The organism is Sinorhizobium sojae CCBAU 05684 (assembly GCF_002288525.1).
Taxonomy (GTDB): domain Bacteria; phylum Pseudomonadota; class Alphaproteobacteria; order Rhizobiales; family Rhizobiaceae; genus Sinorhizobium; species Sinorhizobium sojae.
Genome location: NZ_CP023067.1, coordinates 56901 through 517278, shown reverse-complemented (window position 1 = coordinate 517278; position 460378 = coordinate 56901). Strand labels below are relative to the sequence as shown.

At 62.7% G+C, this 460378-nt stretch carries 419 protein-coding genes, 7 tRNA genes, 1 pseudogene and 2 riboswitches (1 of these 429 running past the window's edge); of the genes and pseudogenes, 166 read left to right on the top strand and 261 right to left on the bottom strand.

Going from position 1 to position 460378, the window contains the following annotated elements:
* Positions 1–659, bottom strand: the 5' portion of a protein-coding gene (gene coxB, locus SJ05684_RS02465; protein ID WP_034852234.1) for a cytochrome c oxidase subunit II. 226 nt of this gene lie to the left of the window's left edge; 659 of the gene's 885 nt are visible here — the first part of the coding sequence; the start codon lies at positions 657–659; its stop codon lies beyond the left edge, outside the window.
* A gap of 399 nt (positions 660–1058) precedes the next feature.
* Between coxB and SJ05684_RS02460 the strand changes: the two genes are divergently transcribed.
* Entirely contained in the window at positions 1059–1589 is a 531-nt protein-coding gene (locus SJ05684_RS02460; protein WP_034852232.1) for an invasion associated locus B family protein, read from the top strand.
* Positions 1590–1684: 95 nt separating this feature from the next.
* On the opposite strand, the gene ribB is transcribed toward SJ05684_RS02460, so the two are convergent.
* Both ribB and aroC read right to left on the bottom strand, forming a co-directional pair.
* A complete protein-coding gene (gene ribB / locus SJ05684_RS02455) occupies positions 1685–2785 on the bottom strand; it encodes a 3,4-dihydroxy-2-butanone-4-phosphate synthase (protein ID WP_034852230.1) in 1101 nt (366 codons plus the stop codon).
* A gap of 17 nt (positions 2786–2802) precedes the next feature.
* Positions 2803–3900, bottom strand: coding sequence for a chorismate synthase (gene aroC, locus SJ05684_RS02450; protein ID WP_034852440.1), 1098 nt, complete (start codon positions 3898–3900; stop codon positions 2803–2805).
* 433 nt (positions 3901–4333) lie between these two features.
* On the opposite strand from aroC, the gene SJ05684_RS02440 reads away from it, so the two are divergent.
* A complete protein-coding gene (locus SJ05684_RS02440) occupies positions 4334–4594 on the top strand; it encodes a DUF1344 domain-containing protein (protein WP_034852439.1) in 261 nt (86 codons plus the stop codon).
* 63 nt (positions 4595–4657) lie between these two features.
* On the opposite strand, the gene SJ05684_RS02435 is transcribed toward SJ05684_RS02440, so the two are convergent.
* The 4 genes from SJ05684_RS02435 to SJ05684_RS02420 all read right to left on the bottom strand — a co-directional run bounded on the left by SJ05684_RS02435 (position 4658) and on the right by SJ05684_RS02420 (position 8107).
* A complete protein-coding gene (locus tag SJ05684_RS02435; protein WP_034852226.1) occupies positions 4658–5242 on the bottom strand; it encodes a histidine phosphatase family protein in 585 nt (194 codons plus the stop codon).
* A gap of 50 nt (positions 5243–5292) precedes the next feature.
* Positions 5293–6111, bottom strand: a complete 819-nt coding sequence (gene fabI / locus SJ05684_RS02430) for an enoyl-ACP reductase FabI (protein ID WP_034852225.1) — start codon at positions 6109–6111, stop codon at positions 5293–5295.
* Positions 6112–6310: 199 nt separating this feature from the next.
* Positions 6311–7357 carry a DnaJ C-terminal domain-containing protein gene (locus SJ05684_RS02425; protein WP_034852224.1) on the bottom strand — a complete coding sequence of 349 codons (1047 nt, stop codon included), beginning with the start codon at positions 7355–7357 and terminating at the stop codon, positions 6311–6313.
* A 294-nt stretch (positions 7358–7651) separates the two neighbouring features.
* A complete protein-coding gene (locus SJ05684_RS02420) occupies positions 7652–8107 on the bottom strand; it encodes an RT0821/Lpp0805 family surface protein (protein ID WP_034852438.1) in 456 nt (151 codons plus the stop codon).
* Positions 8108–8248: 141 nt separating this feature from the next.
* On the opposite strand from SJ05684_RS02420, the gene pdxH reads away from it, so the two are divergent.
* A complete protein-coding gene (gene pdxH, locus SJ05684_RS02415; RefSeq protein ID WP_034852222.1) occupies positions 8249–8869 on the top strand; it encodes a pyridoxamine 5'-phosphate oxidase in 621 nt (206 codons plus the stop codon).
* A gap of 115 nt (positions 8870–8984) precedes the next feature.
* Here the strand turns inward: pdxH and SJ05684_RS02410 are convergent, their stop codons facing one another.
* Complete coding sequence (locus SJ05684_RS02410; protein ID WP_095694194.1) at positions 8985–10034, bottom strand: polysaccharide deacetylase family protein; 1050 nt, start codon at positions 10032–10034, stop codon at positions 8985–8987.
* A gap of 273 nt (positions 10035–10307) precedes the next feature.
* Here SJ05684_RS02410 and SJ05684_RS02405 point away from each other — a divergent pair, with 273 nt between their 5' ends.
* On the top strand, positions 10308–11531 hold the full coding sequence (locus SJ05684_RS02405; protein ID WP_034852219.1) for a D-alanyl-D-alanine carboxypeptidase family protein: 1224 nt from the start codon (positions 10308–10310) through the stop codon (positions 11529–11531).
* Positions 11532–11560: 29 nt separating this feature from the next.
* On the opposite strand, the gene tldD is transcribed toward SJ05684_RS02405, so the two are convergent.
* Together tldD and SJ05684_RS02395 are read right to left on the bottom strand one after the other, a co-directional pair.
* Entirely contained in the window at positions 11561–12976 is a 1416-nt protein-coding gene (gene tldD / locus SJ05684_RS02400) for a metalloprotease TldD (RefSeq protein ID WP_034852437.1), read from the bottom strand.
* A 65-nt stretch (positions 12977–13041) separates the two neighbouring features.
* A complete protein-coding gene (locus SJ05684_RS02395) occupies positions 13042–14244 on the bottom strand; it encodes a winged helix-turn-helix domain-containing protein (protein ID WP_034852218.1) in 1203 nt (400 codons plus the stop codon).
* Positions 14245–14386: 142 nt separating this feature from the next.
* Between SJ05684_RS02395 and SJ05684_RS02390 the strand changes: the two genes are divergently transcribed.
* The 5 genes from SJ05684_RS02390 to SJ05684_RS02370 are packed head-to-tail and all read left to right on the top strand — an operon-like array spanning position 14387 to position 18933.
* A complete protein-coding gene (locus SJ05684_RS02390; protein WP_034852216.1) occupies positions 14387–15067 on the top strand; it encodes an energy-coupling factor ABC transporter ATP-binding protein in 681 nt (226 codons plus the stop codon).
* The gene (locus SJ05684_RS02385; protein ID WP_034852213.1) at positions 15061–15666 is read left to right on the top strand and encodes an energy-coupling factor transporter transmembrane component T family protein; all 606 of its coding nucleotides are present in this window, start codon (positions 15061–15063) and stop codon (positions 15664–15666) included. Before SJ05684_RS02390 ends, SJ05684_RS02385 begins: the two co-directional genes overlap by 7 nt.
* A gap of 31 nt (positions 15667–15697) precedes the next feature.
* Positions 15698–16261: a biotin transporter BioY gene (locus tag SJ05684_RS02380; RefSeq protein ID WP_034852212.1), complete on the top strand. Its 564-nt coding sequence runs from the start codon at positions 15698–15700 to the stop codon at positions 16259–16261.
* A gap of 4 nt (positions 16262–16265) precedes the next feature.
* Positions 16266–17759, top strand: coding sequence for a class I adenylate-forming enzyme family protein (locus SJ05684_RS02375; protein WP_034852210.1), 1494 nt, complete (start codon positions 16266–16268; stop codon positions 17757–17759).
* Positions 17743–18933 carry a thiolase family protein gene (locus SJ05684_RS02370; protein ID WP_034852209.1) on the top strand — a complete coding sequence of 397 codons (1191 nt, stop codon included), beginning with the start codon at positions 17743–17745 and terminating at the stop codon, positions 18931–18933. Before SJ05684_RS02375 ends, SJ05684_RS02370 begins: the two co-directional genes overlap by 17 nt.
* On the opposite strand, the gene SJ05684_RS02365 is transcribed toward SJ05684_RS02370, so the two are convergent.
* Positions 18921–19322: an acyl-CoA thioesterase gene (locus tag SJ05684_RS02365; protein ID WP_034852208.1), complete on the bottom strand. Its 402-nt coding sequence runs from the start codon at positions 19320–19322 to the stop codon at positions 18921–18923. The two genes, SJ05684_RS02370 and SJ05684_RS02365, sit on opposite strands and share 13 nt — an antisense overlap.
* A 14-nt stretch (positions 19323–19336) precedes the next feature.
* Between SJ05684_RS02365 and SJ05684_RS02360 the strand changes: the two genes are divergently transcribed.
* The 7 genes from SJ05684_RS02360 to SJ05684_RS02330 all read left to right on the top strand — a co-directional run bounded on the left by SJ05684_RS02360 (position 19337) and on the right by SJ05684_RS02330 (position 26934).
* Complete coding sequence (locus SJ05684_RS02360; RefSeq protein WP_034852206.1) at positions 19337–20305, top strand: zinc-dependent alcohol dehydrogenase family protein; 969 nt, start codon at positions 19337–19339, stop codon at positions 20303–20305.
* A gap of 63 nt (positions 20306–20368) precedes the next feature.
* Positions 20369–21298, top strand: a complete 930-nt coding sequence (locus tag SJ05684_RS02355; RefSeq protein WP_034852436.1) for a histone deacetylase family protein — start codon at positions 20369–20371, stop codon at positions 21296–21298.
* Positions 21299–21301: 3 nt separating this feature from the next.
* A complete protein-coding gene (locus SJ05684_RS02350) occupies positions 21302–21556 on the top strand; it encodes an exodeoxyribonuclease VII small subunit (RefSeq protein WP_034852204.1) in 255 nt (84 codons plus the stop codon).
* Positions 21557–21800: 244 nt separating this feature from the next.
* Positions 21801–22724: a pirin family protein gene (locus tag SJ05684_RS02345; protein ID WP_095694193.1), complete on the top strand. Its 924-nt coding sequence runs from the start codon at positions 21801–21803 to the stop codon at positions 22722–22724.
* Positions 22725–22883: 159 nt separating this feature from the next.
* Complete coding sequence (dxs, locus tag SJ05684_RS02340) at positions 22884–24797, top strand: 1-deoxy-D-xylulose-5-phosphate synthase (protein WP_034852201.1); 1914 nt, start codon at positions 22884–22886, stop codon at positions 24795–24797.
* 137 nt (positions 24798–24934) lie between these two features.
* A complete protein-coding gene (locus SJ05684_RS02335) occupies positions 24935–25690 on the top strand; it encodes a TlyA family RNA methyltransferase (RefSeq protein ID WP_034852199.1) in 756 nt (251 codons plus the stop codon).
* On the top strand, positions 25687–26934 hold the full coding sequence (locus tag SJ05684_RS02330; protein WP_034852198.1) for a class I SAM-dependent RNA methyltransferase: 1248 nt from the start codon (positions 25687–25689) through the stop codon (positions 26932–26934). Before SJ05684_RS02335 ends, SJ05684_RS02330 begins: the two co-directional genes overlap by 4 nt.
* A 235-nt stretch (positions 26935–27169) precedes the next feature.
* On the opposite strand, the gene SJ05684_RS02325 is transcribed toward SJ05684_RS02330, so the two are convergent.
* The gene (locus tag SJ05684_RS02325; RefSeq protein ID WP_034852196.1) at positions 27170–28063 is read right to left on the bottom strand and encodes a LysR family transcriptional regulator; all 894 of its coding nucleotides are present in this window, start codon (positions 28061–28063) and stop codon (positions 27170–27172) included.
* 138 nt (positions 28064–28201) lie between these two features.
* Here SJ05684_RS02325 and SJ05684_RS02320 point away from each other — a divergent pair, with 138 nt between their 5' ends.
* The 5 genes from SJ05684_RS02320 (at position 28202) to SJ05684_RS02300 (ending at position 32860) form a co-directional block, all read left to right on the top strand.
* Positions 28202–28819 (top strand): nitroreductase family protein, encoded by a 618-nt coding sequence (locus tag SJ05684_RS02320; protein ID WP_034852434.1) that lies wholly within the window; start codon positions 28202–28204, stop codon positions 28817–28819.
* A 119-nt stretch (positions 28820–28938) separates the two neighbouring features.
* Positions 28939–29214: an EamA family transporter gene (locus SJ05684_RS30275; RefSeq protein WP_244426597.1), complete on the top strand. Its 276-nt coding sequence runs from the start codon at positions 28939–28941 to the stop codon at positions 29212–29214.
* A gap of 11 nt (positions 29215–29225) precedes the next feature.
* Positions 29226–29888 (top strand): EamA family transporter, encoded by a 663-nt coding sequence (locus SJ05684_RS02315; protein WP_244938009.1) that lies wholly within the window; start codon positions 29226–29228, stop codon positions 29886–29888.
* A 266-nt stretch (positions 29889–30154) separates the two neighbouring features.
* Positions 30155–31723, top strand: coding sequence for a DUF1963 domain-containing protein (locus SJ05684_RS02310; protein ID WP_034852194.1), 1569 nt, complete (start codon positions 30155–30157; stop codon positions 31721–31723).
* Between the two features lie 789 nt (positions 31724–32512).
* The gene (locus SJ05684_RS02300; protein ID WP_034852191.1) at positions 32513–32860 is read left to right on the top strand and encodes a hypothetical protein; all 348 of its coding nucleotides are present in this window, start codon (positions 32513–32515) and stop codon (positions 32858–32860) included.
* Between the two features lie 330 nt (positions 32861–33190).
* Here SJ05684_RS02300 and SJ05684_RS02295 read toward each other — a convergent pair whose 3' ends face one another.
* The 3 genes from SJ05684_RS02295 to SJ05684_RS02285 all read right to left on the bottom strand — a co-directional run bounded on the left by SJ05684_RS02295 (position 33191) and on the right by SJ05684_RS02285 (position 36404).
* Complete coding sequence (locus tag SJ05684_RS02295) at positions 33191–33943, bottom strand: crotonase/enoyl-CoA hydratase family protein (protein WP_034852190.1); 753 nt, start codon at positions 33941–33943, stop codon at positions 33191–33193.
* An 11-nt stretch (positions 33944–33954) separates the two neighbouring features.
* On the bottom strand, positions 33955–35736 hold the full coding sequence (locus SJ05684_RS02290; RefSeq protein ID WP_034852189.1) for an acyl-CoA dehydrogenase family protein: 1782 nt from the start codon (positions 35734–35736) through the stop codon (positions 33955–33957).
* 287 nt (positions 35737–36023) lie between these two features.
* Positions 36024–36404, bottom strand: coding sequence for a BA14K family protein (locus SJ05684_RS02285; protein WP_034852432.1), 381 nt, complete (start codon positions 36402–36404; stop codon positions 36024–36026).
* A 349-nt stretch (positions 36405–36753) separates the two neighbouring features.
* Between SJ05684_RS02285 and SJ05684_RS02280 the strand changes: the two genes are divergently transcribed.
* Positions 36754–37827 (top strand): glycoside hydrolase family 25 protein, encoded by a 1074-nt coding sequence (locus SJ05684_RS02280; RefSeq protein WP_034852188.1) that lies wholly within the window; start codon positions 36754–36756, stop codon positions 37825–37827.
* Between the two features lie 187 nt (positions 37828–38014).
* Here the strand turns inward: SJ05684_RS02280 and SJ05684_RS02275 are convergent, their stop codons facing one another.
* Together SJ05684_RS02275 and SJ05684_RS02270 are read right to left on the bottom strand one after the other, a co-directional pair.
* A complete protein-coding gene (locus tag SJ05684_RS02275; RefSeq protein ID WP_034852187.1) occupies positions 38015–39112 on the bottom strand; it encodes an FAD-binding oxidoreductase in 1098 nt (365 codons plus the stop codon).
* Entirely contained in the window at positions 39109–40353 is a 1245-nt protein-coding gene (locus tag SJ05684_RS02270; protein ID WP_034852429.1) for an aromatic ring-hydroxylating oxygenase subunit alpha, read from the bottom strand. Before SJ05684_RS02270 ends, SJ05684_RS02275 begins: the two co-directional genes overlap by 4 nt.
* 103 nt (positions 40354–40456) lie before the next feature.
* Positions 40457–40658, bottom strand: a riboswitch (cobalamin riboswitch).
* Positions 40659–40969: 311 nt separating this feature from the next.
* On the opposite strand from SJ05684_RS02270, the gene SJ05684_RS02265 reads away from it, so the two are divergent.
* The 3 genes from SJ05684_RS02265 (at position 40970) to SJ05684_RS02255 (ending at position 44191) form a co-directional block, all read left to right on the top strand.
* Entirely contained in the window at positions 40970–41566 is a 597-nt protein-coding gene (locus SJ05684_RS02265) for a DUF6656 family protein (protein ID WP_034852186.1), read from the top strand.
* Positions 41567–41765: 199 nt separating this feature from the next.
* Positions 41766–42740 (top strand): L-threonylcarbamoyladenylate synthase, encoded by a 975-nt coding sequence (locus SJ05684_RS02260; protein ID WP_034852185.1) that lies wholly within the window; start codon positions 41766–41768, stop codon positions 42738–42740.
* A 17-nt stretch (positions 42741–42757) separates the two neighbouring features.
* Positions 42758–44191, top strand: coding sequence for an FAD-binding oxidoreductase (locus SJ05684_RS02255; protein WP_034852184.1), 1434 nt, complete (start codon positions 42758–42760; stop codon positions 44189–44191).
* A 39-nt stretch (positions 44192–44230) separates the two neighbouring features.
* Here SJ05684_RS02255 and SJ05684_RS02250 read toward each other — a convergent pair whose 3' ends face one another.
* Positions 44231–46540 (bottom strand): DUF1217 domain-containing protein, encoded by a 2310-nt coding sequence (locus SJ05684_RS02250; RefSeq protein WP_034852183.1) that lies wholly within the window; start codon positions 46538–46540, stop codon positions 44231–44233.
* A 314-nt stretch (positions 46541–46854) separates the two neighbouring features.
* Between SJ05684_RS02250 and SJ05684_RS02245 the strand changes: the two genes are divergently transcribed.
* Complete coding sequence (locus SJ05684_RS02245) at positions 46855–47421, top strand: DUF6101 family protein (RefSeq protein WP_034852427.1); 567 nt, start codon at positions 46855–46857, stop codon at positions 47419–47421.
* A gap of 306 nt (positions 47422–47727) precedes the next feature.
* On the opposite strand, the gene ubiA is transcribed toward SJ05684_RS02245, so the two are convergent.
* A complete protein-coding gene (ubiA, locus tag SJ05684_RS02240) occupies positions 47728–48687 on the bottom strand; it encodes a 4-hydroxybenzoate octaprenyltransferase (RefSeq protein ID WP_034852180.1) in 960 nt (319 codons plus the stop codon).
* A gap of 56 nt (positions 48688–48743) precedes the next feature.
* Entirely contained in the window at positions 48744–49550 is an 807-nt protein-coding gene (locus SJ05684_RS02235; protein WP_034852178.1) for a MipA/OmpV family protein, read from the bottom strand.
* 261 nt (positions 49551–49811) lie between these two features.
* Between SJ05684_RS02235 and SJ05684_RS02230 the strand changes: the two genes are divergently transcribed.
* The 4 genes from SJ05684_RS02230 to SJ05684_RS02215 all read left to right on the top strand — a co-directional run bounded on the left by SJ05684_RS02230 (position 49812) and on the right by SJ05684_RS02215 (position 55308).
* A complete protein-coding gene (locus tag SJ05684_RS02230) occupies positions 49812–50852 on the top strand; it encodes a polyamine ABC transporter substrate-binding protein (RefSeq protein WP_034852176.1) in 1041 nt (346 codons plus the stop codon).
* Positions 50849–53227 (top strand): putative bifunctional diguanylate cyclase/phosphodiesterase, encoded by a 2379-nt coding sequence (locus SJ05684_RS02225; protein ID WP_050979929.1) that lies wholly within the window; start codon positions 50849–50851, stop codon positions 53225–53227. The genes SJ05684_RS02230 and SJ05684_RS02225 overlap by 4 nt, the downstream gene beginning before the upstream one ends.
* Before the next feature lie 109 nt (positions 53228–53336).
* Complete coding sequence (purD, locus tag SJ05684_RS02220; RefSeq protein ID WP_034852174.1) at positions 53337–54608, top strand: phosphoribosylamine--glycine ligase; 1272 nt, start codon at positions 53337–53339, stop codon at positions 54606–54608.
* Positions 54609–54810: 202 nt separating this feature from the next.
* Positions 54811–55308: a plant virulence effector HPE1-like domain-containing protein gene (locus tag SJ05684_RS02215; protein WP_034852172.1), complete on the top strand. Its 498-nt coding sequence runs from the start codon at positions 54811–54813 to the stop codon at positions 55306–55308.
* 113 nt (positions 55309–55421) lie between these two features.
* Here SJ05684_RS02215 and SJ05684_RS02210 read toward each other — a convergent pair whose 3' ends face one another.
* The 4 genes from SJ05684_RS02210 to SJ05684_RS02195 all read right to left on the bottom strand — a co-directional run bounded on the left by SJ05684_RS02210 (position 55422) and on the right by SJ05684_RS02195 (position 60712).
* Positions 55422–55919 (bottom strand): 2-thiouracil desulfurase family protein, encoded by a 498-nt coding sequence (locus tag SJ05684_RS02210; protein WP_034852169.1) that lies wholly within the window; start codon positions 55917–55919, stop codon positions 55422–55424.
* Between the two features lie 20 nt (positions 55920–55939).
* A complete protein-coding gene (gene glyS, locus SJ05684_RS02205; RefSeq protein WP_034852423.1) occupies positions 55940–58105 on the bottom strand; it encodes a glycine--tRNA ligase subunit beta in 2166 nt (721 codons plus the stop codon).
* A 92-nt stretch (positions 58106–58197) separates the two neighbouring features.
* On the bottom strand, positions 58198–60132 hold the full coding sequence (locus SJ05684_RS02200; protein ID WP_034852166.1) for a DUF2207 domain-containing protein: 1935 nt from the start codon (positions 60130–60132) through the stop codon (positions 58198–58200).
* Between the two features lie 31 nt (positions 60133–60163).
* A complete protein-coding gene (locus SJ05684_RS02195) occupies positions 60164–60712 on the bottom strand; it encodes a LemA family protein (protein ID WP_034852165.1) in 549 nt (182 codons plus the stop codon).
* A 326-nt stretch (positions 60713–61038) separates the two neighbouring features.
* Between SJ05684_RS02195 and SJ05684_RS02190 the strand changes: the two genes are divergently transcribed.
* Positions 61039–61230, top strand: a complete 192-nt coding sequence (locus SJ05684_RS02190) for a hypothetical protein (protein ID WP_034852163.1) — start codon at positions 61039–61041, stop codon at positions 61228–61230.
* A gap of 39 nt (positions 61231–61269) precedes the next feature.
* Here SJ05684_RS02190 and SJ05684_RS02185 read toward each other — a convergent pair whose 3' ends face one another.
* From SJ05684_RS02185 to SJ05684_RS02165, 5 genes are all read right to left on the bottom strand, one after another.
* The gene (locus SJ05684_RS02185) at positions 61270–62232 is read right to left on the bottom strand and encodes a glycine--tRNA ligase subunit alpha (protein WP_034852420.1); all 963 of its coding nucleotides are present in this window, start codon (positions 62230–62232) and stop codon (positions 61270–61272) included.
* Positions 62233–62336: 104 nt separating this feature from the next.
* A complete protein-coding gene (locus SJ05684_RS02180) occupies positions 62337–62528 on the bottom strand; it encodes a hypothetical protein (protein WP_034852161.1) in 192 nt (63 codons plus the stop codon).
* A 101-nt stretch (positions 62529–62629) separates the two neighbouring features.
* Positions 62630–63496, bottom strand: coding sequence for a S49 family peptidase (locus tag SJ05684_RS02175; protein WP_034852159.1), 867 nt, complete (start codon positions 63494–63496; stop codon positions 62630–62632).
* 75 nt (positions 63497–63571) lie between these two features.
* Positions 63572–64351 carry a tRNA1(Val) (adenine(37)-N6)-methyltransferase gene (locus tag SJ05684_RS02170; protein ID WP_034852157.1) on the bottom strand — a complete coding sequence of 260 codons (780 nt, stop codon included), beginning with the start codon at positions 64349–64351 and terminating at the stop codon, positions 63572–63574.
* Positions 64352–64400: 49 nt separating this feature from the next.
* A complete protein-coding gene (locus SJ05684_RS02165; protein WP_034852156.1) occupies positions 64401–64622 on the bottom strand; it encodes a putative signal transducing protein in 222 nt (73 codons plus the stop codon).
* A 112-nt stretch (positions 64623–64734) separates the two neighbouring features.
* Here SJ05684_RS02165 and SJ05684_RS02160 point away from each other — a divergent pair, with 112 nt between their 5' ends.
* From SJ05684_RS02160 to moaB, 4 genes are all read left to right on the top strand, one after another.
* Positions 64735–65751, top strand: coding sequence for a polyprenyl synthetase family protein (locus SJ05684_RS02160; RefSeq protein ID WP_034852154.1), 1017 nt, complete (start codon positions 64735–64737; stop codon positions 65749–65751).
* A 153-nt stretch (positions 65752–65904) separates the two neighbouring features.
* Complete coding sequence (locus SJ05684_RS02155) at positions 65905–67737, top strand: tetratricopeptide repeat protein (protein ID WP_034852418.1); 1833 nt, start codon at positions 65905–65907, stop codon at positions 67735–67737.
* 4 nt (positions 67738–67741) lie between these two features.
* Positions 67742–68653: a 4-(cytidine 5'-diphospho)-2-C-methyl-D-erythritol kinase gene (locus SJ05684_RS02150; protein WP_034852153.1), complete on the top strand. Its 912-nt coding sequence runs from the start codon at positions 67742–67744 to the stop codon at positions 68651–68653.
* A gap of 6 nt (positions 68654–68659) precedes the next feature.
* Positions 68660–69202, top strand: a complete 543-nt coding sequence (gene moaB, locus SJ05684_RS02145) for a molybdenum cofactor biosynthesis protein B (protein ID WP_034852152.1) — start codon at positions 68660–68662, stop codon at positions 69200–69202.
* Between the two features lie 289 nt (positions 69203–69491).
* Here moaB and SJ05684_RS02140 read toward each other — a convergent pair whose 3' ends face one another.
* The gene (locus SJ05684_RS02140) at positions 69492–70025 is read right to left on the bottom strand and encodes a glycosyltransferase family protein (RefSeq protein WP_034852150.1); all 534 of its coding nucleotides are present in this window, start codon (positions 70023–70025) and stop codon (positions 69492–69494) included.
* Between the two features lie 171 nt (positions 70026–70196).
* On the opposite strand from SJ05684_RS02140, the gene SJ05684_RS02135 reads away from it, so the two are divergent.
* Positions 70197–71354, top strand: coding sequence for a PA0069 family radical SAM protein (locus tag SJ05684_RS02135; protein WP_034852149.1), 1158 nt, complete (start codon positions 70197–70199; stop codon positions 71352–71354).
* Between the two features lie 317 nt (positions 71355–71671).
* On the top strand, positions 71672–72322 hold the full coding sequence (rnhB, locus tag SJ05684_RS02130; RefSeq protein WP_034852141.1) for a ribonuclease HII: 651 nt from the start codon (positions 71672–71674) through the stop codon (positions 72320–72322).
* Between the two features lie 430 nt (positions 72323–72752).
* Here rnhB and SJ05684_RS02120 read toward each other — a convergent pair whose 3' ends face one another.
* From SJ05684_RS02120 to SJ05684_RS02065, 11 genes are all read right to left on the bottom strand, one after another.
* Entirely contained in the window at positions 72753–73238 is a 486-nt protein-coding gene (locus SJ05684_RS02120) for a F0F1 ATP synthase subunit B (protein ID WP_034852138.1), read from the bottom strand.
* A 13-nt stretch (positions 73239–73251) separates the two neighbouring features.
* Positions 73252–73866, bottom strand: a complete 615-nt coding sequence (locus SJ05684_RS02115; protein WP_034852137.1) for a F0F1 ATP synthase subunit B — start codon at positions 73864–73866, stop codon at positions 73252–73254.
* Positions 73867–74041: 175 nt separating this feature from the next.
* Complete coding sequence (locus tag SJ05684_RS02110; RefSeq protein WP_026612986.1) at positions 74042–74269, bottom strand: F0F1 ATP synthase subunit C; 228 nt, start codon at positions 74267–74269, stop codon at positions 74042–74044.
* A gap of 82 nt (positions 74270–74351) precedes the next feature.
* On the bottom strand, positions 74352–75104 hold the full coding sequence (locus tag SJ05684_RS02105; protein WP_034852132.1) for a F0F1 ATP synthase subunit A: 753 nt from the start codon (positions 75102–75104) through the stop codon (positions 74352–74354).
* 60 nt (positions 75105–75164) lie between these two features.
* The gene (locus SJ05684_RS02100) at positions 75165–75524 is read right to left on the bottom strand and encodes an AtpZ/AtpI family protein (RefSeq protein ID WP_034852416.1); all 360 of its coding nucleotides are present in this window, start codon (positions 75522–75524) and stop codon (positions 75165–75167) included.
* A gap of 330 nt (positions 75525–75854) precedes the next feature.
* Positions 75855–76994: a cell wall hydrolase gene (locus SJ05684_RS02095; RefSeq protein ID WP_085938989.1), complete on the bottom strand. Its 1140-nt coding sequence runs from the start codon at positions 76992–76994 to the stop codon at positions 75855–75857.
* Between the two features lie 246 nt (positions 76995–77240).
* Positions 77241–79142 carry a potassium transporter Kup gene (locus SJ05684_RS02090; protein ID WP_034852130.1) on the bottom strand — a complete coding sequence of 634 codons (1902 nt, stop codon included), beginning with the start codon at positions 79140–79142 and terminating at the stop codon, positions 77241–77243.
* Between the two features lie 506 nt (positions 79143–79648).
* Positions 79649–80806, bottom strand: a complete 1158-nt coding sequence (locus SJ05684_RS02085; protein WP_034852129.1) for an Mrp/NBP35 family ATP-binding protein — start codon at positions 80804–80806, stop codon at positions 79649–79651.
* 501 nt (positions 80807–81307) lie between these two features.
* The gene (locus SJ05684_RS02075) at positions 81308–82063 is read right to left on the bottom strand and encodes a LuxR family transcriptional regulator (RefSeq protein ID WP_083846069.1); all 756 of its coding nucleotides are present in this window, start codon (positions 82061–82063) and stop codon (positions 81308–81310) included.
* 225 nt (positions 82064–82288) lie between these two features.
* Positions 82289–83029: a LuxR family transcriptional regulator gene (locus tag SJ05684_RS02070; RefSeq protein WP_034852126.1), complete on the bottom strand. Its 741-nt coding sequence runs from the start codon at positions 83027–83029 to the stop codon at positions 82289–82291.
* A gap of 346 nt (positions 83030–83375) precedes the next feature.
* Entirely contained in the window at positions 83376–84188 is an 813-nt protein-coding gene (locus SJ05684_RS02065; RefSeq protein ID WP_034852124.1) for an IclR family transcriptional regulator, read from the bottom strand.
* Between the two features lie 130 nt (positions 84189–84318).
* Between SJ05684_RS02065 and SJ05684_RS02060 the strand changes: the two genes are divergently transcribed.
* The 6 genes from SJ05684_RS02060 (at position 84319) to SJ05684_RS02035 (ending at position 90445) form a co-directional block, all read left to right on the top strand.
* Positions 84319–85089: an SDR family NAD(P)-dependent oxidoreductase gene (locus tag SJ05684_RS02060; protein ID WP_034852122.1), complete on the top strand. Its 771-nt coding sequence runs from the start codon at positions 84319–84321 to the stop codon at positions 85087–85089.
* Positions 85086–86006, top strand: coding sequence for a 2-dehydro-3-deoxygalactonokinase (locus SJ05684_RS02055; RefSeq protein ID WP_034852120.1), 921 nt, complete (start codon positions 85086–85088; stop codon positions 86004–86006). The genes SJ05684_RS02060 and SJ05684_RS02055 overlap by 4 nt, the downstream gene beginning before the upstream one ends.
* A gap of 13 nt (positions 86007–86019) precedes the next feature.
* Positions 86020–86658 (top strand): 2-dehydro-3-deoxy-6-phosphogalactonate aldolase, encoded by a 639-nt coding sequence (locus tag SJ05684_RS02050; RefSeq protein WP_034852118.1) that lies wholly within the window; start codon positions 86020–86022, stop codon positions 86656–86658.
* The gene (locus tag SJ05684_RS02045; RefSeq protein ID WP_034852116.1) at positions 86655–87539 is read left to right on the top strand and encodes an SMP-30/gluconolactonase/LRE family protein; all 885 of its coding nucleotides are present in this window, start codon (positions 86655–86657) and stop codon (positions 87537–87539) included. The genes SJ05684_RS02050 and SJ05684_RS02045 overlap by 4 nt, the downstream gene beginning before the upstream one ends.
* A 127-nt stretch (positions 87540–87666) precedes the next feature.
* A complete protein-coding gene (locus SJ05684_RS02040; RefSeq protein WP_034852114.1) occupies positions 87667–89391 on the top strand; it encodes an IlvD/Edd family dehydratase in 1725 nt (574 codons plus the stop codon).
* 376 nt (positions 89392–89767) lie between these two features.
* On the top strand, positions 89768–90445 hold the full coding sequence (locus SJ05684_RS02035) for a PRC-barrel domain-containing protein (RefSeq protein ID WP_034852111.1): 678 nt from the start codon (positions 89768–89770) through the stop codon (positions 90443–90445).
* 216 nt (positions 90446–90661) lie between these two features.
* Here the strand turns inward: SJ05684_RS02035 and SJ05684_RS02030 are convergent, their stop codons facing one another.
* The gene (locus SJ05684_RS02030; RefSeq protein ID WP_034852109.1) at positions 90662–92209 is read right to left on the bottom strand and encodes a trimethylamine methyltransferase family protein; all 1548 of its coding nucleotides are present in this window, start codon (positions 92207–92209) and stop codon (positions 90662–90664) included.
* A gap of 91 nt (positions 92210–92300) precedes the next feature.
* Between SJ05684_RS02030 and SJ05684_RS02025 the strand changes: the two genes are divergently transcribed.
* Entirely contained in the window at positions 92301–93236 is a 936-nt protein-coding gene (locus SJ05684_RS02025) for a LysR substrate-binding domain-containing protein (protein WP_034852107.1), read from the top strand.
* Between the two features lie 12 nt (positions 93237–93248).
* Here SJ05684_RS02025 and SJ05684_RS02020 read toward each other — a convergent pair whose 3' ends face one another.
* Together SJ05684_RS02020 and SJ05684_RS02015 are read right to left on the bottom strand one after the other, a co-directional pair.
* Positions 93249–94577, bottom strand: coding sequence for a putative bifunctional diguanylate cyclase/phosphodiesterase (locus SJ05684_RS02020; RefSeq protein ID WP_034852415.1), 1329 nt, complete (start codon positions 94575–94577; stop codon positions 93249–93251).
* Positions 94578–94889: 312 nt separating this feature from the next.
* Positions 94890–96614, bottom strand: coding sequence for a PAS domain-containing protein (locus tag SJ05684_RS02015; RefSeq protein WP_034852105.1), 1725 nt, complete (start codon positions 96612–96614; stop codon positions 94890–94892).
* 368 nt (positions 96615–96982) lie between these two features.
* Here SJ05684_RS02015 and mutL point away from each other — a divergent pair, with 368 nt between their 5' ends.
* Positions 96983–98797, top strand: a complete 1815-nt coding sequence (gene mutL / locus SJ05684_RS02010) for a DNA mismatch repair endonuclease MutL (RefSeq protein ID WP_034852103.1) — start codon at positions 96983–96985, stop codon at positions 98795–98797.
* A 218-nt stretch (positions 98798–99015) separates the two neighbouring features.
* Positions 99016–99246 carry a DUF2093 domain-containing protein gene (locus SJ05684_RS02005; protein WP_034852101.1) on the top strand — a complete coding sequence of 77 codons (231 nt, stop codon included), beginning with the start codon at positions 99016–99018 and terminating at the stop codon, positions 99244–99246.
* Between the two features lie 18 nt (positions 99247–99264).
* Here the strand turns inward: SJ05684_RS02005 and lpxK are convergent, their stop codons facing one another.
* The 6 genes from lpxK to SJ05684_RS01975 form a co-directional block, all read right to left on the bottom strand.
* Positions 99265–100311, bottom strand: a complete 1047-nt coding sequence (gene lpxK, locus SJ05684_RS02000; RefSeq protein WP_034852098.1) for a tetraacyldisaccharide 4'-kinase — start codon at positions 100309–100311, stop codon at positions 99265–99267.
* Between the two features lie 139 nt (positions 100312–100450).
* Complete coding sequence (locus tag SJ05684_RS01995) at positions 100451–101152, bottom strand: HAD family hydrolase (protein WP_034852096.1); 702 nt, start codon at positions 101150–101152, stop codon at positions 100451–100453.
* 21 nt (positions 101153–101173) lie between these two features.
* Positions 101174–102487: a lipid IV(A) 3-deoxy-D-manno-octulosonic acid transferase gene (waaA, locus tag SJ05684_RS01990; RefSeq protein WP_034852094.1), complete on the bottom strand. Its 1314-nt coding sequence runs from the start codon at positions 102485–102487 to the stop codon at positions 101174–101176.
* Between the two features lie 36 nt (positions 102488–102523).
* Positions 102524–102760, bottom strand: coding sequence for a DUF4170 domain-containing protein (locus SJ05684_RS01985; protein ID WP_034852413.1), 237 nt, complete (start codon positions 102758–102760; stop codon positions 102524–102526).
* A gap of 58 nt (positions 102761–102818) precedes the next feature.
* Complete coding sequence (locus SJ05684_RS01980; RefSeq protein WP_095694191.1) at positions 102819–103631, bottom strand: 3'(2'),5'-bisphosphate nucleotidase CysQ; 813 nt, start codon at positions 103629–103631, stop codon at positions 102819–102821.
* 63 nt (positions 103632–103694) lie between these two features.
* Positions 103695–105041, bottom strand: a complete 1347-nt coding sequence (locus tag SJ05684_RS01975) for a TldD/PmbA family protein (protein ID WP_034852083.1) — start codon at positions 105039–105041, stop codon at positions 103695–103697.
* 151 nt (positions 105042–105192) lie between these two features.
* Here SJ05684_RS01975 and SJ05684_RS01970 point away from each other — a divergent pair, with 151 nt between their 5' ends.
* Entirely contained in the window at positions 105193–107052 is a 1860-nt protein-coding gene (locus tag SJ05684_RS01970) for a monovalent cation:proton antiporter-2 (CPA2) family protein (protein ID WP_034852079.1), read from the top strand.
* A 12-nt stretch (positions 107053–107064) separates the two neighbouring features.
* Here SJ05684_RS01970 and SJ05684_RS01965 read toward each other — a convergent pair whose 3' ends face one another.
* From SJ05684_RS01965 to SJ05684_RS01955, 3 genes are all read right to left on the bottom strand, one after another.
* On the bottom strand, positions 107065–107946 hold the full coding sequence (locus SJ05684_RS01965; protein WP_034852077.1) for a patatin-like phospholipase family protein: 882 nt from the start codon (positions 107944–107946) through the stop codon (positions 107065–107067).
* Between the two features lie 79 nt (positions 107947–108025).
* Entirely contained in the window at positions 108026–108586 is a 561-nt protein-coding gene (rsmD, locus tag SJ05684_RS01960) for a 16S rRNA (guanine(966)-N(2))-methyltransferase RsmD (protein WP_034852076.1), read from the bottom strand.
* A 3-nt stretch (positions 108587–108589) separates the two neighbouring features.
* Entirely contained in the window at positions 108590–110266 is a 1677-nt protein-coding gene (locus tag SJ05684_RS01955; RefSeq protein WP_034852074.1) for a pseudouridine synthase, read from the bottom strand.
* 72 nt (positions 110267–110338) lie between these two features.
* On the opposite strand from SJ05684_RS01955, the gene SJ05684_RS01950 reads away from it, so the two are divergent.
* A complete protein-coding gene (locus tag SJ05684_RS01950) occupies positions 110339–110788 on the top strand; it encodes a nucleoside deaminase (RefSeq protein ID WP_034852072.1) in 450 nt (149 codons plus the stop codon).
* Between the two features lie 3 nt (positions 110789–110791).
* Here the strand turns inward: SJ05684_RS01950 and SJ05684_RS01945 are convergent, their stop codons facing one another.
* From SJ05684_RS01945 to SJ05684_RS01910, 7 genes are all read right to left on the bottom strand, one after another.
* Positions 110792–111268: a GNAT family N-acetyltransferase gene (locus tag SJ05684_RS01945; protein WP_034852071.1), complete on the bottom strand. Its 477-nt coding sequence runs from the start codon at positions 111266–111268 to the stop codon at positions 110792–110794.
* A gap of 3 nt (positions 111269–111271) precedes the next feature.
* Entirely contained in the window at positions 111272–111892 is a 621-nt protein-coding gene (locus SJ05684_RS01940; protein WP_034852069.1) for a hypothetical protein, read from the bottom strand.
* Between the two features lie 133 nt (positions 111893–112025).
* Positions 112026–114935, bottom strand: coding sequence for an isoleucine--tRNA ligase (ileS, locus tag SJ05684_RS01935; protein ID WP_034852067.1), 2910 nt, complete (start codon positions 114933–114935; stop codon positions 112026–112028).
* Between the two features lie 257 nt (positions 114936–115192).
* A complete protein-coding gene (locus SJ05684_RS01925) occupies positions 115193–116176 on the bottom strand; it encodes a bifunctional riboflavin kinase/FAD synthetase (protein ID WP_034852065.1) in 984 nt (327 codons plus the stop codon).
* Between the two features lie 13 nt (positions 116177–116189).
* Positions 116190–117038, bottom strand: a complete 849-nt coding sequence (locus SJ05684_RS01920) for a TIGR01459 family HAD-type hydrolase (protein ID WP_034852062.1) — start codon at positions 117036–117038, stop codon at positions 116190–116192.
* A gap of 123 nt (positions 117039–117161) precedes the next feature.
* On the bottom strand, positions 117162–118520 hold the full coding sequence (chrA, locus tag SJ05684_RS01915) for a chromate efflux transporter (protein WP_095694189.1): 1359 nt from the start codon (positions 118518–118520) through the stop codon (positions 117162–117164).
* On the bottom strand, positions 118517–119344 hold the full coding sequence (locus SJ05684_RS01910; protein WP_034852059.1) for a chromate resistance protein ChrB domain-containing protein: 828 nt from the start codon (positions 119342–119344) through the stop codon (positions 118517–118519). Before SJ05684_RS01910 ends, chrA begins: the two co-directional genes overlap by 4 nt.
* A 264-nt stretch (positions 119345–119608) precedes the next feature.
* On the opposite strand from SJ05684_RS01910, the gene groES reads away from it, so the two are divergent.
* Together groES and groL are read left to right on the top strand one after the other, a co-directional pair.
* The gene (groES, locus tag SJ05684_RS01905; RefSeq protein ID WP_012706990.1) at positions 119609–119905 is read left to right on the top strand and encodes a co-chaperone GroES; all 297 of its coding nucleotides are present in this window, start codon (positions 119609–119611) and stop codon (positions 119903–119905) included.
* A 79-nt stretch (positions 119906–119984) separates the two neighbouring features.
* Entirely contained in the window at positions 119985–121622 is a 1638-nt protein-coding gene (gene groL / locus SJ05684_RS01900; protein WP_034852058.1) for a chaperonin GroEL, read from the top strand.
* Positions 121623–121897: 275 nt separating this feature from the next.
* Here the strand turns inward: groL and SJ05684_RS01895 are convergent, their stop codons facing one another.
* The 6 genes from SJ05684_RS01895 to SJ05684_RS01870 form a co-directional block, all read right to left on the bottom strand.
* A complete protein-coding gene (locus SJ05684_RS01895) occupies positions 121898–123112 on the bottom strand; it encodes an NAD(P)/FAD-dependent oxidoreductase (protein WP_085938997.1) in 1215 nt (404 codons plus the stop codon).
* Positions 123113–123196: 84 nt separating this feature from the next.
* On the bottom strand, positions 123197–123904 hold the full coding sequence (locus tag SJ05684_RS01890) for a glutathione binding-like protein (protein ID WP_034852055.1): 708 nt from the start codon (positions 123902–123904) through the stop codon (positions 123197–123199).
* A 105-nt stretch (positions 123905–124009) separates the two neighbouring features.
* On the bottom strand, positions 124010–124705 hold the full coding sequence (gene hisG / locus SJ05684_RS01885; RefSeq protein ID WP_034852053.1) for an ATP phosphoribosyltransferase: 696 nt from the start codon (positions 124703–124705) through the stop codon (positions 124010–124012).
* Positions 124702–125844, bottom strand: a complete 1143-nt coding sequence (locus SJ05684_RS01880; protein ID WP_034852052.1) for an ATP phosphoribosyltransferase regulatory subunit — start codon at positions 125842–125844, stop codon at positions 124702–124704. Before SJ05684_RS01880 ends, hisG begins: the two co-directional genes overlap by 4 nt.
* Positions 125844–127367 carry a histidine--tRNA ligase gene (hisS, locus tag SJ05684_RS01875; protein WP_050979928.1) on the bottom strand — a complete coding sequence of 508 codons (1524 nt, stop codon included), beginning with the start codon at positions 127365–127367 and terminating at the stop codon, positions 125844–125846. Before hisS ends, SJ05684_RS01880 begins: the two co-directional genes overlap by 1 nt.
* Positions 127368–127627: 260 nt before the next feature.
* A complete protein-coding gene (locus SJ05684_RS01870) occupies positions 127628–128284 on the bottom strand; it encodes a DNA-3-methyladenine glycosylase I (protein ID WP_034852050.1) in 657 nt (218 codons plus the stop codon).
* Between the two features lie 206 nt (positions 128285–128490).
* Here SJ05684_RS01870 and SJ05684_RS01865 point away from each other — a divergent pair, with 206 nt between their 5' ends.
* Positions 128491–129237, top strand: a complete 747-nt coding sequence (locus SJ05684_RS01865; RefSeq protein ID WP_034852049.1) for a L,D-transpeptidase — start codon at positions 128491–128493, stop codon at positions 129235–129237.
* A 181-nt stretch (positions 129238–129418) separates the two neighbouring features.
* Positions 129419–130114: a L,D-transpeptidase gene (locus SJ05684_RS01860; protein ID WP_034852047.1), complete on the top strand. Its 696-nt coding sequence runs from the start codon at positions 129419–129421 to the stop codon at positions 130112–130114.
* A 181-nt stretch (positions 130115–130295) separates the two neighbouring features.
* Here the strand turns inward: SJ05684_RS01860 and glcF are convergent, their stop codons facing one another.
* From glcF to SJ05684_RS01835, 5 genes are all read right to left on the bottom strand, one after another.
* Positions 130296–131591 carry a glycolate oxidase subunit GlcF gene (gene glcF, locus SJ05684_RS01855; RefSeq protein ID WP_034852046.1) on the bottom strand — a complete coding sequence of 432 codons (1296 nt, stop codon included), beginning with the start codon at positions 131589–131591 and terminating at the stop codon, positions 130296–130298.
* 39 nt (positions 131592–131630) lie between these two features.
* Positions 131631–132011, bottom strand: coding sequence for a DUF4870 family protein (locus tag SJ05684_RS01850; RefSeq protein ID WP_034852045.1), 381 nt, complete (start codon positions 132009–132011; stop codon positions 131631–131633).
* 40 nt (positions 132012–132051) lie between these two features.
* Entirely contained in the window at positions 132052–133263 is a 1212-nt protein-coding gene (gene glcE, locus SJ05684_RS01845; RefSeq protein WP_034852044.1) for a glycolate oxidase subunit GlcE, read from the bottom strand.
* Positions 133260–134699, bottom strand: a complete 1440-nt coding sequence (locus SJ05684_RS01840; RefSeq protein ID WP_034852043.1) for an FAD-linked oxidase C-terminal domain-containing protein — start codon at positions 134697–134699, stop codon at positions 133260–133262. The genes glcE and SJ05684_RS01840 overlap by 4 nt, the downstream gene beginning before the upstream one ends.
* Positions 134700–134918: 219 nt before the next feature.
* Entirely contained in the window at positions 134919–136193 is a 1275-nt protein-coding gene (locus SJ05684_RS01835; protein ID WP_034852042.1) for a DUF3422 family protein, read from the bottom strand.
* 207 nt (positions 136194–136400) lie between these two features.
* Here SJ05684_RS01835 and SJ05684_RS01830 point away from each other — a divergent pair, with 207 nt between their 5' ends.
* From SJ05684_RS01830 to SJ05684_RS01805, 6 genes are all read left to right on the top strand, one after another.
* Entirely contained in the window at positions 136401–137195 is a 795-nt protein-coding gene (locus SJ05684_RS01830; RefSeq protein ID WP_193354421.1) for a FadR/GntR family transcriptional regulator, read from the top strand.
* 194 nt (positions 137196–137389) lie between these two features.
* Complete coding sequence (locus SJ05684_RS01825; protein WP_034852409.1) at positions 137390–137896, top strand: NUDIX hydrolase; 507 nt, start codon at positions 137390–137392, stop codon at positions 137894–137896.
* Between the two features lie 204 nt (positions 137897–138100).
* Positions 138101–139606, top strand: a complete 1506-nt coding sequence (locus tag SJ05684_RS01820) for an inorganic phosphate transporter (RefSeq protein ID WP_034852035.1) — start codon at positions 138101–138103, stop codon at positions 139604–139606.
* Between the two features lie 44 nt (positions 139607–139650).
* The gene (locus tag SJ05684_RS01815) at positions 139651–140388 is read left to right on the top strand and encodes a 16S rRNA (uracil(1498)-N(3))-methyltransferase (protein ID WP_034852034.1); all 738 of its coding nucleotides are present in this window, start codon (positions 139651–139653) and stop codon (positions 140386–140388) included.
* Positions 140389–140717: 329 nt separating this feature from the next.
* Positions 140718–142091, top strand: a complete 1374-nt coding sequence (locus SJ05684_RS01810; protein WP_034852032.1) for a glutamate--cysteine ligase — start codon at positions 140718–140720, stop codon at positions 142089–142091.
* A gap of 92 nt (positions 142092–142183) precedes the next feature.
* The gene (locus SJ05684_RS01805) at positions 142184–143029 is read left to right on the top strand and encodes a DUF937 domain-containing protein (RefSeq protein ID WP_034852030.1); all 846 of its coding nucleotides are present in this window, start codon (positions 142184–142186) and stop codon (positions 143027–143029) included.
* Between the two features lie 460 nt (positions 143030–143489).
* On the opposite strand, the gene SJ05684_RS01800 is transcribed toward SJ05684_RS01805, so the two are convergent.
* Positions 143490–143780, bottom strand: coding sequence for a DUF1127 domain-containing protein (locus tag SJ05684_RS01800; RefSeq protein WP_034852027.1), 291 nt, complete (start codon positions 143778–143780; stop codon positions 143490–143492).
* Positions 143781–143984: 204 nt separating this feature from the next.
* On the opposite strand from SJ05684_RS01800, the gene SJ05684_RS01795 reads away from it, so the two are divergent.
* Entirely contained in the window at positions 143985–144935 is a 951-nt protein-coding gene (locus tag SJ05684_RS01795; RefSeq protein ID WP_034852407.1) for a LysR substrate-binding domain-containing protein, read from the top strand.
* 175 nt (positions 144936–145110) lie between these two features.
* Complete coding sequence (gene oxyR, locus SJ05684_RS01790) at positions 145111–146031, top strand: hydrogen peroxide-inducible genes activator OxyR (protein WP_034852026.1); 921 nt, start codon at positions 145111–145113, stop codon at positions 146029–146031.
* A 38-nt stretch (positions 146032–146069) separates the two neighbouring features.
* On the opposite strand, the gene SJ05684_RS01785 is transcribed toward oxyR, so the two are convergent.
* From SJ05684_RS01785 to SJ05684_RS01765, 5 genes are all read right to left on the bottom strand, one after another.
* A complete protein-coding gene (locus SJ05684_RS01785; protein ID WP_095694188.1) occupies positions 146070–146951 on the bottom strand; it encodes a dienelactone hydrolase family protein in 882 nt (293 codons plus the stop codon).
* A 172-nt stretch (positions 146952–147123) separates the two neighbouring features.
* Entirely contained in the window at positions 147124–148146 is a 1023-nt protein-coding gene (adhP, locus tag SJ05684_RS01780) for an alcohol dehydrogenase AdhP (protein ID WP_034851999.1), read from the bottom strand.
* A gap of 178 nt (positions 148147–148324) precedes the next feature.
* Positions 148325–148741 carry an MAPEG family protein gene (locus SJ05684_RS01775; protein ID WP_034851997.1) on the bottom strand — a complete coding sequence of 139 codons (417 nt, stop codon included), beginning with the start codon at positions 148739–148741 and terminating at the stop codon, positions 148325–148327.
* A 187-nt stretch (positions 148742–148928) separates the two neighbouring features.
* The gene (gene guaB / locus SJ05684_RS01770; protein WP_034852017.1) at positions 148929–150431 is read right to left on the bottom strand and encodes an IMP dehydrogenase; all 1503 of its coding nucleotides are present in this window, start codon (positions 150429–150431) and stop codon (positions 148929–148931) included.
* Positions 150432–150621: 190 nt separating this feature from the next.
* The gene (locus SJ05684_RS01765; RefSeq protein WP_034851994.1) at positions 150622–151605 is read right to left on the bottom strand and encodes an MBL fold metallo-hydrolase; all 984 of its coding nucleotides are present in this window, start codon (positions 151603–151605) and stop codon (positions 150622–150624) included.
* Positions 151606–151887: 282 nt separating this feature from the next.
* On the opposite strand from SJ05684_RS01765, the gene SJ05684_RS01760 reads away from it, so the two are divergent.
* Positions 151888–153297 carry an MDR family MFS transporter gene (locus SJ05684_RS01760; protein ID WP_034851986.1) on the top strand — a complete coding sequence of 470 codons (1410 nt, stop codon included), beginning with the start codon at positions 151888–151890 and terminating at the stop codon, positions 153295–153297.
* 176 nt (positions 153298–153473) lie between these two features.
* On the opposite strand, the gene SJ05684_RS01755 is transcribed toward SJ05684_RS01760, so the two are convergent.
* Genes SJ05684_RS01755 through SJ05684_RS01745 form a run of 3 tightly spaced genes read right to left on the bottom strand, consistent with a single transcriptional unit; the run spans position 153474 to position 156193 of the window.
* A complete protein-coding gene (locus tag SJ05684_RS01755; RefSeq protein ID WP_034851984.1) occupies positions 153474–153857 on the bottom strand; it encodes a VOC family protein in 384 nt (127 codons plus the stop codon).
* Between the two features lie 3 nt (positions 153858–153860).
* Positions 153861–154592 carry an RlmE family RNA methyltransferase gene (locus SJ05684_RS01750; RefSeq protein WP_034851983.1) on the bottom strand — a complete coding sequence of 244 codons (732 nt, stop codon included), beginning with the start codon at positions 154590–154592 and terminating at the stop codon, positions 153861–153863.
* Positions 154589–156193 (bottom strand): Ppx/GppA phosphatase family protein, encoded by a 1605-nt coding sequence (locus tag SJ05684_RS01745; RefSeq protein WP_034851981.1) that lies wholly within the window; start codon positions 156191–156193, stop codon positions 154589–154591. The genes SJ05684_RS01750 and SJ05684_RS01745 overlap by 4 nt, the downstream gene beginning before the upstream one ends.
* 286 nt (positions 156194–156479) lie before the next feature.
* On the opposite strand from SJ05684_RS01745, the gene SJ05684_RS01740 reads away from it, so the two are divergent.
* Positions 156480–156553: transfer RNA gene (locus tag SJ05684_RS01740), tRNA-Gln, on the top strand.
* A gap of 450 nt (positions 156554–157003) precedes the next feature.
* Positions 157004–157165 (top strand): Thivi_2564 family membrane protein, encoded by a 162-nt coding sequence (locus SJ05684_RS29935; RefSeq protein WP_085938986.1) that lies wholly within the window; start codon positions 157004–157006, stop codon positions 157163–157165.
* A 156-nt stretch (positions 157166–157321) separates the two neighbouring features.
* Here the strand turns inward: SJ05684_RS29935 and SJ05684_RS01730 are convergent, their stop codons facing one another.
* Positions 157322–157702 carry a hypothetical protein gene (locus SJ05684_RS01730; protein ID WP_244426595.1) on the bottom strand — a complete coding sequence of 127 codons (381 nt, stop codon included), beginning with the start codon at positions 157700–157702 and terminating at the stop codon, positions 157322–157324.
* 548 nt (positions 157703–158250) lie between these two features.
* On the opposite strand from SJ05684_RS01730, the gene SJ05684_RS01725 reads away from it, so the two are divergent.
* The 5 genes from SJ05684_RS01725 (at position 158251) to nhaA (ending at position 161611) form a co-directional block, all read left to right on the top strand.
* Complete coding sequence (locus tag SJ05684_RS01725) at positions 158251–158595, top strand: hypothetical protein (protein WP_034851978.1); 345 nt, start codon at positions 158251–158253, stop codon at positions 158593–158595.
* Positions 158596–158631: 36 nt separating this feature from the next.
* Positions 158632–158874 carry a hypothetical protein gene (locus SJ05684_RS01720; protein WP_034851976.1) on the top strand — a complete coding sequence of 81 codons (243 nt, stop codon included), beginning with the start codon at positions 158632–158634 and terminating at the stop codon, positions 158872–158874.
* A gap of 268 nt (positions 158875–159142) precedes the next feature.
* Positions 159143–159418, top strand: a complete 276-nt coding sequence (locus SJ05684_RS01710; protein WP_034851974.1) for a DUF1488 family protein — start codon at positions 159143–159145, stop codon at positions 159416–159418.
* Positions 159419–159430: 12 nt separating this feature from the next.
* Complete coding sequence (locus SJ05684_RS01705) at positions 159431–160243, top strand: transglutaminase-like domain-containing protein (protein ID WP_034851973.1); 813 nt, start codon at positions 159431–159433, stop codon at positions 160241–160243.
* 51 nt (positions 160244–160294) lie between these two features.
* Positions 160295–161611 (top strand): Na+/H+ antiporter NhaA, encoded by a 1317-nt coding sequence (nhaA, locus tag SJ05684_RS01700; RefSeq protein WP_034851971.1) that lies wholly within the window; start codon positions 160295–160297, stop codon positions 161609–161611.
* A 147-nt stretch (positions 161612–161758) separates the two neighbouring features.
* On the opposite strand, the gene SJ05684_RS01695 is transcribed toward nhaA, so the two are convergent.
* The 9 genes from SJ05684_RS01695 to SJ05684_RS01650 form a co-directional block, all read right to left on the bottom strand.
* Complete coding sequence (locus SJ05684_RS01695) at positions 161759–162196, bottom strand: pyridoxamine 5'-phosphate oxidase family protein (RefSeq protein WP_034851969.1); 438 nt, start codon at positions 162194–162196, stop codon at positions 161759–161761.
* 220 nt (positions 162197–162416) lie between these two features.
* A complete protein-coding gene (locus SJ05684_RS01690; protein ID WP_034851968.1) occupies positions 162417–163529 on the bottom strand; it encodes an AI-2E family transporter in 1113 nt (370 codons plus the stop codon).
* A gap of 209 nt (positions 163530–163738) precedes the next feature.
* Positions 163739–165517, bottom strand: coding sequence for an SLC13 family permease (locus SJ05684_RS01685; RefSeq protein WP_034851966.1), 1779 nt, complete (start codon positions 165515–165517; stop codon positions 163739–163741).
* A gap of 267 nt (positions 165518–165784) precedes the next feature.
* Positions 165785–165907, bottom strand: coding sequence for a hypothetical protein (locus SJ05684_RS30845; RefSeq protein ID WP_034851964.1), 123 nt, complete (start codon positions 165905–165907; stop codon positions 165785–165787).
* A gap of 54 nt (positions 165908–165961) precedes the next feature.
* On the bottom strand, positions 165962–166303 hold the full coding sequence (locus tag SJ05684_RS01675; protein ID WP_034851962.1) for a hypothetical protein: 342 nt from the start codon (positions 166301–166303) through the stop codon (positions 165962–165964).
* 791 nt (positions 166304–167094) lie between these two features.
* Positions 167095–167868 carry a hypothetical protein gene (locus SJ05684_RS01665; protein WP_157211949.1) on the bottom strand — a complete coding sequence of 258 codons (774 nt, stop codon included), beginning with the start codon at positions 167866–167868 and terminating at the stop codon, positions 167095–167097.
* Between the two features lie 214 nt (positions 167869–168082).
* Complete coding sequence (locus tag SJ05684_RS01660) at positions 168083–168370, bottom strand: hypothetical protein (RefSeq protein WP_034851958.1); 288 nt, start codon at positions 168368–168370, stop codon at positions 168083–168085.
* A gap of 302 nt (positions 168371–168672) precedes the next feature.
* Complete coding sequence (locus SJ05684_RS01655; protein ID WP_050979924.1) at positions 168673–169038, bottom strand: UCP034077 family protein; 366 nt, start codon at positions 169036–169038, stop codon at positions 168673–168675.
* An 88-nt stretch (positions 169039–169126) separates the two neighbouring features.
* On the bottom strand, positions 169127–170266 hold the full coding sequence (locus SJ05684_RS01650; RefSeq protein WP_034851954.1) for a fumarylacetoacetate hydrolase family protein: 1140 nt from the start codon (positions 170264–170266) through the stop codon (positions 169127–169129).
* A gap of 265 nt (positions 170267–170531) precedes the next feature.
* On the opposite strand from SJ05684_RS01650, the gene SJ05684_RS01645 reads away from it, so the two are divergent.
* Positions 170532–170834: a hypothetical protein gene (locus SJ05684_RS01645; RefSeq protein WP_034851953.1), complete on the top strand. Its 303-nt coding sequence runs from the start codon at positions 170532–170534 to the stop codon at positions 170832–170834.
* A gap of 115 nt (positions 170835–170949) precedes the next feature.
* Entirely contained in the window at positions 170950–171507 is a 558-nt protein-coding gene (locus SJ05684_RS01640) for an MgtC/SapB family protein (RefSeq protein ID WP_034851951.1), read from the top strand.
* A gap of 9 nt (positions 171508–171516) precedes the next feature.
* On the opposite strand, the gene SJ05684_RS29450 is transcribed toward SJ05684_RS01640, so the two are convergent.
* The 3 genes from SJ05684_RS29450 to SJ05684_RS01625 form a co-directional block, all read right to left on the bottom strand.
* Positions 171517–171801, bottom strand: coding sequence for a hypothetical protein (locus SJ05684_RS29450; protein WP_050979923.1), 285 nt, complete (start codon positions 171799–171801; stop codon positions 171517–171519).
* Between the two features lie 166 nt (positions 171802–171967).
* Positions 171968–173221 (bottom strand): NAD(P)/FAD-dependent oxidoreductase, encoded by a 1254-nt coding sequence (locus SJ05684_RS01630; protein WP_034851950.1) that lies wholly within the window; start codon positions 173219–173221, stop codon positions 171968–171970.
* Between the two features lie 358 nt (positions 173222–173579).
* A complete protein-coding gene (locus SJ05684_RS01625; RefSeq protein WP_034851948.1) occupies positions 173580–173744 on the bottom strand; it encodes a DUF1328 domain-containing protein in 165 nt (54 codons plus the stop codon).
* Positions 173745–173979: 235 nt separating this feature from the next.
* On the opposite strand from SJ05684_RS01625, the gene SJ05684_RS01620 reads away from it, so the two are divergent.
* A complete protein-coding gene (locus tag SJ05684_RS01620) occupies positions 173980–174174 on the top strand; it encodes a hypothetical protein (protein ID WP_034851945.1) in 195 nt (64 codons plus the stop codon).
* A 305-nt stretch (positions 174175–174479) separates the two neighbouring features.
* Complete coding sequence (locus SJ05684_RS01615) at positions 174480–174728, top strand: YMGG-like glycine zipper-containing protein (protein ID WP_095694187.1); 249 nt, start codon at positions 174480–174482, stop codon at positions 174726–174728.
* Between the two features lie 236 nt (positions 174729–174964).
* Here the strand turns inward: SJ05684_RS01615 and SJ05684_RS01610 are convergent, their stop codons facing one another.
* Positions 174965–175144, bottom strand: coding sequence for a NepR family anti-sigma factor (locus SJ05684_RS01610; protein WP_034851942.1), 180 nt, complete (start codon positions 175142–175144; stop codon positions 174965–174967).
* A gap of 176 nt (positions 175145–175320) precedes the next feature.
* Here SJ05684_RS01610 and SJ05684_RS01605 point away from each other — a divergent pair, with 176 nt between their 5' ends.
* On the top strand, positions 175321–176118 hold the full coding sequence (locus SJ05684_RS01605) for a response regulator (protein WP_034851941.1): 798 nt from the start codon (positions 175321–175323) through the stop codon (positions 176116–176118).
* A gap of 33 nt (positions 176119–176151) precedes the next feature.
* On the opposite strand, the gene SJ05684_RS01600 is transcribed toward SJ05684_RS01605, so the two are convergent.
* The 8 genes from SJ05684_RS01600 to rirA all read right to left on the bottom strand — a co-directional run bounded on the left by SJ05684_RS01600 (position 176152) and on the right by rirA (position 184524).
* A complete protein-coding gene (locus tag SJ05684_RS01600) occupies positions 176152–177294 on the bottom strand; it encodes an AI-2E family transporter (protein WP_172901124.1) in 1143 nt (380 codons plus the stop codon).
* A 372-nt stretch (positions 177295–177666) separates the two neighbouring features.
* A complete protein-coding gene (locus SJ05684_RS01595; protein ID WP_034851939.1) occupies positions 177667–178011 on the bottom strand; it encodes a RidA family protein in 345 nt (114 codons plus the stop codon).
* A gap of 248 nt (positions 178012–178259) precedes the next feature.
* Positions 178260–179087 (bottom strand): dipeptide ABC transporter ATP-binding protein, encoded by an 828-nt coding sequence (locus SJ05684_RS01590; RefSeq protein ID WP_034851938.1) that lies wholly within the window; start codon positions 179085–179087, stop codon positions 178260–178262.
* A complete protein-coding gene (locus tag SJ05684_RS01585; RefSeq protein WP_083846067.1) occupies positions 179084–179938 on the bottom strand; it encodes an ABC transporter ATP-binding protein in 855 nt (284 codons plus the stop codon). The genes SJ05684_RS01590 and SJ05684_RS01585 overlap by 4 nt, the downstream gene beginning before the upstream one ends.
* 1 nt (position 179939) lies before the next feature.
* The gene (locus tag SJ05684_RS01580; protein WP_034851937.1) at positions 179940–180848 is read right to left on the bottom strand and encodes an ABC transporter permease subunit; all 909 of its coding nucleotides are present in this window, start codon (positions 180846–180848) and stop codon (positions 179940–179942) included.
* Between the two features lie 9 nt (positions 180849–180857).
* Positions 180858–181862 (bottom strand): ABC transporter permease subunit, encoded by a 1005-nt coding sequence (locus SJ05684_RS01575; protein WP_034851936.1) that lies wholly within the window; start codon positions 181860–181862, stop codon positions 180858–180860.
* Positions 181863–181973: 111 nt separating this feature from the next.
* On the bottom strand, positions 181974–183569 hold the full coding sequence (locus tag SJ05684_RS01570; protein WP_034852010.1) for an ABC transporter substrate-binding protein: 1596 nt from the start codon (positions 183567–183569) through the stop codon (positions 181974–181976).
* A 490-nt stretch (positions 183570–184059) separates the two neighbouring features.
* The gene (rirA, locus tag SJ05684_RS01565) at positions 184060–184524 is read right to left on the bottom strand and encodes an iron-responsive transcriptional regulator RirA (RefSeq protein WP_034851934.1); all 465 of its coding nucleotides are present in this window, start codon (positions 184522–184524) and stop codon (positions 184060–184062) included.
* Positions 184525–184713: 189 nt separating this feature from the next.
* Between rirA and SJ05684_RS01560 the strand changes: the two genes are divergently transcribed.
* Complete coding sequence (locus SJ05684_RS01560; protein WP_034851933.1) at positions 184714–185757, top strand: Fe(3+) ABC transporter substrate-binding protein; 1044 nt, start codon at positions 184714–184716, stop codon at positions 185755–185757.
* Between the two features lie 176 nt (positions 185758–185933).
* The gene (locus SJ05684_RS01555) at positions 185934–186404 is read left to right on the top strand and encodes an acyl-CoA thioesterase (protein WP_034852008.1); all 471 of its coding nucleotides are present in this window, start codon (positions 185934–185936) and stop codon (positions 186402–186404) included.
* A 6-nt stretch (positions 186405–186410) separates the two neighbouring features.
* On the opposite strand, the gene SJ05684_RS01550 is transcribed toward SJ05684_RS01555, so the two are convergent.
* The 3 genes from SJ05684_RS01550 to SJ05684_RS01540 all read right to left on the bottom strand — a co-directional run bounded on the left by SJ05684_RS01550 (position 186411) and on the right by SJ05684_RS01540 (position 190254).
* Positions 186411–187466, bottom strand: a complete 1056-nt coding sequence (locus SJ05684_RS01550) for a M48 family metallopeptidase (protein WP_034851932.1) — start codon at positions 187464–187466, stop codon at positions 186411–186413.
* The gene (locus tag SJ05684_RS01545; RefSeq protein ID WP_034851930.1) at positions 187456–188574 is read right to left on the bottom strand and encodes a YjgN family protein; all 1119 of its coding nucleotides are present in this window, start codon (positions 188572–188574) and stop codon (positions 187456–187458) included. Before SJ05684_RS01545 ends, SJ05684_RS01550 begins: the two co-directional genes overlap by 11 nt.
* A gap of 183 nt (positions 188575–188757) precedes the next feature.
* Positions 188758–190254: a CoA-acylating methylmalonate-semialdehyde dehydrogenase gene (locus SJ05684_RS01540; RefSeq protein WP_034851928.1), complete on the bottom strand. Its 1497-nt coding sequence runs from the start codon at positions 190252–190254 to the stop codon at positions 188758–188760.
* Between the two features lie 113 nt (positions 190255–190367).
* Between SJ05684_RS01540 and SJ05684_RS01535 the strand changes: the two genes are divergently transcribed.
* The gene (locus SJ05684_RS01535; protein WP_034851926.1) at positions 190368–191249 is read left to right on the top strand and encodes a LysR family transcriptional regulator; all 882 of its coding nucleotides are present in this window, start codon (positions 190368–190370) and stop codon (positions 191247–191249) included.
* A gap of 15 nt (positions 191250–191264) precedes the next feature.
* Here the strand turns inward: SJ05684_RS01535 and SJ05684_RS01530 are convergent.
* Together SJ05684_RS01530 and SJ05684_RS01525 are read right to left on the bottom strand one after the other, a co-directional pair.
* Positions 191265–191341: transfer RNA gene (locus tag SJ05684_RS01530), tRNA-His, on the bottom strand.
* A gap of 149 nt (positions 191342–191490) precedes the next feature.
* On the bottom strand, positions 191491–191940 hold the full coding sequence (locus SJ05684_RS01525; RefSeq protein ID WP_034851924.1) for a phasin: 450 nt from the start codon (positions 191938–191940) through the stop codon (positions 191491–191493).
* A 209-nt stretch (positions 191941–192149) separates the two neighbouring features.
* On the opposite strand from SJ05684_RS01525, the gene SJ05684_RS01520 reads away from it, so the two are divergent.
* Both SJ05684_RS01520 and SJ05684_RS01515 read left to right on the top strand, forming a co-directional pair.
* Complete coding sequence (locus SJ05684_RS01520) at positions 192150–195515, top strand: ATP-binding protein (protein ID WP_034851922.1); 3366 nt, start codon at positions 192150–192152, stop codon at positions 195513–195515.
* A gap of 196 nt (positions 195516–195711) precedes the next feature.
* Positions 195712–197394, top strand: a complete 1683-nt coding sequence (locus tag SJ05684_RS01515) for an ABC transporter permease (protein ID WP_034852005.1) — start codon at positions 195712–195714, stop codon at positions 197392–197394.
* Between the two features lie 512 nt (positions 197395–197906).
* On the opposite strand, the gene SJ05684_RS01510 is transcribed toward SJ05684_RS01515, so the two are convergent.
* On the bottom strand, positions 197907–199859 hold the full coding sequence (locus SJ05684_RS01510; RefSeq protein WP_034851921.1) for an acetoacetate--CoA ligase: 1953 nt from the start codon (positions 199857–199859) through the stop codon (positions 197907–197909).
* Positions 199860–200028: 169 nt separating this feature from the next.
* On the opposite strand from SJ05684_RS01510, the gene SJ05684_RS01505 reads away from it, so the two are divergent.
* Positions 200029–201849: an AsmA family protein gene (locus SJ05684_RS01505; RefSeq protein ID WP_034852003.1), complete on the top strand. Its 1821-nt coding sequence runs from the start codon at positions 200029–200031 to the stop codon at positions 201847–201849.
* A 6-nt stretch (positions 201850–201855) separates the two neighbouring features.
* Here the strand turns inward: SJ05684_RS01505 and SJ05684_RS01500 are convergent, their stop codons facing one another.
* The 5 genes from SJ05684_RS01500 to SJ05684_RS01480 all read right to left on the bottom strand — a co-directional run bounded on the left by SJ05684_RS01500 (position 201856) and on the right by SJ05684_RS01480 (position 207743).
* Positions 201856–202677: an ABC transporter permease subunit gene (locus tag SJ05684_RS01500; protein WP_034851919.1), complete on the bottom strand. Its 822-nt coding sequence runs from the start codon at positions 202675–202677 to the stop codon at positions 201856–201858.
* A gap of 3 nt (positions 202678–202680) precedes the next feature.
* A complete protein-coding gene (locus tag SJ05684_RS01495) occupies positions 202681–203592 on the bottom strand; it encodes an ABC transporter permease subunit (protein WP_034851917.1) in 912 nt (303 codons plus the stop codon).
* Between the two features lie 4 nt (positions 203593–203596).
* Entirely contained in the window at positions 203597–204739 is a 1143-nt protein-coding gene (locus tag SJ05684_RS01490) for an ABC transporter ATP-binding protein (RefSeq protein ID WP_034851915.1), read from the bottom strand.
* A 233-nt stretch (positions 204740–204972) separates the two neighbouring features.
* The gene (locus SJ05684_RS01485; RefSeq protein ID WP_034851905.1) at positions 204973–206067 is read right to left on the bottom strand and encodes a polyamine ABC transporter substrate-binding protein; all 1095 of its coding nucleotides are present in this window, start codon (positions 206065–206067) and stop codon (positions 204973–204975) included.
* Between the two features lie 266 nt (positions 206068–206333).
* Positions 206334–207743 carry a helix-turn-helix domain-containing protein gene (locus SJ05684_RS01480; protein WP_034851903.1) on the bottom strand — a complete coding sequence of 470 codons (1410 nt, stop codon included), beginning with the start codon at positions 207741–207743 and terminating at the stop codon, positions 206334–206336.
* A gap of 218 nt (positions 207744–207961) precedes the next feature.
* On the opposite strand from SJ05684_RS01480, the gene aceA reads away from it, so the two are divergent.
* Together aceA and SJ05684_RS01470 are read left to right on the top strand one after the other, a co-directional pair.
* Positions 207962–209251, top strand: a complete 1290-nt coding sequence (gene aceA, locus SJ05684_RS01475; RefSeq protein ID WP_034851901.1) for an isocitrate lyase — start codon at positions 207962–207964, stop codon at positions 209249–209251.
* Between the two features lie 119 nt (positions 209252–209370).
* Complete coding sequence (locus tag SJ05684_RS01470; RefSeq protein ID WP_034851898.1) at positions 209371–209610, top strand: SMc00767 family acetate metabolism repressor; 240 nt, start codon at positions 209371–209373, stop codon at positions 209608–209610.
* 191 nt (positions 209611–209801) lie between these two features.
* Here the strand turns inward: SJ05684_RS01470 and SJ05684_RS01465 are convergent, their stop codons facing one another.
* A complete protein-coding gene (locus SJ05684_RS01465) occupies positions 209802–210677 on the bottom strand; it encodes a LysR family transcriptional regulator (protein WP_034852001.1) in 876 nt (291 codons plus the stop codon).
* Positions 210678–210765: 88 nt separating this feature from the next.
* Between SJ05684_RS01465 and SJ05684_RS01460 the strand changes: the two genes are divergently transcribed.
* Positions 210766–210996: a hypothetical protein gene (locus SJ05684_RS01460; protein WP_034851896.1), complete on the top strand. Its 231-nt coding sequence runs from the start codon at positions 210766–210768 to the stop codon at positions 210994–210996.
* A 197-nt stretch (positions 210997–211193) separates the two neighbouring features.
* Here SJ05684_RS01460 and SJ05684_RS01455 read toward each other — a convergent pair whose 3' ends face one another.
* The gene (locus SJ05684_RS01455; RefSeq protein WP_034851894.1) at positions 211194–213719 is read right to left on the bottom strand and encodes a methyl-accepting chemotaxis protein; all 2526 of its coding nucleotides are present in this window, start codon (positions 213717–213719) and stop codon (positions 211194–211196) included.
* Positions 213720–214041: 322 nt separating this feature from the next.
* Here SJ05684_RS01455 and SJ05684_RS29445 point away from each other — a divergent pair, with 322 nt between their 5' ends.
* Positions 214042–214362 carry a hypothetical protein gene (locus tag SJ05684_RS29445; protein WP_157747883.1) on the top strand — a complete coding sequence of 107 codons (321 nt, stop codon included), beginning with the start codon at positions 214042–214044 and terminating at the stop codon, positions 214360–214362.
* A 39-nt stretch (positions 214363–214401) separates the two neighbouring features.
* On the opposite strand, the gene SJ05684_RS01440 is transcribed toward SJ05684_RS29445, so the two are convergent.
* Positions 214402–215586, bottom strand: a complete 1185-nt coding sequence (locus SJ05684_RS01440; protein ID WP_034851890.1) for a BaiN/RdsA family NAD(P)/FAD-dependent oxidoreductase — start codon at positions 215584–215586, stop codon at positions 214402–214404.
* Positions 215587–215799: 213 nt separating this feature from the next.
* On the opposite strand from SJ05684_RS01440, the gene SJ05684_RS01435 reads away from it, so the two are divergent.
* From SJ05684_RS01435 to edd, 5 genes are all read left to right on the top strand, one after another.
* A complete protein-coding gene (locus tag SJ05684_RS01435) occupies positions 215800–217236 on the top strand; it encodes a glutamine synthetase family protein (RefSeq protein WP_034851889.1) in 1437 nt (478 codons plus the stop codon).
* 15 nt (positions 217237–217251) lie between these two features.
* The gene (locus SJ05684_RS01430) at positions 217252–218538 is read left to right on the top strand and encodes an NAD(P)/FAD-dependent oxidoreductase (protein WP_034851887.1); all 1287 of its coding nucleotides are present in this window, start codon (positions 217252–217254) and stop codon (positions 218536–218538) included.
* 141 nt (positions 218539–218679) lie between these two features.
* On the top strand, positions 218680–220155 hold the full coding sequence (gene zwf / locus SJ05684_RS01425; protein WP_034851880.1) for a glucose-6-phosphate dehydrogenase: 1476 nt from the start codon (positions 218680–218682) through the stop codon (positions 220153–220155).
* A 9-nt stretch (positions 220156–220164) separates the two neighbouring features.
* A complete protein-coding gene (gene pgl, locus SJ05684_RS01420; protein ID WP_034851878.1) occupies positions 220165–220863 on the top strand; it encodes a 6-phosphogluconolactonase in 699 nt (232 codons plus the stop codon).
* Positions 220864–221051: 188 nt separating this feature from the next.
* Positions 221052–222872, top strand: a complete 1821-nt coding sequence (gene edd / locus SJ05684_RS01415) for a phosphogluconate dehydratase (RefSeq protein ID WP_034851877.1) — start codon at positions 221052–221054, stop codon at positions 222870–222872.
* 184 nt (positions 222873–223056) lie between these two features.
* Here edd and SJ05684_RS01410 read toward each other — a convergent pair whose 3' ends face one another.
* The 6 genes from SJ05684_RS01410 to SJ05684_RS01385 all read right to left on the bottom strand — a co-directional run bounded on the left by SJ05684_RS01410 (position 223057) and on the right by SJ05684_RS01385 (position 230287).
* Positions 223057–223470: a hypothetical protein gene (locus tag SJ05684_RS01410; protein WP_034851876.1), complete on the bottom strand. Its 414-nt coding sequence runs from the start codon at positions 223468–223470 to the stop codon at positions 223057–223059.
* A gap of 265 nt (positions 223471–223735) precedes the next feature.
* A complete protein-coding gene (locus SJ05684_RS01405; protein WP_034851871.1) occupies positions 223736–224824 on the bottom strand; it encodes an ABC transporter ATP-binding protein in 1089 nt (362 codons plus the stop codon).
* Positions 224825–224843: 19 nt separating this feature from the next.
* On the bottom strand, positions 224844–226499 hold the full coding sequence (bglA, locus tag SJ05684_RS01400) for a beta-galactosidase BglA (RefSeq protein WP_034851869.1): 1656 nt from the start codon (positions 226497–226499) through the stop codon (positions 224844–224846).
* A 28-nt stretch (positions 226500–226527) separates the two neighbouring features.
* Positions 226528–227673, bottom strand: a complete 1146-nt coding sequence (locus tag SJ05684_RS01395; protein WP_034851867.1) for a carbohydrate ABC transporter permease — start codon at positions 227671–227673, stop codon at positions 226528–226530.
* A gap of 1 nt (position 227674) precedes the next feature.
* Positions 227675–228685, bottom strand: a complete 1011-nt coding sequence (locus SJ05684_RS01390) for a carbohydrate ABC transporter permease (protein WP_034851866.1) — start codon at positions 228683–228685, stop codon at positions 227675–227677.
* Between the two features lie 243 nt (positions 228686–228928).
* The gene (locus SJ05684_RS01385) at positions 228929–230287 is read right to left on the bottom strand and encodes an ABC transporter substrate-binding protein (protein ID WP_034851864.1); all 1359 of its coding nucleotides are present in this window, start codon (positions 230285–230287) and stop codon (positions 228929–228931) included.
* A 297-nt stretch (positions 230288–230584) separates the two neighbouring features.
* Here SJ05684_RS01385 and SJ05684_RS01380 point away from each other — a divergent pair, with 297 nt between their 5' ends.
* Positions 230585–231616 carry a substrate-binding domain-containing protein gene (locus SJ05684_RS01380; protein ID WP_034851863.1) on the top strand — a complete coding sequence of 344 codons (1032 nt, stop codon included), beginning with the start codon at positions 230585–230587 and terminating at the stop codon, positions 231614–231616.
* A gap of 161 nt (positions 231617–231777) precedes the next feature.
* On the opposite strand, the gene folD is transcribed toward SJ05684_RS01380, so the two are convergent.
* Positions 231778–232677, bottom strand: coding sequence for a bifunctional methylenetetrahydrofolate dehydrogenase/methenyltetrahydrofolate cyclohydrolase FolD (gene folD, locus SJ05684_RS01375; RefSeq protein ID WP_095694186.1), 900 nt, complete (start codon positions 232675–232677; stop codon positions 231778–231780).
* A gap of 374 nt (positions 232678–233051) precedes the next feature.
* Between folD and SJ05684_RS01365 the strand changes: the two genes are divergently transcribed.
* Positions 233052–234035 (top strand): glycosyltransferase family 2 protein, encoded by a 984-nt coding sequence (locus SJ05684_RS01365; protein ID WP_034851858.1) that lies wholly within the window; start codon positions 233052–233054, stop codon positions 234033–234035.
* A 23-nt stretch (positions 234036–234058) separates the two neighbouring features.
* On the opposite strand, the gene SJ05684_RS01360 is transcribed toward SJ05684_RS01365, so the two are convergent.
* The 36 genes from SJ05684_RS01360 to SJ05684_RS01180 all read right to left on the bottom strand — a co-directional run bounded on the left by SJ05684_RS01360 (position 234059) and on the right by SJ05684_RS01180 (position 265258).
* Positions 234059–234628, bottom strand: a complete 570-nt coding sequence (locus SJ05684_RS01360; RefSeq protein ID WP_034851856.1) for a hypothetical protein — start codon at positions 234626–234628, stop codon at positions 234059–234061.
* On the bottom strand, positions 234628–234996 hold the full coding sequence (locus tag SJ05684_RS01355; protein ID WP_034851855.1) for a hypothetical protein: 369 nt from the start codon (positions 234994–234996) through the stop codon (positions 234628–234630). Before SJ05684_RS01355 ends, SJ05684_RS01360 begins: the two co-directional genes overlap by 1 nt.
* Before the next feature lie 147 nt (positions 234997–235143).
* A complete protein-coding gene (locus tag SJ05684_RS01350) occupies positions 235144–235695 on the bottom strand; it encodes a rod-binding protein (RefSeq protein WP_034851854.1) in 552 nt (183 codons plus the stop codon).
* Positions 235696–235795: 100 nt separating this feature from the next.
* Complete coding sequence (locus SJ05684_RS01345; protein ID WP_034851853.1) at positions 235796–236209, bottom strand: hypothetical protein; 414 nt, start codon at positions 236207–236209, stop codon at positions 235796–235798.
* Positions 236210–236267: 58 nt separating this feature from the next.
* Positions 236268–237020, bottom strand: a complete 753-nt coding sequence (gene fliR / locus SJ05684_RS01340) for a flagellar biosynthetic protein FliR (protein WP_034851852.1) — start codon at positions 237018–237020, stop codon at positions 236268–236270.
* Complete coding sequence (gene flhA, locus SJ05684_RS01335; protein WP_034851850.1) at positions 237017–239104, bottom strand: flagellar biosynthesis protein FlhA; 2088 nt, start codon at positions 239102–239104, stop codon at positions 237017–237019. The genes fliR and flhA overlap by 4 nt, the downstream gene beginning before the upstream one ends.
* Positions 239105–239224: 120 nt before the next feature.
* Positions 239225–239491 carry a flagellar biosynthesis protein FliQ gene (gene fliQ / locus SJ05684_RS01330; RefSeq protein WP_034851848.1) on the bottom strand — a complete coding sequence of 89 codons (267 nt, stop codon included), beginning with the start codon at positions 239489–239491 and terminating at the stop codon, positions 239225–239227.
* A 161-nt stretch (positions 239492–239652) separates the two neighbouring features.
* Positions 239653–240084, bottom strand: coding sequence for a flagellar hook assembly protein FlgD (gene flgD, locus SJ05684_RS01325; protein ID WP_034851846.1), 432 nt, complete (start codon positions 240082–240084; stop codon positions 239653–239655).
* The gene (gene flbT / locus SJ05684_RS01320) at positions 240075–240524 is read right to left on the bottom strand and encodes a flagellar biosynthesis repressor FlbT (RefSeq protein WP_034851845.1); all 450 of its coding nucleotides are present in this window, start codon (positions 240522–240524) and stop codon (positions 240075–240077) included. The genes flgD and flbT overlap by 10 nt, the downstream gene beginning before the upstream one ends.
* Positions 240521–240868, bottom strand: coding sequence for a flagellar biosynthesis regulator FlaF (gene flaF, locus SJ05684_RS01315; RefSeq protein ID WP_034851842.1), 348 nt, complete (start codon positions 240866–240868; stop codon positions 240521–240523). The genes flbT and flaF overlap by 4 nt, the downstream gene beginning before the upstream one ends.
* Positions 240869–240905: 37 nt before the next feature.
* Entirely contained in the window at positions 240906–241958 is a 1053-nt protein-coding gene (locus tag SJ05684_RS01310) for a flagellar hook-associated family protein (protein WP_034851840.1), read from the bottom strand.
* Between the two features lie 2 nt (positions 241959–241960).
* A complete protein-coding gene (gene flgK / locus SJ05684_RS01305) occupies positions 241961–243379 on the bottom strand; it encodes a flagellar hook-associated protein FlgK (RefSeq protein ID WP_034851837.1) in 1419 nt (472 codons plus the stop codon).
* A 21-nt stretch (positions 243380–243400) separates the two neighbouring features.
* Positions 243401–244615, bottom strand: a complete 1215-nt coding sequence (locus SJ05684_RS01300; RefSeq protein WP_034851834.1) for a flagellar hook protein FlgE — start codon at positions 244613–244615, stop codon at positions 243401–243403.
* A gap of 86 nt (positions 244616–244701) precedes the next feature.
* Positions 244702–245373, bottom strand: coding sequence for a transcriptional activator Rem (rem, locus tag SJ05684_RS01295; RefSeq protein WP_034851832.1), 672 nt, complete (start codon positions 245371–245373; stop codon positions 244702–244704).
* Positions 245374–245643: 270 nt separating this feature from the next.
* Positions 245644–246210 carry a transglycosylase SLT domain-containing protein gene (locus SJ05684_RS01290; protein ID WP_085938981.1) on the bottom strand — a complete coding sequence of 189 codons (567 nt, stop codon included), beginning with the start codon at positions 246208–246210 and terminating at the stop codon, positions 245644–245646.
* The gene (locus SJ05684_RS01285; RefSeq protein ID WP_034851821.1) at positions 246146–247585 is read right to left on the bottom strand and encodes a flagellar hook-length control protein FliK; all 1440 of its coding nucleotides are present in this window, start codon (positions 247583–247585) and stop codon (positions 246146–246148) included. The genes SJ05684_RS01290 and SJ05684_RS01285 overlap by 65 nt, the downstream gene beginning before the upstream one ends.
* Positions 247582–248880: a chemotaxis protein MotC gene (motC, locus tag SJ05684_RS01280; RefSeq protein WP_034851819.1), complete on the bottom strand. Its 1299-nt coding sequence runs from the start codon at positions 248878–248880 to the stop codon at positions 247582–247584. Before motC ends, SJ05684_RS01285 begins: the two co-directional genes overlap by 4 nt.
* A 5-nt stretch (positions 248881–248885) precedes the next feature.
* Positions 248886–250118 (bottom strand): MotB family protein, encoded by a 1233-nt coding sequence (locus SJ05684_RS01275; RefSeq protein ID WP_034851816.1) that lies wholly within the window; start codon positions 250116–250118, stop codon positions 248886–248888.
* Positions 250115–250765 carry a hypothetical protein gene (locus SJ05684_RS01270; RefSeq protein ID WP_034851814.1) on the bottom strand — a complete coding sequence of 217 codons (651 nt, stop codon included), beginning with the start codon at positions 250763–250765 and terminating at the stop codon, positions 250115–250117. The genes SJ05684_RS01275 and SJ05684_RS01270 overlap by 4 nt, the downstream gene beginning before the upstream one ends.
* Before the next feature lie 507 nt (positions 250766–251272).
* A complete protein-coding gene (locus SJ05684_RS01260; RefSeq protein ID WP_034851790.1) occupies positions 251273–252238 on the bottom strand; it encodes a flagellin N-terminal helical domain-containing protein in 966 nt (321 codons plus the stop codon).
* 292 nt (positions 252239–252530) lie between these two features.
* On the bottom strand, positions 252531–253700 hold the full coding sequence (locus tag SJ05684_RS01255) for a flagellin N-terminal helical domain-containing protein (RefSeq protein ID WP_034851788.1): 1170 nt from the start codon (positions 253698–253700) through the stop codon (positions 252531–252533).
* A 247-nt stretch (positions 253701–253947) separates the two neighbouring features.
* Positions 253948–255117 (bottom strand): flagellin N-terminal helical domain-containing protein, encoded by a 1170-nt coding sequence (locus SJ05684_RS01250; RefSeq protein WP_034851786.1) that lies wholly within the window; start codon positions 255115–255117, stop codon positions 253948–253950.
* Positions 255118–255459: 342 nt separating this feature from the next.
* Complete coding sequence (gene fliP / locus SJ05684_RS01245) at positions 255460–256197, bottom strand: flagellar type III secretion system pore protein FliP (RefSeq protein ID WP_034851785.1); 738 nt, start codon at positions 256195–256197, stop codon at positions 255460–255462.
* Positions 256198–256204: 7 nt separating this feature from the next.
* On the bottom strand, positions 256205–256693 hold the full coding sequence (locus SJ05684_RS01240) for a flagellar basal body-associated FliL family protein (protein WP_034851807.1): 489 nt from the start codon (positions 256691–256693) through the stop codon (positions 256205–256207).
* 44 nt (positions 256694–256737) lie between these two features.
* On the bottom strand, positions 256738–257448 hold the full coding sequence (flgH, locus tag SJ05684_RS01235; protein ID WP_034851783.1) for a flagellar basal body L-ring protein FlgH: 711 nt from the start codon (positions 257446–257448) through the stop codon (positions 256738–256740).
* Entirely contained in the window at positions 257445–257984 is a 540-nt protein-coding gene (locus SJ05684_RS01230; protein WP_034851782.1) for a MotE family protein, read from the bottom strand. Before SJ05684_RS01230 ends, flgH begins: the two co-directional genes overlap by 4 nt.
* Entirely contained in the window at positions 257981–259096 is a 1116-nt protein-coding gene (locus SJ05684_RS01225) for a flagellar basal body P-ring protein FlgI (RefSeq protein WP_034851780.1), read from the bottom strand. Before SJ05684_RS01225 ends, SJ05684_RS01230 begins: the two co-directional genes overlap by 4 nt.
* Positions 259093–259599 (bottom strand): flagellar basal body P-ring formation chaperone FlgA, encoded by a 507-nt coding sequence (gene flgA / locus SJ05684_RS01220; protein WP_050979922.1) that lies wholly within the window; start codon positions 259597–259599, stop codon positions 259093–259095. Before flgA ends, SJ05684_RS01225 begins: the two co-directional genes overlap by 4 nt.
* Before the next feature lie 18 nt (positions 259600–259617).
* On the bottom strand, positions 259618–260406 hold the full coding sequence (gene flgG / locus SJ05684_RS01215; protein ID WP_034851779.1) for a flagellar basal-body rod protein FlgG: 789 nt from the start codon (positions 260404–260406) through the stop codon (positions 259618–259620).
* A gap of 11 nt (positions 260407–260417) precedes the next feature.
* Positions 260418–260753 carry a flagellar hook-basal body complex protein FliE gene (gene fliE, locus SJ05684_RS01210; protein ID WP_034851778.1) on the bottom strand — a complete coding sequence of 112 codons (336 nt, stop codon included), beginning with the start codon at positions 260751–260753 and terminating at the stop codon, positions 260418–260420.
* Positions 260753–261172, bottom strand: a complete 420-nt coding sequence (gene flgC, locus SJ05684_RS01205) for a flagellar basal body rod protein FlgC (protein ID WP_034851776.1) — start codon at positions 261170–261172, stop codon at positions 260753–260755. The genes fliE and flgC overlap by 1 nt, the downstream gene beginning before the upstream one ends.
* A 5-nt stretch (positions 261173–261177) precedes the next feature.
* Positions 261178–261558, bottom strand: a complete 381-nt coding sequence (gene flgB, locus SJ05684_RS01200) for a flagellar basal body rod protein FlgB (protein ID WP_034851774.1) — start codon at positions 261556–261558, stop codon at positions 261178–261180.
* A gap of 184 nt (positions 261559–261742) precedes the next feature.
* Positions 261743–262294 (bottom strand): hypothetical protein, encoded by a 552-nt coding sequence (locus tag SJ05684_RS01195; protein WP_034851772.1) that lies wholly within the window; start codon positions 262292–262294, stop codon positions 261743–261745.
* Position 262295: 1 nt separating this feature from the next.
* Complete coding sequence (gene fliI / locus SJ05684_RS01190) at positions 262296–263696, bottom strand: flagellar protein export ATPase FliI (protein ID WP_034851771.1); 1401 nt, start codon at positions 263694–263696, stop codon at positions 262296–262298.
* Between the two features lie 55 nt (positions 263697–263751).
* Positions 263752–264477 carry a flagellar basal-body rod protein FlgF gene (gene flgF, locus SJ05684_RS01185; protein WP_034851769.1) on the bottom strand — a complete coding sequence of 242 codons (726 nt, stop codon included), beginning with the start codon at positions 264475–264477 and terminating at the stop codon, positions 263752–263754.
* A 1-nt stretch (position 264478) separates the two neighbouring features.
* Entirely contained in the window at positions 264479–265258 is a 780-nt protein-coding gene (locus SJ05684_RS01180; protein WP_034851768.1) for a DUF1217 domain-containing protein, read from the bottom strand.
* A gap of 210 nt (positions 265259–265468) precedes the next feature.
* On the opposite strand from SJ05684_RS01180, the gene motA reads away from it, so the two are divergent.
* The 6 genes from motA (at position 265469) to SJ05684_RS01150 (ending at position 270775) form a co-directional block, all read left to right on the top strand.
* Positions 265469–266347, top strand: coding sequence for a flagellar motor stator protein MotA (gene motA, locus SJ05684_RS01175; RefSeq protein ID WP_095694185.1), 879 nt, complete (start codon positions 265469–265471; stop codon positions 266345–266347).
* A 4-nt stretch (positions 266348–266351) separates the two neighbouring features.
* Positions 266352–267299 carry a FliM/FliN family flagellar motor switch protein gene (locus SJ05684_RS01170; protein ID WP_034851765.1) on the top strand — a complete coding sequence of 316 codons (948 nt, stop codon included), beginning with the start codon at positions 266352–266354 and terminating at the stop codon, positions 267297–267299.
* Positions 267300–267355: 56 nt separating this feature from the next.
* Positions 267356–267955 (top strand): flagellar motor switch protein FliN, encoded by a 600-nt coding sequence (fliN, locus tag SJ05684_RS01165; RefSeq protein ID WP_034851803.1) that lies wholly within the window; start codon positions 267356–267358, stop codon positions 267953–267955.
* Between the two features lie 28 nt (positions 267956–267983).
* Positions 267984–269015: a flagellar motor switch protein FliG gene (gene fliG / locus SJ05684_RS01160; RefSeq protein ID WP_034851763.1), complete on the top strand. Its 1032-nt coding sequence runs from the start codon at positions 267984–267986 to the stop codon at positions 269013–269015.
* Positions 269016–269249: 234 nt separating this feature from the next.
* Positions 269250–270332 (top strand): flagellar biosynthesis protein FlhB, encoded by a 1083-nt coding sequence (gene flhB, locus SJ05684_RS01155; protein ID WP_034851801.1) that lies wholly within the window; start codon positions 269250–269252, stop codon positions 270330–270332.
* 2 nt (positions 270333–270334) lie between these two features.
* A complete protein-coding gene (locus SJ05684_RS01150; RefSeq protein WP_034851762.1) occupies positions 270335–270775 on the top strand; it encodes a BspJ family T4SS effector nucleomodulin in 441 nt (146 codons plus the stop codon).
* 190 nt (positions 270776–270965) lie between these two features.
* On the opposite strand, the gene visR is transcribed toward SJ05684_RS01150, so the two are convergent.
* The 20 genes from visR to SJ05684_RS01050 all read right to left on the bottom strand — a co-directional run bounded on the left by visR (position 270966) and on the right by SJ05684_RS01050 (position 291715).
* On the bottom strand, positions 270966–271700 hold the full coding sequence (visR, locus tag SJ05684_RS01145) for a transcriptional regulator VisR (protein ID WP_085938979.1): 735 nt from the start codon (positions 271698–271700) through the stop codon (positions 270966–270968).
* A 20-nt stretch (positions 271701–271720) separates the two neighbouring features.
* Entirely contained in the window at positions 271721–272458 is a 738-nt protein-coding gene (gene visN, locus SJ05684_RS01140; protein ID WP_034851758.1) for a transcriptional regulator VisN, read from the bottom strand.
* Between the two features lie 842 nt (positions 272459–273300).
* Complete coding sequence (gene fliF / locus SJ05684_RS01135) at positions 273301–274974, bottom strand: flagellar basal-body MS-ring/collar protein FliF (protein WP_034851756.1); 1674 nt, start codon at positions 274972–274974, stop codon at positions 273301–273303.
* Positions 274975–275255: 281 nt separating this feature from the next.
* Entirely contained in the window at positions 275256–275642 is a 387-nt protein-coding gene (cheT, locus tag SJ05684_RS01130) for a chemotaxis protein CheT (protein ID WP_034851754.1), read from the bottom strand.
* 44 nt (positions 275643–275686) lie between these two features.
* Positions 275687–276241 (bottom strand): chemoreceptor glutamine deamidase CheD, encoded by a 555-nt coding sequence (cheD, locus tag SJ05684_RS01125; RefSeq protein ID WP_034851753.1) that lies wholly within the window; start codon positions 276239–276241, stop codon positions 275687–275689.
* Positions 276238–276627: a response regulator gene (locus SJ05684_RS01120; protein ID WP_034851752.1), complete on the bottom strand. Its 390-nt coding sequence runs from the start codon at positions 276625–276627 to the stop codon at positions 276238–276240. The genes cheD and SJ05684_RS01120 overlap by 4 nt, the downstream gene beginning before the upstream one ends.
* Positions 276627–277676 (bottom strand): protein-glutamate O-methylesterase CheB, encoded by a 1050-nt coding sequence (gene cheB / locus SJ05684_RS01115; RefSeq protein ID WP_034851750.1) that lies wholly within the window; start codon positions 277674–277676, stop codon positions 276627–276629. The genes SJ05684_RS01120 and cheB overlap by 1 nt, the downstream gene beginning before the upstream one ends.
* Entirely contained in the window at positions 277673–278581 is a 909-nt protein-coding gene (gene cheR, locus SJ05684_RS01110; RefSeq protein WP_034851749.1) for a protein-glutamate O-methyltransferase CheR, read from the bottom strand. The genes cheB and cheR overlap by 4 nt, the downstream gene beginning before the upstream one ends.
* Positions 278578–279045 (bottom strand): chemotaxis protein CheW, encoded by a 468-nt coding sequence (locus tag SJ05684_RS01105; RefSeq protein WP_034851799.1) that lies wholly within the window; start codon positions 279043–279045, stop codon positions 278578–278580. Before SJ05684_RS01105 ends, cheR begins: the two co-directional genes overlap by 4 nt.
* A gap of 5 nt (positions 279046–279050) precedes the next feature.
* Positions 279051–281330 (bottom strand): chemotaxis protein CheA, encoded by a 2280-nt coding sequence (locus SJ05684_RS01100; protein WP_034851748.1) that lies wholly within the window; start codon positions 281328–281330, stop codon positions 279051–279053.
* 19 nt (positions 281331–281349) lie between these two features.
* On the bottom strand, positions 281350–281715 hold the full coding sequence (locus SJ05684_RS01095; protein ID WP_034851747.1) for a response regulator: 366 nt from the start codon (positions 281713–281715) through the stop codon (positions 281350–281352).
* A 3-nt stretch (positions 281716–281718) separates the two neighbouring features.
* On the bottom strand, positions 281719–282012 hold the full coding sequence (locus SJ05684_RS01090) for an STAS domain-containing protein (RefSeq protein WP_034851746.1): 294 nt from the start codon (positions 282010–282012) through the stop codon (positions 281719–281721).
* A 40-nt stretch (positions 282013–282052) separates the two neighbouring features.
* Positions 282053–283657, bottom strand: a complete 1605-nt coding sequence (locus SJ05684_RS01085; RefSeq protein ID WP_034851745.1) for a globin-coupled sensor protein — start codon at positions 283655–283657, stop codon at positions 282053–282055.
* A gap of 652 nt (positions 283658–284309) precedes the next feature.
* A complete protein-coding gene (locus SJ05684_RS01080; protein WP_034851744.1) occupies positions 284310–285719 on the bottom strand; it encodes an FGGY-family carbohydrate kinase in 1410 nt (469 codons plus the stop codon).
* Entirely contained in the window at positions 285716–286030 is a 315-nt protein-coding gene (rhaM, locus tag SJ05684_RS01075) for an L-rhamnose mutarotase (protein ID WP_034851743.1), read from the bottom strand. The genes SJ05684_RS01080 and rhaM overlap by 4 nt, the downstream gene beginning before the upstream one ends.
* 7 nt (positions 286031–286037) lie before the next feature.
* On the bottom strand, positions 286038–287042 hold the full coding sequence (locus tag SJ05684_RS01070) for an ABC transporter permease (protein ID WP_034851742.1): 1005 nt from the start codon (positions 287040–287042) through the stop codon (positions 286038–286040).
* Complete coding sequence (locus SJ05684_RS01065; protein ID WP_034851741.1) at positions 287042–288016, bottom strand: ABC transporter permease; 975 nt, start codon at positions 288014–288016, stop codon at positions 287042–287044. The genes SJ05684_RS01070 and SJ05684_RS01065 overlap by 1 nt, the downstream gene beginning before the upstream one ends.
* Entirely contained in the window at positions 288013–289524 is a 1512-nt protein-coding gene (locus SJ05684_RS01060) for a sugar ABC transporter ATP-binding protein (RefSeq protein WP_034851797.1), read from the bottom strand. The genes SJ05684_RS01065 and SJ05684_RS01060 overlap by 4 nt, the downstream gene beginning before the upstream one ends.
* Positions 289525–289786: 262 nt before the next feature.
* Positions 289787–290776: a rhamnose ABC transporter substrate-binding protein gene (rhaS, locus tag SJ05684_RS01055; protein ID WP_034851740.1), complete on the bottom strand. Its 990-nt coding sequence runs from the start codon at positions 290774–290776 to the stop codon at positions 289787–289789.
* A gap of 126 nt (positions 290777–290902) precedes the next feature.
* Complete coding sequence (locus SJ05684_RS01050; protein WP_034851738.1) at positions 290903–291715, bottom strand: DeoR/GlpR family DNA-binding transcription regulator; 813 nt, start codon at positions 291713–291715, stop codon at positions 290903–290905.
* 195 nt (positions 291716–291910) lie between these two features.
* Here SJ05684_RS01050 and SJ05684_RS01045 point away from each other — a divergent pair, with 195 nt between their 5' ends.
* The 5 genes from SJ05684_RS01045 to SJ05684_RS01025 all read left to right on the top strand — a co-directional run bounded on the left by SJ05684_RS01045 (position 291911) and on the right by SJ05684_RS01025 (position 296822).
* The gene (locus SJ05684_RS01045; protein ID WP_034851735.1) at positions 291911–294010 is read left to right on the top strand and encodes a bifunctional rhamnulose-1-phosphate aldolase/short-chain dehydrogenase; all 2100 of its coding nucleotides are present in this window, start codon (positions 291911–291913) and stop codon (positions 294008–294010) included.
* Positions 294011–294021: 11 nt separating this feature from the next.
* The gene (gene rhaI, locus SJ05684_RS01040; RefSeq protein ID WP_034851733.1) at positions 294022–295314 is read left to right on the top strand and encodes an L-rhamnose catabolism isomerase; all 1293 of its coding nucleotides are present in this window, start codon (positions 294022–294024) and stop codon (positions 295312–295314) included.
* Positions 295315–295657: 343 nt separating this feature from the next.
* Positions 295658–295912 carry a GlsB/YeaQ/YmgE family stress response membrane protein gene (locus SJ05684_RS01035; protein WP_034851731.1) on the top strand — a complete coding sequence of 85 codons (255 nt, stop codon included), beginning with the start codon at positions 295658–295660 and terminating at the stop codon, positions 295910–295912.
* A 175-nt stretch (positions 295913–296087) separates the two neighbouring features.
* A complete protein-coding gene (locus SJ05684_RS01030) occupies positions 296088–296276 on the top strand; it encodes a hypothetical protein (RefSeq protein WP_034851729.1) in 189 nt (62 codons plus the stop codon).
* Positions 296277–296360: 84 nt separating this feature from the next.
* Complete coding sequence (locus SJ05684_RS01025; protein WP_034851727.1) at positions 296361–296822, top strand: YbaK/EbsC family protein; 462 nt, start codon at positions 296361–296363, stop codon at positions 296820–296822.
* Positions 296823–297188: 366 nt separating this feature from the next.
* On the opposite strand, the gene SJ05684_RS01020 is transcribed toward SJ05684_RS01025, so the two are convergent.
* From SJ05684_RS01020 to SJ05684_RS30270, 10 genes are all read right to left on the bottom strand, one after another.
* Positions 297189–297264 (bottom strand) — tRNA-Phe (locus tag SJ05684_RS01020).
* A 279-nt stretch (positions 297265–297543) separates the two neighbouring features.
* A complete protein-coding gene (gene yacG, locus SJ05684_RS01015) occupies positions 297544–297756 on the bottom strand; it encodes a DNA gyrase inhibitor YacG (protein WP_034851719.1) in 213 nt (70 codons plus the stop codon).
* Between the two features lie 4 nt (positions 297757–297760).
* Positions 297761–298381: a Maf-like protein gene (locus SJ05684_RS01010; RefSeq protein ID WP_034851717.1), complete on the bottom strand. Its 621-nt coding sequence runs from the start codon at positions 298379–298381 to the stop codon at positions 297761–297763.
* A gap of 60 nt (positions 298382–298441) precedes the next feature.
* Positions 298442–298660, bottom strand: coding sequence for a translation initiation factor IF-1 (gene infA / locus SJ05684_RS01005; protein ID WP_004435948.1), 219 nt, complete (start codon positions 298658–298660; stop codon positions 298442–298444).
* Positions 298661–298806: 146 nt separating this feature from the next.
* Positions 298807–299274 carry an arsenate-mycothiol transferase ArsC gene (locus SJ05684_RS01000; RefSeq protein WP_034851715.1) on the bottom strand — a complete coding sequence of 156 codons (468 nt, stop codon included), beginning with the start codon at positions 299272–299274 and terminating at the stop codon, positions 298807–298809.
* Between the two features lie 10 nt (positions 299275–299284).
* A complete protein-coding gene (locus SJ05684_RS00995; RefSeq protein WP_034851714.1) occupies positions 299285–299761 on the bottom strand; it encodes a UPF0262 family protein in 477 nt (158 codons plus the stop codon).
* Positions 299758–301062 carry a histidinol dehydrogenase gene (gene hisD / locus SJ05684_RS00990; RefSeq protein ID WP_034851712.1) on the bottom strand — a complete coding sequence of 435 codons (1305 nt, stop codon included), beginning with the start codon at positions 301060–301062 and terminating at the stop codon, positions 299758–299760. The genes SJ05684_RS00995 and hisD overlap by 4 nt, the downstream gene beginning before the upstream one ends.
* A 34-nt stretch (positions 301063–301096) precedes the next feature.
* Positions 301097–301537 carry a DUF2948 family protein gene (locus SJ05684_RS00985; protein WP_034851795.1) on the bottom strand — a complete coding sequence of 147 codons (441 nt, stop codon included), beginning with the start codon at positions 301535–301537 and terminating at the stop codon, positions 301097–301099.
* A gap of 200 nt (positions 301538–301737) precedes the next feature.
* Positions 301738–303030 carry a UDP-N-acetylglucosamine 1-carboxyvinyltransferase gene (gene murA, locus SJ05684_RS00980; RefSeq protein ID WP_034851711.1) on the bottom strand — a complete coding sequence of 431 codons (1293 nt, stop codon included), beginning with the start codon at positions 303028–303030 and terminating at the stop codon, positions 301738–301740.
* 167 nt (positions 303031–303197) lie between these two features.
* Complete coding sequence (locus tag SJ05684_RS30270) at positions 303198–303410, bottom strand: hypothetical protein (RefSeq protein WP_034851708.1); 213 nt, start codon at positions 303408–303410, stop codon at positions 303198–303200.
* Positions 303411–303675: 265 nt separating this feature from the next.
* Between SJ05684_RS30270 and SJ05684_RS00970 the strand changes: the two genes are divergently transcribed.
* Positions 303676–303750: transfer RNA gene (locus SJ05684_RS00970), tRNA-Thr, on the top strand.
* A gap of 239 nt (positions 303751–303989) precedes the next feature.
* On the opposite strand, the gene SJ05684_RS00965 is transcribed toward SJ05684_RS00970, so the two are convergent.
* The gene (locus tag SJ05684_RS00965; protein ID WP_034851705.1) at positions 303990–304253 is read right to left on the bottom strand and encodes a hypothetical protein; all 264 of its coding nucleotides are present in this window, start codon (positions 304251–304253) and stop codon (positions 303990–303992) included.
* A 188-nt stretch (positions 304254–304441) separates the two neighbouring features.
* Between SJ05684_RS00965 and SJ05684_RS00960 the strand changes: the two genes are divergently transcribed.
* Positions 304442–305422: a CAP domain-containing protein gene (locus tag SJ05684_RS00960; protein WP_157211948.1), complete on the top strand. Its 981-nt coding sequence runs from the start codon at positions 304442–304444 to the stop codon at positions 305420–305422.
* A 22-nt stretch (positions 305423–305444) separates the two neighbouring features.
* On the opposite strand, the gene SJ05684_RS00955 is transcribed toward SJ05684_RS00960, so the two are convergent.
* Positions 305445–307685, bottom strand: a complete 2241-nt coding sequence (locus tag SJ05684_RS00955) for a PBP1A family penicillin-binding protein (protein WP_034851703.1) — start codon at positions 307683–307685, stop codon at positions 305445–305447.
* A 71-nt stretch (positions 307686–307756) separates the two neighbouring features.
* The gene (locus tag SJ05684_RS00950) at positions 307757–308044 is read right to left on the bottom strand and encodes a hypothetical protein (protein ID WP_095694184.1); all 288 of its coding nucleotides are present in this window, start codon (positions 308042–308044) and stop codon (positions 307757–307759) included.
* Between the two features lie 386 nt (positions 308045–308430).
* Here SJ05684_RS00950 and SJ05684_RS00945 point away from each other — a divergent pair, with 386 nt between their 5' ends.
* Positions 308431–308577 (top strand): hypothetical protein, encoded by a 147-nt coding sequence (locus SJ05684_RS00945; protein ID WP_085938977.1) that lies wholly within the window; start codon positions 308431–308433, stop codon positions 308575–308577.
* A gap of 156 nt (positions 308578–308733) precedes the next feature.
* Here SJ05684_RS00945 and SJ05684_RS00940 read toward each other — a convergent pair whose 3' ends face one another.
* The 4 genes from SJ05684_RS00940 to SJ05684_RS00925 all read right to left on the bottom strand — a co-directional run bounded on the left by SJ05684_RS00940 (position 308734) and on the right by SJ05684_RS00925 (position 312713).
* The gene (locus SJ05684_RS00940) at positions 308734–308937 is read right to left on the bottom strand and encodes a hypothetical protein (RefSeq protein WP_034851683.1); all 204 of its coding nucleotides are present in this window, start codon (positions 308935–308937) and stop codon (positions 308734–308736) included.
* A 384-nt stretch (positions 308938–309321) separates the two neighbouring features.
* Positions 309322–310626, bottom strand: coding sequence for a nicotinate phosphoribosyltransferase (gene pncB / locus SJ05684_RS00935; protein ID WP_034851681.1), 1305 nt, complete (start codon positions 310624–310626; stop codon positions 309322–309324).
* Between the two features lie 122 nt (positions 310627–310748).
* A complete protein-coding gene (gene pncA, locus SJ05684_RS00930) occupies positions 310749–311348 on the bottom strand; it encodes a bifunctional nicotinamidase/pyrazinamidase (RefSeq protein ID WP_034851679.1) in 600 nt (199 codons plus the stop codon).
* Positions 311349–311525: 177 nt separating this feature from the next.
* Positions 311526–312713, bottom strand: a complete 1188-nt coding sequence (locus SJ05684_RS00925) for a polysaccharide biosynthesis/export family protein (RefSeq protein ID WP_034851678.1) — start codon at positions 312711–312713, stop codon at positions 311526–311528.
* A 405-nt stretch (positions 312714–313118) separates the two neighbouring features.
* Here SJ05684_RS00925 and SJ05684_RS00920 point away from each other — a divergent pair, with 405 nt between their 5' ends.
* The 5 genes from SJ05684_RS00920 (at position 313119) to SJ05684_RS00900 (ending at position 326057) form a co-directional block, all read left to right on the top strand.
* A complete protein-coding gene (locus SJ05684_RS00920) occupies positions 313119–320630 on the top strand; it encodes a type I polyketide synthase (RefSeq protein WP_034851675.1) in 7512 nt (2503 codons plus the stop codon).
* A 74-nt stretch (positions 320631–320704) separates the two neighbouring features.
* A complete protein-coding gene (locus tag SJ05684_RS00915; protein WP_034851669.1) occupies positions 320705–322120 on the top strand; it encodes an aminotransferase class I/II-fold pyridoxal phosphate-dependent enzyme in 1416 nt (471 codons plus the stop codon).
* 112 nt (positions 322121–322232) lie between these two features.
* Entirely contained in the window at positions 322233–323036 is an 804-nt protein-coding gene (locus SJ05684_RS00910) for an SDR family oxidoreductase (RefSeq protein ID WP_034851667.1), read from the top strand.
* A 106-nt stretch (positions 323037–323142) separates the two neighbouring features.
* Positions 323143–324735, top strand: a complete 1593-nt coding sequence (locus SJ05684_RS00905; RefSeq protein WP_034851666.1) for an LTA synthase family protein — start codon at positions 323143–323145, stop codon at positions 324733–324735.
* A gap of 20 nt (positions 324736–324755) precedes the next feature.
* On the top strand, positions 324756–326057 hold the full coding sequence (locus SJ05684_RS00900; RefSeq protein WP_034851664.1) for a capsule polysaccharide biogenesis protein: 1302 nt from the start codon (positions 324756–324758) through the stop codon (positions 326055–326057).
* Positions 326058–326154: 97 nt separating this feature from the next.
* On the opposite strand, the gene SJ05684_RS00895 is transcribed toward SJ05684_RS00900, so the two are convergent.
* The 8 genes from SJ05684_RS00895 to SJ05684_RS00860 form a co-directional block, all read right to left on the bottom strand.
* On the bottom strand, positions 326155–327165 hold the full coding sequence (locus SJ05684_RS00895) for a KpsF/GutQ family sugar-phosphate isomerase (RefSeq protein WP_095694183.1): 1011 nt from the start codon (positions 327163–327165) through the stop codon (positions 326155–326157).
* A gap of 155 nt (positions 327166–327320) precedes the next feature.
* Complete coding sequence (locus SJ05684_RS00890) at positions 327321–327776, bottom strand: RrF2 family transcriptional regulator (protein WP_034859372.1); 456 nt, start codon at positions 327774–327776, stop codon at positions 327321–327323.
* Positions 327777–327998: 222 nt separating this feature from the next.
* Complete coding sequence (locus SJ05684_RS00885; RefSeq protein WP_034859370.1) at positions 327999–328208, bottom strand: hypothetical protein; 210 nt, start codon at positions 328206–328208, stop codon at positions 327999–328001.
* A gap of 523 nt (positions 328209–328731) precedes the next feature.
* Entirely contained in the window at positions 328732–331266 is a 2535-nt protein-coding gene (secD, locus tag SJ05684_RS00880; protein WP_034859369.1) for a protein translocase subunit SecD, read from the bottom strand.
* Positions 331267–331364: 98 nt separating this feature from the next.
* Positions 331365–331790 carry a hypothetical protein gene (locus SJ05684_RS00875; RefSeq protein WP_034859367.1) on the bottom strand — a complete coding sequence of 142 codons (426 nt, stop codon included), beginning with the start codon at positions 331788–331790 and terminating at the stop codon, positions 331365–331367.
* A gap of 218 nt (positions 331791–332008) precedes the next feature.
* Positions 332009–333619: a 5-guanidino-2-oxopentanoate decarboxylase gene (locus SJ05684_RS00870; RefSeq protein WP_034859365.1), complete on the bottom strand. Its 1611-nt coding sequence runs from the start codon at positions 333617–333619 to the stop codon at positions 332009–332011.
* Entirely contained in the window at positions 333616–334806 is a 1191-nt protein-coding gene (locus SJ05684_RS00865) for a pyridoxal phosphate-dependent aminotransferase (protein WP_034859363.1), read from the bottom strand. The genes SJ05684_RS00870 and SJ05684_RS00865 overlap by 4 nt, the downstream gene beginning before the upstream one ends.
* Positions 334807–334823: 17 nt before the next feature.
* Positions 334824–335438 carry a TetR family transcriptional regulator C-terminal domain-containing protein gene (locus SJ05684_RS00860; RefSeq protein WP_034859380.1) on the bottom strand — a complete coding sequence of 205 codons (615 nt, stop codon included), beginning with the start codon at positions 335436–335438 and terminating at the stop codon, positions 334824–334826.
* 271 nt (positions 335439–335709) lie between these two features.
* Between SJ05684_RS00860 and SJ05684_RS00855 the strand changes: the two genes are divergently transcribed.
* The 8 genes from SJ05684_RS00855 to SJ05684_RS00820 all read left to right on the top strand — a co-directional run bounded on the left by SJ05684_RS00855 (position 335710) and on the right by SJ05684_RS00820 (position 343433).
* On the top strand, positions 335710–336483 hold the full coding sequence (locus tag SJ05684_RS00855; protein ID WP_034859361.1) for an ABC transporter ATP-binding protein: 774 nt from the start codon (positions 335710–335712) through the stop codon (positions 336481–336483).
* Between the two features lie 36 nt (positions 336484–336519).
* Positions 336520–337299, top strand: a complete 780-nt coding sequence (locus tag SJ05684_RS00850; RefSeq protein WP_034859359.1) for a transporter substrate-binding domain-containing protein — start codon at positions 336520–336522, stop codon at positions 337297–337299.
* A gap of 57 nt (positions 337300–337356) precedes the next feature.
* Positions 337357–338076 (top strand): ABC transporter permease, encoded by a 720-nt coding sequence (locus SJ05684_RS00845; RefSeq protein ID WP_034859357.1) that lies wholly within the window; start codon positions 337357–337359, stop codon positions 338074–338076.
* Positions 338073–338897, top strand: coding sequence for an ABC transporter permease (locus SJ05684_RS00840; protein ID WP_034859355.1), 825 nt, complete (start codon positions 338073–338075; stop codon positions 338895–338897). Before SJ05684_RS00845 ends, SJ05684_RS00840 begins: the two co-directional genes overlap by 4 nt.
* Position 338898: 1 nt before the next feature.
* The gene (locus SJ05684_RS00835; RefSeq protein WP_034859353.1) at positions 338899–340068 is read left to right on the top strand and encodes a M20 aminoacylase family protein; all 1170 of its coding nucleotides are present in this window, start codon (positions 338899–338901) and stop codon (positions 340066–340068) included.
* Between the two features lie 199 nt (positions 340069–340267).
* The gene (locus SJ05684_RS00830) at positions 340268–341677 is read left to right on the top strand and encodes a cytochrome ubiquinol oxidase subunit I (protein ID WP_034859378.1); all 1410 of its coding nucleotides are present in this window, start codon (positions 340268–340270) and stop codon (positions 341675–341677) included.
* Entirely contained in the window at positions 341667–342671 is a 1005-nt protein-coding gene (gene cydB / locus SJ05684_RS00825) for a cytochrome d ubiquinol oxidase subunit II (protein ID WP_034859350.1), read from the top strand. Before SJ05684_RS00830 ends, cydB begins: the two co-directional genes overlap by 11 nt.
* 456 nt (positions 342672–343127) lie before the next feature.
* The gene (locus tag SJ05684_RS00820) at positions 343128–343433 is read left to right on the top strand and encodes a chorismate mutase family protein (protein ID WP_034859346.1); all 306 of its coding nucleotides are present in this window, start codon (positions 343128–343130) and stop codon (positions 343431–343433) included.
* Between the two features lie 32 nt (positions 343434–343465).
* Here SJ05684_RS00820 and galE read toward each other — a convergent pair whose 3' ends face one another.
* The 3 genes from galE to mscL all read right to left on the bottom strand — a co-directional run bounded on the left by galE (position 343466) and on the right by mscL (position 346465).
* Entirely contained in the window at positions 343466–344500 is a 1035-nt protein-coding gene (gene galE, locus SJ05684_RS00815; protein WP_034859345.1) for a UDP-glucose 4-epimerase GalE, read from the bottom strand.
* Positions 344501–344657: 157 nt separating this feature from the next.
* Complete coding sequence (locus tag SJ05684_RS00810; RefSeq protein ID WP_034859343.1) at positions 344658–345824, bottom strand: pyridoxal phosphate-dependent aminotransferase; 1167 nt, start codon at positions 345822–345824, stop codon at positions 344658–344660.
* 212 nt (positions 345825–346036) lie between these two features.
* A complete protein-coding gene (mscL, locus tag SJ05684_RS00805) occupies positions 346037–346465 on the bottom strand; it encodes a large conductance mechanosensitive channel protein MscL (RefSeq protein WP_034859341.1) in 429 nt (142 codons plus the stop codon).
* Positions 346466–346691: 226 nt separating this feature from the next.
* Here mscL and SJ05684_RS00800 point away from each other — a divergent pair, with 226 nt between their 5' ends.
* Positions 346692–350198 carry a hybrid sensor histidine kinase/response regulator gene (locus SJ05684_RS00800; protein ID WP_034859338.1) on the top strand — a complete coding sequence of 1169 codons (3507 nt, stop codon included), beginning with the start codon at positions 346692–346694 and terminating at the stop codon, positions 350196–350198.
* A gap of 38 nt (positions 350199–350236) precedes the next feature.
* Here the strand turns inward: SJ05684_RS00800 and SJ05684_RS00795 are convergent, their stop codons facing one another.
* The gene (locus SJ05684_RS00795; protein WP_034859336.1) at positions 350237–350881 is read right to left on the bottom strand and encodes a response regulator transcription factor; all 645 of its coding nucleotides are present in this window, start codon (positions 350879–350881) and stop codon (positions 350237–350239) included.
* Between the two features lie 120 nt (positions 350882–351001).
* The gene (locus SJ05684_RS00790; protein ID WP_034859334.1) at positions 351002–351436 is read right to left on the bottom strand and encodes a hypothetical protein; all 435 of its coding nucleotides are present in this window, start codon (positions 351434–351436) and stop codon (positions 351002–351004) included.
* 164 nt (positions 351437–351600) lie between these two features.
* Between SJ05684_RS00790 and SJ05684_RS00785 the strand changes: the two genes are divergently transcribed.
* Both SJ05684_RS00785 and SJ05684_RS00780 read left to right on the top strand, forming a co-directional pair.
* Positions 351601–351948 (top strand): DUF952 domain-containing protein, encoded by a 348-nt coding sequence (locus SJ05684_RS00785; RefSeq protein WP_034859332.1) that lies wholly within the window; start codon positions 351601–351603, stop codon positions 351946–351948.
* Positions 351945–353033 carry a quinone-dependent dihydroorotate dehydrogenase gene (locus tag SJ05684_RS00780; RefSeq protein ID WP_034859330.1) on the top strand — a complete coding sequence of 363 codons (1089 nt, stop codon included), beginning with the start codon at positions 351945–351947 and terminating at the stop codon, positions 353031–353033. The genes SJ05684_RS00785 and SJ05684_RS00780 overlap by 4 nt, the downstream gene beginning before the upstream one ends.
* Here the strand turns inward: SJ05684_RS00780 and SJ05684_RS00775 are convergent.
* From SJ05684_RS00775 to SJ05684_RS00765, 3 genes are read right to left on the bottom strand one after another with little or no spacing between them, the layout of a single operon-like run.
* The gene (locus tag SJ05684_RS00775; RefSeq protein WP_050980216.1) at positions 353009–354367 is read right to left on the bottom strand and encodes an MATE family efflux transporter; all 1359 of its coding nucleotides are present in this window, start codon (positions 354365–354367) and stop codon (positions 353009–353011) included. The genes SJ05684_RS00780 and SJ05684_RS00775 overlap by 25 nt on opposite strands.
* A gap of 56 nt (positions 354368–354423) precedes the next feature.
* On the bottom strand, positions 354424–354927 hold the full coding sequence (locus SJ05684_RS00770; RefSeq protein WP_034859328.1) for a CAP domain-containing protein: 504 nt from the start codon (positions 354925–354927) through the stop codon (positions 354424–354426).
* A 2-nt stretch (positions 354928–354929) separates the two neighbouring features.
* The gene (locus tag SJ05684_RS00765) at positions 354930–355196 is read right to left on the bottom strand and encodes a DUF6460 domain-containing protein (RefSeq protein WP_034859325.1); all 267 of its coding nucleotides are present in this window, start codon (positions 355194–355196) and stop codon (positions 354930–354932) included.
* Positions 355197–355339: 143 nt separating this feature from the next.
* Between SJ05684_RS00765 and SJ05684_RS00760 the strand changes: the two genes are divergently transcribed.
* The 4 genes from SJ05684_RS00760 (at position 355340) to pdeM (ending at position 360377) form a co-directional block, all read left to right on the top strand.
* Complete coding sequence (locus tag SJ05684_RS00760; protein ID WP_034859323.1) at positions 355340–356278, top strand: class I SAM-dependent methyltransferase; 939 nt, start codon at positions 355340–355342, stop codon at positions 356276–356278.
* Between the two features lie 104 nt (positions 356279–356382).
* Positions 356383–357018, top strand: coding sequence for a YitT family protein (locus SJ05684_RS00755; protein ID WP_034859322.1), 636 nt, complete (start codon positions 356383–356385; stop codon positions 357016–357018).
* 85 nt (positions 357019–357103) lie between these two features.
* Positions 357104–359647 (top strand): ligase-associated DNA damage response DEXH box helicase, encoded by a 2544-nt coding sequence (locus SJ05684_RS00750; protein WP_034859320.1) that lies wholly within the window; start codon positions 357104–357106, stop codon positions 359645–359647.
* Between the two features lie 7 nt (positions 359648–359654).
* Positions 359655–360377 carry a ligase-associated DNA damage response endonuclease PdeM gene (gene pdeM, locus SJ05684_RS00745; RefSeq protein WP_095694182.1) on the top strand — a complete coding sequence of 241 codons (723 nt, stop codon included), beginning with the start codon at positions 359655–359657 and terminating at the stop codon, positions 360375–360377.
* A 6-nt stretch (positions 360378–360383) separates the two neighbouring features.
* Here pdeM and SJ05684_RS00740 read toward each other — a convergent pair whose 3' ends face one another.
* From SJ05684_RS00740 to choX, 5 genes are all read right to left on the bottom strand, one after another.
* On the bottom strand, positions 360384–360620 hold the full coding sequence (locus SJ05684_RS00740) for an Lrp/AsnC ligand binding domain-containing protein (RefSeq protein ID WP_034859316.1): 237 nt from the start codon (positions 360618–360620) through the stop codon (positions 360384–360386).
* Positions 360621–360793: 173 nt separating this feature from the next.
* Positions 360794–361609 (bottom strand): TIGR02186 family protein, encoded by an 816-nt coding sequence (locus SJ05684_RS00735; protein ID WP_034859915.1) that lies wholly within the window; start codon positions 361607–361609, stop codon positions 360794–360796.
* The gene (locus tag SJ05684_RS00730; protein WP_095694181.1) at positions 361609–362535 is read right to left on the bottom strand and encodes a sulfite exporter TauE/SafE family protein; all 927 of its coding nucleotides are present in this window, start codon (positions 362533–362535) and stop codon (positions 361609–361611) included. Before SJ05684_RS00730 ends, SJ05684_RS00735 begins: the two co-directional genes overlap by 1 nt.
* 55 nt (positions 362536–362590) lie before the next feature.
* Positions 362591–364102 (bottom strand): choline-sulfatase, encoded by a 1512-nt coding sequence (betC, locus tag SJ05684_RS00725; RefSeq protein ID WP_034859830.1) that lies wholly within the window; start codon positions 364100–364102, stop codon positions 362591–362593.
* 116 nt (positions 364103–364218) lie between these two features.
* Complete coding sequence (gene choX, locus SJ05684_RS00720) at positions 364219–365163, bottom strand: choline ABC transporter substrate-binding protein (protein WP_034859828.1); 945 nt, start codon at positions 365161–365163, stop codon at positions 364219–364221.
* A 100-nt stretch (positions 365164–365263) separates the two neighbouring features.
* Here choX and SJ05684_RS00715 point away from each other — a divergent pair, with 100 nt between their 5' ends.
* Positions 365264–366190 carry a choline sulfate utilization transcriptional regulator gene (locus SJ05684_RS00715; protein ID WP_034859826.1) on the top strand — a complete coding sequence of 309 codons (927 nt, stop codon included), beginning with the start codon at positions 365264–365266 and terminating at the stop codon, positions 366188–366190.
* A gap of 81 nt (positions 366191–366271) precedes the next feature.
* On the opposite strand, the gene SJ05684_RS00710 is transcribed toward SJ05684_RS00715, so the two are convergent.
* From SJ05684_RS00710 to SJ05684_RS00700, 3 genes are all read right to left on the bottom strand, one after another.
* Entirely contained in the window at positions 366272–367087 is an 816-nt protein-coding gene (locus tag SJ05684_RS00710) for a TIGR02186 family protein (RefSeq protein ID WP_034859915.1), read from the bottom strand.
* A complete protein-coding gene (locus SJ05684_RS00705; protein ID WP_095694180.1) occupies positions 367087–368013 on the bottom strand; it encodes a sulfite exporter TauE/SafE family protein in 927 nt (308 codons plus the stop codon). Before SJ05684_RS00705 ends, SJ05684_RS00710 begins: the two co-directional genes overlap by 1 nt.
* Before the next feature lie 538 nt (positions 368014–368551).
* On the bottom strand, positions 368552–372205 hold the full coding sequence (locus tag SJ05684_RS00700) for a peptidoglycan-binding protein (RefSeq protein WP_034853958.1): 3654 nt from the start codon (positions 372203–372205) through the stop codon (positions 368552–368554).
* Between the two features lie 368 nt (positions 372206–372573).
* On the opposite strand from SJ05684_RS00700, the gene SJ05684_RS00695 reads away from it, so the two are divergent.
* From SJ05684_RS00695 to SJ05684_RS00660, 8 genes are all read left to right on the top strand, one after another.
* Positions 372574–374370 carry an acyl-CoA dehydrogenase C-terminal domain-containing protein gene (locus SJ05684_RS00695; RefSeq protein WP_034853956.1) on the top strand — a complete coding sequence of 599 codons (1797 nt, stop codon included), beginning with the start codon at positions 372574–372576 and terminating at the stop codon, positions 374368–374370.
* 108 nt (positions 374371–374478) lie between these two features.
* Positions 374479–375687 carry an acetyl-CoA C-acetyltransferase gene (locus SJ05684_RS00690; protein ID WP_034853954.1) on the top strand — a complete coding sequence of 403 codons (1209 nt, stop codon included), beginning with the start codon at positions 374479–374481 and terminating at the stop codon, positions 375685–375687.
* Between the two features lie 21 nt (positions 375688–375708).
* A complete protein-coding gene (locus SJ05684_RS00685) occupies positions 375709–377922 on the top strand; it encodes an FAD-dependent oxidoreductase (RefSeq protein WP_034853952.1) in 2214 nt (737 codons plus the stop codon).
* Between the two features lie 370 nt (positions 377923–378292).
* Positions 378293–378820, top strand: a complete 528-nt coding sequence (locus SJ05684_RS00680; RefSeq protein ID WP_034853950.1) for a winged helix-turn-helix transcriptional regulator — start codon at positions 378293–378295, stop codon at positions 378818–378820.
* A gap of 341 nt (positions 378821–379161) precedes the next feature.
* The gene (locus SJ05684_RS00675) at positions 379162–379809 is read left to right on the top strand and encodes a S24 family peptidase (RefSeq protein WP_034853983.1); all 648 of its coding nucleotides are present in this window, start codon (positions 379162–379164) and stop codon (positions 379807–379809) included.
* A gap of 13 nt (positions 379810–379822) precedes the next feature.
* The gene (locus tag SJ05684_RS00670) at positions 379823–380626 is read left to right on the top strand and encodes a thermonuclease family protein (RefSeq protein WP_050979969.1); all 804 of its coding nucleotides are present in this window, start codon (positions 379823–379825) and stop codon (positions 380624–380626) included.
* 27 nt (positions 380627–380653) lie between these two features.
* The gene (locus SJ05684_RS00665; protein WP_034853947.1) at positions 380654–381064 is read left to right on the top strand and encodes a tellurite resistance TerB family protein; all 411 of its coding nucleotides are present in this window, start codon (positions 380654–380656) and stop codon (positions 381062–381064) included.
* Between the two features lie 189 nt (positions 381065–381253).
* The gene (locus SJ05684_RS00660) at positions 381254–382066 is read left to right on the top strand and encodes a sterol desaturase family protein (RefSeq protein WP_034853978.1); all 813 of its coding nucleotides are present in this window, start codon (positions 381254–381256) and stop codon (positions 382064–382066) included.
* A 44-nt stretch (positions 382067–382110) separates the two neighbouring features.
* On the opposite strand, the gene SJ05684_RS00655 is transcribed toward SJ05684_RS00660, so the two are convergent.
* The 3 genes from SJ05684_RS00655 to SJ05684_RS00645 all read right to left on the bottom strand — a co-directional run bounded on the left by SJ05684_RS00655 (position 382111) and on the right by SJ05684_RS00645 (position 384219).
* A complete protein-coding gene (locus tag SJ05684_RS00655) occupies positions 382111–382938 on the bottom strand; it encodes a transporter substrate-binding domain-containing protein (protein WP_083846107.1) in 828 nt (275 codons plus the stop codon).
* Positions 382939–382997: 59 nt separating this feature from the next.
* Positions 382998–383072 (bottom strand) — tRNA-Gly (locus SJ05684_RS00650).
* 49 nt (positions 383073–383121) lie between these two features.
* Complete coding sequence (locus tag SJ05684_RS00645; RefSeq protein ID WP_034853945.1) at positions 383122–384219, bottom strand: 2'-deoxycytidine 5'-triphosphate deaminase; 1098 nt, start codon at positions 384217–384219, stop codon at positions 383122–383124.
* 75 nt (positions 384220–384294) lie between these two features.
* Positions 384295–384373, top strand: a riboswitch (SAM riboswitch).
* A gap of 42 nt (positions 384374–384415) precedes the next feature.
* Here SJ05684_RS00645 and SJ05684_RS00640 point away from each other — a divergent pair.
* Complete coding sequence (locus tag SJ05684_RS00640; RefSeq protein WP_034853943.1) at positions 384416–385600, top strand: O-succinylhomoserine sulfhydrylase; 1185 nt, start codon at positions 384416–384418, stop codon at positions 385598–385600.
* Positions 385601–385638: 38 nt separating this feature from the next.
* On the opposite strand, the gene SJ05684_RS00635 is transcribed toward SJ05684_RS00640, so the two are convergent.
* On the bottom strand, positions 385639–386253 hold the full coding sequence (locus SJ05684_RS00635; protein WP_034853941.1) for a CDP-alcohol phosphatidyltransferase family protein: 615 nt from the start codon (positions 386251–386253) through the stop codon (positions 385639–385641).
* 113 nt (positions 386254–386366) lie between these two features.
* On the opposite strand from SJ05684_RS00635, the gene apaG reads away from it, so the two are divergent.
* A complete protein-coding gene (gene apaG / locus SJ05684_RS00630; protein ID WP_034853938.1) occupies positions 386367–386759 on the top strand; it encodes a Co2+/Mg2+ efflux facilitator ApaG/CorD in 393 nt (130 codons plus the stop codon).
* A gap of 43 nt (positions 386760–386802) precedes the next feature.
* On the opposite strand, the gene SJ05684_RS00625 is transcribed toward apaG, so the two are convergent.
* The 3 genes from SJ05684_RS00625 to SJ05684_RS00615 form a co-directional block, all read right to left on the bottom strand.
* Entirely contained in the window at positions 386803–387795 is a 993-nt protein-coding gene (locus SJ05684_RS00625) for an Hsp33 family molecular chaperone (protein WP_034853936.1), read from the bottom strand.
* Between the two features lie 286 nt (positions 387796–388081).
* Complete coding sequence (gene argF, locus SJ05684_RS00620; protein ID WP_034853934.1) at positions 388082–388999, bottom strand: ornithine carbamoyltransferase; 918 nt, start codon at positions 388997–388999, stop codon at positions 388082–388084.
* A gap of 71 nt (positions 389000–389070) precedes the next feature.
* Positions 389071–390270: an aspartate aminotransferase family protein gene (locus SJ05684_RS00615; RefSeq protein ID WP_034853932.1), complete on the bottom strand. Its 1200-nt coding sequence runs from the start codon at positions 390268–390270 to the stop codon at positions 389071–389073.
* A 417-nt stretch (positions 390271–390687) separates the two neighbouring features.
* On the opposite strand from SJ05684_RS00615, the gene SJ05684_RS00610 reads away from it, so the two are divergent.
* Positions 390688–391206, top strand: a complete 519-nt coding sequence (locus SJ05684_RS00610) for a GcrA family cell cycle regulator (RefSeq protein WP_034853930.1) — start codon at positions 390688–390690, stop codon at positions 391204–391206.
* 89 nt (positions 391207–391295) lie between these two features.
* Here SJ05684_RS00610 and phoB read toward each other — a convergent pair whose 3' ends face one another.
* From phoB to phoR, 7 genes are all read right to left on the bottom strand, one after another.
* On the bottom strand, positions 391296–391979 hold the full coding sequence (gene phoB, locus SJ05684_RS00605; RefSeq protein ID WP_034853928.1) for a phosphate regulon transcriptional regulator PhoB: 684 nt from the start codon (positions 391977–391979) through the stop codon (positions 391296–391298).
* A 62-nt stretch (positions 391980–392041) separates the two neighbouring features.
* Complete coding sequence (gene phoU / locus SJ05684_RS00600) at positions 392042–392755, bottom strand: phosphate signaling complex protein PhoU (RefSeq protein ID WP_034853926.1); 714 nt, start codon at positions 392753–392755, stop codon at positions 392042–392044.
* A 67-nt stretch (positions 392756–392822) separates the two neighbouring features.
* On the bottom strand, positions 392823–393605 hold the full coding sequence (pstB, locus tag SJ05684_RS00595; RefSeq protein ID WP_374188704.1) for a phosphate ABC transporter ATP-binding protein PstB: 783 nt from the start codon (positions 393603–393605) through the stop codon (positions 392823–392825).
* Positions 393606–393649: 44 nt separating this feature from the next.
* Positions 393650–395005, bottom strand: coding sequence for a phosphate ABC transporter permease PstA (gene pstA / locus SJ05684_RS00590; RefSeq protein ID WP_034853925.1), 1356 nt, complete (start codon positions 395003–395005; stop codon positions 393650–393652).
* Positions 395002–396462 carry a phosphate ABC transporter permease subunit PstC gene (gene pstC, locus SJ05684_RS00585; RefSeq protein ID WP_034853923.1) on the bottom strand — a complete coding sequence of 487 codons (1461 nt, stop codon included), beginning with the start codon at positions 396460–396462 and terminating at the stop codon, positions 395002–395004. Before pstC ends, pstA begins: the two co-directional genes overlap by 4 nt.
* A gap of 70 nt (positions 396463–396532) precedes the next feature.
* The gene (locus SJ05684_RS00580) at positions 396533–397573 is read right to left on the bottom strand and encodes a substrate-binding domain-containing protein (protein WP_034853921.1); all 1041 of its coding nucleotides are present in this window, start codon (positions 397571–397573) and stop codon (positions 396533–396535) included.
* Between the two features lie 197 nt (positions 397574–397770).
* Complete coding sequence (phoR, locus tag SJ05684_RS00575) at positions 397771–399012, bottom strand: phosphate regulon sensor histidine kinase PhoR (protein WP_374188703.1); 1242 nt, start codon at positions 399010–399012, stop codon at positions 397771–397773.
* Positions 399013–399263: 251 nt separating this feature from the next.
* Between phoR and ppk2 the strand changes: the two genes are divergently transcribed.
* Positions 399264–400166, top strand: a complete 903-nt coding sequence (ppk2, locus tag SJ05684_RS00570) for a polyphosphate kinase 2 (RefSeq protein WP_034853920.1) — start codon at positions 399264–399266, stop codon at positions 400164–400166.
* Between the two features lie 139 nt (positions 400167–400305).
* Here the strand turns inward: ppk2 and SJ05684_RS00565 are convergent, their stop codons facing one another.
* Positions 400306–401460, bottom strand: a complete 1155-nt coding sequence (locus tag SJ05684_RS00565; protein WP_034853918.1) for a biotin transporter BioY — start codon at positions 401458–401460, stop codon at positions 400306–400308.
* Positions 401461–401750: 290 nt separating this feature from the next.
* Between SJ05684_RS00565 and SJ05684_RS00560 the strand changes: the two genes are divergently transcribed.
* Together SJ05684_RS00560 and SJ05684_RS00555 are read left to right on the top strand one after the other, a co-directional pair.
* Positions 401751–402761: an NAD(P)H-dependent flavin oxidoreductase gene (locus SJ05684_RS00560; protein WP_034853916.1), complete on the top strand. Its 1011-nt coding sequence runs from the start codon at positions 401751–401753 to the stop codon at positions 402759–402761.
* Positions 402762–402839: 78 nt separating this feature from the next.
* Positions 402840–402915: transfer RNA gene (locus SJ05684_RS00555), tRNA-Thr, on the top strand.
* Positions 402916–402997: 82 nt separating this feature from the next.
* Here the strand turns inward: SJ05684_RS00555 and SJ05684_RS00550 are convergent.
* The 4 genes from SJ05684_RS00550 to SJ05684_RS00535 all read right to left on the bottom strand — a co-directional run bounded on the left by SJ05684_RS00550 (position 402998) and on the right by SJ05684_RS00535 (position 406509).
* Entirely contained in the window at positions 402998–403939 is a 942-nt protein-coding gene (locus tag SJ05684_RS00550) for a phosphatidate cytidylyltransferase (RefSeq protein WP_034853914.1), read from the bottom strand.
* A 7-nt stretch (positions 403940–403946) separates the two neighbouring features.
* Positions 403947–404558, bottom strand: a complete 612-nt coding sequence (locus tag SJ05684_RS00545; RefSeq protein WP_034853913.1) for a lysophospholipid acyltransferase family protein — start codon at positions 404556–404558, stop codon at positions 403947–403949.
* A complete protein-coding gene (locus SJ05684_RS00540) occupies positions 404555–405214 on the bottom strand; it encodes a CDP-alcohol phosphatidyltransferase family protein (protein WP_034853911.1) in 660 nt (219 codons plus the stop codon). The genes SJ05684_RS00545 and SJ05684_RS00540 overlap by 4 nt, the downstream gene beginning before the upstream one ends.
* A gap of 110 nt (positions 405215–405324) precedes the next feature.
* A complete protein-coding gene (locus SJ05684_RS00535) occupies positions 405325–406509 on the bottom strand; it encodes an AI-2E family transporter (protein WP_050979970.1) in 1185 nt (394 codons plus the stop codon).
* Positions 406510–406967: 458 nt separating this feature from the next.
* Between SJ05684_RS00535 and SJ05684_RS00525 the strand changes: the two genes are divergently transcribed.
* Complete coding sequence (locus SJ05684_RS00525; protein ID WP_050979968.1) at positions 406968–408668, top strand: long-chain fatty acid--CoA ligase; 1701 nt, start codon at positions 406968–406970, stop codon at positions 408666–408668.
* Between the two features lie 138 nt (positions 408669–408806).
* Positions 408807–410432: a glucose-6-phosphate isomerase gene (pgi, locus tag SJ05684_RS00520; RefSeq protein WP_034853907.1), complete on the top strand. Its 1626-nt coding sequence runs from the start codon at positions 408807–408809 to the stop codon at positions 410430–410432.
* Between the two features lie 168 nt (positions 410433–410600).
* Here pgi and SJ05684_RS00515 read toward each other — a convergent pair whose 3' ends face one another.
* From SJ05684_RS00515 to SJ05684_RS00485, 7 genes are all read right to left on the bottom strand, one after another.
* Positions 410601–411527: a carbohydrate kinase family protein gene (locus SJ05684_RS00515; RefSeq protein WP_034853905.1), complete on the bottom strand. Its 927-nt coding sequence runs from the start codon at positions 411525–411527 to the stop codon at positions 410601–410603.
* A gap of 40 nt (positions 411528–411567) precedes the next feature.
* On the bottom strand, positions 411568–412266 hold the full coding sequence (locus tag SJ05684_RS00510) for an orotate phosphoribosyltransferase (RefSeq protein WP_034853903.1): 699 nt from the start codon (positions 412264–412266) through the stop codon (positions 411568–411570).
* Between the two features lie 48 nt (positions 412267–412314).
* Positions 412315–413352, bottom strand: a complete 1038-nt coding sequence (gene pyrC, locus SJ05684_RS00505; protein WP_034853900.1) for a dihydroorotase — start codon at positions 413350–413352, stop codon at positions 412315–412317.
* Between the two features lie 140 nt (positions 413353–413492).
* Positions 413493–414113 (bottom strand): nucleoside triphosphate hydrolase, encoded by a 621-nt coding sequence (locus SJ05684_RS00500; RefSeq protein WP_034853899.1) that lies wholly within the window; start codon positions 414111–414113, stop codon positions 413493–413495.
* Positions 414110–414892, bottom strand: coding sequence for an ATP-binding cassette domain-containing protein (locus tag SJ05684_RS00495; protein ID WP_034853897.1), 783 nt, complete (start codon positions 414890–414892; stop codon positions 414110–414112). Before SJ05684_RS00495 ends, SJ05684_RS00500 begins: the two co-directional genes overlap by 4 nt.
* On the bottom strand, positions 414892–415974 hold the full coding sequence (locus tag SJ05684_RS00490) for an ABC transporter permease (protein ID WP_034853896.1): 1083 nt from the start codon (positions 415972–415974) through the stop codon (positions 414892–414894). The genes SJ05684_RS00495 and SJ05684_RS00490 overlap by 1 nt, the downstream gene beginning before the upstream one ends.
* A gap of 409 nt (positions 415975–416383) precedes the next feature.
* The gene (locus tag SJ05684_RS00485) at positions 416384–417409 is read right to left on the bottom strand and encodes a sugar ABC transporter substrate-binding protein (protein WP_034853894.1); all 1026 of its coding nucleotides are present in this window, start codon (positions 417407–417409) and stop codon (positions 416384–416386) included.
* A gap of 361 nt (positions 417410–417770) precedes the next feature.
* Here SJ05684_RS00485 and SJ05684_RS00480 point away from each other — a divergent pair, with 361 nt between their 5' ends.
* Together SJ05684_RS00480 and SJ05684_RS00475 are read left to right on the top strand one after the other, a co-directional pair.
* Positions 417771–419000, top strand: a complete 1230-nt coding sequence (locus SJ05684_RS00480; protein WP_034853892.1) for an ROK family transcriptional regulator — start codon at positions 417771–417773, stop codon at positions 418998–419000.
* Between the two features lie 39 nt (positions 419001–419039).
* Positions 419040–419474 carry an RbsD/FucU family protein gene (locus SJ05684_RS00475; protein ID WP_034853891.1) on the top strand — a complete coding sequence of 145 codons (435 nt, stop codon included), beginning with the start codon at positions 419040–419042 and terminating at the stop codon, positions 419472–419474.
* Positions 419475–419528: 54 nt separating this feature from the next.
* Here SJ05684_RS00475 and SJ05684_RS00470 read toward each other — a convergent pair whose 3' ends face one another.
* Positions 419529–419969 (bottom strand): DoxX family protein, encoded by a 441-nt coding sequence (locus SJ05684_RS00470; protein ID WP_034853889.1) that lies wholly within the window; start codon positions 419967–419969, stop codon positions 419529–419531.
* A gap of 238 nt (positions 419970–420207) precedes the next feature.
* Here SJ05684_RS00470 and SJ05684_RS00465 point away from each other — a divergent pair, with 238 nt between their 5' ends.
* Positions 420208–420912: a Crp/Fnr family transcriptional regulator gene (locus tag SJ05684_RS00465; RefSeq protein WP_034853888.1), complete on the top strand. Its 705-nt coding sequence runs from the start codon at positions 420208–420210 to the stop codon at positions 420910–420912.
* Between the two features lie 23 nt (positions 420913–420935).
* Positions 420936–422813: a CHASE2 domain-containing protein gene (locus tag SJ05684_RS00460; protein ID WP_034853962.1), complete on the top strand. Its 1878-nt coding sequence runs from the start codon at positions 420936–420938 to the stop codon at positions 422811–422813.
* Positions 422814–422887: 74 nt separating this feature from the next.
* On the opposite strand, the gene SJ05684_RS00455 is transcribed toward SJ05684_RS00460, so the two are convergent.
* Positions 422888–423505: a FecR family protein gene (locus SJ05684_RS00455; protein WP_034853886.1), complete on the bottom strand. Its 618-nt coding sequence runs from the start codon at positions 423503–423505 to the stop codon at positions 422888–422890.
* A gap of 147 nt (positions 423506–423652) precedes the next feature.
* Between SJ05684_RS00455 and SJ05684_RS30900 the strand changes: the two are divergent.
* From SJ05684_RS30900 to SJ05684_RS00415, 6 genes and pseudogenes are all read left to right on the top strand, one after another.
* A pseudogene (locus SJ05684_RS30900) lies at positions 423653–424033 on the top strand (sel1 repeat family protein); the annotation flags it as partial.
* Positions 424034–424483: 450 nt separating this feature from the next.
* Entirely contained in the window at positions 424484–424798 is a 315-nt protein-coding gene (locus SJ05684_RS00440) for a YkgJ family cysteine cluster protein (protein WP_034853884.1), read from the top strand.
* A gap of 182 nt (positions 424799–424980) precedes the next feature.
* A complete protein-coding gene (putA, locus tag SJ05684_RS00435) occupies positions 424981–428682 on the top strand; it encodes a trifunctional transcriptional regulator/proline dehydrogenase/L-glutamate gamma-semialdehyde dehydrogenase (RefSeq protein WP_034853883.1) in 3702 nt (1233 codons plus the stop codon).
* A 139-nt stretch (positions 428683–428821) separates the two neighbouring features.
* Positions 428822–429406: an IMPACT family protein gene (locus tag SJ05684_RS00430; protein ID WP_034853882.1), complete on the top strand. Its 585-nt coding sequence runs from the start codon at positions 428822–428824 to the stop codon at positions 429404–429406.
* Between the two features lie 402 nt (positions 429407–429808).
* Positions 429809–430237 (top strand): DUF1810 domain-containing protein, encoded by a 429-nt coding sequence (locus SJ05684_RS00420; protein WP_034853878.1) that lies wholly within the window; start codon positions 429809–429811, stop codon positions 430235–430237.
* A 326-nt stretch (positions 430238–430563) separates the two neighbouring features.
* On the top strand, positions 430564–431037 hold the full coding sequence (locus SJ05684_RS00415) for an aminoacyl-tRNA deacylase (RefSeq protein ID WP_034853876.1): 474 nt from the start codon (positions 430564–430566) through the stop codon (positions 431035–431037).
* A gap of 99 nt (positions 431038–431136) precedes the next feature.
* Here SJ05684_RS00415 and SJ05684_RS00410 read toward each other — a convergent pair.
* The 4 genes from SJ05684_RS00410 to SJ05684_RS00395 all read right to left on the bottom strand — a co-directional run bounded on the left by SJ05684_RS00410 (position 431137) and on the right by SJ05684_RS00395 (position 435100).
* Positions 431137–431213 (bottom strand) — tRNA-Arg (locus tag SJ05684_RS00410).
* Positions 431214–431353: 140 nt separating this feature from the next.
* Complete coding sequence (locus SJ05684_RS00405; protein ID WP_034853875.1) at positions 431354–432835, bottom strand: sensor histidine kinase; 1482 nt, start codon at positions 432833–432835, stop codon at positions 431354–431356.
* Between the two features lie 21 nt (positions 432836–432856).
* Positions 432857–434281: a dihydrolipoyl dehydrogenase family protein gene (locus SJ05684_RS00400; protein WP_034853873.1), complete on the bottom strand. Its 1425-nt coding sequence runs from the start codon at positions 434279–434281 to the stop codon at positions 432857–432859.
* A gap of 15 nt (positions 434282–434296) precedes the next feature.
* Positions 434297–435100: a TVP38/TMEM64 family protein gene (locus tag SJ05684_RS00395; protein WP_034853871.1), complete on the bottom strand. Its 804-nt coding sequence runs from the start codon at positions 435098–435100 to the stop codon at positions 434297–434299.
* A gap of 554 nt (positions 435101–435654) precedes the next feature.
* Here SJ05684_RS00395 and rpmH point away from each other — a divergent pair.
* The 5 genes from rpmH to SJ05684_RS00370 all read left to right on the top strand — a co-directional run bounded on the left by rpmH (position 435655) and on the right by SJ05684_RS00370 (position 439451).
* On the top strand, positions 435655–435789 hold the full coding sequence (gene rpmH / locus SJ05684_RS00390) for a 50S ribosomal protein L34 (RefSeq protein WP_078070738.1): 135 nt from the start codon (positions 435655–435657) through the stop codon (positions 435787–435789).
* A 21-nt stretch (positions 435790–435810) separates the two neighbouring features.
* Positions 435811–436206 (top strand): ribonuclease P protein component, encoded by a 396-nt coding sequence (rnpA, locus tag SJ05684_RS00385; protein WP_034853862.1) that lies wholly within the window; start codon positions 435811–435813, stop codon positions 436204–436206.
* Entirely contained in the window at positions 436206–437990 is a 1785-nt protein-coding gene (yidC, locus tag SJ05684_RS00380; RefSeq protein ID WP_034853860.1) for a membrane protein insertase YidC, read from the top strand. The genes rnpA and yidC overlap by 1 nt, the downstream gene beginning before the upstream one ends.
* 159 nt (positions 437991–438149) lie before the next feature.
* Positions 438150–438803 carry a ribosome biogenesis GTP-binding protein YihA/YsxC gene (yihA, locus tag SJ05684_RS00375; protein ID WP_034853858.1) on the top strand — a complete coding sequence of 218 codons (654 nt, stop codon included), beginning with the start codon at positions 438150–438152 and terminating at the stop codon, positions 438801–438803.
* Positions 438804–438911: 108 nt separating this feature from the next.
* Complete coding sequence (locus SJ05684_RS00370; RefSeq protein WP_034853856.1) at positions 438912–439451, top strand: DUF1269 domain-containing protein; 540 nt, start codon at positions 438912–438914, stop codon at positions 439449–439451.
* 21 nt (positions 439452–439472) lie between these two features.
* On the opposite strand, the gene SJ05684_RS00365 is transcribed toward SJ05684_RS00370, so the two are convergent.
* A complete protein-coding gene (locus SJ05684_RS00365) occupies positions 439473–440177 on the bottom strand; it encodes an anti-sigma factor (RefSeq protein WP_034853854.1) in 705 nt (234 codons plus the stop codon).
* A 266-nt stretch (positions 440178–440443) separates the two neighbouring features.
* Between SJ05684_RS00365 and argB the strand changes: the two genes are divergently transcribed.
* Positions 440444–441331, top strand: coding sequence for an acetylglutamate kinase (argB, locus tag SJ05684_RS00360; RefSeq protein ID WP_034853852.1), 888 nt, complete (start codon positions 440444–440446; stop codon positions 441329–441331).
* An 82-nt stretch (positions 441332–441413) separates the two neighbouring features.
* Here the strand turns inward: argB and SJ05684_RS00355 are convergent, their stop codons facing one another.
* The 3 genes from SJ05684_RS00355 to SJ05684_RS00345 all read right to left on the bottom strand — a co-directional run bounded on the left by SJ05684_RS00355 (position 441414) and on the right by SJ05684_RS00345 (position 444349).
* Positions 441414–442190, bottom strand: a complete 777-nt coding sequence (locus SJ05684_RS00355) for an isocitrate lyase/PEP mutase family protein (RefSeq protein ID WP_034853850.1) — start codon at positions 442188–442190, stop codon at positions 441414–441416.
* A 103-nt stretch (positions 442191–442293) separates the two neighbouring features.
* A complete protein-coding gene (locus SJ05684_RS00350; protein ID WP_034853848.1) occupies positions 442294–443382 on the bottom strand; it encodes a bifunctional transcriptional activator/DNA repair enzyme AdaA in 1089 nt (362 codons plus the stop codon).
* Between the two features lie 55 nt (positions 443383–443437).
* Entirely contained in the window at positions 443438–444349 is a 912-nt protein-coding gene (locus tag SJ05684_RS00345) for an EamA family transporter (RefSeq protein ID WP_034853846.1), read from the bottom strand.
* A 102-nt stretch (positions 444350–444451) separates the two neighbouring features.
* Here SJ05684_RS00345 and SJ05684_RS00340 point away from each other — a divergent pair, with 102 nt between their 5' ends.
* Positions 444452–445165 carry a pyrimidine 5'-nucleotidase gene (locus SJ05684_RS00340; RefSeq protein WP_172901107.1) on the top strand — a complete coding sequence of 238 codons (714 nt, stop codon included), beginning with the start codon at positions 444452–444454 and terminating at the stop codon, positions 445163–445165.
* A gap of 88 nt (positions 445166–445253) precedes the next feature.
* On the opposite strand, the gene SJ05684_RS00335 is transcribed toward SJ05684_RS00340, so the two are convergent.
* Positions 445254–446153 carry an LOG family protein gene (locus tag SJ05684_RS00335; protein WP_034853842.1) on the bottom strand — a complete coding sequence of 300 codons (900 nt, stop codon included), beginning with the start codon at positions 446151–446153 and terminating at the stop codon, positions 445254–445256.
* A gap of 296 nt (positions 446154–446449) precedes the next feature.
* Between SJ05684_RS00335 and dapD the strand changes: the two genes are divergently transcribed.
* The 3 genes from dapD (at position 446450) to SJ05684_RS00320 (ending at position 449722) form a co-directional block, all read left to right on the top strand.
* On the top strand, positions 446450–447307 hold the full coding sequence (gene dapD, locus SJ05684_RS00330) for a 2,3,4,5-tetrahydropyridine-2,6-dicarboxylate N-succinyltransferase (RefSeq protein WP_034853840.1): 858 nt from the start codon (positions 446450–446452) through the stop codon (positions 447305–447307).
* Between the two features lie 2 nt (positions 447308–447309).
* A complete protein-coding gene (locus tag SJ05684_RS00325) occupies positions 447310–447693 on the top strand; it encodes a DUF805 domain-containing protein (protein WP_034853838.1) in 384 nt (127 codons plus the stop codon).
* A gap of 148 nt (positions 447694–447841) precedes the next feature.
* Complete coding sequence (locus SJ05684_RS00320; protein ID WP_034853880.1) at positions 447842–449722, top strand: DEAD/DEAH box helicase; 1881 nt, start codon at positions 447842–447844, stop codon at positions 449720–449722.
* 38 nt (positions 449723–449760) lie between these two features.
* On the opposite strand, the gene SJ05684_RS00315 is transcribed toward SJ05684_RS00320, so the two are convergent.
* Entirely contained in the window at positions 449761–450669 is a 909-nt protein-coding gene (locus SJ05684_RS00315; protein ID WP_034853837.1) for a LysR family transcriptional regulator, read from the bottom strand.
* 135 nt (positions 450670–450804) lie between these two features.
* Here SJ05684_RS00315 and SJ05684_RS00310 point away from each other — a divergent pair, with 135 nt between their 5' ends.
* The 5 genes from SJ05684_RS00310 (at position 450805) to SJ05684_RS00290 (ending at position 458062) form a co-directional block, all read left to right on the top strand.
* Complete coding sequence (locus SJ05684_RS00310) at positions 450805–451620, top strand: alpha/beta hydrolase (RefSeq protein ID WP_034853835.1); 816 nt, start codon at positions 450805–450807, stop codon at positions 451618–451620.
* 39 nt (positions 451621–451659) lie between these two features.
* A complete protein-coding gene (locus SJ05684_RS00305) occupies positions 451660–452847 on the top strand; it encodes an efflux RND transporter periplasmic adaptor subunit (RefSeq protein WP_034853833.1) in 1188 nt (395 codons plus the stop codon).
* Positions 452848–452959: 112 nt separating this feature from the next.
* A complete protein-coding gene (locus SJ05684_RS00300) occupies positions 452960–456145 on the top strand; it encodes an efflux RND transporter permease subunit (protein ID WP_034853831.1) in 3186 nt (1061 codons plus the stop codon).
* A gap of 140 nt (positions 456146–456285) precedes the next feature.
* Complete coding sequence (gene dapE, locus SJ05684_RS00295; RefSeq protein WP_034853829.1) at positions 456286–457479, top strand: succinyl-diaminopimelate desuccinylase; 1194 nt, start codon at positions 456286–456288, stop codon at positions 457477–457479.
* On the top strand, positions 457466–458062 hold the full coding sequence (locus tag SJ05684_RS00290) for a hypothetical protein (protein WP_034853827.1): 597 nt from the start codon (positions 457466–457468) through the stop codon (positions 458060–458062). Before dapE ends, SJ05684_RS00290 begins: the two co-directional genes overlap by 14 nt.
* A gap of 9 nt (positions 458063–458071) precedes the next feature.
* Here SJ05684_RS00290 and truA read toward each other — a convergent pair whose 3' ends face one another.
* From truA to def, 3 genes are all read right to left on the bottom strand, one after another.
* Positions 458072–458815 (bottom strand): tRNA pseudouridine(38-40) synthase TruA, encoded by a 744-nt coding sequence (gene truA / locus SJ05684_RS00285; protein WP_034853825.1) that lies wholly within the window; start codon positions 458813–458815, stop codon positions 458072–458074.
* 1 nt (position 458816) lies between these two features.
* Positions 458817–459752 carry a methionyl-tRNA formyltransferase gene (gene fmt, locus SJ05684_RS00280; RefSeq protein WP_034853822.1) on the bottom strand — a complete coding sequence of 312 codons (936 nt, stop codon included), beginning with the start codon at positions 459750–459752 and terminating at the stop codon, positions 458817–458819.
* Between the two features lie 83 nt (positions 459753–459835).
* Positions 459836–460360: a peptide deformylase gene (gene def, locus SJ05684_RS00275; protein ID WP_034853820.1), complete on the bottom strand. Its 525-nt coding sequence runs from the start codon at positions 460358–460360 to the stop codon at positions 459836–459838.
* Positions 460361–460378: the final 18 nt, after the last annotated feature.

Sequence of the window (460378 nt, the reverse complement as noted above, 5' to 3'; positions counted from 1 at the left end):
GTCTCGTTGAGGCGGCCGGGAACGGCATCGATCTTCACGCCGAAAGCCGGCATGGCAAAGGCATGGATCACGTCGGCCGCCGTAACCAGGAGTCGAACAGTCTTGCCGACGGGAACGACAACCTCGTTGTCGACGGCGAGAAGGCGCGGATACTCAGTCTTGTCTTCCTTGCCGAGGCCCGCACGGTCGTCCTCCTGCAGCAGAAGGCTGTCGAAGGAAAGCGGATTCTCGCCCACTTCATATTCATAGGACCAGTACCACTGGTTGCCGATCGCCTTGACGGTCAAATCCGGATTCTGCGGCGGCGTCAGCTGCGCGGTCAGGAGCTGGAACGACGGTACGGCGAGGAACAGGAGAATGATCACCGGACCGACCGTCCAGATCACCTCGATCAGCGTGTTATGGCTGGTCCTCGACGGAACCGGGTTGGCGCCCTCGCGGAATTTCACCACGACGATGATGAGCAGCAGAAGGACCAGGAGCGTGACGGGGATGATGAACCACAGTGTATATTGTTCGAACCACGTGATATCGTCCATGATGCCCGTCGCGGCTGGCTGAAAGCCGGTTTGCCAGTCGACAGGTTTGTCAGCAAAGGCGCTCGAAGCAAAAAGCAGACAGGCAAGCGCTGCCAGAACTGCATAGGCCCTATTTTTCACAATGACGTCTCCCCAATGCGCTTGATCAGGATCAAACCCGGAACGCAGAATCCCTGCGATACTGAAGCGCTTCAAACCACAGTTTGACCAGCGCCGCAACATCTGACCAATCAACCTCGTGCGGCATTTTTGCGCAAAGGGGGGGTTTTCTCACCGGCGCCGCACCAGCATGTGCATCAAGCCCTGAAGACAGGCATGGGCGTGGTTTCCTCTTCTATATACAGCGCACAACCCCGAGGCCGATGCAGCAGGCGCCCAAAACAGGCCCGAACTTGTCTTTCGGGGCAATCCGGGGCCCAATTTCGGCCATATGGCGCTGGAATGTAGTGCGCAGGGCTTTTCATTTGTCGCTCCGCGCTTCAAGAATAGCCCGATTGATTCGACGTTTTTGAGGTTTACATGGGCCTGTCCCTCTTCTCGCGGCTGCCCGTTCTGGCTGCCCTCGGAATTGCCGCCTGCGCCTTCCCGACAGCAGGCATGGCCCAGCAATCCGGCGGAACTCCGGGAACGGTGAAGTCGAACCACGGCGCATGGTCGATCGTCTGCGACAAGCCTGCCGGCGCCTCGACCGAACAATGCGCGCTGATGCAGAACGTCATCGCCGAGGACCGGCCGGAGGTCGGGCTTTCGGTCGTCGTCCTGAAGACGGCCGACCGCAAGGCGAAGATCCTTCGCGTTCTCGCACCGCTCGGAGTGCTCTTGCCCAATGGTCTCGGCCTCAATGTCGACGGCAAGGATATCGGCCGCGCCTATTTCGTCCGCTGTTTCACCGACGGCTGCTATGCGGAAGTCGTGCTGGAGGACGAACTCCTGAAAACGTTCCGGGCGGGCGCGACGGCGACATTCATCGTCTTCCAGTCCCCGGAAGAAGGGATCGGCATCCCGGTCGACCTCAAGGGCTTCGGAGAGGGATACGACGCGCTGCCCTGATCGGCCGTAGGTCGCTGGAATCGAACAGCCGCGCTCCTTCTTGGTTGCGCGGTTTTTTATAGCAGCCTCAAAGCCCGGATCGCACAGTTCCTAACTCACAGGATCTCGGTGGCGGCGATATTGATGCCGAAACCTTCCAGGCCGACATAGTGGCGCTCGCGCGAGGAAAGAAGACGGATGGAGGTGATGCCGAGGTCCTTGAGGATCTGTGCGCCAAGGCCGATTTCCAGCCATTCGCTTTCTCGCTCCTGCGCTTCCTCGTGCACTTCGCGCTCATGCTTGCCCTTGCGCGCGGTCTGCGAAACACCGACGCCGACCGAACCTTCGCGCAGATAAACGATGACACCCCTGCCCTCCGCGGCGATACGCTTCATGATTTCGTCGATCTGACGATCGCTGCCGAAAACATCGGATCCGACATTCTCGAGATGGAGGCGGACCGGAATGTCGACACCGTCGCGGATGTCGCCGAAGACGACAGCGAGATGCTGCATCGGGTCCCAGGGCAGCGAATAGGCATGCCCCTTCGCCTTGCCGTAGGGCGTTTCGATAGCGAAGCAATTGCCCTTTTCGATCAGGGTTTCCTTGCGCTGGCGGTACGCGATGAGATCGGCCACCGAAACCTGTTTCAGCCCATGGGTCTCTGCGAAGACCTCCACCTGCGGACCGCGCATCACGGTCCCGTCGTCATTGACGAGTTCGCAGATGACGCCGACCGGCGGCAGGCTAGCGAGCCGGCAAAGATCGACAGCCGCCTCGGTATGGCCGGAGCGCATGAGCACGCCGCCTTCGCGAGCCACCAGCGGGAAGATATGGCCGGGCCGCACGAAATCGCTCGGTCCGACATTCGGATTGGCGAGGTTGCGCACCGTCAGGGTCCGGTCGTCGGCGGAAATGCCGGTACTTGTTCCATGCTTGAAGTCAACGGATACGGTAAATGCGGTCGTGTGGGCGGAGTCGTTCTCGGCCACCATCGGATTGAGATTGAGCCGCTTTGCTTCGTCGCGCGGCATGGGGGCGCAGACGATGCCGGAGGTATGGCGGACGATGAAGGCCATCTTTTCCGGCGTGCAATGAACGGCCGCGACGATCAGGTCGCCTTCGTTCTCTCGGCCGCCGTCATCGGTGACGACAACGACCTCGCCGGCCTCGAAGGCGCGAATGGCGTCGGCGACACGCTTCTGGTCATAGGGCATGCTTTCTCTCCCACAAGTTACTTCAGCCGACCGGTCTGGCCCCGGTCGCGCAGATAGTGGTCGGCAATCGTGCAGGCAAGCATGGCTTCGCCGATCGGCACCGCCCGGATGCCCACGCAGGGGTCGTGGCGTCCCTTGGTGCGTACATCGACCTCATTGCCGTCGCTGTCGATCGAGCGCCGCTCGGTCAGAATGGAAGAGGTCGGCTTGATGGCGAAGCGGGCGACGACCGGCTGACCGGTAGAAATGCCGCCGAGGATGCCGCCGGCGCTGTTGGAGAGAAAGACCGGCTCGCCGCCGGGACCGATGCGCATTTCGTCGGCATTCTCCTCGCCGCTGATCTCGGCGGCGGCGAAGCCGTTGCCGATCTCCACGCCCTTAACCGCATTGATCGACATCAGGTTCGAGGCGATGTCCTGGTCGAGCTTGCCGTAGATCGGCGCACCGATGCCGGCCGGTACACCCTCGGCGATCACTTCGACCACGGCGCCGATCGAAGAGCCGGCCTTGCGGATGCCGTCGAGATAGTCTTCCCAGACCGGGACGATCGCCGGGTCCGGCGAGAAAAAAGGATTGTTGTTGACTTCCGTCCAGTCCCAGTTGGCGCGGTCGATCCTGTGCTTGCCGATCTGGACGAGGGCGCCGCGCACGACAAGTCCCGGGACGACCTTGCGGGCAATGGCGCCCGCGGCAACGCGCGCGGCGGTCTCACGCGCCGAAGAGCGGCCGCCGCCGCGATAATCGCGGATGCCGTATTTGACGTCATAAGTGTAGTCGGCGTGGCCCGGGCGATAGCGCTTGGCGATCTCGGAATAATCCTTGGAGCGCTGGTCGGTGTTCTCGATCAGCATTGAGATCGGCGTGCCGGTCGAGATCATCGTCTCACCGTCCCCGTCGAGCATGACGCCGGACAGCACCTTGACGAGATCGTCCTCGCGGCGCTGGGTGACGAAGCGCGACTGACCGGGCTTGCGCTTGTCGAGCCACGCCTGGATCTCGGCGAGCGTGAAGCGGAGCCCGGGCGGGCATCCGTCGACGACGCAGCCAAGCGCCGGACCGTGGCTTTCGCCCCAGGTGGTGACTCGAAAGAGATGACCGAAGGTATTGTGCGACATGACGGCTACCGGGATATTGAGCGAGAGCAGGACAGGAATGGCTTCCATCCCGCTCTTGAAAACCACGCGAAATCGCGCGTCCTCTCTTACTGCATGAATTCCCAAAGCGGAACCGATTTGAGGACAAAATCACAGCACCGCTGCGTCTCAGCTTCGGCGCGCCGGAGGCGCCAGCCGCCGCGGCCCGCAATTTGCAGCGGGAAAAGCCGGTGAACCGACTGCAGCCAGGCCAGTCGAGATATGGCCCGCTTGAACTTTACCCAGGCCGCGTTCATTCTCCGCTACGTGCAGTGAGCGCCGCGCGTCTCATCAGACGCGCAAAGGTCGCTGTAACTCTTTGAATCTGCGCATCGCGCAAGGCTACTTTTGCCACAATCGGGGATCAAAGGTGATGGTAGGAATGTTCGCCGAGTCATCGAAGAAGGTAGGAAAGATGCGATTTGTCATCGCCGCGCTCATGGCCACTGCAGGCTTGCTTTCGCCGCTTTCCGCCCGGGCCGAAAGCGCGGATGTCGAGGCGGTGATCACCAATGTCGACACCGAGCAATTGAGCCTCGCGCTCGACGACGGCAAGAGTTACTATGCCCCCGAGGAGTTCAACTTCGAGGGACTGGAGACCGGCGTCAAGGTTCTTGTCTTCTACACGGAAATCGACGGCAAGCGCGTCATCAACGATCTCGAGATCGTGCAGTAATCCTCTCTCACTTACAGAGACCTTGCGCGCCCCACGAGGCGCAGCCGCGCTAGGCACCCCCGTTCAAAGCCAGCGGATGGAGCCGTCGGCGACTTCCAGAATCCGGTCCTGCGGGATTGCTGCCGCGGCCGCCTCGTCGGAGTCCATTTCCCCGAGCAGCTTGAACAGCGCGCGAATGATGCCGCCGTGGCTGACGCAGACGGTGGGCTTCCTCACATCCTTCAGCCAGGCACCGACGCGCCAGGACAGGATTTCGTAGCTTTCGGCTTGCGGTCCGGGCGGGATGAAATCCCATTTGGCCACGCGGCGCGCTGCGATCCGCTCCGGCACGCGGCGTTTCAGTTCCGGCAGCGTAAACCCCTCCCAATCGCCGAAGGAGACCTCCTTTAGGCGCTCGTCGATGCGGTAGGAAAGCGGATCGAGCTCCATGGCCTGTCTGAGACGCTGCATGGTCTCGCGGGTGCGGCTGAGCGGACTGCTGACGAAATCATAAATGGCGGCCTCGCGCCCGAGGATTTCCGCAAGAGCCAAACCATTGCCGGTCGCCTGTCGGCGACCGGTTTCATTGAGGGGAATGTCCTTCTGCCCCTGGAGGCGGCTCTCGGCGTTCCAATCCGTTTGGCCGTGGCGAACCATGTAGATGAGCACAGTGTTCACTCCGGACGCAGCATTGTCGCCGCCAAACAGACGCGTGGCGATCAGTCCTTCAGCACGGAAATGTCCGGTGCGTCGACGGCCTTCATGCCGATCGTGTGGTAGCCGGAATCGACGTGATGCACCTCGCCGGTAACGCCGCTCGACAGGTCGGAGAGGAGATAGAGAGCCGAATTGCCGACCTCCTCGATCGAAACGGTGCGCTTCAGAGGCGCGTTGTATTCATTCCACTTGAGGATGTAGCGGAAGTCGCCGATGCCGGACGCGGCAAGCGTCTTGATTGGCCCGGCCGATATGGCGTTGACGCGGATGCCGCGACTGCCGAGGTCGACCGCCAGATAGCGCACGCTCGCTTCGAGCGCCGCCTTTGCAACGCCCATGACGTTGTAATGCGGCATCACCTTTTCGGCGCCGTAATAGGTCAGCGTCAGGACCGAGCCTCCATCATTCATGATGCGCTCGGCCCGGGCGGCGACCGCCGTGAAGGAATAGACGGAGATATCCATCGTGCGGGCGAAATTGTCGCGGCTCGTATCCACGTAGCGGCCCGTCAGTTCGTCCTTGTCGGAGAAGGCAATCGCATGCACGACGAAATCGATCCTGCCCCACTTCTCCTCTAGCGACGAGAATACCGCATCGACGGTGGAAAGGTCGGTAACATCGCAATGGCCAGCCATGAAGGCACCGAGTTCCTGTGCCAGCGGCTCGACGCGCTTTTTCAGCGCGTCGCCTTGCCATGTCAGCGCGATCTCAGCGCCGGCCTCCGACAATGCCTTGGCAATGCCCCACGCAATCGAGCGATTGTTTGCAACGCCCATGATGACGCCGCGCTTGCCATTCATCAGACCCGGTGCCTGAGCCATGGAATGTCCCCAATACTGTCTGCCTGCACCGGCGGGTGCCGGTAGCCATGTTCTTGAACATCAACGACACCGCACGCCAGCGCGAGGTGCGGCAAATTGTCGAGAATTGCCTATGGCATAGCCGTCACAGCGGTTCAAGCGCGCCGCGGATCAGGAACTGTTAGTCCCCGTAATATTGGGTCAGTTTGTCAGAAAACTTTCACAAATAGAGGCCGTCGCGCCGGGACCGCATAAGGTCCGTGATCCTGTCGTCGGGCTTTTCGTGGAGCACGAGGCGGAGCTCCACGACGAGATCTCCGCTTTCCCCGTCGGCGCCCCTCATCCCCTTGCCGACAATGCGGATCTCCTTGTCGGAACCAGACCAGGCCGGCACGGTGACGACAATCGGTCCGCTCGGTGTTTCGATCGGCGTCTCGCAACCCAAGACGGCATCCTGGAGGCCGAGGGGCATTGTGGTGACCAGATCGAGACCCCGGGTTCTGAACGGACCATCCTGGGCAATGCGCAAGGTAGCGACGACGTCGCCACGCGTCATCCCCGCGACGCGGTAGCCCTGCTCCTTCAGTCGAATCACCTCTCCGTCCCGAGCGCCGAGCGGGATTGCGACCTTCACCGTTTCGCCGTCGGGAAGCTCCAAAGAAACGCGGGCCCGGTTCATGACCTCCTCGACGCTTACCGGGAGGGCGACCACAAGGTCCGGCACCTTCTCGGCCGTTTTCGTAATGCGATCGCGAATGCGACGGACGATCGCAGCCACCAGTTCCGCAGGCGCGGCGGAACGCCGGGAAACGACGAGTTCCGATTTCGGGCTTTCCGGCTGCGCTCCCGTCGTCGCCTCCGGCGCCGGCCCGTCGGTGGTCGCCGCCTTCTCGGCTGGGCGCGCCGCGGCCGGTCTCGTCCGGGGACCGGCCGCGCGCGGCTCGACGCCAAATATCCGCGAGACCGCGTCCTCGGCCGTTTCGGCACTGACCGGCTCTTCGGCCGCCTCCGCTCCGCGCATCTTCTCCTTCATGGCCTCCATGCGACGCAGTTCCGCCTCGCGCCGCGCCCAGTCATAGCGGCTCCTGCGCACCGGATCGCGCAGCAATTCATAGGCCTTGCCCGCTTCGGCAAAACGCTCCGTGGCCAGAGGGTCGTCCTGGTTGTGATCCGGGTGGATGGCCTTTGCGACGGAGCGCCAGGCGGCCTTGATTTCCTCCTGCCCGGCATTGCGACGCACGCCGAGGATTGCATAGGGATCGCGCATGGCTTTTCACCATTTTCTGTAATCGGCGATCGTCCCAACTGCCCGCGCCAATGCCTGGCGACAGCGGGAGAACCGCGAGTATGGCCCTACCTGCATGCCCCTCGGATCGACCTCGATCCGGGGAGAATGCAGCAATTCAAAGTGCTACAGCGACCGTGCGGCGCTGTAATTCTTCAGGACGATGATCCGGGGAAGTTGCTAAATATCGGTTATTCGGCGGCGCCCACGACACTCTCGCCGCGCCTTTGCAGGCAGGCGCCCGCGGCTTTCAGCAAACGTGGTTAACCGGCCATTTCAGCTGCGCGGGCCGAAGCTCGTCAAATACCATTCGCCGTTCTCAAGCCGGCACGTCCTCCCGTCGAACTTCGCTATGCCTTCGAAGGAATGGCGGGTCGTGGTGAAGCGGCGGCAGAGGACGCCGGACGCCCGGTCTTCCTCAATGCTGCTGATGACGCCGGCGCTTCCAGACGTTGTGTTCGCCCAGGGAATGGCGTTGTCGCCACCCTGGCTGATGTCGGCGGAGGAAACCGCATTGCGCACGGCAAGGGCGTCGGCGAGGCCGTCCGACGTCTTGGCAACCGGAACGGTTCCTGTCGAGACAGAGCGATCGACATCCGATTTTCCGAACATGTCCAGGCCGCCGCCCATACAGCCCGAAAGGACGAACATCGTCAGGCAAACGGCCGCGCCGCGCAGCCATGCGGAGGAAAAACCCTTCTTGCCTTCGATCCACTTTGCTATGTCTTGCACGGCAATCCTGTCAGAGTCGCCAGAGCCGAACCGATGCTGGAAAGTCGGCACGCAACTCTGACATAGTTCAATGCGGCAACACCGGATCGGGATCATTCCCGAAGCGTTACCGCACCAGATATACGGGCATTGGAAGCCAATATGACCTCGAATGAGTTAACAAGCAGTGACTTCACGGATGCAAGCGAGCCCTTCTCCCTTTTCGGCACATGGCTGAAAGACGCCGAGAAAAGCGAAGTCAACGATCCCAACGCCGTCGCGCTCGCCACCGTCGACCCGCATGGCATGCCCAATGTGCGCATGGTCCTGCTCAAGGGTTTCGACGAACGCGGCTTCGTCTTTTACACGAATTTCGAAAGTCGGAAAGGGCATGAAATCCTGGCGACGCGCAAAGCCGCGATGTGCTTCCATTGGAAATCGCTGCGCAGACAGGTGCGCCTGCGCGGTCCCGTCGAGAATGTGTCGGAAGAAGAGGCGGACGAATATTTCAGGAGCCGGCCGCGCGGCAGCCGTATCGGTGCCTGGGCTTCCAAGCAATCGCGCCCGCTCGAGGGCCGCCTGGCGCTCGAAAAGGCGGTCGCGGAGTTTACCGCGCGCTACGCCATCGGCGAGATCCCGCGCCCGGAATATTGGTCCGGCTTCCGCATTCGCCCGACCTCGATCGAGTTCTGGCACGACCGGCCCTTCCGGCTGCACGACCGCATCGAGTTCAGCCGTCCGGAACCTGAAGGCGGCTGGGTGAAGTTGCGCATGTATCCCTAAGGGCCTCCGGCGCTACAGCGCCGCGCGTCTTTTCAGGCGCGCAAAGGTTGCTGTAACTCTTTGAATCTGCGCATCGAGCTTTCCGGAAATCGGGTACGATTTTCGGGCCGATGCGCTAGGCTGCGGCAAACCGAAACGGAATGCCGGATGCGAGCGCCGAGACATAACGCGCGTTTTGGAAGTAGCCGTTGAGCGATATTCGCGGCAGCGCGTGAAGGTTTGCTCCGGAGGAAAGCGTGCCTGGCTCCGTCGTCACCGCAACCGCAAAGCCGAGATCAGCGGCAAGGCGGTGCTCGCGTGCCGAAACGGTGGGGCAGAAGCCATAGGGATAGGCAAAGCTGAGCGGCCGGCGGCCGGCGATCGCCTCGACGCGCTCCGAGGAATTCAGAAGCTCCAAGCGCGCCTCGTTATCACCAAGACGAGCCAAGGCGCGATGGCTGATCGTATGCGCGCCGAGGCTTGCGAGCGGGCTTTCGAGCAAGGCGCTAAGGCGGGCCTCGTCCATCGTCAGCCGCTCCGCGATCGCAAGAGCATCAATGCCGTCTCTTGCCGCAGCCCTGTTCAAGGCGGCAACCGCGCCCGCCTCGTCCTCCTTGTGGATATGAGCGGCGATGCGGTCGAATGCAGCCTGCTTCCCGGCAAGGCTTCCAATTGCCATCGCCTCCTCGCCCTGGCCGAAATCGAAGCGGATTTCGCGGCAGGCGGAGAGCCAGTCTGCGAGCGTCTCCCACCAGAGGCTATGGGTGCGATCGACAAAGCCGGCGGTGACGAAAACGGTGAAGGGAACCGAATGCCGCTCGAACACCGGCAGCGCGTGGTCAAGATTGTTACGATAGCCGTCGTCGAGCGTGAAGCAGGCGACCGGCTGCGGGTCGGCGGCGGCCAGGCTCATGGGCAGATCCTCGAGGGGGACAAAACGGTAGCCCGCACGCCGCAACGCAAGGATCGCCTCGTCTAGAAATTCGGGCGTGATTTCGAGGTGCGCATTGGGGTCGAAGGTGCGCTTGCAGGAGGGGCGTACATGGTGGAGGGTGAAGATCGCGCCGCGCCTGCGCGCCCGCGACATCAGGCCCGCACGCGAAAGAAGATGCGCGGTCTCAAGACCGCCGGCTATGGCGGCGCGCCTGACGTGGTGGCGAACCAGCCGTGCAAGGCCGTGTCTCATCTTCCCGCTGTCCCCATGCTTGACCCCGACATCCTCGCCGAAAGACGGGACCGTCGGGATCTACCCCTTGCAAGTGGCGACGCCGAAGACGGGCGTCACCGCGCCACGGGCGGCAAGCTAAAGCCGTCGGGGTTAAGCCTTGCTGAATCCTGTGAATCGTTCGGGCGTATCGACCGGTTTTCGCCTCAATGTTGCGGCAAAGCACCATGCTGGGACATAATGAAGCAATGACACGCGAGCGGCCAAAGCAGCGGCTCATTTTGGGGGGCTTCGATGAAGAACTTTCACCTTGCCTTGGCGACGATGGCGACATTCCTCGTTGTCACCTCATCGGCATTTGCCGGCAACGCGTCTCTCGTTCTCGACGCCCGCAGCGGCCGGGTGCTTGCCGCCGAGAACGCCGACGACCTCAATCATCCGGCATCGCTTACCAAGATGATGACGCTCTATCTAACCTTCGAAGCGTTGCGGCGGGGCGACATCGGCTGGGAAACGAAAGTGCCGATGTCGAAGGAGGCCGCCCGCAAGCCACCCACCAAGTTGCGCGTCAAGGCGGGCGACTCGATCACCGTCCGGGAGGCGGTCTATAGCATAATCGTGCAATCGGCCAATGATGCGGCCGCGGCCATGGCTGAGAGGCTCGGAGGTTCTGAAGCGAACTTCGCTCGAATGATGAACGCCAGGGCCCGCCGGCTCGGCATGAACCGCACCGTCTTCGTCAACGCATCCGGCCTGCCGGCAAGCCAGCAGGTCACGACGGCACGCGATATGGCGAGGCTCGCCGTCGCGCTTATTCGGGATTTCCCGGCCGAATACCGGCTTTTCTCGATGCAGAGCTTCAATTTCCGTGGCCGCACGATTCGCGGCCACAACAATCTCATGTACCGCTACCAGGGCATGGACGGCATCAAGACCGGTTATACCAACGCCTCCGGCTTTAATCTCGTGAGCGCGGTAAAGGTCGGCAATCGGCGGGTGATCGGCGTGGTGCTCGGAGGCCGGACGGCAAAAAGCCGCGACAACAAGATGGCCGCTCTCCTTGATCAGCATCTGGGCCGGGCCGGCTCGACCACGGTGGTCGCAAACCGGACGATCGATCGGGTCGAGGTCGATACCTTGCCCGGCGTTTCGCTCTCCTATGTCGACCTCGCCCCCGCGGGCGCCGGAGACGCTGGCGCTGCCATCCAAGCGGTCGTGCCCTCGGAGCGCCCGACCGCGATCGCCGCGACCGAGTCGGCAGCGAGCGGGTACTGGCAGATACAGATCTCGACCATGTCGACCGCAGAAGGCGCGCGCAAGATCCTCGTCGAAGCACAATCGGCCGGTGGCGCGGCGCTGCTCGGCGCGTCGCCGCACACCAAGGCCGCAGGCACCGGCTCCCGCAGGCAATACCATGCACGCTTCATCGGCTTTGCGAGCCGCGAGGCGGCGGCATCCGCCTGCGACATACTGAAGAAGCGCTCCTACGACTGCAAACTGCTCCCCGACCGGGGATAGCCGCCGGGACCCGGGGCACTTCCGTCGTCTTACGCTTGTGTACCGCCCACGGTGATCTGGTCCATTCGCAGATGCGGCTGTCCGACGCCGACGGGCACCCATTGCCCCCCTTTGCCACAATTGCCGATGCCGGTGTCGAGCTTCATATCGTTGCCGACCATCGTCACCCGGCGCATCGCCTCGGGTCCGTTGCCGATCAGCATCGCGCCTTTCACCGGTGCACCGATCTTGCCATCCTCGATCAGATAGGCCTCGGTGCAGCCGAACACGAATTTGCCGGAAGTGATGTCCACCTGACCGCCGCCGAAGGATACGGCGTAGATGCCCTTCTTCACCGATGCGAGGATCTCTTCCGGCGTGTGGCCGCCGGCGAGCATGTAGGTGTTGGTCATACGCGGCATCGGCACATGGGCATAACCCTGGCGGCGGCCGTTTCCGGTCGGCTCCATGCCCATGAGGCGGGCATTCTGACGATCCTGCATATAGCCGACGAGCTTGCCATCTTCGATGAGCACGTTGTAGCCCGACGGCGTACCCTCGTCGTCGACCGAGATCGAGCCGCGCCGCGCTTCAATCGTGCCGTCGTCGACGACGGTCACGCCCTTGGCGGCCACCTGTTCGCCCATGAGGCCTGCGAAGGCGGACGTTCTCTTGCGATTGAAGTCACCCTCGAGGCCGTGGCCGACGGCCTCGTGCAGCATCACGCCCGGCCAGCCAGAGGCGAGCACGACATCCATGGTGCCCGCTGGCGCATCGATCGCCGAGAGGTTGACAAGCGCCTGGCGCAACGCCTCGTCGGCGCCCCGCTTCCAGTTATCTTCGACGATGAGGTCGCCGAAGCCGCGCCGGCCGCCTGTGCCGAAGGTGCCTGTTTCCTGGCGGTCGCCCTCACCGACCACGACCGAGATATTGATGCGGGTCATCGGCCGGACGTCGTGGACGCGATGGCCGTCGGCTCTCAGGATGTCCACCACCTGCCAGCTGGCGGAGACCGTCGCGCTCACCTGCCGGACCTTCGGCTCCTTGGCGCGCAGAAAGGCATCGATTTCCTGCAGCAGCCTCACCTTGGCGTCGAAAGTCGGTTCGCCGATCGGGTTCTCGTCGCCGTAGAGCTTCTTATTCGTGCGTTGCGGGGCTGCGGCGTAGCTCCCCGAGTAGCCGCGAGTCACCTGCCCGACCGCGTCCGACGCCCGCTTCAAGGCCGAGAGCGACAGTTCCCCGGCATGGGCGTAGCCGACGGCATCGCCGGCCACCGCCCTGAGACCGAAGCCCTGGTCGGTATTGAAGCTGCCGCCCTTCAGGCGGCCATTGTCGAAGGAGAGCACCTCCGCCTGTGAATGCTCCAGGAAGAGCTCGCCGTCATCGGCCCCGGAAAGCGTTTCGGAGAGAACCTTGCGGACCGTCGCCTCGTCCGCGTCGAAGAGGCTTATCAGGTTGGTGTCCATCGTCTGCTCCATGAAGGATTCCTGCTCCATTTAGGGAGCGCGAGGCCGCAAGCCAAGAAAAAAGCTCAGGTGGACATGCCGGCGTTCCAACCGTCGAGCAGCTTGATCTCGCCGACGCCGGCAAAGCGGGCGATGCGGTCAAGTTCTGCGGCAAGCTTCTCCATGCGGCCGGACGTGGCCCTGACGCCCGGCTCCAGCCAAAGGCGGCGCACGTCGAGGCTGCCGCGCTTGCGGTCGGCTTTCATGTCGATGCGGCCGATCAGGCGGTCGCTTTCGAGCAGCGGAAAAACATAGTAGCCATATTCGCGCTTCGGTTCGGGCACGAAAACCTCGATGCGATAGAAGAAGCCGAAGAGTCGTTCGGTGCGGTTGCGGTCGCGCAGCAAAGGGTCGAAAGGGCTCAGCACCCGGATGCGGCCGGGCGGATCGGCAATCTCGCCGAGCGTGTTGGGAAAGCCTGCGAAGGCGTAGGACGGGCGGGGCTTGCCGCCATTGGCGGTGTCGATGGCGACCTCGCAGAGCTCGTCGCGATGGGCCGCCACCCAGGTCTTGGCCTCCCCCGGCGATACGAGATCCCAGAAAGCGGCGATCTCGCCATGGGTCGCAAAACCGAGCCGCTCAAGTGCGCTGCGGCAGGCCCAGTCGACGAATTCCTCGTGGCCGACATCGCCCTCGTAATGACGCGCGGGAATGACACGTTCGGTGAGATCATAGACCTTCTGGAAGTTCTCGCGCCGGGCGATGGCGAGCCTGCCCTGCCTCCACAACACTTCGAGCGCCGTCTTCGACGGGTGCCAGTTCCACCAGCCGCCGGACTCGTGATCCTCCTCCTTGAGATCACGCGCCATGACCGCGCCGTTGCTTGCGATCCGTTCATAGGTCTCATCGCAACCGGCATCGAACCCGTCGCCGCGCCACTTGCGCCAGCGCTCGCTAAGCGTTTCGGCTTCCCATTTGAAGCGGTGCTTCCAATAGACGAAGAAACTGCTCGGAATGATCGAGGCGTCATGCGTCCAATGCTCGAAGAGCTCGCCGTCCTTTTCGAGAAGCTCCGTCAGGTGCTCCCGACGGTAAGTCTGGTTGCGGGAAAACAGGATCTGGTGATGGGCGCGCTCGACGGTCGCAATGCTGTCCACCTGCACGAAGCCGATGTCGTGGATGAGCTGAAGCAGCCCTTCCTTGCCGAGCGCGCGGTGCGGCGCGGTAGAGAGACCCTGCGTGGAAAGAAAGATGCGCCGGGCATCGCGATTGGAGAGGCGAATCGTCATGTTCCGAGGATAGGCTTATATTCCCATTTTTCAAATGCCCTTTCGCCGCGAGCATCCGGGCAGTGCCGCATTGCCCTTACCCGTCGACTTGCCTATAGAGCGAGCACGAAATGCGCGAGGATACCAGGAGAGGATACGAGGCTTGGATATCCGCCTTACCGATTGTTCTGTCCGCTTCGGCGATAGGGTCGCGCTTCACCCGCTGGCCCTCACCCTCAATGAACGGCGCATCGGCATCATCGGTCTCAACGGCTGCGGCAAGACCACTTTCGCCCGGCTGATCAACGGCCTCGTCAAGCCGACGACGGGGCGCGTCGAGGTCAATGGTCTCGATACGGTCAAGGACGACCGGGCCGTGCTCGCCGAGGCCGGCTTCATCTTCCAGAACCCGCAGCACCAGTTGATCATGCCGATCGTCTCCGACGACATCGCCTTCGGCCTGAAGAATCGCGGTCTGCCGGCCAAGGAGATCTCACTTCGAACGGAGGCGGTGCTGCAGCGCTTCGGCGTCAGCCATCTCGCCAGGCGGCGGGTGCACGAGCTGTCAGGAGGCGAGACGCAGCTGGTCGCCATGGCGAGCGTCGTCGTCACCGGGCCGAAAATCCTGATCCTCGACGAGCCGACCAACCAGCTCGACCTGCGCAATCGCCGCATGGTCGCAGAAACGATCGAGGCGCTCGACGAGGACACGATCGTCATCACCCACGATCTGGGGCTCGTCGAAGGCGTCGAGCGGCTTTTGCTCTTTCACGAGGGCAGGCTGATCGCCGATGGGAGCCCGGGCGAGACCATCCGGCACTACCACGAGGTCGCCGGATGCTGACGAGCCTCTATGTCGAGGGCCAGACCTGGTTTCACCGCGCGCCGGTGCGGGCGAAGCTGATTGCCCTCCTCGCCCTCAGCATCGCGCTCTTTACGACCAACTCATTGTTGCTGCTGCTGCCGGCATTTCTGTTCTGCGGCGGACTCTATTTCTCGCTCGGCCTGACGCTTCGCCAGGCGTTTGCGCGCGTCGGCTTCGTCTTCTTCACCATCCTGGTGCTCGCCCTCGTCAATCTCTTTCTCATTCCGGTCCCTGACGTGTTTGCCCTCGTCCTCAGGCTCATGGCGCTCGTCCTCTTTGCCGCGGCCGTCACGGCGACGACGACGATCGGCGCGTTCATGGACGCGGTGACGGCTCTGTTGAGGCCGATCGAGCGCCTGGGCCTGGTTCAAGCGGCCGATGTCAGCCTCGCGCTCGGCCTCGTGCTGCGCTTCGTTCCCGATATCTTCGCCCGCTACCAGGCTATCAGGGAGGCGCATCGCGCACGCGGAGTGCCGATCAGGTCGCTCACGATCATCGGTCCGCTCATCATCCTGACGTTGAAAGATGCGGATACGATTGCGGCCGCCATTGACGCCCGCGGTTTTCGCCGTCAATGAATTCGCGATTTCTAATAGAGGGTAGGACCACATGAACACCAGAGACCTCGTCCTCATAGCGCTTTTCGCCGCGATCGTCGTCGTGCTCGGCCTCATTCCACCGATCACTCTCGGCTTCATCCCGGTTCCGATCACAGCCCAGTCGATGGGCGTCATGCTTGCCGGCTGCATCATCGGCGCCAGGCGCGCGGCGCTCTCCTTCCTGCTCTTCATTCTCCTGGTCGCGATCGGCTTGCCGGTCCTGTCCGGTGGCCGCGGCGGCCTCGCCATCTTCGCCGGCCCCTCCGGCGGATTCATCCTTGGCTGGGCCGTCGCCGCCTATGTCACCGGCCTGATCGCCGAGCGCGCCATCCGACCCGGAATTTCGGAGGGCCGCCAGTTCATCGGTTTCTTCGTCGCTTCGGTGGTCGGCGGCATTCTCGTGCTCTATGCGATCGGCGTTCCGTGGCTTTCCTTCGTCACGGGCACGCCGTTCCTCGCCGCCGCAGGCGGTTCGCTGGCCTTTATCCCGGGCGACCTCTTGAAGGCCGCGATCGCCACGCTGGCGGCGCGTGCCGTCTACGCCGGCTATCCGTTGCTGCCGGCCCGCGCCTGAGGCAATGCCGCTTTCCGGCGCGATCGCGCTCCATGCGGCTGAGAGCCCGCACGCCCCGGCTTTCCGCATGGAGAGCCGGGTCTTCTCCTTCGAGGAGTTGGCCGCGGACGCCGGCCGCATGCTCTATGCCATCGAGCGGACTGCCGCACAGGCGACCCGGCAAAGCGTCCTGTCCGGCCGCGCGCGCCTGATCGCGCTCGAGATCGGCAACCATCCGCTCTTTGCCGCGGCCTTCATCGCCGCGACAGCCGGTGGCAATTGCGCCGCCCTTATCGATCCGCACCTGCCGGAAGCGACGCGCCGGCGGATGAAGGCGCAACTGCGCCCCGAGATCGTCATCCGCCCCGATGGCGATTTGCTGCGCGTCGAAGTGCCGTCCGCCGGGCAAAGCCACGCATTGGATGCGTTCTCCGGCTCTTTGCCGCTCCAGGTCGGCGATGGCGCGGAGCCGTTCCTCGTCGTCTTTACCTCCGGCACGACCGGCGAACCGAAAGCGATCGTCCGCGATCGCCGCTCTTGGCGCATCAGTCTCGAAGCCGGCCAGAGCTTCTTCGGGATTGGGCCGGAGACGACGACCTATGCGCCCGGACCGCTTGCGCATGGTCTGACGCTTTACGCCCTTGCGGAGTGCCTTTGGGCAGGCGCCGAATTCATTGGCGCAGCGCATTTCGAACCACGTCCGGCGCTGAACGAGATCGCCGAGCGAAACGTCAAGCGGCTCGTGCTCGTGCCGACCATGCTGCGGCGGCTCTGCGCCGAGGCGCGGGGGCGCGCCTGGAATTCGGTCGAGAAGATCACCAGCGCCGGCGCCAAGCTGACGCCCGCCGACCGGCAGGCAGCGCGCCGCACCTTCCCCGGCGCGGCGGTCACCGAATATTACGGCGCCTCGGAACTCGGCTTCATCACCTGCTCCGGTGCCGCGGACAGGCACGGTCCGACGGCAGTCGGCAGGGCATTCCCCGGCGTTCGCCTGGCGATCCTTGACGACGACGGCAACACGCTGCCCCAGGGCGAAACAGGAACGATCTTCGTCGAAAGCGAATTGATCTCGGATGGATATATCGGCGCGCGCGACGGCGCGGGCTTTCGAAGGCAAGGCGCCCTCGGAACGGTCGGCGATCTCGGCTTCCTGGATGCCGACGGCACGCTGCATTTGATCGGCCGTGCCGGCGGCATGCTCCTCTCCGGCGGCAACAACATCTACCCTTCCGAGGTAGAAGCGGTCATGATGGCGGCTGCCGGGGTCGAGGCGGTTTGCGTCTTCGGCCTCGATCACCCCGAACTCGGCAGCGAGCTTGCGGCGATCATCCAGCCGAACGGCTCCTTCGATCGGGCCGCGCTGGCGCGCCATCTTGCTGACGCGCTGCCGCGCTACAAGCATCCGCGCAAGATCTGGCTCTGCCGGCACATGCCGATGACCGCCTCCGGCAAGGTCGCCGCCAAGGAACTCCGGCAATGGATTGCGGAGGAGAACCCTGCCCTTGAACGCCTCATCTGATCCGTCCCGCACACCAGTCATCATCGCTGCCTTGCGCACGCCGATCGGCCGCGTCAATGGCAGCCTGGCCCACGTGGAGCCCGCAAGCCTTGCCGCCGTGCTGATCGAAAGCATTATCGCTGATACAGGCATGGACGGTGGCGAGATCGACGACGTGGTCCTCGGCAACGCCGCAAACAGCGCCGGCAATCTCGCCCGACTGGCCGCCCTCGAAGCCCATCTGCCGGTATCCATTCCCGGCGTCACGGTCGATCGCCAATGCGGCTCGGGTCTTGAGGCTATCGTGCTTGCCGCCCGGCAGATCCAGGCCGGTGCGGGACGGTTCTATATCGCCGGCGGCACGGAGAGCGCGAGCCGCGCCCATATCCGACTCCGGCCGCCGCTTGTGCGGGGCGAGGAACTGCGACCGGTGAAGCGCGCACGCATGGCGCCCGATTTCATCGGCGATCCGGATATGGGCGTCGCGGCCGAAAACGTCGCGACCGCCTGCGGCATCTCACGGGAGCGCCAGGATCAGTTTGCGCTGGAAAGCCACCGCCGCGCCGTGTCGGCGGAGGCTGCCGGGCGCTTCACGCGCGAGGTCGTGCCGGTCACGACCCCGTCCGGCCCGGTTGCCACGGATGAATGCCCACGCGCCAATGCGTCCGCAGAAACGCTCGCCCGGCTGAAGCCGGTTTTCGTCCGGGGCGGCACCGTCACCGCCGGCAATGCCTGCCCGATCAACGATGGCGCCGCTATGGTGCTGGTGACGAGCCTCGCCGAAGCACGCCGGCTCGAGATTTCCTTCGCGCTCGAGTTCATCGATGCCGCCACGGCCGGGGTCGACCCGAACCTTCTCGGGCTAGGACCCGTTCCGGCGATGGCAAGGCTTCGCACCCGCAATCCGGGACTCGACATTGCCGATATCGACTTCATCGAGTTCAATGAGGCATTCGCCTCGCAGGTCCTGGGCAGCCTCGACCGGCTCGCAATCATGCCAGAGCGCGTCAATCTTGACGGCGGCGCGATTGCGCTCGGCCACCCCTATGGCGCTTCCGGCGCCATCCTGGTCGTGCGACTGTTTTCGCAGATGCTTGCGACGTCTGAAAGTCAGGGATTGGCAATGATGGGCGTCGGCGGCGGCATGGGTATTGTCGCGCATTTCCGCGGCCGTCGCCTCGATCAGGAGAGATAGCCGGCGAGCCATTCACGGGTTGCCGCCGGCAATTGCACCGGCTGGTGGCGCCCGCGATCGACGGCGACCCAGACGATTTCGATCTCGGCAGCAAGCGCTTCGCCGGTCTCGACACGAACGGCAAAGCTCACCGAACTGCCTCCGACCTTGGCGACGGTCACGGTGAAGCGGGCGGGGTCGTCGAAACGCAGACCCCGATGGAAGATGCAGGCCGAACGGCGCACGAGATAGGCCGGCTCGTGCTCGACAGCCGGGCGGTGCCGCCAGAGATTGGAAAGCGCCGCTTCCGCATGCGCGTAATAGGCCGCATTGTGCATGTGCCCATGCATGTCTATATCGCGAAACGGAATGCGGATTTCCGTGACATTCTCCCGCTTGATGCCGTCCATGCGAGACCCTTCCCATGCGCTCCACCCTGGTTAGACAGTTTGGCGATCCGGAACAAGTGATAGAGCTTGTGGACGCCCCCCTCATTGAGCCGGCAGCCGGGGAAGTGGAGATCGAAATCGCGCTCGCGGCGATCAATCCTTCGGACCTCATCCCGGTCACCGGCGCCTATCGCGCCCGCACCGAACTGCCCTTCGTGCCCGGTTTCGAGGGTGTCGGCGTGGTGAGCCGCATCGGCCCGGGCGTCCGCGATCTCAATCCCGGCGATCGTGTGATCCCGATCGGCGCGAGCGGGCTGTGGCAGCAGTTTCTCGTGCGCCCGGCCGAATGGTGCTTTCGCGTGCCGGACGATATCAGCGACAGCGAAGCCGCCATGAGCTATGTCAACCCGCTGACGGCGCTTCGGCTGGTCGAGGATCTGCGCAGATATTTCGGCTCTCTGGCGGGCCGCTCGGTCGCCGTCACCGCGGCGGGCTCGGCAATCGGCGGCATGCTGATGAAGCTCGTTGAACGCGAAGGTGCGGTGCCGACGGCGATCCTTCGCAGCGACAAAAGCCGCGGCCGCTTCGACGCGGAGCAGAGGGTCATCGTCACCGATGGCAGCGGGCTTCCCCCGGCAACGATCTTCGAAGCGGTGCTCGACGCGGTCGGCGGCACGTTTGCCGGCGAACTGATCCGCCGGTCCATTCATCCCGGTGGCACTTTGATCCAGTATGGAGCGCTGAGCAACGTTCCGGTGCCGCCGGCGGCAATCGCCGCCCGGCCCGATGTCCGCTTTGCCTTCCTGTGGCTGAGAAACTGGGTACATTCCGCCGGTCGCGGCGCGATCGATGCCGCTTTTGCCCGAAGCTTCGCGGGACTGCGCGACGGGCTCTTTTCAAGCCCGGTTGCCGCTACCTATCCCTTGGGACGGCTCGCCGATGCCCTGGCGCACCAAGCCGATCCGCATCGGGACGGCAAGATCCTCATCGATCCGCGCTGTTGAAAATCGGCAGAATTGTGGTCGCTGCCATGGATTTTGACGGGCGCGCGCACTAGCTTTGCGCAGATGACCACGCAGCTCTATGAAAATCCGATTTTTCTGGAACATATCGTTCCGGAAGGACACCCCGAAAGGCCGGATCGGCTGAAGGCACTGAACCTTGCGCTGGAGCACCCGAACTTTGCCGAGCTGAAGAGGGTAGAGGCGCCGAAAGGCAGCGAGGATCTGGTTCTTCTTGCCCATACCGAGGAGCATCTGTGCTCGATCAAGAAATGGATTCCGGAAGAGGATATCTCGCAGATCGAAGCGGACACCTTTGCCTGCCCATCGAGCCTCGATGCAGCCATGACAGGCATTGGCGCCGCAGTCGCGGCCGTGGATGCCGTCTTCTCCGGCGAGGCGGACAATGCCTTTATCGCGGCTCGCCCGCCCGGCCATCACGCGGAGAAGAACAGGCCGATGGGCTTCTGCTTCTTCAACACGGTCGCGATCGCCGCGCGTCACGCGCAGCGGGCGCATGGCGTCGAGCGGGTGGCGATCGTCGATTGGGACGTGCACCACGGCAACGGCACACAGGACATCTTCTGGAACGACCCTTCGGTGCTCTTCTGCTCCACCCACCAGATGCCGCTCTATCCCGGCACCGGTGCCAAGGAGGAGACGGGCGTAAAGCACAACATAGTCAATGCTCCGCTGTCGCCCAACAGCGGCAGCGAGCATTTCCGCGACGCATTCCGCGCTCGCATTCTGACCTCACTCGACAATTTCCGCCCGGACCTCGTGCTGATCTCCGCCGGCTTCGACGCGCATTACCGCGATCCTTTGGCGCAGCTCAACCTGATGGCGGAGGATTTCGATTGGGCAACGGGACGCCTGATGGAGGTTGCCGGCAAGAGCTCCGGCAATCGCGTCGTCAGTTTGCTCGAGGGCGGCTATGATCTCGAAGGGCTCGCCGAATCAGCCGCCATGCACATACTGAGACTGATGAGAGGGTAATTGATGAACACCAACGCACAACCGGACGTCTCCACCCTCTCCTTCGAGCAGGCCGTCGAGGAACTGGAGCGCATCGTCTCGGCGCTCGAACGCGGTGATGTGGCGCTCGACAAGTCCATCGAGATATACGAGCGCGGCGAGGCCTTGAAGAAGCATTGCGAGACACTGTTGAAGGCGGCCGAGGACCGCATCGAAAAGATCCGCCTCGACCGTGCCGGCCGTCCCCAGGGCGTCGATCCGCTGGATGCGGAGCAGTAAGGGACGAGAGGGCCCGCTTGCCGAAATTGCCCTCATCCGCCTGCCCGTCCTCCGCAGCAGTTGCGGAGGGTGGACCGGCACCTTCTCCCCGCAAGCGGGGCGAAGGGCCTTGCCGCAGCGTCTCAGTCCCCTCTGCCCGCCTGCGGGGAGAGGGTGAGGGTGAGGGGCAAATCGCGCACTCGCGTTTCGACCGCGAGCAGTGGACACGGTAAGTTGAAGCTGACCACCAGACGGAGCGCGTGCCATGTCCTTCTTTCCCGGTCCCGACCCGCTTGCCGGCGACAAGCCGGCCTGTGACGCCATCGAGCATCTGATCATTCCGCGCACCAGCGATATTGGCGGGCTGGAGGTGCGTCGCGCCCTGCCGACGGCGCGGCGGCGGCTCGTCGGGCCGTTCATCTTCTTCGACAGGATGGGGCCGGCCCTTATGCGAGCGGGCGAAGCGATCGACGTGCGGCCGCATCCGCATATCGGGCTTTCGACCGTCACCTATCTGTTCGACGGCCAGATCAAGCATCGAGACAGTCTCGGTACCGAGATGGTGATTCGGCCGGGCGACGTGAACCTGATGACGGCCGGGTGCGGCATCGTCCATTCCGAGCGCTCGCCGGAAAACCAGCGCGGACACGATCGCTCGCTCTCCGGATTGCAGACCTGGCTGGCGCTGCCCGACGACAAGGAAGAGATCGATCCGATCTTCACCCATACGGAGGAGCGAATGCTGCCGCATCTCGCCGATCGGGGCGTGCGCGCAAGGGTCGTCATTGGCCAGTTCGAGGGTGCAGTCTCGCCCGTCTCAGTCTTCACCGAGACGATCTATGTCGACCTCACGATCGACGCAGGCAGAAGCGCGCCCTTTGCGGCTCAATGGGAGGAGCGTGCGCTCTATATTCTGTCGGGCGAGGCGATCATCGCCGGCGATCACTTTACCGACAACCGGCTTCTCGTCTTTCGACCGGGCGACGAGATCACCATCACGGCCGGTCCGACCGGCTGCCACGTCATGCTCTTCGGCGGCGCGGCGCTCGGTTCGCCCCGCCATATCTGGTGGAATTTCGTCTCCTCCTCCAAGGAGCGGATCGACAAGGCGAAAGAAGAATGGCGAAGTGGACGATTCGATATCGTTCCGGGGGATGAAACGGACTTCATCCCTTTGCCCGCAGGCTAATTTTCGTTAAGTTCTCGGTCAAAGACGCAGGAAAGCCCAATTTTGCATTCAACGGCGATTGCGTCTAAACAGCCGTCTTGACGGACACAACAACAAGGATCGCGCCCGAGGGCCGGTGCGCACAGGGCGATAAGCGTGACACAATTGCCGACCACTCCAATGCCTGCAACTCCTTTGCTCGACAAGGTCAATGTCCCTGACGATCTGAAGAGGATTGACGACCGGGACCTGCCGCAGCTGGCAAGCGAATTGCGCGCGGAAATGATCGACGCGGTGTCGCGCACCGGCGGCCACCTCGGCGCCGGCCTTGGCGTCGTCGAACTGACGATCGCCATCCACAAGATCTTCGATACGCCGCATGACCGGCTGATCTTCGATGTCGGGCACCAGTGCTATCCCCACAAGATTCTCACCGGGCGTCGCGACCGGATCCGCACGCTGCGCCAGGAGGGCGGGCTTTCCGGCTTCACCCGACGCGCCGAAAGCGAATACGATCCCTTCGGCGCCGCGCATTCCTCGACCTCGATTTCCGCCGGCCTCGGCATGGCTGTCGCCGCCGATCTCGACGGCAAGAACCGCAATGTCATCGCCGTCATCGGCGACGGCGCATTGTCGGCCGGCATGGCCTATGAGGCGCTCAACAATGCCGGGGCTCTCGACGCCCGCCTGATCGTCATCCTCAACGACAACGACATGTCGATCGCGCCGCCGACGGGCGCCATGAGCGCCTATCTGGCGCGGCTGGCCTCGGGCCGGACCTACATGGGCATCCGCGAGGTCGGCAAGAAGCTGACTGCCTATCTCGGCAAGACCGTCGATCGCGCTATCACCCGCGCCGTCGAGCATGCGCGCGGCTACGTCACCGGCGGCACGCTCTTCGAGGAGATGGGCTTCTACCATATCGGCCCGATCGACGGGCATTCCTTCGACCATCTGCTGCCGGTCCTGCGCAATGTCCGCGACAACGCGAGAGGCCCGGTCCTGATCCATGTCGTGACGCAGAAGGGCAAGGGCTATCCGCCGGCGGAGGCCGCTGCCGACAAATATCACGGCGTCAACAAGTTCGATGTGATCACCGGTGCCCAGGCCAAGGCGAAGCCGAACGCGCCCGCCTACACCTCGGTCTTTGCAGACGCACTTGTCCAGGAAGCGGCGCTCGACGACAAGATCGTGGCGATCACCGCGGCCATGCCGTCCGGCACCGGGCTCGACCGGTTCGCGGCCGTGCATCCCTCGCGCTGTTTCGACGTCGGCATTGCCGAGCAGCACGCCGTGACCTTCGCCGCCGGCCTGGCGGCGGAAGGATACAAGCCCTTCGCGGCGCTCTATTCCACCTTCCTGCAGCGCGCCTATGATCAGGTCGTGCATGACGTGGCGATCCAAGGCCTGCCGGTGCGCTTCCCGATCGACCGCGCCGGCTTCGTCGGCGCCGATGGTCCGACCCACGCCGGTTCCTTCGACACGACCTATCTCGCATCGCTGCCGGGCTTCGTGGTGATGGCGGCAGCCGACGAGGCGGAACTGAAGCACATGGTGCGCACCGCCGCGGCCTATGACGAAGGCCCGATTTCCTTCCGATATCCGCGCGGCGAAGGCGTCGGCGTCGAGCTGCCGGAGCGGGGCGATGTCCTCGCGATCGGCAAGGGCCGCATCCTCAAGGAGGGCACGAAGGTCGCGCTGCTTTCCTTCGGCACGCGGCTTGCCGACTGTCTGATGGCCGCCGAGGACCTCGATGCCGCCGGCCTCTCGACGACAGTCGCAGACGCTCGCTTCGCCAAGCCGCTCGACCAGGACCTGATCCGCCAGCTTGCGCGGCACCACGAAGTGCTGATTACCATCGAGGAGGGTTCGATCGGCGGTTTCGCCAGCCACGTCTTGCATTTCCTGGCCGAAGAGGGCCTGCTCGACGGCGGTCTTCGGGTGCGGCCGATGGTGATGCCGGATATCTGGATGGAACAGGCGAAACCCGAAGCAATGTATGCCCTCGCCGGACTTGATCGCGCCGGCATCGTCTCGACGGTCTTCACGGCGCTCGGGCAGAAGCACTCGGTCGGTTTCGGCGCGGCCGGTTGAGGAGTGCCCTTCCACGAGCTTAAGCTCAGTCTCCGCGCCCCCAGTCTGCAGGCCAGAGGGGTTTCGCTGCCATGGTCATCATCCGTGACTTGAATAGCGGCCCTTGCATTGCGGCGCGCGACGGGCGATGACGGCCCATGTCCAACGAAAACCACAGCATGACCCGCCTCGACCAATTGCTCCTGAACAAGGGGCTCGTCGCAAGCCGCGCCCGCGCCCGCGACGCCATCCAGCGCGGCACCGTGAAGGTCGACGGCCGCACCGTCACCAAGCCGGCCGCCTCCTTTGCCGAAGGCGTGGCGATCACCATCGATGATCCGGCGCAGGCCTATGTCTCGCGCGCGGCGCTGAAGCTCGTCGCCGCGCTCGACCATTTCGGCTTCGATCCGGTGGGTGAGATCTGTCTCGATATCGGTGCCTCGACCGGCGGCTTCACCGAGGTCCTGCTCCAGCGTGGGGCGGCCCATGTGGTTGCCGTTGACGTTGGCCATGGGCAGATGCATCCGCGCATTGCCGGCGATCCGCGCGTCACCAATATCGAAGGTCTGAACGCCCGGGCGATGAAGGCGGAGGATATCGGTGACCGTCCAGTCACTTTCATCGTTTCCGACGTCTCTTTCATCTCTCTGAAACTGGCGCTTCCGCCGGCGCTCTCCCTGGCCGCACCCGAAGCGCGGTGCATTCTGCTCGTCAAGCCGCAATTCGAGGCCGGGCGCGACGCGATCAGCAAGGCGGGGCTGCTCAAGGAACCGGAGAGCGCCCCGACGGTGGCGGCCGAGCTCGAACGCTGGCTCGTCGAGGACATGGGCTGGCGAAGCCTTGGCCTGGTGCCCTCGCCGATTGCAGGCGGCGACGGCAACAGGGAGTTTCTTCTTGCGGGGCAGAAGCCATGAGCACCGAGATCGTCACGATCAACCGCCTGGGTGCGCAGGGCGACGGCATCGCCAAGACCGAGTCGGGCGCCGTCTACGCTCCCTTCACCCTACCCGGAGAAATCGTGGCACTTGCCGTCAACAGGAACCAAGGCACGCTGATCTCGCTGAGAGAGGCTTCTCCGGAGCGCGTCCAGCCGAAATGCCGGCATTTCGGGCCGGAGGGTGTCAACGGCACCTGCGGCGGCTGCAGCCTGCAGCACGCGTCCGATGCGCTCTATCACGGCTTCAAGCGCAACCTCGTGATCGACGCCTTAAAATCCAAGGGGCTGACGCCGGAGGTCGCCCCCCTCGTCGTCGCCCGGCCGGGCGAACGCCGCCGTGCCGTCTTCACCGCCCGGCACACGGAAAAGGAACTGCTGCTCGGCTACAATCAGGCGCAAAGCCATCACATCGTCGCGATCAGCGAATGTCCCATCACAAGCTCGGGCATCGTCTCGCGGCTTGCCACCATTCGCAAGATCGCCGCGGCCATGGCGTCGGGTTCCGAACCGTTTCGTATCACCGTGCTTGAGACCGAGACCGGCCTCGATCTCGCCTTCGAGGGACTCAAGCTCAGCGACCGGCAGCGGCGCGCGACAGTCGAGGCTGTTCTTGGCGAGCGGGGCGTCGCCCGCGTCAGCCTCAATGGCGAAATCATCATCGAGCCGGTCAAGCCCAGCATCGACTTCGGCGGCGTCACGGTCTCGCCTCCGCCCGGCGCGTTCACGCAGGCGACGCGCCCGGCGGAAGAAGCCATGGCCACGCTCGTGCTCGACCATCTCGGCAAGGCGAAACGCGTCGCCGATCTCTTCGCCGGCATCGGCACCTTTGCGTTGCGGATCGCGCACACTGCGCGCGTGCACGCCGTCGAAGGCGAGGACAAGGCCTTGAAGGCGCTCGATTTCGCCGCGCGCAACACGCAGGGGCTGAAGCCGGTGACGGTGGAGAAACGCGACCTTTTCCGCCGCCCGATGATGGCGCAGGAACTGAAGGTCTTCGATGCCGTCGTCTTCGACCCGCCCCGCGCCGGGGCAGAAGCGCAGTGCCATGAGCTTGCCCGCTCCGGCGTGAAGAAAATCGCGGCGGTCTCCTGCAATCCGGTGACCCTTGCCAGGGATCTCTCGATCCTGGTGACCGCCGGCTATCGCATCACATCGGTGACGCCGATCGACCAGTTTCTCTGGTCGGCGCATGTCGAGACGGTGGCGACGCTCGAAAAATAATTACGGCGCTTCGCCGTTGTGGCTTCGGATCACTGCCCAGTGTTCACAGGGACGAACTGGAATCGTCACGGGAACGACGCGATTTGCTCCTGCCGCAGCGCCCTTCTCGCGAGTTCCGTGTTGGGTGGATAGCCGAAGCCCAGTTCGAAGGCGCGGGACAGCCGCTTTTGCGGCACATTCCGGACCTCGACCGAGCCTCGATCGCTACATGGCCAAAATCGCAGGGTCGAGCCGATCAGGCCTCCTCCTGCATCTCGTCGACGAGGAAATCTACGAAGGCACGCACCTTGGGCAGGACATACTCACGGGACGGGTAGACCACATAGATGGAGGTCTCGACGGGCGCCCAGTCGTCCAGCGCCGTCGTGAGCCTTCCTTCCTCGATGTCCTTTTCCACATAGATGCGCGGAATGAGGCTCAGCCCGAAGCCGGCAAGCAGAGCGTCGCGGACCGCAAGGCTGGTCGTGACCCTGTAGCGGCCCCCGATCGCCACCTGCACAGTGCGCCCCTCCCGTGCAAAAGACCATTCCTGAACATGGCCGGAGAGCGTGAACTGCACGCAATTGTGCGAACGCAGATCCTCTGGCTCGCGCGGCCGACCGTTACGAAAGAAATAGCCCGGCGAGGCACAGATCACATGGCGCAGCGTCATCAGCTTGCGCGCGATCAGGCTGGAGTCTTCCAGCCGGTCGCTGCCGCGAATGGCAAGATCGATCCTCTCCTTGACGAGGTCCACCCGTCGATCCTCGAGCTTCAGGTCGAGTGTCAGATCGGGATAGCGGGCAAGAAAGCCGACGATCGCATCCGACAGGCGCGTCAGCGTGAAGGCCATCGGCGCGCTGACGCGCAAGATCCCGCTCGGCATGCGCTGGAGGGGCCCGAGCGAACTGTCGGCTTCCGAAAGATCGTCGAGAATGCGGGCGATCTGTTCATAGTAACGCTCACCGGCTTCCGTCAGGCTCATTCGGCGCGTGGTGCGGTTGAGGAGGCGCACGCGCAAATGCGTCTCCAGCTCCCGGATATTCTTGCTGACGGCAGCGGGCGAAAGCGCCATCCGGCGCGCGGCTTCTGCGAAGGAACCCTGCTCCACCGTTTGGCGAAACACCCTGATGGCCTGCAATTGATCCATGATTATTGTTCACCAACAGTTGTGAGTTTCGGTACTGGATAGAGAATTATCAAAATGGTTGGAAGGAATTATCTCGACCTCGCCAGCGGCACGCCCGCCAGGACAAAGAAACTCAAGAATTGCCAAAGGACGAGACAGATGAAGAATCCGATCATCGCCGCCATCGAAAGCCGCGTCTCCACAAACATGTTCGATGCCGACAAGGCGCTTACCGATGAACAGATCAAGGAGCTTGTAAGGCTTGCGACGCGCGCACCCACTGCCTACAATCTCCAGAACTGGCGCTTCATCGCCGTCAGAACAGGCGAGGCGAAAGCGCGCCTTCAGGCCGCCGCCTACGGGCAGGCCAAGGTGACGGAAGCCGCGGTAACCTACATCGTCTGCGGACAGCTACCCTCGCACACGGTCATTGAAGGGCGCCTTCGCCCCTCCGTCGAGGCGGGCTTCATGCCGGCGGAGATGGTCGGCGCATGGACGGAGGCGGTGGAAAGCACCTATGGCGACAATCCGCAAATGCAGCGGGACGAGGCGGTTCGCACGGCAACGCTCGGCGCCGCCTTTCTGATGTTGGCGGCGGAGGCGCACGGGCTCGCCACCGGGCCGATGGTCGGCTTCGACCCGACGGCCGTCGCGCGCAAATTCGGTCTTGCCGCCGACGAGATCCCGGTGGTGCTGATTGCAGTGGGCCACGCCCGCAAAGGCAATTGGCCGCAAAAACCGAGACTGCCGGTTTCCCGTGTCCTGGAAACCATCTGAGCCGACCTGGCATCGCTTATCCACCACCACGTTCGCCACCAGCCAAAAAGGGGCCTGACCAAATCGCGCTTTCGATGCGTGGGGCAGGAGACGGTATGTGCCGATGAAGGAGAAGGGCAATGAGGAACAGTAGTGTGACGGGCGCGCATCTGGGGATGCTGCTCTGGGCCTTGATCGTCGGTGCGTCCTTTCCGGTTGTCGGCCTCCTGAGCGACGGGCTCCCGTCGCTGCTTCTGACGGCGATGCGCTTTGCAATCGCAGCATTTGCGATGCTGCCGATGGCATGGCGCGCGGGGCCGGAGGTACCGAACCTGCAGGGTGGGCTGCTTTACGCGGTCATGGGGCTCTGCCTCGCCGGCTTCTTCGGTGTCATGTTCTGGGCGCCCATCGGGTGAGCGCACTTTCCATGTCGGCCCTTTTCGTTTCCATGCCGCTACTGGCTTATGGGCTTGGCCGGGTTTTCGGTGTGGAACCGCGCGCCCATCGCCTGCTGGCCATCCTCGCACTGGGGGCGGTCGGGGCCCTGGCGCTGGCGCTCGCCCAGACCGGTGGCGATCTGGCGAAGTTGCAGTTCGGCTGGGGCGAGACCGCCTTCTTCCTGGGATGCATCGCGTCGGCGCTTTATCCGGTCCTGTCCAAATGGGGGCTAGGGCGGGGCATTCTGTCGCCCGACGCGGCCGTACGCACGTTCTGGAGCCTGGCTGCGGGCGGCGTTCTGATCGCCCTGGTCGGATTTATCGCCGAGCCGGTTGCCGCAATGTGGCGAATGCGTATTGGAGACGTGTTGCTGGTCGCCTATCTCGGTGTCTTTTCAAGCGGAGCGACCTTCTGGCTGATGCAGCGTGCGACCGGCGCGCTCACGCCGGGGGCGGTGACAGCGTACAGCTATCTTGTCCCGTTCGTTTCAATGCTATTGCTGTTCGTGACTCGGCCGGACGTCATAGGCTGGCAGTGGCTGCCGGGCAGCCTGCTCGTGATCACGGCGATTGCTCTGGTTTCTCGCAATTCAGCGGGGCAGCCCGCAGTTCCTACGCGGTGCAGTGAAGGTACTCAAAGTCGGCCAAGGTAGTGTCATGCATGGTTAAACGCGACGACATCAGCGCTGATTTCTCGACCCCGGGCGTACGTGCCTGGAGACAGCTTTGTTTCACGTCTGCAGGCGTTGCCAGGTGTGGCGGTAACGACCGCAATGGGTCGACTGTCGTCATGACGCAGACGCGCCATAGGTGCCATTGCTGTACTCAGAGAATGCTCCTGTCGTATTTTCGCAGGCGTCGCCAGACGTGACATCAACGTGCCAAAGACCAACCAAGTGTTAAGACGGAGCAATCGCGAATGGCCTATAGACTGCAACGATGGATGACTCGTGACTTCGTTTTCACTGCGCCACCAGCCTTTCCCGACGTTGTTGCACTCCAACCCGAGCGCTTCTTCCTCCGGCCGTACCCGCCCGACAGGGAGCATCCGTCGCTTTTTGTTATGGCGCTCGACAAAGGCGAGCCATGGGATCTCGATGAGAGCCTCGCCCCCATTGCGGTAGATCTCATCGGGGCAGAAGGTCCGATCGACTGGTCTATTGCCCCTGTTCAGGTACTTGGACGTGAGGGACGATATGGAACGGGAATATCGTCATCTCGAAAGGCGGGCGAGGAAGCCGCGGGCCTGACGCTAGTGCGAGGTCGGGGCAATCGCATCTGGGCGTTTGGCTGGCGTTCGGCCGTGAGCGATCGAGACATGGCCGAGAGGCATTTCGGCGTGTTCATGCAAGGGCTGCAGGCACGCAGCGATCGGGTCGGCGAAAAGATGCTGCTGTCGCAATACCACGGCCAGGAGAAGAAGCGCCGCGCCACAATCGAAGCGATCAACGCAGGGCATACGGGCGAAGATGCCGAGCCCGATCCGACGGATAGTGCATGGGGCCAGCGGTTTGCGGCGGCCATGGGAGCAAGTGAGCCCTCCACGGCGGCGCATTTCTTCGCCGGGGCAGCATCCTTGGTGGAGGAGCCATACGGTGAAGAAGCTCCCTTGGGTGCCAGCCGCATCGGCGGCGGGCCCGATCTGCCGCCGGACGTGTGGCCGAGCAACGAGCGTGGGATGCGTCACCCGTTCCTGCTGCAGATCAACTTCGCCGAGGTCACAGCACTGGACGGGCCGATGGAGCATCTACCGCACGACGGTCTATTGTCGTTCTTCGTCCACGACGATGCTCTGCTGGTCGATTTTGTTTACACACCGCCTGGCGCACCTCTCGTGCGTCATGCAATGTCCGAAGCCATCCTCGAAGCCTCGGTCGGTGCGATCGCCATATCTTCGGATCTCGACCCCGCCACGCCGCCAGGGCCTTTGCCGCATTCAGAGGGAGACCTGGTGACGGCGGAACTGATTGCGGACGGCACCCTAAGGTTCGCACATACGCTTGATCCGGTCTGGGCGGTGGGCGACCCTGGAAGCTCATTCGAGGCGCTGTCGGACGATCGTTGGGCGAGTGTGGCCTACACCCGCCTGCGGCCGCGGCGCACCCGGTCCTTTGACGCCTCGGCCGCAAAGTTGAGGATCGAGGAGACCGAGATGGGGTCGCTCGATGACCTTGCCGGAACCCATGAGGCGTTCGAGCGTGCACTGACCGGGCCGCACGCCGGTTCGGGGAAGCCTCAGGTCCATCAGATGCTTGGCCACGCAACGATCCAAGGTGGCATCGACTGCCGTGAAGAGGCGGCGAGATGGGGCGTGTCTGAGGGCTGGGCCGATCTAAGTAACCCGGACGACTGGATCGTCCTCGTTCGGTTACGCGCTGGCTCGGCAACAGGCCTGGTGTTTTGGGATGCCAATGATCTGGTCATCATGGCTCCTGCTGCGGACGTGGCAGCCCGACGATGGGAGCGCTGTGTTGTTCTGTCGGGTTAGGAGGACATCCGCACGAGTCGCGGCGGTAGGCCTATGACCGCAGAGGGCCGAAACCGTGCCACCACAACGGGGCTCAATCAGGCCATTCGTGCTCCGGGCGTCAACGACGCCAGATTGTGGCTCTGACTCAGTGATTCCATCGCCGCATTTATGCGGCCCCGATAGATGTGTCTACTTCGGTGTGAGTGGGCGGTGTCGAGGAGGGAGAGACTTGGTTGCACGGCAAGATTGATTTAAGCAGTGTCAGGTCAACGGCCTTCGGCTGAGCAATTCGATGAACATTCGTCTCGTGGCCGGGAGCATGGCAATCGGGTTATTGTGCATTGTCGCACTTTTCCAGTTTGCGCCTTGATCGGCTCCGCAGGCTATGACGTATGCTGAGTACGAGAGAGCCGCCGCCGCGTTGCGCAAGCGCCCAGGGGCCACCGAAGAGTTCGTGGCCAAATGCTTGTCGTTAATGGTACCGGAGTTCAAAGAATCCGATCTCGTCGGGACGTCGTTCTCTAATCGAAATGCAATGGCAAGGGACATCTGTCAGCGCTTTTTGAACGTGTTTCTGGATGGCAGGCTTACACTCGGGGAAGTCAATCATTACCATGAGAGCTTTCCCTTCAAATTGGTTGAGGAGGCGGAACGTCGCCAACCAAGATTTCCATGAGGAATTACGAGGCTGAACGCGTGAGGTCCTCCTATCGGCCGACGTCTGCTCGTTCTGCGTTTTTCCTGATCCTGAACCATGCGCCAACTAAAGGTTGAACGGCAATCCTCCTGGTAATCGGAGCTGCATTTATGGGAAAAGCCAACCCGCTTGTCGGGCCTCTCCCGATGAGGTTGAGACTTGAAGCTGCGATGGCGCTCAAACGATACAACAAGGCAGAATGCCACGCTGACCGACTTCGACTGCGGAAGCACGAGCTCGACAGGCAAGGGCGAGCCATACTGCAGGAATGGATTGATCACCAGGCCAAGAAGGCGCCCGCCTCAGAGCTGGACGCACTGGCAACTAAGTATCGGATAATTGCCGAGCAACGCTGCACTCTTGTGCAGCAATTGATCGACGCTGAACGCGACCTCTTAGCCGCCTTTGAGCGTGCACAAGTGGTCCTGCGGAAGCTGGGTTTTGGCCGAGCAACGTAGCTGCCCTGAAACGTTGCCGTGCTGCCTCTCCCATCACCGCTCGCTCGGCATGCTCGTCCGTGAGGAGATGCCCTCTCCTGTGGCGTGATGGCCGAGTGCTGGAACTCAAGCACGGTGCCGGGAACACACGAGGATTCCGCTCCCGTACGACCCGCGAATTAGAGCTCCGCAGCAATCCGCCGCGAGTTCGTAAGCGCTTGTCGCCAACAGCGGCTATGGGTCGAAACCAGACTGATTTGCCACGAAGAAGCTTAGGGCGTCAAAACGCCATCTCCCGCACAGGCCTGCGCAAGACGGGCCTTTCGCCATGCCCCCACGATCGGCCGGGAATCAACGGCGCATGAAGGCCTCGAAGGCGGCGCGCGCTTCGGCGCTCTTCAGCTGCGCTGCGAAGTGCTCGGCCTCCTCGTCGATGCGGGCGAGGACGTCCGTGCGGTCGCCGCGGATGAGATCGCGGGCGATGCGCAACGCCTCCCGCGGCTTTGCAGCGAGCCCTGCGGCAAGCGACAGCGTCGTCCCCTCGACGCTCGCCGCGTCGACAATCTTCCAGATCAGTCCGGCCGTCACGGCCTCGGCGGCTTCGAGCGGCTCGCCGGCGGCAAGAAGCGCGAAGGCGCGCTGGTGCCCGATGATGCGCGGCGCGATCAGGCTCGATGCCGCCTCCGGCACGAGCGCGAGGTCGACGAAGGGCGTCCTGAAGAGCGACCGCGCGGAGGCGACCGTCAGATCGCAATGTAGATGAATCGTCGTGCCGATGCCGATCGCCAGGCCGTCGACGCCGGAAACGATCGGCTTTGCCGCACTCGCGAGCGCCCGAAGGAAATCGAGTACCTCGCGCCCCATGCTTCCGCCCATGGCGACGGCTAAGAAATCGGTCATGTCGTTGCCGGCGGAGAAGCAGCCTTCGGTTCCGAGGAAAGCCGTCACCCGGATTGCCGGATCCGATTGCGCCACGGTCAAAGCGGTCGTCATCTTCGCATACATCTCGCGCGTGATGGCGTTCTTCTTTTCGGGCCGGTTAAAGCGGATGACCTGGACGCCGGGATAGGCCTCCGGGCGTTCGACGAGCACGTGGTCGGTCATGGGCAGCCCTTTCAGTCAAGAATGGCGCGGGCGGCCGCGAGGCTCGCGGCTCCGTTCACGACGCTGTCCTTGAACGCCGCCGTTTCCGCCAGGAGGTTCTCCGCCGCGAAACGGCAGAGAGCAATTCGCGCCTCCTGCCTGCCATCGCCAGCTTCGGCAAGTCCGCCCTTGGCGAGGTAGACGCCGGTCAGTGTCAGACCGAAGAGGCGCTGATAGGCGGTGGCGCTGGCGAGCGCATCGGCGTGCCTGCCGGCGGCAAGCGTCGCGAGGAGCCAGTTGGTCGCCTCGTCAAGCTCGGCAAGCGCCGCATCGAGCCGCGAGGCCGTTTCCCCGAAGCCTTGACGATTCGATGCCCTGACGGCAGTCGCGGTCTGCCGGAGCTCTCCGATGAAACCGCGCACTTGCGAGCCTTCGGAGAGCGGCAGCTTGCGCGTGACGAGATCGATCGCCTGGATACCGTTGGTGCCCTCGTAAATCGACGCGATGCGCGCGTCGCGCAAGTAACGGGCGGCGCCGGTCTCCTCGATGAAGCCCATGCCGCCATGCACCTGAATGCCGAGCGAGGCGACGTCGAACCCGACGTCGGTGGCAAAAGACTTGGCGATGGGCGTCAGCAGGCTTGAGCGCTCCTGCCAGTGAAGCGCCGCGTCGCCCTCGCTCGCATGTGCCATATCGACTGCATGGGCGCAGGCATAGGCGATGGCGCGCGCACCTTGCGTCACCGCCTTCATCGTCAGCAGCGTGCGGGCGACGTCCGGGTGCTCGATGATCGGGCTCATGCCCTCACCCTCCCATCCGGGCGCCCGGCCCTGCGTCCGTTCCTTGGCATAGGCAACCGCCTTCTGGGTCGCGGCCTCGGCGATCGCGACACCCTGCATGCCGACGGCGAGCCGGGCATTGTTCATCATCGTGAACATACAGGCGAGCCCGCGATTTTCCTCGCCCACGAGATAGCCGATCGCGCCCTTTTCCCCGCCATACTTGCCGTCGCCATAGATCATCGTGCAGGTCGGCGAACCGTGAATGCCGAGCTTGTGCTCGAGCGCATGGCAGAAGACATCATTGCGCGCGCCGATCGAGCCGTCCTGATTGACGAGGAACTTCGGCACGAGGAACAGCGAGATGCCTTTCGTGCCGGGCGGTGCATCCGGCAAGCGCGCCAGCACGAGGTGGACGATATTGTCGGTGAAGTCGTGCTCGCCCCAGGTGATGAAGATCTTCTGCCCGAAGATGCGGTAGGTGCCGTCGTCGCGGCGCTCGGCGCGGGTTTTGAGCACGCCGAGGTCGGATCCCGCATGCGGCTCCGTGAGGTTCATCGTCCCCATCCACTCGCCGGAGACCATCTTCGGCAGAAAAGTTTCCTTCAGCGCGTTGGTGCCGTGCTTCTCCAATGCCTCGATCGCACCCATGGTCAGCGTCGGGCCCAGCGCAAAGGCCATCGAACCGCTGTTCCACATCTCCATGGCGGCGACGTGCAGCATATGCGGCAGGTTCTGACCGCCGAAGTCCTCCGGCGCCGTAAGCCCGTTCCAGCCGCCGGCGATCCAGTTGTGGTAAAGTTCGCGCCAGCCGTCCGGCGTCTTCACCGACCCATCCACGAGGCGGGCTCCCTGTCTGTCGCCAACGTCGCCGAGCGGCGCCACCTCTTCCGTGGCAAAGCGCCCTGCTTCCGAAAGGATCGCGTCGACGAGGTCCTCGCCTAGCTCGCCGAACATCCCTGCACCCAAGGCGTCCGCCATGCCGGCCACGTGCTTCAAGGTAAATGCGATCTCATCGACCGGTGCCTTGTACATGCTGCTCCTCCTCGCGCGCGGCCAGTGCTTGGGACCGCTTCGCTCATGCTCCATACAGGCACACTATTGATTTTTACGTAAACGTCAATGTTGACTTGCGCAGCCGTCGCACGGGCTGTGCATATCCCGATCCGCACCGCACTCGAAACCACGACGCAACATGGAGCACGGCCGCTGAGCGACCGACATCCGCCAAGTCTGAAGCTGATTGCGAGGCCAGCATAGTCTCATGACAGTCGCAGGAATTTCAGATGAAGCGGGGTGGACGCGTGCAGGCCCATCCCGCTCTAGTTATAGGGCGAATAGCATTGCCGGCGCGGGCCATTATAGGGCTGGTAAGTGTTGTCAGAAGCCCTGTAGGACCGATAGCGATCGTAGCACCAGTCGATATGCCGGGTGTTGAGACGCATTGGCGGCCGGATGAACTCACGCCTGAACGCCGCCCTCGGATACCACAATCCCCTATAATAGCGGTAGCCGGGCCGATAGTACCGGTAGCCACGATAACCGTTGAAGGAATCGCCGCGCCGGAAGCGGATCTGAGCATCGATCACGTCGCTTTGGACGACGACCTTCGAGGGCAAAGGCGTCAAGGCTTGCGAAGGGGCCGCCGACGCCGCGAACGCGAGGACCGCGACCGCGCAGGAAAGCCACCTGCCTCTGGTCATGCTCATTCTCTCCTCCATGTTTGTTGGAGCTCGTGCATATGCTCGCCATACGAGCACGCGTTGGAACAGGAAAGCGTGCAGTTTCCCGCCTGGATTCATCCTCGAACTTTCAGGATTACGTGATCGGGCCGCGTCTTCCCGATTCCGTGACTTAACCCGCAAACGCATGAGTGGCACCGTTCGTTCCGCGGTCGCGCTGTCTGCCCCTTCCCGTTTTCATTGCAATCCTGCGCCGAGACGGACCGACGTTTACAGTCATAGGTCAGTGTACAGGCGCGACGGTCTCGCGCAGGATGCCGGCGGGGCTGGGATTTACGACCTTTTAACTCGAAGTCGGCAATCTCAGAGAATGGAAAAGCGGGGACTCTCGATCTCGGGGACGATCTTGCGCCTGGCGGTCCTGATGGGCCTGACCTTCGCGGCGGCGAATGCACGCGCCGCCAACACCGAACCCTGGAAAGAATCGCAGAACGCCATCATCATCGATGCCTATGAATTGAACGGCATCGACTGGGAAGCGATGCTGAAGGACAAGCGCATCGCCGGATTCATCGCCAAGGCCTCGGACGGGCTGCCCGAAAGCTTCAGCTGCACCGGCGACCACGGCGGCGACACGGTCGCCCATTGCAAGACGATGTGGCGGAAATATGCGGTTAGCCGGGAGCTATACCAGACGCGGCGCATGATCGCCCGTTTGCACGGCCTGCTCTGGGGCGCGTATCATCTGGCTCGGCCGGGCAATCCCGTCGACCAGGCAAACCACTTCCTCGACTATGCGGATCCGCGCGAAGACGAATTGATGGTCCTCGATATCGAAGGCATCGATCCCGAGCAGTTCATGTCGCTCGAAGACGCCGCGATCTTCGCCGGGCACATCAAGGCCCGTACCGGGCGCTATCCCATTCTCTATACCAACCATGTCACGGCGAAATACATTGCCGACAATCGCTTCAAGCATCGGCTTTTGTCCCGCCTGCCGCTTTGGTATGCGCGCTACAAGCCCGACATCCGCAAGGTCTTTCCGATGGGAAACTGGGAGGAATACGCGCTCTGGCAGTTCTCGTCGGGGCATAATTGCGGGAAGAAACGCTGCCCTTACCGCGTGCCCGGCACCCTCAACGACATCGACGTGAACGTGGCGGCGATGAGTGCCGCACAACTGAAGACGATCTGGCCGCATGGAGATCTGCTACCGGAAAAGCCGCCGGCGCTGACCGTGGTCGCGTCGGCGACCGTCGGCATGTCACCGACCGCAAGCGCCGCAGCCGCCACCGCCTTGGCGCAACCGCTGCTGATCAGCCGTGCCGATGCGGAGAGCGGCTCCGGCAGCGGCGTCGACGGGGCCGTGGATACGACGGTCACCGGCACGATCGACATAAAGGCTGCGGAGGCGCGGCTGCCCAATCGGACCGAGCGGCGCTAGGTTTATATCAGGGAGCCAGGGGAATGCCCCTGCCCTGCCGGCTTTCGCCCCTATAAGATTCGGGCAGAGAGGGTGCTTCCGCTAGACCGCTTGAGGACGCAGCCCCGCATAGTGCGTGGATCCAAAGACGTACAGCGCCGATAGCGGGAGCCACGGCGCTGTAGGATCCAAATAGTCGGCTCTTCGGCTACGCCTCGATTTGCACGTCCCCGCGCGGGCGCGAACAGCAGGCCAGGATGTAGCCCTCTTCGACCTCATCGTCGAGAATGCCGCCATTGTGGTTCATGTCCACTTCGCCGGCGATCTTCAACACCCGGCATGTGCCGCAAATGCCACCTTCGCAAGCAGCTCCGATCCGGACGCCGTTGGCACGCGCGGTCTGGAGAATGGTCTGGCCCGGGATCGCCTCCACTTCTTTGCCGCTCATGGTGAAAATCACCTTCGACGTTCCCGCCTCGGCGCCCGGCGCACCGGCTCGGATGGCGAGTTCTTCGGCAGCGGGTGCCGCCGCTGGCTGGAAGCTTTCCTGGTGGTAGCGGGCCAGGTCGAACCCGACGGACTGGAGCATCTCCCGGACGCCGCGCATGAAGGGCTCGGGACCGCAGCAGAAGACCGTTCGGTCCAGGAAATCCGGCGCGAGCAGCGGCAGCTTCGTGGCGTCGATACGGCCGCGCAGCCCGTGCCAACCATGACGCGCCTCGTGCCCCTCGACCAGGAAGCCGAGATTGAGATGCGGCATCTGCCGGGCGAGGATCTCCAGTTCCGGCTTGAACAAGAGATCCTCCGGGCGCCTCGCGCAGGAAATGAAGGTGACATCGGAATCCGGCGCGCAATCCGCCATCCAGCGTATCATCGACATCATCGGCGTGATGCCCGAGCCGGCTGAGATAAAGAGATATTTTTCGCCCGTATGGCGCACGAAGCTGAAGTCGCCGAGCGGACCGAACGCCTTCAGCACCATGCCCGGCTTCAGATTGTCGAACATCCAGCGGGTGCCGATGCTGTCCCGTTGCGCCTTGGCGGTGATCGAAACGGAGAGCGGCCGCGACGGCGAGGACGAGAGCGTATAGGTGCGCATCACCGGCTCCTCCCCGACGGGCAGTTCGAGAGTTACGAACTGCCCGGGCAGGTAGCGGAACCAGGCCGGCCTGTCGGAGCGGAAGGTGAAGGTCATCACATCCGCCGTCTCGGCCACCACCGAGATGCATTCGAGCATGTGCTGGCGGTCGATCCAGGGACTGAGCTCGTCGAAATGATGGAAGGAACGGGCCATTTCCATGATCATGCCACCCGCGAAAGAGGCGTTGCGCCGCGCTCAAGGCGCTCAAGCATGTAGCGTGAATACCATTCGACGAATTGCATCACGCCGCCCTCGTGCTCGACCGAATAGGGACCCGGCTGGTAAGCCGGCGAGCGGATGCCGAAGGCGTTCTCCTCGACGATCTGGCGGTCCTGATCGTTGGTCTCGGTCCAGACATGGATGAGGTCGTCAAGCTTATAGTCGACGCCTTCGACCGCCTCCTTGTTGACGAGCCACTTGGTCGTCACCTGGGTTGTTTCGGGGCCGAGGGGCAGCACGCGGAAGGTGATCGCATGGTCACCGAGAATATGGTTCCACGTCGTCGGATAATGGAAGAGCAGCAATGTGCCGATGCCGCCTGTCCTCGCGTCGGAGGAAAGCGGCTTTTCCACGGCCCTCTGACCCGACATGGTGTAACTCTCGGCACCGTTGATCAGCGGCATGCGTGTCATGCGGAACTGCCCGGCCGATCCGATCTTGAAGGCGCTCGGCAGGCCGGCCGCCTCGCATTTTTGCCAATGGGCGTTGATCTCCGGATCATTCATCGCGCCATGCACCCCCGTCACCGTCGGCGCTTCGGGATAGGTGCGGCACAGCTCGGGATGATTGGCCGCGCAGTGGTAGCACTCCCGGTTGTTCTCCCAGACGAGCTTCCAATTGCCCTTCTCGATGATCGTGCTTTCGAAGGCGACCTTCGTCTCGCCGATACGATGCGGCGCAAGGTAGCCGGAAGCCACGTCGCGGAACGGCTGGAAATTCATCGGCTCGTCGGCAAGGCTGATGAAGATGTAGCCGCCGACGGTCTCGCAATGCACCGGCTTCAGGCTGTGCGCCGCCAGATCGAAGCCGTCCGGCATCTGCCGCGCGAATAGCAGCTTTCCGTCCAGCTCGTAGGTCCATTGATGGTAGGGACAAACGAGCTTGGCCGAAGAGCCCTTGTGCTGCGTGCAGACGCGCGAGCCGCGATGGCGGCAGGAATTATGGAGCGCCCGGATCGTTCCCTGCCGGTCGCGAACGATGACGATCGGATAGTCGCCGACCTGCACCGTGAAATAGTTGCCGGCCCGCGGGATCTCGCAATCGTGGCCGATGAAAAGCCAATCCTTGTACCAGATGTTTTCCAGATCCTGACGATAATAGTCGGGATCGATATAGAAGTCCCGGTCGAGGCTATAGCCTTCGCGACGGGTCTTCAGCTTGCGCAGCATTTCGCTCTGAATGTCCATGCCCATATCCTCGTTCGCCATGATTCGGAGAGGCAGGACAGGAACCGCCCACGGCAACAGGCCGTGCGCCATGGCTCCGTCCGGCTGCCCGCCGCAACCTGTTACGGTCGATGTGCTCAAGGCTGGTTTCCGGGCTCTGGAGCCGTCCCGCGAAGGACCCGCCCCGGCGCCTTCCCGGACATTGACGTCCAGTGGCTTGGTGCCGTGGCCTCACTCCACCACCGTTGCGGGGGCAGCGCCGGGATTTGACCGGCTTCCCAATTCTCCGCCCCGCTCAGGGCGGCACCTCGAGTGTCCCCATCTAAGCGGTCTAGCAGCCCGCACAAGTGCCGATAAACGACATTCCATTCTGGAAAGACGACAGACCCCTTGCCGCGGCACTTTGTGACGAACACATTGTTTTTCTCCATAATAAACAAGGCGATAGGGCAATTGCTGGTCGACTGATAATTTTTTCGTCAGCGCCTGCCCAAGCGCGAAAGCAAGCATCCCGTTTGCGACGAGGCCTGTGAACGAGCCTAGCGCAGAAGGTACGAAAAATACTCTGTTAACCCTGATGGTTTAGCGTCCGACGACGGTTCAACCCCGCTTTTTTCGCGAAGGCGCGCAGAGGTCGATGGCAAAGCTCAGATATTACGACGCCTCTGAAAAGGCGCCGTCACCGGTGACAAAAGCGGCCGTCCACACCGAGTTCCTGCGAACCGGCCGCATCGAGCGACGGCGCCAAACGCCCGAGCAGCGGCGCTATCTGAGCTATGAGGAGGTGGCGGAGAAGACCGGACGCAAGCTGACCGCCGCGGGAGAAGCGACTTACAGGCGGATCAACAGCTTTCACGCCTCGATCAATTTCCCGAAGATGATCTTTCACCGGACGCTCGCCGCGAGCCCGCATCTTGGCTATTGCCACGTGACGGCCGCTACGACCCGGCTCGCTCGATCGCAAGACGTGACCTGGGCTTTCTATTTCGCCAATTTCTTTTCCGATCTCGGCGACGAGACGCACTTCTTCGACCGGATCCAGGCCGGGTATTCGCGCATGTATTTTGCCGTTGCCATCGAGCCCGGCACGGACGAAGGGCGGATGGTCGTCAACCGCAATGTGCGCGGCAACGGCCTGATCTTCCGTACGCAGGACCCGAAGGTGGCGCTGAAGAACGTGCTCATGCTTGGCGCACGCGACGAGGCGCTGCGCAAGATCATACGCAGTCTCTAGCGCATCGGCCCGAAAGTCGTACCCGATTTTCGGAAAGCTCGATGCGCAGATTTAAAGAGTTGCAGCGACCTTTGCGCGTCTGAAAAGACGCGCAAAAAAAAGGCCGCTATAGCACTTTGAATCGCTGCATGTTTCCTCAAATCGGTTCCGATTCAAGGAAACATGCAGTAGGAAGCTGCGGAAAGGAAGACGAACGCCCATGGCCGAAATCATCGACACGCGCAGCGAACCCGACCGGGCGATCGAGACGGCCTGTGCGGTGCTTTCCGCAGGCGAGCCCGTCGCGATCCCGACCGAAACAGTCTACGGCCTGGCGGCGGATGCGACCAATGCAGAGGCTATCAGCCGAATCTACGAGATGAAGGGCCGGCCCCGTTTCAATCCGCTGATCTGCCATGTCTCGGACACGGCGATGGCTGAGGAGCATGTGGTCTTCGATGCGGTTTCGCGGCAACTGGCGGAGGCCTTCTGGCCCGGTCCGCTGACGCTGATCCTGCCGCAGCGGCCGAAAAGCAGCGTGCATGCGCTCGCCTCCGCCGGTCTCGACACGCTCGGCCTGCGCATGCCTGAGGGCTTCTCGCGCCGCGTGATCGCGCGCTTCGGGCGGCCGCTGGCGGCGCCAAGCGCCAACACCTCTGGCAGGATCAGCCCGACCAGCGCGGCCCATGTGCAGGCGGATCTCGGATCGAAGCTGAAACTCATCCTTGACGCGGGCCCGGCCGAGATTGGCCTCGAGTCGACGATCATCAAGGTCGAGGAAGAGAGGCTCCGGCTGCTCCGGCCGGGCGGGCTCGATGCGGCGGAGATCGAGGCTGTGACGGGCCTGGTGGTGGAGCGCCCGGAAGGCGCCGGCGCGACCATCGAGGCGCCTGGCATGCTCGCCTCGCATTATGCGCCGGGTGCTGCGGTGCGGCTCGATGCAAAGGACGTCGGCAAGGGAGAAGCGCTCGTCCGCTTCGGCGGCAGACCGCTTCCCGGCGAGAGTGAGGCGGCGATGGTGCTCGACCTGAGCCCGGCCGGCAATCTCCGCGAGGCGGCCGCCAATCTTTTCGACTACATGAAGAAGGCGGACGCGAGCGGCGCCGCCACGATTGCATTCGGGCCGATCCCGAGCGAAGGGTTGGGCGAAGCCATCATCGACCGCCTGCAGCGGGCGGCCGCGCCCAGAGGCTGACCATCGAGGCAGGGGTCATGACAAGCGTAATTCCTTCTCCCGAACTGATCGCCTCCTTCACCGACATCGTCGGCCCCGACAATGCCCTGACGGGCGCAGGGGAGGTTGCGCCCTATCTCGCTGAATCGCGCGGGCTCTATCGCGGCACCACGCCGCTCGTGCTGAAGCCCGGCTCCGTCGACGAAGTCTCCCGCATCCTGCGGATCGCGACTGACACCCGAACGGCGATCGTACCGCAGGGCGGAAATACCGGACATGTGGCGGGCGGGGTTCCGCGCGAAGACAAGGCGGACGTCGTCCTGTCACTCGAACGGCTGAACCGGATCCGGGATATCGATCCCGTGGGCAATGTCATCGTTGCCGATGCCGGCTGCATCCTCGCCGATATTCAGAAGGCCGCCGACGGCGTCGACCGACTCTTTCCCTTGTCGCTCGGATCGGAGGGGTCGGCACGGATCGGCGGCAATCTCTCCACCAATGCCGGCGGCGCGGCGGTGCTCGCCTACGGCAATATGCGCCAGCTCTGCCTGGGGCTCGAGGTCGTGCTTCCGACCGGCGAGGTATGGGATGGTCTCCGCCGGCTCAAGAAGGACAATACCGGCTACGATCTGCGCGACCTCTTCATTGGCGCGGAAGGGACACTCGGCGTGATCACCGGCGCCGTGCTGAAGCTTTTCCCGAAACCGCGCGGCCACCAGGTGGCTTTTGCCGGACTGGCGAGCGTCGAGGATGCGCTCGAACTTTTCGACCGGGCATCGAGCCTCTGCGGCCCGGCGCTCACCGGCTTCGAGCTGATGCCGAGGCTCGGCATAGAATTCACCACGCGCCATATACCAGGCGTGCGGGATCCGATGGGGTCAGTTCATCCCTGGTATGCGCTGATCGACATCTCCACCTCGGACTCCGCCGAAAGCGCAGATCGGATGGTGCAAAGCGTGCTGGAAGCCGGCATCGGAGACGGGCTCGTCGAGAATGCCGTCGTCGCCCGGAGCGAAGCGCAGAGCAAGGCGCTGTGGCACATGCGCGAGAGCATGTCGCCAGCGCAGAAGCCCGAGGGCGGCTCGATCAAGCACGATGTCTCCGTCCCCGTATCGAGCATTCCCGCCTTCATGGCGGAGGCCGATGCGGCCGTCCTGAAAGCGATGCCCGGCGCCCGCATCTGTGCTTTCGGCCATATGGGCGACGGCAACATCCACTACAACATTTCCCAGCCGGTCGGCGCCGACACCCGCGCCTTCCTCGATCGCTGGCGCGAGATGAACGCGATCGTGCACGCCGTCGTGCTGAAATATGACGGCTCGATTTCGGCCGAACACGGCATCGGCCAACTGAAGCGCGACGAACTCGCTGCGATCCGTTCTCCGATCGAAATCGAGCTGATGCGTCGGATCAAACATGCTTTCGATCCGGCCGGAATCATGAACCCGGACAAGGTGCTTCGGGCTGAATGAGCCGGGCGCGCCTTGCCCCAACACTTTGGCCGACAGGCCTTAGCCACCCACCCGAAGCTGCGAAAGGGTCAGAAGCGTATCGGCACTGATCCCGACGCTGCTGCCACTGCTCGACAGGATCGACACGACCGGGTCGACCGCCGTGTTGTTCTCCAGATCATAGAGCACGGCAAATCGTGCGAGAAGCTTCTTCAACTCGGCCGGGTCGCTGAGGGTTTCGAGCTCGAGGTTCTTGTCGACGATCTTCGCCTGCTGATCGATATCCATGGAACTGAACTCATCGGGCAAGCTGAAGATGGTGCGGAATACCTCGGCCAGAGCATCATCAGCCAGAAGGTCGTAGGCGTCGACCAATGACCCCGCCATCCGTTCGAAATAGAGCGCAAGGCGGACGGCCTCGTTTTCCTCGCCCGCCTGCTCCTCCAGGGTCTGGTGCAGATATTGATCGAGCGTCTCATAGAACCCTTGGCGGGTGACGATAGCTTCATTCCGCTGGCGCAGCAGATTTCCTTCGGTGTCGAAGTTGAAGGAGGTTACCACCGAGATATAAGCGGCGGAATTCTCCTGCTGATTGATAAGGCTTTCCGGATCGTCGATAGCGGAGGCGAATATCTGGCGAAGCGCGTCCACTGTTACGCTTTCCGGGTCGATCCCATTGGCTTCGAGCGCGAAGCTCACCAGGCGGGAATCCGCCAGGAATTCGTCGAGCGACGCAAGCTTGGGAACCTCGGCCGTGTAATAATCGCTTTCCTCCTCGGCAGCAGCCTTGTCGTCCTCCGACCCAAAACGGGACTTGTTGACGATGTAGCTTTTCGCCGTTTCCTGGATTTGCGTTTCGGATTGGGCGAGTGCGGGAACGCCAATTTCACCCTCTGTCGTAAAGTTGAACAGTTGGGCAAGCGTCAGGTATCGCTCGTCCTTGAGCGTGTAAACGAAGCTCTCCGGATCGGTCAGGTCGCTGGTCAATACCCGCTTGATGGTGCGCGCGCTTTCCGTATCGGGATTAAGACCGACTGCCGTCAGCGCGAAATCGTAGATCGAAGCGGTGCCGACGAAGTCGTCGACGGACGTCAGGTCGGAAACGGCGGTCTCGTAGGCGCTGATTGCCTTCTCGTCCGCCTCTTCGTCCTTGTCGTTGTAGCGCGTCATGTAGCGATTGGAGGTGAGTGTCGTTTGCACGGCAGTCTGGGCGGTGTCGCCGGGGGAGAGCGTCCCGTCCTCCTGGAAATTGAAGGCATTGGCGAGGGCTATGTAACTCTCGTCGCCGCCGCCGATCGTGTTGATGTAGCTGTCCGGATCATCCGGATCGCTCGTGAGAATGTTCTTGATCGTCGCAGGAACGATCGTGACGGCGGTCAGGTCGAAGGCGGTCCTGATGTAGTTGTAAAGGCGCGTATCGGCGACGAGCTCATCGACAGTCGTAATGCTCGCGATCTGCTCCTCGAAATAGGCCTTGTTCAAAAGGGCCGCCTGTGGCGTGACGCGGGAGTTGCTGGAAATATAGCGGTCGTTGGTGGCGAGCTTGTTCTCGGCCGTCTGCGCGGAGCCTGCCGTCGCGGTTCCGTCAGAGCCAAAATCGAAGGCCGCAGCGAGGTCGAGATAGTTGTTTAGCGTGGCGATGGAATTCGTATAGGTCGTTATCTTGCGCCGGAGCTGTTTTTGCTCTTCCTCGGTCAGGCCTCCGGCCGAAAGCTCCGCCTGCGCCTCTGCCTTCGCCGTCTCGAGATTGGAGAGCTGGGGCGCAATCACCGTATTCTCGTAGCTGTCCGCATCGTCCGAATTGCTGGAAAGCACGCTGCGGATCGTCTGTCGGGAATAGGTGCTCTCGTCGATGCCGAAGGCGGTAAACACGTAGGCGCGCAGGCGGTCGTTGTTCAGCAGTTGATCGACGCTGGTGATCTTGTCGATCATGACGTTGTAGTAGCGGGTCTCCTCTTTCTGGGTCGCCGCGAGATTTGCGATGCTCGTGTTGTAAAGGCCGATTACTTCATCGAGTTGCGCCTCGGTCTGCGAGACGGCGGTCCCGCTGCTGAAGCTGTACGCCATTGCGAATTCGCGATAGCGCTCATCCGTCAGCTTATTGGCGAAACTGTCCTGGTCGGAAAGGTCGCTCTCCAGCACCTTGCGTATGAAGGCGACCGAATCGATCATCTCCCCCAACCCAAACGCCGTCATCGCGTAAGAATACAGGCGAAAATCGTCGAGGAACTCATCGACCGAAGTCACATTGCCGATGTTTTCTTTGAAGTATTGCGTGTCGCGGGAGACGAGGGTCTGCTCCGAGACACGCTTGAGGCTGACCTTCATGTCCCGCGCGATGAGATTGTAGTCGAGATAAGTCGAAACCATGCGAGGCCGCTCCACCAGACAGCCGACGCGCCGTCTCCGATCATCGTTCAAACCGCTTCAGCGTGAAGCAGGACGCTTGCGCGGGGCTGTTCGGCCGGTCTCGGCACTGACGCAAAAAATGCCCTCCATTCCGTTCACGAACGAGAAACCTTTCCGGCTCGGCTTTTGCTAACCATCGGGCAACGCAAAGTTTTTTTAACCGCAATTCTTAAGTCGCCCGGAACAGGCCCCGCCTATCCTCCCGCCCATAGAGGACGAAAAGTCCCGACGAGACGACCGGCATCCGGCTCTCAAGGAAAACAAGGGCGATGGAAATGGGCAATACACTCTCTCAACCGGCTTGGGTCGAAAATACGCTGCGACTGGATCCAAAGCGTTTCCCGCAGCAGGCGAGCTACATCTTGCATGGCGAAGTGGGGAATGTCAGCATCAACCTCGACCATCGTGGCGCGGTGCTGCGCAAGGTGTTACCATCCAGCGGACTGCCGCTTTCAATCGCGTTACCGGCACGCGCCTTCAGGGGCGTGGCGGCGCGGGCCATCGACCACGGGGACGGAGAGGTTACAGTGACGCTAGAGCTCCATCACGACGATCCGGACTTATGCATCCCACTGCTCGTGGCACATGATCTGTCCGACATTGCGGCCGACTGGCGCGCCTGGGCGGAGGCCTATCGTATTCCGATGCTGATGGTCGAGGCGGACGGGGTTGCGCGCCCCCTCGAAGAACATCTCGGAGACGTGCGCACCGCACCGGCAAAGCCGCGCCGGCGCCATTCCTTCTTCGCCGAACGCCGGCCGCGCTTCCTCGTGCGCCGTTCCACCGGCCAGCTGGGCGTGCACATGAAGATCGACGGCCGCGAAATCATCGCGCGCCACTGACCTGATCAGTCCCGTCACGTCATGGGAGCCGGCCACCAACAGTGGCCGGCTCGCTTGCGTCGGGCGTCGTGATCGCCGGCCCGCGACCGAACGATCCTGAAAAGGGAGAGTGTTACCGCAGAAACAGCATAGACGCGTTCTTCCTGTCACAAACCGTGCCAGGACATGAAAGAAGGAGACGCCGATGCGCAGACCACTGCTGACCACTTTCGCCGCTATCCGCGCCATCATACGCGCTCGCATCGCTGAAAGGCAGCGCCAGGTCGATACTGAATCAAGCTGGGGATAGCGCATCCGGAGGATTCTTCATAAGAGGCGCAGGAGAAGCGCCAGGACTAGCCCCGCAAAGACGATAAGGCCGACGGTGCTGTTGAACTTGAACAGCGCCAGGCATTGCAGCGGATCGTGGATATTCAGCACCAGGATCTGGTAGGCGAGCATCACCGCCGCAATCAAAAGCCCGACATAGGCGAAGAAGCCGGCGCCCGCCGCAAGGAACGCGAAGAACATCAGCAGGACGGCCAATCCATAGAGCCCGATCAGCCACGGCTGGGGGTTCTCGCCGAAGCGGCGCGCGGTGGAACGGACGCCGATCAGTGCGTCATCCTCGCGATCCTGATAGGCATAGATCGTGTCATAGCCGATGGTCCAGGCGATGGCTGCGGCGTAGAGGATCACGGCTGCAACCGACAGGGTGCCGAACTCCGCAGCCCAGCCCATGATCGCTCCCCAGGAGAAGGCAAGACCGAGGAAGAGTTGCGGCCAATCCGTGAACCGCTTGGCAAAGGGGTAGATTGCGACCAGCGCCAGGGAGAGAATGCCGAGAAAAATGGTGAAGCCATTGAACTGCAGCAGAATGACGAAGCCCGCAAGCGCCTGCAGGATCATGAAGCCCTTGGCCTGGGCGCGTGTGACGCGGCCGGACGGCAGCGGCCGCGAGCGCGTACGCGCCACCTCCATGTCGATCTCATGATCGACGAGGTCATTGTAGGTGCAGCCGGCGCCGCGCATGGCGATCGCCCCGGCGACGAAGAGAAAGACATGGAGGAGGAAGCGGCCCGGAGAAAAACTGCCGAGGCTCGCGGCCGTTCCTGAAGCCAGGGCCGCGGACCAGAGGCATGGCCACATCAACAGTTGCCAACCGATCGGCCTGTCCCAGCGGGCAAGTTGCGCATAGGGCCAGAGCGCGCGCGGCAGCGCACGATAGACCCAATTGGTGGATGGCGCGTCATGTACGCGGCCGGAATCGACAGGCGAGGTGCTCATGCTCCCTGTTTGGCGCCGCAAAATCCGGCGGTCAAGCTCTAGGCCGCGCCAGGCGATCAAGGCAGGGTGAAGTCGAAGCGATAGGTTGCGCCGAGGCCGACGAGCAACTGATTGCGGCTGCCGCGTTCGCGCACCAGGCTTGAATCGGCGGCAGCACCCATAAGCCGTCGATATTCCGCATAGGCGATGGTCTCCAGCCTGTCCGTCGCAGCCCAGGTGATAGCGGCACCGAGGCCAACGGAGTGAAGGCCGCCATACGGTTCGTAGGTGCTGAGGCCGGAGGCGGCGGACTCGGTGGCATTGACGCCGTAATAGGCGTCGAAATAATCGCGCGTGGCCGCGGTCAGGCGCGGACCGCCGGATATGCGGACATTACTGCTGACATCGGCGAACGCGTCGGCCGCGACATCGGCGGCGACGCCGTGGTGGCTGCGGACACCGTGGCGGACTTCGGCACGAACGCGCATCCAGTCCGTCGGATAGACTTCGGCGAAGCCGCCAAGCTCGCCACCGAACTTGACCGGCTCGAGCCCCTCGAGATCGCTGGAAGTGTCCTCGTCCCGCCTAAAGATCAGCTTGCCCGTGACGCCGGCCCGGAAGCTACCCTGGTCGAAGAAGGCATAGGACATGTTGTCGTTGCGCGACGAGAAACGAACCGTGCTGCCGGCTTTCCCGAGCGAGACGAGGGGAGCGGCCTGAAGCATGCGTTTGGGCGCGCCCTCGTATTTGGGGCCAAGAAAGCCGGTAGCTCCGATCTTCAGGTACCAGTCGCCGGACCAGAAATAGCGGCCATCTTCAGCGCAAGCGCTGCTGGCCGGCAAGAGAAAAGCTCCAGTCAGAAGGAAAGCAATGGGAATACGCAATGAACAACTCCGGGTGAATCCGTACCGGGGCCGACCTGGAGGGGCGGAACGACAGGATTTGACAGGACGGCGCTTATTGGCGCCGTGTCCCTACGATTCCGTTAACCAGATCACTTCAGATTTTGTTTTCCTCGCCGGCCACCAAGCAAGCCCATATGACACTCAGGATAGAAGCGCGGCGGCGACGGCGCGTTCCCGTAAGCATTCCTCAATTATTCACTCATAAGGTCAGCCCATTGGGCAATGAGCGGGGGGCTGAGGATGAAAGGGCGTGCTGCAATTTCCGTCTTACTGGCAACGCTTGTCGGCGCATCCGCGTCCCATGCCGAGACCCTGAACCTGTTGATCTGGGAAGCCTATATCGACCAGGGCCTTGTCGACCGCTGGACGCAAAAGACCGGTATTTCGATACACCAGATCAATTTCGACAGCGACGACGCACGCGACGAGATTCTGGCTGACCCGACTAACCACATCGACCTGGTCATGGTCGATGAGTATGGCGCATCGCTGTTCGGCAACAGGGGTATCCTCGAGCCCCTCTCCGACAGCAATCTGCCGGCGCTCGCGGACTATGCGCCTGAGTGGCGTGAGCGCTGCGCCGGATACGGTCTTCCCTATCTGTCCGGCACGGTCGGCATTCTCTATCGTTCCGATGTCCTCAAGCAACCGCCGAACTCCTGGCAGGACATGATGCGTCCGGCGCCCGCGCTCAAGAAGCGCATTGCGATGTTCGACGACTATAGCGAGCTCTTCGTGCCGCCGCTGATGCTGCTCGGCGCTTCCATCAATGCCAACGACACGGAGAGCCTGAAGGCCGCCTTCGAGCTGTTGAAGGCGCAGGCGCCGTTCGTCCTGACCTACGACTATGTCGTCACCGCCATTCAGGATCCGGCGATACGCCAAGACATCCATATGGCGCTCGGCTACAGCGGCGATCAGCACGTTCTCAATGAGAAGGTCGGCAAGCCCGGCCTGTGGCGCTACGCCGTTCCGACGGAGGGCACGCTCTCCTGGCTCGACTGCATTTCCGTTACTGCCGCCTCTCTCCACAAGCAGCAGGCGCTGGAATTCCTCAGATACATCGGTTCGCCCGAAAGCGCTGCCGCCAATGCGCTGTCGCTGAACATGCCGACCCCGAGCAGTGCGGCGCAGAAGCTGCTGCCGGAGGCGGTACGCTCCGACCCGGAAATCTATCCGCCGGAAGAGGTCCTGGCGAGAAGTCAATACCAGCAAGAGCTTTCACTCCATTCGGTGCAGGCGCGCCGGCGCATCATCAGCACATTGGCGAATTTCCAGTGACACTCGGCAAGCGCGCACTTTTCCTGATCTTTCCCGTAGTGCTTGCCGGTTATTTTCTCGCGGCCCTCTCGGTTCACTACGCCGAAAAGCAATCCATCCGCGCACTGGAACAGGCGAAGCTTTCGCAGCGGCTGGAACACGCAGCCGCCGTCTTCCAATACGAAATCCAGCGCAGCGAGGGTTTTCTCAACGCCCTGCTGAATGGCAATGCGTTACGCCAATTCGTGGCGGAGACCGACGAGCGCTACCGCATTGCCGCGCTCGGCGTTCGTCTGCAGGAGAGCATCAGATCGCTGTCGGACGATCCGATCGCGTATCTGTCATTCGCTATCCTCAATGCCCGAGGAGAAGTCGAATACTACTTCGAGAACAGCTGGGATCCCTTTGCGCAGATCGACAGGCCACAAGGTGATCTTGCAAGGAAGTTGATCGCAAGCAAGCGGCTGAGCGACCTGACCTATCTCGAGCCCACCGGTGAGCGGCCGCGGATCGTCTACTCCCTCTTCGTCGATCCGGTCACCTTTCGCCGTCCCATGCCAAGCAGCAAGTCAAAGGCGTTGCTAATGCAGATAGCCGTGCTGCCGGACCGTTTCCTGCACATGCAGGCCGCCCTGAAGAAGGAGTATGGAGCCGACATCGTCGTCCAACCATGGCCGCTCGCCGTGACGGACGCGCTTTCGGCGAGCGTACCTCTCGGGCCGCAGCTTTACGCGACGATCGCCGTACCGGACTCGCACTTCGACGCGCAGATGCTGCAGCAGAAGATGCAGCTTGCCTTCGGCGCGATTGTCATGAGCCTGATATCCATCTGCCTGATCGTCCTCCTGATCAGGCGCTTCATCACCGGTCCGATCGCGACGCTCGATGCCAATGTGACTGCGGTCATGACCGGCGAGCACGACGAAATCACAGGCACAGGCACCATCGGCGAAATCGGCCGCCTGACGCAGAACATCCGCGAGCTTCACCGCCAGTCCCTCAATTCCCTCAGGCTCGCGCAGCAGAAGTCCTGGACCGATACGCTCACAGGCATCGCCAATCGCGGCCGCTTCAATACGCTTGCCGCGGGCGTCGTCGATAACGTGCTGACTTCCGGCGGCAAGTGCAGCCTGCTGTTCATCGACATCGACAACTTCAAATTCGTCAACGACAAATATGGCCACGAAGTCGGCGACGACCTGCTGAAAACCCTCGCCACCCGCATCACCGACTGCGTGGAAGCCATCAGCAGGAGAAGGGGCCAGGCGCCGTCCATCATCGCTCGCCTCTCGGGCGACGAATTCGCTGTCCTCGCCCGCTCGCAGCCGGGAGACGGGACCGTTCGCGAGATGTCTTCCGCCATCCTCGCTCTCTTCGATGGCGGCTTCGAAGTATCGGACAAAAGCTATCCGGTCACGGCCAGCATCGGCGTTGCCATATGCCCCGGCGACGCAACCACGGTCGCCGAGCTGATCTCCAATGCCGACGCCGCCATGTATCAGGCAAAGACCGGCGGCAAGAACCGGTCTGCCCGGTTCTCCCGTGCGCTCCATGACAAGCGCACAAGGCAGCGCCAGATCCAGGAGGAGTTGCGCGCCATCGACCCGAACGAACAGTTTCACCTCGTCTACATGCCGATCGTGAACGCTCAAGGTCAGGTAACCGGCTGTGAAGCGCTGTTGCGCTGGCATTCCCCGGTTCTCGGCAATGTGACGCCGGACGAGTTCGTGCCGATAGCGGAAAGCTCCGGTCTCTTTTCGAAGATCGACTGGTGGGTCATCGACAGGGCCATGGCCGATTGCCACCAGTTGAAGGCGTTCTTCGGACCCGACACGGTGGTGGCGATCAACATCTCCTCGGCGGAGCTGCATTCGAGCGCGATCAACGACTATTTCTCGGAGCGCCTGGTGCACCACGGGCTCGAGCCGCAGTCGATCGATATCGAGCTGACGGAGACTTTCGCCGTCAAGGTCAGCGATCAACTGCGGGAAAACATCGAGGAGCTGCGGCGCAATGGCTTCCGCCTCTCGATCGATGATTTCGGCGCCGGCTATACGTCCGTCCAGCAGATCATCGACTATGCCGCCGACACGATCAAGCTGGATCGGGCGCTTGTTGCGGACCTCGCCGCGTCGCACGCGCTCCCCGTGCTGAAGGCGGTCGTGGCGCTCTGCCATGCGAAGGACATGTCCGTGGTCGGCGAAGGCGTGGACACCCCCGAAAAGCTCGCAATGCTGACGGCGGCCGGCTGCGACCGTTTCCAGGGATATCTCATCAGCAAGCCCCTTGCCCTCGATGATCTGGCAATCTGGGCCCTGACCAGAACGGCGCGGCATGCACCGACCCTCGCCGCCAATCGTTTCCGCGATCGGCCCGCCGCGGCCGGCGAGGCTTGAACATTCCGGGGCGGTCCGGGAATTGTGCATGCAGACCGCTTTTTCCTTGACCTAGCCCCATTCCCCGTCCTAACCGCAGCGCATCGACCAGCAGATGGCGGGGATAGCGATGAAGGTTCTTCTGATCGGATCGGGCGGACGCGAACATGCGCTTGCGTGGAAGGTCGCGCAATCGCCGAAGCTTACCGCGCTCTATGCCGCGCCTGGCAACCCCGGCATCGCCGAAGAAGCAACCATCGTCGGGCTCGATACCGAGGACCATTCGGCCGTTCTCGACTTCTGCCGCCAACAGGCGATCGACTTTGTCGTCGTCGGGCCCGAGGCGCCGCTCGTCGCGGGCCTTGCGGACGTGCTTCGCGCCGCAAAGATCCCCGTTTTCGGCCCATCGGCTGCCGCAGCCCAGCTCGAAGGCTCGAAGGGCTTCACCAAGGACCTTTGCGCCAGATACGGAATTCCGACCGGCGCCTACCAGCGGTTCACCACAGCCGAACCGGCCAAGGCCTATGTCCGCGAACAGGGGGCACCGATCGTCATCAAGGCGGACGGGCTTGCAGCCGGCAAGGGCGTGACGGTCGCGACGACGCTGGATGAGGCGCTTGCCGCCATCGACGACTGCTTTGCAGGGGCCTTCGGCGCCGCCGGTGCGGAGGTCGTCGTCGAAGCCTATCTCGACGGCGAAGAGGCAAGCTTCTTCTGCCTCTGCGACGGCAAGACAGTGCTGCCGCTTGGCTCTGCACAGGATCACAAGCGCGTCGGCGACGGCGATACGGGACCAAACACCGGCGGCATGGGTGCCTATTCGCCTGCCCCGGTGATGACGGAGGAAATGGTCGAGCGGACGATGAGGGAGATCATCGAGCCGACGGTGCGCGGCATGGCCGAAAGCGGGCACCCGTTCACCGGTGTCTTCTTCGCCGGACTGATGATCACCGAGAAAGGGCCGGAACTCATCGAATACAATGTCCGCTTCGGCGACCCGGAATGCCAGGTCCTGATGATGCGCCTGAAGAGCGACCTCCTGCCGCTGCTCTATGCGGCAGCGACAGGCACGCTCGACGGCATGAAGGCCGAGTGGCGTGATGAAGCGGCGCTGACGGTCGTCATGGCTTCACGCGGCTATCCCGGTACCTACGAGAAGAACACGCCCATCTCCGCGCTGCCGGAGGCGTCCGCCACGACCAAGGTGTTTCATGCCGGGACAGCGATGAGGGACGGCCGACTGGTCGCCACCGGCGGTCGGGTCCTGAACGTCACGGCCACGGGGCGCAGCGTCGGCGACGCCAAGAAGGCTGCCTACGCGGCGCTCCAAGGGGTTTCGTGGGAAAACGGCTTCTACCGTGCCGACATCGGCTGGCGCGCGGTCGCACGCGAGACGACATGAACGGCGGAACTTCTGCCGCATCATTCAATTTTTACCAATTCTCCTGACGAGAAGGTAAGGGAAAGCTCATATTCTCCCCCTCGAACTGGAGCGGGGTAAGAAGCCTGCGCGGTTTTCGCGCACCGTCCCGCTCCAGCTACCGGAACCGATCACGATGACCTGAGGGCAACCCGGATCTCGTGAAGCTAGCGAGGAGAGACCGATGCGTTCCCTGCTGATCACCGCCGCCCTCTTTTTCGCCGCCGGCACAGCGGCAGCATCCTCGATCGAGGACGTGGTTTCCGGCGGGGCCGTCAATTCCAGCGTCGCGACGATCTCCTGCGCTGAGTGCCCTCCGCTGCAACCGAAGAAGAAGAGCTCCTATGTCGTGCCCGAGCTCGCGCCCGGAACGGAGCGGGTCGAGCTCAAGGAAATCGATGGGGAGCTGAAGTCGGTCCGCACGGAGGCCTGGCTCGGCGGCTCGCCGGTGGTCTTCGTCAGCAAAGCGTCGGAGGAAGCGATCACGGCCGCGGCACTCGAAGCGGATCAACCGCATCCTGCCCATGCGTCGACAAGCCCGTCCGCCCCGCCTTCCGTGGCGATCGACGTGACGGCGAAGACCTCCTCGGTCGGCACCTCGCGCGTGGAACCGGTGAACGCGGCTATGGCGGGCGCTTCACGGGAATTTGATCCGTCCGCCTTCGCACTTCGGCTAGATTGATACCATATCATTCGAGTTCCCTGCCCCATCGGCCAGGTTTCAGGGCCGACGGGCATTTCGCTGCAATGGCGAAAAGGTTGCGCCCCTGAGAGAAGCAGGGGCGTAATCTTTTGTCAGAAACCGAATTCCTCGATCCGCCCTGCTAGCCTCTCGATCTCCCGATCGGAAAAGACCTCTATGCCGTTCGCGCGGAGCAGTGCCGCCGTCACTCCCTCGCCGGGAACCCGTGTGCCGCTGAAGCTGCCGTCATAGACGAGGCTTGAGCCGCAGGACGGACTGCCATCGATCATAAGCGCAAAGCGGCAGTTCGTACGACGCGCAAGAGCAAGCGCGTTTTCAGCCGCCTGGCGAAACGCGGCCGTCACGTCGCCGCCGGTCTTTTCGACGACGCGAGCATCGCCGGCCAGCACCGCGGCACCGGTCGCGCCGGGCTCGATTTCCGCCGGCGGGCGCGGCACCGGCATGCCGGCGGCCATCTCGGGACAGATGATCACCAGCCGCCCCTCCTCCCGCCAGCGCTCGATTGCCGGATGGTTGAGCGGCTTCGCCGCACCGTCGTAGCGCACCGCATGTCCCATGAGACAGGCACTGACGAGAATTCGGGCGGTCATCCCATCAGCCCCTCTCCAGTCTATCCGGCGATCTTCGAGAAATCCGCGACCTCACCGGTCGCCGTGCGGATCAAGCCCAACAGCGCCAGACGGTTGGCGCGGATCGCCATATCCTCGTCATTGACGAGCACGGCGTTGAAGAAGACATCGACCGGCTCGCGCAGCCTGGAAAGTGCCTCCATAGCCGAGCGGAAGTCCTCCTTGACGATCGCCTGGCGCGCGTCATCGGAGGCGATCATGATCGAAGCGTGCAACGTGCGCTCGGCATCGAGCCGGAAGAGCTTCTCGTCCACTCTCGCGGCTACCTCGGTGCCCTTCTTCTCCTCGGCCGCAAGAATCTGCGTCGCACGCTTCGTGCCGGCGAGCAGGTTCTTGCCCTCTTCGGCCGTGATGAAGGCCGTCAGCGCCTCGACGCGGCGGGCGATCATCAACAGGTCGTCGGCCCCCGGCGTCAGCACCGCATCGATCAGGTCGTAGCGCGCCCCGAGATCGCGCAGATAGACCTTCAGGCGGTCATGGAAGAAGGCGAGGAGGTCCCCGCCGATTTCCCCGGCAATATCGGGCCGCTGAGCCTTGAGCCCTGCAAGTGCGACATCGAAAAAGGGCAGCATCGGCAGGCGCGCCTTGCCTTCGAGCACGAGCCGGATCACGCCGAGAGCGGCGCGGCGAAGCGCATAAGGGTCCTTCGAGCCTGTCGGCTTTTCATCGATCGCCCAGAAGCCGACGAGCGTATCGAGCTTATCCGCAAGCGCAACGGTGACCGATACAGGATCGGTCGGCACACGGTCCGAGGGGCCCTGAGGCTTGTAATGGTCCTCGATCGCGTCGGCGACGGCCCGTTCCTCGCCCTGCAAGGCCGCATATTTGTGGCCCATGATGCCCTGAAGCTCCGGGAATTCACCGACGGCTTCGGTGCGCAGATCCGCCTTGGCGAGGACGGCGGCGCGATCCACCAGGGCTGCATCGGCCCCGGTGACCTCAGCAAGTGCGGCGGCCAAGGCACGGATGCGGGCGACGCGCTCGCCCTGAGTTCCAAGCTTGGCATGGAAGGTGACGTTCAGCGTGTCGAGCTTAGCCATGCGCTGGTCGAGCGGTTTCTCAAGATCGAGGGCGAACTTCTCCGCCGACGCTTGCAGCGTTTCTAGGTCCGGCAGATCGCCCTGGTCGCGCTTCCAGAAATGCGCCGCATCGGAGAGACGGGCGCGTACGACTTTGCCGTTGCCGTGGATGATCTCCTGACCGCCGTCGCTCGCCTCGATATTGGCGACGAGGATGAACTTGTTAGAAAGCGTTGCGGCGCCGGCCCTGCGCGTAACGAAGCATTTCTGGTTGGTCTTGATCGTTAGACGGATGATCTCGGAAGGGATATCCAGATAGCCCTCGTCGAAGCTTCCCATCAGCACGCGCGGCCACTCGACCAAGCCCGCAACCTCCTCGAGCAGCCCCTCGTCCTCGACCAGTTCGAGGCCGTTGGCGAAGGCGATGTTGTGGGCGTCCGCGGAGATCATCTGCTTGCGGCGTTCGGCATCGAGCACGACCTTCGCCTTTTCGAGCTGCTCCGAATAATCGGCAAAGCGGCGAACGCTGATCGCCTCCGGCGCATGGAACCGGTGGCCGTAGGTGACATTCCCGGCGACGATGCCGTCGACCTCGAACGGGATCACCTTCGTCTCTTCGGTTTCAGCGCCGAAGGTGCAGACGATCGATTGCAGCGGGCGCACCCAGCGCAGGCTGCCCGGCCTCGCGGAAGCGGCGCCGGAGCGCATCGATTTCGGCCAAGGGAAGTCTCGGATGATTGCCGGCATCACATCGGCAATGATGTCTTCTGCCGCGCGGCCGGGCCTCACGATATGGGCGACGTAGAATTCGCCCTTCTTCGGATCGCTGTGAACATGCGCTTCACCGATCGAGGAGAGGCCTGCGGCGCGCAGGAAGCCTTCGATCGCCTTTTCGTTGGCGTCGGTGCGCGGCCCCTTGCGCTCCTCGCGGACATCGGCGGAGCGGGCATTCAGGCCGCGAATGTCGAGCGTCAGCCGGCGCGGCGACCAGTATTCGCGCGCGCCCTCATAGGTGAGGCCGGCCCCCACCAGCGCGTCCGTCACCAGCTTCTTGAGGTCACCAGCCGCCTTGCGCTGCATGCGGGCAGGAATTTCTTCGGAGCGCAGTTCGATAAGAAGATCAGGCATGAATTCGACTTTGTTCTGTTCCGGACCGTTGGCGCGGGACTTAGCAAGCTCTAGAGAAAATGTCATCAAGTGCAGTGAGGAAATTGCCGCCGCTACCAGCCGCCACCACCGCCGCCGCCACCGCCGCCGCCGGAGAAGCCGCCACCGGACGAAAATCCCGATGACGAGCTCTTGGGCGGAGGCGGCAGCGAAGACGTCATCGTATCGGCCATGGAGCCAGCGAAGCCGCCGATCGTATCGGCGAAAGACCCCGGACCGAAGGAGTCGCCGTGATACCAGGCCGGTTGGTAGGCCGCGGCGGCTGCACCGCCTGCCGCGGCCAGCAGCCAGCGATCGAAGGTCTCCGTCCACGGCGTCTCGACCCCGAGCGCGACGGCATAGGGCAAGAGCGTCTCGAAGTGCCGCGGCGACATTTCCGGTGCGCCTTGCATGTTCAAGCGATCCTTTTCGGCAAGCGACATATATTGCCTGAGGCCGTCGATGCCATCCATCATGCGGGTGCCGAGCGGCGTCGGCGCCCCCATCAGGAAAAAGAAGAGCAAGTTGACCAGCAGGATGCCCCCGATCGCAAAGAGCAGCGGCAGGTCGTCCGGATCGGTCGTCGAAAAGACGACGACCGCCAGGATGCTCGAGAAGACGGAGAAGAGCACGAAGCCGATAAAGGCAAGCACGACGATGGACAGGATGCGGCGCACGAGGCTCGAGCCGCGCCGGAACGATTTGCCCAAGGAGACCGCCAGGCTCGAAACAAGAATGGCAAAGACGACCGGCACGAAAACGAGGGGGATCTTGTCCTCGTTTAGATCGCCGAAGATGAACAGTGCGGCCAGCGCAACCATCGAAAGCAGGACGCCACCGATGACGTATCCGGTATTGGCGCGGTAGTATTTGTCGCGATGTTCGCGCTCCATTGCGCGGCGAAAGCCCGACCCCGCCGCCTCGACCTCCTTCCCGTTCGCCCGATCGATCGTAAGCTTGCCGTCGGCCGAGGCGATCGCTTTCATCACTGCTGCCTCGCCGGTCGGCAGCCGCTCTCCTCCGTCCTTGCCGGTGGTGGAAATGACGATGGCGCTCTTCAGATCGTCGAGGACGACATAGCCCTTCACGGCAAGGTTGAGCACGGCCGCAGAAAACGCCGTCCAACCCTGGCCGGAAAAGCCCTTACTGTCGATATAGTTGACGAGAGCTGGCGAAATTCCGTCCGGCGGGTCCCAGCGCGGCACCATCACGCCACGGGCGGGATCGCGGCCGACGCGGACCCAGGCACGCCCGTAATAGAGGGTGACGAGCAGGAGACCGACCCCGGCGATGACCGGCGCCAGACGGTCGCGCAGCCACCAGATGTTTTCCTGTGCAGCGCTAGGCCGGTCGATGCTGCCCTTCGGCATCATGATCGCGATCGACAATCCTTCCTGTGGAAGCAGTCTGCGCGTCGTCGCAAAGAAGATCTCGTCGCCCTCTTCCACGACGCGCGCATCCTTGCCGGTGGCGCCGTAACCGCCGGTGAAGACGTCGAGCGCCTGTACCCTGACCCCCGATGGCAGGGTCACGGTTGCCGTTGCCTCCTCGATCGGAAACATCCACTCGGTTCCGGTCACGTTCCAATAGAGTTCGTCGTGGTCGTCGAAGAAGCGTATTTGCCGCCCGGTCTCGTAGGAGATCTGGAACGTATGTTCGCCATGCGGCAGGAAGACGTCGGCCTCACCGGTGTAAACGCGGATGCCGCCGCTGATCGCCTCCGTGCGGTATTCCTCCTGTTCGCCGTCACGTTCGACGGAAACGACCTTGAAGTCCACGCGGGCCCGACGGCCGTTCTCGTCGAGGAAGGTCAAGGGAAAATCGCGGTAGATGCCGCGTCGGATCTCCTTGCCTTCCACATTTGCCGTGATCGTTTCCGTGACCGTGAGCGTGCCGTCCTTGGCGACGTCGATCACCGAATGAAAAGCGGAGATGATCTCTGCCGCCGCAGCGGCCGACGTCACCAGGAGGGGCAATGCGATCGCCAGCGTCGCGAAAAGCCGCGTCACTGCAACGCCCTCTTCCTCACCGCGGCACGCATCAGAACCTGACCGACGGCACGGCACGATCCGCTTCGTTGGTGATCTCGAAGTAGGTGGCCCGGGCAAAGCGGAATATGTTCGCAACCAGGTTTGACGGGAAGCTCTCGACCTTCACGTTGAGGTCGCGGGCGGCGCCGTTGTAATAGCGGCGGGACATCTGGATCTCGCCTTCGATCGTCTCCAGCGAACGCTGCAGTTCGGCGAAATTCTGGTTGGCCTTCAGGTCGGGATAGGCTTCGGCGAGCGCAAAAAGGCGGCCGAGCGCCTGCGACAGCGCACCCTCGACGGAGGCCCGGCTGGCTACGTCGCCTTCCGGCACTGCCTGTGCCCGGTTACGCAGCGCGACCACCTCCTCAAGCGTCGACTTCTCGTGCGCCGCATAGCCCTTCACCGTCTCGATGAGATTGGGGATGAGATCGGCGCGGCGTTTCAACTGCACGTCGATGCCGGACCAGGCCTCCTGCGTCATCTGACGCGCCCTGACGAGGCTGTTGTAGACGTAGACAAGATAAAGGATCACGGCGACACCGATTGCCAGCCCGAGCATGAAGAACCCTCCTTTTGCACCCGCCGGAGCTTACTGCATGATTCCTCGAATCGAAATCGATTAACGAACAAAAGCCTGCAGCGATTCAAAGCGCTGCCGCGACCCCGCACTCGGCGCACGGGCAGCTTCAGCGACATTCCGACGAAGCGCGTGAAGGCGCTGCCCGAATTGAAGCGGCACGAGGGAGCGGGCGTTCCACATGCGCCGCGGCTGCTGCCGGCTCATCGAATTGGCTGCCGTCCGGCCTGTATCCCCGGTAACGGCGACTGGGCCGCAATTGGGGGATAGTCGATCTATCAACAACGCTAGGACGCAAGGGCTCCCCGATGAAATCGCTCGCAACTCTCATCAACGCGATCGCCTTTGCGGGGCTCTTCGTTGCCTATGCGAGCGTAGAGCAGGTCGAGAGGCCGGACGGCGTCCGCCGCGCGCTGGAAACCTATGCGAGGGCGTTGCAGGCCGGCGCCTCTCCCCTCATGAAGCCAGTCCAGCATATCGAAAACGGCGATCTGATTTGATCGCAAACCGGGCCTCCCCTGCGGCGCCCACCAACCTTGTCAGGCCGCCTCCTGTTTGCAATTCGCACCGCCTGCATCGGTCAGCAGGAAAGCCTCGCCGCAGGCCTTGGCGAGGGTGCGCACGCGCAGGATGTAGCTCTGGCGCTCCGTCACCGAGATCACGCCGCGCGCATCGAGAAGATTGAAGACGTGGCTCGCCTTGATGCACTGGTCATAGGCGGGCAAGACGCATTTGTGCAGGCGATCGTTGCCGCCGTCGCCGGGCGCGCCGGCGGCAAGAAGCGCCAGGCATTCCTTCTCCGCATCGATGAAATGCTGATGCAGCATCGCCGTGTTGGCGTATTCGAAATTATGCCTGGAATATTCCTGCTCCGCCTGCAGAAAGACATCGCCATAGGTGATCTTCTCGGCGCCCTCGCGGCCGTTGAAATTGAGGTCGTAGACATTGTCGACGCCCTGGACGTACATCGCCAGGCGCTCGAGGCCATAGGTCAGTTCGCCGGAAACCGGCGAACATTCGATGCCGCAGACCTGCTGGAAATAGGTGAACTGCGACACTTCCATGCCATCACACCAGCACTCCCAACCAAGGCCCCACGCGCCGAGCGTCGGGCTTTCCCAGTCATCCTCGACGAAGCGGATATCGTGCAGCAGCGGATCGAGGCCGATCGCCTCGAGCGAGCCGAGGTAAAGTTCCTGGAGATTGGTCGGGTTCGGCTTCAGGATCACCTGGTACTGATAGTAGTGCTGGAGCCGATTGGGGTTCTCTCCGTAGCGGCCGTCGGTCGGACGCCGCGAGGGTTGAACATAGGCCGCACGCCACGGCTTCGGCCCGAGCGCGCGGAGCGTCGTCGCCGGATGGAAGGTACCGGCGCCGACCTCCATGTCATAGGGCTGGAGCACCGCGCATCCCTTGTCCGCCCAATAGTTGTGCAGCGTTAGGATCAAGGCCTGGAACGAGCGCTTCGGGTTCATATGGTCCGGGAGGGGGGCAGCGGTCATGGGATCGTCCGAATTCTTCGATTTGCCGCGACAGGTGCCATGCCGGAGAACAAGGGTCAAGCGCCTTGGCCGATCCACGGCTTACGCCTCGGCCTGGGCAATTGTCACTCGTCGTCGCGCCTGAGGCGGTATTCACCGGTTTTCGGGTCTTTGACGAGTGTTCCATCGGCGCCGCTCTCGCGTTCCCGGCGCAGGCGCTCGCTCTGGCGCGTGAGCCTCTCGGCATCGGCAATGAACTTGCGGTAGCCGATCCAGGCGATAGCGGCGATGATCAAGAGCAGGATGATCTGCGGCATGTTTCCTCCTCTGCGCCTGCCGGATCAGACATAATACCGGTTGGAGCAGCAATTCCGTGATCGGGCAGTGCGCAGCTGACCAACATTTGTCGCCGTGGGTCTCACAGCCCGAAGCGCGCCCATAGCGCCCTTTCTTCTATCACCTCGACAAGTCCGGCAGCAGCCGATGCGGCGAGTGGCGCCGCAAGAGACCCCGCGACCGCCGCCCCCGGCTGGCGCCACCCGAAGAGGCTGCGGCTCGGCTGGATGAGTTCAAGCCGCGCCTTTTCGCCATAGCGCCTCTTGACCTCTCCGCGCATGTCGCCGAGGCCATCGACGAGGCCAAGCTCCCGCCCGCGCCGGCCGGTCCAGAAGAGACCCGAGAAAATATCGGGATGGTCACTCAGCAGCGTGCCGCGCCGGGACTTGACCATTTCGATGAAGGTGTCGTGGACATCGAGCTGAAGGGATTTCAGGAACTCGACGTCCCGCTCCTTCTCCGGCTGGAATGGATCAAGGACCACCTTGTTCTCGCCAGCCGTGTAGATGCGGCGTTCGACGCCGATCTTCTTCAACAGCTCCGGAAAGCCGAAGCCGCCGGACACGACGCCGATCGAGCCGACGATCGAATTCGGATCGGCAATGATCTCGTCACCGGCAAGCGCAATCATGTAGCCGCCTGAGGCTGCCACGTCCTCGACGAAGATCAGGACCCGCTTTTTCTTCTCCTCGGCGAGATCGCGGATACGCTGGTAGATCAGGCGCGACTGCACCGGTGAGCCGCCGGGCGAGTTGACGGAGATGACAACGGCCGGAGCCTCCTTGACGGCGAAGGCCTTCTCAAGTAGCGGCGCCACGGTCGCGAGATTGAGAGCAGGACGGAACTGGCTTCCCCCCGCCATGATTGCGCCGTGGAGACGGATCGCCGGGATCGTTAGCCCGTCGGTGCGAAAACGCCTCGGAAGCAATTTTTTAAAGAACCCGGCCATTTCAACTCCTGCTCATACGAAATTTGACCCTGCATGTATGCACTGCCGCAGCAAACGCAATGCCGTACTTGCCGTTTATCGCCGACGAGGATAAGCGGTTCGGCCGTTGTTGAGGTCGTCGACTTCCGTGGAGAAACGGTGCGTCCCCTCCCCGTGCATCACGAGCGGTGCGCGCAGCGCCAATCGCTTGCGGCTCTGCTTGATCGCGGTCACCAGGATACGAACTGCGTTCTCGCCGGCGCGCGGCAGGAGCGGCGTGATCTCGATGCCGCCGAAGCGGCGGCCACAGGCCGCAATGATCTCGGCAATCGACTCCGGCCGGGCTATCAGCGAAAGCTGCCCACCAGGCTTCATGACCGCGCCCGCGGTCTTGATCCAGGTCTCGAACAGACCGTCGCTCATCGCATGGGCCTCGGCCTTCAGGCGATCCGGCGTCCGGCGATCGGCGGCATCGTTGAATGGCGGGTTCATGATGACGTGATCAAAGCTGTCGTCGGCAAAGCCGGCCGCTGTGCGTGCCTTGCCGGTCAGCGTCACATCCGCCTCGAGAACGGCGACGCGTGCCGCAAAATGCGAATTTGCGGGCAATGCGAGGCTGCGACGGGCAAAGTCCGCCATGATCGGCGAGCGTTCGACGAGCAGCACCTCAGCCAATTCGACGCGCGAGGCGACCGCCATGCCGGCCGCCCCCGCCCCTGCGCCGAGATCGGCGACGCGGCAAGCGCCGTCGCAGGAAACGAGGGACGCAAGCAGCATTGCATCCATGCCGGAGCGATGCCCCTGACCGAGCGGCTGGATCAGGTGAAAGCCGCCGCGGTGGAATGCATCCACGGTTTCCTTGATCGCCGTCGTCATGGTTTCCACTCGGCGCGAGCATAGCGGCCGGTCCGCGGAGATGCCTCATTCACTGCCGCAGCTCCTTTTCCAGACCCGCCTCGATCAGAATGCGCCGAGCCCGCTCGGCATCCTCCTCGGCCACCAGGAAGCGTCGCGGCAGCAGGCCGAGCGAGCCTTCAAGGATGCTCATGTCGCGATCGGCGACGAAACAGGCGATCCCGGCATCCTTCATCAGGCTTTCTGCGAAGGAGAGAACGACGGCATCGTTGGTGCGGATGAGTTCCTTCATCGGGATCGGGTCTCCTCCCTCAAATTCCAGCGGGCGAGGCAATTCGCCTCTTGCCGCACAAGCCACCTCTTTACTATTGTCACAACCGAGCAAGAAACAGGAGTCCGGGGCGTTGGGCGTAGTGATACCGCTGGAAGACAATAAAAACAAACAGGCGTCCGTGAAGCCGCTCGTCGGGCTCACGGCGTCGGACATGGAGCGGGTCAACCAGCTTATTCTTTCCAAGGCGGGCTCCGACGTGCAGATGATTCCGGAGGTCGCCAACCACCTGATTTCCTCGGGCGGCAAGCGCCTGCGGCCGATGCTGACGCTCGCCGCCGCTTCGATGTTCGGCTATGACGGCGACGCGCATGTCAAGCTCGCGACTAGCGTCGAGTTCATGCATACGGCGACGCTTCTGCACGACGATGTGGTCGACGAAAGCGATCTCAGGCGCGGCAAGTCGACGGCGCGGACGATCTGGGGCAACCAGGCGAGCGTGCTCGTCGGAGACTTCCTGCTCGGGCAGGCCTTCCGCATGATGGTGGATGTCGGTTCGTTGGATGCGCTCGACGTGCTGTCAACCGCCGCATCGGTGATCGCGGAGGGTGAAGTTCTCCAACTCTCCGTGGCCAAAAACATGGAGACCACCGAGGACGACTATCTGCAGGTGATCCGCGCCAAGACGGCCGCGCTTTTCGCCGCGGCCTCCGAGGTCGGCCCCATCGTTGCGGCTGCGAGCAAGGCCGATCGCAACGCGCTGAAGTCCTACGGCATGAATCTCGGCCTCGCCTTTCAACTCGTCGACGACGTTCTCGACTATGGTGGCTCGTCGAGCGATCTCGGCAAGAATGTCGGCGACGACTTCCGCGAGGGCAAGATCACGCTGCCGGTCATCCTCTCCTATCGTCGCGGCACGCCGCAGGACCGCGCCTTCTGGCGCGAAGCCATCGAAGGCGGCGCCAGCGATGCGGCCAATCTCGAAAAGGCGCTCGGCCTCATCCACCGCTACGGCGGGCTGACCGATACGATTGCGCGCGCCCAGCACTACGGCACGATCGCGCGCGATGCGCTCGCGCCCCTGCCGGCTTCCCCCTGGAAGTCGGCGCTAACCGAGGTGATCGATTTCTGCATCGAACGGGTGAGCTGAGCCGCACATCAGCGTTTCCTTGAGGAATTTCTTGCCGGGCTGCGCCAAAAAAGCCATTCTGTTTTTTGAGACTTGCGTCCGGATCTTCCAATCGACTCCGCAGCAATGAGCGATGGCGCAATGCGCCGGACCCTCGGCAACGAAAGGTTTGATATGCGGCAGAACAAACTCCTTCGCCTTCTCAGCGGCGCGGCAATGCTGGCCCTCGTGGCGACGACCGGCAGCCATTACGCCTTCGCTGAAGAAGCGACTGCGGTCGAGGACGCCGAACCTTTCGACCTCAGGAGCGCAAATACCTTCGCCGGCGCCTTCCTGGCGGCGCGGACGGCCGACGTCGATCGCGACTATGCGATGGCGGCAGACCTCTACCGAATCGCATTGCAATTCGAGCCGGACAACCGGGACGTCAAGCAGCGCCTGATGATCACGCTGTTGATCGGCGGCGAATTCGATGAAGGCGTCAAGATTGCCGAGGAGCTGAAATCCGATCGGGCCGTCGAACGGATCACCACGATCGTGCGCGCGATCGACGCGATCCGCAAACGCGAATACCGCACGGCGCAGAAGCTGCTGAAATATGAAGGCCCCAACGACCTCGACCGTTTGATGAGCACTCTGCTCTCCGCCTGGGCGAAATTCGGTCAGGGCAGACCGAAGGAAGCGCTTGCGCAGATCAAGGCGCTCGACGGGCCGGAATGGTTCCGGGTGTTCAAGAACTATCATGCCGGAGCGATTGCTCTGGCCGCCGGCGACAAGGCGACGGCGCGTGCGCGGCTGAACGACGCCATTCTAGACCGGGAAGGCGGAGGTGCCGCGCCGGACACCTTCATGCGTGCGGTCGAGGCGCTGGCGCGCTTCGAGGCGCGCGAGGGCAACAAGCAGAAGGCGCTCGATACGGTCTCAGTCGGCGAGAACCTCGTCAACAATTACACCCCTCTCGAGGCGCTCAGGAAGAGCATCGAAGACGGCAAGCACCAGGAGCAGCAGGTGCGCACGGCCGTGCAGGGCGCGGCTGCCGTGCTTTTCTCGATCGGTGGCGCGCTCAACCGCGAGGGGGCCGAGGACATCGTATCGCTCTACCTGCAGACGGCGCGCCGGCTCGATCCCGGCAGTGCTGATGTCCTGGTGATGCTGGGAGGCATTGCCGAAAACCTGAAGAAGGAAGATGAGGCAATCGCACTTTACAAGAGCGTGCCGGAAGACTCGCCGATGCGCCGCGTCTCGGAACTGCAGCTGGGCCTCGCCCTTGCCGGCATCGGCAAGGTCGACGAGGCGAAGAAGCATCTGCAGGGGCTGATCGAACTCGATCCCAAGAACATCCGCAACTATCTTGCCTATGGCAGCGTGCTTTCCGATGCCAAGGCCTACAAGGAAATGGGCGAGCTTTACGACCGCGCGGTCGAGGCGATCGGGCCGGTTCCGAACCGCAGCGACTGGACCGTCTTCTTCCAGCGCGGAATTGCTTACGAGCGCCAGAAGCTCTGGGAGAAGGCAGAGCCGAATTTCCGCAAGGCTCTGGAGCTCAATCCCGACCAGCCGCAGGTTCTGAACTATCTCGGCTACTCCTGGGTCGACATGAACATCAACCTCGAAGAGGGCTTGGAGATGATCCGCAAGGCGGTCGAGCTCAAGCCCGACGACGGTTACATTGTCGATTCGCTCGGCTGGGCCTATTTCCGCATGAACCGCTTCGACGAGGCGGTGGACGAGCTCGAGCGTGCGGCGGAGCTGATGGCCGGAGATCCGACGATCAACGATCACCTCGGCGACGCCTATTGGCGGGTCGGACGCAAGCTCGAGGCGGTGTTCCAATGGAACCAGGCGCTGGAGTTGGAGCCTGAGGAAGCGGAAATCCCGAAGATCAAGGCAAAGATCGAAAACGGACTGCCGCTGCTCGAGCAGAACGTTCCGGCCGCGGCGGATGCCAAGGAGACCCTGCCGAAAAAGGGCGCCGCGGAAACCGCCGCATCGGACAAGAAATCTTGATAGAATGCGGGCTGGCGACCTCTCCGGCTTCGCACTGAACTGTGCGGCGCCGGCCAAAATCAATCTGGCGCTGCATGTCGTCGGCCAGCGTGCCGACGGCCACCACCTACTCGAAAGTCTGGTCACCTTCGCCGATCACGGCGACCGAGTGGGCTTGGCGCCGGCGGAGACTGACCGCTTCACGGTCTCGGGCCGCTTCTCGCTGGATTTGCCGACCTCGGCTCATGACCGTGATGGCAATCTGGTCCTTCGCGCACGCGATCTCCTGCGCCGGGAACTTGCCGGGCGAGGAGCAGCCGCTGGCCCGGTTCATCTACATCTCGAAAAAAACGTACCTATCGCCTCCGGCATTGGCGGGGGCTCGGCAGACGCCGCAGCGGCGCTCAAGGGGCTGCTTGCGCTCTGGAATGCCAGCATCAAGCCCGAGAGGCTGAATGAGCTCGCCCTCGAGCTCGGTGCCGACGTGCCGATGTGTCTGGAAGGCCGGGCACTTCTGGCAAAGGGAATCGGCGAAGTGATCACCCCGCTCGCCGATCTGCCGTCCTTCTCCATCGTGCTCGCCAACCCGCTCGTCGCCGTGTCAACGCCGATGATCTTCAGCATGCTTGCCAGAAAGGCGAACCCACCGCTGGCGCTACCGCAAGGCATTGAAACGACCGAGGAGTGGCTGAGCGCTCTGGCCGGCATGCGTAACGACCTGGAACCGCCGGCGCGGACCCTGGAACCTGCGATCGAACACGTGTCCGACGCCCTGAGCGCGGCGGGCGCAGACCTCGTGCGCATGTCCGGTTCGGGCGCCACCTGCTTCGGCCTGTTCAGCAGCGACGAAGCGGCGGCTGCGGCTGCACGGCGTATTTCCGCCGCTCATACGGGGTGGTACGTTCTAGCCAGCCGCACCGCCGGAAAAAGAGGATAAGGCCAGATGCCGGGCATCGACGAGACTCGCCGCTTCATTCCCGTCGGCATCGCCGTCCTGACCGTCTCCGACACGCGCACACGCGCGGACGACAAGTCCGGCGATACGCTCGAGGCGCGGATCCGCGAAGCGGGTCATCTCCTCAAAGCGCGCGCAATCGTCCCGGACGAGCGGCAGAAGATCTTCGACCAGGTGAAAGCCTGGACGCTCGACCCCGAAATCGACGTCGTCATTACCACCGGCGGCACAGGCTTCACCGGTCGCGACGTGACACCGGAGGCGCTGGAGCCGCTCTTCGAAAAGCGCATGGACGGCTTTTCCGAGGTCTTCCACCGCATCTCCTATGACAAGATCGGCACATCGACGGTCCAGTCTCGAGCAACCGGCGGGGTTGCCAACGCGACTTTTGTCTTCGTGCTTCCCGGCTCGCCCGGGGCCTGCAAGGATGCATGGGATGGAATCCTAAAACAGCAGCTCGATTACCGGCACATGCCATGCAATTTCGTCGAGATCATGCCACGGCTCGACGAGCACCTGAAGCGCAGCTGAGGAGGCCTGTTCCCTTTGGAACAGCCGCCGGCGGAAAGAGCCGCTACATTTTTCCCGTTAGCTTCGAGCGAAGCGGCCGCAGCAGGCAGCGACTCTCCGCTTTGAACGAATGCGACGACGCCTCTTTCCCGGATATGTTGGGAAACAGGAGACATACAACATGCATGCCATTTGGAAAGGGGCGTGCATGGCAAAGACATTTCGCGAAAAAGATGATTTAAGCGTTGACTCGGGGGTGCCGAAAGGCACACCCCTATTCCGTGTTGGCCCGGCTTTTTACCGGCCCGATTCAGGCGCGCTCCGCCATCCGGTGGCTTTGCGCAACCCAGGCCGGAACGAGTTCGGTCCCAAGCTTGCACACCGAACGCGCATTGGCGATATCGCTCAACCGCATATCGGCACGCGCCATTGCGACGGCGTCGAGCTTGCGCATCAAGAACCCAGCCTCGAGCGGAGGCGCCCTCCTCGACAGGCGGCTGAGCAGAGGCCGCTTGTGCACTCTCGATGGAGAAAAGCGCGCCGGGGCCTTGTTGAGCGAGACATATTCGAGGAGCTCGTCGACCCAGCGGCCAAGAGGGCGGGCGCCCGGCTCGAGCAGCATCAGCCACTCGCCACGTGCCGAGCGCAGGACATCGACGAGGTCCCAGTCGAGGCAGAAGCGACAGCCGGCGGCGTCGGCGACATGCATCGAGCCGTCCTTGGAACCGTGATCGAGAATAATGACGTCGCTGACGAGCCCTTCCACGGCACCCGTTACAAGGGCGGAAAGCGTTTGCGCTAGCTCCGCTTCGCTGTCCCGCGTTTCCATAATGATCGTCAGCATGGCCGTTCCTAGCGTATTGCAGAGGAAAATACCACAAGATTACAGGGGCAAAGCCAATCGCCTCGCTCCGATTGCGCGACCGAATAATTTTGTTCTTGCTTTGTTCCATTACCTGCGCTAGGAAAATAATCAGAACGGAACAGAGTCGCCAATCGGTTCGAGGAGATTTCCATGAACGAACTGTCTCAACTCAGGCAGGGCGCGTTTGCGCCGGGCAACAGCGCCGAGATCGCCGACTCCATTGCGACCGGAAGCGGCATCAGGATCGATGTCGATCGCCGCCGCGGGCGCGGCGCCGGCCTCAACATGTCAGGGCGTTTCGAGCCCGTAACCCGTGAAACCTTCGACGACGGCTGGCAGACCATCAAGGATCTGCCGCCCTTCATAACGGAGGTCCAGATCGAGAAGCCCCGGTCGGTCATCACCCGCAACGAATCCCCCGACATCCCTTTCGACCGCTCAGTAAATCCTTATCGCGGCTGCGAGCATGGCTGCATCTATTGCTTCGCGCGGCCCACCCATTCCTATATGGGTCTCTCTGCGGGCGTCGACTTCGAATCCAGGCTGTTCGCCAAGCCGGACGCCCCGCGCCTGCTGGAGCGAGAGCTGGCGCGGCCGGATTACAAGTTGCGGCCGATCGCGATAGGCACCAATACCGATCCCTATCAGCCGATCGAAAAGGAATGGCGCATAATGCGCCAAATACTCGAAGTGCTCCAGGCGGCCAACCACCCGGTGATGATTGTTACCAAATCGGCCATGGTGACGCGCGACATCGATCTGCTTGCACCGATGGCGGAAAAGGGTCTCGCGCGTGTCGGCATTTCGGTGACCACCCTCGACCGGAAGCTTGCACGCACTATGGAGCCCAGGGCCTCGACGCCGGCCAAAAGACTTGAGGCGATGCGCGCGGTATCCGAGGCCGGTATTCCAACGGCTGTCCTGGTTGCGCCGGTCATTCCCGCCTTGAACGACCACGAAATCGAACGCGTACTGGACGCGTCCAAGGCGGCCGGCGCTGCCGAGGCCAGCTATGTGCTCCTGCGCCTGCCGCTGGAGGTGAGCCCACTGTTTCGGGACTGGCTGTTGAGAAATTATCCTGATCGCTACAGGCACGTGATGTCGCTGATCCGCTCGATGCGCGGCGGCAAGGACTATGACGCGGAGTTCGGCAAGCGGATGAAGGGCGCCGGCCCCTATGCCTGGCAGATCGGCCGGCGCTTCGAACTCGCCGCCAAGCGGCTTGGCCTCAATCTCACGCGCCGCCAGCTGCGCAACGATCTCTTCGTGCCCCCACTCGGAATGGGCATGCAATTGTCGCTGCTTTGAGGTCGCCGCGCATCTCCGGGGCACCGAGGCGGCAACGGACGGCAGCTCTCACGCGGGCGCCGCTTCGCCGCCCAGCTTATCGGACGCGCAAGATCAATGTCTTTGTCCTCAAATCGAGGTCAATTCACGGAGACATGCAGTAGGTGGTTAGAGCGACATAACCGCGTCCGGTGGGACGCATGTCGCCGTGAGCGCAGACAGGATTTCAGCTCCGGCGTCCTCCCGCCTCAGGATGACGCTGGTTTTCCTCCCGGTCACCGCCGCACTCGTGCCGGGGGGCTTGAAGGGAATCGGGCGGATATGCGAGGGTCCCCCGCATGTCACGTCGCAAACCGCCCGATTCCCCTCTTTTTCCTCTCCATCCGGTGGTCCCGGATTTCGCTCTCGAACTGGCGGCAAAGCGGGACGGCTTCTGGCCCGTTGCCGGTGCCGATGAGGTCGGCCGCGGGCCGCTCGCGGGTCCGGTGGTCGCTGCCGCAGTCATCCTCGATCCCGATGCGGTCCCCGACGGTCTCAACGACAGCAAGCTCCTGAGCGCCGAGCAACGCGAAGCGTTGTTCGACCGGATCATGGCCACGGCCACGGTCTCAATCGCGTCCTCTTCGGCGAGGCACATCGATGCCACCGATATCCTCAAGGCCAGCCTCGACGCCATGCGCCGGGCGATTTGCGGTCTGGCGACAGCGACGCGCTTCGTCCTGATCGATGGGCGCGATGTGCCTCAGGGGCTTTCCTGTCACGCAAAGGCGATCGTCAAAGGCGATTCCCGCTCCGTTTCGATCGCTGCCGCATCAATCGTCGCGAAGGTTACGCGCGACCGCATGATGGCGCGCGCCGATGCGACCTTTCCTGCCTATGGCTTTGCCCTGCATGCCGGCTATGCAACGGCGAAGCATCGCACCGCGATCGACAGCCATGGCCCATGCTCGCTGCACCGCATGACCTTCCGCCCCTTCCGGCAGGTCTGAGGGCGATCGCTTACGGCAGGACTCCATAAAGCGAAGACTTTTAAGAGCGGCGGCAAGAAGATCCTCAATCCGCTATAAGTCGACGGCAATGCAGATTCGCTGCGGGGGAAGGTATCACCGGCACTGGCTTGCGGAAGCGGACTAATGTTCAACCGGCGTCATCGCCAGCCGCGATCTGCCGGATCGTCCGGTTAAGCCCAGCCCGTTCGGCAAGCAGCTGGCGCGCCGTCGGCGTCACGCGGCCGAGGAAGCATAATTCCAATCTTTGCGGTGGAAATGAACCAGCCCACGCAGACCGCCCCGATTGCGCCTGACCAACGTCCGCAAAGTCCTGCATGGCAGACATTTTACAATGGGCTTCTTGACACGCTCTCCAATAGAAAAGCCCCGCCGAAGCGGGGCTCTCTAACCGACGAGCCGGAACCCGATCTCAGTTCAGGCGCGACTTGACCTCGCCAATCGCCTGCTTGAAGAGCGCTTCCTGTGCGCCGGAATCGGCCTTCGCCACCAGAACCTTCTCCGCGGCGCTGATCGCAAGGTCGACGGCGGCCGCGCGAACCGCGTTGATGGCATCGCTCTCGGCCTGCTTGATCTTCTGCTCGGAAAGTGCCGTGCGGCGAGCGACATATTCCTCGGTCTTCTGCTTGGCTTCCGCCGTCAGCATCTCCGCCTCACGTTGCGCGGCGGCGACGATGCTGGCCGCTTCCGCCTCGGCATCCTTGCGCTTGCGCTGGTATTCGGCAACCAGGCCCTGCGCCTCTTCGCGCAGTCGCTTGGCTTCCGCCAGCTCGTTGCTGATCTTGTCGGCGCGGGAATCGAGTGCGCCGGCGATCATGGCCGGAACCTTGAAATAGGCGATGAGAGCCAGGAACAGGATCAGGCTGACAAAGGCGTAGAAAGTCGCATCAAGAGCCATAATTGGCCGCTCCTCAGTTGCCCGCAGACGCCTTGACGGCGGCGGAAATCTCGGCCTTGGTGACGGTCCCGCCGATCAGTTGCGTAACGACGGCAGATGCCGTCTCTTCGGCAATCGCGCCAACGTCGGAAAGCGCCTTGGCCTTGACGTCGGCGATGCGCGTTTCGGCAGCAGCGATCTTCTTGGCGAGATCGGCCTCGACGGCGACCCGGTCGGCATTCGCCTTGTTCTTGGCTGCTTCGCGGGCGGTATCTGCAATCGAATGGCCCTTGGCCTTCGCGTTGGCCAAATCCTGCTCATATGCCGCAATGGCGGCATCGGCTTCACCTTTCAGGCGGGATGCCTCGTCGAGATCCTGCGCAATCCGGTCATGCCGCGTCTCGAGAATTCCGCCGATACGGGGAATGATGACCTTCGACATGAGGAGATAGAAAAGTCCAAACGTGATCGCAAGCCAAAGCAGCTGCGATGCGAAATGGCTCGAATCGAAGGGCGGGAACACGCCGGAGCCATGCTCACCTTCGTGGGCCACACCCGTTTCGGTGTGCACCTCACCGGTAGCAGCGGCATCGTGCGCTTCGGCGCCTTCGGTGGTGGTTGACTGGGCATAAGCCGCCGTCACAAACATGCTCACCTCCAGGTGCACTTCTACAGCGCCGCGCGTCTTATCAGACGTGCAAAAATCGCTGAAGCACTTTGAATTGCTGTATGTCTTCGCCCTTAAGTCGGGGTCGATTCAAGGAGACATGCAGTAGATATGCGTAGCCGCGGCCCTAGGACCGCGGCCGAAGCTCCAGCCGGAATTAGACGGCGAAGAGGAGGAGCAGGGCTACGAGCAGCGAGAAGATGCCCAGAGCTTCCGTAACGGCGAAGCCGAATACGAGGCGACCGAACTGGCCGTCAGCAGCCGACGGATTGCGCAGGGCGCCAGCGAGATAGTTGCCGAAGATGTTGCCGAGGCCGAGAGCCGTGCCGGCCATACCAAGGCATGCAAGACCTGCACCCAAGAACTTTGCTGCTTCCGCGTCCATGATTGACTCCTTCGAATGGTGTTGCGGCTTAGGATGCGCCCCCGGCGGCTCAAGCCGACCGGAAGCGAGCGACTGTTATTCCCTAGTGGCTTCCCGGGTGGACGGCATCATTGAGGTACATGCAGGTCAGCACCGCAAAGACATAGGCCTGGAGGAAGGCGACCAGGAATTCAAGACCGGTGAGAGCGACGGTCATGATGAGCGGCAGGACCGCGCCGCCGATGCCGAGCGCACCAAAAGCGCTGAGCGAGGCGACGAAGCCTGCGAAGACCTTCAGCGTGATATGGCCGGCCAGCATGTTGGCGAAGAGACGGACCGAGAGGCTGATGGGACGGGAAAGGAACGAGATGACTTCGATCGCGATCACCAGCGGCAGAAGTGCGCCCGGCACACCATGAGGCACGAAAAGCTTCAGGAAACCTAGACCGTGCTTGTAGAAGCCGTAGAGGATCACCGTGCCGACCACGAAGACGGCAAGGGCAAAGGTCACGATGATCTGGCTGGTGACGGTGAAGAAATAGGGAAACATGCCGAGCAGGTTCGCCGTCAGGATGAACATAAACAGCGAGAAGACCATCGGGAAGAATTTCATCCCGTGGCTGCCAGCACCCTCGCGAAGCATCGACGCGATGAACTCGTAGGACATCTCTGACACCGACTGCATGCGCGTCGGAATCAGACCGCGCTGCGAGGTGGTGAGATAGAGAAAGCCCGCAGCAGCGCCGACGGTCGCGACCATGAACAACGATGCATTGGTGAAGGAAAAGTCAATTCCGCCAATCTCGATCGGGACAATCTTGTTGACCAGGAACTGGTGGGTCGGATCGTTTGACACCGCGCTTCTCTTTCGTTCTGCCCGCCCGCAAGCGGAAACCGTGCTCTTCCAGACGACACCTCAGGCGCCGTCCCCGTCCTTCGTTTCACTCTCAGGGCCACGCCCACTCTGGTCGGGCTTAGCCACCAGACCGGCAGAACGAAGCACGTTCAATATGCCGGCACAGAACCCGAGCAGCAGGAGGACGATCATGCCCCACGGCCCTGTACCCGCAAAATGGTCCAGAAGATAGCCCAGAAACGCCCCGACAACGATGCCGGCGATGAATTCGCCCGAAAGCTTCATCGCCTCTGCATAGCCTTTGCGGCTTTCCGCGCTGCGCAGCTCCGCCTTGTCCGAAGTATCCGTCCGCCTGGACGCGATGTCCTCGCCAAGACGCTTCAGCCGCGCCTCGATACTCTCTTCCGGCTTCTCCGTCACATGGCTCCCCTTTGCAGCCTCACGCGGTGTAAACGCGATCACGGTCATACAAACGGCCGGCAATCGCCACGTTCGGCCCCTTTTGAAGTCGCGCGCAACATAGTTTTAGGCTTCTGCATAGTCAAGGCATGGAACAGCATTGGGGGTGGACAATATTTTTCAGCTTTTTCAACAGGTTAGCTATATTTTGGAGCACCTGCGGCAAAGCGGCACTGGGAATCGTCGCCTTTCGGGCGGTCTCAGTGGTAACCCGAGCCTTCAGCGTCGGCGTCCTATCAGCCGATTTTCAGGAGACAAGCGGCCGGTCGCTATCCGGAGCCCGGGAATCGATCAGCTCCAGCCGCCGCCGTAGGTCCGGTAGAAGATGTGCAGTCCGATCCGGCCGACGCGCTTCATCGTCCTGGCCCAGGCGGGGTTCACATAGGTGGCGTGGTAGTGCGTCGCGGAGCCGACTTCCGGCAGCCAGATCTTGCCCGCCGTTACGGCCATCGCCACTTCCTTGGCTGCCTTCCAGTGGGAACGCGAATAGATCAGATCGCGGATCATGTCGCAGGCGAAGGAAAACTGACAGCGGTTGCGCCAATTCTTGTTCTGGTAGACCACACCGCAGATGGTTTTCGGATAGGTGGGGTTGCGGACGCGGTTGAGGATCACCTGGGCGACTGCCGCTTGTCCTTTCAGTGGCTCGCTGCGGGCTTCGAAATAGATGCCTTCTGCCAGGCAGGTCTGTTCTTCCTTGTTGAAGACGGTCGGCGGCAGGGCGGTCGCTGCCCAGGCATGATCATCGGGAGCGATGTCTGGAATGAAGCGCCCGCCATGTTCGTCGTCCCTAAGAATCGAATCGAAGGGCGATTCGCGCGCATAGTCCGGATCGGCCGGGACATAGGCGGTGGCGAGAATATCGGCCTTGTCGTTGGTCACCAGCTTTGCGAGCATCGGCGAAACGCCCCGGTCGGGCGTCGGCGGCTGTTTCCGGTAGAAGGCCGTGGCGATCTCGATCTCCTTGCCTTTGATCTTCGGCTTCGCAAAGACCATTCTTTCCGCACCGTCGAAATCGGGTTCGATCAGCGAACTCGTGCGCTGAAGGATCGACCCGGCGCTGAAGTCCTTCGGCGGCGTCACGGGGCTGACGGCGACGACGCGGCCCTTCTTCAGCTTGCGGGTGACGCGATTCTCATCGGGCGTTCCTCCCTGCCGCTTGGATTCCGCCGTCAGCGCCACGCGGCTGCCATCGGGCAGCGTGATGCCGGCGCCTCCGTCGAGAGCACCGGTCGTGACCGGATCGGAGAACACCATCTCGGCCTCATGCACCGAGCCCGCCGGCGACGGCGTCATGTACATTCGCCAGCGCTCGCCGCCGCGGTTGATGCCGGACAGGAAGGTAGCCAGGTCCGAATAGGCGACGGCCGAGGGAAAGCCGAGGAAAATGGCAAGCCCAATGGTCGCCGGGGCGCGCCAGACCGGGAACATGCGAAACTTGCGGCTCGACTGACGACTCTTACGCACCGTACGGCTCCACGCAACTCTTACTCGGGCGCGCGTTCTCGCAAGCCGGCCGGAGGCCGACGGCACGATGCCACGCGAGGACGCCAAAGTTTCGAAGCGATCGGACGGCCTGCCGGGACCGCTTCCTTCGAGTTTTGAAGATGAAGCATTAACCTTGATGTTTGGTTAATGCAGACCTGCCGGGGGGACAGGCCGCTTCGGCACGCGCGATCAAATGATCACGTGCGAGCCGAGTTCGACGACGCGGTTCGTCGGCAGGCGGAAATAGTCCGATGGATCGATGGCCGCATTGGCGAGGGCGATGAACAGCCGGTCCTGCCAATGCGGCATGCCGGATTCAGCGTCCGGTACGAGCTTGCGGCGGCCGAGATAGAACGACGTAGACATGATGTCGAACTTGATGCCCGACTTGCGGAAGAGACCCAGCGCCTGCGAAACGTTCTGCGTCTCCATGAAACCGAACTTCATCTCGAGCAGGGCGAAGCGTTCCGACAGCTGCCGAACGCTGACACGCTGTTCTTTTGGTATTTTGGGCGTGTTGGCTGTGCGGATCGTGAGGATGAAGTTCTGCTGATGCAGTACATGATTGTGCTTGATGTTGTGCAGGAGTGCGGCGGGCGTTGACTCCGGATCGCTCGTCAGGAACATCGCCGTGCCCGGCACGGTTACTGGCGCATGTTCGCTCTCGCGTTCGACGGATTTGATGAAGCTCGCGAGAGGCACGTCTATCCGGCGGGTCTTGGCCTGGAGAATTCCCGTGCCGCGCCTCCAGGTCCACATGATGACGGTGAAGGTCGCCGCGATCATGATCGGCACATAGCCTCCGTCATGAACTTTCAGCATGTTCGCGCCGAGAAAGACGAGCTCCAGCAAGAAGAGCGGCAACAGCGCGACTGCGGCGCCGGCAGCGGACCAGTTCCAGCGGGCGCGAAGGAATTCGAATGCAAGGCAGCTCGTGACCAGCATCGCACCGGTGACCGAAATGCCGTAGGCCGTCGCCAACGACTCGGACGAGCCGAAAACGAAGACAAGCACAATGACGCCGAACATTAAGAGCGTATTGACGTTCGGCAGGTAGATCTGGCCCGTTTGAGTCTCGGACGTATGGAAGATCGCCATGCGTGGCAGGAAGCCGAGATGGATCGCCTGGCGCGTCAGCGAAAAGGCGCCGGTGATCACTGCCTGGCTGGCAATGATCGTCGCCGCCGTCGCAAGAACGACCATGGGAAGCAGCGCCCATTTCGGAAACATCAGGAAGAACGGATCGGAGATCGCCGCCGGATTCTTGAGGACAAAGGCCCCCTGCCCGAGATAGTTCAAGGTCAGCGCCGGAAAGACCACGCTGAACCAGGCCAGCTGGATCGGGCGCCGACCGAAATGGCCGAGGTCGGCATAGAGCGCTTCGGCCCCGGTGACGGTCAGGAATACGGCGCCGAGAACGACGATGCCGACATAGCCCTCACCAAAGAGGAAACTCACCGCGTAGAGCGGATTCAAGGCCGTGAATATCGACAGGTCGTCGGCGATGTGCATGAGCCCGGCCACGCCCATGGAAAGGAACCAGACAAGCGTGATCGGCCCGAAGAATTTGGAAACGGCCCCAGTCCCCTTGGACTGGACGGCAAAGAGGGCGAGCAGGATGAGGACGGCAATGGGGATCACATAATCCGAAAGGGCCGGCGTCACCAGCTTCAATCCCTCGACGGCCGAGAGAACCGAAAGCGCCGGGGTGATCATTGCGTCCCCAACGAAGAGCGCCGCCCCCGCAACCCCCATGAAGAAGAGGATAGGGGCATGACCATTGGCCGTCTTCATCAGGAGAGCCAATAGCGACAGCGTTCCGCCTTCCCCTTGGTTGTCGGCCCTCAGCAGGAACAGCACGTATTTGATCGTCACGATGATCGTCAGCGACCAGATCATCAGCGAAATGACCCCGATGATCTCCGCCTCCGTAACGCCGTTTCCCGCGACCGGCCGCAACGCCTCCCGCAGCGCGTAGAGCGGGCTCGTACCGATATCTCCGTAGACGACGCCGACGGAGCCGAGCGCCAATGCGAGCAGGCGACGCGTATTCTCGGAATCCGGCACGGCAGGGGCAGACAGTTCAGACATGGGCGTTCAACAGGCTCTTAGAGCCAGCCTTTCCACCGAAAGAACAAGGGAAACATCGCAGAAGGGAGCACGGCTCGACATGCCGTGCATTCGGCCCAGCCATTGCGGCATGTGGATATCCCGGCGGTTCCGCCGTCGCGAGCGCGGCAGCCTTCCCGTGGGCGCAATATCCTGTGATCATAGAGCCGCCTTTTCGATGCGGCCGGCGCGGCGAACCAAATGGGATCCCGCCGATCAGCCGCCACAGGACTTTGACTATGCCGTTGCGCCCGTCAGACCGCTGCCGCGGCACTCGGCGGATGGCGTAAAGAACGTCTCCGGCGGCCGGTGCCGTGCAGCCGCCCTCGCGGGAAGCGGCATGGCATATGGCACAATGCTCGCTCAAAATCAATGATAATTTGCTGCGCCGCAGCACGCCCATGGAGAGAAACAGCACGGTCGGGCAGTTCCCCAGCCGCAACTCCGTTTCGATCAAGGCGTTGCGGCGACGTGTGCCGGAGGGCTAGCTATTCGAAAACAATGTTCGGCATGGCGCGGCTCTTGTCCTGCCGTGCCGCCGAAACCTGGTCCCAGGCTTTTGCAGCGATGTCGCGGAAGATCCGCGCAACCTCGCCGTCCGGCTCGGAAGCCACCAGCGGCGTTCCGGCGTCGGAGGTTTCGCGGATGGCCATAGTCAGGGGGACCTCCCCGAGGAAGGGCACGCCGATGCGTTCGGCTTCCTTGCGTGCACCGCCATGGCCGAAAATGTCGTAGCGCTTGCCGGTGTCGGGCGCGATGAAATAGCTCATATTCTCGACGATGCCGAGCACCGGTACCTCGACCTTGCGGAACATGGCCAGTCCCTTGCGGGCATCGACGAGGGCCAAGTCCTGGGGGGTCGAGACGATGACGGCTCCGGCAAGCGGCACTTGCTGGGCCATGGTCAGTTGCGCGTCGCCGGTGCCGGGCGGCATGTCGACGACGAGCACGTCGAGTTCGCCCCAGGCGACTTCGCGCAACATCTGCAGGAGCGCGGACTGGATCATCGGTCCGCGCCAGATCATAGCGACCTCTTCGTCGACGAGGAAACCCATCGACATTACCTTCAGGCCGTAGTTTTCCATCGGCCGGATGAGCCGGCCCTCGATCTGCTGCGGCCGGCCGGAAATCTTCAATAGGCGCGGCATCGACGGTCCGTAGATATCGGCATCGAGAAGGCCGACCTTGAGGCCATTCGCCTTGAGCGCCAAGGCGAGGTTCACCGAGGTCGTCGACTTGCCGACACCGCCCTTGCCCGATGCAACGGCTATGATGGCCCCGACGCCGGGTATCCCGGTCTTCGCCGGCGTTCCGCCCGCCGGCCGCTGACCATGCGGCTGTCCGGACGGGGGCGCCGGTCGCGGCCGCTCGACCGGTGCGGCCTTTGGTGCCGCCTTGCGGTCGGCGGTCAGCGCGACCATTGCGGCCTTCACGCCCGGGATTTCGCGCACCACCCGCTCGGCGGCGGCGCGCATCGGTTCGAGTTCCTTCGCCCGCTCTGCCGGCACGGTGATCGAGAAATACGCCTTGCCGTCCGAAATGAAGACGTCGGAGACGAGGCCGAGCTCGACGATATTGCCCTCCATGTCGGGGCCGCGAACGCTCCGCAGCTTTTCAAGAATCATTTCCCTGGTCACGTCCGGCATGTCGCCCTCTCGTCTCTTCCTCGCGAACAGCGCGACGCCCTGACGGGGGCGCAAAGGCCACTGTAACGCTTTGGACTCCTGCACAATTTATCCGCAAATCGGATTCGATTTAAGATCATGCAACAGATAATCGAGGCGGGGCGCTTCGCCAATTGCGACAGACAATTAAATGAGGGCCGCCAGCCGAAGGCCTTGTGTCCGTACATCCGGGATCACAGGCGATCGGCGGCGGCCCTATTCTTCGCGACCTTCGTGGGCGCTGTCTTATTATGGTCCCCTCTGGACACGACAAAGAGAATGCAGGATGCGTGCCAACTTCGCCGGCACACAATATCTCCTGCCATTTCAATGGGCTAACAAAGGCTTGCAGCAGGTGAGCGGAAGTGTTGCGCTTAAATTCCATGCATGCCCACCCTTTAGGCACGACATCAGCGCGACAATTGAGCAGACCGTTTGCGCTGCCCCCTTTCCGTGCGGCCGAAAAGCCGGCGGAAACCAGCGTCAGCTGATGTAGCCCTTCTTCATCGCCTTGACGACCGCCTGCGTGCGGTTCACGGCGTCGAGCTTCTTGGTGACGTGATTGAGGTAGTGATTGACGGTGTGCTCCGAGAGGCCGAGTATGCCGGCGATTTCCGCGCTCGTCTTGCCGGCCGCCGTCCAGCTCAGGCATTGAATTTCCCGCTCGGAGAGCGCCGTATTGGCGCTTTTCCAGACAGAACCGATTTCGGCCAGGCGATTGTAGACGTGGATTGCGATCATCTGCAGCTCCATCGCCGCCGTCATCGGCAAATCCACTTCCGGCCCCATAAAAATGACCGCGCCGCGACCGCCCTCGGCGTCGTGCACGGGAAAATAATTCGCCTGAAAGATGCCATTCTCACGCAGCATGGCAATGTAATCTGCGGCCGATGCCGGCTTGCCGCCCTCCTGCTCCCACTCCTTGAGTGTGATCTCGAACGGCATCGTTGTCTCCCGCAAACGTCGCACGCCCGTGCTGAAGCGCAGCGTCGACAGGCTGTCATACTTGTTGAGCAGTTCGGCCGGCATATTGGAGATCACCGTGGCAGTGGAGAGCCGCTCCACATCGATGGCGGGAATCGAGCAAATGAGGAATGTCCTGAAGCCGAAGATCTGCGTGATCCGCCGCATATAGCGGATGATATCGAACTGGGTCTCAAGCCCTGCGATTTCGGGCGCGAAATCACCGCCCCGGGGGAGATCGACGTCATGCATCCCGGTCGTCATCGTATCTTGCATTCGCGCGTTCCATGACAATCATCAATTTTCAAATAGCCCGAGCCCGCGACCATTGCCAACCGCTGATCGACAATCATCGCCTCTCCCTCGCAAAAGGCTGTGTATTTCGCGCTTACGGCCAAAGCATCCCCCTTTTTCTAGGGGAGCGCACCGAGACGGCGGCTTGGCCAAGCTCGGGACCCGTCAATTTTTCCACTCGCGTGGCGAATCCAACGGTTCCTGAGTCTAGTTGATCAGGCCCGCACGCATTGCCTTGGCGACGGTCTGGACACGATTGACAGAGTCCAATTTGCGAGTCGCACGGTTCAGGTAGTGGTTCACCGTATACTCGGACAGCGCCATGATGCGGGCCATCTCGACCGTCGTCTTGCCGGCAGCGGCCCAGCGCAGGCATTCGATCTCGCGCCGGGAAAGGCTAGCCGCGCCCCGCCTGTCGCGACTACTGACCTCGGCCCAGCGGCCATAAAGAAACCCGGCCCACAGGTTGAGGGCCTGCAGCTCATCGTTGGAGACGACCGGCCTGTCACCGCCGAAGGCGATGGCGCCACGATGTCCGGCGGGATCATGGACGGGCAGGTAGACACCGCGCGGCATGTTGGCCTCCTCGAACACGCTGACAGCGGCATCGCCTTTGCCGTCCAGCCGTCTGCGCGCCAGCTGATGCGCATCGTAGGTGAAGGGAATCGTGCTGCGCCGCAGCTTTTGAATGACCGGACTACCATCCATCAGACGAGCGCCGTCATAGCGCCGGAAAAACTCCGAGGGCCACGTCGTCAGCGGCGCCTGCGCGGCAAGGCTGTGGCATCCGGAATCCGGAACGGCCAGCACCGTAAAGCCGCGGAAGCCGTAGGCATCAGATATCTGGTCGAGAACGCGCTTGACTTCATCTTCGCTGTCGAGCGATCCGGCCACGGAACGGCCATTCGGGAGCATTAGTGAGGAAATGTCAGCGCTGAAATCAATCATCTTCCGCTCGCCTCCCGCACCTGCACGTCGCATTGCGTGCTGATTGCCTTCGCCATCATGACCTGTCAGAACCTCTGCCCGCCGCCCGCAGTCATCGCAGCCGTTAAGCACCAGGACGTGTGGTGCTGCGAACCGCGCCTGTTCGATGGCACAACCACTCGTAGCGGTAGCCTGACGACCGGAAGCTAACGATCCACGGCCGCCTCGTCCAGTCGAAACTTCTAATTTACCGTAAAGCGATCCGCCAGGCAGACTTTCGCTGGGCAACCCACGATGTCTCGCTCGATTTCAATTGGCTTGCCGCTGTTGCTGACCGCAAAGCCGTGGGACACTTTGCGGAACCTGCTCATCGTTCACCGCGGCCGGGGCCGAGCCGAATCCTGACCTCCTCCTCGATCTCTGCCGCGGCTTTGCGCACGTCCTTCGCCCAGATTGCCAATTGCGCCATGCTGACGCGGTAGGCGGGACCGGTTACAGAAATACCTGCAATAAGTTCATGCTCCGGTACGGCGATCGGCGCGGCCACGCAGCAGATCTCCGCCTCGTGTTCCTCGCAGTCGAATGCATGGCCGTCACGGCGAATCTCGTCGATTTCGACAAGCAAGGCGGCGACCGAGCGATGGGTGCGCGCAGTAAACGGACGGAATTCCATCCGCGCCGTGATTCGCCTCAGTTCGTCCGGCGGGAGCGAGGAAAGCGCCGCCTTACCGACGCCGGTACAATAGGCCGGCGAGGCCTTGCCGATCTGCGAGCTCATGCGCACCGCCTGTCGGCTTTCGACCTTGTCGACATAGATGATCTCCGTGTCCTGCAACACTCCGAGATGAACCGTCTCGCCGGTCAGCTCGTGCAGGCGCAGGAGATAGGGTTCTGCGATGTCGCGGAAGCGATTGCCGGACCAGGACCGATAGGCAAGCTTCAGCAGGCGAAGCCCGGGCTCGTAGGACAGGTCACGCCGCTGCACCAGCAGTCCCTCGTCGACCAAGTGGCCAAGCAGCCGGTGCAATGTCCCGCGCGGCTGGTGCACCGATTGAAGGATGTCCGTGAAGCGTTGCGGACCATCGGCCATCGCCACGACCTCGAGCACCGCCAGGGCCTTGCCGAGCGTACCGGTCACGGCCGCTTCTTTCTCCGGATTTTCCAGTTTGCTCCGCTCCATTCCGACCGCTTTCCGCCACCGCGTCACCTTGACAGGATAAAGCCACTGGCGCGATAATTCCAGAAAATAACACATCGTTCCACATAGCGGAACAATAGCCGCCGATGCGGCACCAGGGAGACCCTACCCCATGAGCTTGCCGAGCAGCCAGTTTCCCGACCTGTACGATTGTGGCGTGCTGGTCACCGGCGGCGGGTCCGGCATCGGTGCCGCGCTTGTGGAAGCTTTCCTGCGCCAGGGTGCGCGTGTCGCTTTCATCGATATCGCCGAAGAAGAGAGCCGCGCGCTTTGCGACAAGCTCGCCGCCGAAACGGGGAAACGGCCCGAATACATCGCCGCCGACCTGCGCGACGTAGAGGCGATCAGGAGGGCAGTCGCCGCCGCTGCCGCCGCCGTCGGCCCGATTCGCGTGCTCGTCAACAACGCCGCGCGCGACGACCGCCAGGCGCTCGACGATGTCACCGGGGCCAGCTGGGACGAAAGCCTGTCCGTCAACCTCAACCATCTCTTCTTCGCGAGCCAGGCGGTGGCGCCCCACATGCGACGCCAGGGCGGCGGATCGATCATTAACTTCTCGTCGATCGCCTTCATGCTGAACATGCCTGAGATTCCGGCTTATGCAACGGCGAAGGCGGGAATCATCGGGCTCACGAAATCGCTTGCGGGCAGGCTCGGTCCGGACAAGATTCGCGTCAATGCCGTTCTGCCCGGCATGATCGTCACGGAACGGCAGAAACGGCTCTGGCTCGACGATGCGGCGATCGCGCGGATGCAGGAGCGGCAATGCCTGAAGCGCATGCTGACCGCCGAGGACCTCGTCGGCCCCTGCCTCTTCCTGGCATCCGACTGTTCCGCGGCGATGACGGCGCAGGCCATGATTATCGATGGAGGCGTGTTTTGACGAGGCGAGGCTATTACGCCGCGGTGGATTGGGGAACGTCGAGTTTTCGGCTCTGGATCATCGGCCAGGATGGCAGCGTCCTTGCCGAGCGCCGAAGCGGGGAAGGCATGGCGACCGCGGCAAAAACCGGTTTCCAGCGGGTTCTCGATGCTCATCTTGCCGCCGTAGAGGCGCCCGACCATCTGCCGATCATCATCTGCGGCATGGCCGGTGCCCGCCAGGGCTGGCAGGAAGCCGGCTATCTGGAAACGCCGGCAAAGCTTGCGGCCATCCCCGGCAAGGCGATCGCCGTTCCGGACGTCGATCGTGACATACGCATCCTTCCCGGCCTCGCCCAGCGTGACGAGCGGCAGCCGGATGTCATGCGCGGAGAGGAAACACAGCTCCTCGGCGCAGCGGACGGTCTCGGTGGCGGCCGCCATCTCGTCTGCATGCCGGGTACCCACAGCAAGTGGGTCCGGCTCTCCGGCGAAACGGTCGAGGGTTTTTCCACCTTCATGACCGGCGAGCTGTTCGACGTCATCTCGCGCCACACAATTCTGAGCCATGCCGTGGCGGACGCAGATGCCGTGGCCGGCGACAACCCAGCCTTTGCCGATGCGGTGGCGCAGGCGCGGGAGAAGCCGGCATTAGCCACGAACCTGCTCTTTTCCGTCCGGGCGGGCCAGTTGCTCTACGGTCTGAGCGCCGCCGACGCAAGGGCGCGGCTGTCGGGCATGCTGATCGGCCTCGAGATTTCCGGTGCGCTTGCGACGGCCGGTTCCGTGGACGGCATCTGCCTTGTGGGCTCCGGCGGGCTCGGCGCGCTGTATCGTTCAGCGCTGGAGAGCCAGGGTTTTGCGCCCCGCCTCGTGGATGCTGACGAGGCTGTTCGGCAAGGGCTTTCGGCGGCCGCCCGGTTGATTTGGCCTCTCTGACGGAAAGACGAATATGGAACGCATTCCCTTGCCCCCGATGAAATATCCGCTGGTCGCCATCCTGCGCGGCTTGAAGCCCGAAGAGACGGAGAGCGTGGTCGGCGCCCTCGTCGAAACGGGCATCACGGCAATCGAAATTCCGCTCAACTCGCCCGACCCGTTCCGCTCCATCGAAACGGCGGTCAAGATGGCGCCGGCCGGCTGCCTGATCGGCGCGGGCACGGTGTTGACAACCGCGCAGGTGGACCAGCTTGCCGACGTCGGCGGTCGGCTGATGGTCAGTCCCAATGTCGAGCCGGCGGTCATACGGCTCGCCGCGGCCAGGGGCATGGTGACGATGCCCGGCGTCTTCACGCCGACCGAAGCATTGGCAGCGGCAAGTGCGGGCGCGAGCGGGCTGAAATTCTTTCCGGCCAGCGTGCTCGGCCCCGCGGGCATTCAGGCGATCCGCGCCGTGCTGCCGAAGGATATCGAGATCGCCGCTGTCGGCGGCGTTTCGGAAGCGAACTTCGCCGAATATGCGAAGGTCGGCATCCGCAGTTTCGGCCTCGGCTCGAGCCTTTACAAGCCGGGCATGAGCGCTGCAGAGGTCAGGCAGCGCGCAGCCGCCACGCTCGCAACGTACGATACCGTCTATGGAGGCGAGCGATGATCGACCTCATTCCCTTTTCCGGCCAGATCCTCTGCGACTTCACATCAGAGCTCGGCGAGGGTCCGACCTATGACCAGCGGACCGACACGGCCTGGTGGTTCAACATTAAGGGTCAGGAACTGCACGAGCTGCATCTCGCAAGCGGACACAAGACAATCCATCCCCTGCCCTTCCTCGGCAGCGTGCTCGCAACCATCGATCCGACCCGGCAACTGATCGCATCGGACCAGGGGCTCTTCATCCGCGACACGGTGAACTACCAGCTCAGCCCGTTCGCGACCCTCGAGGACAAACCCGGCAACCGGTCGAATGACGGCCGCGTCCATGCCTGCGGTGCGCTCTGGATCGGCACCATGGGGCAACGGGCAGAGAAACACGCAGGCGCGATCTACCACGTCGCCGGCAACCGCATCACGAAGCTCTTCAGCAACGTCACCATCCCCAATGCAATCTGCTTTTCGCCGGACGGCGCCACCGCCTATTTCACCGACACGGACGTCAATCATCTGATGCGCGTCGATATCGATCCGGCGACGGCGCTTCCGACGGGCGACCCCGTTCTTCTCTCGGACGAGAGCACGGCCCCGGGCGGCGTCGACGGCGCGATCTGCGATGCCGACGGGCAGATCTGGAATGCCCGCTGGGGTGCCGGCGCGGTCGAGGTCTACAAGCCCGATGGCCAGAAGGTCGCACGCTACGCGGCCCCGGCGACGCAGCCGAGCTGCCCGGCCTTCATCGGCGCGAATGCCGACCGGCTGCTCGTGACCTCTGCATGGCAGGACATGGATGATGCCGCGCGAGCAGCCGACCCCGATGCCGGCAAGACCTTCGAGCTCGGGATCGCGGTCAGGGGCCGCTTCGAGCCGGATTTCCTGCTCTAGAGGAAGCGCGGCTCGCAATTTTTACCTCATCCCGTCCCTGCCCATCAACAAAAGCTGGCGCGGCACCGAGAAAAAGTCATACAATTGACGCATGCGATGGAATCGCTCATGGAAAGGGAGTGCTCGGATGAGCGAAAAGAAGAAAGAACTGAGAAGCCGCCATTGGTACGGTGGGACACACAAGGATGGTTTCATTCACCGGTCCTGGATGAAGAACCAGGGCTTCCCGGATCACGTCTTCGACGGGCGCCCTATCATCGGCATCTGCAACACCTGGTCCGAGCTCACCCCCTGCAACAGCCATTTGCGCATCCTCGCCGAAGGCGTGAAGCGCGGCGTCTGGGAAGCCGGCGGCTTTCCGGTGGAGTTTCCCGTTTCGTCGCTCGGGGAAACGCAGATGCGCCCGACGGCCATGCTCTTCCGCAATCTTCTTGCAATGGATGTCGAAGAGGCGATCCGCGCCCACGGCATTGACGGCGTCGTGCTGCTCGGCGGCTGCGACAAGACGACGCCCGGGCAATTGATGGGGGCCGCGTCCGTCGACCTGCCCACGATCGTCGTTTCGTCCGGACCGATGCTCAACGGCAAATGGAAGGGCAAGGACATCGGCTCGGGCACCGACGTATGGAAATTCTCCGAAGCCGTGCGCGCCGGCGAGATGAGCATGCAGGAATTCATGGCGGCGGAAAGCGGCATGTCGCGCTCTCCCGGCGTCTGCATGACCATGGGCACCGCGACGACGATGGCCTCTATCGTGGAAGCCATGGGCCTGTCGCTGCCGACCAACGCGGCCCTGCCGGCGGTCGACGCTCGCCGCATGGCGCTGGCGCACATGACCGGCAAGCGGATCGTCGAGATGGTTCACGAGGATCTGAGGCTGTCCAAGATCCTGACGAAGAAGAACTTCGAGAACGGCATCGTCGCCAACGCCGCCGTCGGCGGTTCCACGAATGCCGTCGTGCATCTGCTTGCCATTGCCGGACGCGCCGGCGTCGATCTCTGTCTCGACGATTTCGACCGCGTCGGCGGACAGGTGCCCTGCATCGTCAACTGCATGCCATCGGGCAAATATCTGATCGAGGATCTTGCCTATGCCGGCGGGCTGCCGGCGGTGATGAACCGTATCCAGCACCTGTTGCACGCCGATGCGCCGACAGTGTTCGGGCTGCCGATCAGCAAATACTGGGCGGGCGCGGACGTCTACAATGACGACGTCATCCGGCCGCTCGACAACCCGCTTCGCGCCGCGGCCGGCATCCGCGTCCTGAAGGGCAATCTTGCCCCGAACGGTGCGGTCATCAAGCCCTCGGCGGCAAGCGAGCACCTGCTCTCGCATGAAGGCCCCGCCTTTGTCTTCGAGACGATCGAAGAGCTCAAGGCGAAGATCGACGACCCGGATCTACCGGTGACCGAGGATACGATCCTGGTGCTGAAGGGCTGCGGCCCCAAGGGCTATCCCGGCATGGCGGAAGTCGGCAACATGCCGATCCCGCGTCGTCTGGTCGAAAAAGGGGTTCGCGACATGGTGCGCATTTCCGACGCGCGCATGTCGGGCACTGCCTTCGGCACCGTGGTTCTTCATGTCAGCCCGGAAGCCAATGCCGGCGGCCCGCTAGCGATTGTCAGAACCGGCGACCGTATCCGCCTGGACGCGATGAACGGCGAGTTGAACCTGCTGGTGAGCGAAGAGGAATTCGCGAGCCGCATGGCCGCATGGCAACCGCCGGAGCAAAAGTGGCAGCGTGGCTACTACAAGCTCTACTACGACACGGTTCTGCAGGCCGATAAAGGCGCCGACCTCGACTTCCTCGTCGGCAAGAGCGGCAGTGAAGTGCAGCGCGAAAGCCATTGAGGCCGTCGCCAGGATTGCTGATCGCAGCTTTACGGATCGGGCGCCGCGTGTTCGCTGGGAGACGCGGCGCTTTGTCGTTGATGGACCCGCCGCGTGGCGCCCGATTCAAGGGCTAAGATGTTCCGATATTCAAACGCTGCTTCGATGTCGCTCGGGCCGCGCGATATCGATCCCAGCCGACCATTCATCCCTGGCGAGCGGACCGCCGCCAGCGATTGCATGGTCCTAGACCCCCACAATCTTCAGCTTTGAAAATGAAGCTCTCTCTGGAACCGTTCTTTGTCTCAAACGTTGCTTGAGCGTCATCGGCGTAGCGTGATCTCCTTGAGCATCAAGGCTGCGCCTAGTCGACAACGTCAACGAAAGGCACTGTGAGATGACTAAGATTCTTAAATCTTCCGTTGCCGCTGGCGCGCTGATCGTGGGCGTTGCCATTGCCCCGATGAGTTTCGCACAGGACACGACGACGCCGGCTGCGCCGGAAACTCAGGCGCCGGAAACCCAGACTATGGAACCGGTTCCAGCGACGCCGGAAGCTGGTGAGCAGGCACAGACGCCGGAGGCCCCGGCGACCACTGAGCCTACCGAGCAGGCGGAGACACCCGCGACTGTAGAGACGGAGACCACCGCCACTGCAGACGCTGGCGCCGGTTACCTGACCGAACAGGCTGATGATCAGATTTCAGCCGACAGCTATATCGGGCAAACGGTCTATAACGCCAATGATGAGAATGTCGGTGAGATCAACGACCTGATCATCAGGAAAGACGGCGGCGTGGAAGCGGCCGTGATTGGCGTCGGCGGATTCCTCGGCATCGGCGAAAAGAACGTCGCGGTTCCGTTCAATAACATCGAAGCGAGCATGCAGGAAGACGGCATCACGCTTAGGCTGATGACCACTGAAACGGCCGATTCGCTGAAGGCCGCACCAGAGTTCAAGAACATGTCGCAGGTGATGGCCGAGCGCAACGCCGCCGAGCAGACCGACCCGGCAACGACGTCCGGCGTAACGCCGGCCACCCCGGTTGAGCCGGAGCCGGCACCGCAGCAGTAAAGCCGAGCGGGGGCTGAGAAAGCAGAGGCGTAATCTCCCGGCCCCTGCTTCCTCGCCTAACCGTCCATCCTCCGCAGCGGCTGCGGGGGATGGCTCCTATCTTTTTCCGTGGTCGACGTGGGAGAAGCGTATTCTCACCGGTTTTCAGAGCATTGCAGCGCTCGCCCTCGAACTGTGCGCCCTTGCGAAACTCGACCTAAGCTCGATGATGCCCGATCAGTACCAAGCGTCCGGCATGCTGTTCTTGCGCCGCGCGACATAATCCCGCAATGCTTCGTCGATCGCCTCGTCCAGGGGCGGGGCTTGATATTCGGCGAGAGTTTTCTTCCAGCTGCGGTTGGCGCGCAGCGCCATGTCAGTCTCCCCTTCCTCCACCCATTTCTCGAACGGCTCGTTATCGGAAAGGGCGCTGTCCCAGAAAGCGGCCTGGTAGTTGCGCATCGTGTGCGCGCAACCGAGGAAATGGCTACCCGGCCCGACTTCGAGGAAGGCGTCCATCGCCAGTGTATTGTCGTCGACCACGACACCGGCAAGGTAGGAATGAAGAGCGCCGCAGAAGTCGGAATCCATCACGAATTTCTCATAGGACATCGCAAGCAGGCCATCGACGAAGCCGGCCGAATGCAGGATGAAATTGGCGCCGCAATGCACTGCCGACAGCATCGACATGACGCCCTCCTGCATTGCCTGAGCGTCGGGCCGCTTCGAGTTGGAGAAGTTGCCGGCGCAGCGCAACGGCAGCGCAAGCCGGCGCGCCAACTGGCCGACGACCATGCTGCCAATCGCCGGCTCCGGCGTGCCGAAAGTCGGCGAGCCGGAACGAAGCGACATCGAAGACAGGAAATTCCCGAAGATCACGGGCGCACCCTTGCGCTCGAGCTGGGTCAATGCACAGCCGGCCAGCGTCTCGGCGTAGGATTGCGCGATTGCACCGGCATTGGTGACCGGGCCCATGGCCCCGCCGAGGATGAAGGGCACGATGACCGCCGCCTGGTTGGCGCGTGCATAGGCGCGCAACGATTTCGTCATCGTCCCGTCCCATACGAGCGGGGAATTGACGTTGACGTTGCCGAGGATGACGCAGTTCCTGTCCACGAAATCGGCACCGAAGAGGATGCGCGCCATTTCGATCGAGTCCTCGGCGCGCTCCTCCGCGGTGATGGACCCCATGAACGCTCGATCGGAATATTTGATATGGCTGTAGACCATGTCGAGGTGGCGTTTGTTGACGGGCACGTCGACCGGCTCACAGATCGTCCCGCCGGAATGATGCAGCCAAGGGCTCGACTGGGCGAGCTTGATCAGATTGCGGAAGTCCTCGATCGTGCCGTAGCGGCGGCCCCTGTCGATATCCATGACGAAGGGAGAGCCATAGGCCGGCGAGAAGACGACGTTGCGGCCGCCGATCTCAACGCTGCGTTGAGGGTTACGGGCATGCTGGGTAAACTGCGCCGGCGCCGATCGGACGATCTCCTTCAGCATGCCGGGCTCGAAGGTGACACGGACGCCTTCGATCTTCGCACCCGCCCGCCGCCAATGATCGAGCGCCTCCGGATCATCGCGGAACTCGATGCCGACTTCGGCAAGGATGCGGTCGGCCGTCCGCTCGATCCGCTCGAGACTTTCCTCGCCGAGAATGTCGTAGGGCGGGATGTTGCGGGTGATGTAGGAAACGCCGAGGCTCCCTCCCGCCTCCCGCCGATGCGGCCGCGCACTCCGCACTCGTCTCGGGGCCGCGCCAACCGTTGCAGTCGCCTCTGCCATAGCCTCATCTCCCATGATTTGAGATGATGCTAATTTCCAGAGATACACTTGTAACGCTGGAAAAATTCGACGCATACTATAAGTGGAACTTATGGAAAACCTACGTCGCCTGCTTCCGTCGGCCGCCAGCCTCATCGTCTTCGAGGCAGCCGGGCGCCATCAGAACTTCACCCGCGCCGCGAATGAGCTTGGCATGACGCAGGCCGCGGTCTCCTACGCTATACGGGGTCTCGAGGAGCAGCTCGGCGTTACGCTCTTCCATCGCGTGCATCGCGCCGTCGAACTGACGGAAGCCGGCGAGAAATTCCACGCCGACGTCTCCGTCGGACTGTCGCTTATCCGGAAATCGGCGGAGGATATTCGAGCCAAGGGGCGCGAAACGCACGTGACCCTTGCCGCCTCGACCGCATTTGCCTCAATGTGGATGCTGCCGCGCCTCAACCGGCTGCGCGAGGATCTGCCGGAGATCGACCTTCGCATCCAGACGAGCGTGCGTGATCTCGACCTCGACGACGAGCCCATTCCCTTGGGCATACGCGGCGGCGACCCGGGTCGATGGCCGCGCTACCATTCGGCACTCCTGGCCGAGGAGGTCGTCAACGCGGTAGCGTCGCCCGGCTATATCGAGGTGAATGGCCTGCCCGAAACGCCGAAGGATCTCCTGCGGCACAACCTCATTCATCTGGAGGAGCCGGTGAGGCGCGCCTGCGACTGGGCCGAGTGGTTTGCAAGCGCCGGGCTCTCCTATCCCGGGCAGGGCAAGCGGCTGGCGATCAACGACTATGTGCTGGTGATCCAGGCCGTGCTTGCCGGTGAAGGGATCGCGCTCGGCTGGGAACATCTCATTGCAAGACAGGTGCGCTCCGGCGCGCTCCTGCCGGTCGGCGGGCACGTCTTAAGGACGGGGCAGGCCTTTTACGTCGTCTGGCCGCGATCGCGCGAACTCAACGGCCAGGCGCGGCGCGTCCGCGACTGGCTCCTTGAGGAGGGTGCTCGCGACCGCTCCGGCAGAAATCCTTCGGGATAGCTGGGCTTTGCATCAGCGCAACGCATTGGCTTCGCGGTGGCGACCGGCTAGATAGCGCATGGTGGCGACCGCGTCGGCTGGCTTGCCATAGAAGTAGCCCTGCCCCATGCCGCAGCCGAGCGCCTTCAGTTTCACCGCCTCGGAGAAATCCTCGATGCCTTCGGCCACGACCTCGAGTTCAAGCCCTTCGCACATCGAGACGATCGCCCTGACGATATGCTCCGAGGCACGGTCGGCGGAAATGCGGGAAACGAAGGCGCGATCGATCTTCACCTTGTCGAAGGAGAAATCCCGCAATCGGCCGAGGCTCGACTGCCCCGTGCCGAAATCGTCGAGCGAGACGCGTACTCCGGCCGCCCTCAACTCGGCAACGATCTTCTGCGCCACGTCGGCATCCGCCATGACTGCAGTCTCGGTGATCTCCAGTTCAAGGCGGCGCGGGTCGAGTCCGACCTGGTTGATGATCGCGAGGAGCCGACCGCTCGTCGCCGGATCCGTCAGCTGCGCGGAGGAGAGGTTGAATGATAGAAATAGCTCTTTCGGCCAGGAAAGAGCGGTCTGAGCCGCCTTGCGCAGCAGCATTTCCGAAAGCGGATCGATGAAGCCGCGCTCTTCGGCCAGCGGAACGAAGACAGCGGGAGAGACATAGCCGAGATCCGCGTCACACCATCGGGCGAGCGCTTCGAACCCGACGACGCTGTCAGTGCGCAGATCGACGATCGGCTGGAAATGCACGTCGATTTCATCCGCGATGATGGCGTTGCGCAGCGCTTGCTCGAGCTGGGTCGCCCGCTTCATTTCCTGGGCAATCTCGTGCGAGTAAACGGTGATCTGGCCCCGACCCCGCCGCTTCGAGCGGTAAAGGGCCGTGTCTGCGCTCTTGAACAGGTCATCGAAGGTGTTGCCCGCGAAAGGATAGACAGCGAAACCGAAGGATGCCGAGAGCCGGACGGTGCGATCGCCGAGATCGAAAGGCGCCGAAAGCGCCTCTCTCAGCATCTGCCCGATCTTTTCGGCGCCCTTTCGTTCGAAGATCAACGGCAGGATGATGGCAAACTCATCGCTTGCAGTCCGCATCACCACGGCGCCTTCCGGCACGCAGGCCGTCAGGCGATGCGCGACCTGGTAGAGGATCCGATCGCCGGCCTCCGGACCGAACAGGTCGTTGATCGGCTTGAAGCCATCGATATTGGCAAGTCCGATGGTGAATGGCGCTGGATCGGCGGCTCGTTCGTCCGCCAGCGCCAGGACACTCCGCTGCAATTGCTGAGCATTGCCGAGGCCCGTCAGCGGATCGACCAGGGCAATGCCATCGAGCGGATCAACCGGGGAGAGCGTCATCGCGGCGGGCTCCAGCAGCCCTGCCACCACCGGCCCTCGACGCAGGAAAGGTCAGCCCGCAGTACCCTCCGACCGGAATACATGTCCGGGATGCGGAGGGAAATCTGCTTGACCGACGTCATCATGCCAGTGGTGCTCTACACTTTCCGCCCGTTCACCTCCGGCGCCATGCGCGCAGAGGTCGCTTTTGCCCGAGGCGGCCGGATGGGCTTGCCTCCCCAATCGACGCCATCAACGGCATCAATTTGCGGACGATGACAATCGAGGGTTAACAATCCGATAGCGCCACACTGTCAAATCTATCGAGGGCCGTCAGCCCGCGGCGCTCAGGGTCCCGGCCGGCACGTATTTCCTGAGGACTGCCTCGATCATGTCCGGGCTAATCGGCTTCATGATGTGGTCGTCCATGCCGGAGACCCGGCATTGATCCAGATCGACGTCGAAAGCCTGTACGATCACGGCCACAATGGGCGTGCGGCCTCCGGTCCGCTTTTCGGTCTCCCGAATGGCGGCGGCAGCCTCGAAGCCGTTCAGGATCGGCAGGGTCACATCCATCAGGACGATCGCAGGCCGGAGCTCCTGCCAAAGCTCCAGCGCCTCTCGGCCGTCGGCGGCAATGCGGTAGGACAGGCCGAGGCCGTCAAGGATCTGGGCGAAGACGAATTGATTGATCTGGTTGTCCTCGGCGACCAGCACGTCCAGCTTGGATGCAACCGCTCCCGGCCCCGCGTCGTCCTCGAAAGAAATCTCGAAATCTCCCTGCGGGAAAAGAGACCGCGCCGGCCGGCGCTCGGCGCAGGCCCGGAAAATCTCGGTGAGAAGCGTCGCAACGTCGGTGCCGCCCGACACCTCGACGAGCGGGCAGTCACGCCACGAGGCAAGGATCGCGTCCCTGCCGGCGAGCGCGCGATCGAGCAACAGGACGTCGAGCTTCACGCCGCGGCTTTCAGCGGCGCTCGCGAAGGCGTCGAGTTCCTCAAGATCGCGAACGGCGCAGGCATCGAGCCCCGAGCCCCGCAGGCGAGCGACGACGCGCTCTTCCAGGTCGCGGTCGGACGTCACCAGCAGTATACGCAGACCGCGCGCCGGCAAGGTCTCGATCATCGATCCCGTTTCGACGAGTTGCTGGACATTCAGCGCCCGGAACGGGTCATAGAAATTCTGGCCGGGCGCGAAGATGCTGTAGTCGCGAATCTGCAGCCCGGAGGAGCTGCCGCCGTCGCCATCACCGTGGTACCAGGCGGCGATATCGGTGACGTCGTTCATGCAGGTCACGACGAATTGGCGGCCCGGCATGCCGACGCGGTACTTGCGCGTCACGACCCAAAGGTCGCTTCCATCGGCGCGCACCATGTGCTCGGCGTCCGAATGCGGCCGTCCGGTTGCCAGCACCTGCCGGTCCGATTGTTCCAAGCGCTCGGCAATATCAGCATCCAGGAGGTCCCAGGCCGAACGACCAAGGATCGCCTCCGCAGGCAGGTCGTGAAGAATGCAGAACGCCTTGTTCACCGCAATATAATGGAGGTTCCGATCCTTGACACAGATCGGATTGGGCTGGGCGTCGAGAATCTCTTCCGTGAGTTCGATGCGCTCCATGTCCGTTTGCAATTGCTCTTCGCGCTTCTTCTGCTCGGTGATGTCAGTGAGCGAAAGAATGCCGATACCGTTCGGCAGGCGGCGCTTGCGCAGGCAGAGCCACCGCATGCGGCCGGCCCGTTCGACGCTCTCGTAGCGCTCGCGCCAGTGGAGTGCCATCTGTTCGGCGATCCAGTCCTCCCGGTTGGCGCGGCGCCGGCTGTTCTCCGGCAAGGTTCCGGGACGCACTCCCGTGTCATAGACCGCGCCCAGGAAATCGCGAAGCCGCGTGCCCGGCCTCAGCAGGCGGGCAGGTACGGGGAAGAATTGCACGATGGAGGCGCTGGCAAAGAGAATCGTGTCGTCGCGGCCGCAGACGAGCAAAGCGAAGCCGAGCGCGTCGCAGCCCGACTCCAGAACCGTCCTCATGATGTCCGCGCCGATCGGCGCCACATCGTCCATTGCACTGCCCTCGTCTCGGCCGCTGCCTGGAACCATGCAGCAAACCCAAAGTGTCACGGCGGCCGTTGCGCGTCTCTGCGGCGAACGGCGCTGTCGCGGCGGTTTTCATTGCGGGACATGCTGGCTGGCCAGTGACGGCATTTCTTCGGCCCGTGCGAGCAGCGTCCAGCAACGCTGCGGTACTCGAAAGAACAAAACCCATGATCATTCAGGTTGTTGTGGAAAATCGCAGCAGAACGTTAAGGTGGGATTAAGTCGAGGGGGCGTTTTTCCGCTGCTGCCCTTACAGCTGGCATTCTCTTCACATCGTGCCGGCGCAAAGCTCGGAGCCCCCTTTTCCTTGCCCGGCGAATCCACGAAGATAGGCCATGGCCATTCAGCAACTTTCCGAAACACTCATCAATCAGATCGCCGCCGGTGAGGTCATCGAGCGGCCCGCCAGCGCCGCCAAGGAACTGATTGAAAACGCCCTGGATGCTGGCGCGACGAGGATCGAGATCGCCACGGCGGGGGGTGGAAAGACGCTTCTGCGGATAACCGACAACGGCAGCGGCATGACACCGGGCGATCTGGAACTGGCGATCCGCCGGCACTGCACCTCTAAGATCAGCGACCGCCTCACCGATATCCGCACGCTGGGTTTTCGCGGCGAGGCCCTGCCCTCGATCGGGTCGGTGGCGCGGCTGTCGATCACCACGCGCGCGGCCGGCGCGCGGGAAGGCGCGGCCATCAACGTCACGGGCGGCAAGACCGAACCCGTGCGCCCCTCGCCCGCCAATGTCGGTACCGTCGTCGAAGTGCGCGATCTCTTCTTCGCGACGCCCGCGCGGCTCAAGTTCATGAAGTCCGAGAAGGCGGAAGCCGCCGCCATCTCGGAAGTCGTGCGCCGCATGGCGATCGCCTTTCCAAAAGTGCGATTCGTGCTTTCCGGATCCGACCGCTCGACGCTCGAGTTTCCGGCAACGGGCGATGACCGGCTCGCACGGATGGCGCAGGTTCTCGGCAGGGAGTTCCGCGACAACGCGATCGAGATCGATGCCGAGCGGGAAGAGGCGCGGCTGACCGGCTTTGCAGGCGTCCCGACCTTCAACCGCGGCAACTCGCTGCAGCAATATGCCTTCGTCAATGGCCGGCCGGTTCAGGACAAGCTCATCCTGTCGGCGATCCGTGCGGCCTATGCCGAAACCATTCCTCAGGGGCGCTACCCGATCGCCGTGCTGTCGATCACGCTCGATCCGGCCCTCGTCGACGTCAATGTCCATCCGGCGAAATCGGATGTGCGCTTCCGCGATCCGGGCTTGATCCGCGGACTGATCATCGGAGCAATCCGCGAGGCCCTGGCGCGCGAGGGCGACCGCGCGGCAACCACCGGGGCGCACGGCCTGATGCGGGCCTTCCGCCCCGACGCTTACCGGGGCGAGCAGCAAAGACCACAGGCGCCCTGGAGCGCAGCCGCCTCCCCCTACCGACCGATACATTTCGATGCGGCCATCCGCGGCTTGGGAGAGCCGCCGCAGGCGGCGTTCGCGGAGTTTGCGCAGCCGTCGGCGCGTGCCGAAGCGGCCGCAGAGGCAGCCGCCACGGACATCGGCCGCGAGCCCGCCTTTCCACTCGGCGCCGCCCGTGCCCAGCTCCACGAAAACTACATCGTCGCGCAGACCGGGGACGGTCTCGTCATCGTCGACCAGCACGCGGCGCATGAGCGCCTCGTCTTCGAGACGATGAGGGAGGCGCTGCATTCGCGGCCCGTGCCGGCACAAACGCTGCTCATTCCTGAGATCGTCGATCTTTCCGAGGACGATTGCGATCGCCTCATTGCGCATGCGGAGGAGTTCCTGCGGCTCGGGCTTGCAATCGAGCGTTTCGGCCCCGGCGCGGTCGCCGTTCGCGAGACCCCGGCGATGCTCGGCGAAATGGATGCCGCCGGACTGGTGCGTCAGCTGGCCGACGAACTTGCGGAATGGGATACGGCGAACGGCCTCGCCGGCCGACTCGAATATCTTGCTGCGACAATGGCCTGCCACGGCTCCGTCCGGGCCGGCCGCCGCCTGCGCACGGAGGAGATGAATGCGCTGCTTCGCCGGATGGAAGCAACTCCCGGCTCCGGGCAGTGCAATCACGGGCGCCCGACCTATATCGAGCTCAAGCTCGCCGATATCGAACGGCTCTTCGGCAGGAGCTGACATCCGTACGAGTGAGACGGGATTGCCGGCGGCGGTGGCGGATATTACAGCGCCGCGCGTCTTCTCAGACGCGCAAAGGTCGCTGTAACTCTTTGAATCTGCGCCTCGAGCTTTCCGAAAGTCGGTACGATTTTCGGGCTGATGCGCTAGAATTCCGCTGGCCTTTCTCGGGACGCCGGGATAGACGGAAAGATACCAGCAGTGACGAGGCGCAAACGATGAACCGTTTCGACGGAAATTCCTCCCGCGAGGCGAAGATACGCTATCTCGATGGTGACTTTCAGATCGTGCTTGCCGGCTCCTACGTCACCTGCGCCATGACCGGCAAGCCAATACCCGTCGATGAGTTGCGCTACTGGAGCGTTGCCCGGCAGGAGCCTTACACTGATGCGGCAGCCTCGCTCGACGCGGAGCGGCGTGCCGGAGCTCTACCCAGTCAAGAGCACTGAAGCGGCCGCGCTCGCGGCTCAGCGCTGCTGTTCCTTCGCCATCCCGAGCTTGCGCGCCCGCGCGTGATCGAGCGTCGCCTCGATGATCTTGCGTGGGGCCGACGGGTCGTCGAAGCGCACCTCGATTTCGATGACCCTGCTCTTCTCCGCCAGTTCCGTCGCTCGACCGTGGCCCGGTTCGAGGCGCACCATGTCCTTGGCTGTCGTCACCAGCGTGTAGCCTTTGCTTTCGGCGCGGTCGAGAAGGTCGACGATCTCGTCCTCGGAGAAATGGTGGTGGTCCGGGAAGCTCCGCGTTTCCTCGATGATCGCGCCCGTCTCCCGCACTGTGCGAAAAAACTTCTCCGGATCGGCGATGCCTGCCCAGGCGAGGACCCTGACCCCCGAAAGCGATCCGTCGTCGAGCCGCACCGTGTCGGCCACATAAACGGCCTTCCCCGCCCGCGCGGCGCGGCGGATCAAAAGATCGGCGGCCGGTCCATGGCCGATCTTCAAAAGCGCGGTGGCATGGCGGAGCTGATTGGCAATTGGAGCGCGCACCGGGCCGGAGGGCACGAGATGGCCGTTGCCGATGCCGCGGGCGGAATCGATGACCAACAGGGCGAAATCGAAGGTCAGGCGCGCGCTCTGGAAGCCGTCATCCATGATGATGATGTCGGCGCCTTTGGCGGCAAGCTTGCGGGCACCCTCGACGCGACGCCGGCAAATGACCGTCAGCGCCTCGCGCGCGAGCAGCAGCGGTTCGTCGCCGACGTCGCGGGCGCGATGATGGGCGGGTTCGACCACCGTCGTGACATCGAGCGAACCGCCATAGCCGCGGCTAAGGAAGCCCGGCGTGAGCCCCCGCGCCTTTGCCGCCCGGGCAAGGGCGATTGCCGTCGGCGTCTTGCCGGCCCCGCCGACCGTGAAATTGCCGACGCAGATGAGCGGCACGGGCGGCATGGCGCGGCGCGCCCGGTCCATGCGCATTCCCGCGACGCGTCCATAGAGCCAGGAAAAGGGCCAAAGAGCATAGGCGCGCCAATCGGCCTTGATCCACCAGAAGGGGGGCGCTTCCGAAACCATTTTTGATATGCCGCCTCCGCCGCTTGCTGACCCCGGACGACCTCCGGTTCACCCGCCATTGCCGCCGCAAGGGCGTGGCTGCCACACAAAAAACGTCAGAACGGCAAAAAAGGCAAGCCGGTCGGGCGGTATGGCACCTTCAAAGCACCGCTTCAAGCTCGGTGATGTCCGTCAGGCAATGATCCGACGCTGCGGCGAGCGACTGGCGTGAACCCGTGCCGCTCAGCACGGCGACGGTCAGCCCGACGCCAGCGCTGCGGCCCATATGCATGTCGTGATTGTTGTCGCCGACGACGGCGACCTGATCGGGAGTAAGCCCCGTCGCCGCACAGAAGCCAAGTACCATTCCCGGCTCCGGCTTGACGCCATAGCCGCTGTCATAGCCGGCGACGTAGTGCAGGTAATTGTCGAAACCGAAGCGCCTGGCGGTTTCCCGGATCGAACGCTCATTATCGCTCGAGGCGACGCCAAGGCGATATCCCTTGGCGTGGAGGCCGGCGAAGAAGGTGGCGAGGTCGGTGACCGGCACGGCGTATTCGGCGGAACGCGCAAAAAGCCCGTCGAAAAGCGTCGTCAGTGCCTCCACCGTGAAAGGCGCGCCGGCACCAACCATCCCCGCCGCGATCTCAACCGTATTGCCGGCGGCCAGAAGACTGTCCGGCGCGACATGGCCGGTATCCGGGTCCATCCCGCCCGCCTCGAGCAAAGCCCTCGCCAGGGTCTCGTCGCCCTTGGCCGCAATCCGCGCCAGTTCGTAATTCACCGGCACCCAGCTCTTGACGTAGTCGAGAAGGGTGCCGTCCTTGTCGAACAATATGCCGGCGATGGCTCGAATTGCCATGATCCTGTTCCGCAGCGAGTCCTAGCTTTCGGCGCGCGGCGTGAGCCGCGCCTTCACGATCAGCGGGTTGATATAAGGCTCCAAACCCTTCAAGGTCGCCGTCAGCGCCCCGCGCATCTGTTGCACGGATTCAAGGCCGGCGTCGATCATGGAGCGGCGCATGTCGTCGTTGGCGAGCAGGTAATTCACGCCCTTCGCCAGCATCTCGACGTCACGGACGATCTTGGCGCTGCCGTTCTTGGCGAGCATCTGGTAGGTCTCGCGGAAATTCTGAACATTGCCGCCGGAGAGCACCGCGCAGCCGAGCATCGCCGGTTCGAGCGGGTTCTGACCGCCTTCGGCAAAAAGCGAGCGGCCGACGAAGGCGACCTCGGTCAGCCGGAGGTAGAGACCCATTTCGCCGATCGTGTCGCCGAGCAATATATCGACCTCCGGCGTCAGCGGATCGCCGCGCGTCCGGCGCGCGACCTTGAGCCCCTTGGCCGTCAGCGTCGCCTCGACGGCGTCGCAGCGCTCAGGATGACGCGGCACGACGATCGTCAGCAGATTGCTGCGCTCCTTCAGCGCACAATGGACGATCCCCGCCGCATTCTCCTCTCCCTCGAAGGTGGAAATCGCCGCCCAGGTCCTGCGGCTGCCGATCTGCTGGCGATATTCGCGCAGTGCCTGGGGATCATGCGGCGGCGCATCGGTATCAACCTTGAGATTGCCGGAAACCATGACCGGCAGCGCGCCCAGCGTTCGAAACCGGTCGGCGTCGACATCCGACTGGGCGATGACGAGCGCGAGATTTTCGAAAAGGGCGTCGGCAAGAGACGGGCGTTTCTTCCAGCGGGCGAAGGTGCGGTCCGAGAGGCGGGCATTGACCAAGACCTGCGGAATGTGCCGCCGGCCGAGCTCGACGATGGTCATCGGCCAGATTTCCGATTCGGCAATGATCGCCAGATCCGGCTGCCAATATTCGAGGAAGCGGCTTACCGCCGGCTTGAGGTCGAGCGGCACATATTGATGCACGACGCCCGCGCCCAGCCGCTCGACCGCGACCCGGGCCGAGGTCGTCGTTCCGGTGGTCAGCACCACGCCAATGCCGCGGCGGCGGATCTCCTTGATCAGCGGGGTTACCGCGACCGTCTCGCCGACGCTTGCTGCATGGAACCAGACGAGCGGCCCATCGGGGCGCGGCGCGCTGGCATGCCCATAGCGCTCGCGGCGCCGTGCGGGATCTTCCTTGCCCTTGGCCGACCTCAGGGACAGATAAGGGCCGACCAAGGGATAGATCGCAGTACCGACCCAGCGATAGGCGGAAAGCGCAAGCCGTGCGCGAAGGCTACTCATGTACGCGCGCTCTCTCCTGCGCCGGCGCCTTTGACGTCACTCATTTTCCGGGTCGAGCAGGCGATGCATATGCACGATGAAATAACGCATATGGGCGTTGTCGACTGTCATCTGGGCCTTGGCCTTCCACGCGGAATGGGCGCTCTCATAGTCAGGATAAATCCCGACGATATCCAGCTGCTCCAGGTCGCGGAACTGGACGTCCTGAAGTTTCGTCAGCTCGCCGCCGAAGACGAGGTGCAGGCGTTGTTTCTTGTCGGTGTCGTGAGCCATCGTGTTCCCATTTTCTTTCGACCGGTCGGCGTTGATTTGCGGCATTCGCCCCCAAAGGTCAATGGGCCTCGAGCGCGCGTGTCGCGGCCAGCAAGGACGGCAGTGCCTGTCCGGATGCGGCGCCTAGAAACCCATGGCTGACAATCGGGCGATTGTAGGACAGGGGCAGACCGTCGAGTCCGCGAAGTGCGCCGCCCGCCCGCGCGAGAATGAGGTCGGCGGCCGCCAAATCCCAGTCGTGCGAGTTCTTCTTGACGATGGTGCCGTCGATGCGGCCATCCGCGATCATCGCCAGCCGATAGGCAAGCGACGGCACATGCGGCACGCGCTCGATCCTTTCGCGGTAGGGGGAGTGGAGCTTTTTCACGACATCATCGGCGACCGCCAGATGCAGCCTCTCGCCGGGATCGCGAACCACGATCGGCTCGCCGTTCTTGCAAGCCTCGCTGTCATGGGTCGCCTGGAACAGCTCTTCGAGTGCCGGCGCGTAGAGAACGCCCGCTGCCGGCAGGCCCCGATGGACGACGGCCACGCTGACGCACCAGAGCTCCTTGCCCTCGATGAAGGCGCGCGTGCCATCAATGGGATCGACGACAAAAACGGTGTCGCGCGTGAGGCGCGTCTCGTCATCGTCGGTCTCCTCCGAAAGCCAACCATAGTCGGGCCGCGCGCCGAGCAGCCTGGTCCTGAGGATATCGTTTGCGGCAAGGTCGGCCTCGCTTACGGGCGAGCGGCCTTCATTCTTCCAGCGAACGTCGACCGTCCTGCGGAAATATCCCAGTGCCGTGTCGCCGGCCGCAACCGCGGCGGCAATGATCAGTGCGAGGTCCTCGTCCCAGCTGGGCGTGGTCGGGAGGGCTGTTTCCGACATTCAACTCCTTACAGGCGGGAAACGGACCCGCGCGTTCAACGTGGCCGTCTAATCGGCCGCCCTTCAAGATCCGGCAAGCGTCATGCCTTCGATGGCAAATGTAGGCGAGGCGATGCCGAATTTCCTGTCGATGTCGTCGGCGGGGGTCAGGGCCATGAACATCTGCTTCAGGTTGGAAGCGATCGTCACCTCGGAAACGGGGAAGCTGATCTCGCCGTTCTCGATCCAGAAGCCGGAGGCGCCGCGGCTATATTCGCCCGTAACCATGTTGACGCCCTGCCCGATCAGCTCGGTCACGTAAATACCGGTGCCAACGCTGCGCATCAGATCGTCCCGCGAGATCGCACCCGGTTCGAGGGCGAGATTGGTCGAGGCGGGATTGACGGTCGGTCCGCCGCGCACCCCGCGCCCATTGGTCCGAAGCCCGAGCTCCCGCGCCACCGACGTCGATAGGAACCAGTGCTTCAGGACCCCATCCTCGACCATGGACAACTTCTGGCCGGTTATCCCTTCCCCGTCGAAAGGCCGCGAGGAGGCGCCACGCACGATCAGCGGGTCGTCCGTGACGATAATGCCGGCCTTCATGATTCGTTTGTCCATCATGTCGCGCAGGAAGCTAGTCTTGCGCGCGACCGAGGCGCCGTTGATCGCGCCCGCGAGATGGCCAACGAAGCCGCGCGCGACGCGCGGATCGTAAACGACGGTCACGTTTTTGGCGGTCGCCACGCGGCGTGGATTGAGGCGGGCCACGGCCCTTTCCCCGGCCACACGGCCGATGTCTTCGGGGCTCCGCAGTTCATCGAAATAGAGCCGGCTGTCGTAATCATAGTCCCGTTCCATTTTCGTGCCTTCGCCAGCGATCGCGCTGACGGAACGGCCGAAACGCGTCGCCATGTAGGAGCCGGTAAATCCGTGGGAGGTGACGAGCACGAGCCCGCCCATGCCCGCGCTGGCACCGGCGCCACTCGAATTGGTGACGCCCGATACCGAGAGCGCCGCCGCCTCCGCCGTGAGCGCCGCTTCCGTCAGCGCCTCGCTCGAAACCTCGCGAGCGTCGAACAGATCCAGATCCGGATAGGTCTTCGCCAGGCGATCAGGCTCGGCGAGCGACGCATAAGGGTCCTCGGGCGAAGCTTTTGCCATCGCCACTGCGCGCTCGGCGAGCAGCTTCAGGTCGAAACCGGGATTGGCGGAAACGCTGGCGACCCGTCGCCCGACGAATACCCGCAGCGAAAACTCGTCGCTTTCCGAGGCTTCCGTCGCCTCGACCTTGCCGAGCCGCACCGACACGGAGCGGGAACGGCCGCGCACGACGACTGCGTCCGCCGCATCGGCCCCGGCCTGGCGAGCCCGATCGACGAGTTCGGCGGCGCGTGTTTCAAGGATGGCGGAATCGATTTTCTCGGACATTGCTGGACCTTTCGTTCCTGCCCCATTTATTGTGCAGTAAGGCATGCATCAAGGGCATCATCATGATTCCCCTTGCCGCATGAAAAGGACATACGGCCGAGCGCCCCGTTTCCAAGAGGCCGCAACGGTCGCCAGCATGAAAGCATCGAGCATGGCAACGACACCGTTCATCTACACCGAGGCATTGATGCTGCTCGGCGGTGCCGTGGTCGCGGCACCCTTGTTCAAGCGCCTCGGTCTCGGCACCATCCTCGGCTATCTCGCCGCCGGCGTCCTCATCGGTCCGATCGCCCAGCGCATCACCGAGGGCGAGGAAATCCTGCACGTGGCGGAACTCGGCGTCGTGTTTCTGCTGTTCATCATCGGGCTCGAACTGAAGCCATCGCGGCTGTGGCAGATGCGGCGGGACATATTCGGCCTCGGCACGGCGCAGGTGGTCATTACCGGCGTCGTTCTTTCCGGCCTTATCGCCGTCTTCGGTCTCCTCGATTGGCGGGGAAGCGTCGTTACCGGCTTCGGCATGGCGCTCTCGTCGACCGCCTTTGCCATGCAGATCCTCGACGAGGGCAACGACACCAACACGCGCTACGGCCAGCGCGCCTTTTCCATCCTGTTGCTGCAGGACATTGCCATCGTTCCGCTTCTCGCCCTGATCCCGCTGTTGGCGGCCCGGGCGCCGGAGGCCACGACCACGCCACTCCAGGACTTCGCCATCGCGATCGCCGCGATCGCCGCCCTTTTTGCCGCGGGCCGCTATCTGCTCAATCCTCTCTTTCAGGTCATCGCCCGCACCGGCGCCCGTGAGGTCATGATCGCCGCCGCGCTGCTCGTCGTCATCGGGGCCGCGACGATGATGCAGCTTGCCGGACTGTCGATGGCCATGGGTGCGTTCCTCGCAGGCGTGCTGCTGGCGGAATCCTCCTATCGCCACGAGCTCGAGGCCGACATCGAGCCGTTCCGCGGCATCCTGCAAGCGCTATTCTTCATGGCTGTCGGCCTATCGCTGCAACTCGGCGTCGTCGCGGCCAACCTTCTCCTGATCCTGATCGCGGTGCCGGTGCTGATGGCGGCGAAGAGCCTTGTCCTCTATGGTCTCTGCCGCGCCGTCGGTTCCCGTCACAACGATGCGGTGCGTATTGCCCTGCTCCTGCCGCAGGGCGGCGAATTCGGTTTCGTGCTCTTCACCGCCGCAGCCGCCGCCGGCGTCTTCTCACAAGGGGTTTCGTCCCTGCTCGTCGCCATCGTCACGCTCTCCATGGCGCTTACCCCGGTCGCCGCGCTCTTGTCGAAGCGGCTGATGCGCGAGCAGGACGAAATGGAGGACGAGATGGAGGAGAATTTCGAAGGCGCTGGCGCCGACGTGCTGATGATCGGCTTTTCACGCTTTGCCCAGATCGCCGCGCAAATTCTCCTGGCCGGCGGGCGAGACGTGACGATCATCGACCATTCCGCCGCGCGCGTCCATCAGGCAGAGACCTTCGGATTCCGCATCTATTTCGGCGACGGCACGCGGCTCGACGTACTCCGCGCGGCCGGCATCGAGAAGGCAAAAATCGTCGCGGTCTGCACACAGAAGAAGGAAACGACGGACAGAATCATCGGCCTCTTGCAGTCCGAATTTCCGAACGCACGCATTTTCGCCCGTTCCTATGATCGGCTGCATACGTTGGAGTTGCGCTCCAAAGGCATCGACTACGAACTGCGCGAGACGTTCGAATCCGGCCTGCTCTTCGGCCGCAAGACGCTCGAGGCGCTGGGGGTCGCCGGCGAGGAAGCGATCGGCATCATGGACGATATCCGCCGGCGCGACGAGGCGCGGCTGGTCCTGCAGGAGGCGGAAGGCATCAGCGCGGGCCGCCATATGCTGCATTCAAAACCGGTGCGGCCGGAACCCCTGGTGAAACCGAGGCGCGACGTGAGCCACTCGGCCGAAACGCAGGAGCGAATGCTCTCGGCGCTCGCCGCCGACGCCAAGGCTCGTCCTGACGACACGCTGGCCAACGCGGATTAGTAGCAGCCTGCATCAGTCGTCCGGCCGCCAGTGGGCGATGCGTTCGGAAAGCGCGCGCATCATCTGGTCCTTGGCGGACGCGGTGGCGGTGAGCACCTCCTGCGCTCGCAGGAAATCGAGCACGCGGAAGCGGCCGACGTCGGGACGCAGCAGGATGTCAGGCGCGCCAGCCTTCATCTTCATGGCGATGATCGACTGCATCATCAGCTGGCTTGCGCCGAACAGGCTGTCGATGCGGCTCGGGATCGTCTTACCGTCGCCGTCCGGGCCGCCCACGACATCGACTGCAACGACGATGTCGGCCGCCTCGCGCAAGTGGTCGAAGGGGATCGGGTTATAGATGCCGCCGTCGATCATCACACGACCATCGATCTTCACCGGTATGAACACCGCCGGCAGGGCGCATGAAGCGGCAAGCGCCTGGCGCAGGTCGCCGCCATCGCAGACGCGCTCCGTCTGGCCGTAATAGTCGGTCACCAGGACTTTCAGCGGAATCACGAGATCGGAAAAGCGGCCGGGGATCGCCTCCGGCAGGAAGGCCTTCAACACACGCTCGATGTTGAGCTGCCCGAAGCGGAAGCCGTTCGCCATGGCCTCCGAGAGGCTGCTCGGCCTCAATTGCCACAGCCGGTTCAGCACTTCGCCGCGATGGCCGACCGTCGAAAGGGCGTGCTCGCGAATTTCCCGGCCGGTCAGGCCCGCTGCCATGGCAGCCCCCATGAGCGCGCCGATCGACGAACCGGCGATTACAACGGGGCGGATGCCCATCTCGTCCAGTGCCTCGATCACGTGAATATGGGCAAGGCCGCGTGCGCCGCCGCCGCCAAGGGCGAGCGCCACGGTCGGCTCACTTTTCGACGTCGCCGAATCCAGTCTCGACAGGTCCTGCTCCATCGACAGCTCCCTTCCAACTGCAGCCGTCTGCTCTCGAGTGCGCCCGATCCATCGCGATCCAATGCAGTAATTCAGCGTGCTACAGCGCCGCGAAGCGGAAAAAATGTATCTGCGTATCGCCGAAAGCGCGCGTGTCGAGCAGTTCGAAGGCCGACGCCAGCTGCGGCCGAACATCCGCCCGCTCCTCCAATACGGCGAGCGCGCCGGGCACGAGCCATCCACCGGCAGCCGCCGCCTCGAGCGCGCGCTCTCCGAATCCCTTGCCATAGGGCGGGTCCGCAAAAACCAGATGGAACGGCTCCATCGTTCCGACCGGCCCGAGATCGGTCGCATCGCGCCGGAAGACCTTTGCACGCCCTTGCAGGCCGAGCGCTTCGATATTGATCCTGAGAAGCCCGCGGCCCTCCACGCCCTGCTCCACGAACAACGCTTGGCGGCAGCCGCGCGACAGCGCCTCCAGGCCAACGGCGCCGGTGCCCGCAAAAAGATCGAGTACACGCGTATTGTCGAGGGCCTCAGGATAGCTGTGGCTCAGAATGTTGAACAGGCTTTCGCGCGCGCGGTCCGTCGTCGGCCGGATATCGTTGGACTTGGGCGCGGCAAGCGAGCGGCCACGGAACTCTCCACCGACGATGCGCACGGCCTACGACTTCCCCTTGCCGCGGGGCTTGCCGCCACCGGTACGGCCGCCGGGCTTGCCTCGGGGTTTGCCTCCACCCGGTTTGCCGCCGCGCGGGCCGGAAGAATGCGGTGCGGAGGATTTCGCCCCGCCCGGCTTCGCGCTTGCAGATTTGCCGCCTGCCGGTTTGGCACCGGAAGGCTTCGCGCGCGCGCGATCGCCGGAGGGCCGATCCTCGTCGTTGCGGCGCTGCGGGCGTGGAGCGCGTTCGCCGCGCGGGCGATCGCTCCCCTCCCGGCGCGGCGGACGATCACCATGGTCGCGCGAATTCCGCTCGGCGCCTTCGGCGGGACGGCGCCGCTCGAACCCGCCGGCGGTCGCCTCGTCCTTTCGGCGCACGGTCTTGTCCGGGCTGCCCTTTGCAGCCGCGTCGCGAGCGCCCGCTGCCTTTGCCGAGCCGCCCGGCTTGGCACGGCCGGAACGCTTCGCCTCCGCATCCTTGCCGCGCGCGGGCTTCGCTGCGGAATCATCCTCTGCCGCCTTGGATTTCTTGGCGGCCACGGGGCGAGCTCCAGGCGCCATCCACACATTCGACGCGCGGCTGCGTCGCTGCGTCGGGCGGGCCTGGCGCTCCTCGGATCTGCCGGCGCCACGCTCGCCGCGTTCGCGCGAGCGGCCATCGGCACGACGCGTGTCGAGGCGGGCAAGCGCGCGTTCCCGCTTGTCCTCCTTCTGCCGCGCGCCGCGTTCCGGCTTGTCACCAGCCTCCTTCTCGTCGCGCTCTTCCACTTCGCGGGCGGGCGCCTGGTCGTTGTAAAGCGGCGCGTCGAAATTCGCCTTCGCTTCCTCGATGAGGCGGGGCCCAAGCTGTTCCCTCAGCGTCCGGCCGCGGATTTCCTGGACCTCGCCTTCCGGCAGGTCGCCGAGCTGGAACGGGCCGTAGGAGATGCGGATCAGCCGGTTCACGTCGAGGCCGAGCGCGCCGAGCACGTTCTTGATCTCGCGATTTTTCCCCTCGCGCAGGCCCATGGTGATCCAGACATTCGATCCCTGGACACGATCAAGCGTCGCATCGATTGCGCCATAAAGGACGCCCTCGACGGCAATGCCTTCCTTCAGCCGGTCGAGTGCGGCCTGGTCGATCTCGCCATGGGCGCGAACGCGGTAGCGACGCAGCCAGCCCGTCGCGGGCAGTTCGAGCACGCGGGCGAGCCCGCCGTCATTCGTGAGCAGCAGCAGCCCCTCGGTATTGATATCAAGGCGGCCGACGGACAATACGCGCGGCAAGTCCTCGGGCAGGTTGTCGAAGACCGTCGAGCGCCCCTCCGGATCGGCATTGGTCGTGACCAGGCCCGCCGGCTTGTGGTAGAGCCAGAGCCGCGTGCGCTCGATGCCGCGGACCGGACGACCGTCGACCTCGATCCTGTCGGCGAGCGTCGCGTTGACGACCGGCGTATCGAGCAGGACGCCGTTCAACGTCACGCGCCCTTCCATGATCATCCGCTCGACATCGCGGCGCGAGGCTACCCCCGCACGGGCGAGAAGTTTCGAGATGCGCTGCGGCTCATCGGCGCCGACGGCATCCGCGGCCGCGCCGCTCGTGGCCGGTTTGGTCGCACCAGCCTTCCTGTCTCCGGAATAGGATTTGCCGTTCCGGGTTTTGGCCTTGCCGGGCCCCTTGGGCTTGTCTTTGGATGTCATTTCTGTTGCCTGCCTTTTGCGGCTGTCCTATCAGGTCGAAAGCCTTGGGTTAAGCGAAATTATGAGCAAGTGATGGCGGAAACAGAGCGCTTCATGGATGCGGCCCTCGCAGAGGCCCGCAAGGCGGCGGCACGGGGCGAGGTGCCGATCGGCGCGGTCGTCGTGCTCGATGGCGAAGTGGTCGCTGCTGCTGGAAATCGCACCCGCGAACTCCGCGACGTTACCGCCCATGCCGAAGTAGAGGCGATCCGGCTGGCGGCGCGCGCCGTGGGCGACGAGCGGCTCTCCGGCGCCGACCTCTATGTCACGCTGGAGCCCTGCACCATGTGCGCGGCCGCCATCTCCTTCGCCCGCATTCGCCGACTCTATTACGGAGCGGAGGATCCGAAAGGCGGCGCAGTCGAGAACGGGGTGCGTTTCTACGCCTCGCCCACCTGCCATCACGTTCCGGATGTGTATTCCGGTCTCGCCGAGCGCGAGTCCGCCGAAGTTCTCCGCGAGTTCTTCGCCGCCCGACGGTGATTCTCAGTCGGTGGCCAGAGCTTCGAGCTCCTTGCCCGTGAGCCGGTAACGCGTCCATTCCGAGAGTGGCTCGGCGCCGATCGACTCATAGACACGGATGGCGGGCTCGTTCCAATCGAGAACGCTCCATTCTAAGCGGCCGCAGCCCTCGGTAAAGGCGACCCGTGCCAGATGCTTCAGGAGCATCTTGCCCGCGCCGGAGCCGCGATGCTCGGGTGAGACGTAGAGATCCTCGAGATAGAGGCCCTTGCGCGCCTGCCAGGTGGAGTAATTGTAGAACCAGACAGCGAAGCCGGCGGGCTTGCCATCGACCTCGCAGATGACGGCGCGCGCGGCCGCACGCGGCCCGAAGAGCGATTCCTGGAGCAGCTCTATGGTCGCCTCGACCTCGTGCTCCGCCTTTTCATAGATGGCGAGTGCCGTGATGAAGCGCAGGATCGTCGCCGCATCTTCCGGGACGGCGTCGCGGATGCTGATCATCGCTTAGAACGGCCAGTACCACTTGTTGCCGCTGTTGGCGATCTGCGCTTCCTTCTTGCGCCGGCGCTCCTTGTCCTTCTCCGGTTCGCCGAGATCCATCTCCGCCCCTTCGGGCAGACGACGATATTCGAGCGGCGGATCGCTCAGGAAGCGGCGCTTGTCGGAATAGGCGCCCTGCTCGATCTTACGGGCCTCGCGATAGGCCTGCTGCTGCTCCTTGGCCGATAGCCGGCGACCATTGGAATTCGCCTTCGCAAGCGGCGAAACGTAATTGGGATTGTTCTTGTTGGCGTCCGCCTCCTCCCGCAGACGTGCGCGCGTCTCCTCGGGAGATTCGACCCAGGCCGGATTGTTCTCGCGGCTTGCAAGCGACTGCTGCGGCTGGATCAACGCGGTCTCCTGCTCCTTCGGAGGCAGAACCAGCGACGGGCGAGGTTGATACTTGACCGGATCCCCCTTCGGCGGAGCCAGGCTGACGGCGCTGCCGAGATCGTCGAGCAAATGCTCGCCGGCCGTCTTGTCCGTGCCGTAGGTCGGCCCGCCGACGCAGCCCGAGACAACAAGGCTGCCCGCCACGACCGCGGCAACGCCGACAGACAATCGCAACTCTCGCGTCATTCCCATGAGATTCCTTCCAGCCAGCCCTACCCGCGCCCCTCGCGGTCATTCAAGCGCCCCTTGGCGGAAAAATCCGCCAAATTTCGGGCAGGTTGTACCGGATGAACGGCTCAAGCGCAATTCATCCGGTAAACATCGGTTACGCTTTGAAACGTAGTTCCCTTAACGCGGCGGCATCGCGGGCGGACACGTCCGGGTAGAGCGGGTCGGTTCCGACGTCAGTCGTAATGCGCCAGGAGCGGGCGCATTTGCGGCCCTCGGCAAGCTTCGGCACGACGCTGACCTTGGCGACCTCCGGCAGTGTGAAGGCGTCACCCGGCCCTTCGGTTCCGTCGATGCGGATTGCCGAGGTGATGCAGATCTCTGCAAAGTCCTGCCCGTCGAGCGCTTGGCGAAGGTCCGGGTCGGCGACATGGACGATCGGCGCCGCTTCGAGCGACGAACCGATGCGCTTGTCCTTGCGCTCGATCTCCAGGGCACCGGTCACGACCTTGCGAACCTCGCGGATCTTTCGCCACTTCTCGGCAAGTGCTGTGTTCAGCCATTCCGCCGACACCGCCGGGAACTGCTCGAGATGCACGGAGACCGCATCCGGATTGCGAGACAGCCAGGCTTCTTCCATGGTGAAAGGCAGCATCGGCGCAAGCCAGGTCACCAGGCAATCGAAGAGCGTGCGGATGACATGCAAGGCGGAGCGCCGGCGCAACGAAGACGGCGCATCGCAGTAGAGCGCGTCCTTGCGGATATCGAAGTAGAACGCCGAGAGCTCGACATTCGAGAAATCGGTAAGCGCCCGGGCGATCCGCTTGAAGTCGAAGGCGTCATAGCCTTCGCGGACAAGCCGGTCGAGCTCGGCCAGGCGATGCAGCATCAACTGCTCGAGTTCCGGCATGTCGGAAAGGGCAATCACCTCCCCCTTGTCATGCGCGAGGGTGCCGAGCATCCAGCGGATCGTGTTGCGCAGCTTCCGGTACGCGTCGATATTGGTCTGGATGATCGTCTTGCCGAGGCGCTGGTCTTCCCAATAGTCGGTCGTCATCACCCAAAGGCGCAGGATGTCGGCGCCGGCATCCTTCATCACCTCTTGCGGCGTGACGGTGTTGCCCTTCGACTTCGACATCTTCTCGCCCTTCTCATCCATGGTGAAGCCATGGGTGATGACCGCCCTGTAGGGCGCGCGGCCGCGCGTCGCGCAGCTTTCGAGCAGCGAGGAGTGAAACCAGCCGCGGTGCTGGTCGGAACCTTCCAGATAGACGTCAGCCGGCCATTTCAGATCGGGCCGGTCTTCGAGCGTGAATGTGTGCGTCGAGCCGGAGTCGAACCAAACGTCGAGAATGTCCATGACCTGGTGCCAGCGGGCATGGTCATGATCAGGCCCGAGGAAGCGTTCCTTGGCGCCCTCCGCGAACCAGGCATCCGCCCCTTCCTTCTCGAAGGCTTCGAGGATGCGGGCATTGACCTCCTCGTCGGCAAGAATTGTGCCGTCGTCGTCGGCGAAGATGGCGATCGGCACTCCCCAGGCGCGCTGGCGCGACAGCACCCAGTCCGGGCGCTGTTCGATCATCGCGCGAAGGCGGTTCTGGCCCGCGCCCGGCACGAAGCGGGTTTCGTCGATCGCATTCAGCGCCCGCGAGCGCAGGGTCGTGCCGTCGCCGAAGTCCTTGTCCATATAGACGAACCATTGCGGCGTGTTGCGGAAGATGACCGGCTTCTTCGACCGCCAGGAATGCGGATAGGAATGCTTCAGCCGCCCGCGGGCAAAGAGCGTGTTGCGGGCGATCAGCGCCTTGATGACGCGGTCGTTGGCGTCGCCCTTCTTGCCCTTGTCGTCGATCACCCGCCCAGCGCCGCCTTCCGCATCCGGACCAAAGCCGGGCGCATCGGCCGTGAAATAGCCGGCGTCGTCGACCGTGAAGGGAATTGCCGACGAAATGCCGCGCGCTTCAAGTGTCCGGGCGCTGTCCATCCAGGCCTCGAAGTCCTCGCGGCCGTGGCCGGGTGCCGTATGCACGAAGCCGGTGCCGGCATCGTCAGTGACGTGCTCGCCATCGAGGAGAGGCACCTTGAAGGCATAGCCGCCGCCGAGCCCGTGCAGCGGATGAGCGCAGATCACCGCCGCTAGCTCGCTCGCCTCGATATCGCGGACGAAGTTGAACGTAACCTTCGCCTTGGCGGCCGATTCCTCCGCCAGACGCTTGGCGAAGATCAATCTTTCGCCAGGCTGCGGACCATAGTCGTTCTCGGCGGTCGCGACCTCATAGAGGCCGTAGGCGTAGCGGGACGAATAGGCGATGGCGCGGTTGCCGGGGATCGTCCAGGGCGTCGTCGTCCAGATGACCACAAAGGCACCGGCAAGTGCGCCCGGACCCTCGGTGATCGGGAACTTCACCCAGATCATGTCGCTTTCGACGTCGGCATATTCGACCTCGGCCTCAGCAAGCGCCGTGCGCTCGACGACCGACCACATGACCGGCTTCGAACCCCGATAGAGCTGGCCGGCCTTGGCGATCTTCATCAACTCGCCGGCGATGCGGGCCTCCGCATGGAAGTTCATCGTCGTGTAGGGGTTTTCGAAGTCGCCCTCGATGCCGAGGCGCTTGAACTCGTCCGTCTGAACCCCGATCCAACCGCTGGCGAAGTCACGGCACTCCTTCCGGAATTCGTTGACGGGAACCTCGTCCTTGTTCCGGCCCTTCTCGCGGTATTTCTCCTCGATCTTCCATTCGATCGGCAGGCCGTGGCAGTCCCAGCCGGGCACGTAATTGGCATCGAAACCGCGCATCTGGAACGAGCGGTTGATGACGTCCTTGAGGATCTTGTTCAGCGCATGGCCGATATGGATGTTGCCATTGGCATAGGGCGGCCCGTCATGCAGCACGAATTTCTCGCGACCGGCGGCGGAGGCGCGAAGCTTTCTGTAAAGCTCCATCTTCTGCCAGCGAGCGACGATTTCCGGCTCCTTCTGCGGAAGGCCCGCTCGCATGGGAAAATCCGTCTTCGGCAGGTAAAGCGTGGAGGAATAATCGATCTTTTCAGCGGTTTCTGTCATGGTCTTTGCATTCGTCTTTTCCGCGCGGGTTCGTCGCGCATTCGGAAGAATTCTGTCTCTGGAAGATGCAGTGGGGGCGCGAAACGCCAAAATCCCGGACCTTCCGGCGCCGCCTAGCGCGCACGGAAAGCCGGGCCAATAATTCGCTGATCGACGGTCAATCGACGGTGCCGGGTCATAGTGGCCGGTTCTTTAAGGCGTTTTCGGCCTTTTGAAAAGGTCCACCGCAATCGGGCGGCCGATTTCTTTGGGCGCCGTCACGCGAAGTTCAGGCTGCGATCGATCTCGCTCAGGGGCTGGACGCCGGCAAGAAGCGCGCGCGCCTCCCTCTCGTCCTCTTTCATCTGCGCCATCAACGGCTCAAGACCCGAGAACTTCAACTCGTCGCGAAGGCGACCGAAGAAGGAGACGGCGCAGACCTCGCCATAGAGCTCGCCGGTAAAATCGAAGACGAAGGTTTCGAGCAGCGCCTCGCCGTCGCTGTCGACCGTGGGCCGGCGGCCGAAGCTGGCGACCCCGTCGTAAAGCGCGCCGTCGTCCCGGCAGAACCGTACCGCATAGATGCCGCTCTTGAGCTCCGCTTCCGGCGGCAGGCGCATATTCGCGGTCGGATAGCCAAGCTCTCGCCCGAGCTTCTTGCCGCCGATCACCTCCGCCTCGACCGTATAGCGGTAGCCGAGGAGGCCCGCCGCGTGCGAAACGTCGCCCTCGGCAAGCAGAGAGCGGATGACGCTCGAGGAGATGACGTCGGCATTCTCGTCGCGGAAAGCATCGACCAAGGTCACACCGAAGCCTTCCCGCTCGCCGGTCGCCATCAGGAAGGCCGGGCCGCCTTCGCGCCCTTTCCCGAAATGGAAATCGAAACCGGTGACGACATGCGAGGCATGCAGCCATTCGCGCAGGATGCGATGGATGAAATCGGAAGCCGAAAGCTCCGAGAAGGTCCGGTCGAAGGGATATTCGATTACCGCTCCGAATCCCATACCCTCGAGGATACGAGCCTTGAGTGGTGCCGGGGTCAGACGGAAGACCGGCTGGTCGGGCCGGAAAACGGTGCGCGGATGCGGCTCGAAGGTGAGTACCAAGGCGGGGACGCTTCGGCCCCTTGCCTCGTCCAGCGCACGATTGAGCACGGACTGATGACCGCGATGGACGCCATCGAAATTGCCGATCGCCACCACACCGCCATGAAGGCGCTCCGGGAGCGGATCACGGGTTTCGTTGCGATGAAAAACCGTCATCTCCGTCTTCCCGTCAGCCAAGCCGCGGCATCCACCATTTCGGCGTCGCCCCTTCCCTCTTCAGGAACGCGGTGAGCTTCGCCTCGTCCGTGCGGCTTTCGTGCATGTACTCCTGCGCGTGGATGCCGGCACTGATATAGAGCAGGTCGAGGCCGGCATCCTGCGCACCCTTGACATCGGTCGGCATGCCGTCGCCGATGGCGATCACGCGGACAAGATCGAACGGGCCCCTGACCGCCCTCGCCTCCGAAAGTGCGGCGCGGTAGATCGCCTTATAGGGTTTGCCGGCTATGCGCGCCTCGCCGCCGAGCTCTTCATAGAGCTTGGCTATGGCGCCGGCACAGGGAATCAGGCGATGCCCGCGTTCGACAACCAGGTCGGGATTGGCGCAGATGAACGGCACCTTGCGCTTGGCAAGGGCGGTGAGAGTGGTGCGATAGTGCTCCGGTGTTTCGGTCTCGTCGTCGTAAAAGCCGGCGCAGACGATCGTTTCCGCCTCTTCAGACGAAACAATATCGGTGCCGAGACCTTCGAGCAGCGGCAGGTCCCGATCGGCGCCGATGAAGAAGACCCGCTTCTCGGCGGCGGCGATCAGCGCCCGCGTCACGTCGCCGGAGGTGACGATGCGGTCATAGGCCTCGTCGGGAACGCCTAGGCCGCGCAGCTGAACCTTCACGCCGGGGTACGGGCGGGGGGCATTGGTGATGAGGATGACGGTCAGCCCCTGCGCGCGCGCCTCGGCCAACGCCTCGCCCGCGGACACGAAGGCCTGAACGCCGTTGTGGAGCACGCCCCAGACGTCGCAGAGCACCACGTCGTAACGGCTGGCGATTTCCCGAAAACTGTTGATCCTGACGGCCATCCTGGCTTCCCGCAAACTCGGCTTTTCGGCTGACATTGCAAGGAAGGGGCAAGAATACAAGCCTCGCGCATGGAAAATCGCCGCACTTCCCAAGGATTCGGCAGCCGCGCAGCGTCTTAGGCATCACAGAAGCGTAAGGAGCCACCCGGCTCCGGCGCAGAGCGCCAGTGTCTCCAATATCCCGCGCTTCCACCACAAAAGCGACGCGGCCGCAAGCATCGTCAGGAACAGGGCGGTCGGCTCCAGCGTCGCCGGGTCCGGCAAGGGAAGCGAAATCGGCCCGCTCTCCAACCGCTCGACCCGCCTGAAGAGGACATGCAGGCCGAACCAGACCGCCAGGTTGAGGATGACGCCGGCAACCGCCGCCGAGATCGCCGAGAGCGCACCCGAAAGCGCAACATTCGCGCGCAGCCGCTCGACATAGGGCGCGCCCAGGAAAATCCAGAGGAAACAGGGTACGAAGGTCACCCAGGTCGCGAGCGTCGCGCCGAGGAGGCCGGATGTCAGCGGATCGATGCCGATCGCCGCGCGGTAGGCACCCATGAAGCCGACAAAGGCGAGCACCAGCACCAATGGCCCCGGCGTCGTCTCCGCCAGCGCAAGGCCGTCGACCATTTCGCCGGGCCTTAGCCAGTGATAGGTCTCGACCGCCTGCTGCGCGACATAGGAAAGTACCGCATAGGCGCCGCCGAAGGTGACGACGGCCATCTGCGAGAAGAAAACGCCAATATCGCTATAGATATTAGCGCCGCCGAGGGCGCCCCAGATGATGAGAAAGGGTGTCAACCAAAGCCCGCCCCAGAGCGCGACGACCGCCACCGCCCTCTTCGTGGAAGGCCTTGCCTCGGGAAAATCCGCTCCGATGACGGAAGGAAGATCGGGCGCCTTGGCCGCCTGACTGGCCGTCCGGTGCACGGGCGCGCGGCGGGCGACCGCATAGCCGACTACCCCGGCCGAGACCACCACCAAGGGAAACGGCAGCGCGAAAACGAAGAGCCCGAGGAAGGCGGCGAGCGCCAGCAGACGATCAAAACCCGTTTTCAATGCTCGCCGCGAAAGCCGGACAAGCGCTTCAATCACGATTGCGAGCACCGCCGCCTTGAGCCCGTAGAAGAGGCTCGCGAGCCAGCCGGTCTCCTGGAACAGCGCATAGGCCGAGGAAAGCGCGAGAATGACGAAGAAGCCGGGGATGACGAAAAGCATGCCCGCCACGACGCCGCCGCGGGTGCCGTGCAGGAGCCAGCCGATATAGGCGGCGAGTTGCTGCGCCTCCGGGCCCGGCAGCAGCATGCAATAGTTGAGCGCATGCAGAAACCGGCTTTCCGAGATCCAGCGGCGCTCCTCGACGAGCTCACGATGCATCAGCGCGATCTGCCCGGCCGGTCCGCCGAAGCTCAACAGGCCGATCTTCGCCCAAACCTTCGCCGCCTCGGAGAAGGTTGGGTGGGCCGGAGCGAGGCCCACCAATCCTTGTTCGTTCACGTCCGCTTCCCCTTGCCGCCGTGGGATACCCAATCGTGCTTCTCCTGGGTCGCATCGCGCGCCCAGCGGTAGAGCGCGTCGTAGAGCGTCATGCCTGCCTCGAGCTGTTCGAGATCGTCGGCATACATGCGGGAGAGGCCAAGCGAGAAGGCGAGCAGGCCGGCGGCGCGAGGATCGAGATCGAGCCTGTCGGTGTCGGCGCCGCGCACGATGCGGGCGACATGCTCGAGCGCCGGGAAGGAGAGACGGAATTCCTTGACCATCGTATCGAAGGTGCAGTCCATGTCGCGATGACTCCAGAAGACCCCTTCGATATCGAATGGTGTTGCGCCGAAGCGTTCGCCTACCATCTCGACCTCGGCAGGCGTGACATAGAGGAAATTGGCATGCGGATCGACGAAGCGGCGGATCAGCCAGGGACAGGCGATGCGGTCGATTTTCGGCCTTGACCTTGTCACCCACACGGAACCACCGGACGGGTCGGCGTTCGGAAGGCTCGCGACCGGGACGAGAGGCAGGCCCGCTGCTCGCCAGGCCTCGATCCCGCCCTCCAGTATCTCGGCGGTCGCGCCCGCATTGCGAAGCCAGCCGGCCACTCCTTCGCTGAGCTTGCCGCCGTGCTTGCAGAGCGCGACGACCCAGTGCCCCTTGTATTGCTGCGCCCATTGCCGGACGTCGGCATGGGTCCGGTGGAAAGAACCTGGCACGAGATGGGGATCGGCCGAAAAATCGTCGTCATCGCGCACGTCGATGATAACGGGGCCTTTGGGAGTTCCGACGAGCCGGGCAAGTTTTTCGATGGAGATGGAATTGAACGAGGCCATGATACGACGTCCTTGATTAGGGTGGACGCGAATTCCAGCATGACGCCTCGTGGGGTATTCGCTCACCCCATGTGGCCATCAAACAAAATAGCGGCGGAGCTGTCAACGCTTTCCGACTGGCCGAAAAATCTCGCAGCCGATCCTTGACTCGTTCGCTGGCCAGTCTTATCTCCCCGGCGCTAGCACTCGCCAAACATGAGTGCTAACATCCATCCACCGGATCTCTCAACGATCCGTAATGTCATTTGATCGAGGGATTAGACAATGGCAAGCACCAATTTCCGTCCGCTGCACGACCGCGTTGTCGTCCGCCGCGTCGAGTCTGAAGAAAAGACCAAGGGCGGCATCATCATTCCGGACACCGCAAAGGAAAAGCCGCAAGAAGGCGAAATCGTGGCTGTCGGATCGGGCGCTCGTGACGAAAGCGGCAAGGTCGTCCCGCTCGACGTCAAGGCTGGTGACCGCGTCCTGTTCGGCAAGTGGTCCGGCACCGAAGTCAAGATCAACGGCGAAGACCTTCTGATCATGAAGGAAGCCGACATCATGGGCATCATCGGCTGATCGGCCGGCAACCCTCCCAAAACTTCCGTAATTTGAAACCGGACCTCTTCCGGCATTTCGAAACCAGGAGCTTTCAAAAATGGCAGCTAAAGAAGTAAAGTTCGGCCGTACTGCGCGCGAAAAGATGCTGCGCGGCGTCGACATCCTCGCCGATGCAGTCAAGGTAACGCTCGGCCCGAAGGGCCGTAACGTCGTCATCGACAAGTCCTTCGGCGCTCCGCGCATCACCAAGGACGGCGTTTCGGTCGCCAAGGAGATCGAACTCGAAGACAAGTTCGAGAACATGGGCGCCCAGATGGTCCGCGAAGTCGCTTCGAAGACCAACGACATCGCCGGTGACGGCACGACGACCGCGACCGTTCTGGCCCAGGCGATCGTTCGCGAAGGCGCCAAGGCCGTTGCTGCCGGCATGAACCCGATGGACCTGAAGCGCGGTGTCGATCTCGCCGTCGCAGAAGTGGTCAAGGACCTGCTCGCCAAGGCCAAGAAGATCAACACCTCGGATGAAGTTGCCCAGGTCGGCACGATTTCCGCAAACGGTGAAAAGCAGATCGGCCTCGACATCGCCGAAGCGATGCAGAAGGTCGGCAATGAAGGCGTGATCACGGTTGAAGAAGCCAAGACCGCCGAGACCGAGCTCGAAGTCGTCGAAGGTATGCAGTTCGACCGCGGTTACCTGTCGCCCTACTTCGTCACCAATCCGGAAAAGATGGTCGCGGACCTCGAAGACGCTTTCATTCTCCTGCACGAGAAGAAGCTTTCTAACCTCCAGGCCATGCTCCCGGTTCTCGAAGCCGTCGTCCAGACCGGCAAGCCGCTCCTCATCATCGCTGAAGACGTCGAAGGCGAAGCCCTTGCAACGCTCGTCGTCAACAAGCTGCGTGGCGGCCTGAAGATCGCTGCCGTCAAGGCTCCGGGTTTCGGCGACCGCCGCAAGGCCATGCTCGAAGACATCGCCATCCTGACGGGCGGCACGGTGATCTCCGAGGATCTCGGCATCAAGCTCGAAAACGTCACGCTCGACATGCTCGGCCGTGCGAAGAAGGTCTCGATCTCCAAGGAGAACACGACGATCGTCGACGGCGCCGGCCAGAAGGCCGACATCGAAGGCCGCGTTGGCCAGATCAAGGCCCAGATCGAGGAAACCACCTCCGACTACGACCGCGAAAAGCTGCAGGAGCGCCTTGCCAAGCTCGCTGGCGGCGTTGCTGTCATCCGCGTCGGCGGTGCGACGGAAGTCGAAGTGAAGGAAAAGAAGGACCGCATCGACGACGCCCTCAACGCGACCCGCGCTGCCGTTCAGGAAGGCATCGTACCGGGCGGTGGCGTTGCCCTGCTCCGCTCTTCCGTGAAGATCACCGCCAAGGGTGAAAACGACGACCAGGAAGCCGGCATCAACATCGTTCGCCGCGCTCTGCAGGCTCCGGCTCGCCAGATCGCTGAAAATGCTGGCGATGAAGCCTCGATCGTTATCGGCAAGATCCTCGAGAAGAACACGGACGATTTCGGCTACAACGCTCAGACCGGTGAGTATGGCGACATGATCGCCATGGGCATCATCGACCCGGTCAAGGTCGTTCGCACCGCACTCCAGGACGCAGCCTCGGTTGCTTCGCTGCTCATCACCACCGAAGCGATGATTGCCGAGCTGCCGAAGAAGGACGCTCCGGCAATGCCGGGCGGCATGGGCGGCATGGGCGGCATGGACATGATGTGATAAGGCGAAAGCCTTAGCACAGAAGGTCCAACCGGATCTGAAGGGCGGTCTTTAGGGGCCGCCCTTTTTGCTATTCAGCAAGAAGCGATCGTCTCGTTGAGGTGGTCGATCGTCGCGGCGGCCCCTCATCCGGCCTGCCGGCCACCTTCTCCCCGCAGGCGGGGCGGAGGCGCCTCCCGGCACCCTCGTCTCCCCAGCCGAAACCGTTGGCAGCAAGGCACGTCCCCTCTCCCCGCATGCGGGGAGAGGGCTAGGGTGAGGGGCGATTTCGCCAATTACACCAACGATTTCAAATCGCTCTGCGGGTCAGCCAAAACCTTGCGATCCGGTGTCTTCCCCGCTTCCAGCAGTTTTTTTCCCGTGACATAGGCCTTTGCGTCGTTGATCGCATCGACGGCGATCAGCTTGCCTTCGCGGAAATACCAGACCGAAACGCTGCCCTCGCGCTGGCCCGGGCGGACCAGCGTCTCGTCATGACCGAGCCCGAAGCCGGCGATCTGCAGCTTGACGTCATACTGGTCCGACCAGAACCAGGGATGCGGATTGTAAGGCGCGGAACCGCCGGCAAGGATGGCGGCCACGGCCTCCGCCTGTTCCACCGCGTTCTGGACCGACTCCAGACGGATGCGCATGTCCTGCCAGGGCAGGACCGCGCAATCGCCCATGGCATAGATCGCCGGGTCGGACGTCCGCCCGTAGCTGTCGACGATGATGCCGTTCGCCGTTTCGAGCCCGGCATCGTGCGCGAGCGCGTCGTTCGCCATCACGCCGATGCCGACGATCACCATATCCACCGGTATGACGGAGCCGTCGGAAAGCTCGGCAGCCGAGACGCGGCCGTCCTTACCGATGAGACGGTGCAGCCCCATGCCTTCGCGAATTTCGACGCCGCGGGTGCGGTGAATGTCGCGCACGATCGCAGAGGTGGCGGCGGAGGCGACGCGCTGAAGGATGCGGTCGGCCATTTCAATGACGGTCACCTCGAGGCCCAGGGTGCGGGCGACCGCCGCTGCCTCGAGGCCGATGTAACCGCCGCCGACGACGAGCGCCCGCCGCCCCGGCATCATTTCCTCGGCGAGCCGGTCGGCATCCTTGTAGTCGCGCACGACATAGACAGCCGCGAGGTCGCCTCCGATCGACGCCGGCAACCGGCGCGGGGTCGCCCCCGTGGCGAAGGCCAGCGTCTCGTAATCAAGCGACGAGCCGTCGCTCAGCGTGACCTCTTTCGCGGCGCGCTCGACGCGTGTCACGGTCGTCGACAGGCGGATGTCGACCCCGTGTTCCGCATACCAGGCCTCCGGCCGATAAAGCAGCCGGTCGAGGCTCATTTCACGCAGCAGGTATTTCTTGGAAAGCGGCGGCCGCTGGTAGGGCAGGCTCGCCTCGGCGGCGATGACGGTGATCGGACGCTGGTCATTGAGGGCGCGCAGCTTGGCAACCAGGGCGAAAGCGGCCTGACCGCCACCGATGACAACAAGCCTTCCCGACACCTTATCCACCCGACTCGATTCTCTTTCGCTAACCGGTAGCCTCCCGGCCGCAGCCTCGTCAACTGCGGCCGGAGGGTGCTCCGTCTATTCCTTTCTCGGAATTTCCAGGCCTCTTTGAGCGGCCGGGCGCGCAAGTCCGCGCTCCACCCAGGCCAGGACATTCGGGAAGCTCTTGTAGTCGAGGACCTCGGCGCCGCCGTAGAATTTCCGCGCCCCTTCCACCCAGGGATAGGTGGCAATGTCGGCAATCGTATATTCGTCGCCCATCAGCCATTGCCGGCCGTCGAGACGCGCATCGAGAACGCCGAGAAGACGCTTCGCCTCGTCGCGATAGCGCTCCACAGGATAGGAATTGTTCGCGACCTTGTCGGCGGCGAATTTGAAGAAATGGCCAAATTGACCGAACATCGGACCGACGCCGCCCATCTGGAACATCACCCAGCAGAGCGTCTCGTAACGGCCGGCCGCGTCCGCAGGAATGAGCCTGCCGGTCTTTTCCGCGAGATAGACGAGGATCGCGCCGGATTCAAAAAGCCCGATGGGCTTGCCGTCCGGTCCGTTCGGATCGATGATCGCCGGAATGCGGCCGTTCGGGTTGAGCGACACGAATTCAGGCGACTTCTGCTCGTTCGCGTCGAAGGCGATGCGGTGCGCTTCGTAGGGCAGGCCCAGTTCTTCGAGAGCGATCGAGATCTTCACGCCATTTGGGGTCGGTAGCGAGTAGAGCTGGATGACGTCGGTATTCTTCGCCGGCCAGCGGCGCGTGATCGGAAAGGACGAAAGATCAGCCATAAGGTTGCCTCAAGTTTGGTCTTGGGAGCTTTGCCGTTCCTACATAGGTAGCGCTGGTTGCATTGTCAGGGGCCGGACCCGCGAATACGAGATGAGTTAATCGGATCAGAGCACTCCTCGCACGGCAGCGATGATGCGATTGATCGTGGGATCGCCAGCGTGAGCCGGCTTTCGAGCCCGGACGAGGCAGGCTTCGGAGCGCAGGATCACGCCGTCGGAAAGGATCTTCAGATGGTTCGCGCGGAGCGTGGAGCCGGTCGAGGTGATGTCGACGATGATATCGGCCGAGCCGGAAGCCGGGGCGCCTTCGGTCGCACCCAGGCTTTCAACGATGCGGTAGAGCTGGATACCGTGGCTGCCGGAGAAGAATTGCTGTGTCAGTCGCCAGTATTTGGTGGCGATCGCCAGACGCCGGCCATGGCGGGCGCGGAAATCGGCGGCGACGTCCCCGAGGTCGGCCATGGTATCGACGTCGTACCAGATCTCCGGCACGGCTACGACGACATCCGCGTGGCCGAAGCCGAGCCGAGCCGCAAATTCGACGCGCCCATCGACGTCCGCCAGCCCTTCGCGCACGAGGTCTTCGCCGGTGACACCGAAATCGACGGCGCCACAGCCGACCTCGCGCGAGATTTCGGAGGCCGAGAGGAAGGCGATTTCGACGTCTTCCCAGCCTTCGACGCGGCCGCGATAGGAGCGATCATTGCCGACGGCGACGATCTTCAGCCCGGCCCGCGCGAAGATGTCCGAGGCGTCCTCCTTCATCCGGCCCTTGGAGGGCAGCGCAATGGTGATGGTCATTTCGCACCCCCTGCGGCCGCGATGGCCCGCTCGATCCGGTCAAGCCAGAGAGAGAACCCGACAGCCGGGATGTGCTCCCGGGCGCCGAGCAGCGTCAGCAGCCGATCGAAGCGCCCGCCACCGGCGAGAACCGCCGGAATTTCCTCAAGCTCGATCTCGAAGACGAGGCCGGTATAATAATCGAGCGGGCGGCCAAAGGCGGCACGATACCTGATGACATCGACATCCGCGCCCGTCTTTGAAAGCGCCGCAACGCGGGCATCGAAGAGCGCGAGCGCATCGCCTATCTTCAGTCCCGATCCGGTGGCGAATTGATGAAGAGCGTCTGGTGCATCGGCGAGCGGCAGATCGAGCGCCAGGAACTCGCGCATGATCGCCAGCGCTGCCTTGTCGAGCCGCGTCGTCGCCAGTTCCATTTTCTCCTTGAGCCGGCGGGCAATGTCGCCCGGCGAGCGGCTGGCATTGGTGGAGTAGCCGGTCGCTTCCATGGTCTCGGCGATCTCGGTAATGAGCCGCTCCTCGTCGTCCAAGATACCCATGCCGGCGAGCCGCTCCACCTCAGGGCCGAAGACCCCGGAGGATTTCGGATCGGCTAGTTCCGCCAGCAGCCTCTGCAACTGCTTCTGGTCGCCGAAGGCATGGATTAGCCGCTTCTGCCAGCCGGCGGGCAAGCCGCAGGCGGCGACCACTGCCTCAAAGACCGACTGATCGCCGAGCGTCACCCTCAGCCGCCGGCCAGGTAACCGACTGGTCACAACCAGCATGGCGTCACCGATCGCCCGCGCATCGGCACCGGCCGTGTCCTGATCGCCGAGATCCTCGATGCCGGCCTGATAAAACTCGTTCGAGCCGTCGCGACGCTGGCGAAACACTTCGCCGAGATAGGCATAACGCTGGGGCGTGCCGGTCGCCGTCTCGATATGCCTGAGGCATACGGGAATGGTGAATTCCGGGCGCAGGCACAGGCTCTCGCCGGTCTCGCTCTCGGTCATGAAGATGCGCCGGCGCAGGTCCTCTCCCGCCATGTCGAGGAAGGGCTCGGCCGGCTGGATCACCGGCGTATCGACACGCAGCGTCTTCAGCCGCTCGAAATCGGCGAGGAGGTCGGCGGCGAAGGCGGGAAGATTGATCAACGGCATCAGCCTGCCCTTTTCCGGTCCTCGGCCTGCTCTGCCAGAATTTCCCGGACTTTTGCGACGAGCTCGCTTTCCGGAACGGAGACCTGGGCCACGCGGGCCTCGCGCCAGGCGACGTTGTCCTCAATTTCGCCGGAGAGGCGCTTGCCTTCGATCAGGTCCTTGATCTGCACGGTGCCGGAGGCGCGCTCGTCGCCGCCCTGGATGATGGCGATGGGCGAGCCGCGGCGATCGGCATACTTGAGCTGGTCGCCGAAATTCTTCTTGTTGCCCTGATACATCTCGGAGCGAATGCCGGCATGGCGCAGGTCCTGCACGAAGCGCTGGTACCGGCCCATGCTGCCGAGGTCGCGGTCCATCACGCAGACGACAACAGGCGCGACAACCTCCTCGACGCCGAGCTTGCCGAGATTCTTGAGCGCCGTCATCAGGCGCGACACGCCGATCGAGAAGCCTGTTGCCGGTACCGGCTGCCCCATGAAACGCGAGACAAGACCATCGTAACGCCCGCCGCCGCCGACCGAACCGAAGACGACCGTCTCACCCTTCTCGTTGGTGACGGCAAATTGCAGTTCCGCTTCGAAAACCGGCCCGGTGTAGTATTCGAGGCCGCGCACGACGGACGGATCGATCTTGATGCGATCCGCCTCGTAGCCGGCGCTCAGCACCAGGCTGCGAATCGTGTTGAGTTCCTCGACGCCTTCCGCTCCCTTGGCGGTGCCGGCAACCAGCTCTGACAGTTCACCCGCGCTCGCGGCATAGTCGGTGATGCCGACGAAGAACAGGATATTGCGGATCTGCTCGTCATTGAGCCCGGCGCCCTTGGTGAAGTCACCGCTCTCGTCCTTGCGCCCTTCGCCAAGCAGGAGCCGCACCCCCTCCGGTCCAAACTTGTCGAGCTTGTCGATCGCGCGCAGCACGGTCAGCCGAGTATTTGTCTGCTCCTCGCCGCCGAGACCGATCGCCTCCAGCACGCCGTCGAGGACCTTCCGGTTGTTGACCCGGATCACGTAGTCGCCGCGCCTGATGCCAAGCGCCTCCATCGTGTCCGCCATCATCATGCACATTTCGGCGTCCGCCTGAACGCCGGCGGCGCCGACCGTATCGGCGTCGAACTGCATGAACTGGCGGAACCGGCCGGGCCCTGGCTTTTCATTGCGGAACACGTAACCGGCGCGATAGGTGCGGTAGGGAAGCTGGATCTCGTTGAAATTCTCCGCCACGTGGCGGGCAAGCGGCGCCGTCAGGTCGTAACGCAGGCTCATCCACTGGTCATCATCGTCGGTCAGCGAGAAGACACCTTCGTTCGGGCGGTCGCTGTCGGGAAGAAACTTGCCAAGCGCATCGGTATATTCGAACAGCGGCGTTTCCACGGGATCGAAGCCGTAGCGCTCATAGACGTCGCGGATCTTCTCGATCATTTCGTCGACGGCGCGGATATCCGCGGCCGAACGGTCGACGAAGCCGCGCGGCAGGCGCGCCTTGAGCTTCTGCGGTTTCTTTGTCTTGTCTTTCATGGAAGGCATTCCGGCTACTCAAAGCTAGGTCGGTGCCTTCCCTACCGGATCATGTCAAGGGCGGCAAGGGCGGCAAAGCGGCGACAGCGACAATGACGCCCAAAGCGAGCCAGAACATAAATGCCACGCGTGAAGTCGGGAAAGCGCAGCAGGACGAAGGGAACAGGTAGCCTTGCAAGCTCAAGCCCGTACGGCGTTTTCTCGCGTCCCCCCTTTTGTCCGGTTCATCCTATGTCGCCGGCATGTTGCGTTCGCGCCTTCGGGCGAACCTATGCGCCGGATCGAGGCGGACCTGCCGCAGGCCGGGCGAATTGCCGCCGCATCTCCTCGACACCGTCACGGCAGAAGCAGCCTTCCAGGTGGTCGTTGACGAGACCCATGGCCTGCATGAAGGCATAGACGGTCGTCGGCCCGACGAAGGTCCAGCCGCGCTTTTTCAGATCCTTCGAAATCCTGACCGAGGCTGGCGTCGTCGGATTGGCGACCAGCGTCTCGTAGTCCATGACCGCCGGTCGCTCGCTTCCGTTGGGCTCATACGACCAGAAATAGGCGGCGAGAGAACCGAACTCATCGCGCAGTTCCCTCGCGCGCAGGGCATTGTTGACGGTGGAAACGATCTTGCCGCGATGGCGCACGATGCCCGGATCGGCAAGGCAACGCTCGACATCGGCCTCACGGAACTCGGCGACCACATCGAAATCGAAGCCGGCGAAGGCCGCGCGGAAAGCCTCGCGCTTCCTGAGGATCGTCAGCCAGGACAATCCGGACTGGAAACCTTCCAGGCAGATCTTCTCGAACAGCCGGCGGTCGTCCGCCACGGGTCGACCCCATTCCTCGTCATGGTAGCGGCGGTAGTCTTCGAGATTGCCGTGCCAGGCACAACGGCTGAGCCCGTCCTCGCCCGTGATCAGACCCTTCTCCGGCATCGCCCATTCCTTCGCAGATGTTTCTCTTTTGTTCCGTTTACCATTTGTAAACCAGATTCATAAAGCCGCAAATAACCCTACCCGAAGCTTTATCGCATCCGCGGCATTTTAGCGAAGGGCCGTTTACTTTTCGGTGGCGGGGCGGGTGCGAGCATCGCGGCTCCAATAGCCGCCTCGTATTGGGCGTAATGTAGCGAGTCCGTCCGATGAAGAAGTTCCTTTTGCTTGCCACGACCTGCCTCTGCATCCTCCCCGTGAGCGCCGAGGCGCAGGATCGTTACCAGAACCGGCCCCCGGTCATCGTCAGCCCGGACCTGACGGCACCCTGGGTGATGCAGTTGACCGGCCGGCACGTACGCCCGGCCGTTTACCGCCCAGAGGCGCCGGCCGCCACGCGAAAACCCGTCGAGCGGCGGCAGGTCAGGCGCAAGCCCTACGCACCGGCCGTTCAGCCCGTGGCCGCCGCACGCGCCCAGAAACCGGTAAAAACCAAGCTCGATCCGCAGTTCCTGCCGCAGATGGTGGCCTATCAGACAGGGGAGAAGCCCGGCACGATCGTGATCGACACCAATAACCGCTTCCTCTATCTCGTGACCGGCAATGGCGAAGCTCGCCGCTACGGTGTCGGCGTCGGCAAGCCGGGCTTCGAGTGGGCGGGCGAACACAGGATCACCCGCAAGGCGGAGTGGCCGAGCTGGACGCCGCCGAAGGAAATGATCGCGCGCGAAGCGGCGAAGGGCCATTACCTGCCGGCGCGCATGGACGGCGGCCCCCAGAACCCGCTGGGCGCCCGCGCTATGTATCTCGGCTCCACGCTCTATCGCATCCACGGCACCAATGCGCCCTGGACGATCGGCTATGCCGTGTCCTCCGGCTGTATCCGCATGCGCAACGAGGACGTCGTCGATCTTTACGAGCGGGTGAATGTCGGCACCAAGGTCGTCGTGCTGTAGCGGCGGCGGCTCGCTTCGACGCGAGCCGCGCTTTTTCCAGCCGAACCGTGATCTAAAGGCAACAGCGGTTGTCCGCGACGCTGCTTGCCCGACGCAGTCTGTTTGTATCGGTTGTCTCAGGCCGGAACTTGCCAGTAAATCGCATCGCTTTTTGGAATTTGGGGTTGAGAGGGAATCGTAGATGAAATGTCACGCCGGTATACTGGTTGCGCTCGGCGTCGCGGCCACGACTCTGTTTGCTGCCGTGGGCGCTTCGGCGTTCACGCCGGTCGAGCCTGGCGGAACGGCCGTCAAGCGCTCGGACATCGTCCTCACCGCCCAGCCGAAGAAGCCGCCGAAGAAGTATTGGCGAACCAAGGTTCGTTTCCGCACGGAAGAAGCGCCCGGCACGATCATCGTGGATACCAACAGCAAATTCCTCTATTACATCGATGGTCCGAACCGCGCGACGCGCTACGGCATCGGCGTCGGCCGCGAGGGTTTCGGCTGGTCCGGCATCGTCAAAGTGGGCCGCAAGGCCGAATGGCCGAGCTGGACGCCGCCGGCGGAAATGCGCGCGCGCGAAGCGGCCAAGGGCCGAATCCTGCCGATCACCCAGGAAGGCGGCATCGACAACCCGCTCGGCGCCCGCGCGCTCTATCTCTACAAGGGCGGCCGCGACACGATCTTCCGCATCCATGGCACCAACCAACCTTGGACGATCGGTCAGAACATGTCGTCTGGCTGCATCCGGATGATGAACGAGGACGTCGAGCATCTCTATGATCGGGCTCCGATCGGCACCAAGGTGATCGTGATCGGCCCCGGCAACAAGCAGGGCGACATCAGCTTCGACGACCGTGGCGTCGACATTTTCCGCCAGATCTTCGGCGGCTGACGGCAAGCTGCCCCTCACCCTAACCCTCTCCCCGCACGCGGGAGAGGGGATTCCTGAACCTTCGCCCCTCACACATTCGACCTCGGTGGAGGGCGAGACTTCGCGGCGATCCTCCTTCGCCCCGCTTGCGGGGAGAAGGTGCCGGCAGGCGGCTGAGGGGTAATTCCTACACACTCGAACGTCAAACCCCCGCCGGCTTCGGCCCACCATAGGCCCAATCCAGAAGCTCGACCGTATGTAGGATCGGGATATTGGTTCCGGTCGCGATCTGCGTGATGCAACCGATATTGCCGGTCGCGATCACATTCGGCTTGGTCGCTTCGATATTCCTGACCTTCCGCGCCTTCAGCTTCGCCGAAATTTCCGGCTGCAGAATGTTGTAGGTACCGGCCGAGCCGCAACAGAGGTGGCCTTCCGCCGGGTCGCGCACCGTAAACCCCGCCCGTTTCAGAAGCTGCTTCGGCATCGTCGTGATCTTCTGCCCATGCTGCATCGAACAGGCGGAGTGATAGGCGACCGTCAGCCCGCGCGTCTCCTGTTCCGGCAGGTCCAGATTCGCCAGATATTCGGTTATGTCTTTCGCCAGAGCAGAGACCTTCGCTGCCTTGTCGGCATAGGCGGAATCAAGCCGCAGCATATGGCCATAATCCTTGATCGTCGTGCCGCAGCCGGAGGCGGTGATGACGACGGCGTCGAGGCTGCTCTCCTCGGCGGCCTTCAGCCAGGCGTCGACATTGCGGCGGGCGGCCTTCAGCGCCTGTTCCTCGCGGCCCATATGGTGAACCAGGGCGCCGCAGCAGCCTTCCCCTTCCGCGACGACGACCTCGATCCCCTGCCCCGTCAGCAGCCGGATCGCCGCCTCGTTGATCTCCGGCCGCAACACCGGTTGGGCGCAGCCGGCGAGCAGCGCCACGCGGCCACGGCGAGCACCCTTCGCCGGATGGATTTTCGGCTTTGCGGTCGCGGATGCGGGCGGCAGCGCAGCCGGCGCGAGATCGAGCATGACGCCGAAGGTTTTGAGCCAGGGAATGCGCTTCAGCAGTCCGGCCATCGGCCGGGCGAGACGGGCAGCCCCGAGCGCCGCCCGGAAGCGCCTCGGATAGGGCAGCGTCGCGGCGATCACGGAACGGGCGAAACGGTCGTTGAAGGGCCGTCGATAGGTCTCTTCGATATGAATGCGGGCGTGGTCGACGAGATGCATGTAATCGACGTCTGAGGGACAGGTCGTCATGCAGGAGAGACATGAGAGGCAGCGGTCAATATGGGTGACGGTTTCCTTATCGGCGGCACGCCCGTTTTCGAGCATGTCCTTGATAAGATAGATGCGCCCGCGCGGGCTATCGAGCTCGTCGCCGAGAAGCACATAGGTGGGACAGGTGGCGGTGCAGAAGCCGCAGTGAACGCACTTGCGCAGGATCTTCTCGGATTCCGCGACATGCGGGTCAGCAAGCTGTTCAGGGGAAAAATTGGTCTGCAACCGAATACTCCGATACTGTAAGGGCCGGTCGGAAGGTATCTAGATCCACCAGCTTTCCGGATTGGTGATCGGGTCCTCGCGCGCAGCCTTCTGAAGACCGACGACACAGCGCACCACGACCCAGACTGCGGTCGCCACGAAGCCGAGCACGCCGATGAAGACGACGGACAGCACCGCCGAGATCAGGATGAACAGCAAGGCGATCCAGAAGGTTCGGATCGCCCAGTCATAATGCGACCTTGCCCAGATTTCGGCCTTGTCGCGATTGAGATAGGCGATAACGAGGCCGATCAGCGGCGTGATGCCGATGGCAAAGCCAAGCAGATACAGAACGTAGACGATCTGGATGTTGACCTTTCCGGGTTCCAGCCAGCGGTCGGTATCACGGGAAGGCGGCGTGTGCGAACCAGGATCTGTCATTGAGGTCTCCTTGGCCGTTGGGCGTCATGATGGCGATGCCTCAAGCGATTGCCGCCAGCCGCCCGGGATTGAAAATCCGCGATGGGTCGAACGACGCGCGCAGGCGTTCCGACAATTGTGCCACAGCGGATGGCTGCGGTTCAAAGGCCGGGATGCGCGCACGTTCGTCCTCACCGGCGCGCAGAAGCATCGCGTGCCCGCCGCCGACCGCGCGGATATAGCGTCGCAGGAGCTCGGCCTCGGGGTCCGCCTCCATGCGCAGCCAGACGAGCCCGCCCTGCCAATCATAGAAGGCGTCCACGCCCGTCTGCAACCGAAGCGCGGCGACGAGCTGATGCCCCGCCGAAGGGGCGACGGAGACGCGCCAGAGCGGCCGCATGGTGCCGTCGGCATAGGGCTTCACGTCGCGGATTTCCGCCCAAAGCACCTTGGACTGGGCGGCATCCAACTGTGAGACCGGCCCGAAGCGAGCGAGCGCCCCTGAAAGCCTTTGCGCACGCAGGGCGACCGAGTCGGCAAGCCCTTCTAGCCTTAGCACCGTGGCCGCCCCCTCGGGCAGCGCGCCGGCGACGAACCGCCCACGGACGCTCTCCGGCAGATGCGCAGCGCCCGACACCTCCACCGGCTGGGCCATGGCCTCGGCCATCACCGCTGCGGCCTCCGCGTCGTTGCGACCGGAAACGACCACGGTTGCGGCCGCGGACCGCGAAGGCAGGACCTTGAAGGTGACCTCCGTCAGGATCCCAAGCGTGCCGTGGGAGCCGGCGAGCAACTTGACGAGGTCGAGCCCGGTGACGTTTTTCATCACCCGCCCGCCGGCCTTAATCACCTCGCCGCGGCCATTGATGAAGCGAAGGCCGAGCAGGCTGTCGCGCGCGGCACCGGCGACATAGCGGCGCGGGCCCGAGACATTGGCCGCAAAGACGCCGCCGATGGTCGGCTCGCCGGACGTGCCGAAGACCGGCCTGTGGTCCATCGGCTCGAAGGACAGCATCTGGCCTTTCGCATCGAGCGCCGCCTCGATCTCCGACAGCGGCGTGCCCGCGAGCGCGCTCATCGTCATCTCCGCGGGATTATAGGTGACGATGCCGGAGAGGCGCCGCGTCGAAAGCGTGCGATCCGCCCGGATGGGATTGCCGAAGCCCGTCCGCGTGCCCCCGCCGACGATCGAAAGCGTGACGCGCTCGGCCGATGCCGAGCGGACGACCGAGGCAATGCCTTCCTCGCTTGGCGGTTCGAAATGGACGATCATGTCGCGGGCCGCCCTTCGAGCGGGAAGACCTTCGACGGGTTCAGCAGCCAATGCGGATCGAAGGCCGCGCGCGCCGCCATCTGCTGGTCGAGGTCGGCCTGGCTGTACTGATGCCGCATCAGGTCGCGCTTCTCTATGCCGACGCCATGCTCGCCCGTGAGGCAGCCGCCCGCCTCGACGCAAAGCTTCAGGATATCGTTGCCGGCGGCCTCGGCACGCGCCGCATCCTCCGGATCATTGATGTCGTAGAGGATCAGCGGATGCATGTTGCCGTCGCCGGCATGGAAGACGTTGGCGACGCGCAAGCCATAGCCCGCAACGATCTCGCCGCTCCGGCGCAGCACATGCGAGAGCTGGCTCAGCGGCACGGTGCCGTCCATGCAGATGTAGTCGGCGATGCGACCGGTAGCGCCGAAGGCGGATTTCCTGCCCTTCCAGATCAGCGCCGCCTCGAGCGCCGATTGCGATTCCTTGATCGTCTTGACGCCGTGGCGGCGGGCGATCTCGATGATGCTCTGAAGCGTTGCGTCCATCTCAGCTTCAGAACCCTCGACCTCGACGATCAGGAGCGCCTCCACGTCAAGAGGATAACCCGCCTGGGCGAAGGCTTCGCAGATCTCGATCGCCGGCTTGTCCATGAATTCAATCGCGACCGGAATGATGCCGGCAGCGATAATATCGGCGACGCAGGACCCGGCCGCTTCCGACGAATCGAAGCCGAAGAGCACCGGGCGCGCGCCTTCCGGCTTTGCGATCAGGCGGACGGTCGCCTCCGTGACGATGCCGAGTTGCCCCTCCGAGCCGCAGACGAGGCCGATGAGATCATAACCCGGCGCATCCAGCGCCTTGCCGCCAAGCTCGATCACCGTGCCGTCGCAAAGCACCATCTTGACGCCCAGGAGATTGTTGGTGGTCACCCCGTATTTCAGGCAATGGGCGCCGCCGGAATTCATGCCGATATTGCCGCCGATGGTGCAGGCGAGCTGCGAACTCGGGTCGGGCGCGTAGAAGAAGCCGTCGGCACCGGCCGCTTCGGAAATGCTGAGATTGGTGACGCCGGCCTGAACCGTCGCCGTACGGTTGAAGAGGTCGATGTCGAGTATGCGGGACATCTTCGAGAGACCGACGACGACGGCATCCTCCTGGGGAATGGCGCCGCCGGAAAGTGAGGTTCCGGCGCCGCGCGGCACGACGGGGATGCCATATCGGCTGCAATATTTGAGAATGGCTGCGACCTGCTCCGTCGTCTCCGGCAGGGTCACGGCCAACGGCATACGGCGATAGGCAAGGAATGCATCCGTCTCGAAGGGTTTCAACCCGCGCTCGTCGCCGATCAGCGAGGCCTCGGGGAGGAGATCGGCGAGGTCGATGAGAATCTCCCGCCGGCGGTCAAGAACGGCCTGTCTGGGTTCCAAGAACCCGATCGTCTCCGGCATGAGCACCTCCAGCCAGATGCGCCCTGAGGCGTGCTTCTCAAATCTTGCCGACTTGAGGAAACACACGGAAATTCAACATGCTATGGCGATCTCTACGCTTCCAGAGAACAGGCGTGGCGCCATAGGGTGGTATTTTTTGTTTACCACTGGAACGGCATCCGGGGCAATGCTAATGGACCTTCGGCCGCATGCATATTTGAAGCGCGATAGCAATGGACGCTATTTGTGCGACGCCTCCTCATGATGGCGGCGAATGCGCCTTACGACCATCCAGACGCCGAACACCGCAATGGGGACGGCAAGGCCGGTGAGCACGCCGGGGTCGACGGGGATCTGGTGGCTCAAGGGCTTGGCGAGGTAGCCGAACAGCCCGACGACGTAGTAGGAGATCGCGGCGACCGACAAGCCTTCGACCGTTTGCTGCAGGCGCAACTGCAGCTTCGCTCGGCGGTCCATCGAATTGAGCAGCGCGCTGTTCTGGCGTTCGAGTTCGACGTCGACCCAGCTTCGCAGGAGCGTCGTCGCGCGCGCCAGCTTGGTCGACAGGTTCTTCTGCCGCTCCTCGACCGATTGACAGGTCCGCATGGCCGGCGCCAGCCGGCGTTCGAGGAAGGTGCCGATCGTCTCGTAACCGGGCACGGGCGTTTCGGAAAGTGTACGGATGCGTTCCTGGACGATGCCGTAATAGGCGCGGCTGGCGCCGAAGCGATAAAGGCTCAAGGCGGCGCCGGCTTCGAGATCGGCGGCAAGACGCGTGATCCCGGAAAGCATCTCGTCAGCTTCCTCGCGGACATTTGCTTTCATCCGCTGGGTGATCGCCGTCAGGCCGTCCTCGGTCCGCCGGATTTCCGGCGACAATGATTGCGCCACCGGCAGGCCGAGCATGGCGAGTGTGCGATAGGTCTCGATGTCGAGCAGGCGCTGCGCCAGGGCACCCGTGCCCGCCTCGGTCATCCCCCTGTCAATCACGAGAATCTGGGTGAGGCCGTCGCCGTTCTGGCGAAAGTCGGTCACGATCACGGCCTGGCCGTTCTTGCTTTCGCTGTAGCAGAGGCTCTTCGGATCGAAGAGCCTGATCGCCTCTCTAGTCTGCGGCGTGTCGGGTCGGATCTCGAGGCGGATGCCGGCAATTAACAGGCCCGGCGGCGAAAATCCGTCGCCAAACGGATGAACCGGCACCTCTTCACCGAACCGGTTCGGCGCCGGCGTATCCCAGAAATAGGTGGAGAATTCCGTATGCCGCTCCCAGCGCAGCGTGCCATTCCCCCAGGGGATGGCATGGTGGCTGGCGTCGCGTCCGGGTGGCGCGATGCCACAGGACCGCGACAGTTCGGAGAGCACCGCATGATCGACGATCGATCCGCCTTCGGTGAGGAAAGCAAGCTGAAAGATGACGCGCGGCGTCGTCACCAGTGCGTAGGGCCGCGCGTGAACCTCGCCCAACGCCTGAGCGCGCAACGGTGCAACCGGAAATGCAAAACTGCCTTTTGACATGAAGCGCTTCGTCCCCCTCACGCATTCATCACCATTTTCTTATCAACCCGTCGAGCAAAAAGAATTGGGCGCTTTGACGCAGCTTGACTTTTGTCAGCCTCAGGGCCGCGAAGTGGACAATCAATTTGACCACTTCGCGGCGGCTGCTAGATTCCCGAAGAGCGGTAGGCTTGAGCGCAAGAGCTGTCCGCCTAGGAGAGCATGCCCGTGACCGAACACCAGATCGACCTCTATGCCCGCATCAGCCATAGCCGCACGGCGGACGAGGTCGTACAGCAGATCGAGCTTCTCATTCTCGAAGGCGTGCTTCGCGACGGCGATCGCCTGCCGGGCGAGCGGGAGCTTTCCAGGCGTTTCGACGTGTCGCGGCCGATCCTGCGCGAGGCGCTAAAAGAGTTGGAGACGCGCGGTCTGCTGGAGAGCCGGCACGGCGGCGGCACTTTCGTCGCGGACGTGGTCGGGCAGATATTCTCAAAGCCGCTGGTCGAGCTCATCGGGCGCCATTCGAAGGCGACGCAGGACTACCTCGAGTATCGGCGCGAACTCGAAGGCCTGACCGCGGAGCTCGCCGCCACCCGCGCCACGGACTTCGACCGCGATATCCTGACCCGTGTCATCGAACGCATGCGCGAGGCGCACCGCAGCGGCAATTTCGACGAAGAGCTCGAGGCGGACATCGAGTTGCACAACGCGATCGGCGAGAGCGCGCACAACATCATTCTGCTGCATACGCTGCGGGCCTGTTACAGGCTTCTGACCCGGGGCATATTCTTTCACCGCAATACGATCTTCGGCGCCCCCGGCGCCCGCGATCGGCTGCTGGCGCAGCACGAGGCGATCTATGCCGCGGTCATGGCGCGCGATCCGCAAGCGGCCAAGTGGGCCGCTCAAAGTCATATCGATTTCGTCGCCGCCGCCGCTCGCGAGGCGGAACGCAGCGGTGAGTGGGCGCGCATCGCCCAATTGCGCCTGCAGCAGCGGGATCGCACCCGGGACTCGTGAGTGCCCGGCCGTCTGCAACGTCGATCTATGAACGAAAAAGAACACGTATGAGTTGTAATGAAAACTGAAATACTATTCTGGAACTTGTACGCATCTCGGCGGTTATCTTCGGCCGAACCATTTACAGGCAAGGCGGACAAGACATATTTTCGAAACGACTAATGCCGCTGATTCGCGTAGGAGTGACGACGCTCTTGAGCTTGCTGCACCGGCTAGCCTCTGATCTGCACCTGATGCTGCGTCGCCCGGCGCGCATGCAATATGCCGCGCTGTGCTATCGTATGCTCAAGAAGACGGGGGAGCCGGAAATTCTACTCATCACCAGCCGCGACACCGGCCGCTGGGTCATTCCGAAGGGATGGCCCATGCAAGGCAAGCGCGCCCACGAAGTGGCGGAACGCGAAGCCTACGAGGAAGCCGGCGTGAAGGGCAAGATCCAGAAGACCTCCCTCGGTTTCTATACCTATCAGAAACGCATGGACCATGGTCTACAGATTTCGTGCAGGGTCCAGGTTCATGCGCTCGAAGTCGAGGACTTCTGCAAGAACTTCCCCGAAAAGGGCGCGCGGCGGCTCGAATGGGTTAACTGCCAAGAGGCGGCAAAGCGCGTGGCCGAGCCGTCCTTGAAAGAGCTTATTCTCGACTTCGGCAAACGCATGAGCGCCCGCGGGGCGCAGTCGCCAAGAGCCGCCAACGGCTGACGATTGCGCTCTTGTTGCATGTCTCCTTGAATCGACCTCGATAAACGGACACAGCATGCGGCAATTCAAAATGCTACAGCGGCCTTTGCGCGTTTTACCAAGAAGCGCGGCGCTGTAGCGCCCACGCCCCATCACCGCTCCAATTCTGCTTGAATGCGCCGGCTCCTACCGCTACTGGCGATCACGAATAGGGGGAACCGATCCGTGGCCAAGCCGCGCCCGAACCTGGAAAAGCTGACACTCGACAAGGATCTCGACAAGGTCAACCTTGCAGAGGAGGCGACTCATCACGTCATGCGTGGTCTGGCAGTCCCCGGCCTCGCAGCCCTGTTCCTCATCGTCAGCATGACGATCGCGGCAAGCTACTTCACCGGCGCCTCGGGCATCGCCATCGTCGTCGCAGCGGCCGCCTTCGCCGGCTACATGGCGATGAACATCGGCGCCAACGACGTGACGAACAACGTCGGCGCTGCCGTCGGAGCGAAGGCCATGACAATGGCCACGGCCCTGGCGATCGCCGCCGTCTTCGAGATCGCCGGGGCTTTGATCGCCGGGCGTAAGGTTGCGCTGACCATCGGGGCGGGCGTCGTGGACGGCACGAGGCTGGACAGTCCCGAGGCGCTCGTCTGGGTGATGATGGCGACGCTAATCTCTTCGGCGGTCTGGATCAATATCGCCACCTATGCCCGTGCACCTGTCTCGACCACCCACTCCGTCGTCGGAGGGATCGTCGGCGCCAGCCTCGTGGCTGCAGGCCCGGCGGTCGTCAAGTGGTGGACGATCGCGGGGATCACGGCAAGCTGGTCGATCTCGCCGCTGCTCGGCGGCATCCTTGCCGCCTCCTTCCTCGCCTTTCTGAAGGAATTCGTCATCTACCGCAGCGACAAGATCGCCGCCGCGCGGCGCTGGATGCCTGTCGTCCTCGGGATCACGGCGGGCGCCTTCACCGCCTATGTGCTGGTCTTCGCACTCGTCCGGGTCGCCATCATTTCGGTTCCGACGGGCCTGCTCGCCGGTGCTCTCGTCGGTGGCGCCTGCTACGTTCTAAGCAAGCCGTGGATCCGCCGGCAGTCGGAAGGACTCGAGAATCGAAATCAGTCCCTTCGCAAGCTGTTCCGCCTTCCCTTGATCGTGGCCGCGGCGCTGCTTTCCTTCGCCCACGGGGCAAATGACGTTTCGAATGCCATCGGCCCCTTCTCGGCGATCGTCACGGCGCTTGGCGGCACGATCTCAACACAAAAGTCGGAGGCGCCCTACTGGGTTCTGCTGATCGGCGCGCTCGGCATTTCGCTCGGGTTGCTGCTCTACGGCCCGCGGCTGATCCGCGTCGTCGGCCGGGAAATCACCCGCCTCAATCCCATGCGTGCCTTCTGCGTAGCGCTTGCCACGGCGGTCACGGTACTGCTTGCTTCGGCACTCGGCCTGCCGATCAGTTCCACCCATACGGCAGTCGGCGCCGTGTTCGGTGTCGGCTTTTTCCGCGAATGGTACACGCGCCACTCGAAGCGACGGCTGGACCATGTCCGGCGAGAGAGCGGCCATTCCGACTTCATGGAAGCGGCCGAAACGAATTTCGCGGAGATACGCCGCCGGCGGTTGGTGCGCCGCTCCTATTTCCTGACGATCATTGCAGCCTGGGTGATCACTGTGCCCGCATCCGCGCTGCTTTCGGCTCTCGTCTATCTCGTGCTTTCCAGCCTGTTTCTCTGAAAGCGAACCAGGGCTCGGACCTGCGGCAAAGCAAAGGAACTGAAATGCGTGCCAATTTCCGTCTGCAGCGATTATTCATAGAAACCCGGCTCCACGCCGGCGCCAGGCACGCAGCGACGAATGAGCAGTTCAACTATCTCGTCAACGTGCTGCGCCTCGGCGAGGGCACACCGGTTCTGGTCTTCAACGGCCACGATGGCGAATGGCGGGCCGAGCTTTCCACGCCCTCACGCAAGCGGGCGGTCCTGACAGCGGTCGAGCAAACGCGTCCGCAGCCGGCGGCCGCCGATCTCGTCTATCTGTTCGCGCCGCTCAAGGTCGGCCGGCTCGACTATCTCGTCCAGAAGGCGGTTGAGATGGGCGCGGGCGTGCTTCAGCCGGTCATGACCCAGCATGTGCAGGGCAAAATCGGCAATCTCGACCGCGTGCGCGCCAATGTCATCGAGGCGGCCGAACAGTGCGGCGTGCTCGGCATCCCCTCCGTGGAGTCGCCGCAAAAGCTCGAAGACCTGCTCGAGAGCTGGCCGCGCGACCGGCGCATTATCTTCTGCGACGAGGGCAGTGAAAGCCAGAACCCACTGCCGATCCTCAGCGCCATCCCCGAGCGGCAGCTCGCGCTTCTGATCGGTCCGGAAGGTGGTTTCTCCGAGGCCGAGCGGACGCTCCTGCGCAGCCTGGATTTCGTGACACCGATACCGCTCGGGCCGCGAATCCTGCGCGCGGACACGGCGGCGGTCGCCGCAATGGCCGTGATCCAGGCCACGATCGGGGACTGGCGCTAGCGTGTCGTGAAAGCCGGATCCGACTTTCGAAAATCGTGATGGGTAGATCTAAAGAGTTACAGCGCCCTTTCAGCGCCTTAGGACGCATAAAAGACGCTGTAAGTCGCAGCCCGTGAGGCGATTCTGCGTCGGCGCGGTACACAAAAAAGAGCCTCAACGCCTCGCGCGAACAGTTCCGATCGCGAAGCGCTCCAGGCGCGCAAAACTGCGCGGAGTTTTTTTGAGGCTATCTTGAAAGAATTTGACTTGCACCGCACTTGAATACGGTTCAAGCACCCTCCATTCCGTTCTGCCAGCCGGCAGGTGACGCTCAAACGAAGTAGACGAATATGGCCCGAGATACCACCGATCAGACGCCGGTCACCTCCGTCGCCGACCTAACCGCCTATTTGGCGTCGGGAGCGAAGCCGAAGGAGAAGTTTCGGATAGGCACGGAGCACGAGAAGTTCGCCTTCTTCAAGGCGGACAACAGCCCCGTTCCCTATTCCGGCGAAGCCAGCATCCGGGCGCTGTTGAACGGCATGGCCGCACGGAACGGTTGGGAAGCGATCATCGACGAGGGCAATATCATCGGCCTTGTCGATATCCATGGCAATGGTGCGATTTCGCTGGAGCCCGGCGGGCAGTTCGAGCTTTCCGGCGCACCGCTCGAGAATCTTCATCAGACGTGCAAGGAATCGAACCAGCACCTGGCGGTGCTGCGCGAAATCGCCGAACCGCTCGGCATCGGCTTCCTCGGCGTCGGCGGCAGCCCCAAATGGACCTTTGCAGAGACGCCGCGCATGCCGAAATCGCGTTACGCGATCATGACACGCTACATGCCGAAGGTCGGCACGAAGGGCCTCGACATGATGTACCGCACCTGTACCATCCAGGTGAATCTCGACTTCTCGTCCGAAGAGGACATGCGGCGGAAGATGCAGGTCTCCATGAAGCTGCAACCGCTCGCGACCGCCTTCTTCGCCAGTTCGCCCTTTACCGAGGGCAAGCCGAACGGGCTGTTGTCCTGGCGGGGCGACATCTGGCGCGACACCGACAACAAACGCGCCGGGCTCCTGCCGGCCGCCTTCAAGCCGGACTTCGGCTTTGCCGACTACGTCGAATGGGCGCTCGACGTGCCGATGTATTTCGTCGTGCGAAACGGCCACTACCACGACTGTACCCACGTCACCTTTCGGCAGTTCATGAACGGCGCCTTGAAGGGCGAGATCGCCGAATGGCAGCCGAACATGGGCGATTGGACCAATCACCTTTCGACCCTCTTTCCCGACGTGAGGCTCAAGCGGTTCCTCGAAATGCGCGGCGCCGACGGCGGTCCGTGGCGGAAAATCTGCGCGTTGCCGGCCTTCTGGGTTGGACTCCTCTATGACGACGAGGCGCTGGCAGCAGCCGAGACACTGACACGCGACTGGAGCTTCGAAGACGTTCAGGCGCTTCGCGACGCGGTTCCGGCCCAAGCGCTGCAGGCGAAGCTCCGCACGGCTTCGCTGTTCGAGATCGCGCGCGAAGTGCTGGCGATTTCGCGCTCCGGGCTGAAGCGGCGTAACCGCCTGAACAGCGACGGCGTCGATGAGAGCCAATTCCTGGCACCGCTCGAAGAGGTCCTTGCCAAGAAGTCGACGCTCGCGGAAGACCTGCTGGCGCTCTATCAGGGGCGCTGGAACCAGTCGGTCGAGCCGATCTTCGCGGAATACCAGTATTAGCGGCACGCTCCGCTCGCATAAAAGCGGTTTCCAGACTATCGATTCCCGTTATAGTGCAATGACATGCGTCGTTCGGCCGGGAAGGAAATGGGATGGCACCGCTTTTTGACATGTTCGTGCAGGCGCAGAACGGCCACGCCATCGAGCTGATGGCCAAACAGTTCGGTCTTGCGCAGGAGCAAATGGCGAAGGCGACGGCGGCGCTCATGCCCGCCTTCTCCACCGGCCTCAAACGCAACACCACCAATCCATACGATCTAGGGTCGCTGATGACGGCGATCTCCACCGGCAATTACGCCAAGTATTTCGAGGACATGAGACAGGCCTTCACGCCCGAGGGCGTGGCGGACGGCAACGATGTCCTCGGCCAGCTCTTCGGCTCGAAGGAGATGTCGCGCGCGATCGCCGCGCAAGCTGCGCAAATGACCGGGATCGGTCAGGAGATCTACAAGCAGATGCTGCCGGTAATGGCGACCACGCTCATGGGCGGCCTCTTCAAGGAAACCATGGGCCAGGCCAACGAGGCGTTTGCGAACAATCCGATGATGACGCTGATGCGGCAGTGGATGGAAGCGACGGGGTTCGCCAAGAAACCGGAACCGACGCCGAACCCGTTCGACAATCCCTTCACCCAGGCCATGCAGGGATTTTTCGGGATGGCCAAGGCGAAGGAGGAGCCGAATGCCTCGGACCTTTTCGCCGACAATCCGTTCGTCAAGGCCTTTCAGGACATGATGCGCACTGGCGGCGCAACGCCGGAGAAGGCGCCCGAGCCGGAGACGCCCGAGCCGGAGAAGAATGCCGCCTTCACGCAGTTCTCGAAAATGATGAACAGCATGTTCGATACCGGACTTGAGATGCAGAAGGAATACCAGAAGAACATCGACGCACTGTTCGAGAGCTATGAGAGCGCGTCCGACGACCGTAAGGATTCCTAGACTGGATTGGTGGTGATCGCCCTTCACCCCTACACATGCGTCCTTTTTGGACGGACAAACGACGCTGCAACTCGTTGAAACTACGCGTCGTGCTCTCCGAATCCGATTTTCGGCGCGGTGCGCCGGCCCTCGCCGCCCACGGGACGAGGGATCTTCGGACGGGGCTTGCCGCGAGTCCCTTCTTCCCGCCTGCGGGGAGAAGGCCGTGGCAGCGGGATGCAGCAGTCTCGCCCTCTCGGTTCGATTCATACTGACAGTGTTCGGCGAGCGCATAAAAAAGCCCGGTACACGTCTTGGCATGTACCGGGCAAGCAGCAGGGTCTATTGGCTCATACCCTGCGGGGAAGAGTTAGGTTCTTCACCGTAACTTGAACTTTGCGGCATGATCCGCGCAATGGCGGCACCTTGCGCAGGATCATGCCGCAAATGGCGCATCCGGCGGGATGCGCCATGGGGACTCTCAGTCGTGACGCATGCCACGGTAAAAGAGGTTCGCTCGGTTTCGCGACGCACGCGTGAGATAGCTAGACGGATCTTCGAAAAAGGCGGAGGTCAAAGCTTCGTTCAGGTCTTGCCGTTTCAGCCCCATGTCGAGCAGTTGCCGATCATCGAGGTCGTGCAGACGCGCGATCTGACGGCGGCTTCGGTGCTGGCGCCAGACAGCCGTCAGCACACCGACGATGCCTGCGGCGCGGGACACAAGCGTCGGCTTGCCGGCAACGAGGTCGAGGGCATGTTCGGTCGTGCGCATGGCGGTGCTCCTTTTCTCAGGCACGCAGATGCCTATCCCCCGCGTGGGAGGTCATACGCGGGGCAGGCGGGAACAGTTGGTTTCGGCGATCGTTTCGCCAGAGGGATCGACGTGATTTGCAGCCTATGAATCGCAAATCCTTATTGATCAGTCCAACGAATGTTTTTAATGATATTCATCAAACACTCTTATGGATACTCGGCCATGTCCGCACCGCTCGATATCGATCAGTTGCACACCTTCGTCGCCATTGCAGATACAGGCAGCTTCACCAAAGCGGCCGAACGCGTCTTCAAGACACAGTCCGCCGTTTCCATGCAGATGCGCCGCCTCGAGGAGCGCATCGGCAAACCATTGTTCATGAAGGACGGCCGCGGAAACCGGCTGACCGTCGAGGGCGACCGGCTGCTGAATTTTGCCCGGCGGATGATCCGCCTCAACAACGAGGCAATCGCCTCCTTCGACGACAATCGCCTTGAAGGCACGCTCAGGATCGGCACGCCCGACGACTATGCCGACCGCTACATGCCGGAGATCATCGTACGCTTTGCCAAGACGCACCCGAACGTCGAGCTCTATATTGTCTGCGAACCCTCGGCCGATCTGGCGGAGAAGATGGCAAAGGGCGACCTCGATATCGCGCTCGTCACTCACAATCCGCGCGCCAGGGCGTCCGACGTGGTCAGGACGGAGCCGCTCTGCTGGGTCAGTTCGATCAACCATCCGCTGCCTGAAAACGCGCCGATACCGCTCGCCGTCGGACGCCGCGACTGTCTGTGGCGGCAGGCCGCCTGCGCGGCGCTCGATGCGACCGGCCGGGAATATCAGATCCTGTTCACGAGCTGGTCGTCGACGGTCGTCGCCGCAGCGGTGCTCGCCGGCATGGCGGTTTCCGTCCTGCCGGAATCGGCGCTGCGGCCCGGCATGAAGGTGCTTACGCTGGCGGACGGCTTTCCGGCGCTGGCACCGGTGCAGATCGGCATCATGAAGCGCCCCGGCTTGTCGCCGTCGCTCTCGAACGCCATCACCAACCACATCACGGCCTGTCTCGACAACATCACGCCGATCGCCGTCAATGACGACCTCGACGGCGACATCAAGGGCTATCCCCGCTACCCGCGCCTCCGACAGAGCCACATGCTGCCGGGCTGGTGAGGCATCAGGGGTGCCAAGCGCGACAAGGCCACGCTCGCGCCGGCGTGGCCTTGTCCATTTCGGGAGACGGGTCCGGCCTGCGCCTACCGGCCCGCCTCCGTCATCTGCTGCTTCGCCCTTGGAGGCGATAATCTCCGATTGTATTCCCGAACAATTTCGATAGATATTTCCGATCATGTTGACGCTTCGACAGATGCGCTATTTCGACGCCCTCGCGACCGCGCGCCATTTCGGCCGGGCGGCCGAGCTTGCCCATGTCAGTCAACCGGCACTCTCGGCACAGATCATGGAGTTGGAGGCGCATCTGGGCGTAAAGCTGGTGGAAAGAAGCCGCGCCGGCACCTTTCTCACCGCCATCGGCGAGGAGGTGCTGGCCCAGGTACGCGCCATTCTCGCGGATGTAGACAGGCTTGAGGACAGCGCGCGTCAGCGGACGGGAACGCTCGAGGGGCGCCTTCGCCTTGGCGTCATCCCGACGCTGGCGCCCTATCTGGTGCCGCATCTCATTCCCTATCTGCGTCAGCGCTATCCGGCGATCGAGATGGAACTCAAGGAATCGCTGACCGAGCGGCTGATTGCGGATCTCGGCGAGGGCCGGCTCGATGCGGTCGTCGCGGCTCTACCAATCGATGCGGAGGGCGTCGTCACACAATCGCTGTTTTCGGACCGGTTCTTCATGGCGATTGCCGACAACGACCGAACCGTGCTGATGTCGCCGCTTACCGAAGACCAGGTTGATATCTCGCAATTGTTGCTGCTCGAAGAGGGGCACTGCCTGCGCGACCAGGCGCTTGCCGTGTGCAACACCGCCGGCAAGCGGCAACTGACGAGCTTCGGCGCCACCTCGATGGCCACGCTCCTGCAGATGGTCGCGAACGGCATGGGCATGACGCTCATTCCGGAGATTGCCGTCCCGAGCGAAGCCGCGCGCAATGCGATCCGGATCGTTCCCTTCGCCGCGCCCGAGCCGGCGCGCGATGTCGGCCTCGTCTGGCGACGCAGCAATCCGCGCCGGCGCGATATGGACGCGCTTGCCGAAGCGATCGTCGCGTGCGCGCAAAGGGTTTCGACGAGGGCCGCCGCCGAGGTGGGATAGGAGAGCGTGCCGCCTCCTATCCCGATTGGCTCATGCGATCAGCTCGAGGCGAGTTCTTCCTTGAGGAAGGCGATCGTCCGCTCCCAGGCGAGGTCGGCCGCGGCCTTGTCATAGCGCGCGGCCGAGGTGTCGTTGTTGAAGGCGTGGTTCACGCCCTCATACATATGGATCGTGAAATCCTTGCCGCTCTCGGTCAGTGCCTCTCGATAGGCCTCGATGCCCGCATTGATGCGCTCGTCGAGCCCGGCGTAGTGCAGAAGCATTGCCGCCTCGATCTTCGGCACATCTGCCGGATCGGGTTGCGAGCCGTAATAGGCGACGCCGGCATCAAGCTCGGGCGCGTTTACCGCGAGCCGATTGACGAGACCGCCGCCCCAGCAAAAGCCGATCGCGCCGACATTGCCATTGCTTGCCTCATGCCCTTGCAAGAAAGCGACGGTCGCGACCGCATTCGCGTTGGTTTTTTGCGCGTCGAGCGCACCGATCATCTCCCGCGCCCTGTCCTCGTCATCCGGCGTTCCGCCTTCCGGCGAGAGAAAATCGGGAGCAATGGCGACGAAACCCTCGAGTGCGACCCGGCGTGCAACATCCCGGATATGCGGGTTGAGACCGCGATTTTCGTGAATGACGATCACCGCCGGGAGCTTGCCCGACTTTTGGGCGGGCTGCACCAGATAGCCCTTCATATCGCCATCAGCCCCCGGATAGGTGATGTCCTCTCCCTTGATCCGCTCATCCGTCGCCGCGATCATTTCCGCCTTGGCGCTGTCCGCGGCCAGCATCGGCACGATCGCGGCGGCCGCCGCTGCCGAGCCGGCGAGCGCCGTCAGCCTCTCCATGAAACGGCGGCGATCCAAGGTCAGATGCGTATATTCGTCATAGGCATCGATCATCGCCTGGGTGATGACAGGCTTATTCATGGCGCCCTCCTTCGGCTGCTTCTCCTATGAATCAGGGTGGGATGCGGGTGGAAAACCGCGCACACTTTTCCTCATCCCGCCTCAGGCGGCACAACAACGCCAAACCGCCCGCCAACAAGATAGGTCAGCGGACGGCGTGGCGACGTCAAAACTGCGTTACCGGCGATCGCGTTCAGCCATTGAGGTCGAGGACGATACGGCCGTCGATCCTGCCTTCTTCCATGCGCTCGAAGATGGCATTGATATTCTCGATCTTGTCCCATGAGAAATGGGCGGCAACCTTTCCTTCGCCGGCAAATTCCAGCGCCTCTTCCAGATCCTGGCGGGTGCCGACGATCGAGCCGCGCACCGTAATGCGCTTGAGCACCGTGTCGAAGACCGGCAGGCAGATCTGGCTCGGCGGAAGACCGACAAGCGCCATCGTGCCCTTGGCACGCAGCATGCTGTAGGCCTGCTCCATAGCCTTTGGCGAGACCGCCGTGACCAGAGCCCCGTGGACGCCACCCGTCCGCTTCTGCACCTCCTCGACGGCATCACGCGCCCTTGCGTCGATGATGAGGTCGGCGCCGAGCTTTTCCGCAAGCCCGAGCTTGTCCGGGAAAATGTCGGCCGCCGCGACATGCATGCCCATGGCCTTGGCGTATTGCACGGCCATGTGGCCGAGGCCGCCGATGCCAGAGACGAGCACCCATTCGCCAGGCCTCACCTCCGTTTCCTTCAGGCCCTTATAGACCGTAACTCCGGCGCACAGCACCGGGGCCGCCGGCCCGAACTCCAGATTGGCGGGCAGCCGACCGACGAAATCCGGATCTGCCAAGCCGTATTGGGCAAAGGTGCCGTCGAGCGAATAGCCGGTGTTCTGCTGGCTGCCGCACAGAGTTTCCCAACCGGTGCGGCAAGGCGTGCAGCAGCCGCAGGCGGTATGAAGCCACGGAACGCCGACCCGGTCGCCTTCCTTCAGTCCCTTGACGCCGGCCCCTAGCTTCGCGACATAGCCAACCCCTTCATGGCCGGGAATGAAGGGCGGTTTCGGCTTCACCGGCCAATCCCCCTTGGCGGCATGCAGATCGGTGTGGCACACGCCGGTCGCCTCATATTTGATGAGGACCTGGCCGGGGCCGGGCTGCGGGATCGGCAATTCCTCGATCACCAGCGGTTTGCCGAACTCGCGTACGACGGCGGCTTTCATGGTCATGTCGGTTCTCCTCCGATGCTCGGTATTGGCTTTGCCAATAGGCTCGCTCCCCTCCTCCGAGGAGGCGCGGTGACGGAGCGAGCTTAGCCACAGAGCGAGCGGCCGTCCCTTGACGCGCGTCAAGGCCCGGCAGTTCGGGGGGGAGATTTGTCTCAAGGGTGAGACAATCGGGCGATCGTCAGTTCATCGCCATCCAGACGGCGAGCCATGCCCACATCGCAGCGAGCGCGACAAAGCATGCCATGAAGAGCGGGCGACGAAATTTGAGCCGGTTGCTCGTCACATGCACGAAGGCATGGGCGTAGCGCAGCGCGACGAACAGCCAGGCGAGGCCGAGCGCGGCTGGGTTGTCGCCCTCGGTCACATAGAGCAGGACGCAGCAGACATAGAAGAGTACCGGCAGCTCGAACTGGTTGGCGATGCTGTTGCGCACGACCAGACTTTCGCTCGGTTCCTCGCGGTTTTCGCGGAACTGCGACGAATCGACTTTGCCCGCCCGTACGAGCGCCACGCGGCGCCTGGAAAGCAGCGCGTAGAGCGCGAAGACCAGTGCGACATGGGCAAGCACGGGCCAGAATATTTCGAAGCCTGTCATCGGCACTCTCGATTGAATGTCTCGGGGGAAGGAATGTCAGGAGGGAAAGGGGCGCCGGTCGGCGCCCCTAGATCACGATGAAGAGGTCGGATCGACCCAAAACCATAAACGTGATCCATTCTAAGAAGTTAGCGCGGGATGCGGGCGGAAAACCGCGTGCACTTTTCCTCATCCCGCGCGAAAGAGATCAGGCGGCGCCCGGATAGTTCGGGCTCTCGCGCGTGATCGTCACGTCATGGGCATGGCTTTCGCGCAGGCCGGCGCCGGATATGCGCACGAAGGTGGCGCGCTGCTGGTACTCCTTGATCGTCGCGCCGCCGACATAGCCCATCGACGCCTTGAGGCCGCCCGCAAGCTGGTGGAGGACGCCCGCGACCGGGCCTTTATAGGGAACCTGACCCTCGATCCCTTCCGGAACGAGCTTCAGCGTGTCGCGCACTTCGGCCTGGAAGTAGCGGTCGGCCGAGCCGCGGGCCATGGCACCGACGGAGCCCATGCCACGATAGGCCTTGAAGGAACGGCCCTGATAGAGGAAGACCTCGCCCGGGCTTTCGTCGGTGCCGGCGAGCAGCGAGCCGACCATGACAGCGGAAGCACCGGCGGCAATCGCCTTGGCAAGGTCGCCCGAATATTTGATGCCGCCATCCGCAATGACCGGGATGCCGGAGACCTCAGCCGCTTCGACCGCCGCCATGATCGCCGCGAGTTGCGGCACGCCGACGCCGGCGACGATGCGGGTCGTGCAGATAGAGCCGGGGCCGATACCGACCTTGACGGCATCGGCGCCTGCGTCGATCAGCGCCCTGGTGCCGTCTGCCGTGGCGACGTTGCCCGCCATGAGGCGAACTGAATTCGACAGCTTCTTGACGCGGGCGACCGCATCGAGCACGCGCTGCGAATGCCCATGGGCGGTATCGACCACGATCAGATCGACGCCGGCATCGATCAGCCGCTCGGCGCGCTCGAAGCCGTCATCGCCGACGCTGACAGCGGCGGCCGCGCGCAGGCGTCCCTGGGCGTCCTTCGAGGCGTTGGGGTTCAGTTGCGACTTCTCGATGTCCTTGACGGTGATGAGGCCGACGCAGCGGCCCTCCGGATCGACCACCAGGAGCTTCTCGATGCGGTGCTTGTGCAGGAGGCGCTTGGCTTCCTGCTGGTCGACGCTCTCCTTGACCGTGACCAGGTTCTCCCGGGTCATCAACTCATGGATCTTCTGGGACGGGTCGGAGGCAAAGCGCACGTCGCGGTTGGTCAGGATGCCGACGAGACGGCCCTGCTTCTGGCCGCCGTTGCCGCCGTTTTCGACGACCGGGATGCCGGAAATGCCGTGCGCCTTCATAAGGCTCAGCGCATCGGCGAGCGTCGCTTCCGGTCCGATCGTCACCGGGTTGACGACCATGCCGCTTTCGAACTTCTTGACCTGCCGGACCTCCTCCGCCTGCTCGGCCGGAGTCAAGTTGCGATGAATAACGCCGATGCCGCCGGCCTGCGCCATGGCGATCGCGAGCCGCGCCTCCGTGACGGTGTCCATGGCAGCGGAAAGAATCGGGATATTGAGTTCGATGTCCTGCGCGATGCGGGTGGCGATGTTCGTCTGGCCCGGCATGACCTCGGAATGTCCTGGCTGGAGCAGAACGTCGTCGAAGGTCAAAGCCTCCAGACCGGTTGCCGTTTCGATGATGCGCGCCATGGCCAGTTCCTCTTCAATATACAAAAATCCCCGGAGGAGCTCAGCGGCTTGTCCTCCGGGTGACTTCAAGGCTTTGACTTGGAAGTTGGCGAGGGCTCGTAACACGGATATGACGGAATGAAAATAGTGAAGGCCCGGAAATCGCCCGGGCCTCGCACATATTTATTGCGGAGCAACAAACGCCTCGATGTCAGATGTCGAACTGATAGCTGACGGGCACGAAGCGGTAGCCCGTATCCTTTCTTTCGACGAAGCCGACCGCCGGAAACGGCATGTGGTAGCCCATGAAGGGGAGCCGGTCGGTCGCGACCATGTCGAAAACATTCTTGCGCGTCGCGGCGGCCGCGGCCTTGTCCATGTCGAAGCGGACCTCCCAGTCGGGGCGCTGCAGAGACAGGACATAGTGATTGGCCGTGTCGGCCGTGAGGATCAGCGTCTGCCCCTCCGATTCGAGCCGGTAGATCATGTGACCCGGGGAATGGCCGAACGCGGCAATCGCCGAAATTCCCGGTACCACCTCGGCGCCGTCGGCGATGAAGGTCGTCTTTTCGGCGAGAGGCACGACCTTCTCCAACACCGCTTTGTGACCGTTTTCGGCCGGCGTTCCAACGCGCGCCGTATCCTTCCAGAAGTCGTATTCGACCTGTCCGGTGACGTAGCGCGCATTGGCAAAGGCAGGCTTGCCACCTTCCGTCAAACCACCGATGTGATCGCCGTGCATGTGGGTGATAACGACCACCGAGATCTGCTCGGGAGCGTAGCCGGCGGCGCGAATGCCGCGCGCCAATTGCCCCATACCTGCCTCGCGCCCTCCCTCCCCGAAGCCGGTGTCGAACAGCACGAGATCCGAGCCGGTATCAACGAGTGTCGGTGAAAAACCGGTGACGAAGGCGCCGGTGGGCAGGAAATTCTCGGCCAGCAGGGCGGCAACCGCCTCCGAGGGCTGGTTGGTGCCGAAGGTCTCATGCGGATTGCCCGAGGCACGCGTGCCGTCACTGATCACCGTAACCTTGAAGCTCCCGAGCTTCAGCGTCCGGAAGGCGCCCCCGCCCGACGCTGCACCGGTCCCCGTGCTCTCCTCGGCCATCGCAAACCCGCCCCACAGACCCGGCGCCGTCAGTACCCCTGCAGCCCCTGCTCCGAAGAGCGTTCGGCGTTTCATCAAAAATGTCATCCGTCGTTTTCTCCTGCAACAATGGAGTGCTATCGAGGCATCCCTCGCGTGACACAGGTGGCGCCTTGACAGGAAAGGGCAACCCGGATCACACGCTTTTGATCTGCATTCCCCGGCTTCGCCCCGACAAAGCCATCTCAAGGGTTTAGCGGCGCCACCGCTACGCACGCTTACAGCGCCGCGCGTCTTTTCAGACGCGCAAAGGTCGCTGTATCCGTTTCAATCTGCGCATCGAGCTTTCCGAAAATCGGGTACGATTTTCGGGCCGCGCGAGGGTCCCGCATGAACCGCATCGTCCCGATGATCCTCGCCGTCGCGCTCTTCATGGAGCAGATGGATGCCACCGTCATCTCGACATCGCTACCGGCGATCGCGGATGATATCGGCGTCGGACCGATCACGCTCAAGCTGGCGCTGACCTCCTACATGGTGGCGCTCGCGATCTTCATTCCCTTGAGCGGCTGGATGGCGGATCGCTTCGGCGCCAAACGCATCTTCCGTGCGGCGATTCTCGTCTTCACCCTCGGTTCGATCTTCTGCGCCGTCGCCGACGGCCTCGTCGCCTTCGTGCTCGCCCGCTTCCTGCAGGGCATGGGCGGCGCCATGATGACGCCGGTCGCCCGCCTCGTGCTCGTGCGCGGCACGCCACGCAGCGAGCTCGTCTCGGCCATGGCGCTGCTTACCATACCAGCCCTTGTCGGACCGCTGGCTGGCCCGCCGCTCGGCGGCTTCATCACCACCTATTTCTCCTGGCACTGGATCTTCCTGATCAACGTACCGATCGGCATCGCCGGTTACGTGCTTTCCGGCATTCACCTTCCCGAGATGGAACGGCGAAACCCGCCGCCGGTCGACATTCTCGGTTTTCTGCTCGGCGGCGTCGCCGCCGCTGGCGTCGTCTTCGGTCTTTCGGTCATCAGCCTGCCGGCTCTGCCGCCGGCGGTCGGTCTCTCCTCGGTGGCAGCGGGCGTCGCGGCGGCCTTCCTCTACATCCTCCATGCCCGCCGGCATCCCGCACCGGTGCTCGACCTCCGCCTCTTCCACGATGGCGCTTTCCGGGCAGCCCAGATTGGCGGCACCGTATTCCGGATCTCCGTCGGTGCGGTGCCGTTCCTGATGCCGTTGATGCTGCAGATCGGCTTCGGCTTGAACCCGTTCCAATCGGGTCTGATCACATTCATCGGCGCGGTCGGCGCCATCACGACCAAGTTCCTCGCGCGCCGGGTGCTCGCCTTTACCGGCTTCCGCACGACGCTGATCATTGCCGCGATGGTCGCGGCCATCACCACCTTCGCGAACGGCTTTTTCACGCCGGCGACGCCCTATCTCCTGCTGTTGTCGATCCTGCTTGTCGCCGGATTCGCCCGCTCCTTCTTTTTCACCAGCGTCAACGCGCTTTCCTTCGCCGATATCGACGACGATGATGCGAGCAAGGCGACCGCGATGAGCGCGGTGCTGCAGCAGATCAGCCTCGCACTCGGCGTGGCCGTCGCCGGGGCAATCCTTGAGATAGAGACGACGATCAGCGGCGAGGCGCTCAGCCTTGAAGACTTCCACATCGCCTTCATGATCATCGCCGCCGCCAACCTCCTGGCGGCGATCCCCTTCCTCACCATGGCGAAGACCGCCGGCGCATCCGTTTCCGGCCACCGCCTACCGGTGCGGGAGGCGGAGACGAGGGCCGTGAAGTGATCCAACGCATCGGGCTTTCCCGAAAATCGCAAACGATTCTCGGGAAAGCCCGATGCGCAGATTCAAAGAGTTACAGCATTTGCGCGTCTGAAAAGACACGCGGCGCTCTAGGGCAGCGGTGAGTGACGTCTCGACCTGAGTCTGTCTCGTCGCAAGTCTCGAAGCGGTATTCCGCTCTACTCCGGCCGCTCGCAAACGGCAGACAGCTTGTTGCCGTCCGGGTCGCGGACATAGGCCGCGTAGAAATCGGGATGGAAAGGCCTGAGCCCCGGCGCGCCCTCGTCCGTGCCGCCATTGGCGATGGCCGCAGCATGGAAGGCGTCCACGGCGGCGCGGCTTTCCGCCTCGAGCGCAACCATCGAGCCATTACCGATGGTTGCCGCCTGTCGGTTGAAGGGCGTCACGACCCATAGACGGCAACGGATGTCGCCCTCTGCGCCGTAGCCGATCTCAACCTCGTCCTCCTTGCGCCGCTTGAGCCCAAGGGTTGCAAGCGTGCCGTCATAGAAGGCGCCGGCGCGCCGGAGATCATTGGTTCCGAGCGTCACATAGAGGAGCATGCCCTACTCCGCTTCATCATCTTCGGCCGCTTCGTTGTCCGCGCGCCGGCCCTTGAAGCCCTTGGCGAGCAGGAACATCTCGACCGATTCGGCGCGGGACGAGGCCGGCTTCACATGCACGACCTGCCGGAAGTTCTGCTTCAGCATGTTGAGGAGATCGCGCTCGGTGCCGCCCTGAAAGGTCTTTGCCAGGAAATGCCCGCCTTCGGCGAGCACGTCGACGGCGAAGTGCGCGGCCACCTCACAGAGATGCATGGTGCGCAAGTGGTCGGTCTGGCGATGGCCGGTGGTCGGCGCCGCCATGTCGGACAGCACGAGATCTGGCGCACCGCCGATCGCCTCCTTCAGCTTTTCCGGCGCCTCGGGATCAAGGAAATCGAGCTGAAGGAAGCGGACGCCGGGGATCGGATCCATCTCGAGAAAGTCGATCGCCGCGACGCGCGGATCGGCGTCGGTCGACTGCGTGACCTTGGCGGCGATCTGCGACCAGCTGCCGGGCGCTGCGCCGAGGTCGATGATGCGCCTGGCGCCGGCGAGAATCTTGTGCTTCTCGCCGATTTCAAGAAGCTTGAAGGCCGCCCGTGCGCGATAGCCCTCGAGTTGCGCGCGCTGCACGTAGGGGTCATTGATGTGGCGCTCCAGCCAGCGGCGCGAGGAAGCCTTGAGCTTGCCCTTCTTCACCTTCTGGCCGAGCTTGCGGCCGCTGCCTTTGCTCCCGATCGGGGATTTCGTCATGCCTTCGCACCTTCGTGGGCCTTGTCGTGGACCCTGTTGCGTTCCTCGCTCGCCGGCGGGGCATTGAAGCCCCGCTGGTGGCGGCGCGGCCGCGACCGCCGCCAGGCTCCGTCATCTGCCATCATGTCGGTCAGCAGGCCCTCGCGCAGGCCGCGATCGGCGACCCGCATGCGCGTCGACGGCCAGCGACGCCGGATCGCCTCGAGGATGGCGCAGCCGGCAAGCACAAGATCGGCGCGATCCGGCCCGATGCAGGGATTGGCGGCGCGGGCGGCGAAATCCCAGGAGAGAAGCCGCGCCTGCATGGCCGAGACTTCCGCATCGGAGAGCCAGAGTCCGTCGACCCGACGGCGATCGTAACGCGGCAGGTCGAGATGGACGCCCGCAAGCGTCGTCACGGTTCCGGACGTGCCGATCAGGTGGAAGCCGCTGCCCGAATTGCCGCTTGCCAGCATGTCTACCGACGGGCTCTCGAAGTGGGCTAGCATGCCCTCGACCTCGCGCACCATCGTCTCGAAGCTCTGCGGCGTCACATGTTCGCCGCCATGGCGCTCCGAGAGCGTGACGACGCCGACCGGCAGCGACGTCCAGTGGGTGATGTGGTTGGCAAGACGGCTCGAGCGGTTCTCGCCGATGCGGATCACGGCGATCTCGGAGGAGCCGCCGCCGATATCGAAGAGCACGACCGACTTTGTCTCGCGATCGACGAGAGAAGAGCAGCCGGAAACTGCAAGGCGCGCCTCGGTCTCGCGGTTGATGATCTCCAGGTCGAGGCCGGTCTCCTCGGCCACGCGATTCAGGAAGGATTCGCCGTTGGCAGCGGAACGCGCCGCTTCGGTCGCGATCAGCCGGCGACGGCGGATCGAACGGAGGTTGAGCTTGGCGGCGCAGATCCTCAGCGCCTCGATGGAGCGCTCCATCGCGTCGTCCGAGAGCCGGCCGCTCGCACCGAGTCCTTCTCCAAGCCGGACGATGCGGGAAAAGGCATCGACGACGCGGAATTGGCCCGGTCGGGTCGGCTGCGCCACGAGCAGACGGCAATTGTTGGTACCGAGGTCGAGTGCGGCATAGAGCGGCGCCGCCAGGTCTCCGGGTGCGACATAGGGGGCGCGCAGATTTTCAGAGCGAGCCGGCTGTGGCGCCTGCGGCACGGCGGCTTCGGCAGGGCGCGGCCGCGGCTGATCGCCGGCACGCTCGGCAGCGAGCGGCTTGCCGCGCGACGCCAGAGGCCGACCCTGAAGGCCGCGCCGATGGCGCGCCTTCTTCCCGCACTTTTGGCCTTTCCTGTCGGCGGTCGCCGCATCCGAATGCGCAGAAGGGCCGCCGGAGGCGGCGAGTACAGCCTGGCCTTGGGACTTTGCTGCCTTGGAGCGGCGGCGCCGCTTGCGCTTGCGCGCCGGCTCCGCTTCGTCCAGTGCTGCGGGACGCCCTGCTTCTCCGGTCACCCCGGATCCGCTGGCAATTGCAGACGGCGAACCGGACGGCTTGCGCCGTCTCCGTTTGCCCTTGCCGCGGCGCGGCACATGCTTCTGCGCCCCGCCACGACCTGCTGCCGACGCCCCGGATTCAGACGGCTTTTCGCCGTAATCGGGGTCCTTCACGTGTCTCAACCATTGCGCCGCGCGAAGCCTTGCGGCCGCTCAAGGCGCTCTCTCGATTTTGCGTTGGCGCGACTGTACCAGCGCCGCCCTTTTTAGCCAAATTGTTTTTGCGGCTCCCGCTCCTACCGACAGAAGCCACCTCAGGGACAGCCGCGATCGGCCGCAACGAGGAACGCCGAGATCACAAGCCGGCCGCATTTTTTTGCCAAAAGGTATTTGCATCCGCCGTTCTTTTGTTTATAAGCCCGCCACACCGACGCTGCGGCCAGGCTCCGCCAGCGGACCTTGGGGAATAGGTTAACGGTAGACCAGCGGACTCTGACTCCGTTAGTCCTGGTTCGAATCCAGGTTCCCCAGCCAAATCTCGCTAAGTCCACTTTAATTCCTTGGTTTTTTCAGTCAGGCTGGATCCCGTTTTGGCGTCGATCTGATGCCCAGCACTGCAGCCCACGGGTGATGCCCTCACACAATGAGGAGTGACGGCGTCTCCGGTGGTGATCAAGGGCAAATCACCCATTGGCCACGACGTCGAGAGCCTGATCCGCCCGCGGCAACATCTTATAATGGCGCGCTTTCCCACCCTCGTGGACACATAAGAGCTTCTTGCCAAGGTTGTGGACCCCAAGGCATCGTCAGGACGGAAAACCCGTCCGGTATTTGATCTGAATGCTCTCCGGATTTTGATCGGAAGGCTGTCCCGGTTAGTCTCTGGAATCCGTATCCTGCGTCCACGCGGCCCTTCTCATTGTAGAACTCAGCCATATTTACAACTTCACTGCCGCAAAGGCAGTTCGTTCAAAGGACCCGCGCATGTCCATCATAATCAGCGTCCTGATCACGATTCTCGTCATCGCCCTGGTGCTGTACCTCGTGCAAAAACTTCCGATTGACTCGACGATGAAGCAGATGGCGCAGGTCGTGGTTGTCGTCGTCGGCGTAGTTTCGTTGCTCAGCTATCTGGACGTATTTTGAAGTTGGCGCGGCCTGCCCGTAATGGTCGTAGCCGACGGCGCCGGCCGGCGCGTGAGATCGGCCAGACTTCCGCAGGCAACAACAGCGGCGTCAGCCGGGGTTGAGATTCGCGAAGTTTAAATTGTCAAACTGCTGCGGCAGCTCGCTAGCGCCGTGCTAGAGCAACTCATTTCGGTCCTTGGTCGCTTTTGCCCGCCGCCTTGTGCCATCCGTGTCATTGCCCCTGCTGGCATGAGCTTCGCTGCGCGGCGGTTCATCAATTGCGCCCCCTTCATTATCCCATTCTTCAAGCGCATCCCTCATCCGCGCCGCGGACTTAGGATCCGGGGTGCCTACGTCGAAGCCCACCAACGATGCTTCGCTGATTATGGCGTTCATGAGGTCCCCATCTGAAATATCCAGATCAGGGAAAATGCGCCGCACTGCGCCAAGGGCTTCAGAGGTCGCAAGTGGCCGGGCTTCTTTCTGACACGCGTTCAGAAACGCGCTGATGGCCGCGCGCACCTCAGGCGATATTTCGCGGGAGTGCTTTCTCATTATAACCTCCCAGTGCATACACCCTCTCAATCTAAACGGTGCCCGCGTCTCAATGTTCCTGATTTCTCGCGAACACGATCGCCGGTGTGATCTCGGCATTTCATACACAGGTTGGATCAGTTCTGTGTTTTCGGCGGATGGGCAGCAGGCAAACAGCGACTTTACGGCGTCGTTTGCATCAATGGAGACCTCACCTTCCTGTCGGCGAAAACAAAGACCAGCGAGAACCTTGTTTAGAACCCAATTGAGGCCCACATATTAAAGACTGGGAATACGGGGTGATTAGCCGATTTTGCTTCGCGGGGTTCCGCGGGGTTCAGGGCCCCTCATCTGCCACAAATTCTAAGCGAATGCCTTGTGCCGTTGGGGCAGAGTGTCGCCAAGCGTGAAACACCGCCGACCCACAGTCCTGTTCGCATGCAGGACCGCCTCAGCGCCTCCCGCGGAGCGCCGCAGGAACAGCCGCACGATCCTACCTCGACACAATACATCATGTCGATCATCCGGCGGCGCTCGATTGCCGCACTAGCAAAGGACCACAAACAATCATGACCGCTACTAACATTTTGAAACACAATGCCCGTCCGGTCCGCCGAGACGGCGCCACACATCTCTTTACCGTCGGTCAAGCTGTTCGGCTGAAGGGCGGGTATCAGAGATCGGCTGTACCGGTCTATCACATCACCGGCACGCTGCCGTCGAGCGGCGGTTCGCCGCAATACCGCATTCGAAATGACGACGAGCATCATGAACGGGTGACGACGCAGGACAGCCTCGAGCCGGTGCGCGTAGCGTCTGCCGACGAAGGCGCCACTCTCATCGAAAAGACATTCGGCAAACAGATCAAGCCCGCTGCGAACGGCAGCGCGTCGCTGGACACGGGCAAAAAATGACAGTTTTGACACGTCTGTAGAACGGAGAGGATAGCGATGAAGATCGTGATCGAGTTCTACCGTATCCGCGATGCGGACGACGCGCATGCGGTCCTCGGCCGAGAGACCGTGGAGGCTACCGACGTCGACGAGGCGATAGAGATTGCGCGGGAGCTTTTGCGCACCCTCGACATGCCGCAGCGTCCAGACGCCATAACCATCACCGATGGTGATGGGAACAAGATCCATTCAAGCAGTCTCGACACCATCGAAAATCTTGATGAAAGGCCCCCATTATGAACGCCCACCGCAATGAATTTGAAGCCGGGCGACATGCACTTGCGATCAGCATCTGGGAAAATGAAGGTGGGACGTCAGCACCCGAGCTCGTGGATGATCAATACGGCCGCCACATCGAAGCGGATCGCCCATGGAGGATCTACCACGTGTCCATAGGCGCACCGGCGCGTGTCGACGGTAACCTTCGTAATATAAAGCGGCAGGTAAAGCGAATCAGCTTGTCGGCACCAGCGCGGCCCGCGTCGCGCGAAACAGAGGCTCGCTGAGGATGACGCTGTTATTTCCGAATTCGAGCCGCAGCCTCGATGAAAAGCGAAACGCCGTCCGTTTCATCGGCCATCACGGCATGTTCGAGGTGCGGTTCTTCGTCGAGGCCGAGGCGCTTGTGAGAGCGGATGCCGAATTGGGCAGGTCGGAAATCTCGGCAACGAAGCTCCTTTCTGCTTTCGACGCGTTGCGCCTGTCCATCTACGAAGTCGCACGCAAGGTCTATTCCAGTGGCCGCCGCGACTCCTATACACTGACCGCCGCCGATTTCCGCTAGAATGGGATTCAGATGCTGATCCGCTACGGCTATGAGATCACGCTGAATTTCCAGCAACCGGCCGCCTTGGTATGCCTGCTGTCGGTCCACGAGGATCGCGCGGCCGATATCCGGGTTCCTGAAACAACTTTCACCGCCCCCGATGTGCCGACATCGACCTATCGCGACCTCTTCGGCAACCGATGCCGGCGGCTTGTCGCACCGGCGGGTGACCTGACGATATGGGGCGATGCCACAATCGAGGACGACGGCAAACCGGACAAAGTGCTGCCGGCCGCCCAGGAAGTCCCGGTGTCGGAGTTGCCGGACGATTGTCTGACCTACCTGATGGGCAGCCGCTATTGCGAAACCGACCGTCTCAGCCAGAGCGCTTGGGACATGTTCGGCGCGGTCGCGCCCGGTTGGGGACGTGTGCAAGCGATCTGTGATTTCGTTCACGACCATATCCGTTTCGACTACATGCAGGCCCGATCGACGCGGACGGCCTTCGAAGTTTTTCATGAGCGCGTTGGTGTCTGCCGCGACTTCGCGCATCTTGCGGTCACCCTTTGCCGCTGTCTCAACATTCCCGCACGCTATATCAACGGTCATCTCGGCGACATCGGCGTCCGGGTCGTCGACCCGATGGATTTCAGTGCCTGGATGGAGGTCTTCCTGGATGATGGATGGCATACGTTCGATCCGCGCAACAATACGCCGCGTGTCGGCAGGATTCTGGTTGCACGCGGCCGTGACGCAGCCGATGTCCCCCTCATCAACTCGTTCGGGCCGCACGCCCTGAAGTCGTTCCGGGTGTGGACTTATGAGGTGCCCGCCTTGCAATAGCCGCTGGGAGCATTCGCCGATCGCGATCAGAACGAGGGAGCAATTCACGGCATGAACGACAGTCTCTCATGGCTTCCCCGTGAACCGGCAGATCGGCTTACCAAGCCGTTCATGCAATTCCTCCGCATCGAGGCTACGGCGGGCATTATCCTTTTGCTCAGCACGCTCTTGGCGCTTGGTCTCGCAAACAGTGCGTGGTCGTCGTCGTTTCTCGCCTTATGGGAGATGCCTGCGGGCGTCAGAGTTGGCGACATCGAGATCTATCGTTCTCTGAAGCACTGGATCAACGACGGGCTGATGACGCTCTTTTTCTTCGTCATCGCCCTTGAGCTGAAGCGCGAGTTGGTGCTGGGGGAACTGCGCAATCCGCGCATAGCCGCTCTACCCGTCGCCGCTGCTCTCGGCGGGATGGCAGTGCCGGCCGGTCTGTTCTCGCTGCTTGTCGGCGGCGGGCCGGGTGCGAGTGGCTGGAGCACAGTGATGTCCACCGATACGGCCTTCGTCATCGGGTGCCTTGCGGTGCTCGGCTCGCGCATACCCGGCCGCTTGCGACTATTCCTGCTCTCTCTTGCGATCTTCGACGATGTCGGCGCCATCCTGGTCGTGGCGATCGGCTATGGCGAAGCCTTGAATTGGGTCGCACTCGGAAGCGCCATTCTCGGGCTTGCCGTCGTAGCCGGGATCGCGCGTCTGGGCATCCGCAGCATTCCGGTCTATTTCGCGATAGGTAGCGGCATCTGGCTGGCATTCGACGCATCGGGCGTTCACGCGACGCTTACCGGAGTGATTCTTGGGATAATGACGCCGGCGCGCAGTTGGGTAAGCGACACCCGCCTCCACGCGATACTCGACCGCGTGAGCGCCTATCCGCCCGGCGACCATTGGAGCCGCGGCACGGCAGCACGCAGCGACCTCCACCGGGCAGGCGTCGCGACCCGCGAGGCACTGTCTCCGGTCGAGCGTCTCGAGATTGCTCTCCATCCTTGGGTCGCATTCGTGGTCATGCCGTTTTTTGCCCTCTCTAACGCGGGCGTTCCGATAAGGGACGCGAACTTCGACATTCCCCTCACGACCGCAATTTTCGCGGCCTTCGTGGTCGGCAAGCCCGTTGGCATTGTGCTCTTCAGTTTCCTCGCCGTGAAACTCCGCTTCGGGGCTCGTCCAGGCGAGCTATCGTGGAGTCTGCTGGCAGCCGGAAGCCTGCTGACCGGGATCGGCTTCACCATGGCTCTGTTCATTGCCGAGCTTGCCTTCGAGCCCGCGCTTCTGAACTCCGTCAAGCTCGGCGTTCTCGGCGCTTCCGTCATCTCGGCAGCCCTCGGTTTCCTGGCGCTGACCTGGCTGACGTCTCCTGGCAGACGACAATAAGTGCGGCTCGCTCCGTCGGCCGGTTGCCGGTTCATGGCGCAAGCGGGCGCCTTACGCGACACGATCTTGCGCTCCTGTTCGCTGGCGCATGGTGGGTAGTCTCCGACCCGGTCTAAGGCATTCGCTGACTAGCAGCCTGGCAACGAACTAACTCACAAGCGCTTCACGGCCCGTTACTTTGTCCATGCTGATGGCGAAAAAAATGGGAAGGTATCCCGGTGGCTTTTCATCCGCGCCCAAGTCAAGGGCACCTGGTTCCCACCAATCATTGTAAACGTTCAGTATGCTCCACGCGTATTTCTTCTCCGCCTCGTTGTGGAATTCGCGGTACCTGCCCTCAATGACTACGCATTTCCATCGGTGCTGATCAGTATAATGCTCGATCTCAACGCATACGAGCGGATTGCTCCGCATGAATTCAATCTTTCTGCCGGGCATCGAATAACCGAAAATCTGGCCCTCTGCTTGGACATAATATATCGGCACAACATATGGTTGATTATCACGGCAACATCCAAGCCGGGCCACGCGCTGCTCGGAGATGAGTATGTGGCATTCACTGGGTAGCATCTCGCGCAATTTCATTGGCGATGCTCTATCCAGATCTCTCGGTTCGGTCGACGTTCTCGATGCTTGCGGGTGACCGCAATCTACCTGTCATCCTAGCACGAAACCGACGGCATGCGCGGGTGCCATAAAGCGTCGAATTCGCGTGTGTGGGCCGTTTTCCTGGTGGAGCGTGGTGCCGGAACCGCTTGCGAGGATCAGCCGAACCCGGCCCTTTTTTTGCGAAGATCCGTCAACCTCAATCCCTTGGATCAGCTTCCAAGTGGTCAGCCACAAGAGAAGGCGACGCCCGTAGCGTACGCTCTTCGAGTTCCGTTGTGACCCACTCGAGAAAGAGGTTGTAGGCCACCGCCAGCAGGGTCGGCCCGAGAAAAAGCCCGATTAATCCAAAGGCCAGGACGCCGCCAACAAGCCCGAACAGACCGAGCAGCACGGGCAGATTGACGTTCTGGCTGAGCAGATATGGTCGTAAGAAGTTGTCAATACTGCTGACGAGAAGCAGGCCCCATACAGCGATGAAAAGGCCCCACCAACCTGACCCCTGCATGAGAAGCCAGAGTGCAACCGGCCCCCAAACGAACGGCGGTCCCGCGGGCACAAACGAGAGCAAGAACGTCAGGCAGCCCAGCACTAACGATTGGGGCACGCCGGCGATCCAGAAGCCGATGCCGGCCAGCAGCCCTTGCGCAAGGGCCGTTCCGATCATCCCGTAAACGACACCTTTCACGGTCGTGCCAATGACCGTGAGCAACCTTCTGGCGCGAGCGCCGGCAATCCGCTCACCGATCTGACGCATAAAACTGGTCATGCGTCGGCCGTGCAGAAACAGGAAAAAGGTGATGAATATACTTAGCGCGAGTTCGAGGAGGCCGATGCCGAAAGCTGCACCGCCAGCGAGAGCAATATCGGTGACAGGGCCGGTCAACTTTTTGAGCTCGAGGATAAAGGCGGGAGCGTCATGAGTAAAGTTTTCCCAGTAAGCTGCCACACTCTCGCCGACAATCGGCAGGCCCTTCACCCAGCTTGGTGGCGCTGAAGGACCCTGCTCCAGGACGCGCGTTATTCCCTCGGCTAGGTTCTTTATATCGCCGGCGAGCGCCGTCACGAGGAAAGCAAGCGGTGCTGCCAAAACAAAGACGGCCAGCATCGTCATAGCTGCGGCGGCAGCCGCCCGGTTGCCTCCGACAGCACGTTCACATCGGCGGTAGACAGGCCATGTCGAGAAACAAATGACCGCGGCCCACATTATTGCCGACAGGAAGGGCCAAAGGACGAGAGCGCAACCAATCGCCAGCAGCACGAGCGCGCCGATGCCCAGAAGCTGCTCGACCAGTCTGCTTAGAGGAATCATGACCACTCCTCCGGTTCCTTGCGATTCTACTCCATCGACAAGCAGGACACGCGGTGAAAATCGCAACTACCTCGCTCACAGTCATGCACGGACATCAAGTGGGGCAGATTTCGTCGCAATCGCACAGCAGACGACTGCTTCGAAGCGAATGCAACTGTCAGCATGCTTGTTTTCAACTAATATTATTCGCCGCACTGGCCGCTCGCGCGCTAAACTGGCGGCCAAAACAGCTGTATTAGAGGCACGCCCAGCACGACCACAATGAATGAGAGCGGCAGCCCCAACCTCCAATAGTCGCCAAAGCGATAACCGCCGGGACCCAGCACCAAAGTGTTGCACTGGTGTCCGACGGGCGTGAGAAAATCGCAGGCCGCCCCCACCGCGACTGCCATCAGAAAGGCGTCCGGATTGTAGCCAAGGCGCTGAGCCAGGGTAACTGCGATCGGAGCGACGACCAGAACGGTGGCTGCATTGTTCAAAAACGGCGTTGCGGCCATTGCGACCACCATGATCATTGCAAGCGCACCGTAGACGGGCAAAGTGCTGGAAAGCTGAGCGAGGCCGCCGGCGATAATGTCGGCGCCACCGGTTGTACGGATCGACTCGCTGACTGGAATGAGAGCCCCGAGCATTATCAGGATGGGCCAATCGACAGCCTCGTAAGCTTCCCGAAGCGAAAGTGACCCGAGCAGTACCGTCAGGACAGCAGCCGTAAAGAAGGCCGTTGCAACGGGCAATAGGCCAAATGCCGTCAGCACCATAGCACCGGCCAGCACCAACACCGGTACCAGGCCTTTTCGCGGATTGCCCAAGCGGATCTCACGCCCGGCCAAGGGTAGAAGACCGAGTTCCATCAGCTTGGTCGGGAGAAGCACGAGATCTCCCTTCAAAACGAGAACGTCGCCCGGTCTTAACACGATGTCGCGCAAACGCTCGGTGAAGCGCTTGTTGCTCCGGCTGACTGCGAGCAGATTAATATTGAAGCGTTCATAGAGCGCCAAGCGCTTGGCGGTTTGCCCGATCAAAACCGATTTCGGGCCGATCACCACTTCAATTCCGGCGATCTCCTCGTCCACTCCCTTTGCTTCCGTCGGACGGTCGTGCCCCTCCAGTTCCAGACGCGCGCGCCTGATGCCTCGCTCTAGCGCCTGAGGGTCTCCTTCCAATAAAACGATATCGCCCTGACGAAGGACGACGTCCGGCAAGGGCATCAGGCGCTCGACCTCATTGCGAATAAGGCCAGTGACTAGGACCTCCTCGTCCAACAAGGTCGACAGGTTACTGATCGACTTGCCGATAACGGACGAAGTGGCGGTGATGCGAGCCTCTGTCATGTAGTCCTTGATGTTCAGCGCCTTCTCCATTGTCGGGACCGCCTCACGTTCCCCCGGAAGCAGCCGATAGCCGAACGACAGAAAAACCACTCCCGCTGCAGCGAGACCAATACCGACAGGGGTGAAATCAAACATGTTGAAAGGGCGGCCCGTCAGTTCCTCGCGCATTCGGGACACGACAATATTCGGTGATGTCCCAACGAGTGTAGTGAGCCCGCCAAGGAGGGAACCGAACGCCATCGGCATGAGAAAAGACGAAGGGGAAGCGTTCGACCGGCGTGCCATCTGGAACGCGACTGGGATCATCATCGCCAGCGCGCCGATGTTCTTGATGAAGACAGAGAGAACCGAGACGGCCGCCACGAGAATAACAACCTGACCCTGCACGGAGGTCGAACTGGGCGCCACGCGATGGAGGAATGCCTCTATGACACCACTGCGTTCGATCGCGGCGCTTACGACCAGGGCGCTGGCTACAATGATGACAATGTCGTCCCCGAAGCCGGAGAACGCCGCCTGGTGCGGCACGATGCCGGTGAAAACTGCGGCAAGCAACGCGAGAACTGCGATGAGGTCGTAGCGGAGCCGTCCCCATATGAAACCGACCATCAGGCCGATCAGAATGGCGAAGGCGAAAGCCTGAGCTTGTGTCATGGATAAAGTCCCGACCAACTCTTCCGAATGCCAGGCCTATTCTACTCGCCTGCAAGAGCTAGCGCATCGGCCCGAAAATCGTACCCGATTTTTCGGAAGGCTCGATGCGCGGATTCAAAGTATTACAGCGACCTTTGCGCGTCTGAAAAGACGCGCAGCGCTGTAATGTAGGGTGACTTACCAGTTTCCGCTCAACGCGCTGCACCCCGAACGTCCGTCCAGGATGCTTTCCAGCTTCGTAAAGCGGATGCGCACATGATCAGACGACTACAGGATGCTTCCGAACAGGACCGAATAGACAATCACTGCAATCGCCAGAGTAAAGGCAAGCGATACGAACAGCGGCGTGAAATCGTAGGTATAGAAGCGGGCGGGAATGAGATTTTTCATAGCGATCTCCTAAGTTTCGTTTGGTCGAGAGGCCCAAAGCGCGGCGTCCGCGCTTCAGGATAGTGAGTGACCGCAGCTCGTGCTCACCTTGCCGAGGACGTCCGCCGGAACTTGGATATCGGCCAAAATGGCCGCTACGAGTTCATCGCGCTTCGCACGATTGTCGTAGCCCTTAATTGCTGCGAGATCGGTGCTGCTGGCAGCAGCCATTCGCCCTGCCGCAGTTGAACAGATGCCCGCAAGTGCATCCACTCTGGCCGTCTCTGCCGCCTGGGTGCTGGCAGTGGTGGTGGTAATCCATCCAGCATTGAAACCGATGATCGGCGCGGCGATAAGCCCAACGACTAAACCAATCGCGTAGGGCTTCGTCCGTTCAAGCATTTGATCGAGTGTCATGATTTCATTCCCTTTAATCAGGTTGATTATCGGGATCGTTGCGGGCCCGCGCTCGGACCAGGAGCCAATGGCAATCCGGATGATTTACAGTGCGCTTTAAAACAATCGAAGTAAACATTTAATTACAATTCCCGATAAAAAAATAACACTTTTCTAATGATCGTAGATAATTCTGGGCTGAAATTGAAAAAATATGAGTCATCACCGATATTATATTTATATAACTCGAACACTATCTTTTAGAACTCGAATTCTTAAGAAAAATCCATCGTAAAGCCTCACTCTACGGATACGGAGTGATGATAGTTTTTTGCTTCATCAGAGGCAGTTCGATCCCGCGCATCCAAGTGCGGGGCCGCCGCTGTGGGCTTTGTCCAATGAGGCTGTAGCGACAGTGGCTGTCCGCGTCGCGATTTGCGCCAAACGGCTCGATCCTGGCTGAATCTCTGTCGTTTCGATGGAGACGGAACCTATACGATCTATCATCTCTTCACCGGAGAAACCGCAGAGATAGGCCGTTGGAAGATGGAAGGGCTCAGCCCCAAAAATGCAGTACGGGCGCTGAGGATTCTTAATACCCCCAGGCTGGCCGGCGATCGCGAGGACCTTTGAAGAAACACCCTTGGCGCATCAGCCCAAGATCGGAACCGATTTTCGGAAAGTTCGATGCGCAGATCCGCAGATTCAAGGAGTTACAACGACCTGTGCGCGTCTGAAAAGACGCGCGTTCTGTGGCGCTTTCCGACTGGAGCACCGCGCGCTACGGCGCCTCCCTAAAATACATGTGCGGCCTACTCCATGCTGCAGACACCGCTGCGGAGCCGGTACGGCCGGTTGCACTCCCAGGCATTACCGGAGGAGTCCAGATGCGCGTTTTGAGGAAGCTTTATTTCTGAACATTTCATCCCTTTGGCTTCATAGCCGCGATCGCATTTCCATTTCTGACCGTAGGATGTATCCACGAAGAAAGCGTTTTTCGGAACCTGGACGGCAACGCAGGCTTTGTCCTTCTTTTCGAAACCACGATCGCATATCCATTCGTTCCCGCTGGTCGTCAGGTAAGCGTGCTCAGGAACGATCAACGCTGCGCATTTGCGCCCGACATTCTGGTAACCGCGTTCACATTCCCATCCCTCATTAAAGGTCGAGTCCGTCAAAAACGCATTGTCCGGCAGGTCGATGAGCTCACATCCAGTGTCGTTTCGGCGATGCCCGCGCATGCATTGCCAGCGATCACCATAGTAAGGATCAAGATAGGCATTGGCGGGCACCTGAACGGCAAGGCACCCGTTGCCGTTCTCAGCGAATCCATAGTGACATTCCCAGCCCTTGCCAAAGGATTCATTCGTCAAGAACGCGTGGTCGGGAGCCATCACCGCGACGCAGGAATCGCCCTGCCTTCTGAACCCACGATCGCATTCCCAGCCTGATCCGTAGCGGCTTGCTACGGCATTAGCGGGCACCGGCGGTGTCGCTTGGCCAAATGCACCTGGGCTGTATAACAGAGTCCCGGACAGAAGGACGCTTACCTGCAGAACCAGTACTGCGCAGTACGGTCGGGACATGTCTTTATCTCCGAATGAACCTTTGGCCGTTATCTCGAGGCATAGTCCTGTGACTGGCGGTGCTGACCGATGCCGGGGCGACGCGAAAAGGTTGTTGACCAACGGGAGCGAGAATTTCGGCTTGGCCGCTTTACCAGATCTCCGCCATTCTCGGGTCAGGCATCTACATGCGTCTGGAAAGACACCAGGATGACGAGAGCGCGAGGAGCGTCGCTCACCTCGTTTGCAGCTCGAGTGGAAGCCCTTGGATAGCGTAGCGCCCCAGCCGCGATCCGGGCGGTTGCCTGTGCTTGCCGGCCTTGCCCAATTGATACTCGAGCTTCGCCGCCAGCCCCGACCGGGTGTCAACACCCGCAAGCAGCAGCTTCGTTACCAGCAACGTGGCAGTTTCATAAAGTCTCGGATCACCGATAAGGACATCCGCGCGATAGCCAGCTTCGTCTAAGACTGACCGGATCATTTCCCTATCGGCAGACAATATATTGCGTATGGTGGAAGACATGGCGCCCTACTTGGTTAGGGCCAGGGTAGCTAACCCTCAAGCAATAGCGCCCGTGACAATTGCTACTGAAGGTTGGACACTGCGCCTTTAATTCGAGAATAGCAACCTCCCTCAGGTTTCATTCAGTCAGCCCCAGCGCGCGCTGCGCTCCCAGTTCCCGCAATAGACGGCGGAAAACGCGGCTCAGCGGCCACAAGCCAGCTCTGGAGGCTGAATGCCGGGCCGATACTCCGGTCTGATGCCGCAAGAGCCATTTCCGTTATTGGCGTGCCTACTTCTGCGCTGGCCTTCGTGTCGCCCCGTCACTCCGCCGAGTTAAACCGCAACGTAAACACGACCCCTGCGATCTCGTCGGCCACTTCCTGCGAGAACTCGAGCGGCATGCATCCCTCCAAGGCCGCGCTCGCGGCTGCGACGAAGGCCTTGCGTTGCGCCTCGTCACCGGTCACGCGGATCGCGGTCGGCTGGGGCGGGCCCATCAGGGTGCCGTCGGCGCGGAAGGCGAATTTGAGGGTGACGAAAGAGTCCTTGATGCCGGCGGGTGGGGTCCAGCATCTGCCGAGGGCATCGCTGACCTCTCCGATGGTACGGAGCGGCTCCGCGAGCAAGGGTCCCGCTTGCGAGAGGAGAAGCGCGCCCACCATGGCGCGCACAGCAAGGAATTTCATTTATCGATCAGCCCGAATCCGATCACCCACTACAGCCGAGATTGCGACGGACTGCGCCCGAACGCAATCCGCCGCGCCTCAAACGCCGCTACAGCAGCCCGCGCTTGGCCAGATTGCGCATCAGCGCCGCCGTGCCGAAGGTCCAGGGCGGGCAGTCGGTCGAAAGCCGCACCGTGTTGACGAGGCTGCCCAGCGCCGGGCTCGAGATCGTCACCACGTCCCCGATCTTGTGGGTGAAACCCTGGCCCGGCTCGCCGCGGTCCTCGACCGGAGCGAAAAGCGTTCCCATGAAGAGCATCAGCCCGTCCGGATATTGGTGATGCGGACCGATCGTTTGGGCGACGAGGTCGAGCGGATCGCGGCTGATTTCCCGCATGGTGCTCGAGCCTTCGAGCCGGAAGCCGTCCGGTCCTTCGATCAGAAGGTCGAGATCGGCCTTGCGCACCTCGTCGATCGAATAGGTCTCGTCGAAGAGGCGGATGAAGGGGCCGATGGCGCAGGAGGCATTGTTGTCTTTGGCCTTGCCGAGGAGCAGGGCCGAGCGGCCCTCGACATCGCGGAGGTTCACGTCATTGCCGAGGGTGGCGCCCGTGACGCGCCCGTCGGCGGAAACCGCAAGCACGATCTCCGGCTCCGGATTGTTCCAGCGCGAGATGGGATGGAGCCCGACGGCGGCCCCCCAGCCGACCGCCGATAGCGGCTGCGCTTTGGTGAAGACCTCCGCGTCCGGGCCGATGCCGACCTCCAGATATTGCGACCAGGCGCCCTCCTCGATCAGCGCAACCTTGACGCGCGCGGCTTCGGCCGAGCCAGCCTTCAGACTCCAGAGGCTGTCGCCGATGATCGCCATCATCCGCTGGCGAATTGCCTTGGCGCGGCCCGCGTCGCCGGCGGCGCGCTCCTCGATCACGCGCTCGATCATCGAGCGAGCGAAGGTGACACCACAGGCCTTGACGGCCTGCAGGTCCGAGGGGGCGAGCAGGCGGACTTCGCCTGGCGCCCGCTCAGCCACGGCCATGACATCGGCAAGAGAATCGAGCGCTTCGCCCGGGGCCGAACGGACATGCGCCGCAGGGTCGTCGAGATCGAGAAGGTCGCGCATCGTCGGGACCGCGCTCGAGGTGATATCGATCAACTCGCCGTTACGGACGGTCACAAGGCTTGGCCCCCCGACATCCGGGCGCCACGCGCGGCCGACAAAGGTGCCGGTTTCATAGGCCATGGTCATTCTCCGTCTTCCCCCATCGAAAGCGTTTTTCCGCCTCGCCCCGGTTTTCGCAGCGGGCCGCCTGTCTGTAAAGCACCTTCGATCAGCAACTGCCTGTTGCAGGCAGTGCGAGTCGGAACCCTGTAATAGCTGAAACGTTTAACATTCGGCCGCCTATCCTTGGTGGTCGCAATTGTACTTTGATGGTCGATCGCCCTGTGTAAGCTGTCTCTGAAATGGCCGCGCAATTGTCGCCGGCAGGGCAAGCGCCAGGAAGGATGAGTTCATGACCCAAGAGGACCAACTGAGACCGCCGGAAGACCCTGAAAACCAGCAGGCACCACCGGCTCCCGAGCGCGAACCGGGAATCAGGCGCAGCACGTGGCTGCTCTTGTCCGCTCTGCTTGTCGGAATTGTGATTGCGCTCTTCGCCTGGCTGCCCGCGGAACTGACGAGAGACGTCGAGGACGTTCCGGAAACGACCTCTTCCACGACCGTCGAACCGGCACAACAACCGGCGACCACGATTCCGGCCGATGAGGCGGCGCCCGCACCGGCGACGCCGGAAATGACACCGCCGGCCCAATGACGCCATTGGAGCTTCGTGCGCGGGATGGCGTCTCGCCCTCCCTGGAGTGCGGAAGGTGCCCGAGGTGGATCGGCGTCGCGGTCTGCCTCGCCAGAAGGCGAGGATAGTGCGGTTCATGAACGAGATTGTTGCCGACATCTTTGCCGCGACACATACGCCTTACCAGGTGGTGCTCGCGCGCCTCAGCGGTGCCATCCTGCTTGGGGCGCTGATCGGCATCGAAAGGGAAAGGCGGCAGCGCCCGGCCGGCCTGAGGACGCATATTCTCGTGAGCCTCGCATCCGCGGTGTTCGCCATCATGGCGATCGAAAGCGTGCACATGGCCAGCCTCTCCGGTCCGGAGGTCCGCATCGATCCGATCCGTGTCCTGGAGGCGGTGACGGCGGGCGTCGCCTTTCTCGCCGCCGGCATGATCGTCTTTTCCAAGGGCGAGGTCCGGGGCCTGACCACCGGAGCCGGCATGTGGCTCGCAGGCGCCGTCGGGCTGGCGATCGGCTTCGGCTTCTGGTGGATCGCGGCCTTCGGCGCTTTTGCGAGCCTGGTCGTGCTCTTCATTCTCGGCCGGCTCGAGGTGGCCTTGAACTGGAAATCGCGGGACGAATTCGCCGGAACCGCCGAGGGTCAGCCGCAGGACGCGAACGCCCCGGCCAAGGACGATCGCGAGAGAAAATGAACGCCCCGTCTACTGCGGACGTCCTGGGATGTCAGGCGAGTTCACCGGTCCGAGACCGACAGCCGGAATTGCCGGAGCCTGACCCACAGGGCGTGTCCTCGCACGCACAATCGGCTGTCTGTGGCGATGACCGTGCAAAGTCGCAATGGCGCGCACCGCGTCCTCCGACTTCGCAAAAGTTTTGCCGTCCAGGGGCCAGACGCTGTATTTGACCGCGATGAAGCGGAACTGCCCGTTGTCAGGCATCAGCGCACCGACGGCTTCGCCGGCGAATTCGATCGTGTGCTTGCGCATCCCTGTGAGATCCCTCCCTGCGCCTTGAAAAGGCGGACAGCTGGCGGCTGGGCAAAGATCTAGCGTCCGCCTCTAGCCTGCAGCGACGGTAAAACACCTCGGGCACACTTTGGTTCCCGTCGCTTTCAAAAAAATCTTAACTGTCATCGGAGCGGAAATTGCAAACTCAGGCAAGGAAGCGTTCGGGCCTGTAGGGCAGAATGTCGATCACCGTCTTCTCCCCGGTCATTGCCTCCGCCAATGCCCGGCCGGTCACCGGGCCCAGGGTCATGCCGTGATGGGCGTGGCCGAAGGCGAACCAGAGCCCCTCGTGCCGGGGCGCTTTTCCGATGATCGGCATCATGTCGGGCGTGCAGGGACGCGCGCCCATCCACGGCTCCTCGTCACGGCGTTCGGCCAGGGGGAAGAACTCGCGCGCGACCCGCTCCGCCCGGGTCAATTGCACCGGAGTCTTTGGCGCGTCGCGTCGCGCAAATTCGGCGCCGGTCGTCAGGCGGATGCCGCGCAGCATTGGCGCCAGGAAATATCCCATCTCCTCGTCGAGCACCCAGTTGTTGAGCTGAGCACCGTCCCTGGTGCCGTAATGCATGTGATAGCCGCGCTTGACCGCGAGCGGGAAATGATAGCCGAGCTTGCGGGTGACGGTGTCGGCCCAGGGGCCGAGCGCGACAACGACCACGCGGCTTTCGAGCGGGCCCTCCGGCGTCGCCACGCGCCAGCCGGCACCCTCGAGGACGTGCTCGAGCGTTGCCGCGTCGCCCGAGACGAGGCGGCCACCGAGCGACTGAAAATAGGCGAGATAGGCCTTGTTCAGGCTGTGCGGATCGCGGATCGACCAGGGATCCGTCCAGCGCAGGCCGCCGGCGAGCTCCACCTGGATGAACGGCTCTATGGTCTTTAGCTCGCTGGCCGAAAGCTTCTGGTGGCTGACGCCGAAGCCGGCGGAGAGCCCCTCGGCGTCCTTGTAGGCGGCATCGCGCTCCTTTTCCGTGCGGAACACCTTCATCCAGCCGTTCTTGCAGATGAGATCGCCCGCGCCGGAGGCTGCGATCAGATCCTCATGCTCGGCGATCGAATTCTCGATGAGGGGAGCGTAAAGGGTAGCGATCCGCCGATGCTGGGTAAAGCCGGAATGCCACCAGTAACGCGCGAGGAACGGCACCAGCCCGGGCAGCGCCCGGAAATGGTAACTCGCATCGATGGTATTGTTCAGCGCATAGCGGAACAGGGCGCCGAAATCATGCGGGAAGCCATAGGGAAAGACGCCCTCGCGCTGGATAAGGCCGGCATTTCCGTAGGAGGTCTCCTCGCCCGGACCGCGCCGATCGAGAATCACCACCGATTTTCCACGCCGCGCCAGATGGATCGCCGCGGAAATGCCGACGATTCCGGCACCGAGGACCACTACGTCAGTCTTCATAAACAATGCCCCCGCTTAGCCACGCTATCTCTTCAGTTTGCTCATGATCTGTTCGAGGGAACCAAAGGAGCAGGGCCGAGAGGACGAAGGCAAAGCGCAATCGTCGCCCACATCAGCGTTTCAGCCATCGGCCCGAAAGGATGCGCTCGACAGCAATTTCCAGAGATTTCATCAGGGCCGTTCCTTGCTTGGGAAAGGTATTCGCATGAATAGCCAACCCACCAGGTGAGAGCAAGGGAACAGACCTTCTGGCGAAATCAATAAGGGGCAAGCCGGACACTTACCCCATATTGCCGGCCATGCGCCGAATCAGACGACCCATCATGATCGGCATCCTTCCGAGTGGGAAGATCGGGGATCATGTTCGTCGGATAAACCCGGCGATGAGCGAGATCACCAGAAGCACGAGGAACAGGAAGAATAGAACCTGAGCTATACCAGCCGAAGCGCCGGCAATCCCGCCAAAACCGAGTATACCGGCAATGATGGCGATGACTAAAAAGATGAGCGCATAATAGAGCATAATCCATCTCCTTGCCTGCGTTGCTGAACTCGAAACGCGCGGTATCTCACCTTTGTTCCGTGAGCAAACCTTTGTTCCGGGAGCAAAATCCTGGTCGGCACTTCGCACTCTCTGGAACGTCGGTTGCGATATGGCGGCAAAATGGCTCCTGCCTCCAATTCCAGAGACGCGGCCACTCGGCAGGAACCTTCGCGGCCTCGCGGCGTTTTGGCCATGAGCCAGCACTGGAAACAACATGGTGATTCCTGCGCGACATATCTGGAAGACAGTGGCGACGATCGCCGAATACCGGGCAGATTTGCGCAAGTACAATCTGCATATCGGCAGGACGATGCGCGACCTTGAAATGCGGACGGAAAGAACGACCAACAAACATCTCGATGCTCTACTTGAGGATCTGGACACAGCGGAGCGGAAGAAGCAAAACTAATCTTGACGGGCGGCCAGGCGCAATCTCACAACAACCATGCGCCATCACCGCACAACACGCGGAACAAAAGGCGCCATTCAGCGTTTTGACGGCGATAACGAGCGCCGCGGCGGCGCGCCTTATCCGCACTGGAGAAGAGGATGCAAGTCTTCGCTGCGCTGTTACCTCAAATATCCGCGGCAGACGCCGCGGTTCCTAAAGCAGGGGATTTCAGGCTTCGACTCGCCGCACTCGTCCGTCAAAGGGCAGGTTTCGGACAGCCAGTATTCCCTTAAATCAGCAGAACCAAAGGATAGGAACGTGTCATGAAGAAAATACTTCTCGTTGCAGCTCTCATCCTTCCCTTGTCAGCCTGCACGCAAACGGAAAGGGGCGCGGCAGTGGGAGCGACCTCGGGCGCAATCATCGGCGGAGCCGTGACCGGGGAGGTCGAAGGTGCCGCGGTCGGCGCAGCGGTCGGCGGCGTTGCCGGTGCCTTGATCGGCCGTGCAAACGAACCAGGCTATTGCATTTATCGCGACCGCTACGGCCGCCGCTACACGGCGCGTTGCTAGCTCATCGGCTTGAAAATCGGACCCGATTTTCCGAAAGCACGATGCGTAGATGAAAAAAATTGCAGCGCCATTCTGAAGGACACACGGCGCTGTAGTGGCCTTCTCGAGTCAACCGGTCGGATGAAACCATGCCGTGGGTCGAAGCGCTCGCGCGTCTGACAAGGCGCGCAGTGCTGCCCTTGCGGGGCTGTGCCCGCGGCCCCGCCCCGCGTTGACGCACCCCGGAGCTGCCGGCGTCAGTCGCGCGACTGGTTCCGTTCGGCCTCGTCGAGCCGCTGAAGAAGATCCAGGAAATGCTGCGGCACAGGCTCATCCTCCACGGCCTTGTAGAGCGCCTTCAACTTTGCCGCAATCTCAGGGTGGGGATCTCCCTTCTTCGCGCCGCGCCCGCCGTCTCCTGCCGAAGGGTCCCTCATTGCCAGTTTCCACGTACCGCAGGCTTGCCGGCCGATTTCACGGTATATGCCGTCATCAATTGCTCAATTCTTTTCCATATTCCCAAAGACGTGCTCGAAACTTTGACGTATCCTGCTGCGAGCCACACCGTCTGCAAATCCGGGATCATAACGCACAATAGTTTAGGAAGGTCTAAATGTCACTTTCCACCAAAATTGCGCCCCATCTGCCCTATCTGCGCCGCTACGCCCGTGCCGTCACCGGCTCGCAAGCGGCCGGCGATGCCTATGTTGCCGCCATGCTGGAAGAGCTCATCGCAGACGTCAGCCTCTTCCCAACGGCTTCGGACGACCGGATCAGCCTCTACAAGCTGTTCTGCTTATTGTTCGACAAGCTCGAGGTCGACCGTTCCCAGCTTGTATCATCCTATGCCTGGGAAAGGAGGGCCGCGGCCAATCTATCCCTGATCGCACCCGCGCCCCGGCAGGCATTCCTGCTCGTTGCCGTCGAGGGATTTTCGATGAACGAGGCGGCCGAAATCATGTCACTCGACCAGGGTGCATTTGCCGGCCTGCTTTCCAGCGCGTCGGAGGAAATTTCGCGGCAGGTCGCAACCGATATCCTGATCATCGAGGACGAGCCGCTGATCGCGATGGATATTGAGGATATGGTCGCGAGCCTCGGGCATCGGGTGACGGGGATTGCCCGCACGCACAAGGAGGCGCTCGACCTCTATCACAAGACCTCTCCCAAGATGGTGCTTGCGGACATACAGCTTGCCGACGGCAGCTCCGGCATCGACGCCGTCAACGAAATTCTCACGGAAGCGGCCGTCCCCGTGATATTCATCACCGCCTTCCCGGAACGGCTGCTGACCGGCAACAAGCCGGAACCGGCCTTCCTGGTAACCAAGCCGTTCAATCCTGAGATGGTGAAGGCGCTGATAAGCCAAGCGCTGTTCTTCGACGAACAGGCCCATGCGGGGCACCGCTGAAAAGCCGAAGTGCGGCGCCGCGACCGTCGAGCATCACCCCGGAAGTTGAGGCTCCCCCGATGTGTCGCGAACCTGTTCGAAGATCGTCATCGCAATCAGCGCAAGCGGCATGGCCAGAATTGCCCCGACCGCGCCCCACATCCATGTCCAGAAGATGATCGCGATGAAAATGAGGAACGGGTTCATCTCGAAGCGCCGCCCGAGGATTGCCGGCACGAGCAGGTTCTCCATTGTCAGGTGAACGACGGTGAAGGCGACCACCGGCGCCAGGGCGACGACTAGCGCATCATGGATCATCAAGCCGCCGACCAGCAGGGAGAGTGTTATCAAGGTTGCGCCGAGATATGGAATATAGCTCGAGACGAAGGCGAAAAGCCCCCAGAGCGGGGCCATAGGCAGGCCGCCGACCAGGGCAATCACCATCGTAAACGCACCCAGCGCCGCGTAGATCAGGCTCGTTGTCGCGAAATATTGTGTGAGGGCCTCCTCGGTCGCATTGATGATTCGGATTGTATTCAGACGCCCCTCGCGGCTCGGGACGGCCAGAATGAACGTGCTGCGCAGATGGATGCGGCCAAGCAGGAACAGCGCGAGGGCCGCAAGAAATACCAGCGTTTGGATCAGGGCGGGTGTGAGGCTGGCGGCGACCGTGCCGAGAAACGGGCCCGCATTCTCCACGGCGGCACTGGCGAGCGCCTCCTCGCTGGCACCCTGGGCGAGCGCGAGCCGCAGCCAACCGAACCGGTTTAAGAACGGCAGGATGCGCTCGATGATGTTTTCCGCCAGTCGCGGGGCTTCGCTCGCAACCTCCGTAACGGCCACGAGAAGGGCGTTCACCAGGAAAAACAATCCGACGACGAAGCAGAGTGCCAGAAGCAAGCCTCCGAGAAGCGGCGGCAAGCCGAAGCGCGTCAATCCATCCGCCGCCTGGCCGAGCACAATGCCGACGATAATCGCAAAGACGATCGGCACCAGAACCGCCGCCAGCGCGTAAAGGGCGGAAGCACAGGCGATGACGAACAGGCCGACAATGCTGCAGGCGACCAGAAGGTCGAAGCCCTCACGCCCGGGTGCAAGCGCCGCCGGAGCCGCGGCCGGAGCCATCTCGTTGGCGACCTCATTCCGGGTTTCGCGCTGGCGTCCGTCTTCCGCCACTCCGTCCCTTGCCGTGTCAATCGGTACCTTCTTCAACGAAGTCTCTCCGACAGAACCGAATGCGCACCTGCCCTCTTGCCGGACGCGCCACTACTTCAGGCTGTCCCTCAGGAATTGCGGAGCATCACGATAAGCAGCCCAACCCAGATACGGATGCCTCAGGGATCACTGCCTACACGGCTCGCCCATCGGCCCGCTTCCGCCACATGCGGAGTCGCTGAGAAACGCATCAATGGAAAAATCGTTCCTGTTCAGGCAATCGGCCACTACATCTCTCCTTCAAATCGACATCAAAGGGCGAAGACATGCAGTCACAAACAGCGAGACGCCGCCGATTTGCCATGTCGGCGGCGCCCCCGGAATGATGAGTTCAATGGCGACAGATCTACAGCATTAGAGAGCCGCCGTGACAATCACCTCGACTAGATATTCGGGCGTCGCAAGCTTTGCCTCGCCGGTGGCGCGGGCGGGCGTGTGGCCCTGCGGGACCCATGCATCCCAGACGGAGTTCATCTTGGCGAAGTCGGCCATGTCGGCGAGCCAGACCGTTGCCGAGAGGATGCGCGTCTTGTCCGTGCCGGCAAGCGCGAGCAGGCGATCGACTTCGGCGAGTGCCTGCTTCGTCTGGGTGGCGACATCGTCGCCTGCGTTGCCGACCTGGCCGGCCAGGTAAACCGTATGGTTGTAGACTACAGCCTGGCTCATCCGCGGGCCGGTTTCGAAGCGCTTGATTTCCATAATCCTCAATCCTGATGTTGGGCCGGGAGTTTGCCGGCCGGAAATGTCTGCCGCCGCGGGGCCTGTGTCCGCTACAGCCCCATTGCGCCAATCGGACGCAGAAAAGTTGCAGTAGCAGCTTCAATCGCTGCACGTCTTTTTCATCAACCCGATTCGGCGAGACATGCAGTCGCGGCGGCGAAGCTCTACATGATCGGGAGGAGAACTCCAAGAAGACGTCCTGCCCGCCGGTCGAAATGAAGAGTGGCTCAGGCAGCGTTCTTGCGCGCAAGCCGCGCCTTGATGCTGGCAACGTCAGCACGCGGCGTGGCCGCAAACAATGTCTTGGTGTAGCTGTGCTGTGGGTCGGAAAACACTGCATCGCGGCTGCCATATTCCACCGCCTCGCCGAGATACATCACCATCACATCGTCGGCGATGTAGCGCACCACCGACAGGTCATGGCTAATGAAGACGTAAGTGAGCTTGAATTCATCCTGCAGGTCGGCAAGCAGGTTCAGGACCTGCGCCTGGACCGAGAGATCAAGCGCCGACACCGGTTCGTCCAGAACCAGAAGCTTCGGGTTGAGCATGAGAGCGCGGGCGATCGCGATGCGCTGCCGCTGCCCGCCGGAGAACATGTGCGGATAGCGATTGTAGTGCTTCTCCTCCAGCCCCACCTTCTTCAACATCGCCATCGCCCGGCCGCGGCGCTCGGCGGCCGGCACTTTGGTGTTGATGATCAGCGGCTCGGTCAGGATGTCGCCGATCTTCTGGCGCGGGTTCAGGGAACCATAGGGGTTCTGAAAGACGATCTGCACCTTGCGGCGCAGCTCCGGCGTCAGCCCCTCCCGGGTGATGTCAACCTTCTGGCCGTCGATCAGCAACTCACCGGCCGTCGCCGGATCGATCAGCGTGAGGATGCGTCCGAGCGTCGACTTGCCGCAGCCGCTTTCGCCGACGATCGCAAGCGTCCTGCCTTCATCAAGCGTGAAGCTGACGCCCTTCAGCGCGTGAACCGTTCGCGCCTTACGGAAAAGGCTGCCGGGCACATGATAGTCGCGCACCAGGTTTCGAGCTTCGAGAACATGGGTCATCGAGCGGCTCCCCCGAGAAACTGCTGGTCATTGAAAAGCTCCGAGACCGTCGGCAGCCGGTCTCCCGTCGCGTTTTCCGGCAGGGCGGCAAGCAGCGCACGCGTGTAATTGCTCTTCGGCGATTCGAACAGCGACAGCACGTCGGCCTCTTCGATCTTGCGGCCCTTGTATTGAACGACGACGCGATCCGCCGTCTCGGCCACGACACCCATATTATGGGTGATCATGATTAGACCCATGCCGTACTCCGCCTGCAGCTTCATCAAAAGGTCGAGGATCTGCCTCTGGATCGTCACGTCCAGCGCCGTCGTCGGCTCGTCAGCGATCAGGAGCTTCGGATTGCAGGCAAGGGCAATGGCGATCATCACCCGCTGGCACTGGCCGCCCGACATCTGGTGCGGGAAATGACCGAGGCGCTCGGTCGGATCGGGGATGCCGACCGCCTCGAACAGTTCCACGGCCCGCTTGCGCCGCGCCACCCTGTCGAGGCGCATGTGGATGCGCAGCACCTCTTCGATCTGGAATCCGACCGTGAAGCATGGGTTGAGACTCGCGATCGGCTCCTGGAAGATCATCGCGATTTCCTTGCCGACGATCTTGCGGCGATCGGCCGGTGCCATCGTCAGCAGATCCCTTCCGTTGAAGGTGAGCTTGTCCGCTGTCACCCTGGCGGTCCAGGGCAGAAGTCCCATCGCGGCGAGCATGGAGACGGACTTGCCTGACCCGGATTCTCCGACGATCGCCAGGACCTCGCGCTCGTGCACCTTGAGCGACACGCCGTCGACCGCCCGGAACGGGCCGGAAGCCGTCTGGAATTCGACGACGAGATTTTCGATTTCAAGAAGCGCCATGTCAGGACCTCTTCAGCTTCGGGTCGAGGGCATCACGCAGGCCATCGCCCATCAGATTGATTGCGAGCACGGTCAGCAGGATCGCAAGGCCGGGGAACGTGACGATCCACCAGCTGCTCAAAATGAACTCCCGCGCTTCGGCCAGCATCGTGCCCCATTCCGGCGTCGGCGGCTGCGCCCCCATGCCCAGGAAGCCGAGCGCCGCAGCATCGAGGATGGCACTGGAAAAGGACAGCGTTGCCTGGACGATGAGCGGTGCCATGCAATTCGGCAGGATGGTCTTGAACATCAGCCGGGGGTGCCGCGCTCCGGCGACCTTCGCCGCGACCACATAATCGCGGGTCTTCTCCGCCATGACGGCGGCCCGCGTCAGGCGGACGAAGTGGGGCTGGTAGACGAGGGCGATCGCGATCATCGCATTGGTGAGCCCCGGCCCCAGCACCGCCACCAGAACGAGCGCGAGCAGCAGCGAAGGGAAGGCCAGGATGATGTCCATGATCCGCATGATGACGGTATCGATCCAACCACGGAAGTAGCCGGCGACGACACCGACGAGGATGCCGCCGGTCAGGGACAGCGTGGTCACGATGATGCCGACGAACAGCGAGAAGCGGGTGCCATATATGAGGCGCGAGAGCATGTCGCGACCGACGGCATCGGTGCCGAGCAGGAACTGGACCTGGCCGCCTTCCTCCCAGGAGGGCGGCAGCCGGACGGCCTGGCGGAACTGGACCGTCGGGTCATGGGGTGCGACCAGCGGCGCGAATATCGCAAGCAACACCAGAAAGAGGAAGAAGACCAGGCCGATGACGGCGCCGCGATTTTCTGAAAAATAGAACCAGAATTCGGTGAGCCTCGCCCGGCGGGACGGATCGGTCGATATGGGACTTGCAGCAGTGACTTCGGTCATATCCCCTCCTCAATGCCGGATACGGGGGTTGAGCAGACCGTACATCAGGTCCACGGCGAGGTTCACCAGCATGATGAGGCCGGCGATAATCAAGAGACCGCCCTGAATGACGGCATAGTCGCGCCGGAATACGGAATCGACCATCCATTTGCCGATGCCCGGCCAGGAGAAGATCGTTTCCGTCAGGATCGCGCCCGCCAGCATGACGCCGACCTGAAGGCCGATGGTGGTAACGACCGGGATCATGGCGTTGCGCAGCGCGTGGATACCGACGACGCGGAAGGTGGAGAGCCCCTTGGCGCGGGCGGTGCGGACGTAGTCCTCCGACAGCACTTCCAGCATCGCCGAGCGGGTTTGGCGCGCGATGACGGCAAGCGGAATGGTGCCGAGTACGATCGTCGGCAGAATGAGGTGATTGAAGGCGGACTGGAACGCGCCCTCCTGCCCGGACAACAAGGAGTCGATCAGCATGAAGCCGGTAACCGACGGGAAGAAGAACATGAGCGAGATACGGCCGGAGACCGGAGTCCACTGCAATATGCCGGAAACAACGATGATCAGCAGCAGACCCCACCAGAAGATGGGCATCGAGAAGCCGACGAGCGCGGTACCCATGATGAGCTGGTCGATGATCGAGCCGCGCTTGATCGCCGCGATCACGCCCGCCGGGATGCCGAGAACGACGGCAAAGATGATCGCGCATAGCGACAGTTCGACGGTCGCGGGGAAGAGTTCGAAGAACTGGTCGATCACCGGCTTCTTGGTGACGATCGACACACCGAAATCGCCACGCACAACGCCCCAAAGATAATCGAGATACTGCACGACAATCGGGCGGTCGAAGCCGAGTTGATGGGATATTTCGGCATGCCGCTCCGGCGACATTACCCGCTCTCCCGAAAGCAGGGCCACGGGATCGCCGGGAAGGAGGCGAATGAAGGAGAAGGCGATGATGGAGACCCCGATGAAAGTCGGAATCAAGACCGCCAGGCGCCCCAGGAAGAATCGGATCATAGTCAAACCTCATGCCATGGTGCGCGGCCTCGCTTACGCGGCGCCACCAGGCAAAAAGGAAGAGGGGCGCTCGCCCAGCGGCAAACGCCCCCTTCGGGTCGGTTGTTAAGATTACTCTACAATATCAACGCCGTCGAAAGCAAAGTCGCCCAGCGGGCTCTGTACGAAGCCTTCGACATTCTTGCGCATCGGCACGATCGACAGCGAATGGTCGAGCGTTGCCCAGGGCGCTTCGCGCTTGAAGACGACCTGCGCCTCTTCGTAGAGCTTGGTGCGCTCTTCGACGCTGGAGGCTTCCTTCGCCTTCGTCACCAGATCGTCGAATTCCTGGTTGCACCACTGCGCGCGGTTGTTGCCGCCGACCGCATCGCATCCAAGCAGCGTGTCGAGGAAGTTGTCCGGATCACCATTGTCACCGGTCCAACCGAGAATCACGGCACCGTCTCGATCCTTCGCCTTCGATCGTTCGAGATATTCGGCCCATTCGTAGCTTACGATTTCGACGTCCACGCCGATCTTTGCAAAGTCGGCCTGGATCAGTTCGGCGGCGCGACGTGCGTTCAACATGTAGGGCCGCGCGACCGGCATCGCCCAGACCTTCATCGAGAGGTCGGTGACGCCGGCATCCTCCAGCATCTTCTTGGCGACTTCCGGCTCGTAAGTATCGTCCTCGATGTTGTCGTTATAGGACCACATCGTCGGCGGGATCGGATTCGTCGCCGGCGTCGCCTGTCCCTGGAAGACGGCATCGACGATCGCCTGCTTGTTGATAGCCTTGTTTAGCGCCTTGCGGACCTCGACCTTGTCGAAGGGGGCCTGGGTCGTGTTGTAGGCGAGATATGCGACATTGAGGCCGGCCTGCTCCATGACCTTCAGCTCCGGATCGGCCTTCATGGATTCGACATCCGCCGCATTCGGGTAGGGCATCAGGTGGCACTCGCCTGCCTTCAGCTTCTGGTAGCGGACAGCCGCGTCGGTGGTGATCGAGAAGACCAGATCATCGATCTTCTGCTTGCCGGCCCAGTAGTCCGGATGGGCCTTGTAACGGATGACCGCATCCTGCTGATAGCCGACGAAAGCAAACGGGCCGGTGCCCAGCGGCATCTGATTGAGCTGGTTCATCTTGCCGTCGGCTTCAAGCTTGTCGGCATATTCCTTCGACATGATTGACGCGAAGGGCATGGCAAGATTGGCGAGGAATGGCGCTTCCCTGCGCTTCAGCTTGATCTTGACGGTCATATCGTCGACCTTCTCGAGCGACTCGATCAGATCGGGCATTCCCATGCCGGAAAAGTATTCCCAGGAGGCGCCGGACACATAGCCGTGCCACGGGTGGTCGGATTTCCACTGGCGCTCGAGCGAGAAGATCACATCGTCGGCATTCAGGTCACGGGTCGGCGTGAAGAATTCGGTCGTCTGGAATTTCACGCCGGGGCGGAGCTTGAAGGTGTATTCGAGGCCGTCATCGGAAATCGTCCAGCTTTCGGCAAGGCCGGCTTCGGTCTCCGTGGTACCCTTCTTGAACTCCAACAGGCGGTTGTAAACGGTGTGCGCCGAAGCGTCGAACGTCGTACCGGCCGTATAGAGGCCGGGGTCAAAACCCTCCGGCGAGCCTTCCGAGCAGTAGACGAACGTTTTCGACCAGGCGGAACCGGCCATCAGCGTGGCAAGCGCCGTCGCTGCGAAGAGAGTCGTGAGCTTTTTCATGAGCTTGCTTCCCAGTTTTGCTTTTTTGTTCTCGTATTTTCGACCCGGCAAGAAATTTTCCATCCGGTCAAGAACGGATGGAACGACATTTAGCGTCGCAATGCAATAAGTCGCTTCAGAAATTTGTCTAGGCGAAAAATTCTTCCACAAATAGAGACTTCCGGCAACATACGATTTCTAAATGCGGCAGCGCGCATGGGCTGCCTTCACGGCATTCCAGACCTTTAATGCGAAGCAGCTGAGGGGATTCAGTTCACACGCGCAAGCGCACCGCTGCGGCGCGATCTTCGTCGCGCGGGTGGAGCAATGTCGGAAACCACTATTGCAGACTCAAAGCCTGCTCTGGCGCATCCCGAAAGACGCACGGGCGCTGTGACTCTTCGAGTCGGCGCATCATGCTTTCCGAGAATCGGATCCGATTTTCCGCCGATGCGCTAGCAAGGGCGGCAGCGACAGCCACCCTCGCTTCGTTCGAAACTGTCGGAAAAGCTTACGCCGCAGAGGTCTGCGGGCGCGCCGTCTCCTCGATGCCGAGGAGGAAGTGGATCTGCGGCCGGGCCTTGACCAGGTCGTCGATCGTATAGCCCTCAAGCACTTCGAAGAAGGCGTTCAGCGCCTTGCGCAAAGCGGTGTTGAGGCCGCAGCTGTCGACGAGCGGACATTCGATTTCGCCGGCCTCGAAGCATTCCGCCATCGCAAAGCTGTCCTCGGTGACCTTGATGACGTCGAAGAGGCTGATCTCCGACGCCGGCCTCGGCAGCCTTACGCCGCCATTGCGCCCGCGCACGGTTTCAACCAGCCCCGCCTTCGTCAGCGGCTGCAGGATCTTGAACAGGAACAGCTCGGAAACGCCGTAGGCCTTGGCAATCTCGGGAATGCGGCTGAGCTTCTCGCCGTTCGCAGCGCAGTACATCAACATGCGAACTGCGTAGTTTGTTTGCTTCGTCAGACGCATCGTTCACTCCGGAATCGAGAATTCGGTTCCCATCATATAGGACGGATCGCAGTTTGGAACAATTCCAAAAAAGAGAAAAAACATACTGATGCAGTCAACTTCACCCTTTCCCGGTTGACTGCCCGAACCGGCGCGGTATCAAAGATGATCGGTTTGGTTAAGTTTATAAGCTAGAAATGGAGAAACACCATGCACGTCTCTAAAGCGCTGATCGGCACCCTGTCGGTGGCGGCGACCTTCCTGGCCTTCTCGGCCACCGCCCGTGCCGAAGGCGAGGTCAACATCTATTCCTATCGCCAGCCTGACCTCATCCAGCCGCTCCTGGACGCGTTCACGAAGGAAACCGGCATCACGACCAATGTCCTCTTCCTCGACAAGGGGCTCGTCGAGCGCATCCAGGCGGAGGGCGCGAACTCGCCGGCGGATGTCATCCTCACCGTCGACATCAGCCGCCTGACCGAAGCCGAGGAAGGGGGCGTGACTCAGCCGCTAGCCAACGAGACGATCAACAAGGACATCCCGGAGCATTTCCGCGATCCGGACGGCAGCTGGTTCGGCCTCACGACCCGCGGCCGCGTCGTCTACGCCTCGAAGGAGCGCGTGGCGCAGGACGACATCACCTATGAGGAACTGGCAGACCCGAAATGGAAGGGAAAGATCTGCACCCGTGACGGACAGCATTCCTACAATATCGGCCTCTTCGCCTCCATGGTCGCGCATCACGGCGAGGCCGAGGCGGAAAAATGGCTGACGGGCCTCAAGAACAATCTGGCCCGGAAACCGGACGGCAACGACCGCAGCCAGGCCAAGTCCATCTTTGCAGGCGAGTGCGACCTGTCGCTGGGCAACAGCTACTACGTCGGTCTGATGATAACCAATGACAAGCAGCCCGAGCAGAAGGAATGGGCATCCGCCATCAAGGTCCTGTTCCCGAATGCACAGGACCGCGGAACACACGTGAACATCTCCGGCATGGCGCTCGCCAAGAACGCCCCGAACAAGGACAATGCAATCAAGCTGATGGAATTCCTCTCTTCGGGCGAAGCGCAGAAGATCTATGCCGAACAGGTCTTCGAATATCCGGTCAAGCCGGGCGTGGAGCCGTCCGAAGTGGTCAAGTCCTTTGGATCGATCAAGCCGGATACGCTGCCGCTCGCCGAGATCGCTGCCAACCGGAAGAAGGCATCGGAACTCGTCGACAAGGTGGGCTACAACGACGGCCCGCAAGACTGAGTTACATTCTACAGGCCAAGGACATCAGCAGCGGGCGAAAGCCCGCTGCTTGCCTTCGAAGGAACGGCACCTCTGCGATTGACCGATCGCTTCGAAGCGAGGATTCTCTTCAAAGCTGAGAGACAACGGCGCCGGAGGGAAAGTTGGACAAGACGCATGATACGAGCCAGCTCGAGATGGTCGTGCTGATGACGCCCGACATGGCGAACTTCAGCGGCAAGGTCCATGGCGGGGCACTCCTCAACCTGCTCGACCGGGTCGCGTTTTCCTGCGCTTCGCGCTACTCGAAACAATATGCGGTTACCCTTTCGGTCGATCAGGTCGTCTTCCGCCAGCCGATCCATGTCGGCGAGCTGGTGCACTTTCGCGCATCCATCAACTATGCCGGCCGGACATCGATGGAGGTCGGCATCCGGGTTGAGGCGGAGAATATCCGCACCGGCGAGAGACGGCATACGAATTCCTGCTATTTCACCATGGTTGCCGTCGATGCCGACGGGCGGCCGACGAGCGTGCCGCCCTACGCCCCCGAGCCGGGCATAAGGGAGCGCCGCCACCGCGCTGCCGAGGTCAGGCGGGAGCTGCGCCGGGAATTCGAGGAGCGTTTCCGGGCGGCGGGTACCGAGGGCGGTGGCGGCGAAGGGTAGATCCCGTCAGTCTCTCCGCTCCGCGGCGACCAAATCCAGGATGGCCTTGCGCCGCTCCGGCGTGCCGGGATGGGTGGAGAAGATGCTCGTGTCGGAGCTGTCGTGAAGCTTCGTCTCCAGCAATTCAAAAAAGCGGGCGATCGCGGTCGGGTCGAAGCCTGCCCTCATCATCAGCGCGACGGAATGCCGATCCGCCTCCGCCTCGGCCGCGCGCGAGTAGGAGAGCGCAAGCAGGCCGCTCCCCTGCACCAGAACGTCCTCCGCGCCGGAGCCTATGTCGCCGGCAAACAGCATGATGAGGCCGGCAATGCCCGCGGCACGATAGATCTGCCGGAGGCTGTGCTCATGCTCGACATGGCCGATCTCATGCGCCAGCACGCCGACGATCATCTCCGTGTCGCCGCCTGCAAGCTCCACCAGTTCGTCAGTGAGGATCAGCGTGCCGTCGGGCAGCGCAAAGGCATTGGGGCCAACGGGGCCACCTTCGCGGAAGTTGAGCGTGTAGGCCGCCTCGCCGCCCTGGGAATGCGCCGCAATGCGCCGGAACCCCTCGAGAATTTGGCTGCGTATCGTCTCATCGAGCTTCGACGGGCCAAGGACCGTCCGATCCATGGTCTCAAGCGTGCTTGCCGACATGATCTGCGGCACGATCGGGGGCGTGACGGCGACGGCCAGTTCCACGAGCGCAGGCAGCGCGACGCGGTAGACCAGCACACCGAGCAGGATGGTCGCGGCGACGAAGGCGATCAGCCGCGGATGGAACTGCTCCAGCCAATGGACAATCCCCTGCCGGCCTCGGCCCTTCCGGGCGAGAAACCGGTCGACCGCATCGTTTTCGCCCGTCTCGAAGAGGGACCCGTCGGGAAAGGTGATGCGCCGCGGAATGCGACCGACGCGCGCGGAAATCTCGACCAATGACAAGCTGCCGCCCGCAAGCTCGGCGCGCGCGTCGTCGCGGACGACGAGGCGCCCGCCATCTTCGACCAGGCGGCAGGGAACGGAGCGGCTCGATCCCGCCGGATGCCACTCGCCCTGAGCAATCGACGCCGCTTCAGAAGCCAAAGTCGAAGCCTTCCATATCCATGAACTCGGCGCCGACCGCCGAACCTTCTTGGGCAATCGCCGAGAAAATCTCGCCGACACTCGCTTCGAAGCGGACACCCGTGTGCTCGTTGATGTAGCGCGCCATGCGAACGGCTGCCCAGGGCCGCATGAGACCGAGGGTAACGAGCGTGACGGCGAAATTCGAGACCGCGATCCAAGCATAGCGCGGACGCGAGAGGTCGCTCAAGAGCCGGTGCTTGCCGTCGAAGGTGGTGGCAGACCACGCGACGTTGCGCACGCCGGCTCGATAGACGAGCGCCGCCGTGCCGAAGATCGCCAGAATGAGGACATAGGCGAGCGCTGCCAGCAGGCCAAGCGAGACTTGCATTTCCGGCGGAAGCAGATCGGGGTTCTCGACCGCAGTCATGACGATCGCCAGATTGAGGAAGGCGATGAAACCGACGATCAGCAACCCCAGCACGATCACCGCTGCGGAGATGCCCCAGGTCCTGTAGATTGCGCCGACGGAGGGATTTGTCGAAAAACTCTTGCCCCCGTAGCGTAGATTGCTGCCGATGTAACGGTGGGTCCAGCGGCTGGCGAGCGGCGCCAGAATACCAAGGGTGATCGCCGCCAAAACCGGCCCGACGATAAAGGCGAGGAACGCGCCGCCGGCGCGGCCGACGAAATCGAACCGGACATTGCGGTAGCTCGTCACCCGTGCGCTGAAGCGCAGGCCCCGCGTGAGGAGCCAGGGCACCAGGAACAGCAGAGCCACGCCGAGAACGATTCCAACAAAGGGCACGAAGGTCAGCATTACATTATAGAGGACCAGATAGGCAAAGACGATCAAGCGGCCGATCAGGATCTGGCCGCCTCTGGCATGATACTCGAAGCCACGTCCGAGCAGCACCGTATTGCCATAGAAATAGCGGTTGCGGCGGACCTTGGCCCAAGCCGAGTAGATGCCAAGGGTGATGATCGTCAGCAGGATATTGACGATCCAGATCCCGAAATATTCACCGGCGCTGCCGGTGAAGGAAAGACGTTGAACGTTCCCCTCGGCCGCGCGCCCGAAACTGCCCTGCCCGACGCTCTGCGCCGGCAACGGTTCAACCAACACCATGACGTACCCCCTCATCTAACCCGGGTCTCAGCGAGCACCCGCCCCCCCGGCCGAGCAACAGCGACCAGGCGCGAACCGGCACATGATCGCCCGGTTTGCCCGACGTTAGTTGTATAATCGCGCGCAATGCAACAAAAAAGAGCCTCCCGAAGGAGGCTCAGCAGAGGGAGGAGATTTTATCGGTTACCGCATGGTCGGCATCGAGAACTCGGCGCCGTCCTTGATGCCCGAAGGCCAACGCGAGGTGATGGTCTTCGTGCGGGTCCAGAACTTGATGGAGTCCGGGCCGTGCTGGTTGAGATCGCCGAAGGACGAGGATTTCCAGCCGCCGAAGGAGTGGTAAGCGAGCGGCACCGGGATCGGAACGTTGACCCCGACCATGCCGATGTTGATGCGCGAGGCGAAGTCGCGGGCCGCGTCACCATCGCGGGTGTAGATCGCGACACCATTGCCATATTCGTGCTTCATCGGCAGAGACAGCGCTTCCTCGTAGTTCTTGGCGCGTACGACCGAGAGAACGGGGCCGAAGATCTCCGTCTTGTAGATGTCCATGTCCGGCGTGACATGGTCGAACAGGCAGCCGCCGATGAAATGGCCGTTCTCATAGCCTTGCAGCTTGAAGTCGCGGCCGTCGACGACGAGCTCCGCACCCTGCTCGATACCGCTCTCGATCAGGCTCCGGATGCGCGCATCTGCCTCCTTGGTGACGACCGGGCCCATATCGGCCTTTTCATCCGTATAGGGGCCGATCCGCAGGCTTTCGACCATCGGCACCAGCTTGTCGATGAGGCGGTTCGCGGTCTCCTCACCGACGGGGACGGCAACCGAGATCGCCATGCAGCGCTCGCCGGCGGAACCGTAGCCGGCGCCGATCAGCGCATTGGCGGCCTGGTCGAGATCGGCATCGGGCATGATGATCATGTGGTTCTTGGCGCCGCCGAAGCACTGCGCGCGCTTACCGTTCATCGCGGCGGTACCGTAGACATAGCGGGCAATCGGCGTCGAGCCGACGAAGGAGACGGCGCCGATATCCGGATGCGTCAGAATCGCATCGACCGCGCCCTTGTCGCCATTGACGACGTTGAGCACACCCGCCGGCAGGCCGGCTTCGATCATCAGTTCGGCGAGGCGGATCGGCACAGACGGATCACGCTCGGAGGGCTTCAGGATGAAGGCATTGCCGCAGGCGATCGCCGGGGCGAACATCCACATCGGGATCATCGCCGGAAAGTTGAACGGGGTGATGCCGGCGCCGATACCGACCGGCTGGCGGATCGAATACATGTCGATGCCGGGACCCGCACCTTCGGTGAATTCGCTCTTCTGCAGATGCGGGATGCCGATGATGAATTCGCAGACCTCGAGGCCGCGCACGACATCGCCCTTCGCGTCCTCGATGGTCTTGCCGTGCTCGCGGGAGAGCAGCTCGGCCAGCTCGTTCATATGCTCGTTCAGGAGCTGGACGAACTTGATGAAGACGCGCGCGCGACGCTGCGGGTTGGTGGCCGCCCACTTCGGCTGCGCCGCCTTGGCGCTTTCCACGGCTGCAGCAAGCTCCGCATCGCTCGCGAGCGCCACGGCGCCCTGAACTTCGCCCGTTGCCGGATTGAAGATGTTGCTTACGCGGCCGCTTGTACCGGCGACGCGCTTGCCGTCGATGAAATGTCCGATTTCGTACATGGGGCTTCCTCCTGGTCTTGATCTGTAGCGCATGATGGCACTACGATTTCAACAATTCAATTTCCGAATTTCAGGAACCGTTGTGCAAAAATTAAAGCGCATGGAGCGACAGCATGGACTGGGACGATGTCAGAGTGTTTCTTGCGGTGGCGCGGACGGGTCAGATCCTCGCCGCTTCGAAGCGCCTCGGCATCAATCATGCCACTCTCAGCCGGCGCGTCACCGCACTTGAAGAAGCGCTGAAGACGCGCCTTCTCGTGCGGCGCCCGAGTGGCTGCGAACTAACCGCCGAGGGCGAGGTTTTCCTCGCCGCCGCCGAGCGCATGGAAACCGAAATGCTCGCGGCGCAATCGCAGATCGGGCGGATCGACACGGCGATCGCGGGGACCGTGCGCATCGGCGCACCGGACGGTTTCGGCGTTTCCTTCCTGGCGCCGCGACTGGGGCGCCTGACCGCGCGCTATCCGGAACTCAAGCTGCAGCTCGTGCCGGTTCCGCGCTCCTTCTCGCTGTCGCAGCGCGAGGCCGACATCGCCATCACCATCGAGCGGCCGGAACAGGGGCGTCTCGTTTCGTCCAAGCTCACCGATTATACACTGGGTCTCTATGCGTCGGCGGATTATCTAGGCCGATACGGCACGCCCAAGACGATCGACGATCTCAAGAACCACCGCCGCATCGGCTATGTTGAGGATCTGATTTTCACGCCCTCGCTCAATTTCTCAGCCGAGATCATGCGTAGCTGGGACGCCTCCTTCGAAATCTCCAGCGCCACTGGCCAGACGGAGGCCGTCCGTTCCAGCGCCGGCATCGGCATCCTGCACAATTACATTGCCCGGCAGTATCCCGAACTCGTCCGTCTTCTGCCCGGGACGACGATCTGCCGCGCCTATTGGACGACTTATCACGAGAGCGCGCGCGAACTGGTGCGCGTGCGCACGGTCGTCTCGTTCCTGCAGGAACTGGTGACGGCAGAACACCAGATATTCGCGTAAAAAATGAAGAGAAAATGGTACGGTTGGGTGGTCTCGAACCACCGACCTCAGGTGCCACAAACCTGCGCTCTAACCAACTGAGCTACAACCGCACTCGGGCAGCGACCTCAAGTCGCTTGGCGGCTCACATACGGTCAGTCACACCGATTTGCAAGCCTTAAGTTCGGATTATCCAGCAAAAAGACCGGATGGCAAGCCACCCGGTCTCTGCAACTGGTACCGATCGCAACGGGAGTGACGATCAGACCCGCTTGAAGCTGGACATCGCCTTTTCGGCGGCTTCCTTGCTGGGCTTGGCAACATTCTCCGCAACCTTGCGGGTGGCTTCCTGCATCGTCTTGGCCTGCTCGACGGCGAGCTCGGCCTGCTTGCGGATGAAGCCCGTCTGAAGTTCGACGAGTTCCGGGATCGACCTCACGCCGAGCAGTGCTTCCATGTGCGAAAGCGAGTTTTCGGCGTTGGTGCGCAGCGCGTCGATGGCCTTGAGGCCGAGTTCGACAGAACCCGACTGAGCGTTTTCAAACGTTGCTTCGACGGTCTTCGTTGCCTCTTCAGCAGCAGTCTTCATCTTGGCATAGGCCTCTTTGGACTGGACGGCGCCCTTTTCGGCAAATTCACGGAAGTTCACGGCGAACTTCGACGGGTCGAAGGACATCGCAAAGGCGTCTTCGGTCTTTTTGGCGGTGGCCATGGCATTTCCTCCTTGGAGTGTGGGTGTTGAACATCTTATAACCCAATCAATTGTGCATTGCAACATTTTTTGTGCGACGCACAAGATGACGCGTATTAACCTTGCGCCGTGAAACTACCTGCGGATCAGGCGGCGCTGCTGGACCCTCGCGATGTGGCCGGATATTAATAGAGTGTTAACGTGCACGCGACCCCTTAATAGGCCTGCCAATGCCCGCGAGACAGTACCCCTTCATCGATATTGCCGTGCATGCACGGGTGCGGGAGCATTTTGCCCGCGGGGATGCGTCCGTCCTGTTCTCCAAGGATCTTGCGCGGGCGCTGTGGGCCAACGACCAGGGCGCCAAGCTGTTCGGCATGGCCTCCGTCTACGACTTCATCGACAGCGCGCTCGACTTATCCGATCTTTCGCTCCGCCAGTTGCACGCCGCCGCAGCACAGCTTTCCGCCGTCGGCGACCGCCGGCAGCTCCTCATCCGGATATCCTCAGGCTTCCGCAGGCTTCCGCTCAACGCGACAGTGGAACTGATCCGCATCCGGCCGGACGAAGAGGCCGTCCTCTTCACGACGCCGCACAACGGCAAAGCGCTCTCGACCGGCGAACGCGCCGCCGCGATGATCTCCGGCCTCGACGGCCCGGACACGCACATGGCCGTGCTCGACGACGAGGGGGACATCATTGCCCAGTCGCCCGGTTTCGAGCGATTGGGGCTGCCGGCGCCGGTCCGGCGAACACTCGTGACCGCGGTCGCGCGCGACAAGGACAGGCTGATCAAGCGTCCGGTCGCAACCGACAAGGGGCAATTGCCGGCCGCCATCGGCAAGATTTCCGACTATCCGGCTCTCCATCTCCTCTTCGCCGTGGAAGCCATTCTCGAGGAAGCGACCGCCGTAGCGGCTGAGAGCACGGCCCAGCCGGCGACGGAGCAAGCGGCCGCCGAGGCGCAACCGGCCTTGCCGGATCGCCCGGCTCAAGTGACGGAGGTGCCGGATTCGGACATGGAGCCTCCCGCCCCGGTGGCGCGTGAAACCAGCGACGACACCGGAGACGATCCCTTCGCCCAAGCGCCAGGAGAAGTGCTCCCAGAGGCTTTGGACGAAGCGAACCTGCAGGCGTCGAGCGAGCAAGTTCCAGCGCCGGAGAAGCCGGATGAGGCGGTAACGGACGAAAGCGAAGGCGCAGCGCCCGTGGCTGATTTCAACTTCAACCCGGGAGGGCGTGCCGTCCGCTTCGTCTGGAAGATCGACGCGGAAGGGCGGTTCAGCGAGATATCCGAGGAATTCGCCTCCGCCGTCGGGCCGAGCGCTGCCGACGTCGTCGGCCTGACCTTCGACGAGCTTGCCGCCCGCTACGACCTTGATCCCGACAACAAGATCAACGAGCTCCTGCATCGCCGCGACACCTGGTCGGGCAAGACGATCCTCTGGCCGGTCGAGGGGACGAATCTCAAGGTGCCCGTCGATCTCGCCGCCCTTCCCACCTATTCCCGGACACGTGAATTCGACGGTTTCCGCGGCTTCGGCATCGTACGGATAGCCGATGCGGTGCCGGATGAGAAGGCGAGCGGCCTTTCGCTCGGAGCGATGCCGCACCAGGAGAACATCCCCTCAGAGGGCGTTGACGAGCAACCGGAGCCACTCGCCGTTCCGGAGCCGGAGACCAAAACCGTGGCAGAGCCCACGATCGGCGCCGCGCCGGATGACGAACCCGAAACGAGCTCCAAACAGCAAGCGGCCGCGGCGGAGCACGGCTTTGCCGGCGAGCGGCCCGCGCTTCGCGTCGTCGATGCGCCGGAACGACCATCGTCGGACAAGATCATCGATCTCGACGTGCGCCGGCCGACGGGATCGGGGACCCTCACCCGCGGCGAACAGGCCGCCTTCCGTGAGATCGCGCGCCAGCTTGGCGCCCATTTCGGCGCGCCGCCGGCAGCCGAACCCGCGGGCGCAGACGAAACGCGGCCGCCGGCGGAAGCGCCACCCGCTGAAGAGGCGCCACCCGCCCCGCTCTCAATCGAAAGCAGGCTGGAGACCGCCGACCAAGAGCCTCCCGCGCCAGCCGGCGACGAAGCCGGTCCGGCGCGCACGGGCGTTGCCATGAGCAGCGAGATCCTCGACAGCCTGCCTGTCGCGCTTCTGGTCCACCACGGCGACGATCTGCTGCACGCCAATCCGGAATTCCTGCGGCTCACCGGCTATGCGGATCTCGAGGCCTTCGCACACGAGGGGGGTCTTGCGGCGCTCTTTGCCACTGGCGAAGAGGCCCGGGCGTCCGATCCGGACGGCACGATGACGCTCGTCCGCGAAAGCGGAGAATTCACACCTGTCAACGCCCATCTGCATTCGATCCGCTGGGAAGGACGAAGCGCGCTCATGCTCGCCGTCAGTCCGACACCAACGCGTCCAGACGGGAGCGAACCGCAGGACGGCGACAGGTTCGCGGAAACGGAAGCAGAGCTGCGGACCGAAATCGACGAGCTTCGCTCCATCCTGGAGACCGCCACCGATGGTGTCGTGATCTTGGGCCAGGATGGTGACATCCGCACGATGAACGGTTCGGCGAGCGCGCTCTTCAACTATGACGAGGATGCGATGCGCGGCAAACCCTTTGCCGCTCTTTTCGCCCATGAAAGCCAGAAGGCGGTGATCGACTATCTTCAGGGCCTTTCCGGCCACGGCGTCGCGAGCGTTCTCAATGATGGCCGCGAGGTGATCGGGCGCGAAGCCGGCGGCGGCTTCATCCCGCTATTCATGACGATCGGCCGCCTCTCCTCCTCCAACGGCTATTGCGCCGTCATCCGCGACATCACCCAATGGAAACGCACCGAGGATGAATTGCGCAGTGCCAAGCGGGCGGCGGAGACGGCGAACGCCCACAAGACGGAGTTCCTGGCACGAGTCAGCCACGAGATCCGCACGCCGCTCAACGCCATCATCGGCTTTTCCGACATGATGGCGAGCGAGCATTTCGGCCCGATCGGTCATCCGCGCTACATCGAATACGCCGGCGATATCGGCCGCTCGGGACGCCATGTGCTCGACATCGTCAACGACCTCCTCGATATCTCGAAGATCGAAGCGGGCGAAATGGAGCTCGATTTCAGCGCCGTGGACCTCAACGAGGCGGTGTCCGAGGCGGTTTCGCTGGTTCAACCGCAGGCAAACAGCCAGCGCGTGATCATCCGCACCTCACTCTCGGCTTCCGTACCGGAGGTCGTCGCCGATGGCCGGTCGATCAAACAGATCGCGCTTAACATACTGGCGAACGCCATCCGCTTCACCCCATCCGGCGGACAGATCGTCGTGTCGACCTCCTACGAAGCCAACGGCAGCGTCATCCTGCGGATCCGCGACACCGGCAGCGGCATGACGCGGAACGAGCTTGACCAGGCGATGAAGCCGTTCAGGCAGGTGACGACAGGCGGGCGCAAGCGCGGCGACGGCACGGGTCTCGGCCTGCCGCTGACCAAGGCGATGGCCGAGGCCAACCGCGCCCATTTCTCAATCAATTCCGCCCCGAACGAGGGTACGCTGGTCGAAATTTCCTTCCCGTCGCAACGCGTCCTGGCGAACTGAGAAGCCTTCTATGGGTGGTTGCGCCGCGCGTCTTTTTAGACGCTCATAGGCGGCGTGCAAACTCTTTGAATTGCGCATCGCGTTTTCGAAAATCGGTTCCGATTTTCGGATCGATGCGCTAATGCTGTAGGAAAATCTTGACCCGCAGGAACTAGTTTCCGGCGCCTGCGGGCAATATCGCCTCGGAATGGATCGATTGCACCTCATCGCCAAACGCCTCAGACGACGGCATCTCAGATCGGCCACTGGCCTTACCCATCGGATGCTCGCCACCTGGGCGGGGCTCGCCTCCGCGATCGTGCTGATGCCGATCCTCGCTATCGCATGGCTTGCCGTATCCGGCGGCAATGCGGATTGGCCGCACCTGGTCGAGAATGTCGTCCCGCGTGCCGTCATGCGAACGCTCCTGCTTGTCGCGCTGACCGGCGCCTTCACGGCGATCACCGGCATCCTGACGGCGTGGCTGGTGGCAACCTGCGAATTCCCGATGCGCCGCATGCTCTCCGCCGCACTCGTGCTGCCGCTCGCAATACCGGCCTATCTCGCGGCTTACGCCTTCGGTGAATTCCTGACCTTCACCGGTCCGGTGCAGGGGTTGGTGCGGGCGATCTTCGGGTTCCAGACGAGCCGGGACTACTGGTTCCCTGACGTTCGCTCGCTCGGCGGCGCCGTGCTGGTGATGAGTTCGGTCCTTTATCCCTATATCTATCTCGCCTGCCGCTCCATGTTCCTGATGCAGGGTCGCGCGGCTGCGGATGTCGCGCGCACGCTCGGCGCGGGCCCCGTGAGGGTCTTCCTGCGCGTGCAGGTTCCCATGGCCCGGCCGGCGATCATGATCGGCCTCACCCTGGTCGCCATGGAAACGCTGAACGACATCGGCGCGGTCGAATTCCTCGGCGTACAGACCCTCACCTTCTCCATATATGACACCTGGCTCAATCGCGGCAGCCTCGCCGGCGCGGCGCAGATCGCCTGCATCATGCTCGTCTTCGTCATCGGGCTGATGATGATCGAGCGCGCGGCGCGGCGTAGGCAGCGCTTCTCGAGTCACAAGACGACGGCAGCCGTTCACGACGTGGTGCGGGTCAAGCTTTCCGGCTGGAAGAAATGGGCGGCGACGCTCGCCTGTCTTCTTCCCGTGCTCTCGGGCTTCGCGGTTCCCTTCCTCGTCCTCGGCAACTTTGCCCTGAAGCGTCTAGACCAGTTCCTCGCGCCACGGCTCCTGGACGCCTTCCTGCACAGCGTCCTCGTTTCCGGCCTGACGGCGCTCGCGACGGTGCTTCTCGGTTTCGTGCTCGCCTACGCCGCCCGCACCGGGCGCTCGCCCATCACGGACGTCGCGGGCCGCCTTGCCTCCTTCGGCTATGGGGTACCGGGAACGGTGCTTGCCATCGGCGTACTCTTCCCGCTCGCCGCAGTCGACAACGCCATCGATGCCCGGATGCGCGAGCTTTTCGGCTTTTCCACCGGCCTCATCATGAGCGGAACCGGCTTCGCGATCATCTATGCCTGCACCGTCCGCTTTCTCACCATGGCCGAGGGCACACTCGAGGCCGGCTTCCACAAGCTCTCGCCACATCTCGACATGGCCTCCCGCGCGCTCGGCCGGACGGGCGCTCAGACGCTTCGCACCGTGCTTTTGCCTATGATGCGCCCGGCGGTGCTGACCTCCGCCCTTCTCGTTTTCATCGAAACGATGAAGGAGCTCTCGGCCACCATCATGCTCCGCCCTTTCAACTTCAACACGCTCGCCACGCTCGTCTACGAAGACGCTTCGCGTGCAAGAGTGGAAGACGCCTCCGTCGCGGCGATGATCATCGTCCTTGCCGGCATGATCCCCGTCGTTCTCGTTTCACGGTCGCTGGAAAATCGATCGTAGGAAGGCGCCTGCCTGCTACAGAAAAAAAGAGGCAGCTCGGAGCTGCCCCTCAAATCTATGCCAACCAACAAATGCTCGAGAACTCGCGACTTCATGTCGACGACAGCATCTCTGCTGCGGTACCGGCCCTTGAACGGGCGGCCTCAAGTTAACGAGACCTTGCGCTGCCAGAGCTTAACAGGACCTTACTTCCCGACCCGACAATTTTAGGGATTGTCCTGCAACTCAGCGGTGTTGGTTAATATCGCAAGCGCGAAAGAGTTAACGGGCAACCGTCACGTTTCGGCGCGCATGCCGTATCGGAATAGATCACCATTGTTCCGACCCGACGCAACCGACGAAGGGCGGTCAATATTATTCAACTTACAGTAGATATCGCCTCGTTCCCGCCCGAGAACCGCCCACTCGCCTCGCGACCCAAGCGGGAGCGGGATGCGTCCGCGCGGGCACGCACCGGCCGCTTTCCGTCATTCCCTGTTTCTGCGAAGGCAAGGACCTCGTTAATGCGAACACTAGCTCTTCAAAGCGTCCAGTCCCGCGAAGAGATCGAGGGCCTCCGGGTTCGCCAGCGCCTCCTTGTTCTTGACGGGACGGCCATGCACCACATCGCGGACCGCGAGTTCGACGATCTTGCCGGATTTGGTGCGCGGAATATCGGCGACCGCAATGACCTTGGCCGGCACGTGGCGCGGCGAAGCGCCCGTGCGGATGCGGTTCTTGATCGCCTGCGTCAGTTCATCGGTCAGTTCGACGCCCGGCGTCAGGCGAACGAAAAGGATGACACGAACGTCGTCCTGCCAGTCCTGACCAATGCAGAGCGCCTCGGCGACTTCCGGCATCAGTTCTACCTGGTTATAGATCTCCGCCGTGCCGATGCGCACGCCGCCCGGGTTGAGCGTCGCGTCTGATCGACCGTGGATGATGATGCCGCCATGCGGCGTCCATTCGGCAAAATCGCCGTGACACCAGACATTGTCGAAGCGCTCGAAATAGGCCGCCCGGTACTTGGCGCCGTCCGGATCGTTCCAGAACTTCACGGGCATCGAGGGGAACGCCTTGGTGCAGACGAGCTCGCCCTTTTCTCCGCGCACCGGCTCGCCATCGTCGTTCCAGACGTCGACGGCCAGACCGAGGCCGGGCCCCTGGATTTCGCCGCGCCAAACGGGCTTCAACGGGTTGCCAAGAACAAAGCAGGAGACGATGTCGGTGCCGCCGGAAATGGAGGCGAGCTGGACATCGGACTTGATGCCATTATAGACGAAGGAGAACCCCTCGGGCGACAGCGGCGAGCCGGTCGAGGTGATGAGGCGCAGGGCGGATAGATCATGGGTCGTCATCGGCGTGAAGCCGCCCTTGCGCACCGCATCGATGTATTTCGCCGAGGTACCGAAGACGGCGAAGCGCTCGTCGGCCGCATAGTCGAAGAGCACGTTGCCGTTCGGATGGAAAGGCGAACCATCATAAAGGCAGAGGGTCGCGCCGACTGCCAGGCCGGAAGCCAGCCAGTTCCACATCATCCAGCCGCACGTGGTGAAATAGAAAAGTCTCTCGCCCGGCTTCAGTCCGCAATGGAAGCGATGTTCCTTGAGGTGCTGGAGCAACGTTCCGCCGGCCGAATGCACGATGCACTTCGGCACGCCGGTAGTGCCGGAGGAGAAAAGAATGTAGAGCGGGTGGGCAAAGGGCAGTCGCTCGAAGGTGAGCGGTTTTGCCTCGACGCCGGCAATGAAATCCGCAAGCGCGATCCCGCCCTCGATCGATGAGGCCAGCGCGGCGCTGTCGCCCGCATAGGGAACGATCAGCGTCGGCACACCGAGGCTCTTTGCGACGGCCCGCACCTTGTCGTCGACGTCCTGGCGTTTGCCGTTGTACCAGTAGCCGTCGCAGGCGATGAACAGCTTCGGACCGATCTGACCGAAGCGGTCGAGCACGCCCTGCTCGCCGAAGTCGGGCGAACAGGACGACCAGATGGCGCCGACGGACGCCGTGGCGAGCATCAGCGCAATCGTCTCCGGCAGGTTCGGCATCATCGCCGCGACGCGGTCGCCGACCCCGATCCCTTGTGACTTGAACGCCTGCTGCAGCCGCGACACCAGACCTACCAGCTCGTCCCAGGACAGCCGGTAGCGGACCTTATCCTCGCCGCGGAAAATCAGGGCATCGTCATTGCCGCTGCCGCGCAGCAGGTTTTCGGCGAAGTTGAGTTTTGCGTCGGGGAAGAAGCGCGCCTCCAGCATCCGATCGCCATTGGCGAGCGCCGTCTCGCCGCGTTCGCCAATGACGCCGCAGTGTACCCATAAACCGGTCCAGAAATCACCGCGCTCAACCACGGACCACTCGTGAAAGGCGTCGTACTCGGAGAACGTCCGGCCGAAGCGCTGGCCGCACCAGGCTATAAACTCGGCCATCGGGCTTCGCTCGAGCGTCTCGGCATCCGGAACCCACAAAGGACGATCTGTCTGCATGTATTCCTCCACTCCCGTTTCTGCTTCTATATCATGCTGCAATGCAAGATAAACAGCATGCCCGGTCCCCAAGGCCGCGGCGACGACATTTTGCCGTCGGTCGCATTTGCTTTATGCAAACCATCGGCCTATCCAGACGGTCATGCAGGGCGACGGCAAACGGATCAATATGAAAAGACATATCCTGAAGGCATCGGGCGCCTTGAGACATCGGCTGCGCGGTCGTCACGTCGCCTGGTCGGCCGCGGCCGGAGTTGTTCTCGCCATAGGCTATAACGCGGCGATTCCCCTGCTCGTGTCGACCACGGACGTACGCGCGACGATGGAGCGGATGCTCGACGGCTGGTCGGGGGGCAAAAGCACGATCAGCGGGAAGCCGGAAATCCGGTTCTGGCCGGAGCCAGAGGTGACGCTGCCTTCCGTGAAGATCGTGTCAAGGGGCCCGGAGCCGCGCCCGCTTGCGCAAATCGATCGTATCACCGCGTCCTTCAGCCTGCTCTCGGCGCTCCGCGGCGAATCGGCGCTCGACGACATTACGCTGGTCGAGCCGACCATCACGATTGAACGCCGCGCCGACGGCACGATCAATTGGCAAAAGCCGCATTGGCTGACCGCCCCGGAGGCCGCGACGCAGGACGATGGCAGCCCCTTCGGCGACATCACCATCGAAAACGGGCGGCTCAGCATATCGGACGCGCTTTCCGGCGACAGCGGCATCGATCTTTCCGGAATCGCCGGAACGGTCAAATGGCCTTCTTATACCGAACGGCTGAGTGCGCAATTCTCGCTGGCGCTTGGCGGTCAGCAAGTCGCTTGGGCATTCGTCTGCGACCGTCCGCTCGCGCTTTTCGCCAGGCGAAGTACGCCCATCAAGACGTCTTTCACGTCGGTTCCCCTGACCCTGTCATTCGAGGGGATCGGCAATCTTTCCCTCACGCCGTTCGCCTCCGGCCACTTGCAGTTTTCCGCGTCCTCGCTTCCGACACTCGTGGCCTGGTATCGCGGATCGGCGGACATGGCGCTGCCGCCGGCTGGCGTCAGCATCGATGCCAAGGTGACGACCGGCGGAAAGACGCTCAAGCTCGACGAACTGCAACTGACGGTGGGTGGGGCGGCCGCCACAGGCGTCCTCGACGTCACGCTTCCAGGCGGCGGCTCGCCGCATATCGGCGGAACCCTTGCATTCGATCGCATCGACCTCAACGGCCTGCCGGCCTACATGCCCGCTCGACCGGTCCGGAGCGATCGGCTGTGGAAAATGGCGGAAAGCTATATCAATGGCTGGCGCACGGACCTTCGCATCTCCGCCCAGGACGTGCTCGCCGGACCGCTGCATTTGGAGGATCTGGCCACCGGTGTGATGATCGACGGCGGCCGGGCATTGCTTGACATAGGCGACAGCACCTATGCCGGCGGCAGACTGACCGGCCGCGCGCAGCTCTCCACGAAGAGCCTGGACAATGGCGGCCGGCTGCAGCTCACGCTCAAGGATGCCGACTTCGCCGCCGTGTTCGCCGACTTCGGCCTGAAAGGTCCAATGCCCGTGGGCAATGGGATCCTGAACCTCGATGTCGCTTCCGCCCGCCCCTTGTGGGAAACCACAACCGGAGACCTCTCGGGCCACCTCACTTATAGCCTCAGGAACGGCAGCCTTTCCGACTTCGACGTGCACGCCTTTACCGATCTGGTCCGAAAGGGCGACTTCTTCTCGTTGTCACAGGCGAGCGACGCGAGTTTCGACTTCCAGACGGCCGATCTCGAAGCGAGCTTCGCCGATCGCACAGCACGGCTCGACAGGGCACGCTTCGTCAGCCCATCCGGCACCATTTCCGTGACGGGCATCGTCCCCTATCGCAACGGCAGCCTGGCATTTGCCGGAGCTCTCGAAGACGCCAGCGCCTCCGACGGTCAGCCTCTGCGCTTTTTCGTCGGCGGGTCCTGGCCGAACGCCGTGGTCACGCCGCTTGCCGCCCTGGTCGGCCCGAATTGATGGCCCTCAGCCGCTCGCCGCGAAGGCTGCGCGCTCATCCCTCTCGCGCCGAACCTCCCGCCGCTTGGTGACGAGCGAGGCAATGACCACGCCGAGGGCGACGATGCCGATCAGGATCGTGCAGATGGCATTGATTTCCGGCGTCACGCCGAGCCGTACCTGGCTGTAGATCTTCATCGGCAAGGTCGTCGCGCCCGGCCCCGTCGTAAAGCTCGCAATGACGAGGTCGTCGAGCGAGAGGGTGAAAGCCAGGACCCAGCCGGAAAAGACCGCCGGTGCAATGACCGGCAAGGTCACGGCAAAGAACGCCCTGACCGGAGTGGCCCCGAGATCCAGCGCCGCATCCTCGATCGACTGGTCAAAGCTTAATAGCCGCGACTGAACGACGACGGCAACGAAGCACATGGTGAAGGTGATGTGGGCGAGCGTGATCGTCCAGAAGCCGCGGTCAAGCCCGATCGCCACGAAGAGCAAGAGCAGCGATAGGCCGGTGATCACCTCCGGCATCACCAGCGGCGCATAGACCATGCCGGAAAAGAGCACGCGCCCGCGGAAGCGCGAATAGCGCACCAGCGTTAGAGCCGCCATCGTGCCGAGAACCGTGGCGACAGTCGCCGACAGAAGCGCCACCCGGACGGTAACCCAGGCGGCATCCAGCAGGCCTCTGTTGTACCAGAGCTGCGTGTACCACTTGGTCGAAAAGCCGGCCCATACCGTCACCAGCCTGGACTCGTTGAAGGAGAAGATTACCAGGAGGACGATCGGCAAGTAGAGGAAACCGAAGCCGAGAACGACCGAGGCAATGTTGAAGCGGGACCACCTGACCATCGCTCACCTCCCCTCGCCGTCGGCCCTGGACTGTACATTCTGGAAATAGACGATCGGTATGACCAGGATCAGGAGCAGGATCGTCGCCACCGCGGACGAGACCGGCCAGTCGCGATTGGCATTGAATTCGTTCCAGAGCGTCTTGCCGATCATCAGCGTTTCCGATCCACCGAGCAGGTCGGGAATGACAAATTCGCCGACGGCCGGGATGAAGACCAGCAGGCAGCCAGCGATGACCCCTGGAAGGGAGAGCGGGAACGTCACACGCCAGAAGGCGGAGATCGGCGTGCAACCGAGATCCTGCGCCGCTTCGATCAGCGCGTGATCCATCTTCTCGAGCGCCGAGTAGATCGGCAGCACCATGAAGGGAAGATATGAATAGACAATGCCGATATAGACTGCGGCGTTGGTGTTGAGGATGATCAGCGGCTGGTCGATGAGGCCGGTTGCGATCAGGAACTGGTTCAGCAGCCCCTCGGGCTTCAGGATCGCGATCCAGGCATAGACGCGGATCAGGAAGCTCGTCCAGAACGGCAGAATCACCATCATCAAGAGCAGCGGCCGCATCGATCGCGGCGCCCTCGCCATGCCGTAGGCGATCGGGTAGCCGATCAGCAGCGTGAGGAAGGTGGAAACTGTGGCAATGACGATGCTCGACACATAGGCGTTGAAGTAGAGAACGTCCTCCGTCAGCCAGACATAATTGTCCGCCGAAAACTCGCCCATCCTTTCGAAAATGACCGACAAGCCTTCGGCAAGATCGAAGACCGGCGTGTAGGGCGGCATGGCGATCGCGGTTTGCGACAGCGAGATGCGGAAGACGATGAAGAAGGGGATGAGAAAGAAGAACAACAGCCAGGCATAGGGGATGATGATCACCAGGCGGCTGACGAGGTTTGAGGCAAGTTTCGCCATGTCTTCAATCCTTCAGCACGACGCCAGCGTCGTCACCGAACGAGATCCAGACCTGCTGGTCATAGCCGAGCGGATCCTCAACTGCACGCACGGCGTTGAGCGACGATGCCTTGACGACCTGGCCGTCCTTCAGCCGGATGTGGAAGACGGTCATGTCGCCGAGATAGCCAATGTCCCAGATTTCACCCTCGGCCGTATTCATCGGTGCATGGCCGGGCGTCCGGCGGTCGATCCTGATCTTCTCCGGACGAATGGCGACAGCCACCCGCGTGCCCTTCGCAAACCCGTCCGGCGACATCATGCGGATCTGAACGCCGCCGGTCGTTTCGAGCTGGACAAAGCCCGCTTCCGTTCCAGTGACGGTGCCGTCGAACAGGTTCACATCACCGATGAAGTCGGCAACGAACCGCGAGTTCGGCGCCTCGTAGATTTCCGCGGGAGTCGCCACCTGGACGACCGTGCCATGGCTCATGACGGCTATGCGATCGGCCATGGTCATCGCCTCCTCCTGGTCATGGGTGACGACGACGAAGGTAAGCCCGAGTTCCTGCTGCAGGTCCATCAACTCGAACTGGGTTTCCTCGCGCAGCTTCTTGTCGAGGGCGCCAAGCGGCTCGTCGAGCAGCAGCACCTTCGGCCGCTTGGCGAGCGAGCGGGCGAGCGCCACGCGCTGGCGCTGTCCGCCTGAAAGCTGGTGCGGCTTGCGTTTGGCGAATTTCTCGAGCTTCACGAGCTTCAGCATCTGCTGGACGCGCTCGGCTATGTCCGCCTTCGGCATGCCGTCCTGCTTCAGGCCAAATGCGATGTTGTTCTCGACCGTCATGTGCGGAAACAGCGCATAGGATTGGAACATCATATTGACGGGCCGCCGGTAGGGCGGGATGCCCGCGAGGTTCTGGCCATCGAGGATGATCTCACCCGAGGTCGGCTGTTCGAAGCCGGCAAGCATGCGCAACAGCGTCGACTTTCCGCAGCCCGAAGCGCCGAGCAACGCGAAGAACTCACGCGTGTAGATGTTCAGCGAAAGATTGTCGACGGCGGTGAAGTCACCGAATTTCTTGGTTACGTTTCTGAAGGAAATGAATGGTTTGGACGCCGAATCCGCCCAAGGGGCGAATGACCGCCGGATACTGCCGAGAGACTTCATCATTTATCCCCGATGCCACAGCCGATGGGCGCGCCACCGCAACCGACGCCCATTGCTCTACAGCGCCGCGCGTCCTTTCAGACGCGAAAAGGTCGCTGTAACTCCTTGAGTCCGCGCATCGAGCTTTCCGAAAAGCAATTACGATTTTCGGGCCGATGCGCTACGGGCCGAAACCGTTCGCACGGCCCCGCAAAAAATTGCCCGGATCGAAGTCCGGGCAATTCCTTCCGTGCCTATTGGCCGGTCACGATCTTGGTCCAAATCCGGGTGAGGACTCGCTGCTCCTTTGGTTCGAACGGCGTCACAGTGAAGAGCTTCTGCATGACCTCGTCCGACGGGTAGATGGCGGTATCCTCGAGCACTTCCTTGTCAAGGAACTGCTGCGACGCTTTGTTGCCGTTGGCATAGAAGACATAGTTCGAAGCCTTGGCGATGACTTCCGGCCTCATCAGATAGTTGATGAAGGCGTGCGCTTCATCGACATGCGGCGCATCGGCGGGGATCGCCAGCATGTCGAACCACATCTGCGCTCCCTGCTCGGGGATCGAATAGTCGACACTCACGCCGGCATTCGCCTCTGCCGCGCGGTCGCGCGCCTGGAAGACGTCGCCGGAAAAGCCGACAGCCAGGCAGATGTCGCCGTTCGCCAGCGCGTTGATGTACTCCGACGAGTGGAACTTGCGGATATAGGGGCGGACCTTCATCAGCACGTCGGCGGCTTTTTCGAGATCGGCCTGTTCATGGCTGTCGGGATCGAGGCCGAGATAGGCGAGCACCGAGGGCATGATATCGGTCGGCGAGTCGAGAAGATGGATGCCGCAATCCTTGAACTTCGCGGCGATCTCCGGATCGAAGATGACGTCCCAATTGGGCTTCTCCTCGGTGCCGAGGATTTCCTTCATCTTGTCGACATTGTAGCCGATGCCGGTGGTGCCCCACATGTAGTCGACGGCATATTCATTGCCCGGATCGTACTTGGCCGTACGCTCCATGATCACATCCCACATATTGGAAAGGTTCGGCAGTTTCGCCTTGTCGAGCTTCTGGAATACGCCCGCGGCGATCTGGCGCTGCAGGAAGGTGGCCGTGGGCACGACGACGTCGTAGCCGGAACCGCCGGCAAGCAGTTTCGTTTCAAGGATTTCGTTGGAGTCGAAGACGTCATAGACGACCTTGATACCGGTCTCCTTGGTAAAGTCCTCAAGGATGCTGTCGTCGATGTAGTCCGACCAGTTATAGACGTTGACGACCCGTTCCTGTGCCGATGCAAGCGTCGCCGAGCCCGCCAACAAAGCGGCTGCCAAAGTTGCGACGATGAGTTTGGACATGAAACTCCCCTCTTGTTGTCATTCGGGACAAGCCTTTACCTGCCCCGTCCGTTGTTCGTTGCGATGCCGAGGTTAGGCATGTTTCGCAACAAGCTCAAGCGCTTTCGCGCCAGACAGGGCGAGCGTTGCGGCGCGTTTGCGCTTTGCCAAGCACGAGTAAAATCGAGCACTTACCGGCGAGACCTGCCAAGGTTCGGGCCGGCCGGAACAGTGCCGGGCATTGGGGGCGCCAAAATCCCGTCTACCGCCGGGCCAGCGCCCGCGAGCTACTGAAAATCGAAGACGCTCAATCCGGTCGCCATCTCGTCAAGGCCAAGCGGCCGCGTCACGGGCGGCTCGGCTCGAGCAAGGCATCCCTGCCGCTCGCAAAGACGACAGGCCGGCCCGACCGCAATTGGGGGCATGCGCGCCGCGCCGTAGACGGTGTCATCGGCGAACCCGACTTCGCAGCCGATCAGAACGGCGGTGCGCCGGACCCTCTCCTGATAGCCCGCCTGGGGCCCGTCGACTGTGCGGGCAATCACCAGGTACGCGCTGCCGTCGGGCATCTCCACGCGATCGACGAGAATCTGGCCGGGCACGGCGAAGGCGGCATGGATGTTCAGCTTCGGACAGGCGCCGCCGAAGCGGGCATGGGGGAAACCCTGCGCTCCCGCCCGGCGCAAACGATGGCCCGCATTGTCCATCTCCACCAGGAAAAATGGCACACCGGCCGCGCCGGGCCGCTGCAACATCGTCAGGCGGTTGGCCGCCTGTTCGAAGGAAACTTGGAAGCGGGCTCTCAGGATGTCGATATCGTACTTCGCGCGCAGCGCCGCGGCGTGAAAGGTGGTGTAAGGCATCATAAGCGCATGGGCGGCGTAGCGGGCGAGCTCGAAGCGACCGATCCGCCGGGCCTCGGCGGTCGAAAGGCGGAACTGTTCAAGCTCCGCCGTGATCGCCTCATGACAGGCGATTGATGCGACCTCCATGGCGACCTCACGCGCCTGGTCGAAAGGCGACAGGCGTTCGGAGATGAAGAGCCGCATAGAGTGGCGGTCGAAGCGCCGGCGCAGGTTCGGCATGACATGCAGCGGCAGCGTGCGCACGGCCAGGCCTTGCTCCTTCTTCAGCCAGGCCTTCAGCGCCCCGGTAAGATCGTCACCCGCCGAGAGGCTCGCATGAAACGCTTCTACCGCCTCCTCGATCCGCGTGAAATGATTGGGCCGCGCCTCGAACGCCTCTCTAACCTCGTCGATCGGCAGGCGCGTGTCCGAAACTGCCGCCATGTGACCCTGTCCGGCCAGCACTTCCGCCAGGTCCTTGAGCCGCGAGGCCTGTTCGCGATAGGCGCGATAAAGCTTGACGATGCCGCCCGCGACATTTGGTGCTGCCTCGGTGACCTCGATCAATTCCTGGTCTCCGGGGAGCTCGCCGGTCAGCAACGGGTCGGCGAAGACCTCACGGAGCTGCTGCAGGCTACCGCCTACCTCGCCCTGCAACTCGTCGAGATCGACCTTGTAGACCGAGGCCAGCTTCAACAGAAGCTGCACCGTCAGCGGCCGCTGATTACGCTCGATCAGGTTCAGGTAGGAGGGGGAGATGCCGAGCGCTTCCGCCATCGCCGTCTGCGTCAATTGCAGGCCGTTGCGGATTCGCCTGACGCGCGGCCCGGCAAAGATCTTGTTCTCAGCCATTTGTAACTCCCTTTACAAAATCGGCAGGCAAGAGATTTTACATTTTTTACACATTTACTTTGCTGCATTGTCAAACTCAAGACAAGATAACCCTTTTGAGCCGGCGGACTTCTTTATTCCCATGGCGCCTTTTCGCAGTGCAATGTAAAAAATGTTATGAGCTACAATCGCCGTAAGACGAAGTCAAAAGAATTGCCAGATTCACGAGGAGGATAAGAATGACCGATTTTTACAAGCTCGTTCCCAGCGCGCCGCAGGGGCGTTTCGACGGTGTTGAGCGCCCCTACTCTCCGCAAGACGTGCAGCGTCTCCGCGGCTCGGTCGAGATTCGTTATTCGCTTGCGGAGATGGGCGCGAACCGACTCTGGCAGCTCATTCACGAGGAAGATTTTGTCAATGCTCTCGGCGCGCTTTCGGGCAACCAGGCGATGCAGATGGTGCGCGCCGGACTGAAGGCGATCTACCTCTCCGGCTGGCAGGTCGCTGCGGATGCCAACACCGCCTCCGCCATGTATCCGGACCAGTCGCTTTATCCGGCCAATGCCGCGCCGGAACTGGCGAAACGCATCAATCGTACGCTGCAGCGCGCCGACCAGATCGAGACTGCGGAAGGCAAGGGTCTTTCGGTCGACACCTGGTTCGCCCCGATCGTCGCCGATGCGGAGGCCGGTTTCGGCGGCCCCCTCAATGCCTTCGAGATCATGAAGGCATTTATCGAAGCGGGTGCGGCAGGCGTCCACTACGAGGACCAGCTTGCGTCCGAGAAGAAGTGCGGTCATCTCGGCGGCAAGGTGCTGATCCCGACCGCGGCGCATATCCGCAACCTGAACGCCGCCCGGCTTGCCGCCGACGTGATGGGCGTGCCGACGCTGGTCATCGCCCGTACGGATGCGGAAGCGGCGAAGCTGCTCACCTCCGATATCGACGAGCGTGACCGGCCCTTCGTCGACTATGACGCCGGCCGCACCGTCGAGGGTTTCTATCAGGTGAAGAACGGGCTAGAGCCCTGCATTGCGCGGGCGATCGCCTATGCGCCGCATTGCGACCTCATCTGGTGCGAGACCTCGAAGCCGGATCTCGAGCAGGCGCGCAAATTCGCCGAGGGCGTGCACAAGGCGCATCCGGGCAAGCTGCTCGCCTATAATTGCTCGCCGTCATTCAACTGGAAAAAGAACCTGGACGACGCGACGATCGCCAAGTTCCAGCGTGAGCTTGGTGCTATGGGCTACAAGTTCCAGTTCATCACGCTCGCCGGCTTCCATCAGCTGAACTACGGCATGTTCGAACTCGCCCGCGGCTACAAGGAACGGCAGATGGCCGCCTATTCGGAGTTGCAGGAAGCGGAATTCGCTGCCGAGGTGAACGGTTACACCGCGACGAAGCACCAGCGCGAAGTCGGTACCGGCTATTTCGATGCGGTATCGATGGCGATCACCGGTGGCAAGTCGTCGACAACAGCCATGAAGGAATCGACCGAACACGATCAGTTCCGCCCGGCGGCGGAATAACGAAGAGCGAGGCGCTCGGCACTTCCTGCCCGTCGCGCGCCTCGCAGGTCACATTGAACAAAGCGCGACGGCAACCGGAATATCCCCTTCCGGCTCCAAACTTTAAGAGGAGAACTCCAATGACAGTCCAGACACGCGTCAAGGAACGGGCCGAGGAACAATCATCGGCGATGACTCCCGAACAGCAGGCCGCGATCCGCATGATCGCCAATGACCTGCATCGCCTCAACCAGGCCGTCATGAAAGCGGTCGACGCTGGCGTTTCGGTCGAGCTCGTGCGCTCGGCACGCCATCACGGCGGCGACGGCAACTGGGGCGATCTGCTGATCCCCGTCATCGTCACCCAGGGGCGGGCGTGATGATCACGCTTTGGGCGGCGACCGCAATCCTGCTCGGCGCCGGGCTATGGTCACACCTCCGGCGGATGCCGGTTCCTATACCCGTGGCCCGGATGGAACCCTCCCGCACCGGCGCCGGGCGCTAACCCAAACCGACGGGTCGGCCGGCGCCAAGCCGGCCGACCCGCATTAGAGCCATTCGCAGCTCCAGATCAGGCGGCACTGCGCCGCGGTCGCTTCCCGGCGAAGAGGTCCGCGTGACCACGCAAGAGCCGCGTCATCCGGTCGACGACCGTCCGAATTTCCCGCCTGTGGCGATCCTCATTGTTCATCACGATCCATTGTCGGTGCCGGAGCGAGGCGATCTCCACGCTCGTCCGCTCCAGCAGAGGGTCGAGATCGCCGACGAAACAGGGCAGTACCGCCGTCCCCGCCCCGGCTCGGGCAAGGTCGAGCAGGGAGCGCGGGCGCGTTACCATGGCAACGATCCGTCCCGGCGCCTGTTCGTGCGGCCAGCGCAGATAGGCCGAACGCGCTTCCTCTTCGCTGACGGCCAGCCACCGCTCCACGGTGCCCGGCGCGTTCTTCTGCCGATAGGCGGCATAGGCGACTTCACCGACCAGCCGCGACGCGAGATACTGTTCCTCTGGCTCGAAGGCACGAATGCCGATGTCGCTCTCGCGATAGGCGAGGCTCGCCCGCGCCTCCCCTATCGAAAGCGCAATGTTAAACGAGTCGCGCTCGGTGCAGATCGCCGGAAAATTCTCCGCGATCAGCCACGAGACCCACGTTCCCGCCGCGACGCGGACGGTCAGGGCCCCCTCGCTCTGTTCCTGCCAATTCTCCACCTTGCGAGCCGCCGCTTCCATCTCGCGCAACTGCTCGAACAGCACCCGGCCGTCGGCAGTCAACGCGTAACCGGTCTGGCTGCGGATGAAGAGCGCGCGGCCGGTGCGCTCCTCAAGTTCCAGCATGCGGCGTCCGATGGTCGCGGCGCTCAGGCCCGTCGCCTGCGCCGCTCCCGTCAGGCCGCCGCCGCGCGCCACGGTCATGAAGCAGCGGTAAATGTCCCAATCGACGTTTTTCATCAATGAAAAACATAAGGCGAAATCGACTGTATGTAAAACAGTTCGAGATGCATAAAAGAGGGGATGCTTGAAGATAAGGAGCATCACCATGGACATGATGGCAATGGCTTTTCTGTTCGACATGGCGTCGAGAAACCGTGGCGTTGACGAACGCTTCGACCTGCGCGCGCCCGCATGCAGGGAGACCCTCGCGGAACACATGTTTTCTGCGCTGTTCCGCAAACGCCGGCGAACGGACATACCTGAAGACTGCGATGGTACTCGCGGCGTGATGCCTCACGGCGCCGTGCACCCCTCAGGACGCACAAGGACGCTGTAAATTCTTGACTTTGCGCATCGTGCTTTTCGAAACTCGGGTCCGATTGTCGGGTTGATTTGCTAGAAAATCGACAGGAGACCGTACATCAGAGGCCGGTCGCGGAGATTCGGCTGATGATGCCGCACAAATTGCGGCTCAAAGCAAATGACGCCGCGCATTGAAATACGCGGCGTCCAATCTGCTGCCGTCGACATGGATCAGGCGGCGCGATAAACCTCACCCGCTCCGCGTTCCGGCTCCAGCCGGAACTGCCCGACCAGCATCATCAGCGCATCCGCCTGATTGGCGAGTGCCCGGCTGGTCGCCGTCGCCTCCTCTACCATCAGGGCATTCTGCTGGGTCATCTGGTCCATCTGGTTGACCGAGCCATTGACCTCGTTCAGCGCCGTCGCCTGATCGCGGCTGGCGGTGGCGATCATCTCGACATGTTGACTGACGGTGACGATCTCGGAGCTGATCGAGGCAAGCACGGCTCCCGTCTCCTTGACGAGCAGCGAGCCGGAATTGACCTCTTCCGTCGACTTGTTGATGAGCTCCTTGATCTGGTGCGCCGCCTCGGCCGAGCGCTGCGCCAGTTCGCGCACCTCCTGGGCCACGACCGCAAAGCCCTTGCCCGCTTCGCCCGCACGCGCCGCTTCGATGCCGGCATTGAGAGCCAGGAGGTTGGTCTGGAAGGCGATGTCGTCGATCACTTCGATGATTTGCTCGATCTGGTGCGAGGCATCTTCGATGCGGCCCATGGCCGCGATGGCATTGGTGACGACCGTTGCCGAACTGTCGGCACTCTTCTTGGTCTGCGACACGGCCTGGTTCGCCTCGTGGGCACGCTCGGCGGAGGAGCGCACGGTCACTGTGATCTGGTCGACGGCCGCGGCGGTCTGCTCGAGAGAGGCCGCTTGCGCCTCGGTGCGTTTCGAGAGCGAGTCGGCCGAATGATGCATGTCGGCGCCGCCCTGCTGGATCGCCTGGGCGTTGGCGCGGATCTGCGCCAGCGTATCCTGCAGCCGCATGAGCGATCCATTGAAATCGAGCCGCAGTTGCTCCAGGCGGCCGTCGAATGGCACCTCGATCTGTTGCGACACATCACCCTGCGCCAGGCGCCCGAGACCCGCCGCCAGCTCATTCACCGCCAGGTCGATCTGCCGGTCGAGTTCCTGCTTCTCCGCGTCGTTGCGGCTGCGCTCTGCCTCGGCGCGGGCGCGCTGTTCGGCGCTTTCGGCCTCGATGCGCACCTTCGACAGGGCATTCTCCTTGAAGATCCCAAGGGCGCGCGCCATGTCGCCGATCTCATCGCGTCGGCCATCGCCGTCGATGGCCGTATCGAGCAGGCCGTCTGCAAGGCGGCGCATGGCCGCGGTGATCTGACCGATCGGCCGCTTCAGCGTCAATGTGAGCGCAATGCCCGCGAGCAGTGCAATCACAACGCCGGCAATCGTGGCGCCAACGGAAATCTGATTGGCTTCCTGGCGCTCCGTACCAGCAGCAACCTTCTGCTGCTCGGCAAAGCCGGTCAGGTCGTTCCATATCTGGTCAATCGATGCGCCTGCCGCGTTGAACTCCGCCTTCCGCTTGCCGGTAATCTCGACCAGTTCGACGCCATCCTTCTTCATTGCGTTGACGACCGGCACGATTGCGTCGGCCATGGCTTCGAACGAAGTCGCGTCCTTTGCAATGCCGCGCAGGGTGGTCAGATTGGTCTGCACGGCCAAAAACTTGTCGAGCAGCGCCTGGCGGTTCTCCTCCGTCGTGTTGCCGAGGAATGCGGCCGCGGAGATCTGGATGTCGGTAAGCGATACCGACAGTCGGCGCATCGCCGTCAATACCGACTCGGTGCTGGCAATCTTGCCATCGAGTTCACTGAAGATCTGCGTCGCCTCGCGCATCTTGCCGACGGCAGCGGCCTCGAGGCGGAAGCTCGCATTGCGGAAGCGGTCGACATATTTGGAAAGCCCCGCAAGTGTCTCGGGTCCGGCGGGCGCCCTGATGATCGCGCCGATCGCACCTGAAGCCGAATTGACTGTCTCGGAGAGAGATTTCTCCTCCTTTGGCAGCAGGGCGAAGATGTCGCGCTGCGTACGGCCGATCATCGGAAAGCGTGCCTGGGCGACCTTCAGCTTGTCCTCCGCGGTCACCGCGCTACTCACCTCGGTGGCGAATTCGTTATAGAAGCGGCCGGCGCGCAGGAGCTTTTCAGCGTTGCGCAGCAGCGTCTTCGCCGCATTCTCGTCCTTGCGCACCGCGTATTGCAGGTCATTGGTCTGTTCGCTGATCTTCACCTGCTCGGCGGCCAGCGTTTCCAGATTGGCTCTGGTCGCCAGGCGCAGTTGCTGCTCGCCCTCGTGCAAGGTCCAGAGGCCGTCGATACGGGTTTCGATGTCGCTCGTAGCGGCGATCGCGTCAGCGAGTTCCTGCTCCCCGCTCGCGCCGGCGACCTGCGCGGCGGTCGCAGCCAGAACGTCCTTTTGTGCAGCAATCGTGTCCTCCACCGCCTTGCGGCTTTCCTCGGTGGTCTCGTGCAGGAACTGGTTCATTTCCGCATAGACGTCCTTGAAGCCGCTCAAGCTCTGCAGGACGCTGTTCGAGATTTCCATTCGACCCTGCAGCAGGCCCGAGGCATAGAGGCCGGTCAAGCCAACCGCTGAGATGCTGACGACGAAGGGCAGGATGAAGAACAGAACCTTCGTTTGAATCTTGAAACGAGCAAGAATCCTGTCAATGAGCATGGAATACCTCGGCTCCCAACGCGCGTTTCGCCTCCCCCAGCGGCCTGAAACTCGACCCGTGCGACGCAAACGCCGTCAACATTGGAGCCAGGGTGCCACCCGATGCGCAAACAGGCTGATACTTTTGAAGATCATGCGGCGCTCGCCGCCAGTCCGCCCGGCAATCATTGCGGGACCGCACTGCCTGTCGGCAGCAAGGACCTTGCGGACTCACGTGGCGGCCATATTCGGGCGCAACGATTAACAATCTTATAAGCGCGGCGACCCCAGATGCTAGCCGATGATCGTGAGGCGACAGCTCGCCTCCCCGGCAAGAACCGCCGTGTCAGAAGGAGAGAAAAATAGCGACAGTTGCGATCACGAAGAGAGCGAGAAATGCGGCAAAGGCGATGAGTTCCGCTTCGGAGCGGCTTTCCCCGGTGCGGGCAATAGCGATGGCGCGGGGGCGGCGGCGTTGCTTTTGCATGGCTTCCTGTCCTTGACACTCGGCTGGCAGGCCCCGGCCTGCCATGCGCTTCATGGTGCAACCATCCTGCTGCTGAGGAAAGTCCATGAAATGGAAACAGTGCGGTTTCCGTTTGCGAGCCATTCCGCCAGTGCGGCCTTTGCAGCCATGAAGACGAGGTTCGGCCATTTCCATTAACAATGGCTGAAGAAGCAAATCACCATTTTTGCGCGGTCGTTACACCGCTTGACCGGCGGAGAAGCCGGAAGCCCAGGCCCATTGAAAATTATAGCCGCCGAGCCAGCCGGTCACGTCCACGCATTCGCCGATGAAATAGAGCCCGGGAACGTCTCGTGCCTGCATCGACTTTGAATCGAGCGCGCGCGTATCGACTCCGCCGAGCGTCACTTCGGCCGTCCGGTATCCCTCGGAGCCGGCGGGCTTCAATGTCCAGGCCTGGACAGACGCCGCCAGCGCGTCGATCGCCCTGTCCGAGAGATCGGCAAGCAGCCGCCCCGTCAGCCTTGTCTCCTCGGCGAAGAAATGCGCGAGCCGTCGCGGCAGGATCTCGGCGAGCGCCGTCTGTGGCGCCTGGCGCCCGTTGGTGCGGCGCATTGCCTTGAGGACTGCGGCAATGTCGACCTCCGGCATCAGCCTCAACACGATCTCCGCGCCTTCGCGCCAGAAGGAGGAGATCTGCAGGATTGCCGGGCCGCTTAACCCACGGTGTGTGACTAGCACCGCCTCGCGAAAGGCAGCCTTGCCGAAGCGCACCTCGGCATCGGCAGCGACACCGGCGAGTGCGCCAAGCTTTTCGAGTTGCGCCGGATCGAGCGTCAGCGGCACCAGCGCCGGTCGCGTCTCGACCACAGGTAGCCCGAACTGCTCCGCCACCCGGTAAGCGAGGCCCGTCGCTCCCATTTTCGGAATAGACTTTCCTCCACTCGCGACAACCAGCGAGGCTGCCTCGATCGCACCGCCACCCGTTGTCAAGCGGAAGCCCGATGCGATCCGCTCGATCGTGGAGATCGCCGTCTCGAGCCGCAAGGCCGCACCGCCCTGCTTCATCTCAGTGAGCAGCATGCCGACGATGTCCTTGGCCGATCGATCGCAGAAGAGCTGCCCCAGCGTCTTCTCGTGCCAGGCAATGCCGTGGCGCTCGACGAGCGCCACGAAGTCCTGCGGGCGATACCGCGCAAGCGCCGACTTGCAGAAATGCGGATTGTCGGAAAGGAAGTTCTTCGGGCCCGCATGAATATTTGTGAAGTTGCAGCGGCCGCCGCCGGAAATCCGGATCTTCTCCCCCGGAGCCTTGCCGTGGTCGAGCACGAGAACGCGCCGTCCGCGCTTTGCCGCTTCGATCGCGCACATCATCCCGGCGGCGCCTGCCCCAATGATCACCACATCCTGCTTTTCGGCCACGCAATACCTCTCCGCGTTTCGGCTTTTCCTTCCCGGAGGCCAGCCAAATGTCAATTCCCAAGAGCTCCAGGGAGCCGTGCGGCGCACGTTCGGAGCCGCAATTCGGGTGCGGCGTGCTTTGTAGTCATTTCAAATTCGATTTGAGGAAACATGCAGTAGCCAATCGGCAATCTGTAGCTATGATGCGCTATCCGAAGCCAAATCCGGTGATTTATGTCTTCCAAGAGAAGTGTTGCCCAAGAGACAGCAAAGGTCAGCAAGAGTTCGAAAATACCCCTCGACGTGCATTCAGCCCGCGGCGTCAAAACCTGGAATGAAGCGGTCGAATGGCTCAAGATCCGCGGCATCGAGGACATCGAATGCATCACGCCCGACCTGGCCGGGGTGCCGCGCGGCAAGATGATGCCGACCTCGAAATTCACCTCCAACACCTCGCTCGCACTGCCTTCGGCCATCTACCGCCACACGATTTCCGGCGAATATCCCGATGAGACCGGGCAGTTCCGTTACGACTCGCGCGACAGCGACATCAAGCTGGTGCCGGATCTTTCGACGCTTTCTATCGTTCCGTGGGAAAGTGATCCGACGGCGCAGGTGATCTGCGACATCGTCGGCTCCCAGGGCGAGCAGATCAGCTATACGCCGCGCAACGTCCTGAAGCGCGTGGTCGAGCTTTACCGCCAGAAGGGCTGGAGAGCGGTTGTCGCCCCTGAGATCGAATTCTACCTCGTTGCCCAGAACGATGACCCGGATTATCCGCTGCGGCCCCCGAAGGGCCGCTCCGGCCGTTCCATTCTCGGCGGCCAGGGCTATTCGATCGCCGGGATAAACGAGTTCGACGAGCTGATCGACGACATTTACCACTTTTCGGAAAAGCAGGGTCTCGAGATCGATACGCTCATCCATGAAGAGGGGCCGGCTCAGCTCGAAATCAATCTCAGGCACGGTGACCCGATCGAGCTTGCCGACCAGGTCTTCCTGTTCAAGCGCACGATCCGCGAAGCGGCGCTGAAGCACGGAATCTTTGCCACCTTCATGGCCAAGCCGATGCAGGGCCAGCCGGGCTCGGCCATGCACATCCACCAGTCGGTGATCGATATCGCCACCGGGCGCAATATCTTCTCCAATCCCGACGGCTCCCCCTCCAAGGAATTCTTCGCCTTCGTCGGCGGCATGCAGCATTACGTGCCGAGAACTCTGTCGATGATGGCGCCCTATGTGAACTCCTACAGACGTCTGACCCCGGACATGGCAGCGCCGGTGAACACGGCCTGGGGCTACGACAACCGGACGACGGCTTTCCGTATTCCCGTTTCGGATCCCGCCGCAAGGCGCATCGAGAACCGGCTGCCGAGTTCGGATGCCAATCCCTATCTGGCACTCGCCGCCTCGCTCGGCTGCGGCTATCTGGGCATCGTCGAGAACCTGCAACCGACGCCCCCCACCGAGGACACCGCGAATGAGGGCGAGATCGACCTGCCGCGCGGGCTGCTCGAGGCGGTGTCGCTGCTCGAGTCGGCGCCCTCGCTCACCGACGTTTTCAGTGCCGAATTCATCGCCATCTATGCCGGCGTGAAGCGCGGCGAATTCGAGACCTTCATGCAGGTCATCAGCCCGTGGGAACGTGAATTCCTGCTCCTGAACGTCTGACCGGAAGGCGTCCCCATGACCTGGCAAAGCCCGATCTCGCCCGGAATCTCCTGGTACGAGGCAAGCATGCCCGCGAGGCCCTCCTATCCGGCGATGGCCGGCTCGCGCAAAGCCGACGTCGCCGTCATCGGCGGCGGATATACGGGGTTGCAAGCGGCCTACAATCTTTCGAAGAACGGTGTCGACGTCACCTTGATCGACGCCTGCCGCTTCGGCGACGGCGCATCGGGCCGCAATGGCGGCCAGTTCGGCACCGGCCAACGCGCCTGGGCGGAAGATCTCGAGGAGGCAATCGGGCACGAACGGGCGCAGCTGCTCTTCGACATGGCGGAAAGCGCCAAGCGCTATGTGCTGGATTTCGCACGGGAACACGCGATCGACATCGAGTTCGTACCGGGCCAGCTCTCGGTCAGCCACAAGGACAGTCTCGAGAAGGAGTACCTTGGCCACGTGGAGGTGATGGCCGAACGCTTCGGCTATCCGCATCTCTCCTTCATGGGTCGCGAGGAAACCGCAAGCCGCCTCGGCTCCTCACATTACCGCTTCGGCATTCGCGACACCGGCACCGGCCATATCCATCCGATGAAGCTCCTGGTCGGCCTGGCTGAACAGGCTGCCCTTGCGGGCGCCAATCTCTACGAAGAGACAAAGGCACTCAAGATCGACAAACGGGGCGGCGCGGTGTTGATCGAGACCGAGCGGGGGACCATCACAGCGGACCGGGCGCTGATCGCCTGCAACGCCTATATCGGCAATCTCGACCCGGTGACGGCGAGCCATGTCATGCCGATCCGCTCCTTCATCGGCGCCACGACGGTCCTTACCGAGCACCCCGGCGTTCTTCCGGGCGGCGAATCCGTCGACGATTCGCGTTTCGTCGTGCGCTATTTTCGTAAGTCGAAGGACGGGCGGCTGCTGTTCGGCGGCCGGGAGGCCTACACGGCCGACAATCCGCGCGACATTTCGAGCCATATCCGCCGCCAGATCCGGGAGATCTACCCGGCGCTTGCGGATATCGAGATCCCCCATGCCTGGGGCGGCGCCGTCGGCATTACCATGCCGCGCCAGCCATTCTGCCGCGAGGTCATGCCGGGTGTCGTGACGATCGGCGGCTATTCCGGTCACGGCGTCATGCTCTCCAACTATTGCGGCAAGCTCTATGCGGACCTTGCGCTGGGTAGAGATACACAGCTCGATCTCATCAAGGATTTGAAAATACCGGCTTTTCCAGGCGGAACCCGGTTCCGGTCAGCGCTCCTGTTCCTGGCCCTCAGCTGGTATGCCCTGCGCGACCGGCTTTGAAGAGCTGATCGGGCCAGCATCCGGACACAGGAAAAAAGCGGCAGAAAATGCAGCGCGGATACATTTTGTTGCGTTGCACCCTAGCGCTTTTAAATCGATTAGATTATACCTGCCCTGACCTCAACGAGATCGAGATATCCCATGAGCAGCCAGATCATTCCCGTCGAACCCTTCGATTATGTCGTCTTCGGGGGAACCGGCGATCTTGCCGAACGCAAGCTGCTGCCGGCACTTTACCACCGGCAGATGGAGGGCCAGCTGACGGAGCCGACCCGCATCATCGGCGCATCGCGCGCGGCCCTTACCCACGACGAATACCGCAGATTCGCAACCGACGCGCTGAAGGAACATCTGAAGCCGGGCGAGTTCGACGAAGTGGAAGTGGCCAAGTTTACGGCCCGCATTTTCTACGTCTCGGTCGACGCCAAGTCGGAGCAGGGCTGGGATGATCTCAAAAAGACTCTCGATGAAGGCAAGGACCGCATCCGCGCCTTCTATCTCGCCGTCGGGCCCGCCATCTTCGGCGATATTTCGGAGCGGATCCGCGATAACAAGCTGATCACGAGGAGCACCCGCATCGTCGTCGAGAAGCCGATCGGACGCGACCTCGCTTCTGCAAACGAACTGAACGACACGATCGGCAAGGTTTTCCGGGAGGAACAGATCTTCCGCATCGATCACTACCTCGGCAAGGAGACGGTGCAGAATCTGATGGCGCTGCGCTTCGCCAATGCGCTCTACGAGCCCTTGTGGAACTCGGCCCATATCGATCACGTGCAGATCACCGTTTCGGAATCGGTTGGTCTCGAAAATCGCGCCGGCTATTACGACAAGGCTGGCGCGCTGCGCGACATGGTGCAGAACCACATTCTCCAGCTCATCTGCTTCGTGGCGATGGAAGCGCCGACTTCGATGGACGCTGAGGCGGTGCGCGACGAAAAGCTGAAAGTGCTGCGCGCGCTGAAGCCTATTACCGCCAGCAATGCCGAGCAGGTGACCGTACGCGGCCAATATCGCGCCGGCGCCTCGGCCGGCGGTCCGGTCAAAGGCTATCTCGAGGAGTTGGAAGGCGGCGTTTCCAACACGGAAACCTTCGTGGCTATCAAGGCCGAGATCAGCAGCTGGCGCTGGGCAGGCGTGCCCTTCTACATCCGCACCGGCAAACGCATGGCGGGCCGCATGTCGGAGATCGTCATTACCTTCAAGCAGATCCCGCACTCGATCTTCGACCACAGCGCCGGCCGCATCTCCGCCAACCAGTTGATGATCCGGCTGCAGCCCAACGAGGGCGTCAAGCAATCGCTGATGATCAAGGACCCCGGCCCGGGCGGCATGCGGCTCAGGAACGTGTCGCTCGACATGAGCTTCGCCGAGGCCTTCGACGCGCGCAATGCCGATGCTTACGAGCGGCTGCTGCTCGACGTCATCCGCAATAACCAGACGCTCTTCGTGCGCCGCGACGAGGTGGAGGCGGCATGGCAATGGATCGACCCGATCCTGAAGGCCTGGGAAACGACGGGGCAACAGGTGCAGGGCTACACAGCGGGCACCTGGGGACCGAGCCAGGCGATCGCGCTGATCGAGCGCGATGGTCGCACCTGGAACGATGCAATCTAGGACCGGTCGATGAGCGCTACCCTGCACAGATACGAAAACGGGGAAATGCTGGCGGAAGCACTGGCGCATGCCGTCGGCGCCAGGCTCGAGGCGGCAGTCAAGTCCCGCGGCAACGCCAGCATCGCCGTCTCGGGCGGCTCTACGCCCAAGGCATTCTTCCAGGCTCTGTCGCAACGTGAACTCGATTGGGCTAAAGTGAGTGTTACGCTCGTGGACGAGCGTTTCGTCCCGCCAGAGAGCAACCGCTCCAATCATGGGCTGGTCGCCGCCAACCTCCTCAAGAACAGGGCTGCCGAAGCGCGTTTCGTGCCGCTCTACCATGATGCGGCAAGCGCCGAGGAGGCGGCCGCCAAGGCGAGCGCAGCAGTCGCAGATCTCAATTCCCCCTTCGATGTCGTCGTGCTCGGGATGGGAACGGACGGGCATACCGCATCGTTCTTTCCCGGCGGGACGCGGCTTGAGGAAGCCCTCGATCCCGCGACGCCGCGCGGCGTGATCACCATGGAGGCTGACGGCGCCGGCGAGACCCGCCTGACCCTCACCTTCTCCAGCCTTCAGGACGCCGGTTACCTGGTGCTGCATATCGAAGGCGACGCCAAGAAGGAGGTTCTTGCCCGCGCCGAAATGCCGGGCGAGGAGGCGGAGATGCCGATCCGCGCCGTGCTCCGGCGTGCGGCCTCGCCGCTGCAGGTTTACTGGGCGCCCTGATGCGCTCGGTTCGGGCGTCGGAGCTTGAATGCGCGACGCCCGGTTTGCACGGCCCCTTGATTCCATGCGGAAGTGAGGGGCAGTAATTCAGGGTTTACGGCGACACTTGTGCGTCCCAGGAGCATTTGCCGCTGTAAAGCCAATGACAGGATGAAGAGGAGTCCCGAGACTCCGGAACAGGATGTGACATGTCCGCCGATTCCCGCATTGCCGCCATTACCGCCCGCATCGCCGAGCGCTCCAAAGCCACTCGAGAACCCTATCTCGATCGCGTCCGCAGCGCCGCCGCGAACGGACCGCACCGCACCGTGCTCGGCTGCGGCAACCTCGCGCATGGCTTTGCCGTCTGTTCCCCCGCCGAGAAGGAGGCGCTTGCCGGCGACCGCGTTCCCAATCTCGGCATCATCACCTCCTACAACGACATGCTCTCGGCGCATCAGCCCTTCGAGAGCTATCCGGCCCTGATCCGCGAAGCGGCACGCGAGGCCGGCGGCGTGGCGCAGGTCGCCGGCGGCGTGCCGGCAATGTGCGACGGTGTCACGCAGGGCCAGCCCGGCATGGAGCTGTCGCTGTTCTCCCGCGACATCATCGCTATGGCAGCGGGCGTCGGCCTGTCGCACAACATGTTCGATGCGGCTGTCTATCTCGGCGTCTGCGACAAGATCGTGCCTGGCCTGGTGATCGCGGCGCTTACTTTCGGTCACCTTCCCGCCGTCTTCATTCCGGCCGGACCGATGACCTCGGGCCTGCCGAACGACGAAAAGGCACGCATCCGGCAGCTTTTTGCCGAGGGCAAGGTCGGCCGCGACGAGTTGCTCGAAGCCGAGTCCAAGTCCTATCACGGGCCCGGCACCTGCACCTTCTACGGCACCGCAAATTCCAACCAGATGCTGATGGAGATCATGGGCTTCCATCTGCCGGGCGCCTCCTTCATCAATCCCGGCACGCCCTTGCGTGATGCGCTGACCAAGGAGGCGGCGAAGCGCGCATTGGCGATCACGGCGCTCGGCAACGAATTCATGCCGGCCGGCGAGATGATCGACGAGCGCTCGATCGTCAATGGCGTTGTCGGCCTGCACGCGACCGGCGGCTCGACAAACCATACGATGCATCTCGTCGCCATGGCGCGCGCCGCCGGCATCGTGCTCACCTGGCAGGACATCTCCGAGCTCTCCGATATCGTGCCGCTGCTTGCCCGCGTCTATCCGAACGGCCTTGCTGACGTGAACCACTTCCACGCCGCAGGCGGCATGGGCTTCCTGATCAGCCAGTTGCTGAAGCAGGGTTTGCTGCATGAGGATGTCAGGACAGTCTACGGCCAAGGGCTCGAGGCCTATGCAATCGACGTCAAGCTCGGCGAGAACGGCGGCGTCAAACGCGAACGGGCGCCCCAGGAAAGCGCCGATCCGAAGGTGCTTGCAAGCATCGACCAGCCGTTCCAGCATTCTGGCGGTCTCAAGATGCTGACCGGCAATCTCGGCAAGGCCGTCATCAAGGTCTCGGCCGTCAAGCCGGAGCGCCATATCATCGAGGCACCGGCCAAGATCTTCAACGATCAGGCGGAATTGAACGCGGCCTTCAAGGCGGGCAAGCTCGAGGGCGATTTCGTCGCCGTCGTACGTTTCCAAGGGCCGAAGGCGAACGGCATGCCGGAGCTGCACAAGCTGACGACCGTGCTCGGCATCCTGCAGGATCGCGGGCAGAAAGTGGCGATCGTCACCGACGGCCGGATGTCGGGCGCCTCGGGCAAGGTGCCGGCGGCGATCCATGTGACCCCGGAAGCCAGGGACGGCGGACCCATCGCCCGCGTTCAGGAGGGCGACATCATCCGCATCGATGCCGTCAAGGGAACGATCGAGGTGTTGATCGAAGACATCGCGCTGAAAACGCGCGTGCCGGCGCACATCGATTTGTCCGACAACGATTACGGCATGGGCCGCGAGCTCTTCGCTCCCTTCCGCCAGATCGCCGGAACGGCCGACCACGGCGCCAGCGTGCTGTTCCATTGAGCACAGGCGGCGACACGGCCGGATCGGCAATTGACTCGGCAAAGGCGCCGTGCGTCCTTAGGGGCGCACAAAGAAAGCCGTAACTCTCTTACGCATCGTGCCTTCCGAAAATCGGGTCCGAATTTCGGGCCGATGCGCTCGAATCGCTGCAGGTGCTCCGGACAAAGCCGCCCCGACGGCGCCGTCAACCATAGATGTCAAGCGTGCGGTTGCGGTGGTTCGGATGGGTGCTGTAGACGAAGATCCGATTGAGGTCGCGGTCGCTGAGCAGGCGCAGGAATCGCGCCTCGATGATGTTGTTGGCGTGAACGCGCTTCAGAAGGCAGCCAATCAGCGGGATACGAGCGCTCGGGACATCCAGGTAGAAATTCTGTGGCAGATGGAACTGCGTCAGGATGCCGATCATGGCACTGCTCTTCGATAGCTTGATAATCTCGCAGCGGCGCGAAGAGAGGTGCTGCATCCCCTTCTCGGTGTATTCGATGCGGGCCTCGTTGCGCGTGTCCTCCATCGGGAAGTTCGTTTCCCGATCATACATGAAGGACTCTTCCTTGTTGAGGAAATGCTGCTGATGCATTGCAGGGGCCGTGCCGCGCATCGAAATCACCTTTCGTGTCTCATTTGGGGTCAGGCTAACCCACGAAATTTAACAGAGCGTTTGGGTGAATGCGGGCTTGTGGAAAAAGTCGGAAATTGATCCTCATCGGCCTGCCGGCACCTTCTGCCGCAAGCGCGGCGGAGTGCGTTGTGCGCGCCGACCTTGCTTCACTACAGGTGCTTCTGGGACGACGACCAGGCGAGCCGCGCATCCCATTCCCCTCACCCCGCGGTTAAGCTGGGCGGCGAATTGCCCCGCTCCGCCGTTAGGCGCGATAGCTGCGCCCGTTCGAGTCGAAAAGGTGCAACTTGGCCTTGTCGGCGGTGAAGCGCACCTTGTCGCCGCGCCTGACCTTCAGGATGCCCGGCAACTTGGCAATGATCGGTTCATTCTCGACCAGCCCTTCGATATAGAGCAGCGTCACTTCGCCGAGCGCCTCGACGATCGAAACCGTTCCCTCGAACAGGAAATCCTCGCTCTCGCTTACCTGCAGGTCCTCCGGGCGGACGCCGAAGCTCGCCGTCTTTCCGCTTTCCGACGCATTGGTCGCAATGTCGAGCGTCACGGACTTGCCGCCCGCGAGCGCCACCGCCGTCTGGGTTCCGGTCGCCGTGATCGTCGAAGGGAAGACATTCATCGCCGGCGAGCCGATGAAGCGGGCGACGAAGAGGTTTGCGGGCCGCTCATAGAGTTCGAGCGGAGCGCCGACCTGTTCAATATGCCCTAAAGATAGGACCACGATGCGGTCCGCGAGCGTCATCGCCTCCACCTGGTCGTGGGTGACGTAGATCATCGTCGTGTCCGCCATGCGCTCGTGGAGCTTGGCGATTTCGATGCGGGTCGCGACGCGGAGCGCCGCGTCGAGGTTGGAGAGCGGTTCGTCGAAGAGGAAGACCTTGGGGTTTCGGCAGATTGCCCGGCCGATCGCCACGCGCTGGCGCTGGCCGCCGGAAAGCGCCTTCGGCAGCCGGTCGAGAAATTTGGTGAGCTGGAGGATGTCCGCCGCATTGCGGACGCGACGATCGATCTCCTCCTTCGACTCCTTGGCGATGCGCATGCCAAAGGCCATGTTGTCGTAGACGGTCATATGCGGGTAGAGCGCATAGGACTGGAACACCATAGCAATGCCCCGTTTCGAAGGCGGCACGTCGTTGACCCGCTCGTCTTCGATATACATGTCGCCGCCGGTGATCTCCTCCAGGCCGGCGATCATTCTGAGCAATGTCGACTTTCCGCAGCCGGACGGTCCGACGAAGACGACGAACTCGCCCTCCTTAATGTCGAGATTGATGCCGTGAATGACATCAACCGCCCCATAGGACTTGCGGATATCTTTTAAAAGCAGGCCGGTCATCGCACCCTCCCCTCGCATTCTAGGCCAGGCGCGCGAAAAACGCGCTCCAGGCCGGAAGATTGATCTCGTTGTTCTTTATATCAGAAACGAAGCCGTGGCCTTCGAGCGGCTCCAGCGTGCCGTCCGGTTTGTGGCCGGTCACGGCCTCGCCGCTCATGTTGAACAGGCAGAAGAGCCGCTCGTCGCCATGGGTCCTCACAATGCCGAGCAGCGGTCCTCGAGTCTCGACGAATTCGATCTCGCCCTTGGCCAAGGCCGGATGCGCCTTCCTGAATTGCAGGAAGCGGCGATAATGCTCGAGCACCGACTCCGGATCCCTCTCCTGCATGGCAACTGCATGCGACAGGTGGTTTGCCGGAATCGGCAGCCAGGGCCTCCCCTCACTGAAGCCCCCGTCCAGACGGCTCTCCCACACCATCGGCGTTCGGCAGCCGTCACGCCCCTTGAAGTCCGGCCAGAACTGGATGCCGTAGGGATCTTGCAGATCCTCATAGGCAAGGTCCGCTTCAAAGAGAGCCAGTTCCTCGCCCTGATAGATGCAGACGGAGCCGCGCAGCGACATGAGCAGGCTCGAAAGCAGCTTGGCATGGGCGACGTGGTCTCTGACGCTTGTGCCCCAGCGGCTGACATGACGCACCACGTCGTGATTGGAGAAGGCCCAGCAGGCCCAGCCTTCCGGCGCCACTTCGTGGAACTGCTCGAGCACCTCGGCGATACGCGCGGGCGTCAGCGGATCCGGCGACAGGAACTCGAAGGCATAGCACATATGCACCTTGTCGCCGCCGGATGTGTATTCCCCGGCGATCTCGAGTCCGCGCTGGCTGTCGCCCACCTCGCCAACGGCGGCGATCGCCGGGAACTCATCCATCACCGCGCGGAAGCGCCTCAGGAAATCCAGGTTCTCCGGCCGGTTCTTGTCGTAGATGTGTTCCTGATAGTTGTACGGATTGACCGCCGGCGCCGTGGAGGCATTGCGGCGCGCTGGCGCAAGTGCCGGATTGTCGCGCAGCTCCTTGTCATGAAAGTAGAAGTTGATCGTGTCGAGGCGGAAGCCGTCGACGCCGCGCTCTAGCCAGAAGCGTTCGACGGCGAGCAGCGCCTCCTGGACCTCCGGATTGTGCAGGTTGAGGTCCGGCTGCGCGGTCAGGAAGTTGTGGAGGTAATATTGCTGCCTCGTCGGGTTCCAAGCCCAGGCGGAGCCGCCGAAGATCGACAGCCAGTTGTTGGGCGGCGTGCCGTCCGGCTTGGAATCCGCCCAGACATACCAGTCCGCCTTGGCATTGGTGCGGCTCGACCGGCTCTCCATGAACCAAGGGTGCACGTCGGACGTGTGCGACAGGACCAGGTCGATCATAACGCGAATCCCGAGCCGGTGCGCCTCGGCGGTCAACTCCTCGAAATCCTCGAGCGTCCCGAAGAGCGGATCGACATCCGTGTAGTTGGAGACGTCGTAACCGAAGTCCCGCATCGGCGAGGTGAAGAAGGGCGATATCCATACGGCGTCGGCGCCGAGCGCCGCCACATGCGGGAGACGGGCGGTGATGCCCCGGAGATCGCCGACGCCGTCGCCATTCGTGTCCTGGAAGGAGCGCGGATAGATCTGGTAGATCACTGCGCCGCGCCACCAGTCCTTGTCAGGCTGCAAGGTGGAGCTCGCCGTTGCATTGATGTTCATGCGCTTTGTGGGTCCTTGTCTCTGAAAATCAGCCGCCCTTGACCGAGCCCGCCAGCAACCCACGAACGAGGTAGCGTTGCAGCGCGAAGAACACGATCAGCGGAACGACGATGGTGATGAAGGCGGAAGCGGTGAGGATTTCCCAATTGCCGCCGCGCGACCCGAGGAGGTTAACGAGGCGTCCGGTCAGCACGAGCTGGTCATTGCCGGCGCCCAGGAAGACGATGGCGACGAGAAGATCGTTCCAGGTCCAGAGGAACTGGAAAATGGCAAAGGAGGCGAGCGCCGGGAACGACAGCGGCAGGATGATCTTGACGAAAATGTCGAAATCGCTGGCGCCATCGACCCGCGCCGATTCCATAATCTCGCGCGGCAGGCCGGCCATGTAGTTGCGCAGGAGATAGATCGCGAGCGGCAGGCCGAAACCGGTATGGGCGAGCCATATTCCCATATAGGTCTTGGCCGGGACGCCGAGGAAGGCACCGACGTCGTTGTAGAGCCTCAGAAGCGGAATGAGCGACATCTGCAGCGGCACGACCAGCAGGCCTACGACGACGGCGATCAGGATCGCGCGACCGGGGAACGGCATCCATGCAAGCGCATAGGCCGCGAAGGCCGCGATCAGGATCGGAATGACGGTCGAAGGTACCGCAACCGTCAGCGAATTGATGAATGACCTGCCGATCCCAGCCGCGCTCAGTACTTCGCCGTAGTTTTCCAGCGTGAAGCGCGGCGGCATCGAGGCGGTGAAGAATATGCGCTGGCCGCGCGACCCTTCCATGCGGGTGTCGGAGACGATTTCGAAACTGCCGTCCGCCTGTACGGTCAGCCGCTCGCCGTCATTGAGTTCCGCCGTCTCCCCCGGATCGAATGCGGTGGGTTCGCGACTGGAGAAACCGAAGGCGGTAACCTCGCCGCCCTGGCCCTGCAGCAGATTGCCGGTGATGACGAATGTGCCGTCCCGTTCGACCTGGTTCTCGGGCGACGGGGCGCGCGCGACATCGTTGCGCGACGAGGTGGACAGCGCCGTCCACCAGCCGGAAACGGCCAATTGGTCCTTGTCGCGCAGCGATGAGATCAGAAGGCCGGCGGTCGGGAGAGTCCAGAGAAGTACCAGCAGCAGCACGGCAAGGTGGACGGCCCAGGTCAGCGGAGAACGTTTCGACGCGTTCATGTCAGTGTCCTCCCGTTTCCTTGGCCGCATTGCGGATGTTCCAGATCATGATCGGAATGACGAGGATCATGATGACGACGGCAATCGAGGCGCCGCGGCCGAAATCGCCGCCGCCGCGGAACATCCAGTCGAACATCAGATTGGCGAGAACTTGGCTCTGCCATTGACCGTTCGTCATCGCCAGCACGATGTCGAAGACTTTGAGAACGAGGATGGTGATGGTTGTCCAGACGACGGCGATCGTCCCCCAGATCTGCGGAACCATGATCTTGAAGAAGATCTGCCAGCCATTGGCGCCGTCAATCACCGCGGCCTCGATCGTCTCCTCCGGAATGCCGCGCAACGCCGCCGACAGGATGACCATGGCAAAGCCGGTCTGGATCCAGATGAGGATGACCATCAGGAAGAAATTGTTCCAGAAGGGCAGCGTGATCCAGGCCTGCGGCTCTCCTCCAAGGGCGACGACGATTGCGTTCAGGAGGCCGATCTGCTCGGAGCCCGCGGACCGGTAATCATAGATGAACTTCCAGATGACTGCGGCACCCACGAAGGAGATCGCCATCGGCATGAAGATCAGCGTCTTGGCAATGTTGCCCCACCAGATGCGGTCCGTCAGGGCTGCGATGATGAGACCGAAAAAGGTCGACAGCGCCGGCACGACGAGCAGCCAGAGAAAATTGTTGAAGATCGACTGGCGGAACTCGCCGTCATTGATCATCCAGACGTAGTTGCGCAGCCCGACGAAATTCTGCCCGGCACGGCCATAGAAGCTCAGGTATACGGATTGAATGACCGGGTAGATCAGATAGATCGTCAGCGCGAAGAGGGCCGGCGCCAGGAACAGCCAGGGCCGGATGGCATTGGTGATGCGCAGATTGCGCGACGCGGCGGCCCCGGCCAGTCCCTTCGACGGAAATATCCGGTCGAGCACGAAGTTGCTGGCCCAGAAATAGGCGGCGCAGGCCAGCACGCCCGCTATCATGGTAACGATTGCGGCAATCAGCTGCATGATACATCCCTCCCCTCACATGCGCGCGGAACCGGCGCACGGCGCATCACCTTCGGCGCGCTACCGTTCTATTGCAAGTCTCTAAGCTCGGCCCCGAGTCGAGGGCAAAGACATGCAGCAATTCAAAGCTCTACCGCGACATTTGCGCGTCGCACTGCCCTGCAGTCTCCGACCGCCGCCCCGCGCAGGCAATCCGACCGCAAGGCGGCGGACGACGCCCTTCGTCGTCCGCCGCATGTTCCAGCTCTACTTGATAGCGTCCCAGGCCTTCTGCACGTCGGCTGCAACGTCGTCCGCGGACTTGCCGCCGACGAAATCAACCATGCCGGTCCAGAAGGCGCCCGCGCCGATCTTGCCGGGCATCAGGTCGGAACCGTCGAAGCGGAAGGTGGTGGCGCTCAGCAGGATCTCGCCCTGCTTCTTGAGTGGCGGATTGCCGTAAACGTCGACATTGACACTCTTATAGGGCGTCAGGAAGCTCGTCTGCGCCATCCACACCTCATGCGCGATCGGGGTCTTGAGGAACTCGATGAACGCACGTGCGGCCGGTGTATCCCTGGTGATCATTGCGAGCGTGCCAGCGCCAAGCACCGGATTGCCGAGCTCCTTCTGGCTCTCATAGGGAGGCATGTAGAAGAAGTCGGCATCCTCGCCGACGACCGTGCCTTCCGGGAAGAAGGACGGAATGAACGAGGCCTGATGGTGCAGGTAGCACTTCGGCGGAGAGGCGAAGAGACCCTTCGGGCTGTCACGGAAATCTGTCGAGGCGACGGCTGCGGCGCCGCCGTCGACGAATTCGTCATTGCGTGCGAACCAGCCGAACTCCTCGATGGCGTTGACGACAGCCGGATCCGTGAACGGAATTTCATTCGTGACCCACTTGTCGTAGACCTCCGGGGGCTGCGTGCGCAGCATCAGGTCCTCGACCCAATCGGTAGCCGGCCACCCGGTCGCACCGCCGGAGCCGAGCCCAATGCACCAGGGCTTCTCGCCGTCAGCGGCGATCTTCTCCGTCAGCGCCTTCAACTCCTCCATCGTCTTCGGCACTTCATAGCCGGCGTCCTCGAAGTTTTCCGGCACGTACCAGACGAGAGACTTGACGTCGATCTTGTATGGAAAGCCGTAAAGCGCCGGCGTGCCGTCCTTGCCGTTATAGGTCGCGAGATCGACCCAGGACTGCCCGGCGGAATAGTTGTCGAGCAGCCACTGCTTCGTCTCGTCGCCAAGCGGCGTCAGGTAGCCCTTGGAGGCGAGATCGGCAATCAGGCCCGGCTGCGGAAGGATCGCCACATCCGGCGGGCTGCCGGCTTGCGTGTCGATGACGATCTGCTGTTCGTAGTTTTCGGAGGACGAGTATTTCACCTCGACGCCCGTCGCCTCGGCGAAATAGGCGAAGACGCTCCTGAACAGCGCCTCATCCTCGCCGCGCCAGGGACCGAAGATCGTCAGCGTCTGGCCTTCCAGGTCATGCGCGTTCTTGAATTCCTCATAGCTCGCCCAGTTGAATTTGGAATCCTCGCCCGGCTGAAACTTCAGGTCTGCGGCGCTGGCAACTCCTGCAAGCAGTGCGAGCGCCGCCACGCCCATCAGCAATGATGTCTTCACGTTCTGGTCCTCCCGAAAAGAAGCCCGGAGCGTACGCCCACGGGCGGATCGTCAATGCGCAAAATTCAAAGCGCTTTGAGTTCGCCAACACTCCATTGCAACCTCAAAAGAGTCAAGAGATTTCATCTACGCAGCCGGAGAGGCTGCGAGTTTTGCTTTGCGTCATTGATTTTGCATTGCAAAACAAGGATTTTCCGCTTTCTTCCAGCGTCGTTCGGATGGTACAGATAGAAAGCGCCCTGGTGAATACGACAAAAATGACACAGTCATCCAAAGCGCTTTGGGAGGTTTTTGACCATGGCGGTCAATCTGAAGCAGCTAGCGGAGCTACTCGGCCTGTCTCAGACGACGGTCAGCCGCGCGCTCAACGGCTATCCTGAAGTCAATGCGGAAACACGCCGGCGGGTGCTCGACGCGGTGCGCACAACCGGCTATCGCCCCAACCGGGCGGCCCAGCGGCTCGCAACGGGAAAAGCGTACTCGATCGGCCTCGTCATGCCGATTGCATCCGGCATCGATTCCGACATTCATTTCGGGGAATTCCTGGCGGGCCTGGCCGAGGAGGCCCTGAAGCACGATTTCCATTTCGTACTCAATCCGAGCGCCCCCGACGACGAGGAAGCGACGTTCCGGCGGCTTGCCGCCAGCGGCAATGTCGATGCGGTCTTTCTCGCCTATATGCGCCAGAACGATCCGCGCATTCCCATATTGAAATCACTCTCCATTCCCTTTGTCGTGCACGGCCGATCAATGGGCGGGCCGCGCGACTATCCCTTTCTCGATGTCGACAATACCCGCGCCTTCTACGACGCCGCCAAACTCCTGCTCCAGCTCGGACATCGCCGGATCGCGTTGATCAACGGCCCGGAACATCTCGCCTTTTCCGTCCGTCGGAAAAAAGGGCTGATGCGGGCGCTCGAGGAATGGGGTCTCCGCCTGGACGAAGCGCTCGTCCACCATTCCGAGATGACGGACGAATACGGTTACAGGAGCATGCAATCCTTCCTGGAGCGGCCGGGCCCTCCAACGGCCCTCCTCTGCGCCAGTACCGTTCTCGCGCTCGGCGCCGTGCGAGCGATCAACCAGGCTGGCCTCGTCATCGGCCGCGACATTTCGGTCATCGCCCATGACGACGTGCTTCCCATGCTGAGGCCGGAGAATTTCAGCGTGCCGCTGACGACGACGCGTTCCTCGCTGAGGGCCGCCGGCGCGCGCATTGCCACGCGCCTGATCGCGGGCATACTCAATCTCGGCGATTATCCGCAGCAGGAGCTCTGGCGCGCCGAGTTGATCGTACGCGCTTCGACGGGGTCGGCGCCCGAGCGATAGGGCCGAGGACTGCCGTCCCCTGTCCCCACGGCATGTCTCCTCAAATCGGCCTCGGTTCAGGACATGCAGCATTCAAAGCGCTACAGCGAACTTTTGCCCGTCCCCGATTGCATCCGATACGACGCTCGGCGCTGTAGACCCTGTTTCGCGGCGGGTGACGCTCAGAATTTCGGCGGTTTGCGGCCGGCCTTGCGATGGGCGGCGATGATCGTATTCGCCATCAGCATGGCGATCGTCATCGGCCCGACGCCACCCGGCACCGGCGTGATAACGCTTGCCACCTTGGCGCACTCGTCGAAGGCCACGTCGCCGACAAGCTTTGTCTTGCCCTCGCCACGCTCCGGCGCGGGCACCCGGTTGATGCCGACATCGATAACCGTCGCGCCGGGCTTTACCCAGTCCGTCTTGACCATTTCCGGGCGACCGACTGCCGCCACTAGGATGTCGGCATTGCGGCAGACGGCCGGCAGGTCCCTGGTGCGGGAGTGAGCGGTCGTGACGGTAGCATTGGCGGCGAGAAGCAACGCCGACATCGGCTTTCCGAACAGGTTCGAGCGCCCGACGACGACTGCATTGAGGCCGGAGAGATCCTCTCCGTGGGTGCGGCGCACGAAGACCATGGCGCCTGCCGGCGTACAGGAGACGAGCCCGCCTTCCAGATCGCCGGTCGCGACCTTGCCGGCATTGACGACATGCAGGCCGTCGACGTCCTTCTCCGGAAGGATCGACTGGATGATCGGCTCCGATTGGAGGTGCTTCGGCAGCGGTAACTGCACGAGAATGCCATGGATCGACGGATCCGAATTGAGCTCGGCGACCAGCGCTGCGAGTTCCTTCTGCGTCGTCTCCGTCGGCAGGGTATGCTGGACCGAAAGGAAGCCACACTCCTTGGCCATCTTGCTCTTCGCAGACACATAGGCGTGGCTTGCCGGGTCGTCTCCAACGATGACGACCGCGAGCCCCGCCCGAACGCCTGCCTCGGCCTCAAGAGCCCTGGTGGCGGATTTCACGGTTTCGATGACCGAAGCGGCAACGGCTTTGCCATCAATCACAGTCGTCACGGCGTATCTCCCGGTTAGTCCCTCTTGCCGGCACACTCTAGTCAGCGCTCCGCGGCGCAATTGCCTGCCTGCGCCCTATGCTGTCCCAAATGCATAAATGCAAGGGCCTAAACGGGCACGGCGGGCTGCTCCGCGCGAACGTGCGCATTTCCTTGCATCCGTGAAAGAGTGGTGTATTCGCATGCGAGACTCGGACGCGCAAGGATCTCTGCAGCACTTCGAAGAACATGCTGCAGCATTGTCACCGAACGGTCGGCCGGCGGCTCGCATTGCGCTACGCCGGAAACCTTATCGAGGGTAAAAACGTTTGTATTCAGCATGCGTTTAGGAAGACTGCTTTAGTATTTCCCTGAAATTTGCGTGCGGGTTGTTCGATGTCGAACGGACAGGATATTTCCATCCATTTTCAGTGCGAGCTCGAAAACAGGGCGGATATCGATCTGGTCGTCGTCGTCCCGATATTCAGCGACCCGGATCACCTCGTCAAAACGCTGAAGACGATCGTTTCGCAGCGTCCCGACGTCCCTTTGGCGACACTGGTCGTCGAAAACGGCGGCGAGCGGCCGACCGGCGCTGATGCGGCCAAAGCCTTCTTCCTCAACCATCCATCCGATTCTGCGGTCATCATCTGTCGCCGACGTGGACGCTGCCAGGCCCTGAATGCCGGGTTGTCGCAGGCCCTCGAACGTTACCCCAATCTGCAGGCGATCGCCGTCATCGGCGATGACGAGGTCGCGGCGCCCGAATGGTTGGACGGCCTCATGGCGGTACAGGAAGCCTACAGGGCGGATATTGTCGGCGGCCCGCAACTGCCGGTTTTCAAGCATCCTCAAGAGCTGCGATGGAAGCGGCACCCGGTGTTCGCGCCCCCTTACGATGCCAGCGGGCCGGTGCCGATGCTCTATTCAGCGAGCAATGTTCTCGTGACGCGGGCGGTGCTCGAGGGCATGCCGCAGCCGTTCCTCGATCCCGCCATGGACATCGTCGGCGGCTGCGCGGTGGATCTGTTCCACCGGTGCAAGGCTGCGGGGTTCTCCTTTGCGTGGGCCGCGGATGCCTGGGTGACGCAATCGGTGCCTGAGCATCACGCCACCGCCGCATGGGTTCGCGCCACGAGCCTTCGCCGTGGCACAGTTTCGGCCTATCTCGCGCGTCGCAGCGATCCGACTCTCGCCGGCCGGTTGAAAAGGCTCGGCACATCGCTGGCGCTTATGACAACGTCGCTGCCGCGCGGCGTGAAGCTTTGGGCGAAAACCGGGCTTGCCTTCGCCGCCCTCTACTATTTCCACGTGGCGAGAGGGCGCGTCACCGCCGAGGTCGGCCTTATCGGGCGGGGAGACCGAAAGCCGGGACAGTAGGGGTGAGAGACGGCGACTGTTCGTCAATGGGCGCCGCCGCTTGCCGTGACCGCCGCCTCGGGAAGCTTATCGGCGGCAACGTTGCCGTTCCGGTCCACGATGGGTGCCGGCTTGTCGTAAGCGATAGCCTGGCCGCTCGAGGCGCGTTCCACATCCAGCTTACTCAGATATTCGAGCTGCTCGACCAGCACCTCGGTAATCACATCTCCGCCAAGTTTCCCATTGAGACCGTCCTTCACCTTGAGCTTGAAGTCCGGCAGGTCAAAGGAGCCGGTGTCGGCGACATCGATGAACTTCGATCCGACGAGCAGATCGTAAAGCTCGTCGGTGACGAGTTGACGGAGCGGCGCGTGCAGCTTCGCTATCCCTTCCCTTTTGGCGGAGAAGGACAGTTTCGCAAGGAAATAGCCCTGGACAGCGCCGTCCTTGATCACCGGGACGGTGATGATTTCTCCCGGCACATATTCCTCCGAGGCCCGGCGCTCGGCCTCGGCATCGGAGAGCACGGGTGCCGATGCGTATTGCATCGAAAAATAGACCGATCCAAGCGTGACGGCGCAGACCCAGAGCCCGGTGAAAAGGAGCTTGAGCATCAGAAGTCGCTGTAACGGAATTGCGCTTCGGTGTAGATGCCGTCCGCATCGGCATCCTGAGCGGCGCTTTTGAGAAGATCGACGACGGACCGTACGGCTTCCAGATGGGCTTCGACCTTTTGCGCGTTGAGCTGCAGCTTCTGCCTCAGGTGGCGCGTCTGCGAAGCGAAGGCCGGCGAGATTTCGCCGGGCGCACCGTCGCGGTGAAGCATCGTCAACTCATAAAGGCAGCGGCTTTTATGGGCATTCGACGTCTTCATGTCGAAGTTCGGATCGACGCCGATGCGGCTGTTCTCGTTGTCGATGATCATCTCCAGGCGACCGAGGACATTTTGAATGCGCAGGTCATTGGATGCCATAGCTTCCATAATTCAGCTCCCAAGTGATATCGGTGGGTGGGCGCATAGGACCACCTCCAGCCGTTTGGGCGTCGCGCTCAAGTCCGTGCGAGGCGCCTTGCATTGTCGATTTGATGCCGATGCCCAGAACCGCGTGGGGGTTTTGGGCGACACGCATCAGGCTTTCTTCTCTTTGTCGTCGGTCGTCAGATAGCCCGAGAGCGCCTTGCGCTCGTATTCCTGAACCATACCGGCGGCGAGGTTCAGGCTGTTGCCGTCGAGTTCTGCATTCACACGTTCGACGGTATTGTTGCCGGCCAGTCCTTCTGCGATGCCGATCCCGCCGCCTTTGGAGAGAACGTCGCCAATCTGCTCGGCCATCATGCTCTTCCAGACGTCACCGGAGGTACCCTCGCCGAAGACATTCTCGCTGTCATTCGGCAGCATGGACTTGACGAAATTCTGCAACACCATCGCCTCGAACTTGCGATAGGTCTCCGGAACCTTCTTCGCTTCGACGCGGTTGGCGATGTCGCCGAGGCCGCTCGACCCCTCGGAACCGTTCAGAACGGAAACGGCCGCGGCAAAGCCATTGCCGTTGTCCGCGAGGCTGGTCGCCTGGAAGGCGGCGCGATTGGCCTTCAGCCGCGCCTGCGCCTCCTGGACCTCCGCCGGATCGGCCGCGCGGACGACGTCCATCACTAGGTCGCTGGGCGGGGAAATTGCCATGTCAGATCCTCTCGAAAACGGCTGCCGCAAGCATTGGTCGGCAACCCGATCCGTATATCGAACCGCCGCCCGCTTTCGGTGGGTCGTCCGGTATGCCCCACTATCGCCGGTCAACCTTACCGGAAACTGGTGCATGACCGGCGACGTGCTGGTCGATCAGGTCGAGGATCTGATTGTCCGCCGCCTCACGCTCCTCCGCGAGACGCGCATCCTTCATGCTTTCTTCGAGCCGATCACCCTTCGCGCGCTCCTTGAGCATGCGCGCCTCGTGCACCTGCTGGATGCCGAGCAGCATCTGGTCCTTCTGGACCAGCCGCCCCAGGTGCGAGGCGTAATGGCCGGAGAACATGCGGTGCATGGGATGGCCCGACCCCATGGCGTCGACGACCACGTCGATCGTCCCGGCCAGTTCCTCGCGCTGGAGAGCGGTCTCGGCAAGCTCACTTTCGGCCATGCGTTCCAAATGCCGCTGGACCGCGACGAGGCGTTTCAACTTTTCCGATCGTGCCTTCATGGACAAACTTCGATCTTCATGTGGAAGCGGGATACGCGACGCAGCGGACTCAATTGATTCAACCGCCCTGCATCACCGGCGCAAAACCGTCTGCGAAAAGACGCAGCATGGCAGCGATGCCGAGGTAAAGCAGGAACAGACCGCCCATTATGAGGTAGGGCTGGGAGATGAAGTAGATCGGGATCTGCGGCGCCAGCTTGTTGACCATGCCGATGGCGACGTTGAAAAGCAGGCCGTAAACCACGAAGGGGCTCGCAAGGCGCAGCATGATAAGGAAGGTCTGCTCCAGCGAATTGGCAAGCGTGATCAGCATGCCCTGCGGATCGAAACCGGTGCCGATCGGCATTGCGCTATAGGACTGCGCGATCGCCTCGAAGATCACGTGGTGGAAATCCAGCATGAAGAGAAGCATGAGACCCGCAAAGCTGATCATGCTGGTCAGCTGGTTCTCCGCCGTGTCCTCCAGGACGTCGCTCGACGGCGGCGGGCTGAAGCCGATCAGCATCGTCAGCGCGGTTCCCGCAAATTGCAGGCCGAGAACGTAGTAGCGCGCAACGAGCCCGATGATGGCGCCGACGACGGTCTCGCTTGCGATGAGATAGAGATAAGTGTGCCCCTTCCCCGTCACCTCCGGGTAGATATCCGTCCACATGATCGGCAGAATCGCCATCGACAGCGCAACGGCGGTGAACAACCTGACCTGAAGGGGAACGCGCGCGGTCGAAAATCCCGGCATGATCATGACGCAGCCGCCGATCCGACAGAAGGCGGCGAACAGCGCCAGAACCGTGCCCTCGGGATCGGTTATCATGAAATCGAGCCGATGATCTTTATCTCGAGCCCTTTGGCCAACTCGACATGGGAGAGGACCGGCAGTGTGGCGAAGAGGCGTTCGATGATCATGCGCACATAAGAACGGGATTCGGGCGAACTTACCAGTACGAAGGGCATGCCGCGGTCGAGATGTTCACGGATAACCTTCGTCGCCTGTTCGCTGAACTCCTCGAGATGCCGCGGATCGATGTCGAACTCGACGATCTCGCCCTTGGCATCGCGTTTCAGCGCCTGATGGAACACCATGTCCCATTTGTTGCCGAGTCTCAGCACGCGCAGCACGCCGTTGTCGGCGAGATCGCCGCAGAGCTGCTGCGACATACGCACGCGCACGTGCTCGACGATCTGCTCGGTCTTGCGGACATGCGGGGCCAGTTCCGCAACGGCTTCGAGGATGAGGTGAAGATTTCGGATGGACACCCGCTCCGCAAGCAGCAGTTTCAAGACAGCCTGGAGGCCGGAATAGGACATGTGCGAAGTGCAGATCTCGTCCGCAAGCTTGCGGTACTCCGGATCGAGCCGCTCGATCAGCACCTTGACGTCCTTGTAGGATAGCAGTTGCGGCAGGTTGTTGCGGATCACCTCGCTCAAATGCGTGAGCACGACGGAAACATTGTCGATTGGATGGAAGCCCTCGCGCTTCAGGTCCTCCGTAAAGGTCTCGAGGATAGAGAGGGCCGGCATCCCGAAGGCGGGTTCGCGGATCTCGTCCCCGGGCACGCTCGGCCGGCGGCCGCCGCCGGTCACCACTAGCACTTCGCCGACGCGCACCGTGTTCGACGCGATGGTCGTGCCGTGAATGCGGATGTGATAGGCCTTGTCCGGAATGGTGATGTCGTCGGAAACCTTGATCTCCGGAACGACGAGTCCGTACTGAAGGGCGAATTTGCGGCGCATCTTGCCGACACGGAAGGCAAGCTCCTGGTGCGCGCCAAGCAGCCGCGTCGAGACCTGCTTGCCGAGCAGCAGCTCGACTTCCGCCGTTTTCAGCACCGACTTTACGGATTCCTTGTCGCTCTCCTTGCTCTCCTGCGCCTTAGCGGCTTCCTGTGCGCGCTTTTCGGCATTGAGCGCCTCGATCTGCCGGGGGATGACCCAGCCGAGGAAGGCCATGCCGCCGCCGAGTGCGGCAAAGGGCAGGAACGGCAGGCCCGGCATGACCGACAGCAGAATGACGAGGCCTGCCGCGACCATCAGTGCGCGCGGATAGCCGCTGAGCTGACCGACGACCGCCTGGTCAGTCGAACCGGCCGTACCGCCCCGCGAGACGAGTAGGCCCGCTGCGAGCGAGACGATGAGCGCCGGAATCTGAGAGACGAGGCCGTCGCCGACGGAAAGCTTGACGAAAACATCGGCCGCCTGGCCGATCGGCATGTCATGGCGAAGATAGCCGATGACGATGCCGCCGAAGATGTTGATCGCCGTGATGATCAGCCCGGCAATCGCATCGCCGCGCACGAATTTCGACGCACCGTCCATCGCACCGTAGAAGGAGCTTTCCTCTTCCAGCTCGCGCCGGCGGCGTTGCGCTTCCTTTTCGTCGATGATGCCGGCGGAAAGATCGGCGTCGATCGACATCTGCTTGCCGGGGATTGCATCGAGCGTGAAGCGCGCACCCACTTCCGCGATACGCGTGGCACCCTTGGTGATGACGATGAAATTAACCGTGACCAGGATGAGGAAGACGATCAGGCCGATCACGAAATCGCCGGACATCACCAGGCTGGCAAAACCGGAAATAACGCCGCCGGCGGCACCATGGCCTTCATGCCCGTGCGAAAGAATGACGCGCGTCGTCGCAATGTTCAGCGACAGGCGCGTCATGGTCGAAATCAGAAGGATGGTCGGAAAGGAGGAGAATTCGAGCGGCCGCTGGATCCAGAGCGCAACCATCAGGATCAGCACCGAGAAGGCGATGGAAAAGGCAAGGCCGAGATCGATCAGAAACGGCGGGATGGGCAGGAACAGGATCGACAGGATCATGACGATCCCGAGCGCAAAGCCGATCTCCCGGCTCTTGGGTGCGAGTTTCGGGATGGTCAGCGCTGCCTGTTGTGCCATGTCTCTTCCGTCTCTTCATGAGAGGCGGGCAGCAGTCACACAAGCTGCCCAAACTATGACGGAAGACCTAAAGGCCCAAGCTTGCGCGAGGGTGGTAGCGAGGAAAAGTTGCCGGTCAAATCAGAACCCGGACTGGATCCGGGAAAATATGAGGTCGGTGAATATGGAGATCTGCGCGCCGACAAAGGGCGCCGAGAGCGCCGCCGTCGCCATCACTGCCAGAATTTTCGGCACGAAGGTCAGCGTCATTTCCTGAACCTGGGTCAGGGCCTGTATGAAGGCGATGACGACGCCGACTACCATGGCAGCCAGGACAGCCGGGCCCGAGGCGACGATCACGGTCCAGATCGCGGTCTGCACGATATCGAGGGCGTCTGCTTCGTTCATCGGGGGTCGTCCTGGTCAGGAGCCGCTTTGAGGCTAGATCGGCTTTGCGCGTCCGGTAAGGCGCGCGGCGCCGTAGAGTGCTGATTCGAAAAAGATCACAGCACCGTCTGCCCGCGTCAAGCGGCGCGCTCCTGTACCCACAGGGGCGACGCCGTACCGTTTCAGTCCGACGATGTGGTCGAAACCCTGATGCCGGTCTCGATGGCGATTTGCGCGCCGGTCGTCGTGATCGCGGTGACGCCATCCGAGGTCACTTCGACCTGAGCGACGACGCCGCTTGTCTGACCGTCGCTGCTGGTAAGCGTCTTGCCTATATAGGTCGAAGCCTGCGTCAAGGCCTCGCTCGCCAGCAGGCTCTCGAGGTTTTTGTTTGTCTTGATGGTCTGCTCGACCTGGGAGAAGGTCGCGAGCTGAGCAATCTGCTCGCTCGCATCCATGGGATCCGTCGGATCCTGGTTCTTCATCTGGGCGACCAGAAGTTTCAGAAAGCTCTCGTAGTTCAGGCTTGCGTCGGCCGCATCCGCGCTGCTCGTCGAATTGGAGCCCGCCGTGCCTGTTGTCGAAGTGCTAGACGTGACGGCGCTTACCGCCATGGGGCAATCTCCTTGCGGATCTTTTCGACGATCTGGGGCGTCATTTCCTGCTGGTTGAGGATACGGTCCTCGATCGGATAGAGAGCGCGGATCGCCTTCAGCGCTTCGAAGGCGCGGCCCTGCGTGACGAGGCCGTCGATGCGCTTCAGTTCCGCCAGCACTTCCTCGTTCTTGAAGCAAGCCAGAAGCATCACGATCGACTTGCGGAACATGGCGGTCGACTGTTCTGCGCCTTCCGGATTGATCAGGATCATCTGGGCGATGAAATAAAGCTGCCTCAGCGGCGTCGTCGCATCTTCCGGCTGCAGGACATGGTTTTCCAGGAGGAAGGTGACGTCGTTCAGAAATTCGATCGCAACCTTGCGATCAACGCGAAGCACCGCGCCGTTTACAAAGATTCGTTCGCCCGACTTCAGCGAGATACGCAGTGTGCTTTTCATTTCAGTCCATCCCTGATGATGGTGGTGATGTCAATAATGCCTTGGAAATTGGAGGATTCGCGCCGGCGGATCTTCTCCATTTCGTTCAGAATCCAGATCCCGATGGAAATCAGGTTGGCGCGCAATTCTGCGTCCAGCTGGTTGTCCGGGGTGCGCAGGTCTTCGATGAAACGTATCCAGAGGCGCCGTGTGAAATAGATCGCCTCGATTGCCTCCCTCGAATATCCCTTCTGCTGCTTTGCCGCTTCCAAAAGCGCGATCGAGCGGTTCAGGACCTGTTTCTCTCGATCCTTGGAAACGGCTACGCCTTCCTCCATGATCTCGGCGTATGCAAACTGATACATTCAGACATCCTTCATGCTTGTCCTTATCCTCTAGTCATCAGAGGAAGTTTATCAAATTCAACTGCTGGATCCGCGCCGTCAGCGTGTAGGATGTCTCCATCTGCGTTAGCAAAGTGTTCATCCGGGTCGATGCCGCGTAGGTATCGATACCCTCGAGGTCGGTGATGTGCGTGTTGATCAAGTTGATCTGGACTTCGAGCGAGGTGTTGGCCTTTTCAACACGCGCTTCGGAGATGCCGAGCGTGCTGCGCTCGGCGGTGATGGCGGTGATCGCCTCCGCTACGTAGCCAATTGCCGCTTCGCCGAGATAGGTGCGCACTTCGGAGCCGATATCTGCGTCCATGAGTTCCGCGGCGATGACGCTGGCAAGGGCGAACTTCCGGAAGCCGTCCGTCGTCGCGTTGGTCGAACTTTGGATCACCTCACCCGCACTGATGCGGCTCGTCATGTTCTGGCTCGAGGCTTGAGACCAGTCGGCAGCCCATTGGGTGTCGTCGTCATGGAGCGGGGCCAGCGTGTTGGTTATGAAATCTTCCATCTGCGCCTGGGTGAAGTCGCTCATGGAAGCGATGCCGTTCGCCGTCATGTAGGCTGCGAGTTCGGTGTCGAAGGTCGCCTTCGCGGCCGAGCCGGTGGCATTATAGTCCTCGAAAGGCATCACGTCCGTATTGATGCCCGCAAAGAGAAATTCGCCATTGAAGGAAGTGTTCGCGGCCGCCGTGAACATCGACATGGCGCTCACGATCTCAGTGTTTTGAACCGATAGCTGGTCCACCGAGTCGTTGCCCTTGAACGTGACGAGCGTGTTTCGCACCTGCTCTGCGGCTTCGGCCATCAGCGAGAGCGATTGCTGCGAAGCAGCGAGCCTCTGGGTGACGATCGCGTTCGTGTCAGTCAGGGTTTCGAGCCGCGTCAGTTCCCGCTGCAGGCTGACGGAGCGTTCGGTGGAGGAGCCGAGTGCTACGCCCACATCGGCAAGCCGACCCGTCGAGACCTCCGTCTCGAGCTTCAGCAGTTCCGCCTGGCCCTGCTGAATGGTCAGGCGCATGGCATTCTGCACGGCCAGGTTAGAAACGAAGGATGTCTTCATGATTACCTCACGGCTTCCAGAAGGGCCGCCATCATGGCGTCCACGGTACTGATCAACTTGGCCGATGCCTTGTAGGATTGCTCCAGATCGAGGAGCAGCGACATTTCCTCGTCGATGCTGACGCCGGTCACCTTGCCGAGCGCCTCTTCGGTGCGGGCCAGAAGCGCCGTCTTGTTTTCGTCGGCGGTGGAGGCGGCGCTGCGAATCTGCTCGAACCAGCCGATCGACGCGGCGGCGAACTCCATGATCGAGCTCGTGCCGTCGAGTCCCGTCGCCGCATCGAACGCCATGTCGGTGTCCATCGCAGCGATGTAGCCGTCGAGCAGTTCCGTATAGCCCGACGCACCGTCCACGTTGGAGATTACGGCGTTGAAGCCGCCGTCGCGCAGCAGAAACGGATCCGATTTCGCAAGCGGGTTGACCGACAGGGAGCTTGCGATGCCGGCTTCGATTGTGCCGGCGACGGGGACGGTTCCGCTCGCCCAGGTGAACAGGCCGGGCAGACCGCCTTCCTGGAAGAGTTCGACCAGCCCGCGCGCAAGCTCATCGAGCTGGGACTGGAAAGTCGGCGCGATGTCGTCGCGCATCTGCAGGAGGCCCGCCAGCTTGCCCTGCGCCGTCGTGTCGGCCCCCGAGCCGGCCGCGATCGGCACGCCGTCGACGAAGATGGCATTGCCGGCGGTGTTGGCATCATAGGCCGAGGTCGGCGTGAAGCTGACTTGGCGCGCCAGGGTCTCAAAGAGAACGGTGCCGCCAGTGGTATAGATGACGGTGTCGTTGTTGGCTCTGGTGACCGTCGAGATACCGACCAGCTCCGATATCTGCTTCAAAAGCTTGTCGCGTTCGTCGAGGACGGCGGTCGTGTCCGTTTCCGCCGCCGTCGCCGCCTTGACCGCATTGTTCGCCGTCTCGAATTGCGCCAGCAGCGCGTTCAGATTGGCGACCTCCTCGGCGATATCCTTGTCGGTGTCGAGACGCAGCGCCTGGACGGCCGCAGCCGTGTTGCTGATCGAGTTGGCAAGGTCGGTCGCGTCTGCCACCACGGTTGCCGCAAGGGTCGAGTTACCCGGCGTCGAGGCGAAAGTCTGAAGACTGTTGCGGAAGGCGGAGAGATAGGTCGAGGGCGCCGTCTCGTAGTCGTTGCCGCCGAGCGCAGATTTCAGGATTCCCAGGTCGGCAAGCAGGCTGCTCTGTGCGGAGGATTGCGAAATAGTGGCGAGGTTCTGCTTGAAGAGCGCCTCGTTCTGCGCCCGGTAGATCGAGACGATCTGAGCGCCGTTCGCGGTGGTTCCCAGCATGGCCATGCGGCGCGAGTAATCCGCGTTGCCCGCATTGGCGACGTTCTTCGACACCGTAGCCGTCTGTTGCGCCGTGGTGCTGAATGCTGACTGTGCAATCGCGATTGCGGAGGACAACGACATGCTGGGACCGTTTTCTTGGAATTACCGCTTCAGATTGACGAGGACTTCCAGCAACTCCGAGCCGGTCTGGAAGACCTTGGAATTTGCCGTGTAGTTGCGCTGCGACTCGATCATCGAGGTCAGCTCGTCGGCTACGTCGACGTTGGAGCTCTCCAGCGCACCGGAAAGAATGGTGCCGAAGCTGCCGGAACCGGCAAATCCCGTGACGATCACGCCCGAATCCACGCCCTGAGAGTAAACGTTGCCGGATTCCGGCACCAGCTTGTCGGGGCTCTGGACATTGGCAAGGGCGATGCGGTAGCGCGGCTCGAGTTCACCATTGGCATACTTGATATAGACGATGCCGTCCGTATCGATCTGATAGCCGGAAATCTCGCTCGGCGCGTTACCGTCGATCTTGCCGCCGTCCGGCGTGAACGAGGTTCCGAGCTGAGTGGTCGAGGAGAAATCGAGCGTAATGTCATTGAGTTCGGCGCCGGTCCCGGCGATCGTGCCGAGTGCGGAGCCGAGAATGCTCATCGTCGCCGGCGACGTGGTCAGCACGCCGCTTGTATCGAAGTCCAAGGTTTGGGTGCCAAGTGAAGTGCTCGATGCGCGATCGATGATCTCAAGCTCCCACTGGTTGTCGGCAAGCTTTTCGTAGTTGAAATCCAGGATGCGCGTGTTGCCCTGGCTGTCGTAAACGATGAGCGAGGTCGTGAACACGTCGCCATTCGCGGCGCCCGAGGGCAGGTTCGCGCCCATCGAACCCGCGGTCGAACCGGTCGCCGTCAGGCCTTCCGAGGCCAGATTGACCTTGGTCAGGCCGTCGAAGCCGTTGACGACGACGGTCGGGTCGACTCCGGCCTCGTATTCATAGCCCATCAGCGTGAAGCCGGCGGCATTGACGAGATTGCCCTGGTCGTCCTGGACGAAAGCCCCGGCGCGCGTCAGGTATTCCTGGCCGTTGGCGCCCTCGACGATGAAGAAGCCGCCGCCGTTGATCGCGAGGTCGCTGGCCGAGGTTGTGTAAGTGGTCGCCCCCTGGTCGGCAATGCTGTAGCGAACCTGGGTCTGGACGCCGCCGGAATTGTAGGAGCCGCTGCTCGACGGCAGGATCATCGAGGAAAATTCAGTCGATGCGCGCTTGTAGCCGACCGTGCTGGAGTTTGCGATGTTCTCAGCCACCGTGCTGAGGCGGTTGGCCTGGGCGTTCATGCCTGAGACGCCCGTTCTCATGCTACCAAAGAGACTCATTTCGATCCTCGTTTCCTGCTTCTTCCGGAGACTAGAAGGCCGGCCTTGCGTGAACCTGTCTTGGTGGGAATTTTGCCGATTCGGCCTCAGTTCCAGTCGATGCAGTAGCCAAGGAAGCGCTTGGAATCGATCGGGTCGAATCCGAGCTTCTTGCGCAACTTCTTGCGCAGCTTGCTGATATGGCTCTCGACGACGTTTTCTTCGACATCCTCGTCGAAGATGCCGTAGATGGCGTTGAAGATCTGCGATTTGGAGACACGGCGGCCGCGGTTGGCGACGAGGTATTCCAGAATGCGCCGCTCGCGCCGCGGCAGGGCGAAGACATCGCCGTTGATTTCCGGGTCGCGTCCGTCGGCAAAGACGCGGATCGGCCCGATATCGGTGTAGTTGGCGATTGCCTTCAGGCGACGGCGGATCGCCGCGACGCGTGCGAGGATCTCCCTCGGATGAACCGGCTTGCGCACGACATCGTCGACCCCGCAGTCGAACAGCGCCAGCGTGGTCTCGAGAGACGGCGTGTCGCTCATGGCGATAACGGGAGCCTCGGAGCGATCGCGAATGGCACGCGGCAAGGTCAGCGCGCTTTCGCCCTGGCCGATCAGGAAGGCCTCGACCGCGTCGATGTCGGAATCGGCGGCCGTGCTCACCCATTCGCCGAATTCTTTCGGATCGAAGCCGGTCGAGGGAATGCCCTCGCGACCGAACAGGGACGTATAGCCGTCCTTCACAAGCTCTCTTTCATCAACCACCACGATCATTCGTCCGCCTCCGAATCAGTATGGGTGTGTCACTGATTGAGAGGTACGAATCGTGGGATTCGCGAACAACTAGATAAAATTAATGGGGTATTTTAATAATTGATTAAGGATCGCGTGCCGATTTGATCTATATCTAGTAGGCATTCGTTAACATTGGCACTACCGACGTGTGGAAAAGTTAACGCCTCGCGACAAAAGGCCTTGCGATCACAATCTCTCCGCATTGTGGCCACAATGAGGAACGGATGCTAGAAATACAACCTTTGATGGCTATTTGCAGAAATGCGCCGCGTTCGGCGTCCACTTGCCGTAGCCGGTCGCGACGAGATTGGCGATGACCCGGCAGACATATTTCTTCTGCGCCGGATCGTTGTTCGGCCCGGCGTGGTAGCGCGCCACGGCCATCGTCCAGCTCTCGTGCCGGGCCCGCAGGTTGGACAGGAAGCGGGCGGCGTATTCGACATTCCGGCGCGGATCGAGCATTTCTTCCGGCGATCGGAATTGTTCTCCGTGAAAGTGATAATTGATCTGCATGCAACCGAGATCGATGAGCTTGGCGCCCCGCGCGCGTGCCGCGTCGAAGCGTGCCAGGACGTCCCGGGCGCTGCTTCCGAAATAGGCCTTGCCCTCGACGTTCATCGCATAGGGCTGAAGGGATCCTTTCCGGCCGGTCTCCGTCAGGCCGACCGAATAGAGGATGCCGGTGGGAATGCCATATTTCGCAGCGGCAGCGACGATTTCACCTTCGCAGGCGCCCCCGCTTGCAAAGGCGCTACATGTAGACGTAACCAGCGCGAGCGCGCTCAGCGCCAGTCGACGCATCATCCGTTCCGTCATTGCCCGTCCGCCTCTCTGCCGCGGCGGACTGGCTGCCGTCCTGCCGCTGACGTCCTTCGCCATTGCCCTCACCGGCCCGCTCCCGTCCGGACTGGCCGAGACCCGCTTGAGCCTGCGAGCCATTGCCGCTCGACGCGTCGCCGCCGGCACTGAGGGTGATGCTCACCTGGTCGACCGCGAAGCCTTGGGCGCGCAGTGCTTTCACCATCTCGCCCTGGTCGTCGCGCAATTGCCGGTAGGCGTCACCCGTCTCCACCTTCAACTCGACATGGAGTTCGTCGTCCTTGAGGCGCAGCGTCGCCGTGACCGTGCCGAGATCGATCGGGTGCATCTGGATCTTCAGCGTGTTCAGCATCTTGCCGGCCTGGCCCAGCGCTTCCGGCTGCGTCAGCGCGAGGCTCGACTGGAGCGCCTGCGCCCATTCGCCGTCACCGGCAATCGCGCTCGCGACCGACGCCGAATTCGTGTTCATTGCCACGCCGAGATAGCGGCGGGCTTCCAGCACGGTAATCGCTTCGGCCCTGGGCGCGGCGGATGATCCGCCGTTCTCGACGGCAACACGCTCGCCATCCGCCGAGATGTTCATGGATACCGCCTGGCCCTTCCCATCGGCGCGGGCGAAGCGGAAGAGCCGGTCGGTGGCGGCGTTATCGGATCCGTTCGCCGTCGGCAGATCGTCAGTCGGCCCGAGATCGGCGGCGTCGATCTTCGCCGCAAGCCCAGCTGCGGTCCTGTCACCCGACATGCGGGTCGCCTGGCCTTCCGCCGCGAGGCTCGCCGCCGGCTGTACCGGTCCGCCAAGCAGGGTCAGGAGATCATTGACAGTGGCGGCTGGGGGCTCGGCAGAAGCGGTGCTGGCGTCCGGCGCTTCGCCGCCGACGGCACCGCCCGTATCGACGCTGACCGCCGGCCCGTGCCCCTTCCCTCCCTTTGCATCCGCGATCCGCATAGGCGGTTCGTCCTCTAGGGTCTCGCCGCGTTCCGGCATCCTTCCACCGGCCAATTGCTGCAGGCGCGTCAGCGCTTTCTGATGTGCGTTGGCCACCCCCGGTTGCCCATCCTGAGAAGGCGCCTCATTCGCCGCGGCCTCGAGACCGTCGCTTGGCTCAACGGCGTCGCTTGCGGCCAGCATGCCCTTGCCGCCACGACCGAGCGCGGCATCCGCCGCCAGTTGCAAATCCGTTGCTGCGTTGCCGGCATCCTTAGCCGCATCCGGCGCCGCCTTTTGCCCCGGCCCCTTTTTCCGGCCGGCATCGGCGACCGCCGTCTCGAAGGCGCCGGCTTCGCCCGGGTGCTGATCCCGTCCGCCCTGCCGCGAACCGGACTTGCCGGAGACGGCGGCGGGAACGCCCAAGGCCTCGTTGACAGGGTTCATGGTCCTTCCTCCTCCAGGAGCGCATCAATCTCCTTGATCTTAGAGTGTCCATCGGCAAGGAAGCCGGCGAAGGCCGGATCGGCCGGTGCGGCGGCTTCCACGCTCGCGGCCGCTCCGTCGGGCACGTCCGCCACGGCAGGCACGGCGAAGGGGCTCATGCTGCTTCCCGTCTCCTCCGGCTCCGGCTTGCTTTCGTTGCGAAGGCGCTCTTCAGCTGTAGTCAGGGATGCTTGCGCAGGACTTACATCCTGTGGCGGTCGAACAACCGCATCAGCAATCGCCTTTGCTGCCTGCCGCAAAGCGCGGTCGCGCTGCGAGAGCCTTTCCTCCGAAATGGCGGTGATCGTCTGCGCCGCAGCGAAGACATCGTCCGAGGGAACGGCGGCGAGTCCCTGATAGAAGCTTGCCAGCAGCTGCGATTGCGAACCGCTGATCCCGGCCAGTTCCTCGGCGCGTCGGGACGCGAGCAGCGCCAGCGGCTGATGGCCGGCGATCGCCGCCCGCCGCGCAATGCGCAGGTAGACCTCGCGCTGGCGCGGCGGATCCATGAAGCCAAGGATCTCGGCGACCCGCTGCTCGGCCGCCTCGCCGAAGTTGGCGACCGCCAGCTCGACGAAGTCATCGGCGAACTGGCTGGCATAGGGGGATGTCAAATAGCGCCGCGCGTAGTTCAGCGCGTAGCGGAACCCTTTCTCGGGTTCACCGACCTCTGCCGCCAGTGCCACGGAACGGCGAAGTGCCGCCTCCTCGATGATGGATCCGGGCGCCGTCAGGCGCGCCCAGTCATAGTATTTCATCGCGGCGACGGGATCCTGCTGCGACGTGGCGTTGCCGAGAATCAGGAAGAGATAGGGGCCGATGCGGGAATTGCGGTATTCGGGCGCAGCCTTGGAGAGGTGCTCGACAATCAGCGGTCCCTTGCCGCGCAGATATTGTCGCAAGGCATCGGTGACGCGGGTGTCGAAGTTCCCCTCGACATCGCGATCCGTCAAGAGGTCCAGCGTTTCCGGATTGCCGCCGCTCATGACATAGACGAGCGCCGCATCGACATTGCGTGGGTCACGGAAGAGCGCCTGATCGGCCGCGCGCAGGCGCCGGTCGATTTCACCCAGGATGAAGCGCTGCATTTCGCTCGCGGAATGGTCGCCGAGCACGACGGAATCCTGGATATATTGCAGCGACCGTATCATCTTGAACGGCGCAAGCTCTTGCCCCTCGTTCGCCCGTACGGCACCGAACGCAATCGGAACCGCGAGAACCGATGTCACCAGAATGGTGCGCAGCCGCTTCAGCATCGCGCTCAACCCTGCCCCGACTGCAACAGGATTTCGATGCGACGGTTGGCCGGCGCGTAAGGATCTTCCGGCACCTGCAGGCGTCGGTCGGCAAAGCCGCTGATCTGACTGACGCGCTCTTCCCTGAGGCCGCCGCGCACCAGCATGTAATAGGCGCTTTGCGCGCGCGCCGCAGACAGCCGCCAGTTGTCATAGGTCCCGTCCTTGTAGGGACGGCCGTCCGTATGGCCGCGGATGGCGACGGCTCCCGGGCGCGTGGCGAGCAGGCTGCCGATCTTCTCCATGGTGAGCACGAGTTCCTTGTGCGGCACTGCGGAGCCGACGGAGAACATCGGCGCATCCGACTGCTCGCTGATCGTCACCAGCAGACCGCCCTCGGTGGGCGTGACGACGAGCCCCTCGAGAAGCCGCCCGGCCTCGCCGCCGACAGCCTTCTGGATTTCCGCCTTCAGAGCGTCCGCTTGCTTCTGCTTCTCCCGCTCTTTCTGCTTCTCCTGTTCCCTTGCCTCCTCCCTGGAAGCTTCCCCGTCTTCGGCGGGCATCTGTTGGAGCTCGGCCGTCTCGACAGGCGTCTTGCCATCGGCAGGTTCCGACTCATCTTTCTGCCCCTGCGCGGCTTCCTGTTCCTCCGCGACGTCGCTCTTTTCCGTGTTGCCGGCGCGCTTGACTTCGACCTGCTTGGTCCAGAAGTCCGGATCGAACGGATCGCGATAGGCCTCGCCGCCATCGGCGCCGGTGGCCGGGCCCGATTGGGCGGCACCGCCGTCGCCCGTGACGCTGATATTCGCCTGCTGACCAACCTCCTGGGCGATCTCGGAAAGCACGGAATAGGGGTTCTCGAAGAAATCGGCGTCGGAGTACTTGGTTTCTTCGCCGGAGGTTGCCGTCAGCTGATCGCCGGTCTTGGCCGAACCACCGGATTTTGCCTGGTCGCCTTCGGCCTTCGACCGCTGCTGTCGCTCTTCGCCCTCGGCGTCCTTTGCGGGATCCTTCAGCCCTTTCTCTGAGGGCTTCTCCTGCGTCAACTGCACCGGATTGAAGTAGGCGGCGATCGCCGCCTTCGTTTCCTCGTTGGCGGCATTGATCAGCCACATGACGAGGAAGAAGGCCATCATTGCCGTCATGAAGTCGGCATAGGCAATCTTCCAGGCGCCGCCGTGATGATCGCCATGGCCGCCGCCGGAACGCTTGACGATGATGATCTCGTTCTTGCCGTTGTGATGGCTTTCATTACTCATGCCAGAACCTTCCGGACGGTATCGGACCAGGCGGCCATCCTGGTGACCAGGATGGCATCGCCGAATTCGACCGTGACATCCACATCGGCCGACTCCACGTGGCGGAACACCATCGTGTCATCGGGCAGATGACCTTTCAGCGCCTCGAAAAGGGCAAGCGGCCCCTTGACGCTTATCGCAATATCCTCGCCGGCGGCGGTTCCCTGCCGGATGATGTCCGCGAGATTCTCTATGGCGCGGCTGAGCAGGGCTTTTTCCATGACGGGCGCGAGCACGCGCGCCGTCTGGTCCCCGAGTGCGAGCGCCAGCCGCTCCGTCATTTCCGCGAATTGAACGGCCACTTTCCGGGCGGCGTCCTCTTCAAGACGCCGGGTCAGGGCCTGCATCTCTTCCGCATGGCGGGCCTTCAGTTCGGCGATTTCCCGCTGGTGCTCGGCAGCAAGTTCGCCCGTGGCTTCGGCGCGGCCCTCTTCGAAAGCCGCACGGCGCTCGGCGTCGATGTCGATCTCGGGCATTGCGGGCCTCGCAGCGGTCTCGCCGTCGGGAAAGCCCGCATCGAGATCCGGGAAATATTTCGGCGGCATCCGCGTGAGCTCGATCTTCGGCGCGCTGAAATCCTTGAGGTAGCGCGAAAGCGACGCACTCATGGGCGCTCCCCTGCCCGCGCAAGAGCCGCCGCGCACCGCCGGTCCGGCAGAGGCAGCCTCATAGCCCCGAGACCCACGGCCCAGAAATCCAAAGAGCCTGACACGTTAGCACTGTCTCCTTCGGACCAGACCGCCCGAGACACGGCAGGATCCAACATTCTCGATTGGCGGCGGCACAAACCATCTTGGCCGGCATTCACCCGATGCGAAGAAAGGCTATCCGGTCAAACTTGTGCGAAAATGAAGGTGTTGGACCGCGCCAGGGCAATAGCGCGGTCCAACCGGCTTCCGCCGAGCCGATGACCGGCGGCGCGGCGGAAGGAAGGGGTTGAAATCAGTTTGGCGGATGCGGGCGGCGCTACCCCTCGGCCCTTCCGAGCGTCCACTGCCCCTCGCCCTAACCCTCTCCCCGCACGCGGGGAGAGGGTGCCGGCAGGCGGATGAGGGGCAGAGCGGATAGAAACTTGCCGCCATCATTCCGCTCTCCTGCCTCTCCGGAGCCCGCCCTTACTGCTGGAACAGGCGCAGAATGTTCTCGGAATTGGTGTTCGCGATCGAGAGCGACTGGATGCCGAGCTGCTGCTGGGTCTGCAGCGCCTTCAGCCTCGTCGATTCCTCGTTCATGTCCGCGTCCACGAGACGGCCGACACCCTTGTCGATCACGTCCATCAGGTTCGCGACGAAGCTCTCCTGCATTTCGATTCGCTTGGTGATGGCTCCGAGGGTCGCGGCGGAGTCGGTCAGTTGCTGGATGAGATTGTCAACGACGCGGAGCATGTCCGTCAGTTCCTCGTCGGTCGTCGAATCATCCATTGCGATTTCAGTGGCACCGGTGGGCACGGTTCCGACCGCGAGCAGGTAGTATTCGCGCGGGGTGCCAGTCGTATTCGGATCGAGCGCATCCGCGTCCATTGCCTTGGTGAGCATGCCGCGGCTTGCGTCTTCGACATCCACGAGAACGGATGTGGACGTGTCGTAGTCGAGCTTCGAAACCGTGACACTGCCGTCGGCGCTGCGATTGAACGAGGCCACAACGGATTTCGTGCCGATGGCCGGCGTCGCTTCGTTGTAGAGCCAGTTCTCGCCGGAAAAGGAGGCAGACTGGGCAGCCGAGAGCAGCTGGCTTTTCAGCTGGGCCATTTCCGAGTTGATCTTGTCCTTATCAACGCCCGGCTCCTGTGCCGCGACGAGCTTCGCCTTGATCTCGCTCATGACTTCCACGACGGTGTCGAGCGCGGCATAGAAGGTGTCCACCTTGGCGGCACCCAGGCCAAGCGCATCATGAACGGTGTCGAGGGCCGAATTGTCAGAGCGCATGGTGGTCGCAATAGACCAATAGCCGGCGTTGTCGGCCGCCGTTTCGACGCGGTAGCCGGAAGAAATCCGGGCCTGGGTCACTTCGAGGTTTCTGTTGATCGCGCGCAGGGTCTGCAATGCAGCCATGGCGGCTGGATTGGTCAAAATGCTGGTCATTGTGTGTTTGCCCTAAGGGGGAAGGAGCATCCGGTGAAGAGCCGGCAACGACGGTGGGCGTCATGCGCGCTGGCGCCTTATTGCCCTGGGCGGCCAGACCATCGTCCTTAACAAAGCGTTAACGGGAAATGGTTAACAAAGCGTTAACGCGGTTAAGGGACGATTGAGATCAGGAAGAATGGATTAAGCCGCGAAACGGGTTGCTGCATGCTCCTTGCGCGCAACGGAAGAAACCGCGCCTCTTGCGAAGCGCGGTTTCGATTTCGATGAGTGGGAGACTGTCCCGATACGATTAACGGAAGAGGGTGAGGATGTTTTCCGAAGAGGTGTTGGCGATCGACAGCGACTGGATGGCGAGCTGCTGCTGCGTCTGCAGGGCCTTCAGGCGAGTCGATTCCTCGTTCATGTCGGCATCGACGAGACGGCCAACGCCAGAGTCGATCGAGTCGGTCAGCTTGGAGACGAACTCTTCCTGGAGATCGATGCGCATGCCGATAGAACCAAGGTCGGCGGCAGCGCTGGTCATCGCCTCGAGTGCATCGTCAACCATCTGGATGAGTTGATCGAGCTGTCCACTGGTCGTGTTCGCGTCGATGGTAAGCGTGGCAACAGATGCGGTTGTAACCGTAGCGGGTGCAGCCGTCGTGTCGACTGCCCAAGACGTCGTACCGTCGTCATATGCAACTTCCTGCGTGGCGACGGTGGTCTGGTCGACAGCAGCGACCCAGACGTCATCAGCTACCTTTACATAGCTAAGAGCACCGCCGGTAGCGGAGTCACCGGTGAACACGCTGCCCGTGTCGGCGATGACGTCTTCGATCGTGTATGCGGTGACGGTATAGGCAGACGTGACGCCGCCGACATTAATGTTCAGCGTAATGCTGTCGTCTTCGATCGAGGTGAGATTGTCGAGAATGGCGGTGTCGCCGACCGTGTCAAAGAGTACCGTCGAAGTGCTGAGGGCGTAGTCGACTTTCTTGACCGAGACATTGCCCGAGTCGTCACGAACGAAAGAGGCGACGATGCTCTTCGTAACTGTGCCCGAGCTCAGATCGGTCTGCAGCCAGTTCTCGCCGGAGAAGGAGGCGGCCTCGGAGATGCTGACGAGTTGATCCTGAAGCTGCGTGATTTCTTCTTGAATCTTGTTTTTGTCGACGCCGTCTTCGGTAGCAGCAACGAGCTTCTTCTTGATTTCCTTGACGACTTCGATTGCCGAATCCATGCCGGCATACGCAGTGTCGACCTTGGCGGCACCGAGGCCGAGGGCGTCCTGGACGGCGGAGAGCGCCATGTTGTCGGAGCGCATGGTGGTCGCGATCGACCAGTAGGCGGCGTTGTCGGCGGCTTCACCTACGCGCAGGCCGGAGGAGACGTGAGCCTGCGTTTCTTCGAGGTTAGAGCCGATGGAACGCAGGGTCTGCAGCGCCGCCATGGCGGCGATATTTGTCAAAATGCTAGTCATAGGATGGTGCCCCTTGATGGCTGATTAAGGAAGGGACATTCCGGTCGCACCGGGAACGGCGATCAGCATCATGCCCGTCAAGCCTTTGTTTTAGAAGGCCAAACCCGCCGTTTCGATGGAGCCATCTAACCGCAATATGGTTAACGAATACTGAAGCAGATTCAGAAAAGCGAACGACCGCGCCCGTTGCCGAGCGCGGTCATTGCAATCCGGTCTGCGCAGGTCAGCCCACCCGCGCTCGCAACCATTAGCGGAACAGCGAGAGCACGTTCTGCGAGTCGGAGTTGGCGATCGACAGGGCCTGGATGGCGAGCTGCTGCTGCGTCTGCAGTGCCTTGAGGCGCGTCGATTCCTCGTTCATGTCGGCGTCGACGAGGCGGCCGATGCCGGATTCGATCGAGTCGCTCAGGTTGGAAACGAATTCGCTCTGCATTTCGATCCGCGAAGAGATCGAGCCGAGCGAAGCGGCTGCGCTGGTCATGGAAGTCAGGGCGTCGTCAACCATTTGGATGAGCTGGTCGAGCTGACCGCTGGTCGTATTCGAGTCGATGGAGAGCGTAGCGACGGATGCGGTTGTGACCGTACCCGGGGCAGCCCCCGTGTCGACTGCCCAAGACGTCGTACCATCATTGTATGCGACTTCCTGTGTAGCGACAGTGGTCTGGTCGACGGCGGCCACCCAGGTGTCGTCAGCCACCTTGACGTAGCTAAGCGCACCGCCCGTGGCAGAGTCGCCCGTGAAGACGCTACCCGTGTCGGCGATAACGTCTTCGGTCGTGTACGCAGTGACGGTATAGGCCGATGTGACGCCATCGACGTTGATGTTCAGCGTGATGCTGTCATCTTCGATCGAGGTGGCGGCATCGAGGATACCAGTGGCGCCAGCCGTATCAAAGAGAACGCTTGTCGTGCTCAGATCGTAGTTGACCTTCTTGACCGAAACGTTGCCGGAGTCATCGCGAACGAAGGAGGCGACAACGCTCTTCGTGACTGTACCCGAGCTCAGATCAGCCTGCAGCCAGTTCTCGCCCGAGAAGGATGCAGCATCAGCGATGCTGACGAGCTGGTCCTGAAGCTGGGTGATTTCTTCCTGAATCTTAGCCTTGTCGACGCCGTCTTCGGTGGCGGCCGTCAGCTTTGCCTTGATTTCCTTTACGACTTCGATCGCCGATTCCATGCCGGCATAGGCGGTATCAACCTTGGCGGCGCCGAGGCCGAGGGCGTCCTGGACGGCCGAGAGCGCCATGTTGTCGGAACGCATGGTCGTCGCGATCGACCAGTAGGCAGCGTTGTCCGAAGCGGAGCCGACGCGCAGGCCGGAGGAGACGTGAGCCTGCGTTTCTTCCATGCTGGAAGAGATCGAGCGCAGCGTCTGCAGCGCGGCCATTGCGGAGGTGTTGGTGAGAATGCTCGTCATTTTCGTTTGTCCCTTACGAAATACGGATTGGGGGGACATACCGGACTGAATTTCGTTTACCGGTCACGACGATCCGGCCTCATGCCACTCGGCTCCGCTCCACTGGTGAAGGACGCCAAACCCGTCGTGTGGGGACGAAATTCGCAGTCATTCATTGCCAAGAACTTAACCGGGGGGAAGGACTGGGAGTGGCGAAAGAACGTGGTTAACCGCGCGTAAAATCTTATCCTTAACGTAACCCTAGGAGGCCCATTCTCGAGTCATTCACGGCGCCATCGCGCCGTGGCTGGATTCCTGTGACGAGCACAGGAGGGCGGTTTGCCGACGAGGCTCCCTTCCCCCTCACACGAAGGAGCGCACCAAACTCCCGACGAGCAGGTTCCAGCCGTCGATCAGCACGAAGAAGAGGATCTTGAAGGGAAGCGAGATCGCCGTCGGCGGCAGCATCATCATGCCCATGGCCATGGTGATGGTCGCGACGATGAGGTCGATCACCAGGAAGGGGAGCATGATCAGGAAGCCGATCTCGAAGCCGCGGCGGATTTCCGAGATCATGAAGGCGGGGACCACGGCGCGGAGGTCCACCTGGTCGTCGACGACGACCGTCTGGCCTTTTTCCCGGGCAATGTCGATGAAGAGCTGCAGGTCCTTGTCGCGGGTGTTGGCGAGCATGAACTGGCGGAAAGGCTCCGAGATGCGCGGCAGCGCCTCGGTTTCGGTGATTTCGTTCTTGAGCAGCGGATCGATGCCCGTACGCCAGGCGCTGTCGAAGGTCGGCGCCATGACGTAGAAGGTCATGAACAGCGCCAGCGACACCATGATCATGTTCGACGGCGTCGTCGCCAGACCCATGCCCGAGCGCAGGATCGCGAAAGCGATGACGAAGCGCGGGAAGCTCGTCACCATGATCAGGATGCCCGGCGCCAACGACAGGACGGTCAGGAGGCCGAAGGTGCGAATGATCCATGAGGCGACGGAGCCGTCGACGGGGGTGTTCAGGATATCGGTGGGCAAGCTCTGCGCCCCGGCAATTCCCGACATCGCCATCATGGCGACTATGAACGCAGCAATCCGGAGCATCAGCGAATCATTGAATGACGAACGTTCTGAACATCACATTCGTTACGCGCCCGTCGGAGCGCAGGTCAACCCGCTCCTGGATGTCATCCCGGAGATATTGAAAGCCGCGCGGCCCCTGGATCTGCTGCAGCGACACGGTCTTCAAATAGGCGGCGATATCCTGGTGGATCTCCTCGGCGAGCGCGACGTCGGGAGCGCCGTTGAACTGCAGCGCCACTTCGAGGCGGATCCAGTTCTCCGAAGGATAGGCAAGGTTCGTCGTGATCGGCTCCAACTGGACGATGCCGTTCTCCTCGGTGGCGAGTTTCGGCAGTCCCTCGACTCCCGTGGCCTCCGGCGACACTACGGCCGTTTTCTCGGGCCCCGGGGGCGGCGGCGCAAGGGCGGCGCCGACCAGCCACCCGCCCCCGCCGGCCAAGAGCGTCAGCACCGCCACCGCCGCGATGGTCACGATCCTCGACGGAGGTTGGGGCTGTTTGTTTTCCGTTTCTTCCATCATGCCGTTCCGTTGCGATCGTTTCCGCGCCCGACCCTTGGTGCTCAGATCGGTGAAATCAAATCCATCACCTGCTGCCCATAGGGCGGTTGCTGCACTTCGGTCAGGCGGCCGCGACCACCATAGGAGATGCGCGCCTCGGCGATGCGGTCATAGGAAATGACATTGTTGGCGTCGACGTCCCGCGGCCGTACGATGCCCGCAACATTGAGGATGCGCAGCTCGTGATTGACGCGCACTTCCTGCGAGCCGCTGATCAAAAGGTTGCCGTTCTCGAGCACGCCCGTGACGACGGCGGCGACCAGCAGCCGCAGTTTCTCCGACCGTTCCGTCTTGCCGTCGCCTTCAGTCTTCGTGTTCGACCCATATTCCAGATCGCCGGACCAGCCGAAATCGCTCGTTTGCGATTCGCCGCTGGCGCCGAGATTGAAGCCGCTGGAATTGGTGCGGCTGCGATCGGTCTCGTTTTCAAACGAGGCCTTGTCGTCGATCTGGATATCGACGGTCAGGATGTCGCCGACATTGATCGCGCGGGCATCCTTGAAAAGCGCCGCCTGCTGGTCGTTCCAAAGGGAAAAGCCGTTGGTGACCTGGTGCGGCTGCTTCGGATAGGCGGCGAGCTGCGGCGTCTGGGTATATTGCAGGCCGCTGCCGATCGGGCTCATCGAGGGCGCCTGGCCGATCTCCTTGAAGGCCTGGCTCTGACATCCCGCAAGGAGGCCGGCGGCCAGGACGGCCGTGAATTGCTTTCTCATGACGGCTCCTTCGAGGTGTTCGGATCGCTGGCGCTTGAGATGATGTTGGTGAGCACTGCCGCCTTATCGTCGCTCATCTCGCCGAGGATCAGCGAGGACTGACGCGCCGGCAGCTTCATGATGATGGCCGCGGCGATTTCCGGGCGCACCATCTCGAGCTTGCCGGCGGCATCGTCCGGCTTCATCGCCTTGTAGATGTCGACGAGACCAAGCTCGGCCTGCTTCAGGAAATCGTTGCGGCGCTTCAGCCAGTCCTCATATTCGGCCCGGCGTTGTTCGAGCACCGAGATGCGCTCGTCGACGCTCGCTTTCAGCGTTTCCAGGTTCTTGCGCTGCAGCAGGTAGCGCTGGTCGCGCGCGGCATCGGCGATATTGGTGCAGAACTGCTGGATTTCGTTTGCCGTCGCGTTTTCGGCGGGCGGCGCCGTGACATCCCGGGCGAAGGCGCCCGGCATGGCGAGCATCAGCGCCCCGGCGGCCGAGCCGAAAGCCAGGCGCCGTGACTTACGGATGAAGTGAAAGAGGTCTGCGGTCATTGCAGCACAAGCTCCGCCTGGAGGGCTCCCGCCGTCTTGATGCTCTGGAGGATCGCGATGATCCCGTCGGGCTTGACGCCGATACTGTTGAGGCCGGCCACGAGCGAGCGCAGGCTGGACCCGTTGAGGATCGCCACCGTGCCGCCATCCGCCTGAGCCTCAATCGTCGTGTTCGGTTCCACGGCGGTCTCACCGCGGGAGAAGGGCGCCGGCTGCACGACCGTCGGCGTTTCGGTCACCTGCACCGTCAGCGTACCGTAGCTGACCGCAACCTCGGAGACGCGGACGTCCTGGCCGATGACGATCGTGCCCGTCCTCTCGTTGATGACGACGCGCGCCGGCACGTCGGTTTCGATCACGAGATTCTCTATGTCGGCCATCAGGCGCGCGAGATCGGCCATTTTCGGCTTCTGGACCAGCACCGATTGCGAGTCGAGCGCTTCGGCGATGCGTCCGCCGAACTGCGTCGTGGCGTAATTGTTGATCGCCGCCGCCATGCCGACGGCGGTGGAAAAGTCCGGATTGCGCAGTTGCAGGACGAGATTGAAGCCATCCTTGAACTTCGCCGGCAGTTCCCGCTCGATGATGGCACCATTCGGCACGCGGCCCGCCGTCGTAACCCCTTGCGACAGCGTCGCGGCATCGCCCTGGGCGTTGAAGCCGGTCACCACGATCGAGCCCTGCGCGACCGCGTAGATCTGGCCGTCGGCGCCGGAAAGCGAGGTCATGACCAGCGTGCCGCCGCGCAGCGATGTCGCGTCGCCGAGCGAGCCGACCGTCACGTCGACGCGGCTGCCGGGGCTTGCGAAAGGCGGGAGCGTGGCCGTCACCAGAACCGCGGCGACGTTGCGCGTCCGCGACTCGCCCCCTTGGGTCGATATGCCAAGGTTCTGCAGCATGGCGCGGATCGACTGTTCCGTGAAGGGGGAGGAACGCAGGCTGTCGCCGGTCCCCTGGAGCCCGACGACGAGGCCATAGCCGATGAGCTGGTTGTCACGCCCGGCCTGAAGCGAGGCCACGTCCTTGATGCGCGAAGCCCCGTGCGCGAAAGTGAGCGTCGCGGCGAAGGCGACGGCGAAGGTCAACAACCACTTGCAGGCACGCACCGTCATTTCGCCACCACATGAATGGTACCGTCGGCCATGACCGTACCGGAAACGATGACGCCGGTATCGACATTGCGTGCGCGGATGAGATCGCCGACGGCCGCATCCTCGAGCGGCGAACCGGCTGCAGTGATCGTCAGGCCACCATTGCTGAAGACCAGCAGGGCCTTGGAGCCGCGCTCGACCGCATATTGCTCGCGCAGCGCCGATGGAAGGATCACCCGTCCGGGAAGAAGGGTCCGTTTCGTAACCTTGCCTTCCACCTCCTCCAGGGACCGCACATAGCCGTCCGTGATGTCGGGATTGGTCACATCGACCACTTCCAGCATTTCCGCTTCCAGCGTCGCGCCCGGATAGATCGTCTGCTTCGGGATGACGGCGGTCGGCCATTCCCCGGCGGCGAGCGCCGGCGACGAGAAGGCGGCGACCGCGGCAAAGGCGATGGCCTGCGCCCGAAGCAAGGCGCCGCTTGCGATTGCTGCCCTTTCGGCGGACTGGCGAAACGTCATGTTTGCCCCCTGCTTGCGTTACCTGAGGTTCTTGCTCACCGTGGCCGCCATTTCGTCCGCGGCCTGAATGATCTTGGAGTTCATCTCGTAGGCGCGCTGGGCCGAGATCAGGTCGGTGATCTCCTTGACCGCGTCGACGTTGGAGGACTCGAGATAGTTCTGCTTGATCTGGGCGTAGCCCGGATCGGCCGGCGCGCCGACGATGGCCTCGCCGGAGGCGGGCGTCTGGCGAAACAGGTTCTCGCCCATGGGCTCGAGGCCGGCTTCGTTGACGAAATTGGCGATCGTCAGCTGACCGATTTCCTGAAGCTCCGTGTCATTGCCGATGCGTACCATCACCTGGCCGGAGGACGTGAAGACGATTTCACTCGCATCCTGCGGCACAGTGATTCCGGGGACGACCGTATAGCCGTCGATAGTGACGAGCTGGCCGGTGGCATTGGTGTTGAAGGCGCCGGAGCGGGTATAGACGGTCTCGCCGTCCGGCGTCTCGACCTGGAACCAGCCGCGGCCGACCAGCGCCAGGTCGTAATTGTTGCCGGTGTTGACGAGGCTGCCCTGGATATGAAGGTTGCGCACCGCCGATGTCTGCACGCCGAGGCCGACGATCGCGCCTTCGGGGACGATCGCCTGGTTGGATCGGTTCGGCACGCCCTGGGCGCGCTCGGTCTGATAGAGCAGGTCCGAAAACTCGGCGCGCGCCCGCTTGTAGCCGGTCGTGTTGATGTTGGCGATATTGTTGGCGATGACTTCGAGGTTCAACTGCTGGGCATTCATGCCCGTGGCGGCGATGGAAAGGGCCTTCATGTCACGTTCCTTCAGATCTGCATGCGCGCGATTTCGAGATAGGCGGTGACCACCTTGTCGCGGATCGCGATGGCGGTCTGCAGCGATTGTTCCGCCGACATCACCGCGTCGACGACTTCACGGGTATTGGCCTCTCCGCGAATGGCCTGCAGCGACACCCCTTCGGCGGATTTCATCGAGTGGATGACATCCGTGGTCATATTGCCCAGGACCTCGGCAAAACTCTGCGACTGCGGAGGGGCTGCGCCGGCATGCGGCACGACGAGCGCGGTGGAGGCGTTCAGCTCCGCGCCCTCGGCCTTCTTCATGGCCGAAAACGCGCCGATGGACTGGATTGCATCGATCATTATTGCGAAGCCCTCAACAGGTCGATTGTCTGGGAAATGAGATCGCGAGACTGCTTGATGGTCTGCAGATTGGCCTCATAGGCGCGGTTCGCTTCACGCATGTCGGCCATTTCGACGAGGATGTTGACGTTCGGCAGCTTGACCATGCCTTTCTCGTCGGCGGCCGGGCTGCCGGGATCGAACTCGACGTTGAAGTCCGAGTCATCGGTGCCGATGCGATCGATCTCCACGAGCGATGCGCCGCTTGCCCGGTCGACTTCCGCCGCGAAGGAAACGGTCTTGCGGCGATAGGGATCGGCGCCGGGGACGTCGCCGGTCGAGCGCGCATTGGCAATGTTCTCGGATACGATGCGCAGCCGGGTCGATTCCGCCTGCAGGCCGGAAGCCGAAACCTTGAGGGCCGAAGTCAAAGGATCCATTATGTCTACTTCCGTACGGTCATGAGCATCATGCGGTGAAAGGATTTCACGAGCCCCGAATTGAGCTCGTGGTCGCGCTTGATCGCACCGGACTTCATCAGTTCCTCTTCGAGCGCGACGGTATTGCCGGATTGCTGCACTTCGACATCGTCGATGGAGCTGACCTCGGTCACCTGGGCGGCTTCCAGGCTCTCGGTGAAATGGGAGGGATGGGTCGCGGCCATCTGCAGGCCGGTGCTCTGCAGCACGCTTTCGAAGGGCAGGACGTCCCTGGCCTTGTAGTGCGGCGTATTGGCATTGGCGATGTTGCCCGCCACGACGTTCTGGCGGACCGTCAACCATTGGGCCTGGCGCGACGCAAGTTCGAAAAGCTGAATCGGTTCCATCTCAAGCTCCTGCTTATGAGGTGGAACCTAGGGGGGTAATCTTGCGTGGGACTTGTCTTGAAGCGGGTTTGCCACGGCCCGTGATGGCGCGGAGGAAAGCGGCACCAGGATTCCGATCGCATATGCACCCGGAAGAGCTGAAGCCGCTGCAACGCGCAAGGAATCGCTGTGCTGGAGCTTTGGCCTACTTAGCCTGGTAGACCTCTCCCTTGGAGGTGATCATGACCCACTGGCCATTGCGCTGCTCGAAGGTCGCAAGCCGGCTGCTATCCGGCAAGATGGAGCCGACGCGGACCACATACATGCCGCCTGCCCCTTCGATGAGCGCCCTGCCATTGGCGACATGCATCAGCTTGAAGCGCGGCGACGCCGGGAACGGCTGGTCTGGTCCGGCTTCCGCCTCGTTCGTGGCTGCCTCCGAATCGTGCTCCGGTCCGGGCACGGTCGCCGTCGTCAGCCGGTCGATGGCGGCGGCGATCCCTTCGTCCTTGTCCGGCATGGCCAGCGGCGAGACGGAAACGACGTCACGGGCGGGGCGTTCGGGAAGGTCCCGGGTCGTCTCCCGCCACAGCGTCGGCATGTTGAACTCATCCTGGTGGAGGAGCGCATACCAGGGAAAGAAGGTCGCGAATGCAGCCATGGCCAGGCCCAAGGCGCCGAGAAGCCTGTCGATCATCGGCGTCTTGGCATCGCGCCGGCGCTGGCGCACAATGTCGTCCGCGTCGTAATCGGTCATACTAGGCCCTCCTGGGCGCGCCGACGCCCGTCTGATTGCCCATCGCGGCGGCCTTCAACGCGTTGGCAAGGTCGGTGAAGGCGTCGACGGTGGGCCGCTCGCCGGGCGTTTGCTTCAACACCTCGTAAATGACGGGAACCTGCTTGATCGCCATGTCGAGATCCGGATCGCCGCCTGCCCGGTAGCCGCCGATCAGCCGCAGGTCGCGCGTTTCCTCGAAACGATGGATCAGCGATTTCAGGCGGGCAGCAAGCTTTTCCTGATCGGGTGACCAGGCCTTACGCGCCAGTCGGGAGATCGAAGCAAGCGGATTGATGGGCGGATAGCGCCCCTCCTCCGCAAGGCTGCGTTCGAGGACGATGTGCCCGTCGAGAATGCCGCGGGCCGAATCGGCGACCGGATCGTTGTGGTTGTCGCCATCGACGAGGATGGAGATGATGGCGGTGATCGTTCCCGTCCCCTCGGCGCCGGGTCCGGCGCGCTCGAGCAGCCGAGGCAGCTCCGTGAAAACGGAGGCCGGATAGCCGCGCGCGATGGGCGGTTCGCCAGCGGCCGTCGCCACCTCGCGGATCGCGTGGGCAAAGCGCGTGACACTGTCGACGATGAGCAGGACGTTGTCGCCCTTGTCGCGATAGTGCTCGGCGATCGTGACCGCCGTCAGCGGCGCCATTTTCCTGAGCATGGGGCTTTCGTCGCTCGTGGCGACGACCGCGACCGACTTCGAAAGGTTGTCGCCGAGCGTGTCCTCGATGAATTCACGCACCTCGCGGCCGCGCTCGCCGACAAGTGCGATCACCACCTTGTCGAACGCATCAGCGCGCGCCAGCATAGAGAGCAGCGTCGACTTGCCGACGCCGGAACCGGCAAAAATGCCGAGGCGCTGCCCAAGGCATAGGGGCGAGAAAATATCGATGGCCCGCACCCCGGTCTTGAAACCCTGCTCGACCCGTCTGCGGGTCATCGACGGCGGCGCGGTGTTCGAGATCGAACGGCGGACGTCGCCCTGCGTGAGCGGTCCGAGGCCGTCGATCGGCTCGGCGAGCGCATTGATCGTGCGCCCGCACCAGTTGTCTGTCGGCGCGATACGAAAGGCACCCTTGCGGATGACGATGTCATGGATGCCGATCGGGTCGCCCGGCTCGATCGGGCAGACGACGACGCGTTCCGGCTCGACCCGGACGACTTCGCCGAGATGAGTGCCGGTAACGCTCTTATGGGCGACGAAGTCGCCGAGCCGAACATGGCGCGACAGCCCGGTCACCGTATAGTGCCCGGGCGAAATCGTCTGGACGTGCCCGCCGGGCGCGATTGCGATATCGGGATTGGCGTAACGCTCGACCAGCCCGGCGAGGGCCGCCAGCGAGGTCGATGTCGCGATTGTCTCAGAGCTTTGTCGTTCCATGCAGATTTCCGTCGGGACCGGGTCCCGCAAGTTCGCTCGTCATGCGCTTCGAGAATTAGCGGTCGCCGCCGAGTGTCCTGATCGCCTCCTCGAGCGAGCTCTCGCTGTCGCGCATCAGTGCAGTCACATTGTCGAAGGCGCGCGTGACCATGATGAGCTGCGTCATTTCCTGGATCGCATTGACATTCGACTCTTCGAGGAAGCCCTGCATCACGCCAACGTCGAAGCGGTCGACCACCGGCTCCGGCTGGATTGCGGGCATCACGGCGCTGTTGTCGTAACGCATGAAGCCGTCGCTGAAATCGGCCTGATAGAGGCCGAGGGACGCAACCTGCACGCCGTTCTGGTGGATGACGCCGTCGGCGCCGACCTTGATATCGCCGGCCGCGCCGTTCACCTGGATCGGGGCGCCACCGGCATCGAGCACCGGATAGCCCTTGATGGTGACGAGTTCGCCCGCCTCGGTCAGCGTAAAGCGGCCGTCCCGGGTTAGCGCCGGACCGGCAGGCGTCTCGATCGAGAACCAGGCGTCGCCCCGGACGGCAAAGTCGAGCGTGGCGCCGGTCCGCGCCAGCGCGCCGCTGCTGGTGCTCAGATATTCCTCGCCTTCCGACACATAGGAAACCTTGGTCGGTTTCGTGTCGCCAAGCACCTGGTTGAATTTCACCTCCGTGGCGCGGAAGCCGACGGTGTTGGAATTCGCGATATTGTCGGCAAGCGTGTTGAGGCGCTTTTCGAGCGCCATCTGCGACGAAAGCGAGACATAGAGGCCGGTCTGCACGTCAGCGTCCTCCGAGTTTCAGGTTGTTGATGGAGAGCAGCAGGTCAGCCGAGATGCCGTAGCCGCTCGATGAGCCGAAAACCGCGAGTGGATCGTAGCCGTCGGAGGAGTGCCCGATCTCCCAAATCGCCGTGAACCGATCGAGGAATGCCGAAAGCTTGCCGGGATCCTGGAAATCTTCGAGCTCGATCGCTTTCTCGATGGTTTTCGCCTGCTGGTCGACATCGGTGGCAGCGAATTCGTCAGGCAGCTGCAGAACGGTTCGAACGACCTGCGCCAACGCCTCGTCGGCGATGAGCTCGTAGGCACTGGTGATCGCCGGCGCCATGCGCTGGAAATAGAGCGCCAGCCTGACTCCGGTGTTTTCCTCCCCGGCATTCTCCTCGAGCGTCTGACGCGTGTATTTGTCGACGACCCCCTGCTGTGCGCTGTCGAAGGCGGTGGCCGCTTCGCCATGCCGTGCGAAATTCAGCGATTCGACCAGCGCCTTGTAGCGATTGTCCGACAGCTTGTTGGCAAAGGCGTCGTCGCTGTCGACACCCTCGGTCAGCACCTTTCGCATGAAGGCCTTGGCATAGGCCATGTCCTCGATCCCATGCGCCTTCATCGCGTAGTTATAAAGTCGGCTGTCCGCGAAGAATTCGTCGAGCGTTTTGATGCTGCCGATCTTGGAAAGGTAATATTCCGTCTCGCGGGCGACGTCCGGCTGCTCGGAGACGCGCTCAAGCGACTTCGTAAGATCGGCGGTGATCAGTCTGTAGCTCGTGTAGGTCGTGGTCACGGTTCGCCCTGTCCGAATTCAAGCGGAAATCCCGCTTCACTATGGAGAAGCCGGACGCGATTCGGGCCCGACCCTGGGAAAATCCTGACCCGACTTGCTTGCGCGAACCTGTTCCGCAGCCGGGTTCCGATCCGGCTTTGCGGCCAGCCTCACGCAAGGATGAAACCCTATTCCATCCAAGGGAAATCACGATCGCGACAGGTATCGACAATGAACATCATCATCGGACTCCTTGTGACTTTCGGCTGTATCCTCGGCGGATATGTCGCGATGGGTGGCCATCTGGAAGTCCTCAACCAGCCGTTCGAGTTGATGATCATCGGCGGTGCCGGTATCGGCGGCTACATCATGGCGAATTCGATGAAGGTGGTGAAGGACACCGGCAAGGCGCTCGGCGAAGCCTTCAAGCACAAGGTACCGAAGGAGCGGCATTATCTCGACACGCTTGGCGTGCTCTACAGTCTGATGCGCGATCTCAGAACCAAGTCGCGCAACGAGATCGAAAGCCACATCGACAATCCGGACGAATCCTCGATCTTCCAGTCAGCACCCACCGTTCTTCAAAACAAGGAACTGACGGCTTTCATCTGCGACTACGTGCGCCTGATCATCATCGGCAATGCCCGATCGCACGAGATCGAAGCACTGATGGACGAGGAGATCCAGACGATCACCCATGACAAGATGAAGTGCTACCACGCATTGACGACCATGAGCGATGCCCTGCCCGCGATCGGCATCGTCGCTGCGGTCCTTGGCGTGATCAAGGCCATGGGCGCGATCAGCGAGGCGCCGGAAGTGCTGGGGGCGAAGATCGCCGCGGCGCTCGTCGGAACGCTGCTCGGGGTGTTCCTCTCCTATTCGGTCGTTGCCCCCCTCGTCTCCAACATCAAATCGGTCCGCGAAAAGCAGAACAGGCTCTACGTCCTCGTCAAGCAGACGCTGCTTGCCTACATGAACGGCTCCGTTCCGCAGGTGGCGCTTGAATATGGCCGCAAGACTATCTCCGCCTATGAGCGACCGTCGATCGATGCGGTCGAGCAGGAGATGATGAACCCGGGCGGCGGCAGCGAAAGCAAGGCGGCTTGACACCATGAATCCGAGCACGGCATCGAACATCTACCTCTTCGACAAGCGGCTGCTGGCGCGCATGATCGGCGCGCTCGGCGACGACAAGGTCATCGGCCGCACCGCCCTGGAACTCGGCCAGGCCTTCGGCGAAGTGCTGCCGGGCCTCCTCAAGACCGAGACGGGGCACGACATCACGATCGGCTACGCGGGATGCAAGACAGGTCTGCGCGATGAGCTCATCGCCGAACTCGGTGACGGCTTCCTCATCAGCGACGCTTCGCTGCGCAATTGGTGTGAGGAATTCCAGATCGGCTGCGACAGCCCCGTTCTTATCACGCTCGTCGAAGCTCTGCTCGGCGCCGAGCCGACCGGCATCGAGGAGCCGGAGCCGAGGGCGCTGTCGAAAATCGAGATAGACGTGGCGGCGCCGGTATTCGACAGAATCGCCGAGGTTCTCCGCTTGGCCGTCAATGCTCAAGGCGGGCACGAACCGGTGCTCGGCCGCCCGTACAATAGCGAAGAGCGTCCGCAAGCGGATCCTGCGACCGCGGACGTCTATGCGGCCTCCATCGAAATGACGATCGGGCTTGGGCCGGTGCTCTCGACCTTCTGCGTGATCATTCCGCAAAGAACCCTGCTTAAGACCCAGATCATCATGCCTGGCGTCGCCGGCCAGACTACGGGTGTGAAACCGGAATGGACGGAGCAGCTTGAGGAGCAGGTCCGCCGGTCGGCGGTGACCCTCGAGGCGCGTATTCGGCTGGACAGCCTGACGCTTGACACCATCAGCCGACTGCAGCCGGGCGACGTGATTCCGTTCCATGACGGCCAGGATGTCCAGGTCGAGGTGAACGCCAACGGGCGGGAGCTCTACATCTGCGAGTTCGGCCGGTCTGGCGCGAAATACACGGTCCGGGTCAAGGATACGCACGGGTCCGAACAGGACATCCTTCGCCACATCATGAGTTAAACCGCGCCTTTCAAGGCAGAATGCCTGAGGCAAGCTTCAACTGGAATGATCCGCACATGGTACGAAAAAAAGCAGCACCCATCGAAGAACAGGCCGGATTCACGGAAGACGCCGAACTCGATCAGGCAATCGACGACCTGCGCGGCGTTCTGAAGAAGGACAATGACCCAGCCGATTTCGGCGCCGATTTCGCAGCCGCCGCACCGGCGGGCGACCTCTCGGACTTCGGCAGCGAATTCGGCGCATCCGATGGGGCCGGCTTCGGCGGAAGCTTCGCTGACGGCGGCTTCGGCGGCGATTTCGGCGGAACCGAAATGGCCGGAGGCATCGACCTCGACAGCGGTTTCGGCGGCAATGATTTCGATGTCGGCGCCGCGGCACAAAGCGCACCAGGCAGCGGCATGACCGCCAATTTGGACCTGATCATGGACATCCCCATCGATGTCCAGATCGTGCTCGGCACCAGCCGCATGCAGGTCTCCAGCCTCATGGGCCTCTCCGAGGGAGCGACGATTGCGCTCGACCGGAAGATCGGCGAGCCCGTGGAAATCATGGTCAACGGTCGTGTCATCGGCCGCGGCGAGATTACCGTCCTCGACGGGGATGTGACCCGGTTCGGCGTCAAACTTATCGAGATCAAGAGTAGCAAGAAGTAAAGCCCGATGCTGGGCGAGGGATGAATCCATGACGGATTTCGGAAGTTTCGAAGGACAGGCGATTGCCAGACCGCTGTCCCAGACGGAAAAGGCGGCGGCCGTACTGCTGGCCATGGGCAAGTCCGTGGCGGGCAAACTGCTGAAGTTCTTCACGCAAAGCGAACTGCAGGCGATCATCGCCGCCGCGCAATCGCTGCGCGCCATCCCTCCCCACGAGCTTGAAGCGCTCATCAACGAATTCGAAGATCTCTTCACCGAAGGCGCGGGCCTGATGGATAATGCCAAGGCCATGGAGAGCATCCTTGAAGAGGGTCTGACGCCGGATGAGGTCGACGGGTTGCTCGGCCGCCGGGCGACGTTCCAATCCTACGAGGCCAACATCTGGGACCGCCTGCAGGATTGCGATCCTGTCGCCGTTTCGCAGCTGCTCGCCAAGGAGCACCCGCAGACCATCGCCTATGTCCTGTCGATGATGCCTTCGAACTTCGGCGCCAAGGTGTTGCTGCAGCTTTCGGACGGGCAGCGGCCGGACATTCTCAACCGCGCCGTCAACATGAAGAATGTCAGCCCCAAGGCAGCCGCCATCATCGAAGCCCGCGTGGTCGAGATGATCGACGAGATGGATGCGGAACGCAATTCGCCCGGACCGGCCAAGATCGCGGAGGTGATGAACGAGCTCGAAAAGAAGCACGTGGATACGCTGCTTGCCTCGCTCGAGACGCTCAGCACCGATTCGGCCAAGAAGGTCCGGCCGAAAATCTTCCTCTTCGACGACATCGTCCACATGCCGCAGAGAAGCCGCGTGCAGCTCTTCAACGACGTTTCCACCGATATCATCACGATGGCGCTCAGGGGCTCGGCTGCGGAGCTGCGCGAGTCGGTTCTCGCATCGATCGGCGCGCGCCAGCGCCGGATGATCGAATCGGATCTGGCCGCCGGCGATGCAGGCATCAATCCCCGCGACATTGCCATCGCCCGGCGGTCGATCGCACAGGAGGCGATTCGCCTCGCCGCGAGCGGGCAGCTGGAACTCAAGGAGAAAGAGGCGGAGGCGGCGTGATCTGATAGGCGCCGTTCCCCCGGAACCTTTCGGAATCCGAAGCCACACGTTGATTCCTGTTGAGCCGGACGGCTCGCGAGCGGCCGGCTCTTGCATAAGGGGCGCGCGCGGTCCACCACAGATGCGGGTCGTCTCAGCCTGCCGATCGATTCAGCAGGTCACGCGTCGGCCCGGGATGTGCGCGGGCGATGGCTTTTCTCATCCCACTCCATGGCGGCGGGAGCGATCCATCTCATGTCGGACGATCAGGACAAGGACAGCAAAACCGAGGCGCCATCGGAGAAGAAACTTTCCGATGCCGCCGACAAAGGTAATCTTCCCTTTTCCCGCGAAACGACGGTCTTCGCCTCGACGCTGGCAATCTACATCTTCATCGTTTTCTTCCTGGCGGAAGGCGTGGCAAGCACCGCGCAAGCGCTCAAGGACATCTTCGAACAGCCGGAAGCCTGGCGCATCGGCACGGCGACCGACATCGTCGGTCTGATCTCGCACATCATCCTGAACTCGGCGGCGCTGCTCATACCGATCTTCGTCCTGCTGATCGTCTTCGGCGTCGGATCCTCGATTTTCCAGAACCTGCCGCGCCCCGTGCTCGACCGCGTGATGCCGAAGATGAATCGGGTGTCGCCGGTCGCGGGGTTCAAGCGCATTTACGGCGTTCCGGGGCTGGTGGAATTCGGCAAGTCGCTGTTCAAGATCATCATCGTCTCGCTCATCGTCGTGCTCGTTCTATGGAACGACTATTTCGCGACGCTCGACCTCATGTTTTCCGACCCGGTAACGATCTTCACGGCGATGATGTCGGACCTCAAGCAGATCATGATCGTCGTCCTTCTGGCGACAGCGGTGCTGGCGATCGTCGATCTCTTCTGGACTAGGCATCATTGGTACACGCAGCTGAGGATGACGAAGCATGAGGTGAAGGAGGAGCTGAAGCAGTCGCAGGGCGACCCGATCATCAAATCGCGGCTGCGCTCGGTGCAACGCGACCGCGCGCGCAAACGCATGATGTCCTCGGTGCCGCGTGCCACGCTCGTCATCGCGAACCCGACGCACTACGCCGTTGCGCTCCGCTACGTGCGCGAGGAAAACGACGCGCCGATTGTCGTTGCCATGGGCCAGGATCTCGTGGCCCTCAAGATCCGCGAGATCGCCGAAAAGAACAACATTCCCGTTTTCGAGGATCCGCCGCTCGCCCGCTCCATGTTTGCACAAGTCTCGGTAGATAGTGTCATTCCACCGGTGTTTTACAAGGCGGTCGCCGAGCTGATTCACCGGGTATACGCAGCTCAGCCGCAACAGAGACGGGTGACATAATCTTGAAAAAGAACGAATTCTCCGAAGAACGCGAAAAGATAGTGGCAGAGGCGATCCGCCCGGTAGCAACCGAATTGCGCCTGATCGATGCTGCGGATCTCATCGCGCTTCTGCGGTTCGAGTCCTATGCGAGCCTCGCCGACCTCGTGGAATCGGCGGCAGAACTCTATTTCCAGCCCGGGACGGTGAATTTCGGCCTCGGCGGCAATTACAGTCTCGACTGGAACAGATGCCCCGAGATCACCCTCGATCTCGAACTCAAGCCGCGCGGCGTCACGGTCTATGTGCGCCTCGTCCTTGCCGGGGAGACGGCCGGCATAGAGATCAGCCACATCAATTTCCAAAAGCCCTCGAAAGACCCCGACGAAAACACGGTCTTCCTCGCCAGAAGCCTGGAGGATGCGAAGTTCGTCAGGTCCTATCCGCTCCCGCTCGCGAGCTGACCAGCACAAGAACGCCGCTGCAGCGCCGCACGTCCCTTCAGACGCCGCGGCGCTGTCGCATTCTTGAATGCGCTACATGTTTCAATAGCTGTATAAGTGTGCCGCGAGTCTCACTCGCCCCGCATTAGCGGAAACGGTGACCGCCGGATGTGCGAACGTGAAGCGGAAAGCGGTGGAGGATTGAGCGTGACTAACTGATATATCCGAGCCGTATGGCCTTGGCGATCGCCTGGATGCGGTTCACCGAATCGAGTTTCGTCGTCGCGGCGCCGAGATAGGCGTTCACCGTGTGGACGGACAGGCCCATCTTGTCGGCGATCTCCTCGCTGATGTGGCCGTCGCCGGCCATCTGTAGGCAGGCGATCTCGCGGTCGCTGAGCGCCTCCGCCTTGACCGGCCGCCTTTCATCCGCGGCCAGCATATCCGTCATGACGTGGGCGCAGCGGCCGTGCAGATCGACAAGCTGTTCGCCGGACGCATCCATGTAGCTGCCGGTAAAGACCACATAGCCATTGCCCTGAGCACCAAGCCTTACCGGGAATCCGATTCCGGAATAGGAGAGCTTCCCACCGCTTAACCGATGCGTGAACGACTCGAAATCGGACGCCTCAGCGATCTGGTGTTCCCCGTGGCCGTCCCACAGTACCGGCAGCGGAGAACGGTCGAGATGCTGGAGCAGTTCCTCCCCATAGACCTTGATGAGGTCGCGCGCATTCACTTCCGACGCGGCGCCCCAATTATGGAGCACGCAGGTGAGCTTGCGCGTCGCGGCCGTCGCGCCTCCATTGACCCGCAGGACGGCGAAGCTCTTGGCATTGATCTGCCGTTGCATGGCCTGCAGCCGCGCGACCAGCGTCGCAGCCCGGCCCGACTTTCCGCTGCCGCCGCCCCACCGGCCGTCTCCATCATAGCGCGCGCCTGTCATGATATGCGCCACTCTCGCCCCTACACCAGATTGTGGCGAACGGCGTGTGCTATCGCCTCCGACCGGGTCCTGGTCGCGGTCTTTCGCATCACGCTGGTGATGTAGTTGTTGATCGTATTGCGGGAGATGCCGAGAATGACGGCGACTTCATCGCTCGTCTTTCCCTCCGCTATCCAGAACAGGCATTCGATTTCGCGGTCGGTCAACTCGAACTCTCGCTCCTGCCTTACGGACACATCTGCCTTGAGGCTGGCGAGGTAGCCGGCGAGCACGCCAATATCGCGCAGCCCATCCTGGGACAGGATCACGTCCTGGGGGAAGAGGAGCATCAGCAGCAAACGGGATCGACCCACATTTAGGGTGACGGCGCAATAGGAGCGGCTGATCCCGCGCGGCAGGTCGATGTCGTCCGGCATGGGGTGGAAGCATGGTTGCAGTGCCGCCAGGCACTTCTCCAACTCGCTCGTCTTTGCGTTCAGCCCGACGACGATGCGCGACAGCCGGCGCACAATGTCGAATGGCCAGTCGGAGCAGATGACGAAGTCGAGCCCGCCGTCCTGGGAGAGATCATGCCGGGCCAGGAGATAATGGCTCGCCCCTACATATTCCGTCAACGCCGCCAGGCCACTGCCGAGACCGCTGCGGTTGACGGTTTCCCCGAGCCTTCTGATCAACTGTTCACGCGATATGCCCCAACCACGTGCCGGTGGCGCAGCGGACTCGAAAGACCAAGCCACATTCGCCTGCGAAATCTCCATGACATTCAGCCCCCATGCCGAATTCGGAGTCCGGAAATACGCTGTCTGCCCCCAACAACATCCGACCAGGGCCGGTACTCGCCACCACACGCAAATCAGGACGCGAATCAATTTCTAAACTGTACATCGCTTCCCCTAAAAAGGCACTGCCATTGCCCGGCGGTTTGCTTTCGCGTCGTCTTGCGAGTCCAGTGAACCATTCCTCCTCACGGCCACGCCTCGCAATCACAGCCGGACAGTGAGAACTCACATAGAGTATTGATTTTAAATCACTTTCTATCGGAAAGACAGATCGCATGCCCTCCTGGATGCGCCGGGGCGCGTGGCATCTGCCCATTGCCGATGCAACCATAGCGCCAGTTCGGAGTCCGGCAGTAGCGAATACAACCGGGGACGGTTTGCTTAAAGCAATCAGCTGTTGCTAAAATGCACCAAATGCAGTTCGGAAGAACACCAGAATAATTCCGAAGAAAAAGAAAGATGCGACTGAATTCTATTTCCGCAGCAGAAGTTATAGTTCAAAGAACCAGACCCCGCGACAAACAACCACCCGGGCGTGAGCAGGGCATCCGGCCTGCGCCGACCCTCCCGAATCCAGAAAGATTAAGTTTTTCTTAATTGCAGCGACCAATGCGCAAACGAAGACTCCGGCATCAAGGACGGAATCTAGATGCGGACTCGCCGCCTTGACGGTCGAAGCCGATTAGACTCGGGTAATATTACGATCGACTCCTGCCGCGACCGGACCGCTCAGGCGGCTCAAGCTCATTCCGCGGCTCGGCGCGTCAAGAACGAATGATCCCGCCACCGGGCGGGATCTTTCGGTCCGTATGTCTGGCCGATCAGGCGGCCTGGTCGAGCGACCACTTGCGCAGGATTTTCGCGGCCCGCTCCTCGCTGATCTCGACCATGCGAGCGAGCCTGCGCTCCGGACCCTCCTTGACGCGGCGGTTGAAGCCGCCCTCGTCGCCAATGTCGAGCAGGTCGTCGGTGCTGTCGAAGCCGAAGTCGGAACCGAAGCCTTCCATGAGGGCACCCCCGGCGCCTGCGCCGGCCGGTGAGAAGTCCGGCAGTTCGAGACCGGCGGCCTCGCCTTCAAGCTGACCCGTCTGACCGCCGAAGCCCATCTGGCGTGCCAGCGGCCGCATGCCCATCCAGACGACCAGGAAGGCGACGGCGACGAAGGCGAGTGAGTTGATGATGCCGCCCAGATTGCGCGTCAGCATTTCCATGACACTCGGGCCGGCGACAGCCTGGTCGAGCAATTGCGTTTCGACGAAGTCCATAGCCTTCAGTGTGACGACATCGCCGCGCTCGGCATCGAAGCCAGCAGCCGATGAGACGATCTTCTGCATCTCCTGGAGATAGGCATCGATCTTCGCCTGGTCGGCCGGTTCACCGACCATTGCCGCCAGGCGGCCGCGGTTGACGACAACCGCGATCGAAAGGCGTTCGATCGAGTAGCTGTTCTTGACGGTCGCGATCGTCTTGCTGTTGATCTCGTAATTCGTCTGTTCTTCCTTCTTTTCCGCCTCGTCGCTCGATTGCTGCCCGGCACCGCCGCGAGGCGCCGCCTGCGGCACGTTCTGTTGAACGGTCGCGGCATTATCCGGCTGCTGCTGGCTGGATTTCTGTTCTTCCTTGACCACGCGCGTCGAGCGCTCGACCCGTGATTCCGGATCGAAGACAGTCTCCTGGATCTGCTGCGCATCGGTGTTGAGTTCGGCGGTTACGCTGGTGCGGAAATTATCCATGCCGAGGAAGGGGGAAAGCGCGTTGTCGATCTTCTTTTCGAGATCGGACTGAACGTTCTGGACGACGCCGAGCGACTGGTTGAGGGCGCTGTTGGCCGGGTCGTCGCCGGAGGCGAGTAGCTGGCCGGTCGAGTCGAGGATGGTGACATCGTCGATATCGAGCCCCGGCACTGAGGAGGCGACCAGATGACGGATGGACGCAGCGGCATTGCGACCAACGGTGGCGCTCGCGCGAATCATGACCGAGGCCGTCGGCGTCTGCTCGGCCTTGCGGAAGCTGCCGCGCTCCGGCATGACGATATGGACGCGCGCAGCGGCAATGCCGGATATCTGCTGGATCGTTCGGGCGATCTCGCCCTCGAGTGCACGAACGCGTGTCACCTCCTGCATGAATGAGGTGAGACCGATCGAGCCGACATTGTCGAAGAGCTCGTATCCGGCATTGGCGCTGTTGGGCAATCCGCGCTCGGCAAGCAGCAATCGGGCCTTGCCGTTCATGCCGACGGGAACCTGGATGCTGGCGCCATCGGGACCGACTTCGAAATCGATGTTCGCCTCTGCGAGCGCGAGGCTGATCTGGGTCACATCGCTGCGCTCGAGACCGACATACAGCGTTTCATAAGCCGGTTTGTTGACGTAGATGGCTGCGCCAAGGACGACACCGATGGCAACGACGCCGGCCACGGCAAGCGCGATCAGCTTCCCCTGCCCGAGACTGCCCAGATTCTTCGTGAACGTCGAGAATTGATCGAACAGATTCATTCTGTTTCCGCACCCAGTATCGCATGACAGCCTCGCCTATGATCGACGTCGCCATGCGCAGATCCAACATTCGGGTTTGCTGGGTATCGGCTTGATCGCCGACATTCGATACACGCGAATCTACCAGCCCCGGAAGCGAAGCTAGGCAGCGAAACTTGCGCGAACTTGACGAAGGTTCAGAAAGGGGCCGATTCGTCGGAGGGCGAACGCAGAATGCCCGTCCGCGGAGCTTCAACGAGCGTGCGGCTGAGGGAGAGGGCCTCCCGGAACGGGTCACCGCATCAGAATGCCTCGAAATCACCCGAAGCTTTCGTTAGCGGCTGCGAGTGGCCGTGGCGAAGAGTGCCGTTTCCGAGGGCTTTCTTCATGTCCGCCAGCTTGACGAGATTGACGGCCGTGCTGACATCCACCAACCAGCTGTCGGGGATGGAGGCAGTGATCGTGTCGATGAATTCAGCGAGGCCGCGTGTCTTCTGGACCGCCAGGTCGATGCCCTGGAATACCATCATCCTGTCGACATCCGCACCGCCGGTCGTACTGTCCAGAAGCTGGGGTTCGATGCGCTCGATGAGATAGGCGACGTCGTGGAGCTCCGTGACGATTCGCATCAGCACTTCCGGCAACGCTTCTTCCGCGTGAGGTGTATGGCTCTGGCAATTGGTCTGCATGTCGTATCTCACGTGGTTGTCGAAATCTGGTGCTTAGCCGCCCTTTAGAAGAACTCGATCGAGTTTTCCGCCGGTTTCGGCGCGGGCGCGGGTTTTTGGTCGAGCTGGATCGCCCGCTGGGCTTCCACACCGGTCAAGGCATATTGGCGGGCGCGGCCGGTCACCGGCCAATATTCGAGCTTGCGCCCATGTTCGCCGCCCGTGCTTTCGCCGACGACGCGGATCCCTTCGTCAACCAGGAACTGGCGTGCGAAAGCGGCGTTCTGCTCGCCGACATTCGAGAAGCGCGCAATCGTCTTCGCGCCGCCGAAGATCTTTGCCTCGAGGCGATCGCGACGCGCGCCCTGTTTCAAGAGACCGTTGATGAGGAGCTCCATCAGATGCACGCCATAGCGTGTGGCATCGCCGCTCGATGCCGCCGAACTCGCGGATCCCGGCAGCAGGAAGTGATTCATGCCGCCGACTCCGGCCACCGGATCGCGCATGCAAGCCGCCACACAGGAGCCGAGAATGGTCGAGAGAACGATATCCGGATCGTTGACAACCTTGAACTCGCCTTGAATGACGTGCACACGCCTGCCGGCAGCCTCCGTTGTCATTTCAGCGCCCCGAACACGGCTTCGATCGCGGCCTTCATCTTTTCGATCGTGAAGGGCTTCGCCAGCACGTTGTTGGCACCGAGCGCCGCCGCCTTCTGAACCAATGCCCGGTCGCCCTGTGCCGTGAGGATGATGAAGGCGGCCTTCTTGGTGGTCGGGTTCGATCGCACCGCCTGCAGCAGGCCTAGGCCGTCCATCTTGGGCATGTTGAAGTCCGAGATGACCAGATGGTGCGGGTTCTGGGCCATGATCTTCATGCCCTGTTCCCCGTCACCGGCGGCTGTGATCTGCTTGAAGCCCAACTGCTGCAAGGCATCCCCGAGCAGCAGACGACTCGTCACCTGATCGTCGACGATCAGAACTTTTATTTTTTCGGCGATGGACATTATTCGGTTCCTTCTTTCCGGGCTGCTGCCGCTTTGAGTATCTCCTCCCCGATCGATCCGAGGGGGAGCTGCGTTTCGACAGCGCCCAATTCATAGGCAACTCTCGGCATGCCGTAGACGACACAGGTTTTTTCGTTCTGTCCGAAGGTGCGTGCACCAGCGTGCCGCATTTTCAGGAGACCGGCTGCGCCATCGCGGCCCATGCCGGTCAAGATGACTCCGATTGCATTGCGCCCCGCCAATTCGGCGACCGAATCGAAAAGCACGTCGACCGACGGGCGATGGCCGTTGACAGGCTCGCGGTCGACCAGCCGGCAGCATGGCTGAACGGCGTTCGCGACTTGCAGGTGCTTTTCGCCGCCGGGAGCCAGGTAGATCTTGCCGACTTCCAGCCGGGCGCCGTCGGTCGCCTCCTCGACGGTCGGTGCACAGAGCCTGTTCAGCCGTTCGGCAAAGCTCTTTGTGAAGGTGTGCGGCATGTGCTGGGTGATCATCGTCGGCGGGCACCTGGGCGGAAACTTCTGCAGCACCGCGATCAATGCCTCCACCCCCCCCGTCGAGGCACCGATGGCAATGATCTTGCGACCCGCCCGGTATTCGGAAGCGGCGCTGACGGCCGGCATTGTCGTGCGGTTCGTGGTGATCATCGCCTTGCGCTGCGAGCGCGCGGCCGCCTTCACCTTGTCGACCAGCCCGCCGAACGGATTCGGATCGCCGGCGTGCGGTTTGCCGACACAATCGAAAGCGCCGATTTCGAGGGCGGCGATCGTCGCCTCCGCACCCTTATGCGTCAGCGTCGATACCATGATGACCGGCATTGGCCTGAGCCGCATGATCTTGTCGAGGAACTCGAGGCCGTTCATGTTCGGCATCTCGATATCGAGGGTGACCACATCGGGATCGAGTTGCTTGATGGCCTGGCGCGCCTCGAACGCATCCGCCGCCTGGCCGACCACCCTCACCTCCGGATCGGCATTGAGCACGGCCGAGATCAGGCCACGCATGGTGGGCGAGTCGTCGACCACGAGAACACGGGCGGGCGCGGTCATGACCGACCTCCATGGAACTTTCCGGTATGCCGATAGGTGGTGACGCCGATATTGTCGAAGAGCGCCTTGGCATCCCCGGACACGCGCTCCGAATGGCCGATGTAGAGATGCCCTCCACTGTCGAGCACGCTGGCGAAGCGCGACCAGATCTTCATCTGCGTCGGCTCGTCGAAATAAATCACGACGTTGCGGCAGAAGATCACGTCGAACGGCCCTTTGAGCGGCCATTGCGCCATAAGGTTGAGCTCGTTGAAGGTGATCAGCCGCTTGACGCGGTCGTCGATCTGCCACTTGGACCGGCCGCCAACTTCGACCTCCTTGAACCATTGCTTGCGCATGGCGGGGCTGACCGTCTCCAGGGCCGTCGCGTCGTAGCACCCGGCCCGGGCGAGCGCGAGGATCTTCGGATCGATGTCGGTCGCGAGGATGCGGAAGTCGTAGTCCGCCGCATTTGGGAGCAACGACAGCACCGTGAGCGCGATCGAGTAGGGCTCCTGCCCGTCCGAACAGGCCGCCGACCAGATGCGCACGCGGCCGCCCTGCTTTGCCCGCGCGACTAGATCCGGCAAGACCTCCGTCTTCAGATGCTCGAAGTGATGGTTCTCGCGGAAGAAGCGGGTGAAGTTGGTTGTCAGGTGCGAGAGCATGTCGCGGCGCGCCGGCGCGCCCGCCGGCGAGGCGACGAGTTGGCAATAATCGCGGAAGCCTTTGAGCCCCAGGCTGCGGATATGCTTCGACAGCCGAGAATAGACGAGCGACGCCTTGGTCTCATTGAGATAGATGCCGGCATCCGCATAGATCATCGCCGCGATCTCGTTGAGGTCTCGACGGGTCAGCGGATATTCGCCGCTTGCGAGACATTCGTCCGGCGAGAGCTTCGGCTCGAGCGTGGCCTGAAAATTCATGCCGCTTCCCTTTCCTCATTCGGGAAGACCGAATCGAGTTCGACCAGGCAGATCATGCGCCCCTCGATCGCCAGCACTCCGCGGGCAAAGCTTCTTTCGAAGTCGGAAGCGATCTCGGGCGTGGGCTGGATATCGGAATCGGCGACCGTGAGGATATCGGAAACGGCGTCGACCAGCAGTCCCACCACCCTGGTGTTCACTTGGGCTACGATGATCACATGCCTCACCGTCGGCTCGGCCGCCTTCATGCCGAGCCGGGCCGAGAAATCGATGATCGGCAGCACCGCCCCACGCAGATTGATGACGCCCAGCATGTAGGGCGGCGCATGCGGCATCGGCGTCGCGGGCGTCCAGCCGCGTATTTCGCGAACCGACATGATGTTGACGCAGAATTCCTGGTCGCCGACGCGGAAAGCGATCAGCTCCCGTCCGCCAGTGGTCAGATTTTTTGCGGCATAGGTCATGACTGTCATCCGGCTGCAGCAAGGGTCATTTCAGGTTTGAGGGACTGTCCGCGCGATGCAGAAACGATGGCGTCGACGTCGAGGATGAGCGCCACGCGCCCGTCGCCGAGAATAGTCGCCGCCGCAATGCCCGGAACATGGGTGTAGTTTGCCTCGAGGCTCTTGATGACGACCTGGCGCTGTCCCTGGATTGCATCCACCATGAGGGCGCGCTGCCCCCCGCCTTCGGACTCGACCAGCAGGGCCACGCCTTCGACCGGGTTGGCCTGCGTGGCGCGGAAGTTCAGAATCCGGCCGACATCGACCAGCGGGCAAAAGGAATTGCGGATCGAGATCAGGCGCTGGCTTGCGCCGAAGCTGTGGATGGCGGAGGCTTCCGGCTGGAGCGTTTCGACGATGGCGGTCAGCGGCACCACGAGGGTCTGGTTGGCGACGGTCACCACCATGCCGTCCAGCACGGCGAGCGTCAGCGGCAGGCTCATCGTGAAGGTCGAGCCCTGCCCCGGCCTCGAGGAGATGTTGATGCGGCCGCCGAGCGCCTGAATCGAGCGCTTGACGACATCCATGCCGACGCCGCGGCCGGAGATGTCGGAAATCTTGTCGGCGGTCGAAAAGCCCGCATGGAAGATGAGGTTGTCGACTTCCTCGTCCGAGAGATTGGCATCAGCGGCGATCAAATCATTGTCGATCGCCTTCTGACGCACCTTCTCGCGATTGATGCCGGCACCGTCGTCGGCAAGCTCGATGACGATACGGCCGGAGCGATGCTTCGCCGTAAGCCGCACCGTGCCTTCCGGGGTCTTGCCCGCGGCGACGCGCTTCTCGGGCGTTTCGAGGCCGTGGTCGACGGCGTTGCGGATCATGTGCGTCAGCGGCTCGGCCAGCTTGTCGATGACCGTCTTGTCCACTTCCGTGTTTTCGCCCTCTGTCACGAGGCGCACGGACTTGCCGGTCATGTCGGCGATTTCGCGGACGATGCGGGACATGCGCTGGAAGACCGGCTTTACCGGCTGGGCGCGGATCGCCATGACGCTGTCCTGGATCTCGCGGGTGAGCTGTTGCAGCTCCTCGAGGCCCATATTGATCGAGGACGTGCCATTGGTGTCGTTCTCGATGACGCTTTGCGACAACATCGCCTGGTTGATCACGAGTTCGCCGACGAGGTTGATGAGGCGATCGACGCGATCGAGATCCACTCGGATCGTCGGCGTGGCGGCCGAGGCAGTCTGCTGGCTTGCCGCCTGTGCGGCAGAAACGGGCGCGGGTGCCGCGCTCTTCGCGGTCTCGGCGGGCGCACGCGCGGCGGTCTGCGCCATCTGCACCACCTTGTTCGCGGTCGCAGCAGCCGAAATAGCTGCATCGCGCAGCTCGTGTTGCTGCTCCGCGCTCTGGTCTTCGTCTTCGGCCGGCGTGAGCGGCGCATCCTCGTCGAGCAGCGACAGATCGAAAGGAACCGGGTGCATCGGCAGCTCTTCGCGCGCTCCGGCGGACTCGTCAGCGAGCGTTACATCGAGGTCGCAGTCCCATTCGGCGAATTCGAACACGGTGCGGATCGCGTCTTCGCCCTTGTCCGTCTTCAGCGAAATCTTCCAGCTGAAATAGGCCGCTTCGGGGTTCATGCCATCAAGCGCCGGCAACTCGTCCATGTCGCAATGGATGCTCATCTCGCCGAGGCGCGAAAGGTCACGAAGAAGCAGCGTCGCATCATTGCCCTTCGAATAGAGCTCCGACTTCGGCTTGAAGACGATCTCGAAAGTGGATGGCTCAATCGTCGGCGCCTCACTCGATTCGAACTCATCGAAGTTGAAGGCAACCGGCTGGAAGCCTTCCTCGTTCATGGTGGGCCGCGGCACCTCCGCGACGGGCGCCGCCTTGACGGCTTCGGCCGCCGGCTGCGGCAGCTCGCCATTCGCCAGCGCCTCGAGTTCGTTGATCAGCTGGCGGCTGCGGGCCTCGTCGACGCTGCCGCCGTCGCGTGCGGCGTTCGTCAGGTCCGAAAGCACGTCCGCCGAACGGAGCATGACTTTCAGCACGTCCTGGGTGGGTTCCAGCCTGTTGGATCGAACGCAATCGAGCGTCGTCTCGAAAACGTGTGCAAACGAGACGAGGTCATCCAGCCCAAACGCACCCGCGCCGCCCTTGATGGAGTGGACTGCGCGAAAGACGGCATTGACCGTTTCGGGATCGCGATCACCGTCGTTGAGCTTAAGGAGACCCGATTCCAGTTCAGCGAGTTGCTCCTCGCATTCCTGGAAGAATATCTCTTTGATTTCGTTCATATCCATTGGAGGCTACCCTCGGACTTCAGGCCGTTACACGTTCGATCGCATCGATCAGCTTGGTGGGGTCGAAAGGCTTCACGATCCAGCCGGTGGCGCCTGCCTGCCGGGCGCGATTCTTCTTCTCGGCGTCGCTTTCCGTCGTCAGCACCAGTATCGGCACGGCCCGATAGCGGTCGTTCTTGCGAACGCCCTCGATGAAGCCGAATCCGTCGAGGCGGGGCATGTTGATGTCGGTAACGATGACGTCCGGATTGGCGCTTTCGAGCACTTCCAGGCCCTCGACGCCATCCTCCGCCTGGATCGTTTCGAACCCGGCATTGTTGAGGGTGACAAGAAGCATGTTCCGGATTGTCCGGGAGTCATCGACAGTCAGAACTCTCTTCTTCATTTCTCAAATCTCCTTTGCCATCAGGGGCGCAATGTCCACCCCGATGAGCTGTGTCGTTTTAACGAAGGCATCCGAAACCTGCGAAAAGGTGAAGGACGACTGATCCTCTTTCCAGCTTCTTGCGCCGGCGATCAGCACTTGCGCACAAAGCGCTCCGATCCGCTCGACAGCGGAAGCGTCGATCTCGACCGGGCCGCCCTTCAACGCCAGGAGCTTTTCGTGCAGCGCGGCCGCCTCGTTCAAATCCAGCACGGGAGCGAGCTTGAGCGTTTTTCTTGCGGTGTTTTTCCTGGCCATTTCGTTCCTCGAAATCCAATTGCCCCTGAAAATAGCCTCTTCAGCCGGCGAACCGCCGCTCGCAGACGGTATCGTCGCTGAACAGCATTGCCGGGTCGTCTTCACGGACCTGCGGCGGCAGAGCGGGCGGACGGGGGAAAGCGGTCGCCGCCGATCCCGCCTGCCGCTCGAAACGGAAGCGGCGAACCGTCCGGCCCAATTCCAGGATGACGCTGTGGAGATCGTCCGACGACGCCAGCGTCTCGCCTGCGAGTGCCGCACTCTGGCCCATCGCCTGCGAGATGCCGCCGATCTCGGAAGCCGTGGCGGCGAGATCGCTCACCTGGTTCTCCGCGTCCCGGGCGACACCGGAAACCGCGGCACTGATGGAAGTTACCTGTTCGACAATGCTGCTGATTGCATCCTGCGTGCGGCCGACGATTTCGACTCCGGTTTCGACCTGTGCCTTCGTGCCGCTGACGAGGTGCTTGATTTCGCGCGCCGCTTCGCCGGAGCGCTGGGCGAGAGCCCGAACCTCCTGCGCCACCACCGCGAAGCCCCGCCCGCTTTCGCCGGCACGGGCGGCCTCGATGCCTGCATTCAGGGCCAGTAGATTGGTCTGGAAGGCAATCTCGTCGATGGCGCCGATGATCTGTCCGATCTTCTCCGCCGAGGCCTCGATATCCGCCATGGCCGAAATCGCCTGGCCGGCAATCTCGCCGCTGCGCTCGACCGCAACCCGTGTCTCGCTCGCCGCAACCTCGGTCTCGCCGATGCGGATCGACCCGGAGCGCAAGCGCTCGGTCATGCTGTCGAGCAGCGCGACATGGCCGGACAGCGCTTCGGCCTCGCCGCCGGCCTTGCCGGAGAACTCGGCAGCCCGGTCACGCAGGCTCCGCGCCAGCGCCTCTGCCGCCGCGGCACGCTTATCCACCGCCAGCAGCGACTCCTGGATCCGGTCCAATGCCGCGTTAAGGCCCGTGCCGATCGAACGATAGGCCTCCGGCGCGCTTTCGGGGAGACGGGCCGCAAGGTCGCCATCGGCAAGAGCGCCAAGGAAATCCTGGAAAAGGCCGGTCACTTCGGTCTCATCGCTTTTGCGCTGCTCCGACAGCTGGCGCTGGTGTTGCTGACGCAAGGCATTGAAACGCAGGGAAACCGCGATCTCGGTATCGACGAATGCGGCGCGAACAAGGGCGGCGACCAGTTCGCAAAGCTTTTTCCTGCGGCTCTTGCCGAGGGGAAGCAGTGATCTGGGCCAGGCACTCTCGATGGCGCCGACGATCAGATGTTCCAGTACAACCGCGTGGCTCGCAATCTGCCAACGCGGATCAAGCCCCATTCGGCTTTCCGTATCGGCCAGAACCTTCACGCGCTCGGCATAGAGCGCGTCGAAACGGGCGTCGGTCAACACGTTCCAATGCGAGGATTGCAGGTCGTGCAGACGGTCGAGCTGGCGATCGCTATCGAAGTGGCGGGCGGCGTCCGGGTGGGTCTGCAGGCGCTGGAAAAGATCACGCAGCGCAAGCTCGATGCGCGGTGAAAGAGCCTGGCGGTGATCGCGCAGAAGCGTGCAGACGTTCTCGTCAAGGCCGGCGAAGCGAAGCCGATCGAGCAGGCTGCCCGCCTGGCCCTTTCTTGCCTGTTCTGACGTTTCCTGCTTCACGCTGATCCCCGGCCTGATGCGTATTCGAAACTTGCCTGAAGGAAGATGTGGCCCGCCAAAGGACCGTGGCCGGTCACGCCCGATCGATGAGATCAGCGCATCCTGAGCGTGTGCGATCGTCCATCCCGCAAGTAAACTGTGAAGATTTGCATACCGGACCGGAACCGGTACGGCGGTGCGGCATCATGCCTTGAGGGGAAACTGAGACTGTCCCATTCCGACGTGTTGGACCATGTTTATGGTTAATTCCTTGCTTGAAGGTTAACAGCGCCAGCTCGTTATCGGACTCGCTAAAATTCAGCGGGGCGGTCTCGGGATCGGTTCTTTGCAGCCAGCATCCGATTTCGCTCGGGCGGCAAACCAACAGGTTTTCAATCACAAGAGTTTAGAATTGCGGCCCTGCTTTGCGTCCAGTATCCATTCGACTCGAATGGGCGCCACTGCGCATGCTGCACCATCTGGGCACAAGCGACATCATGAGGATGCGCTCTCGGGAAATGAACAATGATTGTTCTTGGAATTAGCGCCGCCATCACCGCAATCCTGGCAATGACCGCGATATCGATCGTCGTCGTTCTCGAGCATGATCGGGCGGCAAGCAGAAATATCTTCTGACCTCACGCTCCTCGTCTCGTTGCCCAAGAAACCCACCTCACCGCTCGAGCGGCGGTGATTTCATGCGCGTGCCGGCTTCGACATGCTTTGCCGTCGCTCGCGTCCACCGACTCGCATACTCTCCATAGGCCGGCGGAATTGCTTCGTCGAAAGCCTCCGCGCCGGTCCTGACGCGGGCGCCCGCCACGAGGCTGGCCGCACCGAGGCTGGTTCCCGTCGTGCTCAGCCTGTTTGCAGAGACCGGGCGTCCGGTCGCAGCCGAAAGCATGCGCAGATAGGCGGCATTGGCCGCGAAGGGGCCCTCGACGACAATCTCTCCCTTTGCGCCGATGAGATCGAGGCAGGTCGCCGTCATCAGGGCCAGGTGGAAGGAGACGATGGCTAGCCGTTCGGCAGGATCGAGCGACTTCTCCTCGACCGTCCAGCGAGGACTTGCCGAGGGAAATGGCCCGGAGCCGCCCGGCACTGAGGGCAACAGCATGTGGCCGGCCGCAAGCACGCGCGCTTCGGCTTCGGGCGACGCCGGCGGCGGATTCTCGCCGAGAAGCATCGAGAAGGCGCGGCCGCCCATGAAGCGCGCGGAGGGCACCGGGTCGCCGAGCGCGTCAACATTGATCAGCGTGTCGCGCTTCTCGTCGAGTTCGGCCGCCTCGCCGCCGACGCCCAGCATGATCACCCAGGTTCCGGTCGATACGACGGAGAACGGCGCTTCGCGCGTCAGCAGGTGAGGCAGCAAGGAGGCGTTCGAGTCGTGAATGCCGCAATAAACGGGCAGTCCCTGCTGCAGGCCAGTCTCGTGGGCTAGCGGCTTCAGCAGGCCGCCGATCACCTCACCCGCCTTGAGTACCGGCGCGAAGAGCGGAAACCACCCCTGCTCCTCGACCAGTTTGGAAAAGGCGGCCGCTTCGGGGTTCCAGAGATCGGTATGGCAGCCGAGCGAGGTCAGTTCGGTGGTTTTGATTCCGGTGAGACGGTAGGACCAATATTGGGCATAGGTGAGGATCGACGCGACATTGGCGAAGCGTTCGGGAAAGGTGCGCTGCTGCCAGAAAAGCTGCGCGCCGATGTTGAGACCCATCGGCAGACGGGGCGAGCCGGTTTCCAAAAAGGACGGGCGTGCCTCATCATATTCCACGGCGAGCGTGTCCGGCCCGGCAAACTCATAATCCAAGACCGGAATAGCGAGGCCGCCCGCCTTGTCGAGCAGAACCGCGGTCGCACCATGCGTCGTAACGGATATCGCCTCCACCGGGTGTTCGCGATGAAGGGCGGCGAGGCTCGCGAGAATGAAGCGCCAGAGCCGTTCGATGTCGAAATGCGGGTAAAGCCCCTCGGCGACTACGAGATTGGGGATCTTGCGGACGGCGATTTCCTCGAAACGCTCAAGATCGACGAGCGCCACCTTGGCGTTCGTCTTGCCGATATCGATGACGGCAACGGTCTTCATGGCAGATGAAAGACGGTCCTGAGCGGCATGGCGACCGGCTCGTTGTCCGCGCCGGTTTCCATGATGTCGGCCATGTATGCCCACCATTTCTGCATCACCGGGTGAGAGGGCAGGTCGGCCATCCTATGGTCTTCGTCTCGCCAGAGCACTCCGAAGAGCAGGTTGGTCTCCTCGTCGAGGTGGATCGAATAGTCCGAGATCCCGGCCTCCTTCAGCAGCCCGACCAGTTCGGGCCAGATTGCATCATGACGGGCCTTGTACTCCTCGGCCATTCCCGGATTGAGCCGCATGCGGAAGGCGTATTTTTCCATGTTCACCTCATTGCGCGAAACGACGGCGAGCGCGTTGCCAGAGGATCGGCAGGGCGATGACCGAGATCAGCAGCAGCCCGATGAAGATCGACATGACGATGCCGGGCACGTTCAAAAGGCCGAAGCCGAAGGTGACCATGCCCATGATCAGCGCCGCCAGCACGACACCCGGTATCGTGCCGGATCCGCCGAGAATGCTGACGCCGCCGAGTACGACCATGGTCACGATTTCAAGCTCCCAGCCAAGCGCGATGGAGGGGCGTGTCGAACCCAGCCGGGAGGTGAGGCAGATCGAGGCAAGCCCCGCCATTAGCCCGGTCATAAGGAAGAGCATGAATTTGACGCGGCCAACACGGACGCCCGAAAAGAGTGCTGCGGTCTGGTTGTTGCCGATGGCATAGACGGTGCGGCCGAAATTCGTCTTGTGCAGAAGCACGCCGTAGATCACGGCCAGCAGCACGAAAAGCGTGAATTCGAATGAGAAGACCCACCAGACATAGCCCTGGCCGAACCAGGAGAAGCTTGCCGGATAGCCGGTGAAGGCCTGGTCGCCGAGCACGATGAAAGCTAGCCCGCGAAACAGGCTCATCGTGCCGATGGTCACGACGATGGAGGGTAGGCCGAGGCCGGTGATCAGGAGTCCGTTGGCCGCGCCGCAGAGAAGGCCGACGCCAAGCCCGATCGCCACGAGCGCCGGCGTATCGAAACCGAGTTGCACGGCATAGCCCATAGCCGTCGAGGCGAGCGCGATGATTGAGGCTACCGAAAGATCGATCTCGCCGGAGATGATCACCAGAGCCATAGCGAAGGCGATCATCGCCTTTTCCGTGAAATTGAAGGTCGCGTCCGAGAGGTTCCACGGGTCGAGAAAGTAGGGCGAGGCCAGAGAATTGCCGAGGAAAATCGCGGTTGCCACCACCAGGAGCAGGGCCTCCCAGCTCTTCATAAGGCGCGCACCCCGACCCTGCAGACGATCTGGGATGTTGCGGGGAGAGAGTTGCGCGTCCGCCATCAGACCGCCTCCGCTTTTCTGAGAATGACCCTGCCCTTGCGACGCTCGGCGCGGGCGTTGACTGCGACGGCAATGATGATGACCGTTCCGGAGATCGCCATTTGTGCGAAGGGCGAGATGTTGATGACAGGCAGTGCGTTCTTGATCACGCCGAGGAAGAGGGCTCCGAGCACGGCGCCGGTGACAGAACCAATACCGCCGGCGATCGAAATGCCGCCGATGACGCAGGCCGCGATGATATCGAGTTCGAAGCCGGCGGCGATATCGACATAGGCAACCGCGTAACGCGACACCCAGAGATAGCCGGAAAGCCCCGCCAGCGCCCCCGAGAGGCAATAGGCGAAGAAGCGCGTGCGGCCGACATCGATACCGGTGTAAATGGCGGCGTGCGGATTGCCGCCGACCGCGTAGAAGGCGCGGCCAAGCGGCGTCCGGCTCATGACCACGAACATCAGCGCGATTATCGCGAGCGACAGCCAGGACAGCACGGGCGCCCCGGCGAGTTCCAGGCGAGGCAAGGCCTTGAAGGCGTCGCTCATTTCATGCGCGTTGATCCACTTGCCATCCGTCAGCACGAAGATGAGGCCGCGATAGATTGTCAGCGTTCCCAATGTGACGACGATCGGCGGTATATCGAGTTTCCAGACCAACGTTCCGTTGACCATGCCGAGAGACGCACCAAGCGTCATGGCGGCGAGGATGACGAGCGGGATCGGCAGTCCGGGAAAGGCGGTGTTGACCATCGCGGCAGCCATCCCGCAAAGCGCCAGATTCGCTGCCATCGACAGATCGATGCAGCGGGTGAGGATGACAGCCATCTGCCCGAGGGCGAGAATGATCAGGATCGACGTGTCGTTATAGACGCGCGCGAGATTTGCCGGGGCGACGAAAGCGGGAAAACGCATCGCGACCAGGGCGAGCAGCACACCTGTCGCCACGACAAGGAGGGCCTCACGGTTTTTCAGCAGCCTCATGCGGCCCTCCCTTCGCTCGGCGCTTCGATGCCGGCCGCGGCGCGCACCAGTGTTTCCGCCGTGAGTACCGGGCGCTCGAACCGGCCGACAATCCGCCCTTCCCGCATGACGATGACCCGATCGGACATGCCCATGATTTCGGGAATTTCGGAGGAGACCATAATGACGCTCAGGCCTTGCGCCGCGAGCTCGCTCATGAAGGCGTGAACCGCGGCCTTCGAGCCGATGTCGATGCCCTTGGTCGGCTCGTCGAGAATGATGACCTTCGGCCTCGTCGCCAGCCATTTGGCGATCACCACCTTCTGCTGGTTGCCGCCCGAGAGCGTGCCGACGTCCTGGTCAAGGGAGGCCGCCCGCAGGTCGAGCCGGGACGTATATTCGCGCGCCAGCGCGAACTCGTTGGCAAGCCTCAGGAACCCCGAGCGGGACGTATGGGACAGCGACGGCAGCGTGACGTTCTGGAAGATCGGCATGCCGATGATCGCACCTTGCCGGCCACGCTCCTCCGGAACATAGACGATGCCGGCCCGGATCGCCTCTGCCGGGCTGCGGATGACCAGCACCTCGCCGTCGAGCCTGATCGCGCCGGCGGACGGCCGGGTGACGCCGATGAGCGATTGCATGAATTCCGAGCGGCCGGCGCCGATGAGCCCGTAGAAGCCGAGGATTTCGCCGCGCCGCAGCTCGAAATTGATGTCATCGAACTCGGTCGGATGGCGATAGCCGGAAACGGTCAGCACCGGCTCTCCGATCTCGACCGCCTTTTTCGGATAGACGGAGTCGACGGCGCGACCGACCATCATGCGGACGAGATCATCCTGACTGACATCGGCGATCAATCCCTCGCCGACCATGGCGCCGTCGCGGAAGACGGTATAGCGATCGGCGATCCGGAAAATCTCGTCGAACTTGTGGCTGATGAAGAGGATCGCCTTGCCGTCGGCCTTCAGCCGCTCGATCAGGGCGTAGAGTTCATGAATTTCCTTGTGCGACAGCGCCGCGGTCGGCTCGTCCATGATGACGACGCGGGCGTCGACGGAAAGTGCGCGGGCGATCGCCACCAGATGCTTCCTGGCGATGCCGAGATCGCGCAGGCGGATCGTGGGATCGAGATCCGCGCCAGCCCGCTGCAGCAGCGCGGCAGCGTCGGCGTTGAGTTTCGTCCAGTCAATGAGACCGAAGCGGTTGCGCGGGGCGTGCCCGAGAAAGATGTTTTCGGCCACCGAGAGCTCGTCGAAGAGCACCGTTTCCTGATGAATGGCGGTTACGCCGGCGCGGGCCGCCGCAAGGGCTGTCGGAAAGGTCGTTTCCGTTTCTGCGATGCGGATCACGCCGGCATCGGGCTGGTAGATACCCGTCAGGATCTTGACGAGAGTCGACTTGCCGGCGCCGTTCTCGCCGACCAGCGCCGTCACCGAACCGGGATAAAGCGCCAGCGAAACATCCGAGAGAGCGCGCACGCCGGGGAAGGACTTCGAGATGCCCTCAAGCGCGATGGCGGGCTTTATCCGCGATGTGGTCGTATCCTGCAGCAAGAGAGATTCCACTAATCCAGTCGTTCCGTTTTAGGCGATGGTCAGTCCGCAGGCCGCCTTTCGATCATCCGGCTACCCGTCACCCTAGCCCTCTCCCAAGCGGGGAGAGGGGACCCCTTCCTTCAAAGACTGCGGTTCGCGCCAACGTTCATGAGGGGCGAGGCGGCCGCTTGTTTCCTTCTCCCCGCGAACGGGGAGAAGGTGGCCGGATGAGGGGCAAATACGTCCCTCCTGATTAGAAGATCTTCGCGAATTCCTCGACGTTCGAGGCATCATAGACGAATGGATCGGCCATGGCGCCTTCATTGTTCTCGTCGAGCTTCACGGTGCCCATGCGGCCCATCTTCAGTTCCGCGCCGGGCTTGGCTTCGGCGCCATTGATGAGGTTGTAGGCGATCATCGTGGCCGAGTAGCCGAGATCGATCGGGTTCCAGATCGCGAAGGACTTCGACGCGCCGGACTTCACGTGGCCGGCCATTTCGGACGGAAGCCCGAGGCCCGTGACATTGATCTCACCGATCTTGCCGGCGTCGGTCACGGCTTGCGCGGCGGCAACGATACCGACCGAGGTCGGCGCGATGATCGCCTTCAGGTTCGGATAGGACTGGATCAGGCCCTGGGTCTCGCGATAGGACTTGTCGGCAAGGTCGTCACCATAGACGGTCGTGACGACGTTGATCCCCTTGTAATTGTCCTGAACCTTCTTCATCTCCGCGATCCAGGTGTTCTGGTTCGTGGCCGTCGCCGATGCGGAAAGCACGGCAACGTCGCCCCCTTCCGGCAGATGATCGGCGGCGAGCTTGATGATCATGTTGCCGATCAAGGCGTTCGAGGACGGATTGAGATGCATCATGCGGCCTTCCTTGGCGACACCCGAATCCCAAGAGATGACCTTAATGCCGCGATCCATCGCCTTCTTGAGCGCCGGCACGAGCGCGTCGGTGTCATTGGCCGAAACCGCGATCGCATCCACCTTCTGGGCGATCAGCGAGTTGATCACCTCGATCTGGCCCTCCGCCGTCGTGGAGGTCGGGCCGGTATAGATGACTTCGACGTCGCCGAGTTCCTTGGCGGCCTCCTGCGCACCCTTGTTGGCGGCCTCGAAGAAGCCGATGCCGAGCGCCTTGACCACGAGCGCGATCTTCTTGTTCTCCGCATGGGCCGTGTTGGCCATGAGCGCGACCGCGACGGCTGCCGTCACCATCAATGATTTCAGGACTTTCATCACTTTCTCCTCCCTTGGGCCCATGCAGCCGCTGCGGCTGCATCCTCCGGCCCGACAACCAATGTTTGCGATCCTCTTCCGGCTTTCGCCCGAAAGTCGCCTCCTACTCCCCTCTCCCATCCGCCGTCAGGCGGATGACGAAGCAATCTCCGCGTCGCCCGCCGCCTTCGTGTTTGCGATGACGAGGTTAACGCCGGCGCTTTCGAGCATCGCGGCATGCCGGTCCTCGATGCCCATATCGGTGATCACAGTCGCGATGCGCTTCAGACCACAAAGGATGAGGCTCGAACGCTTGTGAAACTTCGAGGAATCCGCGAGCACGACCAACTCGTCGGCCTGATCGATCAGCTTCTGCTCGGCTTGGATCAGAAGCGGATCGGCCTCCATGAGGCCGAGCGGCCCGAGCCCCTGCGCGCCCATGAACATGCGTCGCGCATAGAAGTTGCGGGTCACGTCATTCTCGAACGGGCTCAAGATGATGTTCTGCTCGCGGTAGATCGTGCCGCCGGACAGCATGACCGTGTTCTTCGAATGCTTGAGCAGATGCTCTGCGATGGGAAAGGAATTAGTGAAGACCTGCATCCGGCGGTTCGCCAGGAAATGCACCATCTGGAAGGTCGTCGTGCCGCCATTGATGATGATCGGCTCGCCATCCTGGCAGAGCGCCACCGCCTCGCGGGCAATCGCCTGCTTCTCCCGCGCGTGAAGGCCCTCATTGACGCGGAAGGGCCGTCCGGCAAGCCCGACGAATTGCGGCGGATTGATCGCCTCGGCGCCGCCGCGCACCCGGCGGAGCCGTTTCTGCACGTGGAGCGCTGCGATGTCGCGGCGGATCGTTGCCTCCGAGCTGCCCGTGAGCTCGACCAATTCCGGCACGGTCACGACCGGCTTTTCCTGCACTGCCGACAGGATGATCCTATGTCTTTCTTTCTCGTGCATCCGCTCCTCCGATGCCCGCATGCTTCCATCAACCCCAAACATTGTCAATCAGTATCGATCATATTTTTTCATTGTGCGCCGCAATATGATTGTTTTTGATCGTTTATGATTGACAACCGCGCGTCTCGCATGTGATCTGATATCAATCAATCGCCGCGGCGAGGGCCCGCGGCAACTGACCGGGAGGACTTCTAGATGCTCGACAAGCAACAAGGCGCACGCCTGGCCAATCTCTGGGACGACGCCAAGGCGGCGGGAATGAGCGAGCCGGAGCGACTGCTCTACCGGTCCAATCTCCTCGGATCGGACAAGCGCATCACCAATTATGGCGGCGGCAACACCTCCGCGAAGGTGACGGAGAGGGATCCGCTGACGGGGGAAACGGTCGAAGTCCTCTGGGTGAAGGGCTCAGGCGGTGATGTCGGCACGATCAGGATGGACGGCTTCGCCACCCTCTACATGGACAAGCTGAGAGCACTCAAGGGCATCTATCGCGGCGTCGAATTCGAAGACGAAATGGTCGGCTACCTGCCGCATTGCACCTTCAACCTCAATCCGCGGGCCGCATCGATCGACACGCCGCTGCACGCCTACGTGCCGAAGTCGCATGTCGACCACATGCACCCGGATGCGATCATCGCCATTGCCGCCTCAAAGAACAGCAAGGATTTGACGCAAAAGATCTTCGGCGACGAGATCGGCTGGCTGCCCTGGAAGCGGCCAGGCTATGAGCTCGGCCTCTGGCTCGAGAAATTCTGCCGCGAGAATCCGACGGCGCGCGGCGTCGTGCTCGAGAGCCACGGCCTTTTCACCTGGGGCGACTCGGCCAAAGAGGCCTACGAGACGACCATCGAGATCATCAACCGGGCGATCGCCTGGTTCGAGGCCGAGAATACGGCGCCGGCCTTCGGCGGAGCGGTGAAGCCGGTCCTTGAAACATCCGAGCGCACTGCCGTCGCGAAGCGGCTGATGCCGGTTATCCGGGGCCTGATCAGCGCCGACGAGAAGAAGGTCGGCCACTTCGACGACAGCCAGGCGGTTCTGGATTTCGTGACGTCCAGGGACCTGGAGCCCCTGGCAGCGCTCGGGACGAGTTGCCCCGACCACTTTCTTCGGACAAAGATCCGGCCGCTGGTGATCGATTTCGATCCCGACGCACCCGATGTCGAAAAGACGCTTGCCGGCCTGCCGGAGGCGATTTCCGCCTATCGAGCCAGCTATGCAGCCTATTACGACCGCTGCAGGCGCGCCGACAGCCCGGCGATGCGCGATCCGAATGCGGTCGTCTTTCTCGTTCCGGGCGTCGGCATGATCACCTTTGCCAAAGACAAGGCGACAGCGCGCATCTCCGGCGAATTCTATGTCAATGCCATCAATGTCATGCGCGGCGCCTCGGGCGTCTCGACCTATGTCGGCCTGCCTGAGCAGGAGGCCTTCGACATCGAGTACTGGCTGCTGGAGGAAGCAAAGCTGCAGCGCATGCCGAAGCCGAAGAGTCTTGCAGGCTGCATCGCGCTCGTGACCGGCGGCGCCGGCGGTATCGGCAAGGCGACTGCCGACCGGCTGATGCGGGAAGGCGCCTGCATCATCCTTGCCGATATCGATCAAGGGGCGCTTGAGGCTGCCGAGGGCGAACTTGCCGCCCGTTACGGCAAGGATTTCGTCCGCGCCGTCAGCATGAACGTGACCAGCGAAGCGGCGGTCGAGTCCGGTTTCGGCGACGCACTCCTCGCCTTTGGCGGCCTCGACATTCTCGTTTCGAATGCGGGCCTTGCCTCCTCGGCGGCGATCGAGGACACGACGCTTTCGCTCTGGAACAGGAATATGGACATCCTCGCGACCGGCTATTTCCTGGTCTCGCGCGAAGCCTTCCGCATCTTCCGCGCCCAGAAGGCCGGCGGCAATGTCGTCTTCGTCGCCTCCAAGAACGGCTTGGCGGCCTCGCCCGGCGCTTCGGCCTATTGCGCGGCCAAGGCGGCGGAGATCCACCTCGCCCGCTGCCTGGCGCTCGAGGGCGCGTCGGCGCAGATCCGCGTCAATGTCGTCAATCCGGATGCGGTGCTGCGCGGTTCAAAGATCTGGACCGGCGAATGGAAGGAGCAGCGCGCGGCCGCCTACAACATGGATGTCGACGAGCTCGAGGCGCATTATCGCGAGCGTTCGATGCTGAAGCGCAGCGTTTTCCCTGAGGATATCGCCGAAGCCATCTACTTCCTCGCCTCCGACATGTCGGCCAAGTCGACCGGCAACATCATCAATGTCGACGCGGGCAATGCCCAGTCCTTTACCCGCTGAGGAAAGCTGCCATGACCGTAATGATCAGCACATCTCTCATCGAGGCCGAGAACGCAAGGCGGCATGAGGAACTGAAGCGCGATTATGAAGGCCTTGGCGATCGGCTCGCGCGCCGAGGCATCGACATCGATGCGATCCGGAAAAAGGTCGCAGCCTATGGCGTTGCCGTGCCCTCCTGGGGCGTCGGCACCGGCGGAACGCGCTTCGCCCGCTTCCCGGGCCTCGGCGAGCCCCGCAATATCTTCGACAAACTCGAAGATTGCGGCGTCGTTCATGAACTCACCCGCGCGACGCCGACCGTGTCGCTACACATCCCCTGGGATAAGGTCGCCGATCTTCCGGCGCTGAAGGAAAAGGGCGCGTCGCTCGGCTTGGGCTTCGACGCGATGAATTCCAACACCTTCTCCGATGCACCCGGCCAGGCGCATTCCTACAAGTTCGGATCGCTCACCCACATTGACGCTGCCACGCGGCGGCAGGCCGTCGAGCACAATCTCGAATGTATCGAGATCGGCAGGGCGCTCGGCTCGAAGGCGTTGACGGTCTGGATTGGCGACGGCTCCAACTTTCCCGGCCAGAGCAATTTCACCCGGGCTTTTGAGCGCTATCTCGATTCGATGAAGGCGATCTATGCCGCGCTTCCGGACGACTGGCGCGTCTTCACCGAGCACAAGATGTACGAGCCGGCCTTCTATTCCACTGTCGTGCAGGATTGGGGCACGAACTACCTGATCGCCCGGGAACTCGGACCGAAAGCCTTCTGCCTCGTCGATCTCGGCCACCACGCGCCGAACGTCAATATCGAAATGATCGTCGCCCGGCTGATCCAGTTCAAAAAGCTGGGCGGCTTCCATTTCAACGATTCGAAGTACGGCGACGACGATCTCGACACCGGCTCGATCGATCCCTACCGCCTCTTCCTGGTCTTCAACGAGCTCGTTGATGCCGAGGTTCGCGGCGCCGATGGCTTCGACCCGGCACATATGCTTGACCAGAGCCACAATGTGACGGACCCGATCGAGAGCCTGATGACGAGTGCTATGGAAGTTTGCCGCGCCTATGCCCAGGCTCTTCTCGTCGACCGCAAGGCACTCGATGCCTATCAGCAGGACAATGACGCGCTGATGGCATCGGAAACCCTGAAGGAGGCCTTCCGGGCCGATGTCGAGCCGATCCTTGCCATGGCCCGCCTCGAAGAGGGCGGTGCGATCGCGCCGGTTGCGACGTACCGGGCAAGCGGCTATCGCGCCAAGGTGGCGGCGGAGCGCCCCGCGGTCGCCGGCGGGGGCGGCGGCATCGTCTGAAGCGGCAGCGGGAGCAAGCGATTCGCGCATGCATCCTGCGTTCATCGATCGCCTTGCTAACCCCGGTTCGGCTCGAACCGGGGGTGAGTCTGCAGAAGCTTGGCGCATCGGCCCGAAACTCGGTCCGATTTTCGGAAAGCTCGATGCGCAGATTCAAAGCGCTACAGCGACCTTTGCGCGTCTGAAAGACGCGCGGCGCTGTAGGAAATCGGCCCGGCCATGGCCGCTCTGCGACCATCAATCCCGATTGCGCAGAAAAATGGCCGCGCGATTGAATTGCCCCCTACCTGATCCGAAATCATGGGCTATCCTTCCGTCGGGTTACAATCGAAAGGAACCATTGATGGGTATTGAGAGCATTCTGGTATTTCTGATCGTCGGCGCCGTTGCGGGTTGGCTCGCCGGGTTGATCGTCAGCGGCTTCGGCTTCGGGTTGATCGGCAATATGGTCGTCGGGATCATTGGCGCGCTTATCGCCGGCTACCTGTTCCCGGCGCTGGGCGTCACCCTCGGCACCGGCATTCTTGCCGCGATCATCCATGCGACGATCGGCGCCATCATCTTGCTTGTGCTGATCCGCATCGTGAAACAGGCCTGACGAGCGATACCGTGCATCAACCCTTGGATAGGGCCGATCCAGACACCAGATAGTGGAATAGAGACAACGATAGCGAGCTCCGGCACCTGACCCGGACGCTGTAGGGATTCGCGCCGGCCCAATGAAAGGCGCTTTAGGCGCGGATCGCCGCCGCAACGCATGAGCGGAGGGAAAGATGACCGACCTCTATGCCGACAAGATCGAAATCGCACTTCGGACCTATATCAACGATCATCAGGGCAGCCTGACGCGCGAGCAGGCGATTTCCACGATCCTCGAAAACTGGTTTGCGAGCCATGGCTATCTGCCGCAGCAGCAGGAGGGATTGCGCCCGGAAGAGCTTGACGCGTCGAACGACGACTGAAACATTTGCTTTTTGCAAACGCTGCCGGCGTGCCGTTCCTGCCGCCGTTTTTCCTATTGCCAATCACAGCATAGATCGTCCGTCATGAGCCTCGAGTCGGTAAAAGCATTTTTTTCCATGAACGCCCCGGACATCAGCGTCATCGAACTCCAGCAGAGCACCGCGACCGTGGCGCTCGCAGCCGAGGGCCACGGCGTCGAGCCGGCGCAGATCGCCAAGACGCTGGCGCTCCGGGTTGGCGATGATGTGATCCTGATCGTCACCCGCGGGGATGCACGCCTCGACAATAAGAAATACAAGGCCCGATTCGGCACGAAGGCACGCATGCTCGGTCTCGACGAGGTAGAAGCCGAGACCGGCCACCCGGTCGGCGGCGTCTGCCCTTTCGGGCTTGCCCGGCCGCATAGCGTCTACTGCGACGAATCCTTGAAAGCATTCGATATCGTGGTGCCTGCCGCCGGCGCAGTGAACGCGGCGGTGCACATCAGCCCTGACCGCATGGCGGTACTGACCGGCGCGGAATGGATCGACGTTTCGCAGGCATAGGCATCCGCCGGCGCAAAGCGCAGCATTGCGCAGGCGGTAGATTCTGCGGCGCTCACTTGTTCCGCTTCAAAGCACGGCCACAAGAACCATAAGAGATCCGAGCGATAGCGCGGCAATGATGCTCATCAGCATCTTCATCATGTGCTTGGCCATTCTTCTCGCCCCTGCCCGTGCCTTCAGTCGAAGCCGCAGGCATCAATGCCGGGCCGGCGATCGACCCGGCTCCTCCCATCGATGCTGGGTATTCTCCGACAAGTCGGTTGACTTGTCACCTTGCCAATGAGGATTAGCTCGCGCCGGCCAAGCGGCGGTGGACCAGTGCTCGCATTTCAATGATTAGCTTGTAAAATGGATTAGCTTGTAAAATGGTGCCCGGAGGCGGATTCGAACCACCGACACGCGGATTTTCAATCCGCTGCTCTACCAACTGAGCTATCCGGGCATTTTGCCTTTGAGGGCAACGGCTTCTTCTCAAGAAACCGCCGGGGCGCTTGGTTCGCCGCCGGAAGCGAGCGGGGTTATAACATCTTGTTCGGCGGTGTCCAGCACCAAATGATTCTTTTTTGAAGGAATCTGGCAGGCGGTGGAAAAGCCGCGAAAAGACAACGGATTCAGAGGGATCGCATGTCACCGCGGCCGCCGTGGCCGACCGGGAGGGCCCCTGCCGGTTTCCGGAGTGGACGTTTAGAGCCGCTCGCCCGCTCAGGTGGCGCAGGCACTTCTAGCGATCGTCGCCGTCGTCGGCCTTCGACTCGTCGTCGGCGACAGGAATCGCGTAGGAGCCGGAAAGCCAGCGGTTGAGGTCTATGTTGCGACAGCGTACCGAGCAGAAGGGATAGTGCTCACGCGCCGACGAACGGCCGCATTCCGGGCAGGGACGCGGTGCGCGCAGGGGCTCGACGTTCGAGCCGTTCCTCTTGCCTCCGCCGCTCACTTGCTCAGCTTTCCATCCAGCTGTTGTGGACCTCGTAGCCCTCGCCGACGAGGAGGTTGACGGTCTCGTAGAGCGGCAAGCCTACCACATTGGTATAGGATCCGACGAGCTTGACGACGAAACTGCCGGCAATGCCCTGGATGCCGTAGCCGCCGGCCTTGCCGCGCCATTGCCCGGAAGCGAGATAGCTCTCGATGTCGAGGCCGGATAGGCGCTTGAACCGCACCTTCGTGTCGACGACCTTCTGGCGCAGCGTCCGATCCGGCGTGACGAGGCAGATGCCGGTATAGACGCGGTGGCTGCGACCGGAGAGAAGGTGGAGGGCGCTCGACGCTTCGCTGACCAGCTCCGGTTTGGGCAGGATGCGGCGACCGACGCAGACGACCGTGTCGGCCGCCAGAATATAGCTGCCCTGCCAGTCCGCCTCCCCCTTGATTGCCGCGAGGGCCGCCCTGGCTTTCTCGGCGGACAGCCTGCGCGCCAGCGAGCGCGGATGCTCAGCTCGCTTGGGCGTCTCATCCAGATCCATCGGGAGCAGCCGCGCAGGTTCGATTCCGGCCTGCGCCAGAAGCTCGACACGGCGCGGCGATCCGGACGCCAATATCAGTTTCTGGGTCACTGTCATTGAAGCGAACCGTAAAGTCCCGGTTGGGCGCTCTTGCGCTGATCCTACTGGAAAGGGGGCTTACTTGAAGCGGTAGGTAATGCGACCCTTCGTCAGATCGTACGGGGTCATCTCGACGAGCACCTTGTCACCCGCCAGAACCCGGATACGGTTCTTGCGCATGCGGCCCGCCGTATGGGCGATGATCTCGTGCTCGTTCTCAAGCTTCACGCGGAAGGTCGCGTTAGGAAGCAATTCGGTGACCACGCCCGGAAATTCGAGGACTTCTTCTTTCGCCATGCAGGGTTGTTCTTTCTCGTGTTCATTCGCGGATGCGCCACGCATCCGTCGAAAAATTTTGCCGGAAACTACACAATCGCCACGGCTTTGTGAACCCGCCTTGATGCCGCTTTTCCGCAATTCTGCCGTGTCGCCGCCGGTGCCGGTCAGGCACCCTTGCGGATGCTTGGACCGGCCAACCGGCTGGCGATCAAACCCGCCAGATGGTCGCGTACCGCCCGATAGGCGCCGACGATCTGATCGCGCGTGCCGGTCGCGACCGTCGGATCGGGCGTCGGCCAATATACCACGTCGACGGCCATCGAGCGCGTCAATTCGAGCGCCAGGTGATGGGCCTCCGGCGCCAGCGTGACGATTATGTCGAAATAGTCGTCTTCGAGTTCGTCGAGTGTGCGTGGTTGGTGGCGGCCGATCGTCAATCCCACCTCTTCCAAGACGACGTCGACGAAAGGATCGCGCTCGCCGTGGCGCACGCCCGCGGAAGCCACATAGGTTCCCTTCGGCAGCGCCGCCCTCGCAAGTGCCTCGGCCATGGGCGAGCGAATCGCGTTCATGCCGCACATGAAGAGAATCGAACGGGGCGTCTTTACATCGGGCAAGACGGTCCCACTCATGTCCGCCCCTCTAGCCGCGCCAATAGAGCACACAGACGAGCGTGAAGAGCCGACGCGCCGTGTCGAAATCCAGCCGGATCTTCCCCGACAGCCGATCCATCAGCGTCTGCGAACCCTCGTTGTGAATGCCGCGCCGCCCCATATCGATCGCTTCGATATGGCTCGGCGTCGCCGAACGGATCGCCTCGTAATAGCTTTCGCAGATCATGAAGTAGTCCTTCACGATCCGCCGAAAGGGCGTGAGCGACAGAATATGGGTGGCGACCGGCTCACCGCCATCGGTCGAGATGGCGAAGACCAGCTTCGAGTCCACCAGCGACAGATTGAGCCGATAGGGGCCGCCGGGATGGCCGAGAGGTTCGAACAGATTTTCCTCTAGCAGATCGAAGATCGCAACCGCACGCTCGTGCTCCACGTCCGGCGTGGAGCGTCCGATCGTCTCGTCCAGAACGATGTCGCAAAGGCGCAGGTTGCGATCGGCCCTCATCCCTCGCCCCCGAGATTGAGGCGGATGGCGACCGAGCGGGCGTGGGCCTCGAGCCCTTCGGATTTCGCAAGTGCGATCGCCGCGGGGCCGAGGTTGCGCAACTGATCGGGGCCAAGCCGCAGGATCGAGGTCCGCTTCATATAGTCGAGGACGCCAAGGCCGGAGGAGAAGCGGGCGGAGCGCGCCGTCGGAAGCACGTGATTGGAGCCGCCGACATAGTCGCCGATAACTTCCGGCGTGTGGCGGCCGATGAAAATCGCGCCGGCATTGCGGATCTTCGGCACCATCGCATCCGGATCGGCGATTGCCAGTTCGAGATGTTCGGCTGCAATGCGGTTGGCAAGCGGCACCGCCTCGTTGAGGTCCGGCACCAGGATGACGGCGCCGAAATCGCGCCAGCTCGCCGTCGCCGTATCGGCGCGCGGCAAGGTCTTCAACTGCCGTTCGACAGCCTTTTCGACCGCATCCCCGAGGGCCGCATCGTCGGTGATCAGGATCGCCTGCGCGCCGACATCATGCTCGGCCTGGGCAAGAAGGTCGGCGGCAATCCAATCCGGGTCGTTGTCGCCGTCGGCAATCACCAGCACTTCCGAAGGACCGGCGATCATATCGATGCCGACCGTTCCGAAAACCTGGCGCTTCGCCGCCGCGACATAGGCATTGCCCGGCCCGACGATCTTCGCCACCGGGGCGATCGTCTCGGTGCCGTAGGCAAGTGCCGCGACAGCCTGAGCGCCACCGATGCGGTAGATTTCCTCGACGCCGGCCAGCCGCGCGGCAGCGAGGACCGCCGGGTTGACCGCGCCGCCGCTTGCAGGCACGACCATGACGATGCGTGGCACGCCGGCGACCCTGGCCGGCAGCGCGTTCATCAGCACTGAGCTCGGATAGCTCGCCGTGCCGCCCGGAACATAGAGGCCGACCGCATCGATCGCCGTCCAGCGCGAGCCGAGGCCGACGCCCAGCGCATCCTCATAGATGTCATCCTTCGGCAATTGCCGGCGGTGATGCGCCTCGATCCGGGTCGCGGCGACTTTCAGCGCGCCGAGCACCTCCGGCGCGACCGCCTCGACCGCCGCATCGATCTCGGCCGCGGTGACCGCCATGCCGGTCGTCGCAAAGTCGAGGCCGTCGAAGCGGGCGGAATAGTCGGCAAGCGCCGCGTCGCCCCGCACCCGGACGTCATCGATGATGGTACGCACGGCGGCGTTGACGTCCTCCGAGACCTCCCGCTTCGTCGTAAGAAAGGCGGCGAATTCGCGCTCGAAGCTCACATCGAGATAGTTCAGCCTGATTGCCAATGCGTTGATCCTCTTAATGATGGCTGCGGTGCGCTCAGACGCCCTCGGGATGGCGCGGCTTGAATGCCGTTGCCCAGGCGCCGCCGGTATCGGCGAGCTGCACCTCGATGCATTCGACATCAAGCGCGATCGAAGCGGCGCCGGCGAGTACGAATTCGATCGTTCCTTCCGGCCCGTCCCCCTCTTGGGCGAAGCGCAGGGCGAGAAGGTCGAGAACCGTTTCCGCGTCGTTGCGATCGAAGCCCAGCGACCGAACGGCGGTAACGCGCTTGAAAAGCAGGACGGACCTGCGCCGCTCGAAGCTGCGGCGCCTGCCCCCCGCCGTTTCCCAGACGAAACGATTGATCACCAGGGAGAACTGGCCGCGGCGCAGGTCGAAGTGCGTCCCGGCCACCTTGAAGACTGCATCCTGCACATGCGCGGAAACGACGCCCAGGTCCTCCTCGTCGAGCGCCAGCAGTTTCAAAGCATCCATGCCACCCATCCCTGTGTCTTCGCCTGCTGCCTGTCTCCGACCTTCGGTTAGGGACAAGGACAAACAGCTATTCAAAGGGCTACAGCGACCTTCCGCGTCGGATGAGACGCGCGGCGCTGTAGCGTCTTTTGCGCCGCAATCGCCAAGGACATAGGACGTCGGGCCCGAAACCGCAACGGTTTCGGGTGCGGAGCTGGAAATCAGTCGCTGACCCGCTCCACATGGGCGCCGCAGCGCGTCAGTTTTTCCTCGAGCCGCTCGAAACCGCGATCGAGATGATAGACGCGCGAGACCATGGTCTCGCCTTCCGCCGCAAGTCCGGCAATGACGAGCGAGACGGAGGCACGCAGGTCCGTCGCCATAACCGGCGCCCCCTTGAGCCGACTGACCCCCTCGATCTTCGCCGTCTGGCCGGAGAGCGAGATCTTGGCACCCAGGCGCGCCAGCTCCTGCACATGCATGAAGCGGTTCTCGAAGATCGTTTCGGTGATGTGGGAGACGCCGCTCGATTTGGTCATCAGCCCCATGAACTGCGCCTGAAGGTCGGTCGGAAAGCCCGGGAAGGGATCGGTAACGATGTCGACCGGGCGAATGCCGGTGCCGTTGCGGACGATCCGAATGCCGTTGTTGGTCTCGCTGATCTCGGCACCCGCGCGGCGGATCGTTTCGAGCGCCGTGTCGAGGAGGCTTGCCTCCGTATCCTCGAGAATGACGTCGCCGCCGGCCATCGCCACGGCCATGGCGTAGGTCCCGGTTTCGATTCGGTCAGGCAGCACGCGATGGCGGGCGCCGGACAGGGAACGCACGCCATCGATCGTGATCGTGCTCGTGCCGTGGCCGGAAATCCTTGCCCCCATGGCATTGAGGCAGCGGGCGAGATCGGCCACCTCCGGTTCGCGCGCGGCATTGCCGATCACGGTCGTGCCGTTGGCAAGGGTCGCCGCCATCATCAGCACATGCGTCGCGCCGACGGAAATTTTCGGGAAGACATAGCGGCCGCCGACAAGCCCGCCTTCCGGCGCCTTGGCGTTGACGTAGCCGCCATCGATCTCGATCTCGGCTCCGAGCGCCGTCAGACCTTCGATAAAGAGATCCACCGGCCGGGTGCCGATGGCGCAGCCGCCCGGCAGCGAGACGCGCGCCTTGCCTTCGCGGGCAAGCAGCGGACCGATGACCCAGAAGCTCGCGCGCATCTTCGAGACCAGCTCATAGGGCGCCGTGGTCGATACGATGTTGCGGCTGGTGAAATGGATCGTGCGGGCATAGCTCTCGCCCTGACGCTCACGCCGGCCGTTGACGGAGATGTCGGCGCCATGATTGCCGAGGATGCGGATCAGCTGCTCGACGTCGGCGAGGTGCGGCACGTTCTCCAAGGTCAGCGTATCATCGGTCAAGAGCGACGCGATCATCAGCGGCAAAGCGGCGTTCTTCGCGCCGGAAATGGGGATGACCCCGTGAAGTTCATTTCCGCCTACAATCCTGATGCGATCCATGAGACCTCTTGCACGGGCGCCGCCCGCCTTTCCAAAAATTCCAGTGTTGCTAAAGCGCGTCTCTTAGTAGAGATGCCATAAAAATAGAAGTGCCTTGAAATGCAAGTTGAATGCCCAAAGCCGCGAGAATGCGCAAAATTTGCGCCATTCCCTACAAGAAAGGGACCCTAATCTTCCGATTCGTCCGATTTTGCGGCAGGCAGTCCCGTTGTCTCGTCGGCCGCTCCGGCCCGACGCGCGCGTGCCTGCTGCTTGCGGCGCTGGAGATTGTCGCGCAAGTTCTTCGCCAGCCGCTGGCGCCGCACCTCCGCCCCGCTCGCTGGCGCCTGCGCACCGCTTCCTGAGCCCGGTGCGCGCTCCTTGTCGTCATCTTTTTGCATGCGCCATGGATTAGCGCAAAACCGCGACTTGCGGAAGCGGCAAGGCGCGCCCCAGCAGTGTGGAGTTCTGAAAAAGCGAGACCGCCTTCCATCTCGGCCTCCAGGCAAGCCATTGAAATCGCGTGGTTCTATCTCTTCTCCGCAGGACGGTTCGGCAGCCCGGCCGTCGGGCTGGACCAAAAACTTCCAATTGCGGCTTGCGCTTGCCGCCAAGCTATGGCAATAGGCGCCTCGCTTGCTGCGGCTCGTCACAAAGCCGCCGAATGCTGCTATAGCTCAGGGGTAGAGCACTCCCTTGGTAAGGGAGAGGCCGAGAGTTCAAATCTCTCTAGCAGCACCAGTTTTTCTCATCCAGATAAATGATCCTGGGCAGGTTTGTCCGGTTGCCGACCCCGACTTCCATTCAATCGGTGGTGACCGGCAAGGGTGTCACCTCCTGATGAACGGTGCCGAGCTGCTGATCCGCGGCGAGGCCAGCTTCGACATCTCAGAAAGCAAGCGGGCCCACTCAATGAGCGGGCTCGCCGTGTGCTCGAACGCCTTCGCCTCCTCGGCTTTGGCATCCGATCCTTACAATTTTCATCCACTCGTGGCGCCCCAATTGGGATCCCACTCAACGCCTTCGGCAAGTTCCACGTAAATCGGTGCTGCGCCCTGGCTGTGAGTCTTTGCCAGCTTCAGGGCAGCCTCCGGTCCCATTTCCTCGCCCGGAAAAATAGTGTCATCTTCCGATGGATCGGTGACCTTTCGGACATAGCCTCTGATATGGCCATCGGAACGGTAAAGCTTGACGATTACGGCACCCGGCACGGGCTGGTCAGGAAGCCGATGATAGGTTGGCATCTCGATTTCTCCCAATGATGACCGTCATCCGGGGTTAACCGCCGGCCGGGCCATCTGTTCCTCTGGATCCAGCCACGCGGGTTCTCCCCGGGAACATCTTCGGCAAGGTTGCGTTCGCCCCTGAGGCGGGGCATGGCCGCGAAAGAGAGTGGCATTTGTTCAGTGCAGGGGCGACAGGAGGACGATTGGTGAAGAGCTGGCTCGCCCACCCGACGAAAACCTGGAGGCCCGGTTCTGCCGTCGCAGCCACCCTGCTGGCGCTGTGCTTCGGCGCGTCGGCGCCCGCCGGCGAGACGGGGGATCTTGCGTCGCTGCGCGCCGAGGCGCTCGCCCTGGTCAATGAGTCTCGCAGCCGGCATGGGCTCGATCCGCTGCAGGTGACCGAGCGACTCAATACCGCGGCGCAGGTCCATGCGGAAGACATGCTCGAGCGGAACTATTATTCCCATACGTCCCCGGAAGGCGAGAATGTTGGCGACCGTTTTCGCGCGCGGGGCGGGAGCCGCTGGAAAAAAGTCGCGGAGAACATCGCGCGCTGCACCGGCTGCCCGAGTGTGCCGACGGCCGAACGCGTCTCCGAGTTTCACGAGGGTTGGATGAACAGTCCCGGGCATCGGCGGAACATTCTGGCCCCGGGACTGGAAAGCTTCGGCTTCGGTATCATCGGCGAGAACGGCAGGCAATTTGCGGTGCAGACATTTGCCGGCCCGGGCATGCCATTGGCGCTGCAGTCCGGCGAAGAGCCGGTCGCGCTTTCTGCGAAAGAGCAGGTCGCTGCCGCCGCGCGTCTGGTAAACGCAGAACGTGAACAGGCGGGCCACGCAGACTTGAAGACGAGTGAGGCGCTCAATACCCTCGCGCAGCGTCTCCTGCCGACAGACCCCTCCGACGACAGGATCATGGAGCGGCCGAATGGCCTGCTCGAGCTGTTGCCTTCCGGATCTGAGAGGGAATGGAGCGCTATCGACGTGGCCGCAGGCGGCTGCGGAGGCTGCGGCATGCAGCCGACCGGAGCCGACGTGCGCTACTTCGTCGATCAGTGGCTCGAGAATCCGCAGAATCGGGAAGCGCTTCTTGGTTCCGACGCGACCCATATCGGATTTGCGATGCTAGCCACCGGCGAGGGACGGAAAATTGCGATTGCCGTCGCGGGCAACCGGCTGGAATAGGCTGAACGATCACGGACATGGGCTACTTCTCGCAAAGCCGCCGCGGTCCGTCATAGGGCTGGAAGGTGCAATCGTCCGGCCGGAAGGAGCGGTAGGCGCGGGCGCAGGCGCGGAAGTTGCAGGCGGGCGCCGAGCCCGCCACCCTGGCGCCGGCATCCTCGGGATCGCCTTCGGCCAAGGCGGCCGTCATGAAGTTCCGCCAGATACGCGCAGGCAATTTGCCGCCAGTGACGTCCTTCATCGGCGTGTCGTCATCATTGCCGACCCAAACCCCGACGATCAGGGGCTCGGTGAAGCCGACGAACCAGGCATCGCGGTGGTTCTGGCTGGTGCCGGTCTTGCCGGCGGCAAGCACACCGATGTCCGCTTCGCGGCCGGTTCCGCGCTCGACGACCAACCTTAACATCCCGACGAGGTCCGGCCGGTATTCGGTGATGTCGATGGTCGGCTGCTTGGACGGCCCCACCCGGAAGGCCTGCGGCTGGCCGCCGGCATGCACAGAGTCGATGCCCCAGGGCTCGATCGGTGCCCGGCCGGCGCGAACCGATGCATAGGCGCCGGTCAGGTCGAGCAGGTTCACTTCCGACGACCCCAGCGCAATACTTGGCGTGTCCACAAGCCCGGCGTCGATCCCGAGCTCCCGCGCGGCAGCGACGACCCTGTCGATCCCGACCTCCATCGCCAAGGCGACGGTCGCCGCATTCAGCGACCGTGCGAAGGCTTCCGCGATGCTGACCGGACCACGATAACCGCCGCCGAAATTCTCCGGCGACCAGCCATTAATCTCGATCGGCGCATCGTCGACCGGGTCGAACGGGGTGAGGCCCGCCTTCAGGGCGGCGTAATAGACGAACAATTTGAAGACCGAGCCGGGCTGGCGCATAGCGGACGCGGCGCGATTGAATGTGCTTTTCGAATAGTCGCGGCCGCCGACCATCGCGACGACGGCGCCTTCCGGAGTCATGGCGACCAGCGCCGCCTGCGAGGCCCTCGCCTTTGAGCCTTCACGCTCGAGCGCTTCGGCGACGACCTTTTCGGCGATCCGTTGCAGCCTCGGCACCATCGTCGTCCTGACCTTGATCGTGCCTCGATAGGGCCCGGCGAGCTCGCGGGCATCCTGCATCACCCAGTCGGCGAACCAGCTGCCCGAGCGGGTGGCCGGGGTCGACGGCTGCAGGCTGGCGAACTCGGCGCGGGCAGTCTCGGCCTGTTCCGGCGTTATCTTGCCGCCAGCGAGCATTGCAGCAAGCACCTGCTCCGCCTGCTGGCGGGCGCCCTCGGGATTGGTGAGCGGATTGAGCTGCGAGGGCGCGCGGATGATGCCCGCAAGCATTGCCGCCTCGCCGACATTGAGCTCTTGCACGTCCTTGTCGAAATAGATGCGCGCGGCCGCCGGAACGCCGGTTGCCCCTGCCCCGAGATAGATGTTGTTCAGATAGCGCGCGAGAATCTCGTCCTTGCCAAGCTTTCGCTCCAGCCAGAAGGCGATCACCGCCTCCTGGATCTTCCGCTTCCAGGTACGCTCTCGCTCCAGATAAAGGATTTTTATTAATTGCTGCGTGATCGTGCTGCCGCCCTCGACGACCTCGCCTGCCCCGAGATTTCTGTAGATCGCCCGGGCGATGCCCCGGAAGTCGATGCCGGCATGCGCATAGAAACGACGATCCTCCCGCGCGAGGACGGCTTCTATCACGTGCGGCGGGAAATCCTCTCGCGCCTTATAGGGGCCCTGAATCGGTCCCTCGCTGACTAGGGGCTTGCCATCGGCCGTTTCGAGCACGACGACGGGCTTCAGCGATCCGTCGGCGATTTCGCCCCACGGCACGTCGTGCAGCGCCCAGGCAAAGACGGTGGTGGAAAACACCAGCATCGCGGCGATCCCGAGAAGGGAACTCCGCACCAATATCCGTCGGGTGGCGCCACAGCCCGTTCCGGCAGCCGGCTTCAGTCCCCGGCCGGCGCCTCTGAACCGAGTCGGCATCGAAGGCGCTGCCTGAGGGCTGGTCGGCTTCGGCTCCGAAGAACGGGCTTGCTTCAGCCGCTTCCGGAAAGCGACAGCACCTGCGCGGGTCGCTGCGGGTACTTCCTCCCGCAGAGCACGGCCGAGCCTGACGAATGCGCGGCCCAGTCCGGCAAGGGCCCTCCTCGTCTTTGCGAATGCCGGCGCCCCCGCCTTATCGGAGCGAAGGCGACTGTCGGGCCGAGGCGCTCCCGCTCCGGAGTCCTCTCTACCGCCTTCCTTTGCGACATCGCTATCCGCCATCCGAGCTCTCGATCACTCAGTTCCGCTTGATAAGGCGCGCGGCGCTGTAAAAGCGGCGATGCGCAGAGACATCAGTATACGTCATAATAGGCGGGAGCCCGACGGCCGCGCTTGCACTTGATCTCTTCCTTATATTCGTCCTTGTCCCACTTGCGCTCGATCTTGCAATTGCCGCGCCGATACTCCTCCTTATCGGCTTGCTGGTAGCGACGCTCGCGATAATAACGCCCGGGGCGCTCCTCGTACCGCGGCAACCATCCGCCGCGACCGCTTTCGTCCTTCCAGGGGTCGGCGGCCGCCGTTCCGACCTGACCGGCCACGGTCGCAAGCACGGCGAAGATCGTCCCGATTGTCTTCATGAAGGTCTCCCTGGACTCTCGCGCATAACGCAATTGCCGGCGAGTGGTTGCCACAAAGACGTCCAAAACGTGATCGCGCCTCATCGCCAGGCGCAATAGGAGGCGACCTCGCCGCGGTGTGGGCCTGCGGCCGCGCATCCTTAAGCGCGAATGCAGGATCAAGACATTCTTAACCATGTCCCGAGTTACGCGGGGAACAGACGGATCGCTGCCACAGGATTATCTCTATCTCGCGTTCACTGGGGCCACTGCATGTCTCCTTAAATCGACCTCGGTTTAAAGACAAAGACATGCAGCAACTTCAAAGTTCTACAGCGACCTTTGCGTCTAAGGAGGTGCGGGGCGCTGAAGGGCCCTGCAATTCTCGCGCTCCGGAGGACATGGATATGATCAAATCGGGTCTTGGCGCCACCATCGCCGTTCTTGTCGTCTCGATCGCGGTCAGCGGCGTCCTGCATGTCGCCCTGTCCCAACACAGGACGGAAGCGAACGCCGCCGTTTCAGGCGAAATCACCTCGTCGATACCGCGCTGACGGTCTCGCGCGAACGGCCTCAGCTTGAAGCAGCAACCGCCTACAAGGACACCACGGCGACGACATCGACGCGCGGCCGTCCGCGCGCGGAAAAGCGCAAGTCTCTTCCGCATCCCCATAAGCAGAGCTGGCAAAAGCCGCTATGTGTCAGGAAAGCTAGTGGTGCTGGGCCGGCATGAAGTCTCCCATGCGAGCGAGGAGCTCGTCACAGGAGCACTTCTTCTGGTCCATCAGGTCGAGTATCCGCCGGGCGGCCCTGTTGGCCTCCGCGCCATCTTTCCCGACATTGTGCAGAGCGCACCAGATGTCGAGCGCTCCGCGCATGACATCAACGTCATCCGGTGAATAGGTCTGACGCACGAACCCCTCCCAAGGTGTACCTCAACGTGGGCCATCATGGGGAATTTCGAACGAAATTCAAGAAAATATTGAGGCGCCTCAATAAGTCATATGATTGGAGGAATGCGCCGTTTTACACCGCTTCCGCGGGACCCGCAAATCGCCCCACGGACCCTTCACGACCTTGACGGGAGATCAGGATTCCACCGCTCGATCTGACAGAGCGATGATGGACATTCGCATTGCCTGAATCCCGCTGAAACCGGCCGTGTCGGTTCAGGAGCGGAACACGCAAAGCGTGAAGCCGGTTACAGCGCCGCGCGTCTTTTCAGACGCGCAAAGGTCGCTGTAACTCTTTGTATCTGCGCATCGAGCTTTCCGAAAATCGGCTCCGATTTTCGGGCGCTAGACCCGGACGGTCTGCTCGACGAAATCCTCCGTGCCGAAGAATTTCAGATAGCGCTCCACTTCGGCGGGATCGCCGATGACCTTGCGCGGATTGTCGGAGAGCTTGACGGCCGAGCGGCCGTTGGCTTCGCTGACCTTGCAGACGATCGAGATCGGATTGAGGCCGCGGATCTCCGTCGGAGCGCAGCCCGCGAAATCATTGGTCAGATTGGTTCCCCAGCCGAAGCTCATGCGCGCGCGGCCCTCGAAATGGCAATAGGTCTTGATGATCGTATCGACATCCAGCCCATCGGAGAAGATCAAGAGCTTCTCGCGGGGATCGCGGCCCATCTTCTCCCACCAGGCAATGATCTTCTCGCCGCCTTCGATCGGCGGGGCGCTGTCCGGCCGGAAGCCGGTCCAGTCCGCCACCCAGTTCGGCGCGTTCCGCAAGAAGGCTGCAGTCCCGAAGGCATCCGGCAACACGATCAAGAGGTTGCCGCCATAGAGCCGGTTCCAGTCCTGCAGCACCTTGTAGGGCGCGGCGGCGAGTTCCTCGTCGTTGCGTGCGAGCGCCGCCGCCACCATCGGCAGCTCGTGCGCATTGGTACCAAGCGCCTCGAGATCGGTATCCATCGCGAGAAGCACGTTGCTCGATCCCGTGAAGGAGGTGCCGATGCCCTCCTTCAACGCCTCGACGCACCAGCGCTGCCACAGGAAACTGTGACGGCGGCGCGTGCCGAAGTCGGAAATACGCAGGTTCGGATATTGCCTGAGCCGCTCAACCTTCGACCACATCTTGGCCTTGGCGCGCGCATAGAGAACATCCAGCGTGAACGGACCGAGACCCTTCATCGCCGCCCGCGAACGCAGTTCGTTGATGATCGCAAGCGCCGGGATTTCCCACATGGTCGTCTCGACCCAGCGGCCACGGAAGTTCAGCTCGAACTGACCGTCGCGCCGCGACAGCTCATATTCGGGCAGGCGGAACTTGGCCAGCCAGGCGAGGAAATCCGGGGAGAATATCTGCTTGCGGCCGTAAAACGTGTTACCCGCCAGCCAGATCATCTCCTTTTTGGTGAAGCGCAGGCTGCGCGCATGATCGAGCTGATCGCGCAATTCCTGCTCGTCGATTTCCTCGGCAAGCCGCACGGTCTTCGTACGGTTGATCAGGGAGAAGGTCGCGTCGACGTCGGGATAGAGCTGCCAGATCATCTGCAGCATCAGAAGCTTATAGAAGTCCGTATCCAGCAGGCTGCGAATGATGGGATCGAGCTTCCAGGTATGGTTGTAGACCCGCCGCGCTATATCTGTCTTTGGCATGTGCGAGAATGCTCCCTTTGGATCACCAGTTCGCCGACGCAAGTGATCGATTCGTGTCAGTCAGAGCGGACGCAGGTCAAGGAACGGTAAACGCCCGCCTCGCCGTTCCGGCACGGCTAACGTCAGACGATTTGCACGCCCGCCTCGCGCATGCGCTTCGTCATCGCCGCAAGCGAGCCGTTCAGGTCGATGCCGCGGCAGGCGTCAAGTACGACCGATGTCGAAAAGCCCTGCGCGACAGCATCGAGCGCGGAAAAGGCGACGCAGAAATCGGTCGCGAGACCGCAAAGCCGCACGCTGGTGATGCCGCGCTCGCGGAGATAGCCCGCAAGGCCCGTCGGAGTTTTGTGATCGTTCTCGAAAAACGCGGAATAGCTGTCGATTTCGGTGCGGAAGCCCTTGCGCACGATCAACTCCGCCGAAATCCACCGCAGCCCGGGATGGAAATCGGCACCGGCGCTGCCCTGCACGCAATGATCCGGCCAGAGCGTCTGATCGCCATAGGGCATGATGATCGTCTCGAAGGGCGCCCTGCCGGGATGGCGGGAGGCGAAGCTCGAATGACCCGGCGGGTGCCAGTCCTGCGTCAGGACGACGTGTGGTGCCTGTTCGATCAGGCGGTTCACCACTGGCACAATCTCGTCGCCGTTATCGACCGCAAGGGCGCCGCCCGGGCAGAAGTCGTTCTGCATATCAATGACGATCAAAGCGTCTTCGGCCATGGGTCCCTCCTTCGATCCGGCGAATCCGTGTACGCGATCAGCAAATCGATTAAGACGCAAGGTCAATCATAGAACGCAGGAGGCGGCAAGCATGTTCACGGCGCGGCGGATGATCGGCCGCGAATTGAATTCGTTTCCTATGCGATGCGTTCACCGGCTCCAGCCAGGCGCTCGCTATCAGTTGCCGAAATCGTTGATATTGTCGGCGATGTTGACGCCGGAATTGGCAATACCGATCGGTCGCGCGACGAAGTCCATGAATTTCGTGATGTCGACCGAGGGATGGCGCGAGGCGTAGATCACGTCGCGGTTCTTGATCGGGAACGTCTGGCCGACGATCAGGCTGTCGGGATTCGTCATGTCGAAGCGATAGACGATCGGGTAGCGGCCGACGCTGTCGGGTCTCATGCCCTTCTTGAGCATGACATGGAACCGCTCCTGGCCAAGCAGGCTCATGACGATGTCCGGCTCCTCGTAACGGAAGACGAAGTAGCCCTTCGCATCGACCGTCCGGTCGGAACCGCCGCCACCAAGCGCAACGGCCTCCAGCAGGTTCAGGTCGTTGGAGCCGAACTCGACTCGCTTGTTCAGCCGCACCTGCCCGAGGATCGTGAAGGTGCGCGGATCGCGCGTCACGAAGATCTGGTCGCCGGGTTTGACGTGAATATTCTCCGACGGGCTTTCGATGATCGACTTCAGAAGCACCGTTCCGGTCTTCTTGCCGCGCACGAGCGTGACATAAGTCTCGTAAGGCTGCGCTGAGGGCCCGCCCGCCTTGGCGATCACCTCGTTGATGGTCTCGCTGACGAGGTTGAGCGGCACGACCGACGGACGACCGACAGCACCCGAGACCGTGACGATGCGCGAGGCCGTCGATGTGCTCGTCACGATGACGTCCGGCTCCACCGCTTTCTGCCTGAGCGCCTCGAGAATGGCCTGGCGTGCCTGCTCGAGCGTCAGGCCGGCGAACCGGACCGAGCCGACATAGGGAATGGCAGCCTTCCCGTCGGGCTGGACGACGAGATCGATGCTCGTCTGCTTCGATTCCGTTGTGGAAAACAGGCCGTCGCTGCCCGCCTCGAAGATCGTGACCTTCAACTGATCGCCGACGCCGATGACGACCTGGCCGACGCCGCCGCCGATTCCGAAGCGACGGCTGAGCGTCGTCGCCACATAGTCGGAAACGAGCCGCGCGGATTGTCCATCGACGTCGACTATATCGAAAACGGTGGCATTCTTCCTGCCGATCTCCGCTCCGGACTGGCCCGCTTCCGCAACGATATCAGTCGTTAGAGGCCCCTCTCCCGGTACGGCCTGACATCCCGCAAGTGCGGTACAGATCAGAAGGGCAGTCACTCGCTTCACTACGATACTCCAGTATTCAGCACAGCCATGATTCCGTTCATGTTTCTGCGCCGCATCTTTCCCGTCAGGCAATCCGCCGGTCCCTGAAAAGCACAATCGCCGTCTCACAACAAGTCACCCGCTGCCATGGCAGCCAAATTATTCGGCACTGCGCCTTTACGGTCATACCCCGGGCAAACTCGGTTACAGACTGTCGTCTTATTTGTGTTGGATGGACATTGCGCGAGGGATATCTAAGCCTTCGGGCTTGAAAGCTAGGCTCTATCGGTTAAAAGCTCGCTAATACAGTAGAGGGTTCAAAACGGGAAAGTTTCACCCAAGGAGAGAATCTTCCATTGCAATCTGCGTTCGACGTTGCAATGGGCTGAAACAATTTTAACGACAGTTCAGAGCGTTCGATCGTACATGACAGTTGAAATCATTGGGCGTGCATGCCTGGCTCCTGGAGCACAATCGCCAGAGGCGCTATTCGAGATTCTCCGTCACGGCATGTGCACCGTGTCCAGGGTCCCTGAAGACCGATGGGACCTGGCGAGATTCTGGCATCCCAGCATCGGGACGCAGGGCAAGACCTATACATTCGCCGCCGGCGTCCTCGATCGAATCTATGATTTCGATCCTGCCGTGTTCGGCATGTCGCAGCGCGAGGCCATGTATATGGACCCGCAGCAGCGCGTCCTGTTGCAGCTTGCCTGGCGCGCGCTCGAAGACGCAAACATCTCGGTTGCCTCGCTGCATGGCGAGAATGTTGGCGTCTATGTCGGCGCCTCAAGCCTCGACCACGCGAACCTGACGGTCGAGGACCCGGCCGCCGCCGGACCCTATTTCATGACCGGCAACACGCTTTCGATCGTCTCCAACCGTATTTCCCACGTCTTCGGGTTGAGCGGGCCGAGCATGACGGTCGATACCGCCTGTTCCTCCTCGCTGGTGGCGCTCGACCAGGCGATGCGGGCGCTTAATGCCGGCGAGATCGACACGGCGATCGTCGGCGGGGTCAATGTGCTGGCCCATCCGCTTCCCTTCGTCGGCTTCGCGCAGGCGCGCATGCTGTCGCCCGAAGGGCTCTGCCGAGCCTATGACAATGATGGGGCAGGCTATGTACGCGCCGAAGGCGGCGTCGTCTTCATCCTGCGCCGTTCGGACCGGGCCCGACGGGAGAGGGACAGGAGTTATGCGAAAATCGTCGCGACCGGCGTCAACTCCGCCGGCCGCACCAACGGCATTTCGCTGCCGTCGCGCGAGGCGCAGGCAAACCTGCTCAGGGCCATCTACGAGGGCAACGGCATCGATGCCAATCAGGTGGCCTTCGTCGAGGGACATGGGACGGGTACCAAGGTCGGCGATCCGGCGGAAGTCTGGTCCATCGGCACCGTCATCGGTGCGAAGCGCAGCGCCCCAGTTCCGATCGGCTCGATCAAATCGAATATCGGCCATACCGAGCCGGCGTCCGGCCTCTTCGGCATGATGAAGGCCGTCCTGGCGCTCGAACACAATTACCTGCCGGCCTCGCTGCATTTCGACACCCCGAACGAGCACATCGATTTCGACGGGCTCAATGTACGCGTCACGGCCAATCCGATCGAGCTTCTGAAGGGCAAGCGCACGCGGCTCGCGGGCATCAATTCCTTCGGTTTTGGCGGTGCAAATGCGCATGTCGTCATCAGCGATCCGGACGCGCAGCCGGAACAGAAGGCTGCGGCCGCGCCCACCGGGCATGTGTTTCTAGCCAGCGCTCACACCCAGACGAGCCTCGAGTCCCTGCTCAAGGACTTCAAGGCCGCGTTCGCCGGCGCCTCGAAGGAGAAGGCCCGCGCGATCATCGCCGCCTCGGGCGCGAACCGCTCCCATATGCGCCATCGTTTCGTTGCGCGCAGCGACGGTCCCGAAGACATCGTCCGGGCCATTGCCAGCCATCTCGACAAGCCGGGCTCCGGGATCGGCGAAATCGGCGAGGCGCCGGTCAAGATCGCGCCGATCGCCTTCGTCTTTTCCGGTAACGGCTCGCAATGGGCCGGCATGGGCGTCGAGGCCTTTCGGGAAAACCTGCACTTCCGGCAATCCTTCACTTCCATCAGTGCTCTCTTCCGCTTCCATTCCGACATCGCGCTGACGGATCTGCTGACGGATCCGGCGCTCGACAAGAAACTTCCGGATACAAAGGTCGCGCAGCCGCTGCTCTTCGCGATCCAGGCGGCCCTTTCCGATTCGCTCGTGGCGATGGGCATCAAGCCAGCGGCCGTCTTCGGCCACTCGGTCGGCGAGATCGCAGCCGCTTACGCCGCCGGCGCGCTGTCGCTCGTCGACGCCGTGGCGATCGTGGCCAAGCGCTCGCTGCACCAGGACGGCCTCGCGGGCCACGGCACGATGGCTGCCGTGATGCTCGGCGAGGAGGCGGCCAATGCCTTCGCGCAGGCGCGCGGCCTGAACGCGGTGTGCGTCGCTGCCGTCAACGCGCACAATTCGGTCACGATCTCTGGACCGGCACACGAGGTCACCGCCTTCCGCGACGCCGCGCGCAAGGCGAAGATCCCGGTCCAGATCCTTGACATCAACTATCCTTTCCACCACCCGATCATCGACCAGGCGAAAGAAGCCTTCCTCGCCGATATCCCGGACATTGCCCCGCGCCGCACCGAACTGACCTATCTTTCTACAGTCACCGGCAGCGCCCTCGACGGCACCGAACTCGACCCGGACTATTGGTGGAAGAACGTCCGCGAGCCGGTCCGCTTCCAGGCGGCGGCTGAAGCCGCGCTCGAGCTCGGCTGCCGTCTGTTCGTCGAAATCTCACCCCGGCCGATCCTCTCCTCCTACGTCAAGGAGACGGTCAAGCAGGCTGCGCTTCCGGCAACCGTGGTGCCGACCTTGCTTCGCGATGTGGGGGAGCCGGGACATGACCCGATCTCTGCCTCGATGGCACGCGCCATCGCGCATGGTGCGGCCGTCGACCGTCCCCGCGTCTACGGCAAGCGCGACGCCTTCGTCGAACTGCCGCGCCTGCCCTTCGAGCCGGTGGAACTGCGCCCACAAGCGACCAGCGACGCGACGGACCTCTTCGGCCGCTCCGGCCGGCCATACCGCCTGTCCGGCTGGCGTGCCGACCCGAACAGCGGCAGCTGGAAAAACCACATCGATGCGCATCTCTATCCGGACCTCGCCGAGCACGTCGTGGACGGCAAGGCAATCCTGCCGGGCAGCGGCTTTATCGAAGTGGCGGTCTCGGCCGCGCAGCAATTTTACGGCAGCGACGAGGTAGAGATCACCAACCTGGAGATCGTGCGGCCGCTCGAGCTCAGCGACAGCCGCATCATGGAACTCTCGACGGTCCTGTCGCCGGAGACCGGCGACATCGAAATTCGCTCGCGCGAGCGCCTGTCCGAGGACGATTGGGCGGTGCATGCCGTCGCCAGGAGTCGCAAGCCCATACCGGGCGCAAATGCGGGCTTGCCGTCCTTCGCAGGCATGGCAAAAACAGGAATCGTAACCCCGGCAAAAGCCTATGAAACGGCAAGGCAGTTCGGGCTCGACTACGGCTCGCGCTTCCAATTGCTCGCCAAGGCCGTCGCCTATGGCGACCGGCTGATAGACGTGGAATTGAACGCACCGGCAAAGCCGGGCCATCCGCTGGTCACCTATGCGCTCAATCCGATCTCTATCGACGCGACCTTCCATGGACTGGTGGCGCTCTTCGACCGCTTCACCGGCGACAGGGGCGGTGCGCCCTATATCCCGGTGCGCTTCGGCTCGGTGAGGGTCGTCAATTCGGGCCGGCCGATCGCCCGTGCGACGATCGAAATCGAGCGCGTCAGCGCCAATTCGATCAAGGCACGATTCCATTTCTTCGACGAGCAGGGCGCGGCGATCGCGCACTTCGAAGACTGCCGTTTCCGCCGCACCTATCTGCGCAAGCACAAGTCGCTCGGCGACCTTTCCTTCCACTATGAGGCGGTGCTGTCCGACACGACGCTACCGGACAGGAAGCCCCTCTCCTCGATGCCGCCAAAGCTGACGGAGCCGGATGGCGCCGAGAGCGGCCTCGACAATGCGACGCTGCTCTTCAATGCCGCTATCTATCGCGCCTGCCAGGAGATCGCCCTGAGGCTCGCAGCCGGCAAGGGCACGATCGCGGGCGATGCATTGCCTGGCGACCTTGCGTTCCAAAGCTTCCTCACGAGTTGCCTCTATGCGCTCGAAGATGCAGGACTCTGCGAACACCGGAACGGTCTCTGGCAGGTCTCCACGGAGTTCACGCTTCCGACGGTCGAAGAAATTCTCGGCGAGCTTTACGACGAGCGCCCGGATCGTGCCGTCGAAGCGGTGCTGATCAACAATTCTTATCGGGAGGCGCTCAGCCGCCTCGACGCACTGCTCTGCGGGCGCATCGACGGCGAAGCGCCGGCCTTTAACGGCGCCTTCATCAGCGAGGCTACCCTCGACCATCAGGCCGTCCATTCTCCGGCAAGCCGGTCGCGCATGGAACAGGTGCTCATCGCGGTGGAGCGTGCGCTGGCTTGGCAGCCGAAGGGCAGCCGCTTGCGAATCGTCGAATTCGGCAGCGTTTCCGCAGGCTTCACGCGTCGGCTCGCGGACCTCGCGGCCCGGCATGGAGCAAGCCTTTGCGTGGTAGAACCGCGCGACAACGCCCAGCGTAATCTAGAGATCACCTTCGAGCAGGACGCGCATGTGCGGATTCTCGAGAAGAGTGAATTTTCCGCCCTTGCACCCTTCGACCTTGCCGTCAGCGCCTCCGACAGCCTCTACGAACTGATCGAAGAGGAGATCGACGTGCGCGGCGCACTCGGGTCGATGCTACGGGAAAACGGTGCCCTTGTCGCAGCCGTCAGCGCGCCGTCGATCTTCCGCGACTTTGCCCTCGGCCTCTCCGATGGCTGGTTTGCGCGCAGCCAGACGGCGGAATTTCCGATCGGCAAGCTTGCGGCCGTGCCGCATTGGCAGAAATGCCTGGGCGATCTCAAACTGCGCGAGGTCACGGTCGCCGAGCGCGAATGGCCGCACGGCAACACCATCCTCATCGAAGCCCGCGGGGCGGCAGGCCAGCGGGCGGAAGGAACCGCCGCCGGCGCCATTCCCTATCTGCTGCTCGAAACGGCAAGGGGGCGGTCAGTGGCGGCGTCAGCCGAAGCCATCCGTGTTTCGCTAGCGGGCGACATGGCGACGGACACAGTCAAGCTTCGCAGCGCCTTCGCCGCCTTTGGAGAAAAAGCGGTTCGCGCGGTGCTCGTCTCTCCGGCCAACGGTCGCGACGGTGATGAGGATTCCGACTTGCTGCAGACGCAGGTGTTGGCGCTCAGTGCCTTCGCCGAAGCCTTGCGCCAGCACATCGGAGAGGGCACCGCGGACGAGCGTCCCCGCCTCGTGCTCGTTGCGCCTGGGGGCGCGCCGGTTTCCGCGCCGGCAAACTCCGGCGTGAATTCAGGTTTGTGGACCTTTGTCCGCGTGCTTGAGAATGAATACGAGTTCCTCGACGTCCATTCGCTCGATTTCGGCGACGAGACCGAAGCGGAAGCAATGCTCGCCTCCGCGCTGCCGCTCCTGACGATCGAGAGTTCCAATCACGAATGGCTGCTCGATCGCGGCTCCGGCCTCTTCTCTGAGATCCGGGCAGTGCCCGGCCCCGTCGGCGGGATTGAAGGCAAGACGCGCAGCTTTGCCGCGGCAACCATTCGCCAGCGGGTCAGTTCCCAGGTCGGCAGCATCGCCTGGGAGGAAACCGACGTGCCGCGGGCCGGACCGGGAGAGATCGCCGTTGCCGTCGCCGCGACGGGCCTCAATTTCCGCGACGTGATGTGGGCCATGGGCCTCCTGCCCGAGGAAGCGCTCGAAGACGGGTTTGCCGGAGCGACGATCGGCATGGAGCTTTCCGGCCATGTGGTCGAGGTCGGCGAAGGCGTCGACGACCTCGTCGTCGGCGATGCCGTGATGGCGATCGCCTCCTCCGCCTTCTCGACCCATGCGGTGGTCTCGCGCGCCGGCGTTGCCAAACTGCCGCAGACGATCAGCCCGGTGGCAGCCGCCACCCTGCCCGTAGCGTTCCTCACGGCCTATTACGCCATGGTCGAGCTCGGCCGCATCCGGGCGGGAGAAACCATCCTGATCCACGGCGCTGCCGGCGGTGTCGGCCTCGCCGCACTCCAAGTGGCAAAACTGAACGGCGCTACGGTCATCGCGACGGCCGGAACCCGGGAAAAGCGGCGCTTCCTGAAGATGCTCGGCGCGGATCACGTCTTCGATTCCCGCTCGCTCGGCTTTGTCAATGACGTTCGGGCCGTGACCGGCGGCGAAGGCGTGGACCTCGTCCTCAACTCGCTTTTCGCCGAGGCCATGGAGCAGAGCCTCGCGCTCGTCAAGCCCTTTGGCCGCTTCCTTGAGCTCGGCAAGCGCGACTACTACGCCGACAGCAAGATCGGCCTTAGGCCGTTCCGTCGCAATATCAGCTATTTCGGCATCGATGCGGATCAGCTTCTGGTCAACCAGCCCGGCCTGACGAAGCGCATCTTCACGGAAATCGGCGCGCTCTTCGATGAAGGCAAACTGGCACCGCTACCATACCGCGCCTTCGACTTCGATGAGATCGGCAATGCCTTCCGGCTGATGCAGAACGCCGGTCACATCGGCAAGATCGTCGTGCTGCCGCCGGTTTCCGGCAAGCACGAGGTCACGGCAAGGCCGCACGCCGGCATGAAGGTCGATCCGAACGGCGTTCATCTCGTCGTCGGCGGCATCGGCGGCTTTGGCCTGATGGCGGCAAATTGGCTCGTCGAGAAGGGCGCCCGCAAGGTCGCCCTCTGCTCCCGCCGCGGTCAGCCCGATGCGGAGACCACCGCGATGCTATCGCGCTGGGACAAAGCGGGCGTGTCCGCCTCGCTTCACGCCTGCGACGTGACGGACGCCGCAGCCGTCGAAGCGCTCCTGGCAACGCTCCGCACGCAAGCGCCGTTGCGCTCCGTCGTCCATGCCGCGATGGTGCTCGATGACGCGCTGATCAGCAATCTCAACCGCGAACGCAACCGAGCCGTGATCGATACGAAGGCCAAGGGCGCGGCGATCCTCGACCGCTTGACTCGCAGAGACCAGCTCGACAATTTCATCCTGTTCTCCTCGGCGACCACATTGGTCGGCAATCCGGGCCAGGCGAACTACGTCGCCGCCAACGGCTATCTCGAAGGTCTGGCCCGAGCGCGACGTGCGGAGGGTCTCGCGGGCCTGGCCGTCGGCTTCGGCGCGATCGCGGATGCCGGCTATCTGACGCAGAACGCCGACGTCAACGATCTGCTCGCCAAGCGCATCGGCAAGACGGCGCTCAAGGCCCAGATGGCGCTCGACATGGTTGCAAGCCATCTCGCCGCGGATCCGGGGACCATCGATGCCGGCGTCGTAATGATTTCGGAGATCGACTGGGCGGCGGCGCGCAATCTGCCGGTTGCCCGCAATTCGCTCTTCGAAGTTATCCTGCGCAGTGCCGATCAGCATTCCTCCGGTGCCGAGGGCACGACGATGGACCTCGTCGCGATGATCGAGGGCAAGTCGCCACAGGAGGCCGAAGACATCCTGTTCGATCTGGTAGCGGGAGAAATCGCGGCCATCCTGCGTGTGTCGAAGGACACGGTGACGCGAGGCAAGATCCTCAAGGAGATCGGTCTCGACAGCCTGATGGCTGTGGAACTCGGCATCAGCTTCCAGCAGAACACCGGCTTCGACATGCCCTTGAGCGGCGTCGCCGACAATACGACCGTCGGCGATGTAGCGCGCAAGCTCTATGAAAAGGTAAGCAAGCGCGACCAGGGCAGCGAGGGCGAAGGCGCCGACGACAAGCTCGTTACCGAGCTGACGCAACGGCATCATGGAGCGACCGCGGCGCCGCGCGCCCTGTCAGACGCGCAAAGGTCGATTTAATCTCTGCATGTTCTCGTCGTTGAAAACGCCCGGTTCAAGGACGAGAACGGCAGCCGGGGAAAAGCACGGAGCCAATGAGCAACGACGGAAACGGTCCGACCTTCTCAAAGATGAACAGCAGTCTCAAGGAGAACCTGCTGGACAGAATGAGGAACACCCACCAATCGTCCGAGCGGAACCGGATGGCGCGGTCGGAGCGGGATTTGCCGCCCGCGCCCCGTCGTCAGCAGGCCCGCTTCGAGGACTTGGCCGAATATAAGCAGGTGATGGCGCAGAAGTTCGCGAGTGAACAACTCGGTATCGCCAACCCGTTCTACCGCCCGCATCAGACGGCGGCCGGCGCGACGACGGTGATCGACGGCCGTACGCTGATCAATTTCGCCTCCTACGACTACCTTGGGCTGAACAAGCATGTCCATGTGCTGGATCGGGCGCGTGAGACGATCGGCACGTTCGGAATTTCCGCCTCGGCGAGCCGGCTTGTCGCCGGTGAGCGGCCTGTCCATGTCGAGCTCGAGGAGAGGATCGCGCGCTTCTACGGCGTCGATGCCGCCGTCTGCTTCGTCAGCGGCTATCTGACCAACGTGGCAGCCATCGGCTGTCTCATGGGCCCGAAGGACCTCGTCATCCATGACGAATTCATCCACAACAGCGCCCTTGCCGGCATCAAGCTTTCGGGCGCCACCCGCCGGCTGTTCAAACATAACGATACGGCGGATCTCGAGCATGTGCTGCGCACGGTTGCCGGTGACTACCGCCACATCATGGTGATCGTCGAGGGCATCTATTCGATGGATGGCGATATTGCCAACCTGCCGGCACTGCTCAAGCTCAGGGCGGAATATGGCTTCTGGCTGATGGTCGACGAAGCCCATTCGCTGGGCGTACTTGGAGACAGGGGTAAGGGCCTCGCCGAACATTTCGGTGTCGACCCGCACGAGGTCGATATCTGGATGGGAACGCTATCGAAAACGACGTCGAGCTGCGGCGGCTATATCGCCGGCAGCGCGGCGCTCGCCGCCGTGCTCAAGGCGTCCGCCGGGGGCTTCGTCTACAGCGTCGGTCTTGCGCCCGTCCTCGGCGCAGCGGCGGTCGCCAGCCTCGACATACTGGAACGCGAACCGGAGCGCACCGCGGCACTGCGGCGGAACGGCGGCCTGTTTCTGAAACTTGCAAGGGACGCGGGACTCGATACCGGGCTGAGCGGTGGCTATTCGGTCGTGCCGGTAATCGTCGGTGATTCGTTGCGGGCGGTGCAGCTTTCGAACGACCTGCTTGCCGAAGGCATCAACGTCCTGCCGATCATCCATCCCGCCGTTCCGGAAGGCTTGGCGCGCCTGCGCTTCTTCATCACCAGCGAACACACCGAGGAGCAGATCCGCCGCACGGTCACCCTAACCGCAGAACGCCTTAACGACCTCACCGAACGCAATTTCGGCCTTGGCGGGGTCGATATCGAACAGATGCTGAAGGCGATCTCGGCGCGCTAAAGCATATCGTCCAAGGTGTGCACCGGTTCTGGGATGGGTTTTCAGTCCCCCATCCGTTCCGGGACGTTAACACGACCAAGCCGCCGACTGCGGCCGTAAGCGGGATTTCCGCATGACTCATGTGATCATCACCGGCGGCTCGAGCGGCATAGGCCTGGCACTCGCGTCCCTCTATGGCGCCCGCGGCGCACGGCTCTCTCTCATTGCCCGCTCGCGCGTTCTGCTTGAGCAGGCGGCGCTAAAGCTCGTCTCGAAGCACGGGATGAGCGCCGAAGACATCCGCATCGAAACGGCCGATGTGGCAAACGAGGACGAGGTGAGTACGGCGATCTCCCGTTGCGTCGAGGCGGGAGGCCCCTGCGACATACTCGTGACCTCGGCCGGCATCGTCGAGCCGGCGCCGTTCGAAGCCACGCCCAGCCTGTCCTTCCGGCGGCAATGGGAGACGAACTTCTCCGGAACCGTCAATGCGGTGCGCGCCGTCTATCCGGAGATGGTTCGGCGCCGAAAGGGACAGATCGTCATGATATCCTCCGGCGCAGGTCTCATCGGCATCTATGGTTACTCCGGCTATTGCGCATCGAAATTCGCCCTTCACGGCTTTGCGCAAGCCTTGCGCGCCGAAGCGCGCTGCCACGGCGTTCAGGTAACGGTAACCTTTCCGCCGGACACCGAGACCCCGCAATTCGAGCGGGAGCTCGAACTGCGCCCGCCAGAGGCAGCCGTCGTCATGGGCGCGGTCCGCCCCTGGAGTGCCGAAGCCGTTGCGAAGAGAATTGTTGAAGGCGTCGCGCGGGGGCGGTTCGAGATTTATTTCGGCTTCACGCTCTTACTGCTCGGCCGCTTTGGTCCGGCCGTTCGGCCGCTTCTCAATTGGTGGTTCGACAGAGTGATCGCACGCAGTCGTGGACGGTGATCGTCGAAAAACATGCGCGGCTTGTCCCTGCCGGTATTAGGATTTAAGTGTCGAAGAGCCCTGCTGCCGAGGCAGCGACGGCAGTAAACGGCTCGAAGGTATCGGTTTGGCGCTACTTCCCTTTCAACTGCACGACTACCCGACAGCGCTGACGCTTGGCTGCTTTCTTCTCTCCTGCGCGGTGATCTTCTTTACCGACCGCTTCGCGCTGCCGAAGCGGGAGCGGCGAAAGAACGCCTCTCCCTACGGCCGCAATCAGGACATCGTCGACATTCTTGCCCGTCTTCCGGTGATTGCGCTCGTCTTTGCCGGCTTCTTTGCAATTTCCTGGCGCCCGCTCTATGCGGCGGCCGGGACGATGAGCTTCTTCATCATCTTCACCGGCATTTCCCGCGCCAAGTTCAAGTTCATTCGCGAGCCGCTGGTCTTCTCGGATATTGCCCTCGTCGCCGATGTCTTCAAATACAAGACGATCTTCTACGCGAGTTCGCTAAACATCGTCTTCTGGATCGTCGCCTTCCTGTATGTCTTCGGCGTCTCGGGCCTCTACATGTATTTCGAGCCGAGTGTCCTGCCGGCGCGGGACAAGCTCTTCTGGATCGTGCTAATGGTCCTTGCTGCAAGCGCCCCTTGGATCTCGCTGTTCCACGGCCCGGTTAACCGCCCGACCGCCGCGCTCGTCCAGCGGCTCGTCGGCAAGGTGAACGTCAAGATGAGTACGGTGCGCTTCGGCACCTTCGGCTCGGTGGTCTTCCACTTCATCATATGGCTCGGAGTAAAACGCGAAAAGATCGTCGCCGAGCTTTCCGAACTGCTGCGTGCCGCGGTGCACGATCTCATCGGGCATGAGGAAGCACCCCTGATCGTCGTCTGGCAGTCGGAATCCTTCATCGACATGCGGCATTTCGGGGTCGATACAATCAAGCTGCCGACGATCGATCGGCTGCGCAAGCAGGCGGTGCAATGGGGCCGGCTGAGCAATGTCTTCGAGGGTGGCTATACGCTGCGTACCGAATTCGCCGTCTTGAGCGGGCTGGTTCCGGACGATATCCACGTCGATGCGAGCTATCCCTATCTACGGGCCTCGCACTATGCCGACGTCGTCTGGCCGGGCAAATTGAAGCGGGCCGGCTGGAGCACGCATTTCATTCATCCCTATGACAGAACATTCTTCCTGCGCCACAAGGCCATGCCGGTGCTGGGTTTCGAGAAACTGTCCATGCTCGACGCCTTCGACCATGATTGCACGCGGGACGGGCTGTATGTGTCGGACGCGGCGCTGACAGAGCGCGTCGTCGCGGAGGCGCGAAAGCTGCCGCTGGAGGAAAGCGGTTTCCTGTTCATCGCATCGATGGCCAATCACGGGCCGTGGGAGCCCGGACGCGTCGGAGAACTCGCCAATCCTGTCGATATCTACCTGGCGATCCTCGAGCAATCCGACGCCGCCCTGAAACAGCTGATCGATAGCCTCGACAAGCTCGATCGCCCGGTCTGGCTTGCCTTTTATGGCGACCACGCGCCTTTGTTGAAATCTTTCGCCGATCCCTTCCCCGACCCGCGGACGGACTACTTCATCGTGCCGCTCGCCAAAGCCAAGTCAGCCAACCATCGCTCGGTACCGCCACAGGACGAAGATCCATGGAACCTTCTGCGCGCCTTGCTCAAGCACGCCGACCTGCACAAGGACGCGCTGCAATAGCAGCGGCAGCGGGCATTCATATGACGGAAGGCACATTGATCAGGCATATGGGGCGAAGGACATTCCTGTTCCTGCAAGGCCCCTCGTCACCGATCTTCGCCAAGATTGCCTCGCGGCTCGAAGCGCATGGCCATCGCTGCCTGCGGATCAATCTCAATGTCGGCGATTGGATCTTCTGGCGCCGCCGCGGCATGTATAACTATCGCGGCTCTGCTGCCCGTTGGCCTGACCATGTGGACGCCTTCATTCGCCGCCATGGGGTAAGCGATCTCATCCTGCTCGGCGAGGAGCGGCCCTATCATCAAAAGGCCATCGCCGCCGCGAGGAGGCACGGGGCTGCAGTCTTCGTCGTGGAAATGGGCTATCTCCGGCCCGACTGGCTGACGCTCGAATGCGGCGGCATGTCGTCCAATTCGCATTTTCCCGCCGACCCCGAGCAGATCCTCGAGGCCGCGGTCGCCCTGCCCGAGCCCGACTGGCAGCGACGCTATTCGCAGACATTCTTCGCCGAGGCGGCCTATGACCTCCTCTACAACCTGCCGAATGTCTTTTTCTGGTTTCTCTATCCGGGCTACCGCCGCCACGGGATCTTTCATCCGCTGGCGGAATATGCCGGTTGGATCAGACGACTTGTAGCGAGCAAACGTCACCTGCGCAGGGCCAAGGCGGCCATTCGCTCGCTTGCCTCGGCAAGCAATCCCTATTTCGTCTATCCGCTGCAGCTCGAGACCGACTATCAGTTGCGCGCGCACTCGCCCTTCAATAGCCAGAAAGAAGCGATTGAGGATATACTCGCTTCTTTTGCCCGCCACGCCCCTTCGGCAAGCAGGCTGGCGATCAAGGTCCACCCGCTCGACAACAGCCTGATCCCCTGGCAGCGGATCATTGCAGCGCGGGCGGCGGCGCTCGGGATTGGAGATCGTGTCACCTTTCTCGAGGGCGGCAATCTGGATTTGCTCGTCGAGGGGAGCGCCGGTGTGGTGACCGTCAATTCGACCGCCGGTTTGCATGCCCTGAAGCAGGGCAGGCCCGTCAAAGTGCTTGGCCGGGCGATCTTCGACATTACCGGGCTGACGGACCAGAGGCCTCTCGACGCCTTCTGGGCGGCGCCGAAGCCGCCGGACCCGGCCTTGAGCGCTGCGATGTTCCGGTTGATGGCTGTTTCCATCCAGGTGCGCGGCAATTTCTACTCGCACGCGGGAACGGATGCCGGTGCCGAAGTGATTGCCGAACGGCTGCACAGGAACACTGTCAATCAACCGGGCGCCTTCATCGATCCGCCGCCGCGGAAAAGACCGGAAAAGAGAAACGTTTCCGCATAGAGCGGGGGATGTACTCACATGCGTTCCCGCCACTGCCCTACAGCGCCGCGCGACTTATCAGATGCGCATAGATCGCTGTATTGCTGTATGTCCGCGATCAGGCCACGCCGGCGCGCAGCAGGTCGTGAATGTGCAGAATACCGAGCGGCATTTGCGCATCGTCGACGAGGAAGAGCACGGTCACCTTGTGTTCCTGCATGAACTCCATGGCGGCGCTGGCGAGCACGTCTCCCTTCACCACGCGCGGACTATGCGACATCACCTCTTCGACCGGCTGGCTCAGCAGGTCGCCGGCCATATGACGGCGCAGGTCGCCGTCGGTGATCACGCCGACCAGGGCGCCATGTTGGTCGACGATGCCGACGACACCGAAGCCCTTCGACGACATCTCGATGACCGCCTCGCTCATCGGGCGGCCGACGGCAAGCAGCGGCACCTGTTCCGCCACATGCGCCAACTCATGGACCAGGCGCAATTGGGCCCCCAGCTTGCCACCCGGATGGAAGGTCTTGAAATCCTCGGCGGAAAAGCCGCGCCGTTCCAGAAGCGCTATCGCCATCGCGTCGCCGACGGCAAGCTGCAGCATGGCCGAGGTCGTCGGCGCCAGCCCGTGCGGGCAGGCCTCCGGCACTTTCGGCAGCACCACCGCAACATCCGAATTGCGCGCGAGGATGCTGTCGCGGTTGGATGAGATCGAGACGATCGGTACGCTGAAGCGCTTGGCATAGGTGAGCATGTTGGCGAGTTCCGCCGTTTCGCCAGACCAGGAGAGCAGGATGAGAGTATCTTCCGAGGTGATCATGCCAAGATCACCGTGGCTCGCCTCGGTTGGATGGACGAAATAGGCAGAGGTGCCGGTGGAAGCCATGGTCGCGGCAATCTTGCGGCCGATATGTCCGCTCTTGCCGACGCCGGAAACGACGACACGGCCCCGGCCTTCGCCGATCAGTTCGACGGCGTCGACGAGGCTCTGCGCAAAGGCTTCGTCGGTTGCCACATGGGCGGCGAGCGCCGTGATGCCATTGCTCGCCGTCGCCAGGGTCCTGCCGATCGAATCCAGCACGGCACCGCTCGAATGCCCTTCCGCCTTCGCATGTCTCAAGCCCATCTTCGAACCCTGGTTTGAAGCAAATCAGCCGCCGCCAACCGGCTTTGCCAAACGCGGCGAAAAACAATTGGAGCCAAATAGGCCCTTTTTCTTGGCAAACCAAGCTCCCTCGGCCCAAATTTCTCCGTCACTGGGAATATTGTCGGCCGCTGTGATCAGCCGGCGCGCTTTTCCACAGGCACGTCGGGAACCAAAGCGGCTCCGGTCGCGAACTCGGCGAGCGTCATAGAATCGAGAATGGAGGCGATCGCATCGCGTACGGAGGTCATGGAAATGCGGACCCGACAGGTCTCCGGATCACTGCAGTCCTCGCAGACTTCGTAAGCGGTACGACTGGCGCAACGGATTGGTGCCAGGGGGCCATCGAGCGTTCGGATGACGTGCCCAATGCGAATCTCCGATGCCGGGCGCGACAGAGAATACCCGCCGCCCGGGCCCTTCTTGGAGCGTAGCACGCCAGCATTGCGCAATTCAAGCAGGATCGTGTCTAGGAATTTTTTGGGGATATTGTTGCGCAGCGCAATCTCGTTGATAAATGCCGTTTGGCCTGGTTCAAGTCGCGCCAGGTCGACAAGGGCCTTCAATCCGTATTTCCCCTTTTTCGTCAGCATTCCGGCAGAGTCTCCCCGCATGCGGACGGTCGGAAACCGTCCGCATGCGCACAAGCTTATACTTGTCGCATAGCACAGAATTGCTCCGCCAATACATAATTATCATCGACATCCGAAGGGAGATCGCACGCCCGCAGCGGCGCTGCATTTTACCTGCGCGGCGGAGCCTAACCTTACGCTCGATGTTTACGCGATCAAAGGAAATAGCCGCAGCCGGAAAAGTCATGCGGCCGCGGCGCCACCTTGGCGGACTAGGGGAGCCTTTCCGGCGAGAAGATGCCGGATCGCCGCCCGCGCCTCTTCGGCCGAGCGGAACCGCCGCGCGTCGAGGTCCCAGACCTGATACTTCACGGCCAGAAACTTTACCTGGTCTTCATCGGGAACGATGACGCCGACGGGTACACCGTCATGTTCAATGACTTGCTTGTTCATGCAAATAACGCTCCTCCACGCATTGAGCGCGGATCTTCAATTCTCGGCAGGGATAAGTTCGGTGGTTCGAACGGTCACATTCGGCGAAGGGCGCCAGTGAGACCTTTCACCGTTGCACGACAAAGGGAACGCGAGCCGCAGAAAGCGGCGGTCGAGACGATTCTTGACATGTCACTCTCCTTCGGCTTAGGCGGCGCAGAGCGCCGCGACGGTTCATGAACGATGCGAGGCGGAGTCCTTCCGCATCACAATGTGTAAGCTAGGACAATCCATTACTTCAGTCAAACGATAACCGGGCTCGAAACGTCTATTCCTCGAGGACCTGATCACGAGACTGCCTGCAGATGTCCCGCCGCCCCGGATCAGCTATCCCGTTATCTGGGTAGCGCCGAACCGACCTGCAAGGGACGCCTCGTATATAGGCAGCACTTTCCGACGAAAAAGGGGCGGCTCTCCCGAGCCGCCCCTTTTTGGATCGAGAGCGATCTTTCCGCTCCCGAAAACGAACGAGCCCGTCGGCTCGCTACGCCGTAGGCGTGCCAGCCTCCTGCGCACCCGAGCGACCCGCTTCCCGGTCCTTCCACCAGCGGCTCAGGAACAGGAGAATCGGCCCGCCGATATAGATCGACGAGGTGGTGGCGACGACGACGCCGAAGATCATCGGCCAGGCGAAGCTGCGCACGACCTCGCCACCCCAGATGGCCATCGGCACCAACGAAAGGGCCGTTGCCACCGAGGTGAAGATGCATCGCGCGATCACCTGGTTGATGCTCATGTCGATGAGCTCGGAGAAGGGCATCGACTTGAACTTGCGCAGGTTTTCGCGCATGCGGTCGTAGACCACGACTTTGTCGTTCACCGAGTAGCCGATCATCGTCAAGAGCGCGGCGATCGCCGTAAGGTTGAAGTCCACGCCGGTCAAGGCGAAGAAGCCGATGGTCTTGGTAATGTCGAGCAGGAGCACCGCGATTGCACCGACGGCGAAGTGCCACTCGAAGCGGAACCAGATGTACAGCAGGATCGCCAGCATGGCGAGGCCGACGGCGAGCGAGCCGGACCGCGCGAGTTCCGAACTGATCGTCGGGCCGACAACCTCGGTCCGCTCCAAGGTTGCGTCAGGCACGGCGGCCGTCACCGCATCCTTGATGCGGCTCAGCGCTGCCGTCTGCTCCTTTTCACCGCCCGGCTGACGCTGGACCCGGATCAGCACCGATTGGCCGCCACCGAAGTCCTGCAGTGCCACTTCGCCGAGGTCGAGTTCTTCCAGGCTTTGGCGCAGCGTCGGCAGGGAAATCCTGTCCTTCGACACGGCCTCGACCTGAATGCCACCAATGAAATCGATGCCGTAGTTTAGGCCAGGCGTGAAGAACAGGATGACCGAACTGATCGACAGGAAAGCCGAAAGGCCGATCGCCTGGTAGCGCCGTTTCATGAAGGAGATAGTCGGAAGCTTCGGCACCCGCCCGAAGAGCGACGGAATCTCCAGCTTCTTCATCTTCCGGCGAACGACGACTTCACGCATCAGCAAGCGCACGATCGTGACGGACGTGAACATCGAGATGGCGATGCCGAGCATCATCGTCACCGCGAAGCCCCGGACCGGACCGCTACCGAGCCAGAACAGCAGGATCGTGCCGGTGAGCGTGGTGATGTTGGCATCGATGATGGTGGCGTATGCCTTGTTGAAGCCGAGATCCAGGGCCTTCATCGCCCCGGCGCCGTTTTCCGTTTCCTCCCGAATGCGGGCGTTGATGAGAATGTTGGCATCAACCGCCATGCCGATGCCGAGGATGATACCGGCAATGCCGGGAAGGGTCAGCGTCGAGCCGATCAATGCGAGAACGCCGATGGTCATGACGGTGTGCAGCATCAGCCCGACGTTGGCGATCAGGCCCCAGGCGCCGTAGAGGACGACCATCAGGGCGATGACGAGACCGAAGCCGACGAGGCCGGTATAGAGACCCATGCGGATCGAATCGCTGCCGAGATTCGGGCCGACGGAGCGCTCCTCGATGATAGTCAGCGGCGCCGGCAGGGCGCCGGAACGCAACAGCGCCGAAAGGACAGTTGCTTCCTCGACCGTGAAGTTGCCGCTGATCTGGCCGCGGCCGCCGAGGATCGGCTCGTTGATGACGGGCGCCGTCAAGACCTTGCCGTCGAGGACGACCGCAAAGGGCCGGCCGACATTCTCCCGGGTGATCTCGGCGAACTGGCGAGCGCCGAGCGAGTCGAAGCTGAAATCCACGACCGGCTGGTTCGTACGCTGGTCGAAACCGACCTTGGCATCGGCCAGTCGTTCACCGGAAATCGCGACGCGGCTTTCGACCGGATAGCGGTTGCCGTCATCGGCACCGGGAAGGATCTCGACGCCGCGCGGCGCCGGCTGCGTCACGTCCACGGTCTGATCGAGCATATGGAAGCTCATCTGAGCGGTGGAGCCGAGGAGCTCACGAAGGCGCGTCGGATCTTGAAGGCCCGGAAGCTGGACGAGAATGCGGTTCGATCCGATGCGCTGGATCAACGGCTCGGCAACGCCGACCTGGTCGACACGGTTGCGGATGATCTCCAGGCTCTGCTCGACCGCCTTGGTCATGCGGTCGGCGAGGCCGGCTTCAGTGAGCGACAGCGTGACGACGTCGCCGGCGGTCGTGACCTCGACCTCCGGCGCCGAGGCGCCGAAGCCGATGACGCTGACGGGCGTCGCCAGTTCCTGCAGCTTCGGCAGCACCTTTTCCCGATCCGCAGGATCGGGGATGCTCACGGTCACCGTGTTACCGCTGATGCGAGCCGAAGAGGCGGAAACACGCTCGCCGCGCAACACGCGTCGGGTATCGTCAAGAAGGGTGTTGAGCCGTGCCTTTTGCAGGCCGGCGCCGTCGACTTCGAGCACGAGATGCGAGCCGCCCTTGAGGTCAAGGCCGAGCGTGACCGGCTCGAACGGCAGAACGGAAGTGAATTGCTGCCGCATCGCCGACGGCAGCATGCTCGGCAGCGCCGCGAGGCAGCCGAAGATAACGATCGCGACATAGGCGAGGATCGCCCATCTGGGTGTATGCATTTGGAAATTCCATGACCGCCTGAACGCGCCTCTCCGGCAAGTCCGGGCCTGAGTTTTCATCTGCCGGGCAGAGCCGAAAGTTAGATCAGCCCAGGTGTTTAAAGGATGATCCGGGCCGCGGGCGGGGCACGAATGCGATCGCTCTGGCGCGATGCCTGGACGACGATTTGCGTTTGCGTGACCGGCGCCGGCCGATCACCGACAACCGCAGGCAGAACGGAAAAGGCGAGCGGAAGAGCCGGATCGGGATCGCCGCCGAGGGTCGCCTTTCCCTCCGCCCGCGCGCCGATGAAGCGAAAGTCGGGCAAGGCGACGGCCCTCGAGACCTGGCGCGCCACCGGCCGATCGGAAGATCCCGTATCCCGCGCGGCGACATCGCCGGTCTGCGCCCCCGGGCCGATCCGACCCGCAACGCTTTGCCCGACCGCGATCGCCGGTACGGAAAAGGAGGCGCAGAACAGCCACAGCACGGCAAGAAGCCGGCCCGCTTGCATGCTCTTGCTGCCACCACCCAGGAGGTCCATTGAGGACACGATCCCTTTCTCTCGGCGCCAGGCGCCCATGAGACGAATTGACCCGATACCCGGCGATTAACACAAGAACGTGGCCGGATTCGAACGCCGGCGCCCTTAACACCATTCCGGGCAGCAAATGTCAAATCCCGCTTGGCTGTTGCAGCCTTGATCCTGAAAGACTGAGACGCCCCAGCAAACCGCTCACATATTCCCTCATTCGCTCTCCATCAGGCGGTGGCGCCGATGGTCCTTGCCTGGTGAATTTCGATCAGCGACGGACCCTTTCGCGCGGCCGCGTCGGCGAGGGCGCGCGGAAGCTCCTCAACGTCGGCCAATCGCTCCGCCGGGACGTCGTAGGCTTTGGCCGTCAGCAGGAAATCCGGAGCCGTAGGGTTGACGCCTCGCGGGACGATGCCGGCCTCCAGCATGTGGGTTTCGATCTCCCGGTAGCCGTCATTGTTCCAGACGAGGAAGATCACCCTTGCCTCGGCATCGACTGCAGAACCGATCTCGGCCAGCGAAAATTGAAGGCCGCCATCGCCGACAAGGCAGACGACCGGCCGTCCGCCATCGGCAATCGCCGCGCCGACGGCTGCTGGCGGCGCATAGCCGAGGGAGCCGTAGCCCGTGGCCGAGTTGAACCAGGCGCGCGGCCGCGGCGCGTCGCAATAGAGATTGCCGGCATAGACCGCCTGAGTCGAATCCCCGACAATGGTGCAATCCGGCAGCGCCTCATATATCGCATGGATGACGCCCACCTCCGCCTGCATCTTCGGTGTCAATTCCTTGACCGCTGCCTTTCGCGACGCCTCGGCCCGCGTAGCGCCGTTCTTGGCGACTCGATCGGGGAGGAAGCCGACCATTCCCGCGGTCGCAGCCTTCGCGCCGGAGAGGATCGAGAGCGAAGCGCGCGGCCCCCGCGCAAGCTGCGCCGCATCGATATCGATGCGGATGAGATTTCGCAGTTCAGGGAAACCGCCGTCGGCATAGAGATCGTAATCTGTTTGCCCCATTTCGGTGCCGAGCGCCAGCACGAGATCCGCGTCCCGAAGCAGGGCGCGCACGGCCTTTAGGCTCGGGCTTGCGGGCACGCGCAATGGGTGGCCCGCCAACAGACCACGGGCGTTGACGGTCGTGACCACCGGTGCCCCGATCCGTTCCGCCAATACGCGCAGTTCCGCTTCGGCAGCCAGCGCGCCGCCGCCGCAAAGGATCGCCGGCCGCGACGCGTCGGCGCAGAGGATGGCCGCCCTCTGCAGCGTTTCTCCGTCAGCGTGCGGGCGGGTCGCCAAGGCCGGCTTTGCCGCTTGGCTCCCGACCGTTTCAGCCATCACGTCGGTAGGAATCTCTATGTGGACGGGACCCGGGCGGCCGGATAACAGCACGGCAAAGGCCCGGTCGATGACCAGCGGCAAGTCGACCGGATTGAGCAGCGTATGCGAATAGAGCGCCAGCGTCGTCATCATTCCATGCTGATCGGGCAGTTCGTGCAGCAGGCCGCGGCCATGCCCGAGCGAGTCGCGGCGGTTGACGCCGGAGATCACCAGCATGGGGATCGAATCCTGCCGGGCCTGCGCCATGGCGGTGATCGTATTGGTGAGACCAGGGCCCGTGATGACCAGCGCAACGCCCGGCTTGCCGCTGACGCGCGCATAGGCGTCGGCCATGAAGCCGGCGCCCTGCTCATGGCGTGGGGTGATGTGGCGGATTTTCGAAGCCGCAAGACCGCGATAAAGCTCAACCGTGTGCACGCCGGGGATGCCGAAGACCACGTCGACCCCGTTTGCCTCGAGGAGACCGACGAGAGCTTCGCCGACGGTTCTCATCGCAACACTCATGCGCGGCGCTCCCTTCGGGTCATGCAGCGCTCGGCCAAAGCGGCAATGCGGCGGCAGGCTTCGTCGATGGTCTCGTCCGCAACCGTTAGGCTCACGCGCAGGAAGTCCTCCGCCTGCCTGCCGAAGGACGACCCCGGCATCACCGCCACGCGCTCCTCTTCGAGCAGCGCCCAGGCAAAGGCATCGCCGGAGAGGCCGGTTCCCGCAACGTCGATCAGCGCAAACATACCCGCTTCCGGCGGTAGGACTGCGATGCCCGGTGCATGGGAGAGACCGTCGACTATAAGGCCGGCGCGCCGCCCATAGGCCTCCCGCATCTGCCGTGCGGTATCGATCTCATGCGTCAAGGCATGGGCCGTCATGTCCGCAATGAAAGGCTGCTGTCCGAACAGCATGGTTTCCGAAACCGGCAGGAGTCGCCGGGTAAACTCTGCCGGCCCGACCGCCCAGCCGCTGCGGAATCCGGGCGCGGCATGGGACTTCGAAATCGACGAGACCACGATCGTGCGTTCGGCGAGGTCCGGATCGTCGAAGGGCGAAGCGAACGTACCCCCGAAGACTAGCTCCTCATAGACCTCATCGCAGACAATCCAGAGGTCGTGGCGGCGGGCCACTTCGCCGATCGCCGCGATTTCGGCGGCCGTAAGCACGGCGCCGGTCGGGTTGTGCGGCGTGTTGAGCAGCAGCACGCGGCATTCGGCCGTGACCGACCTTTCCAGATCCTCCGCCTGCATGTGAAAGCCCATATCAGATTTCAGCGGCACGAATACCGGATCGGCGCCGGCCGCACGAATGACGCCTTCATAGGTCGCGTAGAGCGGATCGCCGACGAGCACGCCGTCGCCGGTCTCGGCAAGCCCCAGCATCACGGTAAAAAGCGCCGTCTGCGTGCCGGGGAAACAGAGGACATTCTTCGCCGTCACGTCGGCTCGGCGGCGACGGTATTTTTCCGCAAGCGCCGAAACCACGGCTGGCTCGCCGCGGCCGTTAGAGTAACGGTACCGACCCGCGTTCATGGCGCGCTGGCACTCCTCGAGGAGGGCGCGATCGGGCGGCAGGTCCGGTTCGCCGATCGTCAGTTCGATGATGTCGGCACCGCTCGCCTTCAATTGCCGCGCACGAATGTGCAGCGACCACTTGCCGGAACCAAGGTCGGCCAGCCGCGACGTGATCGACGCATAGCGCATGTGATTTCTCCCGTTCGTTATTCCTCTAAAGGCAGACCGAGCAACGATTCGACCGAGGCCATGGCGATGCTGATCAGCTCTCCCTCGCGGAAGAGGTCGCCGGCAAGGCAGCCTTCGATCCAGAGACCGTCGACCAGGCCATTGATTGCTATGGCGTAGCGGCGACAGAACTCATCGCTAGCGGGTCTGCCCTTCGCCGCGAGGAAATCGCTCAATAGGGCCTGCAGGGCGTTGCGGAAGGCGAGATAGCCCTCGCGGTGAATCTCCGCGAGGACAGGATCGACCCTCACCTGGCTGATGAAGGCTGCCCACAGCGAGACGCTGCGACTGTCGGCCACCGGCTCGCTGAGATTGATGGCGATGAAGTCCTTGAGACGCGTCGCCGGATCGCCCTCGACATTCTTCGCCTTTTCCGTCAGCGAGGCGATTACGGCGCGATAAGCCTCCGCGACCATCTGATCCTTGGAGTCGAAATAGTGCCGGACGAGCCCAGCGGTGACGCCGGCGCGGACCGCGATCTGGCGGACGGTGGCACCCTTGAGACCGAATTCGGATATACAGTCGAGCGTCGCCTCGATCAGTTCCTGCCGGCGTTCGCCTTCCGGAGCGCGGTGAAAGCTGCGGCGCCTCACGGCCGCCCCCGGATCCCGGCGTCTGCCGACCAAATCGGTTCGTTCCAACCGGATAGGCTCATTAGCTGCTCCTGCGGCGGGCTCGTTCAAGCGGGAGTCCCGCCAGAAATTTTGGGCGGCGCCGTTATTATACACTTGAACAATAACGACACAAGTGCCAGCATACTGCCAGGAAACAGCGAAAAAGCCGAAAAATGCTGCACGACAGCCACACGAGGGGAACTGTTTTCATGCTTTTGAGAAGCCCGCCAACCACGGGAACCGCACACCGATGACGGAGGCGGCCGAGGCAATTGCTGTCAGTGACCTCCATAAGCGTTTCGGGCCGCTGGAAGTGCTGAAAGGCGTATCCCTGACGGCGCGCCCGGGCGACGTCATTGCGATCATCGGCGGCAGCGGCTCGGGCAAGTCGACGCTGTTGCGCTGCATCAACATGCTGGAATTGCCCTCGGCCGGACGGATCAGCGTTCACGGCGAAGAGATCCGGATGAAATCCGACGGCAGGGGCGGACTGGTGCCGGCGGACCGCAAGCAGGTCCAGCGCATCCGCACCCAGCTCGGTATGGTCTTTCAGAGCTTTAATCTCTGGCAACATATGACGATCCTCGACAATGTCATCGAGGCGCCGGTACATGTGCTCGGCAGATCCAAGGCCGAAGCCGTAGAGATGGCCGAAGCGCTGCTCAAGCGGGTCGGGCTCCACGACAAGCGCGACGCCTATCCGGCCTTCCTTTCAGGGGGCCAGCAGCAGCGTGCGGCGATCGCCCGGGCGCTCGCAATCCAGCCGCTCGTCATGCTCTTCGACGAGCCGACCTCAGCGCTCGATCCGGAGCTCGTCGGCGAGGTGCTTTCCGTGATCGGCGATCTTGCGCGCGAGAAGCGGACGATGATCCTCGTCACCCACGAGATGAAGTTCGCCCGCAACGTCGCAAACCACATCGTCTTCCTGCACAACGGCATCATCGAGGAACAAGGACCGCCGGACGCGATCTTCGGCACGCCTAGATCCGAAAGGCTCAAGAAGTTCATCAGCTCAATTCATTGAATTCCTGAATGCTCAACAACCACAAAGGGGAACAGCATGAAGAAGACATTGAAGCTCCTGGCGCTGGCCGCCGCACTGTCGATTACCGGCGCCGCCGCCTCGGCTGAAACGGTCAAGGTCGGCATCGCCGCCGAACCCTACCCGCCCTTCACCTCGCCCGACGCCAACGGCGATTGGGAGGGCTGGGAAATCGAGTTCATGAAGGCGATCTGTGCCGAGGCCAAACTCGATTGCGTGGTCACGCCGGTTGCCTGGGACGGCATCATTCCGGCACTCAACGCGAAAAAGATAGACCTGATCGTCGGTTCGATGTCGATCACCGAGGAACGATTGAAGACGATCGACTTCTCCGACAAGTACTACAACACGCCAACCGGGATCATCGGCGCCAAGGGCGAGGACATCAAGCCGACGCCGGAAGGCCTTGCCGGCAAAACGCTGGGTGTGCAGGTCTCGACCGTGCACCAAGCCTATGCGACCAAGCATTTCGCCCCTGCCGGCGTCGAGATCAAGGAATACCAGACGCAGGACGAGGCAAACCAGGACCTCGCCGCCGGTCGCCTCGATGCCGTGCAAGCCGATGCGATCGCGCTCGACGCTTTCCTCGAGAGCGACCAGGGCAAGGCTTGCTGCGAATACAAGGGCGACGTTGCCCAGGATGTCCAGGTGCTCGGCCCCGGCGTCGGCGTCGGTCTGCGCCAAGGGGAGACAGAACTCAAGGACAAGATCAACGCGGCGATCAAGGCGATCCGTGAGAACGGCACCTACGAGGCCTTCTCCAAGAAGTATTTCGACTTCGACATCTATGGCGGCTGATCCGCAATTGGCCGGCGGTTACAGGACCGCCGGCCGAAGCGTTCGGAGTTGACCGCCATGGATTCCTTCGTCAACTGGAGCCTGCTTGCTCTCTCGGCCCCGGGCTGGGGCGGCGTTCTGCTGCAGGGCTTCCTCCACTCGATCGAAATCGCCCTCGGCGGCTATGCGCTCGGGCTCCTGCTCGGCGTCGGCGGCGCCTTCGGCAAGCTCTATGGCGGTCCGGTGCTGCGCGATTTGCTCGAGTGCTATACGACCGTGGTGCGGGCCGTACCAGAGCTCGTGCTGATCCTGCTCCTCTACTATGCGGGCACCGATCTCCTGAACCAACTGCTCGGCCTTGTCGGGCTCGGGACGGTCGACATCAGCGGCCTGATGGCGGGTGTCTTCGTCATCGGTGTTGTCCAGGGCGCCTATTCGACGGAGGTGCTACGCGGCGCAATCAAGGCGGTGCCGGCGGGTCAGATCGAGGCGGCGCGCGCCTACGGCATGTCGCCGGCCAAGGTTCTGAGGCGCATCACCCTGCCGGCGATGCTGCCCCACGCCATTCCCGGTCTCGCCAACCTCTGGCTGATCGCAACCAAGGACACGGCGTTGCTCGCCGTCGTCGGCTTTGCCGAACTGACGCTCGTGACCCGCCAGGCGGCCGGTGCGACCAAGGCCTATTTCCTCTTCTTCTGCGCGGCCGGCGCGCTCTATCTGGCGCTGACACTCGTTTCCAACCTCGTCATCGGCGTCATCGAACGGCATGCCCGCCAGGGGTTCGTGGAGCAGCGATGAACAACGAAACCACCCACGCGCTCGCCTTGTCTCCCGAGGATATCCCCAAGGCGGAGAGCTTCTTCAAGCCGCATCGGATCGTGCTGATTATCCTCTTCGTGGGCCTGGTTCTTTCCATCGCGATCCTCATGCGCTGGGATTGGCTGCCGCGCTACCTCCCGCAGCTGGGGAACGGCATCCTCGTCAGCCTGGCGATGCTGTTCACAACATCGCTCCTCGGCTTCCTGATAGCGGTCCCGCTCGGACTCGCGCAGGTGACCGGGCCGTGGTTCCTGAAGGTTCCGGCCCGTCTTTTCTGTACCGTCATTCGCGGCACGCCATTGCTCCTGCAGCTCTGGCTCCTCTATTACGGGCTCGGTTCGCTTTTTCCGCAGTTTCCGGCAATTCGCCAGTCCTTCCTCTGGCCCTATCTCCGTGAGGCCTGGCCCTATGGCATCGCGGCACTGACGATCTCCTTTGCCGCCTATGAGGGCGAGGTGATGCGCGGCGCTTTCGCAGGCGTGCCCAAGGGGGAATTGGAGGCGGCACACGCCTACGGAATGGGCCGATGGACGCTGTTCCGGCGCATCTGGCTGCCGCGCGCCGTGCACCGGGCGCTGCCGACGCTAACCGGCGAAACCGTATTGCAACTCAAATCCACGCCGCTGGTGGCAACGATCACCGTTGTCGACGTCTATGCGGTGATCTCCAAAGTGCGGCAGGAGACCTACCTGACCTACGAGCCGCTGCTCCTGCTCGCACTCGTCTATATGTGCTTGACGGGCCTTCTGGTGCTTGCCTTCCGCTATCTCGAAAACCGCATACCAACCCGTGGTGCCTGACATGAAACTCACTGCCGCCATCGACAATGCCATGCCGGAACTCGTCGCCATCCGCAGGGATTTGCATGCCCATCCGGAACTCGGACTAGAGGAGAGGCGAACATCGGCCTTCATCGCGCGTCATCTCGAGGCGCTGGGCTACCGTGTGACCACGGGACTTGCGAAGACCGGCGTCGTCGGCACGCTGACAAACGGCACCGGCTCCCGCTCCATCAGCATCCGCGCCGATATCGACGCCCTGCCGATCCACGAGGAGACCGGGCTCGGCTATGCGAGCAAGACGCCGGGGCTGATGCATGCCTGCGGCCATGACGGCCACACGGCAATGCTGCTCGGGGCGGCCCGCGCGCTTGCCGAGCGGAAGAACTTCGACGGCACGATCCACCTCATCTTCCAGCCGGCCGAAGAGAATTTCGGCGGCGCAAAGATCATGGTCGAAGAGGGTCTGTTTGACAAATTCCCATGCGACGCAGTTTTCGCGCTCCACAATGAGCCGAACCTGCCCTTTGGCTACTTCGCCTTGCGCGAAGGTCCGGTGATGGCGGCGGTCGACGAGGCGCGGATCACCGTCCACGGCCGCGGCGGCCACGGCGCCGAGCCGCAGGAGACGGCCGATCCGATCATCTGCGGCACCAGCATCGTCATGGCGCTGCAATCGATCATATCGCGCAACATCCACCCGATGGACCCGGCGGTCGTCACGGTCGGCGCGTTTCACGCGGGCTCGGCGAGCAACATCATTCCGGAACGGGCCGAGATCGTCGTCGGCATTCGCTCTTTCGATGCTGCCGTGCGCGACGAACTCGAACGCCGCATCCGCACGATCGCGGGAGCACAGGCGGAAAGCTACGGCATGCGCGCAACCGTCGACTACGAGCGCAGCTACGATGCGACCTTCAACCACAAGGCGGAGACGGACTTCGTCCGCGACCTCGCCATCCGCTTTGCCGGAGCGGACAAGGTCATCGATCTTGCCCGTCCCTATATGGGCAGCGAGGACTTCGCCTATATGCTCAAGGAAAGGCCGGGCACCTATTTCTTCCTCGGATCGCGGGTGAAGGGCGAGGAGAAGCCGCTCCACCACCCGGGCTACGATTTCAACGACGACCTGCTGCCGATCGGCGCCGCATTCTGGACGGAACTCGCAGAGGCCTATCTCGCGCGTCCTTGATCTCGATCTCCCGGTCCAAATGCCGCAGGCGAAAGATTGCCGCAGTGTGACAACGTGGCGGCCGGGCCGTCATTGACCTTTGGCAATTTTCCCTCAGATTCAATCACACGATGAAATCGACGGCGTCGACGGGGTTGCGGCGCCGATGAGCGACAATGCCGGGACGGACCTAGTCCTCTTGCGCCGAAAGGATCCCGCCGTGTTCGAAGCCTTTGATGCAACTCTGCTCGCACGCGTACAATTTGCATTCACCGTCTCTTTTCACATCATATTTCCTGCCTTCTCCATCGGTCTCGCAAGCTATCTCGCCGTTCTCGAAGCGCTCTGGCTCTGGAAAAACGACGAGGTCTACCTGGAACTGTTCAACTTCTGGAAGACGATCTTTGCCGTCGCCTTCGGCATGGGCGTGGTGTCCGGCATTGTCATGTCATACCAGTTCGGCACAAACTGGAGCGTGTTCTCCGACAAGGCAGGTCCGGTCATCGGACCGCTGATGGGCTATGAGGTGTTGACGGCCTTTTTCCTCGAGGCCGGATTCCTCGGCGTCATGCTGTTCGGCCTGAACCGGGTCGGTCCGAGGCTGCATTTTCTCGCAACGGTGATGGTCGCTTTCGGCACGCTGATCTCGGCCACCTGGATTCTGGCGGTGAATTCGTGGATGCAGACGCCGGCCGGCTTCTCCGTGAACGAGGCGGGCCAATTCGTTCCCGACGACTGGTGGGCGGTGATCTTCAATCCGTCCTTCCCCTACAGGCTGGTGCATATGGTGCTCGCCGCCTATTTGACGACCGCCTTCGTAGTCGGTGCCTGCGGGGCATGGCACCTCCTGCGCAACACGGCGCCGCGCCGCGCCCGCGCCATGTTTTCCATGGCTATGTGGATGGCGGCGATCGTGGCGCCGGTCCAGATCTTCGCCGGCGACCAGCACGGGCTCAACACCCTCGAGCACCAGCCGGCCAAGGTGATGGCCATGGAGGGCCACTACCAGAGTCATCCCGATGGCGCACCGCTGATCCTCTTCGGCATTCCCAATTCCGCTGAGAAGCGGGTGGATTACGCGATCGAAATCCCGAAGCTGTCGAGCCTCATCCTGAAGCACTCGCTCGATGCGCCGCTTGCCGGGCTCGACACGGTTCCCGAAGAGTTGCAGCCGCCGGTCGCCATCGTCTTCTGGTCCTTCCGCGTCATGCTGCTCATGGGGTTCTCCATGCTCGGCCTGGGCCTCTGGAGCCTCTGGTGCCGCTATCGCGGCACGCTCCACACGAATGACCGGCTGCATCGCATCGCTGTCCTCATGGGGCCGTCCGGCTTCGTGGCCGTGCTCGCGGGCTGGATCACCACCGAAGTCGGGCGCCAGCCCTACACGGTTTATGGCCACCTGCTGACGGCCGATTCGATCTCGCCGATCGGAGCCCCGGCCGTCGGTGCCTCGCTCATTGCCTTCATCATCGTCTATTTTTTCGTCTTCGGGGCCGGTACTTTCTACATCCTGCGGCTGATGGCACGCCTGCCGCGCGACACCTTACCGGAACTCGGTGAGGGACCGATACGTACCGCCGGCGTCACGCCCGGCCCGGCTCAACCCCATGGAGGCCAACATGGACATTGACCTGCCGCTGATCTGGGCCGGCCTCATCGCCTTCTCCGTTCTCGCTTACGTCGTTCTCGACGGCTTCGATCTCGGCGTCGGAATCCTCTTTCCGCTCTTTCCGGAAAAACACGACCGTGACGTGATGATGAATTCCGTCGCCCCCGTGTGGGACGGCAATGAAACCTGGCTGGTGCTCGGCGGCGGCGGGCTCATGGCGGTGTTTCCCCTCGCCTACGCCACGGTCCTGCCGGCGCTCTACGCGCCGATCATCGCGATGCTGCTCGGCCTCATTTTCCGCGGCGTCGCCTTCGAATATCGCTGGCGGACGCGCCGCGGCGAGTTCCTGTGGAACTGGGCTTTTGCCGGCGGCTCCACGCTTGCCGCCTTCGCGCAAGGGCTGGCGCTGGGCGCTTTGGTCCAGGGCATCCCTGTTGAAGATCGCGCCTATGCCGGCGGCTGGTGGGATTGGCTGACGCCCTTCTCGATCATGACGGGCCTTGCCATCGTCGTCGGCTATGCCCTGCTCGGCGCAACGTGGCTGATCATGAAGACCCGCGGCGTGCTTGCCGACAGCGCTCGCACCATTGCGCTGCGCTGCTCTTTCGCCACCGTCGCGGCGATGGGCATCGTCAGCCTCTGGACGCCGTTTCTCGAGCCGGTCTATCTCGAGCGTTGGTTCGGCTGGCCGACGGCGATCTTCAGCGTCATCGTGCCGCTGCTCGTGCTCGGGGGCCTGTATCTGCTGCTGAAGGGCATACGCGACCGGCACGACACCCAGCCTTTCATCGCCGCCCTCGGTCTCTTCGTGCTTGGCTATATCGGCATCGGCATCAGCTTCTATCCCTTCATCGTGCCGCCGTCGCTGACCATCTGGGACGCCGCGGCTCCGGATGACAGTCTCGCCTTCCTGCTCGTCGGCGCCCTCATCCTGGTGCCGATCATTCTCGCCTATACCGCCTATGCCTATTGGGTTTTCCGCGGCAAGGTCGATCCAGAGGAGGGCTACCATTGAGCGGCGCGGACGGCCTCGGCCGAAAACTCCTCTGGTTCGTCGGCCTGTGGCTGGCTGGCGTCGCCGCCGTCACCGTAGTTGGGTTGGCGATAAAGCTGGTGCTCGGGAATTAAGAAAGCTCCGCTCAAGCTCGCAAGGCTATCGTTTTCAAACACGTCGGCAGGCGATCGCCGGATGGAGACAGGACCGCACCCTACTCCCCCGGATGATCGCCCGCCGAGGTGACCATATCCGGCACAGCGGTCCTTTTACCCCTTCTCAGTCGCCATCCCCTTTGCTAGCAAGTCGGCGCAGCCAAACATCCAGAGCGGTGGCGCAAACGCATGTGAGCGCATCCGCTCTACTGCATATCTCCTTGGATCGTGCTCGATCCGGGACAAAGAGATGCAGCAATTCAAAGTGCAACAGCGGGCTTCGCGCGTCTGATGATACGCGCGGCGCTGTAAGGAGCCGGACATGCAGAAGACCCCCGCAGAGTGCACGACAATGGCGGATGTGCGTACCGAGATCGATCGCCTCGACCGCGCTCTGATGATGCTGTTTGCCGAACGCTGGGGCTACATCAACCGCGCGGCTGAGATCAAACGCCCGCTGAAGCTGAAGGCGGACATTCCGGCGCGCGTTGCCGAGGTCAGGGAAAACGCCGGCAGAAATGCGATCGAGCTCGGCCTGGAACCGGATTTCTACGAGCGGCTATGGGCACAACTCATCGACCACTCGATCGCCCAGGAGCGCAAGCTCCTCGGTGAAGACGAGGCTTGAGGCGCGCGCGTCGCGCGTGACAGCCGCTCGGATCAGCCGTTGACGACGAGCCGCCCGTTCTCCTCCGGGCCCTCGTCGAAGCTGTTTTTCCGACTGAGATAACTCTCCCAATCGAAGGCGCTCTGGACGATGTGCTCAAGGCTCGCATGGGTGGGCACCCAATCGAGCTTGAGCCTCGCAAGCGATGGATCGGCCACGACCTGCGCGGCATCGCCCGGCCGCCGCGGCGCGTAGTTGACGCGGAAATCCCGGCCCGAAACCCGCCGCACCGCATCGAGCACCTGCAGCACCGAGAAGCCTTCGCCGTAGCCGCAATTCAGGACCAGGGGCTCGCCGCCGCCTCTCAGATATTCGAGTGCGCTTCCATGTGCCTCAACCAGGTCGCTGACATGGATATAGTCGCGAACCCCGGTTCCGTCGGCCGTTGGATAATCGGTGCCGAAGACATCCACCTTGCGGCGCTTGCCGAGCGCCGTCTCGCAGGCGACTTTGATGAGATGGGTGGCGCCCAGGGTCGACTGTCCGGCACGACCGAGCGGATCGGCCCCCGCCACGTTGAAGTATCGGAGCGCCACATAGCTGAAGTCGTGGGCCGCAGCCGCGTCCTCGAGCATCATCTCGGACATGAGCTTCGAGCGGCCATAGGGGCTTTGGGGACGCAGGGTCGCTGCTTCCGTGACCGGATCTGACGTGTCCTGAGTACCGTAGACGGCAGCGGTCGAAGAGAAGACGAAGTGACGTATGCCGACGTCTATGGTCGCGGCGATGAGCGCGCGCGTCCTTGCCGTGTTGTTGTCGTAATAGGCGAGCGGATTGGCCACCGACTCCGGCACCACCGCCGACCCGGCGAAATGGACCACCGCATCGATCTCGTTCTCGGCAAAGATCCGCGCAAGAACGGACCGGTCGCCCACATCGCCGAAATAGAATCGCGCCTCAGGCGCCACTGCCCAGCGAAATCCGGTCGTCAAGCTGTCAAGCACGACGACACGCTCACCTGCATCGAGCAGCGACCAGACCATGTGGCTGCCTATATAGCCCGCCCCGCCCGTCACCAATACGGTCATTGATTGCCTTCCGCCCCCTATGAACCCGGGAATAGGAAAGACGGGCGATGCTTTCAGAATTGGTAAAACCGTCGGGCTCGGCCGGGCTTCGCCGCCTATTCTCGCTGGCGTGGTTAAGCCACACCTTGGGAAAACAATCACATTTTATCGATCGGTCTCAGCGAGCAAGAATATGGGCGCGCAGGCGCTCCGCCGCCTCGGCGATCTGAGCCGGATCGCGCAGGAAACAGGCGCGCATAAAGAGTTCGCCGCCCTTGCCGAAGGCTGTCCCGGGAGCGAGGCCGACGCCCGTTTGGTCGACGATCTCGATCGCCGCCCGGCGCGAGTCCGTGACGCCGTCGATTTTCATGAAGGCGTAAAGCGCCCCGTCGGGCTTGAGCGTTTCGACACGATTGGTCGCGATCAGCGCATCGCAGAAAAGGTCGCGATTGGCGCTCGCCCTGGCGACGTTCTCATCGACAAAGCCGTCCCCGCCCTCGAGGGCCAGGACGGCGCCTCGCTGCATGAACTGTGCCACGCCGGAGGTCGAATATTGGATCAGGTTTTCGAGCACCTGCCCCATGGCCGGCGGCGCGACGATCCAGCCGACCCGCCAGCCGGTCATCGCCCAATTCTTCGAGAAGGAATTGACGAAAAGGATGCGATCCTCCTTCGCCGCGATGTCGAGGAAGGATGGCGCCCGCCCGCCCAGATAATAGTAGAGCGCATAGATCTCGTCGGCGATGATCCAGAGTCCATGCTTTCGCGCCAGGGCGAGAATCCCCTCGAGGTCTTCACGAGATGCGGTCCAGCCGGTCGGATTGGACGGCGTGTTGATGAAGAGAGCGCGCGTCTTCTTCCCAATCGCCGCCTCGAGCCGATCAAGCTCGAGCTGCCATTTGCCATGCTGGAAACGCAGGGGTACGGAGACGGGGCGTACGCCCGAGAGGTCGGCCGCGGCTGCGAAGTTGGGCCAGGCCGGCGTCAGCAAAACCATCTCGTCGCCCGGCGAGGCAGTCGCCTCTATCGCAAGCTTGATTGCCTGCATGCCCGATCCGGTGACGTAGAAATTCTCCTGCGACAGGGTTTTCTGGAAGCGGCGCTCGTAATAGCGTACCAGCGCTTCGCGGAGCAGCGGGATGCCGCGCTGCCAGGTGTAGAAGGTCTCGCCGGCCATCAGGGCATCTGCGGCGGCGCGGCTGATGAAATCGGGCGTCGGAAGATCGCCTTCGCCGACCCAGAGCGGGATGAGTCCTTCGCGACCGCGCGCATAGTTCACGACCTCGACAATGCCGCTTTCGGGCGCCGAAAGGGAACGCGGGCTGAGGCTGGACATGATCGTCATCGGCGGGCTCCTACTGCATGTCTCCTTAGATCGACCTTTATTCAGGGACGAAGACATGTAGCAATTCGAACTTCTACAACGAGCCTTGCGCGTCTGATAGCACGCGTTACGCTGTAGTGCCCGCGTTCTAGACGCTTTCGCGCCCCCGATCACACGATTTTCTCTGACCTAACGATCGATTTTTGTGATGCGTGCGCGAAAACTGGCCTCGCTCACGCCCGTTGCTTCAGGAGATCGCGAATTTCCGACAAGAGCAGGATGTCCTGAGGCGGCGGTGTAGCCGGTTCGGGTGCCTTTTCTTTTTCCATGGAGGCGCGGGCGCGGTTCACGACCTTGATCATCAGGAAAATGATCCAGGCGAGGATGACGAAATTGATAAGCACGGTGATGAAGCTGCCATAGGCGAAGACTGCGCCCTGCTCACGGGCAGCGGCAAGGGTCGGCGCCGTGACATTCGCCGAAAGTGCCACGAAGTAATCGGAAAAGTCGAAGCCGCCGCCGGTGATTGCCCCGACGATCGGCATGACGAGGTCGTTAACGACCGAATCGACGATCTTGCTGAACGCGGCGCCGATGATCACGCCGACCGCGAGGTCGATCACATTGCCGCGGGCGATAAACTCCTTGAATTCGTTCAGCATGCACACCTCTCCGTAAGGTTACCAGCGATCGCCGCCTGATCCGCCGGCAACCGGTGGCAGGACCTTAGACCAGAGGCGGGCGCGATGGAATTGCCCTTCACGCACGTGCAGCAACCGGTCCCGACGAGCCCAGTCGGGACTCCGTGCGGTCTTGGACTTAAGACGAATAAGCAACCAATTCTCAACGGGATGGACTTGCCCTATGCTGCCCGTCGAGGAGTGTGGCATGCTCTCGGGTTCAATCATATTTGCCTCCGCTTTCGCCTATCTGCTGCTGCTCTTTGCGGTCGCAAGCTTTGGCGACCGGCAGGCCGGAAGAAACAAGATCGCCAGCAAGGGCAGGCCGCTGGTCTATGCGCTGAGCCTGGCGATCTATTGCACCTCCTGGACCTATTTCGGCGGCGTCGGACTCGCGGCCGAACGCGGCCTCGAATTCACCGGCATCTATGTTGGCCCCATCCTGATGTTCACCCTTGGCCTGCCGCTGATCCGCCGCATCGTCCGGCTCGCCAAGGCGGAGAGGCTGACTTCGGTCGCCGATTTCCTGGCCGCACGCTATGGAAAGAACCCGACCGTCGCAGCGATCGTCGCCTTGATCTCGCTGGTTGGTGCGGTCCCCTACATCGCCCTTCAGCTCAAGGCCGTATCGAGCTCGGTCGCCGCCATGATCGACACCAGCGAATACGGCATCGGTTCAGGGGAGAACTTCATAGATCTGCCTCTGCTGGTCACGCTCTTCCTCGCCTGTTTCGCAATCGTGTTCGGCACCCGCCACACGGATGCGACGGAGCACCAGGACGGCCTGATCCTTGCGATCGCGATGGAATCGGTGGTGAAGCTCGCGGCCATGCTCGCGGTCGGCGTCTATGTCGTCTTCGTGCTCTTCGGCGGCCCTGCCGAACTGCTGGAAAGGGCACGGCAAAGCCCCGATGTCCTCTCCGCGCTTGCCTACCAGACGCCGGCAGCGCGCTGGATCCTGCTGATTGCGTTGTCGGCCTTCGCCGTCATCTTGCTGCCGCGGCAGTTCCATGTCACCGTCGTCGAGAACCGCACCGACACGGAGCTGCGCACCGCCGGCATCCTCTTTCCGCTGTACCTGATCGCGATCAATCTCTTCGTGCTGCCGATCGCGATTGCCGGAATTCTTGCGTTTTCCGGCTCCGGCGACGCGGACCTTTACCTCTTGACGCTGCCGCTGGCGAGCGACCTTCCGCTCCTGACATTGACGACGTTCATCGGCGGCTTCTCCGCAGCAACCGCCATGGTCATCGTCGCCTCGGTCGCCCTGTCGATCATGGTCTCCAACGATATCGTCATGCCCGTGTTCCTGCGCCGTCGGCTGGGAACCCGCGGCTCACTGCAGGAGGACATGGCCGGCACGCTCCTCAATATCCGCCGCACGGCAATCCTCGTCGTGTTGCTGCTCGGCTATGGCTATTACCGCTCCGCCGACATCAGTGCCGGCCTTGCCTCGCTGGGCCTGCTATCCTTCGCCGCAGTCTCGCAGATGGCACCGGCGCTCTTCGGCGGCCTCGTCTGGCGGCAGGCGAACTCCCGCGGCGCTATCGCCGGGATGGTGTCGGGCTTTCTTGTCTGGGCGTACCTTTTGTTCCTGCCGAGCCTCGGCGGCCCGGACAATTCCCACGTCGCCTCGACGGTGTTGAGCTTCCTGCTGCCTTTCACCGATCTATTCTCCGGGCCGCAGTCGGATCCGCTCGTCAACGCAACGGCGTTGAGCATGCTCGTCAACGCGTCAGCCTACGTGCTCGGCTCGCTCACGCGCGCGCCGAAGCCCCTGGAGCGCATTCAGGCCGGCGTCTTCATTACCCGCCGGTCGCGCACGGAAGGGACCTTCCGCGGGCGCAAGACCAAGGTGACGGTGCGCGACCTGAAGACCACGATCGCCCGCTACATGGGCGAGGAACGCATGCAGCGCTCGTTCCACACCTATGAGCAGCAGTCCGGCCGTTGGCTCGACGAAAACGCCTCCGCCGACATGGCCCTCGTGCATTTCTCCGAGCAATTGCTCGGCAGCGCCATTGGCTCCTCATCCGCGCGACTGGTACTCTCGCTCGTGCTCCAGCGCGTGGACGATGCCTCTTCGGACACGGCCTGGCTGCTCGACCAGGCAAGCGAGGCGCTGCAATATAACCAGGACATGCTGCATACGGCACTCTCGCAGATGGATCAGGGCATCGCCGTCTTCGACAACGCCAACAACCTGATCATCTGGAACCGCCGCTTCCGTCAATTGCTCGACCTGCCCGAAACCGCCGGCCAGGTCGGCTTCCCACTCGCCGACATCGTTGCGATCCTCGCCCGCCGCGGCGATCTGCGCAAGGAGGACGAGAGGGCGCTGATCGCCAACTTCCTGACGCTTGACAAACCCTTCCTGCTGGAACTCGCCAATGGTGCGCGCATCATCGAAGTGCGGACCAACGCCATGCCCGACAAGGGCATCGTCACGACCTATACCGATATCACCCAGCGCGTAGCCGCCGACATGGCGCTGAAACAGGCGAACGAGACGCTGGAAATTCGTGTCGCCGAACGGACGGGGGAATTGACGCTGGTGAATCGGGAATTGGCAGAGGCGCGCGCAGCGGCCGAAGAGGCCAATATCGGCAAGACTCGCTTCTTCGCCGCCGCCGGGCACGACATACTGCAGCCCTTGAATGCCGCGCGCCTCTATTCCTCCTCGCTTGTCGAGCGGCTCGGCGACTCCGACAACCGGGCACTGGTGCAGAATATCGATTCATCGCTGGAATCGGTGGAGGCTATTCTCGGCGCCGTTCTCGACATTTCACGTCTCGACACCGGCGCGATGAAACCGCGGCTGCAATCGTTGCCGCTCAACGAACTCTTCAAGCGTATCGAGACGGATTTCGCGCCAATGGCGCGGGCGAAAGAGATAGAACTGGTGGTCATGCCGACTTCGCTTGTCGTCCATAGCGATCCAAATCTCCTGCGGCGCGTCGTCCAGAACCTCGTCTCCAATGCCATAAAATACACGCTCCAGGGCAAGGTGCTGCTCGGGGTTCGCCGGCGTGGACAAATGGCGATCATCGAGGTGCTCGACTCCGGCATCGGCATTCCCCCCACGAAATTCCGAACCGTGTTCAAGGAGTTCGCGCGACTTGATGAGGGCGCGCGCACAGCCTCCGGGCTCGGGCTCGGCCTGTCGATCGTCGACCGCATCTCCCGCGTACTCAATCATCCTGTCGTCCTGCAATCAGAGCCGGGCAAGGGCACCCGTTTCAAGGTGAGCGTTCCGATGGCCATGAGTGCCGGCAAAGGGGCGGTATCCCAGCCGATCGCAGCCACCAGGTCAGCCGATGCGCTCACCGGGCTGAACGTGCTGTGTATCGACAACGAACTGAAGATCATCGAGGGCATGGCACTGCTCCTCGGCGGCTGGGGCTGCACGGTGACCACGGCGGAATCACTCTCCGCCTGTGCGGGCATGGACCCCGAGAAGCTTACCGCGCGGCCAGACGCCATCGTCGCCGACTATCACCTCGGCGACGGCACGGGCATTGAGGCAATCGCCTGCATCCGCGCGCTCTGGAAGGAGAGCATCCCTGCCTTGTTGGTGACGGCTGACCGCACCGCGGAAGTCCGCGGCGCCGCCGAACGCGATGGCGTCTCGCTGCAGCACAAGCCGGTACGCCCCGCCGCCCTGCGTGCATGGCTAACGCGGCTCGCCGCCGCGTCAAGGGCGGCGGCGGAATAGTGTCGCCGTTGTATGTTCGGCCGGGTGCCTGGACACACTCAGGCGGCGACGTTCCCGAGCTTCTGTAGCTGGATGACGGCCTGGGTGCGGCTGTCGACATTCAGCTTCAGCAGGATCGCTGAGACATGCGCTTTGATCGTCGCCTCGGATACGCCGAGCTCGTAGGCGATCTGCTTGTTGAGCAGGCCCTCCGCAAGCATCGACAACACGCGAGACTGCTGCGGCGTCAGGGTCTGCAGCCGGTGCATCAGGTCGGCCATCTCCGGCTCGTATTGCTGGTTCTGCTCGTAGCCGGCCGGCACGAAGACTTCGCCGGCCATCACCTTGGCGATGCCTTGACGAATCTCCTCGATGCCCGCGGATTTCGACAGGAAGCCCGCAGCACCGAGATCTATGGCGCGGTGAATCGTAGCCGGATCGTCATGGGCGGAGACGATCATGACCGGCAGGCTGGGGAATTCGGCCCGCAGCGAAATCAGGCCGGAGAGACCGCTGACACCCGGCATCGTGAGGTCCAGGAGCATCAGATCCGCGTCTGCGTGGTCCGCCGCGGCCTTTCGCGCCGCCGCAAAATCGCCTGCCTCGACAATGGCAGGGGCACCGGTCATGCCGCTGAGCGCCTGGCGCATCGCGCCTCGAAATAGCGGATGGTCGTCGGCAATGATGATGGTCATGTCCGGCATGGTGACGCCCCCTCCCCAAGAGCCTCAACTGCAACAATATGTGCTACAGGATCTTATTACCACCGAATCGGCGTCGACATAAGGATGCATGCAGCAGCCGCACCGCCGATCAGCGAGACTTCACGTCCTGTCGGGTACCTGCCCACCCTGCTCGGCGGGCGAGTCGCCCCGTTCGAACTCCTTCACGATCTCCATGAACTTCCGCATCATTCTTTCCATGATGCTCATTGTGCGGTCAATCTCTTCGTCAGTCGGGAGATCCGGTTTGACTGCTGCCACACCACGCCCAACTGCCTTTTCCAGGGCTTCGACGCGCCTTGTGAGAAGATCGAGCTCCCGCTCAAAAGCTGCGCGCTCGTCGGCCGCCATCCGGCAAACGAGTTCGCCGTTCTTCTCCTGGCAGAGGTCAACCTCACCGGTTTCGGTGTCGAGCCGGGCAAATCCCGTCTCGGCTTTCTGCATTGTGTAACGACCCGGCGACGGGTCCTGGGCGGTCGCCGACAGCGGCCATAGAAGGCTCAGCCCGAATGCCAATGCTGCGGTTGGATGCTTCATGACACCCTCTCCATGGATGCTCCTGTGCTACGGCGATCTGCTCACGCCCGACGGGGCGCCGGCGCCGTAGAGAAATCCGCCTCGATCTGATGTTCCACGGTGGACATGCTGCAATATTTGCGGCAAGGCCATGGCTCGGTTTTCATGACGGGCGAGCGGACAGGATGAACGCTACCATATACAAGATCGTTCCGGCACTGCTTTGGCAGGAGGCGCGGCGCACGGGACGATTCGACGGCGCACCTGTCGACCTCGCGGACGGCTTCATCCATTTCTCGACCCGCGATCAGGTGGCCGAAACGGCCTCACGCCATTTCGAAGGACAAACGGACCTCCTCCTCGTCGCGGTGGACGCGGCCGCGCTCGGGAACAAGCTGGCCTATGAACCGTCGCGCGGCGGGGCACTTTTTCCGCATCTCTATGCGCCGCTCACGCTCGACGCGGTGCTGTGGGAAAAGCCACTGCCGCTCGGCAATGACGGCAAACACGTTCTTCCAGAGCTTGCCGCATGACCAGACCTTTCGAAAGCCTCGCCCGCCGCGGTCTGTTCCTGCTCGATCCCGAGGCCGCGCATGGCCTCTCGATCCGGGCGTTGAAGAGCGGCTTCGTCCCGAGCTGTGCAGCGCCCGTCGATAGAAGGCTGGTGCAAACCGTAGCGGGACTTACCTTTGCCAATCCAATCGGCATGGCCGCGGGCTATGACAAGAATGCCGAGGTACCGGAGGCAATCCTCAATCTCGGATTCGGTTTTACCGAGATCGGCACGGTCACGCCGCGTCCGCAGGCGGGCAACGACAAGCCTCGGCTGTTCCGCCTCGTGGAAGACGAGGCGGTGATCAACAGGCTCGGCTTCAACAATGAAGGGCACGGGGCGGCACTGGCGCGGCTTCGAGGCTGCTCCAGCCAGGCCCTGGTCGGCGTCAATATCGGCGCCAACAAGGACAGTGCCGATCGCATCGCCGACTATGTTGCGGGCATTCGCACCTTCTACCCGGTCGCGCGCTATTTCACCGCCAACATCTCCTCGCCCAACACACCGGGCCTGCGCGATCTGCAGGCGCGCGAGAGCCTGGCGGCGCTTCTTTCGGCCGTCCTTGCAGCGCGCGACGAAGAAGCCGGGAAAGCCGGCAAGCGGACTCCCGTCTTCCTCAAGATCGCCCCGGACTTAACCGAGGAGGGGATGGAAGACATCGCCGCAGAGGTGCTGGCGCACGATCTCGATGGATTGATCGTGTCGAACACCACGCTCTCGCGCGAGGGGCTCAAGGACCAGCGGCAGGCGAAAGAGACAGGCGGGCTTTCCGGCAGGCCGCTCTTCGAGAAGTCGACGGCGGTGCTTGCGCGAATGCGCAAACGCGTCGGGCCCAACATGCCGATCATCGGCGTCGGCGGTGTCGGCTCGGCTGAAACGGCGGCGGAAAAGATCCGAGCCGGAGCCGATCTCGTCCAACTCTATTCCTGTATGGTCTACGAGGGACCCGGCCTGCCGGGGCGGATCGTCCGCGGCCTTTCCGCGCTCTGCGACCGAGAGAAGCTCACCTCGATCCGCGACATTCGCGACAGCCGCGTCGACTATTGGGCCGGACGGAAGGTCTGAGCGGCGCGCCGCGGCACCAATATCAGGAGGAACAGGCCGCGCATCAGCAGGAAAAGGTTGAGCCCGGCCCAGAGGCCGTGATTGCCGAACAAGGGCACGAGCAAGGCAAGTGAGGCGCAATAGGCGATGAAGGCGGCAAGCATCATGTTGCGCATGTCGCGCGACCAGGTGGCGCCGATGAAGACGCCGTCCATCAGGAAGGCGAGCGCGCCGGTCAGCGCCGTGGTTGCCGCCCAGGGCATGTATTCGTAGGCGACGGCGCGCACCTCCGCCACCGTCGTCAGCAGATCGACAAGCGCATTGCCAAAGGCGAGAAACGCGAGCGTCGTCACCGCTGCAAGGCCCAGCGCCCAGGAGGCGGTCATCCGAAGGGCACGATCAAAAGCCGGCCGGTAGGCAGCCCCGATCGAGCGCCCCGTCAATTGCTCGACCGCATTGGCAAGGCCGTCGAGATAGTAACCGGCGACCAGGAAGATGCTCATCAGCACTGCATTCGCTGCCAAGATCACCGGCCCGAGCGCGGTACCGATCCGTGTCATCAGCGCAAAGGCGGCGAGAAGCACGAAAGAGCGGATCATGATGTCGCCGTTGAGACCAAAGAGTGCTTTCAGGCGGTCCCGCGCGAAGACCGCCGCCCAGTCGGGCGCGTCCTGCCGGTCGAAGCGGCCAAAGACGATCAGGAAGCCCAGGATCGCTCCGACCACCTCGCCCGTCACTGTCGCAATCGCGACGCCGGCCACGCCCCAGCCGAGAACGAGTCCTAGCAGGATCGACAGCACGATATTCGTGCCGTTGATGATCGTCTGCAGTAAGAGGCCAAGGGTCCCTTGGCCGCGGCCGAGAACGAAGCCGAGAATCGCGTAATTGGCGAGCGCCGCCGGACCCGAGAGGATGCGATAGAGAAAATAGGTGCTGGTGACGGCCGCGACCTCCGGCCCGGGCGCCATCAGCCACAGACCGATTGTGAGCAGCAGCGGAGACAGGAGCACGATTGCGAGCCCGCAAACAAGCGCGATCGCCATTGAGCGCCAGAACACCGCCTGCTGCTCGCGTTGGTCGCCTCGACCATAGGCCTGAGCGACGAGGCCGGTTGTGGCGGCGCGCAGGAAATTGAAGGTGGTGAAGATCAGGTCGAACATGACTGCGCCGACCGCAAGTCCGGCGAGCATCTCCGCCCGGCCAAGCCGGCCGACCACAGCGGTATCGACAAGACCGAGCAGCGGCGTCGTCAGGAAACCGAGCGTCATCGGCAGGGCGATCGAAAAGATCAGCCGATTGGTGACGTGAAAGGGGCCGGCACCACCGGCGTCGCCCATGCGCTTCAAGCTTTCCATGGCAGTCTTGGTTCCATCCTTGCAGCCGCTCCCGCAAGGTCCGTTCGGGAATCAATTCAGCCGCAGAGCACCATGGCCCAATAGGGACGATTACCGGAAGCCGAATTTTGCGCCATTGCGACGCCGAGACCACGATAGTTGCCGAGCATGTTTTTCAGATGGCTCGGCGAAGTGACCCAGGCCCGATAGGCGCGCTCGGCGTCTTCCTGGCCCATGGCGATATTTTCGGCCGCGGGCAGCGTGACGCCCTGGCCCTTCATGCGGTCGTAGAAATCGTCGCGCCAGCCTATATTGTGCTGCATCTTGCCGGCTCTAGCCATTCGCACGGCCTGGTGCATCGCCGCAATGGACGCCGCCGGATCGCGCGCGAGCGCCGAGAGCCCCCTCCCCTGGCGCAGCGTATTGACATAGCCGAGCGTCGGCTCCGTCTGGTCGCTGCGCGCGCCGTCGTCGGGGACAAGCCCATCATAGGTCGAGCAGCCGGCTACGAAGCCGAGTGAGATCACGGCACCGGCGCTCAGAATCAACCGTCTGCGGAGAAGGCAAAGCGAATCCTGCATGCCTACCGCCGATAGCTCAGGATGCGAAGGATGAGGAAGGCGGGAATGACGACCGCGGCGCCGATGAGCAGGTAGTCGCCGACCCGGCCGAGCGCGGCGAAGCCCTTGTGCCAGACGTCAAGCAGGAAACTGCGGATGCCGTAATAGATGTCGACAGGATACCAGTCGAAGATGGTCATGACGAAGCCGACCAGGATCGACACGACGACGAGCTTGACCAGCACGCGCAGTGGCGAGTCACCCAGGAATCTGTTTATGCCGTCCGACATGGGCGATGAGTTCTCCTGTTTTCCCTCACATAAGCCGCCATTTCCGCGCCCGCAACCCGCGAGCAAGGCAGCTTTCCAGATTCCGCTTGTGTTTTGTCGCGTCCGGCGCCAGAAGCGTCCGTCGCAACGAGCCCGCCACCCTCATGACCATCAACCAGCTTTCCTCCGGTGACTTGATCGCCGACCGACGTGCCGACTACGCAAGGCTGCTCGCCGAAAGCGGCGAACTGCAGGGCGCGGCCGAACTCATGGCACAGGCCCTCGAACTCGCGCCGAACTGGGCGGCCGGCTGGTTCCGGCTGGCGGACTATGAAGAGAAATCGGGCCGAAAAGAGGCGGCCATAGACGCATTTGGCAAGACGCTCCGCCTCAACCCGGACGACATTTTCGGCGCCAGCCTCAAGCTCGCCCTCCTTGGCGCCGCCGAGACGCCGGAGCAGCCGCCGAGCACCTATGTCGAGCGGCTCTTCGACGACTATGCCGACCGATTCGATGAGGCCCTGACCGAGAAGCTCGACTACAGCGTGCCGGAAAAGCTCGCCGCGCTCATCGATCGCACGAGCGGCAGACAACGCTTCCGTCACGTCACCGACCTCGGCTGCGGAACGGGGCTCTTTGGCGAGCGGGTCCGCGATCGCGCGGACTTCCTCGAGGGCTTCGATCTTTCGGCCAACATGCTCGCCAAGGCAGAGGGGAAGGCGATCTACGACCGACTGGGCCAGGCGGACCTCTCCTTGCTGCCGGAGGCGTCCGGGCTGTTCGGCGAACTGGCGCAAGAGCGCACCGACCTCGCCAGCGCCGCGGATGTGATGATGTATCTCGGCAATCTCGAAAGCGTGTTCCTCATCATCGACCGGCTGCTGAGGCCGGACGGCCTTTTCGCCTTCTCGGTCGAAAAGGCCGCAGCGGAAGAAGGCTTCGTGCTCCGCCCGTCGATGCGTTACGCGCATGCCGAGCCTTATGTCGCGTCTCTCTGCGCCGGACACCGACTTTCGCTGACGGCGGTCGAACATACGGTCATTCGCATGGATGCCGGCCTGCCGGTGTCCGGCATCCTGTTTCTCGCCCGCAAAGAGGCATGAGGCACAAGGCTGCCATGCAAAATAGGTCAGCATTGCTTACATATTTACTTGATTAATTTTGTGCAGCGCAGCATTGTCGTGGCATTACGATCAGGGGATTGGTCATGGGGCAAGGCGGCAGCGTTTTCGGGCTCTGGAACACCCGTCCCACCAGGCATACGCCGATGGAGGATGCTCAGGGCATCTTTTCCGGCAGCTTCGTTGCCGCTCTCGGCCTCTATTTTCTGGCAAGCGCCGGCCTTCTGACCGGCAGCACCGCCGGCGTCGCATTTTTGCTGCATTACGCAACCGGCGCGAATTTCGGTCTCGCCTTCTTCCTCGTCAACCTGCCCTTCTTCTACCTGTCGCTGAAGCGGCTGGGCCCCGCTTTCACCATCAAAACCTTCATCGCCATCGGACTCACCTCGTTTCTCACGGATGCGCAATCGCGGCTTTTCCAGATCGGCGAGATCCATCCGGGCTGGGCCGCGCTCATCGGCGGCCTTCTGCTCGGATATGGCTTGCTGGCGCTCTACCGCCATCGCGCCAGCCTCGGCGGCGTCGGCATCCTCGGCATTTATCTGCAGGAGCGCGTCGGCATTCGTGCCGGGCTGGTCCAGCTCGTAATCGACATGGCCGTTCTCGCCGTCGCCTTCGCGGTCACAACGCCCTGGATCGTCGCCTGGTCGGTGCTTGGCGCGATCGTCCTCAATCTCTTCGTGGCCATCAACCACCGCGCCGATCGCTACATCGCGCTCTGAAGCATAGGCGGCCAGCCGCGGTAAATACACCAGCTCGATCATCGGCGGATTGAACGGCTTCTCTTTTGCCGGACATGATCTACCTTTGTTCCCCGTGGACAGGATCGATTCCCCATTGCGCGATAGTGACGCTCTGACGTTGCCGGCGCCCTTTCGCCGGTGGTTTGCCGACAAGGGCTGGCGACCGCGCACCCATCAGCTCGAATTGCTCTCCCATGCGGAAGCGGGGGAAAGCACGCTTCTGATCGCGCCGACCGGCGCTGGCAAGACGCTTGCCGGCTTCCTGCCCTCCCTCGTCGACCTCACCCGGCGCGGCAGGATGCCGCCGGGCTCGGCCTTTGTCGGCATCCACACGCTCTATATCTCTCCGCTGAAGGCGCTCGCCGTGGACATCGAGCGCAACCTGATGAAGCCCGTCGGTGAGATGGACCTCCCCGTCCGGGTCGAAAACCGCACCGGCGACACGCCGCAGGGCAAGCGCCAGCGGCAGAAGCTGAACCCGCCCGACATATTGCTGACGACCCCCGAGCAGCTCGCGCTGCTTCTCGCCGATGCGGAGGCGGAACGCTTCTTCAAGGACCTGCGCTATGTCGTGCTTGATGAATTGCACTCGCTGGTGACGTCGAAGCGAGGGCATCTGCTTTCCCTCGGCATCGCGCGGCTACGGCGGCTCGCACCCCGCCTGCAGTCGATCGGGCTTTCGGCAACGGTCGCCGAGCCGATGGAACTGCAGCGCTGGCTGGTGGCGCAAGCTCCCGACAGCGACGACCATGCCGGACTGATCACCGTTTCCGGCGGCGCCAAGCCGGAGATTTCCGTCCTGCGCAGCGACAATCACGTGCCTTGGGCCGGGCATTCTGCCCGCTACGCGATCGCCGATGTTTACGAAGCGATCAAGGCGCATGGCACGACGTTGCTCTTCGTCAATACACGCAGCCAGGCGGAAATGCTGTTCCAGGAGCTCTGGACCATCAACGACGACAACCTCCCGATCGCACTGCACCACGGCTCGCTCGATGTGGCCCAGCGCCGCAGGGTGGAGGCGGCAATGGCCGAGAACCGTCTGCGCGCCGTCGTCGCCACCTCGACGCTCGATCTCGGCATCGATTGGGGTGATGTCGATCTGGTCGTCCATGTCGGCGCGCCGAAAGGCGCTAGTCGTCTCGCCCAGCGCATCGGCCGCGCCAATCATCGCATGGACGAGCCGAGCCGCGCCATCCTCGTTCCGGCCAACCGATTCGAGGTGATGGAATGCCAGGCGGCGCTGGACGCCAACTATATCGGCGCGCAGGATACGCCGCCGATCGGCAGGGGTGCGCTCGACGTGCTCGCGCAACATGTGCTCGGCATGGCCTGCGCCAGTCCCTTCGACGCGGTCGAACTGCACGCGGAGATCGCCAGCGCCCTGCCCTACCGCGCCCTCTCCTGGGAAACCTTCGAACGGGTCGTCGATCTCGTCGCCACCGGCGGCTATGCGCTCAGGACCTATGAGCGTTACGCCCGCATCCGCAAGACGAAGGAAGGGCTCTGGCGGGTGTCGAACCCGATGGTGGCGCAGCAATACCGGCTGAATGTCGGGACGATCGTGGAATCGCCGATGCTGAACGTCCGTCTGGTGAAGCGCAATGCGCGCGGCTCGCTCCGCCGGGGCGGCATGTCTCTCGGCAAGGTGGAAGAGTATTTCCTTGAAATGCTATCGCCAGGCGACACGTTTCTCTTCTCCGGCAAGGTTCTGCGCTTCGAGGGTATCCGCGAGAACGAGTGCCTCGTCTCGCCGGCCTTTTCCTTCGATCCGAAGGTGCCGAGCTATGCCGGCGGCAAGTTCCCGCTTTCGACCTATCTCGCGGCGCAGGTGCGAAAAATGCTCGCCGAGCCCATCCGCCGCGGGCCACTTCCGGACCAGGTGCGCGACTGGCTGGCGCTGCAAGAGGACGTCTCTATGCTCCCGCGCGAGGACGAGCTCCTGGTCGAGACCTTCCCGCGCGGCAGCCGCCATTACATGGTGATCTATGCCTTCGAAGGCCGGCTCGCACACCAGACGCTCGGCATGCTCATCACCCGCCGGCTCGATCGCGCCGGGCTGAAGCCGCTCGGCTTCGTCGCCACCGACTATTCGCTCGCCGTCTGGGCGCTCGACGATTTGGGCGCGGCCTTCCGGACCGGGGCGCCTTCGCTCGCGGAACTCCTCGACGAGGACATGCTGGGGGACGATCTCGAGGCCTGGCTGAACGAATCCTTCCTTCTGAAGCGTACGTTCCGCAATTGCGCAGTCATCGCAGGCCTCATCGATCAACGCCACCCGGGCAAGGAGAAGACCGGCCGGCAGATCACGGTTTCCGCCGACCTCATTTACGACGTATTGCGGATGCACGAGCCGGACCACATTCTCCTGGAGGCGACCAGGAACGACGCGGCGACGGGCCTCCTGGACATCGACCGGCTCGGCTCCATGCTGAAGCGGATCAAAGGTCACGTCAGCCATCGCCGACTCGACCGCATCTCGCCGCTCGCCGTGCCGGTGATGCTGGAAATCGGGCGGGAATCGGTTCATGGAGAAGCGCAGGACTTCCTGCTCACGGAAGCGGCCGATGAGCTTATCAGCGAGGCAATGGGCCTCAAGGAGGAATAGGACAGGAATGCATCGGCTCGTCCATGCGGCATCGGCCCCGGCGAACGCCTTTTTCCAGGCACGCACGACGATCAACGGCGTCGCCGCCATCTGCGATGCGCTGGGGGGCCTCTATCTGCCCGAGAGCCGAACCCTGGTCGTCTCCGACCTTCACCTGGAAAAAGGCTCCGCCTTCGCCCGCCGCGGCATGATGCTGCCGCCCTATGACACGATCGCGACGCTGCGTATCCTCGAGGCGGTCATTGCCCGCCACGATCCAGCGACCGTGATCAGCCTCGGCGACAACTTCCATGATCGCACCGGATCGGCGGCAATGCCGGAGAACTTTCGCCAGGTGATCTGCTCAATGGCGCAAGGCCGCGAGTGGATCTGGATCAATGGCAATCACGACCCCGATGGCGCACACGGACTGCCCGGCGCCTCGATGGACGAGCTCCGCCATGCGGGGCTCGTCTTCCGGCACGAGCCGTCAAGGGTGGACGGCGTCGGCGAGATCGCCGGCCACCTGCATCCCTCGGCCACCGTCCGGCGCCGGGAGAGATCGGTTCGCCGGGCCTGTTTTGCGACGGACGGCAAACGGCTGCTCATGCCTGCCTTCGGCGTCACCACCGGCGCACTGGACCTCAGGCACCGCGCCATGAACGGAATATTCGACCGCCAGCACCTTGTCGCCCACATGATGGGGCGCGACCGGATCTACTCGGTCCGCTTCGCAAACCTACTCGGATAAAGGCTCTCAGAACGCGTTGAAGGTGAGCGTCGTCAACGAACGGGAGATGCCCGGAACGCTGGCGATATTGTCGTTGATGAACTTGCCGACGTCCTGGCCCTCCTCGACATAGATCTTCAGAAGCAGGTCATAATCGCCGCTGGTCGAATACATCTCCGAGACGATTTCCTTGCGGTAGATCTCGTCTGCCACTTCGTAGGTCTTGCCGGGGGCGCATTGCAATTGCACGAAAATCGGCTTCATGGGGTTCCTCTGCTTTCCGGGCGCGGGCGCGGCTGCATGGCGCTTCTCCCGCCTCTTCGATCGGTCAGGTTGTCGCTCGATACTGTCGCGCGCTTCCATAAACCGCAACAGGGCAAAAGGAAATGCCGGCCTCTTCGCCGCGGCGCTACCGGCCAGCCGGATGAGGCGCCAAGCTAATCCTTGCGGAAGAGCAGGCTTGCGCCCCAACCGGTGATGACCGCCAGCGCCACGGCGAAGAGGCCGTAGGCGACGGGCTGGTCATGTGCGGCCCGGGTGATCGCCTGTTCGAGACCGGTCTTGACGACCCGCAGCGACAGCGCCTTGGCGGCGACGAACAGCCCATCCCGGAACAGATAGCCACGCACGACGTGAATGCCGTTCGGCACGTTGGCCGGCAGCCGCACCGAGGCCTTGAACAGGCTCGAACTGATGAACTGCACGCCGCCCGGATCGCGCTGGTAGACGCCGGTTTCCTCCCGCAGGCGCCGGAAGGCGTTGCGGAACTCGCCGAGGTTGCTGCCGTCGCCGAAGAAGCCGAGCGGCACCAGGCGCATGTGATCGACGCCGATCCCCATATTGGCAATGTCGCGCGGCGGCGCGATCGTGCCGATGTCGCGCGTGCTCGACAGCGAATAGGCCTCGGGAACCAGCTCGAAGGTCATCGACTGCATGTTGACCCAGATGCCGAAGACGCGTTCCTTCTTGCGCACCGTCGCATTGTCCTTCGGGCCCTCGAGCGTGACGACGATGTTGTATTTGCCCTGGGCGAGAAGGTTGGGATCGAAGCCGTCGATTGCGCCGAAGATCGTCAGGTCCGCACCGCGAAAGTCGGAGGTGATGGCGATCTCGTCGGTGGAGATGCCGATCTCCAGCTTCTCGTTGAAGTTCGTGGTCTGCCGCTCCAGGGGCCGCGCCGGCGCCTGTGCCGCGGCCGGCGCGGCGACGGCGAGAACGAGGGCTGTCAGGGGAAGGCGGAGGCATGCGACCATCAGTAGCCGAACCCCGCTGAGACGACCGAATAGACATCCTCCGGCGGAATGACGAGATCGATGGCGAGACGGATGCCGACGGCGAGCACGAGCAGCGCCAGCAGCGCCCGCAACTGTTCGCCGCGCAGCCGCTGGCCCACGCGCACGCCGTATTGCGCCCCGATGACGCCGGCGATCATCAGCACGAAGGCGAGCACGATGTCGACCGTGTAGTTCGTCGACGCCTGGACGAGGACGGTGTAGGCGGAAACGAAGACGATCTGGAACAGCGAAGTGCCGACGACGACATTGGTCGGGATGCGCAACAGATAGATCATCGCCGGCACCATGATGAAGCCGCCGCCGACGCCCATGATCGAGGTCAGCATGCCGATGAAGAAGCCGAGCGTGGCGACCGGAATGACGCTCAGATAGATCTTCGACTTCTTGAAGCGCATCTTCAGCGGCAAGCCGTGGATCCAGATATGCTGTCCGGGCCGGCGCAGGGCGGTCGGCAGGTTCTTGGCGGCCTTGCGCATGGCGCCCACGCTCTCCCAGAGCATCAACCCGCCGACCGAGCCGAGCAGCACGACATAGAGCAGCGAGATCACCAGATCCAGCTGGCCCATGCGGCGCAGCAGCGAGAACAGCCAGACGCCGACGGTGGCCCCCACAAGGCCGCCACCGAGAAGCACGGTGCCGAGCTTGACGTCGATCGTGCCGCGGCGGAAATGCGTGATCGCGCCGGAGATCGACGAGGCGACCACCTGGTTGGCGCCGGTCGCCACTGCCACCACCGGCGGAATGTTGTAGAAGATCAGCAGCGGCGTGATCAGGAACCCGCCGCCAACCCCGAACATGCCGGACAGAAAACCGACAGCCGCGCCCATGCCGAGAATGACGAAGATATTCACCGACAACTCTGCGATGGGCAGATAGACGTTCACTGGCGGGATCCCGATGACGTGGAATGATCTCTATGGGACGAGCATCGCGTCCGCCTCAATCCCGAGGGTACCGCTGCTTTTCCTCAAGCACGTTGAGATCCATATGGTTGCGCATGTATCGCTCGGAGGCCTTCTGCAACGGCTGGAAATCCCATGGGTAATAGGAGCCGTTCCTGAGCGCCGGATACACCACCCAGCGACGGGCTTGGCTTTCACGCACTGCGGCGTCAAAGGCAGCGAGGCTCCAACGCCTATTTGCTTCGGCCAGCAAGCTGGTAAGGGCTTCCCTGTGATCCGCGTCCTGCGCAAGGTCCGTCAATTCATCAGGATCTGAGCTGACGTCGAACAGCAGCGGCGGGTCCTTGTCGCAGAGCGTCAATTTGTATGCTCCCGATCGCAGTCCGACGAGCGGCGCCACCGACCCTTCTGCCGCGTATTCCATCGGCACGGGACCCCGGTCGGTCTCACCACGCACCACCGGCGCGAGATCCTCGCCATCGGTCCAAGGGAGGATCGAGGTGATGTCCAAGCCGGCGATGGAGGCGACCGTAGGCGTCACGTCGAGCGTCGACACCGGAGCATCTAGCCTGCCGGGCTTCCAGCCAGGCGCCGATATCATCAGCGGCACGCGCGCCGAGCCTTCGAAGAAGCTCATCTTGAACCAGAGGCCACGTTCTCCCAGCATGTCGCCATGGTCGGAGACGAAAAGTATGGCGGTATTCTCGGCCATGCCGGTGCGCTCGAGCACGTCGAGAATCTCGCCGATTTTCTCGTCCACGTAGGAGATGCTGGCGAAATATCCGCGCCGTGCGCGCCGTACGTCATCCGCCGAAATGTCGAATGACCGGTGGTCGCAAGCCTCCAATAGGCGCTGGGAATGCGGATCCTGCTGCTCAAAGGGAATGGGCCCGATCTTCGGGTCAAGCGCAGCACAATCCTGGTAGAGATCCCAGAAGCGCTTGCGAGCCACATAGGGATCGTGCGGATGCGTGAAGCTGACCGTCAGGCTCCACGGTCGATCGTCATTTCCGCGCGCAAGGTCGTAGAGCTTGCGGGTTGCGTTGTAGGCCACTTCGTCGTCGTATTCCATCTGATTGGTGATCTCGGCAACCCCGGCACCGGTGACGGAACCGAGATTGTGATACCACCAGTCGATGCGCTCCCCCGGTTTGCGGTAGTCCGGCGTCCAGCCGAAATCCGCCGGATAGATATCCGTCGTCAGCCGTTCTTCAAAACCATGCAGTTGATCTGGCCCGACGAAGTGCATCTTTCCCGAGAGGCAAGTCTGATATCCTGCGGCTCTGAGGTGGTGCGCATAGGTCGGTATGTCCGAGGCAAATTCGGCCGCGTTGTCGTAGACGCGCGTGCGGCTTGGGAGCTGACCGGACATGAAGGATGCCCGCGCCGGAGCGCAAAGCGGACTGGCAGTGTAGGCACTGGCAAAGCGAACCGACCGCTCTGCCAAGGCCTTGAGATGAGGCGCATGCAGAAAATCGGCGGGACCATCAGGAAACAGAGTTCCGTTGAACTGGTCGACCATAAGGATCAGGATGTTTGGCCGCGTCATTGGATTCTTCCTTCAGTCTAAGCAGGTTTCGGAACGGCGTCCGACGGCTTTCCGACAAAACCTGCGACAAAACAAAACACCAAGCAGATGGTGCGCGCGAAGCCACGCAAGTCCGCTTAGAGTCCGAGAGATGCCTTGACGCTGGCCAATCCAGGACCGCCGTCGAAGGTCGTAACGCCCGCGAGCCACTTTTCGAGCGATTGCGGATTTTCGTTGAGCCAAGCTGCTGCGGCTTCCTTCGGTTCCTCGCCTTCCAGGATCTTGCCCATCAGCATGTTTTCCATTGCTATGTCAAAGGTCAGATTCTTGAACAGGGTGGCACCGTTGGGGCACATCTTCGGCCAACCGGTCCGTGCAAGCGTGTAGACCTCCGCGCCACCGTAATTGGGCCCGAAATAGACGTCGCCACCGGACAGATAGGTGATATCAAAACGGTTGTTCATGGGATGCGGCGCCCAGGCGAGAAAGACGATGTACCCTTTCTTCGCTGCCGCTCGATCCACCTGGGAAAGCATCCCCTGTTCGCTGGAGGCTACCAGCTGCCAATCACCGAGGCCGAAATCGTTAGCCTCGATCATTTTTTCGATGCTGGCATTGGCCGGCGCGCCCGCCTCGATACCATAGATCAGGCGCTCGAACTCTTCACCATACTTTTGGAGATCGGAGAAGTCCTTGATGCCGCGTTCCGCGACATAGGAAGGTACAGCCAGTGTGAACTTGGCTCCCTCAAGATTGCGGTTGACGATCTCGACGGCGTCAGCCTTCTTCAGGTCCTCGACGAAGGCGCTCTGGGCCGGCATCCAGTTGCCGAGGAAGACGTCGATATCCCCGTTCTTCATCGACTCGTAGCCGATAGGCACGGAGAGCGTTTTGATGTCAGGCTCATAGCCCAGTGCCTCGAGCAGGACGCTCGCGACGGCATTCGTTGCAGTGATGTCCGTCCAGCCCGGGTCGGACATGCGGATCACCTTGCAGGCCTCGTGCTCTGCAGCGTGGAGTGGCGCCATACCGGCAAGCGACAGAAACAGCCCGATCGCGAAGCGGGCGCAAACTGAATTCATGTTCGTGTTACTCCCTGAACTATTTGATTTCCGTATTCCTGCCGCTATTCTAAATCCCTGTGAAGTCGGGTTTTCTTGATCTTTCCCATAAGGTTTTTCTATGAGACAACGACTGGTGGATCTCGGCTGGCTGCGGCTGTTTGTGGAGGTGGCAAAGCGTGGCAACCTGACATCCGCTGCGGCTGCCCTGAAAATTTCGCAGCCGGCGATCAGCTATCAAATTCGACGGATAGAGGATCAGATCGGCGTGGATCTGCTGGCCCGCGTGCACCGGGGCGTCGAACTCACGTCCGCGGGCCAGAGGCTTTACGATATTGCGAAACGGGCGATCGACGAAATCGACGACGCCGTTCGCGTTTTTCGCGCCGACCAGGAAAGATCGACGATCCGCTTGCTGACGGATTACGCGTTTGCTTCGCTCTGGCTGATGCCTCGAATGCATAGTTTCCGGCTGCTGTATCCGGAGCTGGACATCCAGATCGTTGCAACGCAAAGACTTGAGCGGGAGCTGTTGAGAGAAAACGATATCGCAGTCGCCTTCGGCGCGCAGCGCGACTTCGGCGACGATGTCATCTTGCTCTTGCCGGAAGCGGTCATGCCCGTGTGTACCCCCGCTTTCGCCGAACATCACGGCCCATTCGGAGATGTCTCGTCGCTTGCAAGATCGACCCTGATCCATCTCGACAGTTCCGCACCCTCGCCCTGGTTCGAATGGCGCACCTATTTATCGCATTTCAAGGCGGTCAGAGCTGTACAGTCGGGACATGTCGATCTCAGCTTCAACACCTATTCGCTCGTCGTGCAGGCCGCGGTCGGCGGCCAAGGCATCGCGATCGGGTGGAAGGGCCTCGTGGATGAACACATTTCCTCGGGCCTTCTGGTGCCCGTCGGCCCCACTCTCGAGGTCCGCGAGCGCGGCTACTGTCTGATCCAGCCTGAGCGAGCGAGCCAACCTGTCAGCCGCCTCGGCAACTGGTTAGTGAGCGAGGCGAAAGCTGCAGTCGGGCTTCACTGCATGTCTCCTTAGACCGACCCCTTCAACGTGCCTTGCGCGTCCGATAAGACGCGGCGCTGTAGGAGCGCTGAGAATCAAAATACGCAAAATGCCCTAATCCTTGCGGAAGAGCAGGCTTGCGCCCCAACCGGTGATGACCGCCAGCGCCACGGCGAAGAGGCCGTAGGCGACGGGCTGGTCATGTGCGGCCCGGGTGATCGCCTGTTCGAGACCGGTCTTGACGACCCGCAGCGACAGCGCCTTGGCGGCGACGAACAGCCCATCCCGGAACAGATAGCCACGCACGACGTGAATGCCGTTCGGCACGTTGGCCGGCAGCCGCACCGAGGCCTTGAACAGGCTCGAACTGATGAACTGCACGCCGCCCGGATCGCGCTGGTAGACGCCGGTTTCCTCCCGCAGGCGCCGGAAGGCGTTGCGGAACTCGCCGAGGTTGCTGCCGTCGCCGAAGAAGCCGAGCGGCACCAGGCGCATGTGATCGACGCCGATCCCCATATTGGCAATGTCGCGCGGCGGCGCGATCGTGCCGATGTCGCGCGTGCTCGACAGCGAATAGGCCTCGGGAACCAGCTCGAAGGTCATCGACTGCATGTTGACCCAGATGCCGAAGACGCGTTCCTTCTTGCGCACCGTCGCATTGTCCTTCGGGCCCTCGAGCGTGACGACGATGTTGTATTTGCCCTGGGCGAGAAGGTTGGGATCGAAGCCGTCGATTGCGCCGAAGATCGTCAGGTCCGCACCGCGAAAGTCGGAGGTGATGGCGATCTCGTCGGTGGAGATGCCGATCTCCAGCTTCTCGTTGAAGTTCGTGGTCTGCCGCTCCAGGGGCCGCGCCGGCGCCTGTGCCGCGGCCGGCGCGGCGACGGCGAGAACGAGGGCTGTCAGGGGAAGGCGGAGGCATGCGACCATCAGTAGCCGAACCCCGCTGAGACGACCGAATAGACATCCTCCGGCGGAATGACGAGATCGATGGCGAGACGGATGCCGACGGCGAGCACGAGCAGCGCCAGCAGCGCCCGCAACTGTTCGCCGCGCAGCCGCTGGCCCACGCGCACGCCGTATTGCGCCCCGATGACGCCGGCGATCATCAGCACGAAGGCGAGCACGATGTCGACCGTGTAGTTCGTCGACGCCTGGACGAGGACGGTGTAGGCGGAAACGAAGACGATCTGGAACAGCGAAGTGCCGACGACGACATTGGTCGGGATGCGCAACAGATAGATCATCGCCGGCACCATGATGAAGCCGCCGCCGACGCCCATGATCGAGGTCAGCATGCCGATGAAGAAGCCGAGCGTGGCGACCGGAATGACGCTCAGATAGATCTTCGACTTCTTGAAGCGCATCTTCAGCGGCAAGCCGTGGATCCAGATATGCTGTCCGGGCCGGCGCAGGGCGGTCGGCAGGTTCTTGGCGGCCTTGCGCATGGCGCCCACGCTCTCCCAGAGCATCAACCCGCCGACCGAGCCGAGCAGCACGACATAGAGCAGCGAGATCACCAGATCCAGCTGGCCCATGCGGCGCAGCAGCGAGAACAGCCAGACGCCGACGGTGGCCCCCACAAGGCCGCCACCGAGAAGCACGGTGCCGAGCTTGACGTCGATCGTGCCGCGGCGGAAATGCGTGATCGCGCCGGAGATCGACGAGGCGACCACCTGGTTGGCGCCGGTCGCCACTGCCACCACCGGCGGAATGTTGTAGAAGATCAGCAGCGGCGTGATCAGGAACCCGCCGCCAACCCCGAACATGCCGGACAGAAAACCGACAGCCGCGCCCATGCCGAGAATGACGAAGATATTCACCGACAACTCTGCGATGGGCAGATAGACCGTCACGGCCGAACCTCGATGTCTCAACAGCCCGGCGGCGCGGGCGGCAATTGCAACTTCACAACCCCTAAACCGGAAACGATTTAGGAATCGTGCATACCCTGAATTCTCCGCATGCCTCACGCCTTAAAGAAGGCCCGGCGCGATGCGTCGAAGCGGATGGTGATTCACCACGAGCAGGGATGTAAGCGGCAGACGGCCCACCTCCGGAGGATAGCAGACTGCGTCTCCCCTCATGCGCCCCGAGCCCGGAGCTGTCAACCTTGCCGGGCACGATGGCACGCAGATGGCGCGCAACTTCCGTGCTGATAGCCCTGTCGCGCCGATCTGCGGCATTATTGGGGCGTATCTCGCATCGAAGGGAAGAAGGCGACCCAGCCCGAAGCGCAAGCGCTATCACGGCCAGGAAACACGCCTTTTGCGGGAATTGGTAATGCCGGACGTTACAGCGCCGCGCGTCTTTTCAGACGCGCAAAGATCGCTGCAACTCTTTGAATCTGCACACCGAGCTTTCCGAAAATCGGATGCGTTCTTCGGGCCGATGCTAGGAATTGCGCTTCAACAGCTCCCTCACCAGCGCGTCCGTGATCTCCCCGGTCGGTTCCTGGTCGATCGATTTCTGGAAGGCCTTGATCGCGGCGATCGTCTTCTTGCCCATCTGCCCATCCGCCGGGCCGGCATCGAAGCCGTTATTGTTGAGGATGGCCTGGATGTTGCGCACAGCCTTGGTCATGTCGATCGATGCCGTTTTGGTTGAGGGCCCGACCCAGGCGTCCGGCACCTCGACCGTATTGGCCTTGGCATCGACCGGCTGTGCCTTCCATGCTTCGGCCTTCGCCTTGGCGCTCGAAAGCTCTTCGGGCTTCATCGCCCTGGCGATCTCGTCCCGCTTTTCGGCGGCGTCCTTGTCGCCGCCACCGGCTGCGATGGCAAACCACTTGTAGGACTCCTCGAGACTCTGGGCGACGCCGTTGCCGCGGGCATAGAGCACTGCGAGATTGAACTGGCTGTCGCGGACGCCGAAATTGGCGGCCTTCTCGAACCACTTACCCGCCTCCACGAAATCCGGAGCGCCGTCGCGTCCGCTCGCCAGCATGACGGCGAGGTTGTGGATCGCACTCGCATTGCCCGCTTCCGCAGCCTTCAGGTAGAGCGCCTTTGCCTTGGCGGTGTCGCGCTCGACGCCAGCCCCTTTTTCGTAAAGATTGGCGAGCCTGTAGTCCGCCGGCACGACACCTGCATCGGCCGCACGCTGATACCATTTGGCCGCCTCGGTTAAATCCTCCTTCACGCCTCGGCCCTCGGTGAAGCGTGCGCCGATCTCGTAGAAGGCCAGCGGATCACCGCCCTTGGCTGCCGTCACGAGTGCAGGCGGACCAAATCCATCCGGCAGAACGACGTCGGTCACCTTAGCATGCTCGGGCGCGGTAACCACGGCCTGCGGGGAGGGTTCGAATGATGAAACAGGACCCATTGCCTCTACCCGCGGCTGCAGCAGAGGTGCAGCGCCCGCGCTACCCGCGGCGGGACTTGCAGCATCGTCCTGCCCGGTGGCGGAGGCGGCCTGCACGGACTCTGCCGGTGTCTCGCCCGCCTCGAGCGCCGGCTTTTCAGCGGTCTTCTCGGAGGCTGCGGCGGGAACGGCTTCTGCCGTGTTGACGGTTTTCTGCTGAGCGCCTTCAACTTCAACCTGCCGCTCGATCATGACGGTCGGTTGGGCGCCCGGTGTCTCGTTGCCCTTCAGCACCGTGCTGACGAGCGGATAGGACATGATCGCCAACAGCACGGCGCCGACAGCCATGAGGATCGGGCGGCGATGGCGGACCAATGCGCCACGCAGCGCCGAGGGCGCCTTGTTGTCCTTGGCCCGGTTCAGCGTGTCGGCCTCCTCGACGGCAAGTTGTGCCGCACGGCGTGCAGCGGCGATGAAATCCGCCTTGTCGCCACCGGGCGCCTGCTGGCCGCCACGCGCCATTTGACCGGCCCGGACCCGCTCGAGGATCTTTTTGACATCCGGAGCTCCGGAGCCGGGCTCAAGAAGCAGATTGGCCTCCTCGGGGGCGAGCATTTCGGAGGGGTCGATCGACGGAGTCGGCTCGACGAGCCGGCGCGCCTGCGCCGGAGGCGCCGCGTTGCGCCTGGAAGAAAAACGCCGGGTCAGGCCTGCCAGCAGACCTGCCTTTGCGGGCTGTGCCTCCACCCGTTGCTCGGCCCGCTCTACGATCGAAATATCCACCGAAGCCGTGGCCTCGGCCGCAACGGGTTCCGCAACGAAATCCTTATCCTCCGCCTCCAGCGCCCGTACGTTGCGCTGCACCTCGCCATGGCCATGGTCGGGATCGGCAGCCGTAAGCGGACCTTCGAATTCGGGTTGGGCGGCCTTCGGCATTGCCGGTGCGGCGTGCCCCTGTTGCGGCCGCCCCTCTTCCAGGCGCTCCAGCTTTTCGGCGATGTGGACGAGCGTGTCATGCAGGGCTTCGAAGGTACGTGCAGTCCTGTCGTCGCTCGAACGGCTGAGCTCCTCGAGCGCGCGCAGGTCTTCGGCAAGCGCAGAGATTGCGGCCATGTCGGATCCTGTCGCCGCCTGCGAAGAGACGTTCTTGGAATAGGCCTCCATCACCGCTTCAGCCGCCTGCCGAGCGGCTTCGATGATGTATTCGTCGCTGGTGGCCAGATAGTCTTCAAGCGCATTCATGCGGCTTTCGAACTCCGCCGGCGCCGCCCGACCGGGCTCCCCATGCGACTGGCTCACAAGCGTAGAGAGATTGCTGATCTGCGCTTCGAGATTGCGCAGGGCTTCGCGATCGTCGAAGGGAGCAGCCTGCGTTTCCTCCAGGCGCTGCGCGATGTCGGCAAGTCGGTCTTCGAGCCGGTCGAAGCGGGTATCGCTTATCGGCGCTTCGGCTTGTGCATCCAGTTCGTCGATGCGGCGGGCGAGGTAATCGAGCCTTTCGACGAGCGCGTCGTTTAGGCTCCCCTGGTCAAGCGCTTCTATCTTGCGCGAGATTTCGGCAAGATAACCGGTGAGCTCCGGATCGGCACTGCGCTGGCCGCGCTCCAGAACAGCTGAGAGGTGGTCGAGGCGCTCCTCGAGCCGGGCGGCCGCCCTCTCGCCGGCCAGATCCTCGACGCGCGCCGTCAGCGCCTCGATCCTGGAACCGAGGCCGGTATCGTAGGGGCGGGAGAGACTGTCGATCTGACGCGAGAGATCGCCGAGCCTGCTTTCGAGGCGATTGACGAAGGTCGTGTCCGTGCCGGAACTGCGGCCGTTGACTGCAATCGCCCGGCTGATTTCGTCGAGCCGCGCATCGAGCTCGGCAAATTGCGAAGCCAGGCGGCGATCGTCCGGTTGCATCTGGCGTCCGAGCTGCTCGACCGCCTGGGCAACCGCCACCAGCTTATCCTCCAAGGCGTCGATCGCGGGGCCCTTGTTCAGCGACGTGATCTGCGTCTTGATCTCGTCGAGCCGATAGGCGAGCGCCACGAGTTCATCGTCGCGGTTCTGGTCGAAGGCGTTCAGCCGGTCCTCGACCCCGCTCCAGCGGTTCTCCATGCGGCGCATGCTGTCTTCGCGCGCCAAACCGTCAAGCGTCGCGCGAAGGTCGTCAAACTCGGCCCTCAACGCGTCCGCCTGGGCCGAGGGTGCAAGCCGGCCGAGCTGGTTGATGCTTTCGGCGAGGCGCTGCATGTCGGACCGGACGTCAGCGGCAAAGCCGCGGTCCTGTGCCACCTCGGACCTGATGCCGCGGATTTCGGAGTGAAGCGTATGCATCTCCCGTACAAGACCGTCGCTGATCTCGCGCTTCAGATCCTGCCGCAAACCCACGAGCGCCTCGGCGATCTCGTTAGCCGCGGAGGTTCGGGCCGGTGCCGGCACAGGCGAATGCGGCTGAAATCGCGCTTCCGGGTGCCTGGCGGGAGCCGAACGCTCTGCTTCGCGCGCGGCCAGATGCTCTCGCAATGGCGAGCGCTCGCGACCGGCACTAAGTACGCGTTGGCGCTGGAGGATCTCGGACACCGGATTGTTGGCCGGTGCGTGCGGCCTCTCCGGCTGACGCGGCTCACGGCTGACGCTGCTCATCAGGCCTTCGATGCGTGCCTCAAGCCCCTCGATGGTGCGATTGAGGGCATCGAGCGAGGACCTGTCGCCATAGGACGGGTTGCCCATGCGCTGAGAATTGGATCGCGATCCGTTCATTGTCTCTCGCCTCTGTCGTCGACCATCATCGGAAGCGCCATGGGAGGGGAATGCCCTCATCGTGAAGCGGTTCAGCCGATGCGGGCAAAGCCGCAACACGGGCGAATCGGACCGGTTGCAGCTTTGACCATCTCAGAGCGCACAATTCAGTGAACGTGGTAAACAAGCCGTTAACCGGTACGATTTTTAACGATTCATCAGGAAGCATAGGTCCGCGAGGCGCGCTGCACGAAAGTTTTCATAGCGGAATTTTTGACGTTTACGCAAACGTCAAAGTTTTGTAGCATCATTCCGACGCTGCCGCACGGGCAGCAGGAATCGGGCAAGCCGCGCGGCGCGGCCCGAGGGGATATCGAGGCGAGGAAAGAATGCCCATCTACAAGGCTCCGGTTGAAGACACCCTGTTCATCCTCAACGACGTGCTCGGGATCGAGCGCTACCACAACCTGCCGGGATTCGCCGATGCGAGCCCCGACATGCTTGCAGCGATCATCGGCGAAGCGGCGAAGCTTTCTGAGGAGGCGCTCTTCCCGGTCAATCTCTCCGGCGACGAGGAAGGCTGCAAACGCCATGAGCACGGATCGGTCACCGTGCCGAAGGGGTTCAAGGAGGCCTATGATCTCTACCGTGAGGCCGGCTGGCTCGGGCTGGCCGTGCCGGAGGAGTTCGGCGGACAGGGCCTGCCCTATACGCTGCACACGGCCGTCGGCGAATACATGTCTTCGGCCAATATGGCGCTGATGATGTATCCCGGCCTGACGCAGGGCGCGATCGCCGCCATCCTGGCACATGGTTCTGACGAACAGAAGCAGGCCTACCTGCCAAAAATGGTGGACGGCACCTGGACCGGAACAATGAATCTCACCGAGCCGCATTGCGGCACCGACCTCGGACTCCTGCGCACCAAGGCCGTGCCGGACGGTGATGGAAGCTATCGGATTTCCGGGCAGAAGATCTTCATCTCCGCCGGCGAGCACGACATGTCGGAGAACATCATCCATCTCGTGCTGGCACGGATCGAAGGCGCCCCGGAAGGCGTCAAAGGCATCTCGCTCTTCATCGTGCCGAAGTTCAAGCTCACCGAGAATGGAGAGCCGGGCGAGCGCAACAGCGTCTCTTGCGGTGCGATCGAACACAAAATGGGCATTCACGGCAACGCCACCTGCGTCATGAATTACGACGAGGCGACCGGTTACTTGATCGGTGCGGAAAACAAGGGCCTCAACGCCATGTTCGTGATGATGAACGAGGCTCGCCTCGGCGTCGGCATGCAGGGGTTGGCGATCGCCGAGATCGCCTACCAGAATGCCGCGAACTATGCCCGCGAGCGCCTGCAGGGGCGGTCGCTTTCCGGCGCCAAGGAGCCGGACAAGAAGGCGGATCCGATCATCGTCCATCCCGACATTCGCCGCACGCTGATGACGATCAAGGCCTTCAACGAGGCGGGCCGGGCCTTCACCCTCTGGACGGCGCTGCAATCCGACATCGCCCACCGTTCCGACAAAGAGGCGGACCGGCAAACGGCCGATGACCTGCTCAGCCTGATGACGCCGATCCTGAAGGGCGTACTGACCGACAAGGGTTTCGATCACGCGGTCATGGCGCAGCAGGTCTTTGGCGGCCACGGCTATATCGAAGAGCACGGTATGAGCCAGTATGTGCGCGACGCCCGCATCGCCATGATCTACGAGGGCGCGAACGGTATCCAGGCACTCGACCTCGTCGGCCGCAAGCTGGCGATGAATGGCGGCCGCGCCGTTATGGCTCTGTTCAAGGAAATAGGCGATTTCTGCGAGGAGAACCGTGGCGACGACAGGCTCTCCGCCTACACCAAGGCTCTCAAGAAAGGCCTGAACGACCTGCAGGCCGCCACGATGTGGTTCATGCAGAACGCGATGGCCAAGCCCGAAAATGCCGGCGCCGGTTCGACTGACTACATGCACCTCTTCGGCCTCGTCGTGCTCGGCTACATGTGGGCGAAGATCGCGAAGACCGCGGAGGAGAGACTCGCGGCAGGAGGGGCCGGCAATGCCGATTATCTCAGGAACAAGCTGATCACGGCGCGTTTCTTCATGGAACGCATCATGCCGGAGACGGCGCTTCGTAAGGCCCGCATCGAAACCGGTGCCGACACGATGATGGCTCTGGACGCCGCCGCATTCTGATTTCAAGCTGGGGTTGGATGAGAGACTTGTGCCGCGGTATTCCGCCCGCATCCCGCTCCAATGTTCATATGCTGGCGCCCGGGGTGCCGCCGAAAGGGAGATCAAGAGATGACGAAAGTCTTCGTTTACGACCACGTGCGCACGCCGCGCGGCCGCGGCAAGAAGGACGGTGCGCTACATGAGGTGCCCTCCGTCCGCCTCGCGGCCAAGGTGCTCGAGGCCGTGCGTGACCGCAACGGGCTCGATACCGCGACTGTCGACGACATCATAATGGGCTGCGTCGATCCGGTCATGGACGCAGGCGCGGTGATCCCGAAGGCGGCTGCCTTCGAGGCCGGCTATTCGACGCGGGCGCCCGGCATGCAGATTTCCCGCTTCTGCGCCTCCGGTCTCGATGCGGTCAATTTCGGCAGCGCAAAAATCGCGCAAGGGGCGGACGAAATCGTCATCGCCGGAGGCGTCGAGTCGATGTCGCGTGTCGGGCTCGGCATGTCCGGCGGCGCCTGGTTCATGGATCCTTCCGTCAACCTGCCGGCCTACTTCATGCCACAGGGTGTCTCTGCCGACCTGATCGCCACCAAATTCGGCTTCTCCCGTGATGACGTCGACGCCTACGCTGTCGAGAGCCAGAAGCGCGCGGCGCATGCCTGGGACAACGGCTACTTCAAGGACTCGGTCATCCCCGTCAAGGACCAGAACGGCCTGACTATTCTCGACCGAGACGAGCATATGCGACCGGGGACCGACATGCAGGCGCTCGCCTCGCTCAATCCGTCCTTCCAGATGCCCGGCGAGATGGGCGGCTTCGAGGCCGTCGCGATCCAGGCGCATCCGGAAATCGAGCGGATCAATTACGTCCATCACGCCGGTAACTCCTCCGGCATCGTCGATGGCGCCGCGGCGGTGCTGCTCGGCTCGAAGGCCGGCGGCGAATGCATGGGGTTGAAACCCCGCGCCCGGATCCGCGCCTTCGCCAATATCGGCTCCGACCCGGCGCTGATGCTGACCGGGCCGGTGGACGTCACCGAGAAGCTCCTGAAGCGCGCGGACATGAAGCTCTCCGACATCGATCTCTTCGAGCTCAACGAGGCCTTTGCGGCCGTCGTGCTCCGCTTCATGCAGGCCTTCGACATCCCCCACGACCAGATCAACGTCAATGGTGGTGCGATCGCCATGGGCCATCCGCTCGGTGCTACCGGCGCCATGATCCTCGGCACCGTGCTCGATGAACTCGAGCGCCGCGACCTCAACACCGCTCTAGTGACGCTCTGCATCGGCGCCGGCATGGGCACCGCCACGATCATCGAACGCGTCTGATCCGATCCCGGGAGAGAGAATATGTCTTACACGAACTTCAAGATCGAAACCGACGCCGACGGCATCGTGCTGGTCACCTGGGACATGCCCGAGAGGTCGATGAACGTCTTCACTCAGGAGGTGATGGCGGAGCTCGACGCCATTGTCGATCAGACGAGTGGCGACCCGGCCGTCAAGGGTGTCGTCATCACCTCCGGCAAATCCTCCTTCTCCGGCGGTGCCGACCTCACGATGATCAAGTCGATGTTCGCGCTCCAGGCCGAAGAAAAGGCGAAGGACCCGGCCAATGCGGCGCAAAAGCTGTTCGATCTCGCCGGCCGCCTGAGCGGCCTCTTCCGCAAGCTCGAAACCTCCGGCAGGCCCTGGGTCTCGGCAATCAACGGCACCTGCATGGGCGGTGCCTTCGAGCTGTCGCTTGCCTGCCACGGCCGCGTCGCTTCGAATGCGAAGTCGGTGAAGATCGCGCTGCCCGAGGTCAAGGTCGGCATCTTTCCCGGTGCCGGCGGCACTCAGCGCGTGCCGCGCCTGACCAACACGCAGGACGCGCTCCAGATGATGACGACCGGCTCGTCGCTGACGGCCGCACGCGCCAAGGCCATGGGTCTCGTCCACGAGGTGGTCGATCCGGATAAGCTGATCGACGCCGCCAAGGCGATGATCAAGAACGGCCTGAAGCCGGTTCAGGCCTGGGACGAAAAGGGTTTCAAGCTGCCGGGCGGCGGCATCTGGACGCCGGCTTCCGCGCAGCTCTGGCCCGCAGCCTCCGCCATCCTGCGCCGCGAGACCTATGGCAATTATCCGGGCGCCATTGCCATCCTGAAGAGCGTCTACGAGGGGCTGCAGGTTCCCTTCGATACGGCCCTCAGGATCGAGCAGCGCTATTTCACCCAGATCCTGCAGACGACCGAAGCCTTCTCGATGATCCGCTCGCTGTTCATCTCGATGCAGGAGCTCGGCAAGGGCGCCCGCCGACCGGACGGCGTGCCGAAGACGGAGCTGAAGAAGGTCGGCGTCATAGGCGCCGGCTTCATGGGGGCATCGATCGCTTACGTGACGGCCGCCGCCGGGATTCGCGTCACCCTCATCGACCGCGACATGGAGGCGGCTGGGAAGGGCAAGGCGCATTCGGAGGGGCTGGTCAAGGATTCGATCGGCAAGGGCAGACTGACGAAGGAAGAGGGCGAGGCCCTGCTTTCGCGCATCACGCCGTCGGCCGACTATGACGATCTCAAGGATGCAAGCCTTGTGATCGAGGCGGTCTTCGAAGACCGGCAGGTGAAGAAGGATGTAATCGAGAAAGTGGAAGCGGTGATCACCGAGGACACGATCTTCGCATCGAACACCTCGACGCTGCCGATCACCGGCCTTGCCAAGAATTCCAAGCGTCCCGACCAGTTTATCGGTATCCATTTCTTCTCGCCGGTCGAGAAAATGATGCTGACGGAAGTGATCCTCGGCAAGGAGACCGGCGACCGAGCGCTTGCCGCGGCTCTCGACTATGTCGCGGCGATCAAGAAGACGCCGATCGTCGTCAACGACACGCGCGGCTTCTACGTCAACCGCTGCGTCTTTCGCTATATCCACGAAGCCTATGACATGCTGATCGAGGGCGTGCCGCCGGCGATGATCGAGAACGCCGCCAAGATGGCCGGAATGCCCGTCGGGCCGCTGTCGCTCAACGACGAAGTGGCGATTGACCTCAGCCAGAAGATCCTGAAGGCAACGGTTGCCGATCTCGGCGAGAAAGCCGTCGATCCGCGCCACATGGCGTTGATCGACAAGATGGTCGACGAACTGGATCGTCGCGGCCGCAAGAACGGCAAGGGCTTTTACGAGTATCCGGCAAGGCCGGCTAGGAAATATCTCTGGCCGGGCCTGAAGGAACTCTATCCGCAGAAGGATGCCGCCAAGATCGATGTTGAGGTGCTGAAGCAGCGCTTCCTCGCAACGATCGCGCTCGAGGCTGCCCGCACCATGGAGGAAGGCATCGTCACCGACCCGCGCGAGGCGGATGTCGGCTCGATCCTCGGCTTCGGTTTTGCGCCCTATACCGGCGGCACGCTCTCTTACATTGACGGGATGGGCGTCAAAACCTTCGTCGAACTCTGCGACAAGCTCGCCAAGGACTACGGCCACCACTTCAAGCCGACGCCGCTTTTGAAGGAGATGGCCGAAAAGGGCGAGACCTTCTATGGCCGCTTCAACCCCTATGGAGAGGCGCAGCGGGCGGCCTAGCTTCGCACCCCCTACAGCGAAGGGCCGCCCATCAGGTGCGGCCTTTTTTTGCACCGCATGAAGATCGACCCGGATCAAATCGATTAGCGGCAAAGCGCTTGCAACCGTAGTCTGATCTCGGCTGGCGGCTAGGACAGTGCATGTCTCTTTGAATCGAACTCGCGATAAGGGCAAAGACATGCAGCAATGCAGAGTGCTACAGCGACCTTCGCGCGTCTGAAAAGACACGCGGCGCCTCAGCGTCTTATAAGACGCGCGGCGTCTGTAGCCGGTCGAATGCCATTGCAGGGATTCCAAACCGATGCAATACTGCAAGCAGTTCTGAGCGGCGTGGGCAACAGTAGGCAGCGCCGTTCGCCCGGAGGCCAACATGACTGACGACCACCGCTCGGGATGCCCGATCAACCTCTCGCTCGAAGTCTTCGGCGACAAGTGGAGCCTCTTGATCATCCGCGACATGATCTTCGGAGGCAAACGGCATTTCCGCGAGCTGTTGCGCTCCGAGGAAGGCATTTCCTCCAATATCCTCGCCGACCGGCTGAGGACGCTCACGGAGATGGGCATGCTGACGAAGAGCGACGACCCCAGCCATAAGCAGAAGGCAATCTACAGCCTGACGGAAAAGACGATCGCGCTGGTGCCGATCATGGCGCATCTCGGCGCCTGGGGCCGGCGTTACCTGCCAGTGAGCGCAGAGCTCAGCATCCGCGCGCAACTGATGGAGGAAGGTGGGCCGGCGCTGTGGCAGCGCTTCATGGACGAACTCAGGGTCGAACATCTCGGCACGGCCGTGAGGTCGCCGGAGGCGATTTCGGTTCGGCAGGTCCTGCAGTCGGCCTATGAGGACGTTGTCGCCCGCAAGGCGAAGCAGCAGGAGTCTGCCGAAACCGGCGGATAGCGCATGGAGCTTTGCGCCTCTTTTCAGACGCGCGGCGCTGTAGGCCGGCAGTTTCTCGAGGACTATTTTCCTTTGCGTTCTTTACGACCTTCCCCTGCTCGGATAGTCTAGCGCATCGGCCAGGAAATTGGACCTGATTTTCGGATGGGTAGATTTCCACAGCGCCCTCGGTGCGTCCGAAGGGATCCTCGGTGCGCTGTAAGGCGTCACCTCTGATCGGATCGAAAGGCGCATCAGTTCTATGCACTTCGTCTCCCCGCGAACGCTACACACATACGGGCGACCTGCATTGGAGCAACGGCAAGGGACGGCGTCGACCACCTTCAGGGATGGAATTCGACATGCTCTCACATGACAGCATCTGGCGCGCGATCGACGCGCTGGCAGAGCGTCATCGGCTTTCGCCGTCCGGGCTTGCGCGCAGGGCCGGTCTCGATCCGACCTCCTTCAACCGCTCAAAGCGCAAGTCCGCCGACGGCCGCGATCGCTGGCCCTCGACGGAATCGATCTCGAAAGTCCTCGATGCAACGGGCGCGACGGTCGAGCAGTTCATGGCACTCCTGCAGCCCGGGAGTGGGGCTATGTTCCCAGGGCGTACACCGGGAATTCCGCTGCTCGGCTTTGCCCAGGCCGGCGCGGGCGGCTATTTCGATGACGGCGGCTTTCCGGCCGGGCAAGGCTGGGACCAGATCGACTTTCCCGTCGCCGAGGAGAACCGGGCGGGCGTCTATGCGCTCGAGGTCCAGGGCGACAGCATGTTGCCGCTTTACCGGGACGGCGATATCCTGATCGTCGACCCGAGCGCGCAAGTGCGGCGTGGCGACCGCGTCGTCGTCAAGACGCAGGCGGGCGAGGTCATGGCCAAGGTGCTGGCGCGACTGACGCCCCGCGGCATAGACCTCCTATCGCTCAACCCCGAACATCCCAATCGCAGTTTCGAGATGAAGGACGTCGAATGGATTGCCCGGATCCTCTGGGCCAGCCAGTAGGACATTCTTGCCAATGCGGCAGCAACTCGTCACCATCGCCGGCAACCTCGCCGCCATCCTAGTCTTCGCCGGCCTCCTGATGGGCGGCGTTGCCGCCATTCGCGACCGCGACAGCGCCGTATCGCCTGATTTCGTTCTTGAAGTCCCGGATCTGGCTGCGACGGAAAAGGCCGCCCCTGTGCAGGGCATACCCGTCTCGCCCCCACCGCCCGCTGCCGAAAAGGACTCCCCCGGACAGGGCGCAGCCGTAAAGAGCGCCCGCCTGCCCGTACGATCCGTCGAGCCCGGTCTCTTCGCTCTTCCGGAAGACGACCTTGCGCGGCCGCTCGAACGCGTTGCACCGCGCCCTCCACTCTCCGGGCCGCAGATAGACCAGAAGCCCGCGACGATTGTCCTTCACCGCCCGGTTGCGCTAGCCGCGGGACTAGTCCGATCCGGCGACATGACCCTTCAGTTCAGGGAGATAGATCAGGAAAGCGCCGAAAAGGTCTGTGGTGAAAGTGGCGAGACCTGGCCCTGCGGCATGATCGCGCGCACGGCGTTCCGTAATTTCCTCAGGGGCCGCGCGCTCGTCTGCGATCACATGGAAGAGAAGCGGGACGGCGCCACCGTCGCCACCTGCACCGTCGGTGGCCAGAACGCTGCCGAATGGCTTGCGACCAATGGCTGGGCCATTGCTCTGCCCGGCACTTCGCTCGAGGCGGCAACGAACGCCGCCCGAAAAGCAAGACGCGGCTTTTACGGCGAGGACCCGCGGGATCTCAATCGCGGATCGAACGCAGGAGGCTTGCAAGCCGGAAGCGAAGTTCCCAACTAACCGCTGCAACTTCCTTGGAGTGACCCAATGCCCTCAAAGCTCAGCCAACATGAAGCCCTTGTCTACGTCATGGTGATGATGTCCGCCGTCGACCGCGACATGACCGACGACGAATTCGCGCGTATAGGCGGGCTCGTGCGCTTTCTGCCGGCCTTCGATGGCTTTGATGAGAACGAACTGATTCATATCGGCCGCGAGTGCGCGACCCAGCTTGCCGCCCCGGAGGGCCTCGACGTGACGCTGGAGATGGTGCGCGAGGCACTGCCGCAACGGCTATACGATACCGCCTATGCGCTTGCCGTAGAGATCGCTGCCGCCGATCAGCGCATCCGCAACGAGGAGATCCGCCTCCTGCAATTGCTGCGTGACCGGTTCCAGCTGGACAAGCTCACCTGTGCTGCGATCGAGCGCGGCGCTATCGCACGCTTCCGCAAATAGCCGCTGGCGAACCGGCTACCCATATCTCCTTTCATCGACCTCGATTTAAGAACAGGACATGCAGCTATTCAAAGTGCCACAGTGACATTGCGCGTCTGACAAGACGCGCGGCGCTGTGTGCATCATCCGTTGACAGCACGCGGCGCGGCGCCCTATCGGCGACCGGGGTGATGGTGAATGACAGACGAGCTGCTATTCTTCGGTGTCGCGGAGCCGGTTTGGCGGCTGGCCGCCTTTGCGGCCGCCTTTGCCGCGCTGGCAGTCCTTGAGCTCTTGCATCCGCGGCTTGAGCGGCCGGAACTGATGCGCATGCTCAAGGCCCGTCGCTGGGCGACGAACCTGGCAATTCTCGTTGCGTCGTCCATGCTATTGCGCATCGCCTTTCCGGCGGCCGCCGTCGGCGTCGCGATCTGGGCTGAAGCGCGTGGGATCGGCGTTCTACCCGGCTTCGGCGTTTCGCCGTTTCTCGCCGGGATCATCGCCTTCGTTGCGCTCGACTTCGCCGTCTGGCTGGAGCACGTAGTATTCCACAAAGTTCCTCTGCTGTGGCGCGCCCACCGGGTCCATCACAGCGATCCCGGGGTGGACGTCACGACGGCGCTTCGCTTCCATCCGCTGGAAATCCTGATCTCGATGGCCTGGAAGGGGTTGGTCATTATCCTGCTCGGCGCCCCGGCGCTCGCCGTCCTGATCTTCGAGATCGTTCTCAACGTCTGCGCAATGTTCAACCACGCCAATCTGCGGCTGTCACGCAGGGCCGACCGGCTCTTGCGGCGGCTTATCGTCACGCCGGACATGCACCGCATTCACCATTCCGTCGAGAGCGGCGAAACCAATTCCAACTATGGCTTCAATCTCTCCATCTGGGACCGACTGTTCGCGACCTATATCGCACATCCTGCAAGCGGTGACGACGCGATCGAAACGGGCCTGAAGGCCTATGGGCGGCTCGACCCGACAAAGCTCGTCTGGTCGCTGATCCTGCCATTTCGACGGAAGTAGTGCTGCTGCATGTCTCTTTGCTGCAGGCTCGGGCATTCAGCCGCTCAATAGATCCCGTTCGGAAAATAGCGCAGGTAGATCTCCTCGAGCCTGCCGCTGCGCGAGAGTGCCAGCAGGGCATGGTCGATCGCCTGGGTCAGGGCGGGCTCGCTCTTTCGGTTGACGATCGTCAGCCCTTCGCCAAGGAAGCGGCGCGAAAAATAGGCGCCGTCCATCAGACCGCAGCAGCCTGCGGCCACGCCGCCGGAAACCCAGAAGGAGAGTTGCATGCCGTCTGAAAAGGCGGCCACAACCCTGCCCTCCCGCAGCGCAGAGAGCATTGCTTCCCGATCGGGAAAGGCCATGGCTCTGAGCCGAGGGAAGAAGGCCTTGAACATGGCTTCGTGCGTCGTGCCGGAGACAACGCCTACAGGCTTGCCGGCGAGGTCGGCCGGGCTTTCCACGCCATTTGCCGCCTTGGTGTTGAGGGCGAACCGCGCCGGCAATTGCATGAAGGCCCGGGAAAAGGCAAAACGCTGCCTGAGCTCCGGCGTGACGGCTACGCCGGCGGCGATCGCCTCGCCACGCCCCTCTTCCAGCGCGGGCGCCAGTTCCTCATAGGTCACCGCCTGGATCTGGCATTTCGGCTCGATTTCAAGCTCCCGGCAGATTTCGCGGGCGAGGTCGACATGGAAGCCCGAGAGCTTTCCGGACTGGTCGATAAAATTGAAGGGCGGGAAATCGACGGTGGTGAGGAAGCGCAAACGCGGCAAGGCGCTCAAGTCGGGTTTGGCGATGCGCTCGCGGGCGTCGAAAAGCAGAGGGAGGTCCTTCGACTCGGCGAGCGCCCCACCGGCCGCAAGCGACGCGCAAACGGTCAGGAGACCCAGCATCGCCCAAAACAGGGCATGGATTCGATTTGCCACGCTCAAACGGTCACCGGCAGGAAAAATGGAGCGGGTGATCGGGATCGAACCGACGACATCAAGCTTGGGAAGCTGGCGTTCTACCACTGAACTACACCCGCGTCAGAAGCGGAAATTTCCTCAATGGCCGCGATCTGTCAAGCACAATGCTCACTCGGCGCGAAAATGCTTGGAGAGCTTGAGCCCCTGCGCCTGATAATTCGACCCGAGATCGAGACCGTAAAGCCCGTCGGGCCGCTCCAGCATGTGCTCGTAGATCAGGCGGCCGACGATCTGCCCGTGTTCGAGAATGAAGGGTACCTCGTGGCTGCGGACCTCGAGCACGGCGCGGCTGCCGCTGCCGCCCGCGGAGGCATGGCCGAAGCCAGGATCGAAAAAGCCGGCATAGTGGACGCGGAATTCGCCGACGAGCGGATCGAAGGGCGTCATCTCGGCAGCGTAAAGCGGCGGCACGTGCACTGCCTCGCGCGAGACGAGGATGTAGAATTCGTCCGGATCGAGGATCAGATCGTCACGACCGCGGCTATAGAGCGGTTCCCAGAAGTCGAAGACCGGGTGTTGGGCTTTCTTGTCGACGTCGACGACCGAGGTGTGGTGCTTGCCGCGATAGCCGATCAGCCCATCCGGGCCGGTGCCCTTGAGGTCGATCGAAAGCGCGATGCCGCCGCCGGTGATGTTTGGCCGCTCGCTGGCAACGAGCGTATCGCTCTCGTGCAGCGCCAGCAACTCCTGTTCGGAGAGCACCGATTGCCCTACACGGAAGCGGATTTGCGAGAGCCGCGAGCCGCGCCGCACGACGATCGGGAAGGTCCGCGGGCTGATTTCGAGATAGAGCGGGCCGCTATAGCCGGCCGGAATCTTGTCGAACTCCTGTGCCCGGTCGGTGATGACGCGGGTAAAGATATCCAGCCGTCCGGTCGAGCTCTTCGGATTGGCCGAGGCCGACATGTTTTCCGTAAGTGCAAGGCTCTCCATCAGCGGCACGATGTAGACGCAACCCGTTTCCAGTACCGCACCTTCGCTGAGATCGACGACGTGCAGCTTCAGTCGATCGAGCTTGTCGGCTACCAGATGGGCCGGCCCCGGCATGAAACTCGCACGCACCCGGAATGCCCTGGAACCAAGGCGAAGATCCAGGCTGGCCGGCTGGATCTGGTCATGATCCAGCGCCCTTTCGCTCTTCAACCGTCCCGACGCATGCAGCGCGGCAATCGCGCGGTCCGCCAAAATCCCTGTTTCCCGGGCCATTGCGATCCTCTTGTCAACCTGCCAGACAAAACCAAACTCCGGGAATTGACGCAAGCACAGCCAAGCAGTATTGGAGCTTTATCCCGTGGTGATTTGGCCGGTCGGCTTGCAGCCACGTTAAACAAATAGCTAAAAAGGCCGGGTTTCGAACCGGCCGTTTTGCGGCCGGTTTTTTGTTTTTGAAAGTGATTGTCCGATGAGCAAGAACTGGCGCCCGGCAACCCAACTCGTCCATGGCGGGACCATCCGCTCCCAACACGGCGAGACCTCCGAAGCGATCTTTCTGACGCAAGGCTTCGTCTACGAGAACTCGGAAGCCGCGGAAGCGCGCTTCAAGGGCGAGACCGACGGTTTCATATACGCGCGCTACGGCAGCCCGACCAACGACATGTTCGAGAAGCGCATGTGCATGCTCGAGGGCGCCGAGGACGCGCGCGCCACCGCCTCCGGCATGGCGGCGGTTTCCGCGGCGATCCTCTGCCAGGTGAAGGCCGGCGACCACATCGTTGCCGCACGTGCGCTGTTCGGCTCCTGTCGCTGGGTGGTGGAGACGCTGGCGCCGAAATACGGCGTCGAATGCACGCTCGTCGACGGCCGCGATCTTGCCAATTGGGAAAAGGCGATCCGCCCGAACACCAAGGTCTTCTTCCTCGAAAGCCCGACCAATCCCACGCTGGAAGTCATCGACATCGCCGGCGTCGCCCGGCTCGCCGAGCAGATCGACGCCAAGCTGGTGGTCGACAACGTTTTCGCGACGCCGCTCTTCCAGAAACCGTTGGAGCTCGGCGCCCATGTCGTCGTCTATTCCGCGACGAAGCACATTGACGGCCAGGGCCGCTGCCTTGGCGGCGTGGTGCTCTCCAGCAAGGCGTGGATCGACGAGAACCTGCACGATTATTTCCGCCACACCGGTCCGGCCATGTCGCCCTTCAATGCCTGGACACTGCTGAAGGGCATCGAAACCCTGCCGCTGCGTGTAAGGCAGCAGACGGATAATGCCCGTCGCATCGCAGATTTCCTCGCCGAGCAGCCGCAGGTCGCTCGTGTCCTCTATCCGGGCCGCAAGGATCATCCGCAGGCCGACATCATCGCCAAGCAGATGAGCGGCGGTTCGACGCTTGTGGCCTTCGAACTCAAGGGCGGCAAAGAGGCGGCCTTCGCGCTGCAGAATGCGCTCGAGATCGTGAGAATCTCCAACAATCTCGGCGATGCCAAGAGCCTGATCACGCATCCGGCCACGACGACGCACAAGAACCTCTCCGACGAAGCCCGTGCCGAACTCGGCATTTCCGCCGGCACGGTCCGCCTTTCGGCGGGCATCGAGGATGGCGACGACCTCATCGAGGATTTCGCGCAGGCGCTGAAGGGCGTCAAAGCCTGAGAGTGTTTTAGCCGCCCGCGTTTCTTGCGGGCGGCTTTTCATTGTTTGCCTTGGAAAGCGAGGCGCGCCAGCACGATCCGCGCCAAAGCGGTGTAAAGGCAGACGGCGGCGAAGAGCGCGGCAAGAGCCGGGAACCAGGAAGGAAAAAGACAGCAGGCGAGTAGGAAGACGATCGTCTCCGTCGCCTCGGCAATCCCCGTCGTGAAATAAAGCGACTTTGCGCCCCGCACCTCTGTCGTCATCGCCCGCTTTTCCGCCATGACGGCAAAGGCGAGGAAAGTCGAGCCGTTGACATAGAAGGCAAACAGCAGAAAGCCGCCAGCCAGGCCGTTGGCTGACGGGTCCGCGATTACGAAGGCGAGCGGGATCGCGCCGTAGAAGGCGAAGTCGAGGACGATGTCGAGAAAGCCCCCGAAATCGGTCTTGCGGCTGGCGCGGGCGACTGCACCGTCGAGCCCGTCGCATAGCCGGCTGAACAGGATGAAGGCCGCGCCGGAGAGATAGGATTCAAAGGCAATGAGGATGGCGGCCACAAAGCCGAGCAGAAGGCCCGAAATGGTCACCATATCGGCGCCGACGCCATGGTTTGCCAGCGCCATGCCGATCCGATCCAGTATTGGTTCGAGCCGCCTGCGCACAGCCCCGTCGAGCATGTCCCTCTCCTTCAAGTGAAAATTGTATACGACTCGGGCGATCTTGCCGTTATTCTTCACGAAACCTTATTGCTATAGGATATCTGCACGGAATTGGAACAGGATGTCGAAACATGTACCGCGCACTCACTCGCGACATAGAAGTCACGGTAGAGCCGTACTATCTGGAAGAGCAGTCTGACCCCGACGACAGCCGTTACGTCTGGGGGTACCGCATCGTCATATCGAACCATTCCGACATCGCGGTTCGACTGATGACCCGCTATTGGCATATCACCGACGAGAACGGTCAGGTGGACGAGGTCAGCGGCCCCGGCGTGATCGGCGAACAGCCGCTGCTGAATCCGGGCGACACTTACGAATATTCTTCCGGCTGCCCGCTGGACACACCGTCCGGTGTCATGTTCGGCCACTACAGTATGGAGAGTGAGGACGGGGAGACCTTCAACGTCGCGATCCCGGCCTTTTCGCTGGATACGCCCGGGCAAGTGCGGACACTGAACTGACGTTTCGCGAGCTGTCGCGGGTCGCACATGCGCCCCGCCTCTGTTAATGAGACCGCACCTCGGTCGCCTCGAAACGGTAGGTGGTGGAGCAGAATTCGCAGGTCACCTTGATCAGCCCGTCCTCGATGCTGCTGTCGATGTCCTCCTGGCTCAGTCCCTCCAGCACATTTCGGATCTTGTCGCGCGAGCAGCTGCAGCGGTCATAAACCGCCTGAGGCTGGTAGACCCGGACACCGCGCTCATGAAACAGCCGGTAGAGCAACCGTTCGGTGCCGACGGTCGGGTCGGTGAGTTCGTCGGTATCGACCGTTTCGACCATTACCTTGGCTTCCGTCCAGAGATCATCCTCCTCGAAGATGCCGTTGCTGCCATCGTCGCCATCGCCGCCGTGCAGGTCCGGTTGGCGCATCCGCTCTGGAGCTTCGGGCAGGAATTGCGCCACCACGCCGCCGGCGCGCCAGCGGTGCCGCGGCCTGCCGTTTTCGTCCCGGTCTAGAAGTTCGGCAACGCCCAGGCGCACCTTCGTCGGGATCTGCTCCGACTGGCGAAAATAGACGTCGGCGATCTCCTCGAGCGTCGCACCATCGAGGGCGACGATTCCCTGATAGCGCTGCGTATGGGCGCCCTGATCGATGGTGAAGGCAAGAATGCCCTTGCCTAGCAGCTCGTGCGGCTGTGTGCGGCCGCCCTTCTCGGCGGCGGCGAGCGCCTCCTCATCGAAGCGCGCATAGGCACGGACTCGGTCGGGAGTCGAAAAATCGGCAACGACGAGGTCGACCGGCCCATCACTCTGCGTCTGCACGATGAGCTTGCCTTCGAATTTCAGCGAGGTGCCGAGCAAAACCGTCAGCACTACCGTTTCGGCAAGGAGCCGTGCAACCGGAAGCGGATAGTTGTGCCGCTCGAGGATAGTGTCGAGCATCGGACCGAGTTGAACGGCGCGGCCGCGGACGTCGAGACCCTCGACATGAAAAGGCACGACATGATCGTCACCGGCGAAATCGAACTCGCCCAGCCCCGGTGCTATCTCTGTCATTGCTTGCTCCTTGTCTCGCAGTCGCCGGTCGCCACGAGGGCATCGACCGCCCCCGTGCAACCTGCCCGTTATCCCATTTGATCCCGCTGTGAACGGATTTGTCCAGAGGTCGCAGCCCTTCGCCGGTGCCTCTGCAAACGCAGCCTCGACCGTCTGGACCCTGGCCCCCTGGGCTGCGCGCGCGGCACTCATGCCGGAGCCGCCCTCCATATCGTCTAGATTGTGTCGGACCGAGCCGGATTCAAGCCTCCGCCGTCCTCTTCATCTCAACTGGCCCGAGACGCCGTCAAACAGCGCCAAGGCACCAGGCGAGGATCGATTTTTGCGCATGCAGCCGATTTTCCGCCTCGTCGAAGACGACCGATTGCGGGCCGTCGATCACCTCATCCGTGACCTCCTCGCCGCGATGTGCAGGCAGGCAATGCATGAACAGCGCGTCGGGTGCCGCATGCTTCATCAACGCCTCGTTGACCTGATAGGGCTGGAAGACATTGTGGCCGCGGGCGCGGTGCTCCTGATTCATTGAGATCCAGGTGTCGGTGACGACGCAATCGGCACCGGCAATGGCCTGTTCCGGCTCGTGGCAAAGCAGGACCTCTCCGCCGTTGTTCCGAGCCCAGTTGAGGAACTTGTCCTGCGGCTCGGAGCCGAACGGAACCGCCATGTTCATCCGGTAGCCGAAGCGCGCCGTACCTTCGATGAGCGAATGCAGCACGTTGTTGCCGTCGCCCGTCCAGGCAATCGTCTTGCCTGTGACCGGCCCGCGGTGCTCCTCGAAGGTCATGATGTCGGCCATTATCTGACAGGGATGCGTGTCGTCAGTCAGGCCATTGATGACCGGCACGGTCGCGTGCTCGGCCATTTCAAGGAGCCGGCGATGGTCGGTCGTGCGAATCATGATCGCATCGACGTAGCGCGAGAGAACCTTCGCCGTGTCGCCGATGGTTTCGGCCCGGCCCAGTTGCATTTCCGTGCCCGAAAGAAACAGCGTCTCGCCGCCGAGCTGGCGCATCCCGACGTCGAAGGAGACGCGCGTACGGGTCGACGGCTTCTCGAAGATCATCGCCAGCATCTTGCCGGCGAGCGGCTTGTCGGCCGTTCCGGCCTTGGTCGCCGACTTGCGCATGCGGGCATCGTCAATGATGATCCTGAGATCGGCGGACGTCATGGCCGAAAGATCGAGAAAATGTCTGGTGGCGGTCATGTGTCTGTATTTCCTGTCGTAATTCCCTAGTCATGTGGCCCCGGCGCCCGCCGGAGCGGCTCGTCGCAGCCTCAAGCGGCGGCTGTGCCGCCTGCGGCCCTCACTGCCTCGGCGGCGCGCTCGACCCGCGCGAGCCCCTCCCTTGCCTCAGCCGCCGTGACGATCAGCGGAGGCAAGAGGCGCAGTACGTTTTCGCCGGCCGGAACCGCGAGCAACCTTTCGGCCCGGATCGCCTTCAGAAGGTCGGTGGAGGGCACTTTCGCCTTGATGCCGAGCATCAGGCCGTCGCCGCGGACCTCTTCGATAACGTCGGGGAAGCGATCCTTGAGCGAAGCGAGCCCTTGGCGGAAGACGAGTGCGACGTCGCGCACATTGTCGAGGAAGCCCTCGGCAAGGACCACGTCGAGCACCGCGTTGCCGACGGCCATCGCCAGCGGATTGCCGCCATAGGTCGAGCCGTGCGTGCCGGCCAACATGCCTGCGGCGGCCGCCTCCGTCGCCAGGCATGCGCCGAGCGGAAAGCCGCCGCCAATCCCCTTGGCGACGGCCATGATGTCGGGCCGGATGCCTGCCCACTCATAGGCGAAGAGCTTGCCGGTGCGGCCCACACCGCACTGCACTTCATCCAGGATCAACATGAGGCCGAATTCGTCGCAGAGGGCACGCAGCTCCTGCAGGAACTCCTTTGACGCCAGACGCACCCCACCCTCGCCCTGGATAGGCTCGACCAGGATCGCCGCGGTCTCGTCGTTGATCGCGCTCTTGACGGCGGCGATGTCCCCGAACGGCACCTGATAGAAGCCGGGCGCCTTCGGTCCGAAGCCTTCGATGTATTTCTGCTGACCGCCGGCGGCGATCGTAGCGATGGTGCGGCCGTGGAAGGCCCCCTCGAACGTGATGATATGGAACCGCTCCGGATGACCCTTGGCGAAATGGTAGCGGCGCGCCGTCTTGATCGCACACTCTAGCGCCTCGGCGCCCGAATTGGTGAAGAACACCCGGTCGGCGAAGGTGACCGCCGTCAGCCGCCGCGCAAGGCTTTCCTGCCCCGGAACGTCATAGAGATTGGAAACGTGCCAGAGTTTCTCCGCCTGGGCCTTCAGCGCCTCGACGAGATGCGGATGGGCATGGCCGAGCGAGTTGACGGCGACTCCGGCGGCGAAATCGAGATAGCGCGTCCCGTCTTCGGCGACCAGCCAGACGCCCTCACCTCGCTCGAAACGCAACGGCGCGCGCAAATAGGTGTCGTAGAGCGGCGTTGTTGCGGCCATTTGGGCTTCTCCTTCCTCGGCATCACTATCGGACTGTTCGATTGTCTGCCTGAAAAAAATCAAAATGCCGCCTTTCGGCGGCGCTGGCACTATTCCTATTTCGCAGCGCAATGTCAACAAAACCAAGGCCTGCGGCCGCTCGGGGAGAGCAGATTCCGTAGTGCGAAAAATTCGCGTCACGGGGCTTGCAAAAATGCAACTATGAGACAGCAAGTTGGGGAAAACTGCGAAATCGATTCGGCGCGATTCCAGCGACTCTTGCCACGGAGTCACCCTGCCGGTAGGTTAAGATTTAATTACTAGACGCATGCGGCGGACCTAGTCACCAAAATGGTTATCGCGTTGTAACTCCAGGTTTTTTCTGGGGGGACGGTGATGGATTCTGCCATCCCAACGCCGAGAACGGGGAGTGCAGATATGAACTGGACGGACGAGCGGGTCGAGAAACTGAAGAAGCTGTGGTCCGAGGGCCTGAGCGCCAGCCAGATTGCGGCGCAATTGGGCGGCGTCAGCCGCAATGCCGTCATCGGCAAGGTACACCGGTTGAGCCTGCCGGGCCGCGCAAAGGCGGGAGGGACCACCACGCCCGCGCGTCCCAAGCGGACGACCTCGGCGCCGCGTGCACCGAACTACGCCGCTCGCGCCGTCACCCGCACTGTCGCCCGCCCTTCCGGTGCGACGGTCCTCAAAGAAGAGGTCGCCGTCGACCTGGTGGCCGAACAGGAATTCGAACTCGCAGCGAATATCGTCGTGCCGATGTCGCGCCGCTTGGAGCTGACGCAGCTCACCGAGCGGACGTGCAAGTGGCCGATCGGTGATCCGCTGAAGGAGGAGTTTCACTTCTGCGGCAACGACTCGCCGGAATCCTCGCCCTATTGCAGCTATCATGCGCGGCTTGCCTACCAGCCTTCGGCGGAACGCCGGCGCATCCGCTGACGTTCGATCTCGAAAAATCTCGATCACGAAGCAACGCTGAAAGGGCCCCACGGGCCCTTTTTTCTTGGCAACTCGCATTGAATTGGAGCCTACCCTTCGAGCGAATAACCGGCGCCGCGCACCGTCCTGATCACGTCGGGCATGTTTGAAAAGTTCAGCGCCTTGCGCAGGCGGCCGACATGGACGTCGACCGTGCGCTCGTCGACGTAGATGTCATGGCCCCAGACGCCGTCTAGCAGTTGTGAGCGGGAGAACACCCGTCCCGGCGAAGACATGAGGAACTCAAGCAGCCGGAACTCCGTCGGTCCGAGCCGGACCTCGCGGCTGCGGCGATGGACGCGATGCGTCTCGCGATCGAGTTCGATGTCGCCGCAGCGAAGCACCGTCGACAGGACCTCCGGTTTGGCGCGCCTGAGCATCGCCTTGACCCGCGCCATCAGTTCCGGCGTCGAAAATGGTTTGACGACATAGTCGTCGGCGCCGGTTGCGAGCCCCCGCACGCGCTCGCTCTCCTCGCCGCGCGCCGTCAGCATGATGATCGGCAAACGCTCCGTTTCCGGCCTTTGTCGGAGCCTGCGGCAAAGCTCGATGCCGGAGACGCCTGGCAACATCCAATCGAGGATCAAGAGGTCGGGCAGCCGTTCCTGCAGGCGGATTTCAGCCTCGTCGCCGCGAAGGATCGTATCGACCTCGAAGCCTTCGGCTTCGAGGTTGTAGCGCAGCAATACGCTCAATGCTTCCTCGTCTTCAACAACAGCTATCTTCGGCAACATCTAAGCTACAACTCCTTGCCTCAATCCATCAGTTGAAAGGCGCCCCCCTCTCCTTCTCCGCTTCAGTCTGTCACCGACCCCATTGTCGCTGTCGTATCGTCCTTCGGCCGCTCGCCCTGCGGCTGGGCACCAGTCGCCATATAGTAGATCGTCTCGGCAATATTGGTCGCATGGTCGCCGATCCGCTCGATGTTCTTGGCGCAGAAAAGAAGATGCGTGCAAGGTGTGATGTTGCGCGGGTCCTCCATCATATAGGTGAGCAATTCCCGGAAAAGCGACGTGTAGATCGCATCGATCTCTTCGTCCCGCTGGCGGATGCTGTTTGCCTTCTCCGGCGAGCGGGAAGCAAAGACGTCAAGTACTTCCTTGAGCTGGACCAGAGCGAGTTCGGCCAGATGCTCAAGGCCCCGCGCGAGCTTGCGCGGAATTCCAGAGCCGGCTACCGCGATCACGCGCTTCGCCGTGTTCTTGCCAAGATCGCCGACGCGCTCCAGGTCGGCCGCAATGCGGATGGAGCCCATGATTTCGCGCAGGTCCGCGGCCATGGGCTGGCGCTTGGCTATGGTGACGATCGCCTTCTCGCCGATCTGGCGTTCGGCCTCGTCGAGCATGGCATCGTCCGAAATGACCTTCTGGGCGAGCGCCAAGTCGGAATTGACCAGTGCCCGCACGGAGTCGGCCACCATTTGCTCGGCCAGCCCACCCATCTCGGAGATACGGCGCGTGAGATACTTCAACTCTTCGTCGAAGGCGGACATGATGTGTGGATGAGTCATCTTCTATTCCTCGGGAACGCGCTCGATCGGTTCCAACAGGTTAGCGGGCGTATGCGAGCGGTTCCGCTTAGCCGAACCGGCCCATGATGTAGTCCTGCGTGCGTTGGTCGTCCGGATTGGTGAAGATCTTATCGGTGTCGTCCACTTCAACCAGATTGCCAAGGTGGAACATCGCCGTACGCTGCGACACGCGTGCCGCCTGCTGCATCGAGTGGGTTACAATAACGATGGTGAAGTTCTCGCGAAGCTCGTGGATCAGTTCCTCGACCTTGGCGGTGGCGATCGGATCAAGTGCCGAGCAGGGTTCATCCATGAGGATGACTTCCGGGCTGACGGCGACGGCGCGAGCAATGCAAAGGCGCTGCTGCTGGCCGCCGGAGAGGCCGGTACCCGGAGCGTCCAGGCGATCCTTCACTTCGTTCCAAAGGCCGGCTTTCTGAAGGGCGGAGGCGACAATGTCATCGAGGTCCGACTTCCTGGAGGCCAGGCCGTGTATGCGTGGACCGTAGGCGACGTTTTCGTAGATCGACTTCGGGAAGGGGTTCGGCTTCTGGAAGACCATGCCGACCTTGGCGCGCAACTGCACCGGATCCACCTTCGGATCGTAGATATCTTCGCCGTCAATTGCGATATGGCCCTCGACCCGGCAACTGCTGATCGTGTCGTTCATCCGATTGATGCACCGCAGGAAGGTCGACTTGCCGCAACCGGACGGGCCGATGAAGGCGGTTACGGAGCGGGGATGTATCTCGATGTCGACGTCCTTAATGGCGTGTTTGTCGCCATAATAGACCTGCACACCGCGGGCGGAAATCTTCGATGGGTTCATGGTGGCAGCCTTCGTCTTCATCGTCGTAGTCATAGCGGACATATTGTTCATCATAGCGCTCCTTTCTACCAGCGACGCTCGAAGCGGCGGCGAAGTATGATTGCAATCAAGTTCATTGCGACCAGGAACACCAGCAGCACGATGATTGCACCCGAAGCACGCTCCACGAAGGCAGGGTCGCCGCGCTGCGTCCAGTTATAGACCTGAACCGGCAAGGCGGAAGCCGGGTCGAAAAAGCCTTCCGGCGGCGCTGCGGGATATTCGCGAACGAAGGCGACCATGCCGATCAGCAGCAGCGGTGCCGTTTCGCCGAGGGCCTGGGCAAGACCGATGATCGTACCGGTCAGGATTCCCGGCATGGCGAGCGGCAGAACGTGGTGAAACACGGACTGCATCTTCGATGCACCGACGCCGAGTGCGGCGTCACGGATCGAGGGCGGCACTGCCTTCAGCGCAGCGCGCGTGGCAATGATGATCGTCGGAAGAGTCATCAGAGTGAGCACGAGACCGCCGACGATCGGAGCCGATTGAGGCAGCCCGACGAAGTTGATGAACACCGCCAGACCGAGGATACCGAAGACGATCGAGGGGACGGCGGCAAGGTTCGCAATATTGACCTCGATGAGATCGGTAAAGCGATTCTGCGGTGCGAACTCTTCGAGATATATCGAGGCAGCCACGCCGAGCGGCAGCGACAGGACCAGCACGATCAGCATCATGTAAGCCGAGCCGAGAATGGCTACGCCCAGACCGGACGCTTCGGGACGGGTGTCGGACGCGTCAGGCGCTGTGAAGAAATCCCAGTTGAATTTTGTAGTGAGAATCCCGGCCTGCCTCAGCTCGTCGGCGAGCATCAGCTGCTCCGGGGAGACGTTCCGGTCGAGCTGCGCGCTTTCCATCGTCACGCGGTCCTTGTAGTACCCGTCGATACGGCCCGAGGCGAGGAGATCGAAAGACACTGTGTCGCCGATGACCGACGGATCCGCGATCACATAGCGGCGCAGGTTGGCCGGGGCTTCCTTGGAAATTAGTTCGGACGCGCCCTTGGCGTTCAAGCCCTCGATGGAAATGCCCTTTGCAGCCATGGCGTCGGTCAGCGCTTTCTGGATCAGGGGCGCGTAAGAAAAGGTGGTGACCTTGGCGATAGCCTCAGGATCGCGATTGCCCTGCTTGTCCAGCTTGGCCGGATCGAGGTAGACGTCCAGAGTGACGTAGGTCTGCCGGAAGGCAGACAGTCCGTTCGAGAGAATGGATGCCAGCAGCCCGACGAGCGCGAGAATGCTGATCGCAACCGCGATCTTGCCCATCAGCCGAAACCGGGCTTCCGCCGCATGGCGCCGGCGGGTCCGCGCGTCTACAGTCAGGATAGACTTTGACCGCGATACTGTCTCGCGATTGGCTGAAACGGAGACGTCGGTCATTCGTACTGCTCCCGGTATTTGCGAACGATGTAGAGGGCGAGCACGTTAAGCCCGAGCGTGAAAACGAAGAGGGTGAGGCCGAGGGCGAAGGCGACCAGCGTCTCGGGACTGGCGAATTCGGTGTCGCCGGTAAGCTGGCTGACGATCTTCACCGTCACCGTCGTCATCGCTTCGAAGGGATTGAGGTCGAGTTTCGCGGCCGCGCCTGCACCAAGGACGACAATCATCGTTTCGCCGATCGCGCGGCTGGCCGCCAGCAGGATGGCGCCGACGATTCCCGGCAAGGCTGCCGGCAGAATGACCTTCTTGATCGTCTCGGATTGCGTCGCGCCAAGGCCGTAGGAACCGTCGCGCAACGCCTGCGGCACCGCGTTCATAATGTCATCGGAGAGCGAGCTGACGAACGGGATGATCATAATGCCCATCACGATACCTGCAGTCAGCACCGAGGAGGACGAGCTGCCGAGGCCAAGCGGCTGGGCAAACCAGTCGCGAAGGAAAGGACCGACGGTGATCAGCGCGAAAAGACCGTAGACAATCGTCGGAATGCCGGCGAGGACCTCGATCGCCGGCTTGGCGACACTCCGCAGCGACTTGCTCGCATATTCGGAAAGGTAGATCGCGATCAAAAGACCGATCGGGACAGCCACCAGGAGGGCAATCAGCGAAATGTAGAACGTGCCCCATAGCAGCGGCAGGATGCCAAGTTCCGAACCGCCGCGGAACTGCGGGTTCCAAACGGTCGAGAAGAAGAACTCGGACGCCGGATACATCCTGAAGAAGTTGATGCTCTCGAAGACCAGCGATGCGACGATCCCGACGGTGGTCAGGATCGCAATCGTCGACGAACCGATCAAAAGGGACTTGATAAAGCCCTCGCTGATATTGCGGGCGCGCAAATCGGGGCGGATGCGCATGAAGGACCATGCCCCAAGCCCCATGGAGAGGGCGATGACGGCGATGGCCATTGCGGTCGAGCCGACCTTGGTGTCTTGGCGATAGACTTTTGCAGCTTCGAAGACTTCGGTCGGAACGTCGTTTCCGAGCGCGATGCCGACTTCGGCGAGGCGGTCGCGGATGGTGGAGAAATCCACACTGCCATCGATGAGGGCGCCTTCGTCCAGAGCATTCCTGGCAAGCACCGCATCAAGACCGCCGGCGATGCGGCGAACGTCCGATATGACCAGGCTTCGGGCGCCACCTTCGGGGATGACACTGTCCGGGATCATGCCGTCGACGCGGGCGTCGATAACCACCGGCTGGACGAACAGCCAGGCGATCAGGAGCAGAAAGGCCGGCACCGCGGCGAACAGAGCGACCGTCTGGCCATAGTAGCCGGGAAGGGAGTGAAGTTTTCCGCCGCTCTCGGCTGCAAGAGACAGGGCGCGCCGCCTGCCGAGGAAATAGCCGAGTGCTGAAAGCGCCAGCACGACAAGGATAATGATGCTCACACTCATCCTGCCCGCATCCTTTGACAAGGTTGACGACTGGCGGCGCAATCATTGCGCCGCCAGGCATTTTCAAGATTTAGTTCAGCGGGCCCATCGGCTTGCGTGCCTGGACTGCTTCCTGAGTCTTGGCGAGTTCCGGATCGGAGACCAGGCCGTAGGCTGCCAGCGGGCCGTCCGGACCAGCCATTTCGTCCGACACGAAGAACTCGACATATTCCTGCAGACCCGGGATGACGTCCAGGTGAGCGTTCTTCACGTAGAAGTACAGCGGACGGGAAACCGGATATTCCCCGGAAGCGATCGTCTCGACCGACGGCGACACGCCGTTCATGGTGGCGACGCGCAGCTTGTCGGTGTTGTTCTGGTAGAAGGACAGACCGAAGACACCAATACCGTTCTTGTTGGCGTCGACGCGAGCGAGCGTCTCGGTGTAGTCGCCGTCGATATCGACCGAAACGCCATCGGTGCGCAGAGCCATGCAGGCCTTCTCAGCTGCATCCTCATCGCCATTGTTGGCGGCCTTGAGCGCTTCATACGTGCCGTTCTCTTCGCAGCCTGCAATGATGACCTTCTCGTCGAAGACTTCGCGGGTGCCGTGCTTGGTGCCCGGGATGAAAGCAAGGATCGGCTGAGCCGGCAGCTCGGCGCGGATTTCGTTCCAGGCCTTGTAGGGGTTGTCGACGAGCTGGCCGTCCTTCACGACCTTGGCGGCCAGAGCGGCGTGCCAATCGGCAGGGGTGAAGGCATATTCCGGACCATTGATCTCCGAGGCAAACACGATGCCGTCGTAGCCGATGCGGACTTCCTGGATTTCCTGGACTCCGTTGGCAGCGCAGTTGTCGATGTCCGACTGCTTGATGCGCGAGGAGGAGTTGGCGATGTCGACGGTGTTCTCGCCCACGCCTTCGCAGAGCTTCTTGCGGCCCGCGCCCGAACCACCGGACTCGACGACGGGGGTCGGGAAGTCGGTGTTTTCGCCGAATGCTTCGGCTACGATGGAAGCGTAGGGAAGAACGGTGGAGGAGCCAGCGATCTGGATCTGATCGCGAGCCGCTGCTACGCCCGTGAAGACGGCGGAGGCAGCCAGCGCCGCCACAGTGAACTTAAGAGCTTTCATAGATGTTCTCCCGGAATGGGCTCGTGTTGGTGCGCCTTCAGTTGCAGCGCTCTCTCTTCGCCGTATCATCGGCGGCCCCTAGTTAGCTGCCGATGGCCACATCTTTTATGTCACTTTCATGAAACATTTGTGACGGGACAAGCTGCTGATATCATTGGATGATTTTAGTACGCTCCGAGCACCGCCATGTTTTTATGTCAGAAGCGGACCGTAAAGACCGTGCCTTTGCCAAGTTCGGAATGAATGAGCAGACGGGCCCTGTGACGAGTAAGAATGTGTTTGACGATCGCCAGGCCCAGCCCCGTCCCCTTCTTCGACCGGCTCGCCTCCACATTGACCCGATAAAAACGTTCGGTAATGCGCGGCACATGCTCGGCCGGGATGCCCGGTCCGTAGTCCGCGACCGTCACCTCCGCCTGCGCCTCCCCGCCCGCGGTCAGGCGCACGTCGACCTTCTTGCCCTCCTGCCCGTACTTGCAGGCGTTCTCGATCAGGTTTTCGAAGACCTCGATCAACTCGTCGCGGTCGCCTTTGACGACGACGGGGGTGTTGGGCACGTCGAGCGAAATCTCCACATCTAGCTCACGGGCAAGTGGCGCCAAGCCGTCGCGAACATGTCCGAGCAGTGGAACGAGGTCGACCGTCTCGTCCGGTGCAATATGCGACTTCAGTTCGAGGCGCGACAAAGACAGAAGATCGTCCACGAGGCGGCTCATTCGCGTGACCTGCTCATGCATGATGCCGAAGAACTTCTCCTGCGCCTTCGCGTCGTTGCGGGCCGGCCCCTGCAGCGTTTCTATGAAGCCGCGCAAGGATGCGAGCGGCGTGCGAAGCTCGTGGCTGGCATTGGCGATGAAGTCGGACCGCATGCGATCGATACGGCGGGCCTGTGAAATGTCGCGATAGGTAAGCAGGAAAACGCGCTGGCTCTTGTCGCCCCTGCCAATCTCGGCAGGCGCCACGCGCACGATATACACTGCATCCGTGGGCAGCCGCTCAGCGTGCTCGATCTGGTGGGTCTTGCCCGTCGCGATGGTCTCTCGCACCATGTCGAGGATGCCGGGAGAGCGGACGCGGGCGGAGAGATAGCTTTCGGCAGGAATGGTGCCGAAGGCCTTTTCCGCGGCAAAGTTCTGGAACAGCACGGTTTCGTCCGGACCGATGACGAGCACCGGCATGTCGAGCGCATTGAGCACGGGGATCAGCGGATCCCTCCCCTCTTCCACCGCCGTCGCTGCGACCGGCGGAGGAAGCTCCTCCGAGGGGATACTTCGATTGAGGATGGCCACTGCGAAAGCGATCCAGAAGGGCAGAATGACGAGGACATGGACACCGGCGAGCGCTGCAAGCAGAGCGAGCACAAGCGAGAAACCGAGGATCAGCCGCTCCGCCTTCACCCGCGGCAACAGAGTCTTCCAGAACTCCTTTGCATCCTTCAACAGAATTCCCTCGCGCTCACTTGCCGCCTCCCTCAGATCACGGCGATCATTGCGTGATACCTGCAAACCAGATGCGACCGGTACTCGCTGAGCGCAGGCAGAAGAAAATCGCCTGTTGTTTCCTCCGGCCGCTCAGTTACGAAAGTAGAGGGATAACGGCGCTTCATGACATGATTTTCACGACATGCTTGAATTCGCAACGTAATTATGGCCTGCTCCAATGAAATCCAACAGCGGCGGGAGACTGGTAGATGGCACTCGAAGAGGCGGCGAACGCGGCTGCGGCGGGAAGCCCGGCAGTCAAGTTGCAGATCGGCGGCAAGGCCCGGATATTCGACATCGACAATCCGGACCTTCCCGAATGGATCGAGGCAGAAGCCTTCGCGTCGGACGATTATCCCTATAAGAAGAAGCTTGACGAGGCGGAATACAAGGAGACGCTGAAGAGGCTGCAGATCGAGCTCGTCAAGGTGCAATTCTGGTTGCAGGCGACCGGCAGGCGCGTGATAGCCGTTTTCGAAGGGCGCGACGCGGCCGGCAAGGGCGGTGCCATCCACGCCACGATGGACTATATGAACCCGCGTTCGGCGCGAATCGTCGCGCTGACGAAGCCGACGGAGACCGAGCGTGGCCAATGGTATTTCCAGCGCTACGTCGCGACCTTCCCAACGGCCGGCGAAATGGTTCTCTTCGATCGCTCCTGGTACAACCGTGCCGGCGTGGAGCCGGTCATGGGCTTCTGCACGCCGGATGAGTACGAGCATTTCCTTCAGCAAGTCCCAGGTTTCGAGAGGATGATCACCGAGGACGGCATCCATCTCTTCAAGTTCTGGCTCAATATCGGCCGTGAGATGCAGTTGAAGCGTTTCCACGATCGACGACATGATCCGCTGAAGATCTGGAAGCTGTCGCCGATGGATATCGCCGCCCTGCGAAAATGGGACGACTACACGGAGAAGCGCGACCGGATGCTGAAGGAAACGCATAGCGACCACGCACCCTGGATCGTAATCCGCGGCAACGACAAGCGTCGCGCTCGGATCAACCTGATCCGCCATATGCTCACGAGCCTCGATTACGACGACAAGGACAAGGCCGCCATCGGCGAGATAGACGACAAGATCCTCGGCCGTGGTCCGCGCTTCCTCAAGTGAGGTGTGCGGCGCAGTCGGCGTGGGATCTAGAGCGCCGCGTTCTATCCGACGCCATCAACTGCGCAAAGATCGCGTAACACTCTGAATTGCTGCGTGTCTCCTCAATCGAACTTGATTCAAAGAGGCCTGCAGCAGCCGATCACTGCCCCGGCAGCACACGGATTGCGTAGAGGTCGAGGCTATTACCGGCGCCACTGACGTCGCTGTTGATCAGCAGTCTTCCGGGGCTGTTCGGCGCGAGGCTCCGGTCGAAGGTGACTTTGAACAGCATGTCCATCCTATCGTCGTGAATGCTGAACCGATGGCGGCCGCAGGCGCCTAGCGTGGAGAAATCGCACTCAACCGCGAACTCCGTCGCTTTACCGGCAAGCGCCTTGACGCTCAGTGCCAGGGTCGACGATTTACCCGAGAGCTCGGCAAGGACTTCGGCCGGGATTTCGATCGCCACGTCTCCGTCTTCCGTTGCCGTCGTCGACGTCAGCCGGACAAAGGCTCCGCCGTCGTCGTCCAAGGGTTCTGCGCTGGCGCGCGCGGCTGGCTTGACTGCTCCAGCGTCCGCGGCCGTGAAGATCTCGATCCAATCGGAGGAGAAGCCTTCCTGCGCGCCAAGCGTCGGCAGGGCTGTACCGCTGAAGTCCTCCGTTTCGACACTCGGAGGCGGGTTGGCGACGTTGGTGTCGGCGGGCGCCCTCAGCAGGTCGTTTGTCTGAACCCACCAGACCGCGGCACCGACCGCGGCGGCGAGCGTCGTGACAACCATGAGAAAGGACAGAAAGCGTCCGCGTCTGCGCTTGCGCGGACGCTTGTCCGTGACGCCGAGGTCAGGCGCCGCGGGGCTGGACTGGGCGCCGGCGTCCTGCCTCGCCTCCTCGGCGGCGGCGCGCGTGGAAACCATCGGCCCGTCCCTGTCCGCTCGCAGCGCCTGGAGCCCCCCATCGGCCTGCGTAGTCGGCCGGGCACCTTCGAACTCCGGCTCGCGACGCACCGGCGGCTCGACACCGGCGGCAACGCCGCCAGCCTTCACCTGTGCCGGCCGTACATCTCCGAGACTAACGACGGGCGGTGCTGCCGTACGCCCCTTGAGGGCGGCACGCTCCTCCGTCTCGATCGCGTGGATGACCGCTTCAAGCCGATGGCGCTGTTTGGCGATGATCTCAGGATCCTCGATCTGCTGCTTCTGCAGACCGTTTTCCAGCGCCTGGCGTGCCGACTGATAGATGCGCGCGCGGGTCTCCGCATTGCTCCGGTCCGAACGTTCCAGCGCATTCCTGATCGCAGTCTCGAGTCCGCTCACGTCAGCTCCTTCTGCGCATCGAAACCTCGGGCCCAACGATCGGCGGCCTCTTTCTCGACGCCATTGGTTTCATTAGGAATTGGGTAACCGCTGCTTTCGCAAACTGCAAGTCCAGCTGCGCCGTCCTGTGCCTCGCGCGGGAAAAAGCCCATGGCACGTGCGCGTGACTCTCTCCCGAGCGGTACCGCTCGAGGCGATTGCCGTCGACGTCAGGCCTAGCGCAACGCGCCGGTTGCTGCTATCAATTTTGACGTTTACGCAAACGTCAATAAAATGGATGGAGATGCCTGATGCCGTTGCCGCCAATTCTTTCCGGAAGGACGAGACTGCCGGTTGTCGCAGCACCGCTCTTCATCGTCTCGCATCCGAAGTTGACGATCGCCCAATGCAAGGCCGGCATCATCGGCGCCTTCCCGGCCCTGAATGCGCGCCCGCAAGCGCAGCTCGATGAATGGCTGGCCGAGATCACCGAATCTCTTGCCGATCACGACGCCAAGAACCCGGACCGTCCGGCCGCCCCTTTCGCCGTGAACCAAATCGTCCACAAGTCGAACGCCCGGCTCGAGCACGACCTGATGCTCTGCGTCAAATACAAGGTGCCTGTCGTCATCTCCTCGCTCGGCGCCGTGCCGGAGGTGAACGATGCGATCCATTCCTATGGCGGCATGGTGCTGCATGACGTCATCAACAACCGCCATGCAAACTCGGCGATCCGCAAGGGCGCCGACGGGCTGATCGCGGTCGCCGCCGGCGCCGGCGGCCACGCCGGCACGCTCTCGCCCTTCGCGCTCGTCCAGGAAATCCGCACCTGGTTCGACGGGCCCCTGCTCCTCTCCGGCGCGATCGCCACCGGCGGCGCGATCCTCGCGGCCGAGGCGATGGGCGCCGACATGGCCTATATCGGCTCGCCCTTCATCGCCACTGAAGAGGCCCGGGCCAGCGACGCCTACAAGCAGATGATCGTCGACAGCGCTGCCGCCGACATCGTCTATTCCAACTATTTTACCGGCATTCACGGCAATTATCTCAAGGCCTCGATCCGCGCCGCGGGCATGGACCCGGACAAGCTGCCGGAGGCAGACCCGTCCAAGATGGACTTCGGCAATGCCGCCGACGGTGCCAAGGCGTGGAAGGACATCTGGGGCTGCGGCCAAGGCATCGGCGCGGTCCGCGAGATCGGGCCAGTCGCGCAAATGGTCGATCGGCTGAAGCACGAATACGACGACGCTCGCGCCCGTCTCGGGCTTTCGTCCCATGGGGAGCAGCGCGCATCCAAGGAATTTTCAAGTTCTCGAAACTGATGGCTTGAATTCTTGCCGCTTTGCGTTTATCAGCGCCTCACATTCGTTCTGCGGGCCATCCGCGGAACCGCCTCAAGGGCCGCTTTAGCTCAGTCGGTAGAGCACATCATTCGTAATGATGGGGTCACGTGTTCGAGTCACGTAAGCGGCACCATTAATTTCAAGCGCATCACCGCATAGGTCATCTTGTCAAGCACGGTCAAGGTGCCACAGTACCGGCTGCTCCTGGGCTTGAGTCATGTGTAGAAATACCGCGTCAGGTGGAAGAAGACGGGGGCGGCGAAGCTCAGCGAATCCATGCGATCCAGCACCCCGCCATGGCCGCTGATCATCGTGCCCCAATCTTTCACGCCCATGGAACGCTTGACGGCAGAGAGCGCGAGCCCGCCGAGAAAACCCATGGCGACGATTGCGAGGGCCATGGCGGCCGCCTCAACTGGTGTGAAAGGCGTGATCCACCAGAGACCGGCACCCGCCAGAACGGCAGAGAGCCCGCCGCCGACGAGGCCCTCCACGGTTTTCGATGGGCTTACGGCAGGCGCGACTTTCGTCCTCCCCATCAGCTTGCCGAAGACATATTGCATCACGTCGCTGAACTGCGCGACGGTGATCAGGAAGAAGAGCAACAGGAATTCCTGGCCCTCATAGCCGGGAAGATCGAGCGTGATCAGCGCGGGCGCGTGGCTGATGCAAAAGACCGTCAGCATCAGCCCCCATTGAATGCGAGAGACGCGCAGCAGGAATTGCTCGGTATCGCCTCTCAATGCGGCGAGGCTCGGAAGGAGCAGGAAACCGTAGACGGGTATCAGGATCGTGAACAGCGCATACCAGTCGATCCAGACCAGCCAATACTGAAGCGGCAGCAGCAGGTAGAAGGCGCCGACCAAGGGCAGGTGATCGGCCGCACGCGTCGGCGTCAGCGATACGAATTCCCGCAGCGTGTAGAATGACGTAAGCGCGAAGAGAAGCACGGTCGCTCCCCGGCCGAGGCCGAAGCTCACGGCGAAGATCGCAACCATCACCCACCAGGCCCCGATGCGGGCATTGAGATTGTCGACGGTCGCCCGACCGGTTTCGGACGTCATCCTGCGCGACAGCGCGAAACCGATCAGCGAGGCTATGGCGAGTAGTCCGCAGATACCGCCGAAGAGGATGAAAAGCTTGTCCATCAAAGACATGGCGGCCTCACGCGATCGGGTCCGATGCGAGCGCGCTCACGGCCAGCCGGGCGCGCTCGAGAAATTCATCCTTCTCTTCGCCTGTACGGCGGGCGAGCGGCGCGCCGAAACGCACCGTGCAACTGATCGGTACGGGCAAGAAAGTTCCCTTGGGGAAAGCGCGCGAGGGATTGTCGAGATAGGTCGGGATCAGTTCAGCGTCCGGAAAATCCTGCGCCAGCCAATAGAGACCGCTTTTGAAGGGTCCCGGCAGGCGCTCGCTGCCGCGCGTGCCCTCGGGAAAGAGAATGAGAGAGCCTCCCTCCGACAGGACCCCGCGCAAAGGCGCCAGCGCCGCCCCGGGCGGGCCCTTGATGGAGCGTTCGACAAGCACGGCGTTCAGCACCTTGAGCGCGATGTGGCGCCGGATGCTGCCCCTGCCCCAATAGTCGGCGGCCGCGATCGGATGCGTGGACGCCCGCAACGGTCGCGGCAACGCCGACCAGATGAGCAGCGTATCCAGATGGCTGGCGTGATTGGCGAAATAGATGCGCTGACGCGATTCCGGCAGGGCGCCGGTCCATCGCGCACGGCCGCCGACGAGAAAGCGTGTGAGAGCGATCAGCACGACGTCGATCACGGCCTGGTCGCTCCCTGGATGCGCGAGACGATGGCTCTGGTGCGGGTCAAGCAGGTGAAAAGCGACCCCGCGAGGATGATCCAGGCAGCGACATAGAGCACGAGACGCTCCGTCGTCAAAGCCGCTTCAAAAAGCGCCAGGACGCAGGCGACGCTCATCAGAGCCATGCGGTGCTGTTTCGCCATGGGCCCGCGGAAGTTCTGCGCCTGTCCGAGCGACCCCCCGAATACGCGCACATAGGCGGTGAGAGCCGCCACCAACGCACCCGCCCAGCCGAGCCAACCCGCTCCTGCAGCGTAGCCGAGCGCAACGATGAGCAAGCTATCGGCGATGCGGTCCGGAAACTCGTTGTAGAGCGGACCGACGGCCGAGCCGCGCCCGCCCTCGACAGCCACCATCCCGTCGAGGAGATTGCAGAGAAGACGCAGCTGGATGCCCGCGAGGGCGATGAGATAAAGCGAGGGCCAACGCGGCGCAAACAGGATGGCAGCGGCCCCGATTGCCGCGAAGGCGATACTGATGACCGAAATCTGGTTCGGCGTGATGGGTGTCTTGAGAAGGAGCGCCGTCAGCCGTTTCGCGAAACGGCTCTGGCGCGCCGCAATCGGGCGGCGATCGGCACTCGGCTTTTCGCCCGCCTCGGGAACCTCATTCATCTTCGCGCAAGACCGAATGCTGCAAATTACGATTGTGGCGAGTCTTAAAACAACTTGGCGAAAAAGACCATATAGGCCGTCGGGGATTACAGCGACTGCCCGCACCGAGATTATTTAGCGGAGAGATCCACCCGCTTTATCGGTTCCTCCGCCTGCACAGATGTGTCGGCCGTCACTTCGCGCATCCACTCGCGCCAGATGGCGACGAGCAGTGCCATGAGGACGGGCCCGACGAAAAGGCCGAGAAAGCCCATGGTCTTGACGCCGCCGACGAGGCCGAAGAAGGTCGGCAGGAAGGGCAGCTTGATCGGGCCGCCTACAAGTCGGGGACGCAGTGTCTTGTCGACGATAAAGAGCTCCGTCGTGCCCCAGATGAAGAGCGCGAGGCCATGGATGGGCGAACCGCTGGCAATAAGATAGGCCGACACCAGCGTGAAGCAGAGCGGCGCTCCGCCTGGAACGAGGGCCATGATGCCGGTGATGATGCCGAGCGTCACCGGCGAGGGCATGCCGGCCAGCCAGTAGGCGACGCCGAGAACGATGCCTTCGCCGATCGCGATGATGCCCATGCCGGTCACCGTAGAGCTGATGGTGAGCGGCACGACGCGCGACAGGCGTTCCCAGCGCATCGGAAAGATCTGTTCGCCGAGATGGTCGAGCTGCTTCGAAAACGACTGTCCGTCCCGATAGACGAAGAACAACGTGATCAGCATGAAGAGCAGCGTCAGGAAGGCATGGAAGGCGGAGGTGCCGATGACGAGCACACCGCGATAGATGTTGCCGATATTGGAGCCGCTGACGAGTTGCACCAGTTCGCCGAGCGCCCCGGGATGGCCGACATATTTCACCCATTGTTGGCCCAGCCAGTCGCCCGCCATGGGTATGGTTGCAAGCCAGTCGGGAACCGCTGCTCCGTTCGCATTGGTCGCCGCCGCCCAGACGAGCCAGTCGCGAACCTCCTGCACTGCGTAGATGGCAGCGATCGAAATCGGCACGACGATGAAGGCGACCACCGAGACGATGGCGATAGTCGCGGCGAGCGTGCGGTTGCCGTTTACCGCCTGCAGCAGATGGCGATAGATCGGCCAACTGGCAAAGCCGATGACGACGGCTGCGAGCACCGGTACCACGAAGCCGTGGAAGAAATAGACGCCGGCGAGCAGCACCATCACCAGCAGCCAACGAGCTGCCGAGATCGGCAGGACAAGGGCTGAGCGCGCATGGGCCGGCTGCCCGAAGAGCCGCGGCTCCGCCGGGAGATTCTCTCGCTCGCGATTGCCCAATTGCACCTGCATTCCTCCGTCTTTCAGGAACATTACAGCAAACCCACGCCCTTGCCAGCCCGTCTCCCGCCGGCCGCGTTCATTCGCTCCCGGCACTGCCAGGGCGTCGCCTTTCCGGCAAGACGTCCCGCATGCTCCCTTGAAAAGGTTTCGATTAAAGAAAGCAGGCAATAGATCGTCCTGATCGACGGCCTAATCAACTCGCTTTTCATCGTGGTCTCTTCAAAAATCGCCGGGTTCGTACCGTCGCATTCCCAACTCCTCTAGCGGAAGCACATGACAGGCAGATTTAGGCGGGATCACGACCCGTACGGCATTTGGCTTTGTTGACGTTTACGTCAAAGTAATATAATCGGGAATACTGCTTGAAGAAGTGCAGTAAAAGCAGCATCTTCGACGGAGGGGAATCTGGAGGGATTTTCCTTCGCCGTGAGCACAGCAGTTCGTTGGCGACCAGAGGGAGAGAGGGCATGGCGGAAGCTAGCATGCAACAGACGGGGTCCAGCAAGGAAAAGATCTGGCTCAATTCCTATCCGCCGGGCGTGCCCGCCGAAATCAGTCCGCTTGCCTATCAATCGATCGACGCATTCTTCGACCACGCGGTTGCGCGATATTCCTGGCGTCCGGCCTTTACCTGCATGGGCAAATCCCTGACCTTCGCCGATCTGAATGCCTATTCCGGCAGGATAGGCGCCTGGCTGCAGTCGCTGGGCCTCGAAAAGGGCGACCGGGTTGCCGTGATGCTGCCGAACATTTTGCAGAACCCCGTAATCGTCTACGGTATCCTGCGGGCCGGCTACACCGTGGTGAACATCAATCCGCTCTATACGCCCCGCGAACTCGAGCATCAGCTCGTCGATGCCGGCGCCAAGGCGATATTCGTCCTGGAAAACTTCGCCCACACGGTCGAGCAGGTGGTCGCCCGTACCGAGGTCAAGCATGTGGTCGTCGCCACTATGGGTGATATGCTCGGCGTCAAGGGCCTGCTCGTCAACCTCGTCGTGCGCCGGGTGAAGAAGCTCGTGCCAGCCTGGTCGATCCCGGGTCACGTCTCCTTCAAGGCGGTCCTCGCCAAGAGCGCGGCGCTCACGCTCAGGAAACCTAATGTCGCCCTGGGGGACGTCGCCTTCCTGCAATATACCGGCGGCACGACCGGGGTTTCCAAGGGCGCCGCCCTCACCCATGCCAATCTTCTCTCCAACATGGCGCAGATGGAGATCTGGCTGAACACGGCCTTTCTGCGCAAGCCGCGCCCGGAGAGCCTGACGTTCATGTGCGCGCTGCCGCTTTATCACATCTTCGCGCTGACGGTGAATTCGCTGATGGGGTTGGCGCTCGGCGGCAACAACATCCTGATCCCCAATCCGCGCGACATTCCAGCCTTCGTCAAGGAACTCGGCAAGCACCGGACAAACATCTTCCCGGGTCTCAATACGCTGTTCAATGCACTGATGAACAATCCCGAGTTTCAGAAGCTCGACTTCTCCTCTCTGATCCTGACCTTCGGCGGCGGCATGGCGGTTCAGAGACCCGTCGCGGAACGCTGGCTGCAGATGACCGGCTGCCCGATCCACGAGGGTTACGGACTGTCTGAGACCTCACCGGTCGCCACCGCCAACCGGCTCGACACAGACGAGTTCACCGGTACGATCGGAATACCCTTGCCCTCAACCGAAGTGCAAGTTCGCGGCGATGACGGCCAGACGTTGCCCGTCGGAGAGATCGGCGAAATCTGCATCCGCGGTCCTCAGGTGATGGCCGGCTACTGGCAGCGTCCCGACGAAACGGCAAGGGCGATCTCGCCGGACGGCTTCTTCCGCACCGGCGATGTCGGTTTCATGAATGCCGCCGGGCTTGTGAAGATCGTCGACCGGAAGAAGGACATGATCCTCGTTTCCGGCTTCAACGTCTTCCCCAACGAGATCGAGGAGGTCGTGGTAACTCATCCGGGCATTCTGGAATGCGCCGCTATCGGCGTTGCCGACCCGCATTCGGGCGAAGCCGTCAAGCTCTTCGTCGTGCGCAAGGACCAGGACCTCACGGAAGAAGACGTCAAGCGCCACTGCGCCGAGAACCTGACAAATTACAAGCGGCCGAAATTCGTCGAATTCCGCCCCGAATTGCCGAAATCGAATGTCGGCAAGATCCTGCGCAAGGACTTGCGCGGTTAGCCGAGACCGACGGAGCACCGACCGCGTCGAAGGCCGTCGGCGGGCGGCCTTTTTTCGCTGCAGCGCACACTCGCCCTTGATTTGCCGCGGTTAAACCGACTAGCTATCGCAGCCCATTCCGATGCAAGGAGCCCTGCGATGAAAGCGCTTGTCGAAAGCCTGAAAGCCACTGCACGCGTGACCGATGCAACCGATATCCGCGCCGCCTTCGCGGCCGATCCGAACCGCTTTTCCCGCTTCAGCACGCGGCTCGACGATTTCCTCTTCGATTATTCGAAATGCGCAGTGAACGACCGGATTCTCGACGGGCTCGATGCGCTGGCGAAGGCCGCAAGGGTCGAAGACAAGCGCGACGCCATGTTCCGCGGCGACATCATCAACATCACCGAGGAACGCGCCGTGCTGCACACGGCGCTCAGAAACCGGGCGAACCGACCGGTCCTCGTCGACGGCAAGGATGTCATGCCCGACGTCAATGCCGTGCTTACGGCGATGGGCGGCTTTGCCGACGGCGTGCGGTCCGGCAGCCTGAAAGGCGCAACGGGCAGGAAAATAACCGACGTAGTCAATATCGGCATCGGCGGTTCGGATCTCGGTCCGGTGATGGCGACGCTCGCGCTTGCGCCCTTCCATGATGGCCCGCGGCTTCACTTCGTGTCCAATGTCGACGCTGCCCATATTGCCGATACGCTGAAGCTCCTCGACCCCGAAACCTCACTTTTCATCGTCGCCTCCAAGACCTTCACGACGATCGAAACCATGACCAATGCTGCAACGGCCCGTGCCTTCATTGCCGACAAGCTCGGCGAAGCGGCCGTCGGCAATCACTTTGCGGCCGTTTCGACGGCGCTCGACAAGGTCGCCGCTTTTGGCATCGACGCCTCTCGCGTCTTCGGCTTCTGGGACTGGGTCGGCGGTCGCTACTCCATCTGGTCAGCCATCGGCCTGCCTTTGATGATTGCGATTGGCAAGGAGAATTTCGGCCGGTTCCTCGACGGCGGCCATACGATAGACGAGCATTTCCGCAGCGCACCGGTTCGCGAAAACATACCGATGCTGCTTGGCCTGATCGGCTTCTACCATCGCAACGTGCTCGGCTACCCGTCACGGGCGATCCTGCCCTACGACCAGCGCCTCTCGCGCTTCCCCGCCTATCTGCAGCAACTCGATATGGAATCGAACGGCAAGGCCGTCACGCTCGATAGCGCGCCGGTCGAATTTGCGACCGGACCGGTCGTCTGGGGAGAGCCCGGCACCAACGGACAACATGCCTTCTACCAGCTCCTCCACCAGGGCACGGACATTGTTCCGGCCGAGTTCATGATCGCCGCGAACGGGCATGAAAAGGAACTGCGCCACCAGCACGAACTCCTGATCGCCAACTGCCTGGCACAATCAGAAGCTCTGATGAAGGGCCGCACCCTTGCCGAGGCGAAGGCACAGCTCACCGCCAAGGGCATGGATGAGGCAAAGGCCGACCGGATCGCACCGCACCGCGTCTTCACCGGCAATCGGCCGTCGCTTACCTTCGTCTATGACCAGCTCGACCCCTTCGCGCTCGGCCGTTTGATCGCGCTTTACGAACACCGCGTCTTCGTCGAAGGCGCGCTCTTCAACATCAACTCCTTCGACCAGTGGGGCGTCGAACTCGGCAAGGAACTCGCGACCGGCCTGCTGCCGGTGGTCGAAGGAGAGGAGAGCGCCGAAGGCCACGACTCCTCGACGGCCGGTCTCGTTGCCGCGCTTCTGAAGGCGTCGCGTTGATCGGAAACAATTCGAGGCGCCGATTCGGCGCCTCGCTCGTTCGATCGGTTGTATTTTCCCGCTACAGCGCCGTGCGTCCTTCGGGACGCACAAAGGACGCTGTAACTCCCTGACTCTATGCATCGTGCTTACCGAAAATCGGATCCGATATTCGTGCCGATGCGCTAATCAGAGTCCGATTTCGTGCCGCCAGGGTGGATTTGCGCCGGCGCGCGAAACCGTGACGGCCGCGGCCTTGGCGCCGAGCGTCAGGGCGTCGCGAACGGCTGCCTCGTCAAGGCTCGCCACGGATTGCTTCGTCAGCCGATTGTTAAGCTTCAGCGAGGCCAGCACGCCGGCGTCGAAAGTGTCGCCGGCGCCCACCGTGTCGACCACGGCCACCCGCTCGCCCGCGACTTCGACCTTGTGGTCGCGCGTATAGCCCACCGCGCCATCCGCGCCCTTGGTGATCAGCACCAGCTCAGGACCGCGCGTCAGCCATTCGGCCGCGAGCGCATCATGGCTTCCTTCCATGCCGAACCAGGCGAGATCCTCGTCGGAGAACTTGACGATGTCCGACATCGCTGCCATGCGGTTCATGCGGGCAAGATGGGCCTCCCGGTCCGTGATAAAGCCCGGGCGGATATTCGGATCAAAGGAGATCACCCGCTTCTCGTGCTCCTGCCGCATCAGTGCCTCATATGTCGAGCCGCACGGCTCCGGGATGAGGCTGATGGCACCGAAATGCAGCGCCTCGCAGGGCCAGCCAAGGGCCGGCAGATGATCGATGGTAATCATCCGCCCGGCCGTGTTCTCGTCGAAAAAGGCATAGCTCGCATGGCCGCCGACAAGCTTCACGAAGGCAAGCGTCGTGTGCAGCGGCAGGGTGGCAGAGGGGCTGAAATCGACATTCGCAGCCTTCAGCGTCTCGCGCAGTATGTCGCCGAACATGTCATCGGAAAGGCCGGTGAAGAAGCCGGTGGGGATACCGAGCCGCCCAAGGGCAATGGCCGTGTTGAAAATCGCGCCTCCCGCATAGGGCGCAAAGGCGCTTTCCCCCGTCGGCGTCTCACGCGGCAGCATGTCGATCAAGGCTTCTCCGCAGCAAACGATCATGACTGTCCTCCCTGGTGGGTAATTTAATTAGAGCGGGCCGTTACTGGACCGCCAGGGCACTGACGCCGCCATTGCGGGCCGACCAGTCGAGCGGCGCATTGAGGAAGACCTCCACCTCGTTCAGCGTATTCTCGTCGAAGAGAGCTTGCTTACGGGCGACCGCAAGCACGTTGCGCCAGGTGGCGATGTAATGGAGGTCGACGCCCTTGGATTTCATATTGGCACGCGCTTCCGGGAAAATGTCATAATAGAAGAGGGCGATGCCATGCTCGACGATGCCGCCGGCCGCCCGGATCGCATCAATGAACTTGAACATCGAACCACCCGCGGTCGTCAGGTCCTCGATTACGAGCACGCGCGCGCCCTCGGGCATGTGACCCTCGATCTGGGCGTTGCGGCCATGCCCCTTTGGTGCCTTGCGCACGTAGATCATCGGAAGACCGAGGCGCTCGGCGAGCATTGCAGCAAAGGGAATGCCGGCGGTTTCGCCGCCCGCAACCACGTCGAACTGCTCTAAGCCGGCCTCGCTCAGGATCGTCGCGGCGGCGAAATCCATGACCGCCGAGCGGATGCGCGGATAGGAGATCAGCTTGCGGCAATCGATATAGACGGGGCTCGCCATGCCGGAGGCGAGCTTGTAGGGCTCATCCGCACGGAAGTGTACGGCCTTGATTTCCCAAAGCATCTTCGCGAGCAGTTCGGCCATCACCGCCTTTTCGGTGAACGCGTTTGAAAACATGACCTCTCCTTGCCTGGCGTGACCGGACGTCACGCCCCCAAAACCCGATCAGACGACCGCCCAGTAGAGCGGGAACATCGGGTCGAAAACTGTGACGGGACCCGCTTCCGTCTCGATCTTGGCTGGGTAGCGCACGGGTTCTTGCTGCTTGCGCAGCGTGATCTTCTCCTCGTTGGCCGCCAGGCCGTACCAGGCGGGGCCGTTCAGCGAGGTGAAGGCCTCCAGCCGGTCGAGCGCGCCCTCTTCCTCGAAGACATGCGCAAGGCAGCTCAAGGTGTTGATCGAGGTGTAGATCCCGGCGCAGCCACAGGCGCATTCCTTCAGCGGATCGGCATGCGGAGCGGAATCGGTGCCGAGGAAGAAGCGCCTGTCAGCGGAGACCGCCGCCGCCCTCAGCGCCAGTCGATGCGTTTCGCGCTTGGCGACCGGCAGGCAGTAATAGTGCGGCTTGATGCCGCCAACGAGAATGGCGTTGCGGTTGATGATCAGGTGATGGGTGGTGATGGAGCCGGCGAGATTGGCCTTCGACGCCTTGATATAGTCGATGCCATCCTTCGTCGTCACGTGTTCCATGGTGACTCTCAGTTCCGGCAGGCGGCGGCGCAGCGGATCGAGGACCTTTTCGATGAACACGGCCTCGCGATCGAAGATGTCCACATCCGCCGTCGTGACCTCGCCATGGACGCAGAGTGGTGCACCGATCTCGGCCATGCGCTCGAGCACCGGCATCGCCTTTTCGATGTCCCGCACGCCACTCGACGAATTGGTCGTCGCACCGGCCGGATAGAGCTTCACCGCCTTGACGAGGCCGCTTTTGAAACCCGCCTCCACGTCGTGCGGATCGGTGCCCTCGGTGAGATAGAGCGTCATCAACGGCTCGAAGCTGTGGTCAGCGGGTGTGGCGGCGAGGATGCGCTCTCGGTACGCTGACGCATCGGCGGATGTGACTACCGGCGGCACAAGATTTGGCATGATGATGGCGCGCGCGAAATGGCGGCTCGTGTCGGCGATGACGCCGCGCAGCATGCCGCCGTCGCGAAGATGCAGATGCCAATCGTCCGGGCGTCTGATTACGAGCTCTTGCATGTCAGCGTTCTCCCGCCGCTCGCACCCGCTCCGCGCGTGCGGCGCTGGTGCATCGGCCGGTGCGCTTCAAAGGGCGTTGACTCATGTGGTGAAACCGCGCCTCGATATCATCATTTCGCCGCCGAATACAATGGCATCAGTCAGAATTCCGAAATCACGAGATTTGCGGGGCGGCAGCGGCCAAGAACGCGGCGGGCGTTCGGTATATCGTTGCCCATGGCCTTGCTGCGCGCCGTCTCGTCGTCATAGCCGTGATCGTGCCAGCGCTTCAGCAAGCGCTGCTCGAGCACGTCGATGCCCGGATCGATGAAGACCGAAAAATCGAAGAGGCCGTCGAGCCCTGTCCAGGGCGCTTCGTCGAGGAGAAGATAGTTGCCCTCGACGAGAACGATGCGCGTCTGCGAGGCGATGATCCTCGCCGAGGCGATCGCCAATTCGCGGGAACGGTCGAAGACCGGCACCAACACCTCGCCGTCATCGGCCCGGACCGCGGCAAGCGTCGACAGGAATGCCCGCACATCGAAGGTCTCGGGCGCCCCCTTGCGGGCGAGCAGCCCCTTCTCCTGAAGGACGGCATTGTCCAAGTGGAAGCCGTCCATCGGAAGCACCGCGACACGTTCGCCCGCCTCCGCAATTGACACGGCCAGCGTTTCCGAAAGCGTCGACTTACCGGACCCGGGTGGACCGGCAATGGCAACGATGAAACGGCCGGCATGCGCCGCCCGTTTCAGGATTTCGTCCCGCAAGGACTGCAGGTTCATGCCGCCCGCGCCTCGCCCGGAGGTGCTTTCGCGCCGGTCATGAAGGCGACCGCGTCCGACATGGTATGTTCCTTCGGATCGATGATGCAGAGCCGGCGGCCGAGGCGGTGGATGTGGATCCGGTCCGCGACCTCGAAGACGTGCGGCATATTGTGCGAGATCAGCACGATCGGCAGGCCGCGGCGGCGGACGTCGAGGATCAGTTCCAGCACGCGCCTGCTTTCCTTGACGCCGAGTGCGGCGGTGGGCTCGTCCATGATGACGACCTTCGACCCGAAGGCGGCCGCCCGTGCGACGGCGACGCCCTGACGCTGGCCGCCCGAGAGCGTTTCCACCGCCTGGTTGATGTTCTGGATGGTCATCAGGCCGAGTTCCGACAGCTTGTCCCGCGCCTGTTTCTCCATGGCCGCCCGGTCGAGCGAGCGGAACCACTTGCCCATGATGCCCGGCTTGCGGATCTCGCGGCCGAGAAACATGTTGTCGGCGATCGAGAGCGCCGGCGACAGGGCGAGGTTCTGGTAGACCGTCTCGATCCCGGCTTTGCGCGCGTCCATGGGCGAGCGGAAATGCACGGGCTTGCCTTCGAGGCGGATCTCGCCCTCATCCGGCGTGACGGCGCCGGAGATCGCCTTGATCATCGAGGACTTGCCGGCACCATTGTCGCCGATGACGGCCAGGATTTCGCCTGGGTAGAGATCGAAATCGGCGTGGTCGAGAGCGGTCACCCGGCCATAGCGCTTGACGAGGCCGCGGGCGGAGAGAATGGGTTCCTGTGCCATCACGCTGCTACCTTTCTGATCCACTGGTCGACTGCAACTGCGATGATGATCAGCAAGCCGATCAACAGATAGGTCCATTGCGGGTCGGTGCCCATCAGGCGAAGCCCGAGGGAGAAGACGCCGACGATCAGCGCGCCGAAGAGCATACCGAGAATGGAGCCGCGGCCGCCGAAGAGCGAGATACCGCCGATCACCACGGCGGTGATCGATTCGATGTTGGCGAACTGGCCAGCGGTCGGCGAAACGGAGCCGATGCGGCCGATGAGAGCCCAGCCGGCCAGAGCGCAGATCAAGCCCGACAGCGTATAGACGATGACGAGCATGCGCTTCACGTCGACGCCGGCAAGCTCGGCCGCATCCGGATCGTCGCCGACCGCATAGACGTGGCGCCCCCAGGCGGTGCGGTTGAGTACATACCAGAGCACGCAGACGAGCAGGACCATGACGATGACGCCATAGGTGAAGACCGCATTGCCAAAGCGGATGCTCTGGCCGAAAAACTGCAGGATCGGCGCATTGGCGGCGATGTCCTGGGACCGGATCGTCTCGTTGGCCGAGTACAGGAAATTGGACGCCAGCACGATCTGCCACATGCCGAGCGTGACGATGAAGGGCGGCAGCTTCATGCGTGCGACGAGCGTACCGTTGATGTAGCCGCAGAGGGCGCCGATGCCGAAGCCGCAGAGCACCGACAAGGTCGGCGGCAGGCCGTAGCGGAAGGCGAATTGACCCATGACCACGGAGGAAAGCACCATGATGGCGCCGACCGAGAGATCGATGCCCGCCGTCAGCACGACGAGCGTCTGGGCCGCCCCGACAATGCCGACGATCGCCACTTGCTGCAGGATGAGCGTCATCGAGAAGGCGGAGAAGAACTTGCCGCCGAGGATCGCTCCGAAGCCGATCAGCGACAGGACGAGCACGATCAGAGGCACGGCCGCCGGGCTCGAGTGAAGGAAATGCTGGAGTTTCTGAAGCGGCGTCTTTTCGTGCGTATCGAAGGACGCCACCTCCGTCGAACTGTTGGCCAGGACCTTTTCGAATTCCTGGGATGGCTGTGCGGCTGTGTTTGGCTCGCCCATGGAGACTCCTCCCGTGGACCCCACTCCCAAGGGGGTCACATTGCTGCAGGATGCGCGGCCCGCCGGTTTTCGCGGCGAGATCCGGAACTTTCCCGATCACCTTGGCCGTGACCGCTCGATCGCTGCCGCAGCCAGATCCGTTCCGAGAAGCCAGAGCGGGACTCCAGCGGAAACGCCCTGCGGCTTTCCTCCATCCCGCCCTAGCGCATCGGCCCGACAATCGTACCCGATTTTCGGAAAGCACGATGCGTAGGTTCAAAAGCTACAGCGACCTTTGTGCGGCCCCTAAAGGACGTACGGGCACTGTAAAGGTTGCCCAGGTTTCGTGGCTTGTCAAAGACCTGGCGCTTACGCGAAGGGCGGCTGGCAGCCGCCCTCCCTGTTACTTTCCATTGGAGTTCGGCGGGGCTCACCCCCAGCACTTCTCCAGACCTTCCTTGGTGTCGATCGACTCGACGCCGGAAACCGGCTTGTCGGTGACGAGCGCAACACCGGTGTCGACGAAGTTCTTGCCCTCGGTCGGCGTCGGCTTTTCGCCGGTCTCGGCGAACTTCTTGATCGCCTCGATTCCGAGCGCCGCCATCATCAGCGGATACTGCTGCGACGTCGCGCCGATGACGCCTTCGGCAACGTTCTTGACGCCGGGGCAGCCACCGTCGACGGACACGATCAGCACATCCTTCTCGCGACCGAGCGCCTTCAGAGCCTCATAGGCGCCGGCAGCAGCGGGCTCGTTGATCGTATGGACGACATTGATGGTCGGGTCCTTCTGCAGAAGGTTCTCCATTGCGGTACGGCCGCCCTCTTCATTGCCGTTGGTGACGTCGTGGCCGACGATGCGCGGATCGTCCTCGTCGCCGATCTTGTTCGGATCCTTGGGGTCGATGCCGAAACCGATCATGAAGCCCTGGTCGCGCAGAACGTCGACGGAGGGCTGCGCCGGCGTCAGATCGAGGAAGGCAACGCGCGCATCCTTGGCGGCATCGCCGAGGGTTGCGGCAGCCCACTGGCCGATCAGCTTGCCGGCGAGCAGGTTGTCGGTCGCGAAGGTGGCATCGGCAGCATCGATCGGCTCGAGCGGCGTGTCGAGCGCAATGACCAGCAGGCCCGCGTCGCGCGCCTTCTGCACGCTGGGCACGATTCCCTTGGTGTCGGACGCGGTAAGCAGGATGCCCTTGGCGCCATCGGCAATGCAGGTCTCGATTGCAGCAACCTGGCTTTCGGAATCACCGTCGATCTTGCCGGCATAGGACTTGAGCGTAACGCCGAGTTCCTGAGCCTTGGCTGTCGCACCTTCCTTCATCTTGACGAAGAAGGGATTGGTGTCGGTCTTGGTGATGAGGCAGGCAGAAACGTCGGCCGCCTGAGACGGCGCAGCGAAGGCAACGCCGAGAGCAAGCGCGCCCATGGCGGCGGACAGTACAGTTTTCTTCATAAAACCCTCCCAAGGTTTTGAACATGCCGGCGGACCGGCTCCGGGTTTCGCCGTCGCAGTTTCTCCTCCGCGAACGGCGCTTCCGACGATCACTCAAACACCAAATTTCCCGAGTGTCAATAAATAAATCAAATTGAATTATTATCTGAATGTGGCATGCTGCAGCGAGTAGTGGGCTGCAGTCGGGCCGCGGGTCAGGCCGGCACGAAGGACGTAGCCAAGGCCGGGGAATCCAGCTGCGGGACGCGCTTTCGGCGCGCCCCGCCTCGCGGAGGATCCGGCACTTCGAAAAGGCACCGCGATATCCCTCAGGCCTTGGCTTGAGAATCGAGCAAAAATGCCAACGGGAGGAGACGGTGGCATGTCAGTGACAGGAGATCCCCTCAGGGGGTCCTTACAGCCGGATGTGATCGACCCGAGCGGCGGGGCGAACCAGACGCGCGTGCGTGCCTATAACGAGCGCCTGGTCATGTCGCTCGTGCGTCGCCACGGCAGCCTTTCGAAAGCGGATATCGCGCGCCGTTCCGGGCTGTCGGCGCAAACCGTCTCCGTCATCATGCGGGCGCTCGAGTCGGACGGCCTGCTCATCCGCGGCGCTCCCGTGCGCGGCCGCGTCGGGCAACCCTCTATCCCCATGCGCCTCAACCCCGATGCGGTGTTTTCCTTCGGCGTGAAGATCGGCCGGCGCAGCACCGACCTGGTGCTGATGGATTTCGTGGGAACCATTCGACTACACCTTCACCAGATCCATCCCTATCCGCTGCCTGCGGACCTCGTTGCCTTCATCGTCGAGGGTACGGAGAAGCTCGAAGCGCAGCTCAAGCCCGACCAGCGCAAGCGCATTGCCGGCATTGGCATCGCCACACCCTACGAACTCTGGAATTGGGCCGAGGAGGTCGGCGCGCCGCGCGAAGAAATGGACAAGTGGCGCGATTTCGACCTTGCGGCGGCAGTCGCCGGCAGGAGTCGGCACGCGATCTTCCTGCAGAACGACGGCACCAGCGCCTGCGGTGCGGAACTCGCCTTCGGCGTCGGCGCCAACTATCCCGACTTTGTCTATTTCTACATCGGCTCTTTCATCGGGGGTGGCGTCGTTATCAATTCCGCCCTGTTCTCCGGCCGCACCGGCACCGCCGGTGCCGTCGGTCCGCTGCCGGTTTCCGGCAAGGACGGCAAGACGACGCAATTGCTGAAGATCGCCTCGGTCTTCGTACTCGAAAAGCTTCTGCGCGAGCGGGGCATCGACCCGCGTCCGCTCTGGTATTCGGCAGATGACTGGATCGACTTCGGCGAACCGCTCGATACCTGGATCCAGGATTCGGCGGCCGCGCTCGCCCAGGCCGCGGTGTCGGCTGCCTCGATCATCGATTTCTCCGCCGCGGTGATCGACGGCGGTTTCCCCCCCTGGGTAAGGTCGCGCCTGCTTGCGGCGACACGCAAGGCCCTCACGGCGCTCGACCTGCAGGGCGTCACGGTGCCCGACCTCGTCGAAGGTGCGGTCGGAAGCCATGCCCGCGCGATCGGCGGCGCGAGCCTGCCGCTCTTTTCGCGCTACCTGCTGGACACAAACGTTCTCTTCAAGGAGCTTTGAGCAGACCATGTTGATTTTGAGACGAAAGGCACCTGGCCGATGCTGAGAGGAATAGATCCCATCCTGAGCCCGGAACTGCTTTCGGCATTACGGGCAATGGGGCATGGCGACGAGATCGCGCTCGTCGACGGCAACTATCCGGGACAGGAGCATGCGCGCCGACTGGTGCGGCTGGACGGCCACCATCTGATTCCCGTGCTCGATGCCATCCTGAGCCTTCTGCCGATCGACGATTTCGTGCCGGAGGCGATATTCCGCGCAACCGCCAAACAGGACAAGGAGGCGCTCGACCCCGTACACCGGGATATCCTCGAATGCTGCCGCAGGCATGAGCCGGACCAGCCGGTCGTGCCACTCCTCGGCGCCGATTTCTATCCGCGGGTCAAGGCTGCCCACACCGTGGTGCAGACGAGCGAGCCGCGGCTCTACGGCAATGTCATCCTGCGCAAGGGGGTAATTCGCCCGGGCAGATAGCAAGAAACCCGCCGATGGCCCGGCGGGTTTTTTGTTCCGAAAGTGGCTCAGGCGTCACGCGGTGGCAAGCGACTTGTCGAAGCGGGCATCGACGGAAAGCGCGCCCGGGCCAAATCCGGCCAGCACCAGGAAGGCGCCGGCGATCGTGATGTTCTTCATCATCATGATCTGGTTGAAGAGCGACAGCAAGCCATTCGCAGCTTCGGGGAAGTCCGGAATGTTGATGGCGCTGCCATGGAACACGAAGGCGGTGACCAGGCAGAAGGCGGCGAGCAGGTAGGAAGCGATCCGCGTCTGGAAACCGACGAGGACGGCAAGGCCCGCGGCCAGTTCGAAGATGCCGGCGAGATAGGCAAGCAAGGTGGCCGCCGGCCATCCGGCATTGGTGATCATGCCGGCGGTTCCGGACGGATCGCCGAGCTTGCCGAAGCCGGAAGTGATGAAGATGATCGAGAGAAGGATGCGCCCGATGAGGACGGTGATGTTCTGGGACATGCGCGAGGCTCCTGTTGGAAACATGTTTGGCACAGAAGTACCAGCATTTCCCTATTGATCTAGTCGCCGCCTCGGAAACACATCGTTCACCACAGGAAGACAAACGCCTGCCTTCGTCAACGCGATCGGGGATCTGCCCTGCCGCTGACACGCTTTTTCTGTTGCAAGAGAGGGCGACACCGTGAAGAATCGCCCGTGCGACGCACTGCACCGCAGGGGTCACGGACGGGGAAATCTCATGGCCGAAGTCAACCGGAGCCCCGCCTTCTGGCGGTCCTTCCCGATATTCGAGGATTTCGACAAGGACACGCTCTGCGAACTTGCCAAGATCGCCAGCTATCGAAAGTGGGCCGCCGGCACCGTCATCTTCCAGCGCGGCGACGAAGGCAATTACATGATTGTCATCATCTCCGGACGGATCAAAATCTCGCTGTTCACCCCGCAAGGCCGCGAGCTCATACTGCGCCAGCACGAGGCCGGTGCGCTCTTCGGCGAAATGGCCGTGCTCGACGACCAGCCGCGCTCGGCGGATGCCACCGCGGTCACCGCCGCCGAAGGTTATGTGATCGGCAAAAAGGATTTCGTCGACCTGATCACGCGAAGGCCAAAGACGGCCGAAGCCGTGATCCGCTTCCTCTGTGCGCAATTGCGCGATACGACCGAGAGACTGGAGACGATCGCGCTCTACGATCTCAATGCCCGCGTTGCTCGCTTTTTCCTGGCCACGCTGAGACAGATCCATGGCAATGAGCTACCCGAAAGCGCCAATCTCCGCCTGACGCTCAGCCAGACCGATATTGCGTCCATCCTCGGCGCGAGCCGGCCCAAGGTAAACCGTGCTATCCTGTGGCTCGAGGAGAACGGCGCACTCAGGCGTACGGACGGGATCATCTCCTGCAATGTCGAACGCCTGCTGAACATAGCCGATCCGGAGGAGGACTAGGCCGTTTGAGCCTGACACACTGGCTGCATCATCGCACCAGCCCGCTTGCAGGCGGGATCATCGCGAGCCTGGTGGCGGCGGTCATGCTCTACCTCTATGCGGAAACCGTGTTCCGCACCCAGCGCGAGCTCTTCTTCGACAGCCTCACTCAGCTGGTCGACTCGCCCCGTTCGTCGCAGATCCTCGTCGTCGATATCGATCGCGAGGCATATGAAAGAAGCGCCGGCTCCTGGGACAGGGCCGCGACCGCCGGTCTCCTCATGCGCCTGGCGGCAGCCGGGGTGCAGGCGATCGCCGTCGACTTCGTCTTCAGTTCCGACTGCGACCCGGCCACGCCGGCCAATCGGGCCCTTGCTTCGGCTATCGGCGACGCGCCGGTTGTCCTGGGCTTCCTGGCCGCCGAGCAGATGCTGGAACGCCCGCGACCCGTTCCGCCGCTCGCCCTACAGCGGCCGCTTGCGGTTCCGGGCACCTGGTTCATCCAAGGCGCGGAAACCTCCTGTCCCGTCTTCATGGAACAGGCAAAGGCCGCGACCGCCGCGTTTCTCGTCGGCGACAAGGACGCGCGCGTCCGGCGTACTCAGGCCTTCGCCATCCTCGGAAACGACGCCTATCCGGCTCTCGGCATCGAAGCGGGCCGGCTTGCCTCCGGGAGCAGCACGCCTGTGCTCGGGGGAGAGCCGGCCTGGCTCCGGCTCGACCACGCGATCATTCCCCTCGACGAGAGCGGCAATCTTCGCTTCGTCCCCAGTTCGCAGGCGGCGATTGCCGCCCGCACGCTGTCGGCGGTCGACATCATGGCCGATCGCGTCGACGAAGGCCTGCTCGCCGGCAAACTCGTGTTCGTCGGCAGCAGCGTGCCGAGCCTCGGCGGGTTGAGACCGACAGCCTCCATGCCACTCGAACCGTCCGTGCAGATCCACGCCGATATCGCCAATGCGATCATGACGGGCTTCGTTCCCTATCGCGGCGGTGGTCTGTCGCTCTACGAGGCGCTGTTCAGCTTCGCATCCGGCACTCTCGCCGCCTATGGCGCAACGAAGCTCCGCCCCTTGGCAGCACTCGCATCCGGGCTTGCCGCCGTCCTTGCCGTCACAGCCGGCGCCGGCGCCATCTACGCGGCAAGTGGATTGCTCGCCGATGCGGTTAGCATTTCCGCTGCACTGGCGGCGGTCCTCATCGTCACCAGCGCGCTGCAGCTTGGCCGCGTGCGCCGTGCAGAGGCGCTCGCCCGGCAGAAATTCTCGCAATATCTGCCGCAGTCCGTTGTGGCCCGCTACATCGATGAACCGGACCATGGTCGCGTCGCGGGCGAAGAACGCGTCGTCACCGCCCTGTTCACCGACATCGAGGCGTTCTCGGCGCTGTCGCGAAAGCTCGCCCCGCGCGACCTCGTGGCACTGCTCGATATCTATTTCGCTGAGGTCAATGCGCTCGTCTCCCGCCACGGCGGCATGGTCGACAAGGTGGTGGGCGATGCCGTGCACGCCCTCTTCAATGCGCCGGAGGATCTGGAGGACCACGTCGACGCCGCGGTCGCCTGCGCCCTTGCCATTCACTCGCTGGCTGAGGAGATGCGCAAGCGGCCGCAATTTGCCGAACAGGGATTCGGGCGAACGCGCATCGGCATAGAAACCGGGCCGGCGGTGCTCGGAGAAGTGGGTGCCGGCGGAAAGCTCGACTATACGGCCCATGGCGATGCCGTGAACCTCGCCGCCCGGCTTCAGGAGGCGAACAAGTTCCTCGGAACCGCGATCTGCATCGGCCCGGCCGCCGCCCGGCAATGCAGCATGGTGATGCAATCGCTCGGGCAGCACGACATCCGCGGCTTCGGGACAATGGAACTTTTCACGGTCCCTACAACGCGGCGCGTCTCATCAGAGGCGCAAAAGTCGCTGTAGTTCTTGAATCGCTGCATGTCTTTGTCCTCGATCGAAGCCGATATAGGGGACATGCAGGTCGCGACCCGGCGCCGCTATCCTGACCCGACGCTCGCATAGGCTTCCCGGATGCGCGCCTGCCCCCAGCGCGTCGGGGCGCTCGGAGCCGCGCCGGGCCGTTCGAAATCCACGCCCTCGCCGGCGGAGACCGTCCGCAGGGCGCCGCCGCCTTCGACCGTTACAGCGCCGTACTCGACGAAAACTGCGAAGGCAGCCGAGCGGCTCGGGCCGCAGAAGAATTTCGTGCCGCGCACGCCGATCATGCCGAAGGCGGTCCGCACAGCCAGGTCGATTTTCGGCGCCCCCACGGGCCGCTCGAAGACCATGCGACCGACCCCGAGTTCCAGGGTTCCGCCCTGGCCGGCGATGAAGCGGTCGATCAGGAGTTCCGTTTGCGGACCGAGCAGGATGCGCGTCTCGCTGAGCGTGAGATGGGCAAAGCTGTTGATGCTGGTGGTGACATAGTCCCGGTCGAGAACGACACTGCCTGCGGCAAGCCGCTCCTCCTCCTCACCTTGCCGACGACGAACATTCCCGCGAATGCTCTGAGCCTTGCCGATCACCGCTGCATGCACCGCCGGAAATCCGCCGGCGAGGCCGACGAGAGCGGCGACGGCAAGAAACGTGCGCCTTCCGACATATCCGTGCCGCATCGACTCCCCTCGCCGCCTCATCGCAGCGCTCCCTGTTTCCGAGACCAGCCCATGTCACGGAATTCCGCCGTACCGGTTGGCAGTTTCCTCTGGAACAGCCGCGGCGACAAGACGGTTTTAGCTTTGACAACTATTGAGGTAACCGTCATGAACCGCACGATACCGAACATGTCCGTCGCTAGCGCTTTCGTCGTCGCAGCAGCCGTTTTCATTATGGCGGCGGCGGCGCGTGCCAGTGATCTTCACGTGTCCGAGCTGTGCGACAAGGAGGCAGGCAGCGAACTCGATCGCGAGCGCAACATGTCCTTCCCGCCCGTCGCAACGGAGGACATCCGCATCGGGATCGCGCTGTCCGCTTGTCGCGAAGCCTATAACCAGCAGGGTAGCCCGCGCATTCAGTTCCAACTGGCCCGCGTTCTCGATCGGGCCGGGGAAAAGCTGAAGTCGCTTAACATCCTCGGCGAAGCCGCAGAAAACGGCCACGCACTCGCTATGGTCACTTACGGTATCCGGCTTGCGGAACGCGGCGACCAGGAAGCGGCTCTCGAGCTCTACGGGCGTGCCGCCGCCGCGGGAAGCAGCCTTGCCGCCTACCATCTCGGCATCGCCTATCGCGAGGGCATCGGCACGACGGTCAACGAGGCGCTTGCGGCGCAGTGGCTGGCCGAGGCCGGGCGCGGCCGCCAAGCGTTGAGCGAGCATCGGACCGAATTGGTTGGTCCGGTTCACGCCGCGGCCTTGGCAAGGAATGAGCGGTTCAATTGACGGAGCAGGCGTTTCCGGCAGACCGGCCGCGCGTCTCGGCATCCCGTCGACGCGCTCACGTGCGAGGGTGACGGCATTCCGACCCGTTCGGATTCGACGACAGCGCCGCGCGTCTTTTCAGACGCGCAAAGCTCGCTGTATCTCTTTGAATCCACGCATCGAGCTTTCCGAAAATCGGTTACGGTTTTCGGGCCGATGCGCTAGGCTGATGTCATGACCACTGTCCTTTCCGCTTCACAGAATTTTGACTGCCAGAGTTGCGGCGCATGCTGCGCCTATTCGGCCGATTGGCCGCGTTTTTCGCTGGAGACGGAGGAGGAACTCGACCGCATCCCGGCGAAATTCGTTGCTTCCGATCTCGGCGGAATGCGCTGCGAGACCGATCGCTGCACAGCACTCACCGGCACCCTCGGAAAGTCCGTCAGTTGCGAGATCTATGCCGTTCGGCCGATCGTCTGCCGCATATGTATGCCCGGCGACGATGAATGCCTGATGGCACGCGAGCGCCTGTTCGGGACCGCCGCGTGAAAGGAAATAACATTCGGCCGATCCCGACAATATCCGAATGTTCACCGGCAGGTTCACATATCGGTAGTTACAAGCACTAGCAACTATCGAATTTGCCGGATGGATGTTCGGCTTTAGAAGGCGTATCTTCTACCCACGAATATAGCGAGGCGCCTTGCGCCCCACGTGGAGGACCGCATTCGATGATCCAGCTTCAGCAATCAGCCCCGAGGAGCGAGGCGGCCCCGGCACCCTTCACCGACTTCGCGCCGCCGACCCGGCCGCAGAGCACGCTTCGCCGGGCGATCACCGCCGCCTATCGCCGGCCGGAAACGGAATGCCTGCCGCCGCTTGTCGAGGCGGCCACATTGCCGCAGGAGACGCGGGAGGCCGCTGCAAAAACTGCCCGCAAGTTGGTCGAGGCGCTGCGGGCCAAGCACAGCGGCTCGGGCGTCGAAGGTCTGGTGCAGGAATATTCGCTTTCGAGCCAGGAGGGCGTTGCGTTGATGTGCCTGGCGGAGGCGCTCCTTCGCATTCCCGATACGGCAACGCGCGACGCGCTGATCCGCGACAAGATCTCCGACGGCGATTGGAAATCCCATCTCGGCGGCGGCCGGTCGCTTTTCGTCAACGCCGCCACCTGGGGTCTGGTTGTCACCGGCAAGCTGACCTCGACCGTCAATGACCGCAGCCTTTCAGCCGCACTGACGCGGCTCATAGCCCGCTGCGGCGAACCGGTCATCCGTCGCGGCGTCGACATGGCGATGCGGATGATGGGCGAACAATTCGTCACCGGCGAGACGATCAAGGAGGCGCTCCAGCGCGCGAAGGAGCTCGAGAAGAAGGGCTTCACCTATTCCTATGACATGCTCGGCGAAGCCGCCACGACGGCCGCTGATGCGGAGCGATATTACAAGGACTACGAAACGGCCATCCATGCGATCGGCAAGGCGTCTGCCGGCCGCGGCACCTATGAGGGCCCCGGCATTTCGATCAAGCTCTCGGCATTGCACCCGCGTTACGTGCGGGCGCAAGCGGCGCGCGTCATGAGCGAGTTGCTGCCACGGGTGAAGGCGCTCGCCATGCTCGCCAAAGAATACGACATCGGCTTCAACATCGATGCCGAGGAAGCGGATCGGCTCGAACTGTCGCTCGACCTCCTCGAAGAGCTCTGCCTCGACGCTGATCTCACCGGTTGGAACGGCATGGGCTTCGTTGTGCAGGCCTATGGCAAGCGCTGCCCCTTCGTGCTCGACTACATCATCGATCTCGCGCGGCGCTCCGGCCGGCGCATGATGGTACGGCTTGTGAAGGGCGCCTATTGGGACGCAGAGATCAAGCGGGCGCAGCTCGACGGGCTCGAGGATTTCCCGGTCTTCACGCGCAAGATCCACACGGACGTTTCCTATGTCGCCTGCGCCCGCAAGCTGCTTCAGGCAAGCGACGTGATCTTCCCCCAATTTGCAACCCATAACGCCCAGACGCTTGCCACGATCTATCACATGGCGGGTAAGGACTTTCGCGTCGGCACATACGAGTTCCAGTGCCTGCATGGCATGGGCGAGCCGCTTTACGAGGAGGTCGTCGGTCCGGACAAGCTCAACCGGCCCTGCCGCATCTACGCGCCCGTCGGCACGCATGAGACGCTGCTTGCCTATCTCGTGCGCCGCCTGCTCGAAAACGGCGCCAACTCCTCCTTCGTCCACCGCATCGCCGATCCGAAGGTGTCGGTCAGCGAGCTCATCACCGATCCGGTGGAGATCGTCCGTGCGATGCCCGTGGTCGGCGCCAAGCACGACAAGATTGCGCTGCCCGCCCGGCTCTTCGGCGAGTCGCGCACGAACTCGGCCGGGCTCGACCTCTCGAACGAGGCGACGCTCGCGTCGTTGACGCAGATGCTAAAAGCGAGCGCCGCCGTCAGCTGGGTCGCCGCGCCGCAGCTTTCCGCCGGCGCGGCTTCGGGCGAACTGCGGCCGGTCGTCAATCCCGGCGACCATCGCGACGTCGTGGGCTCGGTAACCGAGACCTCGGACGCGGATGCACGGCGGGCGGCACAGCTTGCCGCGGAGGCGGCGCAAGCCTGGGCGGCGGTTTCTCCGACGGAACGGGCCGCCTGCCTCGATCGGGCCGCCGATCTCATGCAGGCGCAAATGCCGACGCTACTGGGCCTCATCATGCGCGAGGCCGGCAAATCGCTGCCCAACGCCATTGCCGAGGTGCGCGAGGCGATCGATTTCCTGCGCTACTATGCCGAACAGACGCGCCGCACGCTTGGTCCCGCCCACGCCCCGCTCGGGCCCATTGTCTGCATCAGCCCCTGGAATTTCCCGCTGGCGATCTTCACCGGCCAGATTGCCGCGGCCCTCGTGGCGGGCAACCCGGTGCTCGCCAAGCCCGCGGAGGAGACGCCGCTGATCGCCGCCGAAGGCGTGCGCATCCTGCACGAGGCCGGCGTTCCGGCCGGCGCACTGCAGTTTCTGCCCGGCGACGGCCGTGTCGGCGCGGCGCTCGTTGCGGCGCCGGAAATCGCCGGGGTGATGTTCACCGGCTCGACCGAGGTCGCGCGGCTCATCCAGGCGCAACTCGCCGACCGGCTTTCCCCGGCGGGCCGGCCAATCCCGTTCATCGCCGAAACCGGTGGCCAAAACGCGATGATCGTCGACTCCTCCGCCCTTGCCGAGCAGGTTGTCGGCGACGTGATCACCTCGGCCTTCGACAGCGCCGGGCAGCGCTGCTCGGCGCTGCGCGTGCTCTGCCTGCAGGAGGACGTCGCCGACCGCACCCTGACCATGCTGAAAGGGGCGCTGCACGAATTGAAGATCGGCCGCACAGACCGGCTTTCGGTCGATGTCGGCCCGGTGATCACTGCCGAGGCCAAGGAGGGCATCGAAAAGCACATCGACAGGATGCGCGGGCTCGGCCGCAAGGTTGAGCAGATCGGCCTTGCCTCGGAGACCGGCCACGGCACCTTCGTGCCGCCGACGATCATCGAGCTCGAGAATATCTCTGACTTGAAGCGCGAGGTCTTCGGACCCGTGCTGCACGTTATCCGCTACCGCCGCGAGGATCTCGACCGGCTGATAGACGATATCAACGCCACGGGCTACGGCCTCACGTTCGGCCTGCACACGCGCCTCGACGAAACGATCGCGCATGTAACCGACCGTATCAAGGCGGGCAACCTCTATGTCAACCGCAACATCATCGGCGCGGTCGTGGGCGTGCAGCCCTTCGGTGGCCGCGGCCTTTCCGGCACGGGGCCCAAGGCCGGCGGCCCGCTCTATCTCGGCCGGCTGGTGAAGAACGCCCCGGTGCCGCCGCAGCATAGCTCCGTGCATACGGATCCGGTCCTGCGCGATTTCGCCAAATGGCTCGACGGCAAGGGCGCGACGGCGGCGGCCGAAGCCGCCCGCAATGCCGGCAGCAATTCGGCGTTGGGCCTCGACGTGGAACTGCCTGGTCCGGTCGGCGAGCGCAACCTCTATGCGCTCCATCCGCGCGGGCGGGTCCTCATCGTTCCGACGAGCGAGAGCGGCCTCTACCGTCAACTCGCCGCGGCCCTTGCCACCGGCAACAGCGTCGTCGTCGATGCCACCTCGGGCCTGCAGTCTTCGCTCAAGGACTTGCCGCACAGCGTCGCCGCGCGCGTCTCCTGGTCGAAGGATTGGGCGGCCGACGGCCCCTTCGCCGGCGCGCTCGTCGAAGGGGATGGCGAACGTATCCGCATTGTCAACAAAGCCATCGCCGCCCTGCCTGGTCCGCTCGTCCTCGTCCAGGCCGCATCGAGCGAGGAGATCACCCGCAATCCGGATGCCTATTGCCTGAACTGGCTGGTCGAGGAGATTTCCATGTCGATCAACACGGCGGCCGCCGGCGGCAATGCGAGCCTGATGGCAATCGGGTGATGGCCCGCGCCTCTTCTAGAAAAATGAACCCAATCCACTAACCCCGCATGCGGGGGTAGTGGATTGTTAGGCACGATCGAGGACCTGCTGGCGCGCCATCCCCCAATCCGCTATCACCGCCAAAAAGACGGAAAAGCGGATGTTCACGCTCCAGCGCATCGAGACTGCGACACAGGAAATCAAGAAGAGCCGCTTTCTCGCGATCGCCGGCCCGATCGAGGACGAGTTATCGGCAAAAGCTTTCCTGGCCGGGCATTCCGATCTCGCCGCTAACCACAATTGTTGGGCCTGGCGCCTTGGCCAATCCTACCGCTTCAGCGACGACGGCGAGCCGAGCGGTACGGCGGGCAAGCCGATCCTTGCTGCGATCGACGGGCAGAAGCTCGATCGGGTCGTGGTCCTCGTTACACGCTGGTTCGGCGGCATCCTACTCGGCAGCGGCGGCCTGATTCGCGCCTATGGCGGCACCGCCGCACTTTGCCTCGGAACGGCCGAGAGGATCGAACTCGTCGACAAACAAGCAGCGAAGGTCGCCTGTGATTTCGCCGACCTGGCGCTGATGAAGGCGCGCCTTGCAAGCCGCGGCGTCGTGATAACCGATGAGAGCTTCACGGACACCGGAGCCGTGCTGACGATCGAGATGCGAAAAGACCTGGCAGACGACGTGCTGGCGCTCGTTACCGATCTCAGCCGCGGCAAGGCGATCGTCTCCCTGGAGAACTGAGCGGCTTTTCAGCGGCGGCAGGAGCTCTTCTTGCCAAGGCGAAGAAGAAGAATGTCGGCATCACTGTCCGCGTGCCACTCGCCTCCGGGCTTCTTTCCGGCTATCGGACAAGAGCTGCGAGCACTCGTGCCGGCCGGCGTGCCGATGGCGCAGTTCGCGTTGCGCTGGATTCTCGAAAAAGAGGGGCAAGCGACGTCTCCGTCATCCTGTGCCCGAAATTATGTCCAGGCGCAATCCAATGCTTCGCCGATCGGTCCGGCCACCGAAGCCGCCATCGCCGGCCTTTACGAGCGCCTCATCAAGGTCCATGTTCATCGACGGTGGGTGAATAGGAAGCCACACCGACCGCCGCGGCCGAGAGGCTGAATCGGCGGGCGGTGATCGACGCCGAGGACCGCAACCATGAGCGAGGCCTTCGATCTCGAGCGCTTCGTCAAAGCGCAAGATGGAATCTACGGCATTGCGCTGGCGGAGCTTCGGGCCGGCGCCAAGAAAAGCCATTGGATGTGGTTCATCTTCCCGCAGATCCAGGGCCTCGGCCATTCGCCGACGGCGCAATATTACGCGCTCTCGAACATGGACGAGGCCATCGCCTATCTGCGGCACCCGCTTCTCGGCCGCCGCATCCTGGAGTGCACGGAAGCGGTCAACGCCGTCAAGGGGCGCAGCGCCCTCGAAATCTTCGGCAGGCCGGACGACCTCAAGTTCCGCTCGTCGATGACCCTTTTCGAGGCTGCGGCCCCGACCGTCGGCGCCTTTGCCCGGGCGCTGGAGCACTATTTCGACGGAATACGGGATTCGCGGACGATCGATGCCCTCGCCGGAAAATGAGGCCGCCTTTACGACGCCGCCGGCGTCTGCGAAAGCAGGAACAGGGCCGATGCCGCAAAGACCGTGAGCCCGGCGATTGTCAGCATTAGTTCTTTCATCATGAAACGGTACATGCTGTTCCTCCCTCCCGCTGGCAGCGTCAGAAGCACTCAATTCATGTGGGTCTCGGACGCGATTTTTTAAGGCGCGGCCGCACACATGCCCGTGAGGCGGAGAATTCTCAATCGGAACCGGCGCCGGCGTTCGGGCCCATTCAACGTTGACTTCCAAGGCGATCAGAGCAGAATAGTTTCACGCGTCGCGACTTATCAGAAGGGGCGACTAAGATGACGATTGCTAAGAAACTCCAGGACTATATCGACAGCGAAGGGGTCACCTACGACACCGTCGCTCATCACCGTACCGCTACCTCGAGCCAGACCGCCGAGGCCGCCCATGTGCCGGGCAACAGGCTCGCCAAGTCCGTGGTCGTGCACCACGAAATGGGCTATGTGCTGGCAGTCGTTCCTGCCACGCACCGCGTCGAGCTCTCGACATTGCAGGACGTCATGAACAGGCGCTTGGGCCTTGCCTCCGAGGACGAGGTCAGTTCGCTTTTCTCCGATTGCGAAGTCGGCGCCGTGCCGCCGATCGGATCGGCCTATGGCGTACCGGTCATTCTCGACGAAAGCCTCGACAGGGCCAGCGATGTCTATTTCGAAGGCGGCGACCATCGGACGCTGGTCCATATGACCGGCACCAACTTCCGCAACCTGATGAAGGATGCGCAAGTCGCCCGCTTCAGCCATCCCTCGGCATGAGGCGACCTCGATTTAAGAAGAGGTGCAGGGCGGCATTTGTGATAAGACAAACGGCACCACGCGTTGCGTCCGGCATATCGCGCTTGTTTTGAAGAAAAATGGCGCACCCGAAGAGATTCGAACTCCTGACCCCCAGATTCGTAGTCTGGTGCTCTATCCAGCTGAGCTACGGGTGCGTGCCTTGGAAGCGGTGACCACCGCTTGCGTGGCGATCCTCTAAAGCGTCCTTTCGGCGATTGCAAGCGCCTTTCGGGAAAAAATTCATTTTTGGACGGATGGAGACCCGCTTATCCCTGCGCCTTCGCAGGGCCGAAACTCAGGAGCGCCCCTTCGCGCGGAAGGCATCAAGGCGGACGGGGCGGTCCGGCAGTTCGATGCGGAAGAGCGTCCCGGGCGTCGGCTTTTCCACGAGCGCGATCGTGCCGCCATGGGCGAGCACCAGTTCGCGGGCGATTGCGAGTCCGAGCCCCGTGCCGCCGGAGCGCGCCGAGCCGCGAAAGGCCGCGAACAGGTTTTCCCGCGCCTTGGCCGGCATGCCGGGGCCCGTATCGTCGATGGAGATCGTCACCACACCGCCCGTGCGGACCGCCGAGACGCGGATCGCCCGGCCGCGCCCATCCTCCGGCTGGTGGTTCGCCAACGCCTCGACCGCATTGCGGCAGATATTGTGGATGACCCGGAAGAGCTGCTCGCTGTCCGCATCCACCACGACGTCGTCGCGAACCTGGTTTTCGAATTCGATGCCGCTCTGGCCATCGATTGCCAGGAGTTCGGAGACATCGTCGACGAGCGGGCGAAGCGCGACGAAGCGGCGGCGCGGCTCTGCCTCCGCTGTGCGTCCGTAGGAAAGGACTTCATGCGTGTAGCCGACCGCGCGGTCGATGGTTCTCAGCAATGTCGGCGCGAAACGCTTCACGACCGGGTCATCGACAGCGGCAAGCCGGTCGGAGATCAACTGCGCCGAGGAGAGAATGTTGCGCATGTCATGATTGATCTTCGAAACGGCCAGGCCGAGTTCGGCAAGGCTTTTCTGCTGCTTCAGGGTCCTCTGCAACTCGCGCTGCATGCTGGCAAGGTGCTGGCCGGCGACCGCCAGTTCGTCCCGGCCCTCGGGCGACACGAGCATGCGTTCGGGGTTCGATGGCTCGTCGGAGAATTCCTGCATGCTCGTCGTCAGCCGCCTGATCGGCAGGATCAGCATGCGGTTGATCGCAAGGAAGATCAGCGCCGCGGTGATCAGAGAGATGACGATCGATAGCAGGAAAACGTTGCGCGAATAGACGAGCATGGCCTTGCGCAGGCCGGCATCCTTCATCACCAGTTCTATCGTCGCATCGCTTTCGCCGAGCGGCCCATAGACACGCATGATGCGATGGCCGCCGAAAAGCAGCGTGTCGAAAGCGTCGCGGACCGCGCCGAGCGCCGTGAAACTGGCGATGTCGTATTCGCCGTCGACCTGAGGCGGCATGTCCACGGTCGCGATCATCCGCGACGCATCCTTGCGGCGGATGACGATCGCCTTGGTGCCGGTTGCCATCAAGGTCTCGCGCTGCACGGCGCGCGGCAGCTCGATGTTCTGCAAACCGTCGACGACGACGGCCGCGGCCGCGACTGTGTTCAGCCGGTCCTCAAGCCAGCGGATTCGCATATTGGCGACGGAGGGCACGAAGATCAGCACTTCCGCGAGCATGACGAAGGCGACCGTCAGCAGGAGCATCTTGCCGGAGAGCCCGCGCAGAAAGCCCACGGCCGCGCGGGGCGGCGCCGTCGCATTGTCCTGGCGTACCTCTTCTACCATGCTTGAAGAATTTCCCTGCCGTCAGCCGAAACGCCGCAAGATGCGGATTGCGGCGCGGACCAAGCGATGTCGTGCCATAGGAGAATAATAGGAGATCGCTGCCTGTTTTCCAATCTCGGAAAGGGTGGGATAGGGCGCCACATGATCACGGAAGCTCTTGAGCGTCAAACGGTTGGCAATGGCAAAGGCCCAGATGTCGATCATTTCTCCCGCCCCCGTGCCGGCAATGCCGGCGCCGAGAATTCGGCCGCGCCGGCCGATCACCAGCTTTATCTGTCCGCGCCCGAGGCCATCGGTTCGGACACGGTCATTGGCCGAATAATCGTAGCGAACGATATCAACGCTTCCGAATTTCTCCCGTGCCTCCTCTTCAGTGAGGCCGGCCTGGGCGAGTTCCGGATCGGTGAAGGTAACCCGGGGGATCATGGCGCGGATCTCTCGCGCCGGCAGGCGGAAGAGGATCTGCTGCAGGACAAGCCGCGCGTGGTAGCTTGCCGCATGGGTGAACTGCAGGCCGCCGGCCGCATCGCCAATCGCATAGACGCGGCGGTTGCTGGTGCGCAGGTCCGCGGCGACTTCGATGCGCCTGGCATCGTGCCGAATGCCCGCGGCAGCGAGGTCGAGCGTAGCGTGATTGGCGGTGCGGCCGGTCGCAAGCAAGAGGTCGCTGCCATTGACGTGGAAGATCCCGCTTTCGTTTTCGCAGCGCAGAATCACGCCGTCATCGCTGCGCGCCACCGAGCGGACCGTCGTGCGCTGGTGCAGGGCGATACTTTCGGCGCGGAGTGTGTCCAGCATGATCGCTTTCAGTTCCGGATCTTCCTTCGCGAGCGCCACAGCGCTCTCAATTACGGTCACGCGCGCGCCCAGCCGGGAATAGGCCTGCGCCATCTCCAGGCCCATCGCCCCGGCGCCGATGACGACCAAATGGCGGGGCACCTCCTTCAGCTTAAACAGCGTCTCGTTTGTGAGGAATGGCGTCTCCGCCAAGCCCGCAATCGCGGGAATTGCAGGCGAGGAGCCCGTAGCGATCACGAAGCGCCGGGCCCGGACGAGGCGATCGCCGGCCGCAACGGTCCGCGCGTCGACGAACCGCGCCGTCTCCGTCAGCACCTCGACGCCGAGGCTTGTGAACCGCTCGACGGAATCATGCGGAGCGATGCCTGCTATGACCGCGCTGATCCGGTCCTTGAGCCGTTCGCCTTCGACGACCGGCTCAGCGGCAACGAGACCGAACGCGCCGGCCCTGCGGATCGCTTGCGCGTGTTTCGCGGCCGCGATCAGCGACTTCGAGGGCACGCAGCCATTATTCAGGCAATCCCCGCCCATCTTGCCGTGCTCGACGAGGACAACCGGCACGCCGAAAGCGGCCGCACCCGCGGCTACGGACAGACCGGCGGCGCCGCCGCCGATCACACAGATGTCCGGGTTGAGTATCCTAGCCACGCACCGCGTCCCTTGTCAGTTTTCTCTCCGGCGCGCCTGTATTCGCCTGTAGATGAGAGGCAGCGCCGTAATGAGCGCCAGGGCGAGAAGCGCCAGGGAAATGTGCCGCGTGGCGAAATCCGTCGGCGATAACCCGCGCCCGCTCGCCGCCGCGCGGGCGATCACCTCGTCAAGGCCGCAGCCGAGCCAGGCATAGGCGAAGGTGCCCGGCACGATGCCGAGAAGGGTCGCCACGGCGAAGGTGCGGAGTTTCACCCCGAAGAAGGCAGGTGCGATATTGACGATGAAGAAGGGAAAGACCGGCACGAGGCGCAGGATCAGCAGGTAATGGAAGGCATCGCGGCGAAAGCCTGTGGCGAGGCGCTCGAGGAAACGCCCGGCGCGCCGCCGCAATAGATCGCTCAGGGCACCGCGCGCCGCCATGAACAGAAGGCTGCCCCCCAGCGAGGCGGCGGCGATCGCGATGACGCCACCGAAAAGGCAGCCGAACAGAAAGCCGGCGGCTATCGTCAATACCGATGCGGCCGGGATCGAGAAGACCACGGCGACGACATAGGCGGCAAAGAAGGTGAGTCCCGATCGGAGAGGATAGGCGCCGACATAGGCACTGAGCGCCTCCCGATGATCAACCAGTGTCGACAAGGTCAGATATCGCTGGAGCCCCAGCGCATAGCAGGCCGCTCCCCCGGCGATGAGGAGTGCAAACGGAGCGAATCGCCACAGCGAACGACCGCCATCGGCTTCGCCGCTCGTTCGGCTCGACGATCCGTACGCGGGCGCTTCTTCTTTTTCCGCGCTGTCGCTCAGTTCAGGGCCCATGCGGTTCTTGCCCTCGGCGTGGTCCGCCCCGGCATGAATGGAAGCGGAATGAATGACGAATGATCCGTACCCTCGAAGACAGCCCGAACGGGCGGGCGGAACAAGTCACTTTGCCGTGAAACGGCGGGAGCCGCGGGTCCGTGGTATCGGCGGCTTGCGTAACCGAAGAGAAGCGGGGGCAGCCGTATCAGAACTCCTGAAGTTCGTCGCGGACGACGGCGGCCGATCAGCGCCGAAGGCACGCGCCACCGTCGCCATCATCCGGCGAACCGGTGACGAAACGGGCGGCTCGTTTCCCGGTCAGGAAAGGCGCTCGATCCATGAAATCCCAGGCGCTTCTGGTGTCTTGCACCGCCGGCGGGCGCCAGTCCCGCCCTTCCCATGGCGGCCGAGCCCCAAGGCGGCATGCGGCGGGAATTGACTTTGCCGGGCTTTTGTCCCTATAAGCCGCGCACGTTCGGTCATACCGCCAAGTGCGGAGCTATGCCCGTAACGAAAACGCTCCTTGCATAACGCAAACTCAAGAAGGGCCGCACGCCGCGGTATTTAAATAAATGAAGCGTACCTACCAACCGTCCAAGCTTGTTCGCAAGCGCCGTCACGGCTTCCGTGCACGTATGGCTACCAATGGTGGCCGCAAGGTTCTCGCAGCCCGCCGGGCTCGTGGCCGCAAGCGTCTCTCGGCCTGAGCCGAGCCTGCCCGAATCCTTATGTCCGGGCATATGACAGACAGACACAAAGTTCCTGTCGGACGGCTGAAAAGCCGTCCGCAGTTTTTGGCAGTCAGGGCCGGAGAAAGTCGCAAAGGGCCGCTATTCCTCCTCGAAGTGCTCGACAGGGATGATCCGGGAGCGCAGCCCCGCGTCGGCTTTACCGTCACCAAGAAACACGGCAATGCCGTCGAGCGAAATCGGATGCGCCGACGCCTCAAAGAAGCCGTGCGGCTTTGCGCGGGGTTTGCAATGAAACCCGGACACGACTATGTGATTGTCGCCCGACGCGATCTCCTGAATGCCCCTTTTGACGCATTGACTCGGGCGCTCGAGGATCGCATCGAAAGCAAGCCGAAACCGAAACGGCCGCCGGCCGGTTCCAGGAAGTCATGATGGAAAACAACCGCAATTATTTCGTGGCGATTGCCCTATCCGTACTGATCCTCGTCGCTTGGCAGTTCTTCTATGTCAATCCGAGGATCGAGAAGGACCGCATCGCCGCGGAACAGGCGCAGCAGCAGGCGCAGCAGACCGAAGCCCAGCAAGGCGGCCAACAGGCGGCACCGGGACAGGCCCTGCCCGGCGGCGCAATTCCGAGCGCCGGTGAAAGCCGCGAACAGGTGGTCGCCAAGTCCGAGCGCGTTGAGATCGACACGCCTGCCCTTTCCGGCTCCATCAACCTGACCGGCGCACGCTTCGACGACCTCAAACTCAAGGGCTATCGCGAAACCGTGGACCCGAAGAGCCCGATCATCACGCTCTTCAGTCCCGCAGAAACCGCGGACGGCTACTTCACCGAGCTCGGCTATATCGGCAGCGACGCGACGGGGGCGGTACCTGGGCCGCAGACTGTCTGGACGCTCACCGGCGGCGACAAGCTGACACCCGCAACGCCGGTAACGCTCACCTATACGAATGAGAAGGGCGTCACCTTCACCCGGACGATCTCGGTCGACGACCGCTACATGTTCCAGGTGGTCGACAGCATCAAGAACGACAGCGCCGCGCCGATCTCGCTTTCCTCCTACGGCCGCGTCACGCGCTTCAACAAGCCGGCGACGCCGAGCATCTATGTCCTGCACGAGGGATTCGTCGGCGTAACCGCCGACAGTCTGCAGGAGGTCGACTATTCGGACGCCGAGGACGAAACCACCATCGAGCCCGGCAAGTCGACGGGCGGCTGGCTCGGCATCACCGACAAATATTGGGCGGCCACGATCATCCCGCCGCAAGAGACGCCGTTCGACACGCGCTTCTCGCATTTCACGGACGGACGGGCCCGCTACCAGAGCGACTATAAGAGCGATGCGATCACCGTCGCTGCCGGCCAGTCGGCGGAGGTCGAAAACCTCGTCTTTGCCGGCGCCAAGGAAGTCCCGGTCGTCGACAATTACGAAACCGCCTATTCGATCCCGAATTTCGACAAGCTGATCGACTGGGGCTGGTTCTACTTCATCACCAAGCCGATGTTCAAAATGATGGATTTCTTCTTCCGTCTCTTCGGCAATTTCGGCATCGCGATCCTGATCACCACGATCGTCGTCAAGCTGATCTTCTTCCCTCTCGCCAACAAGCAATATGCCTCAATGGCGAACATGAAGAAGGTCCAGCCGAAGATGGAGGAACTGAAGAAGAAGTTCGGCGACGACCGCATGGGGTTGCAGCAGGCAATGATGCAGCTCTACAAGGATGAGAAGATCAATCCGCTGGCGGGCTGCTGGCCGATCCTCATCCAGATTCCGGTGTTCTTCGCGCTCTACAAGGTGATCTACGTCACGATCGAGATGCGCCACGCGCCTTTCTTCGGTTGGATCCAGGACCTTTCCGCCCCGGATCCGACGACGATCTTCAACCTCTTCGGTCTGCTGCCCTACGACTTACCGGCCTTCCTGCATCTCGGCGTCTGGCCGATCCTCATGGGCATCACGATGTTCCTGCAGATGCGCATGAACCCGACGCCTCCGGACCCGACGCAGGCGATGCTTTTCACGTGGATGCCGGTGGTCTTCACCTTCATGCTGGCATCGTTCCCCGCCGGTCTGGTGATCTACTGGGCCTGGAACAACCTGCTGTCGATCATCCAGCAGTCGATCATTATGAAGCGCCAGGGCGTGAGGATCGAGCTCTTCGACAATGTGAAGTCACTGTTCTCGAAGAAACCCAAGCCGGCGGAATAGCCGGCGCGTCCAGCTCTTCCAAAGCCCCGGGGATCGAAAGCCGTCCGGGGCTTTTTCTTTCCGCGCGGCGCTGCCACCGAAAACGATGCGAAGCCTCGCCGCGCTTGACAAGCGGCGCCAAAAGCCTGATCCCGGCCGGGCAATAAGGAACGTCAGGACATGACCGAAAACAGTAACCGGAACGCCGCCAACACCTTCGGCCGGCCGTGGATCTTCATCCGCGGCGTTCCCTCAATGAAATTCCTGCCGCCGGAGGGCCCGACGGAGATCGCCTTTGCCGGCCGCTCGAATGTCGGCAAGTCGTCGTTGATCAACGCCCTCGTCGGCCAGAAAGGGCTCGCGCGCACCTCCAACACCCCGGGGCGGACACAGGAACTCAATTATTTCGTGCCAGATGGCTATTCCGGAGAGGCCGGCGACCTGCCGCCGATCGCACTCGTCGATATGCCCGGCTACGGCTACGCCCAGGCGCCCAAGGAACAGGTCGACGCCTGGACGAAGCTCGTCTTCGATTATCTGCGCGGCCGTTCGACGCTGAAGCGCGTCTATGTACTGATCGACGCCCGCCACGGCATCAAGAAGAACGACGAGGAGGTATTGTCGCTTCTCGACAAGGCGGCGGTCTCCTACCAGATCGTGCTCACCAAGACCGACAAGATCAAGGCAGTCGGGGTGCCGCGGCTCGTCGCCGAAACGCTCGAGAAAATCAAGAAGCGTCCGGCCGCCTATCCTGAGGTGTTGTCGACATCCTCGGAGAAGGGCGCCGGCATAGAGGAGCTGCGCGCCGCGATCGATCTCGCCGTCGCGCGCTGACAACCCCGCTCGACACCTGAAACATTGCTGGGCATCTTCACCGGGCTTAAAGCCGCCCTATCTCCGGCTGGCGACGACCGTTCGTCGTCTCGTGAGCAGGAGGAGAAGATGTCCGATTTGATTGTCGTAGGTTTCGATTCGCCGGAAGAAGCCGACAAGGTTCTGTTGAAGCTCAGCAGCCTCAAGAAGGAGTATCTGATCGATCTCGAAGATGCGGTCGTCGTCGTGCGCGACGCCGAGGGCAAAGTACATCTCAAGCAGAGCTTCAACCTCACGGCCGCCGGGGCGACCTCCGGCCTCCTCTCCGGCTCGCTCTGGGGCGGGCTCGTGGGGCTGCTGTTCCTGAACCCGCTTGCCGGCTTCGCGATCGGCGGAGCACTCGGAGCCGGTGCGGGCGCCCTCTCCGGATCGCTCGTCGACTACGGCATCGACGACGACTTCATCAAGTCGCTCGGCAACACCATCCCGAACAATTCCTCAGCTCTCTTCATCCTGGTGCGCAAGGTCCAGCCTGAAAAGGTGCTTGCAGAACTGTCGGGATTGCGGGGCCGCGTGCTCAAGACATCGCTTTCGCCGGAGCAGGAACAGAAGCTGCAGGCGGCGCTCATCGATGCGCAGACGCCGTCGCCGCCGCCCGGCACGTTCTGAGGACGCGGCCACTGGGCCATTTCAGCGATAGCGGACGGTGCCGCGGGCAATGACCGGGCCGCTGGGCGAGCCGGTGGGCGATCCGCCGAGCGGCTCGACACTGACCGCGAGAGTGGCGCCTGAAATGACCTTGCCGCGTATGCTCGACGGAAGCGAGATTTCCCCTTCGCCGGACTGCGGCAGCACGCCAAGCGAGACGGCCGCTTGTGTACCTCTGATCAACCAGAGTTCCAGAGCCTTTTCCTTCGCCTGGCTGGCGGCGACAGGCGCCAGCATCAGGCGGCCGGACGCGGGATCGAAGCGTGCGACGAGGTTGATGGCGTTGCCTTCTCCGGAAAGGTCCGCCACCAGCGAGGCGCCGCCCGTGCCCCCGCCGAGGAGACCGGCCGAGGAGGCGGCCAGAACCGTGACTGCGGCGAGCGATGCAAGTGCGAGGCTGCGCCAGAAGGGGAGCGAGTGCCACAGTCCGGACGGCCGCTGGGGCGCGTCGAACCTCGCCTCGCCCGGCACCGATCCGCGCACGGACTGGGCGACCTGCTCGTAGGCCTCGTCGAAGGAGGCGAGGTTGTTCTGCCAGCGGACGACCATGGCCGCAAAATCGCTGTCCGAGGCCATGCGTGCCTCAACCTTCCGGCGGTCTTCGTCGGATAGAACGCCCAGCACGTATTCCCCCGCGATCACTTCGTCGCGGCGGGAATCCCCGCTTTCGGGCTTCTGCGTCGTCATCGCTCCATGCACTCTTTCGACATCAGGAGTCTGTGCCCGATCTTCCGCATGCAAGGCAGGATCAGCCAAATCAGGAGCCTCGTCAATCGTGTTTGCGACGGGATTTCGCCCCGTCTCGACTCCGTCGCGACGAACGCCCGCACGCAAGCAATGGTGCTGGCGGCCGCCATCCGACGGCCGTCATTACCGCGTTATGTTGCGCCGGGATCATTCCATCCGTCATAACTTTGCGCTAAACAGCAGCCGGTTTGTTTCGAGGGTCCGCCATGTCCGCATCAGAAAGTGAAATCCAGGCACGCCTGCTCGCTCAGGCGCTACCCTATATGCAGCGCTACGAGAACAAGACAATCGTCGTTAAATATGGCGGGCATGCCATGGGCAACCCTGAACTCAGCCGGGCCTTTGCCAGCGACGTCGCGCTTCTGAAGCAGTCCGGCGTCAATCCGATCGTGGTCCATGGAGGCGGCCCCCAGATCGGGGCCATGCTGACGAAGATGGGCATCGAATCGAAATTTGAAGGCGGGCTTCGCGTCACCGATCAGAAAACCGTCGAGATCGTCGAGATGGTGCTCGCGGGCTCGATCAACAAGGAGATCGTGGCGCTCATCAACCAGACCGGTGAATGGGCGATCGGCCTTTGCGGCAAGGACGGTAACATGGTCTTCGCGGAAAAGGCCAAGAAGACCATCCGCGATCCGGACTCGAACATCGAGCGCGTGCTCGATCTCGGCTTCGTCGGCGACGTTGTCGAAGTGGACCGCACACTGCTCGACCTGCTCGCACGCTCCGAGATGATTCCGGTCATCGCCCCGGTCGCACCGGGCCGCGACGGCCATACCTACAACATCAATGCCGATACCTTCGCCGGCGCGATCGCCGGCGCGCTCAATGCGACACGCCTTCTGTTCCTGACGGACGTTCCCGGCGTGCTCAACAGGAACGGCGAGCTCATCAAGGAGCTTTCGGTCGCCGAAGCCCGCGCGCTGATCGCCGACGGCACGATATCCGGCGGCATGATTCCGAAGGTCGAGACCTGCATCGACGCGATCAAGGCGGGCGTGCAGGGCGTGGTCATCCTCAACGGCAAGACCGCACACTCCGTGCTCCTGGAAATCTTCACGGAACGCGGCGCCGGTACGCTGATCGTACCGTAACGATTCGGCTCGCGGCAGAATCAATTCCTCCCCAACCGCCCCCACAAGGGGAGGGTTGGGGAGGTAAAATTCGCCGGGAAATCTATTTCCCCGCACCCCCATAGACCTTCTCCGCCTCTCCGCGCAGCCACGCGATCATCGCCCGATAGGGGAACGGACCGTAGCTGACGCGGCCGACGCCGGCGGCGGCGAGGGTGGCAATGTCCGGCGCGCCGGGCTTCATCATCACGTTCACCGGCAGCGGCGAGGCCGCGCAGAGCCGGCCGATCAGGTCGGGATCGGCGAGTCCCGGCGCGAAGAAGCCGCTGGCGCCCGCTCCTGCATAGGCCTTGGCGCGAGCGATCGCCTCGTCGAGCAGATCCCCGTGGCGGGTCTCGTCTCCTTCCTTCAGAAAGAGATCGGTGCGGGCGTTGATGAACAGTGGAACGCTCTGGCGCTCCGCCATCTCGCGGATGGCACGAATGCGTGCAACCTGTCGGTCGGTCCGATGGATGCCGCTCTTGCCGACAACCTGATCTTCGAAATTGATGCCGATGGCGCCGGCGTCGATAAGTTGGACGACATTGGCGGCGCCCTGCGCCGGATCTTCCGAATAGGCGCCTTCGAAGTCCACCGAAAGCGGAAGATCGGTCGCGGCGAGAATTTCACGGGCGACCTCGCCCAGCAGCGGGAGCGGTATCTTCTGCCCGTCGGAAAAGCCATGGGCTGCCGCGACAGACCAGCTTCCGGTCGCAAGCGCTTTGGCGCCCGCTTCGGCCACGCAGCGGGCGCTGCCCGCATCCCAGATGTTGTAGAGAATGATCGGATCCCCCTTGCGGTGCAACCCTGCAAAGGCGAGTGCCCTTTCCTCCTGTGTCATCACATAACCTCCTGAGCGATGAGATAGAATCGAGTCGAACCGAACTCGGCCGTCGTTTCCAGCAAATTCAAGCGGAACAGGAGCGGAATGTCCCGCTTGCGCGTCACGCGGCTCCAGAAGGCCCGGTCGAGCGCATCTTCCTTTCGTGCCGCAGGAGCCATTCCTTCCGCCCCAGCCCGCCGCCATATCCCGTCAGCGAACCGTCCGCTCCGATGCAGCGGTGGCAGGGAACGACGATCGCGATGCGGTTCGAGCCGTTTGCCCGCGCTACGGCGCGGGCCATCTGAGCGGTGCCTACTGCGCGCGCAATGTCGCTATAGGATCGGGTCTCGCCCAGCGGGATTTGCGCGAGTTCTTCCCAAACCTTGCGCTCGAGAGCGCTGCCATCGAGAGCCAGGGGCGTGCGAAACTCGCCTGACTGGCCGGTGAAATAGGCTTTGAGTTCAGCCTCGATCTGGTCGATGGGCGGTGTCCTGCCCGGCACGACCGCCGACCGCAGCTTTCGTTTCAAAGCCTCCACCTCGCCCGGCAGCGCCTTGCGATCGTGAAACTCGAGCAGGTGAAGATACTTCTGATCGGCCAGGGCAATCATCGGACCGAGCGGCGTCTCGACCCAATCGGCGAACAGGAGTTGCCGCCCCTGCGACGTGGCAGGCGCCTCTCCAATCAGCCGCGCGAAGGCCGCGCGAAAGCCGCTTGGCGACTCATAGCCCGCATCGATCTGCGCCTCGATGACGCTCGCCCCTGCCGACAGGCGGCGGGCCGCCTCGCCCACACGCCGCCGGCGGGCGAGTTCGAGAAAGGTAACGCCGAGCGTCCGCCTGAAGGCCCGGCGAACGGTGGACGGGTCAAAGCCGCGCCGCACGAGATCGCCCTCCGTCCAACGACGATCCGGATGGCGCTCAAGGAGCCTCAGAAGATCGTCGACGAGCGGCTGATTGCCGGAAGAACCGGCCAGCGGCCGGCATCGCTCGCAGGGTCTGAAGCCCGCATTGACGCAGGCCGCGATGCTGTCGAAGAAGAGCGTGTTTTCGCGTTTCGGCTTGCGGGCGGCACAGGAGAGCCGGCAGAAGATGCCGGTGGTCTTCACGCAGACATAGGCTTGGCCCTCATAGTCGGAACTGCGGGCCAGCAGCGCGTCGTAAAGAGCGTCGTCGTTCGGCAGATCAAAGAGCATGCCGCTTTGTAGCATCCCGCAACTGCGCCGTCCGCCGAAATTCGGGCATCCATTTTCCTGAATCCGGCCGTCACGGCACGAGCAGCATCACCACACCGAGCACGATCAGCAGGCTACCGATCAGTTCGAGCCGGGTGATCCATTCCCGGAAGACGAAGAAGGATGCGGCGAAGGTGAAGAGCATCTCCACCTGGGCCACCACCTTGACCATCGCCGCCTGCTGCAGGGTCATCGCCGAAAACCAGCCGAACGACGCGGAGGCGCCGACGAATCCGACCAGAGCCGCGGGCATCCATGCGCGGCGAATACGGCCGAGCTCGTGCGGTTCCCGCAGGACTATCCAGGCCAGCATGGCGAGCGTCTGCAGCAGGATGACGAAGCCCAGGGTAAAACCTGCCTGCATCAGATAGTCGGGAGCCGGCAGGCTCGGCGCCAGCGCCAGCGAGGCGGAGCGGTAGGAGACGGCGGAAAGCCCGAACAAGGTGCCCGAGAGCAGACCAATGCCGGCTGTGCGACTGAAGACCGACGTTACAAGGGACCGGATGCTCAACGTGGTGCGAGCAACGGAAATGAGCATGACACCGACGACGGAAATGGCGATCGCGACGACTGCGCCGGAACTCGCTTTCTCGCCGAGGAAGAGCAGGCCGAAGAGGGCAGCCTGGGCCGGCTCCGTACGCGAATAGGCGGTGCCGACGGCGAAGTTTCGGAAGGAGAACAGGTGGACGAGCAGGAATGTGGCCGCGATCTGCGCCATTCCGCCAATGGTCGCCCAGAGAAGGAAAGTGCCGTCCGGCACCGGCAGCGCATGCCCCGCCTGCCAGAGAAGGGCCAAATAGAGGAGCGCGAAGGGCAGGCCGAATCCGAAGCGCACGAAAGTAGCGCCCGTCGTTCCCATGACGCCCTTCAAATGCTTCTGCATGGCGGAGCGGACATTCTGAAGGAAGGCCGCGGCGATGGTGATGAGAACCCAGGTTTCCATGTGAGCGGGCTAGCACGAGCGGGCGCTTCAATCCATGTTCATCCATGGGTGGCGGAGAAGAATTCCGTTTTCCTTCGCGGCAGGCCATGCCATAACGCGGCCATGAAGAAGCTCGATCGCCTGCCCACACATGCCGAATTCGCCCATGTCACCGACTGGGTTTTCGACCTCGACAACACGCTCTATCCGCACCACGTCAATCTCTTCGCCCAGATCGACCGCAACATGACGGCCTACGTGGCAGAACTCCTATCGCTCGATCCGGGGGAGGCGAAGAGGCTGCAGAAGGCCTATTACCGCGATCACGGCACGACGCTTCAGGGCCTGATGATCCATCACAGCGTCGATCCGAACGACTTCCTCGAACGGGCACACGCGATCGACTACAGTGTCGTTCCCGCGGATCCGGCACTTGGCGAGGCAATCAAGGCCTTGCCCGGTCGCAAGTTCATCTTCACGAATGGTAGCACTACCCATGCGCAGATGACGGCGCGGGCGCTCGGCATTCTCGATCATTTCGACGATATCTTTGACATCGTCGCCGCCGATTTCGTCCCGAAGCCCGCCGGCGACACCTACGATAAGTTCATGAGCCTGCACCGGGTGGATACGCAGAACGCGGTGATGTTCGAGGACCTGCCGCGCAACCTGGTCGTCCCGAAGGCACTCGGGATGAAGACCGTGCTGCTCGTGCCTCGCAATCTCGAGTATGAATTTGTCGAGGCGTGGGAGACGTCGAGCGATGCGGATGAGCAGATCGACTACGTCACCGAGGATCTGGTTGGCTTCCTCAGCCGCATCGTTGCCGTCGCGTAGGGAAGCGAAGCGAATGATGCTTCCGCTTCGACTGTTGCTTTGCCGCATCCGTGCGACGTCAGGGGACCCCACCCGACTGTAAAATCCTCTATCGCCGGCCCGAGGCCATCGGCATCGAGTTCGGATCCACCGTTTCGTAGAAGCGCACGATGACGTCCCAGGCCTCTTCCGCCGTTTCGACGAAGTGGACGAGATCGAGATCGTTCGGTGCGATCGTGCCGAAATCCGCCAGAGCCTCGAAATTGATGACCGAGCGCCAGAATTTTTCGCCGAAGAGCAGGAGCGGCACGAGTGCCAGGCGCCCCGTCTGCATCAGCGTCACCGTCTCGAACAGCTCGTCGAGCGTACCGAAGCCGCCCGGAAAGACCGCGACCGCCTTGGCGCGCAGCAGGAAATGCATCTTGCGGATGGCGAAATAGTGGAAATTGAACGATAGCTCCGGCGTGACATAGATGTTTGGCGCCTGCTCGTGCGGCAGCACGATGTTGAAGCCGATCGACGGGGCGCCGGCGTCGGCCGCGCCGCGATTTCCCGCCTCCATCACGCCCGGGCCGCCTCCGGTCACCACCACATATTCCTTGTGGCCGAGCTTGGCAGATTGCTCGGAGCAGAGCCGGGCAAACTTCCGAGCCTCGGTGTAATAGACCGATGCCCCCTCCAGATTCTTGCGCTGCGTCTCGTTCTTGGCTGCCCAGGCAGGGCCGCCAGGTTCCGGAATCCGCGCACCTCCGAACATGACTATGGTCGAGTTGATGCCGCGCTCGGCAAGCATCATCTCCGTCTTCAAGAGTTCGAGCTGGAGGCGCACCGGGCGCAACTCCTCGCGACACAGGAAATCGTCATCGACATAGGCAAGACGATAGGTCGGCGAGGCCGATTGCGGCGTTAGCGGAACAGTGGAGGCGCGTTGCCTGCTTTGCTGGCTGTCCGCCAGAGGATCCCAGACCCCGCCCCTGCGGCGCAGGCTTCGCTTTTTCATGCGTCCCATATTTCGCCTTTCCCGTCGCGTTCCGGATAGCCGACACCTCGACCGGACACGCCCTCACAAATCTCCTCAGCCATAAGTGGTCTCTCTGCCGGAAACGGGAAGGCTTGCCAAGTCCCCCAGTGGAAGAGCGGCGCAAAAGGTCTTCAACTTTTCAGCCCGACGATGGGGACGCACGTCGTGTCACGCCCGCGGCCACCCACTGGATTACCATTCCAATTCCGTCCTTGAATCGGTTCCGATTTCAGGATTTATGCAGTAGAGCTTGCTGGACAACTGCTGACCATTAAGGAATTCCGATGACGACCCACGACCTCGCCTCCCTGTCGCAGACGATCGAGACCGCCTTTGAAAATCGCGAGACCGTCAACACCGGCACGCGCGGAGCGATCCGCGACGCGGTGGAGACGGCGCTTAATCTGCTCGACAGCGGCAAAGTACGTGTGGCCGAGCGGGGCGAAGACGGCACCTGGACGGTCAATCAATGGCTCAAGAAGGCCGTTCTCCTTTCCTTCCGGCTGAGCCCGATGGAACTCGTCAAGGGCGGTCCGGGCGAGTCGGTCTGGTGGGATAAGGTTCCCTCGAAGTTCGACGGTTGGAGCGTCAACGAATTCGAGAAGGCGGGCTTTCGCGCCGTGCCGAACTGTGTCGTCCGCCGTTCTGCCTATATCGCGCCGAACGCGGTCCTGATGCCCTCCTTCGTCAATCTCGGTGCCTATGTCGGCGAATCGACGATGGTGGATACCTGGGCGACCGTCGGCTCCTGCGCGCAGATCGGCAAGAACGTGCATCTTTCAGGCGGCGTCGGCATCGGCGGAGTGCTCGAGCCCATGCAGGCCGGTCCGACCATCATCGAGGACAATTGCTTCATCGGCGCCCGTTCCGAAGTGGTCGAAGGCTGTATCGTCCGTGAAGGTTCGGTTCTCGGCATGGGCGTCTTCATCGGCAAATCGACCAAGATCGTCGATCGTGCCACGGGCGAAGTGATGTACGGCGAAGTGCCGCCCTATTCGGTCGTCGTCGCCGGCTCCATGCCGTCCGGCTCGACTATGGCCAACGGCCAGCCGGCGCCGAACCTCTATTGCGCCGTCATCGTGAAGCGGGTCGACGAAAAGACCCGTTCGAAGACCGGCATCAACGAGCTTCTCCGGGATTGACAATGACCGAGGAGGGGCGGCAGCCAAGCATGACCTGGCTGTTTTTCAGCCCCTCCGGCCGGATCGGCCGCCTGCCCTTCTTTCTCTCCTGGCTCTTCTGGCTCTTCACGGGCGGCTTGCTGCTGGCGCAGGTGTTGAAATACGAGGGCCAGGATGCGCCTCTGGCGCTCTGGACGCTGGCGCTGATCGCTTCCGGATTCGTGTCGACTGTCTCGCTGGTCATGCTGTCGATCAAGCGTTTGCACGATATCGGCTATCCCGGTCCGTTGGCGCTCTGTCTTTTCATTCCGGTCTTAAGCCCTATCGTCTTCATCGCCCTCTGTCTCTGGCCGGGCTCCCAGGGCGCGAACGAATTCGGCGGGCGTCGGAACGGGCCGAACCGTTGACAATTCCGCCTGTACATTCCTGCTCCGAGCGCGTATGTAGCGGCGCAATTGAACTGGCCGCGACGTTGGCCGCGGCGATCGACGCCTGATGGCGGCCAAGAGGGCCTGCTCGTCTGTCGGCGCGAAGACCGAATCCGAAAGACGAGACATGACAGAATTCGAAGGGATCGCCCCCGCGATCGCCGAGGCGTTGGCCAAACGCGGCTATGAGACGCTGACACCCGTCCAACAGGCAATGCTCGATCCGGCGCTTCAAGACGCGGATGCGCTTGTCTCCGCCCAAACCGGCTCCGGCAAGACCGTGGCCTTCGGCCTGGCGATGGCGCCGACGCTGCTTGGCGAAACCCAGAAGCTCGATGCCGCCGGGGCGCCGCTGGCGCTCGTCATCGCACCGACGCGCGAACTTGCGCTACAGGTAAAGCGCGAGCTCGAATGGCTTTATGCGGCGGCGGGCGCAACGATCGCCTCCTGCGTCGGCGGCATGGATATCCGCAGCGAGCGGCGCGCGCTGGAGCGCGGCGCTCATATCGTCGTGGGCACGCCGGGACGGCTCTGCGACCATATCCGGCGCGATTCGCTCGACATTTCGGCGCTTCGTGCTGTGGTGCTGGATGAGGCCGACGAGATGCTCGATCTCGGTTTCCGCGAGGACCTGGAGTTCATCCTGGAGGCGGCACCCGCCAAACGCCGCACGCTGATGTTCTCGGCGACCGTGCCTCGTGCCATCGCGACACTTGCCAAGAGCTATCAGCGCGATGCCGTGCGCATCGGCATTGCCTCGGAAGAGAAGCAGCATGGAGATATCGAGTACCGGTCCCTTGTCGTCTCCCAGAACGACCGGGAGAATGCCATCATCAACGTGCTGCGCTATTACGAGGCGCGCAACGCAATCGTCTTCTGCTCGACGCGCGCAGCGGTCAACCATCTGACGGCCCGCTTCAACAATCGCGGCTTCTCGGTGGTGGCCCTTTCAGGAGAGCTCAGCCAGAACGAGCGGACCCATGCGCTCCAGGCGATGCGTGACGGTCGTGCCCGGGTCTGCATCGCGACCGACGTCGCAGCGCGCGGCATCGACCTGCCGGGCCTGGAACTCGTTATCCATGCCGACCTGCCGAACAATCCGGAAACGCTGCTGCACCGGAGCGGCCGCACCGGCCGCGCCGGACAGAAGGGCATCAGCGCGCTGATCGTTCCCATCAATCAACGGCGAAAGGCCGAGCGGCTGCTGGACGGCGCCCGCATCGTGGCCGCCTGGGCCAAGCCGCCGTCTGCGGACGAGGTGACGCGCCGGGACGAGGAGCGCCTTCTTGCCGATCCGGCCTTCGACGAACCGCTGCGCGACGACGAGCAGGCGCTGGCCGAGGCGCTGATCGACCGCCACGGCGCGCAGAAATTGGCTGCCGCTCTCCTGCGGCGGTTCCGCGCGAGCCGTTCCGCGCCGGAAGAGCTTTCCGACGTCTCGCTTGCCGATGATCGCAGGAAAGGCCGTCGGGACGGGCCTGCGCCCTTGCGTGAAGACACGACGCCGGTTCGGCCGGATTTCCCCGACGGACGCTGGTTTTCGCTTTCGGTCGGACGCAAGCAGAACGCCGAACCGCGTTGGCTGATCCCCATGCTCTGCCGCCAGGGCGGGCTTTCCAAGCGCCAGATCGGTGCAATCCGCATGCAGCCGCAGGAGACCTTTGTCGAGCTTTCGGCCGAAGGCGCGGAGCGTTTGCTGGAGGCAATCGGCCCCGACCGCACATTGGAAAAGAGCATCCGCGTCAAGCCGCTCACCGGAACACCGGATTTCTCTCAGCCACCCTCCAACAAGGCGGAGTTCGCAAGAAGACCGGCTGCACGGGCGCCGGAGCGCGAATCCTCAGATTTCAAGCCGAAGCACAAAGGCGAAAGGAAACCGTCGCAGGAGACTCGCTCGGACGGGCGCGGCGAGACATCGCCGGGCAAGAAGAAATCCTATCCGGGCGCGAAAAAAGAGCGCGGCGGCTTCAAGCCGAAGACGAAACACAACAAGCCGCAGCACCGATAAACGCGCTCCGAAAGCCCCCGCTGTCTGCGGGAGCTGGCTCAGCCGTCCATCTGCGCCTGAGCCACCACCCTCACCACCCAATCGGCGAAGACGCGCAGGCGGCTGCTCAGGTGCCGGTTTGGCGGATAGACGAGATAGATGGGTGTCGGGTCGATCTCCCAATCGACGAGGACCGGGACCAGAGTGCCGGCGCTAAGGTCGTCACGAACCATGAAGAGCGGTGCCTGGATGATGCCGAGACCGGCGCGCGCGGCGGCAAGATAGGTCGTCGACTCGTTGGCCGCCACCGTATAGCGGCCGTTGACCTCGATCTCCTCGTTGCCGCGGCGGAAATGGAACGGCATCTGCCGTCCGGTCTTCGGCAGGAAATAGCCGACGACATGGCAATTCTTCTCAAGGTCGGACGGATGGCGCGGTGTCGCGTGCTGCGCCAGGAAGTCCCGCGACGCGCAGGATATGAATTTCATGTCCGTGATGCGGCGGGCAATCAGCGACTGATCCGTCAGCGTGCCGCCACGAATGGCGCAGTCGACATTCTCCGCGAGATAGTCGATCGTACGATCGGAAACGCCGAGATCGATCTGGATATCCGGATATTTCCTGTGAAACTCGGGCAGCGCCGGGATGATGATCAGGTTGGCAAATGCGCTCGCCGTTTCGACGCGCAGTCGCCCCTTGGGCAGGCTTTGCGCAGTCGACAAGCTGCCGTCCAGTTCGTCGAGGTCGGAGAGGAGGCGAGCGGCGCGTTCATAGTAGAGAGCGCCGTCGGGCGTCACCAGCACCCGCCGCGTCGTTCGGTTCAGGAGTTTGGTGCGCAGATGCGCTTCCAAGCCCTGGATAAGGTTGGTGACTGTCGCCTTCGGCATGTTGAGGGAGGCGGAGGCGCGGGTGAAATTGCCGGTTTCCACCACCCGGAGAAACACGCGCATGGCCGTTAGCTGATCCATTTCAATAACCGAATTGTTCCAAATACCGAATAGTGTAGTCGAATTCTGCAGACTATTCCAAATGAAGGACAATGTTAGGATAGTGATGTCGCGGGTGTCCATCATCTAGGGATTCACCCAGCGCGGAGGCAAGAGATGGAGACGCATTTTACCGAAGAGACGATGCAAACGAACTGCGGTTCGTGCGGCGTGCGCGTCTATCGCGGTGAGTTCTTGCTGTCGCCGCCGCCGGTCGTGTTGCATCTCCACGGCGGAAGCTTTGTCGGCGAATCGATCGCCGCAGGCGAAAAGATCGCGACCGCATTGGCTGCCGCCGGTGCAGTCGTCGTCGCGCCGGACTATCCCTCTGCCTGCCTCAATCCATTCCCGGCGGCGATCGACGTCGCCTATTCGATGCTCGCCTCGATGCGCAGCCGCTGCCCGCAATTCGCGCGCAAGAAATCAACGCTGTTCGTCGCCGGCGAGGAGGCGGGCGGCAATCTTGCGGCCGGCCTGGCACTGATGGCGCGCGACCAGTTCCTGACCGATCTCAAGGGCCAGATCCTGCTCTCGCCGCTGCTCGATCCATGTCTCGCGACGCCGTCGTTCCGCAAGTTCTGTCCGCAGAGCTCGGCGCAGTCGATCGCCGACGGCTGGCAGCAATATCTCGGCGAAGGCAGCGGTCTGACCCATCCCTATGCGGCACCCAGCCATTGCACTCGACTTGGCGGCCTGGTTCCGGCGCTGATCGTCACCAGCGAGGAATGTCCGACGCGCGACGAAACCGAAGCCTACGCCGAGCGCCTGCGCAAGGCCGACGTTCCGGTCGAGCTCCACATGCTGCCGGGGCGCGCGGCCTGGCTGCCGACGAATGGCACGGCCGAGCAAGACTGGCCCTCGCAGCAAGAAACCATATCCGGCCTTTTCTCCCGCTTCTTCCAAGCGGCGGGGGCCAAGCCGGCCAAGCAGTAAGCAGCACAAGAGCCGGCTCCCAACCGGCAAGGAGAAAACATGACATCGACCATTGCCCGCCGGGCCCTGTGGGGCGCCGGCCTCAGTATTCTATTGTCCATCGCTGGCGGTGCGGCCGTCGTCTTCGGCCTGCCCGCACGATCCCAGGCGGACGCGGCGGCCGAGGCGGCACCGCAGGCCGTCCCTGTTTCCGTCGCCAGGGCGGAGACGCGCCGGATCACGACCTGGGAAAGTTTCTCGGGCCGCCTCGAGGCGATCGAGCGAGTCGAGGTTCGCCCCCGCGTCGGTGGCGCTATCCAGAGCGCCGACTTCCGCGAGGGGGCGCTGGTGGAGAAAGGTGACCTGCTCCTGACGATCGATCCCGCGCCCTATGCCGCCGCCGTCGAGCGCGCCGAAGCGGAGGTCGCGGCGGCCGAAGCAAGGGTGGCGTTTGCAAAAACCGAGCTCGAGCGCGGCCGCAAGCTCGTTGCCACCAGTGCGATCCCGCAAAGCGGCGTCGACCAGAGGCTGAGCGCCTATGACGAGGCGCAAGCCAATGTCCGCTCCGCCAAGGCGGCGCTCCGCTCGGCACGGCTCGACCTGGAATACACGCAGGTGCGGGCACCGATCACCGGACGTGTCGGAGCGCTCGAGGTAACGGCCGGCAATCTCGTTGCCGCCGGTGCCGCCTCGCCGGTGCTGACGACCATCGTCTCGATCGACCCGATCTATGCAAGCTTCAACGTCAACGAGGAAGTCGTGGCCGCCGCGCTTGCCCAGCTTTCCGGAACGAATGCGATCGAGCGAATTCCGGTTCAAATCGGCACCGCCGCCGACGAGGGCACGCCGATCCAGGGCCATATCCAGCTGATCGACAACGAAGTGAATGCGGCGACCGGCACCATCCGGCTCCGTGCGGCACTCGCCAATGCCGATGGCCGCTTGATTCCTGGCCAGTTCGTCCGCATCCGTCTCGGCGATCCGGAGCCGGCCGAGAAGCTGGTGATCAGCGACCGCGCGATCGGATCGGACCAGGACAAGAAATTCGTGCTGGTCGTCGGCACCGACAACACCGTCGAATACCGGCAGGTGACGCTTGGCCCGACCGCCGATGGCCTCAGAATCGTCGAGGACGGGCTGACGCCCGGCGAGACCATCGTCGTCAACGGCTTGCAGCGCGTGCGCCCCGGCGTGGTCGTCGCTCCGCAACCGATCGACGAAACGACGGCGTCGATCACCAAGCCATAGCCAATCGCCCCGCGGGGCTCCGAACACAAAACTGCATCCGCCGAGCCGGCGAGCGAGCATTCTTGCCCGCAAAAGCCCGCTGCGCGCCTGATTTGTCCCAAAGGGGGATGACATGAACTTCTCACGCTTCTTCGTCGACCGCCCGGTTTTCGCGGGCGTTCTCTCGGTGCTGATTTTCGTCGCGGGCCTGATCGGCATGACCGGCCTGCCCATCTCGGAATATCCGGAAGTGGTGCCGCCGCAGATCGTCGTTCGCGCGCAGTATCCCGGCGCCAACCCGGCCGTCATCGCCGAAACGGTCGCAACGCCGCTCGAAGAGCAGATCAACGGCGTCGAGGGGATGCTCTACATGCAGAGCCAGGCGACTGCCGACGGCCTGATGACGCTGACGGTCACCTTCGAGCTCGGCACCGATCCGGACCAGGCGCAACAGCTCGTGCAGAACCGCGTCTCGCAGGCCGAGCCGCGGCTGCCGGAGGAGGTGCGCCGCCTCGGCGTCACCACCGTCAAGAGCTCGCCCGACCTGACGCTCGTCGTCCATCTCATTTCGCCGAACGGGCAATACGACATCAACTATCTGCGCAATTACGGCGTGCTCAAGGTGAAGGACCGGCTGGCGCGGGTCGAGGGCGTAGGCCAAGTACAGATATTCGGCGGCGGCGACTATTCGATGCGCGTCTGGATCGACCCGGAAAAGGCCGCCGCGCGCGGGCTTGCGGCGAGCGACATCGCCAATGCCATTCGCGGGCAGAATGTCCAGGCGGCCGCCGGCGTGATCGGCGCCTCGCCTTCCGTCCCCGGGCTCGACCTGCAGCTCTCGGTCAACGCCCAAGGCCGTCTGAAAACACCCGAGGACTTCGCCGACATCGTCGTCAACTCCGGCGCCAATGGCGAGATCACGCGCCTCGGCGACGTCGCGCGCATCGAGATGGGGGCTGCCGACTACTCGCTGCGCTCACTCCTAGACAACAGGGCCGCCGTCGGCATGGGCGTGTTCCAGGCCCCGGGCTCGAACGCCATCCAGATCTCCGAAAACGTCCACAAGGTCATGGCCGAGCTGAAGCAGACCATGCCGGAAGGCGTCGACTACGAGATCGTCTACGACACGACGCAGTTCGTCCGGGCCTCGATCGAATCGGTCGTGCACACCCTGCTCGAGGCGATTGCGTTGGTGGTGCTCGTAGTGATCGTCTTCCTGCAGACCTGGCGCGCCTCGATCATTCCGCTCGTCGCCGTTCCCGTCTCGATCGTCGGCACCTTCGCGGTAATGTATGTCTTCGGCTTCTCGATCAATGCGCTGAGCCTTTTCGGGCTGGTGCTGGCGATCGGCATCGTCGTGGACGACGCCATTGTCGTCGTCGAGAACGTCGAGCGCAACATCGAGCAGGGCCTGTCTCCGGTGCAGGCCACCTATCGCGCCATGCAGGAGGTCTCCGGTCCGATCATCGCGATCGCTTTGGTGCTGGTCGCGGTCTTCGTGCCGCTCGCCTTCATAACCGGCCTCACCGGTCAGTTCTACCGCCAGTTCGCCCTGACCATCGCGATCTCGACGGTGATCTCCGCCCTCAACTCCCTGACGCTCTCGCCGGCACTCGCCGCGCTTCTGCTCAAGGATCACCGCGCGCCGAAGGACCTGCTGACGCGGGCAATGGACAAAGCCTTCGGCTGGTTCTTCCGCGGCTTCAACCGCTTCTTCGGAGCGAGCTCCGAAGCCTATGGACGGGGGGTCGGCGGCATCCTCACGCGCAAGTCGCTGATCATGGGCGTCTATGTCGTCCTTCTCGGCGTCACCTTCGTCCTGTTCCGCTCCGTCCCCGGCGGCTTCGTGCCGGCGCAGGACAAGCAGTATCTGATCGGCTTTGCGCAGCTGCCGGATGCGGCGACGCTCGACCGTACGGAAGACGTGATCCGCCGCATGAGCGACATCGCGATGCAGCATCCGGGCATCGAGCATGCCATCGCCTTCCCGGGCCTTTCGATCAACGGCTTCACCAACTCCTCGAATTCCGGCATCGTCTTCGTGTCGCTGAAGCCCTTCGAGGAGCGCACGACGCCCGATCTTTCCGGTGGCGCGATCGCCATGCAACTGAACCAGCAGTTCGGGGCGATCCAGGATGCCTTCATCGCCATGTTCCCGCCGCCGCCGGTCCAGGGCCTGGGCACGACGGGCGGTTTCAAGCTGCAGATCGAGGATAGGAACGGCCTCGGCTACCGCGCCCTGGACGATGCCGCCAAGGCTTTCCTGGGCAAGGCGATGCAGGCGCCGGAGCTCGCCGGGCTCTATTCGAGCTACCAGATCAACGTGCCGCAGCTCTATGCCGACCTCGACCGCACCAAGGCGCGCCAGCTCGGCGTGGCGGTGACGGACGTTTTCGAAACGCTGCAGATCTATCTGGGCTCGCTCTACGTGAACGACTTCAACGCCTTCGGCAGGACCTACAGCGTGCGAATCCAGGCGGATGCGAGCTACCGCAGCCATGCGGACGACATCGGCAAGCTGAAGGTGCGTTCGGCGTCGGGCGAAATGATCCCGCTCTCCGCCCTGCTGAGGGTCGAGCAGACGGTCGGCGCCGAGCGGGCGATCCGCTACAACGGCTTTCTCGCCGCCGACATCAATGGCGGGCCGGCTCCGGGCTTCTCCTCGGGGCAGGCGCAGGCGGCGGTCGAGCGAATCGCGGCGGAAACACTGCCGACTGGCATCAGCTTCGAGTGGACGGACCTGACCTACCAGCAGATTCTTGCCGGCAATTCGGGCGTTCTCATCTTCCCGCTAGCGCTGCTGCTCGTCTATCTTGTGCTCGCCGCGCAATATGAGAGCCTGATGCTGCCGATCGCCATCATCCTCATCGTGCCCATGGGCATCATGGCCGCGCTCGCGGGCGTTTGGCTGACGGGTGGCGACAACAATGTCTTTACGCAGATCGGCCTCATCGTGCTCGTGGGGCTGTCGGCGAAGAACGCGATTCTGATCGTCGAGTTCGCCCGCGAACTCGAGCTCTCCGGCAGCAATGCCGTCAGCGCCGCGATCGAGGCGAGCCGGCTTCGCCTCCGACCGATCCTGATGACCTCCATGGCCTTCATCATGGGCGTCGTGCCGCTCGTCACCTCCACCGGTGCCGGCGCGGAAATGCGCTCGGCCATGGGCATTGCGGTCTTTGCCGGTATGATCGGTGTCACCGCCTTCGGCATTTTCATGACGCCGGTCTTCTACGTGCTGGTCCGCAAGCTCTCCGGCGAGCGACCGCTGAAGCACGCGGGAGCCCGGATCGAAGCGCCGCATCTCGCCCCGGGCGAATAGGCTTCTCCGATCATGCTGGAAGCGGGCCGGACGATCGTCCGGCCCGTTTTCGATTCCATCATCGCGTGACAGCTCGGAATCGATCGGATAAACCAACAATTCCTTCCATTGGCCCACCGGCACCGCAGGCATTCCGCTCGATGTTTCCGACCGATCCGATCTCCAATCTCGCCACCCTCATCCGCTGCCCATCGGTAACTCCGGCCGAAGGCGGGGCGCTCGCGGCGCTGGAGAGGATGCTGTCGCCGCTCGGCTTCAAGGTGGATCGCGTCGTGGCGAAGGAGGCCGGGACTGCCGATATCGAGAACCTCTATGCCCGGCTCGGCACACAAGGTCCGCATCTGATGTTCGCCGGCCACACGGATGTCGTCCCTGTCGGCGACGAGGCCGCCTGGACCCATGGTCCGTTCTCCGCGGAGATCGCGGATGGCGAAATGTATGGCCGCGGCGCGGTCGACATGAAGGGCGGCATCGCCTGCTTCGTGGCCGCGGTCGCCCGGCACATCGAGAAGCATGGTCCGCCGGAAGGCTCGATCTCCTTCCTCATCACCGGCGACGAGGAGGGTCCGGCGATCAACGGTACAGTGAAGCTGCTCGAATGGGCGGCAGCCCAGGGCGAGCGATGGGACGCCAGCCTCGTCGGCGAACCGACCAATCCCGATAAGCTCGGCGACATGATCAAGATCGGCCGGCGCGGTTCACTCTCCGGCCGCATCACCGTCCATGGCGTTCAGGGGCACGCCGCCTATCCGCACCTCGCCGACAATCCGGTGCGCGGCGTCGTGCAACTCGTCCAGGCTCTAATGTACCCGCCCTTCGACGAGGGCACGGAGAATTTCCAGCCGTCCAACCTGGAAGTGACGACGATCGATGTCGGCAATGCCGCCGTGAATGTCATTCCCGCCAAGGCAAGTGCTGCTTTCAACATCCGCTTCAACGATAGCTGGACGGCCGAGAAGCTGATGGCGGAGATCGTCTCTCGGCTCGACAAGGCCGCGCGAGACGACAGGCTCAGACCCGGCCGGGCGCCGGTCAGCTACGAGATCGCCTGGAACGAACGTCCGAGCCACGTCTTCCTGACGCGCAACGATGCGCTGATCGACTCGCTTTCGGGCGCGGTCGAAAGCGTCACCGGACGCCGGCCGAAGCTCTCCACCACCGGTGGCACCTCGGATGCACGCTTTATCAAGGATTTTTGCCCGGTCGTCGAATTCGGCCTCGTCGGACAGACGATGCACATGGTCGACGAGCGCGTCGCGATCGCCGACCTCGAGACGCTCACCACCATCTATGAATCCTTCATCGCCCGCTGGTTCGGCCATGCCGTCGCTTGACGAGGTGCTCGCCTACGTCAAGGGTCTCTGGCTGCTGATCCTCGGCAATCACGACGGCTATGGCTGGCTCGACATCAGCGAACGCGGCCTGTGGCGCTCCTTCGCGGCGATCCTCTGGTCGCTGCCGGCGATGGCGGTGACCTGGGCCTCCTGGCGTCTCTACTATCTTTCCGTAATGCCGAGCGGCACGACCGTCGGCGGCAGCTTTTTCCTCAAGCTCTTCATCGTGGATCTCGCAAGCTGGCTCGTGCCGATCCTGCTGATCGTCGTCCTTTCACGGCCGCTCGGCTTTGTCGGCCTCGTGGTGCCGGTCATCGTCACCACCAATTGGCTGTCGGTGCCCCTCTCCTATGCGATGGCGGTGCCGGCGGCGATCCTGCTCCTTACGCGCGGAATCCAGCAGGTGACCGCATTCCTGTGGCTGATCGTGCTCTTCGCCAGTATCGCCCTGCTCTTCCGGCTCCTCCGCACCATCACCGGCAATGAGAACCTGCTCGCTGCGGCGCTGACGGGGCTCTTCCTGCTGCCGTCGATGATGGTCGGACAATATCTGCAGCATCTCTTCGGCCTGGCACCGGGTTGAGCTGCGGGTTCAGTAATCCACCTGCATGAAATAAAGACCCTCCGGCGGCGCGACGGGACCGCAGGCCTTGCGGTCTCGCGCTTCGAGTGCCGTCTGTAGATCGTCCGGCGTCCATTTGCCCTCGCCGACGAGCTTCAGCGACCCGGCGAAGGAGCGGATCTGGTTATGCAGGAAGCTCTGAGCGCTCGCCCGGATCTCGATGAGTTCGCCGTTGCGGGTAACGTCCAGCCGGTCGAGTGTGCGCATCGGGCTCGTCGCCTGGCAATGAGCCGAGCGGAAGGTGGTGAAATCGTGATGGCCGACGAGCCGCTGTGCCGCCTCGTGCATGGCCACGTGGTCAAGCGTCTTCGGCACCCACCAGGCGCGCCTTGCCTCGAGCGCCAGCGGCGAACGGCGGGAAATGATGCGGTAGAGATAATGGCGGCGGGCGGCGGAAAAGCGCGCGTCGAAATCCGGCGGCACTTCCGCCGCATCGAGGATCGAGACCCGCTCGCCGGCGAGCGTCAGGTGGGCGTTCAGGGCGTTGCGCAGCGTGTGGCTATTCCATTCGCGCCCCAGATCGACATGCGCCACCTGGCCGATCGCATGAACGCCGGAATCGGTGCGCCCCGCACCGCGGATCGAGACCGTCTCGCCGGTCAGCGATAGCACTGCCTTCTCGATCGCCCCTTGCACGGAAGGGCCGTTTTCCTGCCGCTGCCAGCCGACATAATCGGAGCCGTCATACTCGACGGTCAGGCGATAGCGCGGCATATCAGGCGACCCTCGAACCGGCCGGAACGGGCGTGCCGCGCAGAAACTCGGCCGTGGGAAGCACCTTGCCGCCCGCGCGCTGCAAACGCGTCGGCCGCACGGCCCCCTCGCCGCAGGCGATCGTCAATGCTTCGTCGAGCACGGTACCGGGCGCGCCGGTTCCTTCGGCAAGTTCCGACCCCAGAACTTTCGTCCGTTCCACGCGGCCGGCGACCTCGAGTTCGAACCAGGCGCCGGGAAAGGGCGACAGGCCGCGAATATGGTTGTGGACCTCGCGCGCAGGCTTTGAAAAATCGATGCGCGTCTCGTCCTTGGTGATCTTGGCGGCGTAGACGACGCCCTCCTCCGGCTGCGGCGTCAGCGTCAGGTCGCCGGCCTCAAGCTTCACCATCGCCTCCTTCATCAGGCCCGCGCCGACATGCATCAGCTTGTCGTGCAATTCGCCGGCCGTCATCGTTTCACCGATCGCAACGCGCTCGGTCAGCGCGACGGGGCCGGTGTCTAGCCCCTTGTCCATTTTCATCACCATGATGCCGGTCTCGCTGTCGCCGGCCATGATGGCGCGCTGGATGGGCGCGGCACCCCGCCAGCGCGGAAGAAGCGAGGCGTGGCCGTTGTAGCAGCCGTGGCGCGTGCCCGAGAGAATCTCCTCCGGCAGCAAGAGCCCGTAGGCGACGACGACTGCGACATCGGCATTGAACTCGCGGAAGCTCCGGCGATCGGCCGGGTCCTTGAAGTTGACGGGTGTGAACACCGGGGCGCCCAGAAGCTCCGCCGCCTGATGCACCGGAGACTTCTGGAGATCGAGGCCGCGCCGGCCGCCGGGACGCGGCGGCTGCGTGTAGACGGCGACGATCTCGTGCCCGGCTTCTGCCAGCGCTGCCAGCGTCGGAACGGCAAATTCCGGTGTGCCCATGAAGATGATGCGAAGCGGCAAATCGGTGAACTCCGTATCTCTCGATTGCGCGAAACGGCGTCGTGCTCAAGCGCCGATCTCTGATGCCACCTCAATCGGAGCGGTCAGATCGCACGGCTCCCGCGCATCTTGGCGGCCTTGGTGAACTTGCGAATCACCATATCGCGCTTGAGCTTGGAAATATGGTCGATGAAGAGCACCCCGTTAAGGTGATCGATCTCGTGCTGCAGGCAGGTGGCAAGCAGCCCGTCGGCCTCGATGGTCCGCTCCTTGCCATCGCGGTCGAGAAATTCGACGGTGATCGCCGCCGGGCGCTCGACTTCGGCGTAGTAGTCCGGAATCGACAGGCAGCCTTCCTCGTAGACCGAGCGCTCGTCGGAGGCGCGGACGACCTTCGGATTGATGAAGACGAGCGGCTTTCTCTCCTCGCCCTCCTTGGTGACATCCAGCACCAGCAGGCGCCTCGGCACGCCGATCTGGATAGCCGCAAGGCCGATGCCGGGGGCATCGTACATGGTTTCGAGCATATCGTCGGCAAGGCGGCGGACCTCGTCGTCGACAGTCTCTACCGGCGGCGACATCTGGCGCAGAATGGGATCGGGAAGGATGATAAGCGGCTTGATCGTCATGCCGCTCCATAACCGATC

Coding starts and splice junctions, on each gene's coding strand:
- SJ05684_RS00580 (WP_034853921.1), bottom strand. CDS start 397,573: ATGAAAGCTCTTAAGTTCACTGTGGCGGCGCTGGCTGCCTCCGCCGTC.
- SJ05684_RS01230 (WP_034851782.1), bottom strand. CDS start 257,984: ATGACCGCAGACCTCTTTCACTTCATCCGTAAGTCACGGCGCCTGGCT.
- SJ05684_RS01810 (WP_034852032.1), top strand. CDS start 140,718: ATGGCCCGAGATACCACCGATCAGACGCCGGTCACCTCCGTCGCCGAC.
- SJ05684_RS01365 (WP_034851858.1), top strand. CDS start 233,052: ATGTCGAACGGACAGGATATTTCCATCCATTTTCAGTGCGAGCTCGAA.
- flgD (WP_034851846.1), bottom strand. CDS start 240,084: ATGGCGGTAAGCGCCGTCACGTCTAGCACTTCGACAACAGGCACGGCG.
- SJ05684_RS01395 (WP_034851867.1), bottom strand. CDS start 227,673: ATGAACGCGTCGAAACGTTCTCCGCTGACCTGGGCCGTCCACCTTGCC.
- SJ05684_RS00820 (WP_034859346.1), top strand. CDS start 343,128: ATGCAGAAGACCCCCGCAGAGTGCACGACAATGGCGGATGTGCGTACC.
- SJ05684_RS00560 (WP_034853916.1), top strand. CDS start 401,751: ATGCCGTTGCCGCCAATTCTTTCCGGAAGGACGAGACTGCCGGTTGTC.
- SJ05684_RS00700 (WP_034853958.1), bottom strand. CDS start 372,205: ATGAACGGATCGCGATCCAATTCTCAGCGCATGGGCAACCCGTCCTAT.
- SJ05684_RS01860 (WP_034852047.1), top strand. CDS start 129,419: ATGAAATGTCACGCCGGTATACTGGTTGCGCTCGGCGTCGCGGCCACG.
- SJ05684_RS02060 (WP_034852122.1), top strand. CDS start 84,319: ATGAGCTTGCCGAGCAGCCAGTTTCCCGACCTGTACGATTGTGGCGTG.
- SJ05684_RS01555 (WP_034852008.1), top strand. CDS start 185,934: ATGGTCGTGCTGATGACGCCCGACATGGCGAACTTCAGCGGCAAGGTC.
- SJ05684_RS00550 (WP_034853914.1), bottom strand. CDS start 403,939: ATGTCTTTGATGGACAAGCTTTTCATCCTCTTCGGCGGTATCTGCGGA.
- SJ05684_RS01195 (WP_034851772.1), bottom strand. CDS start 262,294: ATGACCGATTACGACGCGGACGACATTGTGCGCCAGCGCCGGCGCGAT.
- SJ05684_RS00335 (WP_034853842.1), bottom strand. CDS start 446,153: ATGGGACGCATGAAAAAGCGAAGCCTGCGCCGCAGGGGCGGGGTCTGG.
- SJ05684_RS00485 (WP_034853894.1), bottom strand. CDS start 417,409: ATGAAGAAAACTGTACTGTCCGCCGCCATGGGCGCGCTTGCTCTCGGC.
- SJ05684_RS02015 (WP_034852105.1), bottom strand. CDS start 96,614: ATGGACGATGTGGCGCCGATCGGCGCGGACATCATGAGGACGGTTCTG.
- guaB (WP_034852017.1), bottom strand. CDS start 150,431: ATGGCGCGCATCATCGAAACGGCAACCGGTCTGGAGGCTTTGACCTTC.
- SJ05684_RS01945 (WP_034852071.1), bottom strand. CDS start 111,268: ATGATCAGCATCCGCGACGCCGTCCCGGAAGATGCGGCGACGATCCTG.
- SJ05684_RS01695 (WP_034851969.1), bottom strand. CDS start 162,196: ATGAAATTGCGCGAGATGCTACCCAGTGAATGCCACATACTCATCTCC.
- SJ05684_RS02075 (WP_083846069.1), bottom strand. CDS start 82,063: ATGCAAGATACGATGACGACCGGGATGCATGACGTCGATCTCCCCCGG.
- pdeM (WP_095694182.1), top strand. CDS start 359,655: ATGCATCGGCTCGTCCATGCGGCATCGGCCCCGGCGAACGCCTTTTTC.
- choX (WP_034859828.1), bottom strand. CDS start 365,163: ATGAATTCAGTTTGCGCCCGCTTCGCGATCGGGCTGTTTCTGTCGCTT.
- SJ05684_RS02295 (WP_034852190.1), bottom strand. CDS start 33,943: ATGACCGACCACGTGCTCGTCGAACGCCCGGAGGCCTATCCCGGCGTC.
- motA (WP_095694185.1), top strand. CDS start 265,469: ATGAACATCATCATCGGACTCCTTGTGACTTTCGGCTGTATCCTCGGC.
- SJ05684_RS01920 (WP_034852062.1), bottom strand. CDS start 117,038: ATGGCCGTCAGGATCAACAGTTTTCGGGAAATCGCCAGCCGTTACGAC.
- SJ05684_RS02230 (WP_034852176.1), top strand. CDS start 49,812: ATGAAAGGGCGTGCTGCAATTTCCGTCTTACTGGCAACGCTTGTCGGC.
- SJ05684_RS02310 (WP_034852194.1), top strand. CDS start 30,155: ATGGCCTATAGACTGCAACGATGGATGACTCGTGACTTCGTTTTCACT.
- SJ05684_RS01590 (WP_034851938.1), bottom strand. CDS start 179,087: ATGACCCATGTTCTCGAAGCTCGAAACCTGGTGCGCGACTATCATGTG.
- SJ05684_RS00430 (WP_034853882.1), top strand. CDS start 428,822: ATGTTCACGCTCCAGCGCATCGAGACTGCGACACAGGAAATCAAGAAG.
- SJ05684_RS02250 (WP_034852183.1), bottom strand. CDS start 46,540: ATGGTTTCGACTTATCTCGACTACAATCTCATCGCGCGGGACATGAAG.
- flhA (WP_034851850.1), bottom strand. CDS start 239,104: ATGGCACAACAGGCAGCGCTGACCATCCCGAAACTCGCACCCAAGAGC.
- murA (WP_034851711.1), bottom strand. CDS start 303,030: ATGGATCGCATCAGGATTGTAGGCGGAAATGAACTTCACGGGGTCATC.
- SJ05684_RS01310 (WP_034851840.1), bottom strand. CDS start 241,958: ATGAAGACATCCTTCGTTTCTAACCTGGCCGTGCAGAATGCCATGCGC.
- SJ05684_RS01950 (WP_034852072.1), top strand. CDS start 110,339: ATGGCGGAAACAGAGCGCTTCATGGATGCGGCCCTCGCAGAGGCCCGC.
- SJ05684_RS01560 (WP_034851933.1), top strand. CDS start 184,714: ATGCACGTCTCTAAAGCGCTGATCGGCACCCTGTCGGTGGCGGCGACC.
- SJ05684_RS01520 (WP_034851922.1), top strand. CDS start 192,150: ATGCCCGCGAGACAGTACCCCTTCATCGATATTGCCGTGCATGCACGG.
- SJ05684_RS02350 (WP_034852204.1), top strand. CDS start 21,302: ATGAACACCAACGCACAACCGGACGTCTCCACCCTCTCCTTCGAGCAG.
- SJ05684_RS00290 (WP_034853827.1), top strand. CDS start 457,466: ATGCCGTCGCTTGACGAGGTGCTCGCCTACGTCAAGGGTCTCTGGCTG.
- SJ05684_RS01750 (WP_034851983.1), bottom strand. CDS start 154,592: ATGACGAAATCCCCGATCGGGAGCAAAGGCAGCGGCCGCAAGCTCGGC.
- SJ05684_RS01350 (WP_034851854.1), bottom strand. CDS start 235,695: ATGGCAATTTCCCCGCCCAGCGACCTAGTGATGGACGTCGTCCGCGCG.
- fabI (WP_034852225.1), bottom strand. CDS start 6,111: ATGGCTCAGGCACCGGGTCTGATGAATGGCAAGCGCGGCGTCATCATG.
- SJ05684_RS02260 (WP_034852185.1), top strand. CDS start 41,766: ATGGCCGAAATCATCGACACGCGCAGCGAACCCGACCGGGCGATCGAG.
- SJ05684_RS01890 (WP_034852055.1), bottom strand. CDS start 123,904: ATGGCTGATCTTTCGTCCTTTCCGATCACGCGCCGCTGGCCGGCGAAG.
- SJ05684_RS00515 (WP_034853905.1), bottom strand. CDS start 411,527: ATGATCGTTTGCTGCGGAGAAGCCTTGATCGACATGCTGCCGCGTGAG.
- fliE (WP_034851778.1), bottom strand. CDS start 260,753: ATGATCGATGCAATCCAGTCCATCGGCGCGTTTTCGGCCATGAAGAAG.
- pgi (WP_034853907.1), top strand. CDS start 408,807: ATGAAAGCGCTTGTCGAAAGCCTGAAAGCCACTGCACGCGTGACCGAT.
- SJ05684_RS00455 (WP_034853886.1), bottom strand. CDS start 423,505: ATGCGGCACGGATATGTCGGAAGGCGCACGTTTCTTGCCGTCGCCGCT.
- hisS (WP_050979928.1), bottom strand. CDS start 127,367: ATGCCTTCCATGAAAGACAAGACAAAGAAACCGCAGAAGCTCAAGGCG.
- fliI (WP_034851771.1), bottom strand. CDS start 263,696: ATGGAACGACAAAGCTCTGAGACAATCGCGACATCGACCTCGCTGGCG.
- flbT (WP_034851845.1), bottom strand. CDS start 240,524: ATGAAAAGCACACTGCGTATCTCGCTGAAGTCGGGCGAACGAATCTTT.
- SJ05684_RS00525 (WP_050979968.1), top strand. CDS start 406,968: ATGGCGGAAGCTAGCATGCAACAGACGGGGTCCAGCAAGGAAAAGATC.
- flaF (WP_034851842.1), bottom strand. CDS start 240,868: ATGTATCAGTTTGCATACGCCGAGATCATGGAGGAAGGCGTAGCCGTT.
- SJ05684_RS02110 (WP_026612986.1), bottom strand. CDS start 74,269: ATGGACGCGGAAGCAGCAAAGTTCTTGGGTGCAGGTCTTGCATGCCTT.
- ppk2 (WP_034853920.1), top strand. CDS start 399,264: ATGGCACTCGAAGAGGCGGCGAACGCGGCTGCGGCGGGAAGCCCGGCA.
- SJ05684_RS01465 (WP_034852001.1), bottom strand. CDS start 210,677: ATGAAAAACGTCGATTGGGACATTTACCGCTGCTTCATGACCGTGGCG.
- SJ05684_RS01615 (WP_095694187.1), top strand. CDS start 174,480: ATGAAGAAAATACTTCTCGTTGCAGCTCTCATCCTTCCCTTGTCAGCC.
- SJ05684_RS01975 (WP_034852083.1), bottom strand. CDS start 105,041: ATGTCCGAGAAAATCGATTCCGCCATCCTTGAAACACGCGCCGCCGAA.
- SJ05684_RS02065 (WP_034852124.1), bottom strand. CDS start 84,188: ATGGAGCGGAGCAAACTGGAAAATCCGGAGAAAGAAGCGGCCGTGACC.
- dapD (WP_034853840.1), top strand. CDS start 446,450: ATGACGACCCACGACCTCGCCTCCCTGTCGCAGACGATCGAGACCGCC.
- SJ05684_RS01730 (WP_244426595.1), bottom strand. CDS start 157,702: ATGAGAAAGCACTCCCGCGAAATATCGCCTGAGGTGCGCGCGGCCATC.
- SJ05684_RS01070 (WP_034851742.1), bottom strand. CDS start 287,042: ATGGCGGACGCGCAACTCTCTCCCCGCAACATCCCAGATCGTCTGCAG.
- SJ05684_RS00865 (WP_034859363.1), bottom strand. CDS start 334,806: ATGCGCTATGCGTCGATCACGTCGCGGCTGGCCGACCTTGGTTCCGGC.
- SJ05684_RS01035 (WP_034851731.1), top strand. CDS start 295,658: ATGGGTATTGAGAGCATTCTGGTATTTCTGATCGTCGGCGCCGTTGCG.
- SJ05684_RS01585 (WP_083846067.1), bottom strand. CDS start 179,938: ATGGCGCTTCTTGAAATCGAAAATCTCGTCGTCGAATTCCAGACGGCT.
- SJ05684_RS01625 (WP_034851948.1), bottom strand. CDS start 173,744: ATGCTCTATTATGCGCTCATCTTTTTAGTCATCGCCATCATTGCCGGT.
- SJ05684_RS01925 (WP_034852065.1), bottom strand. CDS start 116,176: ATGACGGTTTTTCATCGCAACGAAACCCGTGATCCGCTCCCGGAGCGC.
- pdxH (WP_034852222.1), top strand. CDS start 8,249: ATGACCTCGAATGAGTTAACAAGCAGTGACTTCACGGATGCAAGCGAG.
- SJ05684_RS00395 (WP_034853871.1), bottom strand. CDS start 435,100: ATGGGCCCTGAACTGAGCGACAGCGCGGAAAAAGAAGAAGCGCCCGCG.
- SJ05684_RS01455 (WP_034851894.1), bottom strand. CDS start 213,719: ATGCTCATTGACAGGATTCTTGCTCGTTTCAAGATTCAAACGAAGGTT.
- SJ05684_RS01970 (WP_034852079.1), top strand. CDS start 105,193: ATGGCAACGACACCGTTCATCTACACCGAGGCATTGATGCTGCTCGGC.
- SJ05684_RS01795 (WP_034852407.1), top strand. CDS start 143,985: ATGTCCGCACCGCTCGATATCGATCAGTTGCACACCTTCGTCGCCATT.
- bglA (WP_034851869.1), bottom strand. CDS start 226,499: ATGAACATCAATGCAACGGCGAGCTCCACCTTGCAGCCTGACAAGGAC.
- SJ05684_RS29935 (WP_085938986.1), top strand. CDS start 157,004: ATGTCCATCATAATCAGCGTCCTGATCACGATTCTCGTCATCGCCCTG.
- SJ05684_RS02120 (WP_034852138.1), bottom strand. CDS start 73,238: ATGGCTCTTGATGCGACTTTCTACGCCTTTGTCAGCCTGATCCTGTTC.
- SJ05684_RS02170 (WP_034852157.1), bottom strand. CDS start 64,351: ATGACGACGGCGATCAAGGAAACCGTGGATGCATTCCACCGCGGCGGC.
- yihA (WP_034853858.1), top strand. CDS start 438,150: ATGACCGAAAACAGTAACCGGAACGCCGCCAACACCTTCGGCCGGCCG.
- SJ05684_RS02030 (WP_034852109.1), bottom strand. CDS start 92,209: ATGGCAGAGGCGACTGCAACGGTTGGCGCGGCCCCGAGACGAGTGCGG.
- SJ05684_RS01490 (WP_034851915.1), bottom strand. CDS start 204,739: ATGAAGTCTCTCGGCAGTATCCGGCGGTCATTCGCCCCTTGGGCGGAT.
- SJ05684_RS01655 (WP_050979924.1), bottom strand. CDS start 169,038: ATGAAATTCCTTGCTGTGCGCGCCATGGTGGGCGCGCTTCTCCTCTCG.
- groES (WP_012706990.1), top strand. CDS start 119,609: ATGGCAAGCACCAATTTCCGTCCGCTGCACGACCGCGTTGTCGTCCGC.
- rhaM (WP_034851743.1), bottom strand. CDS start 286,030: ATGGAAAAATACGCCTTCCGCATGCGGCTCAATCCGGGAATGGCCGAG.
- SJ05684_RS00795 (WP_034859336.1), bottom strand. CDS start 350,881: ATGCCGGACATGACCATCATCATTGCCGACGACCATCCGCTATTTCGA.
- pstC (WP_034853923.1), bottom strand. CDS start 396,462: ATGAGTGTGAGCATCATTATCCTTGTCGTGCTGGCGCTTTCAGCACTC.
- SJ05684_RS01755 (WP_034851984.1), bottom strand. CDS start 153,857: ATGCTCCTCTATGTGACGCTCGGAACCAATGATCTCCGGCGCGCCGGC.
- SJ05684_RS02330 (WP_034852198.1), top strand. CDS start 25,687: ATGAGCACCGAGATCGTCACGATCAACCGCCTGGGTGCGCAGGGCGAC.
- SJ05684_RS01000 (WP_034851715.1), bottom strand. CDS start 299,274: ATGAGTGGGACCGTCTTGCCCGATGTAAAGACGCCCCGTTCGATTCTC.
- SJ05684_RS01910 (WP_034852059.1), bottom strand. CDS start 119,344: ATGGCCTCGTTCAATTCCATCTCCATCGAAAAACTTGCCCGGCTCGTC.
- SJ05684_RS00835 (WP_034859353.1), top strand. CDS start 338,899: ATGAAACTCACTGCCGCCATCGACAATGCCATGCCGGAACTCGTCGCC.
- SJ05684_RS02325 (WP_034852196.1), bottom strand. CDS start 28,063: ATGGATCAATTGCAGGCCATCAGGGTGTTTCGCCAAACGGTGGAGCAG.
- SJ05684_RS02190 (WP_034852163.1), top strand. CDS start 61,039: ATGAAATCGCTCGCAACTCTCATCAACGCGATCGCCTTTGCGGGGCTC.
- SJ05684_RS00955 (WP_034851703.1), bottom strand. CDS start 307,685: ATGGCGGATAGCGATGTCGCAAAGGAAGGCGGTAGAGAGGACTCCGGA.
- SJ05684_RS01760 (WP_034851986.1), top strand. CDS start 151,888: ATGAACCGCATCGTCCCGATGATCCTCGCCGTCGCGCTCTTCATGGAG.
- SJ05684_RS01360 (WP_034851856.1), bottom strand. CDS start 234,628: ATGCTCAAGCTCCTTTTCACCGGGCTCTGGGTCTGCGCCGTCACGCTT.
- aroC (WP_034852440.1), bottom strand. CDS start 3,900: ATGTCGCACAATACCTTCGGTCATCTCTTTCGAGTCACCACCTGGGGC.
- SJ05684_RS02185 (WP_034852420.1), bottom strand. CDS start 62,232: ATGACCGCTGCCCCCCTCCCGGACCATATGAACCCGAAGCGCTCGTTC.
- SJ05684_RS00350 (WP_034853848.1), bottom strand. CDS start 443,382: ATGCTACAAAGCGGCATGCTCTTTGATCTGCCGAACGACGACGCTCTT.
- cheR (WP_034851749.1), bottom strand. CDS start 278,581: ATGAATTTTCAGGCCACGCTCGAGCCGAAGCTCTCGCCGGACGAATGT.
- rem (WP_034851832.1), bottom strand. CDS start 245,373: ATGATCGTGGTGGTTGATGAAAGAGAGCTTGTGAAGGACGGCTATACG.
- SJ05684_RS02270 (WP_034852429.1), bottom strand. CDS start 40,353: ATGGACATTCAGAGCGAAATGCTGCGCAAGCTGAAGACCCGTCGCGAA.
- SJ05684_RS01865 (WP_034852049.1), top strand. CDS start 128,491: ATGAAGAAGTTCCTTTTGCTTGCCACGACCTGCCTCTGCATCCTCCCC.
- SJ05684_RS02320 (WP_034852434.1), top strand. CDS start 28,202: ATGAAGAATCCGATCATCGCCGCCATCGAAAGCCGCGTCTCCACAAAC.
- SJ05684_RS01610 (WP_034851942.1), bottom strand. CDS start 175,144: ATGAGGGACCCTTCGGCAGGAGACGGCGGGCGCGGCGCGAAGAAGGGA.
- SJ05684_RS00475 (WP_034853891.1), top strand. CDS start 419,040: ATGCTGAGAGGAATAGATCCCATCCTGAGCCCGGAACTGCTTTCGGCA.
- SJ05684_RS01345 (WP_034851853.1), bottom strand. CDS start 236,209: ATGAAGGCACGATCGGAAAAGTTGAAACGCCTCGTCGCGGTCCAGCGG.
- SJ05684_RS00675 (WP_034853983.1), top strand. CDS start 379,162: ATGCTCTCACATGACAGCATCTGGCGCGCGATCGACGCGCTGGCAGAG.
- flgC (WP_034851776.1), bottom strand. CDS start 261,172: ATGGATCCTTTGACTTCGGCCCTCAAGGTTTCGGCTTCCGGCCTGCAG.
- SJ05684_RS00775 (WP_050980216.1), bottom strand. CDS start 354,367: ATGGAAAGCTTGAAGCGCATGGGCGACGCCGGTGGTGCCGGCCCCTTT.
- SJ05684_RS00535 (WP_050979970.1), bottom strand. CDS start 406,509: ATGCAGGTGCAATTGGGCAATCGCGAGCGAGAGAATCTCCCGGCGGAG.
- SJ05684_RS02460 (WP_034852232.1), top strand. CDS start 1,059: ATGGGCCTGTCCCTCTTCTCGCGGCTGCCCGTTCTGGCTGCCCTCGGA.
- ileS (WP_034852067.1), bottom strand. CDS start 114,935: ATGACAGAAACCGCTGAAAAGATCGATTATTCCTCCACGCTTTACCTG.
- flhB (WP_034851801.1), top strand. CDS start 269,250: ATGTCGGACGATCAGGACAAGGACAGCAAAACCGAGGCGCCATCGGAG.
- SJ05684_RS01030 (WP_034851729.1), top strand. CDS start 296,088: ATGACCGACCTCTATGCCGACAAGATCGAAATCGCACTTCGGACCTAT.
- SJ05684_RS01605 (WP_034851941.1), top strand. CDS start 175,321: ATGTCACTTTCCACCAAAATTGCGCCCCATCTGCCCTATCTGCGCCGC.
- SJ05684_RS02020 (WP_034852415.1), bottom strand. CDS start 94,577: ATGACGCTCTCCCCGGTTGATCCGCTCGATGGCATTGCCCTGGTCGAT.
- SJ05684_RS02035 (WP_034852111.1), top strand. CDS start 89,768: ATGACTAAGATTCTTAAATCTTCCGTTGCCGCTGGCGCGCTGATCGTG.
- SJ05684_RS29450 (WP_050979923.1), bottom strand. CDS start 171,801: ATGCGCAAGCACACGATCGAATTCGCCGGCGAAGCCGTCGGTGCGCTG.
- pstB (WP_374188704.1), bottom strand. CDS start 393,605: ATGAAGACGAAGGCTGCCACCATGAACCCATCGAAGATTTCCGCCCGC.
- SJ05684_RS00800 (WP_034859338.1), top strand. CDS start 346,692: ATGCTCTCGGGTTCAATCATATTTGCCTCCGCTTTCGCCTATCTGCTG.
- SJ05684_RS00420 (WP_034853878.1), top strand. CDS start 429,809: ATGAGCGAGGCCTTCGATCTCGAGCGCTTCGTCAAAGCGCAAGATGGA.
- SJ05684_RS01250 (WP_034851786.1), bottom strand. CDS start 255,117: ATGACGAGCATTCTCACCAACACCTCCGCAATGGCCGCGCTGCAGACG.
- SJ05684_RS02005 (WP_034852101.1), top strand. CDS start 99,016: ATGAACCGTTTCGACGGAAATTCCTCCCGCGAGGCGAAGATACGCTAT.
- SJ05684_RS02245 (WP_034852427.1), top strand. CDS start 46,855: ATGGGCAATACACTCTCTCAACCGGCTTGGGTCGAAAATACGCTGCGA.
- SJ05684_RS00875 (WP_034859367.1), bottom strand. CDS start 331,790: ATGGACCTCCTGGGTGGTGGCAGCAAGAGCATGCAAGCGGGCCGGCTT.
- SJ05684_RS01290 (WP_085938981.1), bottom strand. CDS start 246,210: ATGACGGAACGGATGATGCGTCGACTGGCGCTGAGCGCGCTCGCGCTG.
- SJ05684_RS00340 (WP_172901107.1), top strand. CDS start 444,452: ATGAAGAAGCTCGATCGCCTGCCCACACATGCCGAATTCGCCCATGTC.
- SJ05684_RS02045 (WP_034852116.1), top strand. CDS start 86,655: ATGATCGACCTCATTCCCTTTTCCGGCCAGATCCTCTGCGACTTCACA.
- SJ05684_RS00670 (WP_050979969.1), top strand. CDS start 379,823: ATGCGGCAGCAACTCGTCACCATCGCCGGCAACCTCGCCGCCATCCTA.
- SJ05684_RS01090 (WP_034851746.1), bottom strand. CDS start 282,012: ATGGCCAGGAAAAACACCGCAAGAAAAACGCTCAAGCTCGCTCCCGTG.
- SJ05684_RS01045 (WP_034851735.1), top strand. CDS start 291,911: ATGCTCGACAAGCAACAAGGCGCACGCCTGGCCAATCTCTGGGACGAC.
- SJ05684_RS01100 (WP_034851748.1), bottom strand. CDS start 281,330: ATGGATATGAACGAAATCAAAGAGATATTCTTCCAGGAATGCGAGGAG.
- SJ05684_RS00540 (WP_034853911.1), bottom strand. CDS start 405,214: ATGAATGAGGTTCCCGAGGCGGGCGAAAAGCCGAGTGCCGATCGCCGC.
- SJ05684_RS02315 (WP_244938009.1), top strand. CDS start 29,226: ATGTCGGCCCTTTTCGTTTCCATGCCGCTACTGGCTTATGGGCTTGGC.
- SJ05684_RS01580 (WP_034851937.1), bottom strand. CDS start 180,848: ATGACCGAAGTCACTGCTGCAAGTCCCATATCGACCGATCCGTCCCGC.
- SJ05684_RS00945 (WP_085938977.1), top strand. CDS start 308,431: ATGATCAAATCGGGTCTTGGCGCCACCATCGCCGTTCTTGTCGTCTCG.
- SJ05684_RS01460 (WP_034851896.1), top strand. CDS start 210,766: ATGGACATGATGGCAATGGCTTTTCTGTTCGACATGGCGTCGAGAAAC.
- SJ05684_RS02405 (WP_034852219.1), top strand. CDS start 10,308: ATGAAGAACTTTCACCTTGCCTTGGCGACGATGGCGACATTCCTCGTT.
- fliG (WP_034851763.1), top strand. CDS start 267,984: ATGACGGATTTCGGAAGTTTCGAAGGACAGGCGATTGCCAGACCGCTG.
- SJ05684_RS01685 (WP_034851966.1), bottom strand. CDS start 165,517: ATGACACAAGCTCAGGCTTTCGCCTTCGCCATTCTGATCGGCCTGATG.
- SJ05684_RS00870 (WP_034859365.1), bottom strand. CDS start 333,619: ATGAGTGTTGCGATGAGAACCGTCGGCGAAGCTCTCGTCGGTCTCCTC.
- SJ05684_RS00365 (WP_034853854.1), bottom strand. CDS start 440,177: ATGACGACGCAGAAGCCCGAAAGCGGGGATTCCCGCCGCGACGAAGTG.
- SJ05684_RS00370 (WP_034853856.1), top strand. CDS start 438,912: ATGTCCGATTTGATTGTCGTAGGTTTCGATTCGCCGGAAGAAGCCGAC.
- SJ05684_RS00915 (WP_034851669.1), top strand. CDS start 320,705: ATGAGCAACGACGGAAACGGTCCGACCTTCTCAAAGATGAACAGCAGT.
- SJ05684_RS00440 (WP_034853884.1), top strand. CDS start 424,484: ATGACCACTGTCCTTTCCGCTTCACAGAATTTTGACTGCCAGAGTTGC.
- SJ05684_RS01980 (WP_095694191.1), bottom strand. CDS start 103,631: ATGTCGGAAACAGCCCTCCCGACCACGCCCAGCTGGGACGAGGACCTC.
- SJ05684_RS01275 (WP_034851816.1), bottom strand. CDS start 250,118: ATGAGTAATGAAAGCCATCACAACGGCAAGAACGAGATCATCATCGTC.
- SJ05684_RS00765 (WP_034859325.1), bottom strand. CDS start 355,196: ATGTCGGACGGCATAAACAGATTCCTGGGTGACTCGCCACTGCGCGTG.
- SJ05684_RS00840 (WP_034859355.1), top strand. CDS start 338,073: ATGAACAACGAAACCACCCACGCGCTCGCCTTGTCTCCCGAGGATATC.
- cheT (WP_034851754.1), bottom strand. CDS start 275,642: ATGCAGACCAATTGCCAGAGCCATACACCTCACGCGGAAGAAGCGTTG.
- betC (WP_034859830.1), bottom strand. CDS start 364,102: ATGACGCGGCCAAACATCCTGATCCTTATGGTCGACCAGTTCAACGGA.
- SJ05684_RS02410 (WP_095694194.1), bottom strand. CDS start 10,034: ATGAGACACGGCCTTGCACGGCTGGTTCGCCACCACGTCAGGCGCGCC.
- adhP (WP_034851999.1), bottom strand. CDS start 148,146: ATGACCATGAAAGCCGCCGTCGTACGCGAGTTCGGCAAACCGCTGGTG.
- pgl (WP_034851878.1), top strand. CDS start 220,165: ATGAGCGCTACCCTGCACAGATACGAAAACGGGGAAATGCTGGCGGAA.
- yidC (WP_034853860.1), top strand. CDS start 436,206: ATGGAAAACAACCGCAATTATTTCGTGGCGATTGCCCTATCCGTACTG.
- truA (WP_034853825.1), bottom strand. CDS start 458,815: ATGCCGCGCTATCGCCTGACCGTCGAGTATGACGGCTCCGATTATGTC.
- apaG (WP_034853938.1), top strand. CDS start 386,367: ATGTACCGCGCACTCACTCGCGACATAGAAGTCACGGTAGAGCCGTAC.
- nhaA (WP_034851971.1), top strand. CDS start 160,295: ATGAACGACAGTCTCTCATGGCTTCCCCGTGAACCGGCAGATCGGCTT.
- SJ05684_RS01255 (WP_034851788.1), bottom strand. CDS start 253,700: ATGACTAGCATTTTGACAAATATCGCCGCCATGGCGGCGCTGCAGACC.
- ubiA (WP_034852180.1), bottom strand. CDS start 48,687: ATGAGCACCTCGCCTGTCGATTCCGGCCGCGTACATGACGCGCCATCC.
- SJ05684_RS01955 (WP_034852074.1), bottom strand. CDS start 110,266: ATGACATCCAAAGACAAGCCCAAGGGGCCCGGCAAGGCCAAAACCCGG.
- SJ05684_RS01380 (WP_034851863.1), top strand. CDS start 230,585: ATGGCGGTCAATCTGAAGCAGCTAGCGGAGCTACTCGGCCTGTCTCAG.
- SJ05684_RS00760 (WP_034859323.1), top strand. CDS start 355,340: ATGACCATCAACCAGCTTTCCTCCGGTGACTTGATCGCCGACCGACGT.
- SJ05684_RS01480 (WP_034851903.1), bottom strand. CDS start 207,743: ATGGCTGAGAACAAGATCTTTGCCGGGCCGCGCGTCAGGCGAATCCGC.
- SJ05684_RS02095 (WP_085938989.1), bottom strand. CDS start 76,994: ATGTTCCCGGTCTGGCGCGCCCCGGCGACCATTGGGCTTGCCATTTTC.
- SJ05684_RS02210 (WP_034852169.1), bottom strand. CDS start 55,919: ATGACCGCCCGAATTCTCGTCAGTGCCTGTCTCATGGGACATGCGGTG.
- SJ05684_RS00320 (WP_034853880.1), top strand. CDS start 447,842: ATGACAGAATTCGAAGGGATCGCCCCCGCGATCGCCGAGGCGTTGGCC.
- phoU (WP_034853926.1), bottom strand. CDS start 392,755: ATGACTCATCCACACATCATGTCCGCCTTCGACGAAGAGTTGAAGTAT.
- SJ05684_RS02335 (WP_034852199.1), top strand. CDS start 24,935: ATGTCCAACGAAAACCACAGCATGACCCGCCTCGACCAATTGCTCCTG.
- SJ05684_RS01705 (WP_034851973.1), top strand. CDS start 159,431: ATGCTGATCCGCTACGGCTATGAGATCACGCTGAATTTCCAGCAACCG.
- SJ05684_RS00310 (WP_034853835.1), top strand. CDS start 450,805: ATGGAGACGCATTTTACCGAAGAGACGATGCAAACGAACTGCGGTTCG.
- SJ05684_RS00355 (WP_034853850.1), bottom strand. CDS start 442,190: ATGACACAGGAGGAAAGGGCACTCGCCTTTGCAGGGTTGCACCGCAAG.
- SJ05684_RS01050 (WP_034851738.1), bottom strand. CDS start 291,715: ATGCACGAGAAAGAAAGACATAGGATCATCCTGTCGGCAGTGCAGGAA.
- def (WP_034853820.1), bottom strand. CDS start 460,360: ATGACGATCAAGCCGCTTATCATCCTTCCCGATCCCATTCTGCGCCAG.
- SJ05684_RS02165 (WP_034852156.1), bottom strand. CDS start 64,622: ATGAAGGAACTCATCCGCACCAACGATGCCGTCGTTCTCTCCTTCGCA.
- SJ05684_RS01065 (WP_034851741.1), bottom strand. CDS start 288,016: ATGAGGCTGCTGAAAAACCGTGAGGCCCTCCTTGTCGTGGCGACAGGT.
- fliR (WP_034851852.1), bottom strand. CDS start 237,020: ATGATAACCGATCCCGAGGGCACGGTTCTGGCGCTGTTCGCCGCCTTC.
- SJ05684_RS01300 (WP_034851834.1), bottom strand. CDS start 244,615: ATGAGTCTCTTTGGTAGCATGAGAACGGGCGTCTCAGGCATGAACGCC.
- infA (WP_004435948.1), bottom strand. CDS start 298,660: ATGGCGAAAGAAGAAGTCCTCGAATTTCCGGGCGTGGTCACCGAATTG.
- SJ05684_RS00615 (WP_034853932.1), bottom strand. CDS start 390,270: ATGGCCGCAACAACGCCGCTCTACGACACCTATTTGCGCGCGCCGTTG.
- SJ05684_RS00500 (WP_034853899.1), bottom strand. CDS start 414,113: ATGAACCTGCAGTCCTTGCGGGACGAAATCCTGAAACGGGCGGCGCAT.
- SJ05684_RS01675 (WP_034851962.1), bottom strand. CDS start 166,303: ATGACACTCGATCAAATGCTTGAACGGACGAAGCCCTACGCGATTGGT.
- SJ05684_RS01120 (WP_034851752.1), bottom strand. CDS start 276,627: ATGTCCATCGCCGAAAAAATAAAAGTTCTGATCGTCGACGATCAGGTG.
- SJ05684_RS02355 (WP_034852436.1), top strand. CDS start 20,369: ATGACCACGCAGCTCTATGAAAATCCGATTTTTCTGGAACATATCGTT.
- SJ05684_RS02425 (WP_034852224.1), bottom strand. CDS start 7,357: ATGCGCGATCCCTATGCAATCCTCGGCGTGCGTCGCAATGCCGGGCAG.
- SJ05684_RS01170 (WP_034851765.1), top strand. CDS start 266,352: ATGAATCCGAGCACGGCATCGAACATCTACCTCTTCGACAAGCGGCTG.
- putA (WP_034853883.1), top strand. CDS start 424,981: ATGATCCAGCTTCAGCAATCAGCCCCGAGGAGCGAGGCGGCCCCGGCA.
- SJ05684_RS02180 (WP_034852161.1), bottom strand. CDS start 62,528: ATGCCGCAGATCATCCTGCTCTTGATCATCGCCGCTATCGCCTGGATC.
- SJ05684_RS00900 (WP_034851664.1), top strand. CDS start 324,756: ATGACGGAAGGCACATTGATCAGGCATATGGGGCGAAGGACATTCCTG.
- SJ05684_RS00415 (WP_034853876.1), top strand. CDS start 430,564: ATGACGATTGCTAAGAAACTCCAGGACTATATCGACAGCGAAGGGGTC.
- SJ05684_RS00690 (WP_034853954.1), top strand. CDS start 374,479: ATGACGAAAGTCTTCGTTTACGACCACGTGCGCACGCCGCGCGGCCGC.
- SJ05684_RS00470 (WP_034853889.1), bottom strand. CDS start 419,969: ATGTCCCAGAACATCACCGTCCTCATCGGGCGCATCCTTCTCTCGATC.
- aceA (WP_034851901.1), top strand. CDS start 207,962: ATGACCGATTTTTACAAGCTCGTTCCCAGCGCGCCGCAGGGGCGTTTC.
- moaB (WP_034852152.1), top strand. CDS start 68,660: ATGCCGGGCATCGACGAGACTCGCCGCTTCATTCCCGTCGGCATCGCC.
- SJ05684_RS01260 (WP_034851790.1), bottom strand. CDS start 252,238: ATGACCAGCATTTTGACCAATCCAGCCGCCATGGCTGCATTGCAGACC.
- SJ05684_RS00490 (WP_034853896.1), bottom strand. CDS start 415,974: ATGGGCGAGCCAAACACAGCCGCACAGCCATCCCAGGAATTCGAAAAG.
- SJ05684_RS02360 (WP_034852206.1), top strand. CDS start 19,337: ATGCGCTCCACCCTGGTTAGACAGTTTGGCGATCCGGAACAAGTGATA.
- SJ05684_RS00635 (WP_034853941.1), bottom strand. CDS start 386,253: ATGCTCGACGGGGCTGTGCGCAGGCGGCTCGAACCAATACTGGATCGG.
- SJ05684_RS02135 (WP_034852149.1), top strand. CDS start 70,197: ATGAACGAACTGTCTCAACTCAGGCAGGGCGCGTTTGCGCCGGGCAAC.
- SJ05684_RS01965 (WP_034852077.1), bottom strand. CDS start 107,946: ATGGAGCAGGACCTGTCGAGACTGGATTCGGCGACGTCGAAAAGTGAG.
- SJ05684_RS01270 (WP_034851814.1), bottom strand. CDS start 250,765: ATGAGTGCGTCGCTTTCGCGCTACCTCAAGGATTTCAGCGCGCCGAAG.
- SJ05684_RS00715 (WP_034859826.1), top strand. CDS start 365,264: ATGAGACAACGACTGGTGGATCTCGGCTGGCTGCGGCTGTTTGTGGAG.
- visN (WP_034851758.1), bottom strand. CDS start 272,458: ATGGAGATTTCGCAGGCGAATGTGGCTTGGTCTTTCGAGTCCGCTGCG.
- SJ05684_RS01940 (WP_034852069.1), bottom strand. CDS start 111,892: ATGGGAATGACGCGAGAGTTGCGATTGTCTGTCGGCGTTGCCGCGGTC.
- SJ05684_RS00695 (WP_034853956.1), top strand. CDS start 372,574: ATGCCCATCTACAAGGCTCCGGTTGAAGACACCCTGTTCATCCTCAAC.
- SJ05684_RS00465 (WP_034853888.1), top strand. CDS start 420,208: ATGGCCGAAGTCAACCGGAGCCCCGCCTTCTGGCGGTCCTTCCCGATA.
- SJ05684_RS01485 (WP_034851905.1), bottom strand. CDS start 206,067: ATGTCCAAACTCATCGTCGCAACTTTGGCAGCCGCTTTGTTGGCGGGC.
- SJ05684_RS01720 (WP_034851976.1), top strand. CDS start 158,632: ATGAAGATCGTGATCGAGTTCTACCGTATCCGCGATGCGGACGACGCG.
- SJ05684_RS01535 (WP_034851926.1), top strand. CDS start 190,368: ATGGACTGGGACGATGTCAGAGTGTTTCTTGCGGTGGCGCGGACGGGT.
- SJ05684_RS00315 (WP_034853837.1), bottom strand. CDS start 450,669: ATGGATCAGCTAACGGCCATGCGCGTGTTTCTCCGGGTGGTGGAAACC.
- SJ05684_RS30270 (WP_034851708.1), bottom strand. CDS start 303,410: ATGCAAAAAGATGACGACAAGGAGCGCGCACCGGGCTCAGGAAGCGGT.
- SJ05684_RS02375 (WP_034852210.1), top strand. CDS start 16,266: ATGCCGCTTTCCGGCGCGATCGCGCTCCATGCGGCTGAGAGCCCGCAC.
- fliN (WP_034851803.1), top strand. CDS start 267,356: ATGGTACGAAAAAAAGCAGCACCCATCGAAGAACAGGCCGGATTCACG.
- SJ05684_RS02070 (WP_034852126.1), bottom strand. CDS start 83,029: ATGATTGATTTCAGCGCTGACATTTCCTCACTAATGCTCCCGAATGGC.
- SJ05684_RS01785 (WP_095694188.1), bottom strand. CDS start 146,951: ATGAATAAGCCTGTCATCACCCAGGCGATGATCGATGCCTATGACGAA.
- rirA (WP_034851934.1), bottom strand. CDS start 184,524: ATGCGTCTGACGAAGCAAACAAACTACGCAGTTCGCATGTTGATGTAC.
- SJ05684_RS01710 (WP_034851974.1), top strand. CDS start 159,143: ATGACGCTGTTATTTCCGAATTCGAGCCGCAGCCTCGATGAAAAGCGA.
- SJ05684_RS00325 (WP_034853838.1), top strand. CDS start 447,310: ATGACCGAGGAGGGGCGGCAGCCAAGCATGACCTGGCTGTTTTTCAGC.
- cheB (WP_034851750.1), bottom strand. CDS start 277,676: ATGACCGCGCCCGCCCGTGTTCTCGTGGTCGACGACTCGCCCACCATG.
- SJ05684_RS00885 (WP_034859370.1), bottom strand. CDS start 328,208: ATGAACAAGCAAGTCATTGAACATGACGGTGTACCCGTCGGCGTCATC.
- SJ05684_RS01660 (WP_034851958.1), bottom strand. CDS start 168,370: ATGTCTTCCACCATACGCAATATATTGTCTGCCGATAGGGAAATGATC.
- SJ05684_RS00770 (WP_034859328.1), bottom strand. CDS start 354,927: ATGCAGGATTCGCTTTGCCTTCTCCGCAGACGGTTGATTCTGAGCGCC.
- dxs (WP_034852201.1), top strand. CDS start 22,884: ATGCCTGCAACTCCTTTGCTCGACAAGGTCAATGTCCCTGACGATCTG.
- rnhB (WP_034852141.1), top strand. CDS start 71,672: ATGTCACGTCGCAAACCGCCCGATTCCCCTCTTTTTCCTCTCCATCCG.
- SJ05684_RS01435 (WP_034851889.1), top strand. CDS start 215,800: ATGTCTTCCAAGAGAAGTGTTGCCCAAGAGACAGCAAAGGTCAGCAAG.
- SJ05684_RS01225 (WP_034851780.1), bottom strand. CDS start 259,096: ATGACGGTGCGTGCCTGCAAGTGGTTGTTGACCTTCGCCGTCGCCTTC.
- SJ05684_RS02090 (WP_034852130.1), bottom strand. CDS start 79,142: ATGTCTGAACTGTCTGCCCCTGCCGTGCCGGATTCCGAGAATACGCGT.
- SJ05684_RS01010 (WP_034851717.1), bottom strand. CDS start 298,381: ATGACAGTGACCCAGAAACTGATATTGGCGTCCGGATCGCCGCGCCGT.
- SJ05684_RS00685 (WP_034853952.1), top strand. CDS start 375,709: ATGTCTTACACGAACTTCAAGATCGAAACCGACGCCGACGGCATCGTG.
- SJ05684_RS01505 (WP_034852003.1), top strand. CDS start 200,029: ATGAAAAGACATATCCTGAAGGCATCGGGCGCCTTGAGACATCGGCTG.
- SJ05684_RS00345 (WP_034853846.1), bottom strand. CDS start 444,349: ATGGAAACCTGGGTTCTCATCACCATCGCCGCGGCCTTCCTTCAGAAT.
- SJ05684_RS02155 (WP_034852418.1), top strand. CDS start 65,905: ATGCGGCAGAACAAACTCCTTCGCCTTCTCAGCGGCGCGGCAATGCTG.
- SJ05684_RS01835 (WP_034852042.1), bottom strand. CDS start 136,193: ATGTCAAAAGGCAGTTTTGCATTTCCGGTTGCACCGTTGCGCGCTCAG.
- glyS (WP_034852423.1), bottom strand. CDS start 58,105: ATGCCTGATCTTCTTATCGAACTGCGCTCCGAAGAAATTCCTGCCCGC.
- SJ05684_RS02365 (WP_034852208.1), bottom strand. CDS start 19,322: ATGGACGGCATCAAGCGGGAGAATGTCACGGAAATCCGCATTCCGTTT.
- SJ05684_RS01545 (WP_034851930.1), bottom strand. CDS start 188,574: ATGGTGTTGGTTGAACCGTTGCCGGCGCAGAGCGTCGGGCAGGGCAGT.
- SJ05684_RS01285 (WP_034851821.1), bottom strand. CDS start 247,585: ATGAACCCTGTCAACGAGGCCTTGGGCGTTCCCGCCGCCGTCTCCGGC.
- hisG (WP_034852053.1), bottom strand. CDS start 124,705: ATGACCATCACCATTGCGCTGCCCTCCAAGGGCCGGATGAAGGAGGAC.
- SJ05684_RS01690 (WP_034851968.1), bottom strand. CDS start 163,529: ATGATTCCTCTAAGCAGACTGGTCGAGCAGCTTCTGGGCATCGGCGCG.
- pncA (WP_034851679.1), bottom strand. CDS start 311,348: ATGGCCGAAGACGCTTTGATCGTCATTGATATGCAGAACGACTTCTGC.
- argB (WP_034853852.1), top strand. CDS start 440,444: ATGTCCGCATCAGAAAGTGAAATCCAGGCACGCCTGCTCGCTCAGGCG.
- oxyR (WP_034852026.1), top strand. CDS start 145,111: ATGTTGACGCTTCGACAGATGCGCTATTTCGACGCCCTCGCGACCGCG.
- lpxK (WP_034852098.1), bottom strand. CDS start 100,311: ATGGTTTCGGAAGCGCCCCCCTTCTGGTGGATCAAGGCCGATTGGCGC.
- flgG (WP_034851779.1), bottom strand. CDS start 260,406: ATGAAGGCCCTTTCCATCGCCGCCACGGGCATGAATGCCCAGCAGTTG.
- SJ05684_RS02085 (WP_034852129.1), bottom strand. CDS start 80,806: ATGCCGGACGTGACCAGGGAAATGATTCTTGAAAAGCTGCGGAGCGTT.
- SJ05684_RS01510 (WP_034851921.1), bottom strand. CDS start 199,859: ATGCAGACAGATCGTCCTTTGTGGGTTCCGGATGCCGAGACGCTCGAG.
- zwf (WP_034851880.1), top strand. CDS start 218,680: ATGAGCAGCCAGATCATTCCCGTCGAACCCTTCGATTATGTCGTCTTC.
- SJ05684_RS02345 (WP_095694193.1), top strand. CDS start 21,801: ATGTCCTTCTTTCCCGGTCCCGACCCGCTTGCCGGCGACAAGCCGGCC.
- SJ05684_RS01405 (WP_034851871.1), bottom strand. CDS start 224,824: ATGACCGGCCTGCTTTTAAAAGATATCCGCAAGTCCTATGGGGCGGTT.
- SJ05684_RS02385 (WP_034852213.1), top strand. CDS start 15,061: ATGCTGACGAGCCTCTATGTCGAGGGCCAGACCTGGTTTCACCGCGCG.
- SJ05684_RS01665 (WP_157211949.1), bottom strand. CDS start 167,868: ATGTCCCGACCGTACTGCGCAGTACTGGTTCTGCAGGTAAGCGTCCTT.
- SJ05684_RS00755 (WP_034859322.1), top strand. CDS start 356,383: ATGGGGCAAGGCGGCAGCGTTTTCGGGCTCTGGAACACCCGTCCCACC.
- SJ05684_RS00810 (WP_034859343.1), bottom strand. CDS start 345,824: ATGACGATCATGTCCAGCCTCAGCCCGCGTTCCCTTTCGGCGCCCGAA.
- SJ05684_RS02380 (WP_034852212.1), top strand. CDS start 15,698: ATGAACACCAGAGACCTCGTCCTCATAGCGCTTTTCGCCGCGATCGTC.
- SJ05684_RS00405 (WP_034853875.1), bottom strand. CDS start 432,835: ATGGTAGAAGAGGTACGCCAGGACAATGCGACGGCGCCGCCCCGCGCG.
- SJ05684_RS30275 (WP_244426597.1), top strand. CDS start 28,939: ATGAGGAACAGTAGTGTGACGGGCGCGCATCTGGGGATGCTGCTCTGG.
- SJ05684_RS02050 (WP_034852118.1), top strand. CDS start 86,020: ATGGAACGCATTCCCTTGCCCCCGATGAAATATCCGCTGGTCGCCATC.
- flgA (WP_050979922.1), bottom strand. CDS start 259,599: ATGACGTTTCGCCAGTCCGCCGAAAGGGCAGCAATCGCAAGCGGCGCC.
- SJ05684_RS01995 (WP_034852096.1), bottom strand. CDS start 101,152: ATGGCAATTCGAGCCATCGCCGGCATATTGTTCGACAAGGACGGCACC.
- SJ05684_RS00740 (WP_034859316.1), bottom strand. CDS start 360,620: ATGAAGCCGATTTTCGTGCAATTGCAATGCGCCCCCGGCAAGACCTAC.
- mutL (WP_034852103.1), top strand. CDS start 96,983: ATGGCCATTCAGCAACTTTCCGAAACACTCATCAATCAGATCGCCGCC.
- SJ05684_RS00665 (WP_034853947.1), top strand. CDS start 380,654: ATGCCCTCAAAGCTCAGCCAACATGAAGCCCTTGTCTACGTCATGGTG.
- tldD (WP_034852437.1), bottom strand. CDS start 12,976: ATGGACACCAACCTGATAAGCCTCTTCGACGCGGACGAGGCGACGGTC.
- SJ05684_RS00625 (WP_034853936.1), bottom strand. CDS start 387,795: ATGACAGAGATAGCACCGGGGCTGGGCGAGTTCGATTTCGCCGGTGAC.
- SJ05684_RS00950 (WP_095694184.1), bottom strand. CDS start 308,044: ATGAAGACAATCGGGACGATCTTCGCCGTGCTTGCGACCGTGGCCGGT.
- SJ05684_RS02440 (WP_034852439.1), top strand. CDS start 4,334: ATGCGATTTGTCATCGCCGCGCTCATGGCCACTGCAGGCTTGCTTTCG.
- mscL (WP_034859341.1), bottom strand. CDS start 346,465: ATGCTGAACGAATTCAAGGAGTTTATCGCCCGCGGCAATGTGATCGAC.
- SJ05684_RS00305 (WP_034853833.1), top strand. CDS start 451,660: ATGACATCGACCATTGCCCGCCGGGCCCTGTGGGGCGCCGGCCTCAGT.
- SJ05684_RS02150 (WP_034852153.1), top strand. CDS start 67,742: ATGCGGGCTGGCGACCTCTCCGGCTTCGCACTGAACTGTGCGGCGCCG.
- SJ05684_RS01805 (WP_034852030.1), top strand. CDS start 142,184: ATGGCACCGCTTTTTGACATGTTCGTGCAGGCGCAGAACGGCCACGCC.
- SJ05684_RS01470 (WP_034851898.1), top strand. CDS start 209,371: ATGACAGTCCAGACACGCGTCAAGGAACGGGCCGAGGAACAATCATCG.
- purD (WP_034852174.1), top strand. CDS start 53,337: ATGAAGGTTCTTCTGATCGGATCGGGCGGACGCGAACATGCGCTTGCG.
- SJ05684_RS01815 (WP_034852034.1), top strand. CDS start 139,651: ATGCGTGCCAATTTCCGTCTGCAGCGATTATTCATAGAAACCCGGCTC.
- SJ05684_RS01775 (WP_034851997.1), bottom strand. CDS start 148,741: ATGACAGGCTTCGAAATATTCTGGCCCGTGCTTGCCCATGTCGCACTG.
- phoB (WP_034853928.1), bottom strand. CDS start 391,979: ATGTTGCCGAAGATAGCTGTTGTTGAAGACGAGGAAGCATTGAGCGTA.
- SJ05684_RS00495 (WP_034853897.1), bottom strand. CDS start 414,892: ATGGCACAGGAACCCATTCTCTCCGCCCGCGGCCTCGTCAAGCGCTAT.
- SJ05684_RS02025 (WP_034852107.1), top strand. CDS start 92,301: ATGGAAAACCTACGTCGCCTGCTTCCGTCGGCCGCCAGCCTCATCGTC.
- SJ05684_RS00910 (WP_034851667.1), top strand. CDS start 322,233: ATGACTCATGTGATCATCACCGGCGGCTCGAGCGGCATAGGCCTGGCA.
- flgB (WP_034851774.1), bottom strand. CDS start 261,558: ATGGAACCGATTCAGCTTTTCGAACTTGCGTCGCGCCAGGCCCAATGG.
- SJ05684_RS01800 (WP_034852027.1), bottom strand. CDS start 143,780: ATGCGCACGACCGAACATGCCCTCGACCTCGTTGCCGGCAAGCCGACG.
- SJ05684_RS00790 (WP_034859334.1), bottom strand. CDS start 351,436: ATGAAGCATCCAACCGCAGCATTGGCATTCGGGCTGAGCCTTCTATGG.
- SJ05684_RS00855 (WP_034859361.1), top strand. CDS start 335,710: ATGACGGAGGCGGCCGAGGCAATTGCTGTCAGTGACCTCCATAAGCGT.
- rhaI (WP_034851733.1), top strand. CDS start 294,022: ATGACCGTAATGATCAGCACATCTCTCATCGAGGCCGAGAACGCAAGG.
- waaA (WP_034852094.1), bottom strand. CDS start 102,487: ATGAGTAGCCTTCGCGCACGGCTTGCGCTTTCCGCCTATCGCTGGGTC.
- SJ05684_RS01575 (WP_034851936.1), bottom strand. CDS start 181,862: ATGATCCGATTCTTCCTGGGGCGCCTGGCGGTCTTGATTCCGACTTTC.
- rhaS (WP_034851740.1), bottom strand. CDS start 290,776: ATGAAAGTCCTGAAATCATTGATGGTGACGGCAGCCGTCGCGGTCGCG.
- SJ05684_RS00640 (WP_034853943.1), top strand. CDS start 384,416: ATGAGCAAGAACTGGCGCCCGGCAACCCAACTCGTCCATGGCGGGACC.
- rpmH (WP_078070738.1), top strand. CDS start 435,655: ATGAAGCGTACCTACCAACCGTCCAAGCTTGTTCGCAAGCGCCGTCAC.
- cheD (WP_034851753.1), bottom strand. CDS start 276,241: ATGACAACGGAGGCTGCCGGCAGGCGTGTGCACGTCATTCAAGGCGAG.
- galE (WP_034859345.1), bottom strand. CDS start 344,500: ATGACCGTATTGGTGACGGGCGGGGCGGGCTATATAGGCAGCCACATG.
- SJ05684_RS00920 (WP_034851675.1), top strand. CDS start 313,119: ATGACAGTTGAAATCATTGGGCGTGCATGCCTGGCTCCTGGAGCACAA.
- SJ05684_RS02265 (WP_034852186.1), top strand. CDS start 40,970: ATGGCAAAGCTCAGATATTACGACGCCTCTGAAAAGGCGCCGTCACCG.
- SJ05684_RS00480 (WP_034853892.1), top strand. CDS start 417,771: ATGTCAGTGACAGGAGATCCCCTCAGGGGGTCCTTACAGCCGGATGTG.
- SJ05684_RS01500 (WP_034851919.1), bottom strand. CDS start 202,677: ATGGTCAGGTGGTCCCGCTTCAACATTGCCTCGGTCGTTCTCGGCTTC.
- SJ05684_RS01240 (WP_034851807.1), bottom strand. CDS start 256,693: ATGGAAGAAACGGAAAACAAACAGCCCCAACCTCCGTCGAGGATCGTG.
- visR (WP_085938979.1), bottom strand. CDS start 271,700: ATGACAGGCGCGCGCTATGATGGAGACGGCCGGTGGGGCGGCGGCAGC.
- groL (WP_034852058.1), top strand. CDS start 119,985: ATGGCAGCTAAAGAAGTAAAGTTCGGCCGTACTGCGCGCGAAAAGATG.
- SJ05684_RS00985 (WP_034851795.1), bottom strand. CDS start 301,537: ATGGATGCTTTGAAACTGCTGGCGCTCGACGAGGAGGACCTGGGCGTC.
- SJ05684_RS00710 (WP_034859915.1), bottom strand. CDS start 367,087: ATGGTCGCATGCCTCCGCCTTCCCCTGACAGCCCTCGTTCTCGCCGTC.
- SJ05684_RS01095 (WP_034851747.1), bottom strand. CDS start 281,715: ATGAAGAAGAGAGTTCTGACTGTCGATGACTCCCGGACAATCCGGAAC.
- SJ05684_RS00785 (WP_034859332.1), top strand. CDS start 351,601: ATGAACGCTACCATATACAAGATCGTTCCGGCACTGCTTTGGCAGGAG.
- SJ05684_RS01880 (WP_034852052.1), bottom strand. CDS start 125,844: ATGCCGTTGATCAATCTTCCCGCCTTCGCCGCCGACCTCCTCGCCGAT.
- SJ05684_RS02040 (WP_034852114.1), top strand. CDS start 87,667: ATGAGCGAAAAGAAGAAAGAACTGAGAAGCCGCCATTGGTACGGTGGG.
- secD (WP_034859369.1), bottom strand. CDS start 331,266: ATGCATACACCCAGATGGGCGATCCTCGCCTATGTCGCGATCGTTATC.
- SJ05684_RS30845 (WP_034851964.1), bottom strand. CDS start 165,907: ATGAAAAATCTCATTCCCGCCCGCTTCTATACCTACGATTTCACGCCG.
- SJ05684_RS00680 (WP_034853950.1), top strand. CDS start 378,293: ATGACTGACGACCACCGCTCGGGATGCCCGATCAACCTCTCGCTCGAA.
- SJ05684_RS01850 (WP_034852045.1), bottom strand. CDS start 132,011: ATGACAGATCCTGGTTCGCACACGCCGCCTTCCCGTGATACCGACCGC.
- SJ05684_RS00845 (WP_034859357.1), top strand. CDS start 337,357: ATGGATTCCTTCGTCAACTGGAGCCTGCTTGCTCTCTCGGCCCCGGGC.
- SJ05684_RS00645 (WP_034853945.1), bottom strand. CDS start 384,219: ATGGCCCGGGAAACAGGGATTTTGGCGGACCGCGCGATTGCCGCGCTG.
- SJ05684_RS01410 (WP_034851876.1), bottom strand. CDS start 223,470: ATGCGCGGCACGGCCCCTGCAATGCATCAGCAGCATTTCCTCAACAAG.
- SJ05684_RS00735 (WP_034859915.1), bottom strand. CDS start 361,609: ATGGTCGCATGCCTCCGCCTTCCCCTGACAGCCCTCGTTCTCGCCGTC.
- SJ05684_RS01495 (WP_034851917.1), bottom strand. CDS start 203,592: ATGGCGAAACTTGCCTCAAACCTCGTCAGCCGCCTGGTGATCATCATC.
- SJ05684_RS01985 (WP_034852413.1), bottom strand. CDS start 102,760: ATGGCTCACGACACCGACAAGAAACAACGCCTGCACCTCGTCTTCGGC.
- SJ05684_RS00850 (WP_034859359.1), top strand. CDS start 336,520: ATGAAGAAGACATTGAAGCTCCTGGCGCTGGCCGCCGCACTGTCGATT.
- SJ05684_RS00510 (WP_034853903.1), bottom strand. CDS start 412,266: ATGTTTTCAAACGCGTTCACCGAAAAGGCGGTGATGGCCGAACTGCTC.
- SJ05684_RS01105 (WP_034851799.1), bottom strand. CDS start 279,045: ATGACCTATGCCGCAAAAAATCTGACCACTGGCGGACGGGAGCTGATC.
- SJ05684_RS00890 (WP_034859372.1), bottom strand. CDS start 327,776: ATGCTGACGAAAAAGGGGAAATACGGATTGAAGGCCCTTGTCGACCTG.
- SJ05684_RS01765 (WP_034851994.1), bottom strand. CDS start 151,605: ATGACATTTTTGATGAAACGCCGAACGCTCTTCGGAGCAGGGGCTGCA.
- SJ05684_RS00995 (WP_034851714.1), bottom strand. CDS start 299,761: ATGAGGGCCGATCGCAACCTGCGCCTTTGCGACATCGTTCTGGACGAG.
- SJ05684_RS01355 (WP_034851855.1), bottom strand. CDS start 234,996: ATGGAAGCTATGGCATCCAATGACCTGCGCATTCAAAATGTCCTCGGT.
- SJ05684_RS01620 (WP_034851945.1), top strand. CDS start 173,980: ATGGTGATTCCTGCGCGACATATCTGGAAGACAGTGGCGACGATCGCC.
- flgH (WP_034851783.1), bottom strand. CDS start 257,448: ATGAGAAAGCAATTCACGGCCGTCCTGGCCGCCGGCCTCCTTGCGGGA.
- SJ05684_RS00300 (WP_034853831.1), top strand. CDS start 452,960: ATGAACTTCTCACGCTTCTTCGTCGACCGCCCGGTTTTCGCGGGCGTT.
- SJ05684_RS02395 (WP_034852218.1), bottom strand. CDS start 14,244: ATGACGATTCGCCTCTCCAATCGCGATGCCCGGCGCATCTTTCTTTCC.
- fliQ (WP_034851848.1), bottom strand. CDS start 239,491: ATGAACGAAGCAGACGCCCTCGATATCGTGCAGACCGCGATCTGGACC.
- SJ05684_RS00965 (WP_034851705.1), bottom strand. CDS start 304,253: ATGCCAACCTATCATCGGCTTCCTGACCAGCCCGTGCCGGGTGCCGTA.
- SJ05684_RS02290 (WP_034852189.1), bottom strand. CDS start 35,736: ATGTACAAGGCACCGGTCGATGAGATCGCATTTACCTTGAAGCACGTG.
- SJ05684_RS02215 (WP_034852172.1), top strand. CDS start 54,811: ATGCGTTCCCTGCTGATCACCGCCGCCCTCTTTTTCGCCGCCGGCACA.
- motC (WP_034851819.1), bottom strand. CDS start 248,880: ATGCTGAAGCGGCTGCGCACCATTCTGGTGACATCGGTTCTCGCGGTT.
- SJ05684_RS02285 (WP_034852432.1), bottom strand. CDS start 36,404: ATGACCAGAGGCAGGTGGCTTTCCTGCGCGGTCGCGGTCCTCGCGTTC.
- SJ05684_RS01840 (WP_034852043.1), bottom strand. CDS start 134,699: ATGCCGGAGACGATCGGGTTCTTGGAACCCAGACAGGCCGTTCTTGAC.
- cydB (WP_034859350.1), top strand. CDS start 341,667: ATGGACATTGACCTGCCGCTGATCTGGGCCGGCCTCATCGCCTTCTCC.
- fliF (WP_034851756.1), bottom strand. CDS start 274,974: ATGAATCTGTTCGATCAATTCTCGACGTTCACGAAGAATCTGGGCAGT.
- argF (WP_034853934.1), bottom strand. CDS start 388,999: ATGACCGCCACCAGACATTTTCTCGATCTTTCGGCCATGACGTCCGCC.
- flgK (WP_034851837.1), bottom strand. CDS start 243,379: ATGTCGTTGTCCTCCGCAATCGCGATTGCACAGTCAGCATTCAGCACC.
- SJ05684_RS01570 (WP_034852010.1), bottom strand. CDS start 183,569: ATGAAAAAGCTCACGACTCTCTTCGCAGCGACGGCGCTTGCCACGCTG.
- dapE (WP_034853829.1), top strand. CDS start 456,286: ATGTTTCCGACCGATCCGATCTCCAATCTCGCCACCCTCATCCGCTGC.
- SJ05684_RS00655 (WP_083846107.1), bottom strand. CDS start 382,938: ATGCTGGGTCTCCTGACCGTTTGCGCGTCGCTTGCGGCCGGTGGGGCG.
- rnpA (WP_034853862.1), top strand. CDS start 435,811: ATGTCCGGGCATATGACAGACAGACACAAAGTTCCTGTCGGACGGCTG.
- SJ05684_RS02280 (WP_034852188.1), top strand. CDS start 36,754: ATGGAAAAGCGGGGACTCTCGATCTCGGGGACGATCTTGCGCCTGGCG.
- SJ05684_RS01725 (WP_034851978.1), top strand. CDS start 158,251: ATGACCGCTACTAACATTTTGAAACACAATGCCCGTCCGGTCCGCCGA.
- edd (WP_034851877.1), top strand. CDS start 221,052: ATGTCCGCCGATTCCCGCATTGCCGCCATTACCGCCCGCATCGCCGAG.
- fliP (WP_034851785.1), bottom strand. CDS start 256,197: ATGCTCCGGATTGCTGCGTTCATAGTCGCCATGATGGCGATGTCGGGA.
- SJ05684_RS01430 (WP_034851887.1), top strand. CDS start 217,252: ATGACCTGGCAAAGCCCGATCTCGCCCGGAATCTCCTGGTACGAGGCA.
- SJ05684_RS00780 (WP_034859330.1), top strand. CDS start 351,945: ATGACCAGACCTTTCGAAAGCCTCGCCCGCCGCGGTCTGTTCCTGCTC.
- SJ05684_RS01645 (WP_034851953.1), top strand. CDS start 170,532: ATGACCCAAGAGGACCAACTGAGACCGCCGGAAGACCCTGAAAACCAG.
- SJ05684_RS01525 (WP_034851924.1), bottom strand. CDS start 191,940: ATGGCCACCGCCAAAAAGACCGAAGACGCCTTTGCGATGTCCTTCGAC.
- pstA (WP_034853925.1), bottom strand. CDS start 395,005: ATGACCGACGTCTCCGTTTCAGCCAATCGCGAGACAGTATCGCGGTCA.
- SJ05684_RS01640 (WP_034851951.1), top strand. CDS start 170,950: ATGAACGAGATTGTTGCCGACATCTTTGCCGCGACACATACGCCTTAC.
- SJ05684_RS02140 (WP_034852150.1), bottom strand. CDS start 70,025: ATGCTGACGATCATTATGGAAACGCGGGACAGCGAAGCGGAGCTAGCG.
- SJ05684_RS01540 (WP_034851928.1), bottom strand. CDS start 190,254: ATGTACGAAATCGGACATTTCATCGACGGCAAGCGCGTCGCCGGTACA.
- SJ05684_RS01080 (WP_034851744.1), bottom strand. CDS start 285,719: ATGAAGACCGTTGCCGTCATCGATATCGGCAAGACGAACGCCAAGGTG.
- SJ05684_RS02175 (WP_034852159.1), bottom strand. CDS start 63,496: ATGGCCGGGTTCTTTAAAAAATTGCTTCCGAGGCGTTTTCGCACCGAC.
- SJ05684_RS02255 (WP_034852184.1), top strand. CDS start 42,758: ATGACAAGCGTAATTCCTTCTCCCGAACTGATCGCCTCCTTCACCGAC.
- SJ05684_RS01650 (WP_034851954.1), bottom strand. CDS start 170,266: ATGACCATGGCCTATGAAACCGGCACCTTTGTCGGCCGCGCGTGGCGC.
- SJ05684_RS02115 (WP_034852137.1), bottom strand. CDS start 73,866: ATGTTTGTGACGGCGGCTTATGCCCAGTCAACCACCACCGAAGGCGCC.
- pyrC (WP_034853900.1), bottom strand. CDS start 413,352: ATGCAAGAGCTCGTAATCAGACGCCCGGACGATTGGCATCTGCATCTT.
- SJ05684_RS01595 (WP_034851939.1), bottom strand. CDS start 178,011: ATGGAAATCAAGCGCTTCGAAACCGGCCCGCGGATGAGCCAGGCTGTA.
- SJ05684_RS02195 (WP_034852165.1), bottom strand. CDS start 60,712: ATGCTCGGGCTGGCAATCGGTGTCGCCGTGATCCTTTATCTTGTCTAC.
- SJ05684_RS02300 (WP_034852191.1), top strand. CDS start 32,513: ATGGGAAAAGCCAACCCGCTTGTCGGGCCTCTCCCGATGAGGTTGAGA.
- SJ05684_RS01025 (WP_034851727.1), top strand. CDS start 296,361: ATGAGCCTCGAGTCGGTAAAAGCATTTTTTTCCATGAACGCCCCGGAC.
- SJ05684_RS01630 (WP_034851950.1), bottom strand. CDS start 173,221: ATGAAGACTGACGTAGTGGTCCTCGGTGCCGGAATCGTCGGCATTTCC.
- pncB (WP_034851681.1), bottom strand. CDS start 310,626: ATGCCAAAGACAGATATAGCGCGGCGGGTCTACAACCATACCTGGAAG.
- SJ05684_RS02275 (WP_034852187.1), bottom strand. CDS start 39,112: ATGATCATGGAAATGGCCCGTTCCTTCCATCATTTCGACGAGCTCAGT.
- ribB (WP_034852230.1), bottom strand. CDS start 2,785: ATGCCCTATGACCAGAAGCGTGTCGCCGACGCCATTCGCGCCTTCGAG.
- SJ05684_RS00895 (WP_095694183.1), bottom strand. CDS start 327,165: ATGGGCTTGAGACATGCGAAGGCGGAAGGGCATTCGAGCGGTGCCGTG.
- SJ05684_RS00610 (WP_034853930.1), top strand. CDS start 390,688: ATGAACTGGACGGACGAGCGGGTCGAGAAACTGAAGAAGCTGTGGTCC.
- glcE (WP_034852044.1), bottom strand. CDS start 133,263: ATGATCGTCCATTTCGAACCGCCAAGCGAGGAAGGCATTGCCTCGGTC.
- SJ05684_RS01870 (WP_034852050.1), bottom strand. CDS start 128,284: ATGCCGGAGAAGGGTCTGATCACGGGCGAGGACGGGCTCAGCCGTTGT.